This window comes from Mesorhizobium sp. KR2-14, from assembly GCF_040049255.1.
GTDB lineage: Bacteria > Pseudomonadota > Alphaproteobacteria > Rhizobiales > Rhizobiaceae > Pseudaminobacter.
This window is the reverse complement of sequence record NZ_JBDZDR010000003.1, coordinates 192369-646406: the sequence shown is the minus strand read 5'-3', so window position 1 is coordinate 646406 and position 454038 is coordinate 192369. Positions and strand designations below refer to the sequence as shown.

Below are 454038 nucleotides of genomic sequence, written 5' to 3'. Positions count from 1 at the left end.
CGCGCATCCTGCCCAGCTTTCCACCGGACCTGTCGGCCTATGCGGAGCGGGCGCTGCAGTCGCTCGGGGTCGAAGTGCATCTGGGGCAGGCGGTGAGCGCCTGCGACGGGAATGGCGTCGTCTATGGCGAAAATCACCTGCCGGCAGCAACGGTGGTCTGGGCGGCCGGGGTCGCCGCATCGCCGGCGGCGGAATGGCTCGGCGCGCCGGCCGACCGCGCCGGCCGCGTCGAAGTGGAGCCCAACCTTACCGTGCCGGGGCATCCGGACATCTTCGTCATCGGCGACACCGCCGCCGTCGCGGCACCGGACGGGTCACCTGTCCCGGGCATCGCCCCGGCGGCAAAGCAGCAAGGTCGCTATGTCGCGTCCGTCATAAGGGCGCGGCTGAAGGGCGACACGGCCATCGGGCCGTTCCGCTACAAACATGACGGCAGCCTGGCCACGATCGGCAAGAGGCTCGCCGTCATCGATTTCGGCTGGATCAAGCTGCGCGGCGCGCTTGCCTGGTGGATCTGGGGCATCGCGCACATCTTCTTCCTGATCGGTGTTCGAAACCGGCTCAGCGTGGCACTGAACTGGTTGTGGATCCATGCAACCGGACACCGCAGCGCCCTGCTGATCACGCAAGGCCGGCAGGCCACCATGTCCCCCGTCAAAGAGCGGCAGGACCACCGCGAGGGCGGGCCATGAGGCCCTGGCAGGCGCAATGCGTTCAGAGCATCGGCAGGCTCCCGGGCCAGCGGCCGCGCGGGAACGCCTGGTCTATGCGGGCGATCTCGTCTTCGCTCAGGCGCAGGTCGCCCGCGCCAGCGTTTTCCTCCGCATGAGCGGGGCTCGAAGCCTTGGGAATGGCGAAGATCGAGCTTTCCCGCGTCAGGAAGGCAAGCGCCACCTGCCGTGGCGTGGCCCCATGCTCGGCGCCGATCTCGGCAAGCAGCCGTCCCGCGGCCGAAGCCTCGTGGGGAAACGCCCCTTGGCCGAAGGGGCTGTAGGCCACGACCGCCACGCCATGGGCCTGGCACCATTGCATGATGCCATGCTCGATGGCGCGCTCTTGCAGAAAGTAGATCACCTGGTTGCAGGCGATCTTGCCCGGACCGGCCACGCTCAGCGCCTCTTCGAGGTCCTCCACGTCGAAGTTGCTCACGCCCCAGGAGAGTATCTTGCCCGCCTTCTGCAGGTCCTCGAAGGCCGCGAAGGTCTGGTCGAGCGGATAGATGCCGCGCCAGTGCAGCAGGTAGCAGTCCAGCCGGTCCGTCCTGAGGCGCTTCAGCGATCTCTCGCAGGCGGCGATGGTGCCGGCGCGCGATGCGTTGCTGGGCAGCACCTTGGAAACGAGGAAGGCCTCGTCGCGTCGCCCGGCGACCGCCTCGGCGACCACCAGTTCGGCATCGCCGTAGAGTTCGGCGGTGTCGATATGCGTCATGCCGAGTTCCAGACCGCGGCGCAGCGTCGCCACCGCCGAGGGCCAACGCGCCTCGTCAAGACGCCATGTGCCCTGCCCTATCCTGGAAACCTCGCGGCCGGTCGGCCCGAACAGATGGCGCTGCATGGCGGTGCTCCGGTCCGTTTTGACGCGCTGCTGCCAATGGTAACGACACGCCGAAGCTTCTGTTTCACCGATCGCGGCACCATGTTCAAGCCGGAGTTTCCGCTGGGTGACAATCATATTTCCGCGACTGGACCATTCTCATCGCCGCGAGAGGGGCAGAAAAGGCCCGGTCCGCCCCCGAGTAGCAGTCGAAACGACCGAAAATTTCGAAAAAGAGCCGAGCGGGGGTACAAAAAATGCTCGCGAGAGACAGTTTGTACCTTCTGTGGGTTGGCTTGGGGTGGCCAACTATGGCAAATGCAGGTCGCGCGCAGCTTGCGCGTACGCACTGAGGATCTCAAAAGAAGGAACCATGATGTCTGAGGGAAGTCTTCTCGATAACGCTCTTGTCCGCCTCGACGAGGCAGCTGCACACCTGAACATCGACGCCGACGTCATCGAGAAACTGAAATTCCCACGAGAGACTACCAAGGTTCGCCTGATGATCCGCATGGACGACGGATCGCGAAAATCGTTCCTGGCATGGCGATGCCGATATGACGACACGCGGGGGCCGACCAAGGGCGGCATCCGCTTCCATCCCGATGCGACGATCGACGAGGTCGAGACGCTGGCTTTCTGGATGACCTTCAAATGCGCCGTGATGAACCTGCCCTATGGCGGCGGCAAGGGTGCGGTGCAGGTCGATCCGCGCAAGCTCTCCAAGGCCGAGGTGGAACGCCTTTCGCGTGCCTATATCCAGGCCTTCGCCCGCATCATCGGCCCCGACCGCGACATTCCGGCGCCCGATGTCTACACCAACTCCATGATCATGGGCTGGATGGCCGACGAATATGCCCAGATCGTCGGCCAGGCCGAGCCTGCCGTCATCACCGGCAAGCCGATTGCGCTTGGCGGCTCGCTGGGCCGCGGCGATGCCACGGCCCGCGGCGGCTACTATCTGGTGCGCCACCTGGCCAAGGATCTCGGCCTGGCCTCCAGCATGCGCGTCGCCATTCAGGGCTTCGGCAATGCCGGCCAGCACATCGCCCGCCTGCTCGCCTCCGACGGCCACAAGATCGTCGCGGTGTCGGACTCCGAGGGTGCGGTCTATGCGGCCGGCGGCCTTGACCTCGACGCGCTGTTCGCGGCCAAGAACGAGGGGCACTCCGTCGTCTCTACCGTCGGCAAGAACGGCCATCAGGCGCTCTCGGCCGACGATCTCGTCGGCGTGGAATGCGAGTTGCTGGTTCCGGCGGCACTCGAGAACATGATCCACGAGGACAACGCCGCCAGCGTCAAGGCCAAGCTGGTTCTCGAACTCGCCAATGGTCCCGTGACGCCGGAAGCCGACGAGATCCTGGCCGAGAACGGCGTGATCGTGCTGCCAGACATACTGGCCAATGCCGGCGGGGTCACCGTGTCCTACTTCGAGTGGGTGCAGAACCGACAAGGCTACTACTGGACCGTCGAGGAAATCCACGTGCGCCTGCGCACCATCATGGAGCGCGAGGGCCAGGCGATCTGGGACATCTCCCGCGAAAAGAACGTCACCATGCGCACCGCGGCCTATGTGCATGCGCTGAGCCGTCTCGCCGAGGCCATCGAGGCCCACGGCACGCAAAACTTCTTCATGAGCTGAAAAGGATGACGGGCGCGGCAGCGCCCCTCTCCGTCTCGCCCATCAGGGGGCAATTGCATTCGAAATGCCCCCCACCCCTGCCCCTCCCCACAAGGGGGAGGGAAACCTTGCTGCGACCGTCCAGCGCCAATCTTCACCGTTCTTGGTGGCTGTGGCGGCGAAATCGTCCCCCTCCCCCTTGTGGGGAGGGGTAAGGGGTGGGGGTACAAGCACGCCGACGATAGCCCTGCCCTTGGAGGGGAGCAGCCGAACGAGGGGGATGTCATTCGGCCCGTTCGACGCCTTCCTTCATCAGCCGGTCCAGATGCATGCGGATATGCGCCGCTTCCGCAGGCGTGTTGGCCAGCGCGATGGCGCGGTCGAAGGCGCAGCGGGCATCGGCCGAACGGCCGAGTTGCATGAGCAGATAGCCCTTGAGCCCAAAGAAGTAGAAATAGCCCGACAGGCGTTCTTCCAGCGGCTCGACAATGGCGAGCGCTGCTTCAGGCCCGCGCACCTTGGCGACCGCAACGGCGCGGTTCAGCGTCACCACCGGTGACGGCTCCTGCCGCTCCAGCATGGCATAGAGCAGCTCGATCTCGGCCCAATCCGTATTTTCCGCCTTCGCCGCACGCGCATGGAGCGCCGCAATCGCCGCCTGCAACAGATACGGCCCCGGCTGGCGATGGCGCATCGCCTTGTCGATCAGCGCCAGCCCCTCGGCTATCATCGAACGGTTCCACAGGCGGCGATCCTGGTCTTCAAGCAGGATGATGGAGCCTTCGGCATCGAAACGCGCCGCGGTGCGCGAATGCTGCAGCAGAAGCAGCGCGGTGAGGCCCATGATCTCCGGCTCGGTGGGAAAAAGCCTGAGCAGCAGGCGCGCGAGACGGATCGCCTCGTCGCAGAGCGGCGCGCGGCGCTCCGCCTCCTCCACGCCCGCCGAGTAACCCTCGTTGAAGATCAGGTAGATCATTGCCGCGACCGCCGCGAGGCGTTCGGACCGCTCCACCGCGCCCGGTGCCTCATAGGGTACATCGGCGCGCGCAATTCGCCCCTTGGCCCGGGTGATGCGCTGTTCCATCGCCGCTTCGCTGACGAGGAAGGCGCGGGCGATCTGTTTCACGCTCAAGCCAGACACGATGCGCAGCGCCAGCGCCACCTGCTGCGTGGCCGGCAGATCGGGGTGGCAGCAGATGAACATCAGCCGCAAGATGTCGTCGCGGTAGTCGGCGCCGTCCAGCCGCTCCACCATGGGCGTCTCGACATCGTCGAGGTCGGACACCGTCTCCTCGGGCGGCATCGGCGCCTGCTTGGCCCGACGCCGCACCGCATCGATGCCGCTGTTGCGGCCGACGAAGATCAGCCACGCCGCCGGATTGCGCGGCGGGCCGTTCACCGGCCAGTTCTTCAGCGCCCGCAGGCACGCCTCCTGGAACGCTTCCTCCGCCGCGTCGAGATCGCGGAAATAGCGGAGGAGCGCGCCGACCACCTGCGGCCGGGCGGCCGTCAGCGCGTCGTCTATCCAGGAGGGGTCGGCGGTCATGCGGTCAAGGCTCCGGGTTGGAAGATGCCGATCGGCCGGACTTCATAGACGCCGGGGCCGCGATTGGCGGCCTGCAATTCCTTCGCGATGTCCAGCGCCTCGTCGAGCGTTTCGCAATCGACGACGTAGAAACCCAAAAACTGCTCCTTGGTTTCGGCAAAGGGGCCGTCGATCACCAGCGGCCCCTCGCGGCCCTTGCGCAGCGTGGTGGCGGCGGTGGTGGGCAGAAGCCGCACGACTGGGCCGAGCTTGCCGGACCTGGCGATCTTTTCCTGCACGGCGCCCAGCCGGGCCATCACTTCGTCGTCCTCCTGCTTGGTCCAGGAGCCGACCACGTCTTCGGAATTGTAGCAAAGGATTGCATAGAGCATCCGGGTTCTCCGTCTTTGTGAATGACGAATGAGTAACGCAATCGCCGACAGGGCGCAGGACAAATCTTCGCCCGAAGAAAACGCCGGCGGGATCACTCCCACCGGCGTCGATTCTTTGTCCCTTGGCGTAAAGCCGGCTACTTGCGCTTCATGGCTTCCAAGAGCGCGGCGCCGAAGGCGCCCTGCGACGTCCCGCCGCTCTTCTGCTGCGGGGCAGACTTGTTGAACGGCTTGCCGCCACCGCCGCGCTGCGGGCGGTCGTCGCGCGAGGCGGGGCCCGAGCGCGCGCCCGCGCCATCGTCGTGCTTGCGCATCGACAGGCCGATGCGCTTGCGCTTGATGTCGACCTCGACCACGCGCACCTTCACCACGTCGCCGGCCTTCACCACCTCATGCGCGTCCTTCACGAAGCGGTCGGCAAGCTGCGACAGGTGCACGAGCCCGTCCTGGTGCACGCCGATATCGACAAAGGCGCCGAAGGCGGCGACGTTGGTCACCGTTCCTTCCAGCATCATGCCGGGCTTCAGGTCCTTGATGTCGTCGATGCCGTCGGCAAAGGTCGCGGTCTTGAATTCCGGGCGCGGGTCGCGGCCGGGCTTTTCGAGCTCGGCGATGATGTCGCGCACGGTCGGCAAGCCGAAGCGCTCGTCAACAAAAACCCGCGGGTCTAGCCCCTTCAGCGTGGCGCTGTCGCCCATCAGCGTGCGCAGGTCGCGGCCGCAGGCGGCAACGATCTTCTTGGCCACGCCATAGGCTTCGGGGTGCACAGCCGAGGCGTCCAGCGGCTCGGCGCCGTTCGGAATGCGCAGGAAGCCGGCGCACTGCTCGAAGGTGCGCTGGCCAAGGCGCGGCACGTTCAAAAGGTCCTTGCGGCTGGCGAAGGGGCCGTTGGCATTTCGGTGGGCCACCACGGCTTCCGCCAGCGATGTGCCAAGGCCGGACACCCGGGCCAGAAGCGCCGCCGATGCCGTGTTGAGGTCCACTCCCACCGCGTTCACCGCATCCTCCACCACCGCATCCAGCGAGCGCGCCAGGCGATACTGGTCGACATCGTGCTGGTACTGGCCGACGCCGATAGACTTCGGCTCGATCTTGACCAGTTCGGCCAGCGGGTCCTGCAGGCGTCGGGCAATCGACACCGCGCCGCGCAGCGACACGTCGAGGCCGGGGAACTCGGCCGCCGCCGTCTCCGATGCCGAATAGACCGAAGCGCCCGCCTCGCTGACGATGACCTTCAACGGCTTGGGTGCGGGCATCGCGGCCAGCATGTCGGCCACGAGCTTTTCGGTTTCGCGGCTGCCGGTGCCGTTGCCGATTGCGACCAGCTCGACCTTGTGCTTGCGGATGAGGCTCGCCAGCTCGGTCTGTGTGCCGCGCACATCGTTCCTCGGCGGGAAGGGATAGACGGTGGTCGTGTCGAGCAGCTTGCCGGTCTGGTCGACCACTGCGACCTTGACGCCGGTGCGGATGCCCGGATCGAGGCCCATCGTGGCGCGCGAGCCGGCAGGCGCGGCCAGCAGCAAATCCTTCAGGTTGCGCGCGAAGACGCGGATCGCCTCTTCCTCGGATTTTTCACGCAGTTCGCGCATCAGGTCGAGCGAGAGCGACAGCGAGAGTTTTACGCGCCAGGTCCAGCCGGCGACCTCGGCCAGCCACTGGTCGCCCGCGCCCTGACGGCCGATGGCGTAGGCCTCGGCGATCATGCGCTCCACCGGCTTCACCGGCGAGGTGTCGTCGGCATCCACCTCGATGTCGAGCGACAGCACTTCCTCGTTGCGGCCGCGCAGCATGGCCAGCGCGCGGTGGCTCGGCACGTTGGCCCAGCGTTCGACATGGTCGAAGTAGTCCGAGAATTTCGCGCCAGCCTCCTGCTTGCCGTCCACGACCTTGGCGCGCAGGAAGGCGCGTTCCTTCATGTAGTTGCGCAGGCGGCCGACGAGGTCGGCGTTTTCGGCGAACTGTTCGGAAATGATGTCGCGCGCGCCATCGAGCGCGGTCTTCACGTCCGGCACGTCATCGGTGATGTAGCTCTGCGCCAGTTCGGCCGGCACCGCTGCTCGGTCGGCCAGGATCGCCTCGGCCAGCGGCCCAAGGCCCCGCTCGCGGGCGATCTCGGCGCGGGTGCGGCGCTTGGGCTTGTAGGGCAGATAAAGGTCTTCCAGTTCGGCCTTGGTGGTGACGGCGGCAATGGCCGCTTCCAGCTCGTCGGTGAGCTTGCCCTGGCCCCGGATCGATTCGAGGATGGTGGCCCGGCGCGCATCCATCTCGCGCACATAGATCAGCCGCTCGGCCAGCGTGCGCAGCTGCGTGTCATCGAGACCGCCGGTCACTTCCTTGCGGTAGCGGGCGATGAACGGCACGGTCGCACCTTCATCGAGAAGCCCGATTGCGGCTGCGGCCTGTTCGGGCCTGGAATTGATGTCGGCCGCGATGAGCGCGGCAATGCGTTGAATGTCTGCGGCCATGTCGTTTCCACTGTCGACGATAGGGCGGCGACCATAGGTCCGATCGCGCCATCATGCCAATCACGGAAGATGGCGGCAAAAACTGGGTCCACAGGAAAGCCATCCACAGTTTCGCCGCCCGCCCCGACGCCGCGAATTCCTGCCTCCTGGAACCCGGCCGAATTGTCGCTGGCGCACGCGATTCAATCTGGACGCGAAAGGTTCTATAGTTCACGCGTCATTCGAGGAACCTAGGGAGGCAAGCCATGCGCAGCGACCGATTTCTTCTCGGCGCGGGCGGATTGGCCGGCGCGGCCGGCGTGGCGATAGCGGCCATGGCAGCGCATGCGGGCGGAGCGCATATGCAGACCGCTTCCTCCTTCCTGCTGGCGCATGCGCCCGCGCTGCTGGCGATCGGTCTCGTGGCGGCAACCAGCCTGCTGCGCCTTTCCGGTTACGTGCTGCTCGCCGGCGTGATCCTGTTCGTCGGCGATCTTCTGGCCCGCGATTTCCTGGGCGACCGGCTGTTTCCCTACGCGGCGCCGATCGGCGGAACGCTGCTGATCCTGGGCTGGCTGCTGGTTTTCGTCTCGGCCTTTTTCAGGCAGCAACCGAGATAACGGCCGCGACGCTCTCCTACAGCGTCGCGATCGTCTTCAGCGCGCCGTCGAGCATGGTGCCCTTCTCGTCCTTCAATGCTGCTTCGCGCAGGCGGCGGAGCCAGTCGGCGGCGTCCGGACGTCCCTCGAGCAGCGGCAGGCCGGAAAGCACGCGATCGAACTTCGACTGCGCGCGCACATGGGTGTCGCTGTAGCCCTTGATCAGGCGGCGGCAGTTGAGGATCTCCACCGCCAGCGCATAGTCGCTCGCCACACGGTCCAGCGCCAGCCGGTACCAGCGCTCCAGATGCTCGGTCTCTATCCTGTGGCGCAACAGCTTGCGCCGCCAGCGCCGCAGGCCCCCGATGAACCACAATGCTGCAAAGCCGGCAAAGCTGTCGGTGCGGACGCGCCTTCCATGGTTGATGCGGCGGTCGAGCCAGCCGGCCAGCTTCGGCCGGTTCTCGATATAGCTGCCCAGCGCCGCCGGCATGGTGCCGCAGAATTCCTCGATGCGCGGATGGAAATATTCGGTCACCTGCAGGATGTTGCCATCCTTGACGCCGACCTCCTTGCGCACGCGCCGGTCGCGGGTCGAGCGCGTCTTGAGATCAGCCACGCGGATCATGTCGTCGTAGCACATGGCGTTGGCGACATGCTTTGCGGCCGCGATCGAGAGGGCGTAATCACGCCCGGCATCGTCCAGCTTCAGCGCCTGGTCGACGCGGTCGAGATATTCCGCGCCATAGGCGAGGTCCTGATAGTCGACCACCTTCTGCAGTCCGCGCCCAGCCATGTCACGCAGCGCCTCCGGATAGGCATCGACGCGGGCGCGCAGCGCCTGCCAGCCTCTTATCAAGCCATCCGGACCGCTCACGCCGTGCGAAGAAATCTTCACCGACTTTGCAGGAGCGGCGTCGGGCTCGATGCCCTCTTCGACCAGGCAGCGCGTGCGCTCATAGGCGCCGGCAAAGGCGGCAAGGCTGGCCTTCACGCCGCGGCCGGAAGCGCGGATCGTCTCCTCATAGGTTTCGCGCGGGAATGGCAGCGCGCCGGAGCCTGCCAGCGCACCGAACAGGCTCGACGAGATCACCGATCCCGCCTCGACCGCCACCTTTTCCATGTCGAAGGCGACAAGGCGCTTGGACGCCTGCTCGGCCGCCGCGCGCACCTTTTCCGACGAGGCGCGTCCGTCGCCCGGCTCGATCTTCTCCGACACCGCCGCAATGCGGTGCGAGGAGGCGATCAGCGTGGTGCGGTCGGGCGTCACGAAACCGCGCATGACGGCCCGTCCCGCTTCCATCAGCTCGGCAGCAATCAGGATATCGACGTCGCCCTGCGCCGGCGACAGCGCGAAGATCGGCCGGCGGCCAGTGTCGCGGCACATCTCGACGTAATAGATCGTAGCGCCCGTGCGCTGGGCGACGCCCGCAACCGAGGTCGACTGCGCCAGATAGCCGTTGCGCTCGGCAACGTCGGTGATCCAGTCGGTCAACACGCCGCCGCCCTGCCCGCCAACGGCGAGCGCGGCCAGCTTGATGATGCTTTCCTGCCCCGCGGCAGGGCTTTTGGTCTTCGGAGCCAGAACTGTCATGTCACGCATCCGCGAAAGTCAGGCGGCGGCTTTCGCGACGCCGCTGCATGAAACCGATGAACTTGCGGCGCATCTTTTCCAGGAGCTGGTCCCACTTGCCGGGATTGTGCACCACGTCGGCGCGGTAGAAGGACGGGCACAGCACCGCCGCATCCGCCACCTCGCCGCAATTTCCGCAGCCCACGCAGGTCTGGTCGATATGCGCCACGGGATCGTCGCGCAGCGGATCGTCCAGCGACTTCACCGACAGCGATGGGCACCCGGACAGTCGCATGCAGGCGTGGTCGCCCGTGCAGATGTCCTCGTCCACGCCGAATTTCGGTTTCACCACGCGCTCGCCGCCCTTGATGGCATTGGCGACCAGCGGCTTTTCGCGGCGCTGGCGGTTCAGCATGCATTCCGACGAAGCGACGATGACTTTTGGTCCGCTCTCCTCGGTCGTCAGCGCCTCGCGCAGCGTGTCGCGCATCTTGCCCACGTCATAGGTGCGCTCGAGGTGGCGCACCCACTTCACGCCCATGCCCTTCACCGCCTCGGTGATGGGATGCTTCGTGGACTTGGTCTTGTTGCTGGCGCGCGAGGACAAGATGTCCTGCCCGCCGGTGGCCGCGGAGTAAAAATTGTCGACGATGACGATGACGCCGTCGTTCTTGTTGAACACCGCGTTGCCGATCGACGAGGTCAGGCCGTTGTGCCAGAAGCCGCCGTCGCCGACAAACGAGATCGAGCGGCGCTTGGCGTCCGGTGAATTGAAGGCCGAGGCCGAGGCCGGCCCCAAGCCATAGCCCATCGTCGTTGCGCCCAGTTCGAAGGGCGGCATGATCGAGAACAGATGGCAGCCGATGTCCGAGGCGATGTGGTGCTGCCCCAGTTCCTGCTCGACCAGCTTGGTGGCGGCGAAGATCGGGCGCTCCGGGCAACCCGTGCAGAAGCCGGGCGGACGGCCCGGCACGATCGCGGCCAGATCGGAAATCTCGTTGCTGTCGTCCTGCTTGTTAGGCGCGCGGATCTGCACAGGCAGCATGTGCGGGGCGGCCTCGCGCAGGAAGGCGGTGAGGCCGTCCAGCATCACCTGCCCGGTATATTCGCCGGCAACCGGCAGATATTCCTTGCCGACCACGCGCGTGTCGCGCCCGGCCTTGTGCAGCATGTTGCCAAAAGCCTGCTCGATGTAGTTCGGCTGGCCCTCTTCCACCACGAGCACGGCATCCTTGCCCTCGCAGAAGCCCAAAAACTCGTCGTCGATCAGCGGATAGACGGCGTTGAGCACATAGATCGGCACTTCCGTCTCGCCATAGATGTCGGCAAGGCCGATGCGCTCCAACGCGCGCATGACCGAATTGTACATGCCGCCCTGGCAGACGATGCCGACCTTGGCGAGGTCGGGACCGAAGAACTCGTTGATCCTGCGCGAGCGGATGAAATCCACCGCCGCCGGCCAGCGCTTGGCGATCTTTTCCTTCTCATGGATGAAGGAAGCGGGCGGCAGCACGATGCGGCCGGTGTCGCGGCGCGGCTTTTCGAGCGCGTCGGCCACGGTCATCGCCGGGCGCTTGTTGTCCTTGGCGGTGAAGCTGCCATGCACGTGGCAGCAACGGATGCGCACCTGCAGCATGACCGGCGTGTTCGACGCCTCCGACAATTCGAAGCCGTCCTCCACCGCCTTGACGATGGAGGGCAGGTTCGGGCGCGGGTCGAGCAGCCACACCTGGCTCTTCATGGCAAAGGCATGGCTGCGCTCCTGCATGATGGAGGAGCCTTCGCCATAGTCCTCGCCGACGATGATCAGCGCACCGCCGGTAACGCCACCGGAAGCGAGGTTCGCCAAGGCATCGGAGGCCACATTGGTGCCGACGGTGGATTTGAAGGTGGCCGCACCCCGGATCGGATAATGCACCGAGGCCGCAAGCATGGCAGTGGCGGTAGCCTCCGAGGCGCTCGCCTCGAAATGCACGCCGAGCTCGCCCAGAATGTCCTGCGCATCGGCCAGAACGTCCATCAGGTGGCTGATCGGCGCGCCCTGATAGCCGCCGACATAGCCGACGCCGCATTGCAGCAACGCCTTGGTGATGGCCAGAATGCCTTCGCCGGAAAATTCCTCGCCGGCACCCAGGCGCAGCTTTTCGACTTCCTGCACAAAGGACCGTTCAGCCATTGGAAGCCTCCTTCACATGGATGCGCCGCATGGCGGACGCATGGGTAATTCCGGTTCAGATGTCGTGCTGGCGGATGTTGCGCAGCATCTTCTGCAGCGTGGCGACGAAGGCTGCATATTCGCCGTCGTCGATGTCGGCGAACATCGCCTCGAACGCATCGTGCATGGCCGGCCAGGCTCGGTTGAACTCGGCCCTGCCCTCGTCGGTCAGGAAGATCTTGCGCACCCGGCTGTCCTCGTCGCAGGCTTCGCGCCGCACCAGCCCCTGCGCCTCCAGCGCGTCGAGCGTGCGGCTCATCGTCGACTGCTCGATGACGCTATAGACCGAGAGATCATTGATGGTGACGCCATCGGCGACCGACAGCACGGCAAGCGCCCGCACCTGCGGCACGGTCAGCCCCTGCTTGCGCAGGTCCTCGCGCAAGGTGGCGTTGTAGCGCCCCATGATGCGGTTCATCAGATAGGGCGCGAACTGCTGCAGCCCGATCTCGCCAAGCGTCGAGATGCGCTGCCGCTTTTCCGAGCCGGTCTGGTCCATCACATTCTCCCTGCGGACGGGTGGCTAGAGGCCACCGCGCTGCCCAGAGTCTTTCATTTGAGCACCCCCACCCTGCCCCTCCCCACAAGGGGGAGGGAAACTTTGTGGTACAACCGCCTCAACACGAACCTGCGCCGTTTTGGCCGGCACCGAAGAGATCGTCCCCCTCCCCCTTGTGGGGAGGGGTAAGGGGTGGGGGTATGAGCCCGCTCGAGTTCATCATGGCATCCATATGCGGGTGCCGAGATGAGAGGCCGCTTGCCGTCGCGCGCCGTCAGTCCTTCGGAACCAGCGCCAGCACGCGCGTCGGGCTGCCGGTGCCGCTCTTGATCTTGAGCGGCGCGGCAATCAGGATAGCACCCTTCGCCGGCAGGCGGTCGAGGTTGCACAGGCTGGCTAGGCCGTAGCGGTTGGCCTTGTGCATCAGGTTGTGCGCCGGGAACGGCGGGTTCATGCCGCCGGCCTGGCCGGCATCGGTGCCGATCGCTTCCGTGCCCCAGCCGATGGCGCCCGCCTCGATGATGTATTCGATGGCTTCCGCCGTCGGTCCGGGCGTGTGCGGGCCGGTCTCGTCGGCATTGAGGAAGTCGGCTTCCGAGCCGTTGCGCTTGTGCCAGTCGGTGCGCATCACCACCCATTCGCCCGCCTTGATGGCGCCGTGCTTGGCTTCCCAGGCCTTGATGTGATCGACGGTGAGCAGGAAGTCGTGGTCCTCGGCCGCTTCCTTCGAGCAGTCGATGACATTGACCGGGGCCACGAAATTCTTGACCGGAATGGTGTCGGTCGCGCCGTCGGCATAGTCCTTGCCGGTGATCCAGTGCTTGGGCGCATCGAAATGCGTGCCCGAATGCTCGCCCACCTTCAGCCAGTTCCAGGCCCAGAACGGGCCGTTCTTGTCGTAGGCGGAGATCTCGTGGATCTCGATCTTCGGCGTATCGACCGCCAGTTCCGGCGGCAGCTTCAGAAGCGGCGTGTCCGGCCCCAGAACCGCGGCCAGATCCACAACCTCAACGCCCCCAGACAGGAGCATATCGGCCAGCTGGCCGAGCACGTTGTTCGACGTCATGAGTTTCCTCTCCCTTTTTCCGCAGACGATCCGTCTGCGGCCTCCGTCGAAATCATTAGGCGGAAATCTATGCGTTTGCAATTACCTGAGATGGGCAAGCGGCTACGAAGAACGCACGGGCAGCCATTGTGCACCGCAAAACAGAAGGGCGCGACCGCCAACAGCGCCGCGCCCTCAAAAATATATGCAAATGGATATACTAGGCGGCGCTCAGCAACTCGGTAACGATGGCCAGGTTGCGGCCGCGGTTCTTGGCCTCGTAGAGGCGGCGGTCAGCGGCGCGCATCAGCTCCGAAACCGTGGCGCCGAGCTCGCAGATTGTGCCGCCGATGCTGACCGTGAGCGGGATCGGCGCGCTGGCCGGCTGGAAGCACACCTTTTCCACCTCGCGCCGGATGCGCTCGGCAACGACGCTGGCTTCCGCCTCGGTGGCGCCCACCAGGAAGGCACCGAACTCCTCGCCGCCGATGCGGCCGAGCACGTCGCCGCTGCGCACGCCGCGCGAAATGGCAGCGGCGATCTCCAGCAGTGCCGCGTCGCCGGTCAGGTGGCCGAAGCTGTCGTTGATCTTCTTGAAATGGTCCGCATCGATGATGAGCAGCGCACCGCGATCCGTCTTGCGCCGCGAACTGTCCAGCATGGCGAAGAAGTTCTCGCGGTTCAGCATGCCGGTCATGTCGTCGCGCGAGGCCTTTTCAGCCAGGCGCCGGTGGGCGGCGGCAAGCTGCGCATGGGTGCGGGCCAGCTCGCGGTGCGCCAGTTTCAGCCGGTCGCCCTGCCAGAAAGTGTAGGCGCTGGTCGGGAGGGCGGTCAGCAGCGGGCACAGGATCAGCATCAGCCACGCATTGCCGTCGACGCGGCCACCCAGAAGGGGCACGACCGTCACCGCAACCAGCAGCGAGCCTGCCACGGCAAGTCCCGCGACGAGCGTCGCTCTTAAAAAAATGCTTTTCATGGACCCCCCTCTTCCGACAGCCTGCATGCCAGACAACGGTGAACGTCACGTTTCATGGTTCGGTAAATTTTGAACCAACTCAGGCACGCGATCCGCCGGAATTTTTTACAACCCTGTGGATACAAGCGTTGCGAACCGTGCCATAAGGGCGGCATGACTGAATTGCCTGATCCCACCCGCTTCGCTCGTGTTACCGACTGGGTGTTCGACCTCGACAACACGCTCTATCCGCACCACACCAATCTGTTTTCGCAGATCGACGTTCGGATGACGGCCTATGTGTCCGAGCTGCTGCAGCTGCCGCGCGAAGACGCGCGCAAGTTGCAGAAGGAGCTTTACCAGCAATATGGCACGACGCTGGCCGGGCTGATGGCCCGCCACAACATCGACCCGGACGACTTCCTCAACAAGGTCCACGACATCGACTATTCCTGGCTGGCGCCAGACCCGGCGCTGGGCGAGGCCATCAAGGCGCTTCCGGGCCGCAAGTTCATCTTCACCAACGGCGATCGCGGCCACGCCGAGCGTGCGGCGCGCCAGCTTGGCATCCTCGACCATTTCGATGACATCTTCGATATCGTCGCCGCCGAGTTGATGCCGAAGCCGGCGCAGCAGACCTACGACAAGTTCCTCGCCCTGCATCGCATCGCCGGCCCCAACGCCGCCATGTTCGAAGACCTTGCGCGCAACCTCATCGTGCCAAAGGCGCTGGGCATGCAGACCGTGCTGGTGGTGCCAAACAATTTCGAGCCGACCTTCTCAGAAATCTGGGAGCGCGACCCGGCCTATGACGATGCGGTCGACTTCGTGACCGACGATCTCGCCGGCTTCCTGCGCACCATTGCGCCGGCGCAGTCCTGAGCCGGCGCACCGTCATGTCAGCCGCTTCGGGGGCTATTGTGAGTTGATTGCCAAACCGCGCTTGCGCAAGCGCATATGAGTTTCCCACATTTGCACTCCAGGCCCGGTTGGCCCCGGGCCGCGTCCATCTGAAAAGCGGTTTTCTATCGTGAAGTTCGTGGCTCCGGTACTTATGCTGCTGTTTTCGCTGAGCTTTATCGGCGCATGGTTGCTGGAGCGCACGCGAAGCCACCTTCTGTTCTTCGCTTCCTCCTATCTTTGCATCGGGCTTGCGGCGCTCGGGCAGGTCACCTTCTGGCCGCACGACATCGGCCTCAACACCATTTTCGCGACCTTCCTCTACTGTCTCGGCGTCCTGTTGCTCGGCGAAGGCGTTCTGCGGCGCTCCGGACGCAACATGGCGCGGGCGCTGCCGGTGCTGCTCGCGGCGCTGATTTTCGTCGGGGTCGTCTATTTCTTCTACGTCGACCGCAGCCTCGTCGCCCGCGCCTATATCCTCAATTTCGGCCTCGGCACGATCATGCTGATCGTCGCCTGGCAGGCCAGGTTCCTCCGCTTCGGCCAAGCCACCGACCGCGCAATGTTCTGGCTGGTCGTGGCGGTGGGGCTGCATTTCTTCCCGCGCACGATGCTGACGATCAGCGCCTTTTCGGGCGGCCGCCTCGATGCCTTCGGCGCCTCGACCTTCTGGACCTGGGTGCAGATCACGCTGTCGCTGCTGGGTGCCGCCACGGCGCTCGGCCTGCTTGCCGTCACCAGCGTGGACGTGATCACCGCGCTTCGCGGCGAACGCGACAACGATCCGCTGACTGGCCTGCTCAACCGCCGCGGGCTGGAATGGCGCTGCCGCGAACTGGCCGCCGCCGGCAACGAGGAAGTGTCCTGCATCGTCGTTGGCGACATCGACAACTTCAAGGCGGTCAACGACTCCTATGGCCACGCCACGGGCGACGCGGTGCTGGCCGGCTTCGCCCGGATCATCCGCAGCGCCGCGCGCAGTGATGACGCGGTTGCCCGCATCGGCGGGGAAGAATTCGTCGTGGTGCTGAGGGCTACGCCGCTGGCGGCCGCCTACGATTTCGCCGAAAGGCTGCGCCTCGACATCCAGCGCGCCCGATTTGACGGCCTGCCGCCCGGCAGGTCGGTCACCTGCAGCTTCGGCGTCGTCGAATTCGGCAGGGACGGCGACCTGTGGGCGGCGGTGCGCCGCGCTGACGAATATCTCTATGCCGCCAAGAAAGCCGGCCGCAACCGCACCTTCATGGAAGGCCTGCACGCGCCGTACGCTGCCAAAACGGTCTCGGCCTGACGGGCCGAACGGGCACGGAAGAAGGGGCACGGGCGCTTCGCCCCATGAAGGAGCCGCCGCCCGTGCCCGCGCGTCGCATCGTCAGTGGTGGGAATGGTCCCCGCCGCCCATCGCGGTCTTTACCGGCAGCGATATTTCCACCTTGCCGGCGTGCTCAAACTCAAGCGTGACCGGAACCGAGGCGCCTTCCTTGAAGGGTTCCGTTACGTTCATGAACATCACGTGCAGGCCGCCCGGCTTCAGTTCCACGGTCTCGCCGGACGGGATCTCCAGCCCGCCCTCGACCGGCCGCATCTCCATCACCTCGCCCTTCATCGACATGGTGTGGATCTCGACCTTGCCGGCCGCCGGCGAGGTCGCCGCCACCAGCTTGTCGGCCGCCGTGCCGTGGTTGGCGATGGTCAGATAGCCGCCGCCGGCCTTCTGCCCCGGCAGCATGGCCCGGGCCCAGCCTTGGCTGATCTCCAGCTCTCCGACCTTCACGACCTCATGCTGCCCGCCATGGGCGGCGTGGGCATGCCCGCCGCCGTTGGCGGCCAGGATGGTCAGCGCCGGCGCCGGGTGCTCCAGCGAATGCGGGTCCTGCCCCTCGGCCGGCTCCTCGTGCCACGACACTTCGCCATCGTCGCAAACCTGCCTGGCCTTGAAGAACAGCTTCCGTCCTTCCTCCACCCCGGCCAGCGTGCCGCTGACGACGAACTCGTCATAGAAATCGTCCGGCAGGTTGCCGCCGCTCCAGGTCACCGCCCTCACGCCCGATTTCACCTCGGAGCCGTGCAGCTTGTAGGCCTTGGCGTAGTCGCCCTTCTCCACCGCCAGCGTCCAGCCGGCCTTCGGCATCGGCTTCACTCCGACATAGCCCTCGGGGATTTCGAGGCGCACCGTGTGGGTGGCCTGGCCGTCGCAGCCGTGCGGGATCTTCAGCACGGCCTTGTAGGAACCGGGAGCGGCCTCGCTCTTTTCCAGCGAGGCGTGGGCATGGGCGGTCACGTTCGAAATGGCCGTCAGCGCGCAGGCTGCGGTCAGCGGCAGAATAACTCGGCGCATGGTCTTTTCCTCTTGCGTCCAAAAACAGATTCTTTCTTCCGCAGGCGCGGAAGCAGGCTTGTTTCAGGCGAGAATGGACGGCGGTGCGCGTATGGCCGGCGGCGGCTCGTTCAGCCGCTCCGGCGGTATTTTGGTCTCGATGGAAATGAGCCGCCCGTCGCGATAGGCGACAGGTGCGGCAAAGGCCGGGTCGAATGGGGCTTCCACCCTGAGCGGGGCGGCCATGCCGGCGCAGGGACCCATGATGCAGCTTGGGCAGTCGTCGGCGGCGCCGATCGGCGGCAGCTTGCCGTCAGGCTCCGCCTTCTGCATGCCGAACATGGTGCAGATGACCCAGCCGTCGGCCCTACTTGCGGCCCTGGCCTCGGCCAGCGGCTGGAACACATGCGCCAGCAGCACCAGCGAGGCGACAATGGCAAACAGCAGCCGGTCACGCCGAAGCGCGGCAAACCAGCCCTTGCGATTGTTCAACCTTGCCATGGATAGAAGGTCTAGCCGAACGCCGCGATGCTTTCCAGCGGAGACGGATGCGGCATCCCCGCGCGGAAAACTCAGAGCTTGTAGAAGCGGCGGATGATGTCCCACGCCTCGTCGGCGGTTTCGGCGAAGTCGATGATGTCCTGGTCGCCGGGCGTGATCGTGCCCTGCTCGGCCAGAAAGTCGAGGTCGAGCGCCCGTTCCCAGAACTCCTGGCCGAACAGGATCACCGGCACGCGCTCCATGCGCCCGGTCTGGATCAGCGTCAGCGTCTCGAACAGCTCGTCCATGGTGCCGAAGCCGCCCGGAAACACCGCCACCGCCTTGGCGCGCATGACGAAATGCATCTTGCGCAGCGCAAAATAGTGGAAGTTGAAGCAAAGCTCCGGCGTGATGTAGGGGTTTGGCGCCTGCTCGTGCGGCAGCACGATGTTGAGGCCTATGGATGGTGCGCCGACATCGGCCGCGCCGCGGTTTCCGGCCTCCATCACGCCCGGGCCGCCGCCGGTCACCACGACATATTCGCGAAAATACGACGTGGCCGAATAGCGCGAGCAGAGCTGCGCGAACTTGCGCGCTTCGTCGTAATATTTGCTGTTCTTTTCCAGGTTCCGCTTCTGCGTCTCGTCCTTGGCCGCCCAGGCCTCACCGCCAGGCTCGGGGATTCGCGCCCCGCCGAACAGGATCACCGTGGAGCGTATGCCGCGTTCGGCAAGGATCATCTCGGGCTTCAAGAGTTCCAGTTGCAGCCGCACCGCGCGCAGTTCGCGCCGCGTCATGAAGTCCTCGTCGTCCCAAGCCAGCCGATAGGTGGCGGCGCGCGTCTGCGGCGTGTCCGGCACGGCCTTGGCCCTGGCCAGGTCCTCGGTCGAATGCGGCAACGGCGTCCAGCCCGCCTTTTCCATCGGATTCATGTGTTCTTCCTGTCCAAATTTTCTGATGTCAGCACCGTCTCCGGCGCTCTCGTGATTGACCCCTCTTCAGGCCTGACATAGGGTCCGCGCGTCTTAATTACAGCCTATGGCCCGTGCCTTAACAGCACGTGTAACGGAGCATTTTCATGTCGAAAGCCGATCTCGCAAGCCTCGAAGCCACCATCGAAAAGGCGTTCGACGAACGCGAGGCCATCACCACCGCGACGCGTGGCGAGACGCGCGAGGCGATCGAGGCCGCGCTCGACCTGCTCGACCGCGGCGCCGTCCGCGTCGCCGAGCGCCAGGACGACGGCGCCTGGAAGGTCAACCAGTGGCTGAAAAAGGCGGTGCTGCTGTCCTTCCGCCTCAATCCGATGGAGATCGTCAAGGGCGGTCCGGGCGATTCCGCCTGGTGGGACAAGGTGCCCTCGAAGTTCGCCGGCTGGGGCGCGGTCGACTTCGACAAGGCCGGTTTCCGCGCCGTGCCGTCCTGCGTGGTGCGTCGCTCGGCCTATATCGCGCCAGGCGCAATCCTGATGCCGTCCTTCGTCAATCTCGGCGCCTATGTCGGCGAGGGCACCATGGTCGACACCTGGGCCACCGTGGGCTCCTGCGCCCAGATCGGCAAGAACGTGCACTTGTCGGGCGGCGTCGGCATCGGCGGCGTGCTGGAGCCGCTGCAGGCCGGCCCGACCATCATCGAGGACAATTGCTTCATCGGCGCCCGTTCCGAGGTGGTCGAGGGCTGCATCGTGCGTGAGGGCGCGGTGCTGGGCATGGGCGTGTTCATCGGCAAGTCGACCAAGATCATCGACCGCGCGACCGGCGAGATCTTCTATGGCGAGGTGCCGGCCAATTCCGTGGTCGTGGCGGGCACGCTGCCGGGCAAGCCGCTGCCCAATGGCGAGCCGGGCCCCAGCCTCTACTGCGCCGTCATCGTCAAGCGCGTCGATGCGCAGACCCGCTCCAAGACTTCGATCAACGAGCTGCTAAGAGATTGATCTTTCGGCAAAACGAAAGCACTTTCCGCTACCGCGGGCGCGCAAGCAGCGCGCTCGCGATGGCCAGGGGCGCAAACCAATACGGACCGGACCCACTTGCCTGACAAAGACCAATTCATCTGGCTGTTCTTCCGCTTCACCGGCCGCATCGGGCGGGCGGCCTTCCTGCTGGCGTTCCTGTTCATGCTGATGGTGGTGTCGTTCCCGCTCTATCAGTTCACCCGTGTTCCAGCCGACAGCGCGGCCGCGCAGGCCTGGTCGGCGGTGTTCGGCATGACCTTCGTGGTGTTCCTGTGGACGCATATCGCCGCAGCGGTCAAACGCCTGCACGACATGGACAAGCCCGGCATCATGGCCGTCGCGCTGTTCATCCCGGTGGTGTCGATCGTCGCCTTCCTGGTGCTTTGCATCATACCGGGCAGCACAGGCCGCAACCGCTACGGCCGCTACACCAATTCGGTTACCTAGCAGCGCTTCGTGCGTGAGCGGGCACTCCTCAGCCCCGCCCAAGCCTTTCGATCAGCTCGCCCAGTTCGCCCAGATGCTGCAGCCGGCAGAACCGCGGCGCTGCCGTCGGCTCCTCGGCATGTTCCAGCACCCAGGTCAGGTCGTGCGGGACATATACGCCCCAGCTCCCCGCCTCGATTGCCGGCACCACGTCGGATTTCAGCGAATTGCCCACCATCATGCTGCGGCCCGGCCCGTCGCCATGGCGGTTGAAGACGCGATGATAGGTGGCCGGGTTCTTGTCGCTGACGATCTCGACCGCGTCGAACAATTCGCCCAGACCCGACTGCGCCAGCTTGCGCTCCTGGTCGAAAAGGTCGCCCTTGGTGATCAGCACCAGCCTGTAGGCGCCGGCCAGTTCCTCCAGCGTCTCGCGCACATGCGGCAGCGTCTCGACCGGATGGCTCAGCATGTCGCGGCCGGCGTCGAGGATTTCGCGAATCACCTTTGGCGGCACCTTGCCGCCGCTGATCTCCAGCGCCGTCTCGATCATCGAAAGGGTGAAGCCCTTGATGCCGAAGCCGTAGAGGGCAAGGTTCCGTCTCTCGGCTTCCAGGAGCCGCGCCTCGATATCGTGGCCCTCGGCGTGCTCGGCCAGCAGCGAGGTAAAGTGCCTCTCCGTCTGGCGGAAGAACTGCTCGTTCTGCCAGAGCGTGTCGTCGGCGTCGAAGCCGATTGTGGTGAGGGAAGGCTGGACCGACGGCATCTTTCTTCACCCATTCCTGGCCGTTGAACGACCATTTTATCGGAGCCGGCCAGCGGCGTGCAATGCGCCGGCCGGTTTGCCCGTCATATGCGGCGGGCGGCTTCCTCGTCCAGCACCGCCTCGGGCGAAAGCTGCGGCGAACCCGTTCCCGTGGCCTCGGCTTCCCGCACCAGCCGCTCCAGGCGAGCGGTCAGCGGTGCCCGCGTTCCCGTGTCCCGCGCCAAGCGCAGGATCTTGCCCTGAAACTCGTCGATCTCGGTCGGCCGGCCACGTTCGAGATCCTCCCACATCGAGGAACGCGCTTGCGGGTCGACCATCAGCATCCGCCTCGCCACGAGCCTGAAGAGCCAATCGGGCAGGCGCAGGACCGTGGGCAACAGGGCGGGGCGCAGCCCACCGATCCTGCCCGGCACGATCGAGGCCGCCTTCAGCACCGCCAGCGCTTCTTCGATCTGGCGCGCCAGAATCACCCGCCAGCGACGATCGGCAAGCTGCGCGGCCAGAGGCAGGTCCGACAGCGCCACCAAGGCATTATTGAGGTTGAGCAGAAGCTTTCCCCACAGAACTCCCGGCATGGCGCCATGTGTTTCGACCGCAAAACCCTCGACATCGAGCAGTTCGGCAAGCCCCGGCACGCGATCCTCGATCAGCACCGTTCCTTCGGTGGCGCGATGGACATGCAGGCCGTCCGGCTCGCTCGCCTGCACCACATTGAACGGCACCATGCCGGCCAGCACTTGCCGGCCGCCAAGCAGGGATTGCAGCCTGCCGACATTGTCGACGCCATTCTGCAGGCTGACCACCACCGCGTCGGCCGGCGCGTGGACGGCAATGAGCCTGGCCATCTCATCCGTCGCCCCGCTCTTGACGGTAACCAGTATCACGCCGGCTTCGGCCAGCGCCTCGGCCGGGTCGGTAGTTGCGGAAAGCTCGGCTGCGTCCAGCCGCGCGTCGCGGCTGTCGAGATCGGTGACGCGCAGGCCGCCGGTTCGCAACATCGCCTCGATCTGCGGCCGGCAAAGAAACCGCACGCTGCGGCCCGCAAGCGCCAGGCAGCCGCCGGCATAGCAACCTATGCTGCCGGCGCCGGCGATGACGATCCGGGTATTTGTACCGATCATGGGAAAAACCTCTTTCGGCGCAGCGCTATACGGCACGAAAACCATAAGCGCGGCAAGGCTCCGCGGCCCCCATCTCGGGCGTGACAGCCGCGCCGCTTTCGACTATCCCTCATCGCCATGATGCTGCCAAAAGATCCCGCCGAAAACCTCGCCGCCCTTATCCGCTGCCCCTCCGTGACGCCCGCCGAGGGCGGCGCGCTCTCCGCGCTCGAAGCCATGCTGAAGCCACTCGGCTTCACGGTCGAGCGGCCGGTGTTCTCCGAGGAGGGCACGCCCGACATTGAAAACCTCTATGCCCGGCTCTCCGGCAACGGCCCGCACCTGATGTTTGCCGGCCACACCGACGTGGTGCCGGTTGGCGACGAGGCAGCCTGGAAGCACCCGCCCTTCTCGGCGACCGTCGACAATGGCGAGATGTACGGTCGCGGCGCGGTGGACATGAAGGGCGGCATCGCCTGCTTCGTGGCAGCCCTTGCCCGCCACATCGAGACGCATGGCAAGCCGAAGGGTTCCGTTTCGCTACTGATCACCGGCGACGAGGAAGGCCCCGCCATCAACGGCACCACCAAGCTGCTCGACTGGGCGGCAGCCAAGGGCGAGACGTGGGATGCTTCCATCGTCGGCGAGCCGACCAACCCCGACGTTCTCGGCGACATGATCAAGATTGGCCGGCGCGGCTCGCTTTCCGGCGCCATCACCGTCAACGGCCGCCAGGGTCACGCTGCCTATCCGCACCTCGCCGACAATCCGGTGCGTGGGCTGATGACCCTGCTCGACGCGCTCCTCGTGCCCGACTTCGACGAGGGCACGCAGGATTTCCAGCCGACAAATCTGGAGATCACCACTGTCGACGTGGGCAATCCGGCCACCAATGTCATCCCGGCCAAGGCAACTGCCACCTTCAACATCCGCTTCAACGATACTTGGACGGCGGAGACCATCCAGGCCGAGATCCACAACCGGCTCGACGTTGCCAGCGGCCGCAAGAAATACCGCAAGGGCCGCAAGGAGCCCATCGAGTTCGAGCTCGCTTGGCGCGACGGGCCGAGCCACGTCTTTCTCACTCGCGACGAGAAGCTGATCGAGACGCTGAGCGGCTCGGTCGAAGCCGTCGTCGGGCGCAAGCCGGCGCTGTCGACTTCCGGCGGCACATCGGACGCGCGCTTCATCAAGGACCACTGCCCGGTGGTCGAATTCGGCCTGGTCGGCAAGACCATGCACATGGTGGACGAGCGCGTGGCGGTTGCCGATCTCGAGACTCTGACCGATATCTACGCTCGATTCATCCGGGACTGGTTCGAACGAGGCTGACAATGCCGCCCGCCGACGACATAGAGCGATATCTGGTCGGCGCCTGGCGACTGATGACGGGCCGCCGGGACGGCCTGGGCCTGCTCGACATCTCGGCCGATGGCTTCTGGAATTCGTTTTTCGCCATCGTGATTGCGCTGCCGCCGCTGATCGTGGGCTGGGTGGGCACCGCCAAGGAACTCGGCGCCGATCCGGCCGCGCCGGTGGGGCCCTTCTCCTATCTGCTGCGGCTTGCGGTGGTGGACCTCGGCACCTGGATATTGCCGCTGGTGGCGCTCGCCTTCGCCGCGCCGCTGGCCGGTATCCGCGACCGCTTCGTGCAATATGTCGTGGCGCTGAACTGGGGCACGGCAATCCTGTCCTGGCTGCTGCTGCCTGCCGCCCTGCTGCGGCTCATCCTGCCGGCCAATTCGGGGTTCTTCACGGCGGTGTCGCTGGCACTGTTCAGCCTGTCCATGGTGCTTACCTGGCGTCTCACCAATGTCGTCATCGCCAAGGGCACCGCCTTTGGCAGTGCCGTCTTTGCCGGCATGCTGGCGGCCTCGATCACCGTTCTGGTAGTGCTGCAGTCCGTTTTCGGAATCTACGCTTCCGGGTAGTCGACCCCTGTCAGGTAAAGCCCTTGCGGCGGCGCCACCGTGCCGCAGGCTGCCCTGTCCTTCGCCTCAAGCGCGTCCTTCACGTCCTGCGCCGTCCAGGCTCCCTCGCCCACTCGCTTGATGGTGCCCACCATGGAGCGCACCTGGTTGTGCAGGAATGAGCGCGCTGCGGCATGGATTTCGATGAGGTCGCCATTGCGCACCACGTCAAAGCGGTCGAGCGTGCGTATGGGGCTGGCAGCCTGGCACTGCTGCGAGCGGAAGGTGGTGAAGTCGTGCCGCCCCACCAGCACCTGCGCCGCCGCCTGCATGGCCTCGGCGTCCAGCGGCTTCTGCACCAGCCAGACGCGGTGTGCCTCCAGTGCGGCCGGCGCGCGGCGGTTGAGGATGCGGTAGAGATATTGCCTGCCGGTGGCGGAAAAGCGCGCGTCGAAATCGTCCGGCACCATGCGCGCAGCCAATATGGCCACCGCCTCGCCGGCCATCTGCAAATGCGCGTTCACCGCATCGCGAACCGTGTCGTCGCGCCAGTTCTTGTCGAGGTCGACATGGCCGACCTGCCCGGTTGCATGCACGCCGGCATCGGTGCGGCCGGCGCCGCGCAGCGTCACCTCCTGGCCGGAAAAACCCTTGATGGCCTGTTCGATGGCGCCCTGCACGGTGGCGGGGCCATCCTGGCGCTGCCAGCCGGCATAGGCGGTTCCGTCATATTCGATGTCGAGGCGATAGCGCGGCACTGATCACCAACCGGCAAAGGCGCGGGGATGGGCCAACTGGCCGCTGGTCGGGGCCTCGCCCCAGTAAAGTGCCTGCATGGCATCGCCCTGATAGTCGCTCGTGAAGTTTTCGGCGCCCGCGCGGGCATAGCCGAAGCGGCCGTAGTAGGCAGGATCGCCCACCACGATGGAGAGCTTCTCGCCGCGCTCCTGCAAGATCTCGTGCCCGCGCCTTACCAGCGCGCTGCCCACGCCGTGCCCCTGATAGTCAGGGTCCACCGCCAGCGGCGCCAGCGAAACGGCATCGAATGCCGTGCCGTCGGGATCGACCAGCAGCCGCGAGAACAGGACATGCCCGACGATGCTGCCGTCCTTCTCGGCAACCAGTTCCAGAAGCTGCTCGCCGTCGACCACGATGCGCTCGACAAGATCCGCCTCATGCTTGCGCCCGAAGGCGCGCTCCTCGACGCCGAAAATCGCCTTCCGGTCCTCAGGCGTCGCCTTCCTTACGGTTACCGTGCTCATGAGAGCTTTCCTCCCTTGCCGAGCTTGGCCCCGCGCAAAAACTCTTCCGCCGAAATGATTTTACCGCCGGCGCGCTGCACTTCCAGCAGGCGCACGGCCCCTTCGCCGCAGGCAACCGTGAGAGATTCATCCAGTATCTCGCCCGCCGCGCCACTCCCCTCGCCAGGCGTCGTGCGCAGCACCTTCAGCCGCTCGGCCTTGCCGCCGATCGTCACCTCGCACCAGGCACCCGGGAACGGCGACAGGCCGCGAATGTGGTTGTGCACTTCCGATCCCGGCTGCGCCCAATCTATGCGCGTTTCGGCCTTATCGATCTTTCGGGCGTAGACCACGCCGTCTTCGGGCTGCGCGGTCAAAGGCATGTCGCCCTGCTCCAGCTTCGCCAGCGCCTCGACCATCAGGCCAGCGCCCTGCTCCATCAGCCGGTCGTGCAACTCGCCGGCCGTCATATCCGGGCCGATCTCAACCTTTGCCGCGAGCGCCACCGGGCCGGTGTCGAGCCCGATGTCCATCTTCATGACCATCATGCCGGTCTCGCCGTCTCCGGCCATGATGGCGCGCTGGATGGGGGCGGCCCCGCGCCAGCGTGGCAGCAGCGAGGCGTGCCCGTTATAGCAGCCGAGCCGCGTGCCCTCGAGAATGGCCTTCGGCAGCAGCAGCCCATAGGCCACCACTACGGCGACATCCGCGTCAAGCGCGCGAAACGCTTCCTGCTCGGCCTCGCCCTTCAGGGACAGCGGCGTGCGCACCTCGATGCCCAGCCGCTCGGCCTCGCGCTGCACCGGCGACGGCGTCAGCTCCAGTCCGCGCCGGCCTGCCGGGCGCGGCGGCTGGGTGTAGACGCAGACCACCTCATGCCCGGCCGCAGCGATGGCGGCCAGCGTCGGCACGGAAAAATCCGGCGTACCCATGAAGATGACGCGAAGCGGCATTCTTGTCCCAATCCGGCTGTTGTTGGTCGGCGCGCAACGCGGCGCGCCGGTCATTCACCCGCTTCAAACGGGTTTACGAGCTTCAGGTCAAGCCCGTCAAAGTCACGCACATTGCGCGTGGCGAGCATGGCATCATGTACGAGGCAGATCGCGGCGATCATGGCGTCCATGATCCCGATCGGCCGCCCCGCTCCTTCACGCGCGGCATAGATCTCACCGTATCTTGACGCCGCAACCACATCCATCGGCAATATCCGATCGCGAAAATGCCCCTGAACCAGCCGATCGAACGCAATCAGGTGCTTTGGACTGCGGTTTCGCAGCATGAAGCGCTGGGCGCCGAACGAAGCTCGGCCACGACCGGGATGCAAAGGAAGAGTTCGGCCTCGTCCTTCGCCCTGAGTCAGGCCACAACAGCTGGATTCGATCGCTCGTGCGAAACCTCGGACACGACATTCGTGTCGAGGACGATCATTCGAATTCAGGAACAGGCCGCCCTGTATCCCTCCGGCCTTCCTCGATCGCACGCATGAATTCGGCGTGCTCCTCGTCGTTCATCAATGAATCCGCTTCGACGAAAATGCTTCTGATCGCGTCATAGGCATTTTGCTTGGGTTGTGTCTCAGCGTTGACGTCTTCAAGGAGGCTCTTTCGCAGACGCGCTTTCGCCTCCTCGGAAAGGCTACGGCCGTTCTGCTCGGCCTTCTTTGCCAGATCGGCTTTCAAGGCGTCCGGCATGTTTCTGATCAACAGATCGCTCACATGCGCCTCCATAGCTTGATATCGACGATATCAGCCAAGCTGCGAGCCCGCAATCTACAACCGAAACAGGCTCAAAGCCCGGGTGTTACCCCACCATGCGGCTCGGCGGGCGGTCCTTGGCCAGCTTCTTGAACTTGCGCATCACCATGTCGCGCTTCAGCTTGGAGATATGGTCGATGAACAGCACGCCGTTCAGGTGGTCGATTTCGTGCTGCAGGCAGGTGGCCAAGAGCCCCTCGGCCACGATCTCCTGCTGCTTGCCCTCGCGATCGAGGAATTTCGCGCGCACCGTGGCCGGCCGCTCGACCTCGGCGTAATAGTCCGGGATCGACAGGCAGCCTTCCTCGTACAGCGAGCGCTCGTCCGAGCCGTGCAGGATCTCGGGGTTGACGACGACCATCGGTGCCGGCGGCTCGCCTTCCTTGGCCAGGTCAATCACCAGCATGCGCAGCGGAATGCCGATCTGGATCGCCGCGAGGCCGATGCCCGGCGCGTCGTACATCGTCTCCAGCATGTCGTCGGCCAGCTTGCGCAGCTCTTCGTCCACGCGCTCTACGGGCTTGGAAACCTGGCGCAGGACAGGATCGGGAAGGATGATCAGCGGCTTTATCGTCATGCGCTTCACCTAAGACCTCGCACAAAAAGCGTCAACTGCCGACCCTGCAAATGTTCTTGTTTTGATCTTTCCTCAGGCGCCGAATCGCGTATCTTGCGGCGATGAGCGATCTGCCCGCCCTTCTTTCGCAGCCGGCCCTTCGGCTTGGCGCCAGCGCATTCACGCTTGGCCAGGCCTTGGGTCTTGTCGGCGTCTTCATGGCCGCGCTGCTTTCCATGTTGGCGCTCGCGCTGTGGCGCTCTTCACGTTCGCGGGCGCTCGCAGCCGCCGAGGCCGAGGCGCGCATGGGCGCCATCCTGCGGGCGCAGGCCGAGATGCAGGGCCGCATGGGCGCCATGGCCGAACTGTTCGGCGCACGGCAGGCCGAGCTCACCCAGTCGCTCAGCCAGCGGCTGGACGCAATGACCGGCCGCCTCGGCCAGACCATGACCGAGCAGACGAAATCCACTCACGAAAGTCTGGCCAAACTGCAGGAGCGGCTCGCCGTCATCGACACGGCGCAGAACAACATCCAGTCGCTCGCCGGCCAGGTGGTGCAGCTTCAGGCGATCTTGTCCAACAAGCAGACACGCGGCGCCTTCGGCCAGTCGCGCATGGAGGCGATCGTCGCCGACGGGCTGCCCCACGGCGGCTACCAGTTCCAGGCCACGCTTTCCAATGGCAGCCGGCCCGATTGTGTGGTCAAGATGCCCAATGGCGCCCCGGCGCTGGTCATCGACGCCAAGTTCCCGCTGGAGGCGTGGAACGCCATCCGCGCCGCCGAAGGCCCTGACGCGCAAAAGCTCGCCGCCCAGGCCTTCCGCCGCGATGTCGAGGTCCATATCCGCGACATATCCGAAAAATACCTGATCGCTGGCGAGACGCAGGACACGGCCTTCATGTTCGTGCCCTCCGAATCCGTATTCAGCGAGATCCACGAGAATTTCGAGGCGCTGGTGCACCGAGCGCATAAGGCGCGCGTTGTCATCGTTTCGCCCTCGCTGCTCATGCTATCCATCCAGGTCATCCAGGCGATCCTGAAGGATGCGCGCATGCGCGAGCAGGCACACCTGATCCAGGGCGAGGTGATCCGGCTGATGGAGGACGTCTCGCGGCTGGACGAGCGGGTGCGCAAGCTGCAGGGCCATTTCGGCCAGGCCGCCAAGGATATCGACGATATCCTCATCTCCACCGGCAAGATCACCCGGCGCGGCGCGAAAATCGAAACTCTGGAACTCGGCGACGACACCGCCGCCGGCGGCGAGCAGGCCAGCCCGCCCACGCGCAAGGAGGCTGCCGCACCGCGCATGGCCGATTCCCGGACCGGGCAGTTGCGGCTGATGGTGATGGACGGCGAAGAGGGATAGAGCCACTTCGTCCCTGTGGCGGGCGTCCCACCTGACCTTCGGCGCGCCATCCGGCGCAATCCTGCGCCGCTGGTCCTCCCACGAGCGCCGCGTCTCTGCGCCAAGAAGGGAGCCGGCGCACGGGCGCGTCGCGCCGTTGCAATTATCCTTGCCCTCAAGGCAATCCGTTGCTTCACTGTGCTATTCGGAGGAGCAGGCCATGGCCAAGGGTCAATTGCGCAGCAACAAGGAACCCCGGAAACCCAAGAAGGACGCCAAGAGGCGGGGCGTTGCGCCGGCAGCGCCACAGTCGGTCCAGCCGGTCCATGCGCTCAAACTGAAGGACAAGAAATAGCGCACGACAAGGAACCCCGCGGCGTGGCGCCTTAGGGTTCCTGGTCGGGACGGAAATGCTGGCCGGCAGCCGGCCTTGCGCGTTACGGCCGCGGGGGCGGCGGCATGCGCCCACTGCGGGCCTTGCGGGCCGCATAGCGCGCGTCGCGCTTTGCCTTGCGCTCAGCTTCGTCCGAGAGCACTCGAGCGATGCGCTCGTTCTCCTCGGCTTCCTTTGCCTTGGCCTCGGCAGCAGCAGCCTCTTCGGCTATCCTGCGCGCCTCGGCTGCGGCGGCCTCGCGTGCAGCCTTCTCGGCGGCTTCGCGGGCAAGCTTTTCCTGCCTGATGCGGGCCTTCTCCGCCTCGCGTATCGCGCGGGCTTCAAGGATGGCCTGGCGCTCGGCCCTGCGGGCCAGCACTTCCGGATCATCGTCCGCCGGTCTTGCCTTGAACCTTTCGAGGAGAGCCTTCTTTGCTTCGTTTGCGGCGTTGCGCCGCTCGTTGAAGTCCTTTTCCCTATAGATTGCCAATTTTCGCCTTTACGTCTCTTATCATTACGAGCCGTTTACATACGCAGCAGAGCCGAGAGTTCAAGCGCCAATTCTGCATTTCGGCCATGCAGCGCGCAGTTGTTGCCCTCGCGGAACGCTTTGTCGCGGCAAATTCGGCCGCCACGGTTCTCTCCCGGGCATCTGGTGCCGGGACCCGCGCATATCTACCTCTACTGATAAACGCTTCGGGAAAAGCCATGCAAATCGGCCTCTACACTTTCGCGGATGTCAGCCCGGTGCCGGGCCCCGGCGCCGTCACGCCCTATCAGCGCCTGCGCGACCTGATGGAGGAGATCGAGCTTGCCGACCAGGTCGGGCTGGACGTGTTCGGGCTTGGCGAACACCACCGGCCCGACTACGCGGCCTCTGCCCCCGCCGTTGCCCTGGCGGCCGCGGCCGAGCGCACCAGCCGCATAAGGCTCACCAGCGCAGTCACGGTGCTCTCCTCCGACGATCCGGTGCGCGTCTTCCAGCAATTCGCCACGCTCGACCTCATCTCCGGTGGGCGCGCGGAAATCATGGCGGGGCGTGGCTCCTTCATCGAATCCTTCCCGCTGTTCGGCTACCGGCTCGAAGATTATGACGAGCTTTTCGCCGAAAAGCTCGAACTGCTCCTGAAGCTGCGCGAGAGCGAGCGCGTCACCTGGTCGGGCGAGTTGCGCCCCTCGATCCACGACCGCGGCGTCTATCCGCGCCCCTATCAGCAACAGCTGCCGATCTGGATCGCGGTGGGCGGCACGCCGACCTCGGTCGCCCGCGCCGGCGCGCTCGGCCTGCCGCTGGCGCTCGCCATCATCGGCGGCGAACCGGCCCGCTTCGCGCCGCTGTTCGACCTTTACCGGCAGGCAGCCGCCCGCGCCGGCCACGATCCCGCCGGGCTCGCCACCAGCCTCAATGTCCACGGCTTCGTCGGCGAAAGCGCCGAACAGGCGGCCGACGACTTCTACGGCCCGCAGGCCGAGGTCATGAACCGCATTGGCCGCGAGCGCGGCTGGGGCCCCACCAGTCGGGCCCACTTCGATCAGGCACGAGGGCCCCGCGGCGCGCTGTTCGTGGGCGATCCCGAGCAGGTGGCCGAAAAGATGATCGCCACCCACAAGCTGTTCAGGAACGACCGCTTCCTGCTGCAGATGGCAATCGGCACGCTGCCCCATGCCAAGGTCATGAAGGCCATAGAACTGTTCGGCACCAGGGTTGCGCCGCTGGTGCGCCGCGAGGTCGCCGCCGGCCAGCATACGCGGGCGGCCGGCTGACCGGGAACCAAGTCCCGCCAGGCGCATTGTGCAGCCCACAGGGACTTTTCGCCCGCCGCCTGCCGCGGCGGCCCGCGGTCCGTGGGGGATTCGGAAATGAAGCACGAATTGTCCGAGGCCGGCCCGACGGAATCCGAACGAACCGCATCCGACGTCAGGCACATACGCTCGCTGCTGATCGGCATCTTCGCAATGATGGCAACCTCGGCGCTCTACTTCGGGCGCGATTTCTTCATGCCGGTCATCCTTGCCTGCCTTCTGGCGCTGATCCTGACCCCCATAGTCCGTTTTTTGCGAAAGCGCGGAATCCCCGAGCCGGTTTCGGCGACCATCCTGGTCCTCATCACCGTCGGCATCATTGGCATCGGCGGCTACCTGCTCAGCGGCCCCGTCACCAAGCTCATCGACGACGCCCCGGCGATCGGCGTCCAGCTTCACGAGCGGCTGGCCAAGCTGCGCCAGCCCTTCGAAAAGATGATGAACATCTCCCATCAGGTCGAGCGGGCTGCGGAAACCCCGCAGGAACCGGGTGTGCAGCGGGTGGTGATCGCCCAGCCCGGCATCATTTCCCAGGCCGCAAGCAACATCCTCTCGGCGAGCGCGGCGCCGGCAATCACCTTCGTGCTGTCGCTGTTCCTGCTCGCCTCGGGCACGCTGTTCTACCAGAAGATCGTGCAGTCCTTTGCCCGGCTCAGCGAAAAGAAGCGCGCGCTGCGCATTGTCTACGACATCGAGCGGGAAATCTCGCACTACCTGCTGACGATCACGATCATCAATATCGCGCTGGGCGTCGTCATCGGTTTCGGCCTGTGGGCCGTCGGCATGCCCACCCCCTTCGTCTGGGGCGCGACGGCAGCGTTGCTCAACTTCCTGCCCTATATTGGCGCGGCGATGAACATCCTGCTGGTGGCGGTGATTGCCATCGTATCGTTCGACAGCCTGTACTACGCCTTGCTCGCGCCCCTGGTGGTGATCGTCTGCGACGTTGTCGAGGGCCAGTTCGTCACCCCGCTCATCGTCGGGCGGCGACTAGAAATCAATGCGGTCTCGATCTTCGTCGCCGTCGCTTTCTGGTCGTGGCTGTGGGGGTTCGTCGGCGCGCTGATTGCGGTTCCGCTTCTCGTGGTCATCAAGGTCTTCTGCGACCACTTCGACAGCTTGCGCCACGTGGGCAATTTCCTCGCCGCCGAGCAGACCGCCGAAAACGGCGAGGAAGAAGAGGCGGCGCCGAAGTCGGCCTGAGCCTGCCTTTGCCAAGCCGGCCTCCAGTTCCTATATCCGGGCATCGTGCTGTCCCGGGGAAACTGAAATGACGCCGCTTTCCGTTCTCGACCTGTCGCCGATCATTGAGGGCGGCACCGCCTCGCAATCGTTGGCCAACACGCTCGATCTTGCCCGCCACGCCGAACGCCTCGGCTACAGGCGCTACTGGCTGGCCGAGCACCACAACATGCCCGGCATCGCCAGCGCCGCCACCTCGGTCGTCATCGCCCATGTCGCGGCCGGCACCAGCACCATCCGCGTCGGCGCCGGCGGCATCATGCTGCCCAACCACGCGCCGCTTGTGATCGCCGAGCAGTTCGGCACGCTGGCGGCCCTCCACCCCGGCCGCATCGATCTTGGCCTCGGCCGCGCGCCCGGCACCGACATGCTGACCGCCCGCGCGCTCCGCCGCAATCTCGAGGCGGGCGCCGACAGTTTCCCGCAGGACGTGGTCGAGCTCATCAACTACTTCGCCCCGGCGGAACCCGACCAGCGCCTGCGCGCCGTGCCGGGCGAAGGCCAGGCGGTCGAGGTCTGGGTGCTCGGCTCCAGCCTCTATGGCGCGCAGCTTGCCGCGATACTGGGCCTGCCCTACGCCTTCGCTTCGCATTTCGCGCCGGCCGAACTGGAAAACGCCATCGCCATCTACCGCTCGCGCTTCCAGCCTTCGGAGCGCCTCGACAAGCCCTATGTGATGCTCGGCATGGGCGTCTTCGCCGCCGAGACCGACGCCGAAGCCAGGCTGCTCTTCAGTTCGCAGCAGCAGGCCTTCGTCAATTTGCGCACCGGCCGCGCAGGGCCGCTGCCGCCACCGGTCGAGAACTATGACGCCGATCTGGACCCCGCAGCGCGCGCCATGCTTGCCCAGGCGCTGTCCTGCTCCGTCGTCGGCTCGCCGGAGACGGTACGCCGTGGGCTCGAAGCCTTCATCGAGCGCACCGGCGCCGACGAGCTGATGGTCACGTCTCAGATCTTCGACCACGCCGCGCGCCTGCGTTCCTACGAGATCCTCGCCGACGTGCATCGGCAATTGTCGCAGGCGGCTTGAGGGGCAACGTGGCAGGGCGAAATCCCGCCCCTACCGCATCGCCTCGACCAGCCCCTTGTCAGGGAAGCAGGTGGCGGCGCGGCCGTTTTTCGCCTGCCAGTCGCCGATCGAGCGGCGTGTCTTGAAGCCCGGCAGGCCGTCGGCGCCGCCGACGTCGTAACCGGCTTGTTCGAGCCCGCGCTGCATGTCGGCAATATCGGAACGGAACAACTGGTCCACCGCTCCCCACCGGCCGGCGAAGGGCTTGTCGCCGCGGGCGATGCGGTCGGCGCCGTGGCCGATGAACAGGGCGTAGAGGTCGCTCTGGTTGTACTCCTTGAGCACGTAGAAATTCGGCGTGACGATGAAGGCCGGCCCGTTGCGCCCGGCCGGCATCAGCAGGAAGCCTTGCTGCCCCATCTCGCTCGCCGGAAACGGCTTGCCGCCCACGCGCTTCACGCCCATCGCCGCCCATTCGGCAATTTTCTTGCCGCGGTCCGGCCCTTCGAGCGCGCAGGACACGCCTGCCGGCACGGTCACCTCGAATCCCCAGTCGCGGCCCTTCGCCCACCCGTAATGGACGAGATAGTTGGCGATGGAAGCCAGTGTGTCGGGCGTCGAGTTCCAGATGTCGGAGTGGCCGTGGCCGTCGAAGTCGACCGCATGCTGGAGATATTTGGAGGGCATGAACTGCGGCTGGCCGAGCGCGCCGGCCCAGGACGACTTCATCGACTTCACATCCGCCAGACCACGCTGAACGATCTCCAGGGCGGCCAGCACCTCGTTGCGGAACATCTCCTTGCGGGTGGCCATGAAGGCTTTGGTGCCAAGCACTTCGAAGGCGTTGTGCGGGATCTTCGCCGTTCCGAATCCCGATTCGCGGCCCCAGATCGCCAGCACCACCTCGCTTGGCACGCCGAATCGCTTTTCGATTGCCGCGAGAGTGGCGGCATTCTGTGCGGCGCGCGTGCGCGCACCGGCGGTGACGTTGCCCAGCGGCCCGAAATAATTGCCCGGCGCACCGAATTCGGCCTGATGCTGTTTTTGCGGGGTCGTCGGCTTGGTGCCGGGCAGCACGAGGTCCGGCAGCTTCAGATTGGGTTTTACCCCGGCAAAGGCGGCATCGAAGGTCTTTTGCGAGATGCCGCGCTTCTTCGCTTCCGGCCAGAGGTCGTTCTGTAGCCAGGCGCGGAACTGGTCGTCGATCTGCGCGGCGGCAGCCGGGCGCACTGCGAGCATGGCCGCGAGAGCAAGGCACAGGACCAGCGGCAGGCCGAGCAGCATACGCATCAGGCCGGAAGTGGCAGAGGAAAGAACCGCGGCTTTTGACTTCATCGTCCCCCCTTGCCGGTAAAATGCGTCAGAAAGCGGTCCGCGATTTCAGTGCCGCGGCAAGCGTTCCCTCGTCGAGATAGTCGAGCTCGCCGCCCACCGGCACGCCATGCGCAAGCCGTGTCACCTTCACGTCGAAGGAGGCGAGCTGGTCGGTCAGGTAATGTGCGGTGGTCTGTCCCTCGACGGTAGCGTTGACGGCGATGATGACTTCCTTGATCGCGCCTTCGGAGACGCGCTGCACCAGCTGCCTGATGTTGAGCTGGTCGGGCCCGATGCCGTCGAGCGGCGACAGCGTGCCGCCAAGCACATGGTAGAGCGCATTCATGGCGGCGGCGCGCTCCAGCGCCCAGAGGTCCGCCACTTCCTCGACCACGATCACGGTCGAAGGATCGCGGCGCGGGTCGGTGCAGACCGTGCAGGGGTCGACGGTGTCGACATTGCCGCAGGTGGAGCAGACGCGCACCTTCTCCACCGCCTCGCCCATGGCCGCCGCCAGCGGCGCCATCAGCTGCTCCTTCTTCTTGATCAGGTGCAGCGCCGCGCGACGCGCCGAGCGCGGCCCCAGCCCCGGCACCTTGGCGAGGAGCTGGATCAGGCGTTCGATTTCAGGGCCGGCGATTCGCTTGGACATGTTTATGATTTAGCGCAGGCGCAGGCAAAGCCGCACGAAAATTCGCGCGGTCTTGTCAGCAGAGGTGGTGTTTGAGACAGGCGCCAAGCCGCGTCGGCGGCCAGGCCCGTGAAAGTTGCGGACCGCCTCAGAACGGCAGCTTCATGCCGGGCGGAATCGGCAGGCCGGCGGTCAGCGCCTTGGTCTTCTCCTGCATCACCGTCTCGACCTTCGCCTTGGCGTCGTTGTGGGCGGCGATGATCAGGTCCTCGAGAATCTCGGCCTCGTCTTCCTTCAGCAGCGACGGGTCGATCTTCAGCGCCTTCATCTCGAACTTGCCCGAGATCGTCACCTGCACCAGGCCGCCGCCGGCCTGGCCGGTGGCTTCCAGCGTGGCGACCTCTTCCTGCATGGCCTGGAATTTGGCCTGCATTTCCTTCGCCTTGCCCATCAGGCCGAGGAGATCCTTCATGATCGGTAGTCCTTGTTCTGGTCAGTTCTCGTCGTCGTCGTCTTCGACCGGCGGCTCGGCCGGCATGTCGGCATCGGCCGCGTCGACTTCCGGCGCATCGGGGATGCGCACGTCGATGATCTTGGCGCCCGGGAATTTTGCCAGGATGGCCGCGACTGTCGGATCGGCCTTTGCGTCGAGAAACGCGTTCTCGCGCCGCTCGTTTTCCACCTCGGAAAGCGTCTGGCCGCCTTCCTCGCGCGACAGCGCCACCATCCAGTGGCGCCCGGTCCAGGCTTTCAGCTTCACCGTCAGGTCGTTCAGCAGCGTCCGGGGCGCTTCGTCGGTCAGGTTCACGTCCAGCCGACCGGGCTCGACCCTGACCAGCCGCACGCAGCGCTTGACCAGCACCTTCAGCGCCATGTCGCGATGGGCGTCGGCGAGGTTGACGATGTCGGCCAGCGACTTGATCGGCACCGCCGGCGCCTCTTCAACTGCCGGCGCAGCATAGGAAACGGAGGCCGGCGTCGCATCGCCCGACACCAGCCGCATGGTCTGCCCGCCGCCATTGGTCGGCTGCATCACGGTTTGCGACACGGCATTGGCGCCGTTGCCCGAACCGCCGCCGGAAGACAGCGGAGAGCCCGACGGGCGCGGCCCGCTGCCACCGGGCGCGAGCGCGCCGTCGCCAAGCGACTTCAGCGCCTCGTCCAGCGTCGGCAGGTCGGCGGCATGCGCGAGCCGGATCAGCACCATCTCGGCCGCGCTGATCGGCCGGTTGGACGACTGCACCTCGGGAATGCCCTTGAGCAGCATCTGCCAGGCGCGCGACAGCACCCGCACCGACAGCTTCTGCGAAAATTCCAGCCCGCGCACGCGCTCGTCCTCGCTCAGCGAGGCATCCTCGGCGGCCGAGGGCACGAAGCGCATGCGGGTGACCAGATGGTTGAATTCGGCAAGGTCGGTCAGCACCGCCACCGGGTCGGCGCCGACATCGTATTGCGCACGCAGGTCCTGCAGCGCGGCGGCGGCGTCGCCCTTCATGACGTGCTCGAACAGGTCGACGATACGCGCCCGGTCGGCCAGGCCAAGCATGGCCCGCACCGCCTCGGCGGTCACGTTGCCGGCGCCATGGGCGATCGCCTGGTCGAAGATCGATTGCGCATCGCGCATGGAGCCTTCGGCCGCGCGGGCGATCATCGAAAGCGCGGCATCCTCCGCCTCGATTCCTTCGAGGCCCGCGATTCGCTTGAGGTCGGCCTTGACCACCGAAGCATCGATGCGGCGCAGGTCGAAGCGCTGGCAGCGCGACAGCACCGTGATCGGAACTTTCCGGATTTCGGTGGTGGCGAAGATGAATTTTACATGCGGCGGCGGCTCTTCCAGCGTCTTCAGCAGGCCGTTGAAGGCCTGCGTGGACAGCATGTGCACCTCGTCGATGATGTAGACCTTGTAGCGCGCCGAAACCGGAGCGTAGCGCACCTGCTCGATGATGTCGCGGATATCGTCGATGCCGGTGTGCGAGGCGGCGTCCATCTCGATCACGTCGGGATGGCGGCCTTCCATGATCGGCTGGCAATGCTCTCCGGGAATGGTCAGGTCGACGGAAGGCTGGTCGATCTCGGGCGTCTTGTAGTTCAGCGCGCGCGCCAGGATACGCGCGGTGGTGGTCTTGCCCACGCCGCGCACGCCGGTCAGCATCCAGGCCTGCGCGATGCGGCCGGAAGAGAAGGCGTTGGTCAGGGTGCGGACCATCGGCTCCTGGCCGATCAGGCCGGAGAAATCGGTGGGGCGGTATTTACGCGCAAGCACGCGGTAGGCGCCGGCGGCCTTCGTCTGCTGGTCGTTTCCGGCTTCGCTCATCCGCTCTTCAGGTGCTCCATTGGCCGCTTCGGAAATCGGCCGATTCCTGCAGTCCCCGCACGAACCGTGCGCCGTCAATTTGCGGCGGACCTGGCGGGCAATCGGCGAAGAGGTGGGAGGCTGGAACAGTGACCCGTTCCGGGGCTCGTTAGGGCTGCTTCCTTCCGGACCTGACCCGGTTGGCGAGTGGATCGTCCACCACCAACCTCCCGTTCCCCATATCGGCAATTGCGCGCTCAATTGCAAGAGCGATGGATTATGTGCCAGCAACAAACATTCCTGCGCATGAAATGCTTGCAGGCCGAGGGTCATCACTCTAGCTTCAATAAAAACAAGGGAAACGCCGATGGTGCCGGGCCTCAAGGCTGGGTTCGAACTGGATGCCAGGCTGGAGGCCGACAGCGAGCCTCTGATGTGGCTTGGCCTATGTGAGCTGCGCATCATGAATGACAGGCGCTGGCCCTGGCTGCTTCTGGTGCCGCAGCGGCAGGGCGTGGAAGAAATCCACGACATGACCCCGCTGGACCAGGCCATGCTCACCTTCGAATGCAACATGGTGGCGCAGGCGCTCAAGCGCGCCACCCGCTGCCAGAAGATCAATACCGGCGCGCTCGGCAACATCGTGCGCCAGCTGCACGTCCATGTCATCGCCCGCAACGAGGGCGACCCGGGCTGGCCGGGCCCGGTCTGGGGCCATGGCATGCGCGAGCCCTATGCGCGGGCCGACCTGCACGGCTTCTGCGAAAAAGTCCGCGCGGCGCTGCAATAGCGCCATGCACGGTTCAGCGGACCTTCCGACCATGTTTCGCCTCTTCGACGCCCCCGAACGCGAGCCGAGCCAGTTCGTCGGCTTCGCCGGCAACCGCATCGATCGCCAGGCGGAAAGCCGCGACGGCAATTCCATCGGCGCGGCGCTGGCCCACCCTGCCGCACGGCTGCTCATCCTGCGCGACGGGCGTGCGCATCTGAAACTCGCCGATGGCGGGTTCGATCCCTATTTCGATCTCGCCGAGGCCGAGACGCTGCGCGCACGCGTGGATCAGGTCGTGCTGCTCGGCTTCTCCGATTCGGGCCCGGTGCTTGCCGCCCCCGGCGGACTGCCGGCCGAGCAGCTGCCCGAATCGATCAAGGCGATCGACTATCGCTCCATCTACACCCAGGGCCTCGTCGACCCTTCCGCGCTCGGCGCGCTGGCGCAGGCAGCCTCCCTGCTGGCCTGGCACGCCACGCACCGCTTCTGCGGCCGCTGCGGCCACAACACCGAAAGCAGCGACGGCGGCTACAAGCGCGTCTGCCTCAACTGCAATGCCGGGCATTTTCCGCGCACCGATCCGGTGGCGATCATGCTCACCGTGACGCAGGAAAAATGCCTGATGGGTCGCGGGCGGCATTTCGCGCCAGGCATGTATTCCGCACTTGCCGGCTTCATCGAGCCGGGCGAGACCATCGAGGCGGCAGTGCGGCGCGAAACCTTCGAGGAAGCCGGCATCCGGCTCGGCCGCGTCGTCTACCACGCCAGCCAGCCCTGGCCGTTCCCCCACACGCTGATGATCGGTTGCTTTGGCGAGGCGCTGAACGAAGACATCCACCCCGACACCTGGGAACTGGAAGACTGCCGCTGGTTTTCTCGCGCCGAGGTGCTGGACATGCTGGCCGGCAGCCACGCCGGCGGCCTTTGCGTGCCGCCTTCCGGCGCCATCGCCCACCATCTCATCAGGGCCTGGGCGGAAAGCTGATTAGCTGACCAAAGTCAGATAACTCTTGCGCACCACAAATTGCCTGACTAAAGTCAGGCAATGGACAATTCGAAAATCGCCCAGATCCGCAGCTTCAACCGCGCCGTCACCCGGCGTGTCGGCGCGCTGGAGGAAAGCTATCTCAGCCGCGGGCGTCCCCTCGGCGAGGCGCGGGTGCTCTTCGAGATCGGACCGGAAGGCGCGGCGCTTGGCGGGCTCCGTTCCCGGCTCGGTCTCGATTCCGGCTATCTCAGCCGCATCCTGCGTTCGCTCGAGGCGCAAGGGCTCGTCTCGGTCGAAAAGCTCGACGGCGACGCCCGCAGCCGCTACGCAAAGCTGACCGCCACGGGCCTTAAGGAACACGCCGCCTACGATGCCCTCTCGGACGAGCTGGCCAATTCCGTACTCGAGCCGCTTTCGCACGCCGGGCGCGACCGGCTCGTCGCCGCGATGGCGGAGGTCGAGCGCCTGCTTGCTGCGGCATCCGTCACCATCGACGAGGAAGACACGAACGGCGCGGAGGCGCAGCAATGCGTGGCGCTCTATGTCGAAGAGCTGGCGTCGCGCTTCGAGGAGGGTTTCGACACCAGCAAGGGCAGCACCGCGACCGGCGACGAATTCACCCGTCCGCGCGGCAGCTTCCTCATCGCCCGGCTCGACGGCGATCCCGTCGGCTGCGGCGCGGTGCGCATGCTCGATGCGACCACGGCGGAAATCAAGCGCATGTGGGTTTCGCCCGCCGCGCGTGGGCTCGGCGTCGCCGGCCGCATGCTGCGCAGGCTCGAGGCAATCGCCCGCGAGCTTGGCGCTCAGTCGGTCTGCCTGGACACCAACCGCTCGCTTAAGGAAGCCCAGTCGCTCTACCTACGCGAAGGCTATGAAGAGGTCGCCCGCTTCAACGACAACCCTTACGCCGACCACTGGTATTCCAAGCGCCTCTAGGGCGTCTCAGGCGTCGGCGTCCTGTGTGGCGCGGAACTCGTTGGCCGGATAGACGCCGAGAATGCGCACCTCGCGCGAGAAGAAGCGCAGCTCCTCCAGCGCGAGCGCCACCGCGCGGTCGTCCGGATGGCCCTCGATATCGACATAGAACTGCGTCGCGGTGAAGGCGCCGAGCTGGTAGCTCTCCAGCTTGGTCATGTTCACGCCGTTGGTGGCGAAGCCGCCCATGGCCTTGTAGAGCGCGGCCGGCACGTTGCGCACGCGGAAGACGAAGGTGGTGACCATCGGCACATCCGGCTGGCGCTCGGCCCACTGCTTGGTCTTGGAAAGCACCACGAAGCGGGTGACGTTGTTTTCGGTGTCCTCGACATTCTCTTCCAGTATGTCGAGCCCGTAGAGGTCGGAGGCGAGCCGGGGCGCCAGGGCGGCCATCGTCCGGTTCTGCGTTTCCGCCACCAGCTTGGCGGCGCCCGCCGTGTCGCCGGCCACCATCGGCTTCCAGCCGTTCTTGCGAATGTATTTGCGGCACTGGCCCAGCGCGTGGATGTGGCTGTGCACGGTCTTGATTTCCGAGCGCTGCACGCCCGGAAGCACCATCAGATGGAAATGGATGGGCAGGAAATATTCGCCCACGATGTGCAGCTTCGATTCGGGCAGGAGATGATGGATGTCGGCCACACGGCCCGCGATGGTGTTTTCGATCGGGATCATGGCCAGGTCTGCCTTGCCGGACTCCACCGCATTGAACGCATCCTCGAAGGTCGGGCACGGCAACGGCTCCATATTCGGATAGACATTGCGGCAGGCGGTGTCGGAATTGGCGCCCGGCTCGCCCTGGAAGGAAATGCGGTTGGTCTTTTCAGCCATGATCAGGCCCTGTCTTGCTTGCTTAGAATTTCGCGGGCGCGCTCGAGGTCTTCCGGCGTGTCGACGCCCAGCGGGACGGTGGTCACGATTTCGGCGTCGATGCGCATGCCCGCCTCCAGCGCGCGCAACTGTTCCAGCCGCTCGCGCTTTTCGAGCGCCGAGGGCTTGAGCGTCACGAAGCGCTCCAGCGCGGCGCGGCGATAGGCGTAGAGCCCGATATGGTGATAGAGCGGCCCCTCGCCCCACGGCGCGGTGGCGCGGGTGAAATAGAGCGCGCGCAGCCGGGTGTCCGACAGCGGCGAGCCTACGATCTTCACCACGTTCGGATTGGTCTTTTCCTCCTCGCGCTCGATCTCCACGCCCAGCGTGGCGATGTCGACGGCGGGTTCGCTGAACGGGCGCAGCGCGGCGCGGATCGTCTCGGGGTCGATGGTCGGCAGGTCGCCTTGCACATTGATCACGGTTTCGACCGAACCGGCGGGATCAAGCGTGGTCAGCGCCTCGAAAATGCGGTCCGACCCTGATTCGTGGTCGGCCCGCGTCATCACCGCCTCGTGGCCATGGGCACGCACGGCCTCGGCGATTTCCGCCGCGTCGGTGGCCACCACCACGCGGCCAATGCCGCTCTGTCGCGCACGCTCTGCCACATGCACGATCATGGGCAGGCCACAAATATCGGCAAGCGGCTTTCCCGGCAGGCGCGTGGCGCGAAGGCGCGCGGGAATGAGGATGAGTTGCGACATGATTTTTCAGACGATCAACTAAAGGCAACGGTGGAAAGTGGCAAAACGTCTCACTGAAGCCGCCCTTATAGGTGTTGCAACCGACAAGCAAAAGACCTAGTTTCCGCCGAATTCTGCCGGCCGAGGTCGGTGGGGGGACAATACGTCGGCGGCCGGAGACCTGGTTTTCCGTTTCCGGCCTGTCAAGGAGCCAGGGGCGAATGGACTCATTCGAATTTAACAAGATTCTCGGCGGCCTTCTGGGCACCGTTTTCGTAGTTTTCTCCATCTCGATCGCCTCGGAAGCGATCTTCGCTTCGCCCGTTCCTGAGAAGCCCGGCTACGCCATTGAAGCCGCGGAAGCCGAGCCGACCGCAGCCGGCGGCGGCGCTGCCGAGCAGGCCAAGCCGATCGCCGAACTTCTGGCGCATGCCGATGCCAAGGCCGGCGAAGCCGTGTTCAAGAAGTGCACGGCCTGCCACTCGGGCGAAAAGGGCGGCCCCAACAAGGTCGGTCCGGATCTGTGGGACATCGTCAACCGTCCGATCGCTGGTCACGCTGGCTTTTCCTATTCGGCCGGCATGAAGGACTTCGCGCAGGGCGGCACCGTCCACTGGGACTACGACCACCTGAACCACTTCCTCACCTCGCCCAAGGGCTATGTGAAGGGCACGGCCATGGGCTTTGCCGGCATCAAGAAGGACGACGAGCGCGCCAACCTGATCGCCTATCTGCGCACGCTGTCGGACAATCCGGCGCCGCTGCCTGAGGCTGGCGCTGCCCCGGCTGCTCCGGCCGAAGGTGCCGCGCCTGCCGCTCCGGCCGAGGGTGCTGCTCCCGCTGCCCCGGAGGCTCCCGCAGCTCCCGCCGAAGGCGGCGCAGCCCAGCCGGCGCCGGCGCAGTAACGAATTAATCATCGCAAGATCATGAAAAAGCCGGGTTCCGCCCGGCTTTTTTATTAGGCTTTCCGCATGTCCTGGCCGATATTGAAAAAGCGGCTTGCCCGCGGCACCCGGACGGACCCGGCGACGGAGGATGAGGTTGGCGATGATGGCGGGCCTGGCGCAAACGATCGGTAGATTCGGCCTCGTGCCGGCCCTTCTTGCGGCGAGTCTTCTTTCGGCGTCGGCCGACGAATGGCGCACCTCCTCCAGCCTCGGCGCCCCTTCCAGATATGGCGAAGCCTTCACGCGCTACGACCATGTCAACCCCAACGCGCCCAAGGGCGGCACGCTGAAGTCGGTCGTCACCGGCACCTATGACAGCTTCAATCCCTACGTTGTCCAGGGCGCGCCGGCGGCCGGCTTTTCGGAATTCGGCGGCGGCCTGCTCTATGAGACGCTGATGGAGCAGTCGCTCGACGAGCCCAGCGTCAGCCATCCGATGATCGCGGAAGCCTTCAAGTATCCGGACGATTTCTCCTCGGCCACCTACCGCCTCGACCCGCACGCCAGATGGCACGACGGCACCCCCATCACCGTGGACGATGTCATCTGGTCGTTCAACACGCTCAAGGCCAACAGCCCGCGCTACAACCGCTATTACGCCAACGTCACCGAGGCGGTGGCGGTGGGCGACCGCGAGGTCGAATTCCGCTTCGACCAGAAGGGCAATCGCGAACTACCCAAGATCCTGGGCGACCTGGTGGTGCTTCCCCAGCACTGGTGGGAAGGCACCGACAACAACGGCAAGAAGCGCGACGTGACCCGCCCGACGCTGGAGCCGCCGCTTGGCTCCGGCGCCTACAAGATAGAGAGCTTCAAGCCGGGCTCGGAAATCGTCTGGGCGCGCGTGCCCGACCATTGGTCGGCCAATCTCGGCGTCAATGTCGGCCGCAACAATGTCGACCGCAAGCGCTACACCTATATCCGCGACGACAACGCAGCCTGGCAGGCCTTCACCAAGGGCGGCTACCAGGACGTGCGGGCCGAAAACAGTTCGCGGCGCTGGATGACCGAATACAACTTCCCGGCCGTCAAGTCGGGCGCGGTGCTGAAGAAGGAGTTTCCCAGCACTGCCAACGTGTTCATGCAGGGCTTCGCGCTCAACCTGCGCCGGCCGCAGTTCCAGGACCGCCGCGTGCGCGAGGCGCTGACGCTGGCCTTCGACTTCGAATCGATGAACCGCACCCTGTTCTTCGGCCAGTACACCCGCACCAGCAGCTTCTTCGTAGGAAGCGAGCTTGCATCCAGCGGGCTGCCCAGCGGCAAGGAACTGGAAATACTCGAGCCCTTCAGGGACCAGCTGCCGCCCGAGCTGTTCACGCAGGAATTCAAGCTGCCGGTCTACGATACGCCACAGTCCGAGCGGCAGTATCTGCGCCAGGCCGTGGGACTGTTCGCCGAGGCCGGCTGGAAGATCAACAACGGCAGGATGCTTAACGACAAGGGCGAGCAGTTCAAGATCGAGTTCCTGGGCAGCGGCCCCACCGACGAGGTGATCGCCTCATCCTTCATCAACACGCTGCGCAAGATCGGCATCGACGCCTCGCTGCGCATGGTCGACACCAGCCAATACATCAACCGCGTCAACAATTTCGATTTCGACGCCGACACCACCGTTCTCAACCAGTCCACCTCGCCCGGCAACGAGCAGCGCGACTACTGGAGTTCCAAGGCCGCCGACACGCCCGGCTCGCGCAACCTGATGGGCATCAAGAACCCCGTGGTCGACGCGCTGGTCGAGCGCATCATCTTCGCCACCGACCGCGAAGATCTCGTAGCCGCCACCCACGCGCTCGACCGCGTGCTGTTGTGGAACTACTACATGATCCCGCAGTGGCACCGGCCCAAGCAGTGGATCGCCTACTGGAACAAGTTCGGCATGCCCGAGAAGCAGCCGGAATATACCGGCGCCGACATCGATTCCTGGTGGGTCGATCCCGAGAAGGAAAAGGCGCTCGCGACCAACTACAAGAGCGCCGACTGATGGAAGGCCCCCTGCTCTCGCGGCGCGAGTTCCTGGCCCTTGGCTCGGCTGCGGCCCTGCTGCCGGGCGCAGCCTTCGCGGCCGCGCCAACGGGCACCAGGCTGCACGGGCTGTCTGCCTTCGGCGACCTGAAATATCCGGCCGACTTCAAACAGTTCGACTATGTCAACGCGGATGCGCCCAAGGGCGGGACCTTCATCTTCTCGCCGCCCAACTGGGTGTTCAACCAGAACCCGCTCACCTTCAACACGCTAAACACCTTCGTGGCCAAGGGCGACGCGCCGCCGCGCATGGAGATGTGCTTCGATTCGCTGATGGCCAGCGCGCTCGACGAGCCGGATGCCCTCTACGGGCTGCTGGCCGAAAGCGTGACCATCTCCGACGACCGCAACACCGTCGAGTTTTCGCTGCGGCCCGAAGCCCGCTTCCATGACGGCTCGCCCCTGACGGCGCAGGACGTTGCCTATTCCTTTAGCCAGTTCAAAAAGGACGGCCACCCCAGCCTGCTCCTGCCGCTCTCACAGATGACCGAGGCCGTCGCGGCCGATGCGCATACCTTCCGCCTGACCTTTTCGGGCAAGCAGTCGGCGCGCACCGTTCTCGACGTTGCCGGTTTCCCGATAGTGTCGAAGGCCTATTTCGAGGCCAACGGCTTCACCACCGGCGGCATGAAGGCGCCGCTGGGCTCGGGGCCTTACAAGGTCGGCCGCGTGGTCGCCGGCCAGACCATCGAATATGAGCGTGTCGAGGACTACTGGGCACGCGACCTGCCCGTCAGCCGCGGCCTCTACAATTTCGACCGCATCCGCATCGAGTTCTACCGCGACCGCCAGGCCGGCTTCGAAGCCTTCAAGAAGGGCGACGTGCTGTTCCGGCAGGAGTTCACCGCCCGCGTCTGGGCGACCGGCTACGACTTTCCAGCCCTCAAGGAGGGCAAGGTCGTCAAGCGCGAGTTCCCGGCCGAGAAACGGCCGGTCATGCAGGCCACCGCCATCAACCAGCGGCGCGAGCGTTTCCGCGATGCGCGCGTGCGCCGCGCCATCGGCATGTGCTTCGATTTCGAATGGGCGCGGCGCAACCTGTTCTATGATTCCTATGAACGTTCGCAGTCCTGCTTCGAGCGCTCGGCCTACCGGGCCGAAGGCCTGCCCTCGCCTGAGGAACTCGCTCTGCTCGAACCGCTGCGCGGCCAGATTCCCGACGAGGCCTTCGGCGAGGCGGTCATGCAGCCGGTGTCCGACGGTTCGGGGCGCGACCGCAAGCTTTTGGGCGCGGCCGCGAAGCTTCTCGCCGAGGCGGGCTGGAAGCGCAATGGCCAGTTCGTCCAGAACGACAAGGGCGAGCCGCTGGCGCTGGAGATCCTCGTCAACGACGATGCCTTTGTTCGCATCGATTCCCCTTGGGTCGAGAACATGAGGGCCATCGGCATCGACGCGTCGATCCGCCTGGTCGATTCGGCGCAGTACACCGCCCGCCAGGTCGAGTTCGACTTCGACGTCATCAGCATGGCGCTGTCCTTTGCCGCCACGCCGTCGCGCGACGAGATCGAGGGGCTGTTCCATTCGCGCTCGGCCACGCTGCCGGGCTCCCGGAATCTCCCCGGCATCGCCGATCCGGCGGTGGACGCGCTGGTGGAGGCCGCCGGCCGCGCCGACAGCCGCGATAGCCTCACCACGGCGCTGCGCACCCTGGACCGGGTCTTGCGCGCGCGGCAGGACTGGATTCCAAACTGGTATCTTCCGAATCACCGGGCAGCGTTCTGGGATATGTTCGGCTTCAAGGAACCCAAACCCGATTTCGGCTTTCCCGTCGAAGCGCTATGGTGGTTCGACAAGGACAAGGCGGCGGTAATTGGCAAAGCTTGACGATCGCGGCATCACATTTGCAATCGAGGTAACTGCCTGATGGGCGCCTATATCCTGCGCCGCATTCTCCTGATGATCCCGACCCTTTTCGGTGTCATGGCGATCTCCTTCGCCGTCGTCCAGTTTGCGCCGGGCGGCCCGGTGGAGCAGGTCGTCGCCAGGCTGACCGGACAAGGCGGCGATTCGACGGAGCGCATTTCCGGCGGCGGCGGTGGCGAGGCGGGCGTGACCAACTTCGACGCCGGCGGCGTGGCCTCGTCGAAATATCGCGGCGCCCAGGGCCTGGACCCGGAATTCATCGCCAAGCTGGAAAAGCAGTTCGGCTTCGACAAGCCGCCGCTCGAGCGCTTCTTCATGATGCTGTGGAACTATGCCCGCTTCGACTTCGGGCAGAGCTATTTCCGCGACATCAGCGTGCTCGACCTCATCATCGAGAAGATGCCGGTTTCGATCTCGATCGGGCTGTGGGTGACGCTGCTGTCCTACCTGATCTCGATACCGCTTGGCATTCGCAAGGCGGTGAAGGACGGCTCGCCCTTCGACACCTGGACCAGCGCCATCGTCATCATCGGCTACGCGATTCCCGGCTTCCTGTTCGCCATCCTGCTGATGGTGCTGTTTGCCGGCGGCTCTTTCTTCGACTGGTTCCCGCTGCGGGGGCTCACCTCCGAAAATTGGGAGCAATTGTCGTGGCCGGCGCGCATCCTCGACTATTTCTGGCACATCACCCTGCCGTTGACCGCACTGGTTCTCTCGGCCTTCGCCACCACCACGCTCTTGACGAAGAATTCCTTCCTAGACGAGATCCGCAAGCAATATGTCGTCACCGCGCGCGCCAAGGGCCTGACGGAGCGGCAGGTGCTCTATGGCCACGTCTTCCGCAACGCCATGCTCATCGTCATCGCCGGCTTCCCGGGCGCCTTCATCTCGGCCTTCTTCACCGGCTCGCTGCTGATCGAGAACATCTTCTCGCTCGATGGGCTGGGCCTGCTCGGCTACAAGTCGATCCTCGACCGCGACTATCCGGTCGTGTTCGCCAACCTCTATATCTTCTCGCTGATCGGTCTGTTCGTCAGCCTGATCTCCGACCTCATGTACACCTGGATCGATCCGCGCATCGACTTCGAGCGGAGGGACGTGTGATGGCAACCGTCGCCGAAGCCCCGCCCCGCCAGGCGCCGCGGCCCTGGCTGTCGCCGCTCAACCAGCGCCGCTGGGCCAGCTTCAAGGCCAACCGGCGCGGCTACTGGTCGCTCTGGATCTTCCTAGTCCTGTTCGTGCTGTCGCTGTTTTCCGAGTTCATCGCCAACGACCGGCCGCTCATCGCCTCCTACAAGGGCGAGATCCTGTTTCCGGTTCTGGTAGATTATCCGGAAGAGAAATTCGGCGGCTTCTACGCAGTCACCGACTATCGCGACCCGGTCATCAGCGACGAGATCAAGGCCCATGGCTGGCTGATCTGGCCGCCGATCCGCTACAGCTACCGCACCGTCAACAACGAGATCCCGGAAGCAGCCCCCGCAAAGCCCTCCTGGATGTATTCCAAGGAGGTGCGCTGCCAGCGCTATCCGCAGGGCGTCAATGACGAGAACTGCACCATCGGCAACTGGAACTGGCTCGGCACCGACGACCAGGCCCGCGATGTGCTGGCGCGCGTCATCTACGGCTTCCGCGTCTCGGTGCTGTTCGGCCTGATCCTCACCGCGGGCTCGGCTCTCATCGGCGTCAGCGCCGGCGCCATCCAGGGCTATTTCGGCGGCTGGACCGACCTTCTGTTCCAGCGCTTCATCGAGATCTGGTCGGCCATCCCTGTCCTCTACCTGCTGCTCATCATCTCGGCCATCCTGCCACCGGGCTTCTTCATCCTGCTCGGCATCATGCTTTTGTTCTCCTGGGTGGCCTTCGTCGGCGTGGTGCGCGCCGAGTTCTTGCGCGCGCGCAATTTCGAATACGTGAATGCCGCGCGCGCGCTCGGCGTGCCCAACCGCACCATCATGATCCGCCACCTTTTGCCCAACGCAATGGTGGCGACGCTGACCTTCCTGCCCTTCATCCTCAACGGCTCGATCGGCACGCTGACATCGCTCGACTTCCTCGGCTTCGGCCTGCCGCCCGGCTCGGCCTCCCTGGGCGAGTTGCTCAAGCAGGGCCAGCGCAACCTCAACGCCCCCTGGCTCGGCTTCTCCGGCTTCCTGGTCATCTCGATCATGCTGTCGCTGCTGATCTTCATCGGCGAGGCCACTCGCGACGCCTTCGACCCGCGGAAGACGTTCCGATGAGCGGCCGGAAATGGTATAATCTCGCCGGATTTCTACCATGGAGGCCGGCATGGGCATGAACATCAAGAGCGAGAAGGCACAACGGCTCGCCCGACAGCTTGCCGACGAGACCGGGCAAAGCATGACGGCGGTCGTGGAGCAGGCGCTGGAAGCCGAACTCGCCCGTCTGCACTGGGAACGCGACGTGGCCGAGCGCAAGCGGCGGATCCGACAGATCGTCGACAGCTTTGGTCCGGTGCCGGAAGGCGTCACCAGCGATCATTCCGACCTTTACGATGAATGGGGGCTGCCGAAGTGATCATCGATGCCTCGGCAGTGTTGGCCATCCTGTTTGACGAACCGGAAGGGCCCGAGATGCAAGACGCGCTGGCGACAGCACCTAAACCTCCCCTGATGTCGCCAATGAATTTTGTCGAAGCGGCGGTCCGCGTCGATCAACTGAAATCCGAATCCAAGTCGCGCAAGTTCGACGAGTTGTTCGAGGTCGCCGCAATCCAGATCGCGCCGGTTTCAGCCGAGCAGGCTCAGATGGCTCGCGAAGCATACAAGAAATTTGGCAAGGGCAACCATCCGGCAAGGCTGAACCTCGGAGATTGTTTCGCTTACGCCCTCGCGAAAGCAAAGGGGGAGCCGCTTCTCTTCAAGGGCGACGACTTCCGCCTGACCGACATTGAGGCCGCCCTTTGAGCACGCTGCTTTCCGTCCGCGATCTCTCGGTCGCCTTTTCCAACGGCGGCAAGGTGCAGTCCTCCGTCGACCGCATCTCCTTCGACATCGGCAAGGGCGAGACCGTGGCGCTCGTCGGCGAATCGGGCTCGGGCAAGTCAGTGTCGGCGCTGTCGGTGCTGAAGCTCCTGCCCTACCCCGCCGCCAGCCATCCGTCCGGCGAGATCCAGTTCCATGGCCAGAACCTGCTCGCACTCAGCGAAAAGGAACTGCGCCAGGTGCGCGGCGGCAAGATCACCATGATCTTCCAGGAGCCGATGACCTCGCTCAACCCGCTCCACACAATCTCGCAGCAGATCATCGAGGTGCTGCGGCTGCACCAGCTGGTAAGCCTGAAACAGGCGCAGGAGCGCACGCTTGAGCTTCTCACTGAGGTCGGCATCCGCGACCCGCAAAAGCGGCTCGACGCTTATCCGCACCAGCTTTCCGGCGGCCAGCGCCAGCGCGTCATGATTGCCATGGCGCTCGCCAACCAGCCCGAACTCCTGATCGCCGACGAGCCCACCACGGCGCTCGACGTCACCGTCCAGGCGCAGATCCTGGAACTGCTCGACAAGCTCAAGCAGCGCACCGGCATGTCGATGCTGTTCATCACCCACGACCTCGGCATCGTGCGGCGCATCGCCGATCGCGTCTGCGTAATGACCAAGGGCAAGATCGTCGAGGCCGGCCCGACCGAGGAGATATTCACCAACCCGCAGCACGAATACACGCGCCACCTGCTCGCGGCCGAGCCCAAGGGCAAGCCGCCGGCAGCCGATGCCGCGGCCCGCACCGTCATCTCCGGCAAGGACGTCAAGGTCTGGTTCCCGATCAAGCAGGGCTTCTTCCGCAAGACCGTCGACCATGTGAAGGCCGTGGACGGCATCGACCTCACCGTGCGCGCCGGCCAGACCGTGGGCGTGGTGGGCGAATCGGGTTCGGGCAAGACCACGCTGGGGCTGGCGCTTTCGCGCATGATCTCTTCCACCGGGCAGATCCAGTTCGAGGGGCGCGACATCAACACCCTGTCCTTCAACGAGATGCGGCCGCTGCGCAGCCATTTGCAGATCGTGTTCCAGGACCCGTTCGGCTCGCTCAGCCCGCGCATGTCGGTGGCCGAGATCATCGAGGAAGGGCTGAAGATCCACGCGCCAAAACTCTCGGAAGCCGAGCGCGACGCCGAAGTCGTGGCAGTGCTCAACGAGGTCGGGCTCGATCCGTCGACGCGCTTCCGCTACCCGCACGAATTCTCCGGCGGCCAGCGCCAGCGCATCGCGATTGCCCGCGCCATGGTGCTGAAACCCCGCTTCGTCATGCTCGACGAGCCCACCTCGGCGCTCGACATGAGTGTGCAGGCGCAGGTGGTCGACCTGCTGCGCAACCTGCAGGCCCGGCACGAGCTCGCCTATCTGTTCATCAGCCACGACCTCAAGGTAGTCCGCGCGCTCGCAAACGACGTCATCGTCATGCGCAACGGCAAGGTGGTGGAGGCGGGCCCGTCGCGGCAGATTTTTGAAAATCCGCAGACGGATTACACGCGCGCGCTGATATCGGCCGCGTTCCGCATCGAAACGGCGCCGGCGGGCGTCGTCAGCGAATAGAGCAAGCAAAAAGGGGAGGCGCGGCATGGAGAAGGGCCGTATCTTGCTATCTGTCACCGGGTTCAACCCGCAACGCTGGCAGGAGCTTCTGTCGGCAAACCGCGAGGTGGTGCTGAGGCCCGACAGCGCGGAGGACCCGAGCATCACCTATGCGGTGGTGTGGAAGCAGCCGCCCAACATCCTCGCAAAACTGCCCAACCTGCGCGCCATCTTCTCCATAGGCGCCGGCGTCGACCACCTCTTCAACGATCCCGGCCTGCCCGATGTGCCGATCGTGCGCGTGGTAGCGGAAAACCTCACCCGCCACATGACCGAATATGTCGTCTGGCGCGTGCTCGACCATCACCGCCAGGGCGCGCTCTACCGCGCCCAGCAGCAGAACAGGCTCTGGCACGAGCCGCCTCAGCGGCCGGCCGAGGACGTTTCCGTCGGCATCATGGGGCTCGGCCAGCTCGGCCGGGCCGCGGCCAAGGCGCTGCTGGGGCTCGGCTTTCGGGTCAATGGCTGGGGCCGCACCGACCGGCCCATGGAAGGCGTGGCCACCTTCCATGGCGACCAGGGCCTGCTGCCCTTCCTCAACGCCACCGACATTCTGGTGGTGCTGTTGCCGCACACGGCGGCCACGGAAGGCATCGTCAACTATGACCTGCTGCGCCACCTGCGCCGGCGCAACGCCCTTGGCGGGGCGGTGCTGATCAATGCCGGTCGCGGCAAGCTGCAGAAGGACGCCGACATCCTGCGCGCGCTGGACGACGGCACGCTGACGGAAGCCAGCCTCGACGTGTTCGAGATCGAGCCGCTGCCGCGCACCAGCCCGATGTGGTCGCACCCGAAGGTGTTCGTCACACCGCATGCGGCCGCCACATCCGATCCCGAGCACCTCGTGCCGCCGATGCTCCAGCAGATGGACGCCTTCGAGCGCGGCGAGAAGCTGCAATATGTGGTGGACCGCGCGGCAGGGTATTGACGGCTGCATCGCAGGAGTGAGGTTCCTCGCTGCCGCATTGCAGGTGGCGAGGCCGACCGCCTGATTACGGAGGATACGCAGCATGGACCGTTTCACCGGCGGTTGCCTTTGCGGCAATGTCCGAATCGTGGCGACGGGTCTCCCATACCGGGTCGGCCTTTGTCACTGCCTGGACTGCCGCAAGCATCATGGGGCCCTGTTTCACGCTTCCGCGATATTCCCGCAGGATGCGGTGACGACTGAAGGCGAAACAAGCGACTACGCTGGCCGGCATTTCTGTCCCCGCTGCGGCTCGTCCGTTTTCGCGCGCACGGCAGACGAAATCGAGGTGAACCTGGGATCGCTGGATGCCCCGGACCAACTGACGCCGACCTACGAACTCTGGACCGTCCGTCGCGAGTCCTGGTTGCCGCCGTTCCCGCTCACCAGACGATACGAGCGCGATCGTGACTCCACGAGCCGCTTTGAGGAGTAGATAACACGAACGGTGCGAAGGCGCCGTTACCAAGCCCATGGACAAGAAGCGAGGGATGAAGCGCGCCCGCGCCTCACGGCCGCCGGAACGTCGTCGGCCCCCCATAAAGATAGCCGATGCGGTCGATCGCGCCGCGAAGGCCCTCGCGCGAAACCATCATGGTGTGCCCGTTGGCGTGGATCATGTTGTCGGCGTCGGTCATGATGGCGACGTGGCCTTTCCAGAACACCAGGTCGCCGCGCCTGAGGCCGGAAAACTCCGGGCCCGGAACGATCCTTTCGCCGAGCCCCGCCTCCTGCATGTCGGAATCGCGCAGCACGTTCCGGCCCGCCATCAGCATGGCAAGCTGCACCAGGCCAGAGCAGTCGATGCCGAAGCCCGACACCCCGCCCCACAGGTAAGGCGTGTTGATGAGCGTCTCGGCCACCGTGACGAAATCGTCGGCCGCCGTCTCCAATGGCGCCAGATGCCCGGCGATGACGGCTTGGCCCGAAGGCAGCAGCGCGTAGGCCGTGCCGCGCGTCTCGGCTTGGCCGACCACAGTCACCAGCGAGCCCATGGAAAGCTCGCCGGCGCGGGCAAAGCGCAGGTCGGCCCCGGGATAGACGAAGCTGCGCGGCGCCACCACCCGGTGGGTCGGCGCATGCTCGCGCGGGCCGATATGCGCTTGCGCGACATAGCCGACATAGCCGTCGCGCTCGCATTGCACCCAGGCCCAGCCCGGCGTCTCATCGAACACCAGCACGTCGTCGCCGTGGATAAGCTGAGTGTCGATGCCGGAATCGGCCCGCGGCGCCTTCTTCACGTCGGCCACCGGGGCGGTGATGCGCGCAGGGCGGCCGGTGACGAAACGGTCGGCGGAAACCTCGCCCTTCAGCCGGGCGTCGGCAAGATCGGGACGGAAGGCATGCAGGCGGGCGTCGTGGGCGGTCAAATCGGCAACTCCGTGGCTTTGGCGATGATAGCATCGCCGAAGCGCTCGACATAGAGCGCCCCTTCCACGGTGCGCTTGATGAGCACGTTGCGCTTGTCGAGCTCGTCGCGGTGGCGCGACACCAGCTTCAGCGCGCCCATCGTGTCGAGCGCGCGGGTGATCACCGGCTTTGTGACCTTGAGCTTGGCCGCCAGCCCCCGCACCGTGTGCGGAGGCGGGTCGAGATAGATGGTGAGGAGGATCGCCATCTGCCGCGTGCTCAGGTCGGGCGCGTCGTCGCGAACTTCGGCAAGGGAAACCTGTTGCCAAAGTCGCAGGGCCTGACTGGGACGCAAATGGACTGCCATGCGCCCGACAATACCCCGAAAACGTTTCGGTTCCGTTTCAGTCCCTGCAGACGCGACGTCATCCGAAGCGGGCCGCAATCACCTGTGCCAGCGCGCGGATCGCCTGCGCCTCGCCGCCCACGGGCCCATGCGGACGCTCGTTGGGGTTCCAGGCAAAGATGTCGAAATGCGCCCAACTCCTGGCCTTTTCGACGAAGCGCTGCAGGAAAAGTGCCGCGGTGATGGAGCCCGCAAAACCGTCGGTGGTGACGTTGTTGACGTCGGCCACCTTGGAGGAAAGCTTGGCGTCGTAGGGCTTCCACAGCGGCATGCGCCAGACCGGGTCCTCGACCTCGACCGCCGCCGTCGCGAGATCGGAAGCCAGCGCGTCGTCGCCGGTGTAGAAGGGCGGCAGGTCGGGGCCGAGAGCCACGCGGGCGGCACCCGTCAGCGTCGCCATGTCGATGAGCATTTCCGGCGCCTCCTCGTCGGCCAGCGCCAGCGCATCGGCGAGGATCAGCCGGCCTTCGGCATCGGTGTTGCCGATCTCGACGGTCAGGCCCTTGCGGCTCTGCAGCACGTCGCCGGGGCGGAAGGCGTTGGCGGAGATGGAATTTTCCACCGCCGGGATCAGCACGCGCAGCCGCACCGGCAGGTCGGCGGCCATGATCATGGAGGCCAGGCCCAACACGTTGGCCGCGCCGCCCATGTCCTTCTTCATGAGCAGCATGCCGCTGGCCGGCTTGATGTCGAGCCCGCCAGTGTCGAAGCACACGCCCTTGCCCACCAGCGTCACCTTGGGCGCGTCCTTCCTGCCCCAGACCATGTCGATCAGGCGCGGCGCAGTCGCCGAGGCGCGGCCCACGGCATGGATCATCGGGAAGTTCCGCTTGAGCAGGTCGTCGCCCTCCGTCACCTCGACCTCGGCCTTGTGCTGCTCGGCGAGCTTGCGCACCGCCGCCTCGAGCGCATCGGGGCCCATGTCGCTGGTGGGCGTGTTGACGAGATCGCGGACCATGAAGACTGCGTCGGCGACGCGCTCCACCTCGGCACGGTCTGCGCCCTCGGGCAGCGAGAAGCGCAGGTCCTTGCCGGGCTTCTTGCCGTAGCGGGTGAAGACGTAGCCGCCCAGCATCAGGCCGAGCGCGGCGAGTGCCGGCCTGGCCGGCGTCTCGGCGAAATGCCAGTCGCCTTCGGGAAGGCTGCGGGCCAGGGCGCCGAGGACCAGCGCACCGTTCCCCTCCCCGCCATTGCCGAGGCCGAACAGCGCGCCGGCAACCGAGCCGTCGGCGCCCGGCAGCACCAGCGTGCGCCCGGCCTCGCCCGAAAAGCCGTTCTGCTTTGCCCAGGCAACCGCCGCGGCATCGAGCCCGGCGCCGTCGAGACCGTCCTTGGCGATGAGATGAACCGGTCGGGACTGTTTCGGCTTCTGATCGGTGACGACGAGCGGCATGCTGGTTTCCTCGGGTGGTTTGGAATGCTGCGGCGCCAGCGGGCGCCTTAACCTTCCGTTAGGGTTAACAGAATATTTCTCCAAGACAAAAGCAGCCGGCAAGGGCTGTGGCATCTGGAGAGCTGGCGTCGATGTTGACCAAACGCATGGGGAACGCAACCGGGAAACGAACTGTGATGGCAGCCTTGATGCTGGCGCTCGCGGCGGGCGTCTCTGGCTGCGCTACCGACAAGACCACGACCGGCTCGATCTCGGCCGCGTCCAGCAAGCCGGTGGATGCCATGTCGGCCGGCGAGCTCAACAGCGCGGCGGCTTCACTCGGCAAGGTCTATGCGCGAAACCCCAACGACAAGCCGACGGCGCTGCGCTACGCCAGCGTGCTGCAGATGAACGGCCAGACCGACCAGGCGCTGGCGGTCATGCGCAAGCTGGCCATTGCCCTGCCAAAGGACCGCGAGGTGTTGGCCGCCTATGGCAAATCGCTTGCGGCCGCGGGCCAGTTCGAGCCGGCGCTGGACGCCGTGCGGCGCGCGCAGACCCCGGAGTATCCCGACTGGAAGCTCGCTTCCGCCGAAGGCGCGATCCTCGACCAGCTCGGCCAGACGCAGGAGGCGCGGCAGCTCTATCGCAAGGCGCTGGACATAAAGCCGAACGAGCCCTCGGTCCTGTCCAATCTGGGCATGTCCTACCTGCTGGAAGGCGACCTGAGGAGCGCCGAGACCTATATGCGCTCGGCGGCAGGTGCACCGGGTGCCGACAGCCGCGTGCGGCAAAACCTGGCGTTGGTGGTGGGCCTGCAAGGCCGGTTCGACGAGGCCGAGCAGATCGCCACTCGCGAGCTTTCGCCCGAACAGGCGCAGGCCAATGTCGCCTATCTGCGCGGCATGCTTGCCCAGCAGAACGCCTGGAGCCAGCTCAAGGGCCAGGACAAGAAGGCGCCCGCCACCAGCGTGAACTGACGCCGGACGCGCCCACACCGCATTTCGACGATGCAAGCCGCGCGGAGCCATCCGTGCGGTCTTTTCTTAAGCGCCGTTCTCAGAAAATCCCGCGCTCGCTGACCTGGATGCCGGCCGGCCCGAGGATCACCGCGAACAGGACGGGCAAGAAGAACAGGATCATCGGCACGGTGAGCTTGGGCGGCAGCGCCGCCGCCTTTTTCTCGGCAGCGTTCATGCGCATCTCGCGGCTTTCATTGGCCAGCACCCGCAGCGCGCTGGCCACCGGCGTGCCGTAGCGTTCGGCCTGGATCAGCGCCTGCGCCACGGACTTGACCGCTTCCAGGCCGGTGCGGTTCGACAGGTTCTCATAGGCCTGCCGGCGCTCCTGCAGGTATGACAGCTCGGCATTGGTCAGGATGAGTTCCTCGGCAAGCTCGACCGATTGCGAGCCGATCTCGTCGGCCACCCTGCGCACCGCCGCCTCGATCGACATGCCCGACTCGACGCAGATCAGCATCAGGTCGAGCGCATCGGGCCAGGCCAATTGTATTGACTGCTTGCGCTTGGTTGCGCGGTTGCTGACATAGAGCACCGGCGCGTAGAAACCGGCATAGCCCGCAAGGATGCAGACGAACAGCTTCACGAAGCCCGGCTGCTCGGCCAGCCCGCCGAGAAAGAGAACATAGAACCCCGCCACCGCAAAGCCCACGAACGGCAGCACGAGGCGGAAGAACAGGAACCTCGTCAGCGGGTTCTGGCCGCGAAAGCCGGCGATCTTCAGTTGGTTCAGCGTCCCTTCGTCCACCAGGGCGCGTTTCAGGTCGAGGCGCTCGACGATCTTGCGCATGCCCACGGAATGTTCCTCGCGCAGGCCGCGGCGGCGGTCGGCCTCCGCGGCAAGGCGAGCGCGCTGCCTGGCGCGCAGTTCGTCGCGCTCCAGCGCCACCGCCTTCATGCGCGACTTCAGCGAATTGCCCCCCAGCGCCGGCAACACCGTGAAAACGGTGGCGAAGACGGCGATGCCGACCAGCAGCGCAATCAGGAAGGACGGGTCGGTGACGGCTTTGGCTACATGATCGGTCATGGCCTAGACCTCGAAATTCATCATCTTGCGCATCACGAAAATGCCGATCGACATCCACACGCCGGAAATTCCCAGAATGAGGTGCCCGGTGCTGGTGGTAAACAGCGGCATGATGTAGGCCGGGCTGGAAAGATAGACGAGGAAGGCGACGATGAACGGCAATGCGCCGATGATCATGGCCGATGCCTTGGCTTCCATGGAAAGGGCCTGCACCTTGGCCTTCATTTTCTTGCGGTCGCGTAGCACGCGCGACAGGTTGCCCAGCGCCTCGGAAAGGTTGCCGCCGGCCTGGCTCTGAATCTGGATGACGATGCCGAAGAAGCCGGCCTCCGAGCACGGCATCGTCTCCGTCATGCGCATGGCAGCGTCCGGAATGGAGAGGCCGACCTGCTGGGCCTCAACGATGCGGCGGAACTCGGTCTTGACCGGCTCGGGGGCCTCGACCGCGATGAGGCGGACGGCGTCGTTGAGCGGCAGGCCCGACTTCACGGCGCGAACGATGACATCGAGCGCGTTGGGAAACTCGTTGAGGAAAGCCTTGACCCGCCGCGCGCGCTTGAAGGCCACGAACCAGCGCGGGACGCCGAAGATGCCTGCTATGAGCACGCCCGGAAGCAGCAACAACGGCGCGCCCAGTATAAAGGCGAAAACGGACAGCGCCACGCCGCAGATTGCCGAGTAGGCATAGAACCGTTCGACCGTCACTTGCAGGCCGGCCTGCCGAAGCTGCGCGCGCAGCGGCGGCTTCCTGGTGTTACGGTCGCTCGCCTTCTGTTTCTCGTCCAGCTCCTTCAGGGAATCCTGGATGGACTTGCGGCGCCTGCTGGCCTCGTTCGCCTTGTCGCGCGCCGCCTTGACCACGGAGCGGTCGGTCTCGGCATATTTGACCGTCTGCAGCCGCCGGTCGGCCTTCTTTTCGTTCTCCAGGGACTTGAACAGGAAGGCGTAGGCCACCGCGCCGGCGCTGCAGCCGGCCAGCAGGATAAACACCAATACCGTCAGGTCCAAACCGAACATTTCACCCAGTCTCTCAGTCCGCCCGCTTTTCCATTGCTTCAAGCGCATTGGCGAGGCGCTGTTCTTCGCCGTAGTAGCGCGCACGGTCCCAGAAATGCGGCCGCCCTATTCCGGTTGAAACGTGCTCGCCGATCAGCCGGCCGGAAGCGTCTTCGCCCTTGATGTTGTAGAGGATGAGGTCCTGCGTGATGATGACGTCGCCTTCCATGCCGATCACTTCCGTGACGTGGGTGATGCGGCGCGAGCCGTCGCGCAGGCGCGCCGCCTGGATGATGACGTCGACAGAGCCGACGATGATCTCGCGCACGGTGCGCTGGGGCAGCGAATAGCCGCCCATGGCAATCATCGATTCCATTCGGTTCAGACATTCGCGCGGGCTGTTGGAGTGGATCGTGCCCATCGAGCCGTCATGGCCGGTGTTCATGGCCTGCAAGAGATCGAACACTTCCGGTCCGCGCACCTCGCCCACGATGATGCGCTCCGGGCGCATGCGCAGGCAGTTCTTGACCAGGTCGCGCATGGTCACCTCGCCCTCGCCTTCCAGGTTGGGCGGCCGCGTTTCCAGGCGCACCACATGCGGCTGCTGCAATTGCAGTTCGGCCGAGTCCTCGCAGGTGATGACGCGCTCGTCGCGGTCGACATAGTTGGTCAGGCAGTTGAGCAGTGTCGTCTTGCCCGAGCCGGTGCCGCCCGAGATGATGACGTTGCAGCGCACGCGCCCGATGATCTTGAGCACCTCCGCGCCCTCCGGCGAAATCGCGCCGAAACGCACCAGCTGGTCGAGGGTGAGCTTGTCCTTCTTGAACTTGCGGATGGTAAGCGCGGTGCCGTCGATGGCCAGAGGCGGAGCGATGACGTTGACGCGGCTGCCGTCCGGCAAGCGCGCGTCGCAGATCGGGCTCGATTCGTCGACGCGGCGGCCGACCTGGCTGACGATGCGCTGGCAGATGTTGAGAAGCTGCTGGTTGTCGCGGAAGCGGATGCCGGTCTGCTCGACCTTGCCGTTCACCTCGATGAAGACCTGCTTGGCGCCGTTGACCATGATGTCGGCGATGTCGTCGCGCGCCAGCAGCGGCTCCAGCGGGCCGTAGCCCAGAACGTCGTTGCAGATGTCCTCGAGCAGTTCCTCCTGCTCGGAGATGGACATCACGAAGTTCTTGATCGCGATGATGTCGTTGACGATGTCGCGGATTTCCTCGCGCGCGCTCTCGGGATCGAGCTTGGCGAGCTGCGACAGATCGATGGTGTCGATCAGCGCCGAAAAGACCTGCGACTTGGTATCGTAATAGGTTTCGCTGCGCTCGCGCGGCGCGCGTGGCGGCTCCGGCGCCAGTGCCGGCGCGTCGACGGGTCGGCGCGGCGCCGGCGCAGCGATCCGGGCTTCCACGACAGGCTGCGGCGACGGCGCAGCAGCAGCCGGCGCACGGAACTCCGGTCGGGGTCGACTGCCCTGGTCGCTGCCTCTTTTGCCAAACATTCTCGTCTACCCGCGCTTCGCCCCGGTGCTCATTTCTTCAGCTTCAGCCTGCCGAGAAGGTCGCCGAAGGCCGCCTTCTTCCTGGCCTTGACCTCGCTGCGGCCGGTGAGCACATGGGAAATTTCGTTGATGGTCTGCACGATGGCGTTCTTGGCGTCCATCTCGCCCAGCATGCGGCCATTGTTGGATGCATTGCCGAAGAGCTGCGGCTCGAAGGGAATGACGGCCATAGGCGTGATCCCGAGCGGTTCGGCAAAGTCCGCAACCGAGATTTCGGGCCGCTTCGGCACCCCGACCTGGTTGAGCACCAGCTTGGGCGCAGCATCGTTGGGGCGCAGCTTCGCCAGCATGTCGATCAGGTTTTTGGTGTTGCGCAGATTGGCCAGTTCCGGCGTGGCGGTGATGACGACTTCGTCCGCCATCATCAGCGTGTTCCTCGACCATCCGCTCCAGATGTGAGGCACGTCGAGCACGACCAGCGGAGCGTTGCGCTGCGCCGTATCGATGATCTGGGTGAAGGCTTCGGCGTCGAAGTCGTAGACGCGGTCCAGCGTCGACGGCGCTGCCAGCAGCGACAGGCGCTCAGCGCACTGCGCCAGCAGGCGGTCGAGATAGACGTCGTCGATTCGCTCGGGCGAGAAGACGGCCTCGGCGATGCCCTGCGCCGGATCCTGGTCGAAATTGATATTCGCAGTTCCGAAGGCGAGGTCGAGATCCGCGACCATCACCTCCGAACTGAACAGCGCGGACATGCTCCAGGCCACGTTGTGGGCGATGGTGGAAGACCCCACGCCGCCCTTCGCCCCGACAAAGGCGATGGACCGGCCGATCGGGTCGCCCTCCGGGTCGACGAAGATGGACGAGATCACGCTGATGACGTCGACCATGGAGATCGGCGCCACGACATATTCGGAGATGCCGGAGCGGATCAGCTCGCGGTAGAGCCCGACATCGTTGTAGTGGCCGATGATGACCACCTTCGTGCTTGGATCGCACACTTCGGAAAGTTCACGCAGCGCTTCCAGGAGCGCCTTGGGCTCGTTGCGCGATTCCAGGATGATCAGGTTGGGGGTCGGCGCCGTCTGGTAGAATTCGACTGCGGTCGCGATGCCGCCCATGTGCACCTTCAGATGCGCCCTCGTCATCCGGCGGTCCTCGCCGGCCCGCTGGATGGGGCCGGCAACGCCTTCGGTCTCGCAGAATGCCTGGATCGAAATCCGCGGCACCGGCCGCAATGCGCTCATGGCCGCCGGGTCCGGCTGTGCGGTTTCGCCGCCTTCAGGCTCGCTGTCGTAAGCCAGGTTGTCCATACTCGCATGCTCCATACGGAGATTGATCAATATTCGACTTCTCGGCGCGGAACCGGATTGTAGAAAGGCGCCCTGCGATAGCCTTCGAGCACCACCCCGCGCCGTTCGGCGTCGATTTCGGTCTGCTGGCGCGGACCGAGCAGATCGGCCGGATTGGCGATCTGGGCGGCGAGGTTGTTCTGGTAGGCGCAGCCGAAATTGGCGTAGTGCCGGTTGTCGGTCGTGTCGGCCAGGTCCTCCGGCCAGCGGCCGCATCTGTTCGTCTGTGCCTTCATCGCCAGATAGGAGACGCGAATGGGCGCAGCCGCACCGGCCACCGTCGACTGGTAGGACGAGACGAGGATACGCCCGGGGGGAACGCCATTCGCCTGGGCGAAGCGCGCGAACTCGCGGCCCGCCTCGCCGGCGGCGAGCGAGTTGGATGCGCCGCGGGGCACCAGTATGGTCACCACAGGCGCCGCGCTGCGGTCATAGTCGGCGAAGAAGCCCTGCAGCGCCACGCGCTGCAATTCGGTCATGCCGCGTTCGCTCGCCGCAACCGGAAGGTCGAGAACCTGCGGCTGCTCGGCGATCACGATGGGATGATTGGTGCGGTAGTCGTCGGGGATGGCGCCGACCGTGATGCTGTCACGCGGCGCAGCGCAGCCGGCGAGCAGTGCAGCCGCCAGGACCGCCAGCACCGGCGCACCCCTATTGCCAAACATTGCCTGAAACATTTCAGGTCCCCCGATCATTTGTAGATGTAGCCGACGACGCCGTGATAGCGGCCGTTCGGTCTGCTCGTCTGCATGGTTCCGTAGACGCGATTGACCTTGCCCAGGAACATGCCCGCGCCGTCGCTGGCGGGATTGAAATTGTCGTCCGGCCGGGCCAGCGCATTGCGTGCCACCGGCTTGGCCAGGTAGGGCGTGACGATGATGACCAGCTCGGTTTCGTTGCGAACGAAATCGCGGCTGCGGAAAAGCGTGCCAAACACCGGAACCTTTGACAGGCCAGGCACGCCGTTCAGCGCCTGCCTGACATCGTCGCGCACGAGGCCGGCGATCATCATCGACCCGCCGGACGGCAGCTCGACCGTGGTGTCGGCCAGGCGCTTGCGAATGGAAAGAGCGGTCATGCCTGGGGTGTTGAAGCCTCTCCGGGGAATCAGCCCCCCAAGCGTGGCAGACCCCTCCGTCGTCGGTTCGGAAACCGAGGTTCGCACCTTCAGGCTAATGCGGCCCGGCGAGAGCACGACAGGCTGAAACTCGAGCCCGATGCCGTATTCGAGCCTTTCGATGCTGTACGTCGTCTCGCCGGTCTTGTTGTCGTCCGAAATCGCGTTCGTCCGCCCGGTCACCAGGTTGAACTCGCCGCCAACCTTGAAGGTCGCCTTTTCGCCGGACACCGCCGTCAGCGTCGGTTCGGCCAGCGTCTTCATGACACCGGACTGCTCCATGGCGTTGATGTAGGCGTCGAGCATCGAGGTTCCGAGCGCCAGCTGCGAGCCGGAAAGTGGCTTGCCGAGGCCCATGACGCTGTCGCTGATGGCGCCCCAGGAAATACCGTCGCTGTGGCCTCCGGCGATGATATTGACGCCGAGCTGCTTCATCACGTTGCGGCTGACTTCCGCGACCGTGACTTTCAGCGTCACCTGGTCCTCGCCGACGATCTGCAGCATGTTGACGATCCTGCTGGTGCGGCGCTGGCTGTCGGGATTGTCGATGTCCACGCCACCATTGGCCGAGCCGGCGATGGCCGTCTGCGAATACTGGCCCGTGGTCGCCTCACCGCCGCTGACGAAGACCGTGGCGAGATCGACCGCGCGCTTGGCGTCGAGCGGGGTCTCAACCGTGCCCGTCAGGACGACGTTGTCATTGATGAGCTCCACCCTGACGCTGGAGGTCGGGATGAAGCGCTTGATGTACTCCTCCAGCCCGGCGACATCGCGCTCCACGGCCAGGTCAAGGCTGGCGATCTGCTCGCCATTGGGGCCGAAGACGAAGATATTGGTCTGGCCCACCGACTTGCCGAAAAGATAGATCCGGCGGGCAGTGCGGGTAACCGCGTCGGCGACAGCCGGGTTGGCGACCAGAATGTCATAGGCGTCGGCGGGCAGATCGACCACGATCGACTTGTTGAGACCGAGCTTGACCCGCTGGCTCTCGCCGCCAGATTGGCTGCCGATCTGCGCCCTTGCCGCGAAGGCTTCGCCCAGGCCCAGATGGCCTGCGCCCATATCGCCAAGCAGCAGCGAAACGCTGGCGGCCAGGGTGACGGCTGCTCTTGCGGCGCCAATGGAGCGTGCCTTTCCGAGAAGCGGGACTTTCCGGATCAAATTCATCTACGTGCTCCCACTTCCGACACTTCGCCCGCCTTGATCAGGCGCACGGTGCCGCGCCGGCCGCTGCCCGCGACCAGATAATCGGCTTCGCCATCCGCCAATTCCTGCGCATCGGCTACGGACCGCAGCGAAAGGGTCAGCCGTTCGGCCATCTGCTGCGCAACGGTGATGATCTCGGCCTGCTGCGGCGTAAGCTCCAGCGTGGCAGTCTCGCCGACCTTCACGCGGCGCCCCTCCTCGTCCTCCTGGATCGCCTGGTCGATGGCCAAAACCTTGATGTTCTTGAGGACGGTTTCGGTGATGTAGCTGCTGTTGCTGTTTTCCGCGTCATTGCGGCGCGTCATGATCACGTCGACGAAATCGTTGGGCAGGATGAAGCCGCCCGCCGAGGTATCTGCAGCGATGCGCGTGGCCACGGCGCGCTTGCCCCCGGGCAGGATCGAGGACATGAAGCTTTGCCCGTCGCCGACCAGCTTGGAGCGGCGCAGCGGTTCGCCGCCATACATTGCCACGCGAGCGATGGAACCCTGCAGCTTCTCGAGCGCATCGGGTTCCGCGCTGCGGGTGATGAAGGTGGCGTGCACCCCGTCGGCAGGCCAGGCCTGCCACGACAGATGGCCGTCGACCGGCGCCCCCATAGGAACATCGCCCGACAGGACAAGAACGTCCGAGAGCCGAACGGCAGGCTCCTGCGGACCGGCATTGACCGCCACCGGCGGCGGAACAGCGGCCATGTTCTTCGCGACGTAGCCGGCGCCGCCGGCCGCCGCCACCGCCACGCCCAGAATAATCAGTCGGGATGCCGCCATGTTGTCCGACCCTCGCCTCTTGCAACCCAGTGAGCCAAGGCGGACAATGCTGAACCAATCGTCAAATTAGGGTTAACGCATCCCTTACAGGCGTGATTAATTTAAGGTTAAGGAAGGACTTGGGGGGGGCGCGACAGCAGATGATGTGCCTTGAGCGGCGATCGTGACTTGGGGTCTGTTTCGTTGCTACCGGGCAGCGAGCTGGCCGAGTGCCCAGGCCATCAAGGGCGAGTCGGGATAGGCCAGCAGTCCGCCAAGCCCCAGTGCGATGCCATAGGGCACCCCTGCCGACTTGTCCGCGAGATTGCGCAGAAAGATGTTTCGGCCCGTGTAGACCGCAATGACGGAGCCGCGGTAGCTGAGGATGGCCAGGGTGAGAAGGCCGCCAAGAACGGCCGAAGTCATCAGATATTCCAGCAGATGGAAGTTGAAGCCCATCCACAGCGCCGTCGCAGCAAGCAACTTTGCGTCGCCGCCGCCCATTCCGCCCATGGCAAACAGCACGAAGGTGACGGCCAGCACCAGTCCGCCGGCGGCGAAATGCAGGCCATAGGTGGCGAGATCCATGCCCGTCATCGGCGCCGCGAGCGCGAAAGTCGCCAGCAGGATGAGCGGCACGCGGTTGGCGATCGTCATCGACAGCATGTCGGAAATGGCCGCAAACAGCATGCAGAAGGGAAACACGACGAAGATCAGCGCTACAAGCATGAGCATCACGCGGAGAAAAGTTGGCACGCCGAGAGCATGCACGCCGTGCATTAAGGATTGATGAGTTCGAAGAATGTCTTGGCCGCGTCACGAAACAAAATGGGCCGCCAGATGGCGACCCATTTTGCAAATCCAGGACACGATTGAATGCAGAAAGCACTCAATCCCGCCGTCATTAGCTTCAGGCCTTGTTCAACGTCTCGGAAATGTTCTGGAACTTTTGGTTCAGGCTATTTCCGAGGGCACCGGCGCCGGCCATGATGGCGAGTGCGATGAGGGCGGCGATCAGACCGTATTCAATAGCGGTCGCGCCGGATTCGTCCTTTACGAAACGTGCGAAGATGTTGGCCATTCGAGAGCTCCTACTCCACGTGGTTACAGCACTTCCGTCAATTTTTCTGGTGGATTGATCGGATGGACCACACCCTACGTGGGAGCTGTTTCGATCCGCTTAACAAATAGCCTTACCGAAGTATTTCCGCGCACTGGCGTACATTGTAGTTAACCGCAAGCAAAGCAGGCGCAAACACCCGGATCCCAGCATCAGGCCTTGCCCCTCCCCGCGGCTGAGGCGCGGCGGGAAACGGATACAACCTCACTTAACCCTTGGTTCACCAATGCCGTTCATATTCCGTTGAAGACTTTCTTCGGGCGGGGCGTCGTATGGTCAAGGTGCAGTCATCCATCCGTGTCTTTGCGGCAGCCGTCGGGCTCATGGCTGCGAGCGCACAGGCCATGGCGGGTGCAGGCATCGAGGTGGTCATGAACCAGGCCAAGATCGTGCGCCTGGCGCGGCCGGCCGACACCATCGTCGTCGGAAACCCGGCAATCGCCGACGCCGCCGTGCAGGACGCGACGACCATTGTTCTCACGGGCAAGGGTTTTGGAGTAACCAATCTCGTCGTGCTCGACAAGGAGGGCGCGCCGATCGTCGACGAGCAGGTCGTCGTGGCGCGCGATGTGGCCGCGTCGGTCCGCATATACCGGCGCGGGGATGTCCAGACCCTGTCGTGCACGCCATACTGCGAGAGCTCGTACAAGAGCGACGCCGAGAGGTCCTCGGAAGCCGAGATGAATGCGGCGCGCTAGGCGATTGTTGCGTATCCGGAAACAAATTCGGGAAAATTCTAACGGTCATCCACACCGGACCTAAATGGATTTGCGGTAAGTACGATCCGGAACAAGGACTGGGGTCGGCAGGAAGCGTCCATGAACGAGGATCGGAATGCGACTGGAACCGCCCAACCGAGCCGCCGCGGCCTGTTCGGTCGGTTCGCGCGCGATCGCAGCGGTGCGACCGCGATCGAATTCACGATGCTTGCCATTCCTTTTTCGCTGCTCATCTTCGCGATCCTGGAAAGCTGCATTTCCTTCACTGCGCAGCAGATCGTGTCCAATGCGGCCGATGAAGTGGCCCGCCAGTTTCGAACCGGCCAGCTGAGGCCGGACCCGAGCAACCCGGCGCTGCTTGCCTCAAAGGTAAGAGGTCTTGTTTGCGAACGGCTCGAGATAATCGTCTCCAAGGGGTGTCCCGGTCTCGCAATAGACCTTCGCCAATTCTCCACTTTCACAGATGCGGCCAACATAAAGACCAAGTTCACTCCCTCCGGCGATCTCGACACGACCGGATTTGGCGTCAATCCCGGCAAGTCGACCACCAAGAACATGCTGCGGGTGTACTACAAATGGCCGGTGGTAACCGACTTCATGCGCGCCTCCATGTCCAATCTCCCCGGCGGCAAGACGCTGCAGTCGGCAACTGCGATCTGGCAAAATGAACCATTCCCGGATTGAGCGGCGCGGCGGGATCGGAAGCGAGCGAACATGTCTGTGAGCGCGGGTGCACGGATGGGACGGATGTCGGTTTTTTTTCGAGACGTCAGGCGCCTCTGGGGCGACAGGAAGGGCATCGCGGCGGTCGAGTTCGCGCTCATCGCGCCGCTGTTGCTGGCGCTGTATTTCGTCACAATGGAATTGTCGCTGGGCATCGAAACCAACCGGAAGGTCGGCCGCATCGGCAGCATGGTCGCCGACCTCATCACGCAGCAGCCGGGAAGCATCAAAAAGGCCGATCTCGAATCGATCATGCAACTCGACCAGGCGCTCATCCAGCCCTACAGCCGTTCCAAGCCGAAGATCGTCGTCACCGCAATCAAGATCACCGATGAGGCGACCCCAAGGGTCCTGGTCGACTGGTCGAGGCAGGTCGCCAACGGGCTGTTCAGCGAGCCATACGCGAAAAATTCGACGACCGCGGTGCCCGAGCAATTGAAGATTAGGAACACATTTGTGATCCGCGTGGAGAGCGGGCTCGACTACCGGCCGCTCATCACTTGGTCGGCCGCGCAAAAATCCCCACTGGGCTTGACGGCCGCCTTCGACCGCATTGCCATGAAGGACACCTACTATCTGCGGCCGCGCATGAGCCCCAACATCACCTGCGGCGACTGCTGAGCGAGCAGCTCAACAGCCTGCCCGCTAAGGCGGGCTGTTTTGCGAATTGCCATCCCGCGCCGCGCCGCATATCTGTTGGGCACTCCCGCAACGAAGAGCCGGAACCCTGATGGCCCGCGCATTCCTGTTTGTTCTCGACTCCTTCGGCATAGGCGGCGCCGGCGACGCGGCGCGCTTCGGAGATGAAGGCTCCAACACCTTCGGCCACATCGCGCAGGCCTGCGCGCTCGGCCGTGCGGACCGCGAGGGCTTGCGCGCCGGCCGGCTGCGCGTGCCCAACATGCTGTCGCTGGGGCTCGGCCGCGCGGCCGAAACGGCGAGCGGCTTCCTGGCGGATCATGGCGCAGCCGTTCTGCTGCCTTCCGCCTTCCACGGCGCGGCAGAGGAGATTTCCAGCGGCAAGGACACTCCTTCCGGCCATTGGGAGATCGCCGCGGTGCCCGTGCCCTTCGACTGGGGCTATTTTCCGCAGACCCTACCGACATTCCCGCCGGACCTGATCGCCGCGCTGGTCGAGCGGGCGGCGCTTCCCGGCATTCTCGGCGACTGCCACGCCTCCGGCACCGAGATCATCGAGAGGCTTGGCGAGGAACACATCCGGACCGGCAAGCCGATCTGCTACACCTCGGCGGATTCGGTGTTCCAGATCGCCGCCCACGAAACCCATTTCGGGCTCGAACGGCTCTACGAACTGTGCCTGATCGCGCGTGAATTGCTCGATCCGCTCAACATCGGCCGTGTCATCGCGCGGCCTTTCGTGGGCGAAGTTCCGGCCGACTTCCAGCGCACCGCCAACCGCCGCGACTTTGCCGTGCCGCCGCCGGAGCCGACCTTGCTCGACCGGCTGACAGCGCGTGGAAGCCGGGTCATCGGCATGGGCAAGATCGGCGACATCTTCGCCCATCACGGCGTGTCGGAAGTGCGCAAGGCGGCGGGCAACATGCCGCTGTTCGACGAGACGCTGCAGGCGATGGACGATGCCCGTGACGGCGACCTGGTATTCGCCAATTTCGTCGATTTCGACACTCTCTACGGCCACCGCCGCGACATTGCCGGCTATGCGGCCGCTCTCGAAGCTTTCGACACGCGGCTGCCCGAGGCGCTTGCCCGGCTGAAGCCCGGCGACCTCCTGCTACTGACCGCCGACCACGGCTGCGACCCATCCTGGAGGGGCAGCGACCACACGCGCGAGCGCGTGCCCATCATGGGCATCGCCACAGGCCTGCCCGGAGGCGACGTCGGCCTGCGCAAGACCTTCGCCGACATCGGCGAAACGGTGGCCCAGCATCTTGGCCTGGCACCGGGGCGCCATGGCAAATCCTTCCTTCCCGAGATCGCGAACCATGCCTGAGTTGCCCGAGGTCGAAACCGTCCGGCGCGGGCTGCAGCCCGTCATGGAAGGTGCGCGCATCATGCGTGTCGAGACGCGCCGGCCGGACCTGCGGTTTCCCTTCCCCGAGCGCTTTGCAGAGCGGCTGGAGGGACGCAGGATCGTTTCGCTGGGACGACGCGCGAAATATCTGACGACGCATGTCGAGGACGGTCCGGTGCTGATCTGCCACCTCGGCATGTCCGGCTCCTTCCGCGTGGAGACCGACGATACCGCCGATGCGCCGGGCGACTTCCACCACGCCCGTTCGAAATCCGCCACGCATGACCATGTGGTCTTTCATCTCGCGGCGGCGACGGGCGACGCTGCCCGCATCGTCTTCAACGATCCGCGGCGCTTCGGCTTCATGCTGTTTGCGGAAGGGCACGCCAGCGAACACCCGATGCTGGCCGGCCTGGGCGTGGAGCCGACCGGCAACGAGCTCGATGGGAAACTGCTTGCGGAGCTTTTCCGCGGCCGCAGGACGCCCCTGAAGGCCGCGCTGCTGGACCAGCGGCTGATCGCGGGGCTGGGCAACATCTACGTGTCGGAAGCGCTATGGCGGGCCGGCCTGTCGCCGACGCGCGCGGCCGGAACCATAGCCGAAGGCGGCAAGAAGGGAATTGAGGCCTGCGAGCGGCTGGCGACTGCCATCCGGTCGGTCATCGCCGATGCGATCGAGGCCGGCGGCTCCTCGCTGCGAGACTACGTGCACGCCGACGGCTCGCTGGGCTATTTCCAGCATGCTTTCTCGGTCTACGACCGCGAAGGCGAGGCCTGCCGCAAGCCGGGCTGCAAGGGGCATGTCGAGCGCATCGTGCAGAGCGGAAGGTCGACCTTTCATTGCGCGGCCTGCCAGCGCTAGCATAGCTACGGTCGGACAAGGCGGCACGGGCCGCCGGAAACAGGAGGGTTGCCGGATGACCTATCAGACGCTCATCGTCGAAACGCGGGGCAAGGTGGGGCTGATTACGCTCAACCGGCCCAAGGCGCTCAACGCGCTCAATTCGGAAGTGCTGGGCGAACTGCTGGATGCTTGCCAGAAGTTCGACGCCGACCCGCAGATCGGCGCCATGGTGCTGACCGGCTCGGAGAAGGCATTTGCCGCCGGTGCCGACATCAAGGAGATGCAGGCCAAGACCTATATCGACATGTATCTGGAAGACCTCTTCTCCGGCTGGGAAGCCTTCACGCGCGTGCGCAAGCCGGTGATCGCGGCGGTGGCCGGATACGCGCTTGGCGGCGGCTGCGAGCTCGCCATGATGTGCGATTTCATCATCGCCGCCGACACCGCCAAATTCGGCCAGCCCGAGATCACGCTGGGCGTCATGCCCGGCATGGGCGGCTCGCAGCGGCTGACACGATTTGTCGGCAAGTCCAAGGCCATGGACATGTGCCTGACGGGAAGGATGATGGATGCGGCCGAGGCCGATCGCAGCGGGCTCGTCTCGCGCGTGGTGCCGGCGGGCGAGCTTCTGGAAGAGGCTCTGAAGGCTGCGGCAAAGATCGCCGACTTCTCCCTGCCCTCGGTGATGATGGTGAAGGAGGCGGTCAACCGCTCCTACGAAACGACGCTTGCGGAGGGGCTGCGCTTCGAACGCCGCGTGTTCCACTCCATGTTCGCCCTTGAAGACCAAAAGGAGGGCATGGCCGCGTTTTCGGAAAAGCGGCCGGCCAACTTCAAGAACCGCTGATGTTGGCGGCAGACGTTCTGGCGATTGCAGCCGAAACGGCGTTGACGGACGCACAAAGCTGCACTATAAGCCGGCACCAACTGAGGCGGCCTGTGGCTGCCTGTTTGTTTTTGCGTCCTGAAGCTGTTTTCAACCGGACGCCATCATTGAACAGAGAGAGGCACCATGGCCAATACACCCTCGGCCAAGAAGGCAACGCGCAAGATCGCCCGCCGCGCCGCGATTAACAAGAACCGTCGTTCGCGCGTCCGCACCTATGTCCGCAAGGTCGAAGAGGCCCTCGCCTCCGGCGACAAGGCGGCAGCAGAAGCCGCCTTCCTGGCAGCTCAGCCGGAACTGATGCGCGCTGCCACCAAGGGCGTGCTGCACAAGAACACCGCGTCCCGCAAGGTTTCGCGTCTTGCCCATCGCGTGAAGACCCTGTCGGCGTAAGTCGACCGCGAACTGCAAGCAATTCAAGAAAAACCCGGCCGCGAGGCCGGGTTTTTTCGTTTCCGAAGACCATACGCTTGTCGATACACTCGAGGCACCAGGCCGAATTCGAGTATTACTTTGCCGGCATAGACTCGGGGCCTCGCCGCAGATCGCCCCGCGCGGGACTCGCGTGCAAAACTGCACAGGCGAAAATGACGAAGCTTATCAGCCGTTTACAGAACTTTATCCACAGCTTGTCCATATGCGGCGGGTGCAGCTTCGCGCAACGAGATGTCAAGAAGATTTTTTAAAATAATTTCCTCTTGGCCCTTCGGTTTCCTGCCACATTGAAAAGAGATTGAATCGTAAGACTTTTGTCGATTCTGCCCTCCTCCTGAAAGTCAGAGTCAAGCCTTTCGCCGCCCAGATTCATTAAAAATGGGTTAGGTGTGAGCTTGCCCTTTCCACAACGTTTTTTGTAGTGTCTAGCCATTGAAGGGGCGGGCCGACGGCCTGGGAACCTAGCCTGAAATCAAGGGGTGTTGGCAGCGGATTCATTTTCGCGCGCACGCTAGGTTTTGCCTTTTCAATGTGAATGGCGAGTGGGGTAACGACTAAAATCGTAAGGAGAAGCGCGTTCTGGCGAGTTTCGCCGGAAAGACTGGTTTTGCCGCGTTCATCAGGCGGCACCGCAGCTTTTGACTGCGGACTGGAGGATTAACGGTGCCCGTTGCCGAGTAGCGGTGGCGGCGTTTGAGAGTAGAAGGGCTGCCGACGAGGCGGAGGCAAGATTATGCATCCGCGGTGGCCCGGTGCAGGTACAAAGACGAGGATTGCGACTATGCATAGTGGCATCGACAAGAAAGCCAAATCTGACTTTCTTTTTCCAGTAAATCTGATCAAGGGGAACGACATGGCTGCGGCCAATGGCGCGGAACAGACATTCGACCGGGTCAAGGCGCAGTTGAAGGCTCGTCTCGGCAGCGAGGTCTACTCAAGCTGGTTCGGCCGCATCAAGCTGGCGGAAGCGTCGAAGGGTCTGGTGCGGATTTCGGTTCCCACCGCGTTTCTGCGTTCGTGGATCAACAGCCATTATCTCGACCTCATCTCCGAGCTGTGGAAGCAGGAAGACGCCGAGGTCCTGAAGGTCGAAATCGTTGTGCGCACGGCGACCCGGCTCGCCCCTGTCGCCGAAGAGGTCGAGAAGGTCCAGCGCAGCAAGACCACCAGGCAGACCCACACGGCCCTTTCCACCGGCACGGCGCCCAGCGTCGGCGTGGAGCGCGTTGCCCCGGCCGCGCAGAGCCCGGCGAACAGTGACCAGCGGCAGAACGTGCTCGGCTCGCCGCTCGACGCGCGCTACACCTTCGAGTCCTTCGTGGACGGGCCGTCGAACCGGGTTGCCTTCGCAGCCGCGCGTGCGGTGGCGGAATCGGCCCAGAGCGCCGTTCGCTTCAACCCGCTGTTCATCCATGCCACGGTGGGCCTCGGCAAGACCCACCTGCTGCAGGCCATTGCGGCGGAATCGCTGAAGCAGAACCCGCAGTCGCGCGTCGTCTATCTGACGGCCGAGTACTTCATGTGGCGCTTCGCGACCGCCATTCGCGACAACAACGCGCTGAGCCTAAAGGAACAGCTGCGCGACATCGATCTCCTGATCATCGACGACATGCAGTTCCTGCAGGGTAAGTCGATCCAGCACGAGTTCTGCCACCTCATCAACATGCTGCTGGACAGTGCCAAGCAGGTCGTTGTGGCCGCAGACAGGCCGCCGTCCGAGCTGGAATCGCTCGAGCCGCGCGTCCGCTCGCGCCTGAATGGCGGCGTGGCGCTGGAAATGCAGGCGCCCGACTTCGGCATGCGCATGAGCATGCTGAAGACGCGCCTGGAAAGCGCCCAGGCCGAAGATCCCAGCCTGCACATCGACGACGAGATCCTCTCGCACATCGCGCGCACGGTGACCGGAAGCGGCCGCGAGCTTGAAGGCGCCTTCAACCAGCTGCTGTTCCGCCAGTCGTTCGAGCCCCAGCTCGACATCGAGCGCATCGACGAGATCCTGGGCCATATCTACCGCTCCGGCGAGCCGAAGCGGGTGCGCATCGAGGACATCCAGCGGATCGTTGCCCGGCACTACAACGTGTCGAAGACGGAGCTTCTGTCCAACCGCCGCACGCGCACCATCGTCAAGCCGCGCCAGATCGCGATGTACCTTGCCAAGGTCATGACCCCACGTTCGCTGCCGGAAATCGGGCGGCGTTTCGGTGGCCGCGACCACACCACGGTGCTGCATGCCGTGCGCAAGATCGAGGGCCTTTCGGGCGCAGACAACACGCTGGCCCAGGAACTCGAGCTTCTGCGCCGGCTGATCACCGACCAGGCCTGAGCGACAGCAAGGCGCATCCGCGGCAGGTGCAATCCTGCCGCAGCTTATCCCCAAAAAGCCCGCGACTGCGTTTGAGCAGTACCGCGGGCTTGCCTTTTGCCGTCTTTTCCTGTCAGTTTGCCCCATTCCGACCCTAGCGGGCCTTGCGCGGGTGGCGAGCCCGGCACCCCCGCTTCTTCATTCAAGCGAGCTTGTTTCGTCATGCGTGTTATCCTGGAACGCTCAAATCTTCTGAAGTCCTTGAACCACGTCCATCGCGTGGTGGAGCGGCGCAACACGATCCCGATCCTGTCCAACGTGCTGCTGCACGCCGACGGTGCAAGCCTGGAAATGAAGGCGACCGACCTCGACCTGGAAGTGACGGAAGCGACCGCGGCGACGGTGGAGCAGGCTGGCGCGACGACGGTGCCTGCGCACCTCCTCTACGATATCGTGCGCAAGCTGCCCGACGGTGCCGAGGTGATGCTGAAGACCGACGAAGACGGCAACGCCATGTCGGTGATCTCTGGCCGCTCGAGCTTCCGCCTGCAGTGCCTGCCGCAGTCCGACTTCCCCGAGCTCTCGGCCGGCCAGTTCACCCACGTCTTCCGGCTCGAATCGGCCGCCATGAAGGCGCTCATCGAGAAGACCCAGTTTGCGATCTCCACCGAGGAGACGCGCTATTATCTCAACGGCATCTTCCTGCACACGGTGGAGGTCGGCGGCAAGCTGAAGCTGCGCTCGGTGGCCACCGATGGCCACCGCCTCGCCCGCGCCGAAATGGACGCGCCGTCTGGCTCGGAAGGCATGCCGGGCATCATCATCCCGCGCAAGACCGTGAGCGAGTTGCAGAAGCTGGTCGACATCCCGGATGTGGTCGTCACCACCGAACTGTCCGACACCAAGATCCGTTTCACCATCGGCAGCGTGGTCCTGACCTCGAAGCTGATCGACGGCACCTTCCCGGACTATCAGCGCGTGATCCCGACCGGCAACGACAAGCAGCTCATCATCGACCGTGAGAGCTTTGCCCGCGCGGTCGACCGCGTCTCGACCATCTCGTCGGAGCGTGGCCGCGCGGTGAAGCTGTCGATTTCGGACGGACAGGTGACGCTGGCCGTCAACAACCCGGATTCGGGCAGCGCCATCGAAGAGATCGCGGCCGACTATTCGTCCGACCCGATCGAAATCGGCTTCAACGCGAAATACCTGCTCGACGTGGCTGCGCAACTTTCAGGCAGCGAGGCGAAGTTCCTGCTGGCCGACCCCGGCTCGCCGACGCTGATCCGCGACACGGCCGACGACCACGCGCTCTACGTGCTCATGCCGATGCGCGTCTAGGCTTCAGGCATTCGAACAGGTCGATGAACGGTAGGCGGACGTGGCGTCGACGCACATCAGTAGGCTTACGCTTACAAACTTCCGCAACTACCAGAGCCTGTCGCTGGCCCTTCAGCCGGGCGCCGTCGTCTTCACTGGCGACAACGGCGCCGGCAAGACCAACCTTCTGGAAGCCATCTCCTTCCTGACGCCCGGCCGCGGCCTGCGGCGCGCGCCCTATGGCGATGTCGCCCGCGAGGGCAGCGCCGGCGGCTTCACCGTGCATGCCCGCATCGAGGGCGAATTCGGCGACGTCGAGATCGGCACCGGCACGACGGGTAGCGAAGTGCCCGGCGAAGGCGGGCGGCGCGTGCGCATCAACGGCGCCAATGCCAGGTCGGCCGACGAGATGCTCGACTGGGTGCGCGTGGTCTGGCTGACGCCGGCGATGGACACGCTGTTCACCGGGCCTGCTGGGGATCGCCGCCGTTTCCTGGACCGTCTCGTGCTTGCGATCGACCCCAGCCACGGCCAGCGCGCGCTCGATTACGAAAAGGCGATGCGCGGCCGCAACCGGCTTCTGGCCGAGGAATCGCGCGACCGGCACTGGTTCGAGGCTATCGAGACGCAGATGGCCGAGACCGGCGTGGCGATCGCCGCCGCGCGTGCGGAAATGGTGCGCCTGCTGGCGGCGATGATTGAGAAGCTGCCCGCTAGCGGCCCCTTCCCGCAGGCCGACCTCGCGCTTTCCGGAACGCTGGAGAGCCAGATCGGCCAGCTGCCCGCCGTCGAGATCGAAGAAACTTTCCGGCGCGCGCTTGCCGAGGGCCGCAACCGCGACCGCGCAGCCGGCCGCACGCTGGAGGGACCGCACCGCAGCGACCTCATCGTCCGCCATCGGCCGAAGGCCATGCCGGCGGAACTGTGCTCCACCGGCGAACAGAAGGCGCTTCTGGTCGGCATCGTGGTCTCGCATGCGCGGCTTTGCGGCGAGATTTCGGGCACGGTGCCGATCATGCTGCTGGATGAAATCGCGGCCCATCTCGATGCCGGACGCCGGGCCGCCCTGTTCGCGATTCTCGAAGAGCTTGGCTGCCAGGCCTTCATGACCGGCACCGAGCCCTCGCTGTTTTCGAGCCTGCGTGGCAAGGCGCAGTTCCTCACCGTCGATCATGGCTCGGTGCGCCCCACCGAAGACGCCTGACAAGACAAGGCGGCACCGATATGATCTCGGCATGAACGCCCCCGCTGCCCCCCTCACCCCGGACGAACTCCAGCGCTATGCGCGCCACATCGTGCTGCCCGAGATCGGCGGCGCCGGCCAGCAGAAGCTGAAGCGCGCGCGCGTGCTGGTCATAGGCGCCGGGGGCCTCGGCGCGCCGGTGCTGCAATATCTTACGGCGGCCGGCGTCGGCACGCTGGGCATCGTCGACGACGACACGGTTTCCTTGTCCAACCTGCAACGGCAGGTGATCCACGACACCGGCGCGGTCGGCCAGTCCAAGCTCGAGAGCGCCAAGGCCGCGCTGGCCCGGATCAACCCGAACACGCGGGTTGAGCTGCACGAATTGCGCCTGACCGACGAGAACGCCCGGGCGCTGGTGGCGCAATACGACCTTGTGGTCGACGGCTCCGACAATTTTGCTACCCGCTACGCCGTTGCCGACGCCTGCGCGGCGGCCGGGCGGCCGCTTGTCCACGCCGCCGTCGGCCGCTTCGATGGCTCGGTGACGGTGCTGAAGCCGTTCGAGACCGGGGCGGACGGCACTCCGAACCCGGGCTATCGCGACCTCTTCCCCGAGCCGCCCCCAGCGGGGCTCGTGCCATCCTGCGCCGAGGCCGGCATCATTGGCGCACTGACGGGCGTGGTCGGCACGCTGCAGGCCATGGAAGCGATTAAACTGATTACCGGCATCGGCGAGCCGCTGGTAGGCCGGCTGCTGCTCTACGATGCGCTGGCAGCCCGCTTCGACACTGTGCGTTACCGGAAGCGTACGAAATGAGGCGTGGACCTCGCATTTTGCCAGCGGAGCTTCGGAAAACGTGCAGCAAGATGGTCGGGCGCGCCCCCTGAATTTCCCGCGATTAGTCGAAAGGTGCTCGCGTGAGCCTTGAACTCACAGCTGAGGAACGCGCCATCGCCGCCGGTAGCGACGGCACGGCCATGGCGATGCGCATCGTGGCCGACAGCGCGCGTCTGCTCGGCGCGCCCCGACTGATCCCGATCGCATCCGCCCATATCGACGGCGCGCTCTATCATGGCGATTCGGGCACGCTGTTTGCCGAGCGGCTCGTAGAGGGTGGCGCCCGCGTTGCCGTGCGCTCGACGCTGAATGTCGGCGCGCTCGATCTCACCGGCTGCTCGCGCGTGCGGCTGGAAGAGCCGGCGCGCGGCATGGCGCGGCGGATGATGGAGGCTTACCGCAAGCTCGGTTGCGAGCAAAGCTGGACCTGCGCGCCCTACCAGGCCGGCCACCGGCCGGCCCCCGGCACGGACGTCGCCTGGGGCGAATCGAACGCCGTGGTCTTCTGCAATTCGGTGCTGGGCGCACGCACCAACCGCTATGGCGATTTCCTCGACATCGCCTGCGCGATCAGCGGCCGCGCACCCGACTACGGCCTGCACCGGCCCGAGAATCGCCCCCCGACTCTGGTCTTCGACATCTCCGCCCTGCCCGCCGCATTTCTGGCGTCTGAAACGGCCTGGCCGGTGCTCGGCAGCCTGTATGGCCGGGAAGTGGGCAACGCCATCGGCATTGTCGTCGGCGTGAGAAATCACCCCGGCGAGGATGCGCTGAAGGCTTTTGGCGCGGCGGCGGCCTCGTCGGGCGCGGTCGGCCTGTTCCACATCGCCGATGTCACGCCGGAGGCGGCCTCCTTCGCCGACATTGAGCCTCAGACGACGATTCGCGTGACGCCGGACCTGGTGGCCGATGCGCGCAGGCGGCTCTCCACGGCCCAGAGAACCGACCGCATTGATGCGGTGGCCATCGGCAGCCCGCATCTGTCGCTGGACGAGTTCGATGCGCTGGAGCGGTTGCTCGCGGGACGTCGGCTTGCAGTGCCGGTCTATGCCTGCACCGGGCGGCATGTGCTGTCGGCGCTGGAGAAAGACGGCCGTCGCAGGGCCCTGGAGGCCTGCGGCGCCGTCATCGTCGCCGACACCTGCGTGGTCGTCACGCCGATCCTCGCCGACAGGCGCGACGGCGTGCTGATGACCAATTCCGGCAAGTTCGCGCAATATGCGCCCGGCAACACGGGCTATGGCGTGCTCTATGGCTCGCTCGCCGACTGCGTGGAAAGCGCGGTTGCCGGCAAGCCTTCGTTTGCGGAGTTTGGCCGATGAGCGGCCTTCGCGGCGAAGTCCTGGTGCCGGGTGCGGGCGGCGCCGGCGAGGCGCTGGTGCTGACCGCACCGATCTCCTTCTGGGGCGGGGTGGACCCGAAGACGGGCCGGATCGCCGATGTTCGCCACCCGCAACATGGTGCGCGCATTGCCGGCCGCGTGCTTTTCCTGCCCGGCACCATCGGCTCGTCCTCGGCATCTGCCGTGCTGATGGAGTTGGCGCACAACGGCAATGCCCCGGCCGCGCTGGTGTTGCACGAGCCCGACGCGATCCTGTTGCTGGGCCTGATCGTGGCCCGTGAAATGGGGTGGCCGACGCCGGTGGCCGCGAGGCTGGACCGCCAGCATTTTGCTGACTTCGCAGGTCGCAGGGTGAAGGTGAGCGCTGAAGGCGAGATCACGTCGCCCGACCGCGGTTCGCAAGACGCAGCCTGAGGCTGCGAAGCGCCGCTCCAAATCGAAGATCAGGATATGCCGTGTCGAAAGGCCCCCGCCGCCGCAGGCGCGGGGGACGCCTCAGAGACGAATCGGCAGCACCCGGTCCGGCGGCCTGTGGCCGTCGATGAAGGTGCGAATGTTGATGATGACCTTCTCGCCCATGTCGATGCGGCCCTCGATGGTGGCCGAGCCCATATGCGGCAGGATCACCACCTTGCCCTTGGCGGCAAGCTTGACCAGCTTGGGATTGACCACGGGTTCATTCTCGAACACGTCGAGCCCGGCACCAGCGATCTTGCCCTCCTGCAGCAGCTTTACCAGTGCATCCTCGTCGATGATGTCGCCGCGCGCGGTGTTGACCAGATAGGCGGAGGGCTGCATCAGCGCCAGCCGGCGCGCCGAAAGCAGGTGGAAGGTTGCGGGCGTCGAAGGGCAGTTCACCGAGATGATGTCCATGCGGGCCAGCATCTGGTCAAGACTTTCCCAGTAGGTCGCCTCCAGTTCATCCTCGACGCTGCGCAGCACCCGGTTCCGGTTGTGATAGTGGATCGACAGGCCGAAAGCCTTGGCGCGCCGCGCCACCGCGGTGCCGATGCGGCCCATGCCGACGATGCCGAGCCGCTTGCCCCAGATGCGTCGCCCGAGCATCCATGTCGGCGACCAGCCCGCCCATTTGCCGCCGCCCTCGAGCAGGGTGGCCCCTTCGGCCAGGCGGCGCGGCACGGCAAGCATCAGGGCCATGGTCATGTCGGCGGTGTCTTCGGTCAGCACGTTGGGAGTGTTGGTGACCGTGATTCCCCGTTTGGCGGCGGCCGTCACGTCGATCTTGTCGACGCCGTTACCGAAATTGGCGATCAGCTTGAGATTCTCGCCTGCCTGCTCGATCAGCGCGGCATCGATGCGGTCGGTCACGGTCGGCACGAGAACATCGGCTTCCTTCATGGCCGCAACCAGTTCGGGCTGGCTCATCGGCCGGTCTTCGAGGTTCAGCCGCGCATCGAACAACTCTCGCATCCGGGTCTCGACCTGGTCCGGAAGCTTGCGCGTAATCACCACGAGAGGCTTCTTTTTGCCTGCCATTGCGTCCTCGAATGCGGATCCCGTTGAGACCTCTTTAACCAAGACGGGCGAAACTTGAAACCAGACTTGGGGTCACTGTCTCTGTAACAAGCGGTGCCGCCGAACACAAAGAAAAAGGGCAGCTGCGCCCCATCGGCGCCGCGGCCAAAGAAAAAGAATGAAGGTGTCTCGTTTCATGTCGTCACGCGCAATCGTTGGTGCTGTTCTGGCCAGTCTTGCACTCCTGTCGACCGGCGCTTCGATCGGCGCGAGCGAGGCAGCACCGTCGCAAGAGGTGACGCTGGGACCAAGCGGGCTGCCCCTGCCGCGCTTCGTCAGCCTGAAATCCGGCCGCGTCAATTCACGCATCGGCCCCGGCATCAACTACGGCGTCGACTGGCTCTACATGAAGGCGGGCCTGCCGATGGAAATCATCCAGGAATACGACAACTGGCGCCGCGTGCGCGACGCCGAGGGCGCGGAGGGCTGGATCAACCAGTCGCTCCTTTCAGGCAAGCGAACCGCGATGACCGCCCCCTGGCAGCGCGGCAAGGACGCCAAGATCGACCTGCTGGCCAAGCCGGACCCCGAGGCGCGCGCGGTAGCCATCATTGACCCCGGCGTGGTCGGCAAGATCAAGTCGTGCAACGGCGACTGGTGCGAAATGACCTTTGATGGCGTGAGCGGGTGGCTGCGCCAGAACCAGGTCTGGGGCGCCTATCCGGGCGAGATCGTCAAGGATTGACTGGACCGGCGAACCAGCGTGGGTAACCCGCCTGGTCAAGGCGGTTCCCCCGCGCATCCTAGCGGACATGCTTCTGCCGTGATGGGCTGTCGAGTGGGTGTCGGTCTAACGCGGCCGCTTCGGGCGCAGGCGCACCACGATATCGACGTTGGCAATTTCCAGGCCTTCCGGCGGCTCCGGAAGGTTGAGCACCTTCACCGGGCCGGACACGATGTCGAAAACCTTGTTCTCGCCTTCGATGAAGAAATGGTGGTGGTCGGAGGTGTTGGTGTCGAAATAGGTTCTCGACCCCTCGACCGCCAGGATGCGCAGCAGGCCCGCCTCGGTGAACTGATGCAGGGCATTGTAGACCGTGGCGAGCGAAACCGGCACACCGGCCGCAACCGCTTCCTCATGCAGCTCTTCGGCCGACAGGTGGCGGTCGCCCTTGGCAAACAGCAGATTGGCCAGCGCGACTCGTTGCCGCGTCGGCCGCAGCCCCGCGTCACGCACGCGCTGTTCTATCGCCATCTCGTCGGGGACGGTCAAATCCATCAATCTGCCAAGTCCGCTCCAGCTAATAAGCAGGCTTGCCCGTGCCTATATACGAATGCGGCAAGCCCATATCTTGTCTGACATATATTCCGTCAGGACAACGCGATCAATAGGCGCACATTGACCCGGACAGGCGGTCGGGTTAATCGCAAACTTCGGTTTCCGAGCGGAAACAGTCTGTGGTACTGAACAGGGCGAACGTACGGCACGTCCGGAACCCACACGGGGAAGATATTTATGGCGGTTTCGAAATCCAGCTACGACTACGAGGAGCTGCTTGCCTGCGCCCGCGGCGAACTGTTCGGCCCGGGCAACGCGCAGCTTCCCTATCCGCCGATGCTGATGTTCAATCGCATCACGGAGATCAGCGACACCGGCGGCGAGTTCGACAAGGGCTTCGTGCGCGCCGAGCTCGACATCAGCCGCGACCTCTGGTTCTTCCCCTGCCATTTCATCAACGATCCGGTGATGCCGGGCTGCCTCGGCCTCGATGCCCTGTGGCAGCTCAGCGGGTTCTTCCTCGGCTGGCTCGGCGAGCCCGGCAAGGGCCGCGCCCTGTCGACCGGCGAAGTCAAGTTCACCGGCATGGTCACCCCCGCCAACAAGAAGGTCGAGTACGGCGTCGACTTCAAGCGCGTCATGCGCGGCCGCCTGGTGCTCGGCATCGGCGACGGCTGGCTGAAGGCCGACGGCGAAACCATCTACAAGGCCACTGACCTTCGCGTCGGCCTGTTCAAGGAAGCGGCGGCCTGACCCAGCGTCGCGCCGGCCATTGAAGGAGCACTCATGAGACGCGTCGTTGTTACGGGCCTGGGTATCGTATCTTCCATCGGAAACAATGCCGAAGAGGTGCAGTCCTCTCTGCGCGACGCCAAATCGGGCATCAGCTTCTCCGAGTCCTTTGCAGAACACGGCTTCCGGTCGCAGGTATGGGGAGCGCCAACGCTCGATCCGACCGAGCTGGTCGACCGCCGCGCCATGCGCTTCCTGTCGCGCGGCGGCGCCTGGAACCATGTCGCCATGGAGCAGGCGATCGCAGATGCCGGCCTGGAACAGGGCGACATCACCAACGAGCGTACCGGCATCGTGATGGGCTCCGGCGGCCCCTCGACCAGAACCATCGTTGAAGCCGCCGAGACCACGCTGAAGAACGGCAGCCCCAAGCGGATCGGACCTTTCGCCGTGCCGAAGGCTATGTCGTCGACCGCCTCGGCCACGCTTGCCACCTGGTTCAAGATCCACGGCGTGAACTACTCGATCTCCTCGGCCTGCTCGACCTCGGCGCATTGCATCGGCAATGCCTACGAGCTGATCCAGTGGGGCAAGCAGGACATGGTTTTCGCCGGCGGCCACGAGGATCTCGACTGGACCATGTCGGACCTGTTCGACGCCATGGGCGCCATGTCGTCCAAATTCAACGACCGCGCTTCGGTCGCCTCGCGCGCCTATGACGCCAACCGCGATGGTTTCGTCATCGCCGGCGGCGCGGGCGTGCTGGTGCTGGAAGAGTTGGAGCACGCCAAGGCGCGCGGCGCCAAGATCTACGCCGAGGTGGTCGGCTATGGCGCGACCTCCGACGGCCATGACATGGTGGCGCCCTCGGGCGAAGGCGCTGTGCGCTGCATGAAGCAGGCGCTCTCCACCGTCTCCGGCTCCGTGGACTACATCAACACCCACGGCACCTCGACGCCGGTGGGCGATTCGAAGGAGATGAGCGCCATCCGCGAAGTGTTCGGCGAGAAGATGCCCAACATCACTTCGACGAAGTCTCTGACCGGCCATTCGCTGGGCGCAGCCGGCGTGCAGGAATCGATCTACTCGATCCTGATGATGCAGGGCGGTTTCATCGGCGAAAGCGCCCATATCGAGGAACTCGACCCGGAATTCGAAGGCATGCCGATCGTGCGCAAGCGCATCGACAACGCAAAGATCGACACGGTGCTGTCGAACTCCTTCGGTTTCGGCGGCACCAACGCCACGCTCGTTTTCCAGCGTTACAACGGCTGAGGATATTCTTCCGATGGAAGGTTTGATGAAAGGCAAGCGCGGCCTCGTCATGGGCGTCGCCAATGACCACTCGATTGCCTGGGGCATCGCAAAGCAGCTTGCGGCCCACGGTGCCGAAATGGCCTTCACCTATCAGGGCGAAGCGTTTGGCCGGCGCGTCAAGCCGCTGGCCGAGCAGGTGAACGCCACGATGATCCTGCCCTGCGACGTCGAGGACAGTGCCTCCGTCAGCTCGGTTTTCGAGACGTTGGGCGACAAATGGGGCGGCCTGGACTTCATTGTCCATGCGATCGGTTTTTCCGACAAGAACGAGCTGAAGGGCCTCTACGCCAACACCACCCGCGAGAACTTCATCCGCACGATGGTGATTTCCTGCTACTCCTTCACCGAAGTGGCCCGCAACGCGGCCGCCCTGATGAAGGACGGCGGCTCGATGCTGACCCTGACCTATGCGGGCTCCACGCGCGTCATGCCGAACTACAATGTGATGGGCGTTGCCAAGGCCGGCCTGGAGGCCAGCGTGCGCTATCTGGCCGACGACTACGGCCCGCGCGGCATCCGCGTGAACGCTATCTCGGCCGGCCCGGTCCGCACGCTGGCAGGCGCCGGCATTGCCGATGCGCGCCACATGTTCTCCTATCAGCAGCGCAATTCGCCGCTGCGCCGCACTGTCACCCTCGACGAGATCGGCGGCTCGGCGCTCTACCTGCTTTCGGACCTGTCCTCGGGCGTGACCGGCGAAATCCATTATGTGGATTCGGGCTATCACATCGTCTCAATGCCGACGCTGGAAGAGCTGAAGCAGAGCGACAGCGGCGAATAATCGCCACTATTCATGATCGATACGCGAACGGCCGGCTTCACCGGCCGTTTTCTTTTGGCGACGGTGAGGAAGTGGCTGCTCAGCGGCGCGCGCTCAGCACCTTGAATAGATTCGACCTCGCCAGTTCCCGCTGGTCCGAGAAGGCCGCCGAAATCGTCTTCTCATAGGGAAGCTGGCGGTTTGCGACCATGATCAGCCGGCCACCCGGCTTCAGTGCTGCCGCGGCAGCCTTGATCATGCCCTGCCCGATGTCCGGCTCGGCAGCCCGGCGCTGGTGAAAGGGCGGGTTCATGAAGATGAAGTCGTAGCGGCGCGAAACCGGCTCACCCTGAAGATCGTGCCAGAAGAAGTTCTTCTGCATCGAGCCGACGCCGGCGAGGTTGCGCTTTGCTGCCTCGAGCGACGCAAAATCGGCCTCGTAGAGATCGAGCGTGAACATCTTCGGAAAACGCACGGCAAGCTCGGCCGCGATAAAACCCCAGCCGGCGCAGAAGTCGGCGACCGCGCCGAACACCTTGTCCGGCAGGTTTTCGACCAGCAGCTTCGAGCCCGCATCGATCTCGTCTGCCGAGAACATTCCGGGCGCAGTGACGAAGCGCCCTTCGAGCAGCCGCTCGCCATTGCCGGCGCGCAGTTGCTCCACGATGCCCGCCACCTCCGCAGGCCGCCGCAGCCAGAAGGCAATGCCGTGATGCTTGGGCAATTGGTCTTCGATCGGGACAAGCTCGCCCAGGCGCTTGCGCAGGCTGGCTATGCCGTCGTCCTTGCCGCCCGCTATCAATATCAGACCGCCCTCGCCTACCCGCTCAATAGCCTCGGCGATCATCAACTCGTTGGCGCCCCTGTGGCGGCCACAGAGCACGAGGGCAGCATCGTAACCCTCTCCTTCCAGCAACGGCGTCACGCGCCCCTCGGAGGACTCCAGGGGGCGGAACCAGGGACGAAATCCCTGGACGAACGTCAGCTTGGCCTCGAAGCCATCAGGCAAACGGAAACCCGGCTCAGCGCCAAGAAACAGCACGCGCTCGCCTGCGGCAGGCAGCGGCAGCGCTTCCGCCTCGAATGGATGGAACAGGGTTTTCAGCGTGTCTCGGGTCATGACGGGCAAGTAGTCGGTTCCGCCCCACCGATGCAAACGAAAACTCGGCCGAAACGAAAACGGGCGCCCCTTTCGGGACGCCCGCTCGAAATATCAGACGGCTGCCTGGATCAGGCGACGGATTCCTCGTCCTCGGACTTCTTCTCGCGGACGATCTCCTTGCCGGTTTCCTGGTCGACGATCTTCATCGACAGGCGAACCTTGCCGCGCTCGTCGAAGCCCATCAGCTTGACGAACACCTTCTGGCCTTCCTTGACGACGTCGGTGGTCTTGCCGACGCGCTCGTTGGAAAGCTGGGAGATGTGGACCAGGCCGTCACGCGGACCGAAGAAGTTAACGAACGCGCCGAAGTCGGCGGTCTTGACGACCGTGCCCTCGTAGATCTCGCCCACTTCCGGCTCGGCCACGATGGTGTGGATCCACTTCTTGGCCGCCTCGATCTCCTTGGCGTTCGAAGAAGCGATCTTGACCGTGCCATCGTCCTCGATGTTGATCTTGGCGCCGGTCTTTTCCACGATCTCGCGGATGACCTTGCCGCCCGAGCCGATGACGTCGCGGATCTTTTCGGTCGGGATGTGCATAACCTCGATGCGCGGCGCGAACTCGCCGAGTTCCTTGCGGCCTTCGGAAAGCGCGTGGGACATCTCGCCCAGGATGTGCAGGCGGCCGTCCTTGGCCTGGCCGAGCGCCACCTGCATGATCTCCTCGGTGATGCCGTGGATCTTGATGTCCATCTGCAGCGAGGTGATGCCGTTGGAGGTGCCGGCCACCTTGAAGTCCATGTCGCCGAGATGGTCCTCGTCGCCAAGGATGTCGGAGAGCACCGCGAAGCGCTCGCCTTCCTTGATCAGGCCCATGGCGATGCCGGCCACCGGCTTCTGGAGCGGAACGCCCGCATCCATCAGCGCCAGCGAGGTGCCGCAGACGGTCGCCATCGAGGACGAGCCGTTGGACTCGGTGATCTCGGAGACAACGCGCAGCGTGTAGGGGAACTGGTCGGCGGAGGGCAGCATCGGACGCACGGCGCGCCAGGCAAGCTTGCCGTGACCGATCTCGCGACGGCCGGGCGAACCCATGCGGCCGGTCTCGCCGACGGAATAGGGCGGGAAGTTGTAGTGGAGGAGGAAGGTCTCCTTGTACATGCCCGTCAGCGCGTCGACATACTGCTCGTCCTCGCCGGTGCCGAGCGTGGCGACCACCAGGGCCTGCGTCTCGCCGCGGGTGAACAACGCCGAGCCGTGGGTGCGGGGCAGTACGCCGACCTCGGAGACGATGTTGCGGACCGTCTTGAGGTCACGGCCGTCGATGCGCGAGCCGGTGTCGAGGATGTTCCAGCGCACGATCTTGGCCTGGAGTTCCTTGAACACGGTAGCGACCTGCTCGGCCGACCACTTGGGAGCCTCTTCGCCCACGGGAGCGAAGGCTTCCTTGACCTTGGCCTTGGCTGCGTCGACAGCGGCATAGCGCGACTGCTTGTCGATGATCTTGTAGGCTTCGCGCAGGTCGGTTTCGGCGATGCCCAGCATCTCCTTCTCGAGTTCCGAAAGGTCTTCCGGATTGTGCTCGCGCGGTTCCTTGGCTGCGACTTCTGCCAGCTTGATGATGGCGTCGATCACCGGCTGGAAGCCCTTGTGACCGAACATGACGGCGCCGAGCATGACATCCTCGGAAAGCTCCTGGGCTTCCGACTCGACCATCAGGACGGCGTCGCCGGTGCCGGCGACGACGAGATCGAGCTTGGATTCCGGCATTTCGTCGATGTGCGGGTTCAGCACGTATTCGCCGTTGATGTAGCCGACGCGGGCGCCACCGATCGGGCCCATGAAGGGGACACCCGACAGCGTCAGGGCCGCCGAGGTGGCGACGATCGACAGGATGTCCGGGTCGTTCTCGAGATCATGCTGGACGACGGTGACGACGATCTGCGTGTCGTTCTTGTAGCCGTCGGCAAAGAGCGGACGGATCGGGCGATCGATGAGGCGGGAGACCAGCGTCTCCTTCTCGCTCGGGCGACCTTCGCGCTTAAAATAGCCGCCGGGAATCTTGCCGGCAGCGTAGGTCTTTTCCTGGTAGTTGACGGTCAGCGGGAAGAAGTCGAAGCCTGGCTTCGGCTCCTTGGCCGAGACGACGGTGGCGAGAACGACCGTCTCGCCATAGGTGGCGAGTACGGCAGCGTCGGCCTGACGGGCGATCTTGCCGGTTTCGAGGATAAGCGGACGTCCCGCCCACTCGATTTCCACTTTGTGCTGATTGAACATGACATGTCCTTCGAATGCGGGAAGCGCAGCGCGCAACATGCGAGCGCATTCTTCCCTGGCTTGTTTCGGACGAGCCACGGGCAAGACAACGGGGTGTCTGGACATTCTGCGCTGCCAACAGCGCGCCAGGCATCCTGCAATCCTGCCCCATGACCTGTCCCATGGGCGGCCCAGCAGAGCCCTCTGCTCCTGCCGAACCGGTTCGGCGACCGATGTGCCAGGAAACTCGTCCGGCATCTTGACGCCTGCGGACCCGGCACTGCGGCCGACCCCGAATGGAAGATCGGCGGACCTTTTGACGAGGTCCGCCGATCAAGCTGTTAGCGACGCAGGCCGAGCTTCTCGATCAGCGTCTGGTAGCGGGCCTCATCCTTGCGCTTGAGGTAGTCAAGCAGGCTGCGGCGCTGCGAAACCAGAGCCAAAAGACCACGGCGGGAATGGTTGTCCTTCTTGTGGCCCTTGAAGTGCTCGGTCAGGTTCTTGATCCGCTCGGACAGAACCGCGACCTGGACCTCCGGCGAGCCGGTGTCGCCCTGGACGGTGGCGAATTCCGCGATCAATTGCTTCTTGCGTTCGGCAGTAATCGACATCGTGTTTTTCCTTTCGATCTGGAGGAAACGGGACGCCCACAGCCGGGATGTCGTCCAGCAGGGGCCGATGCATGCACTGCGCCACATTGGCACAATGCTGCGGCGCATATAGTCCAAAATGCGTGGAAAGGCCAGCGCTAATGCAAACTGGCCGAACCAGCGACCCTCACGCGGTGAAAACGCGGCGCGGCTTGAACATGCCGGCCTCGATCGCACCGATCGCCACCAGCTTGCCGCGCGAAGTCACGCAGGCCTCGTCGGCTTCCACCGGCGCGTCGCGCCCACGGATGATCACCGGGTTGCCCAGCCTGATCCGCGTTGCGGCGTCGTCGTTGACGGGCACCTGGGGCAGGCAATCCAGCGCCGCACCGGTGTCGAGCAGGAACTCGTCGAGCGCGCTGAAATCGAGTTCCGCGCCGGAATTCCTGTCCTCGGCCGAAGGGGCCGCGGCTTCCAGTTCCTTGAGCGTGACGAAATCCTCGTCGGTGAAGGGGTCCACCTCAGTGCGCCGCAGCGCGGCGATGTGGCCGTAGCAGCCGAGGTCGCGGCCCATGTCGCGGGCCAGCGAGCGCACATAGGTGCCCTTGCCGCATTCGATCTCGAACACCGAGTGGCCTTCAGGTGTCGTCTCGATCAGCTCGAGGCGGCCGATCTCGATCTCGCGCGCCGGAATTTCCACCGTCTCGCCCTCGCGAGCCAGGTCGTAGGCGCGTTCGCCGGCGATCTTGATTGCGGAGAACTGCGGCGGCGTCTGCATGATCACGCCGGTGTAACTCGGCAGCAGCGCCCGGACCTCGGCCTCGCTCGGGCGCTGGTCGGAGGTCTTGGTGACAGGGCCTTCGAGGTCGTCCGTGGAGCGCTCCTCGCCCCAGGCGACGGTGAACTGATAGATCTTGGCGCCGTCCATCACATAGGGCACGGTCTTGGTCGCCTCGCCGAGCGCGATCGGCAGCATGCCGGAGGCAAGCGGATCCAGCGTGCCGGCATGACCGGCCTTTTCAGCCTGGAACAGCCACTTGATCTTGGACACAGCCTCGGTCGAGCCCATGCCGACCGGCTTGTCGAACACCACCCAGCCGGAAATCGGACGACCTTTCTTCTTGCCTCGGCGGCCCACTATTCATGCTCCTTGTCGTCGTCGGCTTTCAGGTCGCGCTGCACTTCGGGCGACCTGAGCAGTTCATTGATCTTGGTGAAATTGTCGAAGCTGGTGTCGAGCCGGAAGCGGAACTCGGGCATGTACTTCATCTGCCTGAGCGCCGGCGAGACGCGGCCGCGGATGAAGCGGGCGTTCCGGTTCAGCGCCTTGACCACCGCTTCGTCGTCGGGCGCGCCAAGCGGCGACACGAAAGCGGTTGCAATCTTGAGATCGGGCGACATGCGCACTTCCGAGATCGAGATCACGGTCGTCTCGACGATATCGTCGCGCACTTCGCCGCGCTGGAGCATCTCCGACAGGGCATGGCGCACCTGTTCGCCGACGCGAAGCTGGCGCTGGGAAGGCCCGGAAGCATGGGAACGTGACATGGCTGTCTATGCCTTTCGGCTGATCGGTTCGATATGATCTGAAACGGTCATCGCAAACGCGATCCGCCCTCCCCTGCGGGAGAGGGGGCGGATCGAACGTCCACAACTTGGCGAGGCCTTCTGCGCTTGGCAGTTGCCTCCTCCTGGGAGAGGAAGCTGGCCTCTTACAGCTTGCGGGTTACCATCTCGACGCGGAAGCACTCGATGATGTCGCCTTGGCGGATGTCTTCGTAGTTCTGAAAGGCCATGCCGCATTCCTGGCCGACCGGCACTTCCGACACTTCGTCCTTGAAGCGCTTCAGGGTCTTCAGCGTGCCTTCGTGGATCACGATGTTGTCGCGGATCAGGCGCACGCCCGCACCACGCTCGACCTTGCCTTCGGTGACGCGGCAGCCGGCGACCTTGCCGACCTTGGTGATGTTGAACACCTCCAGGATCTCGGCATTGCCGATGAAGGTCTCGCGGCGCTCCGGCGAAAGCAGGCCCGACATCGCGTCCTTGATATCATCCACCAGGCTGTAGATGACGTTGTAGTAGCGGATGTCGATGCCGGCCTGTTCGGCCGCCTGGCGTGCCTGCGGATTGGCCCGAACATCGAAGCCGAGCACCACTGCACCCGAAGTCTCGGCAAGCGAGATGTCGGTTTCGGTAATGGCGCCGGCAGCGGCGTGGACGATGCGGGCGCGAACCTCATCGGTGCCCAGCTTGTCGAGGGCCGTAACGATGGCCTCGACCGAGCCCTGCACGTCAGCCTTGATGATGAGCGGGAATTCCTTCAGGCCGCTCGTCTGCAGCTGCATCATCATGTGCTCGAGCGAGCCACGCTGGCCGGCATGCCGTGCGGCCGCCTTGTCGCGCGCCTTGCGCTGGCGATATTCGGTGATCTCGCGCGCCTTGGCCTCGTTGTTGACCACGGCGAAGCGGTCGCCCGCCTGCGGCGTGCCCTGAAGGCCCAGGATTTCCACCGGCGTGGCCGGCAGCGCCTCCTTCAGATGCTCGCCCCGATCGGTGACGAGCGCACGGACGCGGCCCCACTCGTTGCCGGCCACGACGATGTCGCCGACCAGCAGCGTGCCGGTCTGGACCAGCGCGGTGGCAACCGGGCCTCGGCCCTTGTCGAGCTTGGCTTCGACGATGACGCCTTCGGCGGTGCGGTTCGGGTTGGCCTTGAGGTCGAGAACCTCGGCCTGCAGCAGGACCGCCTCGAGCAGCTTGTCGAGATTGATGCCCTTGGTGGCCGACACCTCGACTTCGAGCACGTCGCCGCCCATCGATTCCACGAACACCTCGTGCTGCAGAAGCTGCGTGCGCACCTTCTGAGGGTCGGCCGTCGGCTTGTCGATCTTGTTGATCGCAACGATGATCGGCACGCCGGCCGCCTTGGCATGATTGATGGACTCGATCGTCTGCGGCATCACGCTGTCGTCGGCCGCCACCACCAGAATGGCGATGTCGGTGGCCTGCGCACCGCGGGCACGCATGGCCGTGAAGGCGGCGTGGCCGGGCGTGTCGATGAAGGTGATCTTCTGACCGTTCTTCTCGACCTGGTAGGCGCCGATGTGCTGGGTAATGCCGCCGGCTTCACCGGTGACCACCCTGGAATTGCGGAGTGCGTCGAGCAGCGAGGTCTTGCCGTGGTCGACGTGGCCCATGATGGTCACGACCGGCGAACGCGGCAGCATGTCCTCCGGACGGTCCGGAATGTTGAACAGACCTTCCTCGATATCGGAATCGGCAACGCGGCGCACGGTGTGGCCGAATTCCGATGCCACCAGTTCGGCCGTATCGGCGTCGATCACGTCGCCCGGCTTCAGGATCTGGCCCTGCTTCATGAAGAACTTGACCACGTCGACCGCGCGTTCCGACATGCGGCTCGCAAGGTCCTGGACCGTAATCGTCTCAGGCAGAATGACTTCACGCACGATCTTCTCGCGAGGCTCCTGGTGCATCGCGCGCTTGAACTTCTCCTGGCGGCGGCGCATGGCCGACAGCGAGCGCGAACGCGCATCGTCATCCGACAGCGCAGTGTTCAGGGTAAGCTTGCCGCGACGGCGATCTTCCTCGCCCTTGGCCTTGACGGGACGCGCAACCTCGGGCGTAACCACGCGCCGGACCGGCGTAGCGCTGCGCGGCGAAGGCGCGCTCTTGCTCTTGGCCTCGACCGGCTCATCATCGACAACCTCGGCCTGCGGCGCGCGGCGGCGGGCCTCCTCCTCGGCGCGGCGGCGGGATTCGGCCTCGGCCTGCAGGCGGGCTTCTTCCTCGGCCTGGCGGCGGGCAGACTCCTCGCGCTCGCGGCGGCGGCGCTCTTCCTCTTCCTGGCGGCGCTTTGCCTCTTCCGCGGCGCGGACACGATCCTCAGCCTCGCGGGCAACGGCACCCTCGAGCGCGCGGCGACGCGCTTCCATCTCGCTGGACGAAAGCTCGTTCAGCACCATGCCGGACCTTTCGGCCATCGGCTTGGGCGCGGGCCGCGGCGTCTCAACCACGGGTGCGGCCTGCACCTGCGGCTTGGGCGCGGGCTTGGGTGTGAACACCGGCGCTGCCTCCGGCTTTTCGCCGGGCAGAGTGAACTTGCGCTTCTTGGTCTCGACGACGACCGACTTGGTGCGCCCGTGCGAGAAGTTCTGGCGCACAGTGCCCTGCTCGATGCCAGGGCGCTTCAGCGTCAATGTCTTCTTCGTGTTGACGCTCAAAGTGTTGTCGTCACCCGATTTAGTATCGCTCATTCCACATCCTCTGCGGCATCATCTTCTTCGGCAATCGCCGCAAACATTGCCCGCTCATCCGGGGATCCGCCCCGGTATCGGTCAAGCGCAACCATGCGCTTCTGCGCCGCTCGTCCCGCGTCCTCCGCAAGAACCGCAGCATGTATCACATTTGTGCCACCCAATGCCAAACTCAAATCGGTTTCCGAAAAAAGTTTATAGGCATAGATTTCGGGCCCGCCAGCATAGGCTGTCGCACGGCGTGCCTGGGTGATCTTGCGCAGGCCGTCTTCCGAAGCTTCTCGTGCATGGAGAACAAGAAGGGCGTGGCCGCTGCGGACCGCACTTTCGACCTTGGTGGCGCCAAGCGCTACAGCGCCAGCCTTGCGAGCCAGCCCCAAAGCGCCCAACGCGGACTTGGCGAGAAGCCTGTCGACCATTTCGCCGAGCTGCGGCGAAACGACGACGTCGCGCTTGAATGCTCGGGCGAAAAGGTTTTTCCCGGCCGCCTTGTCTATATGTAGGCGATCGGCGCTGACCCAGCAACCGCGCCCGGGGAGGTTTCTTTTCAGGTCCGGCACGACGGCACGATCCGGACCGACGACGAACCGGATCAGCTCATCCGGCTCGGCGGTCTTTCGCGTGACGATGCATGTGCGATCGTTCATCTGGTCCAAAGGCATATCCGGTTCGATGTGCGCTCACCTCACTCACCGGCGGCTTCGGCAGCGCCTTCTTCGGCAGCGGCCTCTTCCTCGGTGATCCAGCCAGCCTTCAGGCGGGCCGCAAGCACCATCTGCTCGGCATCGGCACGGGTGACGCCGAAGCTTGCCAGCACGCCGGGGTAGAACTTGGTCTCACCGTCCTTGCGCTCCTTCCAACCGACGAGATCGTCGACTGCATAGCCGGCGAAGTCCTCGACCGTCTTCACGCCATCCTCGCCCAGCGCCACCAGCATGGCGGTGGTTACGCCCGGCAGCTCGCGCAGATCGTCGGAAACGCCCAGCTCCGTGCGCTTGGCATCGTGCTCGGCCTCGATGCGGTCGAGATATTCCTTGGCGCGGGTCTGGATCTCGCTGGCGGTGTCCTCGTCGAAGCCGTCGATCGACGAAATCTCGTCGGCATCGACATAGGCAACTTCCTCGACGCTGGTGAAGCCTTCGGAGGCGAGCACCTGGCCGACCATCTCGTCGACGTTGAGCGCCTCCATGAACAGCGTCGAGCGCTCGACGAATTCCTTCTGGCGGCGTTCGGACTCTTCCTGCTCGGTCAGGATATCGATGTCCCAGCCGGTCAGCTGCGAAGCCAGGCGCACGTTCTGGCCGCGGCGGCCGATGGCCAGCGAAAGCTGATCGTCGGGAACCACAACCTCGATGCGCTCAGCCTCCTCGTCCAGCACAACCTTGGCGACTTCCGCCGGCTGCAGCGCGTTGACGATGAAGGAGGCTGCCGAAGGCGACCACGGGATGATGTCAATCTTCTCGCCCTGAAGCTCGGCCACCACGGCCTGCACGCGCGAGCCGCGCATGCCGACGCAGGCGCCCACGGGATCGATCGAGGAGTCGCGGGAAACGACGGCGATCTTGGCGCGGGAGCCCGGATCGCGAGCCACCGACTTGATCTCGATGATGCCGTCGTAGATTTCCGGCACTTCCATGGTGAACAGCTTCGCCATGAACTGCGGATGCGTGCGCGACAGGAAGATCTGCGGACCGCGCTGCTCGCGGCGAACGTCATAGACATAGGCGCGCACGCGGTCGCCATACTTGTAGTTCTCGCGGGGAATCAGCTCGTCGCGGCGGATGATCGCTTCGCCGCGGCCCAGGTCGACAATGACATTGCCGTATTCGACGCGCTTGACGGTGCCGTTGACGATCTCGCCGATGCGATCCTTGTATTCGTCATACTGGCGGTCGCGCTCGGCCTCGCGCACCTTCTGCACGATGACCTGCTTGGCAGACTGCGCTGCGATGCGGCCGAAATCCATCGGCGGCAACTGCTCGGCAATGAAGTCGCCGACCTGCGCATCGGGATTGCGCTCGCGCGCCTCGGCAAGCGAGATCTGGGTCGCGTAGTCCTCGACGTTCTCGACAACCTCCATCAGCCGCTGCAGCTTCATCTCGCCCGTCTGCGGGTTGATGTCGGCGCGGATGTTGGTTTCCTGACCATAGCGCGAACGCGCGGCCTTCTGGATCGCATCGGCCATCGCGGCGATCACGATCTGCTTGTCGATCGACTTTTCCCGCGCGACCGCATCGGCGATCTGCAGCAGCTCAAGCCTGTTCGCACTGACTACCATCTTGGTCTCCCTGAACGCTGCCGTCGAGCCGGCCGTTCAATCACTCTTCGGTTTCGGTTTCGTCTTCCGCGCCGTCCTCGTCGGGCTCGCCACGGCGTTTCTTGGCTTCCTTGCGCGCCTTGTTGTCCTTGCTCAGCGCATCGCGGATCAGGTCGTCGGTCAGGATCAGCCGGGCGTCGGAGACCGCCTCGAAAGGTATCCGCACCGACGGCTCCTCGCCATAGGCAGGCTGGTCCCGCTCGATGACGAAGCCATCCTCGTCGGACTCGCCGATGCGGCCACGAAAGCGCTTGCGATCGCCGACCAGGATGGAGGTCTCCAGCTTCACCAGATGGCCGGCCCAGGTCGTGAAATCGGCCTTGCGCACCAGCGGGCGATCGATGCCGGGCGAGGAAACCTCAAGATGATATGCCTTCTCGATCGGATCGTCGACATCAAGAACCGGAGAAACCGCGCGGCTTACTTCCTCGCAGTCCTCGACGGTCATGGTGCCGTCGTCGCGTTCGACCATGATCTGAAGCGTGAGGCCGTTCTGACCCGAGAGACGCACGCGCACGAGCCGGAAGCCCGTAGCGCGCAGCACGGGCGCAATGATGCCCGCCACGCGCGCCTCAACGCCGCTTTCGCGGATGATCCGGTCATCTCCGGCGATGCCTGTCTCTTCTGTCATTTCGCTTCCAGCCTCGGGCCGGTAACAAAAAAGAGCGGGACCGGGTGGACCCACTCTTTGCCATACCGACCAAGAATTTACCCTGATATAGCCGAGAGATCGACAATTTTCAAGTCCGCCGCACCGTATGCGGGCACGTAATCGTCGCTCGACCACAGAAATCGAACAAACAGCGGCCAGCCGGAGCCGCCCCGCTTACGCCCTGAGGAAGGTCAGATAGGCGGGCGTGCGGCCTTCGCGGACGGCCTTCGCCTCGTAACGGGTGCGTATCCAGCCCTCATAGGGGCGATGCCAGTCGCCGGCATCCGCGGCCTGCCATTCGAAGGCCGGATGCGCGCGGCAATGCAGCAGCGTCCAGTTGACATAGGTGTCGATGTCGGAGGCGAAGCGGAATTTCGCGCCGCTCTTCATGGCGCGGGCGAAGCGGTCGAGATTGGCCGCGCTGACAAAACGGCGCTTCCAGTGCCGCTTCTTCGGCCAAGGATCGGGATAGAGCAGATCGATGCCCATGAGCGCACCCTGTGGCAGCCAGTCCAGCAACCGGGTGGCGTCATCGTCATAGACGCGCAGGTTCGGCAGGGGATTTTCGCCCAGCGAGGTCATCAGCCGGGCCATGCCGTTGACGAAGGGCTCGACGCCGATGAAGCCGATGTCCGGATGCGTGGAAGCCATGTGGTAGATATGCTCGCCGCCGCCAAAGCCGATCTCGAGCCGCACGCCCTTTACCGGCGCTGAAAACAGCGCGCCAAGATCGGCGGGCGCCGGCTCGGACAGGTCGATCCGGTACTTGGCGAGGCCGGCCTCCAGCGCCGCAGCCTGGTGGGGACGGATGGTCTTGCCGTGCCGCCGACCGAAAAAGGCTTCGGTCGAGCGGCTGCGCCGGGGTTCAGCATTCATTGAAACAGTCCGGAATTGCGGCGGCCCGAAGCCTCAGGCCGCCAATGCGTGTTCGGCCGCCACAGCGTCCTTGATGGCCTTGACCAGGTCGGTCTTCTCCCAGGAGAAGGAACCGTCGCGGCCGGGCTTGCGGCCGAAATGGCCATAGGCGGTGGTCTTGGCGTAGATGGGCTTGTTGAGGTCGAGATGGCGCCGGATGCCCGAGGGCGACAGATCCATCACTTCGCGCAACGCCTTCTCCAGAACCGCCTCGTCGATCTTTCCGGTGCCGTGCAGGTCGACATAGATCGACAGCGGCTGCGCCACGCCGATGGCGTAGGAAAGCTGGATGGTGCAACGGTCGGCCAGCCTGGCCGCCACCACGTTCTTGGCGAGATAGCGCGCCGCATAGGCTGCCGAACGATCGACCTTGGTCGTGTCCTTGCCCGAGAAGGCGCCGCCGCCATGTGGCGCGGCACCGCCATAGGTGTCGACGATGATCTTGCGGCCGGTGAGGCCGGCATCGCCGTCGGGGCCGCCGATGACGAACTTGCCGGTCGGATTGATGTACCAGTTGCAGTTGTCGGCGATCTTCAGGTCGCCGAGCGCCTCGCGGATGTAGGGCTCCACGACCGAGCGGACCTTCTTGGAATCCCAGTCGGGATCGAGATGCTGCGTCGACAGGACGATCTGCGTGACCTCGGTCGGCACGCCGTCGACATAGCGCACGGTCACCTGGCTCTTGGAATCGGGACCCAGCTTGCCGACATCGCCCTTGCCTTCGTGGCGGGCTGCCGAGAGCAGCTCAAGGATCTTGTGGCTGTAATAGATCGGCGCCGGCATCAGGTCCGGCGTCTCGCGGCAGGCATAGCCGAACATGATGCCCTGGTCGCCAGCACCCTCGGCATTGGCATCGAGGGCCTTGTCGACGCCCTGCGCGATGTCGGCCGACTGCGCATGCAGCAGAACATCTATCTTCGCGGTCTTCCAGTGGAAGCCTTCCTGCTCGTAGCCGATGGCGCGGATGGCGCGGCGGGCGACTGAACGGAACTTCGACGGGTTGATCACCGGGTGACCCTTGGCGTCGAGCACCGGCTTGCCGTCCTTGCCAATCTTCAAGAGCGTCGGGGGCACCCGAACCTCACCGGCAATCACGACGCGGTTGGTCGTGGCCAACGTCTCGCAGGCCACGCGCACGTCCCACGGATTCATGCCGGCCTTCTTTGCTTCCCGATAGACCATGTCCACGATTTCGTCGGAGATGCGGTCGCACACCTTGTCGGGATGGCCTTCGGAAACGGATTCGCTTGTGAAGAAATAGTTGTGCCGCGTCACGGGTGTCCCCTCTAGAAAAACGGGCGGCCGGATGCCGCCTTGTGGCCACACACCGTTAGCGAAACCCTGCGTAGCCCGCAAGATTGCTTGTGGCGTGGATCAAGCCCTTTTGAGCATTGGCGCCCGGCCGATCCCGCCTTCCCGTCGCGCAGCACATCCACTTGCGTTGGCGATTACCCGGCAACCGCAAGCGACAACTTTCGTTTTATTGAGGTTTAGATGAAGAACGAAAGCTTCGTCGGGGCGCTATTCCCATCTTGCCCAGCCTTAGCACGATCCAAATTCACACAGCGATCGCCAAGCCACTGACAAGACGCGTCATTTTGAAGTGATAACACAAGGTGAGATCTGCAATTCGGATAGTGCTGCTTGGGTATAAAGTAGCAAGAAAGAAAAAACTGCTGAGGCCGAACGCTTTCAGTTTCTTTTCGTTTGACACTCGTTGTTATTTCGAAATAAATCGACTTGAGATCTCGTGATAAGCCAAAAAATTGTACGATGCGAATTCGACGGGAGGACTTACCTCGGTGCGGCCCGTGCCCGGCGGCTGACCGGGGCCTTCGGCGCGGCCGCACTGCTCGGCAGGACGAATGGGCGTCGACGCCCGAGGACGTGACGCAGGACCAAATGCGGGTTGCGTTTCAGCCCGGAACAGGCTTCGCTGCGGGAGGAGTTCTTGCGCCTGTCGCCGGACCACGAACCTCGGCGACCGGATAGCGCGGCAGAGAGGGGAGGACTTGATGCTTGAGCTCAGGCAGGTCTCGAAGGTGGTGGGCGCCGCGACCCACATCACCGACGTATCGCTGAAGCTCGAGCACGGCTCGCTCAACGTGCTGCTCGGCCCGACGCTCTCGGGCAAGACCAGCCTGATGCGCCTCATGGCGGGGCTCGATGCGCCGACTACTGGCTCGATATGGTTCGATGGCCGCGACGTTACCGGCCTGCCGGTGCAGAAGCGCAACGTCGCCATGGTCTACCAGCAGTTCATCAACTATCCGGCGATGACGGTCTACGAGAACATCGCCTCGCCGCTGCGCGTCGCTGGCGTCGACCGGTCCAAGGTCGATCGCCAGGTCAGGAAGACAGCGGAACTGCTCAAGCTCACGCCCTATCTCGAGCGCACGCCGCTGCAACTTTCCGGCGGACAGCAGCAGCGGACGGCGCTGGCCCGCGCCATCGTCAAGAATGCCAGCCTGGTTCTGCTCGACGAGCCGCTCGCCAATCTCGACTACAAGCTGCGCGAGGAACTGCGTGAGGAACTGCCGAAGATCTTCGCGGAGGCCGGCACCATCTTCGTCTATGCGACGACCGAGCCGCACGAGGCGCTGCTGCTCGGCGGCAACACGGCGACGCTTTCGGAAGGCCGGGTCACGCAGTTCGGGCCGACCCTCGAAGTGTTCCGAAAGCCTGTCGATCTGGTGACGGCCAGAACCTTCGCCGATCCGCCGCTGAACACGATCGAGCTGCGGAAAGCGGGCGCAACTTTCCTTCTCGATGGCGGCATGAAACTCCCTGTTCCGGCCGGTCTCGCCGATATCTCCGACACCGGCTACACGATCGGCTTCCAGCCCCATCATCTCTTTCTCGAGCGGCCGAACGCGGCCGCCGTTCCGTTGCGCGCCAAGGTGGCGATCACCGAGATCACTGGCTCGGAGAGCTTCGTGCACCTCAGCGTGGCCGACGCGCGCTGGGTCATGCTCGCTCACGGCATCCGCGACCTGCAGGCAGACGACGAGATCGAGGTGTTCGTCGATCCGCGCCATATCATGGTGTTCGACCCGAGCGGCCGTGCCATCGGCCAGCCGAAACCGATGGCTTGAGGGGAACGGTAATGGCGCGCATCGACGTCAACCATATCCGCCACTCCTACCTGCCGGACCCCGTCAGGGAGGCCGACTTCGCGCTGAAGGAGGTGCAGCAGACCTTCGAGGACGGCGGCGCCTACGCGCTGCTGGGGCCTTCCGGCTGCGGCAAGACCACGCTGCTCAACATCATCTCCGGGCTCGTCCATCCCTCGCATGGCCGCCTGCTGTTCAACGGCCGGGACGTGACCGAACTCTCGACCCAGGAGCGCAACATCGCGCAGGTGTTCCAGTTCCCGGTGATCTACGACACCATGACCGTCTACGACAATCTGGCCTTCCCGCTGCGCAACCGCGGCGTGCCGGCAGCGGATGTCGATCGCCGTGTGCGCGAGACGCTCGACATGATCGACCTCGCCGATTGGGCGCAGCGAAAAGCCAGGGGCCTGACCGCCGACCAGAAGCAGAAGATCTCGCTGGGACGCGGGCTGGTCCGTTCCGACGTCAACGCCATCCTGTTCGACGAGCCGCTGACCGTCATCGACCCGCACATGAAATGGGTGCTGCGCTCGCAGCTCAAGCAGTTGCACCGGCGCTTCGGCTACACCATGGTCTATGTCACCCACGACCAGACCGAGGCGCTGACTTTCGCCGAGCAGGTGGTGGTGATGTATGACGGCGGCATCGTGCAGATCGGCACGCCAGAAGAACTGTTTGAGCGACCGCGTCATACCTTCGTCGGCTATTTCATCGGCTCGCCCGGCATGAACGTCATGCCGGTGGAGATCGAGGGCCGGACCGCCCGGCTGGGCTCGCAGACGATCGACCTGCCAGGCGCGCCGGGCGTCATCGGCGGCGTGACCGAACTCGGTATCCGGCCCGAATATGTTCGGCTCGGCCGCCATGGCATGGCTGTCTCTATCAGCAAGGTCGACGATGTCGGCCGCCACAAGGTGGTCCGCGCCAGTCTGGAAGGCCGCGACATCGCGGCGATCATCGGCGAGGACGACGCCATTCCAGCCGAACCCAGGATCAACTTCGACCCGGCGGGCATCAACATCTATGCCGACTCCTGGCGCGTCGAGATGGGAGCGTGAGATGGAAAGGACCCAGAACAACAAGGCCTGGTTCCTGGTGCTGCCGGTGCTGGTGCTGGTGGCGTTCTCGGCCGTGATCCCGCTCATGACGGTGGTGAACTATTCGGTTCAGGACACCTTCGGCAACAACCAGTTTTTCTGGGCAGGCACCGAATGGTTCGAGGACCTGCTGGCCTCAGACCGGTTCTGGCAGGCGATGTTCCGGAACCTGCTCTTCTCCTTCATCATCCTCGTGATCGAAGTGCCGCTCGGCATCTTCATCGCGCTCAACATGCCGCGCAAGGGATGGGGCGTGCCGGTGTGCCTGGTGCTGATGGCGCTGCCGCTGCTGATCCCGTGGAACGTCGTGGGCACGATCTGGCAGGTGTTCGGCCGCAACGACATCGGCCTGCTGGGCTATACCGTCAACGCGCTCGGCATCAACTACAATTACGTCCAGAACCCGTTCGACGCCTGGGTCACGGTCATCGTCATGGACGTTTGGCACTGGACGAGCCTCATTGTGCTGCTCTGCTATGCCGGGCTGGTTGCCATTCCCGACGCCTTCTACCAGGCGGCCAAGATCGACGGCGCGTCGCGCTGGGCAGTGTTCCGCTACATCCAGTTTCCCAAGATGCAGCGCGTGCTGCTGATCGCGGTTCTGCTGCGCTTCATGGACAGCTTCATGATCTACACCGAGCCCTTCGTCGTCACCGGCGGCGGGCCCGGCAACTCGACGACCTTCCTGTCGATCGACCTCGTCAAGATGGCGCTGGGCCAGTTCGACCTCGGGCCGGCAGCCGCCATGTCGCTGGTCTACTTCCTCATCATCCTGCTTCTGTCATGGGTCTTCTACACCGTGATGACCAATTACGATGCGGAGCGCTGAGATGAACAGCGCGAACGAGAGGACAGGGCAAGGCACGATGAACGAGAGGGTCGCTGTCAGCCGCCTGGAGAGCGACCTGGCACAGGGCGCGGTCGCGCACCGCATGCGCCGCCGCGGGCAGGAAAGCCGCTGGTGGTGGATCGTTCCGGCGCTGTACATCATCTTCCTGTTGTTGCCGATCTACTGGCTCATCAACATGAGCTTCAAGACCAACAACGAGATCGTGTCCTCGCTCACGCTCTACCCGCATGAGCCGACGCTGCGGAACTATCGCATCATCTTCACCGATGCGGCCTGGTATTCCGGCTACATCAATTCGATCATCTATGTGGTCATGAACATGGTGATCTCGGTGGCGGTGGCGCTGCCGGCGGCCTACGCCTTCTCGCGCTACCGTTTCCTGGGCGACAAGCACCTCTTCTTCTGGCTGCTCACCAACCGCATGGCGCCGCCTGCCGTGTTCGCTCTGCCCTTCTTCCAGCTCTATTCCGCCTTCGGCCTGATCGACACGCATATCGCCGTGGCGCTTGCACACTGCCTGTTCAACGTGCCGCTGGCAGTGTGGATACTCGAAGGCTTCATGTCGGGCGTGCCGAAAGAGATCGACGAGACTGCCTATATCGACGGCTATTCCTTCCCCCGTTTCTTCGTGAAGATCTTCATGCCGCTGATCGCGAGCGGCATCGGCGTGGCCTGTTTCTTCTGCTTCATGTTCTCGTGGGTGGAGCTTCTGATCGCCCGCACGCTGACCACGACGAACGCCAAGCCCATCGCGGCGACCATGACACGCACCGTATCAGCCGCCGGCATGGACTGGGGACTGCTGGCCGCTGCCGGCGTACTGACCTTGATCCCGGGCGCGCTCGTGATCTGGTTCGTGCGCAACTACATCGCCAAGGGTTTTGCGCTGGGGAGGGTCTGACGCATGAACCTCGATTTCTCGTGGATGGCTTGGACCTGGCCGACGGCCGCCTTCTTCGCCGTCATAGCGCTGATGCTGGTGGGCATGGGCGCATGGGAATATGTCTCGCCCGGCGGCAATCCGCGCGTCGGCGTCCTGCGCTTCGAAACGACGCGCGGCGATCGCCTGTTCATCTCGCTGCTTGGCAGCGCCTTCATCCATCTCGCTTGGCTGGGTCTCGTTGGTCCCAACCTGTGGTGGGCTCTCGCTCTTTCCGTAGTCTATGCCGTGGGGGTGTTCCGCTACGTATAGAGGGGGAAACTGTCGGAGCGGCCGCGTGCCGGCGACCGCTCCGGATCGCACTTGAAACCTTATTGTTGGAGGAGACGAAATGCGACGGCAGCTTTTAACATCGAGTACCGCGCTTGTCCTGCTTGTCGGTGGAGGCAGTGCCCATGCCGGAATGGACGAGGCGAAGGCCTTCCTGGATAAGGAAATTGGTGATCTGTCCACGCTTGCGCGGGCGGATCAGGAAAAGGAGATGCAGTGGTTCATCGACGCCGCCAAGCCCTTCCAGGGCATGGAAATCAAGGTGGTGTCGGAAGCCATCACGACGCACCAGTATGAAGCGGACGTGCTGGCCCCCGCATTCTCTGCGATCACCGGCATCAAGCTGACCCACGACATCATCCAGGAGGGCGACGTCGTGGAGAAGATCCAGACCCAGATGCAGACCGGGCAGAACCTGTATGACGGATGGGTGAACGACTCGGACCTGATCGGCACGCACTGGCGCTATCAGCAGGTGCGCAACCTGACCGATTTCATGGCCAATGAGGGCAAGGACGTCACCAACCCGAACCTCGACCTGGACGACTTCGTCGGAACGTCCTTCACCACCGCGCCGGACAAGAAGCTCTACCAGCTTCCCGACCAGCAGTTCGCGAACCTCTATTGGTTCCGCTACGACTGGTTCAACGACGACAAGAACAAGGCCGACTTCAAGGCCAAATACGGCTATGACCTCGGCGTGCCGGTGAACTGGTCGGCCTATGAGGACATCGCCGAATTCTTTACCGGTCGCGATGTCGATGGCCAGAAGGTCTACGGCCATATGGACTACGGCAAGAAGGACCCGTCGCTCGGCTGGCGCTTCACCGACGCGTGGCTTTCCATGGCCGGCAATGGCGACAAGGGGCTGCCAAATGGCCTGCCGGTCGACGAGTGGGGCATCAAGGTCGACGAGAACTCGCGTCCCGTCGGCTCCTGCGTGGCGCGGGGCGGTGACACCAACGGACCGGCAGCGGTCTATTCGATCCAGAAATATCTCGACTGGCTGAAGGCCTATGCACCGGCCGAGGCCCAGGGCATGACCTTCTCCGAAAGCGGCCCGGTGCCGGCACAGGGCAACGTCGCCCAGCAGATCTTCTGGTACACGGCCTTCACCGCCGACATGGTCAAGCCCGGCCTGCCGGTGATGAACGAAGACGGGACGCCCAAGTGGCGCATGGCGCCAAGCCCGCACGGCGTCTACTGGAAGGATGGCATGAAGCTGGGCTACCAGGACGTCGGCTCATGGACGCTCATGAAGTCCACGCCGGACGACCGCGCCAAGGCCGCCTGGCTCTACGCGCAGTTCGTGACCTCAAAGACCGTGGACGTGAAGAAAAGCCATGTCGGCCTCACCTTCATCCGCGACTCCACGATCCATCACCAGAGCTTCACCGACCGTGCTCCACAGCTTGGCGGCCTCGTGGAGTTCTACCGCTCGCCGGCGCGGGTGCAGTGGTCGCCCACCGGCACCAACGTGCCGGACTATCCGAAGCTTGCGCAGCTCTGGTGGCAGGCAATCGGCGATGCTTCGTCCGGCGCAAAGACCGCGCAGGAAGCCATGGACTCGCTCTGCGCCGAGCAGGAGAAGGTCATGGCCCGCATCGAGAAGTCGGGCGTTCAGGGCGACATCGGCCCGAAGCTGGCCGAAGAACACGACCTCGAATACTGGAGCAAGGATGCCGCTTCGAAGGGCAATATTGCCCCGCAGTTTAAGGTCGAGAACGAGAAGGAAAAGCCGATTACCATCAACTACGACGAACTGGTAAAGAGCTGGCAGCAATAAGCCACCGGCTTGGGAGGGGCAGCGCCAGGCGCGCCGCCCTTCCCACATTCACCTGCGCATGGCGCAGCGCGAGCAACCGCTCCCCACAACCAAGAACAGGCAGGGGCCCGACGCACGCGGTTTTGCCGTGACTTATGGCCGGATATCGGCGGCGACTATTCGTCGTCGGAAGCCAGCGTCTTGACCAGTTCGATGATCTTGCGACGCACCTTCACATCCGAAATCTTGAAGAAGGCGCGGTTGAGCTGCAGCCCCTCGGGGCTGGTAACCAGATCCAGACCGAAGCCGGAGGAAGCATCTTCGGCAAAGCCCTTGCCTGCGCCTTCCTGGTTGGGAAAATCCTCGAAAAAAAACGACACCGGCACGTTGAGAATGGACGAAATCGCCTGCAGGCGGCTGGCGCCGACGCGATTTGTTCCTTTCTCGTATTTCTGGATCTGCTGAAAAGTAATTCCGAGCTGCTCGCCGAGGCTTTCCTGACTCATTCCAAGCATGTTTCGACGCAGCCGAATTCTGCTTCCGACATATATATCGGTCGGGTTCGGCTTTTTCTTGTTTTCCTTTTCCTTCATTTCGTCCTCGGCCGCCATTTCGGCATTATTCTATTTTTATTTTTCATCGATTAGCGAGCTGGCCTTCCCATTTCCTCCTGTCGCCGACCTCCCCCTTGGGCGGCGTACTATGAATCCCGCTCTGTCGGACTGTCAATTCGGGCGCAACCGTTGTCCAAGCCCCAGCCCGGCAGCGATGGCGCCAAAGAAAAACAGGATGACCAAACCATTAACGGAGTGCTTCCAGAACATTTGCTTGTCTTGTCGAACAAGCGGAACGACGGCATCGAGCACACCCCGGGCATTCATGGACAAGGCGTCTACAATTCGACCACGAGGATCGACCACTCCCGAAATCCCTGTATTGGCGGCTCGTATCAACGGCAACCCCGTTTCCACGGCACGTATCTGCGCCTGTCGGAAGTGCTGGTAGGGGCCCGGCGTATCGCCGAACCATGCGTCGTTCGTAACATTTACAATAATATCCGTTGACGCAAGGTCAACAGCCACCAGCGCCGGAAAGATAATTTCGTAACAGATGAATGGAAGCGCTTTCGCCCCTCCGGCAAGCGCGATCGGATGCCGTTCGTTGCCGGGCTCCAGGTTCATCGGTCCGGCGACGAACTGGCTGAGCCCGAAACTGGCGAACAGATCCGCAAAGGGTATGTATTCTCCGAAGGGAACGAGATGCAGCTTGTCCACCGCATCGACGATCTCGCCGGCGGCGTCGATGGCAACTACTGAATTGTAGTAGCGCGCATCGCTGCCGGTGCTTGCGCCTTCCTCGCGCATCGCGCCGGCGATCAGTGTCTGCCCATCGTGCAGCAGGTCGCCAAGCGCCACCAGCGCGTCCGGCCGCTCGGTGAAAAAGAACGGAACGGAGGTCTCGGGCCATAGGATCAGCTGCGGCCTTGCGCCTTCCTGTTCCGGCGCTCCCGACAGGTCCAGCATCGTACGGAAGATGCGATCGCGCACTTCGGCGTCCCATTTCTCGCTCAGGTCGATGCTGGGCTGCACGATGCGGACGGAAAGGTTTTCTCCATTCGCCTCGACCGGGGCATTGAGACGAACATAGCCGAAGGCCACGTGTGCGGCCATCAGAAGCGCGGCCAATGTGACGCCCAGCCGCAGATGCCGCTGCGAGGCCAGCAATGCCGGCATGGCGAACACGAAAACGGCCAGGGCGTTCATGCCGATCATGCCCACCACCGAAACGCTTTGCATCAGCAGCGGTATCGGCATGGCGGCATAGCCGATCGCATTCCACGGGAAGCCGGTGAACAGGAAAGTGCGCAGCCATTCGGCCAGCCCGAACCCGAAGGCCAGCGCGGCGATACGCCCGATGCCATCGCTCCAGACCAGGCGGGCCACGGCGCAGGCCAGGCCGTAGAACAGCGCAAGCAGCGCCGGAATGCCCACCACCGCCAGAGGCAGCGCCCAGGCGAAGCTGTCCGCCTCGACCAGTACGGCCCCGCCAATCCACCACAGCCCGGCAAGGAAATAGCCGAAGCCGAACCACCAGCCTGTCGCGAAGGCCGGCATGAGCCGTCGCATCGGGCCGGCGGGAGCGCTCGTCGCGCCATCGAGCAGCCACACCAGCACCGGGAAGGAAACGAGGCAGACCGCGAAGAAATCGAAGGGAGCCTGGGAAAGAACGGCGAGCGCGCCGGCAAGGAATGCCGTGAGCGCGCGCCGCCACCCCCACAGCAAAATTATCCGCCCTGCAAGGCGCTCCATCGGCGGCCCCTCATCGCGTGAATCACCCACGAAGGTCTATCAGCAAGAGGCCCACGCTCCAATGCTGCCGTCTCAGGCCTGTTCGGCGCGGGCGGCACGGCGGCGCCGGTCGCCCTTCTGGCTGTGGACGATGCGCACACGCTTGACGCGCCTTGGGTCGGCGTCGAGCACGTGGAACTCGAAGCCGGGGATCGCCTGGACAACCTCGCCCCGCGTCGGCACCCGGCCGAGCGTGTTGAAGATCATGCCGCCGATGGTGTCGACATACTCGCCATGCTCGCCGGCGGTGAAATCCTCGCCGATCATCTTGGCCACGTCGTCGATCTCGGCCTTGGCGTCGACCACGAAGACGCCCTCGCCGGTCTGGGTGATCAGCGGCTCTTCCTCGTCGTGCTCGTCCTCGATGTCGCCGACGACCATCTCCACGATGTCTTCAAGCGAAACCAGGCCATCGGTGCCGCCATATTCGTCGATCACCAGCGCCATCTGGGTGCGCGCTGCCTGCATGCGCGCCATCAGGTCGGAGGCCAGCATCGACGGCGGCACGAAAAGAACGGTGCGGATGAGATTCAGTTCTCCGAGCGTGCGCGTCAGGTCGACAGTGGCAAAATCAAGAGCCGCGCCGCCGACCGGTTTTTTGGACGACCTGCCCTTCTTCGTGCGCGCCAGCCTGGTGATGTGGGCGAGAACGTCGCGGATGTGGACCATGCCGCGCGGATCGTCCAGCGTCTCGGCATAGACCGGCATGCGCGAATGGCCCGATTGCTCGAAGACCACCATGAGATCGCCGAGGGTGGTGTTGAGCTCCACCGCTTCGATGTCGGCGCGCGGCACCATCACGTCCTCGACGCGCACCTCGCGCAGCCGCAGAATGTTCTTGAGCATCGCCCGCTCGCCGGGCGAAAAGTCTTCCGCTTCGGTGGCGCTTTCCGCCAGCGCATCGGTCAGATCGTCACGCAGGCTCGAGCCATTGCGGTGCCTGAACAGCCCAGCCAGGCGTTCCAGCAGCGAAGGCCGCTGAGAGCCGGGCTCGCTTGCGGCGCTGTTGAGCGCCGCATTGGGACTAGGGTCCTCTTCAGGGCTTTCTAGCGCGGAGGGCGCGCTGCCGACCTCCGATTTGGCGGCAGTGTCTGGTTTCTCGCTCATTGTCGTCCGGTTTGTTGCCTAATCTGTTACGCGTAAGGATCGGGGATCGCAAGTCTTGCGAGCGCACGGCGCTCGAATCCCTCCATCTCCTCCGCCTCCGCGTCGGTCTCGTGATCATAGCCCATGAGATGCAGGAAGCCATGAATCACCAGATGAATAATATGATGCTCGCGCGGCTTGCCTTCCAGTGCCGCTTCACGCTCGACCGTCTCGGCGGCAAGGATGATGTCGCCCATCATCGGCGGCAGCGGTGCACCGGGCTCGGTGGGAAAGGCCGGAAAGGAAAGCACATTGGTCGGCTTGTCCTTGCCGCGCCATTCCGCGTTCAGCACCTGAACGTGGGCATCGTCCGAAAAGACGAGGCTGAGCTCGGTGCCTGTCGGAGCGGTAGCGCCGGTTTCGGCAAGGGCTGCGGCCACTGCGCGGCGCGCCAGCGCCTCCAGCTCCTCCTCGGCGGGCCAGGCGCCAGCCTCCACCATCAGGTCGATCTCGACCGGAAGCGCTGCGGCGCCAATTTCCGCGGTGTTTTCCATCACGTCCCGTCAGCCGATCAGATTTCGGAACCGCCGAGGCCGCGCTCGATCTTGCCGTCGCGCTCGTAGGCCCGCACGATCTCCGCAACCAGCGGGTGGCGGACCACGTCGCTGTCGTTGAAGCGCACCGTCACCACCCCCGGCACGTTGTCGAGGATGCGCAGCGCCTCCACCAGGCCCGAGCGCGTGTTGGGCGGCAGGTCGATCTGACTCGGATCGCCGGTCACGATCATGCGCGAGTTCTCGCCCAGACGGGTCAGGAACATCTTCATCTGCATGGAGGTGGTGTTCTGGGCCTCGTCGAGGATGACGGCGGCATGGGACAGCGTGCGGCCGCGCATGAAGGCCAGCGGCGCGATCTCGATGACTTCAGCGGCAATCGCGCGCTCGACCTTGTCGGCAGGCATCATGTCGTAGAGCGCGTCGTAGAGCGGGCGCAGATAGGGGTCGACCTTCTCCTTCATGTCGCCGGGCAGGAAGCCGAGGCGCTCGCCAGCCTCCACCGCCGGACGCGACAGGATGATGCGCTCGACCATGCCGCGCTCCAGCAGCATGGCGGCGTGCGCCACCGCCAGATAGGTCTTGCCGGTGCCTGCGGGGCCGATGCCGAACACCAGTTCGGCCCGGTCCAGCGCGCGCATATAGGCGTCCTGGTTGAGCGAGCGGGCATAGATGGTGCGCTTGCGCGTGGAGATCTGCGCGGCCGCCACCCTGCCCTTGCGTTCCAGCGTCGGCAAGGTGAGCTGATCGTCGGGCGCTATGGCCAGGCGGATGGCGCCATCGACGTCGGATTGGGCGATCTCGGCCCCCTTCTGCAAGATGCCGTAGAGATGGTCCAGCGCGCGACGGGCCTGCTCTGCCGCGGCAGGATCGCCCTTGATGGTCAGCTTGTTGCCGCGCGAGTTGATGTCGACGCCGAGCTTCTGCTCGATACGGGCCAGGTTCTCGTCGAACTGGCCATAAAGCGCGCTGGCAAGCTTGTTGTCGTCGAAGGTCAGAACGATATGCGCCATGTCCGAGGCCCCTGAGGGCACTTTCTTCGCGTCGGCGTTCAACCGTATCTCCTCATCTCGGCGCCCTCAGACCCGCTCGGCGAACAGGCTGGCATGGCCCGTCTTCGTGATTCTTACCTGGATAATCTCACCAATTCCACCGGCGCCTTCATCAAGGATAACCGGCTGGAGCCAGGGCGAGCGGCCGACTATCTGCCCGGCCTGACGGCCTGGCTTCTCGATCAGCGTCTCGATCGTCTGGCCGACAAGGCTGCCGAGGAAAGCGTTCTGCTGCTCGTTGAGAAGCGCCTGCAGGCGCTGCAAGCGCTCGTCCTTCACCTCTTCGGCGACATGATCCTTCATTTCGGCGCCCGGCGTGCCGGGGCGCGGCGAATATTTGAACGAGAAGGCCTGCGCGTAGTTCACTGCGCGCACGATCTCCATCGTGTCCTCGAAATCGGCATCCGTCTCGCCGGGGAAGCCGACGATGAAGTCGCCCGACATGGCGATGTCGGGCCGTGCCGCCCGGATGCGCTCGATGAGGCGAAGATAGTCGGCCGCGGTGTGCTTGCGGTTCATGGCCTTCAGGATGCGGTCCGAACCCGCCTGCACCGGCAGGTGCAGATAGGGCATCAGCGAGGGCAGGCCGCGATGCGCCTCGATCAGTTCGTCGTCCATGTCGCGCGGGTGGCTGGTGGTGTAGCGCAGCCGCGCAATGCCGGGAATTTCGGCCAGGCGCAACAACAGCCGGCCAAGGCCCCATTCGCTGCCGTCAGGGCCCTCGCCGTGCCAGGCATTCACGTTCTGGCCAAGCAGCGTCACCTCGCGCACGCCCGCAGCCGCCAGGCGCTCGGCCTCGGCCACGATCTGGGCGACAGGGCGCGAAACTTCCGATCCGCGCGTATAGGGCACCACGCAGAAGGTGCAGAACTTGTCGCAACCTTCCTGCACGGTGAGGAAGGCGGTCACGCCGCGGCCGATGATCTCGGCGCGCCTGGGCTGCGGCAGGTGGTCGAACTTGTCTTCTAGCGCGTATTCGGTCTCCACGACCTTCTCGCCGCCGCGCACCTTCTTCAGCGCTTCCGGCAGGCGATGGTAGGTCTGCGGTCCGATCACCAGATCGACCGCCGGCGAGCGCCGAATGATTTCCCGGCCCTCGGCCTGCGCGACACAGCCGGCAACGCCGATCAGCATCTCGCTGCCATTCCTGGCCCGCTCAGCCTTCAGCTCGCGGATGCGGCCAAGCTCGGAATAGACCTTCTCGGCGGCCTTTTCGCGAATGTGGCAGGTATTGAGGAGCACCAGATCGGCTTCCTCGATCTCGCTGGTCGCAACATAGCCGTCAGCGGCCAGCGCGTCAGACATGCGCTGGGAATCGTAGACGTTCATCTGGCAGCCATAGGTCTTGACGAAAACCTTCTTGGCCACACCCGCCGCCCCTTCAAGGGTCTCGGCACCGTCCTGAGAAATCTGCTCCAGTTCCATGTCGCGGCTTCTAACGCTTTTCGATGGCAAAAAACAGACCAATCTTGACCGCGCGATCCCGCCCGCCAGGCTGCGACCGTGTCACGACCGGGGACCGCGCAAGGCCTGCTGCATCATCGTCCTGACCTGCGCTTCCATGCGGCGCGCGGTCTCCTTGCGGTTGGTGCCGGCCGAGAAGGCGACCGGCTCGCCAAAATGCACCTCCACATCCACCGCGCCTTCGGCGAGGAGGAGCTTGATATGCGGCAGCAGGTCCTGGTCGCCTATCCAGGCGGCGACGCGGCGGTGCTGGCGGCCCATGGGCAATCCATGCAGACGCGTGTAGCTGATTGCCACCGGCTGGATGAAAACCTGGTCGACCGCGCCTTCGTCAATGGCAAGTGCCGCCGCGCCGAACAGCGTGCTCTTGAACGGCAGTATAAGGTTGCCGTCGCCTGTCGTGCCCTCCGCGAAAAGCACCATCGCGTCGCCGGCTGCCAGGCGCGTGGCAATTTCGCTCGCCTGCTCGCCGGATTTGCGCTTGCGCTCGCGCTCGACGAAGACGCAGCGCTGCAGCCGCGCCATCCAGCCGATGAGCGGCCAGCGTGACATCTGCGACTTGGCGATGAAGGAGACGTCGTTGAACGACGCCAGCACCATCACGTCGGTCCAGGAAATGTGATTGGCCGCAAGCAGCAGCGGCCGCACCGGGGCGATTGTGCCGTGGACATGAACCCGGAAACCCAGCGCGCGCACGATGAGGCCGTGGCACCAGCGCCGCAGCCGGTTTGGCTGATAAAGGCCGGTCCTCATGCCGAGCGAAACCAGCGGCAACAGTGCGGCTAGGCCCATCGCCACCCAGAGGAACGCCAGCCATATCCGGATCGAAGAGATCATGCGCCGCGCGGTTCCTTCAGCCTGATCTCATATGGCGGCTAGCGAAGATCCCGGCGCATGACAAGGGCGCCGTTGGCCCCGTTGCCGCCGGTGCGGTAGTAGTCGGCGCGCTTGCCGACCTCGCGAAAACCGAGCCCGCTATAGAGCGCGATGGCGGCGGCATTGGTCTCGTCCACCTCGAGGAACAGCGCCTCGGCGCGCTGGGCGTGAAGTTCGCGCAGCACCGCATCCATCAGCCGCCAGCCGAGCCCCTGCCGCCGGTGCGAACGCGCCACCGCCACGGTCAGGATTTCGCCCTCGCCGGCCACCAGCCGCGCCAAGACGAAGCCGATGGGCGGGCCCTTGCCGCGGCCGACCTCGCGCGCGGCAAAGCCGAACACGGTTTCCTGCGCCAGGAGATCGGCGAACTCGCCCCCCGTCCACGGCCGTACGAAATCCTCGCGGTGCAGCGTGGAGATCGCATCGCTGTCCCTGACCGTCAGCGGCTCCAGCGAAAACTCGCGCGAGGTGACGAAGGGGATGCGCATCAGCCGCTCCTCGGCAGGACGAAGCCTGCCTGCGGCTTGGCATCCGGCTCGCGCAGATAAAGCGGTTTCGGGCGCTCACCCGGCTCCTTGCCCGCGGCCAGGCGGGCATAGGTGCCGATATCGGCCGTCGACCCGAGCGGGCCGACGCGATTGTTCTGCCCAGCTAGGGCGGCGGCGATCATTTCCGCCGCAGTGCCGGCAAGGGCAGCGGAATGTTCGGTCGCCAGCAACGTCGCGCGTTCGAGGTCGATCACCGCCGGGGCGAAAAGAACTGCGCCGACATTGTCGTAGACCGCGGCCTGAATTTCGCCGCGGCCGCTATCAAGCGCGGCAAGCACGGTGCACGGGCCATGCAGTGCCCGCGCCTCGGCGGCCAGCGCCTCAAGGGTGTTCACGCCGATAGCCGGAACGTTGAGCGCCAGCGCAAGGCCGCGCGTGGCCGAGACGCCGACGCGGACGCCCGTGAAGGAGCCCGGGCCGACCGAGACGGCGACGGCGCCGAGATCGGAAAAGCCCACGCCCGCCGCCTTCATCGCCTCCTCGATCACGCCCATCAGGTGCTCGGCGTGGCCCTTGCCGAGATCGAGCACCTGGCGGCCGAGCTCCTGCCCCGCCCCCGCGTCGTAGACGCAGGCAGCGCAGAGCCGGGCCGAGCAATCGATGGCGAGAAGCTTCATCGGGGGCGTGACCTTCGGGCGACTATTTGGTCGCCGCCCGGTCGCGCGCCTTCAGCTCCAGCCGGCGCCGGTGCAGCACCGGCTCGGTATAGCCGTTGGGCTGTTCGCGGCCCTTGAAGACGAGGTCGCAGGCGGCCTGGAAGGCGATGGAGTTGTCGAAGTCGGGCGCCATCGGCCGGTAGAGCGGGTCGCCCTCATTCTGCCGGTCGACCACCGCCGCCATGCGCTTCATCGTCTCCATCACCTGCTCATGCGTGACCACGCCATGGTGCAGCCAGTTGGCGAGATGCTGCGAAGAGATGCGCAGCGTGGCGCGGTCTTCCATCAGGCCGACATCGTTGATGTCGGGAACCTTGGAGCAGCCAACGCCCTGGTCGATCCAGCGCACGACATAGCCCAGGATTCCTTGCGCGTTGTTGTCGATCTCGTGCTGGATTTCTTCCGGCGTCCAGTTGGGCCGCACCGCGACTGGCACCGACAGGATGTCGTCGAGTTTTGCGCGCGGGCGGGTCTTCAGACGCTCCTGCACCGCGTGCACGTTGACCTTGTGGTAATGCGTGGCGTGCAGCGTCGCAGCCGTCGGCGAAGGCACCCAGGCGGTGTTGGCGCCGGCCTGCGGGTGCGCGATCTTCTGCTCCAGCATCGCCGCCATCAGGTCCGGCATGGCCCACATGCCCTTGCCGATCTGGGCGCGGCCGGAAAGCCCGCACTCCAGGCCGATGTCGACATTCTGCGCCTCGTAGGCGGAGATCCATGCCGCCTGCTTCATGTCGCCCTTGCGGATCATCGGACCGGCTTCCATCGAGGTGTGGATCTCGTCGCCGGTGCGATCGAGGAAGCCGGTGTTGATGAACACCACCCGGTCCTTCGCGGCGCGGATGCATTCCTTGAGGTTGACGGTGGTGCGCCGTTCCTCGTCCATGATGCCGATCTTGATCGTGTTCGGCGCCATGCCGAGCAGTTTTTCGACGCGCTCGAACAGCTCGACGGCAAAGGCCGCTTCCTCCGGCCCGTGCATCTTGGGCTTGACCACATACATGGAGCCGGCGCGCGAATTGGCGCGGCGGCCATTGGGGCCGACGTCATGCAGCGCGATGAGCGCGGTGACGGCCGCATCCATGATGCCCTCGGGCACCTCATTGCCGTCGCGGTCGAGAATGGCCGGGTTGGTCATGAGGTGACCGACGTTGCGCACCAGCATCAGCGAGCGGCCGGGCAGCATCAGCTTGCCGCCGTCCGGCCCGGTGTATTCGCGATCGTCGTTGAGCGTGCGCGTCAGGCTTTTGCCGCCCTTCTCGAAGGTCTCGGCAAGGTCGCCCTTCATCAGGCCGAGCCAGTTGCGATAGGCCAGTACCTTGTCTTCGGCATCGACGGCCGCGACCGAATCCTCGCAGTCCTGGATCGTGGTCAGCGCCGCTTCCAGCACGAGATCGGCGATGCCGGCCGGGTCGGTCTTGCCGATGGTGCTGTTGCGGTCGATGACGATCTCGACATGCAGGCCGTTCTTCGTGAGCAGCACCGCAGAAGGTGCGGACGCCTCGCCCCGGTAGCCGACGAACTGCGCCGGATCGGCCAGGCCGGTTTCGCCGACGGCCAGCTTTCCATCCTTCACGACAAGCGGGCCGGCCTCGGTCCACGAGCCCGACTGCAACGGCGCCGAGGCATCGAGGAAATTGCGGCCCCAGGCGATGACCTTTTCGCCGCGCTTGGGGTTGTAGCCCTTGCCCTTTTCCGCGCCATCCGTCTCGGAGATCGCGTCGGTGCCGTAGAGCGCGTCATACAGCGAGCCCCAGCGGGCGTTGGCGGCATTGAGCGCATAACGCGCATTCATGATCGGCACGACGAGCTGCGGACCGGCAACCGTCGCGATTTCCGGGTCGACGTTCCCGGTGGCGACCTGGAAGTCCGGTCCTTCTTCGACGAGATAGCCGATCTCCTTCAGGAAGGCGCGGTAGGCGGCCATGTCGGAGGGCGCACCGTTTTCCCGGTGCCAGGCATCGATCCGTTTCTGGATCTTGTCGCGTTTGGCCAGAAGAGCGCGGTTTTTGGGCGCAAGCTCGTGCACGATCTCCGACACCCCGGCCCAGAACGCATCGATGCCGACAAATCCGGTTCCCGGCAAAGCCTCCTGCGCCACGAAATCGTGAAGCTCCCGGGCAATCCTCAATCCCGACGCTTCGATCATACCGCTCATATTCCTCTCCTGATGCCTTCCGGGCGGACCAGTTAAGCCCGGCCCCGCTCAATAGTTCCGCGGCCTTTGACCACGTTGGTGTGGCAGGGTCAATTCATCCGCGGGTTTACCGGGCCGCAGGCGCATAATAATACGCGCGAAACAGGCTTGGATGAACCTGTCCTTCAGACGGCAATGCGCGGGCGGCCGGTGGCGACGGCCAGAATATGCGCCTCGATGAACATGCGCTGGCCGTCCACCATCGAGGCGCGCACATCATGCGTGACCTCGATCTCGGCGGCGTCGGTGCCGGCCTCCAGCGCGCGCTGGGCGGCAATCTTGCGGATCTCGGCATCGGCCACGCGGATGGCCTCTTCCTCGTCCAGAAAATCGCGGATGTCGTCGCCCGAAGCGACGCGGAATAGCCCTTCCTTGGGCTGGCTGACGCGCGCCTCGGCCGAGATGCGCACCTGGCCGACCACGGCACCCAGCGCATTGGCCACGTCCGTATCCTGCGGCACCACGCATTCGTTGCCTACGAAGCCCGGCAGGCCGGCGTAATGCAGCGGCGCGGAGGCGCCGAGGCCTATCACCGGGCGGTCGAGCGCAACGGCGAAGCGGGCGATGCCGCCCTGGCCGTCCACCGCGCGCTGCACCAGCGCATGGGCGACCGTTGCGGCGCCGTCCAGCCCGTCCTCGGCGAAGGCGGTTTCGAGGATCGCCTCGGCAGAGTTGCGTGTGACGGCCAGCAGCACTCTTTCCGCAAGCGCTTCCGGCGTTTCGCCGATCGGCTGGCCGCGACCATCGCGCTTGCGGGCGAAAATCTCGGCGCCAAGGCGGGCGGCAGCTACGTTCCAGTTGGTCTGGCGGCCGAGCGTGTGGGCGGCATCAGACGGCGTGAAGCCGACAACATGCACCAGCCCGCGCCCCACCAGCCGGTTGAGCGTGGCGTTCTGCGCGGTCGAGGTCAGCAGCTTGTCAAGCGGCAGCGGCACGGGGCCGATCACCTCGTAGAGCTTGGCTTCGGGTGCGGTGAGGCCGGCGGCGAGGCGTTCCGGCACGCCGGTGCGCATGGCAAAGCGGCCGTCCATGCGGCCCGGATTGGGCGCGCGCAGCTGCCGCTCGAGCTGGCCCAGCACTGCCTCGCCATGGTCGACGGCGGCAAGCGACAGCGGCACGACGCGGCGGGGGCCCAGCGTGATGCGCGGGGCCAGCCCGCCATCCTCCAGCCCGACCTCCGAATCCCCGCCGAGGCCGAAGGTGCGCATGGCCACCGCCTCGACCATGGTGCGAAAGCCGCCGACGGTGGCGCCTTCGGGGTCGAGCCGGGGGCGGCCATTGTCGAGCACGGCGACGTCGGTGGTGGTGCCGCCGATGTCCGACACGACGGCGTTGTCGAGGCCGGTCATGTGGCGGGCGCCGACGAGGCTGGCGGCGGGGCCTGACAAAATCGTCTCGATCGGGCGCTGGCGGGCGAACGCGGCCGAGACCAGCGCGCCATCGCCGCGCACCACCATCAGCGGCGCCTTGATGCCCCGCGCGGCCAAAAATCCTTCGGTGGCGGCGACCAGACGGTCGATCATCGAGATCAGCCGCGCATTGAGCAGTGTGGTCAGCGCCCGGCGCGGGCCGCCGAGTTTTGCGGACAGCTCGTGGCTGGCGGTGACGGGCAGGCCGGTTTTTTCACGGATCAGGTCGCGCGCGGCGATCTCGTGGGCCGGGTTGCGGGTGGCGAAGTAGGCGCAGACCGCGAAGCCCGACACGGTTTTCTCCAGCTCCGGCAGCGCCGCCTCCAGCGCGGCAAGGTCGAGCGGGGCGGCATTGCCATGCACGTCATGCCCGCCGCCGCAAAACACCACCGGGTCGGTGCCAAGCGCGGTTTTCAGCCCATCGCGGGCGAGATCGGCTTCCGAGAATCCGATCATGACCAGCGCCACGCGCCCGCCCTGCCCCTCGACCAAAGCGTTGGTGGCGAGCGTGGTCGACATCGACACCAGTTTTATCCCCGCCGGGTCGGCCTTGGCCTCCGAAAGCACCGCATCGACCGCGCCGGAAATGCCGACCGCCAGATCATGCCGCGTGGTGAGCGACTTTGCCTTGGCGGTGACGCCCGCGCTCTCCGACCACAACACCGCGTCGGTGTAGGTGCCGCCGGTATCGATGCCCAGAAAAAGGGGGCCGAGCAACAGCGGGGACGGCGGCGTGGGTTTTTCGGTCATGTCGCGGGCATTCCGGGGCGGTTGAACTCGCCCCTGCCCTTAGCCCACAAAGCCCGGCCACGGAAGCACCGCAAGGTTGAGCCAGCGCCGGCCGGGTCTTGCCGTCACCACGCCCGGCTTTCGCCGTCTGGTCATTGTCCCTCGACAAGCTCGGGATGAAGTCGGGAAGCGGGGCGCATGGCCATGCCTTCCTATGGTAATTCGTGGCACGGCTTCCGCGCCCCGCCGGTGCTCTTGCCCCCGCTCAGTCGCCTCCACATTCGCGTGGCCAGCCGCCGCCAAGGCCCGGACTTGGGGGTTCATCACCCAGCAACGCCACCGTTAGCGTCACCAGCCCGGACACCGACGCTTCCACCTGATACCCGGTGCGCACCAGGCTTCCCGCGGAAGCGGATTTGACCTTCAGGATAAGGGCCACCCGCCGCGCGTGGACAAGATTTTTTGAGGCGCGGGTGCGGTGTCGTTTGTCCACCTGCCGAAACACCGGAAATTCAATGGCCTGGCCGCGCATGCACGCGATGGGTGCTGGTGCGACCTGACAAAAAACCCGGATTTTTGTCCCCTTCTTTTGTCGTCGGCAGGCATCTCTCCTGACAGCAAGTTGTCAGGAGCTGTCAGTTATGCTGCGGCATCAATCAAGGGAGGGACGAATGCGCGACCAGGGTTTTGCCGATTTCGATTTCCTGATCGGGGAATGGAACATCAACAATGAATGCCTCAACGAGCGGCTGGCCGGCTGCACTGAATGGCACAGCTTTCCGGCCACCGCGCGCGTGGAAAAGGTGATGGATGGCTGTGGCAATCTCGACCAGATGTTCGTGCCCGCGCGCGGCTTCACCGGCATGACGCTGCGCCTCTACAACCCCGAGACAAGACTGTGGTCGCTCTACTGGTCCGACACAAAATCTCACCGGCTTTTTCCGCCGACGGTGGGAAAATTCGAAAACGGCCGCGGCGAATTTTATGGCGACGATGTCGAGGGCGGAAAGCCGGTGCGTGTGCGGTTTTTATGGACGGCGGGAGAAAGCCCGCGCTGGGAACAGGCTTTTTCGACGGATGGCGGGGGGAGTTGGGAGGTGAACTGGGTGATGAGGTTTGGGAGGAAATAATCCCGGTTTAACTTGCAAGGCGTCCAAGCACATCCTTCAATTCAGTGCTCGAGCGGCCCGCCAAAACCTTGGCTAAACTAAACCAGAGCCCGGGTCATGGCTAGAATTTCGCCAACCTGCCCGCTGTCAAGCAATCGAAGCACTGCCTTTACCGACTGGGGCTTCATCGTTCTGACGACACTATGCATTGCCGGAGAAGGATTTCCTCCGTAGCTCAGGACAGCAAGTTCTGAAAAGTTCTGCGAAAATGACGCGTATAGCGCGATGTCGAAATCGGACTCATAGTCCCTTCGATCAATAGCCCTTTCTGTGATTATAGCCATCAGCACTATTCCAAGTGCGCGCTGTACCTTGTGACGCTTCTCAAGGGGAAAACCAAAGGCTGGAAAACAGTACTCAACCATGAAATGAAGAGCCGCGAGAAAACCGGCCGCGTATTGCCTACGAAAATCTTCCTGCGTAGCTGCAAAGTTCCATGCAAACAGCTGAGCCGCCACCGTGTCCGCGATGACGTCAAGTTCTCCGAGCTTGTCCGGTCCGGCAGTTCTCTTCAGGGCCTGAACGTCTTCAAATTCTATAAGTCCCTGTGCGACATGATGTATTTCATGGAAGAGGTAAAGTTGTAGTGCGACCTTGCAGAACTCCTCTTCAGCGAGACCGCCAAAATCATTCTGCTTCCCGACCTCATAGATGAGGTTCAGCCCCCCAGCACTTATTTCGAGACGGTTATCGTGGAGCCGAAAACCTGCATCGTTCAGAGCGTCAGACACCGAGACCTCGAGAGTCGACAGTATCCCCGCCGCTCTTTTGGCCCCATTCGGCAATAATGCTATAGCGCTCTCACGGTTTTGCGTAACCTCGGCAACAATTTTATCGGCCACCGTCTGCCATTCAAAATACTGCAGGGCCATAATTACTCCCCGATAGCTCAAATGGGGTCCATGGGTACGCTATCGGCGCCCACGACGCAAGACAATCCAAGATAAAGAAAGATGTTGCGGCGCACGCACATCCGAGACTAACCTCGATTTAACTATAGATGGGTGATTTGATTACCCATGGGGAGGCGCGTTTTGGTTTTTTTGGCGGAGGGAGGAAAGAAATGGCAGAATGCTCAACGGACCGAACTACGGGTCGATCTCATAGGTGCATGGCAGATATGCTTTGATAAGGCTTGTCTTGCTAAATGTTAACCCTAAGCTTCAATCTAGGACCGCGGGTGTGCTAACTGCGGTAGATTGAAGGCCGATGGGACCCGAACAGGGTGCTTTCGGTAGAATCGAGGAGTTCGCTATGACACATCTTGAGGCGGCAGCGCTCGTATCGGACGGGCGCGGAGAATCGCGTCGAGGAGCAGAGACATCAGATCTCGGACAGTGGACGGTAGAGAACTTGGATGCTTTTGTGGTTGAGGACAGGACAGCCGCGCAGGGGATGAATATAAGCGCATGGGTCGCCTCGACAGTTGTGAAAGCTGCCGACTCGCAACTCGGAGGCGGCTCCTCTATCAATAGTGCTCTCTTAAGTGATTTGAGCGAATTCGTTTCACACATAGAGCGAATTCGCTATGAGGATCGCGAGCTTATCGAGAGAATTGAGCAGGAGGCATCGCGATTGTTGACGCGATTGTTGAAGTGACAGCACCGTTCTGGTTGTGATGCTTGCGTGGAGCGGCGAACGGAAGTTGAAGACTTCGGAGATTGCACGCTCTTCGATCAACAAATAAGGCGACGCCGGCACAGCCGCAACATGCAGCTGTTGTCGCGCGCCAGACAGAAGCGCTGATTGCGTTGGCCTATGAGAGACTGCCGGAACTGGCGAGCCGGAAGAGAAGGTAGCTGGAGCCACCCTCGTGGTTCGAGGCTCCGTTCCGCTTCGCTCCACTGCGCACCTCACCATGAGGATGGGGGTGTGCCGGCCTGCCATGAACGCGCGAGCGTTGTAGGTTAGCGCCGGTTGCGCTGGCCTATGAGCAACTGCCGGAACTGGCCAGCAGGAAGAAAAACGATAGCTGGAGCCACCCTCGTGGTTCGAGGCTTCGTTCCGCTTCGCTCCACTGCGCACCTCACCATGAGGGTGGGGGTTGCGCCGGCCTGTCGTGAAGATTGCGGGAATGTTGAAGGTTAGCGCGGCGACATTCCAGTAGCCCTCATGGTGAGGTGCCCGGCCCGCACGGCGCTAATTATTGTCCCGCAAGCCCGGCAGGGCCGGGCCTCGAACCACGAGGGCGCTAGGCCCCCTAGTTGTCACCCATCTTCAGCGCCTGGATAAACGCTTCCTGCGGGATATCCACCTTGCCGAACTGGCGCATGCGCTTCTTGCCTTCCTTCTGCTTTTCCAGAAGCTTGCGCTTGCGCGAAACGTCGCCGCCGTAGCACTTGGCAGTGACGTCCTTGCGCAGCGCGGAAATGGTTTCGCGCGCGACGATGCGGCCGCCGATGGCCGCCTGGATCGGGATCTTGAACATGTGCTGCGGGATCAACTCTTTCAGCTTCTCGCACATGACGCGGCCGCGCTTTTCGGCGGCCGTGCGGTGCACCAGCATGGAGAGCGCGTCCACCGGCTCGTCATTGACCAGGATCGACATCTTCACCAGGTCGCCCTCGCGATAGTCGGTGAGGTGGTAGTCGAAGCTGGCATAGCCTTTTGAGATCGACTTCAGCCGGTCGTAGAAATCGAACACGACCTCGTTGAGCGGCAGATCGTAGACCAGCATGGCGCGCTTGCCGACATAGGACAGGTCGGCCTGGATGCCGCGCCTGTCCTGACACAGCTTAAGGATGCTGCCGAGATAGTCGTCCGGGGTCAGGATGGTGGCGCGGATCCACGGCTCCTCGATGTGGTCGATCTTGACCACGTCGGGCATGTCGGCCGGGTTGTGCAGCTCTTTCACCGTGCCGTCGGTCATGACCATGCGGTAGACGACGGAGGGCGCGGTGGCGATGAGGTCGAGGTTGAACTCGCGCTCCAGCCGCTCCTGGATGATTTCGAGGTGAAGCAGGCCGAGGAAGCCGCAGCGGAAGCCGAAGCCCAGAGCTGCCGAGGTTTCCATCTCGTAGGAGAAGCTGGCGTCGTTGAGGCGCAGCTTGCCCATGGCAGCGCGCAGGTCCTCGAAGTCGGCGGCGTCGACCGGGAACAGGCCGCAGAACACCACTGGCTGGGCCGGTTTGAAGCCCGGCAGAGCGTGAGCGGTGGGGCGGCGGTCTTCGGTGATGGTGTCGCCGACGCGGGTGTCGGCCACTTCCTTGATCGAGGCGGTGATGAAGCCGAACTCGCCGGGGCCGATCTCGTCGGCCTGGATCATCTTTGGCGTAAAGAAGCCGGTGCGCTCGACCGGATATTTTGCGCCGGTGCCCATCATGCGGATGGTCTGGCCCTTCTTCAGCACGCCGTCGATGACGCGCACGAGCACGATGACGCCGAGATAGGCGTCGTACCAGCTATCGACCAGCATGGCTTTCAGCGGGGCGGTGCGGTCGCCCTCGCGCGGGGGCGGAAGCTGGTGGACGATCGCCTCCAGCACGTCCTCGATGCCGATGCCGGTCTTGGCCGAGATGTAGACCGCCTGGGAGGCGTCGATGCCTATGACCTCTTCCACCTGCTCCTTGACGCGCTCGGGCTCGGCGGCGGGCAGGTCGATCTTGTTCAAGACCACGACGATCTCGTGGTTCTTGTCGATGGCCTGGTAGACGTTTGCCAGCGTCTGCGCCTCGACGCCCTGGGAGGCGTCGACGACGAGCAGAGAACCTTCGCAGGCGGCCAGCGACCGCGAGACTTCATAGGCGAAGTCGACGTGGCCGGGCGTGTCGATGAGGTTGAGGACGTATTCCTCGCCGTTGCGGGCCTTGTAGTTGAGGCGCACGGTCTGCGCCTTGATGGTGATGCCGCGCTCCTTCTCGATATCCATGTTATCGAGAACCTGCTCCTTGCCGGCCATTTCGCGCGCGTCGAGGCCCCCGGTCATCTGGATGAGCCGGTCGGCGAGCGTGGACTTGCCATGGTCGATATGGGCGACGATGGAGAAATTGCGGATGTGATCGAGCGCTGTGGTCATGGGCGCGCATTTAGCAGGGGCAAGAACCTTCCACAAGCGCCGCGAAGGAGAAGCCGCGCGGCGGATGCTCAATCATAGGTGAGGTCGGACGCCTTGCCGCCGAAGACGCGGTAGGCGTAGAGCGAATAGCCGAGGATGACCGGCAGCACGAACAGCGTGCCGACCAGGATGATGGCGAGGCTTTCGGTGGCCGCCGCCGCCTGCCAGATGGTGAGCTTTTCCGGCACGACATAGGGGTAGAACGACCAGGCCAGGCCACAGAAGCCGAGCGTGAAGATGGCGGCAAGCGTGAAGAAGGGCAGGATGGAGTGGCGGTCGCGCTCCTTGGGCAGATGAAAGGTCTGCCACCACAGCCAGACGAACAGGATAGCCGAAACGATAGGCAGCGGGGCGAGATAGATCATGTCGGGCAGCACGAACCAGCGCTCGAAGATGCGCTGGCTGGCCAAGGGCGTCGCCATCGACACGGCCACCATGCCGAGCGCGGTGAGCACCAGCGCGCGGCGCAGCCAGTGCACCGCCTTTTCCTGCAGGGCGCCTTCGGTCTTGTAGATCAGCCAGGCCGCGCCCATGGCAGCGTAGGAGGCCGCCAGGCACAGCGCCACCAGCAGCCCGAAGGCGAAGGCGGCAGCACCCCTCTGCAGCCCCAGCACATAGACGCCCAGCATGTAGCCCTGCGCCAGCGAGGCGATCAGCGAGCCGGCGAAGAAGATGGTGTTCCAGCGGCGCTTGCGGTGCGAGGGCACCTTGGCGCGGAAGTCGAAGGCGACGCCGCGCAGGATGAGGCCGAACAGGAGCAGGAAGACGGGGATGTAGAGCGCGCTGAGGATGACGCCGTGGGCGTAGGGAAAGGCGGCCAGCAGAAGCCCCGCCGCCAGCACCAGCCAGGTTTCGTTGGCGTCCCAGAACGGGCCTATGGCCGAGATCATCACATCCTTCTCATGGTCGTCGGCAGCGGCAAAGAGGATGCCGATGCCGAGGTCGAAGCCGTCGAGAACGACATAGATGAGGATGGACAGGCCCATCAGGCAGGCGAAGACGAAGGGCAGTATGGTGGCCCAGTCGAGGCTCATGGTTCATGTCTCCCCTTCGCTTGGTGGTCAGGCAGCGCCGCCGTCATGACGCTCACTCCGTGCCGTGCACCGGCTGCGACAGCGGCCGATCGAGCACGCCCGGCAGCGGCGACTGGTCGCCATCCCTGGCCGCCTTCATCGACAGATGCACCAGCGTGCCCATGTAGACGACGATCAGTATGAGATAGAGGATGAGGTAAAGGGTGAGGGTGAGCGCCACATGGCTGCCGGCGACCGGCCCCAGCGCATCCTGCGTCGTCAGCACGCCGGTGACCAGCCAGGGCTGGCGGCCGATCTCGGTGACATACCAGCCGGCCAGCGTGGCCACCCAGCCGGAAATCGTCATCGGCACCAGCACATAGGCAAGCCATCTGGGCAGGTCGCGCCGGCGCCACAGGAACCAGGCGGCAAGCCAGGATACGACCAGCATGACGATGCCCGTGCCGACCATGAGCCGGAAGCCCCAGAACACCGGCGACACCGGCGGGTGGTTGCCCACGAAATCGTTGAGGCCCGGCACGATGCCGCTGGCGCTGTGGCGCAGGATGAGGCTGGCGCCGTTGGGGATGGTGATCTCGTACCTGTTCTCGCGCGCCTTCTCGTCGGTGATGGCAAACAGCACCAGCGGCACATTGGGCCGCGTCTCCCAGTTGGCCTCCATGGCCGCGACCTTCTGCGGCTGGTGCTCCAGCGTGTTGAGCCCGTGCAGGTCGCCGGCGTAGATCTGGATCGGGATGAGGACGGCGGCGGTGTAGACGCCGGTGCGCAGCGCCTTCCACATGGAATCGGAGCGGTCGCCGGCAAGATAGCGCAACGCCGAAAGGCCGGCGATGAAGAAGGACACGGTGAGACCCGAGGCCAGCAGCATGTGGACCAGCCGGTAGAGGAACGACGGGTTGAAGACGATCGCCCACCAGTCGGTAGCATAGGCGACGCCATCGCGAACCTCGAAGCCCACCGGCGTCTGCATCCAGGAATTCAGCGCCAGGATCCAGAAGGCGGATACGGTGGTGCCGAAGGCGACCAGCACGGTGGCGGCGGTGTGCACCTTGTTGGACACGCGGCGGAAGCCGAACAGCATGATGCCCAGGAACACCGCCTCCAGGAAGAAGGCCGTGAGGATCTCGTAAGCCAGCAAGGGGCCTGCGATGTTGCCGACATGCTCCATGTAGCCGGGCCAGTTGGTGCCGAACTGGAAGGTCATGGTGACGCCGGTGACGACGCCGATGGCGAAGGACAGCGCAAAGACCTTCACCCAGGTGAAGTAGGCGCGCATCCAGGCCGGGTCGGAGGTGGCGTTATAGCGGAGCTTGAAGAAGAGGAGGACCCAGCCAAGGGCGATGGTGATGGTCGGAAACAGGATGTGAAACGAAATGTTCGCAGCAAACTGTATGCGCGACAGCATCAGCGGGTCCATGAAGCATGCTCCTGCTCTCCCCCGAAAGGCAAGATAGGGCAATGGCCGCAAACGGTCAAAGCGGCGGCGTGGCGCAGAAGTGGGGCGTGCCGGTCGCTCTTCCGGCCAGATGTCTCAGGCCGCATGGACTTCCACCGTGACATGCGACAGCCGGGGCAGGTCGACGAGCAGGGCCTTGTAGGATTCGGGCGACATGGGCTGCGCGGAGACGATGGAGACGACGAGCCCCAGATGGCCGGGGCCGAGCCGCCAGAGATGAAGGTCGGTTACGCGGTCGCCATCGCGCTCGAGCCGTTCGCGCACATTGCGGGCCAGCCCCGGATCGCCACGGACATCGAGCAGCACCGCGCCCGAAGCGCGCAGCAAGCCGAATGACCAGCTGGCGATGACCACGGCACCGACGATGCCCACCATGGCGTCCATCCACAGCCAGCCGAAGAAGCGCCCGCCGAGAAGCCCGAGGATGGCCAGCACCGAGGTCAGGGCATCGGCCAGCACATGCAGGTAGGCCGAGCGCAGATTGTGATCGTCATGGGCGTGGGCATGGGCATGGCGATGCTCGTGGCCGGGCTCGTCATGGTGGGCGTGATGATGATGCCGAGCCGACAGCAGCCAGGCGCTGGCCAGATTGACCGCAAGGCCCAGAACCGCGACCGCGATGGCCTCGTCGAAACGGATCGGCACCGGATGCGCGAGGCGCAACGCGGATTCGACGCCGATCAGCACCGCCACGATGGCCAGCACGATGGCGCTGGTGTAGCCGGCGAGCTCGCCGAACTTGCCGGTGCCGAAGGTGAAGCGTTCGTCATGCGCATGGCGGCGCGCGAGCGCGTAGGCCGCGGCTGCGATGGCAAGCACCCCGACATGGGTGGACATGTGGAACCCGTCGGCCAGGAGCGCCATGGAGCCGAACGCCAGGCCGGCAACGATTTCGCCCACCATCATGACCAGTGCGAGCCCGACCACGATGAAGGTGCGGCGCGCATTGCGGTCGTGATGCTCGCCGAGGAAGAGGTGGTCGTGGGTGAAGCGTTCGTCTTCGGGCAGCGTGTTCATGGCCGGCCTCTCAAGGGCATCCGGTGATCTCGCGGAACACCGAAAGCCTGTCTTCAGCGGAGCGCTTTTTGGATCTCCGGATCGTTGACGTGGCTCATGCGGATAAGCTTATCCCCGGTGTGGGATAGGGCAAGTGATGTCGGCGGACGCGATCTCAGCGGCCAGCATGGCGCAGAACAACATGTATACTTGCAGGTGAAACGGCGAGCGGCTATCAAGATCGACAGTGTTGGGACCCGCTTGGATGCTATTCTTTTCCTTTACGAGAATCGGCCTTTCCTGGATCATATCTATAGCACTGATTGGGCTGTTTTATTTCATCGCCAGAGGCGATAGCCTGGGCGAGACGATTAGTTACAACACGCGCCTTCCGAGCACGGTAGCGGTATTTTCTGCCCTGAGCATGCAGCAAACAGCAATCCGAGGCTCATTCAAGCTATTCCTGACAGGAACCGTCCTTTTCCTGGCGACCCTCCCTGTCTTTGCGTTCTTGACCGGCGCACCCCGTTTCATGTTCAAATTGACGGGCAACAAACCTCTCGACTATGCCATACTTTATGGGACATTCTACTTAGCGCTTTCCTTAACGTTATTCATAGCGACTTGGCTCACTCTCAAGAAGCAGACCATCAAGCCGGACTGAGTCGACAATATATTTCTCACACCACCTTGCACAGGCGCAGCAGCGCCATTGCCTCCAGCGGCGTAGCCTTTCCTGAAGGCGATATAGGCGGCCTCCTCCTCGCAGTGGAAGCGGCGCTTGAAGGCCGCCTGCCCTTGCAGGTTGAAGACGTGGCGGTTGACAAGGGCCGAGCGGTAGGCGCCGATTGACATGCCCGCCAGAAGGCGCTTTCGTCAAAACCGCTTTCGCGAATTCTCGGCCAGGGCTACACCGAGCGCGTGATGCCGCCGTCGATGCGGATGTTCTGACCGGTGATGTAGCTCGACTTCTCGCTGGCCAGGAAGGCAATGAGCTCCGAAACCTCCTCCACGCGGCCGTAGCGGCCCATGGGGATGCGCTCGCGCCGCTCGCCGGTTTCGGGCAGGCTGTCGATGAAGCCCGGCAGCACGTTGTTCATGCGCACGTTGTCGGGCGCGTATTTGTCGGCGAAGAGTTTTGTGAAGGCGGCAAGGCCGGCGCGGAACACGCCCGAGGTGGGAAACAGTGCCTCCGGCTCGAAGACGGCATAGGTCGAGATGTTGACGATGGAGCCCGATTTCTGCGCCTGCATGACCGGCGTGACCAGGCGCGCCATGCGCACGGCGTTGAGCAGATAGGTCTCCATGCCGAGATGCCAGTCCTCGTCGCTGATTTCCAGCACCGGCGCGCGCGGCCCGTGGCCGGCGCTGTTGACCACGGCGTCGATGCGGCCCCACTTCTGCATGGTGGCATCGACCAGGCGCTTGAGGTCGTCGTTGGAGCGGTTGGAGCCGGTGACACCGATGCCGCCAAGCTTTTCGGCCAGTGCCGCGCCCTTGCCCGACGAGGACAGGATCGCGACGTGGAACCCCTCCTCGGCGAGCTTGCGCGCGGCATCCGCGCCCATGCCGCTGCCGCCAGCGGTGATGATGGCCGTCTTCAGTTCCGACATGCTTTTCCCCCACGCCCTCCGGCGGCCGCGCAGCGCGCGGCGGCACAACCGTATAGACAAGGGGTAACCCCACCGGCACGGCCGGGCAAGCCGCTGGACCAGCAGGCGAGCGGCCGTGGCGCCGTGGCCGCCACCTTGACGCGGCGCGGCGGCTTTGCCAGACATCGCGGGGACGGGCCGGAGTTTCCAGCCGGGTGCCGATGTGGCGCCCTGCGCCATGTCCGCGGAGAACGAGTTGAGCCTATCCGGTTTTGTGCAGCTTGCCGCCTCGACGGTGATCTTCCTGCTCGCGGCGACCTGCGCCAAATCCTGGGCGCTGACGCCCACGCTCGGCAAGCTGGCGCTGACGCTGGCGCTCTATTCGGCGGGCAACCTGGTGATGCTGCGGCTGGTGCGCGAGTTCGGCATGGCCTCGGCCTTCAGCCTGTCGGCGGTGATCCAGCTGGTGGCGATCAACGTGATCGCGCTGGCCTTCTTCGGCGAGCGGCTGAGCGCGGTGCAGAGCGGCGGCGTCGTGCTGGCCATCCTCGCGGTCGGCCTCATCACGCTCGGGTCGCAGGCCGGCGGGCAGTAGTTCCGCAATCATGCCTTGGCAGAACCCCTGGCGACTGCAGGCAGTCGGCCAGGAAGAGGCTCGCCGGCATCCGGCCGAGCGAATGCGGCAGCCGCTCCGGCATGATATGATCCGAAAACCTTCGGCGTGGAGCGGCATCGAATGCGGCCGGCGACCAGCCGTGGGTGGAAACGGTGGATCATGCAGCAGGACCTGGCCATCCTCTCTGCATTCGCGTTCGTCTACGCCCTGATCGCGGGGCGGCTTGAGCGCACGCCGGTTGCCGGCGCCCTCGTCTTCACCGCCTTCGGGCTGGCCGTCGGTCCGGTGGGCCTGAATTGGCTCACCTTGGATGTTCATGCGCAAGGCCTTCGCACCCTCGCCGAACTCACGCTGGCGCTGGTGCTGTTCACGGATGCGGCCAATGCCGATCTCAGTGTGCTCAGGCTCAGCTACACGATCCCCGAGCGTCTGCTGCTGATCGGCCTGCCGCTGACAATCCTGCTGGGGACCACTGCCGCCGACCTGCTTTTTCCAGGGCTCGGAATGATCGAATGCGCGCTGCTGGCCACCATGCTGGCCCCCACCGATGCGGCTTTGGGCAAGCCGGTGGTGACCAACCCCGCCGTTCCCCCGCCGATCCGCGAAGGCCTGAATGTGGAGAGCGGCCTGAACGACGGCATTTGCGTGTCGGTGCTCCTGATCCTCCTGGCCTTTGCCGCCGAACCGGCCGGCGCCGGGTGGGAACTGGTTGTTACCCATTTCGCGCAGGAAATCGGGATCGGGCTGGTTGTGGGCGCGGGCTTTGCCTTCGTCGGCGTGTGGGCGCTTCGCCTTTCAGCGCGACACGGCTGGCTGGGCCAGGCATGGCGGCAGCTTCCGGCAATGGCGCTGGCGCTCGCTTCCTTCGGCGCGGCACAGGCACTGGGCGGGAGCGGCTTCATCGCCTGCTTCGTCGGCGGCATCGTGGCCGGCGGGATGGCCCGGCACCGTGAGCAGAAGCACGAATTGCTGCTTGCGGCGGAAGGCTCCGGCGATCTTTTCGGCCTTCTGACCTGGGTGCTCTTTGGAGCAGCGGTGATTGGCCAGGCGCTGGGGCGGCTGAGCTGGGAGATTGCCGTCTATGCGGTCCTGAGCCTCACAGCGGTTCGGATGATACCAGTGTGGCTGGCCCTGGCCGGCACGGACCTGAAGGCGGACGGCAAGCTCTTCCTGGGCTGGTTCGGCCCGCGCGGCCTGGCGAGCATCGTGTTTGCCATCATCGTCCTGGATGCGAACCTTCCGGGCAGCGAGACGCTGACGGCAACGGTCGCCTGGACGGTGATCCTCAGCATTCTGGCGCATGGTCTGACCGCCAGTCCGCTGGCCGAGGTCTTTGCCCGGCGCAACCGCACCGTGAAGGCCCCGATCGCCTAGCCGGGCTGGCAATACATTGAACGGCAAGAAAGCAAGGGGCGGAGACGCGCCAAACGCCCTTATGATGTCTGCCCGTTTGTGCTAGCGGCAACTGCGAAACGGAGGAAACGCACATGCGGCCACAGCCTTCGGGCATTTTCGGCAAGATCGAGTTCGCGGTTCTTCTCGCGGCGCTGATCGTCGCGGGCGGGCTGTGGGGGTTCGTGGAACTGATGGAAGTGGCGCGCGACAGCGCCCCGCACGGCTTCGACACCGAAATCCTGCTGGCGCTGCGCACACCCGGCGACCTTGCCACGCCGATAGGGCCGCGCTGGCTGCCGGATGCCATGCGCGACCTGACCAGCCTCGGCAGCGCGGCCGTGCTGATCTTCATCACCGCGGCCGCGATCTTCTACCTGCTGGTGGAGCGAAAGCCGCTGGCGGCGCTGTTGGTGCTGGTGGCGGTGGCAGGCGGCCAGGTGCTGAGCAGCCTACTGAAATTCGGCATCGACCGGACGCGACCCGACGTGGTGCCGCATCTGGCCGAGGTGCACACGATGAGCTTTCCGAGCGGCCACGCGATGATGTCGGCCGTGACCTTCCTGACGCTGGGCGCGCTTTTGGCGCAGACGCTGCCCGACCGCGCCACCAAGATCTACGTGTTGACGGTGGCTGTGCTGGCAACGCTGGTGGTGGGCTTCAGCCGGCTCTATCTGGGCGTGCACTGGCCCTCCGACGTGGTGGCCGGATGGTGCGCCGGGGCCGCTTGGGCGATGCTGTGCTGGCTGGCCGCGCGCTGGGTGCGGCGACGCGCCCGAGCGCTCGGCAGCGCTGATGCTTCATAAATCTCAATTCATGCTTGAAACATCATCATGACTGTATCATACATGCATATTGCGGACTCAGACGGGAGCTCTTGCCAGTGATCACAGCAGCGCAGATGCGCGCCGCAAGGGCGCTGGCCGGCATCGACCAGAAGACGCTTGCCGAGCTGGCCGGCGTTTCGCTTCCGACCATCCAGCGGATGGAAGCGAGCGATGGACTGGTGCGGGGCGTGGTCGACACGCTGATGAAGGTCATCCAGGCGCTGGACGGCGCCGGGGTGGAGCTCATCGGAGACAACCAGCCGAGCGAAGGCGGCGGCCGGGGCGTGCGCCTCAAGGCACCGGCCGAGCGCGGCAACGGCTGATTTCGCAACCGGCGCGATCCGAAGCCTGCAAGGCGCAGGAAAGGACGCTCCGGCACGAGACGCCGCGCAGACGCGCCGGACGACAGGCCGGCAAGCCGAAGCGGGCAAGTGAAGTGGTTCAAGTGTTGCCGATGTGCCCGAACGGGCGCGCGGCGACGCGTTCGCGACGGCGACCGCCGACAGTTCACGCCGACGATCCCCGCCGCGCCAATTGCGGAGGGCTGCGCATGGACGCGCGCCAGAAATCTGTTTCCAACCCGGCGCAGCCGAGCTTCGCCGAACTGTTCACGCCCAAGCTGGTGACGGTGCTGCGCGAAGGCTATGGCCTGCCGCAGTTTCGCGCCGACCTGATCGCCGGCCTGACGGTTGCCATCGTGGCGCTGCCGCTTTCCATGGCGATTGCGATTGCCTCGGGCGTGGGGCCGGAACGCGGCCTGTTCACGGCTATCGTCGGCGGCTTCCTGGTTTCGCTGCTGGGCGGCAGCCGCTTCCAGATCGGCGGGCCGGCCGGTGCCTTCATCGTGCTGGTGGCCGCAACCGTGGAGCGCAACGGCGTCGACGGGCTGATCCTGGCCACGATGATGTCGGGCGTGTTCCTGGTCGCCACCGGCTATCTCAGGCTCGGCACATACATCAAGTTCATTCCCTATCCGGTGACGGTGGGCTTCACCGCCGGCATCGCCGTGATCATCTTCTCCAGCCAGCTGCACGACCTGTTCGGTCTGACGCTGGCCGGCAAGGAGCCCGGCGAGCTGCTGCCCCGGCTGCGCGCGCTGGGCGAAGCGGCGGGCACGGTGAACGCCGCCGCCGTGGCCGTGGCGGTGCTGACCATCGGCATCATCGCCGGCCTGAAGCGCTGGCGGCCGGGCTGGCCCGGGTTCCTGATTGCGGTGGCCGTGGCCTCGCTGGCGGTGGCGGTATTCGGCCTGCCGGCCGAGACAATCGGCACGCGCTTCGGCGGCATTCCGCGCATGCTGCCGGAGCCGGCGCTGCCCCACTTCACCACCGAGAAGGTGCTGGCCGTGCTGCCGGACGCCATCGCCTTCACGCTGCTGGGGGCGATCGAATCCCTGCTCTCGGCGGTGGTGGCCGACGGCATGACCGGGCGGCGGCACCGCTCCAACTGCGAGCTGGTGGCGCAGGGCTTTGCCAATATGGGCGCGGCACTTTTCGGCGGCATCTGCGTGACCGGCACGATTGCCCGCACCGCCACCAATGTGCGCGCCGGCGCGCACGGACCGGTTTCGGGCATGCTGCATGCGCTGTTCCTGCTCGCCTTCATGCTGGTGGCAGCACCGCTGGCCAGCTACATCCCGCTCGCGGCCCTGGCCGGCGTGCTGGCCGTAGTGGCCTGGAACATGATCGAAAAGCCCGCGGTGGCCGCCCTACTGCGCTCGTCCGTCGGGGACGCGCTGGTGCTGGTGGTGACCTTCGGCCTCGTCATCTTCCGCGACCTGACCACCGGCATCGTGGTGGGCTTTGCGCTTGGGGCGCTGCTGTTCATCAACCGCATGGCCAAGGCGATCGCGGTGGAGGCGCATGTGCCGATGGCGGAGGAAGACGTGGCCGACACCGCCAATGACGAGCGCAGGGCCTATGACCCGGCGACCGCCAGCGACCCCGACACGGTGGTCTACCGCATTTCCGGCGCCTTCTTCTTCGGCGCCGCCTCCGCCGTGGGCGCCGTTCTGGACCGCATCGGCGACCACCGGCAGAACCTGGTGCTCGACTGCTCGGCGGTGCCGTTCCTCGACTCGACCGCGGCCAATGTGATCGAGGGCGCGGTGCGCAAGGCGGGCCGGGAAGGCCTGCGCGTCTTCGTGACCGGGGCGGCCCCGCAAGTGCGGCGCATGCTGATGACCCACGGCGTGAAGCCGCCGCATGTGCGCTACAAGGCGACCATTGCCGGTGCGCTGGCGCAGATTGCGGCCGAGCGGAGCACGCCGGCCGGCTAGAGCGGCGGCCATCCTGACGGATGGCCTTAGGCCGCTCCGGCAATGTCTTAGCCGTATTTGTGCAACGCCGGGCGATTCCGCCTGGCTGCAAACAGCTCCAGAAATCGCAACCCAGGCCTTGACAGCGGCGGCTTGCGGGCCAATACTTAACTTCATGGTTAAGTATCAAGAAGCCAATCTCGACCGCGTCTTTGCCGCCCTTGCCGATCCGACCAGGCGAGCCCTGCTTGCCCGGCTGGAGGCAGAGGAAAGCCTTTCGGTGAGCGAGCTGGCACAGCCCTTCCCGGTCTCGCTGCCGGCGGTGATGAAGCATCTGGACGTGCTGTCGGATGCCGGGCTGATCAGCCGCGCCAAGACCGGGCGCACCGTTGCCTGCCGGCTGAACGCCGGTCCGATGGAGGAAGCAATGAACTGGCTGAATCGCTACGAGCGCTTCTGGAACGGCAGCCTCGACCGGCTGGCGAATTTTTTGGAGAAGGAATGATGCTGGACAAGCCAAGCCTGACCCTGAAGCGCCGTCTGAACGCGGCGCCGGCGAAAGTGTACGCCGCCTGGACCGAGCCCGAGCGGCTCATGGGCTGGTGGGGACCGCGCGAGGACGACGAACCGGTGCTGGCCGAGACGGATGTGCGCCCCGGCGGCCGCTTCCGCCTCGTCTTTCGCGCCGCCGACGGCGAGGAGTTCGACGTGCGCGGCGTCTATCGCGAAGTGGTGCCGGCCGAAAGGCTGGTTTTCAGCTGGGCCTGGCGCTCGACCCCGGAGCGCGAGTCGCTGGTGACGCTGACGATGCGCCCCGACGGCGACGGCACCATGCTGACGCTGCACCACGAGCAATTCTTCGACGAGGCCGCACGCGATAGCCACCGCATGGGCTGGATGGCGGCGCTCGACAGACTGGAGAGGCAGTTTTCCTGATCGCAGATCCACCAAGGGAGAAGACAGATGCAATCGCACAAGATCGTCTCGCAGCAGGAATGGATGGAAGCCCAGAAGGCCCATCTGGTGAAGGAAAAGGAATATACCCGGCACCGCGACCGGCTGAACGCCGAGCGCCAGGCGCTGCCCTGGACGCGGGTGGAGAAGGAGTACGTCTTCGACACGCCGCAGGGCAAAAAGACGCTGGCCGAGCTGTTCGAAGGGCGCAGCCAGCTCGTGGTTGTGCACTTCATGCTCGGGCCGGACTGGAAGGCGGGCTGCGTCGGCTGCTCCTTCGGCGCCGATCATCTCGCCGGCCCCGACCAGCACCTGAAGCATCATGACGTGACGCTGGTGACCGTGTCGCGTGCACCGCTGGCCCAGATCGAGGCCTACAGGAAGCGCATGGGCTGGAAGTTCGACTGGGTGTCGTCCTTCGGCAGCGACTTCAACTATGATTTCGGCGTGTCCTTCCACAAGGAGGACATCAAGAACGGCAAGGCGATCTACAACTTCGCCCCGCTCGACTTCGACATGGAAGAGCTGCACGGCATGACCGTGTTCTACAAGGACGAGGACGGCAACATCTACCGCACCTTCTCGCAATATGCGCGCGGCGACGAGGACAAGATCAGCACCTACGCCATCCTCGACCGCACCCCCAGGGGCCGCAACGAGAACAGCGCCATGGACTGGGTGAAGCGCCACGACGAGTATCCCGACGAGGACAAGCACATCGCGGCGATGCTGACGTCGTCCTGCTGCGGGTGATTTAGGGAGGACTTCGCAAAGCGCACCTTTCATTCGCTTCGCGGCAGCTCTTTTCCCAAGGCAGGGATATCGCATGTGATTTGGTGAGCCCGGCGGGCTTGTACCCCCACCCCTAACCCCTCCCCACAAGGGGGAAGGGAACTTTGCTGCACGGCTGCTCAGCACCAACCTTCAGCGCATTTTTCTAGTGGCTAAGGTGGCGAAATCGTCCCCCTCCCCCTTGTGGGGAGGGGCTAGGGGTGGGGGTCATTCCTGGGTGCGTAGCACAGTGGCGGGGAATAGCCTCCCACACGCCAGCCAAAAAAGCTCAGCGCAGGGCCAGCAGCGCGGCCAGCCCGATGCTGCCGACGACCAGCCGCCACCAGGCGAACGGGGCGAAGCCGCGGCGCGAGACGTAGTCGAGCAGGTGGCGCACGACGAAGACGCCGGCGACGAAGGCAGCGATGAAGCCGGCCGTGATGATCGGCAGGTCGGCAGCCGACAGCGCGTCGCGGTTCTTGTAAAGGTCGTAAGCGAAGGCGCCGGCCATGGTGGGCATGGCCAGGAAGAACGAGAATTCGGCCGCCGAGCGCTTGTCGGTGCCCATCAGAAGCGCGCCGACGATCGTTGCGCCCGAGCGCGAGGTGCCGGGGATCATCGCCAGGCACTGGAAGAAGCCGATGGCCAGGCAGGCCGGCAGCGGGAAATCCATCACGTCGTGGTATTTCGGCGTCAGCTTCAGCCGGTCGACGCCCAGAAGCACGATGCCGCCGACGATCAGCGTGATGCAGATCAGCATCGGGGATTCGAACAGCACCGTCTTGATGAAGTTATGCGCCATCACGCCGATGACGGCCGCGGGCAGGAAGGCCAGCAGGATGCCGGCCACGAAGCGCCGCGTGCGGGCGTCGCTCGGCAGGCCGGTGACGATCTTCCACAGCCGCCCGAAATAGACGGTCAGGATCGCCATGATGGCGCCGAGCTGGATAAGCACCTCGAAGGCCTTGCCGGTGGACTCGAAGCCGAGGAAATGGCCGGCCAGCAGGATGTGGCCGGTGGACGAGACCGGGATGAACTCGGTCAAGCCCTCGAGCAGGCCAAGCAGCAGGGCTTCGATGATGGTCTGATGTTCCATGAATATCTCGACGAGGCGGGGGAGCGATGGGGCTTGCTTGTCACGACGCGGAACTGTCCCTATACCGATGCGCCTTGACCGCCCGATGAATCGGGCAGAGATAGAACTACTGGCGCGGCCGAAAAATGACCAGCGCAGTTTTCGCCACGGAACCATGCTGACCCTTTTCCATCATCCCATGTTCGCCTCCTGTCGTTTCGTCCGTCTCGCCTTCGGCGAATACGGCGAAGAGTTGGCGCTGATCGAGGAAAAGCCGTGGCTGCGCCGCCGTGAATTCCTGGTGCTCAACGCCGCCGGCACGCTGCCGGTGCTGCTGGCCGAGGGTGACGTGCCGATCATCGGCGCCGGCGTGATCGCCGAATATCTCGACGAGACGCGCGGCGTCTTGAAGCGCGAGCGGCGCCTGTTCGCCGAGGACCCGATGGAGCGCGCCGAAATCCGCCGGCTGGTGGACTGGTATCTGGTCAAGACCGAGAGCGAGGTGACCAAGCACCTGGTGCGCGAGCGCGTGCTGAAGCCGCTGATGCCCAACGAGATGGGCGGCGGCTCGCCGGATTCAGGCGCCATCCGCGCCGCCCGCTCCAATATCCGCCAGCACATGAAATACACCAACTGGCTGGCCGGCACCCGCCACTGGCTGGCCGGCCCGCGCATCACCTATGCCGATCTTGCCGCCGCCGCCGCCATTTCGGTGCTAGACTATCTCGGCGAGATCGACTGGAGCGACCACGCCGCGGCGCGCGACTGGTACACGCGGGTGAAGTCGCGTCCCTCGTTCCGCCCGCTGCTCGGTGACCGGGTGCGCGGCATTTCGCCGGTATCCCACTATGCGGACCTCGATTTCTGACAAGCCCGAAAAGGGCGAGCGCCTGCGGCAGATGATCGACCGCGAGGCACGCCGTGCCGGCTTCGACGCCGTGGCCGTGACCTCGCCGGAGGCGATCCCGCAGGCCCCTGCCCGGCTGGCCGAATTTCTGGCCGAGGGCTTTCACGGCTCGATGGTCTGGATGGCCGAGACTTTCGCGCGCCGCGCCGACCCGAAGACGCTTTGGCCGGACGTTCGCTCGATCATCGTGCTGGCCATGAATTACGGGCCGGAGGATGACCCGCGCGAATTGCAGGCTCAGGCCGATCGCGGCGCGATCTCGGTCTATGCCCGCAACCGCGACTATCACGACGTCATCAAGGGCCGGCTGAAGGAAATCGCCGGCAAGATCGTGGCGCAGGCTGGCGGCGACGTGAAGGTGTTCGTAGACACCGCCCCGGTGATGGAAAAGCCGCTGGCAGAAGCCGCCGGCATCGGCTGGCAGGGCAAGCACACCAACCTGGTCAGCCGGCAGTACGGCTCCTGGCTGTTTCTGGGCACCATCTTCACTACGGCGGAGATCGCGCCTGACGTGGCCGAAACCGACCATTGCGGCTCGTGCCGCGCCTGCCTCGATTCCTGCCCGACCAATGCCTTTCCCGCGCCCTACAAGCTCGATGCGCGGCGCTGCATCTCCTATCTGACCATCGAGAACAAGGGGCCTATCCCGCACGAATTCCGCGCGGCGATGGGCAACCGCATCTATGGCTGCGACGACTGCCTGGCCGCCTGCCCGTGGAACAAGTTCGCGCGGGTTGCCTCCGAAGCGAAACTGGTTGCCCGCGACGACCTGCGCGCGCCGAAGCTGGCCGATTTTCTCGTCATGGATGACGCGGCCTTCCGCTCATTCTTCTCCGGCTCGCCGGTCAAGCGCATCGGCCGCGACCGCTTCGTCCGCAACGTGCTGATCGCCGCCGGCAATTCTGGCGAACGCGCGCTGATCCCGCCTTGCGAAAGCCTTTTGTCCGATCCCTCGCCGCTGGTGCGGGGCGCGGCGGTGTGGGCCCTCTCACGCCTGATGGAGCCGGCGGATTTTGCCGCGCTGGCTGAGCGGACAAGGACGGAAGACGACGCCGAGGTGCATCGGGAATGGATTTTGGCAACCGGCCAGCCGGAAACAATCGGGGAACATGCATGAGCGCGATAAGAATGTTCATCTTCGGGGCCGGTTATTCCGGGAAGGCGGTCGGCCGGGCCAAACCTGATGCGAGCATCCGGATTGCCGGCACCACGCGCTCGCCCGAAAAATTCGAGGCGCTGCGGCAGGCTGGGATAGAACCCTTCGTCTTCGACGGGTCGCTGACCGATGAACTGGCCGGAGAGCTTGCCGCAACGACGCACCTGCTGATCTCCATTGCGCCCGACGAAGCCGGGGACCCTGTGCTCAACGCTGCGCGCGAAAAAATCCTGCACGGCATGCCGAAGCTTCAATGGATCGGCTATCTCTCAACCGTCGGGGTCTATGGCGACCATGGCGGCGCGTGGGTGAACGAAACGGCCGAGTGCCGGCCGGTGTCGCGCCGCTCGGTGATGCGGCTGAAGGCCGAGCAGGAATGGTTGGCGCTGGGCGCGGAAACCGGCCTGCCGGTGGCGGTGATGCGCCTTGCGGGCATCTACGGGCCGGGACGCAACGCCTTCATGAACCTGACCAACGGCACCGCCAAGCGGCTGATCAAGCCGGACCAGGTGTTCAACCGCATCCACGGCGAGGACATTGCCGGCGCGGTGTGGGCGCTCGCGCAGCAGGATAAGGGCGGCATTTTCAACGTGACCGACGACGAGCCTGCGCCGCCGCAGGACGTGGTGACCTATGCGGCCAGGCTGATGGGCGTGACGCCGCCGCCTGAGATTCCCTTCGAGACCGCCCAACTTTCGCCCATGGCGCGGTCTTTCTATGGCGAGAACAAGCGCATTTCCAACGCGGCGATCAAGGCAGCCGGCTATCGCTTCCGCTATCCGGACTATCGGGCGGCCTTCGACGCGATGTGGGAAGCGGGCGGCTGGAACGAGGGCGAGGCGCGCAGCCCGATGAAGCGCGGATGAGAGGCAGGAGAAGCCGCAAAGGGCGGCTGGAACACACCGAGCGATCATTTACACTTCGCTAACCGGGGCGTTCCAAGCTTGTCGGCAAGGGGCCGGATGGACATGCGCATGAACACTTTGCTTCGGACGGCAACCCGCCTGGTCGCGGCGGTCGCAACGGCGGTTTCGCTTTCGGTGCTGGCGGAGCCGCACGCCCATGCGGAAGAGCTGGCCAAGGATTTGTTCGGCGGCCAGAGGCTGCCGGGGGCGACCGCGCCAAAATCCTTCGGCTTCTATTCCAAGGGCTGTTTTACCGGCGGCATGGCGATCGCCACCGACGGGCCGACCTGGCAGGCGATGCGACTGTCGCGCAACCGGCGCTGGGGCCACCCGACGATGATCCGCCTGATCGAGAAGCTGTCGCAGGACGCGGTGGCCGACGGCTGGCCAGGGCTGCTTCTGGGCGACATCTCGCAGCCGCGCGGCGGGCCGATGCTGACCGGCCATGCCTCGCACCAGATCGGGCTGGACGCCGACATCTGGTTCACGCCGATGCCCGACCGACGGCTGACGCCGACCGAGCGCGAGAACATGAGCGCGACCTCGCTGGTGAATGAAAAGACCCATCTGGTGATCGACGGGCTGTGGACGCCGGCGCATGAGCGGCTCTTGAAGCGCGCCGCCAGCTATCCGGAAGTCGAGCGCATATTGGTCAATCCCGGCATCAAGAAGAAGCTGTGCGACACGGTGAAGGGCGATCGCGCATGGCTGCGCAAGGTTCGCCCGTTCTGGGGCCACGACTACCACTTCCACGTCCGCATCGGCTGCCAGCCCGGCTCGGTGGGCTGCAAGGCGCAGGAGGCGACGCCGCCCGGCGACGGCTGCGACAAGTCGCTGGCCTGGTGGTTCACTGAGGAGCCGTGGCGCCCGAGCAAGAACCCGGACGCACCGAAAGCGCGCGACGTGATGACCATGGCGAGCCTGCCCAAGGAATGCCGCGCCGTGCTGGAAGCTCCCTCGCCCGTCTCCGAGGCCGCGGTGACGCTGGGCGGCATGGGCGCATCGGCGGTGGCTTCCACCTCCGAGCCGGTGCGGCCGACCGTTGAGGTGGGCGCGCCGCCGATTTCGGCCAGCGCCTTTGCGCCCACGCCCGACAACCGCATCCCGATGCCGCTGCCGCGCCCGGCAAATTGAGGCGCGGCCGGGCGCGACAGCCGCGCCGGCAAAATCGGCCGCCATAGGCCCATGGCCCCTTTTACGCAGCCGCGAGCTTGGCTATAGGTTTCAACCGATTTAGCTATGGGAAGGCACTTCCAGGTGGCATCTCCGCTCCGGCTGGCGCTGATTGCGCATGACGAAAAGAAGGACGACATGGTCGCCTTCGCCCGGGCGCATGCGGGCTTCCTGGCCGGATGCGATCTGGTGGCCACCGGCACCACCGGCGAGCGCGTGACCGAAGCCTGCCCGGAACTCGAGGTGCGGCGGCTGAAGAGCGGCCCGCTCGGCGGCGACCAGCAGATCGGCGCGCTGATCGCCGAAGGGGCGGTCGACGCGCTGATTTTCTTCGTTGATCCGCTGACGCCGATGCCGCATGACGTGGATGTGAAGGCGCTGATGCGGCTGGCGATCGTTTACGACATACCGCTTGCGCTGAACCTCGCCACGGCCGAAATGATGCTCAAGCGGCTGCGCCAGCCGTGAATTTGGAGACGACGATCAGAATGGCTTTTGTCCGAGACGAGGATCCCGTGCTGCAGTTTCCGATCCTGATCGGCGACATTGGCGGCACCAACGCCCGCTTCGCCATCATCGTCGACGCCAATTCCGAGCCGGGCGAGACGCCGGTGGTGCAGACGGCAAACTATGCCTCCATCGACGATGCCATTCAGCGGGCGGTGCTGGACCACACCTCGCTGACCCCTCGCTCGGCGGTGCTGGCAGTGGCGGGCCCGGTGGACAGCGATGAGATCGCGCTGACCAACTGCCCCTGGGTGGTGCGGCCCAAGGCGATGTTCGAGACGCTCGGCCTTTCCGACATCGTGGTGCTGAATGACTTCGAGGCGCAGGCGCTTGCGGTGGCCGCGCTCGGCGAAGAGCATATGGAGAAGATCGGCGGCGGCGAGCCGGAGCCGAATGCCGGCCGCGTGGTGCTGGGCCCCGGAACCGGGCTGGGCGTGGCCGGGCTGATCCACGCCTGCCACAAATGGATTCCCGTTCCGGGCGAAGGCGGGCACATGGACATCGGCCCGCGCACGGCACGCGACCGCGAGATCTTCCCCCATCTGGAGCCGATCGAGGGCCGCATTTCGGGCGAGCAGATCCTGTGCGGGCGCGGGCTGGTGAGCTCCTACCGGGCGATTGCGGCCGCCGACGGCAGGGAGCCGCGCTTCACCACGCCGGCGGAGATCACCGCCGCGGCGCAGGAGAAATCGGACAAGGTGGCCGAGGAGGCGCTGAAATTCTTCGTCACCGCGCTTGGCCGCACGGCGGGCGATGTCGCGCTGGTGTTCATGAGCCGGGGCGGCGTCTATCTCACCGGCGGCATCGTGCAGAAGATCGTACCGGCCCTGAAGGAAGGCGGCTTCCGCGACGCTTTCGAGGACAAGGCGCCGCACCGCGAACTGATGCGCAGCATGCCGGTCTATGTCATCACCCACCCGCTGGCCGCTCTGGCCGGGCTGGCCGCCTACGCCCGCACGCCCTCGCGCTTCGGCGTGGAAACCGCCGGCCGGCGCTGGAGCAGATAGGCGGCTTTCTCGCCCTTGGCATCGCCTGAGCGCTCGCTGCATCGGGGCCACAGCGACGATGTTTCGCATTCCGGCCATAGGCAAGCCGGCGCGATGACGCTATTAGGATCGCCAGCGGGTGGCGCTCTGCGCCGCTCCCATCGAAATTGGCACGGCAGATCCGGATTTGAGCCTCTTCAAGAACAAAAGCAGGACGGAAGCCGAGCGCGGCGCAATTGTTGCCGTGATCAAGCGCGTGCTGGCGGAAAACGGCCGGGAGTATGTGCGGTCTTATTCGATCGCCGGGCTGTGCATGGTCGCGGTTGCGCTGACGACCGCCTTCCCGGCGTGGATCATGCGCGACGTGATCGACGACATCTTCTACCGCCAGCGCAGCGACCTGATCGTGCTGATCTGCGTGTCCATCGTGGCGGCGTTCGTCGTCCGCGGCGTGGCGGGCTATGCGCAGGCGGTGATACTCGCCAAGGTGGGCAACAACCTTGTCGCCCGCTACCAGCGCCGGCTGTTCGACCACCTCATGAAGCTCGACGTCGGCTTCTTCACCGAAAACCGGTCCGGCCACCTCGCCGCTCAGATCAACCAGAATGTCGGCGGCATCCGAGACCTCTTGTCGATGACGCTGACGGCGGTGGCGCGCGACGTGGTCTCGCTGGTGGCACTGGTGACCGTGATGGTGGTGCAGGACCCGATGCTGTCGCTGCTGGCCTTCCTCGTCGGCCCACCGCTGGTGATTTCGGTGAACTACCTGATGCGGCGGCTGCGCGCCGTGACCCGCCAGGCGGTGGAAATCAATTCGCGGCTGATCGGCTCCATGCAGGAAGCGACGCAGGGCATCGCCGTGGTGAAGGCCTTCACCATGGAAGACCAGCTGTCGCGGCGCATGCGCAAGATGATCGACCATGCCGAGGAGCGCTCCAACAAGATCGCCCGGGTTTCCGAGCGGATGACGCCGATAGCCGAAATGCTGGCGGGCTTCGCAGTGGCCGGCGTCATCGGCTATGCGGGCTATCGCGCTACCCATGGCGGGTCGCTGCCCGGCTCTATCGTGTCCTTCATCACCGCGCTGCTGCTTGCCTATGACCCGGTGCGCCGGCTGGCGCGGCTGCAGGTGGGACTGGAGCGCTCGCTGGTCAATGCGCGCATGATCTACGAGATCCTCGACCTCACGCCGCAGCAGGGCGACGCGCGCGATGCCGCCGAGATCAAGGTCGGCAAGGGCGAGGTGCGCTTCGACAACGTGTCCTTCGCGTATTCGGGCAGCCTGCCGGTGCTGACCGATGTGAGCTTCGTGGCCGAGGCCGGCAAGACCACGGCAATCGTCGGCGCCTCGGGCGCGGGCAAGACCACGCTGACCGCCCTGCTCGAACGCTTTTACGACGTCGACGCCGGCACGATCACCATCGACGGGCAGGACATCTCCAAGGTGACCAAGCGCTCGCTGCGCGGTTCGATGGCCTATGTGTCGCAGCAGCCCTATTTGTTCGAGGGCACGATCGCCGACAACATCCGCTACGGCCGCGCCGACGCGAGCGACGCCGAGATCCGCTTCGCAGCCGAACAGGCCGCCGCCGACGAGTTCATCCGCCAGCAGCCCAACGGCTACGACACGCTGGTGGGCGAAAACGGCGTGACGCTGTCGGGCGGCCAGCGCCAGCGCGTCTCCATTGCGCGCGCCATCGTGCGCAAGGCGCCGATCCTGCTCCTGGACGAGGCAACATCGGCGCTGGACAATGAATCGGAAGCGCGGGTGCAGCAGGCGCTGGCGACCGTGATGAAGGGCTGCACCACCATCGTCATCGCGCACCGACTGTCGACCGTGGTCAATGCCGACCGCATCGTCGTGATGGAGGCCGGCCGGGTGATCGAGCAGGGCACCCATGCCGAGCTGATGGCCAACCCGCACGGCACCTATGCCCGCTTCCACCGCCTGCAGAACCAGCGAGGGCTGGAGCTGGTGGACGACACCGCGACCGCCGCAGAGCCGGCCAGGAACCCGGAAGGAGAAAACGCATGACCGACATGGGTCTCGTCGTCGTCGGGGCTGCCGGCCGCATGGGCCAGACGCTGATCCGCACCATCCACGCCATGCCGGGCGCGAAACTGGCGGGCGCTGTGGAGCGCGCCGGCTCGCCGCATGTCGGCATGGATGCCGGCGATCTGGCGGGGCTGGGCAAGCTCGGCGTGACGATCACCGACGACCCGCTCTCGACCTTCGCCAAGGCCGACGGCGTGCTCGACTTCACCGCGCCGGCAGCGACGGTAGAGTTCGCCGGCTATGCCGCGCAGGCGCGTATCGTGCATGTCATCGGCACCACCGGCTTCTCGGACGACCAGGACGCGGCTATTGCCGCAGCTGCGCGCCATGCCACCATCGTCAAATCCGGCAATATGAGCCTCGGCGTGAACCTGCTGGCGGTGCTGGTGGAGCAGGCGGCGCAGGCGCTGGGGCCGGAAGACTTCGACATCGAGGTTCTGGAAATGCACCACCGCCACAAGGTAGACGCGCCCTCGGGCACGGCCCTGCTGCTGGGCGAGGCCGCCGCCATGGGCCGCGGCATTCGCCTGGGCGAGCACAGCGTGCGGGTGCGCGACGGCCACACCGGCCCGCGCGAGGCCGGGTCGATCGGCTTCGCCACGCTGCGTGGCGGCTCGGTGGTGGGCGACCACTCCGTCATTCTGGCCGGCACCGGCGAACGCATCACCCTGTCGCACAACGCCGAGGACCGCGCCATCTTCGCGCGCGGCGGGGTGAAGGCGGCGCTGTGGGCGCGCGGCCGCAAGCCGGGCCTGTTTTCCATGCGCGACGTGCTGGGCCTTTCCCGGGCCCCCTGATCGCAGCCAACTACCCTCAAGGAGCGACATATGACCGGAACCCTCGTGCTCGTGCGCCACGGCCAGAGCGAATGGAACATGAAGAACCTGTTCACCGGCTGGCGTGACGTTGACCTCAGCGCGCAGGGCGAGGCCGAGGCCAAGGCAGCCGGCGCCCGGCTCGCCGCGCGCGGGATGAAGTTCGACATCGCCTTTACCTCGGTGCTGAAGCGGGCGCAGAAGACCTGCCAGTACATTCTCGAGGCCACCGGCCAGAGCGGCCTCAAGACGGTTTCCAATCTGGCGCTGAACGAGCGCGACTATGGCGACCTCAACGGCCTCAACAAGGACGACGCCCGCGCCAAGTGGGGCGATGAGCAGGTGCATGTGTGGCGCCGCTCCTACGACACGCCCCCGCCCGGCGGCGAGAGCCTGAAGGACACCGGCGCGCGCGTGTGGCCCTATTACATGCACGACATGCAGCCGCATGTGCTGCGCGGCGAGACCGTGCTGGTGGCCGCCCACGGCAACTCGCTGCGCGCGCTGATCATGGCGCTGGAGGGCATCTCGGGCGACGAGATCGTCAAGCTGGAACTCGCCACGGGCGTGCCGATCGTCTACCGGCTCAACGCTGATTCGACCGTGGCATCGAAGGAAGTGCTGTCGGCATAAAGCACACGCAACGCGAATGGAATGAAAGGTCCGGCCCCCCGCCGGGCCTTTTCGCATCCCCAGCAGCGATTCGCGCCCGCACAGCCGGCAAAGCGATTCGCCCGTGCTGCCGAACCCGAGCGTCGGAGCCTGAGGCATAGGACACTGTGTGCCCTGCAAGGGTTCAAAGGTCGGAAAAAACACGTTTTTTGGCCATTTGTTGCGCGGCGCGAGCAGCCTCGCGCGAGGGAAAAACAGCTGACCCACAGCATCTTTGCATTCGGATGTTTTTTTTGCCGAAAGCGCGTTGACACGGCCCCGCTGTCCGCTTACATCGGCGGCACACCTAGCCCAGGTGGCGGAATTGGTAGACGCGCACGGTTCAGGTCCGTGTGCCGCGAGGCGTGGAGGTTCGAGTCCTCTCCTGGGCACCAGTTTTTAGGGTTGGTGAATTTAACTAACCCGCTGATTTTTCAGCATCTTTCCAGCCCGGCTCCAACGAGCCGGGCTTTTTCGTTTCCGCCTAACGCTTGATTTCGGGTAACAATTCGGGCAACAAAGCCGCCTTATGAGGCGGACCGAAGATCCCGATAGGCACATGCAAAAGCGCGCCGATGGCGGCTTTCGCTACGTCCGCCGCGTGCCAGCTAGGGCACTTGCCATGCTGCGCCGGCACGATCCCAATTGCCCTGACACTATCCGCCGCTCGCTCGACACGCATTCACGCGACGAGGCGCGCGCCAAGCGCGACGCCATGGAAAAGGCAGATAACGGCTATTGGGCCACCGTCGAGGCCGGCGACGCGCCGGCCGTCAATGTCTATGAACGTGCGATCGCGCGCGCTCGATCGCTTAGAGTTGAGTATCGGCCGGCGGCCGAACTGGCGCGCGACGCCAGTCTCGATGAGATCCTGCACCGCATTTCGATGATCTCGGGGCCAGCCGATCGCGTGACCGCCGACGCTGTTCTCGGCGGCGCCGGCGAGAAATCGACCACGATCGATCAAGCTTTCGGCACTTTCGAAAAGGTCATCCGAAAGGCTGATCTCGCTCGGAAGTCGCCCTGGCAGCTTCTCAAGTGGCGGCAGCTGAAACAGCGCGGCATAGCCAACTTCAAGCGCGAGGTGGGCGACATTCCGATCGAGCAAATCACGCGCGCCGACGCCCTCAAGTTTCACGCCTATTGGCTCGGGCGCATCGTGCCCGATGAGGACGAAGATGGCGAGAAGCCCGCCAAGGCGCTCTCGGCCTCGGCGGGCAACAAGGACATGGACACGATGCGCGCCCTGTTCGGGGAATACATGGCGCATATCGGGCGCGAGGATGTTCCGAACCCTTTCCGGTCGCTGCGGTTCAAGGATCGGATGCAGCGGACCCGCCCATCCTTCACTGAGGATTGGATTCGCAAGCACATTCTCAAAGCCGGCGCTCTTGACGGCCTCAACACCGAGGCGCGCCTTGCTGTGCTGGCGTTGATCAACACGGGCGCGCGACCATCAGAGATTGTCAATTTGGATGCCGACCGCATCCTCCTTGAGGCGAAGGTGCCATATATCGACATTCGCGAAACAATGGATCGCGAGCTGAAGGTCGTTGCCACGGCAAGGCGCATCCCGCTTGCGGGCGTCTCGCTTGAAGCTATGCGTGAGGCGCGAAATGGCTTTGCCAAGTACCGCGACAAGGACAACCTGTCGGCCACGGTGAACAAGTTTTTCCGCGAAAACGGCCTTATGGAAAGCGAGGAGCACACGCTCTATTCGCTGCGCCACGGTTTTGAGGCTCGGTTGAAGCTGGCGGAGGTCGACGAGGAGTTGCGCCGTTACCTCATGGGGCACGCGATCAGGCGGCCGAAGTATGGATATAGCGAGGATTTGCGGTGGTCGTTCGCCGCGATCCACAAGGTCGCGCTTTAGCGCGGGCGAGCGCTCTTTCGAGGCGATCGTCGAGGTTCGCCATGGCCTCACGCTCGCGCTCCAGTCTTTCGAATATCGGTAGATACGCGAGGCCGTGCTCGCCCTGCGCGCGCATCAGCAAAGCCAGCGAGACCAAAGCCTCGTCGACTTCGTCGAGCGTGACAGGGCGAGCTGATGGCCTCATGCAAGCACCGCATTGCCGGCAGGCTTTGCTTTGCGGCGGGTCGGCCGCCGGCGGCCGTTGGCAATCTCGCGACGGATGGCGTTGCGCTTTGGCGTCACAAGTTCAAGGTGGTCTTCGCGCACGCAACGGCGCATGCGGCAAAGGTGGTCGAGTTCCTTCTTGCCGGGGATCAGCCCGTTTTTATTCGTCCAAGAAACCTTATGGACGGCGACCGTCTGGCCGTCGAGCCACATGCGCGGATAGCCGCCGCCGCGACCGGCGCCACTGTCGGGACCGGTCCATAGATGACACGGCGTTTCATAGCCTGTGTCGACAACCTCGACACAGGCCATGATCTTGGCGCGGATTCTGTCTCTGCGGCACATGATTCTAGAACGGGATTTCGTCGTCGAAGTCGCGGTTTGTGTTGCCGCCGCCCTGGCCGTAACTGCCGCGATCGTGTGCGCCGGATTGCGAGCCATATTCGTCCTGGCCGTTCGGCGCCGGCGGCCGGTTGCCGCCGCTAGAGGAAAGCATCGCAAGCTCGCCCCGGAATTTCTGGAGAACGACTTCCGTTGTGTAGCGCTCTATCCCGTTCTGGTCGGTCCACTTGCGGGTTTGCAGCGCGCCTTCAACGTAAACCTTGGAGCCCTTTTTCAGGTATTGTTCGGCGACCTTGGCGATGTTCTCATTGAAGATGACAACGGTGTGCCATTCGGTCTTTTCTTTACGTTCGCCGGTGTTCTTGTCGCGCCAGCTTTCCGACGTGGCGATGCGCAGATTGGCGATCGGGTCGCCGGCATTCGTTCGGCGAATTTCTGGGTCGGCTCCGAGATTGCCGACAAGAATAACCTTATTAATGCTTCCGCTCATAGCAGCGTGCTCCTTTAGTAGATTTGAATTTCTTTGGGGAAAAGTTGCGGTTCTCGACTGCTGCGCAGTCTGCGACGATTGCCAACTGCCAAGCATTGGTCAAAGTCGCCAACATGAGTGAACTTCAGAAAAATAACCCCGCCAACGACCCTGTTATGGTTGCCGGCGTGACCATCTACATTTCGACGATCATTGTCGGTGTGCTGATTTTGATATCTGGCGGATTGCTGAATTTCGACGCTTGGCAAACCGTCACTTATGATGACACCGGCAAGATAACGTCGCGAATGCACGATCCCACTGGGGTGCTGAGAAATCTCGGACTTTTCGCCTTTGGAATTCTGGCCTTTGGCTTGGCTGCTTGGCGCACGATAACGGCCCATCGGCAAGCCGAAACAGCAAATAAGCAACTTGCCCTTGCTTCGCGCGGTGAAATCGCTGACCGCTTCCAGAAGGGTGTTGAAATGCTGGACAACGACGAAGAGCCCGTGCGAATGGCTGGCGTCCTCATTGTTAGAGACGCCTGCCTTGAGGCCCCTGCAAGCTATCTTCGGGCCGGGATTGACATACTTTCTGCCTTCATCCCCCCAAGGACGAATGCGGCTAGCAAAGTTGAGTTGGAGGGTCTCAATGATTTGCCAAAAGACATTGATGCCGCCCTTCGAGCGCTTTCGAGAATGCTCCGGTTGACCGAGGCCTTCTTTCCTGGCGAAAAAGTATTTGCAGATATCTCCAAGGCTGACTTTAGAGGCTACACAATTGGGAAAGTGGATTTCTTCAAGTTCGGTTTCTATAATTGCGTCTTCTCTAGTTCCGGAATGCTTGGAAGCACTTTTGAAAACTCCCATGTGTATCTCTGCGAATTCAAAGACGCCGGAATGCGCAAAAGCGACATAAAGTCCACGACCTTCTTCAAGTGTGACTTTGAGTTTGCTTCGTTTCATCAAGTAAGCACAGACATTGGAAGCAAATTCACTAAGTGCAATTTTACCGATTGCGAGTTCAACGACTCCGACTTCCGCGGAGAATTTTCGGAATGCAATATATCTGGAATAGAGCATAAAAACTTCTTATTCACACCAAGTGAATCATCTTCGTTTATTGTAAGCAGTGACAGACCTTCGAGTAATGAACTTCCCGTTGACAGCGATTTAGTCAGAACCGTTTGACCATCTCGAACTCGGCCGCTATTTCCCCAATATGAATACAGTCGATGAAATGTACGGGTGAAACAGCAAACAACGAGAACACGCACCACTCGGCTACACCCGCATCGGCATCACGACGGCGACGAAATCGTCGTCGGTGGGGCTTTCGATGCGCATGGGCGAGCCGGGATCGGCGACGTCGATTGTTGCCGTGTCGCGGCCCCGGTCTTTCATGGCCGCCAGCGTGGCGCGCAGGTAGCGGGATGACACGCCGCGCGCGCCCCAATCGCCATTGAACTCGGCCCGCACCGCGTCGACCGCTTCGCCGCCGGACTGGTGCCCGGCCGTCGCGATCGTCAGCGTGTCGCCATCCTCTGACAGGCGCACCGAGCCGGCGCGGCTCTTGGCCTTGACCTCGGCTTCGTTGACACTCTGGATCTTCATGACGCGATCAAGCGCGGCGACCATTTCGGCCAGGTCGAAAGTGGCGGTGATTTCGGAAGGACTGGGAACGACGCGTTGCCAGGCCGGATATGAGCCGTCGATCAGCTTCGAGGCGATACGCTCGCCGCCGGCGCGCACCGAGATCGCGCCGCGGCTGGTTTCCACCGTCACCGCCCGGCCACCTGCCTTGCTTGCCAGCTTGGCAATCTCGTTTGCCGCCTTGGTCGGCACGATGATGCCGTCGCCCTGTAATGTCTGCCTGCCTGAGAATTCGGCGCTGGCCGCGTGCATCCGGTGTCCGTTCGTGGCCACCGCCTGCAGTCGGCCGTCGAGCGTCTGCAAAAAGACGCCCTCAAGGTAATAGCGGTGATCGTCGCCCTGGCCGCTGGCCGCGTCGACGGTCGCCTGAATGATGCGCGCCAGCGCCTCGCCGGCGATTTCAAAGTGGCCGTCGAACGTCTGCTTGAACTTCGGGAAATCGCTGCCGGGCAGAATGGGCGCCTTGAACCGGGCCTTGCCGCCGGTGACCACGGCCTGCCGCTCGTCGATGGCGATCTTGACTTCGGCAACGCCGAGCCCTGCGGCCGCCTCGACCAGATAGGGCGGCAGGCAAACGGGCTCGAATGAAGCCGCGCAATCAACCGTCAACGCCGCTTCGATATCGCAATCGGTAGCGGTGACGGTGAGCCCGGACGCGCCGGGCTCGAGGTGGAACATGCCGGCGACAGGGATCACGTTGCGCCGGTCGGGAATGGATTTCAGCGCCGCGTGCACCGCGGCAAGAACCTTTGGGTCAAGGGCGATCGTCATTGCGAGGCTCCGGCCATGCGGTGCTTGATAAGGTCCTGCCGCCTTTCGAGCGGCAGGATTGCGGGGTTGGATTCGCGAATGAGGCGATAGGCGCGCGCGGCATGAGGCGAGACGCGCGCAGCCTCGGCGATAAGGTCAAAGACCTCGTCGCCGCTGATGATCTCGATCTCGTCGGGATCGGCTTCCGGCAGCACTTCGCTGCAATTCGGGCAGGTTGCGGCCATGTCGCGCCTCACGCGACCTTGAGCGACGGCTTTTCCGCGATGCTGGGGCCGTTGTAGTGCTCGGCGATGCTGACGCCCTCGATCGCCTCCCACCGCACGTTGGAAACCGTCGTGTTATTGTTCAGCAAGAGGCGCGCGAAGCCCCTGCCGTAGGCGACGAACAGCTTGTCGTCGCGCCTGTAGAGGCCGGTCTGCATGTAGACGCCGCGCGCCGAGATCAGCGCCTTGGCGCCCTCGATCTCGGTGAACATATCGGAATTCGGTATTGCCACGGTCTTACCCACGGAAAGCTCCCATCGTTTGCGATTTGCGGGTGATGGCCGGGCAGAGTTGCCCTAGCCGGTTGCGGAATTCGTCGGCTGAGCGCGCGATCGACCACGGCGACAGGCGGCCGCGCATTTTCAGCGGCTCGGCCTTCTCTATCGCGGCGTTCCAGCGCCGACCGCATGGCGAAAGCAGCTGGCGCCGTTCCGTCGCCAGCATGCGCATGTCATACGCTTTCACGGTGCGCACCTGTTGCGGCGCCGGCGGCCATGGCACGCCGCAGGCCCGATAGATCGCCTCGTCGGCGCGCCTCTTGGCTTCGCGAATGACGGCTTCGACCCGGCTGTCGCCGAACAGTTCCTTTTCGATTTCGGAAAGGCCGTCCTGCGCCGGCGTCGTCAGATCGCCCCAAATGTATTCGTGGGCGTCGTGCAGAAGCCCGACCGCTGCCGTGTCCGCGTCGCCCCCATCGTCGAGGATGGTGTCGGCGATCATGACCGAGTGCTGCGCCACCGAATAGTGGCCGCCAGGCACCGCGCCATTGAAGCGGGGAATGCGAGCCAGCATTTCGGGGAGGTCGAGAAGCGGGTCGATCTCGCGCGCGTTCGGCTTCGCCATGGTGATCGCGCGGCCGGAAAGCGTCTGCATCCATGCGCGGGTCATGCCGGCACCCTGCGCTTGAGGGCGGCGGCGACCGCCTGCAGGATGGTGTTTGCCTCGCGCGGCAAGAGCGGCAACAAGCCAAGGAAGATTTTCAGCCTGCAAAGGCAGCGTTCGGCCTGAGACACCCATGGGTCGATGCGGTGCGCGGCATTGGCCGTGCAGTAGTCGCGCCAGGCCAGGCGCATGGTGTGGGTGTCTGGCGTCGAGGCCATCGTCGGCATGATCCACGGGGCGGCGGCGATGGCCTTTTCGATGATCGCCGGCACGCGGTCGGATGGCTGGCCGCAGGCGGACAGTTCACGCGTCATGGCCTGTATCGCCTCATGGCCGAATTCGATCAGCTCGGCCGTCGTGTAGCCCTCGCGGACAAGCGCCTCGTCGGTGATGTTGCCGTCGCGATAAAGGATTTCGCGCATCGTCTCGGCCATTTCGGTGGCGCGCTTGTGGGGCCGCGGCGCGGCGTATGGGTGCTTGCCGCGTGTTTGCCTTGAAGGGCGACCGGAAGCGCGAAGCGCCTGGGGCGAAAGACTGGCCATGTTCATTTCAGTTGGTCCTCTCAAAAATTCACATGATCGCGGCAACGATGTCGGCAAACCTTGCGCCTCCCCCCTCCGCGATCGCCGCCACGCCAACGCCAATTGCGAAGACCAGCAAGCCCACGAAGGCGACGGCTTCCTGCGCGCCGGTGCGGCTGATAGTGTCCAGCCGCCGGCGGGCTTCGGCTTCGGCCGGCTCGACTGCGGGAGGGATGATCCGGTGATCTTTCGAAAGGGATTTTGCCTTGCGGCGGCGATCTGCGCGGGCGGCTTCTGCGGCCCCGCGTTCGGCGCTGAGACGCGCGATACGGTCGCGCGAAAATTTGGAGAGGCGTTCGCGCTGGCCGAGAGATGCCCGTCGCTCCGCGTCAACACGACCCGCATGGGCATCTATTCCGCGGCGCTCGGCCTCACGGTCGACAAGACATTCGAAGCGGTGGTGACGGTGTGGAGAAACCGAACGCTGACCGATCTGGTCGACGTTTCCGATGCCGATGCGTGCGGCATTGGGCAAAGCCGATACGGCGCCGATGGAAGCGAAGGCCCTGGCCTTCTGTCGGGTAGCTGACAGCATCTCGTGTCCACTCCATTGCTGCGACAATGGAGCGGATGAGATACGGAAAAATCCGTGCTGTCAACGCCAGAGACGGAAATTTCCGTTCGAATACGGAAATCCTACACGCCGACAATCTCGTTGATCGGCATGATTCGTTGCATTTCAACGACTTGGTTTCGCCGGAAAACCAGTTCCTTGGGCGGGTTGAATTGCTTCACGACGATGTCGTCGCCCTGGTATCTGACGAACTCCTTGACCCAGGTTTCGACGATGTTCGATTCGTCCGGCCGCAGTTGGATCACCACGTCGTCGCCTGGCCGCACCGGCCGGTGCGGCTCGACAAAGACGATGTCACCATGCCGGAAGCGCGGCACCATGGAGTCGTTGACCACCCATAGCGCATAGGCGTCGCGCACGTTTGCAACGCCAGGCGGGCACGGCGCCCAATCGGTAATTTGCGGCTCTATGTGCAGCGCGCCATGGTAAGAGCCGGCCGCCCGGCCATAAATCGGCACGCCTTTGCCCGCTGGCGCCTCCGGCGCGGCAGCGGCCAGCGCTTCCGAATCGACAATGGCTTCCACCTCCTCGCCGAGGAGATAGGGCACCGTGACGCCCAGTTCCCGGGCGATGCGCGCCATGTCGTCGGCATTCATCCGCCGCTTGCGGCCGATCATAAAGTCACGAATGAAGTCCTGGCCGCGGCCAGCCGCGCGCGATACGGCCGCAGCCGTTTTGCCTGTTTCTTTCAGGCGTTGCGCGAGCCTTTCGGCGACAAGCTTTTGCGTGTCGTCAAGCATGGTCCAGTCCCTTTCTGGGTGCCCCCCATTTTCGCACGGTCCATCCGTGCGCCCAACACGTATATTTCCGTTGACAATACGGATATTTCCGTATCTGCTTTCTGCCATGAGCACGAAACCAGACATCGAAGCCATTCGCGACCGCCTGACTGCGGCCGTCACGGCGTCCGGCCGAACCGTGGCCGACATTGAAGCAGCAGCCGGCCTCAAGCGGGACGGCCTGCGCGATTTTCTGGCGCGCCGCAAGAGCGGGTTGACGCTCGTCGACGCTCGGGCCGTGGCCGCCGTTCTGGCGATCTCGCTGGAATGGCTGGCCGGCGCCGGGGTCGTTTCGTCGTGAGTGGTGCGGTGCGCTGCGTTTTCCATGGCCGCGATGATGCGGCGGAATTTCCGTCTGGTCACGGAAAAAAACGTGACCAAACTTTCCGTGAGGTGGCAGCATGAAAGACAGACCGACTTCCGACCATGACCGTCGCCGCCTCAAGGCTGCGACGGAACGCGGGATCAAGCGCGCCGGCGGCGGCTCGATGCTTGCGGAACAGACGCGCGTCGAGGCTGCGCAGCTGTCGAAATACAAGGCTGTGCAGGAAGACGCGGCCTTCATGCCGATCGACGTGGCGGTCGACTGCGATATGGTGTCCGGCTCGCCAGTCATCCTTTCGACCATGGCCTCGCTGCTCGGCTACTCGGTCGCGCCCTGCGCGCCTGAACGGGTGAAGTATGCGCCCGAGCTGGTTGGTACGCTGATCCGCGAAACCGGGGAAGTCTCGGCCGTAATCCTGGAGGCCATGGCCGACGGCAAGCTGACCGAGGCCGAGCGCGCTGTCATCGCCAAGGAAATCGACGACGCGACGTTGGCCCTGTGGCGCCTGCGCGCGTCGCTGTTGGGAGCCTAGCCCATGGTCGCCGGCTGCATGGCCGTGCTTGCGCTGGCGCTTTTCGAGGCCGGCGTCATCGTCCGCCGCGCCTTCCTTTCGCCTGCCGGCATCGGCGTGAGCGATCTTCTGAGGCTGGCGCTTGCCGTTGGTGTCGCGCTCGGCGCGTGGGCCGTGGGGCTGGTGGCGCTGGCCATGGGGGCGGTAGCGCCATGACCGAGGCCGCCCGTATCCCGCAGGACGTGATCGATAAGGCCCGCGCCTTCGACGTGATGGCCATTGCCGTTCGCTATGGCTTCACCGGCCGGTCGGGTGGCCAGCACGGCGAGGCGATCGGCCCCTGCCCCGGCTGCGGCGGCCGCGACCGCTTCGCCGTGAGCACCAAGAAAAACCTTTGGAGCTGCCGCCAGGGCGGCGGCGATCCGATCGGCGGCGATGCTGTTGCGCTGATCCGCCATATCGAGAATTGCAGCTTCCCGCGCGCCGTCGAGATCTTGACCGGCGACCTTTCGACTGTCGTGCCAAGGGCCGACACGGCGAAGACCGAGGCCGACGAGAATGTGTTTCGCGAAAAAGAGCGGCTGCGCGCCTTCAATATCTGGCGCGAGGGCCGGCGCTTTCCTGATCGCGGCGCGGTCGCGGCTTACCTCGAGGCGCGCGGGCTCGACATCGCTCTTGCTCGCATGTGCTTGAGAACGCCGTCCGTGCCGCCGAGCTGATCGAAGTCAAGCGCAATGCGGACAACCCCAATCGCGTCGACATCTATGCGCCGATCGACGTGGTCAACCCGCTCGACGTGATCGCCGCCAATGCGGTGATCTACTCGCAGTTCTCGCCGGCCTGACGGCCGCGGCGCCCTCCACCATCACCATCCACAATAAGGAGCCCGGACCATGGCCGGTAAGGATTTCGGCGGCACGATGAAGTTTCGCGACTCCAGCGGTCGCAACGTCACGCTGCGCGGCAACTTCACCATCTTCCCCGCCAATGCCTCGATCGAGGCTGTCGTCAACCAGGACGGCAGCGCCGACCGCGTTGCCACGCCCACGGCACCGCGTGCCGAAATCAGCTTCGCCGACAAGGGCATCGACCTGGCGGCGATGATGGGTGACGAGCGGCGCGACGTGACGATCACCGAGGAATTCACCGGCGTCGCGCATCTGTTCACCCAGGCGTTTTACACCGGCGACCCGCAGAGCAACCGCCTCAACGGCGAGGTGACCGGCGTCGGCATCACCGGCGCCGTCTATAGAAAGATCGGCTGATGGCTGACTTCGAACTGCCGCTTTCGCGGACCTACACCGAAACCGGCAAGCCGGTTTCGAAGCTCGCGTTTCGAACTCCGCGCTGGTCGGATTTTATCGACCTCGGCGATATCGAGGAGTGGCAGCCGATCGCGGTTCCGGGGGAAAACAACCGCATGATGCTGGTGAGGCATCACGACATCGTTGCCCAATATGCCGAGCGGTGCCTCAAGGAACCGCACACGGTGGCGGATCTCGCTGTCTTGGACCTCGCCGACACGTTGGCGGTCCACAATGTGATCGACGGTTTTTTCGCAAAAGCCCGCTCGTCGAAATCGCCGCCGACCGCCTCCTCTGGCGATACGGCAAAGGATTCGACGAAGTCGGGCGACTGACCTTCGACGAGCTCCTGACATACGCCGCTCGCGCAGCCGCTTGGGAAACCCGCATTCATGGCAAACCGCACAGTTGAAGCCATTCTCCGGCTCTCGTCGAAGCTTGGCTCGATGGCTGCTTTTCGGCAGCTATCGGGCCACCTCGACAGGGTCGACCAGAAGGCCAAGGCGTTCAACCGGCGCCAGGCCATGATTGCGGTCGGCTCCCAGAAGATGCAGGCCGCGATGCTGCGCTATGCCGCCCCGGCGGCCGTGCTGGCTGGTGCGGGTGTTTCGATCAAGGCTTATGCGGAGATCGAACGACGCATGGAGCGCATCGGCATCACCGCCGACGCTTCCGCCGACGAAACCAAGGCGGCGCTCGAAAGAGTGCGTCAGATCGCCGATGACATTCGCGCGCCGGTCGAGCAGGTCGTCGACGGCCTCGACAGCCTGACGGCGTCGGGAAAGACCATGAAGGAGGCGCTTGCCCTTCTCTCGCCCGTTTCGCGCACCGCACAGGCGGCCGATGCCAACTTTGGCGAAATGGCAACAACGGCCGACGCGATCGCGAATTCGTTCGGAATCGCCGCCGACAAGATGGAGCGCGCATTCGACATCGTCGCCAAGGGTGGCAAGGAAGGTAAATTCGAGCTGAAGGACATGGCGTCGGAACTTCCGTCGCTCGCCCCGGCGTTTACGGCCCTTGGCTATAAGGGCGAGGCCGGGCTCGCCAGGCTTGTCGCCTATCTGCAGACTGTTCGCATGGAAACCGGCATGTCGAGCGAGGCGGCGACGTCCTTCATGGACGTGCTGACCAAGATGGAGTCAACCAACGTCGTCAACCACTTCAAGGAGTTTGGTATAGACGTTCGGCGCGGCCTTGCCCAGGCGAGACGGAGCGGCCAAGACCCACTCGAAGCCTTCTTTGCCATGACACGCGCCGCCATCAAGGGGGATATGTCAAAGCTGCCGCAGCTTTTCACCGACAAGCAAATGCTGATCGGCGTGCGGGCCATCCTGCGCAATACTGAGGCGCTGAAGCAATACGAAACCGCCATGAGCGATGCTGCCGGCACGGTCGAGCGCGACCTCGCCCGCATCGTAAACACTACGGAGTCCAAGCTCGATCGCCTTGGCAATAGCTGGCGCCAATTGAAAGAAAGCATCGGCGGCGGCCTGGTCGACATGGGGGCCGGCGATCTGATGGACGGCGCCTCGCAACAGATGTCGAAAGCGCAGGCCATCAACAAGGCTCTCGACGACCAGGGCATGAGCTGGCTCGAAAAACGCATGTGGTGGCTCAAGAATGCCCACCTCGGCGCGGACCCGGCAGGCCAAGACGCAATGGCGTGGCGCGGTGGATATCGTACCGAAGATGAGCGCCGCGCGATCGCCGCATACGCTGAATACGGGGCGTCCCGCAACGCTGCTACCGCTCAGTCACGCATTGCACCGCGCTTGCCGAGGGACAAGACCGGCCTTCCGATCACTGGCCCGATCCCGCCGGCGCGGGCAGCGGGCGGCGATGGCTTCTCAGAAGCTTATGCAGCGCAGAAACGCACTGCCGATATGGCCGAGCAATACGCTCTCGCAGGGAACCGTTACCGGCGGTATGGGGCGCCTCGGACCATCTCTGAAACGTCGGCGAACTGGGCGCAGCACGAAGCGGAGTCCATGGCCGACTACCGCAAGAACTACCGCCAAATCGAGAATGAGGTCACGCTCGCGCTCGACAGTTTGGCGAAGGATGTTGGCACCACCATTGTCGACAGTGGCCGTCCCGCAGGGCAGAGCCTCGGGGATACGGCAGCCGTCGCGCTTTCGATGCAGGCAGACAGTATAGGCGCAAGGATCGGCACTTCATTCGGGTTGGCAGCAAAATCGCTGCTCAACGGCCTGCTTTCCGACCTGGCCAGGCCCGTCGGCAGCTTGCCAAGGCGCGGCGTCAATGCAGATCTCGGCCGCGCCGGCGGCGACGTGCAGGCCAGCGGCGGCCCATAGGATATCACATGCGCAATTGGCTGAAGGCCTTTCGCCCGGCTTCGTTCCGCGGCGTGCCGTTTTATGTCGACGTTGAGGGTGCTTCAGGCGCTCGGCGGCTTTCGATCTCGCCGATCGCCTATGCCGATCAAGCCGTCATCGAAGACATGGGGCGCGACCCGCGCCAGATGTCGACCCGCGCCTACGTGGTGGGCGACGTTGCTGACGTGGCCGCGATCGCCTTTATCGAGGCGCTTGAACGCAAGGGGCCCGGCTTGCTGGTGCTGCCCATGCAGGGGCAGATCAGTGCGCGCGTGCTCGACTGGTCGATGGACCGCGAAAAGGACCGTGCGGGCTATGTCGGCTTCGACATCACCTTTATCGAGGAGGGGCAAGGTGCGGTCGCCTTCCAGAGTGGCCCGTCGATCGGCCATTTTGGCGACCTCCTCTCGCTTGGCTCCGCGCTATTGTCCTCGGCTGTGACGGGTTCCGCCAGCAACCGCCAGGCCGAGGCCGATGCCATCGCTGCGGCTGTCTCACGGGTCAACCAGCTTGCGGCACTGCTGTCGCCGGGCGGCGATCCGGTGCGGGAATGGCAGGACGCCATGGGTGTGCTGGCGGGCGTCGCGCCGACCGACCTGCCCGGCTTTGCCGCCGCTTCGGTTTCTGCATGGCGCGCGGTTGCGCTCTATTGCGAGGCCGAAGATGCTGCGCGCCAGGTGGGCGGCTCTATCGAAGTGGCGCGCAATACCGTGGCCGGCCTCGTCGAGGCTGCGGCCATGCTCGGCGCCATCGCGCTTATGACGGCGCGCGACGAGTACCCGGCGCGCCAGGACGCCGCCGCAGCGCGGGCCTTTCTGTCTGCGACGGCATCGCCGATCCTCGCCGAGGTTGGTGCGCTCGGCGCGCCGGTGCTTGATTGGCTGTCCGGCCTGACCGGCGAAGTGGCGCTCGCCCTGTCGCGCGGCGATGCTGACCGCGCACCGCTGGTGCGGGCAGAAACCGGCTTTTCGCTGTCGGCCATTCGCGCCGCCTTCGAACTCTATGGCGACGCCAACCGGGCCGGCGAGCTGATCTCGCGCAACCGCGTTGCCACGGCGACCTACATGCCCGTTGCTTTCGAGGCCTTGGCGCGATGACCGAACGGCGCGACCCGCTCGAAACCCTGTCGCTGGAAGTCGGCGGCAACAGCCTCACCGGCTGGTCGGAAGTCGAAATCGAATATGGCGTTGAGCAGGCCGTGCGCTGCGCTCGCCTGGTGATCTCGGATTTCGAGGGGGAATTGAAAATTCGGCCGGACATGCCGGCGACGATCAAGGCTTCTGGCGACCTGATCATCACCGGCTACGTGCGCGACGTGGAGCCGGAGCACGACGAGAACAGCCACAAGGTTACGGTCTCGGTGGTTTCGAAGGCGGTCGACCTGGTCGAAACCTCGATCGACCATCCGAGCGGCTTCGTTTCGCAAAAGGATATCGGCGAAATTGCCAAGACCTTCGACACCGAAGGCGTCGGCGTCGAGGTCGACGAAGACTTTCCGGTTGAGCCCGCGAGCTTCGTCAACACCGGTGACAGCTGGTTTTACCATATGGAGCCGATGACGCGCAGCCACGGCGCATTCATCTATGACACGCCGGAAGGCAAGATCCGCATCGCCTACAAGCCGCGCGGCCGTCACGACGGCGGCCTGACGATCGGCGACGGCGGCAACATCATCGCCGCCAGCGCCAAGCTGACCGGAAAGGCGCGCTATAGCGAAGTCATAGTGCGGGGCCAGTCGTCGCGTGGTCGTGGAGCCGCTGCCCTGCGCCTGGAGGCGAGGGCACGCGACGGCTCGGTCGGCCGCAGCCGCAAGCGCATCATCGTTCATGAAAGCGAGACGACGGCCGGCAAGTTGAAGCGGCGCGCGAAACGCGAGGTGAAGCGTGCGGCCGGTTCCTCGCGCGAGGCAAACATCACCGTGGCCGGCTGGCGCGATGACAAGGGGCGCATATTCGAGCCACACTTTTTGATCGGCGTCGATAACGCCCGCATCTACCTGCAGCAGGACATGGCGATCAAAAGCGTGCGGCTGATGCAATCGACCGAACAGGGCGGCGCCGGAACCCGCGCCGAGCTTTGCCTTTGCGATCCGCGCGCACTGAACGGCGAGAAACCGGCCGGCAAGGCGGCCAAGAAAACGGGCGAGGTTTGGGACATGCCGGATGCCGATCCGACGATTTCGGCACAGGGGACGGTCGGGGTGGATTACTGATGCGCGGCTATCAAAGCCAGATGACACGCGTGACGATCGAAAGCTCGCGCTATGAAAACGGCCAGCTGCTTGTAAGCGGCACCGGCATGGCCGGCGAGCGGTTTACCGATCTTGTCTGGTATGAGCCGCACGGCTTCCACTCGCGGCCGCACACGGGCGCTGTCGGCTATCTGATGGCGCCGGGCGGGCGGCGCGAACAAGGCATGGTGATGGCCGCTGCCGATGCCGGCCGGGTGCCTCAAGTCGCAGAGGGCGAGGCCGCCATGTATGACAACACCGGCAAAGTGGTGACTCTCGGCGCCAGCGGTTGGAAGTTCAACATGGATGTCGAGATCGTCGGCAAGGTCACGATCACCGGAAACGTCGAGGTCGACGGCAATATCCACGCCACCGGCAAGATTATCGACGAACAGGGCAACACCAACCACCACAGCCACTAAGGAAAGCAATGCGCATTGTTCCGATCACCGGCGAGCGCGAGCCCTCGCTCGCGCCCGATCTCGTTTGGGACGGCATCATGGGCGACCTGGCCTCCGCAGGGCGCGGCGAAATCGCCAACCGCGGCGGCCTGCGCGCTCGCTCGGCGCTGGAGACGGCCGTCCTGATCTGCCTCATGTCGGATGCCCGCGCCGACCCCGAGGAACTGCGCGCCGACGATGTCAACCGCGGCTGGCCGGGTGACAGCTTCGACGTTGACCGTGCTGCCGGCGAGGTGCCGCTCGGCTCGAAACTCTGGCTGTTGCTGCGCCGCGCCCTCGACGACGAGGCTGTGCCGCGTCTTGCCGAGGGCTATGCGCGCGAGGCGCTGCAGCCACTGATCGACCAGGGCGCCGCCGCATCCGTCACCGTCAAGGCAACGGCCGATCAGGCGCGCAACCGGCTCGATATCGCCGTGACGCTTACCGACCGCAGCGGCGGCGTGATCGTCGCCCCAATTACAGCATTCTTTGGAGCGAATTGAATGGCATCCGGGTTCATCCCTCGATCGCTTGAGGCGATCAGCCGCGCCATTCGCGGCGACCTGCGGCGCGAGCTGCCGGGCACCGACGCCATGGTTTGGCCGAACACGCTGTCGGTGTTCTCCAAGGTGGTGGCCATGGCGATCCAGCTTGTCGAGTATCGGGCGGAATTTATCTATCGCCAGATCTTCGCCTCGACCGCGGACCGGCGCCACCTTGAGCGGCAGGCTTTCGAATTTGGCATGGCGCGCAAGCCCGCGTCGCGGGCAACCGGGCGCATTGTGACGACCGGCACGCCTGACGCCATCTATCCCGCCGGCATCGGTTTTCTTTCCGACGATGTGATGTACCGCAGCAGCGGCGAGGCGCGCGCCATGCCGGACGGCACGCTTTTTGTGCTTGTGCATTCGGAAGACGCCGGCGCCCACACGAACCGCGAAATTGACGACGAGTTGCAGCTCGCGGACCCGGCGCTTTTTCCCTCTCTCGGCCAGACCGCCCACGTCGACTATGCGGGGCTCGGCGGCGGCGCGGACATGGAGAGCGACGAAAGCCTGCGCGCGCGTATCCTCGACCGCAAGCGCCGGCCGCCGCAAGGCGGCGCCTATTCGGACTATGAGCGGATGGTCGCGGACATTCCGGGCGTTGCGAAGGCCTGGGCGTGGCCGTTTGCCGGCGGCCCTGGGACTGTCGGTGTGTGGTTCCTGTTCGAAGGGCGGGAAAACCTGATACCGACCGACGCCGACATTGCCGTCGTGCGCGATGAAATCGACGCGCGACGGCTGATCCGTGCTGGCCTGTTCGTCAATGCGCCGCGTCCTGAGCCGCTTGATATCACCATAGCCGGCCTTGGCCTCGACACCGTCGAGGTTCGCAGCCGCATCGAAGGCGACTTGCGCGCCATGCTGCTTGAGCGCGCACGGCCGGGCGTGGCCGCCGAGGCCTTTGTCCTCTCCCGTTCGTGGATTTCCGAGGCGATATCCGGCGCGATCGGCGAAAGTCGGCACCGGCTGATCTCGCCGCTTGACGACGTGACATATACCGACGGCGGCTATCCGGTCCTTGGGACGGTTACCTATGAGTGACCGGCCACACCTATTTCCAGGCGAGCCGCCAGCGGCCGCGCTGGCGCTGGCGCCTGCCGGCGTCACGCTGCCGGCGGTGCCGGACACGGCGGACACGCTGAGCGCTCCCGGCCTCGACGACCTGACGCGCAGCTTTTACGCCCTGTTGCCGGCAGGCGCCGCCTGGCGCTCGCCCGATGGCGCGGCCTTCGAGGAAGGCACCATGCTCGGCCGTTTCTGGCGCGCGATCGCCGGCGACTTCGTGACGCTCTACAGGGGTCTTTTCGGGCTTTCGCTGGAATCGACAGCGGCCACGCTGGTCGACAGCCTGGAGGATTGGGAGGATGAATACGGCCTCCCCGACCCTTGTTTCGGCGAAGTGCAGACAAGGCACCAGCGTCTAAGGGCGCTTCTGCTCAAGATACGCTCCGGCGCCACGCTGACGGTTGCCGACTTCATCGCCCTCGCCGGCTCGGCCGGTTACGAGATCTCGATTTCGGAACCCATGAGCTTTGAATGCGGCGTCAGCCAATGCGGCGGCGCTGACCAGATGGGCGGCGCGATCGAATATTTCTGGATCGTCAAGGTGTCCGGCGTCCCGATCGACAGGTTTGAAAGCGGGGTCAGCCAATGCGGTGTCGATGCGCTGACCGATTTCGGGCGCGCCGACGATCTCGAATGCCTTTTCCGGCGACTGGCCCCGGCGTGGACCATGCCGATTTTCGACTACTCCTAACCGTTCAAGGAAGCCGCCATGAAGTATCAGCCGCCCGTCAACTCGGTGCCGAATGAGCTTGACCCGGAACCCGTCTATGTCAACGGCGACCCCGCCGCAGGCCGCAAGGGCTCGATTCCGCCGGCCAAGGCGATCGAACACCCCATGCGGGAACTGCTCAACCTGATCGTTGGCGCCGGCCTGACGCCGGATGAAGCGGACTTGACGCAGGTCTTGCAGGCTGTCCGGCTCCTGGCCGCCGGCGCTGGATCGAACCCCGGCGCTCCTGCCTTCCTGTTCAATCCCGTCTATCCCGAGATCGTGTCGAATGGCGGGGTGATGTCGATCGCCGCCGCCAATGGGCAGATTGTCTTGGCGGCCGGCCAGCAATGGGTTCACCGCGGCGGCGTGCTTTACAATTCTTCCGACCTGGCGCCTGCGCAGCGCACCAAGGCGACGGTGCCGAGCAAGACCTATCACCTGCGGTGGCGCTTCAACGCCGGCGCGCCCACTCTGGCGCTCTATGACCTCGCGGACGCCGGCTATAACGCCGGCGCCAAGGCGGAAACCGACATCGCATTCGACAGCAGCTATGACGACATGCTGATCGCGCGGGTCGTGACCAATCCCGCAAACGATCCGACCGTAACGCCGCTCATCAACCGCCATCGTCTCGCGGCGGAAATCACGAACAGCGGCGCAACGTCGGGCGTGGGGAACATTTCGAAGCGCACCGCGGCGTTGAGCTGGAATTGGGCACGGCGGCCGCTCATGTCGATCTATCCTTCACAGATCTATGTGTCTCCGACCTCGCCCAACAACACCGGGTTTACCGGCACGCAGAACCACGACCACGACATTGAAATCCGGGTGGATGCGATCAGCCGCTACGGCGCTTCCATCTACCTGATGCGCGACTACTCGCTCAGCTTTGCCATCGCTGCGCAGATTTCGGCTTGAGGTGAGGCCATGGACGATTTTTTCGGCTTTCCCAATCCGAACGAGCCCAAGAGCCTGACGCCGCCGCCGGGTTACGAGCCGGTGCATCGCGACGGCATGTCCTGGGCTCGGCGCGGGCCAACCTACGAGACGACAAGCCGGGTATCTCAGGAGCAATGGAACCACCTGATTGCGCAGTTCCGCGGCCTGGCGACGCTACCGGGCGTGAACGTCGACGACGTGGCGGCCACGTCGCCGTTGCTGTTGCGTGAGTTCATCGCTCGCGCGGTGGCTTATACGGTCGTCGAGGTGCTTTCGGGCGAGGATATCGAGGGCTATGGCGTTCTTACCAAGGCGCTCTATGACCCCGATCACGACGGCATCATCGGCCTGGCGCAAGGCGGCACCGGCTTTGCGGCGGGCAGCGCGGAAGACCTGCGCGACAAGCTCGGTATCTCCGCAGCCATCAAGGGCGCCGTCGACGATCTTGTCGCCAGTTCGCCGGAAGCGCTCGACACGCTGAAGGAGCTATCGGCGGCCCTGGGGGACGACCCAAATTTCGCGGCAACGACAGCGGCAGCGCTTGCCACGCGGCTGCGGTTCGATGCTGCGCAGGCTCTTACCCCCGCCCAGCGTGCGCAGGCGCTGGCAAACCTTGGCCTCGACGAATGGTCGCTGCAGCCGATCGGGGTCGCCATCCCCGTCTTTGACCATATCGCCGGGGTTAGCGCCCCACCGCTAGACCAGGGCTACCGCTACATTCGATTGTCGGCCGGTCACACAGGCGCGGGAGGATACAACGCCGGCGTGCTCAAGAGCGAAAGTGTATCGGGGACGGCGCCGCTCGTCATCGCAACGGCAACGGTCGATCTCGCTACCTCCCCCCTCAACGGCAAGGCGGTCAGCCTTATCAACACCGAACGCCGTTTCCTTCGGGCGGGTCAGGCGGGTGTCGTTGAGCAGGACGCTTTGCAGGAAATCACCGGCCGGCTGGAATTCCGACGACCCAACAGCACGGACCACTTGTCGCTGGTTCCGACCGGCGCATTCGCGGACGCGACGGACGGCGGTGGTGCGGGCAATATGGGCGTCAGCGTATCAGGTTCCACGCCGCGCAGCCGCATCACCTTCACCGCTGGTAACGTAGCGCGAACCTCCGACGAAACTCGACCCAAGAACATCGGCGCCACCTATTACATGAGGATCAAATGACCTATTTCGCGTTCGAAGGCGGCGTTGGCCAGGATGCGGTTGATGGCGCGATTGAAATCTCCCCGGCGCAATACCTCGCCGCGATTGACGCCATGCAGCGCGGCATGGTCGTAACTGTGTCCGGCGGCGCCTTCGACCTCGCTTCCAGCGCACCCGAGCCCGAGCCTGAGGAGGAGCCGGAGCCGACCGGCCCCGTCGACCTCGTCGCCTACGTCGCGCACACGCGATGGATGCGCGAAGTCTCCGGCATAACCGTGCCAATCGGCGGCGAGGACGTTCCTGTCTCGACGGATCGCGGCGACGACAGGCATGCGCTGCACACCAACTATTCGGCCATAGTGGGCGGGCTGCGGCGGGATGGTGCCGCCTTCAAGTTCGCCGATGGCGTGTCTCGCGCGGTCAGCAACGATGACATGATGACGGCCATTCTGGCCGCGCTCGCGCATGTGCAGCACTGCTTTGACCTCGAATTGCAGGCTTTAGCTTCCATAGCGGCGGGAAACATCACCACGACAGGCGAGATAGACGCCTTCTTCGCGGCTGGCGCCGCGCCGCTTTAGGCTACCACACCCCCTCCCAAGCTGAACTCTTTCAATCACGCCTGCCGGCGGGAAAGGAACTGTCATGACCTCGTTTTTGAAGCGGGGCAGCCTTGGGGCTGCCGTCCGCGAGCTTCAGTTTTTGCTTAACGCGGCCGGTGCCGCGCCGCAATTGCTGGTCGACGGCGGCTTCGGCGCCAAGACCGAGGTTGCCGTGCGCGCCTTTCAGGTCGCTGTCGGCCTTGTGGTCGACGGGATTGCCGGCGCACAGACGTTGCAGGCCCTGAAGCGGGCAACCGAGCCGGCAAAGCCAGGACGACCGGAGCCGGACAAGTCCGCTATGGCACAATCGGTGCCGGCAGCGCCGACAGTCTCGGTCTTAGCGGCGCCGCCGCCGAATGTGGCCAGCCTCGTCCTGCTCGATACTGCGCGGCCGATCTCGGAAATCATCATCCATTGCGCCGCCACGCCCGAGGGCAAGGATTTCACGGTCGACCACATTCGCGCCTGGCACAAGGCGCGCGGCTTTTCGGACATCGGCTATCACTATGTCGTTTATCGCGACGGTCGGGTGATGGTGGGTCGGCCGGTTGGGCAAGTCGGTGCCCACGTCGAAGGCCGCAACACGGGAACCGTCGGCGTCTCCTACATCGGCGGTGTCTCCTCCGACGGCAAGACCGCCAAGGACACGCGCACCGACGCGCAGCGCGCCTCGCTTCTCTGGCTGGTTGCGCAGCTCGTCAGCAAACATCGCGGCATCCGCAAAGTCTCCGGCCACAACGAATACGCGGCCAAGGCGTGCCCGAGCTTCGACGTGCGCAAGGACGCGCTCGGCAAGCTTGCCTGACTTCTCAACCAACGGAAAGGAAAATCTCATGCAGTCGATTTCAAAGGCCATCGCCGCCGGCGTCGGGGGCGCTGCGGCTGGCGTTGGCACGGGTGCCTACGTCTTGCCTGAAGGCTCGCCCTGGTATGCCTACGTGCTGATGGCGGCCGTCACCGCGATCCTGCCGGCCGTCGTCACCTATTACGCGCCGAGGAACGCGGGGTGATGTGCGGGCGCCGCGCGCGAAACGCGGCGCCTAGCATCCTTCGATAATCTGGAGGGGGCACTAATTGAATGACCCTATGACTTGGGGCGACCTCGGCGCGGTCGCACAGACGCTCATCACGATCGGCGGCTCAGTCGGCGCGACCTGGTGGGCCATCCATCGCCGTATTTCGACGGTCGAGCGACGCGTCGAGGAAGTGCGCTCCAAGGGGGCGCATGAGCTGGCGGAATTCAAGCTGGCCGTCGCCGAGAAATACGCCACCCACGAGGCGTTGAAGGAAATCGAGGAGCGCATCGTCGGCGCAATTTCGCGCCTTGGCGACCGCCTCGACAAGATCGTCGACCGAAATCAGATCAGTGCGCGCAGGCGCGGAGGGGCAGATTGATGCCAGCGAAAATGAAAAGCGAGCGTAGCGGCTCGATCCCCGAAGCCGAGCTGCGCGCCTTCGCCGAGCGCATCGCGCAGGAAGTCGCTGCCGGCTATGCGCCTCCCGGCATAAACCCCGGCGCCGGGCGCACCACCGCGTTCCGTGTGGCTGCCGCAGCGCTCGGCCTCTCAAAGAACCAGGCTGACGGCCGCCTGCGCCACATAAGGCGGCGCGGTCTTGATAGCATCTGGTTGGGCGCGTCTCCCGCCAAGCCACAGGCGCCGGCGCAGCCGACCGTCGACGACCGCGTGCGCGAGCGTCGGCTTGAGCGTGAGATCGCCGAGCTGCGCGCCGAGCGCAAGGGCTTGCTCGATCGCATCATAACGGCTGAAGACCTGCGCGCGACTGTGTTCGAACTTGCCAGGGCGATCGAGGCGCCGGCAGTGATCCGACCGAGGCCGGGGGGCAAGCGTGGCGGCAAGCGCTCGGCCATCCTGCACATTTCGGACGTGCATTGCGGCGAGGCGGTCGACCTCTACGAAATGGATGGCCTGAATTCGTACGATCTCGACATTTGCCGCCGCCGAATGGAGCGGCTGTTTCAGAAAACAGCCTCTCTCCTGACCGAGCATTGGAAGGGCGACCCGGTCGACGAGATCGTCGTTTGCCTGGGCGGCGACATGATCGACGGTAACCTGCGGGAGGAAAGCCGCCGCGGCGGTGCGGCCCCGGTCACGACTTCCGTCAAGGTCGCTTCTGAAATCACGGCCGGCGGCATTGCCTTCCTGCGGTCGTCGGTCAAGGTTCCGATCCGGGTGTACACATCCGGCGGCAACCATAGCCGGCTGACGCCGAAGCCGCATTCGGTGGAAGGCGGGATCGACAACCTCGACATTCTGGTGTCGTGGGGCATCGAGAAAATGCTCGCAGGCGACCCCGGAGCGAAATTCTACTACACCGGCTCGGGCGAGGTTCTTTTCAACGTCTATGGCTGGCGCTTCCTGCTTCAGCACGGCCATGAGGGCGCCGGCGGAAGCGGCGGGCTTTATGGCGCGGTCTACAAGCAGGTTCGCGGCATGTACCGCACGCACGTTTCCTACGCGCGGCGCGGTCGCGGCTTCCATTTCGTGCTGCAAGGGCACGACCACACAAGCAGCAAGATCCCCTTCGGCTTCGCCAACGGCTCGGTTGTCGGTTACAACCCTTACGCCATGCGATCGCTCAAAGCGGACCCGGCGCCGGCCTCGCAAAATTTGCTGATCGTCGAGGAAAAGCTCGGCGTCATCACCTTTCAGGAGCTTTTTCTCGGCTCGCCCGAAGAGGGCAGCTTGTATGTTCCGCCGAAGCTCGACCTTTCCGGCATTGTCGAGGCTGCCGAATGATGAACGCTCGCGAGACATTCGGCCCGCTTTGCGCCTACCGGCCGCTCGTCATCGGCCTGACCGGCAAGCGGCATGTCGGCAAGACCACGGCGGCAAACCACCTCGTCGACGCGTTCGGGTTCGCGCGCGTCCACCCGTTCGACGGCGGCAAGGTGGCGGCGGTCGCCTATTTCGAACACCTCGGCGCGCCGCCTGACATCGCGCGGCGCATGGCGTTCGGCGATTTGCGCGATCAGCCGTCGCCTTACCTGCCAGGCAATGCCCTGCCCCGGCTGTTCCTCGAAAAATTCGGGCGCTTCATGGGCGAAACCATGGGCAGCGACTGGACCCTTGGCGAAGAAATGGCGCGCTCCTGGCGGGCGACACCTGCGCAGCCGCTGGTCGTGGAATCGGTCGTCTACGAGGCGCCGGCAATCCGCGCCGTGGGCGGCGTCATCATCCGCATCACCCGGCCGGACCATAGCGGCCCGGCGGGCGTGGAAAGCGACGGCGTGCAGGCCGCGATCGATGCCGACGCCGAGATCGTCAACGATGGTGACCTTTCGGTGTTTTTAGCTGCAGTCGGCCGTTTCACAAGGAAAACGGTCGGCCGCTAGGCCGCCTTGATAGTCGGCACGCTGCTTACGTCGACCTCGCGAAGGGCGTGCCAGGCATCTACATCGGCCTGCAGCCGCAGCCAGAACCCCGGGCCATTGCCGAAGAGCTTGCCAAGACGCGCGGCACTCTCCGGCGTCACCGGCTTGCGGCCGGCAAGGATGGCATGAAACTGCTGCCGCGAAATGCCCAGCATGCCGGCAATCTCGCTCTTGTTCTTGTCGAGATCGAGCAAGATGTCGGCGATCACGTCGCCGGCGTGGATCGGGGGTCGGTTGCCATCAGCAACCGCGCGATAATCCGTCATTTTCATTCCCACTGTGACTAAGTAACGAAGTTTTTAAAGGTGAGGGGCGGCGGCTATTCCGCCTCTCCCTAGTGGTACTGTTCGAAGTCTACCCGATAAGCATCACCGCCGTCGAACTCGAAGGTAATGCACCACGGCCCGTTGATATGGATCGTGTAACGGGTTGGCTTGAAGCCATTCAGCGCGTGGAAGTCGTAGCCGGGGAGATTGAGTTCCTCCACCGATGCCGCGATTTCCAGCGAGCGCAGGCGAACGAGGATGCGCTTATGCATTCTGGCGTCGATCTTAGAAGAACGATCGGTGCTCCAGAGTTCCGCCAGCGCTTTGCTTTTGAATGACTTGATCATCTCGCTGACTGTAATCTATTTGGCTACAGTGTCAACACGTTGATTACAGTCCGCGCCAAAAATTCAGGCCTTGTAGCAAAAGCACTAGGCCGCTGACCGGGATGTCAAGCGGCAGAGGCCCATTTAGCAGAACGGGAAAAATGTTATCTGCAAGTTGGAACCAAAGTGGCGTGAGTCGCGCTTCCCTGCCTGCGAACTGTTGATTGCATTTGTCAAGAGACTGTCGAATCACTATTCTAGGAAACGGGAGGATGCCGTTAACCCTATCCGTTTGCACGGGGGGGAGGGTAAACGGTGCACGGTGTCGCACATGACCTATACACCGCAGCACATTGCCAATTACTTTCTCGACCGCGCCTCGCAGGAGGAGCGGCGGCTGTCGCTGCTTCAGCTGTTGAAGCTAATTTACATCGGTTACGGTTGGTCATTAGCCCTGCGTGACGAGAAACTTTTCAACGAAAGAATTGAGGCCTGGCAGCACGGGCCCGTTATCCCGTCGATCTATCATGAATTCAAACATTATGGGTCTAACCCCATTGCGACTAGCTCGGTCACCGTTGACTTCAAAGAAAATAACGGAAAGCTGTCGCTAAGCTTCCAGACTCCAAGAGTTCCGGAAACGGATGAGGACACTCATTATATCCTCGATACAGTTTGGAAGTCGTATAAGGATTTCACTGGGTGGGCGTTGCGTGAGCTGACGCATCAAGAGGGTACACCTTGGCGAAAGGTGTATCGCGATGGTGTTCGCGGCATAGCGATGCAGGACGAAGACATTCGCGAGCACTATGTCGAACGGATTGGACGATACCTCGAAGCCGCGAGAGCGACGGAGCAAGAGCGCAAAGCCTCTTGATCTAGACGCAATACGTGGCGTTGACGTAAGTGGGGCAGTGCACGAGGTTGAGGGGGCTCAACCGCGCCCAAATGGCAGTTCGGTAAAGCTATCCTATAAGCACCGGACGATTTGCTACTATCCGGTGACGGAGGATGAACTAGACCAGATCGCCGCTTTCAATCGGGTTAGCGCCGCGCTCTTCGCCGCCGGCTCTTTCATCCTGGGATGGTCGCTTGATATCGGCAAAGACCTCTATTTTGCTTCCGAGATAGACGCTACTGTAAAGAGCAATGCGACCAGCGCCGCGGTAGCGGGGACAGTCCTTGCACTCGTCTTCTTTGCTGCCGGTGCATACTTTTGGAATGCCAAAAATGAGCAATCGAAGCGGATAAAGACGGAAGCAGTCGACGATCTGTAGAACTGAAGCACCGATAGCTGTCTTTGGTAATCTTGCCATGGGCATTCGCTCGCCGACAGCGAAGCCGCAGCGCCGTTATGCCACCACTCTGCGCATGCATCCAGCTTGGCAATTTGGTCGTCGACATTCGTCCTGCGAATTCCAGCATCGGCGCCCCGAGCATGACCCTGTGGACGCTTCCGCTTACGGCACCTGCCATTGCCATCATTCCTGTTGATTATGATTTGCCGCCGATTAGGTTGGCGCACTGCAAATGATTGGGCAGCGGGGAAGGGTGGCCTGCTATGGATGATGTCGCTGAGCATCAGATATTTATCAGTTACGCGCGGCCGGACAGGGAATTCGCAGGCGAAGTCTACGAGTTCCTGCGAAAGGGTGGCTTCGACCCCTGGATCGACTATCGCAGACTAGTAGCCGGCCAGAATTGGGATTTTGAGATAAAGCGAGCACTCGAAAAATCAGAACTGATAGTTGTTTTGATATCCGAAAGCTCTATAGACCGTAGAGGCTATCTACAAAAAGAGATTAAGGCGGCACTAAGCAAGCGTCAGGAGAAATTGATCGATGACATATTCGTCATTCCTGTAATTTTGAGCGATGAAATTGGCATTCCGCGAGAGTTTGAGGATATTCATTGCATATATGCGACAGCTGTAGATTTTAAAAAACAGCTATCTGATTCTATTAATTTGCAAATAGTTCGACTAGGGGGAAGCAGGAGACAATTCCAACAGGACCAGGATCTATATTGGACCACTTCCGTAAAGAAGGAATCTTGGGACGGCGTTCCGGGATACGAGGTGGAAATACAAACATTCGATTTTGAATCTGAACAGTATCCCAATGTACGCGAGATTGGTCATTACGTTCGCGGCATGTTCTTGAAGGATCTATTCCGCTTACGTGGAAACAAGTTGAGCCCCTCATCAGGAGGCCACAACTATGCCCAAGATAAATGGGCCCGTACCGATACATTCGATGCCCATTGTTCGGAACCGATCATAAAGGGCAAGATTCTCACCCTAAACTACGCAGTCAATTGGTATAGTGCTGGCGCCGCGCACCCCAATCATCATTTTGTGACGTTCGCGTTCGTACTCGAACCGCTCGTCTTGATTTCCGAGCTCAGGCAGATTTTCACGGACGAAGAGGCCGCGCTTGAGATAGTACGCAACGAATGCCGATCGCAGCTTCGTCAGGCGCTATCGCAGGGTTCAGAACCCGAATTCTATAACGATTGGATCGATGGGGGGACGAGTGAGTGGGACGATTTTGGTGCGTTTGTATTTGCCCAGGACGCAGTTGAAATACTATTCGCACCGTATCAGGTGGCATCATATGCAGACGGTCCTCAAGCGGCCACGATAGCCTATAGGGCGCTACTAAGACTCATCAAACCTGAGTTTCAGACTGCACTTGGAATTGAGCATTTGCATTATGCCGTCGCTTAGTCGTAGCGGGTAACAATTCGGGCAACAAAGTAGCTTCTGTGTCGTTGATATTACAGCGTTTTTTGCTTTCCGTACTGTGTACGAACGCCTCTCCTGGGCACCATCATCCGATCATGGCCGTTCTTGACCACGGCGGATGAAGTCAAAAAGCCCGGTTCGCCGGGCTTTTTTGTTGCCTTCTCGTTCACGGAAAAATCTCACCGGCCTTCACGTGCAGGCAGGCGATTTGCTGGTAATGATGATGGGGGCGATCTCAGTGCAATCGTGCTGTCGATGTTGGCGACGCCGCTTCTATCGCGAACAAAAGGCAAGCCGACATGCTCAGAGAGTTCCAACTCGGTCGTGAAGACGTTTCCCCGATCCTTTAAACGCGCCAGAACGAAGGTGTCTTCGGCGATCTGCCTCCGAATCCTGCCTTTGTCGTCGTAAGAATGGCCCATCCTGGTGATTGAGAACCCCGCGAGGGTCACGGACGGCACGCCCATGAAAAGTGCGTAGCAGAGGGCGGCAACTCCGTTCGTCACATGGCCGACCTCTCCAATATCAGAGGGAAGTCCGCCACTCACGACGTGGACGATCGCCTCGCGCTCAGCTTTAGTGGCGCGCATCAGGCTCTCGTAACGCACGTGCGGCTTAGCTAGAAGGCTCAGATACATCACCCAAAGAGGCTTCGTATGGAGCCACAGGAGGCCTCTCGTCCTTACATGAGGATGCTCTTCCCACGACTTTTTTCGCTTGCGGAACGTCAAGTCGGCGGGCGGGAGACCCAGTGCGTTGGCTGTCTTGCCCGAGTTGTTAACGTCGACGCGTGCACAATGTCCAATCAGGTCAGGTGGAATCGTGGGGGACGGCGCGGAGCCGAGAATCAACCACGGCTTATCCAGGATGCCAAGCCGTGAGAGCCAGCGACGGTGCCTTTCTCGCAATGCGTCAAGTGCGTCGGGTTCAATCGCCATCGCAAGTTCCATAGCTAAAGTGGCGAAAGCAAGTTCCTGTTATCTATGCCCGGCATAAGATGTCTTCTCAAGTATATCGTTCACGGCTCCCCCCTGAACCAATGATAAATTTTATGTCAAATTCGATTTGGAGGATTGTCCATCACCAATGGACAACAACTGGAATCAAGCAACATGTACCGGACAATTCTGTCGGTGTTGCTTCTCGTAATCCCGTCACTGAACTTGAAGTCGGCCACCTAGTCGGTGGTCTGGAGCGGACCGCAGTTAACGCGGGTTCTGCGGCGGCCACTTGGGGCGGCGCTGGCCAATTCGTGGCAGTTGAAGCAGGATGGCCGCATGTGCAACCTCTACAACGTCACCACGACCCGGGAAGCCATCGTCCAGATCACGCGGGCCCTGCGCGACCGCACCGGCTTCAACGAGCCGTCGCGCGACATTTATCCGGGCTATCTGGCGCCGATCGTCCGCACCGGCGCGGATGGGCGGCGCGAGGTCGCACCCGCCACCTGGGGCATGCCCTCCCCGCCGGCCTTCGTGAAGAACTACGATCCGGGCGTCACCAACATCAGGAACGTCGGTTCGCCGCATTGGCGGCGTTGGCTGGGGCCGACGAGCCGCTGCGTGGTGCCTTTCACCAGCTTTGCCGAGCCGCTTCCGGGCAAGGGCGCCGGCAACGCATGGTTCGCCCGCGACGACAACCGGCCGCTGATGTTCTTCGCCGGGTTCTGGACGCCCTGGAGAGGCATCAAGAAGGTGCGCGACGGCGAGCGCGAGTTCGAGCTCTTCGGCTTCCTGACCACGGAGCCGAACGGGTTGATGGCACCGATCCATCCCAAGGCGATGCCGGTCATTCTCACCACGCCGGAGGAGGTCGATCTCTGGCTTTTGGCGCCGTGGGAGGAGGCCAGGGCCCTGCAGCGCCCCCTGCCGGACGACATGCTGGTGGTGGTGGAGGCGCCGGTGCCGGCGCAGGCAGCACCTTCCGAACCCACCCTTTTCTGAGCGGGCTACCCGCCGAAACCACAACGGAATCAATCCCTCGCCAGAGCCAAGACTGCTTGAAGGATCGCTTCGCCCGTGCCACCCTAGGATAGAGGGAATTCGGCGGTAGGGGCCTTCCAGTCAGTGCGAAACATGTTGTCCAGACTGCTGGGGGCGGTGGGCCTTGCCGCGGCGATTGCTGCTTCGGGCTGCGTCGCCGTCGACACCACCCCGATAAACTTCGTCAGCACCCAACCGGCGGCACCTTCCCCAGACTACATCCCCGATGCCACCGATGATGGCTCGACCGTGGTGGCGCTGTCGTTTTCAGGCGGCGGCACGAGGGCGGCGGCCTTCGGCTACGGCGTGCTGCAGGAACTCGACGCCCTGACCATCGACGAATTTCCCGTCAGGCGCACATTGGTCGACAATGTCCGCACAGTTGCCGGAACGTCGGGCGGGGCCGTGCTGGCGGCCTATCTCGGCTACCGGGGCAAAGACGAATACCGTGATTTCCGCGAACGGTTCCTGTATCAAGATGCCGAAGCCAATATGGCCACCAGCGTCTTGCCCGGCACTCTGGCCAAGGTGGCGCTCCAGGGCGGAGCCAATGACCGCAACAGCTTTGCCCGATGGCTTGACGACAACCTGTTCGACCATGCGACCTTCTCGGAATTCGGCAAGCCGGGCCGACCGCTGGTCTGGGTGACCGCGTCCGACATCTACAACAACACGCCCTTTCTCTTCACCGAAGACACCTTCGCCGCCTTGTGCAGCGACATCAACCGCCTCAAGATCGCCGAGGCGGTCGGGGCATCCGCGGCAGTTCCTGTGGCCTTCGCGCCGATGATCCTGCAGGCGCCGAAGATCAATTGCGGCTATCACCGCCCGCACTGGCTGGAGGGGGCCTTGAACGCGGAGAACCCCTCGATCCGGCTGCAGGCCTATGCGCGATCGCTGGACTCCTACCAGGCCGATCAAAATCTGAACTATATCCGGCTGCTCGATGGTGCGCTGACCGACAATCTCGGCATCACCGGTCTCACCCTCGAACTGGCAAAGGCGGGCACGCCATATGCGCCGCTGTCGCCGCTGCAGGCCGTGCGGCTTCGCAATTTCGTCTTCATCGTTACCGACGCCGGCAGGCACGTCCCTTACGAGTGGGGCGAAACACAGCGCCCGCCCCACCTGGGGAATATCTTTCGCGCCGTCTCCGACACCACGATTGCCTCGGCAAACAGGAGCGGGTTCGACGCGATCGATCTCGCCCTGAATCGATGGCAGGACATGTTGATCCGCTACCGCTGCAGCCTCTCGCGCGAGCAGGTGCTCAAGGTGCGCGGAACTCTCGCCGGATGGGACTGCCGCGACGTGACCGTTACGACCGAGTATCTTTCGTTCCGCGATGCGGACCCGGCGCACTTCGACCGCCTGAACCGGATGCCCACACGGCTCAAGCTCGCCCGCGACGACGTCGACCTCGCCATCGAAGCCGGACGGCAGGCGGTGCGCAACAACGCCAACGTACAGAAAATTGCACAGGAAGCGCGCAAGGGCGCGACGATCTTCGACAGCATCGAATCCGCGGCGGTGTTGACGGCGCGGCCCTGACCTGGCCAAACCGGGCGCGGCGCGCCTTGCTGTCCGCCGCCTGTCCATGACGCGAAGGAGGAGCGGCGTGGCCGATGGAAGCGACCTACACGCCGGGAGCGGGTTCCGGCGCCTCTCGACCGACGACTTGGACCCGAGCGAGCGCTTCGACTACTGGCGCAGCCTGTTTCCGCGCATGGACCTCGACCTGACCGCCGCCTCTGCGGCGGACCATTTCGTCGGCCAGGCGCTGCTTTGCGCCGACGACAAGGGTGCCACCTTCGGATACAGCGCCAATGCCGGCGCCGTGGTGGGCAGGACCCGCGGCGACAGCGACTTCATCATGATCAGCACCACGGTGGCTGGCGAGACGCGGGTGCGGAGCGGGCACGGCCCCGCGCTGGAAATGTCTCAGCAAAGCGGGATTGCGATCTATGACGCGAGCCAGCGGCTGCACACGCATTCGCGCGACCACGCCCACCTCTACATCACGCTGCCGCGCGCCACCGTGATCGAGGAGCTGGAAGGAGACGTAGGCTTCCTGCAGGAAGGCGCCTTTTGCCCGCCCCAGGCCGGACTTGCCCGTTCGCTGCAATGCCATTTGCACATGATGGCGCAGGATGCCGCGCATCTCGACGCAGCCGCTGCGCAGGTGGCCATGCGGGTCGCGGTGGACCTCGCGCTCGGCATCCTGGCTTCGGAACGATCGACAAGGAACGGAGCGCAGCTGCGCGACCACGCGGGTGAACTCCATGGCCGGGCGCTGCAGTTCATCCAGCAGCACTACGCCGATCCCGCGCTTGTGGCTGCCACCATCGCCTACCGCCTCGGGTGTTCGCGCGCGCATCTCTACCGGGTGTTCGCGCAAAGGGGCCAGAGCGTGGGCGACGTCATCCGCTCGGTTCGCATCGCGCGCGCCTCTTCGCTGCTCAAGGCGCGCCCCGCCATCCCGCTGGCGCGCATCGCACTTCTTTGCGGCTACGAAAGCCTGTCGGGCCTCACCCGCGCCTTTGCGCAGGCGACCGGCACGACCCCGGCTCGTTTGCGGGACGGGCGCGAGAGCCGGGGGCTGCGGTAGCGAGAGGACGCGACCTCAGTATTGCAGGCGGATGCTGAGATCCACGCGCGGCTTGTTCACCGCAAAGCGAGCCTTTTCGAACCCCGGCGCGCCGAAGGTGATCGACGGATTGTTGGAAAAGCCGACCCCCTGCTTGGGCTTGCCGAAGAGACCGTACTCGATTGCAGTTTCGTTCTTTTCCGCATGGAAGACGGCCAGGGCATATGCGCCGGGCGCAACATCGGTGAAGCTGCACAGCGCCTGACCGTTCTTGATCGCAGCGTCGGCGGCCTGCACCTCGCGGCCAGGCACGCGAAAACCTTTCGCCGTGGCGAACAGGCCGCAGCGCACGATGCCCGCGCTGCTGCGCACGCCCGTTACCGTCACGTTGAGCGACTCGGCCTGCGCCGCGCCTGAAACGAGGGCAAGCCCGCCTGCGACGAGCGCCATCCATGCGCCTTTTTTACCGAACACTGCTCTGCTCCTTCTTTGGTCTGCCTGGGAGGCGATCACTTGTAGATTTCCTGTTCCTGGACGGGCGCGGGCGGCGCATCGCCCTCCAGGCCCGCGCGCTGGCGCGACGAGAACATCGGCCCCTTGGCCGCGCACACCGGCGCGAAGGCGCGCATGCCGGACCGGTCGGGCATGTTCACATAGACCGCCTCCATGCCGCCGCGCCGGAAATAGGCCTCGTGCCAGAAGCCGGTGCCCTTCGGATCGCGCAGGAAGCTCTGCCACCATTGCCGGTGGGGTTCGCTGCGCGACCAGCGCTCGAGGCTCTCGAAATCCCGCCAGTATTGGCGCATGCCGACATGGGGCGGAAACAGCGAGTAGACGATCGACTCGTGCGCAAGAAGCCCGTCGGGCGCATCCTGCACCGCCTCGGAAATCTTCGAGCCGAAGCCAAACAGGGTGGCAAGCCCCTGGAAGACGTTCACCCGCATTCCGAGATAGAGGACCACGAGGTCGGGGTAACCGGAAAGGTCGACGGTTTCGCGTGTTAGCTGTGGTGCCACGGGCATTCTCGATACTGATGGGACCAGGCCCATGCGGACCGTCATGATGACGGATAGCCCCCGACGGTGTGCGGATCGTCTCTGCCGTTGCACCCGATCGTCTCAGGCGGAGGCCTGGTCCGGCGGTCCTGGCTCCGGATTCCGCGCGGCTTGATTGCGCTCGGCGCTTGTCGATGCGCGGCATTGGTGGTTACCTGATGGGTGGCCAATGACGCCGGGGACGCATGGACGCCCCGGGGATGTGGATCATGCTCGATGCCAGCGAAGTCGAATCCAGAGTAGGCAAACTGCTCACTCCGAGCCGGGCCTGGGTCCTTTACCTGCTGTTCGGCAGCGCCTATGCGGCCCTCTTCCTTCTCGGAGTCTACACGGCAAACAACAGCGTTCTGGCGCTGGTCTGGCCCGCCAACGCGTTCATGATCGGCATGCTGGTACGCTTCCCGATGCTGGCGCGCGCGGGGGGCTGGATCGCCTGCCTCGTTGGCTTCGCGATAGCGCTGCTGATCCTGGGGTATTCCTTGTCGACAGGCGCACGGCTGGCCACATTCAATTTCGGCATCGTCGTCGTCGGCTACGCGCTGCTCTCAAGCTTTGACCGGACAGACCAGCGCCTGGAGCGGCCGACGTCGGCTTTCTATCTGTTTTTCGCCGCCTTGGCGGCATCCATATACGCCAGCATAGTGGGTACGCTGCTGGTTGGACCGCTGTTCAGCGCAATGGCAGCGGAAAGAACCTTCCGATACTGGTTTTCCGTCGAGCTTTTGAACCAGCTTGCCTTTCTGCCGATGATCCTGGCGTTCCCGGTGGATCGCCAATGGACGCGGGAACTGCCCCTTACCCTGCACGATCAGGCGCCGATCATCGTGCTGGTTCTGTCGGCAGTCGCGGGCATTTTCTTCGGTGGGCTGGCTGCCTTCGTGTTCCCGGTTCCGGCCCTTCTCTGGTGCGCGATTTCCTATCGTGTCTTCCTTACCGCGCTGCTGACCTTCGCCTTCTGCGCCTGGGCGATCACGGCTACGTCACTCGGCTATATCTTTGTGTTGAACCTCAGCCGGGCGCCCGTGCTGTCGATCAGCATGGGCGGTGCGCTCATCACCCTGGGGCCGCTCATCATCTCCACGACCACGGCGACGAGAAATGAGGTGCTGGACCAGTTGAGATATCTCGCCGCCGAACGCGAGATCGTTTCGAGCGAACTCGAGCACCGGATCAAGAACCTGTTTGCCCTGGTCAACGGGCTGATCAGCCTGTCGGTTCGCGACAATCCCGAGATGAAGCCGCTGGCCAACAAGCTGAGGCAGCGGCTTGTTGCCCTTCAGCATGCCCACAGCCTGATCCGGGTCCGGAATGCCCCGACGGGCGGCGGAGATCGTACCTCGCTGAAGGAACTGATCGGCGTGCTGCTCCGACCCTACGAGGGCGGCAAGGGCCAGCGCTTCGCCATCGTCGGCGACGACGCCCTGGTCGATGCGGGAATTGTTTCGCCGCTGGCTCTCGTCTTCCACGAACTGGCGACGAACTCGACCAAATACGGCGCCTTGAGCGACGCTGAGGGCGTTTTGGAAGTTCACATCAGGCGCGATGACGAGCATTTGCAGATTGACTGGAGCGAGAGGGCGCCAGGCCTGAGCGGCCAGCCCGACACCCTCAAGAATGGTTACGGCTCCAAGCTCCTGGACCTCATCGTCAAATCGCAACTGCGGGGAAACTATAGCCGCAGCTGGTCAAGGGACCGGATGGACGTCGAGATCACCCTGCCCGGCAAGCTGTTCCCTTCCGTCCCGCAGGAGCCGGGTCAGCTCGCCTAGGAGCCAGCAGCCGGAGCGGCGAAGCCGCCCCGACCCTGGCAGAAGCTGGCGATACCGCCAAGCTACGTGGCACCTGCATCGCATTGCCGAGGGGATTCGCCTGCAGAACTGCTACTGACGAGCATCTAGCAACGCGTTTATCTTGCCGATTTCGTCGTCCGTCAGCGCGGCTCTTCCGAAATCCGCCGCCAGTTGGGTTTCCGCATCGTCCAGCGCCTGCTCCCGAGCGACCGGATCCTCGATCTCCAGCGCCGCCTGCCGGAGCAGGTCATAGGCGGCGATCAGCCCGACGGCCGACTTCGGGTTTGCGTGCTTGCGCGCCTGTGCGGAAGCATGGGCCGCATTCATGGCGCCAAGGGTGTTCGAAGCCGTGACTTCCGGTTTTTGCGCATTATTGGAGGCCGACTTGCCCGGAGCGGTGCCCGACTTGCCGGGAGTTTCGCCCGACTTTCCGGGAGCCGTGCCCGACTTGCCGGGGGTCTCGCCCGACTTTCCGGGAGCGGTGCCCGACTTGCCGGGGGTTTCGCCCGACTTGCCCGGCGCGGTGCCCGACTTGCCGGGAGCCTCTCCCGATTTGCCGTGTTCGGAAGACGACTGGCCGTTGCCGGAGCCGCCATTCCCTCCATTGCCGTTTCCGTTCTTGGCCTGGGCGAAACCGACCAGGCCATAGCCATCGAGATGTGCGAAAGATGTGCCGCTGGCAAGAAAGCCAAGGCAAGCCAATGTCGCAAGATGACGTTTCAGCATTGTCCTCTCCTCTGGCGCCCCCGGGAGGATGAAATCGGCGATTTTTGTCAGCTTTGTGACTAGGTTGACCACCGTTTGTTTCACCATCGTCACAGTTATTCCAGCTTAACCCAAGTTAATGCGGCGCTTCGTTCTCTGAACTCGCGGGTATTGCCAGAAAATCAACTTGCGCGGGCACATCCATGGGAGTTCGATACCTAAGCGAGCCGCCACCACCTGTAGACAGGCGATGCGTGGCGCAAAAGATGCCTGCGCCCGCCTTATTCCAAATGTCGCAAGCGGCTGATAAGCGACGCTTTGCCCAATTCCGGGTGGAGAACCTTTTTGATGACTTTGAAATTGCGCATGGCCGCAGCGGGGGCGCTGGCCGGCATTACTTGTTTCGCCTTTGCCGCTCAGGCGGACGACCTGGTGTTCACGCTGAAGAACGCCACCAATTCTGTAATCACCGAATTCTACGCCTCGCCGAGCGGGGTGGACGAATGGGAAGAGGACATTCTGGGCCGCGACGTTCTGAACCCGGGCGAAAGCGTCCGCGTGACGGTGGCCGACGGACGCCGCGCCTGCAAGTACGACATGCGCTTCGAGTTCACCGAGGATTCTGACCTCGACACCACCACCGACACGCAGGACTTCTGCGAGATGGACAGCTACACGCTGCACGAATAGCGGCTTCCGTTAGCCGGCTGCTCAAGCCGGCCGATAAGCGCGCCTGGGCGCCTGCCCTTGCGCGCTCCCTGTGCGTCGGTTTGACTGGCCCCGCGGGACTTGCCATTCTGCGCAATCGTGCAGCGGCGTGGGGGAACGTGGACATAGAGCGTGCCGTAGAGAGCGTGCTGGAAGCGGCGTTGAGCCCCGAGGCCTGGCCGAACGCGCTGCGCATTCTTGCCGAGACTTGCGGCGCCGACCACGCCTTCGCCCACTATATTTCGCCCGAAAGCCTGGTTTCCTTCGCATCGCGCGGGTCCGAGGAGGTCTTCGCCGACTTCCAGACCTGGCCGCAGGAAGTGCCGCGCATGCGGCGGGCGCTGGAGCTCACGCTCGAGGGGACGAAGGGGCTGCTGACCGACTGGCTCTGCTTCACGCCGGAAGAGCTGGCACGCGACCCGTTCGAACAGGAATTCGCCGTCAGGCACCAGAACGCGCACTTTGCCGGCACGTTCATTCCGCGCGAGGACAGTTCCTACCTCATCCTGTCGGTGGAGCGCGGGAAGGCCAAGGGCGCTTACGTGAACGAGGAACTGGACGGCGCGAATTCGCTGTTTCATCTGCTTTCGCTGTCGCTCAACCATGCGCTCAAGGCCAGGCTTGATCTCGCCTCGGGCGTTTTGGGAGCGCTGGACCAGCAGGGCATGCCGCGCGCCTGGGTGAATGCGAAAGGGCGGCTGATCGCGGCATCGGCGGCGTTCGAAAAATTGATCGGAAGCGTTCTGCATCTGCGCGGCGGACGCATTCATGCTGCCAGCGACGACACCGATGCAAAGCTGCAGTGGGCCATCGCACAGGCTGCGCAGGGCGCGCAGCCGCTCGCCACCATTGCGCTGGAGGCGCGCGCCGACGGCGCGACCCTCAGCGCGCTGCCGCTGCGCGGCCGGGTGCACGAGATGCTGGGCAGAGCTGACGTGCTTCTGACGGTAAGCCCGGGAGGCGGGCAGCCGGCGAAGGTCGAAACCGTCCTGCGCTCTACCTACCGGCTGACGCCGGCGGAAGTGCGGCTGGCGATACGCATCGGGCGGGGCGAGACGCTGCGGCACGCGGCCGACGCGGAAGGCGTGTCGCTGGAAACGGCGCGAGGCCGGCTGAAGGTCATCCTGCACAAGACCGGAACAAGCAGGCAGCTGGAGCTGGCGCTGATGATCCAGCGCCTGGCTTTCGAGGCCGAGCGCTCGGGCGACTACATCGCCCATGGCTAAGGCCGCGTGCGAAAAAATCCGGAGTCGATTTTTGCCCCGGGGCGTGCCTAGATATCAGGCTGCAAGGCCGGCCGGCTGATTGCGAACCGCCCCTCAAGCCGAGGTAGATGACATGCTACGCGGTATCCACCCCCTGCTCGGACCCGAGTTGCTGCACGCGCTGCGCACCATGGGCCACGGCGACGAGATCGTGATCGCCGACGCCAATTTTCCGGCCAGCACGCTTGGCCGCCCGGTGATCCGCGCCGACGGCCTGGGCGCCGAGGCCGTGGTGGAGGCGATTCTCACCCATATGCCGCTGGACACATTCGACACGGCCGCCGCCTTCCGGATGGCGATGGTGGAGACGCCGGAGGAAGTGCCGCCGATCTGCGTTTCGTTCCAGGAAATCATCGACCGGCTGGCCGGCCCGTTCCGGGTGGCGCCGCTGGAACGCTTCGCCTTCTACGAACGCGCGCGCCAGGCGGCCTATATCGTGGCCACTGGCGAATTGAAGCTCTATGCCAACCTGATCCTCAAGAAGGGCGTGCTGCCGCCGGGCGAATTCGAGCCGGCGTGGTGAGGCACGCGCCGCAAGGCCTGACGCAGCCGGCAACACGCATGCTTAGCCGGCGGCCGGCGTTGGATAGGCAATCGAACCGTCTGCCTGCGGCATGGCCTCGGGCGTGATGGTTGCGGGCTCGATCCGGTCATGGTCCATGAGGTGAAAAACCGCCTCGCCGCGGGCTATCAGATAGTCGGCGACGATGCGGCGATGGCAGCGCCACCACACGCTTTCCGCGCACATGACGGCGAGCCGACGCGCGCGGCCCATTTCCACCAGCCGGTCGAGCGCGGCGCGGAATTCGGCGCTCATGGCATAGTCGGCATAGTTGTGAAAGCTCTGGTTGACCCAGAAACCGTTGGTCGAGGCCGGCACCGTCTTCGAGCGGCTGCGCAGGCCGCCAAGCTCGACCAGATGCGTGTAGGCGATGCCGAAGGCTGCGAGGCTGTCGGGAAGCACATCGCCATTGTACTGCGGGTTGGCGCGCGAACGCGGGACGGTGCGGATGTCGACCACCAGCCCCACCTCGGCAAGCTTTAGCAGATGGACGAAGGCCTCGATGCTGCGCGTGCCGTGGCCGATGGTGAAGAATGGCTGCCGCATGGCGCCTCCCTTCCCCGCGCGGACATTTCATCAGCGAAGCGGCCAAGCGTCAACTTGAAGGGAATGCCGCCCATGCAACAATCTTTTTGCATTAATCTAGCATTTAATTCCATTTGCCTTTCCCATTCCCCATATCGATATTTGCCATCGCAGCCCAGCCAGGAGGCTTCATGAGCAACGATAACGATGCGCGCGGCTATGCCTCTCCGCCCTGCTTCATGCATGAGCTGACGCCGGAATTTCAGGCCGACGACCGCGCCGCGGACCCCATTGCGTGGGCTGACGTGCTGCGCTGGCGCAAGGCCGAACGCCAGCGGCTGATCGACGAGCGCATGGCTGTGCCGGCAGAAGAGCGGGCGCGGCGCACGGAAACGATCGCGGCCGGGCTGACCAAGGCGATCGGCGACCCGCGCCACCGGCTGATCGGCATCTACTGGCCGTTCAAGGGCGAGCCCGACCTGCGCGGCTGGATGAACCAAACCATCGCGGCCGGCGGGCGCTTCGCGCTGCCGGTGGTGATCAAGTCCGGCTGGCCGCTGGAGTTCCGCGCCTGGGCGCCGGGCGAGCCGCTGGAGCGCGGCGTGTGGAACATCCTCGTGCCCGCCAACGGGCCGGCGGTGTTTCCCGATGTTGTGATCGCGCCGCTGGTGGGTTTCGACGGCGACAATTACCGGCTGGGCTATGGCGGCGGCTTTTTCGACCGCACCCTGGCGGCCATGCCGCGCAAGCCGCTTGCCATCGGCGTTGGCTACAGCCAGGCGAGGCTTGCCACCATCTATCCGCAGCCGCACGACATCCCCATGGACACCGTCATCACCGCCTGATCCAATGCCTTACGGCCAGACCGCGACGGACGGCCGACGCATCATCGATCTTCCCCACGGAGCACCGACCATGCACAGAGACCGCCGTTTCCAGGAGCTTGCCGGCACGGAGCTGCCGATATTGCTGGCGCCCATGGCGGGACCCGTCGGGTCCGAGATCGCGATCGCGGTGGCCGAGGCCGGCGGCCTTGGGGCGCTACCCTGCGCGCTGCTTTCGCCCGAGCAGATCCGCGCCGAGCTCGGCATCATCCGCCAGCGCACGGCGAGGCCGATCAACCTCAACTTTTTCTGCCACACGCCACCAACGCCCGACGACGCCCGCGAGGCCGCGTGGCGCAAGCGGCTGGCCGCCTACTATGTCGAGCTCGGGCTCGACCCGGTAGCGCCGGTGCCGAACTCCAGCCGCACGCCCTTCGACGCCGGGCTGTGCGAGGTGGTGGAAGAATTCCGGCCGGAGGTGGTGAGCTTTCACTTCGGCCTTCCGGAACAGGCGCTTGTGGAGCGCGTGAAGGCGACGGGCGCGAAAGTGCTGTCGAGCGCGACGACCGTGGACGAGGCGCGCTGGCTGGAGGACCATGGTTGCGACGCCATCATCGCCCAGGGCGCGGAGGCCGGCGGCCATCGCGGCATGTTTTTGACCGATAACATCGCCACCCAGGTGGGCACCTTCGCGCTGGTGCCGCAGGTGGTGGATGCGGTGTCGGTGCCAGTGATTGCGGCCGGCGGCATCGGAGATGCGCGCGGCATCGTGGCCGCCTTCGCGCTGGGAGCCTCGGCCGTGCAGATCGGCACCGCCTATCTGTTCTGCCCCGAGGCCAAGGTGGCCGCCCTGCACCGGGAGGCACTGCGTGAGACGCGCAGCGACGCGACCGCGATCACCAATGTGTTCACCGGCCGCCCGGCGCGCGGCATCGTCAACCGCATCGTGCGGGAGGTGGGGCCTATCTCCGGGCTTGCGCCGGCATTTCCGCTGGCCGGCGGCGCGCTGGCGCCGCTGAAGGCAAGGAGCGAGCCGGCAGGCTCCGGCGATTTCATATCGCTGTGGTCGGGACAGGCGGCCCGGCTCGGCCGCGAGATGCCTGCCGGCGAGCTGACGCGACGCCTGTGGGCCGAGGCGCAGGAGTGGATGGGAGCGGCGTAATTCTTCGCCTCACCGCGCCTGCGAGGGCGTGAAGCGGGCCACCAGCGTGTGGCTGTCGGCCGGATAGGTGAAGCGCACATGGGTGACGGGGTGCTCGGCGCTCCAGGTGCGCCGCTCGACGACCAGGCACGGCGCCCCGGGCTCAACCCCGAGCGCGGCGGCGATTTCCGCATCCGCGCCGGTTGCCCTGATGCGGTGCTCGGCCGCGCTCCAGGGGACATGGCCAACCAGCCACGGCCCCGGCGCGATCTCCTCGAAAGCTTCCTCGGCGGCCTCGGGCACGGCGACCAGGCTGATCAGCCGCTCTTCCAGGCAAAAGGGCCGCGGCCCGGCGAAATGCCGGCACCTCAGCGCCAGCACCGGCCCGGCCTCGTGCAGTTCCATCAGCGCGCGGTCGGCCGGCGTGCCCTTGCGCTTCTGGTGCGAGGCAAGCTCGTAGCGATAGGGCAGGCCCAGTTCCTGCACCTCGTCCTTGATGTCATGGATCTCCAGCACCGCGGCCTGCGACACCGGCGTGCGCACAAAACTGCCCGAGCGGCGGCGGCGCTCGATCAGGCCCGTCCTGGCGAGCTCGGAAAGGGCCTTGTTCACGGTCATGCGCGAGCAGCCATATTCTTCGGTCAGCTCGTGCTCGAAGGGAATGCGATGGCCGGGCGCCCATTCGCCCGACAGGATGCGCTCGCTGATGTCAGCGAGAATGCGCTGGTGCAGCGATATCGGTTCCTGCTCCCTCAAGGTATCCATCTTGTCCATCGTACGATCCAGAACGGCGGCCGGGCACGCGTCACGCTTCAGCCCGCGGCAAGCTCATTCATCACGGCCCGGAAGTCCTCGGCAATGGCATCACGCATGAAATGCCTGCCGCCAACCACAACTTTCTTGCCGCGCACCCAGACGCCGTCAACCCTGGCGCCATTGGCGAAGATCCAGGCATCGAGGACGCCGTCGCCCTTCTTGCCGGCCAGGGACGGGTGGTCGGCCCCCAGCGAGACGAAATCGGCCGAAGCGCCGACGGCGATTTCGGCCGGGCCGGCGCCGAGCGCGGCGGCACCGCCGGCCAGCGCGCCGTCGAACAACGCGCGGCCATTGGATTGGCCCGGCGCGGCCAGCACGTTGCGCTGGCGGTGGAACAGGCGCTGCGAATATTCGAGCTGGCGCAGCTCGTCGGGCAGGCCAATGAGCACGTTGGAGTCGGAGCCGACGCCGAAGCGGCCGCCATGCTCGGCAAACAGCGGTGCAGAGAAGGTGCCGTCGCCGAGATTGGCTTCCGTAACCGGGCAAAGGCCCGCGATAGCGCCGCTTTCGGCCATGCCGGTCGTCTCGGCGTCAAGCATGTGGGTGGCGTGGATAAGGCACCAGCGCCCGTCGACCGGGGCGTTGGCGAGCAGCCATTCGACCGGGCGAGCGCCGGACCAGGCGATGCAGTCCTCCACCTCCTTCACCTGTTCGGCGACATGGATGTGGACGGGCCCGTCGGTCATGGAAACAACGGCCGCAAGCTCCTCGGGCGTCACCGCGCGCAGGCTGTGCGGCGCAACGCCGACGACTGAGCCCGGCAAGTCCTTCACCGCCGTGCGGGCACCCTCCAGCAGGCGGCCAAAACTTTCGAGATCGTTGATGAAGCGGCGCTGGCCCTCATTGGGCGCGGCGCCGCCGAAACCGGAATGAGCATAGAAGACCGGCAGCAAAGTGAGGCAGATGCCGGTGCGCGCGGCGGCGGCGGCGATGCGCTCGGCCATTTCGGCGATGTTGGCGTAGTCCCCGCCGTCGAGATCGTGGTGCAGATAGTGGAACTCGCCGACGCGGGAGAAGCCGGCCTCCAGCATCTCGACATAGAGTTGGGCGGCGACGGTCTCGACCTGGCGCGGCGTCATCGACAGGGCGAAGCGGTACATGACCTCGCGCCACGACCAGAAGCTGTCGGCGCCGGGGCCGCGCGTTTCGGCAAGGCCGGCCATGCCGCGCTGGAAGGCGTGGCTGTGCAGGTTGGGCATGCCGGGCAGGACGATGGCCTGGCGCTCGTCGCCGGATTGCGGAGCGGCATCCGCCTCGACGGCCGAGATACGGCCTTCCCTGACGGTCAGGCGCACGTCGTTGCGCCAGCCCTGCGGCAGCAGCGCCTGCCCGGCAAAAATTGTCGTCATGGAGCCTTCCCCTGCGTTTCTTGCATCCGATCGCCACAAGACGCTTGCGTCAATCGCTCATATGTCTATACATAAACGATCGGGATGGAAATGGAAAACATCATGCAGCACCGCGAAAGCGCGCAAACGGGACGGGTCCGCCTATGGCGGAATGCCCGCCTCGCGACGCTGGCCGAGAACGCGCCCGGCCTGGGCATTGTGGAAAATGGGGCAATCGCCGCAAGGGACGGGCGCATTGTCTATGCCGGCCCCGAGGCCGAACTGCCGGCGGCTCTGCGCGACGGCGCCGAGACCGTGGACTGCGAGGGCCGCTGGATCACGCCCGGGCTGGTCGACTGCCACACGCACCTGGTGCATGCCGGCGACCGGGCAAACGAATTCGAAATGCGGCTGGCGGGCGCGACCTATGAGGAAGTCGCCCGCGCCGGCGGCGGCATCGTCTCCTCGGTGAAGGCGCTGCGCGCGGCAAGCGAGGACGAGCTGGTGCGGCAGACCCTGCCGCGGCTCGACGCGCTGCTGGCCGAGGGCGTCACCACTGTCGAGATGAAGTCCGGCTACGGGCTGGACCTCGAAAACGAGGCGAAATCGCTGCGCGCCGCACGCCGACTGGGCAGCGAGCGGCCGGTGACGGTGCGCACCACCTTCCTCGGCGCGCATGCGCTGCCGGCGGAAGCGAACGGCGACAAGGACGCCTATATCGACCTCGTCGCCAAGCAAATGCTGCCGGCGATCGCAGCGGAAAAACTGGCGGACGCAGTCGACGGGTTCTGCGAGGGCATCGCCTTTTCGCCCGAGCAGATGACGCGCGTGTTCGATGCGGCCAAGGCCCACGGCCTGCCGGTAAAGCTGCATGCCGACCAGCTTTCCAACCTGCATGGCGCAGCCCTTGCCGCGCGCTACGGCGCGCTCTCGGCCGACCACCTCGAATACACCGACGATGAAGGTGCTGCCGCCATGGCGAGCGCCGGCACGGTGGCGGTGATCCTGCCCGGCGCGTTCTACTTCATCCGCGAGACGAAAAAACCCCCGGTCGACCTCTTCCGCCGTCACGGCACGAAAATGGCGCTGGCGACCGACAACAATCCCGGCACCTCGCCGCTGACCTCACTGCTTTTGACCATGAACATGGGCGCGACGCTGTTTGCCATGACGGTCGACGAATGCGTCGCCGGCGTGACCCGCGAAGCGGCGCGCGCGCTGGGCATGCTCGGCGAGACCGGAACGCTGGAGGCCGGCAAATGGGCCGACCTCGCGATCTGGGACATCGAGCGGCCGGCCGAGCTTGTCTACCGCATGGGCTTCAATCCGCTCCATGCGCGCATCTGGAGGGGGAAATGACCGAACTCGTATTGAAACCCGGCGAAGCCACGCTCGCCGACTGGCGCGCCATCTATCGCGGCGCCGTGCCCAAGCTGCATGAGAGCGCCCGGGCAAAAATCCAGGCAAGCGCCGAGACGGTCGCAAAGATTGTCGCCAAGGGCGAGCCGGTCTATGGCATCAACACCGGCTTCGGAAAGCTGGCCAGCGTGCGCATTCCGGCCGCCGACCTCGAAACGCTCCAGCGCAACATCGTGCTGTCGCACGCCGCCGGCACCGGCGAACCGATGCCGGTGGCCGTGGCGCGCCTGATGATGGCGCTGAAGCTCGCCAGCCTCGCGCAGGGCGCCTCGGGCGTGAAGGTCGAGACGGTCGAGCTTCTGGAGAAGATGCTGGCCAACGACGTCATCCCCGTGGTGCCGGCGCAGGGTTCGGTGGGCGCTTCCGGCGACCTGGCGCCGCTTTCGCACATGACGGCGGCGATGATCGGCGTGGGCGACTGCTTCACCCCGCATGGCCGCGTGCCGGCCAAGGTGGCCTTCGTGTCGCACGGGTTGGAGCCGGTGACGCTCGGCCCCAAGGAAGGGCTGGCGCTGCTGAACGGCACCCAGTTCTCCACGGCCTATGCGCTGGCCGCGCTGTTCGAGGCCGAAATACTCTATCATTCGGCGCTGGTTGTCGGCGCTCTGTCGACCGATGCGGCCAAGGGCTCGGATGCGCCGTTCGACCCGCGCATCCACCTGCTGCGCAAGCACAAGGGCCAGATCGATACGGCCGACGCGCTGCGCGCGCTGATGGCGGGCAGCGCCATCCGGGAAAGCCACCGCGTGGGCGACGAGCGCGTGCAGGACCCTTACTGCCTGCGCTGCCAGCCGCAGGTGATGGGCGCGGCGCTCACCGTGCTGCGCCAGGCCGCCGACACGCTGGAAACCGAGGCCAACGGCGTCACCGACAATCCGCTGATCTTCGCCGAGGACGGCACCGCGCTTTCGGGCGGCAACTTCCACGCCGAGCCGGTGGCGTTTGCCGCCGACATGATCGCGCTGGCCGTCTGCGAGATCGGCTCGCTGTCGGAGCGGCGCGTCGCCATGCTGGTCGACCCGGCGCTGTCGGGCATGCCGGCCTTCCTCACGCCGAAGCCCGGCCTCAACTCCGGCTTCATGATCCCGCAGGTGACGGCGGCAGCCCTCGTCTCTGAAAACAAGCAGAAGGCCTATCCGGCAAGCGTGGACTCCATCCCCACCTCGGCCAACCAGGAAGACCACGTCTCCATGGCCGCGCATGGCGCGCGCCGGCTGATGGGCATGGTGGAGAACGCCACCGCCGTCATCGGCATCGAGCTTCTGGCCGCCGCGCAGGGTTGCGACTTCCACGCGCCGCTGGCCTCGAGCGCCCCGCTGGAGGCCGTGCGCAAGCTCTTGCGGGCGCAAGTGCCGCATCTCGACGACGACCGCCATTTCCACCCGGACATGGAAAAGGCCAATGCGCTGGTGCGCAGCGGAGCGGTGATCGCGGCGGCAGGCGCGGTGAAGCTGCCGGCGGTTGCAGGGTGCGAGGCATGACCGCCCTGCCATGGCTTTCCATCACGCGCGGCGAGGCGCCGCTGCTGGTGTCGATCCCGCACACAGGCACCGACCTCGCTGGGCTGGAAGGGCGACTCGTTTCGCCCTGGCTCGGCCGCAAGGACGCCGACTGGTGGATCGAAAAGCTCTACGACTTCGCCGCCGGCCTCGGCGCAACCGTGGTGCGCACCTCGATCTCGCGCACGGTGATCGACGTCAATCGCGACCCGTCCGGCGTCTCGCTCTATCCGGGACAGGCGACGACCGAGCTTTGCCCGACCACCACCTTCGACGGCGAGCCGCTTTATCGCGAGGGGCAGGCACCGGACGCCGAAGAGGTCGCCGAGCGGCGCAAGACCTATTTCGAGCCCTACCACGCAGCGCTGGCCGAAGAGCTGGCACGGCTGCGCAAGGTGCATGAAAGGGTCGTGCTCTATGACTGCCACTCGATCCGCTCGGTGATCCCGCGCCTGTTCGATGGCGAGCTGCCGGTGTTCAACCTCGGCACCAACAGCGGCGCCAGCACCGACCCGGCGCTGCAGACGCTGGTGGCCGACATCATCGCCGGCACCGGCGAGAGCCATGTGGTCAACGGCCGCTTCAAGGGCGGCTTCATCACCCGCAACTTCGGCAAGCCGGAAGCGGGCGTGCATGCGCTGCAGATGGAGCTTTCCTGCCGCTGCTACATGCATGAGCGGCCGGGGCCGGTGAGCGCCGACAACTGGCCGGCGGATTACGATCCCGACTTTGCCGCGCCGATGCGCAGGGCGCTGACAGAAATCCTTCAAACCGCAATCCGCTGGGCCCGCGCCTGAGGCGCGGCCGGCCTTCATGCTGGAGAAAATGATGACCCAACACACCCGCATCGACAATTCGCGCGTCATTCGCGCTGCCACCGGCACCGAGCTTTCCGCCAAGAGCTGGCTGACGGAAGCGCCGCTGCGCATGCTGATGAACAATCTCGACCCCATCGTTGCCGAAAAGCCCGGCGAGCTGGTGGTCTATGGCGGCATCGGCCGCGCCGCGCGCGACTGGGACAGCTTCGACCGCATCGTCGGCGCGCTGAAGGCGCTGGAAGCCGACCAGACGCTGCTGGTGCAGTCGGGCAAGCCGGTGGGCGTGTTCCGCACCCATGCGGACGCCCCGCGCGTGCTGATTGCCAATTCCAACCTGGTGCCGCACTGGGCCAACTGGGACCACTTCAACGAGCTCGATAAGAAGGGCCTGATGATGTACGGCCAGATGACGGCCGGCTCCTGGATCTATATCGGCAGCCAGGGCATCGTGCAGGGCACCTACGAGACCTTCGTGGAGATGGGCCGCCAGCACTTTGGCGGCGATCTTTCCGGCCGCTGGATCCTGACGGCGGGCCTGGGCGGCATGGGCGGCGCGCAGCCGCTGGCGGCCACCATGGCCGGCGCCGCGTGCCTGGCCATCGAATGCCAGGCCAGCCGCATCGAGATGCGCCTGAAGACCGGCTATGTCGACGTGCAGGCCAAGGACCTGGACGACGCGCTGGCCATCATCGACAAGGCCACCAAGGAAAAGAAGGCGATCTCGGTTGCGCTTTTGGGCAACGCCGCCGAAATCCTGCCGGAACTCGTGCGGCGCGGCGTGAAGCCGGACGCGGTGACTGACCAGACCTCGGCGCACGACCCGGTCAACGGCTACCTGCCGATCGGCTGGACCGTGGCCGAGTGGGAAGAGAAGCGCGAGCGCGACCCCAAGGCCGTGGCCAAGGCCGCCCGCGCTTCGATGGCCGTGCATGTGAAGGCCATGCTCGACTTCCACAAGATGGGCATCCCGACCGTCGACTACGGCAACAACATCCGCCAGATGGCCAAGGAAGAGGGCGTCGAAAATGCCTTCGACTTCCCGGGCTTCGTGCCGGCTTATATCCGCCCGCTGTTCTGCCGCGGCATCGGCCCGTTCCGCTGGGCGGCCCTGTCGGGCGACCCGGAGGACATCTACAAGACCGACGCCAAGGTGAAGGAACTGCTGCCCGACAACAAGCACCTGCACAACTGGCTCGACATGGCGCGTGAGCGCATCCACTTCCAGGGCCTGCCGGCGCGCATCTGCTGGGTGGGCCTGGGCGACCGCCACCGCCTCGGCCTCGCCTTCAACGAGATGGTTGCCAAGGGCGAGCTGAAGGCACCGGTGGTGATCGGCCGCGACCACCTCGATTCCGGCTCGGTCGCCTCGCCCAACCGCGAGACCGAAGCGATGAAGGACGGCTCGGACGCCGTGTCCGACTGGCCGCTGCTCAACGCGCTGCTCAACACCGCCTCGGGCGCAACCTGGGTTTCGCTGCACCATGGCGGCGGCGTCGGCATGGGCTTCTCGCAGCATTCGGGCATGGTCATCGTCTGCGACGGCACCGAAGACGCCGCACGTCGCCTCGAGCGCGTGCTGTGGAACGACCCGGCCACCGGCGTCATGCGCCATGCCGATGCCGGCTACGACATCGCCATCGACTGCGCCAGGGAGCATGGCCTCAACCTGCCCGGCATCCTGGGCTGATACTCAAACGAACAGGTGAAGACGACCTCGATGACAGACATCTCGTATACGGAGCGCGGTTCGCGCGGCAGCGGAGCGGTCAAGCTCATTCTCTACAGCCTGATCGGCATCTTCGTGTTCTTCGTGCCGGTGACCATCGGCGGCAAGTCGACCATTCCTCTCGATCACGCCGCGACGGCCATCGTGACTCATGCACGGCCGGCCGCGATCGCGTTCGTCTGCCTGCTGATCGCCTATGGCGCCCTGGCACCCTTCGTGCAGGGCACCTGGCGCGGCAGCGTCACGGGGACGATCTTCTCGTTTCTGAGGGTGCTGGGCGCGGTCCTGGCCGGCATGTACCTGACCGGCGTGGGCCCGGCCGAACTGTTCGCGCCCGACATGCTGCCCTTCCTGTTCGACAAGCTGGTGCTTTCGGTGGGCCTCATCGTGCCCATCGGCGCGCTGGCGCTGGGCTTCCTGGTGGGCTACGGCCTGCTGGAACTGACCGGCGTGCTGGTGCAGCCGGTGATGCGGCCGCTCTGGCGCACGCCGGGCTGGTCGGCGATCGATGCCGTGGCTTCCTTCGTCGGCAGCTATTCGCTGGCGCTGCTGATCACCGACCGCGTGTTCCGCGAAGGCAAGTACACGGTGCGCGAGGCGGCCATCATCGCCACCGGCTTTTCCACCGTGTCGGCCACCTTCATGGTGATCGTGGCCAAGACGTTGGACCTGATGGGTTCCTGGAACCTGTATTTCTGGACCACCTTCTTCATCACCTTCATCGTCTCGGCCATTACCGCGCGGATGTGGCCGCTGGCCGGCATGGAGCATCCGGCCGACCGCGACGCGCCGCTGCCGGCCGACCGCAGCCGCCTGCAGGCGGCCTTCGACGCCGGCCTCGAACAGGCGGCCATCGCCAAGAGCCTGCCGGCGACCCTGCGCGAGAACTTCCTCGACGGCCTGCGCATGGCAGCAATGATCCTGCCCAGCATCATGGCAGTGGGGCTGCTCGGCCTGCTGGCGGCCAAGCACACGCCGATCTTCGACGTGATCGGCCTGCTGCTCTACCCCGTCACCTGGATCGCACAGTTCTCGGAGCCGATGCTTGCGGCCAAGTCGCTTGCCGCGGGCCTGGCGGAAATGTTCCTGCCGGCGATCCTGCTGAAGGAATCCGATCTGGCGCTGAAATTCGTGGCGGCGGTGGTGTCGGTCAGCCAGGTGCTGTTCCTGTCGGCGTCGATCCCCTGCGTGCTCGCCACGACGATCCCGCTCCGGTTCCGCGACCTGCTGGTGATCTGGTATGTGCGCACCGCGCTCAGCATCCTGCTCACCGCGCCCGTCGCCTGGCTGGCGGTGTCGATGGGCTGGCTGTCCTGACCATGATGCGCGTGCTGCACGCCGAAAACTATCGCCGCATGCCGTGGAAGAACGGCGGCGGCGAGACAACGGAAATCGCCGTTTCGCCGGAAGGCGCGACGGTGGACAGCTTCGACTGGCGGCTTTCCATGGCGACGGTAGCGCAAGGCGGGCCGTTTTCGACCTTCGCCGGCATCCACCGCACGCTGGCGGTGCTCGACGGCGACGGGCTCCGCCTCACCGTGGAAGGCATGGGCACGACCGAGCTGACGACCGGCTCGGCGCCGCTGCCCTTCCCCGGCGATGCGCCTACCGGCGCCGAGCTGATCGGCGGCACCGTGATCGACCTCAACATCATGACCCGGCGCGGTCGCATGAGCCACGCCATGCGGCGGCTGGACATTTCCGGAACCGTCGACATCGCCGTGGCGGCATCGGAACTGCTGGTGTTCTGCCAGCGCGGAACCTGCCGCCTGCGCGCCGACGACAAGACGGCGGCGCTCGGCCCGCTCGACACCGCCCACCTCGACCACGCGCCGCAGGCGCTGCGGATCGAAACCGACGCAACGGCACGGATTTTCCTCATCGAACTGTCGCCGGACGCCCGCGCCCGATAGCGGCGCGGGAATGGCTCCCGGCCGCCACGGCCTCGCCGCATCACTTTGCGGCGAGGTGAGGCGGTATGGTTAATTCAAGCTTGACACCCCAAATGATGGGGGCGTAAGGCACCCATGCTTCCGGCTCGCCCTTTGGCTCGCCCGAGGCAGTCAACAACTGATTGAACAGGTTATGGACAGTCATTCTAGTCGCTGTTCGGGGAAGGCTCTGAGCCGGATCCGGACACCGCATTCGACAATCGACGTCGTGTCCGGCATGTCCCGCCGGGCGAGCCTCGGCATGGCCTGACGGTCTGTCCGCTCGCTTCCGGGTCCTGTCGGACCAAGGAGGTGAGCCATGAACAACACCATCCTCTTTTTTCGTGACCGCGACGCCGTGCGCCTTGCCATGCGTTCGGCCGCACCCGTCGCACGCACCCGCTTGCGGTCGATCGAGCCGGTGCATCCGGAAGCCGGACGCAGCGCACTGACCTGCCGCTGGCAGCGCGACAAGCTGACCGGAAGGCTCGAAGGCCGCTGGTCGCGGGAGCATCGCACCCTTTCCGAAGAGGGTGTCAGTCGAAGCTTGCGACACGCTCTCGCCGCCTGACCTTCCGGTCCGCGCCGCAAACGCCTTTTTCCTGATCGCGAAGATCTTGCGCCCGCCGCAACCCGTCCCGGTTGCGGCGCGCCGACGCGCGCCTCTCGCCCCTGCCCGCTCCGCCGCCATGTCGCGCCCGAAGCGGCGGGGAACGCAATGCTGCCTTGAGCAGCCAGAGATCGAGGTTCGCAAATGATCTTCCTGCCCCACAACCGTCAATCGCTGAGCGACGCCGCGACGCTGTCGCGCGCCCGCATCATGCCCAATGTCTACGACCTTCTCGCCCTGTCGATCATGGCGGCGGTGTTCGTGTTGTTGGCGCATGCGGCCGTCGAGATGCGCGGCTCGGTGGAACTGCTCACCACCGCGCCGGTAACGCTCGACCCCGCCAACCTGCCCGAATATGCGCTGCGCACCACATTGCGCATGTTCGCGGCCATCATCGCCTCGCTGATCTTCACCTTCGTCGTGGCGACGCTGGCGGCCAAGAGCCGCCGCGCCGAGATGGTCATCATCCCGGCGCTCGACATATTGCAGTCGGTGCCGGTGCTGGGCTTCCTGACCTTCACCGTGACCTTCTTCATGGGCCTGTTTCCCGGCAGCCAGCTCGGCGCCGAGTGCGCGTCGATCTTCGCGATCTTCACCGCGCAGGCCTGGAACATGACGTTTTCGTTCTACCAGTCGCTGCGCACCGTGCCGCGCGACCTGGATGAGGTCAGCCGCGGCTTCGGCCTGACGGCCTGGCAGCGTTTCTGGCGCCTGGAGGCGCCCTTTGCGGCACCGGGCCTGATCTGGAACACGATGATGTCGATGTCGGGCGGCTGGTTCTTCGTCGTCGCCTCGGAAGCGATCACGGTCGGCGACACCACTGTGGAGCTGCCGGGCATCGGCTCATGGCTGGCGCTGGCGATTTCCAGGGAGGATTTCGTGGCGGTGGGCTGGGCGGTGCTGGCAATGGCGCTGCTGATCCTGCTCTACGACCAGCTTCTGTTCCGGCCGATCGTGGCCTGGGCCGACAAGTTCCGGGCCGAGCAGACCGCGGCGCAGGAAAAGCCGCGCTCCTGGGTCTATGACGTGATGCGCCGCACCCGCATGCTCAAGCTGGCCGGCGCCCCCTTTGCGGCCGGCTGGGGCCGGCTGATGCTGGCGGGAGCCGAAGCGCCGCGCAAGGCACCGCGGCCGGTGGAGCCGGCGCGGACCAGCCGGATTGCGGATCGCCTCTGGCTTGCCTTCATCGTGCTTCTGGCCGCGGCAGGGGCTGCGGTGACTGTGCTTTACATCCGCCGCACGCTGGGTTGGGGTGACGTGGCGCAAGCCTTTGGCGGCGGCTTCGCGACCCTTCTGCGCGTCGTCGTTCTGGTCGGCCTCGCCAGCCTGATCTGGGTGCCGGTGGGCGTGTGGATCGGGCTGCGGCCGGCCGTGGCCCAGAAGGTGCAGCCGCTGGCGCAGTTTTTGGCCGCGTTTCCGGCCAATGTGCTGTTTCCCTTCGTGGTGATCGCCATCGTCGCCACCGGCGCCAGCCCCAACATCTGGCTGTCGCCACTGATGATCCTGGGCACGCAGTGGTACATCCTGTTCAACGTGATTGCCGGCGCCAGCGCCTTCCCGTCCGACCTCAGGGAGGCGGCGGCGGTGTTCAAGCTCAGCTCGTGGAGCTGGTGGAGCAAGGTAATGCTGCCGGGGATATTCCCCTACTATGTGACCGGGGCACTGACCGCCACCGGCGGCTCATGGAACGCTTCCATCGTCGCGGAGGTGGCGAGCTGGGGCAACACGCATCTCCAGGCCTACGGGCTCGGCGCCTACATCGCCAAGGCGACGGAAGCCGGCGACTTTCCCCGCGTGGTGCTGGGCATCGCGGTGATGTCGCTGTTCGTCACCACCTTCAATCGCGCCCTGTGGCGCCCACTTTACGTCTTCGCCGAGCGCCGCCTGCGCCTCGACTGAAAGAGCACTACATATTGCTTCGGGAGACCGACCCATGAATGAATTCGTTACCGCCACCGCAACCACCGCAAGCGCCACCCCGCTGGTCGAAGTCAAGGACGTGAGCCAGAGCTACGACAACGGCCAGTTCGTCGTGCTGGAAGATGTCGGCCTGACCCTGCGCTCGGGCGAGATCGTCGGCCTGCTTGGCCGCTCGGGCTCGGGCAAGTCGACGCTGCTGCGCTCCATCGCCGGACTGATCCAGCCTACCGGAGGCTCGATCACCTTCGAGGGCGCGCCGGTTTCCGGCACGCCCGACGGCATCGCCATGGTATTTCAGAGTTTTGCGCTGTTTCCGTGGCTGACGGTGCTGCAGAACGTCGAACTGGGGCTGGAAGCGCGCGGCGTGGCGCCTACCGAGCGTCGCAAGCGCGCGCTGGAGGCGATCGACCTGATCGGCCTAGACGGCTTCGAGAGCGCCTATCCCAAGGAGCTGTCGGGGGGCATGCGCCAGCGCGTGGGTCTGGCCCGTGCGCTCGTCGTGCATCCCAAGGTGCTGCTGATGGACGAGCCCTTCTCGGCGCTCGACGTGCTGACGGCAGAGACGCTGCGCACCGACCTGCTCGACCTGTGGTCGGAAGGGCGCATGCCGATCGAGTCGATCCTGATGGTGACGCACAACATCGAGGAAGCGGTGCTGATGTGCGACCGCGTGCTGATCTTTTCCTCCAACCCCGGGCGGGTGGCGGCCGAGATCCGCATCGACCTGCCGCAGCCGCGCGACCGGCTCGACCCGGCCTTCCGCGCGCTGGTGGAGGACATCTACGAGCGCATGACGGCGCGCAAGCCGGCGGCAGAGCCCGCCCGCGACGGCGCCTTTCCCGGCACCGGTATCGACATGGTGCTGCCGCGCGTTTCCACCAACCTGCTGTCCGGCCTGATGGAAACGGTGGCGGCCGAGCCCTATCGCGGCAAGGCCGACCTGCCGCCGCTGGCGGCCAGCCTGCAGCTGGAAATCGACGACCTGTTCCCGATCGCCGAGACGCTGCAGCTGCTGCATTTCGCCGAACTGGCCGAGGGCGACATTCGCCTGACGCCGGCGGGCATGCGCTTTGCCGAGGCCGAGGTGGACGAACGCAAGCACCTGTTTGCCCAGCAGCTTGCCGCCCATGTGCCATTGGCGACGCATATCCGCCGAGTGCTCGACGAACGGTCAAGCCACGAAGCGCCGGCCCGCCGCTTCCGCGACGAGCTGGAGGACCACATGTCGGAGGAGAATGCCGAACACACGGTGCGGGCGGTGACCAGCTGGGCGCGCTATGCCGAGCTCTTCGCCTATGACGAGAAGACCGACATGTTCACGCTGGAAAACCCGAGCTGAGTTCCGGCCGAAAATAGAAGGGGCGCGGCCGACAAGGCCGCGCCCCTTCTCATGCGCCGGGCGTGCCCCGCCCCGGCCAAACCCGCCTGGTTCCTGGAAAGCATGGTCTTGTCCGAAAAGTCTTCAACTCTTCGGGATCACGCATTTCAGGCATGGCGGGCGATCAGTTCCTTCAGCGCCTTCTCGAAGCGGTGGATTTCCTCGATCGTGTTGTAGTGGACCAGTGAGACGCGCACCGCACCGCTGTCCATGCTGAGGCCGAGGCGGGCCATGAGGCGCGGCGCATACATATGCCCGTCGCGGATGCCGATCTGCATCTCGGACATTTCCTCCGCAATCATCTGCGGCGAGAGCTTGCCGATGTTGAAGCAGAAAGTCGGCACGCGCTGCTCGATGCGCTCTTCTTCGCAGACGCCGTAGATCGTCGCGCCGCAATCCTTCAACACGCGCAGCATCTCGCGGGCGAGGTGAAGCTCATAGGCGCGGATGGCCCCCATGCCGGCGACGATGTTCTCGCGGCGCGAGCGGTTGTTGGACGGCGCAAAGTTGCGGCCGACCGATTCCAGATATTTCACCGCCGCGTCCATGCCGGCGACGTTCTCGTAGACGAAGGTGCCTGCCTCGACCTTATAAGGCGGCTCGTCCGGGATAAAATCCTCGCGGAAGGTGGGCAGGCGCCTCAGCGTCTCGAAGCGGCCCCACAGGAAGCCAATATGCGGCGAGAAATTCTTGTAGCCCGAGCAGACGAGATAGTCGCAATCCCAGGCCTGCACGTTGATCAGGCCGTGCGGGCCGTAGTGCACGCAGTCGAGGAACACTTCGGCGCCGGCGGCATGGGCGATCTTGGCCACGGAGGCTACGTCGACGATGGAGCCGATGGAATGCGCCGTCACCGTGCAGGCGACGAGGCGGGTGCGCTCGTTCACCAGCGGGCGCAGGTCGTCGACGTGCAGGTTGCCGTCCTCGCGCATGCGCCACCAGACGAACTTGGCACCGGCGGACTCCAGCGCCAGCCAGGTGGCGATGTTGGCGTCGTGGTCCATGTCGGTCACGATGATCTCGTCGCGCTCGCCCAGCATCTGGCCGATGCCGAGGCTGACCAGGCGGATGAAGGAGGTGGCGTTCATGCCGAAGCAGATCTCGGCCGTGCTGTAGGCGTTGATCAGCACGGCCACGCTCTCGCGCGCCTCGGCGATGGTCTGGTCGACCTTGACGCTGCGGCCGTAGCGGCCGCCGCGCTGGACGTTGTGGTCGACGAGGTGGTTCTGCACCGCCTCGAGCACGCCCTGCGGAATCTGCGCGCCGGCGGCGTTGTCGAAGAAGATGAAGTCGCCGGCCTTCTGCAGCGCCGGGAACATGGCGCGCGCCTGTTCGACCGGGAACGATGCAGTGTCGGCGGGCGCGATCGGGCTATGCTGGGTCATGGAGATGCTTTCTGGGGGTCGAGTTATGTCACGCGGCGCGGACGCCGCCGGGTTTTGCATGAAAAGGATGGATCAGGCCCGCCCGTAGGCGCGCTTGCCGCGTGCCTCGAGATGGCTGACGAGGCGCACCAGCGGCCACAGGAAGGCGAGGTAGATGATAGCCGCGCCGATCAGCGGGGTGGGATTGGCCATCAGCGCCTGCGCGTCGGTGGCCTGCTTCAACAGGTCGGGCATGGCCACGACCGAGGCGAGCGCAGTGTCCTTGTAGACCGAGACGCAGTTGGAGGTGAGCGGCGGAATGACGACGCGCAGCGCCTGCGGCAGCACCACCTTGCGCAGCGCCAGCCAGAAAGGCAGGCCAAGGGCTGCCGCCGCCTCGAACTGGCCGCGAGGAATGTTTTCGATGCCGGCGCGGCAAACTTCGGCCGTGAAGGCGGCAAGCACCATCGACAGCGCGATCGTGGCCGAGGCGAAGGAGGACAGGCGGATGCCGACGAAAGGCAGCGCATAATAGATCAGGATCAGCACCACCAGGATCGGCAGGGCGCGGAAGATGTCGACATAGAGCACCGCCGCTGCCCTGACCGGGCGTGGTCCGTAGAGCCGGCCCAGGCAGACGAGCAGGCCGGCGATGCAGCCGAAGAAGATGCTGGCGCAGCCGAGCAGGATGGTATTGCCCAGCCCGCGCAGCAGGATCGGAAAGGACCTGACCAGGACGTCCCAGTTGAAGAAGGTGTTGATCAGTTCCATGGACCGGGCCCGTATCTTGAGGAACCTTCGCTGCCGCCAGGCGGCGGGAGCGCAGCGGATGTGGCAGGAGCGCCGGCGCGAGGGCGCCGACGCTCCGATATGGATTATTCCGCCTTCGGCAGCGGCATGACCGTGACGGTGCTGGTGCCGGCTTCCGGGTCGGCCTCGAACCACTTCTTGTGGATCGCGGCCATGGTGCCGTCTTCCTTCATGGCCGAGATCGCCTCGCTGGCCTTCTCGACCAGCGGGTGGTCCTTCTTGGCCATCATGGCGAAGCGCTCGCCGGTGGGGATGCGGACCAGGATCTTCAGGCCCGGAATCTTGGTCATGGCATACTGGAAGCCGGCAAGTTCGCCGGCGCCGCCTTCGATGCGGCCGTTCTGCACCTCGAGCAGCAGGTCCTGCTGCGAGGCGTAACTCTTGACCTCGGCGATGCCGAGCTTCTCGGCGTTCTCCTTGGCCCAGGCTTCGCCGGTGGTGGCGGCGACGACGCCGATGGTCTTGCCCTTCAGGTCTTCCAGCGCGGCAACGGTGGAGTCGGCCTTGCCGACGACGGTGCCGTCGCTGTCGTAGTAGGGCTGGGTGAAGGACTGGTTCTGCAGGCGCTCATTGGTGATCGAGATCGACGAGATGGCGAAATCGATGCGGCCCGAGCTGGTGCCGGCGAACAGGGCCTGGAAGCCCATGTCCTGGAATTCGACGTCCATGCCCAGACGCTTGCCGACCTCGCGGGCGACGTCCACCTCATAGCCCTCGAAGTCGCCTGCCTCGGTCTTGTATTCCCATGGCGGATTGGCCGGATAGGCGCCCACCGTGATCGTGTCGGCGAAGGTCGGCGCCGTGAAGGCGAAGCCGGCCGCCACCATTATTCCCATTAGTCCCAGACGCTTGAGCATTTTCACTCCCTTTTTGTTCGGCCACACCACGTGGCGCTTTTTCCACCCCTTTCAGCGCCCAGTCGACCGGGCGCTGCAGGCGGGCGATGCCTGAATTCCTCCCTAGGAAGCGCGGCTGCCGCGCAAACCAATTCTTTGTTCAAGGCCCTGCAACAGCCTCTCGACCGCCTCGTCGCTGGTGACCATGCCGGGCGAAAGCCTGAGGGTTGAGCCGCGCGCATCGCAGTAGAGCTTTTCCGCGCGCAGTTCCGACACCACACGGGCCGCATCCACACCCTCCGGCAAGGTCAGCATGACGCTCCCGCCGCGCTGCCGCTCGTCCAGCGGCGCGGCCACCGACCAGCCGTTTTCCAGCGCGCGCTCGATGATGCGCCCGGTGAGCACCAGATTGCGCGCGCGAACGGCATCGATGCCGGTGCGCATGACCCACTCCAGCCCCGGCAGCGAGGCGACGCTGGCGAGGATCGCCGGCGTGCCGTGGTCGAAGCGGCGGACATCCGAGGCGTAGGCGAATTTGTCGAGATCCCAGGAAAATGGATTCTCCTGGCTGAACCAGCCGCGCAACTCGGGCTCGCAGGTCGCGAGCAGTTCGGGCCGCACCTGCAGGACGCCGGCGCCGGACGTGCCGCACAGCCATTTCAGCGAGGAGGAGACGACGAAGTCGACGCCGGTGGCGCTGACCGTGAAGGGCGCCACGCCGACGCCCTGGGTGATGTCGACGCCCACCAACGTGCCCATGCGCCTTCCATGCTCGGCAAGGCGGGCGACATCGCAGCGGTGCGAGGCGGTGGAGGTGACGAAGGTGAGGAGCGCCACGCCGACATCGTCCTGCCAGCGTGCGATGACGTCCTCGTCACGCACCCAGGTCTCGCCGGGGCGCAGCGGCACGGTGTCAAGCACGAAGCCGAATCGCTCGGCAAGTTTTGCAAGCAGGAAATGCAGGCTCGGAAAACAGTCGCCGGCGACGAGGAAGCGGCGGCCTTCCAGATGCGCCTTCGGCAGCCCGCCAATGAGGCTGTAGAGGGCCGTGGTGACGTTTTCCGCCGTGGTAAGCGAGCCCCCGGGCGCGTCGATCAGCATGCGCCAGGTGTCGACGAAACTCTGCCGCGCGGCCATGGCGGCCGGCCACTGGCCGTCGTCCTCGGCCGACCAGATCTCCGAAAAGGCGGATAGGGCAGCGGCCATGGCCTCGGCCTTGCCCGGAAAGGTCCCGATGGAATGATAAAGAAAATAGCCAGCCATGCTCTCCCCCTCGGCTTGTGATCATGTGATCACAAAACGGGGTCGGGATCAACGAGGCGGGACGAACAATTTTCCGACGACCGGGTCGGTGTTCCTGGGGAAGCTCGCCTCCCTCGCTCACAAGGCCAGAACGGAGAGCGGCGGCAGCCTTCCCGTTCTCCGTCGTCCTCGGGCCGGAGCACGAGCAAAGCGAAGGGCGGAGGTTCCGGGGATCCATGCCTCGGACTCTCAACCAAATTGAGGCGTGGTGGCGATCTTTCGGAGACGCCCTTGGCTGCAGCAGCGTCGAGGCATGGATTCCCGACACTCTCCGCTCGTTTCACTCGCTCACGAGGTCGGGAATGACGGAGGAGCGCCGCATAACTTTCGTTGTCGGCAGACCGCGGAGCTTGCCGATCCAAAATTGGTCATGGCCCTCTTGCGTCGTCCTCGGGCCGGAGCGCGAGCGCAGCGAAGCGCGGAGGTTCCGGGGAACCATGCCTCGGACTCTCAACCAAATTGAGGCGGGGTGGCGATCACCTGGAGACGGCTTGGCTGCAGCAGCGTCGAGGCATGGATTCCCGACACTCTCCGCTCGTTTCACTCGCTCACGAGGTCGGGAATGACGGAGTTGGTGATGGCCGGCACGCAACCTCCTTCCGTCGTCCTCGGGCCGGAGCGCGAGCGCAGCGAAGGGCGGAGGTTCCGGGGACCCATGCCTCGGACTCTCAACCGGCAGTCCGGCTAAAGGCTGCCACAGCGACCCGGCGCTTCTGCCGGGTTCAGCGCGAATAGACGCCGCCCTAGGACGCCTTGCCAAGGCTCGAAAAATCCACCGATTTTGCATCCGCTCCCTCCGGGCAGATGCCGCGCAGGGTTTCCTGCGTTGCCTCGATGTCGGCGATCACCGCGTCGCGGACGCGGGCGAAGTCGCGCGCCTTGAGCGCGTCTATGACTGCCCGGTGCTGGCCGGAAGGCTCCATGGTGCCGGCCTTCATCGACGGCGCGACGTGATGCGACAGAAGCCGCATATAGGGGCCAAAACGCAGCCAAAGCGTTTCGATGAGCTGGAACAGCACATCCGAACCGGAGGCGCGGTAGATGATGAAGTGGAACTGCTGGTTCTTGCTGATCAGATCATAGATGCTGTCGTTGCGGCCGATATCCTGCTGCTCGGCCACGATCTGCTCCAGCGTGGCGATGTCGGCCGGGGTCAGACGCGGGGCGCCGAGTTCGGCGGCGAGGCCCTCGACGGCCACGCGGGCGCGGCACAGGTCGTCGAGCCGGGCGCGGGTGACGGGCGGCACGCAGGCCGAGCCGTTGGCCGCGATCTCCAGCGCGTTTTCCGCCGCCAGCCGGCGCAGCGCCTCGCGCACCGGCATGTTGCTGGTGCCGAAGGCCTCGGCCAGCGAGGCGATGGTGAGCGTTTGCGACGGGTCGAAGCGGCCGATCATCAGCGCATGGCGAAGCTGCTGGTAGACGCCATCCTGCACGGTCATGCGGGTCGCCACCGGCTCGAAGCCCAAATTCATCGCCATTTTTCACCCTCCGCCCCGGCCTCGGCTATGCTGGGCAGGGCCGCAACCGGTGCAACGATTCCGCACCCTATGATCATCTGATCACAGATCGGCGGCCGCGCCAAGCGATGTTGATGGATCAGCTCGCCGGCTCGCCTATGGTTACGGAGAGCGGCGGCAGGCCCGCGATCTCTCCCCGCAGCCCATTGCCAGGCACCACCGCGCCGACGCCCGCGGGCGTGCCGGTGAAGATGAGGTCGCCTGCTTCCAGCCGGTAGAAGCGCGAAATGTGCGCGATGACATCGCCCACCGGCCAGATCATCTCGGCCAGGTCGCCTTCCTGTTTCGTCGCGCCATCGACCGACAGCGCGATGCGGCCACGCGCCGGATCAAATCCGGCGGCAGCCGCTTGCGCAGCGGGAACCAAGCGGCCGGTTGGCGCGGACTGTTCGACGTTCTTGGCGACGTCCCACGGCCTGCCGAGGTCCTTGGCGGCCGACTGCAGGTCGCGCCGGGTCATGTCGAGGCCGACGGCATAGCCCCAGATTTTTGTCAGGGCCGCCTCGGGATCGACGCGGAAGGCCGGAGCGCCAAGCGCCACGACGAGCTCGACCTCGAAATGGTAGCTCGCGGTCTCGGGCGGATAGGCAATGCGGCAGGCGTCGGCCGGGTCGGCATTCACCACCGTCTCGGCCCATTTGGTGAAGAAGAAGGGCGGCTCACGGTCGGGATCCTTGCCCATCTCGCGGGCATGGGCAGCATAGTTGCGGCCGATGCAGAACACCCGGCGCACGGGAAAATCGTCGCCGCCCACCGTCTTGAGAAAGATCGCCGGAGGCGGATCGAACACTCTTGCCACGCTTGGCTCCTGCCATTTGCGGCTGCGACCGATCTGGCCGCACGACACCGCCGATGCAGGGATTAGCCCGCTTCAGCGAGCAATTCCAGCGGAACCGAAGCGGCCGGGATTACCTGCCGACCACCAGCGCCCAGTATTTCTGGTCGCTGCCGTCGCCGGCGCGTACATAGGCGAGGCCAAACCGGCTGAAGCGCGGGTCGAGCATGTTGCGGCGGTGGCCCGTAGAGTTCATCCACATGTCGAACAGTTTGCCCATCTCCATCCGGCCCACGGCGACATTCTCCGCCGCCGCGCCCTCCACGCCATTGTCGCGCATGCGCGAGGCAAAATCCTTGCCCCGGCCGGTGGTGTGAGCCATGCGCCCGGCGCGCGCCATATAGCTGGCCTGCTGCAGGGCGGCGCGCTCCAGCCTGGCATCGGCCTCCAGCTTGCCCAGACCGTTGGCCTTGCGGATTTCGGCCAGATAGCCATAGGCCGAGTTGGAGGCGACGCCCCCCTCGCCCGGAGTGCGCGCGGTCTGGCACGCGGCAAGAAACAGCATGGCGCAGAGCGCTGCGCCCTTGAAAAAACCCTTCGTCACGTCTGGTGTCCACCCTTCGGTCTGACTGCGGCCTCGGCCGCCGCTTGGGCGACTGCAGGCCGGAAAGTTCGTTTGGCGCGCAATCTCGTCAAGAATGTGCCCGCAGATGCGACAACGGGGGACGTCCCTACAGGCGCCATGCGGCCCCCAATCTTGCACATGTACACAAAGATGCTAGCTTTTGCCGGCGGTTCGGATTTCCGGACGCGCCGGGTTGCGGAGGGGGGCCGCACCGCGAAACGGATGGCGGAGGGGAAGCAATGAAGGACAGTGCGCTTTTCTCGCCGGAACGCCCCTCATCCTTGCCGTCCAGCTCTTGCTCCCCTCGTGCGGTTTCACCGGCCGGCGCCCACTGGCGCAGCCGGAGCGGTCTTTGCGCGGCGGCACTTTGCACCCTCCTGATCGCCGGCTGCCAGAAGCAGGAACAGGCAGCGGAGCCGCAACTGGTCAGGGTGCGGGCCCAGACGGTCGAATTCAGCGATTATACCCCCGCCCTCTCGCTGACCGGCGTGATCGCGGCGCAGACGCTGAACAACCTTTCGTTTCGGGTCGGCGGGCGCGTGGCCGAGCGGCTGGTGGATGTCGGCCAGCATGTCGAGAAGGACATGGTGCTGGCCAGGCTCGACCCGCAGGCGCAGGAATCTGACTTCAAGGCCGCCGAGGCCAATCTGACGGCGGCGCAGGCGCAGGCCCGCCAGGCCACCGCCGCCTTCGACCGGCAGAAGACGCTGCTGGCGCAAGGCTTCACCACCCGGCGCGACTACGACCAGGCCGAGCAGAGCCTGCGCACGGCGCAGGCCTCCGTGCAGGCCTCGCAAAGCCAGCTCGCCGATGCGCGCGAGAGCCTTTCCTTCACCGAACTGCGCGCCGGCGCGGCGGGAATAGTCACCGCACGCGATGTCGAGACCGGCCAAGTGGTGCAGGCAGCGCAAACGGTGTTCACCGTGGCCGAGGACGGCGACCGCGACGCGGTGTTCGACGTGCAGGAGAGCCTGGTGGTCAACGCCACGGAAGTGCCGCCAGTGACCATAACTTTGATCTCGAACCCCGAGATCAAGGCCACCGGCCAGGTGCGCGAAGTGTCGCCGGTGGTGAGCCAGGCCGCGGTGCGGGTGAAGGTGGGTGTACCCGCGACGCCGCCCGCCATGCAGTTGGGCGCAGCCGTGACCGGCACCATACGGGCGCACCCGCACAGGGCGGTGATGCTGCCTTGGCAGGCACTGGCCTCCATCGACGGCAAGCCGGCGGTGTGGATCATCGACCCGGGCACGCGGCAGGTGGCGATGACGCCGGTGGGCATCCGCGCCTACAGCGACGGCAACCTCGTCATCGACAAGGGACTGGAGCAGGGCCAGCACGTGGTCACGGCCGGTGCCCAGCTTTTGCGGCCGGGCCAGCCGGTGGAGATCGCGGAGGAGGCCCGATGACGCTCCCTCGCCTCCTCCTTGCCGCAGGCATTCTGGCAGCCCTTGGCGGCTGCTCGAAGGAACCGGAACAGCAGCCGGAAATCGTGCGCCCGGTTCTTTCCATGGTGATAGAGCCGCGGGCCGCGCAGACCCAGGGCTTTGTCGGAACGATCCAGCCGCAGGTCAGCGCCAGTCTTTCCTTCCGCATTCTGGGCCGGCTGGTGGCACGCAGCGCCCAGGTGGGCGACCTGGTCAAGAAAGGCCAGACGCTGGCGGCCCTTGACCCGGTGGCGCTTGAGCTCTCGCTTCAGGCTGCCCGCGCCGACCTTTCCAGCGCCGAGGCGCAGCAGGCCAATGCGGCCGCGAGCGAAGAGCGCCAGCGCGTGCTGCTGGCCAGCGGCAACACCTCGCAAGCCGTTTACGACTCGGCGCGCCAGTCCCGCGACGCCGCCCAGGCCAACCTGGAACGCGCCCGCGCCGACCTTCGCAAGGCGCAGGAGCAGCTCGGCTACTCGCGCCTGTTCTCGGATTTCGACGGCGTTGTTACCGCGGTGGGCGCAGAGGTGGGCCAGACCGTTTCGGCCGGGCAGATGGTGGTGACGGTGGCCCGCTCCGACCTGAGGGAAGCGGTATTCGATATTCCGGAGGCGCTGGCCAACGAATTGCAGGTGGGCGCGCCTTTCGAGGTGGTGCTCCAATCGCAACCCTCCATCCACGCGGAAGGCAAGGTGCGCGAGATCGCGCCGCTAGCCGAAAGCACCACCAGGACGCGGCGCGTGCGCCTGACCCTGATCGACCCGCCCGCCGCGTTCCGGCTGGGCGCGACGACGACGGCGCGGCTGGCAGCACGTGCTAGACCATCGATCGTGCTGCCTCTGACGGCGCTGCTGGAAAAGAACGGCAAGAGCGCCGTCTGGGTCGTCGACCCGCAATCCTCGACGGTGTCGCTGCGCGAGATCGAGGCAGGCGCCAGGATCGAGGACCGTGTCGTGGTGACCGGCGGCCTGACCGCCGGCACCAGGGTGGTGACGGCGGGCGTGCATAGCCTGAGCGAGGGCCAGAAAGTGCGGATACCGGAGGGAGCGTCGCAGTGAAGGGCTTCAACCTCTCCGACTGGGCGCTGGCCCACCGCTCGCTGGTCTGGTACTTCATGCTGGTCTTCGTGGTGGCCGGCGTCTTCTCCTACCTGCATCTCGGCCGCGAGGAAGATCCCTCCTTCACCATCAAGACCATGCTCATCCAGGCCAATTGGCCGGGCGCATCGGTCGAGGAAACCATCAGCCAGGTCACCGATCGCATCGAGAAGAAGCTCGAGGAGCTGGACAGTCTCGACTTCACCCGCAGCGTCACCACCGCCGGCAAGACGATCATCTTCGTCAACCTGAAGCCCACCACCAGGGCCCGCGACGTCGAGCCGACCTGGGTGCGGGTGCGCAACATGATCAACGACATACGCGCAACCTTCCCCGATGGCGTGCAGGGTCCGTTCTTCAACGACCGCTTCGGCGACGTCTTCGGCAATATCTACGCCTTCACCGCCGACGGACTGACGCTGCGTCAGCTGCGCGACTATGTGGAGATGGTGCGCTCGCGCGTGCTGACCGTGCCCAATGCTGGCAAGGTGGAACTGATCGGCGCGCAGGACGAGGCGATCTACCTGGAGTTCTCCACCCGCGAGATAGCCGCGCTCGGCCTCAACCAGCAGGCGATCATACAGAGCCTGCAGGCGCAGAACGCCATCACCCCCTCGGGCGTGATCCAGGCCGGGCCGGAACGCATCAGCGTGCGCGTGACCGGGCAATTCACGTCGGAGGAAAGCCTCAAGGCGATCAACCTGCGCGTCAACGACCGCTTCTTCCGGCTGAGCGACGTGGCCACCATCGTGCGCGGCTACACCGATCCACCCACGTCGCTGTTCCGGGTCAACGGACAGGAAGCGATCGGCCTTGCCATCGGCATGAAGCCCAACGCCAACCTGCTCGATTTCGGCCAGGCGCTGCGCGAGCAGATGGACAAGGTGACGGCCGAGCTGCCGATCGGCGTCGGCATCCATCTGGTCGCCGACCAGCCGGTGATCGTGGAGGAGGCCGTTTCGGGCTTCACCCGTGCCCTGTTCGAGGCGGTGGCGATCGTGCTGATCGTCAGCTTCGTCAGCCTTGGGCTGCGGGCCGGGCTGGTGGTGGCGTTCTCGATCCCGCTGGTGCTGGCCATCACCTTCCTGACCATGGCCTATCTGGGCATCTCGCTGCAGCGCGTTTCGCTGGGCGCGCTGATCATCGCGCTGGGGCTTCTGGTCGACGACGCCATGATCGCGGTGGAGATGATGGTGGCGCGGCTGGAGGTGGGGGATTCTCTGCGCAAGGCGGCCACCTATGTCTACACCTCCACCGCCTTCCCGATGCTGACCGGCACGCTAGTGACGGTGGCGGGCTTCATCCCGATCGGGCTCAACAGCAGCGCGGCTGGCGAATACACCTACACGCTGTTCGTCGTGATCGCGGTATCCCTGGTGCTGTCGTGGATCGTGGCGGTGCTTTTCGCGCCGCTGCTGGGCGTGACGCTACTGCCCGCCACGATGAAGAAGCACGAAGAAAGGCCGGGGCGCGTGGCTTCCGGCTTCTCGCGGCTTCTGCGCGCCTCGGTGCGCCGACGCTGGCTGACCATCGCCGCCACGGTGGTGGTGTTTGCCGCATCGCTGGTGGGGTTGGGCTTCGTCCAGCAGCAGTTCTTCCCCTCCTCCGACCGGCCGGAGCTGGTCGTCGACTGGAACCTGCAGCAGAACAGCTCGATTGCCGAAACCAACGCGCAGATCGCGCGCTTCGAGAAGATCGCGCTGGCCGGCAACCCGGACATCGAGCACTGGAGCTCCTATGTGGGCCAGGGCGCGGTGCGCTTCGTGCTGGCCTTCGACGTGCAGCCGGCAAACCCCTATTTCGGCCAGATCGTGATCGTGACCAAGAGCGTGCAGGCGCGCGACAGGGTCAGGGCTGCCATCGAGAAGACGCTGCGCGAGGAATTCGTCGGCATCGACACCTATGTGAAGCTGCTGGAGCTCGGCCCCCCGGTGGGGCGGCCGGTGCAGTATCGCGTCAGCGGCCCCGACATCCAGACCCTGCGCTCGCTGGCGCTGGCATTCGCCGGCGTGATCGGAAACAATCCGCATCTCCAGCCCCCGACCTTCGACTGGAACGAGCCGGCGCAGGTGCTGAAGGTGGATGTGCTGCAGGACAAGGCGCGCCAGCTCGGCATCACCTCGCAGGATATCGCCAGCGCCATGAACAGCGTGGTGGGCGGCAGCACCATCACACAGGTTCGGGATGCGACCTATCTCGTCAATGTGGTGGCGCGCTCGCGCGAGATGGAACGCGGCTCGGTGGAGACGCTGCAGAGCCTGCAGATACCGACCGGAACCGGCGAATCGATCCCGCTCGCGGCGGTGGCGAACTTCCGTTACGACATGGAGCAGCCGACCATCTGGCGGCGCGACCGCATTCCCACCATCACCGTGCGCGCGGGCATTGCCGACCACTCGCTGCCGGCGACCCTGGCGCGCCAGCTTGCCCCGGCGGTGAAGGCCTTTGCCGACAAGCTGCCCGATGGCTACGGGGTAGCAATCGGCGGCTCGGAAGAGGAAAGCGCCAAGAGCCAGGCGCCGATCATTGCCGTGGTGCCGCTGATGCTGTTCATCATGGCCACCATCCTGATGATCCAGCTGCAGAGCTTCCAGCGGCTGTTCCTGGTGGTGGCGGTGGCGCCGCTGGGGCTGATCGGCGTGGTGGCGGCGCTGCTGCCCAGCGGCGCGCCGCTCGGCTTCGTGGCCATTCTGGGCGTGCTGGCGCTGATCGGCATCCTGATCCGCAACTCGGTCATCCTCATCGTGCAGATCGAGGACCTGGTGCGCGAGGGCCGCGACCGCTGGACGGCGGTGATCGAGGCGACCGAGCACCGAATGCGGCCAATCGCGCTGACGGCGGCGGCGGCCAGCCTGGCGCTGATCCCCATCGCCCGCGAAGTGTTCTGGGGGCCGATGGCCTATGCCATGATGGGCGGCATCATCGCCGGCACGGCAATCACGCTGCTGTTCCTGCCGGCGCTCTATGTCGCCTGGTTCCGTATCAAGGAGCCGGAGGCTGGCGACGCCGCGAATTCACAGGCCGGCACACCGGCATAAGGGGACTTTGGGCCTGGCTACTGCACCAGCGCCTGTGGGCGGGAGGGATCGTCCATCATCGCTGTGGCCGCCGCGGGGGCGGCAACCGGAACCGGGCCGCGGCTGGCCTGCGGCAGGTAGCGTTCGATCAGTTGCTCGACCTCGGCATTGCGGCTGCGGGCTGTGTCGCCGCCCATGACCACGACCACCAGCTTGCGCCCCTCGGAATTGACCGAGGTGACGATGTTGAAGCCGGAGGCGCGGATATAGCCGGTCTTGATGCCGTCGACGCCCTCGACCCGGCCGATCAGGTCGTTGTGGCCGCGGATCGTCTTGCCGCGATAGTCAAAGGAGCGGGCGCCGAAATAGCCGTAATATTGCGGGAAGCGGTTGCGCAGCGCCAGCCCAAGCACAACCATGTCGCGCGCGGTTGTCGTCTGCCGCTCGTCAGGCAGGCCGGACGCGTTGCGGAACACTGTGTTGCGCATGCCGAGCTGGCGGGCCTTGGCCGTCATCATCTCCGCGAAGCGCTCTTCGGTGCCGCCCAGCGCCTCGCCCAGCGCGACCGCGACATCGTTGGCGGATTTGACCGCCAGCGCATAGATCGCCGAATCAACGTCGATGGTCTGGCCCGGCCGGAAGCCGATCTTGGTGGGCGGGCGCGAGGCGGCATGCGTCGAGACCGGGATCTGCGTCGATTTCGTCAGCCGGCCGGCCTCGATGGCCTCGAAGGTCATGTAGAGCGTCATCATCTTGGTCAGGGATGCGGGATAACGCTGCGCCTCGGCATTAGCCTGGTAGAGCACCTTGCCGTTGTTGCCGTCGACCACCATGGCTGCGTGCCGGGCCGAATCGCCCGCCGGCCGAGGCGCCTCGACCGTGCCCAGCGTGCCGGTGGTGGTGCAGCCGGCCATGAGGGCAAGGCCGATGGCCAGACATGCCGCCTTTGCAAGCGAGGCGGGACGAAGGAAAGAAACGATGCGCAAGGAAACTACCTGACCCGGACCGAGAACCGCATTCGCGACCTGCGTTACAGCTTCGGTAAAATTATCGCAAATCCGGTTTCCGCTCCCTTAAAGAGCGACGTGACCGGCATGGCATGACCGCGGGCGGGAACTTGCGCCGGGGGATCGCATTGTTGTTGCGACCCGGGAAGTGGTATTTTCCCGGCCTGTCGCAAAAGCAAGGGGAGGCCCCATGTCCGAGATCGCGACCATCGCCGCCACGATCTTCAAGCGCGCCGGCAAGAGCAAACGCTTTGTGATTGCCATTGCCGGGGCACCCGGCTCGGGCAAGTCCACCCTGTCCCACCATCTCCTCGACCTGTTTCCCGTAGGTTCGGCCGCCATCGTGCAGATGGACGGGTTCCATTTTGACGACGTGATCCTGCACAAGCGCGGCTTGCGCTCGCGCAAGGGGGCGCCGGAGACATTCGACTATGCCGGTTTCGTTTCCCTGCTGCACCGCATCCGCTCGCAGGAGGCTGAGATCGCGGTGCCGGTGTTCGACCGCGGCATGGAGCTTTCGCGGGCCGGCGCCTCGATCATCGACAGCGACGTGAAGTTCGTGCTGGTGGAGGGCAACTATCTGTTGCTCGACGAGCCGCCATGGAACCAGCTCGGCCCATATTTCGACTATGCCATCTACCTCGACCTGCCGCGCAACGAGCTGGAGCGGCGGCTGATGCAGCGCTGGCGCGAGCACGGCAAGTCGGACCAGGAGGCGCGCGACTGGATCGCCTCCAACGACATGCCCAACATCGAGCGCGTGATGCAGAAGCGTCGCCCCGCCGACCTGGTGGTGCAGAGCGTCACGCTGACGGAGGCGTAGGCGGCTACCCCCTTCACCGCCGCTACGCTCGGCCGACCGGAGGCCGGAATTAGCTCCGCGCCGGGATCTCCAGCCCGCGCTTGACGGCCGGACGCGCCAGGCCGCGCTCGAGCCAGGCCGCGACGTTGGCGAAGCGGTCGAACTCGACCAGTTCACGGGCCCCGTAGAAGCCGATCAGGTTTCGCACCCAGCCGAGCAGCGACACGTCGGCGATGGTGAAGTCGTCATCCATGATCCACTGGCGGCCTTCCAAGCGCTTGTCGAGCACGCCGAGGAGACGCCTCGACTCGTCGCGGTAGCGCTGCAGGGGGCGCTTGTCCTCGATGGAGCGGCCGGCGAATTTGTGGAAGAAGCCGAGCTGGCCGAACATCGGCCCGATGCCCGCCATCTGGAAGAACACCCACTGGATCGTCTCGTAGCGCCGCGCCGGATCGGCCGGCACCAGCTTGCCGGTCTTGTCGGAGAGATAGAGCAGGATGGCACCCGATTCGAACAGGCCGATGGGCTTGCCGCCGGGACCATCGGGATCGATGATGGCCGGGATCTTGCCGTTCGGGTTGAGCGACAGGAATTCCGGCGTCCACGACTCGTCCTTGCCGATGTCGACCGCGTGGGCCTCGTAGGGCAGCCCCATCTCCTCGAGTGCGATCGACACCTTCACGCCATTGGGCGTGGGATAGGAATAGAGCTGAAGCCGGTCGGGATGCGCGGCTGGCCAACGGGAGGTGATCGGGAAGGAGGAAAGGTCTGACATCAAAAAGTCCTTGTCGGCTCGCGGAAAAGAGAATGAACGCGTTCCGACGCAGGTAGGGCTCGGGGCCCGACCGATCAATGGGGCAGCGGTCGTCCTTTCCGCGTCAGCTCGCCTCAGACCGCGCGGAAGGCCAGCACCGCATTGGTGCCGCCGAAGGCAAAGCCGTTGCTGATGGCGGCACGAACTTCGCGCGAGCGCGCGACATTGGGTGTGACATCCAGATCGCAGGCGACATCCTTCTCGCGGAAATTGGCCGTGGGCGGCACCAGCCCCTCGCGGATGGCCATGACGCAGGCGATCATTTCCAGCCCGCCCGAGGCGCCCATGCAATGGGCGTGCATCGACTTGGTGGAAGAAACCGAAAGCCGGTCGGCATGGGCACCGAACACCCGGCGGATCGCCGCCGTCTCGATCTCGTCATTGGCCTTGGTGCCGGTGCCGTGGGCGTTGACGTAGTCGACCTCCTCGGGGCGCAAGCCGGCCTCGGCAAGACAGGCCTGCATGGCCGCAGCCGGCCCTTCCACGGTGGGGGAGACGATGTCGGAAGCGTCGGCCGACATGCCCGAGCCGGCAAGCTCGGCCAGGATGGTGGCGCCGCGCGCGACCGCATGCTCGTAGGTTTCCAGCACCGCGACGCCGGCGCCCTCGCCGATCACCAGCCCGTCGCGGTCGGCCGAGAACGGCCGGCAGGTTTCACGGGCGAGCGCGCGCAGCGCCTCCCAGCCCTTGAGCACGCCATAGGCCAGCGGCGCATCGGTTCCGCCGGCGACCATGATATCGGCGCGGCCGAGGCGAAGCTGGTCGGCGGCAAGCGCGATCGCGTGGTTGGACGAGGCGCAGGCCGAGGTGACGCCGAAGACGGGGCCGCGCAGCCCATGCGCCATGCTGACCTGGCCGGCCGGTGCGCCGGGCATGATGCGCGGCACGGCAAAGACATTGGCGCGCGAGCGCCCTTCCAGGAACAGGCCGCGATAGTTGTCCTCGATGGTTTCGGCGCCGAAGATGCCGGTGCCGATGGCCGCGCCGATGCGCGCTGAATTGCCTTCGTCGACCCTCACACCCGCCTGGGCGATGGCTTCGCCGGCAGCCAGGATGGCCAGCAGGCTGTAGCGATCCATGGTGACCAGGCGCTTCTTGTCGATGCCGTGTTCGGGCAGTTGCCTGATTTCCGCACCTACACGCACCTTGAGTTCGTACAGCGGCGCGGTAGTGATCTCGCCGATGCCGGAGCGTCCAGCACGCATGGCTTCCCAGATGGCAGGGGCGCTGGTTCCGAGACCGCACAGGCCGCCGAGCCCGGTGATGACGATGCGGGAACGGGCCATATCAGGCCTGGGCGCCGATCAGTTCGCGCACGGCGGCGACCATGTCGCCGACATTCTTCAGGTTGCTCCAGGCTTCGACGGTGTTCATCTCGATCTCGATGCCGTAGGCCTCTTCCAGGTCGAAGATTATCTCCGTCAGCTCCAGAGAATGTATGCCCAACGCGTTGAGCTCGGTCTCCGCCGTTACCTCGCCGCCATTCATCTCTGCATGGGCCTTGATCTTGTCGATGATTTCCTGCGCAAGCTGATCTGTCATTCCGCCTCTCCCAAACATGCGGACGCCTGTAGTGGGAACGTCGCATCATCGACCTTGCTTCGCAACGGTCAATTTCAACCATGCCCGCCTTCGACAGATGACAGCAAGAAGCAAGTGTTTATCTTATTAATTTGCCGTATCGGCAGGCGACCTGTCGGCTCGACTGAGACGATGCTTTTATCTTGCCGCAGATCAGCAGGCAGGCCATCCTGCTGAAGCGGGAAATGGCCGCATGCGGGAAGGATCTGAGATGCTTGAACTGCGCCCGAATTGCGAATGCTGCGACAAGGACCTGCCGCCTGACGCGCAGGATGCGTTGATCTGCACCTTCGAATGCACCTTCTGCGCTTCATGCGTCGACGACGCGTTGGCCGGGGTCTGCCCCAATTGCGGTGGCAACTTCACGCCAAGGCCGATCCGGCCGGCGGCCATGCTGGCGAAATATCCGGCTTCGACGCGCCGGGTGCTCAACCCCGAAGGCTGCGGCCGGAAGGCGTCATGAAAGCGCCGACCGAGGGCGGCTGCCCGAAGCCGCGCGCCGGCGTCATTTCGAAGGCCGCGCGGCGGCGTAGATGATCACGCTCTTGTGGCCGTCGAATTCGACCGCGATGACGTCGCGCATCAGGACGGAATGCGAATCGATGGCGTGGTAGAGCATGGCGTTGCCTTCCAGTTCCTGGCGCAGCTCGGTGATTTGCTTGTGATGCTGCCTGACGCTGGCGTCGACCTTCGGCGGCAGCCTGCCTTCGGCGGCATCCAGCAGGAACACGATATCCACCTTTTCCAGGCTTGAGGTCTTGCGCACCTCGCTGGCGGCGCCGGCAGCGTTCTCGATGGCCGCGATGATGCGGCCCGGATCGGCTTCGGCACGCTTCTGCTCCTGCTGAACCTGGGAGCCGATGATCGAGTCCAGCACCTTCTTGTTTTCCAGCCGCTCTGCGGCCGGCGCCTGCCCGGCGATAAGGGCGCATCCGAGAGTAGCCAAGCCAGTCGTCCAGAATATCTCGCGCGGTGTCCGCGTCGTCATCGTTCATCCTCTTGCGAAAAACCGACCCGGGAACGAAACGAGCGGGCTGCAGACGGGTTCCCCTGCGCGGCGGATTTGACCGCCCTGGAGGCTCTGGCCGATCGACTGGGCCGGCTGTGGACCGCGACTCGATGCCACGCCGGCGGCGCTGGACAGGAATCGGCCAATCGCTATTTTTCGGCCTCGCGAAGTTTCAAGGCCCCCTTGCTCAAGGCGCGGGCCACCCCACCACAAGGAGAGCGTTCATGATCGGGAAAAAAGTCCCTTCCGTTACCTTCCGCACGCGCGTGCGCGACGAATCGATCGGCGGCCCGAACCCCTTCCGCTGGGAAGACAAGACCTCGGCCGACTACTTCGACGGCAAGCGCGTCATCCTGTTCTCGCTGCCGGGCGCCTTCACGCCGACCTGCTCGACCTTCCAGCTTCCGGACTTCGAGAAGCTCTACGGCGAGTTCAAGGAACAGGGCATCGACGAGATCTACTGCATCTCGGTCAATGACGCCTTCGTCATGAACGCCTGGGGCAAGTCGCAGAACCTCGAGAACGTCAAGCTTATTCCCGACGGCTCGGGCGAATTCACCCGCAAGATGGGCATGCTGGTGGCCAAGGACAATCTCGGCTTCGGCATGCGCTCCTGGCGCTATGCCGCCGTGATCAACAACGGCCAGGTCGAGAAGTGGTTCGAGGAAGAGGGCTACTCCGACAATTGCGAGAGCGATCCGTACGGTGCCTCCTCGCCGCAGAACATCCTTGAGGCGCTGAAGAACGACGACGTCGCCGAAGCCGCCTGATAGGCCACGCATTTTCATGCATAGAACCCCGGCCGCGACCCGCGCGCCGGGGTTTTTCTTTCCGGCTTCCCCCGGCGGTTGCGTGGCCCGGCCGCGGTTTATCTACAGCGCCAAACCCGATATGACCTTCCCGAAAGGATCTTCCGCATGACGCCGAAAGCCGTTTACTGGGACATGGACGGAACGCTGATCGACAGCGAGCCCCTGCACGAGCGGGCGCTGACGACGGTGCTGAAGAGCCTCGGCATCACGCCGCCGGACGACCTGCATGACCGCGTGGTGGGCATTGCCGCCGTGCCGGTCTACGAGATGCTGCGCGACGAGTTCGGCCTGAAGCTGCCCTTCGACGACTGGATCCTGCGCAAATACGTCTACTACATGGAGCACATCGCCACGCTGAAGCCGCGCGCGGGCGCGGTGGAAGTCTATCGCGACCTGCGCGCCCAGGGCGTGCCGCTGGCTGTGGTGTCGAACTCCGACCGGCTGATTGTGGAAGCCAATCTGCGCGTGATCGGCGTCGACCGTCCGGGCCTCAAAAGCGTGACCCGCAACGACGTGCGCAATGGCAAGCCCGACCCCGAGCCCTTCCTGCGCGCGGCATGGCTGACCGGCGTCGACCCAGCCGAAACCTATGTGGTGGAGGACAGCCATGCCGGCGCGACCGCTGGCGTGGCTGCCGGCATGCGCACCCTGTTCTGGCCGCAGCAGCCAATGGAGACGCCGCCCGGCGCGATCCACGTCTCAAGCCTGGAGGAGCTGCGGGCCCACCTCGGCGTGGAGTGAACGCGGGCGGCGTGAAGCCCCATCAGTTCCTGTAAGCAGGCTCCTGCTCGTCCAGGATCGCCTTCAGTTCGGCCAGATGGCGTTCGGCCTGGCCGGGATAATCATCCATCTCGCTGGCGGTCTTCTCGGCGATCTCGTCGGACAGCACGCGCAGCGGCCTGCCCGTCCAAAGCGCCTTGATGTAGGTTTCGGCGGCGCGCTCGAAATAATAGAGCTGGTTGAACGCCTCGGCGACAGTCTTGCCGATGACCATGACGCCATGGTTGCCCATGACCATCACCCTCACCTTCGGGTCGGCCAGCAGCGCGGAGCAGCGCTCGCCCTCCTCCTCGAAGGCCAGCCCGCCATAGTGCTCGTCGACGACATGGCGATTGAAGAACATCGCCGAGTTCTGGTCGACGGGCGGCAGCCGGGAATCGGCCAGCGAGGCCAGCACGGTGGCGTGGATGGAATGCACGTGCAGCACGCAGCGCGCATGCGGGCAATTGCGGTGGACGGCGCCGTGCAGGCCCCAGGCGGTCGGGTCCGGCGCATCGGGCCGGTTCATCGTCTCGGGATCGTTGGCGTCGATCAGCAGCAGGTCGCTGGCCTTGATGCGCGAGAAATGCACCTGGTTCGGGTTCATAAGGAACTGCGACCCGTCATCGTTGACCGCCAGCGAGAAATGGTTGGCGACGGCCTCGTGCATGTTGAGCCGGGCGGTCCAGCGGAAGGCGCAGGCGAGATCGACGCGCTCTTCGTAGTAAGGCAGGTTGGTGCGGCTCTTGGCCGACAGATGCGTGACGGTCATGGCATTCCCCTTCTTGTTGAAGGAAGGATGCCTTCCGCGCGCCTGCCAGGCAACCGGAATCGCCGCTGTCTCAAGCGCTGCCGCCGGCTGGTCCATCCCGCTCGGAACGTTCGACCGCAGCGCGCGTTCGAAAGGCCTAGGAACCGAGAACAGCCGTGGCGGACCCCGACGAATTCCTGTTCATGATCGATGTCGACGACACGCTGCTCGACAACGACCGTTTCGCCGCCGACCTCACGGCCCGGCTGGAGCAGGCGTTCGGCAGGCAGGAGCGCGAGCGCTATTGGCGCATTTACGACGAACGGCGCGAGAGGCTCGGCTATGCCGACTACCTCGGCGCGCTGCAGACGTTTCGGCTTCACAACACGGACGAGCTGAACCTGCTCAAGACGTCGCAATTCCTGCTCGACTACCCCTTCGCGGAGAGGCTTTACCCGCACGCGCTGGCCGTGGTGCGCCACCTGCGCTCCATGGGCGGGGCGATCGTGCTTTCGGACGGCGACATCGTGTTCCAGCCGCACAAGATCTGGCGCTCCGGCCTTTGGGACGCGGTGGACGGCCGTGTGCTGGTGTATCTGCACAAGGAGCGCATGCTGGACGTGGTGCTGCGGCACTTTCCGGCGCGGCGCTACGTGATGTTGGACGACAAGCCGCAACTGCTTGCCGCAATGAAGCGCCGGCTCGCCGACTGTCTCACCACCGTGTTCGTGCGCCAGGGCCACTATGCGGCCGAGGCCGCAAACCTTGCGCTGGACCCCGCGCCCGACATGGCGGTCGATCGCATCGGCGACGTTCTGCGATTTTCGCGATCGGATTTTGAGCCCGCATCCATGGCGCCAGGCCGGCCCCGGTAACGTCGCGCCGCCTCAGCCGCGCGGCATGAAGGCTTCGATCCACTCGCGCGGGAAACGACGCGGGCGGCCATTTTCGCCAATGATCGCCGCCTCGACCTTGGCTTCCACCAGCACCTCGCCGTCGCGCTTCAACTGCTGCGCCATGCGGATGCGCGCGCCGGAAATCTCTTCCGTGCGCGTGTCGACAGTGAGGATGTCGTCGATGCGGGCGGGCGCGCGAAACTCGATCTCCATGCGCCGCACGATCCAGACCAGCTTCTCGCCATGCTTGCCATCGGCAAGCTCGGTGTGGTGCACGCCGGCAAGCCGCAGGAAATCGGAGCGGCCGCGCTCGAAGAACTCCAGGTAGCGGGCGTGGTAGACGACGCCGGAGAAATCGGTGTCGGCATAATAGACCCGCGCCATGAGGCGGTGGCCGAACGGCGTCAGCTCGCCGGCTATGCCTGCCGTCAACCTTTCGCGTTCACCATGCTCGTCCATCGTGCGTTCCTTTCGCTATCAAGCCGACAGGTATCGTGCGAAACTGGCCGCGTCGAGGGGGGAACGAGATGGCGAGCCGGACGACATTGCTGGCGGCGGCACTCAGGGCAATGCTGGTGGCGCTGGCGTTGATGGCGGCGACGGGAATGGCGGCGCAGGCGGCCAGCTTTTCCATGAAGCGCGGCATGAACCTCGACATCTGGACCACATGGCCCGACGAAAGCCTCTGGGGCGACGAGAGAGTCATCCTGCCCTTTCCTGAATGGCGCAAGACCGAAGGGGCCGCCGACCTCAAGCTGTTGAAGGAAACCGGGTTCGACTTCGTGCGCATGCCCGTGGATCCCTCGCCCTTCCTTTCCGACAGGACATTGCCGCTGCGAGAAAAACTGTTCGCGTCGGTGCTGGAGTCCGTTCGCATGGTCAACGCCGCCGGGCTGAAAGTCGTGGTGGACATGCACCTGGTGCCGGCCGGCAGCAGCCGCGCGATCGGCATGGACGAAGTGATGAGCGACCCGAAACTGTTTGACGCCTATGTCGAGCTGGTGCGGCAGATGGCGCGGCTGCTTGCGAAGGAAGACCCCGCGCTGGTGGCCTTCGAGCCGATGAACGAACCCGTGATCGACTGCAAGGCGGGCAGGACCAGGCTGTGGCCCGACAGACTGCAGCGGTTGTTTGCCGCCGCCCGCGCCTCCGCCCCGAGCCTGACCATTGTGCTGAGCGGCGGCTGTTATGCGAGCGCCGAGGCACTGGCGAAGGTCGATCCGAAGAAGGTGCCCGACGATAACGTCATCTGGACCTTCCATTCCTACGAGCCCTTTTTGCTGACGCACCAGGGCGCCACCTGGGCCGGCGACTTCATCCGCTACGTGACCGGCCTGCCCTTTCCGCTGCACGGTGCGCAACCTGCGGAGCTGCGCGCCACGCTGGCGCGCATCCGCAAGACGATCAAGGCCGAAGCGCCATGGACGCGGCGGGCCGGCATGCTGGCCTATCTGGACGAGCAGGTCGCCACCATGAATACGCCGAAGAAACTGGAGAAGCTGATGGAGGCACCGTTCCGGGCTGTGGAAAAATGGGCGCGGACCCATGGCGTAAAGCCGGAGAACATATTCCTCGGCGAGTTCGGCATGATCCGCCAGGAATACGGCAACCCGTATGTGATGCCGGCCGACGACCGCGCCGCCTATGTGCGCGACATGATCGGGCGCGCCGAGCGCCGCGGTTTTGCCTGGGCGATCTGGGGCTATGGCGGCGCGTTCGGCGTGGTCGACGAGTTCGACGGGCGAAGGGCCGAGCCGGCTGTCCTTGAGGTGGTGAAAGGGCTGGGACGCTAGAGACACCCCCCAAAGCGCTTTGAGAGGCGCTTTTTGCGCGCAAAAAAACAGCGTTGCGTGGCTATTCTTCCTGAAACAGCCCGATCTGCTGCTGCGCCACATCCCTTGGCGCCTCCAGTCCAAGATGCTTCCAGGCATTCGCCGTCAGTATGCGCCCGCGCGGCGTGCGCTGGATAAAGCCTTGCTGGATCAGATAGGGCTCGATGATGTCCTCGATGGCGTCGCGCGGCTCCGAAAGGCCGGCGGCGATGGTTTCGATGCCGACAGGGCCGCCTCCGAAATTCATCGCGATCATGGAGAGATAGCGGCGGTCGAGCTGGTCGAGCCCGAGCGCGTCGACCTCAAGTCGGGACAATGCCTCGTCGGCGATCCTGCGGTTGACGATATCGGCACCGGCCACGGTGGCGAAGTCGCGCACGCGCCGCAGCAGGCGGCCGGCAATGCGCGGCGTGCCGCGCGAGCGCCGCGCGATCTCGACAGCGCCGTCGTCGCCCATCGGCAGGCCAAGGATGCGCGCGCCGCGCCGCACGATCAGCTCAAGCTCCTCGACAGTGTAGAAATTGAGCCGAACCGGGATGCCGAAACGGTCGCGCAGCGGGTTGGTCAGCAGGCCGAGCCGGGTGGTGGCGGCGACCAGCGTGAATTTTGCCAGGTCGATCTTGACCGAGCGCGCGGCCGGCCCCTCGCCGATGATGAGGTCGAGCTGATAGTCCTCCATCGCCGGATAGAGGATTTCTTCCACCGCCGGGCTGAGGCGATGGATCTCGTCGATGAAGAGCACGTCGCGCTCTTCCAGATTGGTGAGCAGCGCCGCGAGGTCGCCCGCCTTGGCGATGACCGGGCCGGAGGTGGAGCGGAAATTGACCCCGAGCTCGCGCGCCATGATCTGCGCCAGCGTGGTCTTGCCCAGCCCGGGCGGGCCGACGAACAGCACATGATCGAGCGCCTCGCCGCGCCCCTTGGCCGCCTCGATGAAGATCTTCAGATTGGCGCGGGCGGCCGCCTGGCCGACGAATTCGTCGAGGCTTTGCGGGCGCAGCGTCGAATCGACGTCCTCGCCGCGCTTGTCGGCCGAGATGAGACGGGCTTCGGAGTTCATGCGCCCCTCCTCGCATGGCGGCAGCGCTCGGGCAAGCGGCCCGGCCTCACCGCGCCAGTTCCTTCAGGCCGAGGCGGATGAGTTTTGACGAATCCGCTTCCTCGCCGGCGGTCTTGAGGGCCGCGGAAACGGCGTTGGCGGCAATGTCGCGCGAATAGCCGAGATTGACCAGCGCCGAGACGGCATCGGCAATCGGAGCGGCCGCGACGCCCTCGCCCAGCTCTTGCTTGAGGCCGATGGTGCCGGAAGCTTCGCCTGCGAAGGCAGGCGCCTTGTTCTTCAGCTCGGTGACGATACGCTCAGCCACCTTCTTGCCCACGCCCGGCGCGCGGCTGACCATGGCGATGTCGCGCAGCGCGATCGCATTGGCGAGATCGCTCGGGCTCAACGTCGACAATACCGCCAGCGCCACCTTGGCGCCCACGCCCGGCACATTGGCCTGCAGCAGGCGGAACCATTCGCGCTCCAGCGCGGTCTGGAAGCCGTAGAGGCGGATCATGTCCTCGCGCACATAGGTCTCGGTGAACAGCACCACAGCCTCGCCCGGCCCCGGCAGGGTGGCCAGCGTGCGCGACGAGCAATAGGCGACATAGCCGACGCCATGGACGTCGATGACGCAGTGGTCGTCGGCTATCTCGTCCACCGTGCCCTTGAGCTTGCCGATCATCTAGTCGTTCTCCAGCGGATAGGTTTCGGGGCTCAATATGTTGAGACTAGGGAAGTAGGAACGATAGCGGCCCGGATCGCGCGTCAGCAGGCGATGGCCTGCAACAGCCGCGTGCGCGCCGATGAGGAAATCGGGCAATGTTCTTTCCCGCTTTCCGCCACGGAGGCGATAAAGCGTGTGGGCGGCACCGGCCGAGAAAGCGGCATTGAAAGGAAAGTCTTCACGTACAGGCTGGAGCCAGGCAAATGCGCGCGCCAGCGCCTCCTCGCCGAGCGTTGGTCTTGACAGCTCGGCCCAGACAATGGCGCTGAAAACAACCGGCCCTTCGGCAAGCACGCGCTTCAGGGCCACCAACGACCAGCGCCGCGTCTCCAGCTCCGCCGGGCCGAGCACGTCGATCAGGACATTGGTGTCAATGAGGGTCGAGATCTTCACGCGGTCCCCGCAGCCAGTCGACATAGGCCTTTCCGTCCATCCCCATGGTGTCGAAAGTGCCTGCCACGCTCGCAGCCCATTCCTCGAAGGTCTGCTCCCTCTGCTCGGCCGATGCCGCCCGCTTCTCCAGCATCACGACGGAATCACGTTCCACGAAATCGACCTCGCTGCCGGGGCCGATGCCCAGGCGGTCGCGAATTTCCTTCGGGATGGTGACCTGGCCTTTTTCGGTGACGCGCATGGTAATACCTCTGCGGTATTACTTACCCGCGACACCAGAACAAGTCAAGAACATCGGCAGATCATCCGGCCAGCGCGGCAAGGCGCGAGGTCACGCTCTGGCGGTGGTGGGCATGGCAGATGGCGATGGCGAGCGCATCAGCCGAATCGGCGCCGTCGAAGACGGCCTTGGGCATCAGCACCTTTACCATCATCTGGATCTGCTTCTTGTCGCCATGGCCGACGCCGATCACCGCCTTCTTGACGGCGTTGGGCGCATATTCCGCGACCGGCAGGCCGGCGCGGGCCGGCACCAGCATGGCGATGCCGCGCGCCTGGCCAAGCTTGATGGTGGCGGTGGCGTCCTTGTTCGCAAAGGTGATCTCGACCGCCGCCTCGTGAGGCATCTGGCTGTGCAGCACCTCCGCCAGCCCGTCATGCAACTGGCAGAGCCGGCTGGCGAGGGTCGCCTTATCGTCGGAGCGCACGGTTCCGGCGGCGACGAAACGCAGCGAATTGCCGAGTGATTCGACAATGCCCCAGCCGGTGCGCCGAAGCCCCGGATCTATACCGATGATGCGAATCGCCTGGTTCATGCGACGACTGTACCTCCGCCACCGCGATGTGCCAGAATTTTGTGAACAAACCGGAAACGAAGCCAGGGAGGACCGGCTGGGAAGCTCGCTCTAGCCCCGGGCGAAGGCGGTATTGAGCAGCATAATCTGGTCGGAGACCGGATTGCTGCGGCGCAGCGCAGCACTGGCCGCAAAGGCGGAATGATCGCCGTAGATCTCGTCATCCATGCGGCGCACCAGCGCCTGCAGGCTGAGCGAGCGGTTGATCAGGTCCTGGAAGGCCTCCGGCAGCTCGCTCCAGCCGGCGGCGTCTTCGCGGGCGGAGGCGGTGTCGAGCCGCACCTTGGACTTCTCGGCCGCGACCTGATCGCGCGTCATTTCGCCGGAATTGGCGGCGCGCTGGAGCAGGAGCCAGGAAGCGACCTGCATCAGCCGCGTGGTGAGGCGCATCGACTCGGCTGCATAGAGCGTAGCTGCCAGGCGCGACAGGTTGCGGGCATCGATGCGGCCCTGCCCGTCGAGATATTCGGCGGTCTGTTCGACCAGCCCCATACCCTCATCGTAGAGCGGCTTGAAGGAGTGCGAAAAAACCCGGCGCTCCGCCAGCCTGATCGTCTTGCCGCTTTCCATCGAAGGCTCGCTCTTCATAACCTCTGCGCCCCACAGTCAAACCGCTCTGGTGGCACATCCGGACGCCCCCGGTCGCCTGCCTTGCGTGTGAATAGTGTGGAAAATGCTCCGGCCGGAGCCTGAACGCAAGCCTATGTTTAATGGAAGGTTAACGCGCCGGCGGCCGTGCCGGAAGACAAAAAAAGAGCCGCTGGAAGGCGGCTCTCAGGAGTTAACAGGGAGGCGTCAAACGAAGTGGCTCAGCCACTCGGTAAGAATCCAGATCACTGGACATCCACAGTTAACACCCATAATGCCTAATGGAGGGTTAACGGGCCGGCATTGCCGGCCCTTTTGTCTCAAAAAGGGACGCGTCTTCTCATTCTGCCGGAGCAGGCTGGACCTGATAGGCGCGGGTTGCCGGTATCGCGATCCAGGCAAACAGCAGCATGCCTGCGAAGAAGCCGACCGAGCCCAGCGCCACCACCGGCTCGATGGCCGGGTTGCCGGCCAGCAGGAAGAAGAGCCCCACCAGCAGGACAATGCCGCTGGCGGTAGTCAGCCAGAAATGCACCGGCGCAAGCCGCGATGCGCGCGCCGCCGGGAAAAGATGGTAGAAGAAGGCAAATACCGCCGACATCAGCCAGCCCGCCACCATTGTGTGTGCGTGCACCGGCATTTGCGTATGATCCTGGCTGATGGACATGACCAGTCCAAGCAACATCCCGCAGACCGCGTAGATGATCGCCAGCATGAAGAAATTGCGTGCTACGCCCTGCATATTTACCCCCTCTCGCTTTGCTTCCCTCAATTGGGAAACAGCCAATAGCCCGAAGAAATCATCCCCGGCGCGGGCGTAAATTAGCACAGGCAATATTCGCCGAACAGAGCCGCGTGCAACACTTCGCGGCGCCGCCGAGCGGAAAACTCTGCTCCCCGGCGACACATCATCGGGCTAGTCAGTCCTGGCCATCTCCCGCAGCCGGAATTTCTGGATCTTTCCAGTCGAGGTCTTGGGGATTTCCGCGAAGACGATCGCTTTCGGCACCTTGAAACGGGCAAGCAGCGTGCGGCAATGGGCGATGATCTCCTCCTCGCTGACGCTGCGGCCGGGCTTCAGCTCGACATAGGCCACCGGCGTCTCGCCCCATTTCTCGTCGGGCCGGGCAACCACGGCGCAGGACGCCACCGCCGGATGCTTGTAGAGCGCGTCCTCCACCTCGATGGAGGAGATGTTCTCGCCGCCGGAGATGATGATGTCCTTTGAGCGGTCCTTGAGCTGGATATAGCCGTCCGGGTGCATGACGCCGAGGTCGCCCGAATGGAACCAGCCGCCGGCGAAGGCCTCTTCGGTGGCGGCCGCGTTCTTCAGATAGCCCTTCATGACGATGTTACCGCGGAACATCACCTCTCCAATGGTCGCGCCGTCGGCCGGCGTTTTCTCCATCGTGCCCGGGTCCATGACGGCAAGCCCTTCGAGCGCGGCGTAGCGCACGCCCTGGCGGGCCTTCTTCGCCGTGCGCTCCGCCGGCAGCAGGGCGTCCCACTCGTCGTGCCACTCATTGACCACGGCAGGACCATAGGTCTCGGTCAGGCCGTAGAGATGAGTGACAGCGAAGCCGGCGTCGGCCATGCCTGCCAGCACCGCCTCGGGCGGCGGCGCGGCGGCGGTGTTGAATGTGACGGTCTGCGGAAAATCGCGCTTGTCCTCGTCCCTGGCGTTGATCAACGCCGACATGACGATGGGCGCGCCGCACAGATGCGTCACGCCGTGGTCGGCGATGGCGTCGTAGATGGCGTTTGCCCGCACCCAGCGCAGGCAGACATGGGTGCCGGCCTGCACGGCGAGCGTCCATGGGAAACACCAGCCATTGCAGTGGAACATCGGCAGCGTCCACAGATAGACTGGGTGCTTGCCCATGCCGGCGTGGATGGTGTTGGCATAGGCCATCAGCGCCGCACCCCGATGGTGGTAGACGACGCCCTTGGGGTTGCCGGTGGTGCCGGACGTATAGTTGAGCGCGATGGCGTCCCACTCGTCGTCTGGCATCGACCACGCGAAGTCGGGATCGCCCGACGACACGAACTCCTCGTAATCGAGCGTGCCGATGCGCTCGCCCTTGGGATAGGGCGCATCCTCGGGATAGTCGGGATCGTCGTAGTCGATGACCAGCGGCCGCACCCTGGCCAGGGCAAGGGCCTCTCGCATGACGCCGGAGAACTCGCGATCGACGATGACGAGCTTGCTTTCGGCATGGTCGAGCTGGAAGGCGATGATGGCGGCGTCGAGCCGGGTGTTGAGCGAATGCAGCACCGCCTTGACCATCGGCACGCCGAAATGCGCTTCCAGCATGGGCGGCGTGTTGGAGAGCATGACCGTGACCGTGTCGCCCTTGCCGATGCCGCGGCTGGCGAGTGCCGAGGCGAGCCGGCGCGAACGGCGCCAGAAGTCGCGATAGCTAAGCCGCTGCTCGCCATGGATAACGGCGAGGTGGTCGGGATAGGTGACGGCCGCGCGCTCCAGATAGGTCAGCGGCGTCAGCGGCTGGTGGTTGGCAGGTTTGCGGTCTAGCCCGCTGTCGTAGATGCTGGCCATGACGACCCCCGATAGCGATAAACTCCGCAGACTTTAGCGGCAGCATGGGGCGGCGTCATCAGGCTTGAGCCCGCCTGCGGCAACGCGGCCGGCGCACCTGCCAGGCGGCCGGCTGGGCCGGACTAACGCTCCGGCGAGCGGGCGACTGCCACGGCCGGCACCTTGCCGCCAAGCGGGCGTGGCGCGGTCGCCCTTGGCGCTTCCGTCGTCGCCGACGGCTTGTCCGCGCCGCGGCGGGCCTTTGCCAGCCAGTCGAGATAGTAGGCCAGCGCGAACTGCAGGGCGATGCCGGTCGAAAGCAACACCGTGTCGTAGAGCGTGCCGCCGGGGCTCACCGTCTTCATGACCTGGCCGATCATCGCGAGCACCGTGCCGGCGATGAAGATCGGCAGGGAGTGGCGGCCGAGGATGGCCAGCGGGTTGTCGGCGCGGGTGCGGGCGAGATTTGACAGCACCGGTATGGCGACGACCAGATAGGCGAGCGCCAGCACGTGGGCCAGGCGCGGCAGCGACAGGAACGTCTTGTCGAAGCCGGTCAGCACGGCCGGCAGGCCGAAGGAAATGTCCACGCCCCAGAGCGGGACGCGCACCCAGGCCAGCGCCAGCAGCGCATAGGCGGCGGCCGCCCCGGCCAGCCACGGCCGGAAGGCGATGTCGCCGCCGCGCTTGACGTGCAGCATGGCAGCAAAGCCGATGACGAACAGGAACTGCCAGGACAGCGGGTTGAGGAACCAGTAGCCGGCGGTCGGGTAGTTGACGGGGGCGATCTTGTAGACGCCGCAGGCCAGCCAGATGAGCCCCGACACGGCAACCGTCAGCCGCAGGCTGACATTGCTCAGCACGAGGAACAGCGGCATCATCACAAGCAGCGCGGCATACATCGACAGGATGTTGTTGTAGCCGAGCTGGTGCCCGAGCGTGACGATGCCGAACAGGGCGCGCGGCGTGTCTTCCATCACGGTCTTGATGTTGATCAGCGTGAGGAGGTCCGGCCTTGCAAAATAGACGGCCGCGCCGGCGAAGATCGCCAGCGTCGCCATCGTCGTCATGATATGGGTGACATAGAGCACGCCCGCGCGCCGCCAGGCCTTGATCGTGACCAGAAGGCGGTTGCCGGGCTTGAACTTGGTGCCGTAGGCAAGCCCGATGGCGATGCCTGAGATCAGCACGAACGCCTCGGCCGAGTCGGAAAAACCGAAGTGCTTGTGGGTGACATACTCATAGATCGTGCCCGGCACGTGGTTGACGAAGATCGTCAGAAGCGCCAACGCCCGGAACACGTCGATGCGGGTATCGCGCTTGGAAGGTGCTGTTGTCGTCATGGCCGCCACGAAGCCTTATGCATGTTACAATTCCGACAGCCAGCGCACTTGGCGGTGATGCATGCCATTTCGGGCTGTGCTCTAAGACGGAGAAACGGCTATAAGAAGGTGGGGTTCGGGCTTGTACCCTCAAAAATGGTTAAGAGCCTGAAACAATGGCGACGGCCGCAGGCCAAGATGTCCGGCTGTTCAAGCCGCCTGTCTTCAACTATGCCAAAATCCAACCATGATCGCCCTGCATGGGGCCTGAACACCGGAACGCCATGATGACCGAAGCCACCACGCCCAACCGCTGCCGCATCGTGCTGATCGCCCCCGCCGGCGAGACGCCGGAGCAGTTCGAAGCGCGGCTTCGCCAGGCGATAGCCGGCGGCGACATCGCCTCGCTCATAGTGCCGGCTTTCGGCCGCGACGAAGCCGCTTTCCAGGCCTTTGCCGCGCGCATCGTTCCCGTGGCGCAGAACGCGGGCATCGCGGTGGTCATTGCCGATGACACCCGCGTTGCCGGGCGGGTGGGCGCTGACGGCATTCACCTGGAATGCGGGCGGGAGGATCTGGAAGAGGCGATCGAGCGCCACCAGGCGAAGATGATGGTGGGCGCCGGCGGCGCCAAGACGCGCGACGAGGCGCTGGAACTTGGCGAGGCGCGCCCCGACTACATGTTCTTCGGCCGCTTCGGCTACGACAACAAGCCCGAGCCGCACAACCGCAACCTGGCGCTCGGGCGCTGGTGGGCGGAAATGGTCGAAATTCCCTGCATCGTGATGGCGGGCTCCGACATTGCCTCGGTGGAAGCGGTGGCCGCGACCGGCGCGGAGTTCGTGGCGCTGTCAAGCGCGGTCTTCGGCGATGGCATCGACCCGAAACAGGCGATCGAGAAAGCCAACGCCGTGCTCGACGAAACCGCGCCGCGCTTCTTCGTCGAGTCCGATTAGCGGAGGAACCGATGGTGACAGCTTCGAGATACTCCGGCCCCGCGCTTTTCCTGGCACTGATGCTGGCGGCGTTCCCGTCGGCCACGCTGGCGCAGGAGACCGCCGGCGCGCCGGCGGAACAGAAGACGTTGCCCACCACGACGCCGGCTCCGAAGGAGATGACGCCGCTGCCGACGCCCACGGACGCGTTCGACCCCCAGCGTTTCGGCGGGAAGGCTACCGGCAGCGAGCCGGACCAGGACCGTTTCGGAGGCGCCAAGACCGACCCGGCCTACGGTGCCTTCCAGCGCGGCCTCTACAAGACGGCCTACAACCTGGCGATGACGCGCGCGGAAGCCGGAAATGCCGCCGCGCAGACGCTGGTGGCCGAAATCCTCTCGCGCGGGCTGGGCGTGGCGCGCAACAACAAGGAAGCGGCCAAGTGGTACAGGCTGGCCGCCGAGCAGGGTGTTCCCGAAGCCCAGTTCCAATATGCGCTGATGCTGCTCGACGGCAGCCTCGTCAAGAAGGACCCCAAGGCCGCCTTTGCGCTAATGCAGTCGGCGGCCGAAGCGGGCAACCGGCTGGCGCAGTTCAACTTTGCGCAGATGCTGGTGGCGCGCGACGCGGGCGCCAAGGGGCTCGAGGAAGCCGCCGTCTATTACGAGCGCGCCGCGCAGGCCGGCCTGGCGGACGCGCAATATGCCATGTCTCAACTCTACGCCAATGGCGTCGGCGGCAAGAAGCACGATGACGCCGAGGCCCGGCGCTGGCTGGTTCTGGCCGCGCGCCAGGGCTACGACACCGCACAGCTCGACCTCGGCACCTGGATGGTGAGCGGGCGCGGCGGCCCCCGCGAGGAAAAGGCGGGCTTTTCCTGGATGCTGCGCGCCGCCGCCGGCGGCAATGTGGCGGCCCAGAACCGGCTCGCCAAGCTCTACATGAACGGGTTGGGCACCGATCCCGACACCGTCACTGCGGCAGCCTGGTACATATTGGCGCGGCGCGCCGGGCTGACCGACCCGGTCATGGACGACCTTCTGGACGGGCTGACGGACGAGGAGCTGAAGCAGGCGCTCTACCGGGCCAACCGGCTGCGCTGATTACCGCGAATGACAGGCCGGCGAGCCGCCGCAATCGCATCAAAAACGCATCGGCAAGCACGTCGCTTTTGTGCCTGTCTCTTGCCTCTCCACACAAATTGTGGTCTTGGAAGCCCCGAAACCGCCGATCGGGCGGGCAATCTTTCCGGAACAGTGCACCAATGGCCAAGATCAACGGCAATGAAATCCGTCCCGGCAACGTCATCGAGCATGACGGCGGCCTTTGGGTGGCGGTCAAGACCAACCACGTGAAGCCCGGCAAGGGCGGCGCCTACAACCAGGTCGAGCTGAAGAACCTCATCAACGGCACCAAGCTCAACGAGCGCTTCCGCTCCGCCGAGACGGTCGAAAAGGTGCGGCTCGAGCAGAAGGACTTTTCGTTCCTCTACGAGCAGGGCGAATCGCTGGTGTTCATGGACACCGAGAGCTATGAGCAGCTCGAGCTCAACAAGGATTTCGTGGGCGAGCGCGCGGCCTTCCTGCAGGACGGCATGATGGTGACTGTCGAGCTCTACGAAGAGAAGCCGATCGGCATTGCGCTTCCCGACCAGGTGACGCTGACCATCACCGAAGCCGACCCGGTGGTGAAGGGCCAGACGGCCGCTTCGTCCTACAAGCCGGCCGTGCTCGAGAACGGCATTCGTGTTCTGGTGCCGCCCTTCATCGAGTCCGGCGAGCGTATCATCGTGGACACCAACGAAATCACCTACATCCGCCGCGCAGACTAAGCGCGGCGCCGGAGACTGGAAAAATGGCGCGTTCGGCGATTCTCAATGTCATGGTCCAGGCCGCGATGAAGGCCGGACGCTCGCTGGCGCGCGACTTCGGCGAGGTGCAGAACCTGCAGGTCTCGCTGAAGGGCCCCGGCGATTATGTCAGCCAGGCCGACCGCAAGGCCGAGGAGATCATCCACGCCGAGTTGTCGCGGGCGCGGCCCGGCTACTCCTTCCTGATGGAGGAGCGCGGCGTCGTCGAAGGCGAGGACGACCAGCACCGCTGGATCGTCGACCCGCTGGACGGCACCACCAACTTCCTGCACGGCCTGCCGATGTTCGCGATTTCCATCGCGCTCGAGCGGCAGGGCCAGATCGTCGCGGGCGTGATCTACAATCCGGCGATGGACGAGCTCTACACCGCCGAGCGCGGCGGCGGGGCCTTCCTCAACGACCGCCGCCTGAGGGTGGCGGGCCGGACCAAGCTTTCCGACGCGGTCGTCGGCACCGGCATTCCGCATCTGGGCCGCGGCCATCACGGCCACTTCCTGGTCGAGCTGCGCAACGTGATGGGCGAGACGGCGGGCATCCGCCGCATCGGTGCCGCCGCCCTCGACCTTGCCTATGTCGCCGCCGGCCGCCTCGACGGCTTCTGGGAAGAGCCGCTGGCCCCCTGGGACATGGCGGCAGGAATCCTGATGATCCGCGAGGCCGGCGGCTTCGTCTCCGACAAGCAGGGCGGCAGCAACATGCTGGACAACGGCACCATCGTGGCCGGCAACGAGGCGATCCACCGCGCGCTGCTGAAGACGCTGAAGAAGCCGGTGACGACACGCTGATCCTGCGGCGGCGCGGGCGGGCAGAACATGGGCCCGCGCGACCGTATGGCGGTGAAACGCCGCCCTCGAGACGTCGCAGCCCACGACCGAAGGCCTGCAATGCCGCTTTCCTCGCCCCGGAGCAGGAAGCGGCTTTCAATTTCGTCACATTTCCGTTTAGAGTCACAGGCAGTTTGGCGGGTGACCCGGCGGGTGCGATCATCCCGGCGGTTCACAAGGACTGACGACCTGGAGCGCAGGCGAACGCGCGAGACGCGGCCTGCCCGAAAAGCTCCAGCCATCGGAAAATCGGGGTGCGCATGGCGTTGCTGAGACAAATCGGAACGGGAGAAGCTGCCGAGGCGGCGAACTACGACCCGCACAAGCTGTCGAGCCCGCAGGTATTCCTCCTGTCGATGCTGGTGTTCCTGGCCATCGTCGCTTTCATCGCGGCGATCCTGACCCGGCAGATTTCATCGGCCTTCGCGACCAATCCCGGCCTGAACGGGCTGATCCTGGGCGTGCTCCTGATCGGCATTCTGCTGGCGTTCCTGCAGGTGACGCGGCTGTTTCGTGAGGTGCGCTGGGTGAATTCCTTCCGCGCCGGCTCGGAAACCACGACGCCGGTGCTGCTGGCGCCGATGAAGGCGCTGCTCGGCCGCTCGTCCTCAACCGCGCTCTCGACAAACTCGATGCGCACGATGCTGGACTCGATCGCCACGCGCCTCGACGAAAGCCGCGACATCTCGCGCTATCTGATCGGGCTTCTGGTGTTTCTGGGCCTGCTCGGCACCTTCTGGGGCCTGTTGCACACGATCGGCTCGATCGGCGACACGATCCAGTCGCTGGACCCCGGCAGCGGCGACACCGCAGCCGTGCTCGATGCGCTGAAGGCCGGCCTTGCCGCGCCGTTGGCCGGCATGGGCACGGCCTTCTCGTCATCGCTGTTCGGCCTCGCCGGCTCGCTGGTGCTGGGCTTCCTCGATCTGCAATCGGGCCGGGCGCAGACGCGGTTCTACACCGAGCTTGAAAACTGGCTGTCCTCGGTCACCGATCTCTCCTCCGACATCCAGCCCGTGGCCGAGCCCGTCCATGCCGGCTCCTCCGAAGAGCTCCGCGTGCTGGCCGAGCGGTTGCACAGCCTTCAGGAAAGCGGCGGCTCCAGCCCGCGCGTGGCCACCGCCATGGCCAATCTGGCCGACGGCATTTCCGGCCTTGTGAAGAACATGCGCTCCGAACAGCAGATCATGCGCGACTGGGTGGAGGCGCAGTCGCAGGAACAGCAGGCGATGCGGGCGACGCTGGAAAAGATCGCCGAAGCCTTGAAGACGAGGGAGCACAGCTGACATGGCGCTGAGCCGCCGGCGCAGCGACCGCCGCATCGACTACTGGCCGGGCTTCGTCGACGCGCTGTCGACGCTGCTCCTGGCCATCATGTTCCTGCTTTCCGTCTTCGTGCTGGCGCAGTTCCTGCTCAGCCGCGAGATCACCGGCAAGGACGAGGTGTTGAACCGCCTCAACTCGCAGATCAACGAGCTGACGCAGCTTCTGGCGCTGGAAAAATCCAACAGCCAGGACGCGCAGGATTCGCTGGCCAACCTGCAGGCATCGCTTTCGGCCATGGAATCAGAAAAGAGCCGGCTGGAGCAGCTTCTGGCGCAGGGCTCGGGCGCCGGCGCGGCAGCCGAAGCACGCATCGGCTCGCTGAGCGGCGAACTGGACGAGCAGCGCCAGGTCAGCCAGCGGGCGCTGTCGCAGGTCGAACTGCTGAACCAGCAGATCGCTGCGCTACGCAAGCAGATCGGCGCGCTGGAACAGGCGCTGGAAGCCTCCGAGGCCAAGGATCGCGAATCCAACACCAAGATCGCCGACCTCGGAAAGCGGCTCAACGTGGCGCTGGCGCAGCGGGTGCAGGAGTTGAACCGCTATCGCTCCGACTTCTTCGGCCGCCTGCGCGAAATCCTGTCGGATCGCGAGAACATCCGCATCGTCGGCGACCGTTTCGTCTTCCAGTCGGAAGTGCTGTTTCCGGTCGGCTCCGAGGTCATCAACGATGCCGGCCGCACCGAGATGAAGAAGCTGGCCGACGCCATCATCGACCTGCAGAAGGAAATTCCGCCCGAGATCAACTGGGTGCTGCGCGTGGACGGCCACACCGACGACCGCCCGCTTTCAGGCGCCGGGCGCTATCGCGACAACTGGGAGCTCTCTTCGGCCCGCGCGACCTCGGTGGTGAAATTCCTGATCGAGAACGGCGTGCCGGCCAACCGGCTGGTGGCCGCCGGCTTCGGCGAATACCAGCCGCTGGACGCGGCCGGCACCGACGAGGCGCGCTCGCGCAACCGCCGCATCGAGCTGAAGCTGACGGAGCGCTGAGGCGCTGCGCCGGGGCTTGCATGCCGCGGCGCGTTGGTGTTCCTCTCCGACCAGCAGAAAGTCCGGAGGCACCATGTCATTCGCAAAACTCGACCAGCTCGGCCGCAAGCTCGAGGCGCTGGAACACGCGCTGGCCATTCTCGGCGCCGACGAGGCGACCCACATGGCGGTGGGCGGCGGCGAGAAGCGCGCCGAGGCAATTGCGGCAATCGCTGGCATGCACCATCGGCAGGCGACCGCTCCGGAAATCGCCGACTGGATCGGCGCTGCCGAAGGCGAGGCGCTGGACATCGACCGCCAGGCCGCTCTGCGCGAATTCAAGCGGCAATACACCAACATGACCTGCCTGCCCTCCGAATTCGTCGAGCGGCAGACGGTGGCGCGCATGCGCTGCGAGCAGCTATGGCGCGACCTGCGCGCCAAGAACGACTGGGCCGGCTTCCTGCCGGCGCTGGAGGGCGTGATCGCACTGGTGCGCGAGGAAGCCGCCATGCGCGCCGACGCGCTCCGTCTTGCCCCCTATGACGCGCTGATGGAGCAATATGACCCCGGCAACCGCGCCGCCGACATTGCGCCGGTGTTCGATGAACTGAAGATTTTCCTGAAGGGCTTCGTGCCGGAAGCGCTGGAGGCGCAGGCCGCGCGGTTGGCAAAGACGCCGCTGAAACCGCTCTCCGGCGTCTACCCGTTTGAGCGGCAGCGCGAGTTGGGCCTTGCGATGATGGCGGCGGTGGGCTTCGATCTGACGCGCGGCAGCCTGTCGGTCTCGCACCATCCGTTCTGCGGTGGCGTGCCGACGGACGTGAGGATCACCACCCGCTACAAGACCACCGACTTCCTGTCTTCGCTGATGGGCGTGCTGCACGAGACCGGCCACGCGCTCTACGAACAGAACCTGCCGCAGGAATGGTCGCACTGGCCGCTCGGCAAGGCGCGCGGCATGGCCGTGCACGAGAGCCAGAGCCTGTTCGTGGAAAAGCAGCTCGGTCGCAACCCGGCCTTCTGGGACTGGGGGCTGCCGCTGATGGAAGAACATCTCGGCGAGCACTGGAACAAGGCCGACATCCTCGCCCATGTCCACCAGGTGGAGCCCGGCCTGATCCGTGTCGACGCCGACGAGGTGACCTATCCGCTGCACGTAATCCTGCGCTTCGAGCTGGAGCAGGAGCTGGTGAGCGGCAAGCTGAGCCCGGTCGACTTGCCGGAAGCCTGGGACGCCAAGATGCGCGACTATCTCGGCCTTTCCACCATCGACAACCCGGCCGACGGCCCGATGCAGGACGTGCACTGGCCGAGCGCGGCCTTCGGCTATTTCCCCTCCTATACGCTGGGCGCCATGATGGCGGCGCAGCAATGGGCGGCGCTGACGCGGCAGCATCCGGACGTGAATGAAGAGATCGCCAGGGGCGATTTCGAGACGGTGAACAGCTGGCGGCGCGACAACATCTGGTCGCAGGCCTCGCGCTATTCGACGCCGGAGCTTCTGGAACGCGCAACGGGCGAGAAGCTGAACGCGAAGTATTTCACGGAGCATCTGAAGCAGCGCTACGGGGTTTGATGCCCCGATCGGGACGAAGAATACCCTCCGGCGCTTGGCGTTTCCTCGCCCCCTGCCTTGCGGGCGGGGCAATCGCATTTGAAAGGCCCCCCACCCCTACCCCTCCCCACAAGGGGGAGGGGAACTTCGTTGGACTGCCTCCAGCACCAATCTTCACCGTTTTTGGTGACCATGATGACGAGATCGTCCCCCTCCCCCTTGTGGGGAGGGGTTAGGGGTGGGGGTACAAGGCCGGTCAATCACGATCCATATGCGATTGTCCCCTGCCTTGCGGGCGTTGCGCCGGCGAAAGTGCCCTCCCCATTTTCCCGCTTGATCTCCCCCGCCTTTCGCCGAAACTGGCCGTGAGGTGAGGGAGACCAAAAGGATGGCGGAGCAGGCGGATGCGATCGTCGTGGGCGGCGGGCTGGCCGGACTGGTGGCAGCGGCCGAGCTGGCGGATGCCGGCAAGCGGGTGATCATCCTCGAACAGGAAGGCGAAAACTCGCTCGGCGGCCAGGCCTTCTGGTCGCTGGGCGGACTGTTCTTCGTCGACAGTCCCGAGCAGCGCCGCATGCGCATCAGGGACAGCCGCGAGCTTGCGCTGCAGGACTGGCTGGGCTCGGCGCAGTTCGACCGGCCGGAGGACTTTTGGCCGCGCAAGGTGGCCGAAGCTTTCATCGACTTCGCGGCCGGCGAAATGCGCCCCTGGCTGCACGCGCAGGGCATGCGCTGGTTTCCGGTGGTGGGCTGGGCCGAGCGGGGCGGCGCGCTGGCCACCGGCCACGGCAACTCCGTGCCGCGCTTCCATATCACCTGGGGCACGGGCCCCGGCGTGCTGGAACCGTTCTTGCGACGCGTGCGCGAACACACCTCGGCGGAGCGGATCGAGCTGAAGTTCCGACATCAGGCCAGCCGACTGATCAGGACCAATGGCGCGATCACCGGCATCGCCGGCGAAATCCTCGAACCGTCCACCGTGGAGCGCGGCCAAAAGTCCGGGCGCGGCACGGTCGGCGAATTCGAGTTCAGCGCTGGCGCGGTGCTGGTCACCCCCGGCGGCATCGGCGGCAATTTCGAGCTGGTGCGGCAGAACTGGCCGCGGGAACGCCTCGGGCCCCCGCCGAAGAACATGGTCGCCGGCGTGCCGCATCATGTCGACGGGCGCATGGTGGCGATTGCACAGGAAGCGGGTGCTTCGGTCATCAATGGCGACCGCATGTGGCACTACACCGAGGGCGTGAAGAACTGGGCGCCGATCTGGCCGAACCACGGCATCCGCATCCTGCCCGGGCCGTCGTCGCTGTGGTTCGACGCGCGGGGCAACCGGCTGGCTGCGCCGTGCCTGCCCGGCTTCGACACGCTGTCGACGCTGAAGGCGATTTTGGCGACGGGCCAAGACTATTCCTGGTTCGTGCTGACCCAAAAAATCATCAAGAAGGAGTTCGCGCTTTCGGGCTCCGAGCAGAACCCGGATTTTACGTCCAAGAGCTGGCGCGCGGTGCTGAAAAGCCGGCGCGGGGCCGGCGCGCCGCCGCCGGTGGAAGCCTTCAAGCAGCACGGCGAGGATTTTGTGGTGCGCGACAATCTTCGCGATCTGGTGGAGGGCATGAACGCGCTGACAGGCGAGCAACTGATCGACCACGACCATCTGCGTAACCAGATCGAGGCGCGCGACCGGGAAATCGACAATCCGTTCTCGAAGGATGCGCAGGTAACCGCCATACGCGGCGCGCGCAACTATCTCGGCGACCGCCTGGTGCGCACGGCCAGGCCGCACAAGATCCTCGATCCGGCCAACGGCCCATTGATCGCCGTGCGGCTCAACTTCCTCACCCGCAAGACGCTGGGCGGGCTGCACACCAATCTCAACGCGCAGGTGCTGGATGCGGCCGGCGAGCCGATTCCCGGCCTTTATGCGGCGGGCGAGGTGGCCGGCTTCGGCGGCGGGGGCTACCACGGCTACAACGCGCTGGAAGGCACGTTCCTTGGCGGCTGCATTTTTTCGGGCCGCGCCGCCGGAAGGCATGCGGCCGGGCGATAGCTACTCCGCCGCCTGGAAGGCGGTGGCGCCGGTCTCGAACTGCAGGCGGGCGAGCTCGGCATAGACGCCGCCCTTGCGCACCAGCGAGGCGTGGGTGCCTTCCTCGACGATGCGGCCGCCATCCATCACCAGGATGCGGTCGGCCTTGAGCACTGTCGCGAGCCGATGGGCGATGACGATTGTGGTGCGGCCCTGCATCAGCCGCTCCAGCGCGGTCTGCACCGCAGTTTCGCTCTGCGCGTCGAGCGCGGAGGTGGCCTCGTCCAGCAGCAGGATCGGCGCGTCGCGCAGGATGGCGCGGGCTATCGCCACGCGCTGGCGCTGGCCGCCCGACAGCATGACGCCGCGCTCGCCAACCGGCGTGTCATAGCCTTTCTCGAGCTTTTCGATGAATTCGTCGGCCAGCGCATCGCGCGCCGCCGCCCGGATATCATCCGGCGAGGCGCCCGGCCGGCCGAAGGCGATGTTCTCGCCGGCCGTCGCGGCAAAGACGGTGACGTCCTGAGGCACGATTGCCGTGCGCGCGCGCACCGCCTGCGGATCGGCCCTGGAGACGTCCACGCCGTCGATCAGCACCGAGCCCGAAAGGGGGTCGTAGAAGCGCAGGATCAGCGAGAAGATGGTGCTCTTGCCCGCGCCCGAAGGGCCGACGATCGCGACCGTCTCGCCCGGCTGGATCGAAAAGCTGACATTGTGCAGCGTCGGCCGGTCGGGCCGTGCCGGATAGGCGAATGAGACGTCGCGGAACTCGACCCGGCCCTCGGCCTTTGCCGGCAATGCCAGGGGTGTGGCCGGCGCGATGATCTGCGGCTCTTCGGCGAGGATTTCCGTGAGCCGTTCGGCAGCACCCGCCGCCTGGCTGAGGTCGCCCCACACTTCCGACAGGGCGCCGAGCGCGCCGGCTGCGAAGACCGAGTAGAGCAGGAACTGGCCGAGCGTGCCGGCAGAAATCGAGCCCGACAGCACGTCGCGCGAGCCGAACCACAGCACCGCCACCACGGAGGCGAAAATGGTGAAGATGGCAAAGAAGGTGAGGAAGGAGCGCGCAAGGATGGACGAGCGTGCCGCCTCGAAAGAAATATCCACGGCGCGCGCGAAGCGGCCCGTCACCAGCTTCTCGTTGGTGAAGGCCTGCAGGATGCGCATGGCCCCGATCTGCTCGCTGGCGTAGGCCGTGGCGTCGGCCAGCGTGTCCTGCGCGGCGCGCGACTTGCGGCGCACCGAGCGGCCGAAAGCCACCAGCGGCAGCACGATGACCGGAATGGCGGCCAGCACCAGCCCGGAAAGCTTGGGGCTGGTGACCACCATCATGCCGATGGCGCCGAAGCAGAGGATGAGGTTGCGCAGCGCAACGGAAGCCGTGGCACCGACGGCCGACTTCACCTGGGTGGTGTCGGCGGTCAGCCGCGACACGATCTCGCCCGACTGCGCGGTGTCGAAGAAGGCCGGCGACAGCCGGGTGACATGGGCAAAGACGTCGCGGCGGATGTCGGCCACCACACGCTCGCCCAGCGTGATGACGAAATAATAGCGGCAGGCCGAAGCCAGCGCCAGCAATGCCGCCATGATCACCAGCATGGAAAAATAGCTGGCGATGAAGCCCGAATCGGAAGTGGAGAAGCCGTGATCGATCATGCGCCGCACGGCGATGGGCAGCGTCAGCGTGGTGGCCGCGGCCATGACCAGCGACACGCCGGCGCCCACCACGAGGCCGCGATAGCGCGTGAGGTAGGGAGAGAGGCTGCGTAGCGGCTTGAGGGAGCGACGGGTTTGCTTTTCCACAGTCCGCCCGGTTTCAGCCATCTTGTCCGTCCTTTCGGTCATCGGCGCGAAACCGCCGCTGCGGCCTTGAGATTCGCATTTGCCTGATGTATAGGCACGCCGACCGTTTTAGAAGCCGCGGCCTCTCAATAGCTGCGGCTTTGAATTTTCAAAAGAGGCGCATCGCCGCAGGCGCAAGCCGCGAACCGCGCCCAAAAGCAGGAAAAGTGCGATGAAGGCCGATATCCATCCCGACTACCACGTCATCAAGGTCGTCATGACTGACGGCACCGAATACCAGACGCGCTCGACCTGGGGCAAGGAAGGCGACACGATGAACCTCGACATCGATCCGTCGACCCATCCGGCCTGGACCGGGGGCCAGCAGACGCTGCTCGACCGCGGCGGCCGCCTGTCGAAGTTCAAGAAGCGCTACGAAGGCCTTGGCATCTAAGCCGCGCCATCGAGTCCGAGATTGTAAAAAAACCCGCCTTCGAGGCGGGTTTTTTTGTTGGTTCGGGATCATGCTTTTGTTGCCGCATGATCTTGTCCGAAAAGTCTGCAACTTTTCGCTGACGCGGTCCTTCGGTTCGGATCATGCGGTCTGCCGCTGCCAGCGCGCCACGGCATGCTCGATCAGCCGGCCGACGAGGTCGGGATAGGCGATGCCGCTTGCGGCGAGCGTCTTCGGATACATGCTGATGTTGGTGAAGCCGGGGATGGTGTTGACCTCGTTGACGAGCGCGCTGCCGTCGGCGCGAACGAAGAAATCGACACGCGCCATGCCCTCGCAACCGAGCGCCAGGAAGGCCTTGCGGGCGATCTCCTGCAGCGCGCCCGTCGCCGCCTGCGGCAGCTCGGCGGGAATGCGCAGGGCAGCCCCTTCGGCATCGATATATTTGGCCTCGTAGGTATAGAAGCCGTGGCTTGCGGCCGGCACGATCTCGCCCGGCACTGAAACAATCAGCGCTCCGTCGACCTGCTCGAGCACCGCGAACTCGACCTCGCGGGCCGCCACGAACTCCTCGATCAGCACCTTGCGGTCGTGCCTGAAAGCCTCGTCCAGCGCGGTTTCCAGCTGCGCGGCCGTCTCGGCCTTGCTCACGCCCACCGAAGAGCCCTGTCGCGCCGGCTTGACGAAGACCGGCAAGCCCAGCTGCGCCTTGACAGCTTCGAAGGAAGGCCGCTCGCCGGCATGCACGGTCACGCCACGCGCCACAGGCAGCCCGGCCTCCTTCATCAGCCGCTTGGCCGCATCCTTGTCCATGGCGTTGGCCGAGCCGAGCACGCCGCAGCCGACGTAAGGCACGTCCGCAACCTCGGCCAGGCCCTGCACCGTGCCGTCCTCCCCGAACGGGCCATGCAGGACGGGAAAGAGCACGTCGATCTTCGGCAGTTCGAATGGTGCACCGGCGTCAGGCACCGCGACCAGCCGCCCCTTGCCGCCGGGCAGGAGGCTCACCTCCGTGCCGCTTCCGGGCACCGCCTGGGGCAATGCGCCGTCAGGGCCGAGAGAAGCCAGGAACCAGCGGCCATCGCGGCCTATGCCGATCGGCACCACCTCGTAACTGGCGGCGTCGATCGCCTTGACCACGTTGCTTGCGGAAAGGATGGAAACCTCATGCTCGGCGGAGCGCCCGCCGAACAGAACTGCAACGCGTGGCCTCGATGTCATGCTTTGTTCCCTCGATGGAGTGCCGCCTGGAAATCAGGGCGCATATCGAATGGAAGGCGATTGGCGCTTATCTGTGGCGATGCGGTTGGGCCTGCCACTGAAATCCAGATGGATTCAGGCCGGGTCGGTTGCCTTGCGGTCCGAATGGCCGAGATCGCGCTCGGGATCGATGATGTCGCGAACGCGCTGCTTGAGCACCTTGGCTTCCGGGAAGCCGCCGTCGCGCTTGCGCTCCCAGACGAGTTCGCCGTTGCAGGTGATCTCGAAGATGCCGCCGGTGCCCGGCACCAGCGCCACCTCGCCGAGATCCGTGCCGAAGGTGGAGAGCAGTTCCTGCGCCAGCCAGCCCGCACGCAGCATCCACATGCACTGGGTGCAGTAGGTGATGGCGATGCGGGCCTTCGGCGCAGGCGTGGTCATGCCGCGCTGAGCTTGGCGAGGGTCGCTTCGTCGACCTCGAAATTGGCGTAGACGTTCTGCACGTCGTCGTCGTCCTCGAGGGTGGCGATGAGCTTGAGGATGGACTGGGCGCGATCCTCGTCCACCGGGATGTTGTTCTGCGGCTTCCAGATCGGCTTGACCGACTGGGCTTCGCCAAGCGAGGCTTCGAGCGCCTTGGAAACATCGCCCAGGTCCTCGAAGGCGCACAGGATGGTGTGGCCGTTCTCGTCGGACTGGACGTCTTCCGCACCGGCCTCGATGGCCGCATCCATTACCTTGTCGGCGCTGCCGGCGGAGGCCGGGTAGACAATCTCGCCGACGCGGTCCCACATGAAGGCAACCGAGCCGGTTTCGCCGAGCGCCCCGCCGGCCTTGGTGAAGGCGGCGCGCACATTTGAGGCAGAGCGGTTGCGGTTGTCGGTCAGCGCCTCGACGATGACGGCAATGCCGCCCGGGCCATAGCCCTCGTAGCGCACTTCCTCATAGTTCTCGGCGTCGCCGCCCGAAGCCTTGTTGATGGCGCGCTGGATGTTGTCCTTCGGCATCGACTCGGCCTTGGCGTTCTGGATCGCCAGCCTGAGGCGCGGGTTCATCGCCGGGTCAGGCAGGCCCTGCTTGGCCGCAACCGTGATTTCGCGCGCGAGCTTGGAAAACATCTTGGACCGCGCTGCATCCTGGCGGCCCTTGCGGTGCATGATGTTCTTGAATTGTGAATGGCCAGCCATGGAACCCCTGCTGTCGTTGAATTCGGCTATCTGGAATGGGCCGGCTTATAAATAAATCGCGGCCAAACGTCCAGCCGGACCACCTTTCGGCGGCAAGCAAAGGCGACCTTGCCTACCGGCCGCCCTCGCCTTCGCTGCGGCGACGCCGCGCCAGCATGTTGAGCGCCTCGACCAGCGCCGAAAAACCCATCGCTGCATAAATATAGCCCTTGGGCACGTGGAAGCCCATGCCGTCGGCAATCAGCGTCATGCCGATCATCAGGAGGAAGCCCAGCGCCAGCATGACGATGCTGGGGTTGGCTGCGATGAACTTGGCCAGCGGATCGGCCGCCACCAGCATCACGGTGACGGCAGCGATGACGGCGATGTACATGATGACGATCTCGTCGGTCATGCCCACGGCGGTGATGATCGAATCCACCGAGAACACCAGGTCGAGCAGCAGGATCTGGAAGATCGCCGCCCCGAGGCTGAGCTTCAGCGTGCCGCTGGCGATGTCGTGCTCGTTTTCGCTGTGCGGATCGACGGCCTGGTGGATTTCACGCGTGGCCTTCCAGACCAGGAACAGGCCACCGGCGATCAGGATGATGTCGCGCCATGAGAAGGCGTGGCCGAAGGCGGTGAAGACCGGCGTGGTCAGCTGCACGATGAAGGAGATGGTGGCGAGCAGCAGCAGCCGCATGATCAGGGCTGCGCCGATGCCCAGCCGGCGCGCCCGCGACTGCTGTTCCTTCGGCAGCTTGTTGGTGAGGATTGAGATGAAGATCAGGTTGTCGATGCCGAGCACCACCTCCATCACGATAAGCGTGACAAGGGCCGCCCAGGCCGTCGGTTCGCTCAGGAAGGCGAAGTGCGGCGCCAGAAACTCGATGATCGGCATCTGCGGTGGGTTCCCTGTCCGGATAATGTCCGGCAGAGGTAGGTAGGCACCTGCCCTACTTCAACGCCGCCTACCAGAAAGATGGCACGGTTTCTTCAAGCCGGGCCCCGAGCCGAAGTGGCGCGACCTTTTCGGCAAGACCGGTGCTGTCCGAGATCTCGACACCAACGCCACAGATGGTGGCCGGGCCGTTTGCAGCCTCGAAGCGGCCCTTGGGCACCTTGGACAGGAAGCGGTTGAGCGGCTCTTCCTTGTCCATGCCGAGCGAGGAATCGTAGTCGCCGCACATGCCGGCATCGGTCAGATAGGCGGTGCCGCCATTGAGGATCTGGTGGTCGGCGGTGGGCTGGTGGGTGTGCGTGCCCACGACAAGGCTGGCGCGGCCGTCTACGAAATGTGCAAAGCACATCTTCTCGCTGGTCGCCTCGGCATGGAAGTCGATGACGACCGCGTCGGCCTGCTCGCCGAGCGGGCAGGCGGCAAGCTCGCGCTCGGCGGCCTGGAACGGATCGTCGAGCTCGGGATGCATGAAGACGCGGCCCATGATGTTGGAAACCAGCACGCGTGCGCCGTTCCTGGCGATGTAGAGGCCGGAGCCGCGCCCCGGCGTGCCCTTCGGAAAGTTGGCCGGGCGCAGGAAGCGATCCTCGCGCGGTGCGAAGGTCAGCGCCTCTCGCTGGTCCCAGACGTGGTTGCCGGTGGTCACGACATCGGCGCCGGCATTCAGCGTCTCGCGAAAGATCTCCTCGGTAATTCCGAAGCCGCCGGCGGCGTTCTCGCCGTTGACGATGACGAAATCGAGCCGGAAGTCGGAGATCAGCCCGGGCAGCCTTTCCCAGACCGCCGTGCGGCCGGACTTGCCGACCATGTCACCGAGAAAGAGTAGTCTCATGAAAGTCTGATCCTGCGAGCGATGCCAGCGTCGCCGACGCGAGCGCGATCGCTGCCTGGTCGCAGTCCGCCGGACGCTCCCCTTCTACAGAGGTCAACCGAAGCGGCGCAACCCGCTTTCTGTAAGGATTTCGGGAATGATCACGTCGTGCGGCTCGTCCGGCACCAGCGGCACCTCCTGGCAGTCGAAGGCAACCCCGATCATGCGAGGTTGCAGGCCCTTGTCGTGCAGGCGGGCGATGGCGCGGTCGTAATAGCCGGCGCCGTAGCCAATGCGGTGGCCGCGCGCGTCGAAGGCGGCCAGTGGAATAAGCATCACATCCGGGTCGAGGACCGAGGCGTCCTCTCCGGGGCCGGCGGTGCCGAACCCGGTCTCCACCAGCTCGGCGCCGCGCAACAGTTCGCGGAACACGATGGTCGTCTTGTCGAGGACTGCCGGCAGGCAGAGCCGCGCGCCCCTCTCCTGCAGGGCAAACATCAGCGGGCGAACGTCGACCTCGGAGCGTATCGGCCAGAAGCCGGAGACGATCGTGCCCGGCTCGACGGGAATGGCCTTGGCGGCCTCTACCATGCCGAGCGATGCCTCGATGCGCCATTCGACCGGCAGCGCATTGCGCCTGGCCAGCGCCTCGGCGCGCAATTGCTTCTTCAATGCCTTCAGTTCCGTCACGGCTTCACCTGCCCCGCTTTGGCGCCCTTATGCCGCGCCAGGATGGAAAACGCCAGTTTCGGGAAGCATCGCGGCAGCGACAATTTCGCGACGCGGCGCGAAATCGGGCTGCCCGAGAGACGAATTGGAAGGGAAGTGACGATCCACACAACCGGTGGAGAAGTCGATCCCGGGAACCTACAAAGTAGGTGGGCGCCGTATGAGAAAACCCACGGGTCTTCCCAGGGACAGCTCCCTTAAGGATCGATAAGGCCCCGGGGAAATGTTACTCCTGCCGAGAGGCGCAGACCGCCGACAAGGAATATAAACCGCGGTGCGCCCCGATGCCAGAGGGCGCGCAAGAGAATTGCCGCCGATGGTTGCGACCAGCGTGCCGGCAAGCCCCGTCAACTACAGGCGCGCAAGAAACTCCGCCTTATTCCTAACTCATCTTTAACCATAACAGTCCATGAAGAAGCTGGTGAAGATTGCGTGTTTTCGACGCCTTCCTTTTACCAAATTTCGCCCTGAAAAGGCCCCGAACGGCGCATTTTGGGGACATTCCGGAAGCTTCGCAAACGGACCACATGGGATCATGCGCATGGGCTAGCCGCGAGCCACGCCCGGAAATTTTAGGGACTGTCTGAACATGGAAAACATCGCACTCGCCGAACCGGGCGCACAACTATCCATCTGGGCGCTGTTCTGGCAGGCCGGCTGGGTTGTGAAGCTGGTCATGCTCGGCCTGCTCGGCGCTTCGATCTGGACCTGGGCCATCGTCATCGACAAGACCATCAGCTATGGGCGCATGCGCAGCGCGCTGAACCGCTTCGAGCAGATATTCTGGTCAGGCCAGTCGCTGGAGGAGCTCTACCGCACCCTTTCCGACCGCAAGACGATCGGCATGGGCTCGATTTTCGTCGCCGCTATGCGCGAATGGAAGAAGAGCTTCGAGAAGGGCGCCAAGTCGCCTCTCGGCCTGCAGACGCGCATCGACAAGGCCATGGATCTGGCGTTGACCCGCGAGATGGAACGCATGGAGAGCCAGCTCGGCTTCCTGGCAACCATCGGCTCGGCCGCGCCCTTCATCGGCCTGTTCGGCACGGTGGTCGGCATCATGACCTCCTTCCAGGCGATCGCCGGCTCGAAGTCGACCAACCTGGCCGTGGTGGCGCCGGGCATCGCGGAGGCGCTTCTGGCCACCGCCATCGGCCTGCTCGCGGCTATCCCCGCGGTTATCGCCTACAACAAGCTTTCATCGGATGCCGGCAAGCTCGCCACCCGCATGGAAGGCTTTGCCGACGAGTTCTCCGCCATACTGTCGCGCCAAATCGATGAGAAGGTCGCCCACAAGGGCTGAGGGGACGAGCAATCATGGGAATGTCTGTAAGCGCAGGCGGATCGAGCCGAGGCGGACGCGGCAGAAGGCGCGGCCGCGGCAAGGGCGGCCTGATATCCGAAATCAACGTCACGCCGTTCGTCGACGTGATGCTGGTGCTGCTCATCATCTTCATGGTGGCGGCGCCGCTGCTCACCGTCGGCGTGCCGATCGACCTGCCCGAAACCCAGGCCAAGGCCATGAATTCGGAGACGCAGCCGATCACTGTCTCGGTCAACGACAAGGGCCAGATCTATCTGCAGGAAACCGAGATAGAGCTCGACGAGATCGTGGCCAAGCTGGAGGCGATCTCCAAGACCGGCTACGACGAACGCATCTATGTGCGCGGCGACAAGACCGCCGACTACGGCACCGTGATGAAGGTGATGGCGCGCGTCTCGGCCGCCGGCTACAAGAATCTCGGCCTCGTGACCCTGCAGGAACAGGACAACCAGTAAGGGCATGAGAACCGGTCTCACCACATCGGTTGTTCTGCATGCTGCGGCGCTGGGGCTGGGCCTGTTCACGCTGTCGGCGCCGCGCGCCTTCGAGGTGACGGACGTGGAGTCCCTGCCCGTCGACATCGTGCCCATCGAGTCGATCACCCAGATCCAGCAGGGCGACAAAAAGGCGCCGATGAACGAGAAGCCGGCGCCCAAGCCGACCAAGCGTCCCGACATCGTGCCCGACGCCGAGAAGGTGGGCGAAAACAATATCGACACCGACAAGAAGCCGACGCCGGAGGCCAAGCCCAAGCCGGTGGAATCGGCGGATGCGCCGCCGCCCTCGCCGGAGCCGACGCAAAAGCCAGTGGACCAGCCCAAGCCCGAGCCGGTGAAGCAGCCCGAGCCGAAGCCGGAGCCGACGCCGGTGAAGGAAGCGGAACCGCAGCCGCAACCCAAGCAGCAGGAAAAGCCCGACCAGGTGGCCGAGGCCATCGCCGCGGAAAGCCCCAACGCCGAGGCCATGCAGTTGCCCAAGTCGGCGCCCGCACCGGCGGCGAAGCCGCAGCCGGAGAAGCCCCAGGCCGCCAAGACGCCCGACCGCAAGGAGGCCGAGAAGCCGACCAAGCCGGCTTCCGCCGCCCAGAAGTCGGACGAGAAGTCGTTCAACTCCGACGAGATCGCCGCCCTTCTGAGCAAGGAGAAGGCGGCCGGCGGCGGCGCCAAGCGCTCGAGCGAACAGGCTTCGCTGGGCGGCGACCGCAGCAACAACAATGGCGCCAAGCTCTCCCAGAGCGAGATGGATGCGCTGCGCGGACAGATCCAGCGCTGCTGGAACATTCCGGCGGGTGCCCTCGACGCGCAGAACCTGCGCGTGTCGGTGAAGTTCAAGCTGGACCGCAGCGGCGCAGTCGACGGCGGCGCAGAAGTCATTTCCGGCGGCGGTTCAAGCGGCGTCGAGCGCGCCGCGGCCGAGTCGGCGCGCCGCGCCGTGCTGAAATGCTCACCCTACAACCTGCCCGCCGACAAATACGACGCCTGGGCGGACGTCATCGTCAATTTCGACCCGAGCGAGATGTTTTGACCATCCGCAAATTGGACCAAAGAGGCCGAGCTTCATGAAGAATTTCTTCAAAACGATCATGCTCATGGGGGCGCTTGCTGCCGGCATGAGCACCTTTGCGACGCTGCCGGCGCGCGCGCTGGTGGAAATCGACGTCAACAAGGGCAATGTCGAGCCCCTGCCCGTCGCCATCACCGACTTCCTGTCGGGCGACGGCATCGGCGCGGAAATCTCCAGCATCGTCGCCGCCGACCTGAAGCGTTCGGGCCTGTTTGCGCCGATCGACAAGCGCGCCTTCATCGAGAAGATCTCCAACCCCGACGCCGCGCCGCGCTTCGAGGACTGGAAGGTCATCAACGCGCAGGCGCTGGTTACCGGCCGCGTGACCCAGGAGGCCGACGGCCGCCTGCGCGCGCAGTTCCGCCTCTGGGACACGTTTGCCGGCCAGCAGCTGGCGGGCGAGCAGTTCTTCTCCTCCAAGGCCAATTCGCGCCGCGTGGCCCATATCATCGCCGACGCCATCTATGAGCGGCTGACCGGCGAGAAGGGCTATTTCGACACCCGCATCGTCTTCATCGACGAATCCGGCCCCAAGACCCAGCGCAAGCGGCGCTTGGCCATCATGGACCAGGACGGCGCCAATGTGCGCTACCTGTCGGACGGCCGCTCGATCGCCATGACGCCGCGCTTCTCGCCGACGCGTCAGGAAATCACCTACATGTCCTATGAAAGCGGCCAGCCGCAGGTCTATCTCTTGCAGATCGAAACCGGCCAGCGCGAACTGGTGGGCAATTTCCCCGGCATGACCTTTGCGCCGCGCTTCTCGCCCGATGGCCAGCGCGTGATCATGAGCCTGCTGCGTGACGACGGCAATTCCAACGTCTTCTCGATGGATCTGCGCAGCCGCACCACCACGCGCCTGACCAACTCCAACTCCATCGACACCTCGCCCTCCTATTCGCCGGATGGCTCGAAGATCGTCTTCACCTCCGACCGGGGCGGCCGGCCGCAGATCTATGTGATGAATGCCGACGGCTCGGGCCAGACCCGCATTTCCTTCGGCGAGGGCAGCTACTCCACGCCGGTGTGGTCGCCGCGCGGCGACCTGATCGCCTTCACCAAGCAGTCGGGCGGCCAGTTCCAGATCGGCGTGATGCGCACCGACGGCTCGGGCGAGCGCATCCTGACCAGCGGCTTCCAGCAGGAGGGCCCGACCTGGGCCCCCAACGGCCGCGTGCTGATGTTCTTCCGCGAGGCCGCCGGCTCGGGCGGACCCCGCCTCTATTCCATCGACCTGACCGGCCGCAACGAGCAGCCGGTGCCGACGGCGAACTTCGCCTCCGACCCGGCCTGGTCGCCGCTGCTGGAATAGCTGCCTTTCCGAGGCGCGGCGTTCACCCGAACGCCGCGTTTCCGCCGCATTTCGGCCTAGGGTGCGGAAGACACGAACATAGGCCTCATGGCTGCGGACGGGCGGCCTAAACCAAACGTTAACCATAACTCTTGTACGCCGGTTAACCGCAACGTGGTTACTGGTCGATCAACGAAATCACTCGAATGCGAAGGAGAGGCGGGATGCGCCGCATCGCGAAACTTGCAACCAACCCCGTGACCATCGCCCTCATGGCGTCGCTGGCGCTCGCCGGCTGCGCATCCAAGAAGACCCCGAACAGCGCCGCGGACCTCGGCCTGGGCGGTGCGGGCGCGGCCACCCCGGGCTCGGCCCAGGACTTCACCGTGAATGTCGGCGACCGTATTTTCTTCGACACCGACTCCACTTCGATCCGTGCCGACGCACAGGGCATCCTGAGCCGCCAGGCGCAGTGGCTGAACAAGTACGGCAACTACGCGATCGTGGTCGAAGGCCATGCCGACGAGCGCGGCACGCGCGAATATAACCTGGCGCTGGGTGCCCGCCGCGCCGCCGCCGCCCGCGACTACCTCGTTTCGCGCGGTGTCGCGGCCAATCGCATCCGCACCATCACCTATGGCAAGGAACGTCCGGTGGCCGTGTGCGACGACATCTCCTGCTGGTCGCAGAACCGCCGTGCCGTCACCACGCTGGGTGGCGCCGGCAGCTAAGCGCTGTTGCAACAATGCATCACAGAAGGCGGCCCTTGCGGTCGCCTTTTTTCGTCTTGCGCCGCAATCAAAATTTGGCCGAAGTCTCGCACACTGATAAAAGATGGCACGCGACACCCGCGTATTGGCATTTCCCGTTTCATTGACGAGAGGCACATGTATTTTCGATCGATCCTGAGCGGCACGCTTGCCGCTTTCCTGCTGTTCGGCCCCGCGCAGGCGAGCGATCGCTCCCAGCCGGCGGCCCCGAGCGGCGCGAACCTGGCCGTTCCGCTGCCCGACACTGCGCTTCCGGGCGTATTTTCTTCCGCAAACGGCGCCACCACCCAGCTTGCACAGGCCACCGACCCCCGCGTCGGCGGGCTGGAGGACCAGATCCGCTCGCTCAACGGCACGGTGGAGGAACTCAACTTCCAGATCCTGCAGATGCAGGAGCAGCTTCGCAAGATGCAGGAAGACAACGAGTTCCGCTTCCAGGAGCTGGAAAACAACAAGAAGTCGGACGCCACGCCTGGCAAGACCAACAAGAGCGTCGCGGAGAACTCCGCGACGCCCTCACCTAGCGGCCCGGCCGAGACCGATGTCGCGGCTGCCCCTTCAGGCGAGGCCGAACGGGGCATCGGCAGCCATGGCAGCAGCCAGACCACGGCGGATGCGAACGCCCCGGGCACGCCCCCGAAAAGCTTCGGCACCATCACCTTCGACGCCAGCGGCAACGTCACCGGCGGCAGCATAGGCGACCAGATCGCCGCCGACGCCGCAGCCGCACCCACCGGCGGCGAAACAGAGGTTGCGGCCCTGCCGGCCACCGACGACCCGGACGAGCTCTACCGCAATTCCTACCAGTTCATCCTTTCGGGCGACTACGGCACGGCCGAGACCGGATTTCGCGACCACATGGCCCGCTTCCCGAACGACCCGAAAGCGGCCGATTCGCAATTCTGGCTCGGCGAGGCCCTGCTTGGCCAGCAGAAGTACCGCGACGCCGCGGAAGTGTTCCTGGCCGCAAACAAGGCCCATCCGAAATCCAAGAAGGCCCCCGAGATGCTGCTCAAGCTCGGCATTTCGCTCGCCGGCCTGAACCAGCGCGACGTCGCCTGCGCCACCTTCGGCGAAATCGGCAAGCGCTATCCGAACCTGTCCAGCGCGCTCAAGGATCGCGTCAAACAGGAACAGGCGCGGGCAGCGTGCTGAAGCCACGGGCGCAACTCGACCCGCAGCGGCTTTTTTCGACCTTCGACTTCGGCCGCCGCCGCACGCTGATCGCTGCGGTTTCCGGCGGCAGCGATTCGCTCGCTCTTCTTCTCCTGACAAAATCCTTTCTCGACCGAAGCGCCCCGGACACCCGCCTGGTTGCGGTGACGGTCGACCATGGCCTGCGGCCCGGCTCGGCGGCAGAGGCTGCGCAGGTCGCGGACTTTGCGGCGCGCCACGACATTGCCCATCGCACCATGACCTGGACCGGCGACAAGCCCACGACCGGCATTCCCGCCGCCGCGCGCGAGGCCCGCTACCGCCTGCTGGCCGAGGCGGCGGCGCTGGAGGGCACGGATGTGATCCTGACCGGCCACACCGCCGACGACCAGGCCGAGACGGTGCTGATGCGCCGCGCCCGCCACGACGCCCGGCCTGAGGCGCGTGGGCTTGCCGGCATGGCGCCGGCGACGCTGTTCGGCGGCGCGGTCTGGATCGCCCGGCCGCTGCTCGGCGCCCGGCGCGAAGCGTTGCGCGATTTCCTGCGTGCGCAGGGCGAAACCTGGCTGGAAGACCCGACCAACGTCAACGAGGCCTTCGAGCGCCCGCGCCTGCGCGCAGCACTTGGCCGGGGCGATGCCGCGCAGTTTGCCGAGGCGCTGGCGCTCGCCGAAAACGCCGCGCGGCAACGCCAGCGCCTCGGCGACCAGGCCGCCGGGCTGATCCGCGCCCACGCCACTTGCCCCGCCCCCGGCCTTGTCCGGCTCGATCCGGCTTTCGCGGCAGCCGGCCCCGAAGCGGCCGTCTACGCCCTGCGGATTCTGCTGGCCGCGGCGGGCGGCACGTCCTTCCTGCCCGACGAAGAGCGCACGGCGGGAATTTTTCGCCGGCTCGCGAGTGAGATCTTTTGCGCCACATTGTCGCGGACTGTGGTCGATGCGCGGCGCGCGGGCATTTTCCTGCGCCGCGAGGCCCGCAACCTGCCTGCTCCGCAGGAGCCGAAACAAGGAATCACATGGGATGGCCGTTACCGGCTGTCGGCGGCGGTTGCGACGGCTGGCGTTGCGGTCGCGCCATTGGGCGCGGCACAGGCTAAAAGGGCACGAATCCAACTCGCAGAGGCCCCTGAAAGCCTCCTGCGTGCGGCGGCCGCGGCCCTGCCGGCCCTATGGCGCGGCAATGAATGCCTGGGGTCCCTTTCCGCCGAGGGCACCAGCGGGATCGGCGCCCTGCCCCTTGTTGCGCCGTGGGCGCACTTCATGCCCAGCTTCGATCTGGCACCGGCGCGCGCGCTGGCTGCATTGATCGGCGCGCCGATGCCACCGGATCCACCTTTAGCCGCCACAATATTGGCCGGGACTGCATCTAAGGCTTAACCGAACCGTGCGCTTCTGCTTGGCATTGCTCTTGGGCGTGCCTATGTTAGTGCGACGCTGCTATCAACGATGCGTGCCCGGCTTCGGGCACAACAGGAAAATCGATGAATCCGAATTACCGCAATCTTGCGCTCTGGGCGATCATTGCCGTCCTGCTGATCGCTCTGTTCAACCTGTTCCAGACGCCGCAGACGCGGGGTGCCTCCAGCGACGTCGCCTATTCGGATTTCCTCAAGGATGTAGCCGCAGGGCGCGTCAAGACCGTGACGATTGCCGGCGACCGGATTTCCGGCACCTACACCGACAGTTCGAGTGGCTTCCAGACCTATTCGCCGAGCGATCCGGCGCTGGTACAGAAGCTTGAGGACAAGAACGTCACCATCACCGCGCGCCCCGAAAATGACGGCTCCAGCTCGATCTTCGGCATGCTGCTGTCGTGGCTGCCGATGATCCTGATCCTCGGCGTGTGGATCTTCTTCATGCGCCAGATGCAGTCGGGTTCCGGCCGCGCTATGGGCTTCGGCAAGTCCAAGGCCAAGCTTCTGACCGAGGCGCATGGCCGCGTCACCTTCCAGGACGTTGCCGGCGTGGACGAGGCCAAGCAGGACCTTGAAGAAATCGTCGAGTTCCTGCGCGACCCGCAGAAGTTCCAGCGCCTGGGCGGCAAGATCCCGCGCGGCGTGCTGCTCGTCGGCCCTCCCGGCACCGGCAAGACGCTTCTGGCCCGCTCGGTGGCCGGCGAAGCCAACGTGCCCTTCTTCACCATCTCGGGTTCGGACTTCGTCGAAATGTTCGTCGGCGTCGGTGCAAGCCGTGTCCGCGACATGTTCGAGCAGGCCAAGAAGAACGCGCCCTGCATCATCTTCATCGACGAAATCGACGCGGTCGGCCGCCATCGCGGCGCCGGCCTGGGCGGCGGCAACGACGAGCGTGAGCAGACGCTGAACCAGTTGCTGGTCGAGATGGACGGCTTCGAGGCCAATGAGAGCATCATCCTCATCGCGGCCACCAACCGCCCCGACGTTCTGGACCCCGCGCTGCTGCGTCCGGGCCGCTTCGACCGCCAGGTCGTGGTGCCCAACCCGGACATCGTCGGCCGCGAGAAGATCCTGAAGGTGCATGTGCGCAACGTGCCGCTGGCGCCGAACGTCGACCTGAAGGTGATCGCGCGCGGCACTCCCGGCTTCTCCGGCGCCGACCTTGCCAACCTGGTCAACGAATCCGCGCTGATGGCCGCGCGGCGCAACAAGCGCCTGGTGACCATGGCCGAGTTCGAAGACGCCAAGGACAAGATCATGATGGGCGCGGAGCGCCGCTCCTCGGCCATGACCCAGGCCGAGAAGGAGCTGACCGCCTATCACGAGGCTGGCCACGCCATAATGGCGCTGAACGTGCCGGCCGCCGATCCGCTGCACAAGGCGACCATCATCCCGCGCGGCCGCGCGCTGGGCATGGTCATGCAGCTGCCGGAAGGCGACCGCTACTCGATGAGCTACAAATACATGATCTCGCGGCTGGCGATCATGATGGGCGGCCGCGTGGCCGAGGAGATCAAGTTCGGCAAGGAGAACATCACCTCCGGCGCCTCCTCCGACATCGACCAGGCCACCAAGCTGGCGCGTGCCATGGTCACCCGCTGGGGCTTCTCCGACAAGCTCGGTCAGGTCGCCTATGGCGAGAACCAGGAAGAGGTGTTCCTGGGCCATTCGGTGGCCCGCCAGCAGAACGTCTCGGAAGAGACCGCGCAGATCATCGACGCCGAAGTGCGCCGGCTGATCGAGGAGGCCTACACCACCGCGCGCCAGATCCTGACCAAGAAGAAGAAGGACTGGATCGCGCTGGCCGAGGGCCTGCTGGAATACGAGACGCTTTCCGGCGACGAGATCAAGCAACTCATTGCCGGCCAGAAGCCCTCGCGCGACCTGGGCGACGACACGCCGCCGAGCCGCGGCTCCGCGGTGCCGAAGGCCGGCGCCAGCGGCGGCCGCCGCAAGAAGGGCGGCGAGGAGCCCGAAGGCGGTATGGAGCCGCAGCCGCAGGGCTGACGCCTCACAGGCCATGAACAGAGAAAAACGCCGCTGGCACCCGCCGGCGGCGTTTTTCTTTGGAGTGCAGCGGATCGGGCGATGCGCTCTCCGCCTCCGATATCAGAGCGCTCGCGGGCTTTCAGCCCTTCAGCTTGGCGTTGCAGAGGCTGTAATAGCCGCCGCCTTTCTGGATCCACTTCAGACCGCCCAGCGCATTGGCATCCTTGTTGGCGTAGTACTGCTCGAGGCAGGTGTGCAGCCGCGCCTTGCCGGGTGTTTCGTTCGAGAACTTGCTGTCGACGGCGCTGGGGAACTTGACGCCGCGCGGCGCCGTGGTGGTCGGCTTCTCCGGCTCGCCCTTGTAGGTCGCCTGGCCTAGGTTCGGAACGGTCTCATCCTCGGCAGCTGATGCGCCGCACTCGGCCTTTCGGAACTGGTTCCAGGACTTGCCGCCAAGCGTGCCGGCATCCTTGGCAGCGTTATACCTGACGCTGCATTCCTTCATGGTCAGGCCCTTGCCGGCGGCAGTTGCGTTCTTGCTGGTCTTGGCTGACTTCTTCTCGGGCTTGGCGGGTTCGGTCGCCGTTGCACCGGCATCGGCGGCGCACTGGGCCTTGCGGAACTGATTCCAGCTTTGGCCGTTCAAGGTCCCGGCCTGCTTGGCCGCATTGTACTTGGCGCTGCATTCCTTCATGGTGAGCGCGCTCGCCGGCGCTGCCATGAAACAGGCAATCACCGCGAGGCCGGACAGGGTGACAAGTCGATTGATGAGCATGGCATTTCTCCGTTGCTGCCGCCCTCAGAAATTCCGCACGCGCTAGCTCGCGGCGGCATCGGCGCCAGTGCCTAGTAATGCGCGACGGGGTTGCTGCGTTCCGGTGCGGACGGAGGCGAAAGCGGAGCGGGCCTGGCGCGTCTGGAATGGGGAGCGGCGGCAGGTGTTGCTCGCAGCCGCTGCGGCAGGGCGCGTGATCAACAAGGCTGGAAAACCGGCCTGATCGAAAAGAATTTTGAAAGGTTCGTAACAGAGAATCACACAATGTGATGCATCTCGCCCGTCTTCCTATGGCAAAAGCGGCCACGGGAGCGAGAGTCACGACTGGGGATACTGTACGCGTATGAGCAGGCGCTATTTCGGCACGGACGGAATCCGGGGACGGGCCAACAAATTTCCGATGACGGCCGAAATCGCCATGAAGGTAGGGATGGCGGCCGGCCTTTCCTTCCAGCGCGGCAACCACCGCCACCGCGTCGTGCTCGGCAAGGACACGCGCCTGTCGGGCTACATGATCGAGAACGCGATGGTGGCCGGCTTCTGCGCGGCCGGCATGGACGTGTTCCTGCTCGGCCCCGTTCCGACGCCGGCGGTGGCCATGCTTGCCCGCTCGCTGCGCGCCGACATCGGCGTGATGATCTCTGCCTCCCACAACCCCTACTTCGACAATGGCATCAAGCTGTTCGGGCCTGACGGCTACAAGCTGTCGGACGAGATCGAGATGCGCATCGAGGCGCTGCTCGACCAGAACATCGACATTGCCCTGGCCGATGCCGACGCGCTGGGGCGCGCCAAGCGCATCGACGGCGTTCACGACCGCTACATCGAATTCGCCAAGCGCACCCTGCCGCGCTCCATGTCGCTGGCCGGCCTGCGGATCGTGATCGACTGCGCCAACGGCGCCGCCTACAAGGTGGCACCGGCCGCGCTGTGGGAACTCGGAGCCGAGGTCATCGCCATCCATGACGACCCTAACGGCTTCAATATCAACGAGGAATGCGGCTCGACCCATCCGGCGAGCCTGGCCAAGAAGGTGCACGAAGTGCGCGCCGACATCGGCATCGCGCTCGACGGCGATGCCGACAGAATGGTGATCGTGGACGAAAACGGCACGGTGATCGAAGGCGACCAGATCATGGCGCTGATTGCAGAGTCCTGGCACGATGCCGGCCGGCTTTCCGGCGGCGGCGTCGTGGCCACCGTGATGTCCAATCTGGGCCTTGAGCGTTTCCTCGACAATATCGGCCTGCAGCTTCACCGCACCAAGGTCGGCGACCGCTATGTGGTCGAACACATGCGCGCCCACGGCCTGAATGTCGGCGGCGAGCAATCCGGCCACATGGTGCTGTCCGACTTCTCCACCACCGGCGACGGCCTGGTTTCGGCCCTGCAGGTGCTGGCCTGCCTGAAGCGGCAGAACAAGCCGGTGAGCGAGCTGTGCCGCAAGTTCGAGCCGGTGCCGCAACTGCTGAAGAACGTCCGCTTCTCCGGCGGCAAGCCGCTTGAGGCCGCGCCGGTCAAGGAAGCGATCGAGGAAGCGCGCAACCGCCTCGGCACGTCGGGCCGTCTGGTCATCCGGCCCTCCGGCACCGAACCGCTGATTCGCGTCATGGCCGAAGGCGACGACCCCAAGCTGGTCGAGACCGTGGTCAACGACATCGTCGGCGTCATCGCCGACGTAAAGACCGCCGCCTGATCACATTTTTAGCCGAGGGCAAGGATTGCTGCTGCGGTCGCGCAGAAAGCACTTGCCCGAACGCCCGACATGAAAAAGCGCGGCAGGCACTCGCCTGCCGCGCTTTTCTTTTCGATTCGTCCCGCCGCGTCAGCTCGCGCTGACGGTCACGAACTTCGTGATGAGGTAGGCTTCGGTCGCTTCCGACCCGCCCTCGACGCCGTAGCCGGAATCCTTGATGCCGCCGAACGGCACCTCGGGCAGCGACAGGCCGATGTGGTTGATGGTGGTCATGCCGGCCTCGATCTCGGTCGACAGGCGATGCTCGGCCTCGAGCGAGCTGGTGAAGGCATAGGCCGCCAGGCCGAACGGCAGGCGGTTGGCCTCGGCGATGGCCTCGTCCAGCGTGTCGATGCGGTTGATGATCGCCAACGGGCCGAATGGCTCCTCGTTCATCACCCTGGCGTCGGTGGGCACATTGGCGAGCACGGTCGGCTCGAAGAAATTGCCGGTGTTGCCGATGCGGCGGCCGCCGGTGCGCAGCTCCGCGCCCCGCTCGACGGCATCCTGGATCAGCGCCTCCAGCGCCGGGATGCGCCGCTCATTGGCCAGCGGTCCCATTTGCGTGTCCGGCTCGAGGCCGTTGCCGACCCTGGTGGCGCGGAAGGTGTCGACGAAGCCGTCGACGAAGCCGTCGAAGGCATTGCGCTGCACGAGGAAGCGGGTCGGCGAGATGCAGACCTGGCCGGCGTTGCGCAGCTTCGAGCCCGCCAGCGCCTTGACCGCCTTGGCGAGATCGGCGTCGTCGAGCACGATGGCCGGCGCGTGGCCGCCCAGCTCCATGGTCGCCCGCTTCATGTGCAGGCCGGCGAGTGCCGCCAGCTGCTTGCCGATCGGCGTCGAGCCGGTGAACGAGATCTTGCGGATCACCGGATGCGGGATGAGATATTCCGAGATCTCGGCCGGCACGCCGAACACCAGGCCGATGACGCCGGCGGGCACGCCGGCGTCCTGGAAGGCACGGATCAGCTCGGCCGGCGACGCCGGGGTCTCCTCGGGCGCCTTGACGATGATCGAGCAGCCGGTGGCCAGCGCGGCCGACAGCTTGCGCACCACCTGGTTGATCGGAAAATTCCACGGCGTGAAGGCGGCAACCGGGCCGACCGGCTCCTTGGTCACCACCTGCCGCACGTTGGCGGCGCGGGCCGGCACGATCTGGCCGTAGGTGCGGCGCGCCTCTTCGGCGAACCAGTCGATGATGTCGGCAGCGGCCATGATCTCGACGCCGGCCTCGGCGAGCGGCTTGCCCTGCTCGCGCGTCATCAGCCAGGCGATGTGGTCCTTGCGCGCGCGCAGGAGGTCGGCCGCCCGGCGCATTATCTTGGAGCGCTCGAACGCCGACACGGCGCGCCAGGTCGCGAAGCCGCGCTCGGCGGCTGCCAGGGCAGCATCGAGGTCTTCGCGCACGGCATGGGCGACGGTGCCGATCTCGTCACCCGTCGCCGGATCCATGACGGGAATGGTGCGGCCGCCCTGGCCGTCGCGCCATTCGCCGTCGATCAGCAGCTTGGTGTCGGTATAGGTGTAGGCGGCTTCGGCCATCGGGGTCTCCGTAGTTTCTCGGGGTCGTCGCTGCGACGAAGATCCGCGCGCAGGCGGCGGCTTATCGCACCGGTTTGTGTTGAATTGCCGAACCGGGGCGAGCAGCCTTCTCTACCAGGCGCGAGAGGGGTGTTCCGTCGCGTTTGGCAGCGGTGGAGAATCTGCCTCGGTTCGTTTGCACGACTTCAACGGCGATCGCCTGGACGATCTGAAGGTCGTGCAAGTGATTAAAGAGATGGGTCGTCCCCTGTCGCCGGCAGGCGGCCCAGAAGTTTCCGGACACCCTTGGCCGCCAGTGGGTCGAGCGCCGATGTCACCTCATCGATAAAGAATTCCGGGTTGCTCGCGAGCGCGCGCGGCATGCAGATACGCTGTTTTTTCCCAGCTGACAATTCTTCGGGTGCGGCCGGCGATTTGCGTCTCTGCGACTGGTCCGCCCTCCCTGAGACCGCCACCCCGCGGTTCGCTGCGTTCAGTTGCTGCCGGCGGGCTGGGGGTCGGGATAGAGATCCGAGCTCAGTTCGCCGCCGATGCCCCAGTTGGTCTTTTCCACGTCCTCGATGATGACGTGGATCGACTGGGGCTTGCCGCCACACACGGCCACAAAGCTATCGGTCAGCGCCTTGACGAGCTGGCGCTTCTGCTCGACCGTGCGGCCGCTGAACATTTCCACCTTGATGACCGGCATGGCCTCGGTTCTCCCTTTTCGAGCTTCCGAACACTCACTCGTGGTGAGCAAACGTGGTTAAGCGGCACTTAACCTTTACTCGGCATTATCCATGCGCAATTCAACTGGCCTCAGCGTTGCGCGCGGGGTTCGCAGAGGTAGAGACAATGCACGAGTTTTCCAAGCGGCTCCTCGCCGCCTTGGCCATGACTGGCCTGTCCACCCCCGTCATGGCAGCCGATCTTTATGAGCCGCAGGTCGTTGAAGCCCCTCAAGTGGTCTACCAGCAAGTGGCCGTCGGCGGCTGGTATCTGCGCGGCGATCTGGACTACCACTGGTCGCAATTCCGCGGTGCCGACTACATCACCTATGGCGTCTGCAACTCGGGCTGCGGCCCGGTTCCCGTGCCTGGCTCGAAATCCTTCGACTTCGGCAACCTCAAGGGGGCGATGTCGCTCGGGGCCGGCGTCGGCTACCAGGTCAATGACTATTTCCGAACCGACCTGACCGTCGACTACTGGTTCAAGTCGAATTTCACCGGCCAGACCTCCGACTTCACCGACGTTTCCACTGACACCTCGTCCTACACGGCGCTGGTGCTGCTGGCCAACGCCTATGTCGATCTGGGCACGTGGAACCGCGTCACGCCCTATCTCGGCGCGGGTATCGGCGGCGCCCAGGTGAAATGGGGCGACCTGAGGAACCAGTTCCCCGGCGTGGACGACCGCCACAAGGGCGCCAGGAACTGGCGCTTCGCCTATGCGCTGATGGCCGGCGCCTCCTATTGCTTCAACAGCAACCTGGAGCTCGACGCCGGCTACCGCTTCACCCGGATCAATGGCGGACGCATGTTCGAATATGCCGACTCTTCGGCCGGCGGCCCGGGCGCCGGGCCAGGCTTCGACAAGGGCTTCAACGTGAATGAGGTGCGGGCCGGCCTGCGCTACCAGTTCGGCCCCGGCCGCACCGCCTGCGCCGAGCCCGAGGTGGTGGCCTACGAGCCGGAACCGGTGGCGCCGGTCTACAAGTAACTGCGCTGGCCCTCACGGGCTCGCTCCCATTACCAGAAGCCGCCTGGCCGAGCCGGGCGGCTTTTTCGTCATGACCGTTCCTGCGCGCGAGCGCTTCGCACGGCGGCCCGGACAATTCCGCTAACCAGGCGTTAGCCTTAACCGCCACTTAACCACTATGGTTAACAATGCCCCTCGACGGCGACTGGAGCCTTTTCTTCGTCCGGCGCCAATTTCGGGGGTTTGCAACAATGAGCCTGCAATCGCGTATCGCCCTGTCGCTCGCCGCGGCGGTTCTTTGGCAATCGGCGCCGGCGGTGGCGGCCGACTACGAACCGCCCATCGTGATCGAGAACGCACCGGAATACGTTCCCGTGGAGGTGGGCTCCGGCTGGTATCTTCGCGGTGACCTCGGCTACACTTTCAACAAGCCCTTCAAGGATTTCGACATTGGCGTGCTGCCCATCGCCGCCTATAGCGAAGACAACACCGCCCTGTTTGGCGGCGTCGGCATGGGCTATCACTTCAACGACTTCCTGCGCGGCGAACTGAACTTCGCCTTCCTGTCGAAGAACAAGTTCGGCGTGGAATATGACGAGCGACCGCTCGGCGGCGATTTCGCCGTCTTTGCAAACGCCAAGAACCAGGCCTGGAGCGGCATGGCGAATGCCTATGTCGATCTGGGCACCTTCGTCGGCCTGACGCCCTATGTCGGCGCAGGCCTGGGCTTCGTCTATACCAAGCGGGATTTGGGCATCCGCATCGCCGACGGAGCTGCCGCCGTCGAAATCTTCGACAACAAGAAGCAGGTGTCCTTCGCCTATTCGCTGGGTGCAGGGCTCAACTACCAGGTGACCCCGAACACCTCCATCGATGTGGGCTACCAGTTTCTTTCGGCGCCCGACGCCCAGTACGTGGCTGTGAAGGACCTCGATTCCTATCTAGTCCACAAGGGCATCAACCTTCACCAGCTTAAGGTCGGGCTTCGCTACGATCTCTGGTAGCAGCATCGATACACACCGGGGGGCGGGCTGACCCGCCACCGCATTCCCATCGGAATGGCCTATTGCTTCCGTCGATCAGGGCCCGGCTGGCGTCGCGTCAGCCATTCGGCATGCCCTCGTGAATGGCTTTCTTGATTTCGGACCGGAAATCCGGCGTGTCGTGCTCGCCGTGAACGGCAACCGCGTGCTGCACAGCCGCGTTTACAAGTTCCTCCTCCGTGTCGGCGGCAATCAGGACGGTGCACTTCATCTCGCTCGGGAATTCGCGGCAGTCGATGTATTTGCGCATCTTCACCTCCCATCAGGCGGGCCGCGGGCACAGGGCCGACCAGAGCCGTCGGCCGGGCCTTGGCAAAGCGCATTCGCTCTCCACGAAACCTATTCCCTCGTCCGGCATGCAACAAATCACAACACCGTTCGGCGCCCCGGCAGCCGCCAACTCAGCACACCGGCCCGCGGCCAAAAAATGTGAGGCTCGACCCGGCGGCCAAGCCTCACTGCAGTCAACGTAGGGGAGAACAAGTAAGAGGCCGAACGGGACCAGGGCGAAAGTCCTCAAAAGTGCTGATCGCCAAAAGAGGTAGGCCGTAAGCGAGCCGCGGCTTTGACGCGGCAAGGGGCTCGGCGCACACACGCTCGTGGGGGGTGGACGCGCGGCGCCGAGCATCTCGCCGGCCGATGGTTGCCTGAGGGCCAGGTCCCCATGTTTCAGCAAATCGCGCGCCTGCGACAGTCGGCCAAACCGCCGGGACCGGCCCATCTTCGGCGGTATGGCAGCTAGGCCGATCCCCTAGGGCGATACCGACGCCGGTTGAGACTGCCCCCCGCCAAGCAGAAGGCGCATTGTCGCAAATTCGTTTTTCCCTTGCGGCCGGCAGCGCTTTGCCATATCTCCGCCCGTGGGCCACCCCTCCCCAACGAGGGGCGTGCTATCTGGAAGGATAGGATCAACATGACCACACTGCCGAAGCCGGACTTGCGTCCGGCCAATCCCAATTTCTCATCCGGCCCTTGCGCAAAGCGCCCCGGCTGGTCCCTCCAAGCTCTCGCAGACGCGGCCCTCGGCCGCTCCCACCGTGCCAAGATCGGCAAGACCAAGCTCCAGCAGGCAATCGACCTGACGCGTGAGGTCCTGCAGGTGCCGGCCGACTATCGCATCGGAATCGTGCCTGCGTCTGATACCGGCGCCGTCGAAATGGCGCTCTGGTCGCTGCTCGGCGCCCGCGGCGTCGACATGGTCGCCTGGGAAAGCTTTGGCGCGGGCTGGGTGACCGACGTCACCAAGCAGCTGAAGCTGGCGGATGTCCGCACCTTCGAAGCGCCCTATGGCGAACTCGTCGACTTCGCAAATGTCGATTTCGACCGCGATGTGGTGTTCACCTGGAACGGCACGACCTCCGGCGTGCGCGTGCCGAACGCCGATTTCATTCCGGCGGACCGCCAGGGCCTGACGATCTGCGACGCGACCTCGGCCGCCTTCGCGCAGAAGCTGGACTTCGCCAAGTTAGATGTGGTGACCTTCTCCTGGCAGAAGGTGCTGGGTGGCGAAGGCGCGCACGGCATGCTCATCCTGTCGCCGCGGGCCGTCGAGCGGCTGGAGACCTACAAGCCGACCTGGCCGCTGCCGAAAATCTTCCGCCTGACCAAGGGCGGCAAGCTGATCGAAGGCATCTTCAAGGGCGAGACCATCAACACGCCGTCCATGCTGGCGGTGGAAGACTATCTCGACGCGCTCAACTGGGCGAAGTCGATCGGCGGCCTCGACGCCCTGGTTGCCCGCGCCGACCGCAACTTCGCGGTGCTCGACGCCTTCGTCGAGAAGACGCCCTGGCTCGCCAATCTGGCTTCCGATCAGGCCACGCGCTCGAACACCTCGGTCTGCCTCACCATCGCCGATCCGGAAGTGACCGCGCTCGACGCCGAGGCGCAGGCTGCCTTTGCCAAGGGCATCGTGACGGCGCTGGACAAGGAAGGCGTCGCCTATGACATCGGCGCCTATCGCGACGCGCCTTCGGGCCTGCGCATCTGGACCGGCGCGACGGTCGAGACTTCCGACCTCGAAGCGCTGACGCACTGGCTCGACTGGGCGTTCACAAATCAAAAGGCCGCGCTCGCAAAGGCGGCCTGAGCTTTTCAAGCATATGGCGGCCGGGTTGGGACGGTCGCCACCCCCGATGATTTGAATTTCACCTGATGGAGGCCTTTCATGGCACCTCGCGTACTCGTATCCGACAAACTCTCCCCCACTGCCGTCCAGATCTTCAAGGATCGCGGCATCGAGGTGGACTATTTGCCCGACCTCGGCAAGGACAAGGAAAAGCTTGCCGAAGTCATCGGCCAATATGATGGTCTCGCCATCCGCTCGGCAACCAAGGTCACCGAAAAGCTGATCGCCGCTGCGACCAACCTAAAGGTCGTCGGCCGCGCCGGCATCGGCGTTGACAATGTCGACATCCCGGCTGCCAGCCGCCGCGGTATCATCGTGATGAACACGCCCTTCGGCAATTCCATCACCACCGCCGAGCATGCGATTGCGCTGATGTTTGCGCTGGCCCGCCAGATTCCCGAGGCCAATGCCTCCACCCAGGCCGGCAAGTGGGAGAAGAACCGCTTCATGGGCGTGGAGATTACCGGCAAGACGCTGGGCGTGATCGGCTGCGGCAATATCGGCTCCATCGTGGCCTCGCGCGGCGTGGGCCTGAAAATGCATGTCATCGCCTTCGACCCGTTCCTGTCGGAGGACCGTGCCGCCGAGCTTGGCGTCGAAAAGGTCGAACTGGACGACCTGTTCGCGCGCGCCGACTTCATCACGCTGCACACGCCGCTGACCGACAAGACCCGCCACATCATCAACGCCGACGCCATCGCCAAGATGAAGAAGGGCGTGCGCATCATCAACTGCGCGCGCGGCGGCCTGATCGTGGAGCAGGACCTCATCGCCGCGCTGAAGAGCGGCAAGGTGGCTGGCGCCGGCATCGACGTGTTCGAGGTGGAGCCGGCCACAGACAGCCCGCTCTTCGGCATGGAGAACGTGGTGACCACGCCGCATCTGGGCGCCTCCACCACCGAAGCGCAGGAGAATGTCGCGCTGCAGATCGCCGAGCAGATGTCGGACTATCTGATCAAGGGCGCGGTCTCCAACGCCATCAACATGCCTTCGATCACGGCCGAGGAAGCGCCGCGGCTGAAGCCGTTCGTCAAGCTCGCCGAAGTGCTCGGCGCTTTTGTCGGCCAGGTGACGGAAGACCCGATCAAGGAGGTCGAGATTCTGTTCGACGGCTCGACCGCCGGCATGAACACCAGGGCGCTGATCAGCGCCGCCCTTGCCGGGCTGATCCGCCCGCAGGTGGCCGACGTCAACATGGTGTCGGCGCCGATCATGGTGAAGGAGCGCGGCATCATCGTCGCCGAGGTCAAGCGCGACAAGTCGGGCGTGTTCGACGGCTACATCAAGCTGACGGTCAAGACCGAGAAGCAGACCCGCTCGATTGCCGGCACCTGCTTCTCCGACCACAAGCCGCGCTTCATCCAGATCAAGGGCATCAATCTCGACGCCGAGGTGGGGCAGCACATGCTCTACACCACCAATGCCGACGCGCCGGGCATCATCGGCCTGCTGGGCACCGTCTGCGGCGAGAACGGCGTCAACATCGCCAACTTCGCGCTCGGCCGCGACCGGCCGGGCGGCAACGCCATCGCGCTGCTCTATCTTGACGCGCCCTTCCCGGAGGAAGTGCTGGCCAAGGTGCGCGCGCACCACGCGATCGACTCGGCCAGGCCGCTGCATTTCGACGTCAACAGCAACTGAGGCGAGCCTAACTTGCATTGCCGCAAAAGCGCCGGGCAACCGGCGCTTTTTTCTTGGTCAGTCGGGCCACGGATTGATCAGCGGCACATCGATGTCGTTGAAGTCCTTGACGTTGCGGGTAGCCAACGCCGCTCGCCTGGAAATTGCGACGCCGGCGATCTGCGTGTCCAACGCATCTATGTTGCGGCCGATAGCTATGCGTCTGGCGCTCAGGCTCGAAGCAGCTTCGGCTGCGTTGCGATCAAACGGCAGGACTCGGCCGGCAATCGCATCGTCCAGAAATAGATCGAAGCGTTCGAGGAGGTCGCTCTTGCGCCTGCCGTCGGGCAAAAGAAGGAGCCCGGATCGAATTTCGAGAACGCTTATGGCCGTTATCCAGATGGCGCTCGAGCTCTCGCGGTCGAGCCACGAAACAACCTCCGGGTTCACCGCCGGCCGCATGAGAGCAGAGATGACGTTGGTATCCAGAACTATCATTCGCTGAAATCGACCGGCTTGAATGGCTGCCGGGGCAACTTCGGCAATGGTTCGTTGTTGTCGGGGACATCGCGAAAGAGTGCAGCGATCCGGCTGCCCAATCCAGTTTCGGTTCCAGGATCGGTCAGCACCGCTGCCCGGATGATCTCCCGGGCCTCCTCCTCCATGCTCACGCCCCGGCGTGCCGCCCGCTCCTGCAAGCGTCGCTTCACGTCGTCATCAATCTGCCTGACCAGCAACTGCGCCATGGCCGCACTCCATTTCGCTATCATGATAGCAAAATTGCCGGCAAGAAGCCAGACAATCAGCCTACCACCACCTTCTGCCAGCTATGCTGGTAGCGGTGTCATAAGCACGCAATGTTGAAGGCCACAGGGCGCCAGGACACCGGGCGCGACGAAATTGTTGCACCTGAACCCCCAAAGAATGGTCGCGTTCCGGGTTTCTTGCGATTATAGAGGCCTGTCGTTCTATACGTTTGCGCCGCACGCGCGGCATGGAAGGGATGAAGTCATGGCCAATGTGGTTGTCGTCGGCTCGCAGTGGGGCGACGAAGGCAAGGGCAAGATCGTCGACTGGCTGTCGGAACGCGCCGATGTGGTGGTGCGCTTCCAGGGCGGGCACAATGCCGGCCACACGCTGGTGATCGACAGCAAGGTCTACAAGCTTTCGCTGCTCCCCTCCGGCATCGTGCGCAACGGCAAGCTCTCCGTAATCGGCAACGGCGTGGTCTTCGACCCGCACGCCTTCGTGGCTGAGGCCGACAAGCTGCGTGAACAAGGCGTCGAGGTGACGCCTGATTGCCTGAAAATAGCCGAAAACACCTCGCTTATCCTGTCGCTCCACCGGGAGCTCGATGGATTCCGCGAAGACGCGGCCTCCAGTTCGGGCACCAAGATCGGCACCACCCGCCGGGGCATCGGCCCCGCCTATGAGGACAAGGTCGGGCGCCGCGCCATTCGCGTGATGGATTTGGCAGACTTGAACACATTGCCCGCAAAGGTCGACCGCCTGCTGACGCACCACAATGCGCTGCGGCGCGGGCTGGGCCATGCCGAGGTGGCGCATGAGACGATCATGCAGGAGCTGACCTCCGTCGCCGACAAGATCCTGCCCTATATGGACCGCGTCTGGAAGATCCTGGACGATCGCCGCCGCGCCGGCGAGCGCATCCTGTTCGAAGGCGCGCAGGGCACGCTGCTCGACATCGACCACGGCACCTACCCCTTCGTTACCTCCTCCAACACCGTGGCCGGCCAGGCAGCACCCGGCTCGGGCATGGGGCCAAGCGCCATCGACTATGTGCTCGGCATCACCAAGGCCTACACCACCCGCGTCGGCGAAGGCCCCTTCCCGACCGAGCAGCAGAACGAAATCGGCGAGTTCCTCGGCACCAAGGGCCATGAGTTCGGCGTGGTGACGGGGCGCAAGCGGCGCTGCGGCTGGTTCGACGCGGTGCTGGTGCGCCAGGCGGTCGCCGTCAACGGCATCAAGGGCATCGCGCTCACCAAGCTTGACGTGCTCGACGGCCTCGACGAGATCAAGGTCTGCACCGGCTACATGCTCGACGGCGAACTGATCGACTACCTGCCGGCGAGCCAGGGCGCGCAGGCGCGCGTGGAGCCGGTCTACGAGACGCTGGAAGGCTGGAAGGGCACGACCAAGGGCGCGCGCAGCTGGAACGACCTTCCGGCCCAGGCGGTCAAGTATGTGCGCCACATCGAGGAACTGATCGGAGCGCCGGTGGCGCTGCTGTCGACCAGCCCCGAGCGGGACGACACCATACTTGTGACCGATCCGTTTCAAGACTAGTTTTTGCCCATTCCCGGCCGGAGCAAAGCCGGCCGGGATGGAAACCTACAGGTCGAAAGAAGCATGGCAGATTTCGTTGCGGTTCTGAAGAAGACGCTGGACGGGTTGACCGATCCGACGCCCGCCTTGCGGCAGAAGGTCTACGACAAGGCCCGTGCGACCATTGACGCCAAGCTGGCGGCGATCAACCCGCCGCCGCCGCAAGCTGTCGTGGACCGCCAGAAGCGTGCGCTGGAAGATGCCATCGCGACGATCGAGAAGGACTATTCGGACCACGCCCGCCCCAAGATCAGCGACGATCCCCTGGACGAGTTGGACAGCGTCTTCGCCTCGATCGAGAGCCGGAAGAGCGCCCCGTTGGAGCCCACGCGCCCGCAGGCCGCGCGCGACGAGCCCGTGCAGGCCCGCCCGCGGCCGCGGCCCATGGCGCCCGTGGCTGAAACACCAGCACCCAAACCGGTTGCCGTGCCAAAAACCGAGGCAGCCGCGCAGCCAACCGCTGGCCTGCCAGAGCCGGCAAAGGCCGAGCCTGCAACCGCTCCGGCCGCCATGCCGCCCCGCTTTGCCAAGCCGGAGAGCGCGGCGCCGGCTGAGCCCGAGAGCGCGGAGCCGGCAAAGCGCGGGTTTTATCCCCCCGTCAGCGATGAAAGCGATGATGATGATGAATTCGCCGATGTGGCGGAGGCGGAAGGCGGACGCGACAAGCGCCGGCTGATCACGATCGCAGCAGCGGCAGCCGTCGGGCTGGTCGTCGTCGCAGGCGGCGGCTACGCTCTTTTCGGCGGCAAGTCATCCGACACGGGGCCCACTGGGCAGGAGGCCGCGGCGCCTGCTCCTTCAGCCGAGACAGAACCGGCAGCGCCAAGCGGCGAGCCCGAGACGGCGCAGCCTGCCCAGGCGGCTGGCGAACCCGGGGCCGAACCCAAATTCACGCAGCGGCTGAATGCCAACGGCACGGAGATCGACGCAGGCCCTGCCGGCGGCACGGCAGCAATCGGCGAAGGCACTTCCGTTGCCGCGGCCACCCAGCCGCCGCAGGACGCAGGCACCGCCATCGCGCCGGCACCCACGGGCACGACCGCTCCCGCCGCTGGCAGCACGCCAGCCGCGCAGCCCGGCGTCGCCGTCGGCCAGCGCGCGATATTCTACGAGGAGCGCACCAGCGTCGCCCAGGGCTCGGCCGAGCCCGGCAACATCGTCTGGTCGGTCGTGCAGGAATCCCCCGGGGGCGACCTGCCGCCGGAGCCTGCCGTCCGCGCCGAAGCGACCATTCCGGGCAAGGACCTGCAACTGCGCATGACCATCCGCCGCAACGCGGACGCAACCCTGCCGGCCAGCCACATCATCGAGGTGATCTTCCTGACACCGCCGAGCTTCGAGGGTGGCGGCATCGAGAATGTGCTGCGCGTGTCGATGAAGGGTTCCGAGCAGGAAGCCGGCAGCCCGCTTATCGGCATTCCGGCCAAGATCGCCGACGGCTTCTTCCTCATCGCGCTCAACGACGGCAAGCCGGAGACGGAAGCCAACATGACGCTGCTGCGCCGCCAGAGCTGGATCGACGTGCCGATCATCTACAAATCCGGTCGCCGCGCCCTGTTCACCATGGAAAAGGGCCTCCCCGGCCAGAAGGTGTTCGACGAAGCGATGAAGGCCTGGCAGGCCGCCACCGGCAACAGCAACGGCTGAGATATGACGCGCTAGACAAAGAGAGACGGCCCCTTGCGGGGCCGTTTTTTTATCCGGGTCGAGCAGACGTCGCTCCCCTGCCCTTCGCTAGGGCTCCGGGCGTTCGGCATTCGAAAAGCCAAATCCTTGGCTTTTCGCCGACCTGCGGTCGGAATGTCTCACCCCTCCAGTTCCTCGCGCAGCATTTCCAGTTCCAGCCACTCCTCCTCCATGGCCACCAACGTGGCACGCTCCTTGTCGAGGGCGGCGATGGTTTTCTGGAAACCCTTCGGGTCGCGCTCGTAGAAGGCCGGGTCGGCGATGTGGTTTTCCAGCTCGGCGATTGAGGCCGAAACCGCCGCCATCTTCGAGGGCAGGTTTTCCAGCGCGAATTTCTGCTTGAACGACAGCTTTTTCGCGGGAGCCTTCGGCGCGGCCTGCGCGGCATCCGCGCGCGGCGCTTCAGCCGACTGCTTGCGGGCGTCACGGCGGTCGTTCAGCCGCGTGCCGCCGCGCTGGGCCAGCATGTCGGAATAGCCGCCGGCATATTCCAGCCAGCGCCCGTCGCCCTCCGGGGCGATCACGCTGGTGACCGTGCGGTCGAGGAAGTCGCGGTCGTGGCTGACGAGGATGACGGTGCCGGGAAAGCCGGCAACCAGCTCCTGCAAGAGCTCCAGCGTTTCCATGTCGAGGTCGTTGGTCGGCTCGTCGAGGACCAGAAGGTTGGCCGGCCGCGCCAGCACGCGCGCGAGCAAGAGCCGTGCCCGCTCACCGCCGGAAAGCTCGCGCACCGGCGTGCGCGCCTGCTCGGGCTTGAACAGGAAGTCCTTCATGTAGGAGACGACGTGACGCTGCTCGCCATTGATGACGAGGCTTTCGCCGCGGCCATCGGTCAGGTAGTGCGCCAGCGTCTCCTGCGGGTCGACCGCTTCGCGCTTCTGGTCCAGCGTGGCGATTTCCAGATTGGTGCCCAGCCGCACCTTGCCGGTGTCGGGCGCAAGCTCGCCGGTCAGCATCTTAAGCAGCGTCGTCTTGCCGGCGCCGTTCGGTCCCACCAGGCCGATGCGGTCGCCGCGCTGGATGCGCGTGGAGAAATCCTTCACCACGGTGAGGTCGCCGAAGCTCTTGGAGATGTTCTTGGCTTCAATGACCAGCTTGCCGGATTCGGACGCGTCACTGGCCACCATCGTGGCCGTGCCTTCCGCGCCGCGATGGTTGCGGAAGCGCTGGCGCATGTCCTGCAACTCGCCCAGCCGGCGCATGTTGCGCTTGCGCCGCGCGGTGACGCCATAGCGCAGCCAGTGCTCCTCGCGCACGATCTGGCGGCCGAGCTTGTGTTGCTCGCGCTCTTCTTCCTCCAGGATCGTGTCGCGCCATTCCTCGAAATGGGCAAAACCCTTCTCCAGCCGCTTCGTCTGGCCGCGATCGAGCCAGACGGTGGCCTTGGAGACACGCTCCAGGAAGCGGCGATCGTGCGAGATCACGATCAGCGCCGAGGAGGAGCGGACAAGCTCGTCTTCCAGCCATTCGATGGTTTTCAGGTCGAGATGGTTGGTCGGCTCGTCCAGCAGCAGGATGTCCGGCTCAGGCGCCATGACGCGCGCAAGTGCTGCGCGGCGCGCCTCGCCGCCGGAAAGATCGTCCGGACGCTCGTCTCCGGTCAGCCCGAGATGTTCGAGCAGATAGGTGGCGCGGTAGGGATCGTCGGCTGGTCCGAGGCCGGCCTCGACATAGGCGCGCACGGTGGCAAAGCCGTCCATGTCCGGCACCTGTGGCAGGTAGCGGATGGTGGCCGAGGGCTGCCGGAACACTTCGCCGTCCTGCGGGTCGACCATGCCGGCGGCGATCTTCAGCAGCGTCGACTTGCCGGAACCGTTGCGGCCGACCAGCGCGATGCGGTCGCCGGCGGAAGCCGAAAGCGCCGCGCCGTCGAGCAGCGGCGTGCCACCGAAGGTCAGTTTGATGCCGTCGAGATTGAGAAGCGGAGGCGCCATGTCGTGTTCAGTGTTCCGGTAGGGGACTGGGGTGAGCGAGAAGCATTGCGCGGCCGCGTTCGAGCGAGATGCGCAAGCTGCCCTTCACCTCGTTGGAAAGGGTGAGCGAGGAGCCGAACGGCACCTCGACACGGTCGAGAGGCCACTTCGCGCCGGCCTCGCTGAGCCCCGAAAGGTCGGAAAAGGCCAGGATCGAAAACAGCGTCCCGTCGGCATAGTCGAAACTGGTGGTTCCCGGCAAAAGCGGGTGCCCCTCCTGCGCGCCGCTGGTGAGCAGCACTGTTGTGCCGGCCTCGGCCAGCCGCATGGCCAGCGCCAGGTGAAGGAAGCCGTGGTCCGAGCGCGGGCCGCCGAAAGCGCCGGCAAGCACCAGCGAGGTGGCCCCCGCTTCAAGCGCGGCGGCCACCGCCAGTTCGCCGTCGGTCATGGCCTTTTCGGACGGGAACACGCGGCGGGGCACGCCGGCATAGCGATCGGTGAGATCCGCACGAACGGAATCGAAGTCGCCGACCCAAAGCTCGGGCGTCACGCCAAGCATCTCGGCATGGCGGATGCCGGAATCGGCTGCGATGACGCGGCTTCCCGCCGCCTGGGCGACAATGCGCGGCGTGTGAACGAGCTCGCCGCCGAGCAGGATGAAAAATCGGCTCATGGTGGCCCGCTCTATCACGCGCAGCCCTTGGAACGGAAGGCCGGGTTTCGCGTCTTTAGGCAGTAACGAGGCGTGGCCTTGCGTGCCCGGACGCTTCGGCCTATGTCTCGTGACGCTCTAACGGGGTGCCGAACGCAATTTCCGCGATTCGGCTGAGAGGCAAGGGGGAAACCTGGCCAACCCGCTGAACCTGATCCGGTTTGTACCGGCGGAGGGATTAGATGCATCGGAAGCCCGACGCCTCAATTCCCTTTCAACTTTTGGATGAAGGAGGCGCCGATGCGCACGCTGCTTTTCTCATTTGTCTCGACCCTGGCCGTTACGGCCGCCCTGCCGGCGCTGGCCGCCGACAAGCTGACCGTCTACACCTATGAAAGCTTCACCTCCGAATGGGGCCCCGGCCCGCAGGTGAAGAAGGCTTTCGAGGCCGAATGCGGCTGCGAAGTCGATTTCGTCTCGGTGGCGGATGGCGTCGCACTGCTCAACCGCGTCAAGCTCGAGGGGAGCTCGACCAAGGCCGATATCGTGCTCGGCCTCGACACCAACCTGACGGCAGAAGCCAAGGCGACCGGCCTGTTCGCGCCCTCCGGCATCGACCTTGCCCAGGTGAACGTTCCGGGCGGCTGGAGCGACGACACCTTCGTGCCCTTCGACTACGGCTACTTCGCCGTCATCTACAACACCGAGACGCTGAAGAACCCGCCCAAGAGCCTGAAGGAACTGGTGGACGGAGACCCGGCCGAGAAGATCGCCATCCAGGACCCGCGCACTTCCACGCCGGGGCTCGGCCTGCTGCTCTGGGTGAAGGCGGTCTATGGCGACCAGGCGCCGGAAGCCTGGGCCAAGCTGAAGAAGCGCGTGCTGACGGTCACGCCGGGCTGGAGCGAATCCTACGGCCTGTTCACCAAGGGCGAGGCGCCGATGGTGCTCTCCTACACCACCTCGCCCGCCTATCACATGGTGGCGGAGAAGACCGACAAGTACCAGGCGGCCGCCTTCGAAGAGGGGCACTACCTGCAGGTGGAAGTGGCGGGCATCACCACCACCGGCGAGAAGAACCCGCTGGCCAAGAAATTCATGGAATTCATGACCGGCCCCGGCTTCCAGGACGCCATCCCCGAGACCAACTGGATGTTCCCGGCCGGCAAGACCGACAAGCCGCTCGACCCCGCCTTCGACAAGCTCGTCCGGCCGGCCAAGACGCTTGCCATCGGTTCCGACGAAGTCGCCGCCAACCGCAAGGCATGGGTGGACGAGTGGCTGGGCGTGATGAGCGAGTGAGCGAGAGCCGCAACATAGCCTCCCCCCTTGAGGGGGAGGTGTCGCCGCAGACGACGGAGGGGGGCGCCGGAGGCAGAGCGGGGCGCGATCAAATGTCGAGCACGGCCGCAACGACCCCACCGTCGGCCTTCGGCCGGACCCTCCCCTCGAGGGGGAGGGATGGGCGCATCGTGGCCGGCGTTGTCGCGCTGGCTGCCATTGCCGTGCTCATCGGCGGCGCCTTTGCGGGGTTGGTGCTCGAGGGCGTCGAAGACCTGTCGGGCGCGATTGCCGCCTTCGACGGTTATCTGTTCCGTGTCGCCCGCTTCACCGTGTGGCAGGCGATGCTGTCGACCTTGCTCTCCGTGGTGCCGGCGATTTTCGTCGCCCGCGCCCTGTCGCGGCATCCGGCTTTCCCGGGCCGCGGCCTGATCCTCAGGCTCTTTGCCGTACCGCTGGCGCTGCCGGCCATCGTCGCCGCGCTGGGCGTGCTCGCGCTCTATGGCCGCGCAGGCTATTTCGCCGGCCCGCTGGCAAGGATCTCGGGCGGGGACTGGCCGGGCATCTACGGCCTGTCGGGCATCCTGGTCGCGCATGTGTTCTTCAACCTGCCGCTCGCAACCCGGTTGTTTCTAGAGGCACTCAACACCGTGCCCGCCGACCAGTGGCGGCTGGCGAGCCAGCTTGGCATGGGCGCGCGCGCCGGCTTCCGGCTGATCGAGTGGCCTGCGCTGCGCGCCAGCCTGCCAGGCGTGGCGGGTCTCGTCTTCATGCTCTGCATCACCTCCTTCACCATCGTGCTGACGCTGGGCGGCGGGCCGCGTGCCTCGACGCTGGAGGTCGCGATCTACCAGTCGCTGCGCTTCGACTTCGACCCGGCCCGCGCCGTGGCGCTGACGGCACTGCAGATCCTGCTCACCATGGCGGTGGTGGTGGCGCTGGCGCGGCTGGGCGCCAATGTCACCGGCGACGCAAACCTTTCCGTGGCTTCGCGGCGCTATATTCCGGCAAGCCGTGGCGAGACCGCATTCGACGTCGCGCTGATCGCCATCACCCTCGCCTTCGTCGCCGGGCCGATGCTGGCGACGGTCCTGTCGGGGCTCGAGGCCGATCTCGCCCGCCTCGCCGGCGAAACCACGGTGCGCCGGGCCGCCGCCACAAGTCTCATTCTCGCCTGCCTGTCGGCGCTGCTGTGCGTGGTGCTGACCGTGGCGCTCACCATGGCGCGTCGGGCGCTGGCGCTGGAGCGCGCCGGCAAGGGTGCGCGCAGCCTGCTGGAGCGCGCGACCGACACCGGCGCCGGCTTCGTGCTGGTGGTGCCGCCCATCGTCATCGGCGCCGGCTGGTTCGTGCTCCTTCGCCACGCCGGCGATGTCTTCGCGCTTGCGCCGGTGATGGTGGTGACGGTCAATGCGGTGATGGCGATGCCGTTTGCGCTGCGCGCCATCCGCCCGGCCCACGACGCCGCCAGCGAGCGGCACGAGCGCCTCTGCGCCCAGCTTGGCATCCGCGGCTGGAACCGGCTGCGCCTGATCGAATGGCCGGTATTGCGCCGGCCGCTGTCCACCGCCTTTGCCTTCGCCATGGCGCTGTCGCTCGGCGACCTCGGCGTCATCGCGCTGTTCGGCAGCGACCAGGTGCAGACCCTGCCCTATCTGCTGCTTGCCCGCATGGGCAGCTACCGCACCGCCGACGCGGCCGGCCTTGCCCTGCTGCTCGGCCTCATCTGCCTGGCATTGATGGCGCTTGCCGACCGCCTTGGAAAGGAAACCAGGCCATGACCTCGCCTGCCCGCACCGGAGGCCTCGACATCAGGCTGGTTGATGTGACCTTCACCTATGAGGACATGCGCATGCGCTTCGACGCTACGATCGAGGCCGGGTCCATCACCTCGGTGATGGGCCCCAGCGGCGCCGGAAAATCGACTTTCCTCAATTTGATCGCCGGCTTCGAGACGCCGGAATCCGGCCGCGTGCTGATGGGTGGCGTGGATGTCACCAACGCCCCGCCATCGGCCCGTCCGGTGTCGATGGTTTTCCAGGAAAACAACCTCTTCGCGCATCTGAGCGTCGAGCAGAATGTCGGGCTCGGCCGCTCGCCGGCGCTGCGCCTGACCGAGGCCGATCGCGCGGCGGTTTCTGATGCGCTTGCCCGGACCGGACTTGCCGGCAAGGAGAAGCGGCTGCCGCGAGAACTCTCCGGCGGCGAGCGCCAGCGCGTGGCACTGGCACGGGTGCTGGTGCGCGACCGGCCGGTGCTGCTGCTCGACGAACCCTTCGCCTCGCTTGGCCCGGCCCTGCGCGAGGACATGGTCGACCTTGTCATGTCAGTCCATGTGGAACGGCGCATGACTGTTGTCTTCGTGACACACCAGCCCGAGGACGCCAGGCGAATCGGCGGCAACCTGCTGTTTCTCGAGCGGGGAACGGTGGCTGCAGCCGGCAAGGCGGCCGAATTCTTCAACGAAAGCGGGCCCAGGGCCTTCCGCGACTATATTGGAACGGGCGGCAATGTGGCGTGAATCCGGGAAGTTGCCCGGAAGCGGACACAATTTTTATTCAGATGAACCATAGGGGCCGGTCCGGATTCTTGTTTTGTCAGGAGGAGTGTGGCTACGTCCTGAGTTAGCCTGCGTTGCTTCGCTGCCCCGCCCGACGAAAGGAACTGTTCCCTGTCGACCCGCCTGATCTCCGCCGGATGGACGTTTTCGCCCACAGGCACGCGCCTGCGCGCGGGCATGGCTGTGGCCGTGCTGGCGTTGGTGTCCGGGTGCCAGGCAATAAACAGCGAGCTGAAGGAATCGGGCTTCCAGCCTTCCAATAATCCCGTCACGGTCGACAACGTCTCGCGCAACGACCGCATGGCCGAACTGGCCAGGAGCCAGCATCCGCGCATCCTGGCCACCTATGGCGGCGAATATTCGGACCCGAAGCTGGAGCGCATGGTCGCCAAGGTGGTGGGCAACCTGACCACCGTTTCGGGCAACCCGACCCAAGCCTATCGCATCACGATCCTCAATTCGCCCAACGTCAACGCTTTCGCGCTGCCGGGCGGCTATCTCTATGTCACGCGCGGCCTGCTGGCGCTCGCCAACGATTCGGCCGAGCTCGGTGCCGTCATCGCCCATGAGATGGGCCATGTGACCGCCAACCACGGCATCCAGCGCCAGCAGAAGGAAGCCGAGGAGGTGCTGGCCACCAAGGTGGTGACGGACGTTCTTGGCGAAAGCCCAACGGCCAAGGCGGCGCTGATCCGCGGCAAGCTGCGGCTTGCCCAATTCTCGCGCAACCAGGAGCTCGAGGCCGATGCCATCGGCATCAAGGCCAGCGGCCAGGCCGGCTTCGACCCCTATGCGGCCGGGCGCTTCCTGCAGTCCATGGGTGCCTACAGCGACTTCCGCTCAGTCACCGGCGCGACCGATCCGAGCCTCGACTTCCTGGCCAGCCACCCCAACACGCCGCAGCGCGTCGAGCTGGCCCAGCGCCATGCGCGCATCGTCGGCCCCGATGGCGTCGGCCTGCGTGACCGCGATTCCTTCCTGGCCGGCATAGATGGCATGCTCTATGGCGACACGCCGGAAGAAGGCTATGTGCGCGGCACCACCTTCCTGCATCCGCGCCTGGGCATCTCGTTCTCGGTGCCGGCCGGCTTCGTCATCGACAATTCGGCAGCGGCCGTCACCGCCACCGGCCCCGGCGACATGGCCATCCGCTTCGACGGGGTGGCGATCGACGCGCGGCTGCCGCTGACCGACTATCTGCGCAGCGGCTGGGTGGCCGGGCTGGATGCCGCCAGCGTGCGAGCCGAGACGATCAACGGCAACGAGGCGGCCACGGCCACCGCGCGTGCCGACGGCTGGCAGTTCGGCATCACCGTCATTCGGGCCGGCGAGCAGGTCTATCGACTGCTGACCGCCGCCCCGCTGGCAAGCACGTCGCTGGCTTCCGTGTCGCAGACCGTAAGCAGCAGTTTCCGGGTTCTGACGGCCGCCGAGAAAGCGGCGCTGAAGCCGCTGCGCATCCGCATCGTGACCGTTCAGCCCGGCCAGACCATCGGAACCCTTGCCGCCGGCATGGTCGGCGTCGAGCGCAAGCTCGACCTGTTCCGGGTACTGAACGGGCTTGCGCCCGGTGCGACCGTTTCCGCCGGCGACAAGGTCAAGATCGTCACGGACAAATAAGGCCCCCTTCCGGGAGGCCTCATTTGGGTTGCGAAACTCGATTGCTGTGCCTCAGGCAGACAGGAAGGCCGGGCTTTCCTTGACCAAAGCCGTCTTCAGCTTTTCCAGAGCGCGGCTTTCGATCTGGCGCACGCGCTCCTTGGATATGCCCAGCGTCTCGCCCAGCGCCTCCAGCGTGGCGCCCTCATCCTGCAGGCGGCGCTCTTCGATGATGCGCAGCTCGCGCTCGTTGAGCACGCACAGCGCCTTCTTCAGCCAGTCGGAACGGCGCTCCACATCGATCGCCTCGCCGACCACCTCGTCGGGAAGCGGGTCGTCAGACACCAGAAAGTCCATACGGTCGGCGGAGCCGCCGCGATCGTCCGTCAGCGGCGCGTTGAGCGATGTGTCCGGACCCGACAGACGAGCATCCATCATCGCCACATCGGCTTCGGACACGCCGAGCGCGGTGGAGATCTCCTTGTAGAGCGCGGTGCTGGACTGGACTTCCTGTCCGCGCGCCAGGCGCGCCCGCAGGCGGCGCAGGTTGAAGAACAATGCCTTCTGGGCCGAGCTGGTGCCGCCGCGCACGATGGACCAGTTCTTGAGGATATAGTCCTGCATGGAGGCGCGAATCCACCACGTCGCATAGGTCGAGAAGCGGACGTCGCGGCCGGGCTCGAAGCGCGCAGCCGCTTCCAGAAGGCCGACATGGCCTTCCTGGATCAGGTCGCCCATCGGCAGGCCGAAATAGCGGAATTTCGCCGCCATCGATATGACAAGGCGCATATGCGCCGTGGTGATGCGGTGCATCGCGGCCTGGTCGTGATGCTCCTTCCAACGGACGGCGAGCTCCTGCTCCTCGCCGCGCTCGAGATACGGCGCCTTCATCGCGGCCCGGATCATGGTTCGCCTTGCTTTGTCTTCGGTCATGCTGCGCTCCCAAACTCTGGCGCAATTCCAGGTCGCGGTTATCCGGTGCCTTCAAGCAAGGGTCGCAGCCGTCTCGAACCGCCCTACAAGCCTTGCAACGTGAATCTCGAACGAATGTTCCATGGCCTGCGTCAATGCGCGCCGGCCTGATGGAGGGCGTCGGCAGCACCCGTTGCCTCCGCGAAAACGGGCCTCTTCGGATCAGGTGTCGGTGGAAAATGGCGAGGCGCGCGATGACCAGAAACGGCGTGCGACCCGCCGACTTCCTCTTCCGGGTGGCCGCTATCGCCCGGCCGCCCGCCCTGCGATGGCGGCAGAAACCGCCATCCCTCACGACCATTGCCGACGAAGAGCAGAATATTCGCCTCCGCAACGCCGATGCCTCGGTGGGCCGGGACTATGTAATGTCGATGATTAGGCCTCGTGGCCCCGCTCATCTTGAACGGGATCAGGACAACCGGATGTCGCCTTCCACAACGTGGTTGAGGTCCGTGCCTTCGGCTGTAAGCGTCATGCGCACGTGCAGGCGCTCGCCGCTCACTGCGCCGTCGCGCACCACCGCCTCGATCGCCCGCTGCGAGGTGACGCCGACCTGCTTGAGAAACTTGCGGATCGACATGTTCAGCACATCTTCGTCCATGGCAGGCCTCCACTTGCAGATGAAAAGATTTTAAGCCCTTGCGGCAAAGGGGCAAGGGTTGTCTGGACCGCGGAACTTGCGCTCCTCGGTCGGGTTGTCTCGGCTTTCGCGTGATCCGACGCGCGCCGCCACAGGCTCAACAAAAAAACCCGGCGTTTCCGCCGGGTCTTTTTCATGTTGCCGAAGTGCGAGCCTTCGCGGCTTATGCCGCCTCTTCCTGCTCGGCTTCCTCGTTGTCGGCCTCGGCCTTGGAGCCGCGCTTGGGGCCCTTGGCAAGGTTGGTCTCGATCATGCGCACCGCCTCGGTCTCCGACACGCGGTTGACGGCGGCGATTTCGCGGGCCATGCGGTCAAGCGCGGCCTCGTAGAGCTGGCGCTCGGAATAGGACTGCTCCGGCTGGTTTTCGGCGCGGTAGAGGTCGCGCACAACTTCCGAGATGGAGATCAGGTCGCCCGAATTGATCTTGGCGTCGTATTCCTGCGCACGGCGCGACCACATGGTGCGCTTGACGCGGGCACGGCCCTGCAGAACCTTCAGCGCGCGCTCGACATAGTCCGTTTCCGACAGCTTGCGCATGCCGATGGAGGTCGCCTTGGCAACCGGCACCTTCAGGCGCATCTTGTCCTTCTGGAAGTCGATGACGAAGAGCTCCAGCTTGTGGCCCGCGACTTCCTGCTCGTCGATCGCCATGATCTGGCCGACGCCATGCGCCGGGTAGACGATGTACTCGCCCGTCTTGAAGCCATGACGGCCTGCGGATTTCTTCTGCGCGGTTGCGGTTCCCATACGCCCTGAACTCCTTTTATGACGCCGGCTGGAACGCCGACATACCTGTTGGACGGCCGAATTGGCCGAAAAGCGGATACCGCAAGACGACAAACACCCCTCCGGTAAAGCCAGAGGCCGGCAAACGGGCAATGCGTTTGTCCCAGCCCAAGTTGCCTTGGTCCGAAGTTGTGTTCACCTTTCAGTGATTAGGGCGTTGCGCCATAAATCGACAGCGTGTCAGCGGCATGATCAACCCCTTCTTACTACAAATAGTTGAAAGAATCAAGGTTTTGCCGCGCGTGCCAGCGCGGCCCCGCCGGAGCGGGGCAATCAGACTGCATTCGAAACTAGGGCGCGCCCGCCACGCGGCAAGCGCCCTGAAGGGCGATCAGTCGCCCTGGCCGGGCTCCGGCGAGAAAAACTTCTCGAACTTGCCCGGCATGCCGTCGAACTCCTTGGCGTCTGCCGGAGCCTCCTTCTTGGAGGTGATGTTCGGCCACTTCGAGGCGTATTCGGTGTTGATCTCGAGCCACTTTTCGAGGCCGGGCTCGGTGTCCGGCTTGATCGCTTCGGCCGGGCACTCGGGCTCGCACACGCCGCAGTCGATGCACTCGTCGGGATGAATGACGAGCATGTTATCGCCTTCATAGAAGCAGTCGACCGGACAGACTTCAACGCAGTCCATGTATTTGCACTTGATGCAATTGTCGGTCACGACATAGGTCATGCTGCTGCTCCGGGACTCTGGCCCACTCCTGTTATATGGGGTCAGGTAACCGCTTTGCGAAGGTCTTGCAAGGGCGGCCATGTCGCAGAAGCCGGTCGTTTTGGAATGACGTTCCACGCGTCTCCGTTTGGCGAAACCGTGGGGCCTCAGCGCTCGTGCAGCTTGTCGATCTGGCGCCGCTCGCGCTTGGTCGGGCGCCCGCTGCCTGCGTCGCGCACCGGCACCAGCGCATCCGGAAGCGCGGGGTCCTTCGGTGCCGGCGCGGGCGAAAGATCCTCGTAAAGCAGCCGGGCCTCGTCGGCCGGGCCGCGCCGGCTGCCGGGCAGCAAGACCTTGTAGACGAGGATGCGCCGGTCGAGCGTGATCGTCAGCACGTCGCCTGGCTTGACCGAATCGGCAGCCTGGCTGGTCTTCTCGCCATTGATGCGCACGCGCCCCATCTGGGCGAGCTTAGCCGCCAGCGAGCGCGACTTTACCGCACGCGAGAAGAACAGCCATTTGTCGATGCGCTGACGACCTTCGGCAGGCATCGGCCCCGGCGCCTACTTCTTGAGCTGGTCGCGCAAGGCGGCTAGCTTGGCGAAGGGCGAGTCCGGATCGATGCGCGCGGGGCGCTCGTCGCGCCCCCTGGCCTGGAACGCGGGCTTGCCCTGCGAGCCGCCCTTGCCGCCGCGCTCCTCGCGCCGGTCGGGGCGTCCGCCGTCACCGTTGGGCTTGCCCCCGGGCTTGCCCTTGAACTTGCGCTCGAACCGCTCCTTGCCGCCCTGCTCACGGCCCTGGCCGTCGCCGCGCTCGCGCTGCTGGCGCTGCCCTGGCGCGGCCTGTGCATCGGCCGGGCCGCCGCGCCGGCGATTGTCCTGGCGGTGGCGCGGGCGCTGCTCGAAACGGGCGGGACGCCACAGAAGAACCGGCTTGGGCTCTTCTGCGGCTTCGGTTGCCGGCGCAGCGGCAGCGGCCGGAGTTGCCTCCTCGGAAGTGGCCTCCTCGGCAGTAGCCGGTTTCTCGGCTTCTGTCGAAACTTCCACAGCGGCTTCTACCGCAGCCGGTGCTTCCTCGGCAGCAGCCGGCTCCTCGGCTTTTGCCGGAGCTTCCACGGCGGTCTCTGCCGCAGCTTCCACGGCGGCTTCCGCAACAGCCGCTTCGGCCTCGACGCGCTCGCCCTCGATGGCTGCCGGCGCCTGCTCGGCTGCAGCCTTTGCCGCGGCTTCGGCGGCGGCCTGGCGCGCCGCTTCGTCCAGCGCTTCCAGCCGCGCCTTGACTTCAACAGCCGGCTTGGCATCGGCCCGGTAGCCCAGGCCCTTCAGTATTTCTTCCATATCGTCGGCGGTGGCGCCGAGAATGGACATCATAGCCGGCGTGACCAGGAAGGTGCTGCCGTCATAGGCGCCTTCGGGGCGCGCGCCGGTGCCGGCCTTCCAGGCCAGCGCCGGACGGATGAGATCGGCCAGTCGCTCGAGAATGTCGACGCGCACGGCGCGGCGGCCCAGCATGCGGAAACCGGCCAGCTTGTAGAAGGTCTTGTCGAACGCCGGGTCGACCACCACGGAGGTGCGGCCGGCCGCCAGCGCATGCACCACGTCGCCGAAGCCAGGCATGTCCTTGCCGTCGTTCTTAAGCGCCCACAGAAGCGTGATCAGTCCGGCCGGGCCGGGCTTCAGCAGCGTCGGGACGAAGACGTGATAGGCGCCGAAGCGCACGCCCAGGCGGCGCAGGCTGGCGCGGCCTTCCTGGTCGAGCGACTTCATTTCCTCGGCAATGTCGCGCCGGTTGAGCAGGCCGAAATTCTCGACCAGCTGGAAGGCGATGCCACGCGCGATGCCGGTGAGCTGATCGGCGCCGCGCAGGTCGAGGAGCGGCTTCAGCGCGGTATCGATCTGGAAGTTCACGAAGCGCTCGGCGCGCGCCGCCACCTTGTCGCGTGCAGGGCCGGTGAGCTGCTCGTCGGCCAGCAGGATGACGCGCGGGCGCAGCGCATCCTCGGTCGCCACCAGCGTGCCGATCGGCGCGCCGATCCAGCGCAGCGTGCCGTCTGAGCCGAGCGCGAGATCACCATTGGCGCAGGCCGCGAAGCGTTCCGCGCGCGCCTCGAACTCGACGCCCAGCGCCTTCTGCGCGGCCGCCCTGATGGCCTTGCCGTCTTCGCCGCCAGCGCTCTGGTCGGCGGTGAAGCGGAACCCTTGCAGTTCCCCGACGTGATGGCCTTCGACGAGGACGGTTCCGGTTGAGCTGATTTCGGCTTCTAGCATGGTGTTTTCTCTAAGGCGGCGCATAAGGACCGAAGTCCTGCGGTCTACGAAGCGTTTCGTCAACCGTTCATGCAGTGCATCCGACAATCTGTCTTCGATTTCCCGCGTCTTTTCCTGCCAATGTAGCGGATCAGCCAACCAGCCAGGCCGGTTTGACACATAGGTCCAGGTGCGGATCTGGGCAATACGGTGCGAGAGCGTGTCGATGTCGCCGTCGGTGCTGTCGGCACGGCGCACCTGTTCGGCCATGTAATTCTCGTCGACATGGCCGCGGTCGGCGAGGTCGAAAAAGATGGAAGCGACCAGATCGGCATGCTGGGCCGGCGCGATGCGGCGGTAGTCGGGCAGCGCGCAGACATCCCACAGCAGCGCGACGCGATCGCGGCTGCCGGCGCGCCGGGTGATGTCGGGGTCGCGCGACAGCTGCTCCAGCGCCTGCGCATCGACCGCCGGCAAGGCGCGTGTCAGTCCTTCGACGGGGGCGACCGTGTCGATGGAGCGCTTGAGCGCATCGATGCTGGCGAAATCGAACTGCGCGGTGCGCCATTGCAGCACCTTCACCGGATCGAAATCATGCGCCTCGATCTTCTCGATCAGCTCCTCTGGGAAGGGATCGACCTGGCCGGTGACGCCGAAGGTGCCGTCGCGCATGTGCCGGCCTGCGCGGCCGGCGATCTGGCCCAGCTCCGCGGGGTTCAGATCGCGGAACTGGAAGCCGTCGAACTTGCGGTTCTGGGCGAAGGCGACGTGGTCGACGTCGAGATTGAGGCCCATGCCGATGGCGTCGGTTGCCACGAGATAGTCGACATCGCCGGACTGGTAGAGCGCCACCTGGGCGTTGCGGGTGCGGGGCGAAAGGGCGCCCAGCACCACGGCGGCTCCGCCCCGCTGGCGGCGGATGAGCTCGGCGATGGCATAGACCTCGTCGGCCGAGAAGGCGACGATGGCCGAACGGCGCGGCAGCCGCGTGAGCTTCTTGGAGCCGGCATAGGCCAGATGGGAAAGCCGCGGCCGCGTCACCACCGAAATGCCCCGCAGCAGCTTTTCCAGAATGCCGCGCATGGTGGCGGCACCCAAAAGCAGCGTCTCCTGCCGGCCACGCAGATGCAGGATGCGATCGGTGAAGATGTGGCCGCGTTCGAGATCGCCGGCAAGCTGCACCTCGTCGATGGCGACGAAAGCGGCATTGGTCTCGCGCGGCATGGCCTCCACCGTGCAGACCGAGTAGCGGGCGGTCGGCGGCATGATCTTTTCTTCGCCGGTAACCAGCGCCACATTGTGCGCGCCAACCTTTTCGCAGACGCGGGTGTAGACCTCACGGGCCAGAAGCCTGAGCGGCAGGCCGATGACGCCGCTCTCATGCGCCACCATGCGCTCGATCGCCAGATGGGTCTTGCCGGTGTTGGTCGGCCCGAGAACGGCGGTCACGTCGCGCCCGGTCAGGACGAGCGGGTCAGACTGTTTAGGGTGGACGTTCATCAGGAATTAGGCGGCCTTTTCTGGCTCGGCAGTTCGCGGAGACCCGGCGCGGCGGGCCAGTCGGCTCTATGCAGGCGTGGACTCATGATCGGGTCGCTCTTCCCCGACAGATAGGGGTTCGGCAGGAGAAACGAAAGCCCTAATATTCGGCGGAATAACGGCCGGGAACGAGTCTGGAACGAATCGGCGACGAATCGCTGACTCCAACTGATTCAGCTTTTGTTCACGGCTAGATATAGCCCGGCCGGCAATCGACAGCCCCATATGCTGAATCTCTAATATTCCTGCGCACTCCGGATCCCCCCCGACAGGTCCGTCGCTTCGCCACCCGAGGCGACCGGAAGGGATAAGCGGTTGAAAAAAGTCGCATTTCCTGCCCGGAAGGGTGACCCGACCGATACGCACGTTAACCTTCCGTCCAAAGGAGGAACGAATCGGCGACGAATCGCTGCTCGGACGGGTTTCCCGCTTTGTTCCCCACCACATGCTGTGCCTTGACAGGGATGGCAGCCCAAATGGCAGCCTAGCGAGGTGCTGCAATCCTCACCTTTTTGCCACCAGCGTTAACCTTTTCCTGCCAGGAGGCGAGGTCGCCGCTGAGGCCGAGCCGCCAGTTAAGCAATCGCTAACCAAGATTAAGAATCTGTGACGGGCGCGAGCTTGCCGGCAGGCTGGCCCGTTAACATTGCGCCTGAAACGAGAACGAACCAGCGACGAATCGCTGCTACGGCGGGCTTCCCGGTTTGTTCACCGCAACATGTTGTGGTGACAGAACCACTGGTCACAAAATTCGACCCCAGAGCAGGTCGGGCATTTGCGATGCGATAGCTGTACATTACCAAAAACGTTCCGTTTCGGAACAGAATCAATCTCTGCCGACAAGTAAAATCTTCGTCATCTCGAATAGCGGCGGCAATTACCCAGGTGGCAAACTTGTCCGACTTCAAACATTGTCTTCCGGGCAAATTCATGGCTCCATCCTAAACTTGGTGTTTAGAAGGTGATACAGATGTCCAAACGTCTCCTCGCCGAATTTCTTGGCACTTTCTGGCTCGTCTTCGGCGGCTGCGGCAGCGCCGTCCTGGCGGCCGCGTTCCCCGATCTCGGCATCGGGTTTGCCGGCGTTGCGTTGGCGTTCGGCCTCACCGTGCTGACAATGGTCTACGCCGTCGGCGGCATTTCGGGCGGCCATTTTAACCCGGCCGTCTCGGTCGGCCTCACGGTCGCCGGCCGCCTGCCGGCAAGAGATCTTGTGCCCTATGTGATCGTGCAACTGATTGGCGCGGTCATCGCCTCGGCGATCCTCTATGTGGTCGCCAGCGGCAAGGCGGACTTCTCGCTTGCCAACGGTTTCGCGGCCAATGGCTATGGCGAGCACTCGCCCGGCGGTTATCCGCTCAGTTCGGCCGCGCTGATCGAGATCGTGCTGACATTCATGTTCATCATGATCATTCTCGGCGCCACCCATGGTCGGGTACCGGCCGGCTTCGCCGGCATAGCCATCGGCCTTGCACTGACGCTGATTCACCTGATCTCGATCCCGGTGACCAACGCCTCGGTAAACCCGGCGCGTTCGACCGCCCCGGCGCTGTTTGTCGGGGGCTGGGCGCTGCAGCAGCTGTGGCTGTTCTGGGTGGCCCCCATCGCGGGTGCCATCCTGGCCGGCATCGCCCACAAGTCGTTGTTCGGCGACGAATAGGCGCCACGACACAAAACGAGACGGCGCCTGATGGCGCCGCCTCCCGAGCCTGGAATATCGCCTTCGTGTCAGATCAGATACTGGCCGCCATTGGCGGTGATGGTCGAGCCGGTGATGAAGCCCGCCTCGTCCGAGGCGAGGAACAGCACGCAGCGCGCGATTTCCTCCGGCTCGCCCAGCCGGCCGACCGGGATCTGCGCGATGATGGATTCGCGCACCTTCTCCGGCACGGCCATCACCATGTCGGTCCCGATATAGCCCGGGCAGACGACGTTGACAGTGATCCCGGCCCGCGCGCCCTCCTGCGCCAGCGCCTTGGTGAAGCCGATGTCGCCGGCCTTGGAGGCGGAATAGTTGACCTGGCCGACCTGGCCCTTCTGGCCATTGATGGAGGAAATCGTGATGACGCGGCCGAATTTTCTGTCGCGCATGCCGCTCCAAAGCGGATGCGTCATGTTGAAGACGCCGTTGAGATTGGTGCCGATCACCTCGTCCCACTGCTCGCGCGTCATCCTGTGGAACATGGCGTCGCGGGTGATGCCGGCGTTGTTGACGAGGATGTCCACGGGGCCGAGGTCCGCCTCGACCTTGCCGATGCCGGCCACGCAAGCCTCGTAGTCGGCAACCGACCATTTGTAGACCGGGATGCCGGTTTCCCGACTGAACTTTTCGGCGGCCTCGTCATTGCCGGCATAGTTGGCGGCCACGTGATAGCCGTCGTTCTTCAGCGCGATCGAGATTGCCGCGCCGATGCCGCGGGTTCCGCCGGTGACGATTGCAGTTCTGACCATGATCGTTCACTCCCCCTCGCTCGTTGCACTATCGACCTTCTCATGCTCTTCGATACAGCCGGATCACGTGGCGCGAGACCTTTTCGCCGTGTTTCCTCCGCGACCGGTTGTCTTGCCCGTCTCGGTTGCCCAAAACGAAACGGGCGGCTGAAGCCGCCCGTCGAATTCTTTGCTTACAGCGCCTCGATGCACATGGCGACGCCCATGCCGCCGCCGATGCACAGGGTGGCAAGCCCCTTCTTGGCGCCGCGGCGGCGCATCTCGTAGACCAGCGTGTTGAAGATGCGCGCGCCCGAGGCGCCGATCGGGTGACCGATGGCGATGGCGCCGCCATTGACGTTGACGATTTCCGGGTTCCACCCCATGCCCTTGTTGACCGCGCAGGCCTGCGCCGCGAAGGCCTCATTGGCTTCCACGAGGTCGAGGTCCTCGGCCTTCCATCCGGCCTTTTCCAGCGCCCTGCGCGAAGCCGGAATCGGGCCGGTGCCCATGACCTGCGGATCGACGCCGGCAGTCGCCCAGGAGACGATCCGGGCCAGAGGAGCGATGCCGCGCCGGGCGGCCTCGGCCTCCGACATCAGCACTGCGGCGGCAGCACCGTCATTGATGCCGGAGGCGTTGCCCGCCGTCACCGTGCCTTCCTTGTCGAAGGCGGGCCGCAGCTTCTGCATGGCCTCCAGCGTCGCGCCGTGGCGGATATATTCGTCCTGGTCGACGACGGTGTCGCCCTTGCGGCCCTTCACCGTCACGGCGACGATCTCGTCCTTGAACCTGCCGGCCTTCTGCGCGGCCTCGGCCTTGTTCTGCGACGCCAGTGCGAACTGGTCCTGCTCGTCGCGGGTGATCTGGAACTGGCGCGCCACGTTCTCGGCGGTGACGCCCATGTGGTAGCCGTTGAAGGCGTCCCAAAGCCCGTCCCTGATCATGGTGTCGATCATCGAATAGTCGCCCATCTTCACGCCGGCGCGCAGATGCTGGCAGTGCGGCGACATGGACATGGATTCCTGGCCACCCGCGACGATTATCCGGGCGTCGCCGGTCGCGATCTGCTGCATGCCGAGCGCGATTGAACGCAGGCCCGACCCGCAAACCTGGTTGAGGCTCCAGGCCGTGGTTTCCTTGGGCAGGCCGGCGCCGATGGAAGCCTGCCGCGCCGGGTTCTGGCCCTGGCCGGCCTGCAGCACCTGGCCGAGAATGACCTCGTCGACCTCCTGCCCCTCGACAGAGGCGCGTGTCAGCGCTTCGCGAATGGCCACGGCGCCAAGCTCGTGGGCCGGAATGCTGGCGAAAGCGCCATTGAAGGAGCCAACGGGCGTGCGGGCAGCGCTGGCGATCACGATTGCATTCGAGCCGGACATTTTGGTCTCCTGAGTGGATTCGCGGCTGGCATGCCGCAAGGTTCTCTCCCTCGATGTTTCTTGCCCGTTCCCAAGGCCGAGTCAAACTGGAAATCGCAACTGCACAATGAGATGGCAGACTGCGAGGGAACTGCAATTCCGCAGAATAGCGGCATTTCCCGGCTGAATCATGCCGCAGTGCACAAACTCCTTTGAATTGCGGCGGCTTTGCGCATATCCTTATTTTCGGCGCAATTGTTGCCGGCCGCCTTGAGGGCATGCCGGTGCCCGGGGAGGAAGTTGATGGCCGCTAAAGACGATCCGGTAGTGATCAAGAAATATGCCAACCGCCGCCTCTACAACACGGGGACCAGCACCTACGTGACCCTCGAGGACCTCGCTGAGATGGTCAAGAAGGGTGAGGAATTCAGCGTGCAGGACGCCAAGACCGGCGAGGACATCACCCATTCCGTGCTGACCCAGATCATTTTCGAGCTGGAGAACAAGGACGGGCAGAACATGCTGCCGATCCCGTTCCTGCGCCAGCTGATCGCCTTCTATGGCGACCAGATGCAGATGATCGTGCCGAGTTTCCTCGAGCAGTCGATGACTGCTTTCGCCAAGGAGCAGGAGCGGTTCAGGGAACAGATGAAGACGGCTATGGGCGCCAGCCCCATGGACGTGATGAAGCTGATGCCCATGAAGGCGCTGGAAGAGCAGACCCGGCGCAACATGGAAATGTTCCAGAACGCCATGCGCATGTTCACGGCCTTTCCGCAGGGCACCCCCGCAGCTCCGGCCGCGCCCGACAAGGAAAAGAAGGATGTTTCCGACAAGGCCGACGACCTTCAGGAACTGAAGGAACAAGTCGCCGCCATGCAGCGCAAGATCGATTCGATGGGGTAGTACGCGCATAGTGGACGGACGCCGGTGTCTTCACCGTTCAGTTGATCAACGACCGCCCGCTGGGCTCGGAGCGCCAGCCCCGGAAGCACTTCAAAGCAGCTTTGGACATATTTTGCCTGCCGGCAGGCGCGTTGCCGCATCGCCGATCCTGCCGAGCCCGCATATCGACTTCGCCAATCAATTTTCAACCCGGTCCGGCGCCTGCTGTGAAGCCGGCCGAGTGACCAGATTATTCCGGAGAGACCAATGACCTCAATTTCGCTCGCCAAAGCCAATCACATCATCGAAGCCGCCTTCGCCAAGGCCAAGGAAGCGGGCCTCAAGCCCCTCTCCGTCGTCGTGCTCGACGCGGGCGGCCATGTGATCGCGTTCCAGAAGCAGGACGGCTCGTCCATGCTGCGCTTCGAGATCGCCTCGGGCAAGGCCTACGGCGCGCTGGCCGTCGGCATGGGCTCGCGCAAGATCGAGGCGATGGCCAAGGAGCGCCCGCACTTCATGGAAGGCCTGTCGGGCGTCAGCGGCGGCAGGATCGTTCCCGTGCCGGGTGGCGTGCTGGTGCGCTCCGCCGGTCAGCTGGTCGGTGCCGTCGGCATCACCGGCGACACCTCCGACAATGACGAGCTTGCCGCCGTCGCCGGCATCGAGGCAGCGGGCTTCGAAGCCGACGCCGGCTGAGACTGACCGCAAGGCTCACTCCGGCGCGTCAACCGCGCCGGAACATGCATGCGGCCAGGAACGCGGCCAAAAAGAAAAAGGACCGGCGCGAGGCCGGTCCTTTTCTTTTCTCTAACCGAAGCGTCGGAAAGGCTGCTCAGCCTTCCTTCGGCGTCAGGACCTGGCGGCCGCGATACATGCCGGTCTTCAGGTCGATGTGGTGCGGGCGGCGCATTTCGCCCGAGTTCTTGTCCTCGACATAGGTCGGGGCCTTCAGCGCATCGGCCGAACGGCGCATGCCGCGCTTGGACGGCGAGGTTTTTCGTTTTGGCACAGCCATGGAATTGCTCCATCCATCGTAAAGACCCCGATTGCCCTCGCGAAAGGGCCGCACGTCGCGGGCCGAAATCTGAGATTAGTGGGCGTGGCTATACACGGCTGTGCCGCAAAAGGCCAGCACCCGCCACGATCTTTTTTTATCGCCTCAAGGCGCGCAGTTCCTGAAGCTTCCGCGCGCTAGTCCAGGCACTGCACATAGGCGCCGGAACGCGCAGCGCGGCGCTGGATGACATTGGCAAGCCGCTTCAGGCCCGGGCCCGCCTTTGCCGGGTTGCGGTCGATCGGGTTGGGCAGCGTCACCGCCAGCAGCGCCGCCTGGCGGGCGTTGAGCTGCTTTGCCGGAACCTTGAAATGGTATTGGCTGGCTGCCTCGATGCCATAGATGCCGGGGCCCCACTCGGCGATGTTGAGATAGATTTCCAGGATTCGCCGCTTCGACGTCACCGCGTCGAAATAGACCGCCAGCGGCACTTCCAGCCCCTTGCGAATGACCGAGCGGTCGTTCCACAGGAACAGGTTCTTGACCGTCTGCATGGGAATGGTCGAGGCGCCGCGCGTCGCCTCTCCGGCCAGCGCATCGTTGACCACGGCGCGCAACTCGCTCCAGTCGATGCCGCGATGCGAGCAGAACTGTCCGTCCTCCGACATGATCACCGAATGGGCGAGCACCGGCGCGACGTCTTCGATATCCACCCATTGCCGCTCGTAGCCGGACAGGGTCGCCAGGTCCTTCAGCATCAGCGTCGAGACCGGGTGCACGAAGGGCAGCAGATAGAAAAGGGTCAGCGCCAGGGGCAGCACCGCGAGGCAGGTCAGGAAGCGCACGACGCGACGCATCCAGGTCCGGGCGCCGCGGCGCGCTCTTGGCTTCGCTGCAATGGCGAACTCGTGCACATCGGGATCGGTTACCGGTTCATCCAAGAGGTCTGCCCCTCAAAACTCCTGCCCCCGGCATAAAGGCGGTTGCCGCGCCGCGCAACGCCTGAAGGGCGCCAATGCCGTGGAAGGCGATTCGCCGCGACGGCGCTTGACCCCGCCGGCGATTGTCGTAAACCCTGCCCGCCATGATGGATGCCCACGACCTCCCCTTCGAAGCGCAGCTTGCAGCCCGAGCCGAGGCTGTCGAGGCGCTTTTGCGCCAAATGCTGGACGAGCGCCTGCTGCCGGGCGAGATCGCGAGACCGGGGACACTGATGGCGGCGATGCGGCACGGCGTGCTGAATGGCGGCAAGCGGCTGCGCCCGTTCCTGGTGCTGGAAAGCTCCGCCCTGTTCGACGCGGATGGCGAGGCGGCACTGCGCGTGGCGGCGGCGCTGGAATGCACGCACTGCTATTCGCTGATCCACGACGACCTGCCGGCGATGGACGACGACGACCTGCGCCGCGGCCAGCCCACCGTGCATCGCGCCTTCGACGAGGCCAGCGCCATCCTGGCCGGCGACAGCCTGTTGACCTACGCCTTCGACATACTCGCCGACGCGGCAACTGCGCTGCCGGCCGAGCGCAAGCTGGCCCTGGTGCTGGGGCTTGCGCGCGCTGCGGGCCCGGGTGGCATGGCCGGCGGCCAGGCGCTCGACCTGGAGGCGGAGCGGCGTGCCCCCGACGAGGCCGGCATCATCCGGCTGCAGGCGATGAAGACCGGCGCGCTGATCCGCTATGCCTGCGAGGCCGGCGCCATCATTGCCGGCGCGGCAGAGGAAGACCGCGAGCGGCTGGCGGAGTTCGGCTCGGCCATCGGCCTTGCCTTCCAGCTTGCCGACGACCTGCTCGACCTGACCGCCAATGCGGAAACCATGGGCAAGGCCACCGGCAAGGACGCCGCCGCGGGCAAGGCGACGCTGGCGGCCCTGCATGGCGTCGACTGGACACGCACGCAGCTTGCCGGCCTCGTGGCCCAGGCGCACGCCCTTCTCGAACCCTATGGCGAGCGGGCCGCACTCCTGAAGCAAGCGGCAAGCTTCATCGCCGAACGCGAGAAGTGAAATACACGCCTGAACGAATTTTTAATGTAAATCGAGCGTAATCCGGCACGGTAAACTTGTACCCGTGTCCGGAGTGCCGCGCGTGCCCGATTATTCGCAGTTCATCCGTTCGATCCGGATTCGCTATCTGTCGGGCTTGCTTATATTCGCGCTGGCAGCGGGAGCGATACTCTATGCGCTGACCAGCATGAACGGCTTCCGCAATGAGATCGACCGCATCGGCACCGGTCTCGTGACGCTGGCAAGCGACCTGCACAATGCCACCGCCTTTTCCGACACCATCTCTGCCGCCTGGCGCGAGGACACGCGCGAAGAGCTTTCAAATGCAGCGAACGGACATGCCGCACGGCTTTCCGCGCAGATCGAGGAGCTGACCGCCGCACTCTCGTCGATACGCGCCGAGCTTTCGGGCAGGACCGTTGACGAGCTGGCCTCAGCTTCGGTGAACGGCGATCTCTTCTGGTCGTCTCGCGACATGGTGCGCAACCTCAGCCTGCTCGCCGGCCTGCGCAAGATCGACGATTGGAGCAACCGCGAGATCCGCAACCAGAACGACCTGTTCGTGCAGCCGATGCTGACGCGCGCCCGCATTGCGCTCGACCGGGAGCGCACGCTGGCCGAGCAACGCGGCAACCGGCTGCTTTCCTATTCCAGCGTGCTGATGATCGCGGTGCTGTCGCTGGTCGGCCTGTGGATTTTCCGCCCCATGGAAAAGGCCATCCGCCGGGCATTTGCCGAAACGCAGGAATCGTTGCTGCGCGCGGAAGCAGCCGACAGGGCAAAATCCGAGTTCCTGGCTAATATGAGCCACGAGATCCGCACGCCGATGAACGGCGTGCTCGGCATGGCGGAACTGCTCGCGCGCACCGAACTGACGCCGCGGCAGAAGACCTTTACCGACGTCATCGTGAAATCGGGCAATGCGCTTCTCACCATCATCAACGACATTCTCGACTTCTCCAAGATCAATGCCGGCCAGCTCACCCTCGATCCGGCCCCGTTCAAGATCGCCGAGGCGGTAGAGGATGTCGCCACGCTGGTGTCGGCCCGTGTGGCCGAAAAGAACCTCGAGCTGATCGTGCGCGTCGATCCGCGCCTGCCGGCCTGCGTGGTCGGCGATGTCGGCCGCTTCCGCCAGATCATCACCAACATGCTCGGCAATGCGGTGAAGTTCACCGAAAAAGGCCACGTGCTTGTCGACGTGACCGGCGAGACCAGGGACGACACGGTTCAGCTCTCGGTGCGGGTGGAAGACACCGGCATCGGCATTCCCGCCGACAAGTTGCAGACCGTGTTCGAGAAGTTCGCCCAGGTCGACGGCTCCTCGACGCGCCGCCATGAAGGCACCGGGCTGGGGCTCGCCATCGCAGCGCGGCTGGTCGACCTGATGGGCGGCAAGATCGGCATCGAAAGCGAGGTTCGCCGCGGGTCCGTGTTCTGGTTCAGCGTGCCGCTGCCGGTGCACGCCATGGAAGAGCGGGCCGAAAACGTACCCACCGACGTCACAGGCGCGCGGGTGCTGGTCATCGACGATAATCCGGTCAACCGCGAGATCCTGCTGGAACAGCTGCGCAGCTGGGGCTTCGACTGTGCCGCGGCCGAGAGCGGCGCGGTGGGCCTGGCATTCCTCGACCGCGCCTACCAGCTCGGCGCGCGGGTGGACTGCGTCATCCTCGACTACCAGATGCCCGGCATGAACGGCGCCGACGTGGCCAAGGCGATGTCGGCCGACAGTCGGCTTGCCGCCATCCCCATCGTGCTCCTGACTTCGGTCGACCAGATCGATTTCGGCCGGCTCGTGATCGACTATGGCATAGCCGCCCATCTGACCAAGCCAGCGCGCTCGGCGGTGCTGCTCGGCACGGTCATCGGCGCCATTCAGAAGGCGCGCGTGCAAGCTGGAAAGGCCGAATTCGTGCGCGAGCCGGTGCTCTCCGTTCCGTCCGCATTGCCGCGCCAGGAACCGGCCGCGGCCGCCTTCACGGTGCTGCGCGCGCCCGAACTCGACGCCGGCCCGGCCGCCAGCGCGCCGCTCGACATTCTCGTTGCCGAGGACAATGAAGTGAACCAGCTGGTGTTCGGCCAGATATTGTCCGGGCTCGGCCTGTCCTACAAGATCGCCGCCAACGGCCGCACCGCGGTGGAGATGTATCGCAGCTTCAAGCCGCGCCTGATGCTGATGGACGTCTCGATGCCGGAAATGAACGGATTTGAAGCAACCCGCGCCATTCGCGACATCGAGGCTGTCACGGGCACGCGCACGCCGATCATCGGGGTGACCGCGCATGCGCTGAAGGGCGATCGCGAGAAATGCATGGAAGCCGGCATGGACGACTATCTGCCCAAGCCCGTTTCCCCCGACAGGCTCGGGCGCAAGATCGGCGCCTGGCTGAGCGAGACGACGGAGATGGCGCGGACCGCGTGAAGACAAGCGGCGGGGAAGCTACCTGTTGCGCATCACCACGCAAAAGCCGCCTGCCGTGTGCAACTTGCCGCAGATGTTGTCGGCGTCTGCGCGGCTATCGGCGCCGATGCGCACGGCATAGATACCCGCCCGCCCTATCGGCGTGCGCACGCGGCTCACCACCGGCTCATAGGCACTCAACAGCGCCGGAAACCGCCCCTTCACCCGCTGCCACTGGCTGACCGCAGCAGCGCGGCGGAAATTGCCGGCTATCTGCACGCCCCAGGGCTTTATGTGGATAGCGGCCATGGGAATGGTTGCCGACCGGATGATCGGCAGCAGACGGCACGCCTGCGCAAAAGGCTTGCCCTTGTCCAGCGGCGGAAACCTGCCGGCGTAATCGCGCTTGGTGAAAGTGTCGGCCGGCTCGCCCATGATGTCGAGCACATAGCCTTCGGTCTCGAGCGGCAGGAAGCCGCCGGTGGCGAGCCAGCGCGTCACCCGGTTCTCGCCGGCATTGTAGGCCGCCGCCGCCAGCCCGAAATTGCCGAAACTCTGCTTCAGGTCGCCAAGATATTTGGCCGAGGCCGAAATGGCCTGGTCGATGTCGAAAGGATCTGCCAGGCCGCGCAGCCGGGCCGTGCCGGGCATGAACTGGGCGATGCCCTCGGCGCCCACGGGGCTCACGGCATTGGCGTCGAAGCGGCTTTCCTTCCAGATCAGCCGGGCGAAGAAGTCGCGCGGCACGCCGTTGCGGTCGGCCTCGGCCTCGATCAGGTCGCAGATGCGGCCTATGGTGGTCGGCAGCGAGCGGCCCGGCGGGTCGGCACAGGCCGCGTTGCTCCAGAGCATCGCACAAAGCAGCACTGCCGCTTTGGCGAGGGCGTTCATGCCTATTCGGCCGCCTGCTTGCCGCCGCTGGTGCCGAAGCGCTGTTCGACATAGTCGGCGACCATCTTCTCGAATTCCTCGGCGATGCGGGGGCCGCGCAGAGTCGTGGCTTTGCGCCCGTCGATGAAGACGGGGGCGGCCGGCGTCTCGCCCGTGCCCGGCAGCGAGATGCCGATGTCGGCGTGTTTTGACTCGCCCGGCCCGTTGACGATGCAGCCCATGACCGCGATCTTCAGTTCCTCAACACCGGGGTATTTCTCGCGCCACACCGGCATGTTCTTGCGGATGTCGGCCTGGATGTTCTGCGCCAGTTCCTGGAACACGGTCGAGGTGGTGCGGCCACAGCCGGGGCACGCAGCCACGATCGGGATGAACTGCCGAAAACCCATGGTCTGCAGCAGTTCCTGCGCCACCTGCACCTCGCGAGTGCGGTCGCCGCCCGGTTCCGGCGTCAGCGAGATGCGGATCGTGTCGCCGATGCCCTGCTGCAGCAGGATGCCCATGGCGGCCGAAGACGCGACGATGCCCTTGGTGCCCATGCCCGCCTCGGTGAGGCCGAGATGCAGCGCATGGTCGGAACGCCCGGCCAGCATGGTGTAGACCGCGATCAAATCCTGCACCTGGCTGACCTTGGCCGACAAGATGATCTTGTCGCGCGGCAGCCCGATTTCCTCTGCAAGATCGGCCGAGATCAGCGCCGACTGGACGATCGCCTCGCGCGTCACTTCCTGCGCGGTCAGCGGCGAGCCGTTGGCCTGGTTGTCGTCCATCAGCCTGGTCAGCAGCTCCTGGTCGAGCGAGCCCCAGTTGACGCCGATTCGCACCGGCTTGTCGTGCCTGATCGCCATCTCGACGATGTCGGCGAACTGCTTGTCCTTCTTGTCCTTGAAGCCGACATTGCCGGGGTTGATGCGATATTTCGCCAGCGCCTCGGCACAGGCCGGATGATCGGCCAGCAGCTTGTGGCCGATGTAATGGAAGTCGCCCACCAGCGGCACGTCGAGCCCAAGCCTTTCCAGCCGCTCGCGGATGTGCGGCACGGCGGCCGCACTCTCGTCGCGATCGACGGTGATGCGCACGATCTCCGAGCCGGCGCGGTGAAGGGCTGCGACCTGCGCCACCGTCTGGTCGATATCGGCCGTGTCGGTGTTGGTCATCGACTGTACGACGACCGGTGCGCCGCCGCCCACGACCACGCCGCCGACATCGACGCCGACCGAATGGCGACGGGGAAAGGGGGAGGAAAAATATCCGGTCATCGCCGGCGGCCTCTTCGCGATGGACATTTGCGCCTGAGGTGGAGGACGAAGCCGCCGATGTCAATGGCCGCGACGATCCAGGCTGCCGTAAGCTACACCGGCCGCGGCTGCAGCCAAAGGGTTTGCGATTGCGGCCGTTCCGCAATCGAATGGCATTTCCGGTCAGGCGCCAGGCACGCGCCTTATTCGCGTTGCCCGGCGGGATCGTTGCCGTCGAGATAGCCGATATCGCGCTGCAGATGTTCGGGAAGCCTCCTCACATCGATCACGCCCCTGCATCTGCCCAGGCGCCAGCCCGACCAAAACCTGTCCCAGCCGCTCGTGCGCGGCGCTGGCCTTCCAATGCATTGCACATCCGCGCAGACCATGGCGGCACCATTCGGCCCCATATGAAGGCCGCTCCCGATTGATGTATCGGCCTTCTATCTGTGCCGGAAAGGCGTTACTTTCCAATCGAACGTCGATCGGCATGCATAAGGTGTATTGATCTATCATGGCGCACGCGCTTCCTCCCCTTCCCGCAGTCCGGGCCTTCGAGGCGGCCGCGCGCCACGGCAGCTTCACCAAGGCTGCGGAAGAGCTGGGCATGACCCAGGCGGCGGTGAGCTACCAGATCAAGCTCCTTGAGGAGCGCGTCGGCGCGCCGCTGTTCCTGCGCAAACCGCGCCAGGTGACGCTGACCGAGCTTGGCCAGCGGCTGGCGCCAGCCTTTACCGAAGCCTTCACATTGATTGGCGAGGCCTATGCGGCTGCCCGCTCTGGCGCCGAGGGCGTGCTGTGCATCAGCACCATCCTGACCTTCGGCTCGAGCTGGCTTGCGCGCCACCTCGGCGCCTTCCAGATGCAGCATCCCTCGCTGGCGGTGCGCCTCGATACTTCTGCCCGGCTGATCGACTTCGCCCGCGAGGATGTCGACGTCGCCATCCGTTCCGGCAGCGGCGAGTGGCCGGGGCTGGCCGCGCACAGGCTGTTCATGCCCGACTTCACGCCCATGCTCAGCCCCAGGCTGGCGGCAAGCATAGGCGGCGTGAAGGAACCGGCCGACCTGCTGCGCCTGCCGATCCTCGACCCGCAGGACCATTGGTGGCGGGAGTGGTTCACCGCTGCCGGCCTGCCGACTGACACGCTGGCCACGCGCACGAGCAGCAGCATGGGCGCGCAGGCCTATGAGGCGAGCGCCGCCATGGCCGGCCACGGCGTGGCGATCCTGGCGCGCGCGCTGTTTGCCGACGAGGTCGCCGACGGGCGGCTGGTGCAGCCCTTCGACCTCGTCGCCAATGACGGCAAGGCCTATTGGCTGGTCTATCCCGAGGCACGCCGCAACGTGCCCAAGATCCGCGCCTTCCGCGACTGGCTGCTGGCGGCGGTGGCCGCTTCGCTCAACAATGGGCCCCGCTAGGGCCCGAACCTTTCCCAAATGGCATCTCGCCTTGCTATCGAGTCGAGGGGCCTTGTAGAACAGAGCGCTAGAGCCGGACATGCCGAAGTAACAATCCTATCGCAGGCGATTCGTAAGAGGGGAGACTTGACGTGAAACTGGTGCGTTATGGCGAACTGGGCCGCGAGCGGCCGGGCCTGATCGATCCCGAGGGCAAGCTCCGCGACCTGTCGCAGAACATTGCCGATCTGAGCGGCGAGACGCTCGACCCGGCAGCACTCGAGCGGCTGTCCCATGTCGATCCGGCCACGCTGCCGCTTGTGCACGGCAATCCGCGCATCGGCCCCTGCGTGGCGAGCACGGGGAAATTCATCTGCATCGGCCTCAATTATTCCGACCACGCCGCCGAGACCGGCGCCACCGTGCCGCCGGAGCCGATCATCTTTATGAAGGCGACTTCGGCCATCGTCGGCCCCGATGACGATCTTCTCATTCCGCGCGGCTCGCAAAAGACCGACTGGGAGGTCGAGCTCGGCGTCGTCATCGGCCGTACCGCAAAATACGTCTCGGAAGACGAGGCGCTGGACTATGTGGCCGGCTACTGCGTGATCAACGACGTGTCCGAGCGCGCCTTCCAGACCGAGCGCTCCGGCCAGTGGACCAAAGGCAAGAGCTGCGACACTTTCGGCCCGACCGGCCCATGGCTGGTGACCAAGGACGAGGTTGCCGACCCGCAGGACCTGTCCATGTGGCTGACCGTGAACGGTGAGAAGGTGCAGGACGGCTCGACCAAGACCATGGTCTACGGCGTGAAATATCTGGTGTCCTATCTCAGCCAGTTCATGAGCCTGCACCCGGGCGACATCATCTCGACCGGTACGCCTCCGGGCGTCGGCATGGGCATGAAGCCGCCGCGCTATCTGAAGCCCGGCGACGTCGTCGAGCTTGGCATCGAAAGCCTCGGCACCCAGCGCCAGAACGTGAAGGCCGACGCCTGATTGCCTATACCGAGCATCCCGTAGACAGCAGGGCAATCGCATACCCCCACTCCGCCTCGCTTCGCTCCACCTCTCCCCCTCAAATGGGGAGAGGAAGGGAGCGAGGCGAGCGGCCGGCTCTTCCTCTCCCCCGTCGATCGGGGGAGAGGTGCCGAGCGAAGCGAGGCGGAGTGGAGGGTCGACTTCTAGACGCGACAGCCCTGCCATAGCCGGGGGCGACGCTTGACGATGTTGTGCGTCACTCCTGAAGCATCCGATGAAGATTGCACCTACGCGGCCAGCGTCCGGCCGTCAGCCCCAAAACGGTAGGTCTTTTCCGGATGCGGCGTGGCGTAGAGCGTCGCGCCCGGCTCGGCATCGTAGACGCCGAAGATGCGCACCGTCAGCAGCCCTGCCTGCTCGGTGTCCAGATAGACATTGGTGTCGGCGCCAAGATGCTCGGCATGCACGACTGTTCCCTTCCAGGTGCCTGACTTGGCATCCACGGTGAGATGTTCCGGCCGCACTCCGACAGTCTTCGCCTTTGTTTCATTCAGCCGCCCGCCATCGATAAAATTCATCTTGGGCGAGCCGATGAAGCCGGCGACGAATTCGTTAGCCGGCGAATTGTAGAGCTCCATCGGCTTGCCGATCTGCTCGATGCGGCCGCCGTTCAGCACCACGATCTTGTCGGCCAGCGTCATCGCCTCAACCTGGTCGTGCGTCACATAGATCATCGTGGCCGACAGGCGCCGGTGCAGCTGGGCGATCTCCAGCCGCGTATTGACGCGCAGCGCGGCATCGAGATTGGACAGCGGCTCGTCAAACAAAAAGAGCTTTGGCTCGCGCACCACCGCGCGACCGATGGCGACGCGCTGGCGCTGGCCGCCCGACAGTTCCGCCGGCCGGCGCTCCAGATAGGGATCGAGCGACAGCATGGTGGAAGCTGTCGTCACGCGCCGTGCGATCTCGTCCGACGGCGTCTTCGCCTGCTTGAGGCCGAGGCTCATATTGTTGCGCACGGTGAGGTGCGGGTAGAGCGCATAGGTCTGGAACACCATGGCGATGCCGCGATCGGCCGGTGGCACGGCATCGACCTTGCGGCCGTCAATCAGCACACTGCCCGAGGTCGCGTCCTCAAGCCCCGCAATCACGCGCAGCAGCGTGGACTTGCCGCAGCCCGAAGGGCCGACGAAGACGACGAATTCGCCGTCCTCGACCTCGAGGTCGATGCCCTTCAGCACCTCGACATTGCCGAAGGATTTTTTGACGTTCTCGATCTTCAGCGAGCCCATGCGCTACTCCCGATAGAAAAGACCGCTTCTTCGCGCATCAAAGCCGCACCGCCTTGCCGGTGCGCACGCTCTCATCCGCTGCGAGGCAGACGGCCAGCGATTTTACGGCATCGCTCATGTGGCGGGTGAGGTCGATGTCCTCGCGGATGGCCTTGAGCAGGAAAGCCTGTTCCAGCTCGCACAGCTCCTGATGGCCGGGCTCGCCCGTCATGGACAGGTTTTCGTCCGGCGCGGCAAAGCGGCCGTCCGACCCGGTCGCCGCACGATGCAGGCGAATCATGTTGGTCCTGGTGTGGGCATCGACGTCGTCAGACTTCGCCTTCTCGTCCATGACGATGGAGACGCAGCCGTTGGGCGAGATGACGTCCTTCACGAAGAAGGCTGTTTCCGACATCATCGGCCCCCAGCCGGCCTCGTACCAGCCGACCGAGCCGTCCTCGAACAGCACCTGCAGATGGCCGTAATTATACATGTCGGGCGCGACTTCGTCCGACAGGCGCAGGCCCATGCCGCGCACCTCGACCGGCCTGGCGTCGGTGATCTGGCACATGACGTCGAGATAATGCACGCCGCAGTCGACGATCGGCGAGGTCGTCTTCATCAGCTGCTTGTGCGTCTCCCAGGTGTGGCCGCTCGACTGCTGGTTCAGGTTCATGCGGAACACGTAGGGCCCGCCAAGCCCCCTCGCCTCCTCGATCAGCCGCATCCAGGAGGGGTGGTGGCGCAGGATGTAGCCGATGACCAGCTTGCGGCCATTGGCCTTGGCGGCGGCAACCACGCGCTCGGCATCGGCAACGGTGGTTGCCAGCGGCTTTTCCACGAAGACGTGGCAGCCGGCCTCGAGTGCCGCCACCGCATAGTCGGCATGGCTGTCGGAATAGATATTGATCGAGGCGACGTCCGGCTTCAGCTCGGCCAGCGCCTCGATGAAGGACGGCCGGATTTCATAGCCCGAAAGCTCCTCTGGCAGCTGCACCTGCGAGCGGTTGACCAGCGAGGCGATCTCGAAGCCCGGATTGCGGTGATAGGCCAGCGCGTGGCTGCGGCCCATATTGCCGAGCCCGGCGACAAGGACGCGCAGCAGATTTGGAGAACTCATTTGACGGCTCCGGAGGTAATGCCGCGGATCAACTGCCGCGAGAAGATCAGGTAGAGGACGAGGACCGGCAGGATCGCCAGCGAAAGTGCGGCCAGCACCGCATTCCAGTTGGTGACGTATTGGCCGATGAAGAGCTGCGCGCCGAGCGTGACGGTCTTGGTCTGCTCGGACGGCGCCAGGATCAGCGGGAACCACAGGTCGTTCCAGATCGGGATCATGGTGAACACCGCAACCGTCGCCATGGCCGGGCGCATCAGCGGCAGCACAAGGCGGAAGAAGATGCGGTATTCGGAAAGCCCGTCAATGCGGCCGGCATTCTTCAGGTCGTCGGAAACCTGCTTCATGAATTCCGACAGGATGAAGATGCAGAGCGGCAGGCCTTGCGCCGTATAGACCAGGATCAGTGCCGTCAGCGTATTGACCAAACCGCTTGCCACCATCAGCTGCAGGATGGCGACCGTGCCGAGCCGGATCGGGATCATGATGCCCAGCGCCAGATAAAGCCCCATCAGCGTGTTGCCCCTGAAGCGGTATTCGGCCAGCGCGAAGGCCGCCATGGCGCCAAAGAGCAGCACCAGAAACAGCGAGGCGACGGTGACGATAAAACTGTTCTGGAAATAGAGCAGGAAGTCGCCCTGCGCGAGCACGGTCTTGTAGCCGATCAGGTCGAAGGTCTCTGCAGTCGGCGGAGCCAGAGGCGTCCGGAAGATGGCGTTGCGCGACTTGAACGAGTTGATGACGATCACCACCACCGGGGCCAGCGCGATGACCGTGTACAGAAGCAGGATCGCGTGGGCTGCGATGGTGCGGGGACGAGACGAGGTGGCGCGGCTCATGCGTGGCCTCCGGAAAATCCGGTCTCCGCGCGAAGCTTATTCGCGCCCCCCTCCGGCACACGCTTGGCCGACCTTATACCCCCACCCCTAACCCCTCCCCACAGGGGGGAGGGAGACGATTTCGTCGCCATGGCCGCCCAAGCCGGTGACGGCTGGTGGCGAACGGCCGTGCAGCAGAATTCCCCTCCCCCTTGTGGGGAGGGGTTAGGGGTGGGGGTAGGATGCATGACGATCATCTCCACCTCCTCAGAACTGGTACCGACGCAGGCGCGTCTGGATAGCGAAGAGATAGAGGCAGACGCCGGCGAGGATGATGAAGAACATCATCGAGGCGATGGTCGAGCCCATATGGGGATCGCCGATCTGCAGCTGGAAGCCGAAGAAGGTGCGGTAGAGGAAGGTGCCGAGAATGTCGGTCGAATAGTTCGGCCCGGCAAGCGCCCCTTGCGCCGAATAGATCAGGTCGAAAGCGTTGAAATTGCCAACGAAGGTCAGCACCGAGATGATGCCTATGGAAGGCAGGATCAGCGGCAGCTTGATCTTCCAGAACTGCGCCATGCCGGTGATGCCGTCGCACTCGGCCGCCTCGATCACCTCGTCGGGGATAGACAGCAATGCCGCATAGATCAACATCATCGGGATGCCGACGAACTGCCAGACCGAGATCAGGCCGAGCGTTGTCAGCGCATATTGCTCCTTGCCCAGCCACGGCACGAACAGGCTCTTCAGCCCGACGAGGTCGAGCAGATTGGGTGCCACGCCCCACAGCGGGCTGAGGATCAGTTTCCACGCGAAACCGACAATGACGAAGGAGAGGATGGTCGGGATGAAGATCGTGGTGCGGTAGAAGGCGGAAAAGCGCAGCCTGGGGCTCGACAGCAGCGCCGCCAGAACGATGCCGATCGGGTTCTGCACCAGCATATGGATGATGAAGAACCAGACATTGTTCCAGAGCGCGTTCCAGAAGGTGGCGGCCCAGCGCGGATCGAGGAACAGGGTGCGGAAATTGTCGAGACCGGCAAAGACGCGCGACTGGCCGTCGAGCGTGAACAGCGAAAGCTGCAACGTGCCAAACAGCGGCAGGATCATCACCGCCGTGTAGACGAGCAGCGCCGGCGCCAGGAAAACGGCGATGTGCCAGCGTCGCGGCCGTCTGCGTTCGGTGTCGTCTGCCATGGGTCCCCCGAATAAAATCCGGGCCGCCGGTGGCGGCCCGGTTGGTGTTTGCCGCAGCCTTAGTTAGCCGGCTTGTACCAGCTGTCGAGGCCTGCCTGCAGCTTCTTGCCCGCATCTTCCGGCGTCGTCGTGCCGTTGATGACGTTGGCCGATTCCACCCAGGTCTCGTTTTCCAGGTTCGGCGTGCCGCGCGACAGGATCTGGTAGGTCGAGCGGATGGTCGGCTTGCACTTCTCGCGCCAGGAGACGAACTCCTGCGCCAGCGGGTCTTCCATCTTCACCGCCGCCGAGTTCAGGCTGAAGAAGCCCGGCAGGGCGTTGGCGTAGATGGTGGCGAATTCCGGCGAGGCGACCCAGGACAGGAAGGTCTTGGCGGCCTCTGCGTTCTTGCTCTTGGCGTTCAGGCCGATACCGATGTCGTTGTGGTCGGAGATGTAGCAGGTGTCGCCGGCATTCTTAACCGGCGGCGGGAAGGCGCCCATCTTGAACTGGGCCTGGGTGTTGAACACCGAGATTTCCCACGAGCCGGCCGGATAGATGGCGGCGCGGCCGAGCGTGAACAGGTTCTGGCTGTCCGGATAGCTCTGCGCCTCGAAGCCGTCGCCGAGATAGTCCTTCCACTTGGCGAGCGTGGCGAAGGGCTCCACCCACTGCGGGTCGGTCAGCTTCTGCTCGCCCTTGATGAGCGCCAGGCGGCCTTCCTCACCCTTCCAGTAGGTCGGGCCGATGTTCTGGTAGCCCATGGTGGCGGCTTCCCAGAGGTCCTTGGTGCCCATGGCCATGGGCACGTAGTTGCCGTCTTCCTTGATCTTGTCGAGGGCTGCGAAGAATTCTGCCTCGGTGGCCGGCGGCGTGATGCCGAGCTGGTCGAAGGCATCCTTGTTGTAGATGAATCCGTGGATGACCGACGCCATCGGCACGCAGAATGTGGCCTTGCCATCGTCCGTGGTCCAGGCGGACCTGGCGACGTCGGAGAAGTTCTCCATGCCCGACAGGCTGGTCAGGTCGGCAAGGTGACCCTTGTTGTAGAGTTCCAGCGAGGCGTCGAACGGACGGCAGGTGATCAGGTCGCCGGCCGAGCCCGCATCCAGCTTGGCGTTGAGGGCGGCATTGTATTCGGTCGGCGCGGAGGGCGAGAACACCACCTTGATGCCGGGGTTCTTGGCCTCGAAGGCCGGGATGAGCTTTTCCTGCCAGATCGGCAGGTCGTCATTGCGCCAGCTTTCGATGGTCAGCGTGGCGTCGTCGGCCAAAGCCATGCCCGCCGAGCCGAGAATGCTGGACGCCATCAAGAGCGCTGTCAGTGCCTGGGTTTTCATGTCGTTTCTCTCCCTATTGACCCGTTCAGGTTCGGTATTGACGGGAGTGAGGCACCTGCCTGCAGCCCCCTCCTAAGTGCGAAAGCGCGGGGCGATGCATTGAAAGCCCCGCGACTTCGAGCGATATGGTCCCGGCCGCCCCCATGCGGGGGGCTGGCTTATCGATGTCATGAAAGGAAGGAAGCATGGCCGCTGGCGGCTGCATACCGAGCCTGCCGGCACTTTTGCGCGCTGCTTCGGCCATTGAAAACCCTCCCGTCCAAAAACCATACCAAAAAAATACCACTTGTCCACCCGCGTTAACGAATTTGCGGCACGACTGGACCAAGACCGGCAATACGAGGGGTTTTCTGCTGCGCGGGGCAGTTCGGGAAATTAACCCTTGGCTATTGGTATTTTATTGGTATCATCGCCAAAAGGAGGCGCTTACGTGGATCTAGTGCTTGGCATAGATGGCGGCGGCACAAGCTGCAGGGCTGCATTGGCGACCGCTTCCGGCACTCTCCTCGGCCGCGGCAAGAGCGGCCCGGCCAATATCATGACCGATCTTCACGGCGCCCGCCAGAACATCGTCGAGGCAGCTCGGCTGGCCTTCGTCGATGCCGGGCGCGACGCCGAACTCATTGCCCAGACCGACGCCGTGCTTGGCCTCGCTGGCACCAATGTCGGCGGCTACAAGCAGCAGCTTCTGGATATCCTGCCCTTCCGCCGCAGCCTTGTGGAAAGCGATGCGGTGATCGCGCTCAACGGCGCGCTAGGCGACCATGACGGCGCTATCGCCATCATCGGTACCGGTTCGATCTTCATGTCGCGCAAGGGCGCTGCGATGCAGACGATCGGCGGCTGGGGTTTTATGCTCGGCGACCTCGGCGGCGGCGCGCGCATCGGCCGCGACCTGTTGCAGGAAACGCTGCTTGCCCATGACGACATCCACCCGGCCTCGCCGCTCACACAGGCCGTGCTGGAGCGCTTCGGCGGCGACCCGCGCGAGATCGTCAAATTCGCCGCCTCTTCCAAGCCCGCCGACTTCGGCACCTTCGCGCCGATGGTCTTTGACCATGCCGCGCGCGGCGATGCAGTGGCCAGGTTGGTGCTTGCCAGCGCCGTCAGGGACATCGAGGAGGCGCTGGACGCCCTGAAGCTCTCGCCCGACCAGTGGCTGTGCCTGCTTGGCGGTCTGGCCGGCCTGGTCGCGCCGCATCTGTCGGCCCACTACCAGAAAATGCTGCACGCGCCGGAACAGGACGCGCTGGGTGGCGCGGTGGCCATGGCTGCAAGACTGTTCGGCACCGCCGGAGCGCCGGCCCATGTCTGAGGCAGCCGAGAGCATCTTCTCGATCGTCAAGGCGTCCGAGGGCAGTGGCGCGCCGCTCTACCTGCAATTGAAGAAGAATATCGAGGACGCCGTCGAGCGCGGCATCATCGGGCCGGGCGACGCGCTGCCTTCCGAACGCGACATTGCGCTCAAGGCCGACGTCTCGCGCGTCACCGTGCGCAAGGCCGTGCAGGACCTGGTCAAGGGCGGCATCCTCGTGCAGCGCCACGGCTCGGGCACCTTCGTGGCGCCGCGCATGGAGCGCGTGGAACAGTCGCTGTCGCGGCTCACCTCGTTCACCGACGACATGGCCCGGCGCGGCATGACTGCCAGCTCCGTCTGGCTCGACAAGGGTGTCTACCCGCCCTCGCCCGACGAAATAATGATACTCGGCCTCTCGGCCAAGGAGATGGTGGCGCGCGTCAGCCGGCTGCGCATCGCCAACGACACGCCCATGGCGATCGAGCGCGCCTCGCTGTCGCTAACCGTCCTGCCCGACCCTGCCGCCGTCGGCTCCTCGCTCTACAATACGCTTGAAACGACCGGTAATCGCCCGCTGCGAGCCGTACAGCGAATCTCGGCGATCAATGTCGGCGCAGCAGACGCCAAACTGCTCGACGTGCCGGTCGGCTCGGCCTGCCTGCACATCGAGCGGATTTCCTACCTTGCCAGCGGCAAGGTGATAGAATTTACCCGCTCCGTCTATCGCGGCGACGCCTACGACTTCGTCGCCGAACTCAGGCTGGCGGGCCCTAGCGAAGACTTCGGAGGCAAGACTTGACTGCAACGACCCATATGCGCCGCGAGATCGAGGAGATCCCCGATGCGGTGGCGCGGCTGCTCGACGGCTCCAGGGCGGCACTTGCCGAGGCCGGCCGCGACATTGCCAGGCGCGACCCGCGCTTCGTGGTCACGGTTGCGCGCGGTTCCTCCGACCATGCCGCAACCTTCCTGAAATACGCCGTCGAACTGACCGCCGGCCTGGCCGTCGCCTCTGTCGGCCCCTCGGTCGCATCGATCTACAATGCGCCGCTGAAACTCTCCGGCTCGGCCTGCATAGCGATCTCGCAATCCGGCAAGAGCCCCGACATCGTGGCGATGGCGGAAGCGGCGCGCAGGGCGGGCTCGCTCACCATCGCGCTGACCAACACCGCCGACTCGCCGCTGGCCAAGGCTTGCGAGCACACGATCGACATCCTTGCCGGCGTCGAGAAGAGCGTGGCCGCGACCAAGACCTTCGTGAATTCGGCCGTGGCGGCGGTGGCGCTGATGGCGCATTGCACCAACGATCAGGCGCTGCTTGCAGCACTTGCCGAACTGCCCGGCCATTTCCGCAAGGCGGTGGACTGCGACTGGATGCAAATGGCGGCCGCTCTGGACGGCGCCAGCTCGCTGTTCATCCTCGGACGCGGCCCGTCCGTTGCCCTCGCCAGCGAGGCGGCGCTGAAATTCAAGGAAACCTGCGCCATGCATGCCGAGGCATACAGCGCGGCCGAAGTCATGCACGGGCCGATGGCGCTGGTGCGGCCCGGCTTCCCGGTGCTGGCGCTTGCAGCGCGCGATGCTTCCGAGGCCTCCGTGGTCGATACAGCCGGCCGCCTCGCCAACAAGGGCGCGACGGCATTCATCACGTCGGACAGTGTCGGCAAGGCCACGCGCCTGCCCTTCGTCGCGACCGGCCACCCGCTGACCGATCCGCTGGCGCTGATCGTGTCCTTCTATGGCTTCGTGGAGGCCTTTGCGCGCCATCGCGGCCTCAACCCCGACGAGCCGGCAAATCTGAGGAAAGTGACCGAGACGCTATGACCAATAGCTTCGCCATCGCCGGGGCGCGCATCTTCGACGGCCAGGCCTGGCATAACCGCTCGGCCGTGATCGTGCGCGATGGCGTCGTCGAGCGCATCGAGGCCGCCGGCGACGTGCCGCCCGGGATGAAGGTGGTCGAACTCGACGGCGGCATGATCGCGCCCGGCTTCGTCGACCTCCAGGTCAATGGCGGCGGCGGCGTGATGCTCAACGACGCCCCCTCGGTGGAGGCGATCCGCACCATCTGCGCCGCCCATGCGCGCTTCGGCACCACGGCGCTGCTGCCGACGCTGATCACCGACACGCCCGAGATCACCGCCGCAGCAGTCGCGGCCGGCGCCGATGCCGCGCGGGAAAAGGTGCCCGGCTTCCTCGGCCTGCACCTGGAAGGCCCGCACCTGTCGCTCGCACGCAAGGGCGCGCATGATCCGGCGCTGATCAGGCCGATGACCGACGCCGACGAGACAGCGCTGGTCGCCGCGCGGGAAAAGATGCCGGTGTTGCTCACCACCGTTGCACCCGAATCCGTCGACCAATCCCGTGTCTCGCGCCTCAAGCTGGCGGACGTGGTAGTCAGCCTCGGCCACACCGACACCGACTACAGAACTGCGCAGTCATTCGCCGACGTCGGCGCGACCATGGTCACGCATCTGTTCAACGCGATGAGCCAGATCGGCAATCGCGAGCCGGGGGTGGTGGGGGCTGCGATCAACACCGGAACGCTCTATGCCGGCATGATCGCCGACGGCATCCATGTCGACCCGGCGACGATGAGGATCGCGCTGCGCGCCAAGACCGGGCCGGCGAAGATCTTCCTCGTCACCGACGCCATGGCCACCATCGGCACCGACATGAAGTCGTTCACCCTGAACGGCCGCCTGATCAGGCGCGAAAACGGGAGCCTGAGGCTCGAGGATGGAACGCTGGCCGGCGCCGACCTCGACATGATCTCGGCCGTGCGCTTCATGCACCGGACCATCGGGCTCGAGCTCGACGAGGCGCTGCGCATGGCCTCGCTCTACCCGGCCGAGGCCGTCGGCCAGGACGGCAGGCTCGGCCGGCTGATCATGGGATCTGCGGCCAATATCGTGCATCTGTCCGATGATCTCGACGTGCGGAGCGTGTGGATCGAGGGGGAGAGGGTGTTTTCAACTAGGAACTGACGGCGAAGGGCTACCCCTCGCCGCAGGTGTCAGAGCGCCCCGTCGCCGGCCGCCCGTATCGCAGCGATGTTTTGTGCATACGCGTCCGAGCTGCCGCCCTTGAACACGGCCGAGCCTGCCACCAGCACATTGGCGCCGGCAGCCGTGACCAGCGGCGCGGTTTCGGGCGTCACGCCGCCGTCGATCTCGATGTCGATCGGCCGGTTGCCGATCATGGCTTTCACGCGCTTCACCTTCTCCACCACCGCCGGAATGAAGGCCTGGCCGCCGAAGCCGGGGTTGACCGTCATCAACAGGATGAGGTCGAGCCGGTCGAGCACATATTCGATGGCGCTTTCGGGCGTGGACGGGTTGAGCGAGACGCCGGCCTTCTTGCCGAGGTTTTTGATCGCCTGCAGTGAGCGGTCGAGATGCGGACCCGCCTCGGCATGCACCGTGATGATGTCGCAACCGGCGTCGGCGAAGGCGGCGAGATAGGGGTCGGCCGGGGCGATCATCAGGTGGCAGTCGAAGACCTTGGTCGTGCGACCCCGGATCGCCTTGATGACCTGCGGGCCAAAGGTGATGTTGGGCACGAAATGCCCGTCCATGACGTCGAGGTGGATCCAGTCGGCGCCGGCGGCTGCCACCGCCTCGACCTCGTCGCCGAGGCGTGAGAAATCGGCCGACAGAACCGAGGGCGCGATCAGGGTTTTTGCGGTCATGTCCGGGCCTTTCGAACGGGCTTGCAGGAATTTCCCCCGCCCTAATCTGCCGCGCCGCGAATGTCGATAGCCAAATCCGGCGAGGCTTCTCCGCAGGCGCAGCTCAGGCCGGCGCACCGGCAATGGAGCTTCGCACGATGAGGTCGACCGGCCAGACTTCTCCAAGCGCGCCCGCCTCCTGCCCGGAGATGCGTGCCGCCAGCCGCTCGGCGATGCGCTGGCCGGCCGCCCGTATTGAAGAACGCGTGGTGGTGAGCGGCACCGGGAAGTTTTCCGGCTTCAGCCAGGGGAAAACGTCGTCATGGGCGATCAGCGACAGGTCGCGCGGAATGCTGCGGCCCAGGTCGCGCGCCGCGCGCACAACGCCCAGCGCCATGATCAGGCTGGAACACACGATCGCCGTCGGGGCTTCGTCCTGCATCAGCAGGCTTCGCGCCGCGCGATAGCCGTTCTCCTCCGTCATTGCCACCGAGCGCAGCATGACAGGCGCCAGCACCAGCCCCCTGGCGTCGAGCGCGCGCCGCACGCCGCGCTCACGGCAGATGGCAAATGTCTGCGTCTCGTCGCCATTCACCAGCGCGATGCGCCTGTGTCCAAGCTGGACCATCAGCCTTGCCGCGTCGTGAAAGGCAGCCTCGTTGTCGATGTCGAGGAAGGGATAGTCGAAGTCGAGCTCCTCGCTGCGGCCGTGAACGATGTAGGGAATGCCCAGTTGCTGGACGAGCGCGATGCGGCGGTCGGCATGGCGCGGGGCCGAGATATAGACGGCATCCACCTGCTTGTTGGCCACGATCCGGCGATAGGTCGTCTCCTCGTCGTCCGCCTCAGCCGGGGAGAGCACCAGGTCCAGCTCATGCGCGCGGGCATAGTCGCCGAGCCCGGACAGGAACTCTACGAAATGCGGATCGATGTCGACGCTGGCGCCCGTGGGCATGACATAGCCGATCATTCCGGCCTTGCCGGTGGCCAGCCGGCGGGCGCTCGGGTTGGGCCTGTAGCCGTGCCGCCTTGCGGCGTCCGCCACGCGCCGGCGCGTTTCCTCGCTCACCTCCGGATAGCCGTTGAGAGCCCGGCTGACCGTCGTCTGCGATAGGTCCAGCATGCGGGAGAGCTGTTTGAGGTTCACTGATTCTCTTCCCAAAGCGCTTCAAAGGATTTCAAAGTTGCATTCCCGTTAACACACATCAGCATAGGCCGGACGGCACAATTTCAGAAGTGGAAATTGCCAGTGCAATGCAAAACCATGCTGCAATGCACCAGAAATACGCACTTAAATCGATTCATCCCATATGGCGCTTGACTCGCTGCTTTCTCCCCAGCGATGATAATCATCAGCCAAAGCGCTTTGGAAACTTTCGGAAGAAGGTTCGTTCGAAAGCCTGCGAGCCCGCCATCAGCGGGGCGCCCGGGGCGGTGTCGGCGGGACGAAGGGAGGTTCGTCCGGGAAGTGACCGAACGGGAGGACAATCGATGAAGAAGAGTCTTTTTCTGGGCGTTGCACTGGCAGCACTCGCGCTCGGCGCGCCCGCGCATGCGGAGCTGAAGTTCAAGCCGGGCGAGGACGCCCGCTTTCACTGGGCCGATCTGGACGAGTTGAAGAAGGTCGACCTGAAGGGCGAGACGCTGACCATCTTCGGCCCGTGGCGCGGCGAAGACGAGGCGCTGGTGCGCAATGTGCTCGAATATTTCATCAATGCCACCGGCGTCGACGTGAAGTATTCCTCTTCCGAGAACTACGAGCAGCAGATCGTCATCGACACGCAGGCCGGCAGCCCGCCCAACATCGCCATCCTGCCGCAGCCTGGCCTGATCCAGGATCTTGCCTCCAAGGGGTTCCTCACGCCGCTCGGCGACGACACGGCCGCCTGGATCAAGGAGAACTACGGCGCGGGCCAGTCCTGGGTCGATCTCGGCACCTATACCGACAAGGACGGCAAGCCCGGCTTCTTCGCCTTCCCCTACAAGGCCGACGTGAAATCGCTGGTCTGGTACTCGCCCGACAATTTCGAGGAAGCCGGCTACAAGGTTCCGAAGACGCAGGAGGAATTGCAGGCACTGTCGGACAAGATCGTGGCCGATGGCGGCAAGCCCTGGTGCATCGGCCTCGGCTCCGGCGGCGCGACCGGCTGGCCGGCAACCGACTGGGTCGAGGACATCATGCTGCGCATGCAGTCGCCCGAGACCTACGACAAATGGGTGACGAACGACATTCCGTTCACCGATCCGGCGGTGGTCGGCGCGCTCGACATCTTCGCCAAGATCGCCACCGACGACAGACTGGTGGATGGCGGCGCGGCGGCCGTGGCCGCGACCGACTTCCGCGACAGCCCCAAGGGCCTCTTTGCGGTGCCGCCCAAGTGCTACCTGCACCATCAGGCCTCCTTCATCCCGTCCTTCTTCCCCGAAGGCACCAAGCTTGGCCAGGACGCGGACTTCTTCTATTTCCCGCCTTATGCCTCGAAGCCAGAACTCGGCAATCCGGTGCTCGGCGCCGGCACGCTGGCCATGATCACCAAGGATTCGAAGGCGGCGCGCGCCTTCATCGAATTCCTGAAGCTGCCGCTGGCGCATGAGCTGTGGATGGCACAGGGCAGCTTCGTCACCCCGTTCAAGGCGGTCAACAAGGACACCTACGCCAGCGACGCGCTGAGGAAGCAGGGCGAAATTCTCGCCGAGGCCTCGACCTTCCGCTTCGACGGCTCGGACCTGATGCCGGGCAAGATCGGCGCCGGCGCCTTCTGGACCGGCATGATCGATCTCGTCGGCGGCAAGCCGGCGGCCGACGTCGCCGCCGAGGTTCAGAGGAGCTGGGACGCGATCAAGTAGAGGGGGGCGCCTCGATCGATGCCCCTCACCCGCCCTCCGCAATGCTCGGGCACTTTTCCGCACTGGGGCGGGGTTATCGACCCCCACTCCGGTTTGCTTCGCAAACCACCTCTCCCCCGCTCGACGGGGGAGAGGAATCGCCGTCCGCAAGCTTGGCGCCCTTCCTCTCCCCTTTTGAGGGGGAGAGGTGCCGAGCGAAGCGAGGCGGAGTGGGGGTAAGTCACCCCGTATGCGATTGCCCTAACTTCGTAGAGAGGGTGGCTTGCGAAGGCAGCCAGGTGAGGGGAAATTCACCAGCGCGCACACTGCCCAACAGGGGGAAAAGGATCCCATGACGGCACAGATCCTCTCTGCGGTCATCACGGTGCTCATTGGCGTCGGCGGTTGCGTGGTCTATTTCTGGGCCGCCAACCGCCTGCTCGATCTCGTGTTTCCCTCGCGCGGGGTCTCAGGCGCTGCGGCGATCGATAATCTGCGCAGGCAGGGCTACATCCGGCCATGGCTGTTCGTCGGGCCGGCGCTGGTCATCCTCACCGTCTATCTGATCTATCCGGTCTTCGCGACCTTCTACTATTCGCTCCATGATCGCGGCGGCCAGAGCTTCGTCGGCCTTTCCAACTACTCCTGGGCGCTGGGTGATCGCGAATTCAGGCAGGCGATCTTCAACAACCTGCTCTGGCTGCTTGTGGTGCCGGCCGCCTGCACCTTCCTGGGCCTGGTGATTGCGGTTCTGACCGACCGCATCTGGTGGGGAACCATCGCCAAGAGCCTGATCTTCATGCCGCTCGCCATCTCCTTCGTCGGCGCCAGCGTCATCTGGAAATTCGTCTATGAATATCGCGGCGACGGGCAGGTCCAGATCGGCATCCTCAACGCGATCGTCCAGTTCTTCGGCGGCGATCCCCAAGTGTGGGTATCGACGCCGTTCTGGAACAATTTCTTCCTCATGGTCATCCTAATCTGGATCCAGACCGGCTTTGCCATGGTCATCCTGTCGTCGGCGCTGCGTGGCATCCCGGAGGAAACCATCGAGGCCGCGACGATCGATGGCGCCAGCCCTTTTCAGATCTTCTGGAGGATCATGGTGCCGCAGATCTGGGGCACGATCGCCGTGGTCTGGACCACCATCACCATTCTTGTGCTGAAGGTGTTCGACATCATCCTGACCATGACCAACGGCCAGTGGAACACCAATACCCTTGCGAACCTGATGTTCGACTGGATGTTCCGCGGCACCGACTACGGCCGCGGCGCCACCATCGCCATCGTCATCATGCTGGCGGTGGTGCCGATCATGGTCTGGAACATCCGCCAGGCAACCCGCGAAGACGGGGGCCGCTGACGTGGCCGGTTCGCGCGGAAAATCCTTCCTCGGCCGCTTCGGCGTCCATATCGCGGTGGCCGCCCTTGTCGTGCTCTGGACGATCCCGACCCTCGGCATCCTGGTCTCCTCGCTGCGCTACAAGGACCAGATCGTCGCCTCGGGCTGGTGGACGGCGCTGACCACCGCAACCCACACCGAAGCCGGCCGCCTCGCCGGCTCAGCCGACCAGGTGGAGAAAGACGGCAGGTTCCTCATCATGGGCAACCTGTTTGGCGCCGGCGACAGCCGCACGCTGACCGCCTTCGGCATCAAGGCGCAGGCGCCGACCGAATTCCAGGCCGGTTCGGTGGCTGACCTCGGCGACGGCGTGACGCTACAGGTCAACGACGACGGCTCCTATGTCATGTCCTCGCCGGTGGCCTTCGAAGGCGATCGCGCCCGGCGCATCTACTATGCGGCGTCGATCCCGCCCAACTTCACGGCCGAGAACTACAAGACGGTGCTGTTTTCCGAAGGCATCGGTCGCTCTTTCATCAACTCGCTGACGGTGACGGTGCCGGCCACCGTCATCCCGATCCTGATTGCTGCGTTCGCCGCCTATGCTCTGGCCTGGATGCGTTTTCCCGGCCGCGCGCTGCTGATTGCCACCATCATCGGCCTGCTGGTGGTGCCGCTGCAGATGTCGCTGATACCGCTTTTGAAAATGTACAACGGCGTCGGCGCCTTCTTCGGCGTTCCGGCCAAGACCTATCTCGGCATCTGGCTGGCGCATACCGGCTTCGGCCTGCCCTTCGCCATCTACCTGCTGCGCAGCTACATCGCCGGCCTGCCACGCGAGATCATGGAATCGGCGCGCATCGACGGCGCCAGCGACTTCGAGATTTTCGTCAAGATCGTGCTGCCGCTGTCGTTTCCCGTGCTCGCCTCCTTCGCCATCTTCCAGTTCCTGTGGGTGTGGAACGACCTCCTGGTTGCGATGGTGTTCCTGCGCACCGACGCCGACCAGATGGTGCTGACGGCCCGGCTCAACAATCTGCTCGGCTCGCGCGGCGGCAATTGGGAAATCCTGACAACCTCGGCCTTCGTCACCATATTGGTGCCACTGGGCGTGTTCTTCTCGCTGCAACGCTATTTCGTCCGCGGGTTGCTCGCGGGCTCCGTCAAGGGAGGCTGACCCCATGCAAGCCGCACGCAAGATCGAACGACCGGAACCCGCAGTCGACCGGGACTGGTGGCGCGGCGCGGTGATCTATCAGATCTATCCGCGCAGCTTTCAGGATTCCAACGGCGACGGCATCGGCGACCTCCGGGGCATCGTCCGGCGATTGCCCTACATCGCCTCTCTGGGTGTAGATGCGATCTGGATCTCGCCCTTCTTCAAGTCGCCCATGAAGGACTTCGGCTACGACGTCTCCGATTATTGCGACGTCGATCCGATGTTCGGCACGCTTGCCGATTTCGACGCCCTGCTTGATGAGGCTCATCGTCTTGGCCTGAAGGTGATGATCGACCAGGTCATCTCCCACACCTCCGACGAGCACCCCTGGTTCAAGGAAAGCCGCGCCTCGCGCGACAATCCGAAGGCCGAGTGGTTCGTCTGGGCCGACGCGAAGCCGGACGGCACGCCGCCCAACAACTGGCTGTCGATCTTCGGCGGCTCGGCCTGGCAGTGGGACACGCGCCGGCAGCAATATTACCTGCACAATTTCCTGGCCGAACAGCCCGATCTCAACTTCCACAATCCGGCGGTTCAGGACGCGGTGCTGGAGGCCACCCGCTTCTGGCTGGAGCGCGGCGTGGATGGTTTCAGGCTCGACACGATCAACTTCTACTTCCACTCGCTCGGACTGGAAGACAACCCGCCGCTGCCCGCGGAACGGCGCAACGATTCCATCGCGCCGTCGGTCAACCCCTACAACTATCAGGATCACCTCTACGACAAGAGCCGGCCCGAAAACCTCGGCTTCCTGGAGCGCTTCCGCGCGCTGCTCGACGAATATCCGGCCGCCGCTGCCGTCGGAGAAGTGGGCGACGCGCAGCGCGGCCTCGACATCGTCGCTGCCTACACCGCCGGCGACCACCGCGTGCAGATGTGCTACGCCTTCGACTTCCTGGGACCGGAAAAGATCAGCGCCGCCAAGGTGCGCAATGTGCTGGAGACCTTTGGTCGGGTCGCCAGCGCCGGCTGGTCATGCTGGGCCTTTTCCAACCATGATGTGATCCGCCACGCCTCGCGCTGGGGCGAAGGCGTGGGCGACCGCACTGCCTATCTGAAGGTGCTTTCGGCGCTCCTGATGTCGCTGCGCGGCTCGGTCTGCATCTACCAGGGTGAGGAACTGGGCCTCGGGGAAGCCGAGCTCGCTTTCGAGGACTTGCAAGACCCCTACGGCATTCGCTTCTGGCCCGAATTCAAGGGCCGCGACGGCTGCCGCACGCCCATGGTGTGGGAGAGCAAGGCACAGAATGCCGGCTTTTCCGCCGCCAAGCCATGGCTTCCCGTATCGCCGGAGCAAAAAGCGCTGGCGGTGGACACCCAGGCGGGCGACGAGGCTTCGCTGCTGGAGCATTATCGGCGCTTCCTCGCCTTCCGTCGTGCCCATCCCGCACTTGCAAAGGGCGACATCGCCTTCCTGCCGAGCGAAGGCGACACGGTCGCCTTCACACGCCGCGAGGGCAATGAGGAGATCGTCTGCGTCTTCAATCTCGGCGCGCAGCCCGCGGCGGTCGAGCTTGGCGGGTCGGCAACGCCGCTGTCCGGCCACGGCTTTTCAGCCAAGGCGGAAGCGGGCACAGTCAGGCTCGGCGCCTATGATGCCTGGTTCGGGCGACGAGCCTGATCGGCGGAGAGCAAAGGGGGGACATGATGGCCGATCTCACGCTCAGCAAGGTCAGGAAGGCCTATGGCAGCCTGGAAATCCTGCACGGCATCGACCTCGACATCAAATCGGGCGAGTTCATCGTGTTCGTCGGGCCGTCGGGCTGCGGAAAGTCGACGCTGCTGCGCACCATTGCCGGGCTTGAGGACATCACCTCGGGCGAATTGCGGATCGCCGGCGAGACGGTGAACGACGTGCCGCCGTCCAAGCGCGGCATCGCCATGGTGTTCCAGTCCTATGCGCTCTACCCGCACATGACCGTCTACGACAACATGGCCTTCGGCATGAAGATCGCGCGCGAGAGCAAGGCCGAGATCGACCGGCGCGTGCGCCAGGCGGCCGAGATCCTGCAGCTGACAAAGTATCTCGACCGCCTGCCCAAGGCGCTGTCGGGTGGCCAGCGCCAGCGCGTGGCTATCGGCCGCGCCATCGTCCGCAACCCGAAAGTGTTCCTGTTCGACGAGCCGCTGTCCAACCTCGACGCCGCGCTTCGCGTCGCGACCCGCATCGAGATCGCCAAGCTCAAGGAGAGCATGCCCAACACGACGATGGTCTACGTCACCCACGACCAGGTCGAGGCGATGACGCTGGCGGACCGGATCGTGGTGCTCAAGGACGGCCGCGTGGAGCAGGTCGGCTCGCCGATGGAGCTCTATTGCCATCCCGGCAATTTGTTCGTGGCGCAGTTCATCGGCTCGCCCGCCATGAACATTCTGCCGGCACGGATCGAGCAGGCCGGGCGGCCGACATGCGTTTCGCTGGCGGATGGGCGCGAGGTGGAGGTGCCGGTCGCCACCCCTGGAGCGGCCGTGGGCTCGAAGGTCAGCTTCGGCGTGCGGCCGGAAGACCTGCGCATCGGCACCGGCGCGGATTGCCTGTTCGAAGGCACGGTCGACTATCTCGAGCAGCTCGGCGAGGTGCAGCTCGTCTATGTCGAGATCGGCCGCGCCAACGAGCCGCTGGTGGTCAAGCTGCCGGGCGGCATGCCGGTGAAGCGCGGCGCCGTTCTGCGGCTTGGCGCCGACCCGGGCAACCTGCACCTCTTCGGCGAGGATGGCCGCGCGATCGCCCGCAACGGCGCCGCCGTCGCGGCAGCCTGACTGCAGCGTCAGGCCTGATTGGCGGCTCCGAGCTTTCTTTCCGCACGCGCCGTCTTTGCCCGCGCATGCAGGAACGCCGCCACGAAGGCGAGGCTCATCAGGAGCACGATGGTCGGCGCCGGTGCGCTGTCGATGAAGAAGCTGAGATAGACGCCGAGGAACGACCCCGCCACGGCCACGATCACGGAGATCGCCATCATCTGCGAAAATCGTTGGGCAAGCAGGAAGGCGATGGCCCCGGGCGCAATCAGCATGGCGATCGCCAGGATGATGCCTACAGCCTTCAGCGCGCCCACGATCGTCAGCGACAGGATGGACAGCAGGCCATAGTGCAGAAGGCGTGCCGGCAGCCCGATGGCGCGGGCATGCTGCGGGTCGAAGGCGTGCAGCAGCAGGTCGCGCCGGAAGATGCCGATGGCCCCGACCACCACCAGCGCGATGATGCCGCTTTGCGCCACGTCGCCCCATGTGATGCCGAGCATGTCGCCGAACAGGATGTGGTCGAGATGCACCTCGGTTTCGATCTTGGTGTAGAGCACGATGCCCAAGCCGAACATGCCGGAGAAGACGATGCCCATGACCGTGTCTTCCTTGATGCGGCTGTTTTCCTTGAGGAAGCCGGTGGCGAGCGCGCAGACCATGCCCGCCGCAAAGGCGCCGACCGCAAGCGGCAAGCCGGCGAGATAGGCCAGCACCACGCCCGGCAGCACCGCATGGCTGATGGCATCGCCCATGAGCGACCAGCCCTTCAGCACCAGGAAGCATGACAACATCGCCATCGGTACCGCCACAAGGATGGCTATGATGAAGGCCTGCTGCATGAAGGGGAAAGCGAAGGGCATCGCCAGCATGTCGAACAGCTCGTTCACAGTCCCGCCTCCAGCGCCTGGCGCGCCCTCTTCCGCGCCGCCAGCATGCCGTGCTTGGGCGCAAACAAGAAGGCGCAAAGGAAGATCAGCGTCTGCAGCACCACGATGATGCCGCCGGTGGCGCCATCGAGGAAATAGCTGGCATAGGCGCCGATGAAGCTGGTCGCCGCACCGATGCCGACGCTGGTTGCGATCAGCCGCGGAAAGCGGTCGGTCAGGAGATAGGCCGTGGCGCCCGGCGTCACCACCATGGCAATGACCAGGAATGCTCCCACCGTCTGCAGCGCGGCAACCGTCGAGGCCGAGAGCAGCGTGAAGAACAGCACCTTCAGCCAATCGGGGTTGAGCCCGATGGAGCGAGCGTGGCTTTCATCGAAGAAGGCGACCATCAGGTCCTTCCATTTGGCAAGCAGGATGACGAGCGACACGCCGCCGATGATGACGAGTTGCAGCGTGTCGGCCGGGGTGATGGCGAGTATGTTGCCCAGGACGATGGTCTGGATGTTCACCGAAGCCGGCGACAGCGAGATCATGAAAAGGCCGAGGCCGAAGAAGGAGGTGAAGATCAGCCCGATGATGGCGTCTTCCTTCAGCTTTGTCCGCTGGTTGAGGAACAGCATGGCGCCAGCCGCCAGCCCGCCAGACAAAAAGGCACCCATGGCGAAGGGCAGGCCAAGCATATAGGCGCCGGCCACGCCCGGCACGATGGAATGCGAGAGCGCGTCGCCAATCAGCGACCAGCCCTTCAGCATCAGATAGGCCGACAAAAAGGCGCAAACGCCGCCGACCAGCGCCGACACCCACATGGCGTTGAGCATGTAGCCGTAGGAAAAGGGTTCGAGCAGGACCGCGCTCATTCGGCAGTCTCCGCCTTGCCGGCTTCCTCGCCATAAAACACCAGCGGCCGCTCGTCATCGGTCAGCACAGTGATCTTGCGCGGATCGGCATCCTGGTGAAGCTCTGCTCCGCCGAGAATGAACTGGCGCAGCACGCCGCCGAAGGTTTTCTCCAGATTGTCCTGGGTGAAAACCTCGGAGGTCGGGCCATGGGCCAGCACGGTGCGGTTGATGAGCACGGTGCGGTCGCAGAAGCGCGGCACGCTGCCGAGATTGTGGGTCGAGACCAGCATCACCCGGCCCTCCTCGCGCAGCGCCTGCAAGAGCTCGATGATGGCCTCCTCGGTGCGCACGTCGACGCCTGTGAAGGGCTCGTCGAGCAGGATCAGCCGCCCTTCCTGCGCCAGCGCGCGGGCCAGGAAAACACGCTTCTTCTGCCCGCCCGACAATTCGCCGATCTGGCGCTTGCGATAGGCGCTCATGCCCACGCGCTCGAGTGCTGCATCCACCGCCTCGCGGTCGATCGGGCGGGTCATGCGGAGAAAATTCATGTGGCCGTAGCGGCCCATCATCACCACGTCCTCGACGAGGACCGGAAAATTCCAGTCGACATCCTCGCTCTGCGGCACATAGGCAACGGCATTCTGCTTTAGCGCCTTTGCCGCGGGCATGCCGAGGATCTCGACCTTGCCGGCCGCCAGCGGCACAAAACCCATGATCGACTTGAACAGGGTGGACTTGCCGCTGCCATTGACCCCCACCAGCGCCGTGATGGTGCCCGTGGGGATGGCGAAGGAGGCGTCGCGCAGGGCAGTATGGCCGTTGCGATAGGTGACGGTGATGTGCTCGACCCTGAGCCCGCTGCCCTCGGCCGCCGCAATCGCTTTCGGGGCAGCCATGTTCATTGGACCAACGCCTTGGCAATCGTTTCGGTGGTGACGCGCAGCAGGTCGAGATAGGTCGGCACAGGGCCATCTTCGTCGCTCAGCGAGTCGACAAAGAGCACGCCGCCATAGGCCGCTCCCGTCTCGCGCGCCACCTGCCTGGCCGGCGCATCCGACACCGTGCTTTCGGAGAACACGGCCGGAATGTTGTTGGCGCGCACCGCGTCGATCACCTTGCGCACCTGCTGCGGCGTGCCCTGGCTGTCGGCGTTGATCGGCCAGAGATAAAGCTCCTTCAGGCCGAAATCGCGCGCCAGATAGGAGAAGGCGCCCTCGCTGGTGACGAGCCAGCGCCGCTCTGCCGGAATGCCGGCAATCGCCGCCCGCATCGGCTCGACCTCGGCCCTTATCTTTTCGGAATAGGCAGCAGCATTCTTGGCGTAGGTTTCGGCGTTGGCCGGGTCCTGCTCGGAAAAGGCCTTGCGAATGTTTTGGACATAGATCAGCGCGGCCTCGGGCGACATCCACGCATGGGGGTTGGGCTTGCCGCTATACGGCCCCTCGGAAATGCCCATCGGCTCCACGCCTTCCGAAACCACCACGCCCGGAACGCCGCTCAGATTGGCGAAGAACTTTTCGAACCAGAGCTCGAGGTTCAGCCCGTTCCACAGGATCAAATCGGCCTTCTGCGCATTGATCAGATCGCCCGGCGTCGGCTGATATTCGTGGATTTCGGCATTGGGCTTGGTGATCGACACCACGTCGGCAGCATCGCCGGCCACATTGCCGGCAATGTCGGCAATGACCGTGAAGGTGGTCACCACCTGCATCTTGTCCGCAGCCCGGGCTGTGCCAATGCTCCAGACGGCGAGTCCGAGCAACATGGTCGAAACGAGGAAACTGCGCATGCGTGTCATGTAAATCCCGCTTTGTTGGACCTGCGGCCGCGGAAGGGTGCGACCCTGCCCCGCTTTGATAGAGGTCGGAATTGCATCTGTCAATGCAATTGCAAATCGTTTGCAACTGCAGCCGACGCGGGAAGTGGTGGCGAGTCTCCTGTTACGCGGCTGCAATGGGTATTCTCAGGCAGGGCCGTCGTCGCGGCGGCGGAAACATTTTCCCAGGAGACGGCCTGCGAAATGGCGCGCGACGACCACCTGCGCTCGGCCGCACGGCAGCAGCGCCTCTGCGGGAGAGGTCACGGTCCGTCGAACGCAGGAAAGGGGTGGCTGGCGGCCAGTCTGGGCTGGCCCCGGCTCGCCCGCGGGTCGGAAATGTCAGACCTTGACCAGATGCTCCACCCGGTCGTTTCCGCCGAAGATGCGCAGATAACGCTCCATCTCGCGCAGGTCGCCGGTGGCCTTGGCCGGATTGTCGGAAAGCTTCACCGCATTGCGGCCATTGACCTTGGTGACCTTGCAGACCAGCGAGATGGCGTTGAGCCCCTTGGTCTCGTGCGGCGCGCAGCCCTCGAAATCGTTGGTCAGGTTGGTGCCCCAGCCAAACGACATGCGCACCCTGCCTTCGAAGTAGCGGTAGGCCTCCTCGATCGCCTCGGCCTCGAGCCCGTCGGAAAAGATGAGCAGCTTGTTGCGCGGGTCGACACCTTTTTCGCGCCACCAGGAGATAATCTTTTCCCCCCCTTCGATGGGCGGGGCACTATCGGGCCGGAAGCCGGTCCAGTCGGCCACCCAGTCGGGCGCATTGCGCAGGAAGGCGGTGGTGCCAAAAGTGTCGGGAAGCACGATCAGCAGGTTGCCGCCATAGTAGCGCTGCCAGTCCTCCAGCACGCGATAGGGCGCGCGCTGCAGCTCTTCCTCGCTGTCGGTCAGTGCCGCCAGCACCATCGGCAATTCGTGCGCGTTGGTGCCGAGCGCCTCCAGGTCGGTGTCCATTGCCAGGAGCACGTTGGACGTGCCGGTGAAGGCCTCGCCGATCCCCTCCTTCAGCGCTTCCACGCACCAGCGCTGCCACAGGAACGAATGACGGCGGCGCGTGCCGAAGTCGGAAATCTTCAAGCCCGGAAGCTGGCGCAGCCGCTCGATCTTTGCCCACAGCTTTGCCTTGGCACGCGCATAGAGAACATCGAGCGCGAAGGGACCGAACGGCCGCATCGCCGCGCGCGAACGCAGCTCGTTGATGATGGCCAGCGCCGGGATTTCCCACATCATCGTGTACATCCACGGCCCGTGGAACTCGAGATGGTACTGGCCGTCGCGCTTCGACAGCTCGTATTCGGGCAGCTGGAAATTCTCCAGCCAGGCGAGGAATTCGGGCTCGAATATCTGCTTGCGGCCGTAAAAGGTGTTGCCGCCCAGCCAGATCATTTCCTTCTTGGTGAAGCGCAGCGTGCGGGCATAGTCCAGTTGCTCGCGCAGCTCCTGCTCGTCGATTTCCTCCGCCAGCCGGACCGAGGTGGTGCGATTGATGAGCGAGAAGGTGACGTCGACGTCGGAATACATGCCCCAGATCATCTGAAGCATCAGCAGCTTGTAGAAGTCCGTGTCGAGCAGGCTGCGTACGATCGGATCGAGCTTCCAGGTATGGTTGTAGACGCGCCGGGCAATATCGGTCTTGGTCATTCAGGAGAGCCTTTTCATGCGCTTTCTGCTTGTCCGACAGCCTCTTAGCATCGAAACCGCGATTTTGCCTCAACTATACCGTGCTGGACCGACAAAAAACGACGTTGCGAGACAGCCAAAGCGCGGTCCGATCACCCCGCCCGCACGAGATCCAGCCTGTCGCGCCGCAGCCAGCGCCACAACAGCAGCACGGCCACCACCGCCAGCCCGGACGACAGCCCGGTCCAGATGCCGACACCCTCCAGGCCGAGCGGGAAGGCCAGCAGCACGCCGAGCGGCAGGCCGATGCCCCAGTAGCCGAACGCCGCATAGAGCATCGGCACCCTGGTGTCGTGCAGGCCGCGCAGCATGCCGGCCGTTACCGCCTGTGCGCCATCGACGATCTGGAACAGGCCGGCGAAGGCCAGGAAGGACACGGCCAGCGCAACGACGGCTGCGTTGGCCTGGTCGGCAAGGTCGATGAAGGCTCCGATCAGCATCTCCGGCGCCAGCACCATCGGCAGTGCCGCAAGCGACATGAACCCCACCCCAAGCGCGAAAGCCATCCAGCCGGCGCGGCTGACGCCTTCGCGGTTGCGCGCGCCGAAGGCAAGGCCCACCCGCACGGTCACCGCCTGGCCCAGGCCCAGCGGCACCATGAAGCTGATCGAGGCGATCTGCATGGCGATGGCATGCGCAGCAAGCGACGCCGCGCCGATGATGCCCATGAACAAGGCGGCGGCGTTGAAGATGGTGACTTCGAAAGCCATGATTCCGGCGATGGGCAGGCCGAGCTTCAGAAGCCCGGTGAAGCGCGGCCAGTCGGCACGCCAGAACCGCCCGAACAGCCGATAGCGCCTGAATTTGGGCTGGAGCGTCACCACAGCCACCATGCCCACGAACATCAAGGTGCTGGACAGGCTGGTCGCCAGCCCCGAGCCCGCGATGCCCATGGCCGGAAAGCCGAGATTGCCGAAGATCAGGCACCAGTTGGCCAGCACATTGAAGGCGACCGCGAAGAACACGATGACCAGCGCCCAACGCGGTCGTTCCAGTGCCGAAATGAAGGAGCGCAGCACGATATAGCCGTAGAACGGCAGCACGGCCCATTGCAGCCAATGCACATATGTTGCCGACCGGGCTGCCAGTTCGGCGTCCTGGCCCATCGCCATCAGCACCGGCTGCGCTTGCCACAGGAAGGCCCATATCGGAATGCTGACGCACACCGCCAGCCACAGCCCCTGACGCACCGTGCGGCGGATGTCGCGCACCGAATGGCGCTTGCGGCCGAGTTCAATGGCCATCATCGGCGACGTTGCCAGGATGAGACCGAGACCGAATATCATCGGCGCGAAATAGAGGCTCGAGCCCAGCGCGCCGGCGGCAAGCGCGTCGGGGCCGAGCCGCCCCATCATCATCACGCCGGTGGCCGTCATCGCGGTCTGGCCGAGATTGGTCAGGATCATCGGCCAGGCCAGCGCCAGCATCGCACGAAATTCGTGACGCCAAGGACTTGCCGGCGCCCGCGCGCCGGCTTCTATCGCAGTCATCGTTTTCATCTTTCAGGAATGGCTGCGGCAGATGATGCGCCGACGGCCCCATTCTTTGCGGAAAGCCAATGGACTTTTCGAATCTTCGACGCCTTCTTGAACCAAACAACAGCGTCAAACAAGCCGCCATCTTGGCCAACGGTTGAGCCAAGGCGGAAGAAGTCCATGGATACTGCGGGTTGTTGCGGCGGCGTCAATGCCGCCGTCGCTCAGGCGAGCTTTACGCCGGCGTCCCGCATCTTGCCCAGCATCGTTTCCAGCGAGCCGCCCAGGTCGATGGCACGGCAGGCATCCAGCCGCACGGTGGCTTCGAAGCCCAGGCCGATGGCATCCAGCGCCGAATAGGCGACGCAGAAATCCGTCGCAAGGCCAACCAGCGTGATCTTGTTGATGCCGCGCTCCTTCAGGTAGCCGGCAAGGCCGGTAGGCGTCTTGCGGTCATTCTCGAAGAAGGCGGAATAGCTGTCGATGCCCTTGCGAAATCCCTTGCGGATGACCAGCTCGGCCTTGCTCCACTTGAGCCCCGGATGGAATGCCGCGCCGCCCGACCCCTGCACGCAATGATCCGGCCACAGGGTCTGCTGGCCATAGGGCATCTCGACCGTCTCGTAGGGCTGCTTGCCGGAATGGTTCGAGGCGAAGCTGGAATGGTCGGCGGGGTGCCAGTCCTGCGTCACGATCACATGTTCGAAGCTGCCGATCATCTCATTGATCAGGGGCACGATCTTGTCGCCCTCGGCCACGGCAAGGCTGCCGCCCGGACAAAAATCGTTCTGCACGTCGATGACGATCAGCGCTTCTTCGGCCATTTCAAATCCATCTCCAAACCGCAGCGCCGAAACTCGGCCAGAAGCGTGTGCACGTCAACCGCCCTTGCTGCACACCACCTATGAAACCACGCATGCAACCGGGCGCGGGCAGAAACTGCGCCTTGCAAAGCAACAATCGCCTGATACCATTCGCATACAAACGATTTCTGCGACCGGTCATGCTTGGGAGGCATGGCGTGCACCGATACGCGAAACCAACCGGGCTCGAAGAAGCGCTGAACCTTCTGGGACAGGATGACGGCTGGCTTTTGCTGGCCGGCGGCACCGATTTCTATCCGACCCTCGGGGACCGCCCCGTGCGGGGCAACGTGCTCGACCTGAATGGCCTTGCCGAACTCCGAGGCATTTCCGAAACCGCCACGCATTTCGTGCTCGGTGCGCGAACGACCTGGACCGAGATTGCGCGCCACGACCTGCCGCCGGCCTTCGGCGCCCTGCAGGCGGCCGCCCGCGAGGTCGGCTCCATCCAGATACAGAACCGCGCAACGATAGCCGGCAATCTCTGCAACGCCTCGCCCGCCGCAGACGGCGTGCCGGCGCTTCTGGTGCTCGACGCCGAAGTGGAGTTGCGCTCGCTCGGGGCCACCCGTCGTCTGCCGCTTTCCTACTTCATCCTCGGCAACCGCCGCACTGCGCTGCAAGCCGGCGAAATGGTGACCGCGATTCGCGTGCCAAAACATTCCATTGCCGGCGCATCCGCCTTCCAAAAGCTCGGCAGCCGGCGCTATCTCGTCATCTCCATCGCCATGGCGGCCGCGCGGGTCAAAGTCGCGGATGGCATCGTCACGCAGGCTGCAGTGGCGGTGGGCGCCTGCTCGGCCGTGGCCAGTCGGCTGCACAATCTGGAGGCCGCCCTGTACGGTTTGCCCGTCGGCCCGGCTCTTGCCGAAGCTGTGGGGGAAGCCGCTTTCGATGAGTTGGCCCCCATCGAAGACGTGCGCGGCAGCGCCGACTACCGGCGCGGGGCGGCACGCGAGATCGTCACGCGGGCAGTGCTCGCCGCCGCCGATGCGGTCGATGCGAGGGCAGCAGCGGCATGAGCGCGGCGCGGATTGCCCTGAACTTCGAGGTTAATGGCGCCGCCGTCGCAATCAACGTCCCACCGCTCCGCCGCCTGTCGGCCGTGCTGCGCGACGAACTGCGGCTCACCGGCACCAAGGTGGGCTGCGATGCCGGCGATTGCGGCGCCTGCACCGTGCTGGTCGACGGCGAGCCGGTCTGCGCCTGCCTCGTGCCGGCGGCATCGGTGGAGGGTGCGGCGGTGCGCACGATAGAGGGGCTTTCCAATGGCAGCCTCTCGGCACTGCAGGCCTCGTTCCTCACCCACGGCGCGGCGCAATGCGGCATCTGCACGCCCGCGCTGCTGGTCGCCGGAACCGCGCTGCTGGAAAAGACGCCCTCGCCTTCCGAAGAGCAGGTTAAGGACGCGCTGGGCGGCATCCTCTGCCGCTGCACCGGCTACCGGAAAATCATCGCGGCGGTGATGGAGGCCGGCCGCCACGCCGGCGAACTGGATCTCCGCCTCCCCGCTCCCGGCCATGCCGTCGGCGCCTCACCGGTGCGGCTCGACGGCATCGCCAAGGTAACCGGCGCGGAGAAATTCGGCGCCGATTCCTTCCCGGACGATGCGCTGGCCGTCGCCGTGATCCGCTCGCCCCACTATCGGGCGCGCTTTGCATTCGGCGACCTCGACGCCTACCGCGCACAGAACTCGGGCATCGTCGGCATCTTCACCGCCGCCGATATTCCGGGACAAAACCGTTTCGGCGTCATTCCCGCCTTCGCCGACCAGCCGGCGCTGGCCGGGGTCGAGGTGCGCTTCCGTGGCGAGGCGGTGGCGGTGGTGGCGGGCGAGCGCGAGGCGATCCGCGATCTCGACCTTGCGAGATTTCCGATCACCTGGACCGAACTGCCGCACCGGCTCGAGCCCTGCGAGGACAGCGACCTCGTCCATGCCGACCGTCCGGGCAATCTGCTCACGCAAGGCTTCGTCCGGCGTGGCGAGCCGGAAGCGGCGATTGCCAATGCCGCTCATGTCGTATCCGGCGAGATCGAGACCGCCTATGTCGAGCATGCCTATATCGAGCCGGAGGCGGGCTTTGCGCATATGGAGGGCGACACGCTGGTGGTCACGGCCTGCACGCAGGCGCCCTATATGGACCGTGACGACATGGCCAAGGTGCTCGGCCTGCCGCCGGAAAAGGTGCGCATCGTGCCCACCGCCACCGGCGGCGGCTTCGGCGCCAAACTCGATCTTTCGGTGCAGCCTCTGGTCGGCCTCGTTGCGCTGAAGACCGGCCGGCCGGCGGCACTCGTTTACACGCGCGGCGAATCCATGGCCGCGTCGACCAAGCGCCACCCGGCCACCATGCGCGCCACCATCGCCGCCGGCGCCGACGGCCGCATCGCCGGCATGGTGTTTTCCGGCGACTTCAACACCGGGGCCTATGCGAGCTGGGGGCCGACAGTCGCGAACCGCGTGCCGGTCCATGCCTCCGGCCCCTATGTCACCCCGCACTATCGCGCGCTCGGCCGCGCGCTGCACAGCAATGGCCCGATCTCCGGTGCCTTTCGCGGCTTCGGCGTGCCGCAGGCGACGATCATGCAGGAGACGCTTTACGACGAGCTGGCGCAGAAGGCGGGGCTCGACCGGCTGGAATTCCGCCTGAAAAACTGCCTTCGCAACGGATCCGAAACGGTGACCGGCCACAAGCTTGAGAAAGGCGTCGGCATCGCCACCTGCCTCGAAGCGCTGAACCCCCACTGGCAGCGCGCGCTGGCCGACGCGGAAGCCTTCAACGCCAACAACGACGCGCGCCGGCGCGGCGTCGGCGTGGCCTCCTGCTGGTATGGCTGCGGCAACACTTCGCTGCCCAACCCATCGACCATCAGGCTCGGCATCTCGCCCGACGGGCATGTGGTGCTGCATCAGGGCGCGGTCGACATCGGCCAGGGCTCCAACACGGTGATCGGGCAGATCGTCGCCGACACCCTCGGCGTGCCCCTGCAACTGGTGCGACTGAAAGGTGCCGACACCGCGATCACGCCCGATGCCGGCAAGACCTCGGCCTCGCGCCAGACTTTTGTCTCGGGCAAGGCGGCCGAGAAGGCGGCCCGGGCGTTGCGCGAAAAAATCCTGCGCTTTGCCAATGTCTCGGAGCACGCCACGCTGCATCTGGAAGGCTCCACGCTGGTCGTTCGCGAGGGTCAGGCCGTTCGCCACATCGATCTTGCCGCGCTCATCCCGGATACCGACGGCATGGTCTTTTCCGCCCAGGAAACCTACGACCCGCCGACCACCCCGCTCGACGAAAACGGCCAGGGCAAGCCCTATGCCGTGTATGGCTACGGCGCGCAGATCGCCGAGCTGGAGGTCGACATGAAGCTCGGCACGGTCAGGCTGATAAAAATCACCGCCGCGCATGATGTTGGCCGCGCCATCAACCCGCTTCTGGCCGAGGGGCAGATCGAGGGCGGCATCGCGCAAGGCATCGGCATGGCGCTCATGGAGGAATACATCCCAGGCCGCACCGAAAACCTGCACGACTATCTCATCCCCACCTTCGGCGACGTGCCGCCCATCGAGACCATTCTGGTCGAGGTTCCGGACCCGGAAGGCCCCTTCGGCGCCAAGGGGCTGGGCGAGCATGTGCTGATCCCCACCGCGCCCGCGATCCTCAACGCCATCCGCCATGCCACCGGCGTGCTGGTGACGAAGCTGCCGGCCACGCCGAGTCGCATCATGGCCGCGATGAACGCGACAATGGAGGGCGGGCAGGCATGAGCACTTTCATGGCAGGTGCTTTTTCGAGATGCTTTGATACCCCCACCCCTGTCCCCTCCCCACAAGGGGGAGGGGGACGATTTCGCCGCCATAGCTCCCAAGAACGGCAAAGATTGGCGCCGGGCGGCCGTGCAGCAAAATTCCCCTCCCCCTTGTGGGGAGGGGTTAGGGGTGGGGGTGATTTCAAGTGCAATTGCCCTGCCCTTTTTGCGATATCCGGCGGGACAGAGATGAGCAACGTAGAGCTCCGCTTTGCGAGGGCGGCCCCATGAGCGGGCCTTCCGAACGTTTGGACGAACCCGGCGATAAGCGCCAAGGCGACAAGCTGCGCTGCGATGCCTGCCCGGTGATGTGCTACATCGCCGAAGGCCGCACCGGCGCCTGCGACCGCTACGGCAATTTCGGCGGGCGCATCGTGCGCTGCGATCCGCTCACCATCCTCGAGCACCGCATCAAGACCGGCGGCGAGGTCGTGCCCTTCGCGGGTGCCGAGGAGCCGTGGACCAGCGAACTGATTGACCACGGCCGCCCGTTCGTCACGGCAATCGGCGCCGGCACCACCTATCCCGACTACAAGCCCGCCCCCTTCATCGTTTCCCAGGAGGTCGAGGGCGTCGATCTGGTCACCGTCGTCACCGAGGGCATCTTTTCCTATTGCGGCGTCAAGGTGAAGATCGACACCGACCGCCATCTCGGACCCGAGACCGCCACGGTGCGCGCCGAAGGCGAGGCGGTGGGCCATGTCACCACCGGCGAATATGGCTCGCAGATGCTGTCGCTGGGCGGCGTGCACCATCTCACCGGCGGCTCCAAGGCCGAAGGCCGCGTCACCTGCGCCACGCTGCTCGATCTCTGCAACAAGAAGCCGGTGGCGCTGACCATCGACGGCGGCGCCAGCGTGATCGTCGAGGCCGGCAAGGCACCGGTCATCGACGGCAAGACCGAGCACCGCATGCGCGTTGGCTGCGGCTCGGCCACCATCGGTATGTTCGCCACCCAATGGCGCGGGCTGGTCGACGAGGTGGTGGTGGTGGATGACCACATCACCGGCGTGGTTTCCGAGCACCAGGCCGGCAAGGTGCTGGGCTGGGAGGACACAGGCATAAAAATCATCGGGCGGCGTTCGACGCCCGGCCGCTATTTCAAGGTTTCCGAGCCGGGCCTCGGCTGGGGCGGCACCACGATTTCCGACCCGCTGTCTATCCTCGGCCCGTGGAACGCGGCCAAGGGCGCGCGGCCGGGGCTGTCGCTGCTGATGGTTTCGACCACCGGGGAGCAGTTCGCCTATTACGAGCTCGACGAGGAACTGCGACCGGTCGAAAAGCCGTTTCCCGAGCGGCTGCAAAAATCGGTGCGGCTGATCGAGGAAAATTGCGAGCCCGCCCTGTGCACGGTGCTGTTCGTCGGCGGGGCTGGCGGCAGCTTGCGGGCCGGCGTGGTGGAAAACCCGGTCAATCTCACCCGCTCGGTGCAGGGGCTGCAGACCTATGTGACTGTCGGCGGCGCGCCGGTCTATGTCTGGCCGGGCGGCGGCATCACGCTGATGGTCGACGTGACCCGCGTGCCGGAGAACGCCTTCGGTTATGTGCCCACACCTGCGCTCGTGGCGCCGATCGAATTCACCCTGCGCCGCGACGACTATCTTCGGCTCGGCGGCTATGCCGGGGCGATCCGCACCGTGGACGACGTGCTGGCGCAGGGCGGCGAATATTTTAACGAGCGCGAGCGAAGGCAGGCGCCGGCCGGCAATCCATGGCCGCCGCTGCAGCAGTTGCGGCGCTGGCCGAGCGGAACACCATGACCGGGCCGCAGGCCACGTGGCTGCCGGACGGAAGGCGGCTGCACCTCAACCATGGCCCCATCGACCTGATCGTCGAGGCGTTCGGCGAAGCGCACGAAATGCGCACGGCCTATGCTCAGGCGGTGGAACGTTTTCGGACCGTGCTGCCGGAACTGGTTTCCGAGCTTGCCGAACTGCGACGACGGGCGGGGCCTGAGCCGCGCGGCTTTGCCGGGCCGGTGGCGCGGCGCATGGAGGCGGCGGTGGCGCCGCTGTCGGCCCTTTTCATCACGCCCATGGCAGCGGTGGCGGGCGCGGTGGCCGACGAAATCCTCGCCGCCATGCTTGCCGGCCGCAGCTTGCAAAAGGCCTATGTCAACAATGGCGGCGACATCGCGCTTCATCTCGCGCCCGGCGAGACCATTTCCGCGGCGGTGGGCGGCACCGGCCACGGCCTTGCCGACCGGCTGGCGGTGCGCGCAGGCGACGGCGTGGGCGGCATCGCTACTTCCGGCTGGCGCGGGCGCTCGTTTTCGCTCGGCATCGCCGATGCGGTGACGGTGCTGGCAGCGACAGCCACGCAGGCCGACGCCGCTGCCACGCTGATCGCCAATGCCGTCGACCTCCCCGGCCATCCGGGCATCACGCGCGTGCCGGCCCGCGATCTTGCTCCCGACAGCGACCTCGGCGAGCGCCCCGTGACCCGCGCGGTGGGGCCGCTGTCGTCGGCCGAGGTCGGACAGGCGCTGAACGCCGGGATTCTGCTCGCCGAAGAATTTCGTCGCGAGGGGCTGATCGTGGCGGCTGCGCTGTTCCTCGCCGGCCAGTCGCGGATCCGCGGCGAGCCGGCGTTCGAGCCAGCCGAAGCGGGCGCCTTTCCGCCTCTCTGCACCGCTATCGACGGGCGGCCCAGCATCGGAGCCAGCGCATGACCGGCGAAGATGATCTCGCAAAACTTGCCGATGCCGGGGAGCTACCAGAATACCGCCTGCAGGACCAGATCGGCTTCGTGCTGCGGCGCGCGCACCAGCGCCATGTCGCAATCTTCGCCGCGCACATCGCCGACCTGACGCCGCCGCAATTCGCGGCTTTGGCGAAGCTGCATGAGACCGGCGCCACTTCGCAGAACCAGCTCGGCAGCCTCATCGCCATGGATGCGGCGACCGTGAAGGGCGTGATCGACCGGCTGCGGGCGCGCGGACTGGTGGAGCTTGCCCCGCACGAGGCAGACAAGCGCCGGCTCCTGGTGAGCCTGACGGCGGAAGGCCGCGCGGCGGTGGAGAGGCTGATCCCGCTGGCCCGGCAGATCACCGCCGAAACGCTGGCGCCGCTGACGCGGAAGGAAGCGGCGACGCTGATGCGGCTTCTGGGCAAGCTGGGATGAAGCGCGCGGCTATCCTCCTCGCTTGCGTCGCCTCGCGATCAATGCCGGCGCCGCACGCATCTAGCACAACCCCGAACAGTTCGGCCGCTTGCGCCGGCGTGTAATAGCCCAGCCGCACGTCGCGCAGCACCAGTTCGGGCTCGCGGCGCAGCGGGTTGCCATAGCCGCCGCCGCCCGGCGTGCCGACGCGCACGCGGTCGCCGGCCCGGAGAAAAATGTCCTGCTCCTTGGAGAGATGCGGCGGCACGTGGGCCGCGCCGTCCCGGAACACGGTGACCTCGTTGACCGCGCCGTCGCTGCCGCCGCGCGCGCCCTGCGGACCGGTTCGCCCGTGGTCCATGACGAAGGAAGCGCGCGCCTCGCCGCGCAGAAGCTCCACTTCGTAGGCGAGCCCGAAGCCGCCGCGATGCTGGCCCGCGCCGCCGGAGCCCTCGCGCAGCGCATAGTGCCGGTAGAGCACCGGATAGGCCTGTTCCATGATCTCCACCGGCGGCGATTTCGAGATGCCGATGGTGGAGCAGCCATTGGACAGGCCGTCGTGCCAGAAATTGCCGCCATAGCCGCCGCCGGAGATCTGGTACATGACGTAGTCGCGGCCGCGCGCCGGATCGTGCCCGCCAAGCGCAAAGTTGCCGCTGGAGCCGGCGGGCGCCGCGGTGACGCGATCGGGCAGCGCCTGCACCATGGCGGCGAAGACGGCCTCGGCGATGCGCTGCGACACCTCGGCCGCGCAGCCCGAGACGGGGCGCGGGTAGCGGGCGTCGAGGAACGTGCCTTCCGGCCGCTTCACCACCAGCGGTTCGAAGGCCCCGGCGCTGATCGGCACGTCGGGGAATATGTGGCGCATGGCGAGATAGACCGACGACAGCGTGGTGGCGAGCACGCTGTTCATGGGCCCCGCACATGGCGGGCTGGAGCCGGCAAAGTCGAAGGTGAGCGTGTCGCCCCGCTTTTCGACCGCGAGCGCGATGGTGAGCGGCCGGTCCACCACCCCGTCGGAATCGACGAACGCTTTTGCGCGATAAACACCATCCGGGATCGGCGCGATGTGCGCGCGCATCTGCTCGGCGGCGCGGCGGCGCAGCTCGGCGATTGCCGCGACAACGGTTTCGTCTCCGTAACGGTCCAAGATTTCCACGAGCCGGTCGCGCCCGACCATGAGGGCGGCGGCCTGCGCCTTGATATCGCCGATGCGCTGGTCGGCCACGCGAATGTTGGAGCAGATGATGGCGTAGATCTCGGGGTCCATCACGCCGCGCTTGAACAGTTTTACCGGCGGCAGGCGCAGGCCCTCCTGCTCGACCGACGTGGCCGAGGCCGAAAAGCCGCCCGGCACCGCGCCGCCGATGTCTGGCCAGTGGCCGGTGTTGGACAGCCAGCAGAATATCTGTCCGCCGCGCCACACCGGCATGGCGAAGCGCACGTCCATGAGGTGCGTGCCGCCGAGATAGGGATCGTTGACGATGTAGATGTCGCCTTCCTGCGGGGGCGCGCAGCGGCCGTCGCGGATCATCTCGATGATGGTGCGGGTGGAATATTGCATGACGCCCACGAACACCGGCAGGCCCTGGCTTCCCTGCGCAATCAGCGAGCCGTCCTCGGCGGAATAGATGCCGTCGGAGCGGTCGTTGGCCTCGGCGATGACGGGCGAGAACGCGGCGCGGGAGAAGGTCAGGTCCATCTCGTCGCAGGCCTGCTGGAGTGCTGCCTGGATGACGGAGAGGGTGATGGCATCGAGGGAGGTCATTTTGGCTTGGCCCCCAGACAATATTTTCCGCCCGCTCTGGCTTCATCGAGTCCGAGGCATGGATTCCCGACACTCTCCGCTCGCGCTTCGCACTCGCTCCGAGGTCGAGAATGACGGACTTCATGTCCCGCCTCGCCAATCTCCAACCGGAGGGATTTGCCGAGGCGCAAAACGGAATCCGTCATTCCCGACCTCGTGAGCGACTGCAGGGAGCGGAAAGCGTCGGGAATCCATGCCTCGGACTCGGTGAAGTCAAAGCCGTTTACGAATGTCCAGCCGATGCAGCTCTTCATGACGAGCCCACCTCAATCACGATATTCCCGTCCGCGTCGCCGCGCGCGCGGTCGCCGGGCTCCAGCACGGTGGTGGCGTCCATCTGTTCGAGGATCGCCGGGCCCTCGAGCACCGCATCAAGCGGCAATCTTTCGCGGGCATAAACTGGCGTGTCGCGCCAGCGGCCGTCGAACCACACGGGGCGAACCTCGCGCAGCGCCCCTGCAAGCGTCGCCGCCCGGCCAGCCGGGTCGATCAGGCCGGAAAGATCGACCGCCGCCCGCACGCCGGTGACCGAGGTGTTGAGGTTGACCAGATTGGCGCGGATTTCCGGCAGCTCGACCTTGAAGCGGGCGAAATAGGCCTTTTCGAACAAAGCCTGCAGTTCGGCCCGCGTGACCGCGCCGGAGGGCAGCGGCACGTTGAGTATATGCGTCTGCCCGACGAACTGCATGTCGGCCGAATGGGTGACACGGATCGATTGCGGCCTGACCGCCTCCCCCGCGATCAGCGCCTCGCCCTCGGCGCGCTGCACGGCAAGGATTTCCGCGATGAGCCGCTCGTCGAGGCTCGCCACCGGCTGGTTGACCGTGTTGACGAAGTCGTGGCGCAGGTCGGCGACGACGCAGCCCAGCGCATTGGTGATGCCGGGCCGCGCCGGCACCACCACCTTCGGCAGGCCGAGTTCTCGCGCCAGCGCCGAGGCATGCAGCGGCCCCGCGCCGCCGAAGGCGAACAGCGCGAAGTCGCGCGGGTCGTGGCCGCGCGCGATGGAGACCATGCGGATCGCGCCGGCCATCTTGAGGTTGCCGAGCTTTAAGACCGCACCGGCGGCCGCCACGCCGTCGAGCCCGGTGGCGCGGCCGATTTTTTCCGCAAAGATCTTTTGCACATGCTCGGGCGTGACCGGGTGGTCGACCGAAAGCAGTCGCTTGGGGTCGAGGCGGCCGAGCACCAGGTTGGCGTCGGTGAGCGTGGGCTCGGTGCCGCCGCGGCCGTAGCAGATCGGGCCGGGGTCGGCGCCCGCGCTTGCAGGGCCAACCTGGATAAGGCCGGAGGCGTCGACGCGCGCAATCGAGCCGCCGCCCGCGCCCACAGTGTGCACGGCCACCATCGGCACATGGATGGGCATGGCGTATTCGATCTCGATCTCGTTGGAGACCGCAGGCTCCGCATTGCGGATCAGCGCGACGTCGGTTGAGGTGCCGCCCATGTCGTAGGTGACGAGGTTTTCGTAGCCGGCGCGCCTGCCCGTATAGGCGGCGGCGATGACGCCCGACGCCGGGCCGGACATGACCGTCTTGGCCGATTCACGTGTGACATTGCGGGCCGAGATCATGCCGCCATTGCCGTTCATGATGAGGAAGTCGCGGGCGTAGCCGCGCTCGCCGAGCTCGCGTCGCAGCCGCTCGACATAGCGCTCGAGGATCGGCTGCACCGAGGCGTTGACGGCAGCCGTGACCCCGCGTTCGAATTCGCGCGCTTCCGACAGGAGCGTGTGGCCGGCGGTGATGTAGTCATTCGGCCAAAGTTTTCGCGCGATCTCGACGGCGCGTAATTCGTGCGCGGGGTTGGCGTAGGAATGCAGGAAATGAATGACCAGCGACTCGCAGCCGGCTTCCAGAAGCTGGCGCACCGCTGCGCGCATCTCCGCTTCGTCGAGCGGCACGCGCACCGCGCCCGAGGCTTCCATGCGCTCGGACACCTCCAGCCTGAGGTCGCGCGAAATGACCGGCACGAACACCCCGGTCATGCCATAGGCCTGCGGCCGCGTGCGGCGGCCGAGCTCGATGACATCGCGAAAGCCGCGCGTGGTGATCATGCCGGTCTTGGCCAGCCGGCGCTCCAGCACCGCGTTGGTGGTGGTGGTGGTGCCGTGCACGATGAGATCGATGTCGGCGACCGGAAAGCCGGTCTCGGCAAGGGCGGCGACCACGCCGAAGGCCTGGTTTTCCGCGGTGGTGGGGGTCTTGGCGATGCGCACCCTGCCCGCGGCTACGTCGATCATGATCAGGTCGGTGAAGGTGCCGCCGACATCGACGCCGGCCACCACATTTCCTGCACTTGCCTGATAATTCTCAGCCATGTTCGAAACCCGAAACGCAGGACCAAGGATCGGAAGCAGTTTGGAAAGCTGTTCCACGCCCGGATATTGACGTCAATATCGTTTGCATACTAGTAAATTGGGCACACAGAGTTACCGTTTTCGGGATTTGCGGCAGCGCGCGGGACGATGCAGTCCGGCTTCGCAAACGCCGAGTTTGCGCCGCTTTGGCGAAAGGTCCGGATTTTTCATGAACACCGCAGCAGCCCTCAACACGGCCGAGGCGAAGCCGCTTGCCTTCCCCATTCCGGCCAATGTCTATGCCGAGACCGTGGTTTCGGTGAAGCACTATACCGACCGGCTGTTCTCCTTCCGCATCACCCGGCCGCAGTCGCTGCGCTTCCGCTCGGGCGAGTTCGTCATGATCGGCCTGCCCAATGCCGAGAAGCCGGTGTTCCGCGCCTATTCAATCGCCAGCCCCGCCTGGGACGAGGAGCTGGAATTCTTCTCCATCAAGGTGCCGGACGGCCCGCTGACCCAGCATCTGCAGAAGATCCAGCCGGGCGACACCATCCTGATGCGCCACAAGGCCACCGGCACGCTGGTACTCGACGCCCTGACGCCCGCCAAACGGCTTTTCATGATCTCGACCGGCACCGGCATCGCGCCCTTTGCCAGCCTGCTGCGCGACCCCGATACCTATGAAAGGTTCGAGCAGGTCTATGTCACCCACACCTGCCGCGACGTGGCCGAGCTGTCCTATGGCAAGGAGCTGGTGGCGGCGCTGGCGGAAGATCCGCTGATCGGCGAGCTGACGCATGGCCGCGTGACGCTCTACTCGACCACGACGCGCGAAGAGTCGCCCCATATGGGCCGCATCACCACGCTGATCGGCTCGGGCAAGTTCTACACCGACCTCGGCATCGAAAAGCTCGACCCCGAGACCGACCGCATCATGATCTGCGGCTCGATGCAGATGCTGAAGGACGTCAAGGAGCTGGCCGAAAGCCTCGGCTTCGACGAAGGCTCGCTGAGCCAGCCGTCAACCTTCGTCGTCGAGCGCGCCTTCGTCGGCTGACGCGGCGCCTGCCCGCGCCATCTCGCGCAGGCTGCCCCCTCACCCGGTCGGCCAGGCCCCGTTTCGGCGGGCCGGCGAAGCTATCTGCGCGGCCAGGCGCACGAGCTCTGCCTGCCGCGACACGCCCGTCTTGACGAAGATGTTGCCGAGATGGGTCTTGGCAGTGGTGAGCGCGATGCCCAGCTCGGCCGCGCTCTGGACCAGCGTGCGGCCAGCCAGCAACGAGGTCAGAACTCGCGTTTCCATGCGGGTGAAATCGAAGGCGACCGCCATGGCCTCCGCGCCGTTGGCATCGTTGCCGATTGGATTGATGAACACCGCCGCCACCGCCCGCGGCTCCAGCCGCCGCCGCGCGGCGCCTGCCCGCATCGGCAACACGCTGCCCAGAACCGGCGCATGCCCGGCATTGGTCAGCCGCACCGCAAGCCCGGTCGTGCCGATTTCGGCCTCGTTCCGCGCGGCAAGGTCGATGGCGGCGTGAAGCTCCGTCGTGGCAGAGGCCACATTGGCCTGGATGGTGCCGCCGGTGCTGCGGATCGGCCTGCCGGCGCGCAGCATGGCTTCCGCGGCGGCGTTGGCATGCAGGATGCGCGCCTTGCCGTCGGTCAGCACCACGCCGGCCCGCAGCGTGTCGAACACTTCCCGGGCAGCCTCCGCCTCAAGCGACTGGACGTCCAGTATGTCGCTGATGGTCACCGCGCGCCGGACATGAGGCACCAGAAGCCGGCCAAGCTCCACCTCGCGTTCAGAGACGAGGCCAACGGATGCGTGCCGGCCCAGACCGATCTGGGCATGGCGCGAGGGGCTGCGCATGAGCACCAGCGCCATGCTGTCGACGATGCCTTGCGGCGCGCCCCACTCGGCCAGATAGCGCGAGCTTTGCCGCAGTTCCTGCGGCAGGTGGCGCGAGAGCACCTGCGGCTCGTCCAGGGGCCACGCGGTCGCCAGGGGCAGACGCTCCCAATCGGCGACCTCGGCCGCATATTCCAGCTGCCTTTCCAGCCAGTAGGGATCGATGCCCACGCTTTTCCGCAGCGTGGGGCAGCGCTGGTCCAGATCGAACATTATCAGCTGGGCGTTGTGGCAGCGAAACAGCGCTCTGATCTCGTCGAGCGTGTCGTCCCACCGGCCCGGATCGAGCGCGCAGTCGTAAACAAGGCCTATGATTTCCGATAGTCTCTGAGGAGGCGGAAAGTCATCCATCGTTTCTGCCGGTTCGACCAATCGACCGCACGATAGCGGAGAAAGCGGCTACTGTCTCCGCATCCGCACGATGGCGGTCGCATTCTCGGTCCGGACGGGGGTGAAGCGCCATCCGATGCCGTCGCCCGACCTGGCGCCGAACACAACCGGCCTGATGATGGTGAGCCAATCGCTGGATTCGTTGATGTCCTCGGCATCGTCGAAGATGACGAAGGCCTGATTGACCCGCACCCCGGTGGGCACCGCCTTGAACCCGTCGGCGCCGAAGGTGACCGCGGCCGCCAGGCCGCGATCGCGGCCGTTGTCGTCCAGGCCCGGCATGGGCGGCATGGCGAATTCATGACCGTGCTGCAGAAAGAAGGCCAGCACGTCGTCGAACGAATCCGAGGTTGTGAAATAGGACACCGTGCCTTCGGACGGGTCGATACCGATCTGCACCTCTTCCTGGCCGGCGGCGGCTTCGAGCTCGGGGCTCGGGACGGCGCCCGGATAGGGCTCGAAGCCGGCTGCATGGGCGCCAGCAAGGGTGAGGACCGACGCCAGCGCGAGAATTGCTGCACTTGCTGTCATCTTCATCTGGAAACGAGCTCCACCCTGCGGTTCTTCGCCCGACCCTGCTCGTCGTCGTTGGAGGCGACGGGCGCGCTGGAACCGGCGCCCTCGGCGCTGAGCCGCTCGCCCCCCACACCATAGTCGCCGGTCAGCGCGGCCACCACACTGGCGGCGCGGCGCCGTGACAGGTCCATGTTGTAGTCGACCGAGCCCTGGTTGTCGGTGTGGCCGACGATCTGGAGGTTGAGCTGCGGGTTCGAGGCCATCAGCCTGGCGATCTCGTCCAGCGTGGGCTTCGATTCCGGCCGCAGCACGTCCTTGTCGAAATCGAACAGGATGCCATAGAGGCTGATCCGGCCGTCGCTCTCGATGGCCTGCTGCATCTCGCCGGCATCGATGAACACGATCTTGTCGGCCTCCATCTGCGCGGTTTCCACCACACGCACCACGGCAACCGAACCGCGACCGCTTTCGCCCAGCCAGATGGCCGCGTAGACCGCGCCTTCCGGCCGGTCCAGGCGGGCAAGCACATAGCGGGCGTTCTGCTCGAACCAGTTGTGGACATAATCGTCGGCCAGCCGGGGAAGGGTCAGCGGGTCGCCGATGCTGCTGCCGAGAAAATAGGCGGCATCGGGCGACTTGCTGGCGAAGCAGCTCCCATCGGCAGCCGCGCAAGAGAACATAGACTCGAAGCCTTTCGCCTTGAGCGCGGCCTGGTAGTTGCGCAGCACCTCCAGCGTGGAGCGCCCGGCGGGCAGCGCGTAGTAGATGAGGAAGGTCTTGCCTTCGAGCGTGGCAAAGCCGCCGCCGCTTCGCGTGTCGGCATCGACCGGAGCGAACGGGCCTTCGAGCACCGTGGCCTCGTCATATTCGGAAGCGGCATAGCCGACGATCTCGGCGCCATCATAGCGGCCGACAAGCGGATGGTCCTTGCTGCCCTCGATGTCTGCCGCGACGGCCAGACCGGCCCCGCAGGCGACCGCCGCGGCCAGCACAAGGCCGAACCCGAACCGCAAACACGCCCCCCGTGAGATCATTCTCTTGCCCGCCCTCGCTTCGGCCTCGCCGGACGGAGGACGCTGCACGCTTGCCTTGGCGCCGATGTGCGGGGACCCGGCAACCTTATGCAACGCGCGACGCTCGGTTGCCGGCCCCGCCTCGAAGCCGGGAGCTTGCCACAGGGTTACGAGCGCCGCTTCCTCCGTTCGGAGGAGGAAACCGGGCGCCCTACCCTACGCCGACATAGCGCTGCAGCAGCTGGGGGTCGGCGCGAACGGCTTCCACCGCAAGGGTTTCGCGGGAGCGACCATTTTCGATGAAGGCGACGCGGTCGGCCAGAGACAGCACGGCATCCACGCGCTGCTCGACCAATATGGCGGAGACGCCGCGCTGGCGCAGGGTTGCCACAATATCGCGGATCTTCGCGATCATCGACGGCATCAGGCCTTCGGTGGGCTCGTCGAGCAGCAGCACCTCGGGCTCCAGGCAGAGCGCGCGCGCCATGGCCAGCATCTGCTGCTCGCCGCCCGAAAGCGTGCCGGAACGCTGGCCGAGCCGTTCCCGCAACAGCGGAAAGAGCTCCAGCACCGCTTCGCGCACCGCCCTGCTCTTGCGGCGCGTCATCAGGCCGATCTCGAGATTTTCGGCCACCGTCATCTCGGCGAACAGCCGCCTTCCCTGCGGCACATAGGCGATGCCCGTGCGCGGCACCTCGTGCGGGGCGAGCGCGGTGAGTTCGCGCGCGCCGAGGCGGATCGAGCCGGCCCGGGCCGGCACCAGCCCCATGATCGCCTTCAGCGTGGTTGTCTTGCCGGCGCCGTTGCGGCCGACGACACACAGCACCTCGCCCCTGCGCAGCGACAGATCGAGCCGGTGCAGGACCTGCACATTGCCATAGAAGCAGTCGAGGCCGGAGATGGTGAGCACATCCGTGGCGGGGGCGTGGTTCATGCGCTTTCCGTCCCCAGATAGGCCTGCTGCACGGCCGCGTTGGCGCGGATTTCGGCCGGCGTGCCTTCGGCGAGGACGCGCCCAGCGTCCATGACCGTGATGCGCTGCGCCAGCCCCATCACCACGTCCATATTGTGCTCGATGAGAAGCACCGTGGCGTCTGCCGCGATCTCGCGCACCAGCGCCATGAAGCCGGCGATCTCGCCGTCGGAGAGGCCCTGAGTGGGCTCGTCGAGGATGAGCAGGCGTGGCTTCAGCGCCAGCCCCATGGCGACCTCGAGCAGGCGCTGGTGGCCGTAGGACAGGCTGCCGGCCGCCATGTCGGCACGGTCGGCAAGGCCGGTGCGCGCCAGCGCTTCCATAACGCCCGCATGCAGCCGGCCATGCCCGCGGCCGTCGGACAGCGTGCGCTGCACGGCCAGCGCGACATTGTCATAGGCGCTGAGATTGGCGAACACCGAGGTGATCTGGAACGTGTAAGCGATGCCCAGCCGCACGCGCCGTTGCGCCGGCAGGCGGGTAATGTCGTGCCCGTCGAAGAAGATGCTGCCGGAAGTCGGCTCGATGCGACCGCAGACGAGGCTGACGAAGCTGGTCTTGCCGGCGCCATTGGGGCCGATGATGGCGCGGATCTCGCCGGCGGGCAGCGAGAAGTCGACATGGTTCACGGCGTGCAGGCCGCCGAAATCCTTGGTCAGCGCGCGGGTTTCGAGAAGCGGCGTCATGGCAACCACCGCGCCCAGCGCTGGCGCAGGCTGCCCAGCACGCCCTTGGGGAAGTAGAGCACGAGAAGGATGAGCGCGGCGCCGACGACCAGCATATAGGCCGAGGTGTAGCTCGAGGTGACGTCGACCACGTAATACATGAACAGCGTGCCGAGGAAGGGCCCGAGCGTGGTGGCGGCGCCTCCGAGAAGCACCCATAGCAGCGGCAGGATGGAATATTGCACGCCCGCGAAGGTGGAGCCGACATAGCCGAACAGCAGCGCATAGGCCGCCCCCGCTGCCGCGCAGATGACGCCGGAGGCGACTGTGGCGGCGAGCTTGTTGGCAAAGGTGTCGTAGCCGAGCATTTTTGTCCGCGCCTCGTTCTCGCGAATGGCGACCAGCACGCGGCCATGCGCCGAGCGCACGATGGCAAGCGTTGAGAAGAGGACGATTGCGAAGAGCGCGAGTGCCGCCATGTAGCGCGTCATCGGGTCGGTAAGATCGAGACCGGCAAACCGGCGCGCGGCGGCGTCGAGCACCAGCCCGTCGTCGCCATGTGTCCATTCGGCGAAATAGAAGGTCAGGAGGTAAAACACCTGCGCGAACATCATGGTCACGATCATGAAGGCGACGCCGGTGGTGCGCAGGGCCAACGCGCCGATGACCAACGCGAGCGCGGCGCCGCTGGCCAGTCCGGCGGCAAAACCGGCCGCGGCATTCCAGCCGAGATGGTAGATGGCAAGCCCCGCACCGTAGAGGCCCCCCGAGAAGAACATGGCGTGGCCGAGGCTGAGCAGGCCGGTGTAGCCGAACAGCAAATTGTAGCCCATGGCAAACACCGCCAGCACCATGATGCGCGCCAGCACGCCGTGGTGATATTCCGGCAGCACGAAGCCGAGCACGAAGAGCGCGGCGATCACCGCCACATGCAGGAGCAAGGTTTTCGAGGCGGCCCCGCTCATCGGCTCTGCGTCCCGAACAGGCCTTGCGGGCGGAACACCAGCACCATGGCAACCGCAAGGGTGGCGACGATCTTGGCGAGCGTGGGCGAGAAGAAGGCGGAGATGATGCCATCGGACACGCCGATGAGCAGTGCCGCCACCACGGTGCCGCGCAGCGAGCCCAACCCGCCGATGATGACGACGATGAAGGACAGGAGCAGCGGGTCGAGCCCCATCAGATAATGCGCCTGGCTGATCGGCACGATGAGCACCGCGGCAATTGCCGCCAGCATGGCGCCGAGCGCGAAGACGCCGGCATAGACGTGGCCCACCGGGATGCCGAAGGCCTGCGCGGTTTCGCGGTCGTACTGGGTGGCGCGCATGACGAGGCCGATGCGCGTGCGCGAAAGCACAAACCAGGTGGCGAGGAGAAGCAGGATCGACGCGGCAATGATCGACAGCTTGTAACCGGAATAGCCGAACCAGGGAAACAGCACGCGGTAGGTGAACGGTGCCGCCACCGGCCGCGCCTGCGGACCGTAGAAGGTGAGCGCCAACTGCTGGATGATGTAGAGCAGGCCGATCGTGGCGACGATTGTGGCTTCCGGGTCGTAGTTCAGCCGCCGCAGCACCAGCCGCTCGGCCACCAGCGCTATGGCGCCGACGATGAGCGGGCTGACCACCAGCGCGAGCAAGAAGCCGACGGCCGGATGGCCCGAGACCAGCGATGCCGCCCACCAGGCCAGCACCGCGCCCAGCATGTAGAACTCGCCATGCGCGACATTGACCACGCGCATGACGCCGAACACCAGCGACAGGCCAAGCGCCATCAGCGCCAGCACGGCGCTGGTGACGAGGCCTTCGAGCGTGGCGAGGAAAAGATGCGGGCCGAGGGACATTCAGGTCTTGTCTCGCGATGCTGGAGGCCATGGGCGGGAGGTGACGACGATTGCCTCTATCCAGACCGCACCGTCTCAGCAAGGAAGCAGCCGCTCAGAGCGGCTGCGTGGTGTAGTCGCCCTCCGGCTCGTAGAGGCCGTCCTCGATCTTGGTGCGGTGCACGACCGTCAGCTTGCCGTTCTCCAGCTTGGAGATGTTCTGGTGGCCGAAGACCTGGTGGATCTTGCCGTTGAAGATCTTGTCGCCCTGCGGGTGCTCGATGCCTTCCTTGAACTCCTTGAGCGCCTCGGTGGCCTCGATCAGCCTGGCGCGGTCGGCCGGGCCCTGATAGCCGGCATCCTCCATCGCCTTCTTGATGACGAAGAGCGTTTCCCAGCAGCCGAACATATGGGCGGCGGTGGAGACATCCTTGGGGTCGCCGATTGCCGCACCATTGTCGTCGATGCCGACGGCGGCGCGATAGGCTTTTTGCGCCTCGCTATCGTTGGGCTGGGCATAGCGCGGCGAGCCTTCCCAGAAATGGCTGCCGTCGAGGAATTCCAGGCCGGGGCTGTTGATGTCGACCGCTTCGAGCGAATCGATGAAGCCGAAGAGCTGCGGCCCGCCAGAGCCATAGAACTCGCCGAGTTCCTTGACGAAGGTGAGCACGGCCGGGCCCACCATGACATGATAGATCACATCCGTCTCGGCCGGGATCTGCGGGAAATAGCGCGTGAACGAGCTTTCCGTCGGTGGGATGGCGATCTGGGCGATCACCTCGGCGCCCTGCGCCTTCAGGGCCGGCGGCAGGTAGTCGCGGTGGTCGTAGCCGAAGGCGTAGTCGGGGAAGATCATGGTGACCTTCTTGCCGGCATTGGCGGCGATCCACGGCGCCACGGACGTGACCTGGCAGCGTACATCGGTGATGCCGGGCTGGACGCAATAGCGGTTCAGCTTGCCGGAGGCGACGTGGTAGCCCTCGCTGACCACGTAGTACGGGATCTTCAGCTCGCCGGCGGTCGGGGCCGAGCCGGTGACGACGTGGGAAAACAGCGTGCCATAGACGATGTCGGTCTTGTGCTGGCTGGCGAACTTGGCCACCACCTCGGCGCCGCGCTTGGCGTCGGTGCCGTCGTCCTCGATGACGATCTCGACCGGGCGGCCGTTGATGCCGCCACCCTCGTTGATGAGCTTGACGGCGGCGGCCGTCGTCCGCTCGTACCAGCGGCCGTAGGCCGCGCCGATACCGGTCCGGTGCGACTGGAAGCCGATCTTGATCGGCTCCGAACTCTGCGCCTGCGCATAGCGCACGAAGCCGGGCGCGGCGGCGAGGCCAGCCGAAGCGGCAAGCCCCTTCAGGGCCGTGCGGCGGGTGATGCTGCGGCCATCGGGCCCCAAAATTCTGCTCTTGCTGGTCATGCCGGTTTTCCCCTGATTGCTGTCGACAGCCCGGCGGGCCAAATGCTGACCCTGACCGGAACGGAAGTTGCTTGCCTTAAACCAGAATCTCAAAGGCCATGCCTGACGATAAATGCTTCCGTAAGGGAAAGTCCGGCAGTTTTCCAGATGCAATCGTCAGCCGGCCGTCGGTGTCGACAACAGCCAGAGCCCGAACACGGTGTAACCGACCATCAGCACGGTGAGCGGCAACTGGCCGAGCATGGCGCGCCACGACGCCGGATGCAGGCGGAAGGCCAGCGCATGTGCGATCAGCACCGCCAGCACATGGCCGCCGATGATTGCCGCCGCCTGCGCGTTCCACAGCGCCCGGGCCGATTCGTAGCCGGCGACCACGCCCGCACCAACCTGGAAGCCGGCCGTGCCGAACAGGTTCCAGCCCAGGGAAAAGGGGTCGGAAAGCGCGACCAGGGCATATTGCCCGTTGACCAGCAGCGCGGCCAGGTAATGCGAGAAATGATAGGCAAGCGCGATCGGCACGATGGACCAGACCATCAGCCCAGCAACCTGCCAGAACGGGCGGCGGCTGGCGGCAAGGCGTTCGCCCAGGAACACCGCCAGCAGATAGGCGCCCGAGAGCAGGAAAAACATGCCGGCAAGCCCGGCGGTGCCGATGCCGATGACCGCCGAGCGCCCGGGAAACTCCAGCGGATTGATGCCGTTCAGCCCGAGCCAGAAAAAGGTGCGCGACAGGCCGTCAAAGGAGACGGAACTGAGCGTCAGGATCAGGAAGAACATTCCGCTGGCCGGCAGCGCCGCCTCGCCCCACAGCTTCGCCCCCGGCCAGCAGAGATTCACCCTCGTGCGACCTTCTTTGTCGGTCGCTTCAACGACGGCGAAGCGCGACACCATGCGAAAGAAAACCGACAGGAACTCGCCGCGCCTACTCCAATCTTCATAGCCGTAGACAAGCATCAGCACGAAGCTGAACAGCCAGTAAGTTGCCGCCGCCCAGGCAAGCCGCGCCGGATCGTCGGGCGCGGGGTCGATCAGCTCGAACCAGGCGAAGCCGAAGAACAGCACCACCGCAGGCCAATAGCCAAGGCGCACGGGCAGGCGCCTGCCTTGCACCGCCGAAGGCAGAAGCGCGGAGACGACGCGCCACGGCCCGTACCACGGGTTGATCCAGGCCCAGAGATTGCCGAACAGGCCCTGCAACAGCGCCAGGCCGACCCACAGCAGCGTCCAGATGACCAGCGGCAGCGGGTTGGACAGCGGATCGCGGCTGCCGAGAAAGCCGGCCGCGACCAGCGTGGCGAACGCCGCGAAGGAAAGCAGGCTGACGAGCAGGCGCGCGTTTTCGCAAAAAGACGCGTCGAGGGAAAAAAGCGCCAGCCGCTGCGTGGCGACGCGCTCAAGCAGCCTGGGCGGCAGCAACGCCAGCACCAAAAAACTTGCCGCAACTGCAGCCGCGCCGCCGGCGATGTAGTAGCCGGTGGGCAAGAGCAGCACGTGCCCGCGCTCGCCGGCATGGGCATGGGCGTGGCTCGTGGCCAGGCAAGAAAGAACCCCGACAGCGGCCGCCCTCAAGGCTGCGCGCCGCGCCTTGCCGGCAAGAACATCAAATCGGTCGCCTGAACTCATGCGCCCGGTTTGCCACAGGGCCATGGGGATGAAAGCGGGCGTCATTCTTTGCAACTGACTGTCATCTGGCGCATATTCGCGGGCATGACGACCCAGAAGAATCAGAAGCCCGACTACGAGAAAATGATGCGCAAGGCCGGCGTGCGGATCACCCGGCCGCGGCGCATCATCGTGGATATTCTGGTGGGCACGGAAGACCACCCGGACGCGCTGGAGATTTTCCGCCGCGCCTCCGAGGTCGATCCCAGCATTTCGCTGTCGACGGTCTACCGGACGATGAAGCTGCTGGAGGGTCTTGGGGCGATCCACCGCCACGCCTTCGAGGGCGGGCCCTCGCGCTTCGAGCAGGCGGGCGGCGAACACCACGACCATCTGATCGACATCGATACCGGCGACGTGATCGAATTCGCCTCCGACCGCATCGAGCAGCTGCAGAACGAGATCGCCGAGGCGCTGGGCTACGACATCGTGCACCACCGGCTCGAGCTTTACGGCCGCAAGCGCAAGAGAGACTGAGCCGCATCCGGCACGGGGCTTGCTCTTGTCCCGCCGCAGTTCTTCTCCATCTGTCGGCACGGCGACAGGTTGACGCGGCGGCGGCGCGGGTCGATCATCCTGCGACGGGGGGAGTGCTTTTTTAGTCAATTCTCACGCGGGATACAGCAATGGAAAAAGCCGAAATCGGCCTGATCGGCCTTGGCGTCATGGGCTCCAACCTGGCCTTGAACATCGCCGAAAAGGGGCACCCGGTGGCGGTCTTCAACCGCACCACCGCCCGCACCGGCGCCTTTTTTGAGGACGCCGGCAGCCTGCGCGAGATGATCGTGCCGTGCAGCACGCTGAAGGAGCTGGCCGCCTCGATAAAGCCGCCGCGGCCCATCATCCTCATGGTGGCGGCCGGCCAGGCGGTAGACGAGCAGATCGCCGCCCTGCGCAGCGTGCTTTCGGACGGCGACATCATCATCGATGCCGGCAACGCCAATTTCCGCGACACCATCCGCCGCTTTTCCGAGCTGAAGGATTCAGGGCTCACCTTCATCGGCATGGGCGTTTCGGGCGGCGAGGAAGGCGCGCGCCACGGCCCCTCGATCATGGTGGGCGGCGCCCGCGATGCCTACGCCCGGGTGGAAAAGGTGCTGACCGACATTTCCGCCGGATATGAAGGCGAGCCCTGCGCGGCCCTGGTGGGCCCCGACGGCGCCGGGCATTTCGTGAAGACCATTCACAACGGCATCGAATATGCCGACATGCAGATGATCGCCGAGATCTATGGCGTGCTGCGCGACGGGATGGGCATGCAGCCCAAGGAGATCGGCGAGGTCTTCGCAGAATGGAACGAGGGCCGGCTGAACTCCTACCTGATCGAGATCACCGCCAAGGTTCTGGCCGCCGACGACCCCGAGAGCGGCAACCCTATGGTCGACATGATCCTCGACCGCGCCGGCCAGAAGGGCACCGGAAAGTGGGCAGCCATCGAGGCGCAGACGCTGGGCATCTCGGCAACGGCCATCGAGGCCGCGGTTTCGGCGCGTATCCTGTCTTCGCTGAAGGACGAGCGGCTGGCGGCTGAGAAGGCCTATGACATTGCCGGTCTCGCGAAATTTGCCGGCGACGACCGGCAAGCCGCGTTCCGCGACCTGGAACTGGCGCTTTTTGCCGGCAAGATCGCCGCCTATGCGCAAGGTTTTGCGGTGATGGACGCGGCCTCGAAGCAGTTCGACTGGCGCCTGCCCATGCCCACCGTCGCCAAGATCTGGCGCGCCGGCTGCATCATCCGATCGCAGTTCCTGGGCACGCTGGCCGAGGCCTTCGAGCAGGCGGGCACGCTGCCAAACCTGCTTATGGCGCCGGCCTTCGTCGAGATGATGAAGGAGGCGCAACCGTCGCTGCGCCGCATCGTGGCGCGGGCGGCCGAGGCCGGACTGCCGATGCCGGCGCTGTCCTCCGCGCTCGCCTATTTCGACAGCTACCGGCAAGGGCGCGGCACATCCAACCTGATCCAGGCGCAGCGTGACTTCTTCGGCGCGCACGGCTTCGAGCGCGTCGACGCGGCGGGCGCCTTCCACGGCCCTTGGGGGTCGGGGGGCTGAACGGCCGAGAAGGCAGCAACGGGCGCGCGAAAGGGAGGTTTCATGAACTGGTCGTTCCAACTCTACAGTGCCCGCAACTTCCAGCCATGGGCGCATGTGCTGGAAACGCTGGCCAGGCTCGGCTACGCCCATGTCGAGGGTTTTGGCGAGGCCTACAGCGATCCCGCCGGCCTGCGCGCCGAACTCGACCGCAACGGGCTGACCATGCCGAGCGGGCACTTTTCCATGGCGATGCTGGAGCAGGATTTTCACGCCGTGGAGCACATTTCCGAAGTGCTCGGGATCGAGCTTGTGGTCTGCCCCTGGCTGGACGAGCGCGAGCGGCCGCGCGACGCGGCCGGCTGGCGGGCCCTTGGCGGGCGGCTCGCGGCGATCGGCGACCGGGCCGAAAATGTCGGGCTGGACTTCGCCTGGCACAACCACGACTTCGAATTCATGCCGCTGGCCGACGGCTCGGTGCCGCTGGAACTCATACTGGAAGCCGCGCCGAACATCGGCTGGGAAATCGACGTGGCCTGGGTCACTCGCGCCGGCGCCAGCGCCATTGACTGGATCGAACAGCAAGGCAACCGCATCGTCGCGGTTCATGTCAAGGACATCGCGCTGGACGGGGAAGCGCGGGAGGAGGACGGCTGGTCGGATGTCGGCCATGGCACCATCGACTGGCCGTGGCTTCTGAAGGCGCTGCGCAATCGCACCCGCGCCCGCTATTTCGTGATGGAGCACGACAACCCGGCCGACTTCGAGCGCTTTGCCCGCCGCTCGATCGAGGCGGCGAAGAATTTTTAAGGCGCGGGCCTGGCGGGGCTGATAGGAGGGGGGAACGAAATGGCGAAGGCACTGGGCGTCGGCGTCATCGGCTGCGGCAATATCTCGAAGACCTATTTTTCGCTGGCGCCGCTGTTTCGCGGCATGGAGATGCGCGCCTGCGCCGACCTGAACGCCGAAGCCGCCCGCGCAAGGGCCAGGGAATTCTCGCTACGGGCGGAAACCGTGGACGGGCTTCTGCGCGCCGACGACATCGATATCGTCGTCAACCTCACCGTGCCGACCGCGCACCATGAAGTGTCGAAGGCAATCCTCGACGCGGGCAAGCACGTCTATTCCGAAAAGCCCTTCGTGCTGTCGCTCGCCGACGGCCTCGACCTGAAGAAACGGGCTGACGAGAAGGGCCTGCGCATCGGCTCCGCTCCCGACACCTTCCTGGGTGGCGCGCACCAGCTGGCGCGGTACCTGGTCGACGGCGGCAAGCTCGGCAGGATCACCAGCGGCACCTGCCATGTGCTGAGCCACGGCATGGAAGCCTGGCACCCGAACCCGGACTTCTTCTTCCGGGCCGGCGGCGGGCCGGTGCTCGACATGGGCCCCTACTACCTGGCCAATCTGGTCCAGCTGATCGGCCCGGTTGCCCGCGTGGCGGCGCTGACCTCCATTCCCGCCACGGAACGCACCATCACCTCCAGGCCGAGGCGCGGCGAAAAGATCCCGGTCTCGACGCCCACCACCATCCACGCGCTGCTGGAATTCGCCACCGGCGCGGTGGTGACCTTCAATGCGAGCTGGGACGTGTGGGCCAGCGGCCACGCGCCGATGGAGCTGCATGGCGAGGCCGGCACCCTGTTCATGCCCGATCCGAACTTTTTCGGCGGCGAGCTGTGCTACACAAGGCGGGACAAGCCGGTGAAGAAGCTGCCGAAATGGGAACACCCCTTAGCCCGCGACAACGAAATCCATCCGCATGGCGCGGTGGCCAACTACCGTGCGGCCGGGCTGGCCGACATGGCGCTGGCGATCGCCGAAGGGCGGCCGCATCGCTGCGGGCTCGACCTGGCGCTGCATGTGGTGGAGGTGATGACCGGCATGCTGAAATCGGGCGAGGACAGGCGCTTCATCGAGATGAAGACGAGCTGCGAGCGCCCGGCGCCGCTGGGGCCGCGCGAGGCGAAGGCGCTTCTCGCCCGCATGAAATAGGTTTATCTGGCGGGTGGCACCCGCGTGCCCGCCGACGCAACGAGGGACAATCCATGAGCTGGCAACCCGCCGAAAACCGCTACGAAAACATGCTCTACAACCGCTGCGGCCGTTCCGGCCTGAAGCTGCCGGCGATCTCGCTGGGGCTGTGGCACAATTTCGGCGGCGACACCCCGCACGAGACAAAGCGCGCCATCTGTCGCACCGCCTTCGACCTCGGCATCACCCACTTCGACCTCGCCAACAATTACGGCCCGCCGCCCGGCTCGGCCGAGACGGCCTTCGGCGAGATCCTGCGCACCGACTTTGCCGGCCATCGCGACGAGCTGATCATCTCCAGCAAGGCCGGCTATGAGATGTGGCCCGGCCCCTATGGCGAATGGGGCAGCCGCAAATATCTGCTCTCCAGCCTCGACCAGAGCCTGAAGCGCATGGGGCTGGACTATGTCGACATCTTCTATTCGCACCGCTTCGACCCCGAAACGCCGCTGGAAGAGACGATGATGGCGCTGGACCATGCCGTGCGCTCGGGCAAGGCCCTTTATGTCGGCATCTCGTCCTACAATTCGCAGCGTACGCGCGAGGCGGCGAACATATTGCGCCAGCTCGGCACGCCCTGCCTCATCCACCAGCCCAGCTATTCCATGCTCAACCGCTGGGTGGAGGACGACGGGCTGCTCGACACGCTGGACGGGCTGGGCGTCGGCTCGATCGTGTTCTCGCCGCTGGCGCAGGGCATGCTGACCACCAAATACCTGCACGGCGTGCCCGAGGACAGCCGCGCGGCGCAGGGCAAGTCGCTGAAAGAACACTTCCTCAACGAGGCGACGCTGGCCAACATCCGCGGGCTGAACGCGATCGCGGAGCGCCGCGGCCAGACGCTGGCGCAGATGGCGATTGCCTGGGTGCTGCGCAAAGGCCGCGTGACCTCCGCCCTGATCGGCGCCAGCCGCCCGGAACAGGTGGAGGACTGCGTCGGCGCGCTGAAGAATCTCGACTTCACCGACGCCGAATTGGCCGAGATCGACCGGTATGCCCGCGAAGCCGACATCAATCTTTGGGCACGCTCAGCCGAGCGCTGACATTTGCCCTATGGCCAAAAATGAAAGGCCGGGATCAACCCGGCCTTTTTTTGTTTTTGGCTCTGTCAGCTCAAGCCGCCTTGTCGCGGACCTGATAGTCCTTGATCGCCGCGAAGCGGATCGCCTTCCAGCGCTCGGCCTCGTAATTCAGCGAGAACTCGTGCTGGGCCAGAAACACCGGGTCGTTGTCGAGGTCGCGGGCGATGTCGCCGCGGTGGCTTTCGACGAAGCGCTGCAGGTCGGCCTTGTCATCGGCGTCGATCCAGCGGCAGACCGAGAAACGCGACATCTCAAAATCGACCGGCAGCGTGTATTCGATGTTGAGGCGTTCCTTCAGCACGTCGATCTGCAGCGCCCCGACCACGCCGACGATGGCCGGCGAACCGTCTTCGGGCTGGAACAGCTGCACCACACCCTCTTCCGCCATCTGCTGCAGGGCTTCCTTGAGCTTCTTGGCCTTCATGGCGTCGCCCAGGCGCACGCGGCGCAGGATTTCCGGCGCAAAGTTCGGCACGCCCCGGAACAGGATCTCCTCGCCCTCGGTCAGCGTGTCGCCGATGCGCAGCGTGCCGTGGTTGGGGATGCCGACCACGTCGCCGGCATAGGCCTCGTCGGCGGTGATGCGCGAGCGGGCGAAGAAGAACTGCGGCGCCGACAGGCTGATCGGCTTGCCGGTGCGAACCAGCTTGGCCTTCATGCCGCGCTGGAGCGTTCCGGAGCAGACGCGCACGAAGGCGATACGGTCGCGGTGGTTGGGGTCCATGTTGGCCTGGATCTTGAAGACGAAGGAGGTCATCTTCTCCTCCGTCGCCTCGACCTTGCGGGTGTCGGCCTCCTGCGCACGCGGAGCCGGGCCGTAGTCGCCCAGCGCCTCGATCAGGTCGCGCACGCCGTAATTGCGCAGCGCCGAGCCGAAATAGACCGGGGTCAGGTGGCCCTGGCGGAAGGCTTCGAGGTCGAAGGGGCGGCAGGCCTCGCGCGCCAGCTCCAGCTCCTCGATGAAGGCCGGGCGGTCGTTGTCGGGCAGCAGGCCGGCGGCACGGTTGGAGTCCGGGCCGTGGACCGGCGTGCGCTCCTTCTCGTCGTCGCCGCGGCGCACCGCGTTTTCGGTCAGGTGATAGGTGCCGGCAAAAGTCTTGCCCTGGCCGATCGGCCAGGTGATGGGCGCGGTGTCGAGCGCCAGCTTCTGCTCGATCTCGTCAAGGATCTCGTAGATGTCGCGCGCCTCGCGGTCCATCTTGTTGACGAAGGTGATGATGGGAATGTCGCGCAGGCGGCAGACCTCGAACAGCTTCAGCGTGCGCGGCTCGATACCTTTTGCGGCGTCGATGACCATGACCGCCGCATCCACGGCCGAGAGCGTGCGGTAGGTGTCGTCGGCGAAGTCTTCGTGCCCGGGCGTGTCGAGCAGGTTGAAGACGTTGTCGCCATATTCGAAGGTCATCACCGAGGTGACGACCGAGATGCCGCGCTCGCGCTCGATCTTCATCCAGTCGGAACGGGTCTGGATGCGGTCCTTCTTGGCCTTCACCTCGCCGGCGAGCTGGATGGCGCCGCCGAACAGCAGCAGCTTTTCGGTGAGCGTGGTCTTGCCGGCGTCCGGGTGCGCGATGATCGCGAAGGTGCGGCGGCGCGCGACCGCCTTGGCTATGTCTTCGGCCATGTCGTGATGATCCTGTTGTTGCGCGGGCTTCTAGCAGGAGGGTTGCCGGCTGTCGAGAAAATGGAACATCGAGGCTCCCTCTTCGCGGGCGGGCGCGGATGCCGATTGAAAGGCAGCGAAGCCTAGGCCGCCTTTGTCAAGACGGCGGGCGGCAGGTGCTCGCGCGCGCCCAGCACTTCCATGCCGACGATGCGTCCTTCCGCGTCATAATCAAGCACGATGCCTTGCGACACTTCCTCACTGTCCTGAACAGGCTCCGACGAGAAGCGGATGTAGGCGGCATTGGCTTCCGCGTCATATTCGACTTTCAACGTCATGTCGGCCTTCTCGCCCGGCGATCGAGGAACGCTGAAATTATACGGATTTCGCAGGCTGTTTCCACACACGGTCGGCGGCCAAAAGCTGTCCCCAATCCACGCCTCCACCCAAATTCCGTCGCATGCATCGCTTGCGAATTGACGAAAGCCGAGAAGCGGAGGATAGAAGCCCGCCATGAACACGACCTCCCAGACCCTTCCGACCGTCGGCGTCGTCCGACTTCCCGAAGCCCGCGGTCTCGACCTGCCCGCCTACGAGACGGCCGGCGCAGCCGGCATGGACCTGCGCGCGGCAGTGCCCCACGACCGGCCGCTGCTCATCCTGCCCGGCCGGCGCGCCCTCGTGCCGACCGGCCTGATCTTCGAAATCCCGCAAGGCTATGAGGGCCAGGTGCGGCCGCGCTCCGGCCTTGCCTTCAAGCACGGCATCACCTGCCTCAACACGCCCGGCACCATCGACAGCGACTATCGCGGCGAGGTGAAGGTGCTGCTGATCAACCACGGCGACGAGGACTTCTATGTCGAGCGCGGCATGCGCATCGCGCAGATGGTGTTTGCGCCGGTAACGCAGGTGAGGCTGGAAGAGCAGAGCCTCGCCGGCTCCACCAGCCGCGGCGCTGGCGGCTTCGGCTCGACCGGCAGCGCCTGACCGCCGGCCCCAAGAAAAAGACCGGCTCCGACAGCGTCGAAGCCGGCCCAATTCGCCTTCCGTCGCCCGACGCGCTCCGCGCGCCGAAATGACGAAAAGCCTAGTGCCGCCCAGTGGGACAGACGAGATGCACCGGAATGCGCGTGTGCGCGCGCACCCGGTATGGCTCCTGGCTCCACATCATGCCGCGGATGAACCATGGGCGGCGCGCATCGGCGCCCATGATGATGGCGTCGCACCCTTGGCGCTTCGCCTCTTTCAGAATGCTCTTTCGGGGATTGCGGGTGGTGACGATGTGACCATCGGCACTCACGCCCGCATTCTCCAGCTGCTCGATGGCCCAGCTGACATTTTCTTCCTGCTCGGCCATCTCGCGCCTGCTGGGTCGCAGGCCGGGATTGGGCAGGCCGAAGCCGGTTCCCCAGAGCCGTGCGATGGTGAGCACCCGGGCGTTCCCGCCCTGGGCCCGCACCATGCGCACAGCCAGATCGATGACTTCGCTGTTGAAGCGCCGACCCTCCGAGGCGATCAGAACCCTCTGCGCGACCGGCTGGTCGCCGTCGGGTTGCGATCTTGCAAACAAATTCCGGATCATCCTGCCCATTCTCCCGAGGGTTCCGTCAGGCCGTGATGCCCGCGGAGACGTAGCCGTCCCGTCGGTCTTCCCACTTCCGGTACCAGTAGAGCGGCAGGTACATGAAGGTGGCGCCGATGCCGAGGAAGTAGTAGATCGCCTGCCCGCCTATGTATGAGTAGATGATGCCGCCGACCAGCCAGACGAAGAAGTACAGCGCGGCCAGAAGGAGCGCGATATACTTGAAATATTCCGGCAGGCGGAAGGGACGGTGCACGTTGGGCCGATCCTTGCGCAGCAGGTAGTAGGCGATCAGCACCGGCACGAAGGAGCCGAGATAGCCGACGTTCGAGAAGGAGTAGATCTCGATCGCGCCGCCCATGAAGGCAATCAGCAGGCTGGCGCCGACATTGGTCATCATGGCCCGGTCGGGCACGTGGTGCTTGTTCAGATGCTGGTAGAAGCGAGGGAACTGCCCGTCCAGCGACATTTGGTAGAGCGACCGCGAGCAGCCCATCAGCGAGTTCAGCGCCGAGAGCACCAGGGCGATGATCAGCATGATCGCCATCAGCCATTCCATCACCGCACCGGCCACGCCGGGGAAGATGTTGCTGGCGAAGGTGACGAACATGGTCTTCGGGTCGACGAGCGCCGGGTCCGAGATGGCCTGCGCGCCCAGCACGACGACGAAGGAGATCGGCAGCATCGTGTAGACGAACACGCCATAACCGCCCTCGAGCGTCATCGCGATCTTGGCATCGCGGCCGGGATGCTTGCACTCGCCGATGTAGCAGGCCGCGGCCTCATAGGCGATCACCGTCCACAAAAGCGGGAATGCGTAGGCGATGTACATGATCCAGGCTGGATAGCCGCCCACCGGATCAAAGAAGCTAGATCCGTCGAGATGCGGGAAGCCGGCCAGTTCGCTCCAGTTGGCGGCGTCGAGGTTGAAGATGAAGCCGATCGACAGAAAGGTGAGCGGTATCATCGACAGCACCGCCAGGATCGTCGCCATCGAGGTGCCGAAGCGGATGCCGAGATAGGCGGGGATCGACAGGATTATCAGGCCGACGGCCGTGATGCCCAGCGTCCAATACGGGATGAAGGTGCTGACCGGGGTGATGCCGCTCGTGGCGTCCAGCCCGAACAGGTGGGTGATGTAGAACGACGCCAGGATCATGTTCAGCGGCGCCACCGGCATCCAGCCGACCCAGTACATCCAGGCCGTGACGCCATTGACATGCGGCGCGAGCCGCGGCCAGCGGTCCTTGTAGGCCGGATAGGCATAGGACGGCGAGCCGCCTGTGCGCCCCGGCATCATCGCCGACAGCTCCGCGAGCAGCAGGCACAGCACCACGCCCGTGAGCGTGAAGAAGGTGATGAACGGAATGTAGGATGCGCCGAACACCGTCAGAAATGCCGGCGCAGCGCCCGTTACCAGAATGGTTCCCGCCAGACCGATGACGAAGGCGCCCCACCAATTCGTGCCGGTCTGAAGATTGCCCTGCTCGTATTCAAGGACGTCTACCGTCCCGCTTCCAGGGTGACTCATCTGTCCCCTCCCCTCTGTTCTGCCTGCATTCCGGAGCCGCCCTCAGCCAGGCAGCCAGTTCGTGACGCGCAAGCGCCCCGTTTTCGTGCAGTTGAAGTCATCGAGTTTCCTCCTCCTCTTGACTTGTTCTTTTTTCGCTCGGGCCGGCCTTTCTTGTTGTGTGGCTGGACCGGCCATTGATTGGGGCTGTCTTTGCCCGACACCTCCGAAGTCACCTTTGATTGCCGGCCCCGGCTCCCTCCGGGACGGGCTTGCAGCATTGCTGTTCTGTCTCGATTGGCTGCGCAAAAGGCAAAAGCCTGGCTTGCCCTGCCGGACACAAGGCGCCGCCGGCGGCGAAATATCGCTGCGCGAACGTCGCTGTTGAGCCGGAACAGGGGTCCTGCTGCTGTCAGAACTGCGCGATTTGCTCGCGGTCAGCCTAGCGTTCGTGCACCACGCGCGACCAAGGCCAAGTCCCAGGATCAAGCCTGGGGAATCCTCCCCGCAACATTTCCGTTCATGGGCTGCACGGCGGCCGCTGCATGAAATACGGCCTGGACAAGCTATGGATGCCGCTTCACTCTGTCATCCATCTCTCCCCTTCGACTACCTTCAGGCGATCATCAAAGAGCCGCAGTGAGCAGGTGAAATAAAGATTCCAATGCATTCACATTAAGAAAAATTATTTCACCTGATGCAATCAGGTCACAAGATCATTGGCGTGTCAACAGGATATTGAAGGCCAAAACCCTCTCGGGGCGGTTTGTCGATCACACAAGCTAACACGCTGATTCAAAGCGCTTATCGAAGGAGGCTTTGAGCCGTATCCGTCACGCGATCGCGGCCAGGCTGCGGATTTCAGGGCCGCGGCACCGCGTGAGCAGGGCTGCCGATCGCGCGTGCCAGCAGTAGCAGCGAGTCGGGGTGGCAGCCGGCCCGCGGGCGCAAAATGCCTTTGACCGCGACCCGAAACAACGCTTTAACTTGTCGCCGGAGCCGCTCTAGCCGGCCGGGAGGGCGGCGCTTCTTAGCCGCGGGCCGGAGCCGGGGTTGCCGAAGCGGAATTGTTGCGGCTGCATGCAAAGCTGGGGGTCGTTGCAATGGACAAGGGCACGGTTTTTCGCAAGCTACATGAGGGCCAGGGCGCCTTCGTCATTCCCAATCCGTGGGACATTGGCACGGCGAAGCTGCTCGCCGCTGCCGGCTTCAAGGCGCTGGCCACCACAAGCGCGGGCTTCGCCTTTTCGCGCGGCCTGCCCGACGGCGGCGTGCCTTTCGACATGATGATTACGCACTGCAGGGAACTGGTGTCGGCCACTGGCCTGCCTGTTTCGGCAGACCTTGAAAAGGGCAAGGGCGACAGCCCCGAAACCGCTGCCGAAACGATCTTCGCGGCCGCCGCGGCGGGGCTGGCCGGCTGCTCGATCGAGGATTTTTCCGGCGACCCCGACGCCCCGATCTACGGGTTCTCGCACGCCGTGGAGCGCGTGGCGGCGGCAGTGGAGGCGGCGCGGGCGCTGCGGCGCGATTTCGTCTTCACCGCGCGGGCCGAGAATTTCCTGCACGGGCGCCCAGACATAGACGACACGATTGCCCGGCTCCAGGCCTTCGAAAAGGTGGGCGCCGACGTGCTTTACGCACCCGGCATCACCGACATCGAGACAGTGCGCAAGATCTGCTCGGCGGTGTCGAAGCCGGTCAACGTGCTGGCGGTGCCGGGCTTCAGTGTCGCCGCGCTGAGCGAGGCGGGCGCCAGGCGCATCTCGCTGGGCTCCAAGCTGACCACCTATGCCTTCGGCATGCTGCAGAAGGCCTCGCGCGAGATGCTCGAGGACGGAACCTTCGACTTCTCGCGCGACGGCATGCCCTTTTCCACCCTGCAGGGCATGTTCTCGCACCCGGGGCGAAATTGACGCAACGGCCTGAACGATAGCGCAGCGCCGGCGTTCATTCTCCAGAGAGCAATTCACTCGAAGGAGAATGCCAAATGCCTGCCATCGCAAAAGCAAGGATCGCGATCCTCGCCACCACCGGGTTCGAGCAATCGGAACTGGAAGTGCCGCAGAAGAAGCTGAAGGAGGCGGGGGCCAGCGTGGACGTCATCTCCCTGAAGGAGGGAGAGATCATGGGCTGGCAAATGAAGGACTGGGGCCGGCCGGTGAAGGTCGACAAGACCCTCGGCTCGGTCAAGCCTTCCGACTATGATGCCCTGGTCCTGCCCGGCGGAGTGATCAATCCGGACCTGCTGCGGGTTGAGCCCGCCGCCATCAACTTCATCAAGGAGTTCCACGCCACCGGCAAGCCGCTTGCCGCAGTGTGCCACGCGCCGTGGCTGCTGGTGGAAGCCGGCCTCATCAAGGGCAAGCGCGCCACCTCCTACAAGTCCATCCGCACCGACCTGATCAATGCCGGTGCGAAGTGGGAAGACAGCGCGGTGGTGCACGACGGCAACATCATCACCTCCCGGCAGCCCTCCGACCTCGATGCCTTCACCGCTGCCATCGTTGAGGCCGTGGAAGGCCGCGGCACGACGCACCGAACCGCGGCGGAGTAATGGCCGATCCGGCCCGAAGCCATGGGGCGCAAGCGGGCCGGCTTGACAATCGCCTCCTGCCAAAGTGCATTTGCGCCTGAGCAGGAGGCCGGCCGAATGGACACGCTGAGCGTCATAGACATGCACACCGGCGGCGAGCCGCTTCGGATCGTCACCGGCGGCTACCCGTCCATTCCATCCGGCACTATCCTTCAAAAACGCGCCCATGTGCGCGACCACCTCGACCATCTGCGCAGGATGCTGATGTTCGAGCCGCGCGGCCACTACGACATGTATGGCGCGCTTCTGGTGGAGCCCAACCTGCCCGGCGCCGACCTTGCCGTGCTGTTCATGCACAATGAAGGCTATTCCACCATGTGCGGCCACGCCATCATCGCGCTCGGCCGCTATGCGGTCGACCAAGGGCTGGTGCCGGCGCGCGAACCGATGACCATTGTCAACATCGAATGCCCGTGCGGGCTGGTGGTAGCCTCGGTGGAGGTGGAGGACGGCAAGGCGGGCAGCGTGTCGTTCGAAAGCGTGCCGGCATTTTTGTTTGCGCGCGACTTGAGTGTTGATCTTCCGGGGCACGGCAAGATCGCCTTCGACATCGCCTATGGCGGCGCCTTCTATGCGCTGGCCGATTGCCAGCAGTTTGGGCTGGACTTCGGCAAGAGCCGCGCGCGCGACTTCGTCGATGCGGCGACCGCGCTGACGCAGCAGGTGAAGCGCGATTTTCCCCTGTCGCATCCCGACCACGACGACCTCGCCTTTCTCTATGGTAGCATCCTGACCGGCGGAGGCGACGGCTCAAGCGGCATTGCGTCCAAAAACGTCTGCGTCTTCGCTGAGGCCGAGGTGGACCGTTCGCCGACCGGCTCGGGCGTGACCGCACGGCTGGCGGCCATGCATGCCAGGGGTGAGCTGGCGGTCGGCGAAACGCGGCTGTTCGAAAGCATCGTCTGCTCGCGCTTCACGGGCGCTGTGGCGCGCACAACGCAGGCGGGGCCGCATGAGGCCATCGTGGCGCGCGTCGGCGGCCGGGCGTTCTATTCAGGCAGGGCCGAGTTCTTCCTCGAGGAAGACGACGAACTCGGCCGGGGCTTTCTCGTCGTCTGAATCTATCTTGCACCTACTGCCAGCCGCTCCGGCCGCGCCAGCGAAAGCTCGCGCGCGGAGACGGCCTTGTGCAGATGCACCATCATGGCGGCCGCAAAGAGCGGGGTGAGCAGGTTGAGCAGCGGCACCGCGAGGAAGGCCGCTATCACCAGCCCGGCCATGAAGACCGTGCCGGCATATTTGCGGCGCAGCGCCTTGGCCTCGGCCTCGGGGCGGAAGCGCATGGCGGCGAACTCGAAGAATTCGCGGCCGAGCAGATAGCCGTTGACCACGAAGAAGGCCCCGATGTTGATGCCCGGCACCAGAAGCAGAAGCAGCGCAAAAATGTTGGCGACGATGACCACGCCCAGAAACTTCAGCGTCATGACGATCGCCGGCACGATGGGCAGCGCACGACCGGGCGGGTCGGCGGGATAGTCGGTGCGCTCGACCACTTCGGCGATGTCGTCCAGGAACAGGCCCGCCACCAGCGCCGTCACCGGCGCGATCAGCAGCGCCAGGCCGAGCGCCAGCCCGACGCCGGCAAAGATCGCGGCGATGAGCCCGAGCCAGCCGGCCCAGGCGGGAAAGCCGGGCAGCAGCGCGTCGATCCATGGCAGGGCGAGCGCGTCGAACAGCTTGTAGAGCCCGAACCACGTCGCCACCAGCGCCAGCAGCGTGATGCCGAGCGTCTTCAGGAACACGGTGCGGAATTCGGGCGAGAACAGCCTGCCGGCGGCGGCACGGGCGGCGTCGAATATCATCGGCGGCGTCTCCTTTCACGTCGGGGCCGTTGCCGCCCACAGATAGGCGGGCGGCAGCGCCCCCGCAAGAATACGGCTTTTGGAGCTTTGCAAAATCCGGGCAAACCGCTAGACCCGCCGGCGGCCTGCGTGCCAAAACCTATCTGCCCGGCTTTGCGGAGACCTTCATGAGCCAATACGACGTGCTTTGCATCGGCAATGCCATTGTCGACATCATTGCCCAGTGCGACGAAGCCTTCCTCGTGGAGAACCGCATCATCAAGGGCGCCATGAACCTGATCGACGCCGAGCGCGCCGAGCTGCTCTACAGCCGCATGGGCCCGGCCATCGAGGCCTCCGGCGGCAGCGCGGGCAACACCGCGGCGGGCGTGGCGAGCTTTGGCGGCCGCGCGGCCTATTTCGGCAAGGTCAGCCAGGATCATCTCGGCGGCATCTTCACCCACGACATCAAGGCCCAGGGCGTGGCCTTCGACACCAGCCCGCTGACCGGCACGCCGCCCACCGCGCGCTCGATGATTTTCGTCACCCCCGACGGCGAGCGCTCGATGAACACTTTTCTCGGCGCCTGCGTGGAACTGGGGCCTCAGGACGTGGAGGCCGACAAGGCGGCGGGCGCGAAGGTCACCTATTTCGAGGGCTATCTGTGGGACCCGCCGCTGGCCAAGGAAGCCATCCGCCTCACCGCCGCCCATGCCCATGCCGCCGGGCGCGAAGTCTCGATGACGCTGTCGGACCCGTTCTGCGTCGACCGCTACCGCGACGAGTTCCTGGACCTGATGCGCTCGGGCACGGTGGACATCGTGTTTGCCAATGAGAGCGAGGCGAAATCGCTCTACCAGACCGAATCCTTCGACCAGGCGCTGGAGCTGATCCGCAAGGACTGCAAGCTCGCCGCCGTCACCCGCTCGGAGCTCGGCTCGGTCATCGTGCGCGGCGACGAGACGGTCGAGGTCGACGCCATCGAGATCGCCGAGCTGGTCGACACCACCGGCGCGGGCGATCTCTACGCCGCCGGCTTCCTGTTCGGCTACACTACCGGGCGCAGCCTGGAAGACTGCGGCAAGCTCGGTTCGCTGGCCGCCGGCCTTGTCATCCAGCAGGTGGGCCCGCGCCCGCGCCAGAACCTGCGCGAAGAGGCGCAGCAGGCGGGGCTGCTGTAGGGCGGGAGCAAAGCGCAGGCGCATAGAAGTCGACCCCCACTCCGTCGCGCTTCGCGCGCCACCTCTCCCCCGATCGACGGGGGAGAGGAAACGCCGTCCGCGAGTCTGGCGCCCTTCCTCTCCCCTTTTGAGGGGGGTGAGGAGTGGTGGCGGCAGGCCACGAAAAGCCAACGATTTGGCTTTTCGAACGACGAACGCCCGGAGCCATAGCGGAGGGCAAGTCCACGATCCGCCCTCGTGGTTCGAGGCTCCGTTCCGCTTCGCTGCACTTCCGGCCCTTCGGGCGTTCGTCATTCGAAAAGCCAAATCATTGGCTTTTCGTCCGCTTCGCGGACCATTCCTCACCCTCACCATGAGGGCTACCGTCGGTGCCCGCCTCCCTCATTCTGAAGTGCTGCGCCCACCTCCCTCATGCTGAAGTGCCGCGCCAAGCTTCCTCATGCTGAGGTGCTCGCCCGCAGGGCGAGCCTCGAAGCACGCACCTCATCATCGCCACGCCCGCTTTCGCGTCTGGCCATTGTCATACTTCGACAAGCTCAGGATGGGAAGACGGGCGGTCGTCGGACGCGCTCGTTTAGGTAAATCTTGCGGCCCTTCGACCGCCCGTTCGATGCTCTTGCCCCCCTCCCGCCCTCCGCTAGGGCTCCGGGCGTTCGTCATTCGAAAAGCCAAATCGTTGGCTTTTCGTCCGCTTCGCGGACCATTCCTCACCCTCCACATTCGCGTGGCCAGCCGCCGCCAAGGCCCGGGCTTGGGGGTTCATCACCCAGTGACGCCACCGTAGCGCCACCAGCCCGGACATCGCCGCCCTCCACGTCCATCCGGTTCATGACCCGTGTTCCCGTGAGGCCGATGCGGGCATTATGCAGGAGGCGGAAAGATGGGGGAGAAAGGCAGAGACGATTTTTTCTGTTCTTCAATCTTTTCAAACAGTTGGGGTTTGAGATCGCGCTGAGCTAGCTGAGTTTATCCACCTTTGGTTGGTTTCCCGAAAGCGTACTGGAATCTCCGGCTCCCGGCGCCTTGCTCCCTACATCTCTTGAGGCCCACAGACCGTCGCAAGTGCTTGCCTGGCCAGAAAGCATCAGCATAAATGCTTGACGACCTTGTTGGGGACGCGCGCGATGGACAAAACCCTCATCGGCACACGCATTCCAGTATGGGGCATCCTTCGCAAGGATCCCGGCTTCGTCTACGTGCTCGAGGACAACGGCCGCTACAAGATTGGGAAAACGAAAAGCGCCACCGACCGCCTGAGAGCCGCTAAGACCTGGCTTCCCGACCTGAAGCTTGTTGGTTGCAAACCGTTTTGGAACGTATCCCACATAGAACGGGATCTGCACGCAGGGTTCGCTCGCAGTTGGTATGCGGGTGAGTGGTTCCGGTTCAACGAGGAGAGCGACCGAGAACTGTTGCTAGAAGGGTTCATCACCTTCTCAGACACTGACTACGACAGAAACTCGATCAACTTCACATACTGGATGAATGGCGAAGGGATGGCCGAGCCTCTAATCGAGCAAGAGGGACAGCGTCTCACCCTTCCAGCATTCCTCAAGCAGGAAGCGTTGAACAGAAAGTCGTAGACTTCCATGCAGCATACCTACCCGCTAACAGTCAAATCAGCGATCCGCATGGGACAAATACTGCAAGCGACGGAATATTAGAGGTCATGTTGGAAGACGATAACGCCGATTGGTTCGACCCAGACATTGCTGCGTTGTCGCTTGACTTTGGCGAGAAAGCTGGCCTTCAGATCTATCGCAACTACACACGATCATTCGAGCAACATGCCATCAAGAGGTTCGTTGAGGTCCTCAATAAGGAGGCGATCGACCTAAGCCAATACGAAAAACTGACGTCGCGAATTGCAAGCGAGGAAGGTCGTTATCTACCAGTGATCATATGCGCATTTGCCGATGATCTACTAAAGAAGGCTTTCAAAGCGGCATTACCCGACGGGATTCCCGGCGGAAAGGCGAGCATGATGAGCGGATATGGCCCGATTTCGGACTTCGCAAAAAGAATTCAGCTGGCCTATGCGTTCGACGTATTGTCAGGCGACCTGATGTCGGAGTTGGACAAGGTTAGGGTGGTTCGAAACAGGATATCCCATAGCTGGGATGTATTCGATCTGACACAATTCTTCGAAGGTGGTAGTCTTTCCAGCATTCACCCTATCGAGGAGTTGCTCGCCGAACGGGAGGTTCTTTGCGACTTGCAAGAACCCTTCGACCCCCTGGTCGTCTTTCGTATCCGCATGGTTTGGATTGTCGGACGCCTCGTTTATGAAGTTGCTGCCTATCACCGGGCAAAAACGGCCAAACTCGAACCTCACAAAGCGCTTTACGGGAAACCAGTGCCAGAGTGGCTTGGAAGCATTACGCGCATAGCATTTAATACTACTCGAACAATTGCCGCCAACGAAGTTCGCTTGCCCAAATAACTCGACGTATACTCTAGGAATTAGCTAGGATCTGCGCAGCAAACTTACATCGACGAGTGAGCAAGTAGCCTTTCACCCCCCTCTCCGCCTCGCTCCGTTCGGCACCTCTCCCCCGAGGAACCGCAGCTTCGGCGTGAGGCTCCCCCCTCACGCCCCCGCCGTAAACGCCGCAATCGCCGCCATGTTGACGATGTCCGAATCCTTGGTATTCAGCGGCACGATCTGGACCGGCTTGTTGAGGCCGACCAGTAGCGGGCCGATGACCGTGCAGCCGCCGAGCTCCTGCAGCATCTTGGTCGAGATCGAGGCCGAGTGGAATGCCGGCATGACCAGCACATTGGCCGGGCCCGACAGGCGGCAGAACGGATATTGCTGCATGAGGCGCGGGTTGAGCGCGACGTCGGCGGCCATTTCGCCGTCATATTCGAAATCGACGCGGCGCTTGTCGAGGATCTTTACCGCCTCCTGGATGCGCTCGGAGCGCTCGCCGGCCGGGTGGCCGAAGGTGGAATAGGCGAGCATGGCAATCCGCGGCTCGTAGCCCATGCGGCGGGCGAAGCCGGCGGCTTCCTCGGCGATGTCGGCGATCTGCTCGGCGTCGGGCATGTCGTGCACGGCCGTGTCGGCCACCAGCACGGTGCGGCCGCGGCAGAGCGCGATCGACACGCCGATGACGCGGTGGCCGGGCTTTGCGTCGATGGCGCGGCGCACTTCCTCCAGCGCGGTGGAGTAGTTGCGGGTGACGCCGGTGACCATGCCGTCGGCATCGCCCAGCGCCACCATGGCGGCGGCAAAGTGGTTGCGGTCGTTGTTGATCAGGCGCTGGCAGTCGCGGAACAGAAAACCCTGGCGCTGCGGGCGCTCGTAGAGGAAGTCGGCATAGATGGCGTTGCGGCGCGACAGGCGAGCATTGATGATCTCGATGCCGGGCTTGTCGAGGTCGACGCCGGCCTGGCGGGCGTTTTCCTTGATGACGTCGTCGCGGCCGAGCAGGATGGCGGTGCCGAGCTTCTGGTTCACATAGGACACGGCCGCGCGCATCATCTGCTCTTCCTCGCCTTCGGCGAAGACGATGCGCTTGGGCTGGCGGCGCACGCGGTCATAGATGCGCTGCAGGGTGGAGGCGATCGGGTCGCGCCGGGCCGAAAGCTCCTGCGCGTATTTGTCGAGGTCGAGGATGGGCCGGCGGGCAACGCCGGTGCCCATCGCGGCCTTGGCCACCGCGACCGGGATGGCCGAGATGAGGCGCGGGTCGAACGGCACGGGGATGATGTAGTTGGGGCCGAATTTCGGCCGGTTGCCCTGGTAGGCGGCGGCGACGTCGTCGGGCACGTCCTGGCGGGCGAGATCGGCCAGCGCGCGGGCGGCCGCGACCTTCATCTCGTCGTTGATGGTGGTGGCGCGCACGTCGAGCGCCCCGCGGAAGATGTAGGGGAAGCCGAGCACATTGTTGACCTGGTTCGGATAGTCCGAACGGCCGGTGGCCATGATGGCGTCGGTGCGGATCTCTGCCACTTCCTCCGGCGTGATTTCCGGGTCGGGATTGGCCATGGCGAAGATGATCGGGTTCTTGGCCATGGACTGGACCATGACCGGGGTGAGCGCGCCCTTGGCCGAAAGGCCGAAGAACACGTCGGCGCCTTCCAGCGCCTCGGCCAGCGTGCGGGCGCCGGTTTCCACCGCATGCGCCGACTTCCACTGGTTCATGCCCTCCGTGCGGCCCTTGTAGACCACGCCCTTGGTGTCGCACAGGATGATGTTTTCGGGCGCAAAGCCCATCGCCTTGATGAGCTCGATGCAGGCGATGCCGGCCGAGCCGGCGCCGTTGCAGACGAGCTTCGTGGTCTTGACGTCGCGGCCGGTGACTTCGAGCGCGTTGATGAGGCCGGCGGCGGCGATGATGGCCGTGCCGTGCTGGTCGTCGTGGAAGACGGGGATGTCCATGATCTCGCGCAGGCGGCTCTCGATGATGAAGCAATCCGGCGCCTTGATGTCTTCCAGGTTAATGCCGCCGAAGGACGGCCCGAGATAGCGCACGCAGTTGATGAATTCGTCGACGTCGGTGGTGTCGACCTCGAGGTCGATGGCATCGACATCGGCGAAGCGCTTGAACAGCACCGCCTTGCCTTCCATGACCGGTTTGGAGGCGAGCGCGCCGAGATTGCCGAGGCCGAGAATGGCGGTGCCGTTTGAAATCACCGCCACCATGTTGCCGCGCGCGGTGTAGTCGAAGGCGCGACTGGGGTCCTCGGCGATGGCCAGCACGGGGGCGGCCACGCCCGGCGAATAGGCCAGCGACAGGTCGCGCTGCGTGGCCATGGGCTTGGTGGGGTTGATCTCGAGCTTGCCGGGGCGGCCGGAGGAATGGAAATCCAGCGCTTCCTGTGTGCCCACCGAGGGGCCTGCGTTGTCGGTTCTGTTGCCGGATGCCATGGTCTCGCGCGGTCCCTTCCCAAGCCGATTTTTGTGGAGTGTTCGGGATTAAGGCTACACTTCGGCCCTGTAAACCGCCAAGCAGGGCAAAGCTGTTTTTTGGACGATAACGTGAACGACGAAACGCCAATCCGCACCGAGGCAAGCACGCCGGCCCCAGGCAGCGGCGCCGCCACGCCGATGATGGAACAGTTCCTCGAGATCAAGGCGGCCAACCCCGGTTCGCTCTTGTTCTATCGCATGGGCGACTTCTACGAGCTGTTCTTCGACGACGCCGAGATCGCCGCGCGGGCGCTGGGCATCGTGCTGACCAGGCGCGGCAAGCACCAGGGCCAGGACATTCCCATGTGCGGCGTGCCGATCCATGCCGCCGACGACTATCTGCAGAAGCTGATCGGCCTCGGCCACCGGGTCGCCGTCTGCGAGCAGATCGAGGACCCGGCCGAGGCCAAGAAGCGCGGCTCGAAATCCGTGGTCAAGCGCGACGTGGTGCGGCTGGTGACCCCCGGCACCATCACCGAGGACAAGCTGCTGGCGCCGGCGGAATCGAACTTTTTGATGTCGCTGGGGCGCGTGAGGGGCGGCGGCTCGGACAATGCCTATGCGCTGGCCTGGATCGAGCTGTCGACCGGCATTTTTCGCGTGGCCGAGACGAGCGCCGACAATCTGCTGGCCGACATCTTCCGCATCGACCCGCGCGAGCTGATCCTGCCCGAGCCGGTGTTTTATGACGCCGAGCTGAAGCCCGTGTTCGACCTGGTGGGGCGGGTGGCGAGCCCGCAGCCGCCGAGCCTGTTCGACTCCACTTCGGCGCCGGGCCGCATCGCGCGCTTCTTCGAGGTGGCGACGCCGGACAGCTTTGGCACCTTTTCGCGCGCCGAACTTTCGGCCATCTCGGGCGTCGTCGCCTATGTCGAGAAGACCCAGAAAGCCGAGCGGCCGCCGCTGTCGCGGCCCGAGCGCGAGCATGCGGGTTCGACGCTGTTCATCGACCCGGCGACGCGGGTCAATCTGGAACTCTTGCGCACCACCGGCGGCGGCCGCGACGGCTCGCTGTTGAAAGCCCTCGACCGCACGGTGACCGGCGCCGGCGCGCGGCTTTTGGCCGACCGGCTGATGTCGCCGCTGACCGACCCGAAAGGCATCGCCCAGCGGCTGGATTCGGTCGACTTCTTCCTCGCCGAGCGGCGGCTGGGGGAAGCCCTGCGCGGCTGCCTGAAGGGCGTGTCGGACATGCCGCGCGCGCTGACAAGGCTGGCGCTGAACCGCGGCGGCCCGCGCGATCTCGGCGCGCTGCGCTCTGGTTTTGAAGCGGCGCTGGCGATAAGCGCGCTGTTTGCCGAGGTTGAGGTCCCGGCCGAGATTGCGGAAGCGCTGGAAGCGATTTCCGCGCTGCCGGCCAGTTTCGCCGAGCATCTTTCCGGCGCGCTGGACGACGACCTGCCGCTCTTGAAGCGCGACGGCGGCTTTGTCCGTGCCGGCTATCACGCCGAGCTCGACGAGATGCGCGCACTGCGCGACGAATCGCGCCGCGTCATTGCCGGCATGGAGCGCGACCTGATCGAGGAAACCGGCATCCGCTCGCTAAAGATCCGGCACAACAATGTGCTGGGCTATTACATCGAGGTGACGGCGAACCATCAGGCGATCATGACCGGCACGGACGAGGCCAAGGCGCGCTTCATCCATCGCCAGACCATGGCCAACGCCATGCGCTTCACCACCACCGAACTGGCCGAGATGGAAACCAAGATTGCCAATGCCGCCGACCGCGCGCTGGCGATCGAGCTTTCGGCCTTCGACGCGCTGGTGGCGGAAGCAGTCGCCCACGCCGAGACGATCCGCGCCGGCGCGGCGGCCCTTGCCGTGCTCGACGTTTCGGCCGCACTTGCGGTGCTGGCGACCAGCGAGAACTGGTGCCGGCCGGCGGTGGACGACAGCCTCGCCTTCGAGATCGTCGGCGGCCGCCACCCGGTGGTGGAACAGGCGCTGCGCGCGGCGGGCGAGAACGCATTCGTGGCCAATGACTGCGACCTGTCGCCCGAAGGCGGCGCCAAAGCCGGCGCCATCTGGCTGCTGACCGGACCGAACATGGGCGGTAAATCGACCTTCCTGCGCCAGAACGCGCTGATCGCCATCCTTGCCCAGATGGGTTCGTTCGTCCCGGCGGCAAGCGCCCATATCGGCGTGGTCGACCGGCTGTTTTCCCGCGTCGGCGCCTCCGACGACCTGGCGCGCGGCCGCTCGACCTTCATGGTCGAGATGGTGGAGACGGCGGCGATCCTCAACCAGGCGGGCGAGCGCGCGCTGGTCATCCTCGACGAGATCGGGCGCGGCACCGCGACCTTCGACGGCCTGTCGATTGCCTGGGCTGCGGTGGAATATCTGCACGAGAAGAACCGCTGCCGCGCGATCTTCGCCACCCACTTCCACGAGATGACGGCGCTGGCCGAGAAGCTCCAGCGCCTCCACAACGTGACCATGCGGGTGAAGGAGTGGGAAGGCGACGTGGTCTTCCTGCACGAGGTGGGCAAGGGTGCCGCCGACCGCAGCTACGGCGTGCAGGTGGCGCGGCTGGCCGGCCTGCCAGACGCGGTAGTGAGCCGCGCCAAGGACGTGCTGCACCGGCTCGAGGCCGGCGAAACCTCCGGCAAGGCCGACCGGCTGGTCGACGACCTGCCGCTGTTCTCGGCCGTGGCGAAGAAGGAAACGCCGCCCGCGCCGGCGAAGGTGGACGTTTTAGGCGCAGCCCTTGCCGCGCTCAATCTGGATGAGATGACCCCGCGCCAGGCGATGGAAGAGCTGTATAGGCTGAAGGACTTGGCGGCGCGGGGGTGAGGTGCAGCCAAAGGCTAAGCCGGCGCTCTACGTTGCCCCCCTCTGGCCTGCCGGCCATCTCCCCCACAGGTGGGGAGATCAGCTGTCATCACGGCTTTCGCCAAACGTCAGCGTTGTGGAATGGGTGGTGCGAGCGAAACTGCCAATCTCCCCCACAGGTGGGGAGATCAGCCGTCATCACGGCTTTCGCCAAACTTCAGCGTTTCAGAACGGGCGATGCAGACGAAACTGCCGATCTCCCCCCTTGTGGGGGAGATGGCCGGCAGGCCAGAGGGGGGCGCGAAGGAACGAAGGTCGTGAAAATATTCGATCCTCACTCCGTTCACATCCCATCGCCCCAATCGAGCTTGCGCGCGGCCTTGAAGGCGGCGCCTTCGCGGCGAGTGAGCAGGCGCTCGCCGGCGCTGCCTTCGGCATCGCACAGTTTCAGCCGCACCATACCGCTTGAGGCCTGCGGTGGCGCCAGCACGCGTGCCTCAAACGCCTCGCCCGCATGCCGCGAGGCGGCGATGTAGATGAACTTTTCGTCCTCCCACGGCACCTCGCCGCCCTTGGCCAGCCGATGCAGGCGCGAGCGGGCGACCCGGCGCGAAAAATGGCACCAGTCGGGCGCGACGAGCGGGCATTCCTGGGCGTGCGGACACGGCGCGACGAGATGCGCGCCCGCCCCGACGAGCCGCGACCGCGCGCGCAAGATGCGCTGCCAGCCGGCCGGCGTGCCGGGCTCGACGATGACCAGCGTGTCGCCCGTCAGCGCCCACAGCCGGTCGACCAGCGGCTCGATCTTTTCAGGCGGCAGCTCGTCCAGCACATAGGCGAGCGTGACGAGATCGGCGGGTTTTAGGTCAGGGAATTTTCCCAAAACATCGGCGGCAAGGTAGCGCGCGGTGATGGGCTCGGCGTGGCGGGCGAGGCCCGCGCCCACGGCGCGGATGGCCGGGCTGGCTTCGACCAGCGTGGCATCCTGAAGACTGTCCCAGCAGTCGCGAGCCGCCCAGAACGCCGTGCCGGGGCCGGAGCCAACGTCGAGCAGGCTGCGTGGCGCGAAATTTTCGCGCGCCTCGGTCACCGCATCGAGGCTGGCGCGGACAGCCGCATAGGTCGCCGGCAGGCGCGTCGCCAGATAGGCCTTTGCGGCCAGATCGTCGGACAGGTGCAGCCGCCCGTCGCGCGTCTCGGCACGGTAGCGGCGCGACAGCACCTCCGCCGCCTGCTTGAGCGCGGCCAGCGGCACGCCTTCGAGCGCCTTGTCGACCGCCTGGCGAAGGGCTGCGGGAAGTTCCATACCGGCTAAAATCCCCCTCAGGCGCTGCCGAATTTGCGAGCGGCGTCGAGCGAAAGCCCGAGCCCGACCGAGCCGAACATATCGCCCTGCACGACCGTTGCACCCGGAAAAAGTGACAGCACGCGGCTTTTGAGCAGCGGGATGGCCGTCGAGCCGCCGGTGAGGAAGAGCGTGGTGATGCGCTGGGCCTCGACGCCGGCATCGGCAAGCGTCTTCGCGACCGTATTCGCCACGCGCTCGACCGCCGCCTCGATTGCCTCGTCGAGCCCGGCGCGCGTGACCGGCAACGACAGCGTCTCCTCGGTCAGCTTCACGGTCATCATGGCGTCGTCGCGGTCGGTGAGGTCGATCTTGGCCCGCTCCACCGTGCCGGCCAGCGCGTGGCCCTGGCGGTTCGACACGATGTCGATCATGCGGTCGACCAGTTCGGGCTTCGCCGCCTCGTAGCGGATCTGGCGCAGATCGGTCATGGCCTTGGGCGTATAGAGCATGTTGATGCGCTGCCAGGTGGCGAGGTCGTTGAAATAGCCGACGGGCAGGTTGCGCTTGCCGTCCTTGGTCGGCGTCTTGTAGCCGAGCTCGGGCATCAGCCGGGCGACCGACAGCAGCCGGTCGAAATCGGTGCCGCCGATATGGACGCCGGTGCTGGCAAGGATGTCGTCCTTGCGGTCGGCGGCGCGGGCCCGCTCGGGCGAGACGCGCACGATGGAAAAGTCGGAGGTGCCGCCGCCGATATCGATGATCAGCGCCAGTTCCTCGCGCGTCACGCTCTGCTCGTAGTCGAGCGCTGCGGCTATCGGCTCGAACTGGAAGGCGATGTGCTTGAAACCCTGCGCGCGAGCGGCGGCTTCGAGCTGGCCTTGCGCATCGCGGTCGGCGGCCTCGTCCTCGTCGACGAAATAGACCGGCCGGCCCAGCACCACCCTTTCGATCTCCTCGCCGACTTCGGCATCCAGCCGGTTCTTCAGATTGGCGATGAAGGTGCCGATGATGTCGGAAAAGGCGAGGTAGCGCGCCTTGATGCGGGTCTTCTCGTGGATCAGCGAGGAGCCGAGCACGCTCTTCAGCGCGCGCAGCAGCCGGCCCTCGGCATTCTCGGTGTAGTCGGCAATGGCGCGGCGGCCGAAATAGGTGCCGTTGTCCTCGAAATTGTAGAAGACGGCGCTGGGCATGGCGAGATGGTCGCCCTCGAGCGGCACCAGGCGCGGCCTGCCATTGTGCATGTAGCCGACCGTGGAGTTTGACGTGCCAAAGTCGATGCCACCGCTGATCGGTTTCATGGGATGCTTTCCTTGTGCGAGATGAGGCCCGGCGCGGGGGAGGTGTCGCGGTTACACAAGCCGTGCGGCAATGTCGAGACTAGGGGCCGATTTTTTGACCTGCGCCGACGCAATTGCGACAATGTTGCCGCCCTAAAGGCGCCGCAGACGCGCCCCATACCCGGCCGGCGAAAAAAGCGCTAGACGCCGCCCTCAAAGCGAGGCTTTTACTCAGGCATGGCGAAGATACCCCTGAAGCTCGAGGACCTGATCGACGGCGCAGAGCTGCGCTGCGACCTGACGGCGCTGACGGCCGAGACCGGCGGCGACGGGGCGGGCGCGCAGGTGCGCTTGGGCGTGCTGAAGCTTCTGAAGGAGCGCAACGCGGCCGGGCGGGCGATTGCCGAGCGCATGCTGCGCGAGGATGGCAGCGGCGCGGCCTGCGCGGCGCGGCTCTCGCACCTGATGGACGAGCTGATCCGCGCGCTCTACGACTTCGCCGCCACCCATGTCTACCACGCCCGAAACCCTTCTTCCGCCGAGCGCATGGCGGTGGTGGCGGTGGGCGGCTATGGCCGCGGCACGCTGGCGCCCGGCTCCGACATCGACCTGCTGTTCCTGCTGCCCTACAAGCAGACGCCCTGGGGCGAGCAGGTGGTGGAATACATGCTCTACATGCTGTGGGACATGGGGCTGAAGGTCGGCCACGCCACCCGCAACATCGACGAATGCCTGCGCCTGTCGCGCGAGGACATCACCATCCGCACCGCGATCCTCGACGCGCGCTTCCTGTGGGGCGAGGAGAAGCTCTATGGCGAACTGCTCACCCGCTTCGACAAATCGGTGGTGAAGGGCACCGGGCCCGAATTCGTCCACGCCAAGCTGGCCGAGCGCGACGAGCGCCACACCAAGGGCGGCGAAAGCCGCTACCTGGTCGAGCCCAACGTCAAGGACGGCAAGGGCGGCCTGCGCGACCTGCAGACGCTGTTCTGGATCGGCAAGTATTTCTACCGCGTGCGCAGCGGCGAGGAGCTGGTGGGCAAGGGCGTGCTTACCCGCGCCGAATACAACCAGTTCCTGAAGGCCGAGGATTTTCTCTGGGCGGTCCGCTGCCACATGCACTTCCTGACCGGCAAGAGCGAGGAAAGGCTGCATTTCGACATCCAGCGCGACATCGCCGAGCGGCTGGGCTACACCAGCCACCCCGGCCTGTCTGCGGTCGAGCGCTTCATGAAGCACTACTTCCTGATCGCCAAGACGGTGGGCGACCTGACGCGCATCTTCTGCGCCGGGCTGGAAGAGGAGCAGGCCAAGCACGTGCCGGGCCTCAACCACCTCTTCCCGACCTTCACGCGACGCCAGCGCAAGCTTGCCGGCACCAGCGACTTCATCGTCGACAACCACCGCATCAACGTGGCCGATGACCAGGTCTTCGTGCGCGATCCGGTGAACCTCTTGAGGCTGTTCTGGTTCGCCGACAAGCACGGGCTGGAATACCACCCCGACGCGCTGAAGCTGCTGACCCGCTCGCTGTCGCTTGTCGACAAGAACCTGCGCCGCAACAAGGAAGCCAACCGGCTGTTCCTCGACGTGCTGACCTCGGACCGCAACCCCGAGCTCAACATGCGGCGCATGAACGAAGCCGGGCTGCTCGGCAAGCTGATCCCGGACTTCGGCCGCATCGTCGCGATGATGCAGTTCAACATGTACCACCACTACACGGTGGACGAGCACCTGCTGCGCTGCATCGGCGTGCTGTCGGAACTCGAGCGCGGCGGCGGCGAGAAGATCCACCCGTTGTCGCACTCGCTGATGGAAGGGCTGAAGAAGAAGCGCGAGGCGCTCTACGTGGCGGTGCTTCTGCACGACATCGCCAAGGGTCGGCCCGAGGATCATTCCGAAGCCGGCGCAAAAATTGCCCGGCGCATCTGCCCGCATATGGGCCTGTCCCCAGCCGACACCGAGACGGTGGCCTGGCTGGTGGAGAAGCACCTGGTCATGTCGATGACGGCGCAGACGCGCGACCTCAACGACCGCAAGACCATCGAGGATTTCGCCGACGTGGTGCAGTCGGTGGAGCGCATGAAGCTCCTGCTCATCCTCACCGTCTGCGACATACGCGGCGTGGGACCGGGCGTGTGGAACGGCTGGAAGGGCCAGCTTCTGCGCACGCTCTACTACGAGACCGAGCTTTTGCTGACCGGCGGCTTCTCGGAAGTGTCGCGCGCGCAGCGGGCGGCCGAGGCCCGCGCGGCGCTGGACGCCGCACTCTCCCAATGGCCGGAGGACGCGCGCAAGCGGCTGATGGACCTGCATTACGAAAACTACCTGCTGGCCGTCGACCCCAACGACCAGGTGCGGCATGCCGAGTTCATTCGCATGGCGGATGCGCAGGGCCGCAAGCTCGCCACCATGGTCAGGACGCACGAGTTCGAGGCGGTGACCGAGATCACCGTGCTGGCGCCCGACCACCCGCGCCTGCTCTCCGTGATCGCCGGCGCCTGTGCGGCGGCCGGCGCCAACATCGTCGACGCGCAGATCTTCACCACTTCCGACGGGCGGGCGTTGGACACGATTTTGATCAACCGCGAATTCGACATGGACGAGGACGAGCGGCGGCGCGCCGAGCGTGTCGGCCGGCTGATCGAGGACGTGCTGGCGGGAAGGGCCTGGCTGCCGGAGATGATCGAGAGACGCGGCCGCCCGAAGCGCGGCGCCAAGGCCTTCCGCCGCGAGCCGCGCGTGGACATCCGCAACACGCTGTCCAACCGCTTCACGGTCATCGACGTGCACTGTCTCGACCGGCCCGGCCTGTTGTCGGAAATCACCGGAGCGCTGTCGGACCTGTCGCTCGACATCGCCTCGGCCCACATCACCACCTTCGGCGAGAAGGTGATCGACACCTTCTACGTGACCGACCTGACCGGCCAGAAGATCGACAACCCCACCCGGCAGCAGGCCATTCGCGACAGGCTGCTGACGACGCTGCAGGGCGAGGCCGCGCAGCGCGCCGTTAAGGCCAAGGCTGCGGTGTAGTGGGCGCCATGTCCGAAAAACCGACAACGCAGCGGCAGCGCAAACGGGAAACAATGCTTCATCAAGACGGATCGCCGCACGCATGAGCCTGGTCAAGAAATTCGCCACCGTCGCATCCGGCACGCTGATGAGCCGCATATTCGGCTTCACCCGCGAGATGCTGATGGCAGCCGCCCTTGGCACCGGGCCTATCGCCGACGCCTTCAACGCAGCCTTCCAGTTTCCCAACACCTTCCGGCGGCTGTTTGCCGAGGGCGCCTTCAACGCCGCCTTCGTGCCGCTGTTTGCCAAGGAGATCGAGGCCAACGGCAATGAGGGCGCCAAGCGCTTCTCGGAGGAGGTGTTCGGCGTGCTCTTCACCGTGCTGATCGCGCTCACCATCCTGATGGAACTGGCGATGCCGCTGCTGGTGTCGACCATCGTGGCGCCCGGTTTCACCCAGAACCCACAGAAATTCGACCTCACCGTCGCGCTCGCCACCATCATGTTCCCCTATCTGATGTGCATGTCGCTGGCGGCGATGATGAGCGGCATGCTGAATTCGCTGCGCCGCTATTTCGCCGCCGCGATCGCGCCGGTGTTTCTCAACGTCATCCTCATCGGCGTGCTGGGCTATGCCTGGTACAAGGGCCATGACGGGCTGACGGTGGGCTATGCGCTGGCCTGGGGTGTGCTGGCCGCCGGCCTGGTGCAGCTCGCAATCGTGTGGGGCGCGGTGCGCAATGCCGGCATCTCGATCGGCTTTCGCCGGCCGCACCTGACCCCGAACGTGAAGCGGCTGCTGGTGCTGGCCTTTCCGGCCGCCGTGACCGGCGGCATCACCCAGATCAACCAGCTCATCGGTACGGCGATCGCCTCCGGCCAGGCGAGCGCGGTTTCCTCGCTCGCCTATGCCGACCGCGTCTACCAGCTGCCGCTCGGCGTGGTGGGCATCGCGGTCGCCATAGTGCTGCTGCCGGAACTGGCGCGGGCGCTGAAGGCGGGCAATCACCGCGAGGCGGCCAACCTGCAGAACCGCTCGGTCGAGTTCACGCTGTTTCTGACCTTGCCAGCGGCTGCGGCGCTGCTGGTGATATCGGAGCCGATCATCCGCGTGCTCTACGAGCGCGGCGCATTCGCCGCTAGCAACAGCACGCCAACCGTGTCGGCGATCCTTGCGATCTTCGGCCTCGGCCTGCCCGCCTTCGTGCTGATCAAGGCGTTCACGCCCGGTTATTTCGCGCGCGAGGACACGCGCACGCCCATGGTTTTCGCCGCCGTCTCGGTGGCGGTGAACATCTCGCTGGCGCTCGCCCTGTTTCCGAGCATGGGCGCGCCCGGCATCGCCACCGCCTCGGCCGTGGCCGGCTGGGTCAACGCGGCCATGCTGCTCTATGTGCTGATCCGGCGCGGGCATTGGGGCACCGACATCCCACTTCTGACCCGCATTCCACGGCTGGTTCTGGCGGCGGCCGTGATGGCCGGCGCGCTGCATGTGGCGGCGGGACGGCTGGAGCCCTACCTCGCCTCCTCCGCCCCGCTCCACACCCAGGCACTGACGCTGGCGGTCCTCGTCACCGGCGCGACAATCGTCTATTTCGGTGTCGCCTTCGGCATCGGCGGCGCCGATCTCGGCATGATCCGCCGCAACATCAGGCGCGGCGCGGCAAGCTCGCAGGCGGTGGAATAGAGGCGCCCAAGTCAGGCGGCGTGCGGACGGATTTCCTCGGCCCCCTATCACCGCGCGCCCATGCGGACGATCAGTCCCGAGCCTACGGAACCGTCTCCAGATCGGTCAGCCGGAATTCGTCTGCGGTGGAGAGCATTGGCGCGCCGTAGTATCGGGCACATGCATAATGGAAACAGTCCGCCATGTTCAGGCGGATCGCATTGCTGCGAAAGCGCGAGGCCGCCTCGATGGAGAGCGATACAGACTCTTCTCCAGGTGGGAGTTCACGAAGAGCGATTCCGCGCTCGTCGAGAAACCGCGTGACAATGCGAGATGTCAGATCGACCGGCGCCGCAAGCTTCTCGGGGCGCGCAAGCGCCATCGCCGCTTCCCATACTGCAATGGCTGAAGTGAATGGATTTTCGGCTTCGACTATCGCTGCCGCACAACGAGCTGCTTCCGGCTCATCGCTCAGAATTGCGACTATGGCAGCGGCGTCGATGAACATTAGTCATCACCGGACAATTCGTCATAGACCGAACGGGGCAATGGCTGGCGTGCCTGCTCGGTCAATTGAATTCCAAATTCGCTTCGAAGCCGCGCTGCCGTTTCGACAGGACTTTCGCTATTGCGCCGGCGCGCCAGCGCCTCGTTCATGGCAATGACAATCGCTTCGGTGAGCCCGACGCCCTCCATCTGCGCGAAAGTGCGCGTGAGCTTGTCGGCCTCCTTGTTGGTGATGTTGATCGTCATGCTACACCTCTGCCTCTACATAGCATGAGCTACACATATAGTCACCGATCTCGCCTTAATCGAGGGTTTCTTGTTGCCCTTTGTGGCGGGCCCATCTTGCTCTCGCCCGCGCCATCGTTCATAAGCGCGCATCGATTTTCGCCGCGCGCATTCTCCTAGCCGCATGATTCAGACCGAAAAGTCTGCAACTTTTCGGGATCATGCTCAAACGGCCCTCCACAAGCCACGAGGACATCATGAACGAATTCAAGCCGCTCGTCTTTTCTGGCGTCCAGCCCACTGGCAATCTTCATCTCGGCAACTATCTCGGCGCGATCCGCAAGTTCGTCGCCCTGCAGGAAAGCAACGAATGCATCTATTGCGTCGTCGACCTGCATTCGCTGACCGCCCAGCTTGTCCATGACGACCTTGCTGGCCAGACGCGCTCGATCACCGCGGCTTTCCTGGCATCCGGCATCGACCCGAAGAAGCACATCGTGTTCAACCAGGCCCGCGTGTTGCAGCACGCCGAGCTCGCCTGGATATTCAACTGCGTGGCGCGCATCGGCTGGATGAACCGCATGACGCAGTTCAAGGACAAGGCCGGCAAGGACCGCGAGAACGCCTCGCTCGGCCTGCTCGCCTATCCGAGCCTGATGGCGGCCGACATCCTGCTCTACCGCGCCACCCATGTGCCGGTCGGCGAAGACCAGAAGCAGCACCTCGAGCTGACCCGCGACATCGCCCAGAAATTCAACAACGACTTCTCCGCCCGCATCGCCGAGCTCGGCCTCGGCGTCGAGATGATGATGGGCGAGGAGAAGGTGAACGGCTTCTTCCCGATTACCGAGCCGATCATCGGCGGCCCGGCCGCGCGCATCATGTCGCTGCGCGACGGCTCCAAGAAGATGTCGAAGTCGGACCCGTCCGACCTTTCGCGCATCAACCTGACCGACGATGCCGACACGATCTCGAAGAAGATCAAGAAGGCCAAGACCGATCCGGAGGCGCTGCCGAGCGAGGTAGACGGACTTGCCAGCCGACCCGAGGCCGAGAACCTGGTCGGCATCTATGCCGGCCTCGCGGACATGACGAAAGAGGGCGTGCTCAAGGAGTTCGCCGGCCAGCAGTTCTCGGTGTTCAAGCCGGCACTGGCGGACCTCGCGGTCGAGAAGCTCGCACCGGTCGCCGACGAGATGCGTCGCCTGATGGCCGATCCCGGCTATATCGACAGCGTGCTGCGCGATGGCGGCGACCGTGCGCGCGTGATCGCCGAAGGCACGATGAAGAACGTGCATGAGATCATCGGTCTGCTCAACAATTGAGCGTTTCCAAGCAGACCGCTTGCGGAGGTCCGGCGCGAGTGGCAAATTGCGCCGGAACGGGCGGTCCCGCAACAAGGTTGGCACATGGTCTCTAAGCGTCTCAGTCGCGAAGCCGGACACCGACGCAAGTTCCTGGCGATCATTGACGATACGCCGGAATGCGAACGCGCCGTGAGCTATGCCTCCTACCGCGCCAAGAACACCGGCGGCGTGGTGGTGCTGCTCTACGCCATCGAGCCGAGCGACTTCCAGCACTGGCTGGGAGTGGAAAAGATCATGCGCGAGGAGGCCGTCGCCAATGCCAACACGGCGCTGGACGGCTATGCGGCAAAGGTGCGCGAGAAGCTGGGCATCGAGCCGGAGCTGGTGGTGCGCGAGGGCAAGACTTCGGAACAGATCCACCAGCTGATCGAGGAAGACCAGGACATCGCCATTCTGGTGCTAGCCGCCGGCGCCTCCAAGGAGGGGCCGGGGCCGCTGGTGGCTTCCATCGCCGGCAAGGGCGCGGCCTTCCCCATTCCGGTCACGGTTGTGCCGCAGAACCTCTCCGACGAGGAACTGGAAAGCCTGGCCTGAGCGACCAATCGAGCGAAAGCGTCCCGCCGGATGCAGGCGCGGCTTGAATGTCGCGGCCACAAGGCTTATTTAGAATAGTTCCAAACTACTGAAATGCGCGGAGAAACGGCCATGTTCATCCAGACCGAGGCGACCCCCAACCCCGCCACGCTGAAATTCCTGCCCGGCAAGGAAGTGCTGACGCAGGGCACTGCCGATTTCCGCGATGCCGAGGCGGCAGGCCAGGCTTCGCCGCTGGCCGGCCGGCTGTTCGAGATTCCCGGCGTGACCGGCGTGTTCTTCGGCTACGACTTCATCACCGTTTCCAAGGACGGCCCCGACTGGCAGCACCTGAAGCCGGCGATCCTGGGCGCCATCATGGAGCATTTCATGTCGGGCGCGCCGGTGATGGCCGTGGGCGGCCATGCGGCCGCCGCGCATGCCGATGTCACCGGCGAGTTCTTCGACGAGGCCGACACCGAGATCGTGGCCACCATCAAGGAGCTGCTGGATACGCGCGTGCGCCCGGCCGTGGCGCAGGACGGCGGCGACATCACCTTCCGCGGCTATGAGAACGGCACCGTGTTCCTGCACATGAAGGGCGCCTGCGCAGGCTGCCCCTCCTCCACCGCGACGCTGAAGCACGGCATCCAGAATCTGCTGCGCCACTTCGTGCCCGAGGTGGAGCACGTGGAGCAGGTTTCCTGATCGCTGCCTCGATAGCCTCGATGAAAAACAAAAAACCGGGCTCCAGGAGCCCGGTTTTTTGTTGCGACGTCCTGTTGCCGAGACGGCTCGCATAAAACCTTTGCGCCCCGCTGACGGGGCCGGCCCATTCGGGTCCTCAGATCACGATCACCTTGGCGCCGGTTTCGGCGCGCTCGTAGAGATCGATGATGTCCTGGTTCATCAGGCGGATGCAGCCCGAAGACATGGCCTTGCCGATGGAAGACCATTCGGGCGTGCCATGCAGGCGGTAGCCGGAATCGCCGCCATTGTTGAACAGGTAAAGCGCGCGCGCGCCGAGCGGATTGGTCAGGCCGGGCGGCATGCCGCCGCGCCACTTGGCGAGCTCCGGCTGGCGGCCGATCATTTCTGAGGGCGGCGTCCATCTCGGCCATTCGCGCTTCAGCGCAACCCGCGCGGTGCCGCGCCACTCGAAGCCCTGGCGTCCGACGCCGATGCCGTAGCGCACGGCCTTGCCTTCCGGCATGACAAAATAGAGGAACTTGTTGGCCGTATCGACGATGATGGTGCCGGGCCGCTCGGCGGTGTCGTAACGCACGATCTGGCGATGGTATTTCTTGTCGACCTTGTAGATCGGCACCGACGGCAACTGGTAACCGGCATCCACCCGCGCGCCGTAATCCGACGAGAACACCTTGAACGTACCATCGCTGGCGCATCCGGCGGCGGCCAGCGCAAGTGCAAGGCTGGCAGCGACGGCAAGTGGTTTCATGCGCATAAGAAGATCCGCAGCTCCGGTCCCGACAAAGACCGGCCCGATTCGGGCCGCACCTCAGCGTTGTTTGTATGGGAGCATGCAGTTGCTTGCCAAGTGCTTGGCCGGGCCAAAGAAGGCCGAGCCCACGCGCGGCCGCGGTGCTATGGCTTTTCGGCAACAGGTCGACATGGGTGATGGCTGGCTGCCGCGGCGTAGCGGTTACCCTGCGCAAGGAACGTCGGCCGCTCCGAAGCCCCTCGATTTGCGAAGATTGCCAAAGTCGCCGCGCCAAATGATAATGCGTACTGAAAATTGAACAAATTGGCCCGAGCGGCATTTGGACCAAGTTGGGGAATTGCCATGGCTGCTAGACTAAGCGGTAAGGAGATTTTCATAGGTGCCGCCTCCAGCGCATCGGTCGCATTGCTTGCGGTGGTCGTCGCGTTCCTGCTCACCCAAGCGTCCACCCTTGGCACGCACGGCGAGAAGCTGTCACAGATCGAAAACTCAATCGCGAGGATGGAGACCAATCTTGGGGCGCGGTTTGACGCGGTCGAGGCCAAGCTCGACCGGATCAAAGTCCAGATGGAAGCGCGAGAGATAGACCTGCCGGTTCTTCTCGCCAGAATGGGGATGGTCGAGAAAAACGAGGTGTTTTCTGCGGCAATCCTAGACGACGCGGTGTGGCTCTTTTCGTCTGACGAAAAGGTAGCCGAGCGTCTCATAAACTCCGGCATGCGGCGCGAGCGGGTCAATGAAACGCTTTTTGGCTTTCGTGTAATGCCTGCCTCCCTACTGCAGGACGGCGTTCACGTCGAACCTGCAGCGCAGACAGCCAAATAGGCTAGGCAGACCCTGGCCACTAAAACAGGTTCAAAACGAGAACATAACGTGGCATGGTGCGGCCATGCCGATCATTTCCCCCCTTTCGTCCAATCCGCTCGTCGACGGGCGCCAGTCCGCGCGTGCGATGGTGGTGCGGCGCGGCGTGCAGCGCTTGCTGATGCAGATGGGCGCGCATGTGCTGCCGGAACTTTCGCTGGCGACAGGCCGGCGCGCCGACCTGGTGGCGCTGACGCGCCAGGGCGACATCTGGATCATCGAGATCAAATCGTCGGTCGAGGATTTTCGAGTCGACCGCAAATGGCCCGACTACCGGCTGCATTCGGATCGATTCTTCTTCGCCACCCATCCCGAGGTGCCGGCGGAGATTTTTCCGGAAGAGTGCGGTTTTATTCTCTCCGACGGCTATGGCGCCGAGATTTTGCGCGAGGCGCCTGAGCATCGCATGGCCGCGGCCAGGCGCAAGGCGCTGATGCTGCGAATTGCGCGCGCGGGTGCCGCGCGCCTGCTGGCGGCGGAACTGGCCGGCGTTTCGGTGCCGGCGCTGGATGGGGAGAGCGAGTAGGGCGGCTCTCACGAGGACAAGGCAATTGCCTATGGCGCGGATTACCCCCACTCCGCCTCGCTTCGCTCGGCACCTCTCCCCCTAAAAAGGGGAGAGGAAGGGCGCCAGGCTCGCGGACGGCGTTTCTCTCCCCCGTCGAAAGGACGGGCGAAACCCGTGGCTCGCCCCGGAATGGTGGTTTGCGAAGCAACCGGAGCGGGGGTCGAAAACGGTCGATGCCGACACGCGCGAAGCGGGAAACTTACCGCGGCGCGCGCTTGGCCAGGATGCGCTGCAAGGTGCGGCGGTGCATGTTGAGCCGGCGCGCGGTTTCGGAGACGTTGCGCTCGCACATCTCGTAGACGCGCTGGATGTGCTCCCAGCGGACGCGGTCGGCCGACATCGGGTTTTCCGGCGGAGCGGCGCGCTCGCCGGTGGTGCGCGTCAGCGCCGCGAACACGTCGTCGGCGTCGGCGGGCTTGGACAGATAGTCGACGGCACCGAGCTTCACTGCCGTCACCGCAGTGGCGATGTTGCCGTAGCCGGTGAGGATGATGGTGCGCGCGTCGGCCCGCTTCTCGCGGATGGCGGCGACCACGTCGAGGCCGTTGCCGTCGCCCAGCCGCATGTCGACCACGGCATAGGCCGGCGCGTGCGCGCGCGCCTTGGCCACGGCTTCCTCGACGCTTTCGGCGGTCTCGACCTGGAAACCGCGTAGCTCCATGGCGCGTGCCAGGCGGGTCAGGAACGGCTTGTCGTCATCCACGATCAGCAGTGAGGTATCGCCGCCGGTAATGCTGCCATCAACCACTTCGTCGCCATTCATAATCGTCTGGTCCGTTCTATCTGTTTTTCTTGCCTGTTTTCCGACCAATATAGGTGCCGGAGGCCGGTTTTTCCACCCGCCGGGCGGGCTCAGGCGGTATCGAACATGGAAGACGCCGCCGACCCCGGATTGAGGAAGACGTCGTGCGCCCATTCGATCTTCACGACGGCGCCCTTGCCGCGTTCATTGGCGTTGGAAAAGGTGAGCGTCGCGCCGGAGCGCTCCAGCAGCGTCTTGGCGATGAACAGGCCAAGCCCTAGCCCGCCGCCCTGCTCGCCGCCGCCCTGCCGCGTGGTCATGTAGGGCTCGCCGATGCGGTCGATGATCTCGGGCGGGAAGCCGGGCCCGTCGTCGATGATCTCGAACACGACGCGGCGGTCGTTCCAGCTCCAGCGGATGGTGACGGTGCTGGCGGCGAAGTCGACGGCGTTTTCCACCAGGTTGCCCAAGCCGTAGATCACGCCGGGATTGCGGTGGCCGACCGGCTCCGGGCCGAGCTGCTCGCCGGGCTCGAGCTTGATGGAAATGCCGAAGTCGCGGTGAGGCGCGATCACCTCCTCCACCAGCGAGGTGAGCGGCATGCGGGCCAGATGCACCTCGCTTTCCGAGGACAGGCTGGTGAGGCGCTTGAGGATCTGGCGGCAGCGTTCGCTCTGAGAGCGCAGCAGCGTCACGTCCTCATGAAACTTCGGGTCCTTGCCCAGCGCCCGCTCCATTTCCTTGGCCACCAGGGTGATGGTGGCCAGGGGCGTGCCGAGTTCGTGGGCGGCGGCGGCGGCCAGCCCGTCCAGCGCCGACAGATGCTGCTCACGCTGCAGCACCAGCTCGGTGGCCGACAGCGCATTGGCCAGAAGCCGCGCCTCTTCCGCCACGCGCCAGGCATAGATGGCGGTGAAGGCGATGCTGGACAGAACCGCCGTCCACATGCCGGCGACATAGAGGAAAGGCATGACGAGTTCCGTGCCGGCGATCCAGGGCAGCGGCAGGTGAAAGAAGGCGAGCAGCGTGGTGAGCGCCATGACGCAAACGCCCAGCAACGCCGTGAGGCTGAGCGGCAGCGAGGTGGCCGAGATGACCACCGGCACCGCCATCAGAAGCGAGAACGGGTTGGTCAGGCCACCGGTCATGTAGAGCAGGCCGGCAAGCTGCAGCGCGTCGAAGGTGAGGATGCCGAGCGCCGGCAGCGGCTGCAGCCGGTGCGCGGCCGGGAAGCGGAAGGTTAGGAGCAGGTTGAGCCAGGCCGAACAGGCGATCAGCGTGAAGCACAGGCTGACCGGCAGGGGAAACTGGAACCCGTAGGCAACGACCATGACGGTGACGCTCTGGCCGATGATGGCCAGCCAGCGCAACCGGATCAGCGTGTTGAGACGCAGGCGGGCACTCTGCTGGAACTCGGGCATGTTCTGCTTCTTGACCATGAAGGGTTTATGCGCCGGACCGGTGTCCGTCGCCAAGCGCTATTTGACGCGGGGTTTTGCCCGCGCCGTGGCTTGCGCCGACAGAGGATCGTCGGGCCAGACGTGCTTGGGATAGCGCCCGCGCATGTCGGAGCGCACATCGGCCCAGGAGCCGCGCCAGAAGCCCGGCAGGTCGCGCGTGGTCTGGATCGGCCGGTGGGCGGGGGAAAGCAGCTCCAGCGTCAGCGGTACGGTGCCGCCGGCGATGGACGGATGCTTGTCGAGGCCAAAAAGTTCCTGCACGCGGATGGCCAGCACCGGCCGCTCGCCCTCATAGTCGATCGGCACGCGGCTGCCCGAGGGTGCGTCGAAATGAGTCGGCGCCAGCGCGCCGAGCTTGCGCTGCAGATCGTGCGGCACCAGCGACATCAGCGCATCGTGCAGCACGCCCGCGCCGATGCGGGCAAAGCTGGCCTCGCCGGTGAGGAAGGGCAAGAGCCAGTCGTCCAGAGAGGCGACCAGCGCCTCATCTGAAACGTCGGGCCAGGGCGCGCCGAGGCCGGTGTGCAGCCATTGCAGGCGATGGCGCAGGATCTGCGCTTCCTTGCCCCAGTTAAGCAGCGACAGGCCGTGTGCCTTCAGCGCCTCGATGATGGCGCGGTCAGCGTCCGGGCCGGTCGGCGCCGGCAGCATGCGCTCGGACAGGGTGATGGCGCCGAGCCGCACCGTCTCGCGCACGCGCACGGCGCGTTTTTCGGGATCGAAGGCGCTTTCCAGCCTTTTCTCCACGTGGTGGCCGAGCACTGTGCGTATCTCGGCCTCGGAGACCGGAGCGGCAGCGGCGATGCGCGCATTCTGCGCCTTGCCCTGCATGTCGGCCACGACGAGGTAGGCCTCGCCGGCCAGCGGATCGGCGGCATCGAGCATCGCACCGCTGCCATTGGCGAGGACAAACCGCCCACGCTCGCCGCGCGCCTTGGCGACGCGGTCGGGCCAGGCGCGGAGAAGAAGCGCGCCAACGCTTTCCTCATGCCTCATGGGCAGGGCTGTCGCGTCTAGAAGTCGACCCCCACTCCGCCTCGCTTCGCTCGCCACCTCTCCCCCGCTCGACGGGGGAGAGGAAACGCCGTCCGCAAGCTTGGCGCCCTTCCTCTCCCCTTTTGAGGGGGAGAGGTGCCGAGCGGAGCGAGGCGGAGTGGGGGTAAGCCGTGCCATATCCCGTTCTTCTCCCCTCACGGGGGAGGGTAAAACTCGCGCCAGCCGTTCTGCCAATTGCTTTGCCGCCACCGCGCGTGGCGATCTTTCGCCCATGAAGCGCGACAGCCGCCGTTCCAGGTCGACGCTGTCGCCGCCAAGGCCGCGCTCGGTGAGCAGCACGGCAAGCTGGGCAGCTTCAAGCCCCTGCCCTTCCCGCGCCGCCTCGGCCACCATATGCGCAAGCCGCACCGGCAGCGCCAGCTTGCGCATGGCAGCACCTGCCTCGGTCAGCCGCCCGTCGGCGTCGATGGCGTCGAGTTCGGTAAGCAGGGTGCGCGCTTCCGAGAGCGCGGGGCCCGGGGGCGGGTCCAGAAAGGCGAGGCTGGCCGGATCGGCGACGCCGAAGGCGGCGCAATCGAGCATCAGGCCGGAAAGATCAGCTTCGAGAATTTCCGGCGGCGTGAAGGCGGGAAGCGCTGCCGTCTGCTCGGCGCGCCAAAGGCGGATGGCGACGCCCGGCTCGGTGCGGCCGGCGCGGCCGGCGCGCTGGTCGGCCGAGGCGCGCGAGACGCGCACCGTTTCCAGCCGGGTGAGGCCGCTGGCCGGCTCGTAGCGCGGCAATCGCGACAGGCCGGAATCGATCACCACCCGCACGCCGTCTATGGTGATGGAGGTTTCGGCGATCGCGGTGGCAAGCACCACCTTGCGGCGGCCGGCCGGCGCGGGCTTGATCGCGGCGTCCTGCGTCTTCGCATCCAGCATGCCGTAGAGCGGCACGATGTCGGTGTCGGCACCGACGCGGCCCTCGAGGCGCTCGCGCGTGCGCTCGATCTCGCGCTGGCCGGGCAGGAAGGCAAGCACGCTGCCGGGCTCGTCGGCCAGCGCCTCGCGCACGGCCTTGGCCATGGCATCCTCGATGGGCGTGCCGGCCGGGCGTTCCTGATAGCGGATGTCTATGGGAAAGCTGCGGCCTTCGCTTTCGATGACCGGCACATCGCCGAGCAAGCTGGCGACGCGCGCGCCGTCGAGCGTCGCCGACATCACCAGCAGGCGCAGTTCGGGCCTCAGCGCGCCCTGCACGTCGAGCGCCAGCGCAAGGCCGAAATCGCCGTCCAGCGAGCGCTCGTGGAACTCGTCGAAGATCACCGCCGAGATGCCCGTCAGCTCGGGGTCGTCGAGGATCATGCGGGCCAAGATGCCTTCGGTGACGACGAGGATTTTCGTCCGGGCCGACTGCTTGCTCTCCATGCGCATGGCATAGCCGACCGTGCCGCCGGGCTCCTCGCCGAGAAGCTGCGCCATGCGGCGCGCGGCGGCGCGGGCGGCGAGGCGGCGCGGCTCGAGCAGCAGGATTTTATCGTCGCCCAGCCACGGCGCTTCGAGCAGCGCCAGCGGCACCAGCGTGGTCTTGCCAGCGCCCGGCGGTGCGACCAGAACCGCGCTCGACCCTGCGGCCAGCGCATCGGCAAGCGCCGGCAGGACGGCAGAGACGGGAAGCTCGGGCAAATTCTTCGGCATTACTCGCCTCCAATGCGAATGACGGCGCCGCCGGCAGCTTCGGCGTCGGCCTCATCATGCGTCACCAGCAGAACCGGCAGGCCGCCGGCCTTGGCCTTGGAAAAGACCAGCTCGCGGATCTGGCCGCGCAGGTTCGCGTCGAGCTTGGAAAAGGGTTCGTCGAGCAGCAGCATGCGCGGCGACGACAAAAGCGCCCGCGCCAGCGCCACCCGCGCCTTCTGCCCGCCCGACAGCGTGTCGGGATCGCGCGCGGCCATGCCGCCGAGGCCGACGCCTTCGAGCGCGGCTTCGGCCAGCGCCTCGCGGGTGGCCCTGCCCTTCACCGCCTGCGGGATGGCGAAGATGAGGTTGCCGCCAACCGACATATGCGGAAACAGCAGCGGGTCCTGGAAGAGGATGCCGGCGTGGCGGTCTTCGGCCGGCAGGGCGGTGAGCTCGACATCGCCGGAAAAGACGCGGCCGGATGCCTCGAAGGCCGAGGACAAAAACCCGCCAATATAGGCGAGCAGGGTCGATTTTCCGGAACCGGACGGCCCCATTACGGTCAGCACCTCGCCGGGCGCAACGCGATGCGTCACCGAAACGAGCGTTTGCCCGTTCAGTGCGATCGTCACGTCGTCCAGGAAGAGCCCGTTCTTGGCCATCACCCCACCGGTTTTTTGTCCTTGCGCCGCATGGCGGAGAAGCCTTCACACCCGCATGGCGCGGCGGTGCCGGAATATCAGCGCGGGTACGATCGTTGCAACCGCAAAGCCGATCGCCGGCAGGACCATCTGCACGAAGGCGTAGACGCCGATGATGCGGCGGTTGCCGCCCGAAGCCAGCGCCACAGCCTCGGTGGTGATGGTTTCGAGCCTCCCGGCACCGATGAGCACGGTGGGCAGATAGAGCCCGATGGAGACCGCGAAGCCGACGGCAGCCGCAACCAGAATGGCGCGCAGCAGCATCGGCAGGCGGACGGAAAAGAGCGTGCGCAGGCGCGACTTGCCAAGCCCGGCGGCGACGGCCTCGAAGCGCGGATCGAAGGCGCGCCACGGGTCGGCGAGCGAGAGGAACACATAGGGCATTACGAAGAGGAGATGCACCAGCACCAGCGCCGGCAAGCTGGCGACCGTGCCGCTGACAACGAACAAAAACTGCAGGCCGAACAGGAACGCGACCTGCGGCACGATCAGCGGCAGATAAATCAGCCACAGCGCGCGGCGGCCAGCGATGCGGCCGGTGCGGTTTTCGTTGATGAGGCAAAGCAGGGTGAGCGCCACGGCAATCAGCGTCGAGAGCGTGGCGACCAGCAGCGTGGTGGCAAGCGGGCCCGCGATGCGCGGCGCAGCGGCGATCCAGCTTTTGAGGACAAAACTGTCGGGCAGCACATTGGGGAATTGCCACAGCCCGGCGACCGACCACAGCGCCAGCGTGGCCAGGCCGGCGAAAACGGCAAGCGCGGCGAGGAACATGCCGGCAAGGGCGGCGCGGCCTGCCCACGCATCGCGGCGAAAGCGCAAACTCCGCGCGCAGGCATGGTCGCGCAGCCCTGCGCCCAGCCGCTCGAGCCCGATCCAGACAAGGATGGCAGCGCCCGTCACGGCAAGCTGCAGCAGCGCGCCGGCGGAGGCAAAAAAACGCATCGACAGCTCGGGATCGTTCATCCAGCGCAAGAGCCGCACGGCGAAGGGCGCGGGCGTGGTGGGGCCGAGGATGATTGCGACATCGACCACCGAGCTGGAGAATGCAATGACCGCAAAGACCGCCAGCCTGATCTGCCGGTAGATCGGCGGCCAGACGCCATAGACAAAACCGGCGATGCGGCCATAGCCAAGCGATGCCGAAAGCCTGCGCGTGCGCAAAAGATCGACCTGCGGCAGGGCGGCCAGCGCGATTAGCAGCAAGAAGGGGATTTCCTTCACCACCAGTCCCGCCATCATCGACAGGCCGAGCAGATCGTTGACGATCAGCAGGTCGGGCGGTTGTTGCCAGCCGGTGAGGTCGGGTGAGACCAGTCGCGCGATCATGCCCGACGGCGCGATGAGGAAGGCCAGCCCGAAGGCCGCCGCTGCGTGGGGCACCGACAGGAGCGGCGAGACGAGATGCTGGATGCGCGAAAAGATTCTTGTGCCGGCAAAGGCGGCGATGAATAGCGCGACAGTGCCGAGAGATATGGCGGCGGTGACCAGCCCCGCCGCGAGGCTGAGCAGCACCGACGTGGCAAGGCCGGGCTGGGAGAGGAGTTTTGTCACATGCGCCAGCGTGAAGGCTTCGCCGCCCAGCACCGGCAGGTAGCCGAAGGCCGGCAGCAGCGTGCCGGCAAGCCCGGCAAGGATCGGGCCGGCCAGGAGCAGGATCGCCAGCGGCGGGCCGAGCCGGGCTAGCATGGCGATGAAGCTTCGCGTGGAAACGGAGGCGCTCTACGTTGCCCCCCTCTGCCCTGCCGGTTAGGGCCGTCGAATATGGAAGCAAATATGCACCTGGCCGGTGCGTTACCCCCACCCCTAACCCCTCCCCACAAGGGGGAGGGGGACGAATTCGTCGCCATCAGCGCTAAAACCGGGACGGTTGATATGGTTCGGCTGAGCAGCCAAGATCCCCCTCCCCCTTGTGGGGAGGGGTTAGGGGTGGGGGTCATTTCAAATGCAATCTCCCCGCCACAAAGAGAAAGATTGGCAGCCATGGGACGCCGTCCCTCCAGCAAGCGCTGTGACGCCGGAGAAACCACCTCGCCCGCTCCTAATCCCCCACCCCGTAACGCCGCTTCCATTCCGCCTCCAGCCGCACCATCCAGCTCGGGTGCGGCTCGTCGATGGCAGGGCCGAGCTGGTCCGGCTTCAGCGTGGCGACGCCAAGATCGAGCGCCTCGAAACGGGCGCGGTCGGCGGCGTCGAGCTTGGCCATCGAAAGCACCGTCGGGTCGCCCCACACTTTCGGGTCCTGCTTGCGGGCCTGCGCTTCGGGCGAGAGCAAAAAGTCGGCCACCACCAGCGCGCCGGCCTTGGCCGAGGCGTTGAAGGGAATGGCGACGAAATGGGTGTTGGCCAGCGTGCCGGCCGGGAAGGTGAAGGAGCGCACCGTGCCGGGCAGTTCGCCATTGGCGATGGCGCTGGAAGCTTCTGAGGGATTTAAGGCGAAGACGATGTCGAGCTCGCCATCGGCCAGAAGCTGCTTCATCGCCGGATAGTTTTGTGGGAATGCGCGCCCCGAGCGCCACAGAGCCGGCTTGAGCTCATCGAGATAGGCGAACAGCGGCGCCGTGACCTCAGCGAACGTCGCCTCGTCGACCGGCTTCTGCAGCACCGAGCGATCGGCCACCAGCTCGGACAACACCTGCTTGAGGAAGCTCAGGCCCATGAAATCCGGCGGCTGCGGATAGGAGAAGCGGCCGGGATGCGCCCTCGCCCAGGCGAGCAGTTCCCTGGCCGATTTCGGCAGGCCGGCAGGGTCGGTGCGGGCGGTGTCATAGAAGAACACCAGCTTGGCCATGCCCCACGGGCTTTCCAGCCCCTCCACGGGGACCGTGAAGTCGGTGCGGATGGTGGACTTGTTCTCGACGTCGACATAGTTCCAGTTGGGCAGCTTTTCTGCCCAGCCGGGCGACATCAAAAGGCCCTGCCGCTTCATCGAGGCAAAATTCTCGCCGTTGATCCAGATGAGGTCGACGGTGCCGCTCTCGTTGCGGCCGGCCGCCTTCTCGGCCACCACCTTGGCAACCGCATTGGCGGTGTCGTCGAGCTTCACATGGACGAGCTTGACGCCATAGCGCTTCTGCAGCTCGGCGCCCGCCCATTCGAGATAGGAGTTGATGTTTTCGGCGCCGCCCCAGGCGTTGAAATAGACCGTCTCGCCCTTGGCCTGCGCCAAAACCTCGTCCCACTTCGCCGGATCGGGATTGCCGGCCAATGCCTGAAGCGTCAGTGCGAAAAGCGCGGCGGCAGCGGCAAGCAGTCGTTTCATCGAGATTCCCCTGTCCACGCGGCATTTCCGCAGGCGATTGAGCATCCTGACCAAATAGCGGTCAATGCGGCCGGGCTGTCCGGCGGATGACTTGCGGCGAGTTGTCTGGTATCTCCGACAAATATCAACCGTGCTTTCGTCAATCCGTCATGCAAATCGCCTAAGGCATCGCCGCAGGCGAGGATAACACCGATGCGTTATGCAATCTATTTCACACCGGGCCCCGACGATGCGCTAACTCGCATCGCAGCGAACTGGCTTGGCCGCGACCCCTTTACCGGCGCCGCCCATGAGGCCCCGGCCAACGGCCGTCTGTCGGCGACGGAGGTGGCGTTTCACACCGCGGCGCCGCGCCGCTACGGCTTCCATGCCACGCTGAAGGCGCCGTTTCGGCTGGCCGACGGCGAGAGCGAAGCCACGCTGGACGAGGCGCTGGCCGACTATGCCGCCACGCTGGAGCCGGTGGTGCTGCCGCGCCTGGTGGTGGGGCAGCTGGACGGCTTCTTCGCGCTGGTGCCGGGCGAGGCTTCGCCCGCGCTCAACCGATTCGCCGGCGACATCGTCTCGGCCTTCGAGCCCTTTCGCGCGCCGCTGACCGACGCTGAAATCGAGCGCCGCAACCCGGACGCCCTGAGCCAGGCGGAATTCCGCAACCTGTGCCAGTGGGGCTACCCCTACGTCTTCGACAGCTTCCGCTTCCACATGACGCTGACCGGCCGCGTCGGCGCCGAGGAAGCCCCCCGGCTGCGCGCTACCATCGACGAGATGTTCGCCGCGGAGCTCGAGCTCCCCTTCGCCGTGGACAGGCTGGCCCTGTTCGTGGAGCGCGAGCCCGGCGCCCCCTTCATCGTGCATTCCCACTACGCGCTCGGCCGCCACACCGAAAGAAAGACCGCCTGACATGACGACCGAAACGACACTCACCAATGCCCGCATCGTGCTTGCCGACGAGATCGTCGACGGCTCGGTGCTGATCCGCGATGGCAAGATTGCCGATGTTTCCAGCGGCGCGACCCGCGCGGGCGAGGACCTGGAGGGCGACTTCCTGATCCCCGGCCTGGTGGAACTGCACACCGACCACCTCGAAGGGCACTATTCGCCGCGGCCCAAGGTGCGCTGGAACCCGATCGCCGCGGTGCTGGCGCATGACGCGCAGGTGGCCACCTCCGGCATCACCACCGTGTTCGACGCGCTGCGGGTCGGGGATATCGACGCGGGAATGACCGTCGCCGACATGCGAAAGCTGGCCGACGCCATCGAGGACAGCTTGCGCAACGACCGCCTGCGCGCCGACCACTTCATCCACCTGCGCTGCGAGGTTTCGGCGCCAGACTGCCGCGAGAGCTTCGAGCTTCTCGCGGGCGATGAGCGGGTGAAGCTCGCCTCGCTGATGGACCATGCGCCGGGCCAGCGCCAGTTCGCCAGCCTCGAAGCCTATGCCGTCTACTACATGGGCAAGATGAAGATGTCGCAAGAGCAGTTCCAGGCCTATTGCGAAAAGCGCATGGCGCAGTCGGCCGAGAACGCCGCGCCCAACCGCGCCGCGATCGCCGCCGCCTGCCACGAGCGCGGCATCGTTCTGGCCAGCCACGACGACGCCACCTCTGCGCATGTCGAAGAGGCCATTGCCCAGGGCATCCGCGTGGCCGAGTTCCCGACCACGATGGAGGCAGCGCGCGCTTCCAAGCAAGCGGGCTTGGGCGTGCTGATGGGCGCGCCCAACGTGGTGCGCGGCGGCTCGCATTCGGGCAATATCTCGGCGCGCGAACTGGCCGAGAACGGCCTGCTCGACATCCTGTCGTCCGACTACATCCCGTTCAGCCTGATCCAGTCGGCCTTCTTCCTCGGCGAAGCGGTGGACGCCATCTCGCTGCCGCAGGCCGTGGCCATGGTGTCGAAGACCCCGGCCGAGGCCGTTGGCCTGACCGACCGCGGCGCGATCGAGGCCGGCCGCCGCGCCGACATGGTGCGGGTGCGGGTGGACGAGCATGTGCCGGTGGTGCGCGCCGTGTGGCGCGAGGGGCGCCGCGTGGCATGACGGTCTCGGGCCTCATCGAACGCGAGCAGGCAAGTTCGGCCTTTCCCGTCCGCAGCGGCGTGTTCATCGCCGTTGTCGGCCCGAGCGGCGCCGGCAAGGACACGATCATGGCCTATGCGCGCGAGCGCTTCGCGGGCGAGGACAGCGTCGAGTTCGTGCGCCGTGTGATCACCCGTCCGTCCGACGGCGCGACCGAAGACCATGACACGCTGACCGAGGCGGCCTTCATCGAGGCCGAGGCGGAAGGTGCCTTCGCGCTGTCCTGGGAAGCGCATGGGCTGCGATATGGCATCCCCGCCAGCGTGGATGAAAGCATCGCGGACGGCCGCGTGGCGATTGCCAACGCCTCGCGCGGCGCGATCCCCGCGCTGCGGGCGCGTTACGAGAATGTCGCCGTGGTGGAGATCACCGCGCGGCGGGAAATCCTCGCCGAGCGGCTTTCGGCGCGCGGGCGCGAAACGCGCCAGGAGGTGCTGGCCCGGCTGGCGCGCGCCAGCGCCGTGGAGCTTTCGGGACCGGGTGTCTCGACCATCGACAACAGCGGCGAGAAGGAAATCGCCGGCGAGCGTTTCGTGGCCATCATTCGCAAGGCGATAGCTTTTGCCGATGTGGGGCGGTTCTAGCCGCCAAGCGGCTTTCAGCCGATCCTGAGCATGTGGTTGTCCCAGACATAGTCGGGCTCACGCACGTCGCCGCCGTCGGGGCCGAGAATCTCGCCGGTGCCGGTGGTGGCGCGGAAGCCGGCATGGTCGGGCGCAAGGCCACAGACTTCCTGCACGTCACGCCTGGCGACGACCTTGCCGCTGGCCGCCTCGATGACGGCGAAGACATTGCCCTCTGGCGACGACACCGCGACCGCGCCGGCGTCGCGGTTGGCCGCGACCGAGCCGATATAGTTGCGGAAACCAGAGAGCACGTCTTCCGGCATGTCGAGCAGCTGCAACTCCTTGCCGCGCCGGGCGCTGCCCACCAGAAGCGGCTTTTCCGTCGCCGGGCCCCTGTGCTGGCAGCCGAACCAGACCGTGCCGGAAGCGTCGGCGTCCATGTGGCGGATGGAGAGCTGGTGCAGCGCCGGCGGCAGCTCATGGCTTTCCAGCAGGTCGCCCGAGACGCGGTCGACGAAGACCAGCGACGGCTTCATGGTAGGCAGGTTGAGTTCCGTGCGGCCGAAATCGGGATGGGTCTCGATGCCGCCATTGGCGACCGCCAAAGTGCGGCCGTCGGAAAGCAGCAGGAGCTCGTGCGGGCCGACGCCATAGGTGGGGAACTCGCCCAGCCGGCGGAAGCCGTCGCGCGCGTCGTAGATGCCGACCACGCCGGCGGCATTGTCATAGTCGTTCTCGGTGACGTAGAGCAGCGCGCCGTCCTGCGAGAACACGCCATGGCCGAAGAAGTGCCGGCCGGCGATGCTGTTCACCGTCTGCGGTTCGCGGCGGCCGGCGTGGTCGAAGACGACGAAGAAGGTGCCGGGCTGACGTGCGAAAACAACCGACTGACCCGAGACCGGATCGAAGGTCACGTCGTGGCCGCGATCCGGCAACGAAACGAGATGCAGAACCTTGCCGGCTTCCGACAGCACAGCCGCGCCGAAGGTGCCGTCGCGCTTCTGATAGGCGGTGGCGAAGACGGCATCCGTGGCGAGTGTCGCCGCCCGCGCCTGCGGCGTGAGCGCGGCGAAGAAGACAGCACCCGCGGCCTTGAGGAAATCGCGGCGGTCGACCAGCGGCGCACGCACGATCAATCCCCGTCGAGCGAGGAGAAGCCGGCGCTGAGGCCGAGCGCGTCGGCAAGGCGGATGCCGAAGAGTTCGCCGAGGCTGGAGCTGACGATGCCGAAATAGGCAAGCTTGCCGCGCCGCGCGGGATCGGCCAGCACTTCGGCCAGCGGCCCCCTCGCCGCTTCGGCGGCACCGATGGCGTTGCCGAACTCGAAGCCGATGGAGCCGGCGATCCAGCGCTCGTCAGGGCCCAGCGGTTCGCCAAGGCCGGAGGCCGTAAACAGCGCCTTCATGCCGGCCATGTTGCCGGCGAGCGTGTCGGCGGTCTTGCCCGAGCGCCAGAACAGCGCCTGCTTCGGCTTGTCCTCGGCTTCCGTCTTGCCGAGGAAGCCGCCCAGCCGCACGTCGCGGTCCAGCTCCAGCCCGTTGACGAAGACCTTGAACAGCGCGCTCAGCGCCTCGTTGCCGTTGCGGTACAGGGCATTGCCCTCGCCCGGTGTCGCCCATGTCTTGGCAAAGCCGTCCGGCGCGTTCCAGGCGGCCTCGTGAAGTTGAGCACCTGCCTGTCGGCCAGTGCTGCCTTTTCCTCCGCCGTCTCGGCCTGGCGGGCAAGGCGCAGGAACATGGAGGTGGCGTCGGGATTGCCTTCCGGCGGGTGGCCACGGCCGTCCTTCAGGTGGCAGCTCTGGCAGGCCCGCGCGTTGAACAGCGGCCCGAGCCCGTCGGAAGCCTGCGTGGACGACGGCGCCGAGACCCACAGCTTGGTGAAGAAGCCGTTGCCCACCTTGAAGGTGCCCTCTTCCTCAAAGGTGAGGTTGGCCGAGGACTGCGAGAAGGAATCGCGGTTGACCTGCTTGCGCGAGGTGCCGGCCCCGCCCTGCATCAGCTCGAATTGCTCCGGCCTGGAAAAATCGCTGGTCGGCCTGGTGATGGCGGTGACCCGGGCGAGGTCCTTTTGGCTGAGATCGCTGCGCGAGGTGGCAAGGCCTGCCGGCTCGCCCTCGCCGGCGCTGGCCGTTGCCGCGACGAGCGAGGCGACCAGGCCCGCAAGCAGGCCGCCCCTGATATGCTTGAGGGAGAGGACGCGGCGCGCCTGGGTGTCGGCGCGCCGCCTGTTGGAATGGCTAGTTCGCTTCGTCTCCCGAGGCGGCGTTGAGCAATCCATATTTTTCCTTGCCGATCTGCGCGAACAGATCGATCTGGGTTTCGAGGAAGTCGATATGCTCCTCCTCGTCCTTCAGCAGCTCTTCGAACAGTTTCATGGTCACGTAGTCGCCAAGCTGCTCGCAGATCTCGCGCGACTTCTTGTAGGATGTCCTCGCGTCATATTCACCGGCGAGGTCGGCCTCAAGCACTTCCTTGACATTCTCGCCGATGCGCAGCGGCGCCACCGTCTGCAGGTTGGGGTGCCCTTCGAGAAAGATGATGCGCTGGATGATCTTGTCGGCGTGGTTCATCTCGTCGATGGATTCCTCACGCTCCCTCTTGGCCAGCTTGTCGTAGCCCCAGTCTTCCAGCAGCCGGTAATGGAGCCAATATTGGTTGACCGCGCCGAGTTCCAGAAACAGTGCTTCGTTAAGCCGCTCGATGACCTGCGTTTCGCCTTTCATGGTTTCTGCTCCCATACTGGACGCGCAGTTCCCTTACGCGATCCATGTGTGAAACGATGTCCACCTCGCTCGCGTCCGAGCGCAGGTGATAGTGCTCGGTGACCCGGATGATCGTTTCCACCACATTTGGAAAGCAGCCGCAACAACGTCCACGCTTCTGCAGCGAGTGATAGACCTTCGCCGGCACGATGAGCTGCCAGGGATCGGCCTCGAGCAGATCGATGATCGCCTCCTCGATCTCCTTTTCCGTTATCAGGTTACAGTGGCATACAAGCATGTCTTGCCTTGGTGACTGGCGGCGCCCGGAAGCGCCGTTTGACTTTTAACTGTCCGGCCGACGCCGGCCTATTTGAACACCGTGTCCGGCGCATCGAGGCTGTCGGAGCCCTCGAAGGCGATGTTGTCGAGCTTGAGCGCCGCGACCGCGCGCTCGATCGACTTGGTCTGGTCGACCAGGGCGTCGATGCCGGCCTGCACGGCGGCGTTGCCCTCGACATTGCCCTCGCCGATCAGCTGGTCGTAGGCCTCGCCGTTCTCGGCGCGCTGGGCGATCACCTCCATGGCAGCGACGGTGGCGTCGAACTTGCCCTTCAGCTCCGTGTCGACGACCGGATCGACGGCCTTGACCAGCTCCGACAGCGACGCGCCGGCGACGACCGAGCCGTCGATGCGGGTGTAGCTGCCGAGATAGGCGTTGCGGATGCCGATCGCGTCATAGAGATGCGAGATATGGGTGTTGTCGGAGAAGCAGTCATGCTCCTCCTCCGGATCGTGCAGCAGAAGGCCGAGCTTCATCCGCTGGCCGGCCATCTCGCCATAGGACAGCGAGCCCATGCCGGTGAGGATCGCCGACAACCCCGCCTTCTCGTCGCCATCGGCCAGAGCCTTGCGGGCCGCGCCCTCGGGGCCCCAGTTGGCGACCATCTCTTCCAGGTCGCTGACCAGCAGCTTCGAGGCCGAGGCGAGATACTGCGCGCGGCGGTCGCAATTGCCGCCGGTGCAGTTGGCAGTGTCGTAGTCGGTGTGAGGGCGGTTGCCGGCGCCGGGGCCGGTGCCGTTCAGGTCCTGGCCCCAGAGCAGGAACTCGATGGCATGGTAGCCGGTGGCGACGTTGGCCTCGATGCCGCCGGCCTCCTGCAGCGTGCCGGACAAAAATTCCGGAGTCAGTTCGGAGGCGTCGACCTTCTGGCCGTTGATTTCGATCGACTTGTTGGCGATCACGTTGGCCGTGTAGAGCGTATTCTCGTCGGACTCGGTGCCGTAGCCGGCGTCGACATAATCGATCAGCCCCTCGTCCAGCGGCCAGGCGTTCACGCGGCCTTCCCAGTCGTCCACGATCGCGTTGCCGAAGCGGTAGACCTCGGTCTGCTGGTAGGGGATGCGCGCGGCCTTCCAGGCGGTGCGGGCGGCTTCCAGCGTTTCCACCGACGGCTTGGCGATCAGCGCCGACACGGCCTCGTCGAGCTTCTTCGCGGTGACGAGCGAGTCCTCATACTTGGCTAGCGCGATATCGGAATAGGTGGCGATCACCGCCTTGGCATCGGTCTCCGCCCGGGCCGGCAGGACGAAGACCGCCGCCGTGAGCGCCGCTATCGCCGTGATTGCCGCCAGGCGCCTGCCGCGCGCCGCCATCGTTGAAACCTTCATCCGCCCTCTCCTCAATGAATGCTGGCACGCGCCGCGCAGGCTGCGGGAGCGTCCCCGAAACCGCAGTCGTCGTGACCGTTAAAATCTTGAATTCGCAGCGACATCAGCAGGCCTCCGCTCGGCCCGCTATCTGCTGCATATGGGCCGCGTGCGAGCGCGGCTCGAAAAAACCAGACACCAAATTCCTCCAATCGAACGGGTTCAAGGCCCAGACATCAAAGGTGTGCGCCCTTCAGGCACGCTGCCATAAAGCCATAGCGGGACGTGGAGTCAACAAAAATCCCCGTTAAAAGCTATATAAATCAATAGTTTAGAACTATTCTAAACTAACGATGTCAAGTTTATGGCTTTTTGCCGGCAATCCGGTGCCCCTGCGGCAGGCTCGACCGCCCGCGGCTCACGCTTGACACCGGCCTGTCCCAGGTGCGACCCAAAAGGGATGCGCGCTGTCGGAACGAGACGACTTGCCCGCCGCGCGGAAACCTATTGTGGCTTCGAAGAAGCAAGGCCAAAATCCCATGAAGAACGGCGTTGTCATTATCGGTGCGGGTCATGCCGGGGTGCAGGCTGCGGCCAGCCTGCGCGAAGAAGGCTATGACGGGCCGGTGACGCTCGTCGGCGACGAGAACGAGCTGCCCTATCACAAGCCGCCGCTGTCCAAGACCTTCATCAAGGACCCGGCCGCGCAGCCGCAGATGCTGCGCGCCGAAATCTTCTATACCAACAACCACATCGACCTGAGGCTCGGCGCCTCGGTGGAGCGCATCGACCTTTCGGCGCGGCGGCTGGAGCTGGCCGGCGGGGCAACGCTGCCCTTCGACGCCGCGATCCTGGCCACTGGCTCGCGCCCGCGCGAACTGAAGCTTGCCGGCGCGGAGCTGGCTGGCGTGCTGTCGCTGCGCTCGGTGGCCGATGCACGCGCCATCCGCGAGCTGAGCGGGGCGATCGAGGATGTGGTGATCCTCGGCGGTGGCTTCATCGGGCTGGAAATCGCGGCGACGCTGCGGCTCGGCGGCCCCAACGTGACGGTGGTGGAGGCGCAGGACCGCCTGCTTGGCCGCGCGGTGGCGCCTGCCATCTCGGCGCATGTGCGCCAGCGGCTCGAAGCCATGGGCATCCGGGTCTTGACCCAGACCACGATCGAAAGGCTCGAAGGCGTCAATGGCCATGTCTCGGCCGCCCTCAATTCCCACGGCGAAAGGCTGCCGGCGCAGATGGTCATCGTCGGCATCGGCGTGGTGCCGAATGTCGAGTTGGCGCAGGCCGCCGGCCTGACGCTTTCGAACGGCGTGCGGGTGGACGGCCAGCTGCGCAGCTCGCAGCCCGAGATCCTCGCCATCGGCGACGTCGCCAACTATCGCCACCTGTTTTCCGGCACCGACGTGCGGCTGGAATCGGTGCAGAACGCCACCGACCACGCCAGGCTCGCCGCGCGTACCATAATGGGCCATGACGGCCACTACGACAGCGTGCCGTGGTTCTGGTCGGACATCGGCGACATGAAGCTGCAGATGGTGGGGCTGGCCGGCGCGAGCGACAGCACCGTGGTGGTGGGCGACGTGGCCGACAACAAGTTTTCCGTTTACCACTATTTCGGCACCCGGCTGATCGCGATCGAATCCGTCAACCGGCCGGCCGACCACATGCTCGGCCGCAAGATGCTGGGTGCCGGCTTCTCGCCGCGGGCCGAGACGGTGGCCGCCGGTGCCGACGCGCTGAAGGCGGCGTTGGCCGAGGCGCAGAAGGAAGCAGCCGCTTAGAGCATGATCCCGAAAAGTTGCAGACTTTTCGGACAAGATCGTGCTCCAAAAAAACAACGCGGCTGGGAAGGACGGCCGATGACAGACGACTGGTTCGTGAAGACACCCATCGACCAGCAGATCACGCTGGTGACCGAGCCCTATGTCGATCCCTTTTTCAGCGCCAATATCTGGCTGGTGCGCGGAGCGGAGGCGGACCTCCTGGTGGACACCGGCATGGGGCTGAGGCCGCTGCGGCCCGTGCTCGACCTGACGCCTGGCAAGCCGGTGCTGGCGCTCGCCACGCATATCCACCTCGACCATGTCGGCGGGCTCCATGAGTTCGAGCACCGGCTGGGGCCGCGCGAGTCGGCCGAAGCCTTCGCCACCATGCCCGACGAACTGACCTTCGCGGAAGAGTATCGCGAGATCGAGCGGCCGGTGAGCAGGCTGCCCTCGCCCGGCTGGACGCCTGCCGACTACCGGCTGACGCCCGCGCCGCTGACGCGCATTCTTGGCGAGGGCGACGTGATCGACCTCGGCGACCGCCGCTTCACCGTGCTGGAACTGCCCGGCCACTCGCCCGACGGCATCGGCCTGTTTGATGAGAAGAACGGCGTCTTCTTCGGCGGCGACGCCATCTATGACGACAGGCTGCTGGACGACATGCCGGGATCGGACAAGGCAGTCTATCGGCACACCATGGAGCGGCTGAAGACGCTGCCGATCCGCATCGGCCATGGCGGGCATGGGCCGAGTTTTGATGCGCGGCGCATGCGCGAGATCATCGATGACTATCTGGCCGGCGCGGGGGCGTGAGCTGGGCGGCGTTGGCAAGGACAGGCAAAGCGCTGATGCTTGCATCCAGCTTGGCCTGTCCCCTGCACTGGCCTGCCGGTTGAGAATCCGAGGCATGGGTCCCCGGAACCTCCGCACTTCGCTGCGCTCGTGCTCCGGCCCGAGGACGACGGGGGTTGGGTATCGTCACGATAATCTGCAGGGTTTGGCGCCCGCTGCAGGGTTATGCGCCGTCCGACGATCTAGCTCAGGCCCCGGTGTTCCAGCCGGATATGGACTTGACCTCGAGAAAATCTTCGAGGCCCCATTTGCCGCCCTCGCGGCCGAGGCCCGACTGCTTGTAGCCGCCGAAGGGGCTTCCCGGGCCGCGCGACGAGCCGTTGAGCTGCACCATGCCAGAGCGCAGGCGGCGCGCCACGCGGTGGGCGCGTTCCTGGCTGCCGGTCTGGATGTAGCCCGACAGGCCGTAGGGCGTGTCGTTGGCAATCGCGATCGCCTCTTCCTCGGTGTCGAAGGGGATCATCGCCAGTACGGGCCCGAACACTTCCTCCTGCGCGATGCGCATGTCGTTCGACACATCGGCAAAGACCGTCGGACGCACAAAATAGCCGCGGTTGAACCCTTCCGGACGGCCGGTACCGCCGGCGACGAGGCGCGCGCCTTCCTTGATGCCGGCCTCGATCAGGCCCTGGATCTTGTCGAACTGGAGGGCCGAGATGACCGGGCCTATATGGTCGCCGTCTTCAGAGGGGTTACCGACGCGGGTTTCTTCGGCGGCTTCGCGGGCCACCTCGACCGCCTGGTCGTAGATTGAGCGCTGGACCAGCATGCGCGTGGGCGCATTGCAGGACTGGCCGGTGTTTTCGAAGCAGTGCGCCACGCCGCGCTTCACGGCAGCCGTCACGTCGGTGTCGGCAAAGACGATATTGGGCGACTTGCCGCCCAGTTCAAGCGTCACGCGCTTAACCGTCTCGGCCGCCGCCTTGGTGACGGCGATGCCGGCGCGGGTCGAGCCGGTGAACGACATCATGTCGATGCCGGGGTGACGCGACATCGCCTCGCCGACGGTCGGGCCATCGCCATTGACCATATTGAACACGCCGGCCGGGAAGCCGGCCTCCTCCATTATCTCGGCAAACACGATGGACGACATCGGCGCGATCTCGGACGGCTTCAGCACCACGGTGCAGCCGGCCGCAAGCGCGGGCACGACCTTCAGCGTCACCTGGTTCATCGGCCAGTTCCACGGCGTGATCAGGCCGCAGACGCCGATCGGCTCGTGCACGATGCGGTCGTTGGGGGCGATGTCGCTGAGCTGGTGCTCGAACTCGAATTCCTTCAGCGCGCGGATGAAGTTCTTGATGTGATAGGCACCCACGGAAGCCTGCGATTCCGTGGCGAGCTTGATCGGCGCGCCCATCTCGGTGGAGATGGCCTGCGACATGTCGGGCAGGCGCTTCTTGTAGGCGGCGAGCAGCTTTTCGAGATATTCGAGGCGCTCCTCGCGGCTGGTAAGGCTCCAGCTTTCGAAGGCCTTGCGCGCGGCGGCAACGGCCTTGTCGACATCGGCGGCCGAGCCCAGCGAGATGACGGCGAAGGGCTGCTCGTCGGCCGGGTTGATGACCTCGAGCTCCCTGGGCGTGACCGGCGCGGTCCAGCGTCCGTCGATGAAGAAATCGGTCTTGCGCAGCATGAAGCTCTCCTTTGCAACGGCGTTCGTGAAGACGGCGGCCTGCCGCCAGTCTTTCCGCAATGATTGCGACCTGGGCTCTAGTTAGCAACGAAGGCGAGGCCGTTCAAACCGGGCGCGGCCGGAAAATGACTGGGCCAGAGGCAAGCAATCCTGCCGGGCGATTGTCAGGATACTTTTCACCTTAGGATTGCGTTGGGCAGAACTGCCGGTATAAGTCCGCTCCCTTCGCAAAGAGCAACCGCCATGTCCATCATATCCGGCTCCCGCCGCAAGGCGGCCATCGCCTTCATTCTCGTGACCGCGGTTCTGGACATCGTGGCGATGGGCATCATCATTCCGGTGCTGCCGTCGCTGATCGTTGAATTTACCGGTTCGAATGCCGAGGCTGGCTGGATCAACGGCGTGTTCGTGGCGTTGTGGGCGGGCATGCAGTTCGTGGCATCGCCGGTGATCGGCTCGCTGTCCGACCAGCACGGACGCCGCCCCGTGATCTTGCTTTCCACGGCAGGCCTGGCCGCCGACTATGTGCTGATGGCCGTAGCGCCGAACCTGTGGTGGCTGGCGCTGGGCCGCATCGTCGCCGGCATCACCTCGTCGAGCTTCACCACCGTCTTTGCCTATATGGCCGACATCACCGCGCCCGAGCACCGCGCGCGCGGCTACGGGCTGATCGGTGCTGCCTTCAGCGCCGGCTTCGTGGCCGGGCCGCTGCTGGGCGGGGTGCTGGGCGAGATTTCGCCGCGCGCGCCGTTCTGGGTGGCGGCGGCGATGAGCGGGCTGGCCTTCCTCTACGGGCTTGTCATCCTGCCGGAATCGCTGGCGCCGGAAAAGCGCATGACGTTCTCGTGGAAGCGCGCCAACCCGTTCGGCGCGATGATGCTCTTGCGCTCGCACACCGAACTGGCCGGCCTGGCAGTCGTGAACTTCCTGCTGCACTTCGCACACCACGTCTTCTCGGCCGTGTTCGTGCTCTATGCCGCCTATCGCTTCAACTGGCATGCCTGGGAAGTGGGCGTGCTGCTTGCGATGGTGGGCGTGCTGGATATGCTCGTGCAGGGCCTGCTGGTGGGACCGATGGCAAAACGCTTCGGCGACCGCGCCACCATGGTGTTCGGGCTGTTCGGCGGCGCCCTCGGCATTGCCTGGATGGGGCTGGCGCCGACGAGCCTGCTGTTCACGCTCGCCATGTTCCCCAACGCGCTGTGGGGGCTTGCCATGCCCACGCTGCAATCGCTGATGACGCAGCGCGTCTCCGAATCCGAGCAGGGCCAGTTGCAGGGCGCCAATATGAGCGTGGCCAGCGTTGCCGGCGTGGTCTCGCCACTGTTCTTCGGCGCGGTCTATTCCTTCACGGTGAAGGAGGGATCGTGGCTGCCCTATCCGGGTGCGGCGTTCCTGATCGCCTCGCTTGTGCTTCTATGCGCCGCGCTGCTGGGCTGGGCCGTGGCGCGGCAGGCCACGAGGCGGGAAGCAGAGGCGCTTTCATAAGAGAGCTTTCTTTTCCGGCCGGGTCTTTCGGGCGCGGCCGGAATTGAGCCGTCCGCCACAATCCGCGCGACCCGGAACCGCCCGTCTGCGGCACATCATTGCGCGGCGGCAGCTCGGCTCCGCCAAACGCCTGGCCGCTACCTCCCAAGCATATCTGCATAAATCGAAAGATTAACCGCAAGTTAACCGGTAGTCTTACGCACTGGAGCAAATCCGCGCAGGCGCCTGACAAACTGTTTCCAAGAGACTCCAAAGTTGTCCGACTGCCACGGAACCGCCAGTTGTTCGCCGCAATTGGCGCCCCATTTGGCTCTTAACCGCATGGGCAACCGATTAACGGAGCCTTATCGAAACGATGAAGAAGATCCAGACCGCGATCCCCGCGGTAACGCTGCTGGCTGGCCTTTTGATGGCCGCCTCCACCGCAACCGCCTCTGCCCAGTGCGGACGCGCCTCCTGGTATGCTCTCAACTCAAAGACCGCTTCCGGCGAACGGATGAACCCGTCGGCGATGACTGCCGCCCACCGCAGCCTGCCCTTCGGCACCAAGGTGCGCGTCACCAACAAGGACAACGGCCGCAGCGTCGTGGTGCGCATCAACGATCGCGGCCCCTTCATCCGCGGCCGCGTGCTGGACGTGTCCAAGGCCGCCGCCCAGAGCCTGGGCTTCATCGGCTCGGGCCACACCGCGATCTGCCTCAGCCGCGAAAGCTGACGGTGCTACTCTCCCTCCGGTCAGACACCATGCAGAATGGCGCACACCCCTGCCGTTGCGGGCTGTCCGTATTTGGGCTCGTCTCGATCAGATCAGCACGCGCGGCTCGAACCTGCCCTTGACCTGCTGGTCGAGCAGGAAAGTCTGGCCGGCCAGCGGATCGGCGCTGCGGGCGGCCTCGTCCATGCCTTCCCATGCGCTGGTGACGGCCAGGCGGTCGGCGCCCCCGCCGATGAATGCCGGGCAGGAGGGCTGGCGCGCGGGCACCGCAACGCTGCGGATGCGGCGGCCCTCGGGCGAATAGGCGTCGATGCAGCCCGCGCCCCAGCGGGCATTCCACAACACGCCGTCAGCATCGACCACCGAGCCGTCGAGGCCGCCCTCGTCGCCGTGATGGTCGAAGAACACCTGCTTCTCACCCGTCGGCAGGCCGGTTTCCGGGTCGCAGGCGAGGCGGAACAGCACGTTCTCCTTTGTGTCGGTGTAGAAGGCGGCGGTGCCGTCGGGCGAGAAGCAGATCGAGTTGGGGATGGAGACGTTTCCCACCAGCTTGCGCACCTCGCCCTTGAAGAACCAGTAGATCGCGCCGGCGCCGGGCTCGGCCTTCTTGCCCATGGTGCCGATCCAGAACGCGCCGCAGGGATGCACGCGGGCGTCGTTGGATCGCGTCACCGGATTGTCGGCCTCGATGGGCAGATAGGAGGTGATCGCGCCGGTGCGCACATCGCGGATGCTGAGGCCGCTTTCGCCGACCAGCAGCTGATGCCCCTCATTGATCACGGCCAGCGCGCTCATGATCTCGGGCAGTTCGCGCACGATGGTGGCGCCGCCTCCGAGCTGCTTCTCGAGCAGCTTGCGGCCGAGGATGTCGAACCAGAACAGCGTGTCGGTGTCGGGGTCGTAGGTCGGCCCCTCGCCGAGATGGCAAACGTGATCCGAAAGGACCGAGACGCCGCTTTCTTCGATCATCGGTTTCTCCCCGAAAGGCACATCATAGGCGCGAATGCTTGCTTGCGCACGCTGCGCGCTTGAGACGGCGCGGCGTCACAGGAAGCCGCCATCGACGATGAGCGTCTGCGCCGTCAGCATGCGGGCAGCATCGGACGCCAGGAACAGGCATGGGCCCACCATGTCCTGCGGCTGCATGACCTCGCGGATGCACTGGCGCGAGACATGGGCGGCAAGCGAAGCCTCGGTAGCCCAGAGCTCGCGCTGCCGCTCGGTGATGACCCAGCCCGGCGCGATTGCGTTGACACGGATGCCGTGCGGCCCGAGATGGCCGGCAAGCCCCTTGGTGAGGCCGACGATGCCGGCTTTTGCGGCGGTGTAGGACGGCATGTCCGGGTGGTTGATCAGGAAGGAGGTGGAGGTGAAATTGATGATCGACCCGCGCCCGGCCGCCTTCATGCCCTCCGCGACCGCCTGGGCGGTGAAGAAGTGCGGACGCAGGTTGATGGACTGGTTGTTATCCCAATAGTCGGGCGTGACGTCCTCCAGCGCGTGGCGGTCGTCCAGCGCGGCATTGTTGACCAGCACGGAGACCGGGCCATGCGCGGCGGCCGCATGCTGCACCGCCCCGCGCAGCGCCTCGATGTCGCGCAGGTCCGTTTTCAGGAAAAGCGGCCGCGACCCGGCGCTGTCTTCGACACGGTCGCACAGTGCCGCGCTCGCCGCCTCGGCAATGTCGATGAAGGCGACCTTCGCGCCCTGCAGCGCAAAGCCTTCGACCAGGGCGGCACCGATGCCGGAGCCGCCGCCGGTGATGAGCACCGACGCGCCCTCAAGGTCAGGAAATCTGGCTGACGGCATCATGCATTCCCTTCCCTCGATGTTCCCGCGCACGGAAAGCGCGGCGGACGGGCCGGCAGGCCCGCCGACGGCTCCTTGGCCTACACCGCTCCTACCCGTCTTGCGCCGCGAAACGCGTCGCGCAGATAGCCGAGCGTGGCATCGGCGTCGGCCGGCTTGCCGAACAGATAGCCCTGGCCGCCCAGGCAGCCGAACTCGACCAGGCGGTCGGCCTGCGCTTCCTCCTCGATGCCTTCGGCAACCACATCCATGCCCAGCCCCTCGCACATGGCGAGAATTGCCCGGATGATGTGCTCCGACGGCCGGTCCTCCAGGATGGACGAGACGAAGGCGCGATCGATCTTGAGCTTGTCGAACTGGAATTCGCGCAGCCGCCCGAGCGAAGACTGGCCGGTGCCGAAATCGTCGAGCGCCACCCGGATGCCGCAGCGGCGCAGGTCGCTGACGATCTTTTCGGCCGAGACCGGATCGGTCATCAGGCCGGTTTCGGTGATCTCGATCTCCAGCCGACGCGGGTCGAAGCCGGTGCGCTCGAGGATGGCCAGTATGTGCAGGCCGGTGTTCTGGTCGACGAGCTGCGAGGGCGAAAGGTTGAAGGACAGGAACAGGTCCTTGGGCCAGCTGCGGGCGGCCTCGGTGGCCTTGCGCAGCAAAAGCTGCGACAGCGGGCCGATGATGCCGCGCTCTTCGGCGATGGGAATGAAGACGGCCGGCGGCACGAAGCCGAGGTCCGGGTCGGTCCAGCGCGCCAGCGTCTCGAAACCGACGGTGCGTCGGGTCTTCAGGTCGACGATGGGCTGGAAATGCGGCTCCACCTCGCCGGCCGAGACCGCGCGCCGCAACGCCTGCTCGATGCGGGTCACGCGCTTGGCCGCTTCCTCCATCTCGCGCGTGTAGACCACGACGCGGCCGCGGCCTGACCGCTTGGCCTGGTAGAGCGCGGTTTCCGCCTTGTTGAGCAGGATTTCGGTGGTCTCGTCGCCGGAATAGAACAGCGAGCAGCCGACCGAGGCCGAAAGCCGGGCGGTTCTTTCGCCGACATCGTAGGGCGCCGACAGGATTTCGATCAGCATCTTGGCCTTTTCGGTCGCCGCTTCTTCCGAAAACACCATCGGGTAGAGGAAGGCGAATTCGTCGGCGCCGATGCGGGCGACGGTGGCCTGCCCCTCCATGGCAGCGCGCAGCCGCATGCCCACCTGGACCAGAATGTCGTCGCCGGCCCTGTGGCCGAACAGGTCGTTGATCGGCTTGAAGCCGTCGAGATCGAGGATGCCGACCGCAAACGGCGCCGGATCGTCGGCGCGGTCGCTGATCAGGCGATCGACCTTGTCGATGAAACGCCTGTGATTGCCCAGGCCGGTGAGCGGATCGGTGAAGGCAAGCTCGCTGCCTCCCCTGGTAGACCGGCTGATATTGAATGGCGGCTGCATTATTATTTCAGAGTCCCCTGCCTATTGCGCCGACAGTTGCAGAAAACCGTTTAGGAAAGGTATCTCCATTCGCCGGCAAAGAACCCCGAGCGCCAGCCAGAACCGGAGCACGGTTCGGGGCCCTCAATGATCGGGCCGCACGCGGTAGATTTCAAGCGGCTGGCCGGCGCTTTCGGGCAGCAATTCGAGCCAGCCCGGCACTGCGCCCTCCATCACGCCGGCCAGCAGGCTGACCGGCGCCTGTTCGGAAAGCAGCCGGCTTTCGGAATTGCCCCGGCACAGGGCGACAAGACCGACATGGTGACGTTCGACAATCCGCTCCGCCTCGGCGGGCGTTCCCATCAGCGCATCGAGCGCAAGCAGGTTGCCGGCGACGTTGCGATGATAGGGCCCTGAGAACACGTGGTGCCCGCTATAGGCCAGGATCGGCGAGCCGAGGTTGGAAATGGCAAGCACCATCGTGGCCGGCTGCGTGGCCAGCAGGGCGTAGTCGCTGGCGCGCGTGCAGCGGGACGCCGACGCGGCATCCGCGTCTGCAGTGCGGTTGCCTTCCACCGCCACGGATGCGGCAGCGGCCGCGCCGGTCCAGCTCGCATTGATCGACAAAAGCCACACCGCAACCATCCGCAGCGATACGCCCGGCGAGGAACTCGCCTCGGCGCGCGCGCGCCATCCCGCGATCCACGCTGACAGCGGAACCACGGCCAGGGAAATTGAAAAGGTGGAGCCGCGCACCTGCCAGATGCTGACCAGGAAGGAGACGGCCAGCACCGCGCCGACGAGGCTGTCTTCCCGGCGCCAGCCCCCTGCCCGCAGGCGCATCGCCATGAGCGCAAGCGCCAGGAGCGGCGTGGCATAGCGCGCGGCCAGCACGGCAGGATCTTCCGAAGCCAGCGCAAACAGGGACCGCGCCTCGGAGACATGGTCGAGCCAGAGGCTCGTCAGCCGCGGGTCGAGCCCGGCATAGGGCGAAGCCAGGCATTGCGGAAAGGCCAGCACCGCGGCCAGCGCCACCAAAAAGCCGACCAGGCCGAGCGCAAGCAAACGGCGGCCGAACGTGCCGGCGGCGGCGGGGATCGTGGTCACCAGCGCCAGCCCCAGGCCGGAGAGCGCGGCAAGCACAAACTGAACCACCGAGAACGCATCGCACTGCGCCTGCGCCCAGGCGGAGGGCGCGATGGTGGCGAAGAACACCGCCGTCGAGGCTGCCGCAAAGCCGAGGCCGAAATTCCTCGCAACCAGCCTTTCGTGCGCGGGGGCGAAAAGAAACAGCGCCGCCACGCATGTACCGACAGCCGCGACGACAGGTGCGGTTTCCATGCCGACCGCCAGCATGAGCGCCGCGCAGACGCCCGCCGGCAGCGCGGCGGCCCGTTCTTGTCTCGCCCGAAGGAGAAGATACAGGCAGGCGCAGGCCAGCAGCAGCTGGACATTGTGATGGTCGAGCGCTGCCGGCGCGAAAATACCGAGGAAGTACAGCGCCGAGCCGCCCAGCACTGCCGCGGGCAGCACCGCCTTCTCGCCGCCGAACAGCCGCGCCATGCGCAGGATGAAGAACAGCGTGAGCGCCAGGAGAAGGGTCGGCCAGACGACCTGCGCCACTGTTTCGGCGCCCGCCGGCGCCAGGCCCAGCGCCGACATGGCAAGCATGATTGCCGCGACGGGGGCATCGACGAGCCGCGACCAGTGCATGGCAAAGCCGCCTTCCGGCCCCATCCTGTACTGATGGGGGTCGAACCAGCCCTGCCCGGCGAGCAGGTCGCGGATCTGGACGAGGCGCAGCAGGCTGTCGTTGTCGCCGCCCAGATCGGACAGCGTCTTGAAGCCGGTGACGGCATGGACCGCAAGGACGATGAAGGTGGCCGCCAAGACAAGCAGCACGGCGCGCGCGCGGCCCGAAATACTCAAGCGCCTTTCAACATCCATTGCTTCGCCCACAAGTGAAACGGCTGCTTAAACCTAGCCTTAACGGCTTCAATAAATAGTAAAGCCAGACCGAGGGAGATCGGTCACTGTGCTGAGTACCGGACTTCGGAGACAGCGATGCCAAATAGCCTGCCGGATGACCTGACCATCGCAGTGCTGCTGCCCTGCTACAACGAGGAAAAGACGATCGGCGACGTGGTGACCCGCTTTCGCGAGACGCTGCCGGCCGCTGCGATCTATGTCTACGACAACAATTCGCGCGACCTGACGGCCCTGCTGGCGCGCGCGGCCGGCGCGATCGTGGTGCGCGAGCCGCGGCAGGGCAAGGGCAATGTGGTGCGGCGCATGTTCGCCGACATCGATGCCGACATCTACCTGATGGCCGATGGGGACGGCACCTATGCGCCCGAAGACGCGCCGCAGCTCATCAACACGCTGCTGACCGAAGGCTCGGACATGGTGGTCGGCACCAGACGCGGCGTGACCGACGATGCCGGGCGCGCGGGCCATGCCTTCGGAAACCGCATCTTCAACAGCCTCTACAAGTGGCTGTTCGGCCGGGACTTCACCGACATCTTCTCCGGCTACCGCGCCTTCACGCGGCGTTACGTGAAGAGCTTTCCGGCGGTTTCCGGCGGGTTCGAGATCGAGACGGAGATGTCGGTGCATGCCTCGCAGCTGAAGCTGCCGGTGAGCGAAATCGCGCTGGACTACGGCCGCCGGCCGGAAGGCTCGACCTCTAAGCTTTCCACCTATCGCGACGGCGCAAAAATCCTCTGGATGTTCGCCATGCTGATGAAGGAGACGCAGCCCTTGCGCTTCTTCGGCGCATTCGCCGCGCTGTTCATGGCCGCGGGCCTGGTGATGATGGCCCCGGTGCTGGTCGAGTTCTTCGAGACCGGCCTGGTGCCGCGACTGCCAACGTGGGTGCTTTCGGTGGCCTTGGTGCTGCAATCGCTGCTGATGGCGGTGGCCGGGCTGGTCCTCGACTCCGTGTCGCGCGGGCGCGCCGAGCAGAAGCGGCTGTTCTATCTCGGCATGGGCTCGGCGCGGGCCGCCGCACGGCTGCCCGTGCGCCTGGACGTGCCGCGGAATGCGCCGCGGCCGGCGAGGCCCCGCAAGGTGGCGTGAGCGACATATTCTTCGCCGCGTGCGGCGCGCGGCGGGATTGGCAGAAGGCCCCGCAGCCTATACATGCGCTGGTGAAAGCGCCCTCATGCCTTGCCGCCGGAGACCCTAATGCCGCTTAACGTCGCCATCCAGATGGACCACATCGCCACGATCTCGATCGCCGGCGACACTTCCTTTGCGCTCGCGCTGGAGGCGCAGCGGCGCGGCCACCGGCTCTATCACTACACGCCCGACAAGCTGTCGATGATCGGCGGCAAGGTGTTCGCGCGCATCGAGGAACTGCAGGTGCGCGACGAGAAGGGCAACCACTTCACGCTCGGCGAACCGCTGCGCACCGACCTGAGCGAGATGGACGTGGTGCTGCTGCGGCAGGACCCGCCCTTCGACATGAACTACATCACCACCACGCACATCCTCGAGCGCATCCACCCCAGGACGCTGGTGGTCAACGACCCGGCCTGGGTGCGCAACAGCCCGGAAAAGATCTTCGTCACCGAGTTTCCGGACCTGATGCCGGAGACGCTGATCACCAAGGACCCCGAGGAGGTCGACGCCTTCCGCAAGGAGCACGGCGACATCATCGTCAAGCCGCTCTACGGCAATGGCGGCGCCGGCATCTTCCACCTGCACGAGGCCGACCGCAACCTGGCCGCGCTGCTCGAGATGTTCCAGCAGATGTTCCGCGAGCCCTTCATCGTGCAGCGCTACCTGAAGGAAGTGCGCAAGGGCGACAAGCGCATCATCCTGATCGACGGCGAGCCGGTGGGCGCCATCAACCGCGTGCCGGCCGAGCACGACTCCCGCTCCAACATGCATGTCGGCGGACGCGCCGAGAAAACCGAACTTACCGAGCGCGAGCGCGAGATCTGCGCCCGCATCGGCCCTTCGCTGAGGCAACGCGGCTTCATCCTCGTCGGCATCGACGTGATCGGCGACTATCTCACCGAGATCAACGTGACCTCGCCCACCGGCGTGCGCGAGGTGAAGCGCTTTGGCGGCGCCGACATCGCCTCGCTGTTCTGGGACGCGGTGGAAGACAAGCGCCGCTGACGCCGGAGGGCGGATGTTCCGCCCGCGCAACCGGTCACAACCAACTTGCAATCCGTGCGACGGGCATGTTCCCGTCTTGTTCTTGCTTTGCCCTTGAAACTGTGGTTGTCTGACGCAACGTCACAGATCAGCCGGGCATTGCAGCGCCGGCGCCGGCCGGATGCGCTCGCGACGCTGCCATGACTGGAACGCCCCGGGAAGCGGCTTCCGCCACTTCTGGGGACCATGCGGAGGGGCAAGTCCGGCAGCGTTGGGGGCGGCATGGTTTCGCGCGTGCGCACGGTTGCATTCCAGGGCATCGAGGCGGTGCCCGTCGACGTGCAGGTGATGATCGCTCCCGGCAAGATGGGCATGCACATTGTCGGGCTGCCCGACAAGGCGGTGGCCGAAAGCCGCGAGCGGGTGCAGGCGGCGCTGCATGCCTCCGGGCTGTCGATGCCGCCCAAGAAGGTCACCGTCAATCTCGCCCCGGCGGACCTGCCCAAGGAAGGCAGCCACTACGACCTGCCGATCGCGCTGGGGCTGATGGCAGCACTTGGCGCGGTTCCCGGCGACGCGCTCGGCGGCTATGTCGTGCTCGGCGAATTGTCGCTCGACGGAACCATCGCAGCCGTTTCCGGCGCGCTACCGGCCGCGATGGGGGCCAATGCCGAGGGCAAGGGCCTGATCTGCCCCGCCGCCTCCGGCCCCGAAGCCGCCTGGGCGGGCGCGGACATCGACATTCTGGCGCCGCGCAGCCTGATTGCCATCGCCAACCATTTTCGCGGTACCCAGGTGCTGGCGCGGCCGGAGGCAAGCATTCGCGCGGCCGCCACCGGCCTGCCCGACCTCGCCGACGTCAAGGGCCAGGAGAGCGCCCGGCGCGCGCTGGAGGTGGCGGCAGCCGGCGGCCACAACCTCTTGATGGTCGGGCCGCCCGGCTCGGGAAAATCCATGCTGGCGCAGCGCTTGCCCTCCATCCTGCCGCCGCTCTCTCCGAAGGAACTGCTGGAAGTGTCGATGATCGCCTCGATGGCCGGCGAACTGGCGGACGGCAAGCTGACCGACCGGCGACCCTTCCGCGCGCCGCATCATTCGGCCTCCATGGCGGCCATGGTCGGCGGCGGCTTGCGGGTGAAGCCCGGCGAGGTATCGCTGGCGCATAACGGCGTGCTGTTCCTCGACGAACTGCCCGAATTCACGCCGCAGGTGCTGGATTCGCTGCGCCAGCCGTTGGAGACCGGCGAATGCGTGATCGCCCGCGCCAACCACCGCGTCGCCTATCCGGCCCGCATCCAGCTGGTGGCGGCGATGAACCCGTGCCGCTGCGGCATGGCCGGCGAGCCCGGCTATCGCTGCGCGCGAGGGGTCCGCTGCCAGGCCGACTACCAGGCGCGCATTTCGGGCCCGCTGCTCGACCGCATCGACCTGCGCATCGAGGTGCCGGCGGTTTCGGCCAGCGACCTGATTAGGCCCGGCGCTGCCGAGGCAAGTGCTGCGGTGGCGGCGCGGGTGGGGATGGCCCGCACCATGCAGCAGGAGCGGTTCACGCGCATCGGCGCCACGGCGGGACAGACCAACGCGCACTGCCCCACCGCGCTCATCGAGGAGATCGCGGCACCCGACGCCGCCGGCCTGTCGCTGCTGCGCGACGCCAGCGAGAAACTCGGCTTTTCGGCCCGCGCCTATCACCGGGTGCTGAAGGTGGCGCGCACGCTGGCCGACCTCGACGGCAGCGACGCGGTTGGCCGCATCCACCTGGCCGAGGCGATTTCCTACCGGGTGGCCGGCGAGCGCATGGTGCAGGCGGCGTAGGGGACGAGATCTCCGGCGTCGCCAATCCCGACGACTTGCCCGCCTCTCCTCCTGCAAGGGCCGCCGACGGTGGGAAGCGGCCGAACCGCAATTTGCCGTAGCCGCGCAGGTCCTGGGCAAAGCTGCCTTTGGCCATTCAACGCTGCATACCGCCGGTTGCATAAATCGGGTGGCCGCGCCCTCTGCCGCGCCGCTAGACAGCCATGACGCAATGATCAGGAGAGACACGTCGTGGAACTGGAAAGCAAGACTATCATCGTCACCGGCGCGAGCAGTGGGATCGGCGCAGCGGCGGCTCGGCTGTTCGCGTCCGAAGGGGCCAATGTGGTTCTCGGCGCGCGCCGATTCGGGGAGCTTGAGGCCCTCGCGCAAACGATCAATCAAGCCGGTGGCAGCGCTGTGCTTTTGGCCGGCGACGTAAAGGATGAGGGCTACGCCGATGCTCTTGTCGACCTTGCGATAAAGGAGTTCGGCAGGTTGAACGGTGCATTCAACAATGTCGGCATCGTGGGTGAGATGCAGCCTGTCCCGGATATGAGCATCGGCAACTGGACCGATGTAATTTCGGTCAATCTGACCGGCGCCTTCGTGGCCGCCAAGGCACAAATTCCTGCGATGAAGGCGCGCGGTCGAGGTTCGATCGTCTTTACCTCATCATTTGTAGGTTTCAGCAACGGTGGTATGCCGGGCATGGGAGCCTATGCGGCATCCAAGGCGGGATTGATCGGCTTGACGCAGTCGCTGGCATCGGACCATGCCCACGAGGGTATACGGTCAATGCGCTACTGCCGGGTGGTACGATCACGCCAAGCGGCGGTGAAGGGAATCCGGCCGCTTTGGAGTTCATTGCCAGCTTGCATCCCATGAAGGGGATGGCGAGTCCCAAGGAGATTGCGCAGGCAGCCTTGTTCCTCCTTTCTGATCGATCCAGCTTCATGACCGGGAGTCCGATGATCGCAGATGGCGGAATGTCGGTTCGGCTGACATGACAACCACACGGACGTCCTCCGAATTTGACATGACCGCCGTTCGGAGGGCGGCGTAGACGGAGCATCATGCCGTTGCCTGTGGCGGCAACCCGTCTCTGGCGACGTGCGGGAGGGTCGAGGACGACCGCGCCCTCCCCGCTACCGCACGGAGCCGACCAGCGGAGCCTGGCCTTCGCGGATGGTGACCCAGTGCCCGGTGTGATTGCTGGCCTGGCGCTTCAGGAAGCGATAGCCGGTGTCGTCCCACGGCAGCACGGCATCCGTCAGGTTGTCCAGGATGAAATCGCCCTGGTCGGTGCGCACGGTCAGCACGGCATGGCCCTCGCCATCCGACTTGCGCACTACGGTGATCAGCAGATTGGAAGGCGAGACGCCGTTTTGCATCAGCATGCGGCGCTTTTCGAGCACATAGTCCTCGCAGTCGCCGACGGCATTGTCGGGATAGGCCCAGACCTCTTCCTTGCCGTAGATTTCCAGGTCGCTCATCGGCGTGATGGCGTGGTTGACGCTGACATTGAGCGAGACGAGCAGTTTCCACAACGCGCCGGTCAGTTCGGCCGGCGCGGTGTCACGCGAGCGGATGCTGCATTCGTCCGGATTGGCCTTGCAGAATTCGTAATGCCCGATGGGCTGCGAGGTCAGGCCGCCGGTGGCCATGGGCGCAGCCCAGGCGTGGCCGCCGCACCAGCCGCCCACCACCAGCCCGCTCAAAACCGCCGCACGCCGCAACGTGCGCCACGCCATTGGAAAGGAGTTCATACCCCCGGCCCCGCCTGCCCTTCATTGTTAACAAAACGTTAAGGGCCGGGTGCGAGCGATGTCAATTAACGGCGGCAGCTGTTTGTGGGGATGGTTAACGAGGCCGGCGCGGCGCGACGATTCTGCAACAGCTTCCGCACGCGTCATCCAGTGGCCACCCGGATGCGGCGGGAAGCGCGGCGGCTAGGCCTTTGTGCGGACCAAGCGGGGCTTGGGGCGGGTTTGCTGCCGGCACGCGTTGCGGGCCATGAAGTCGAGGATGCGCGGCGCGATCTCGGCCCGGAAGCGCGAGCCGTTGAACACGCCATAGTGCCCGACCTTGGGCTGCATGTAGTGCTGGCGCATGTTGTCGGGGATGTTCACGCACAGGTCGTGCGCGGCCTGGGTCTGGCCGATGCCGGAAATGTCGTCGTTCTCGCCTTCGACGGTCAGCAGCGCCACATTGCGGATGGCGGCCGGGTCGACAGGGTTCCCGCGATGCATCATCCGGCCCGTGGGCAGCAGGTGGCGCACGAAGACGGTGTCCACGGTCTCGAGATAGAACTCTGCCGTCAGATCCATCACCGCCAGATATTCGTCATAGAAGTCGCGGTGCTTGTCGGCCCCGTCGCCGTCGTTCTTCACCAGATGCATGAAGAAGTCCTTGTGGGCGATGAGGTGCCGGTCGAGATTCATGCCCATGAAGCCGGAGAGCTGCAGGAAGCCGGGATAGACGTCGCGCGCGAAGCCGGGCGCCGGCCAGGGAACCTGCATGACGACATTGTCGCGGAACCAGTCGGTGCCCTTTTCCCCGGCCAGCAAGTTGACGGCCGTGGGGTTGCGCCTCGTGTCGATGGGGCCGCCCATCAGCGTCATGCTGGCCGGAGCGAAGGCGTCGCCGCGCGCTTCCATCAGCGCCACGGCCGCCAGCACCGGCACCGAAGGCTGGCACACCGCCATGACGTGGGTGTCCGGTCCCAGCGCGTGCAGCATGTCGATGACGTAGTCGACATAGTCGTCGAGATCGAACCGGCCTTGCGAGAGCGGCACCATGCGCGCATCGGCCCAGTCGGTAATGTAGACATCGGCATGCGGCAGCATCGCTTCCACCGTGCCGCGCAGCAGGGTGGCATAGTGCCCCGACATTGGCGCCACGATCAGCAGCCTGGGGTCGGGGCGGCGTGCGGCGGGCAGATCGCGCTCGAAATGCAACAGGTTGCAGAAGGGCCGCGACCACACGACCTTCTCCTCCACCGCCACGACTCTGCCGTCGACCGTGGTGTGCGGCAGCGCGAAGGCCGGCTTGCCATAACGGCGCGTGGTGCGCTCGAACAGTTCGGCCGCGGCCGCGACCGAACGCCCCCATGGCGTGGTGGACAGCGGATTGAGCGGGTTCGAGCAGAACAGCTTGACCGCGTCGGCATAGGCCCGGACGGGCTGCAGCGCGGCATGATTCATTTCGTAGAGTTGGTAGAACATCGAAACCCTTACCCGGCGGCGGCAGACTGCACCGGCCGAAAGCCCGCTTCGCTACGCAGCAAAATTAGCGGAGATTTGCTGCGGCGCAATATATCACTTGGCGCGGAACATGCCCCGACTTTCGTACCGAATGTTGAAAAAATATTGTCGGCAGATGCCATAATTGGAGAAAAAAGGGATCGCCGCCCGGCGCGCGGCCGGTTTTCCGAACGGATTCGGGTGTGAAATGCGCGGCGTTCAGGCCCTCACGCGCCTTCGACCAGCACGATCTCGCCATCGGCGTATTTCTGGCGGATGGCCTTGGCTGCCTGATATTCGGGCGAGTTGTAGCAGTCGCGCGCAGCCTCGAGCGAAGGGAACTCGATGACCACGTTGCGGGCGCGGCCGGGGCCTTCCACAGCCTCATGCGCGCCGCCTCTGGCGAGGAAATTGGCCCCGAAGCGCTCGAAGGCCGGCCTGGCGGTGGCCACATAGTCCTTGTAGCCCTCCGGGTCGCGCACATCGACCCGAGCGATCCAGTATCCCTTCGCCATCAGCCTGCTCCTCCGTTCGGGCCATGTCTTCCGGCTGCCGCCGGGCCCGATCCGCTTCCCATGCCGGATACAAAAGTCAGGCGGCCGCCATCTCGTCGAGAATAGCCTGCGCTGCCGCCCGCCTGTCAACCGCACCAACGATCGGTCGCGCGACGACGAGATGGCTGGAGCCGTTGCGCATTGCATCGGCCGGCGTCACCACGCGCTTCTGGTCGCCCCGCTCGGCGCCGGCGGGACGGATGCCCGGCGTCACCACCGCCAGTTCCGGGCCGACGACGCGGCGCACCGCGCCGGCTTCGGCCGCCGAGCAGACGATGCCGCCCATGCCGGCGGCCCGCGCCTGTTCGGCCCGGCGCAGCACCAGCGTCTGCGGATCGTACTGGTAGCCGGCGTCGATCAGGTCCTGCGCATCCATGGACGTCAGCACCGTGACGCCGAGCAGGCAGAGGTCGCTGCCCCTGGCGGCTTCCACGGCCGCGCGCATCGCCTTCGGGTAGGCGTGCAGGGTGAGCATGGACACGCCCATCCTGACGATGTTTTCCACGCCCTTGGCCACCGTGTTGTCGATGTCGAGCAGCTTCATGTCCAGGAAGACCTTGGTGCCGCCGCTGGCCAGCTCGCGGGCAAAGTCCAACCCGCCGGCGAAGGCGAGCTGGTAGCCGATCTTGTAGAAGCAGGTCACGCCGTCGAGCTCGCGCACCACGGCTTCGGCTTCCTTCACGGTAGGCACGTCCAGGCCGACGATGAGACGGTCGCGCATCTGAGCAGGCATCAGGCTTCCACCCGCGTCGAAAGCATGCGGGCCCGTTCGATCAGGGTGCGGGCGACGAGTTCCATTCTGTGGCGCAGCTGCTCATCCTTGAACTCGCCGTTTTCGTCGAAGGCGTCCTGCGCCCGCGGTACGGAGCATTGCGGCGTGATGATCTCGACCTGGCAGTTCATCAGCACGGAGCGCAGATGGTAGAGGCCGCGCGCGCCGGCGAAATTGCCGTTGGATGAGGAGCACAGCGCCGCCACCTTGCCGGCATAGGGGTGGAAGGGCACACCGCCATCCTTGCGGATGCGGCTGACCCAGTCGATGGCGTTCTTGAGCAGCGGCGGGATGGAGGAGTTGTATTCGGGGCTGGCGATGAGGAACCCGTCATGCGCGGCGATCTGGCGGCCAAGGCGCATGGCGTTCTCGGGGATGCCCTTCTCCTTCTCCAGGTCCTGATCCATGATCGGCAGCGGATAGTCGGCCAGCGAGATGCGGGTGACTTCGGCGCCTTGCAGCGCCAGTTCGCGTTCGGCCGCATCGGCGGTCTGGCCGCTATAGGCGCCGGTGCGGATCGATCCGGCAAAGACGAGAATTCGGGCGGTCATCGGCATCTCCTGTTCGCTCCCGGTATAGGGAAACCGGCGCGCGAATCAACCGCCCGCCAGGCACGCGTCAGCCGTGGGCCACGCGGCGATAGACCCAGAGCTGGGCCGGAGGGATGTTGCGGATGACGAAGTCGAAATGCTCTACCGTATATTCGCCGCGCCGCGCCGGCACAGGCGACAGCGGACCATAGGTGATCTGCACCACCGGCCGGCCCAGCGGCAGGCGGTCGAGCAGGTCGTTGATGTATAGAACCCGCTTTTCGGCAGGGATGTTCAGGAGCGGCACGGCCGAAATGGCGCAATCGAACTGCTGGCCGGCATTCTCGCCCAGCGTGCGGTCGAGATCGAAGGCATCGCCCTGGATGACGTTCACGCCCGGAAAGGCGCGGCGCATATGCTCGGCGAACTCGCGGGAATATTCCACCGCGAAGAGCTTTTCCGGCGCCACGCCCCGGCCGAGAATGGCGCGACTGACGACGCCAGTGCCCGGCCCGAGCTCGAGCACCGGCAGGCCGGAGGCGGGGTTGACCACCGATGCCATCCTGCGGGCGGTGACGGAGCTTGTGGGAATGATGGCGCCGACTGCTTTCGGCTTGTCCATCCATCCCTTGAAGAAGCGCAATTCGTCGTCGAACTTGGTCGCGAGCGATTTGCGCAAACCAGAACCAGTTGCCATCGGCATTGTCTCCTGCGATTCGCCCCCGAACCGTCGCCTTACGTAGCGGCAGCCACCCTGCGCACGCAAGGCAAAATAGGGCCGATCGGCACGAAACCAATAGCGCGCGGCGCAGGGCCCTTCCGCGGAAAGGCCCTGGCTTTCATTCACCGAAGGATTCGAAAAAGTCCTTCATGCGCGTGAAGAACCCGCTGGATTGCGGGTGGTTCTCGGTCGAAGAGAGCCGCTCGAACTCTTCCAGGAGCTCGCGCTGGCGCTTGCTGAGGTTCTGCGGCGTCTCGACCACCGTCTGGATGTAGAGGTCGCCGATGGCTGACTGGCGCAGCACCGGCATGCCCTTGCCCTTGAGGCGGAACTGGCGGCCGCTCTGCGTGCCTTCCGGCACCTTCACGCGGGTCTGCGTGCCGTCCAGCGTCGCCACCTCGAACGAGCCGCCGAGGGTGGCGGTGGTCATAGAAATCGGCACCTTGCAGTAGAGATCGGCGCCGTCGCGCTGGAAGAACTCGTGCGGCTTGACCGACAGGAAGATGTAGAGGTCGCCCGGAGGGCCGCCGCGCAGGCCGGCCTCGCCCTCATTGGCGAGCCTGATGCGCGTGCCGTCCTCGATGCCGGACGGAATGTTGACCGAAAGCGTGCGCTCTTCGGTGACGCGGCCCTGGCCCGAGCACTTCTGGCAGGGGTCCTTGATGGTGGTGCCGCGGCCGTGGCACTGCGGGCAGGTGCGCTCGATGGAGAAGAAGCCTTGGCTGGCGCGCACGCGGCCGGAACCGGAGCACATCGAGCAGGTGACCGGCTGCGTGCCCGGCCTGGCGCCCGAGCCGGAGCACTCGTCGCAGGAGATGGAGGTCGGCACGCGGATCTGCGCGGTCTTGCCGGTAAACGCCTCCTCGAGCGAGATTTCCATGTTGTAGCGCAGGTCGGCGCCGCGCTCGCGGCCGGAGGAGCGGCGGCGCCCGCCGCCCATCATCTCGCCGAAAATATCCTCGAAAATGTCCGAGAAGCCGCCGGCACCGAAACCGTGGCCGCCGCCCATGCCGCCATTCTCGAATGCCGCGTGGCCGAAACGATCATAGGCCGCGCGCTTCTGCGGGTCCTTCAGCGTTTCGTAGGCTTCGTTGATTTCCTTGAACTTGTGTTCGCAGGCTTCGTCACCCGGATTGCGATCGGGGTGGAACTTCATCGCCAGCTTGCGGAAGGCGCTCTTCAGCTCCTTCTCGTCGGCGCTCCTGTCGACGCCCAGAGTTTCGTAAAAATCAGCTTTCATCTTGCTCCGCGACCCGGATGTTCAATGTCTTGATGCATCGCTTCGTCCGTTACTTCGGCGCTGGCATCCGATTTAGTAAGCCTTGAGCGCCGATACCAGAGTTACAATGCTTCGCAACGTGGATTTTCCGCCGGACTTGCAAAAAGGCCCGGCAAAATCGCGCCGGGCCCCCTTGTAGCAAACGGGTCACGCCTGTCAGGCGGACTTCTTCTTGTCGTCGTCTTCGTTGATTTCCTCGAAGTCGGCATCGACAACGTCGGCACCATCCTTCGCGGCTGCCGCCGCTGCATCGGCGCCGGCCGCTTCCTGCTGCTGCGCCTCGTACATGGCTTGGCCAAGCTTCATCGCGGCTTCGGCCAGCGCCTGGCTCTTGGCATTGATCGCCTCGACGTCATCGCCCTCGGCGGCCGTCTTCAGCGCGGCGATCGCATCCGAAATCGCGGTACGGTCGGCCTCGGAGACCTTGTCGCCATAATCCTTGAGCGACTTCTCCGACGAATGCACGAGCGACTCGGCCTGGTTGCGGGCCTCGACCAGCGCGCGGCGCTGCTTGTCGGCCTCGGCATTGGCCTCGGCGTCCTTGACCATCTTCTCGATGTCGGCGTCGGACAGGCCGCCGGAGGCCTGGATACGGATCTGGTGCTCCTTGCCGGTGCCCTTGTCCTTGGCCGAGACGTTGACGATGCCGTTGGCATCGATGTCGAAGGTGACCTCGATCTGCGGCACGCCGCGCGGAGCCGGCGGAATGCCGACCAGGTCGAACTGGCCGAGCAGCTTGTTGTCGGCCGCCATTTCGCGCTCGCCCTGGAAGACGCGGATCGTCACGGCCGACTGCGAATCCTCGGCGGTCGAGAAGACCTGGCTCTTCTTGGTCGGGATGGTGGTGTTGCGCTCGATGAGGCGCGTGAACACGCCGCCCAGCGTCTCGATGCCCAGCGACAGCGGGGTCACGTCGAGCAGCAGCACGTCCTTGACGTCGCCCTGCAGCACGCCGGCCTGGATGGCTGCGCCCATGGCGACGACCTCGTCGGGGTTGACGCCCTTGTGCGGCTCCTTGCCGAAGAACTGCTTCACCACTTCCTGGATCTTGGGCATGCGGGTCATGCCGCCGACCAGGACCACCTCGTCGATCTCGCCAGCCTTGAGGCCGGCATCCTTCAGCGCCGCCTTGCAGGGCTCGACGGTGCGCTGGACCAGATCGTCCACCAGCTGCTCGAACTTGGCGCGGGTGAGCTTCATGGCCAGGTGCTTCGGGCCGGTCTGATCGGCCGTGATGAAGGGCAGGTTGATTTCGGTCTGCGAAGCCGACGACAGCTCGATCTTGGCCTTTTCAGCGGCCTCCTTGAGGCGCTGCAGCGCAAGCTTGTCGCCGCGCAGGTCGATGCCCTGCTCCTTCTTGAACTCGTCGGCCAGGTACTCGACCAGGCGCATGTCGAAGTCTTCGCCGCCGAGGAAGGTGTCGCCATTGGTCGACTTCACCTCGAACACGCCGTCGCCGATCTCCAGCACGGAAATGTCGAAGGTGCCGCCGCCAAGGTCATACACGGCGATGGTCTTGCCTTCGTTCTTGTCGAGGCCATAGGCCAGCGCGGCAGCGGTCGGCTCGTTGATGATGCGCAGGACCTCGAGGCCGGCGATGCGGCCGGCGTCCTTGGTGGCCTGGCGCTGGGCGTCGTTGAAATAGGCCGGAACGGTGATGACCGCCTTCTCGACCTTCTCGCCGAGATAGGATTCCGCCGTCTCCTTCATCTTCTGAAGGATCATCGCCGAGATCTGCGACGGCGACAGCTTCTTGCCGCCGGCCTCGACCCAGGCGTCGCCATTGTCGCCCTTGACGATGTGATAGGGCACCAGCTTCTTGTCCTTCTCGGTCACCGGGTCGTCATAGCGACGGCCGATCAGGCGCTTCACTGCAAAAATCGTGTTTTCGGGGTTCGTTACCGCCTGGCGCTTGGCCGGCTGCCCCACCAGCCGTTCATCGCCATCCGTGAAAGCGACGATGGAAGGGGTCGTGCGCGCGCCTTCCGCATTTTCAATAACCTTGGCGTCCTTGCCGTCCATGACGGCGACGCAGGAATTCGTCGTTCCGAGGTCGATACCGATTACTTTTGCCATGTCGTTCTCTCCACTTAGCAAGCTGCCAGGACCCATCAGGCGTTCCGGCGGCAGCCCCTTGGTTCACAAGAAATTTTCGCTGGCTTTGCCTGTACCTGCGGCAGCTCCGGCGATCTTGGGGGTATATAAGAACAGGCGTCACACTGCGCAAGCGCCCTCGAAGCCACCTCCGGCGCGGGATTGGGCAATTCGGTCGGCAGCACCATATGTGTCGCATGGACCGCAATTACACGCTCGACCTCGTCGCGCAGCGCCGCAAGCGCATGGCCAACATGCTGCACACCTGGCTGCTTGGCGCGGCGGCGCTGTTCCTTCTTGCCATAACGGCATGGGCTTTCGCCGGCTCTTCAGGGCTGGTTTTCGCGCTTCTGGTTGGCACCGTGTCCATGGCCGCCATGCGGCGGGTCAGCCCGCAGCTGGTGCTTGCCATGTACAAGGCAAGCCCCGTTTCGCCCGAAACCTTTCCGACGGGGCTGCGTATAGTGGCCGAGCTGTCGCGGCGGGCGGGCCTGCCCAACACGCCGAAGCTGCATGTGATTCCCTCGCAGATCATGAACGCCTTCGCGGTCGGCCAACGCGAGGATTCCGCCATCGCGATCACCGACGCGCTGGCGCGCAAGCTTTCCGCACGCGAGCTGGCGGGGGTGCTGGCCCACGAGATGAGCCACATCGCTAACGAGGACGTGAAGGTGATGGCCTTCGCGGACATGGTGTCGCGCTTCACCTCGGTCATGTCGACGGTGGGACTTTTTTCGCTTTTCCTCAACATCGGCGGCGCCGTCGGCGGCTCCGGCCACCACGTTCCGTGGCTCGGCGTGCTGGTCCTGATGGCCGCGCCCACCGTCGGCGGCCTGTTGCAGATGGCGCTGTCGCGCACGCGCGAGTTCGATGCCGATCTGGGCGCCGTCATGCTGACCGGAGACCCGGACGGACTTGCTTCCGCTCTTACCAGGCTTGAAACGGCCCAGGGCCGGCGCTGGGAAAACTTGCTTCTGCCCGGCGGGCGCCTGCCCGACCCTTCGGTGCTGCGCAGCCATCCGCGCACGGAGGACCGTATTTCGCGGCTTATGGCGCTGAAGGCCGCCAACAGATCCGGTGCGCCTTTCGTGCTGTTCGAGGCGCCGCGTCCGCGGATATCGACCGTTCCGCACATCCGGCCCTCGCATGGGCCTTATTTCGGCGGACCGTTCCATCCGCTCTTCGCCATGGAGCAGCCGCCGCAGGCCGGCGATGCGCCTGCCAGCGACGTGCCGCTCAACCCACCAAGGGGCCGCCCGCGCATCCGCCCGACGCGCGGCGGCGTCTATTGGTGATCAGACCTTTTCCCAGCCCTCATGCTCTCCGGCGCGGAAGATCGCGTCGATGACCTTCTGGTTGAGCACCGAATTCTCCAGCGAAAACACCGGCTCCCCGCTTCCTTGCGCCGCGCGCGCGAAAGCCTCGACCTGCAGCCGGTATTGCCGAGTTCCGGGGAAACGGAACACCGTCGCCTCATTGCGCCGCTGGTCGTGCAGCTCGACCCGGTGGTGGTCGTAGTCGCCGGCATTGAACGGCGCATGCACTTCGATGAAACCCTTTTCGCCATGGAAGAGCATGGACTGGCGCAGCGCCATCTGCGTGGAGCAATAGAAGCTCAGCTCGAAATCGCCGAAATCAGCCTTGACCGAGGAATAGATGTCGGTGCCGAAGACCTTGTCGCGCTCGATGGTCGCCTGAATGCGCAGCGGCTCCCTGCCCGAGGCCAGCCGGGTCGTCACCGTCGGATAGACGCCAATGTCGGGCAGCGCGCCGCCGCCCAGCGCAAGCTGGTTGCGCATGTTGCCGGGGTCGACATTGTAGTAGCTGAAGGCGCCCTGCACGTGCCGCAGCCGGCCGATGGCGCCATCAGCGATCAGCTCGCGCACCTTGCGCCACTGCGGATGGTAAAACACCATGAAGGCTTCGCTGATCAGCACCTTTTGCCGGTCGCGTATTTCGATCAGCGGGGCGATGTCCTCGGCCTTCAGCGCCAGCGGCTTTTCCACCAGCACATGCTTCCCGGCCTCGGCCGCCTTCGCCGCCCATTCGACATGCTGCGACGTGGGCAGCGGAATATAGACCCCGTCGACCGTATCCGAGGCCAGAAGCTCCTCATAGGAGCCGAAGGCATGCGGCGCGCCGAAACGGTCGGCCAGCGCACGCGCCTTGCCAGCATCGCGGCTGGCAATCGCCGCAACCACGCCATTTTCCGCATCGGCGATCGCCGGCAGCACCTGGTCGCGCGCGATCTTGGCCGTGGACAGAACTCCCCACCGTAACATTTTTTGACTCCTTCCGCCCGAACTGGTGGCGCGAGCCTAGCCAGCGGGGGGCCAAAAGAAAAGCCGGGCGCGAGGCCCGGCTTTGTAAAGGGGGATGTCTAAGGAGATCAGCCGCGCAGCACGCCGCCGGTCTGCTTCTTGACGTTCTCGACGATCTTGCCGGCGAGCGCCTCGAAATCCTCGTCGGTCAGCGTGCGCTCGACGGGCTGGATCGAAATCTCGATGGCGACCGACTTCTTGCCTTCGCCGAGCGAAGCGCCCTCGAACACGTCGAAGACGGAAACGCCGGTGATCAGCTTCTTGTCGGCGCCGGCGGCCGCGCGCATCAGCGTGCCGGCCTCGACCGTCTTGTCGACCACGAAGGCGAAATCGCGCTTCACAGCCTGGAAGGCCGAAAGCTCGAGCTTCGGCTTGGTGCGGGTGGGTTTTGCCTTGGGCTCGGGGATGGCGTCGATGAAGACTTCGAAGCCGGCCACGGGGCCGGAAACGTCGAGCGCCTCCAGCGTCCTCGGATGAAACTCGCCGAAGGTGCCGAGAACGGTCTTGGGCCCGAGCTTGATCACACCCGAGCGGCCGGGGTGGTACCACGAGGGCGCACCCGCCTCGATCTGCAGCCTGTCCACCGGCGCGCCGCAGGCCTCGAGTGCGGCCAGCGCATCGGCCTTGGCATCGAACACGCCGACGGCGCCGGCATTGCCGGACCAGCTGCGGCCAGCACCTTCGAGCTTCGCCGTGCCGCGGCGGACGCCGGCGGCAACGCGGCGCTGGGCTTCCGGCGTGTCGCCCTCATAGGTGCCCGAAACCTCGAACAGCGCCACATCGCCAAGACCGCGGTCAGCGTTACGCTGGGCTGCCGTGAGCAGGCCCGGCAGCAGCGAGGGACGCATGTCGGACATGTCGGCCGCGATCGGGTTGGCAAGCTTCAGCTCGGGCTTGCCGCCGCCGAACAGCTCGGCATGCTTTGCCGGGATGAACGACCAGGTGACGGCCTCCATCATGCCGCGCACGGCGAGCGCACGCCGCGCCGCGCGGCTGCGTATCTGCAGCGTGGTCAGGATCTTGCCGTTGACCGCATCGTGGCTGGAAAGCGGCTGCGGCGCGATCTCGTCGACGCCATGGATGCGCATGACTTCTTCCACCAGGTCGGCCTTGCCGTCGACATCCGGGCGCCAGGACGGCACCTCGACATCGACCACATCGCCATTGCCGAGCGGCTTGAAGCCGAGGCGCGACAGGATCGACAGGCTTTCGGCCCTGGGAACCTCGATGCCGGTCAGGCGCTTCACTTCCGAAAGCGGGAAGAAAACGACTGTCGGCTTGTGGCCGGCATAGCCGACCACTTCGGCCTCGGTGGGCTCGCCGCCGCAGAGGTCGAGCACCATGCGGGTGGCGAGTTCCAGGCCCGGAACCATGAACTCGGGGTCCACGCCGCGCTCGAAGCGGTAGCGCGCGTCCGTAATGATGCCGAGATGACGGCCGGTGCGGGCGATGTTGAGCGGCTCCCACAGCGCCGACTCGATCAGCACGTCGGTGGTGTTCTCGTCGCAGCCCGAATGCTCGCCGCCCATGACGCCTGCGATCGACTCGACGCCTTCCGCATCAGCGATCACGCACATCTCGGGCGTCAGCTCATATTCGCGCCCGTCGAGCGCCAGCACCTTCTCGCCGTCCCTGGCGCGGCGCACGGTGAGGTTGCCGGCGACCTTCTTCGCGTCGAACACATGCAGCGGCCGGCCGCGATCGAAGGTCATGTAGTTGGTGATGTCGACCAGAGCGTTGATGGGGCGCAGGCCAATGGCGATGAGCCGCTGCTGCATCCACTTCGGCGACGGCCCATTCTTCACCCCGCGCACGAGGCGCAGCGCGAAGCCCGGGCACAGTTCCGGCGCCTCGATGGTAAGCTTCACCGGCGTCGCGCCCTTGCCTGCAACCGGCTCGACCGGCGCCGTCTTCAGCGTGCCGAGGCCGGAAGCGGCGAGATCGCGAGCGATGCCGTAGACGCCCGTGGCGTCCGGCCGGTTTGGCGTCAGGTTGATCTCGATGACCGGATCGTCGAGCTTGGCGTAGGTGGCGAACGGGGTGCCTACTGGCGCATCTTCCGGCAGCTCGATGATGCCGTTGTGCTCGTCCGACAACTCAAGCTCGCGCTCGGAGCACATCATTCCGTGGCTTTCGACGCCGCGGATCTTGCCGATGGAGAGAGTGACGTCGATGCCGGGCACATAGGTGCCGGGCGCGGCGAAGGCACCGATCAGGCCGGCGCGCGCATTGGGGGCGCCGCAGACGACCTGGATAGGCGCGCCCGCGCCGGTATCGACGGAGAGCACCTGCAGCTTGTCGGCGTCCGGGTGACGCGCGGCCGTCAGCACCTTGGCGATGACGAAGGGTTTCAGGGCCGCCTTGTCATCAACGGCTTCGACTTCGAGGCCGATCGAGGTCAGGCGCTCGACGATTTCTTCGAGCGAGGCGTCGGTCTCGAGATGGTCCTTGAGCCAGGAGAGTGTGAATTTCATTTTTCTATCCCTTGCCGCTCGATCAGTTGCTCAGTCCGCCGAACAGTGTCGGCATGTCGAGCGGACGGAATCCGTAATGGGCCAGCCAGCGGACATCGGCGTCGAAGAAGGCGCGCAGGTCCGGCATGCCGTATTTCAGCATGGCGATGCGGTCGATGCCCATGCCCCAGGCAAAGCCCTGGTACTCGTCAGGATCGAGCCCGCCGGCGCGCAGCACGTTGGGGTGCACCATGCCGCAGCCGAGGATCTCCATCCAGTCGTTGCCCTCGCCGAAGCGCACTTCGCCCGGCCGCGAGCGGTCGCACTGGATGTCGACTTCCAGGCTCGGCTCGGTGAACGGGAAGAAGCTCGGGCGGAAGCGCATCTTGACCGACGGCACCTCGAAGAAGGCCTTGCAGAACTCTTCCAGCACCCACTTCATGTTGGCGACATTGGCCGTCTTGTCGATGACCAGGCCCTCGACCTGATGGAACATCGGCGAGTGGGTGGCGTCGCTATCCTGGCGGTAGGTCTTGCCGGGAATGACGATGCGGATCGGCGGCTTCTGCGTCTCCATGGTGCGGATCTGCACCGGAGAGGTGTGCGTGCGCAGCACCTTGCGCTCGCCCTTCCCATCCGGATTGAAGAAGAAGGTGTCGTGCATCTCGCGCGCCGGATGGCCTTCCGGAAAATTCAGCGCCGTGAAGTTGTAATAGTCGGTCTCGACATCCGGGCCTTCGGCAATGGCGAAGCCGAGATCGCCGAAGATCGCCGCGATTTCGTCGATGACCTGGCTGATCGGGTGGATGCGGCCGCGCTCGGCCGGCGACTGGCGCACGGGCAGCGTGACGTCGACCTTCTCGGCGGCGAGGCGCGTGGCGATAGCGGCGTCCTTCAGCTCGCTCTTGCGGGCAGCCAGCGCTTCGGTGACGCGGTTCTTCAGGCCGTTGATGACCGGGCCCATGGTCTGGCGCTCTTCCGGGCTCATGGCGCCGAGCGTCTTCAGCTTTTCGGAGATCGAGCCCTTCTTGCCCAGCGCGGCAACGCGCACGGCCTCGATCGCCTGCTCGTCGGAGGCCGCGGCTATTGCCTCGGTGATCGATCGTTCGAGTTGATCAATATCTGTCATCGTCGTCCCTTCGGCCGCTTGCGGCCCGTCATCCGAGGTGTCGTCCTGCCGGCCGTTTCATGCCGTTTTCATACGAAAAACCCGCGCCAGCCGTGCCAGCGCGGGTTTCCCAGTCAGTTGATGTCGAAGCTTGGGAAGCGCTGGTCTTTAAGCGACTGCGCTTTCAAAAGCGTTCGGCGTGGTGTTCTTCAGGTACTCCAGCGCCACCTTGGCCTTGCCGACGAGCACGGCGAACGCCTGCGGCTCGTGGATGGCCATGTCGGACAGGACCTTGCGGTCGATCTCGATGCCAGCCTTGTTGAGGCCGTCGATGAAGCGGCCGTAGGTCAGGCCGTGCTCGCGCACAGCAGCGTTGATGCGCTGGACCCAGAGGGCGCGGAAATTGCGCTTCCGGTTCTTGCGGTCGCGATAGGCGTACTGCAGCGACTTCTCAACCGCCTGCTTGGCGATACGGATGGTGTTCTTGCGGCGACCATAAAAGCCCTTGGCGGCTTTCATGACCTTCTTGTGCTTGGCGTGGCCGACAGTGCCTCGTTTTACGCGCATGTCATGATCTCCTTAAAACGCGTTAGCCGGGCTCAGAGGCCGTTCGGCAGAAAATTCTTGATGACCTTCTTGGCATCCGGCTCAGCGAGAACCATGGTGCCGCGGGCATCGCGAATGAACTTGTTGGTGCGCTTGATCATGCCGTGGCGCTTGCCGGCGGCAGCCGACAGGACCTTGCCGGTGGCGGTAATCTTGAACCGCTTCTTGGCGGCCGATTTGGTCTTCATCTTGGGCATTTTGCTTTCCTTTCTGCTGCGCTGGATTGCGCTTATTTCGCTTCGGGCCGACCAAAGCCCGAAAAGCAACAGGAACCGCCACGGCATGCCCTGCCGGACGGTTCTGGACGCGGCCTTATAGCGATGCGCCGGCCAAAGCGCAACCGCTGAATCGCGCCGCTACGGGATCAGGGCACGCGGAAAAGGACCGGCAGGATGCCGCTGTTCTGCAGATATTCGACGATCTCGAAGAACGGATAAGCCACCAGGAAAATCAGCCCGTCGGTGAAGGTGCGGTAAAGCACCTTCGGCCGCACCGAAAGCATTTCGGCATCCTTGAAGAGCCCGAAATTCGGGAGGAAGCGCGGCACCCTTTGCATATAGCGAAGATAGACATCGCCGAACGTGCTGGCGAGATATCTTTCCTCGACCAGGATGACGTAGAGGAAGCACAGATAGGTGACCACTGCAAAGACCACGGCCACGGTCACCGAACCTGCCAAGGCGCCGACCCCCGCAGCGCCAATGGCGCTGAAGACATAAAGCGGGTTGCGCGTCACCGAATAGGGCCCGGTATCGACGATCTCGGCGGCCTTGCGGCCGCCGATATAGAGCGTGCACCAGGTCCGCCCGAGGATTGCCAACAGGATGAGTCCGAAGCCCAGGGCTTCCACATACTCATGAGCCTTGCCACTGCTGGGCAGCCTCGACTGAACGAACAGAAGGCCAAGCAGGACAACCGCGATAAGGACTGCAAGCGCCAGGCGTCGGCGGTGCTGGAAACGGCTCAGATCGTGCGGAGACATTGGGACCTGTAACATGATGTGAAAAAGGGTGCGGTCTGCCGATGGCGAAGACCGCACCCTTGCGGAAAGTTCTTGCACGGCGCGCCGCCGGCGGCGGCGCAATCATCTTGGATGCCGGCTGGCCTCAGCGCGGCGCGAGCACCATCATCATCTGGCGGCCTTCGAGCTTGGGTTCCGCCTCGACCTTGGCAATGGTCGCGACTTCCTCACGGACCCGGTTCAGCAACTGCATGCCGAGTTCCATATGCGCCATTTCGCGGCCACGGAAACGCAGCGTCAGCTTGACCTTGTCACCTTCCTCGAAGAAGCGCCGCACCGCCCTCATCTTCACCTCGTAATCGTGGCTGTCGATGTTGGGACGCATCTTGATCTCCTTGATCTCGATGGTCTTCTGATGCTTGCGGGCTTCGGCCGCTTTCTTCTGGTTTGCGTATTTCAACTTGCCGAGGTCGAGAATCTTGGCGACCGGCGGCTGAGCGTTGGGGGAAATCTCAACGAGGTCGAGACCTGCCTCTTCGGCGGCCTGCAGGGCTTCGTTGATTGAAACTTCGCCGCGATTGCTTCCGTCTGCATCGATGAGCTGGACGCGGGGTACACGGATATCGCGATTGGAGCGCGGCCCGTCCTTGGTGGGTGCCGCTGCTTTGAAAGGTCTGCGAATGGTCGTTATCTCCTCAAACCGTTGACGTTCATTGCTTGTATTGCGCCTATGTTGGTACGACGCGGAGCGAGTCAATAGCACACGGAATAGAATAAATCACCTGAATCCATGATTCGTTCGCCATCACTTTCGCCGGCAGCGCGACACTTTCCGGCGGATTCAACCTGTGCCACAACAGCTACACCGACAGGACACCGAAATGACCGACACGCCACCGCACTTCCTCGACATCGACGGCACCGCCATAGCGGTGCGCCATTCGGGCGGTAGCGAACCGGGCGTGGTGTGGCTCGGCGGCTTCCGCTCCGACATGCTGGGAACCAAGGCCGAAACCCTGAACGACTGGGCGCAGCGCAGCGGCCGCGCCTTCCTGCGGCACGACTATTCCGGCCATGGCGAGTCGGGCGGCGAATTCGCCGACGGCACGATCTCGAAATGGCTCACTGAGAGCCTTGCCGTATTCCGGCACTTCACCAAGGGCCGACAGATACTGGTCGGCTCCTCCATGGGCGCGTGGATCGCGCTGCGCATGGCGCAGGAATTGCGCAAGGCCGGCGAAGGCGAGCGCGTGGCCGGGCTGGTGCTGCTTGCGCCGGCGCCCGATTTCACCAGCGAGCTCGTGGAGCCCAAGCTGAGCGAGGCCCAGAAGCGCGACCTCGCCGAAAAGGGCTTCTTCGACGTGCCCTCCGAATACTCGCCAGAAAACTACGTCTACACCCGCGCCCTGATAGAGGACGGGCGGCTGAACCGGGTGATGGACCGCCCGATCGACACGCATTGCCCGGTGCATGTGCTGCAGGGCCTCGCCGACCCGGACGTGCCCCACACCCATGCGTTGAAGCTGGTGGGCCTGCTGCCCGCCGACGACGTCACGCTCTCGCTCATCCCCGACGGCGACCACCGCCTGTCGCGGCCGCAGGACCTGGACATGCTCATCCGCGCCGTCGAAGCCGTCAGCGAGCAGTCGAGGTAGGCGATGCGGCTTTCGGTTCCCGCCTCCGCCTTCGTCGCGGCCATCGTCGGCTTCGGCGGCACGCTGGCCGTCATCATCGCGGCCGCTGAGGCGGTCGGCGCGAGCCGGGCGGAAACCGCAAGCTGGGTGACGGCGATCTGTCTCGCCATGGCGTTGGAAACCGCCTGGCTGAGCTGGCGCACCAAGATGCCGGTCATCACCGCCTGGTCGACGCCGGGGGCGGCACTGGTAGCGGCAAGCTCGGGCTTCACGATGAGCGAGGCCGTGGGTGCCTTCATCGTGGCGGCGCTGCTTTTGATCGTCACCGGCTTGTTCAAGCCGCTGACCAGGCTGATCGCCAGGATCCCGGCCTCGGTGGCATCGGGCATGCTGGCCGGCATCGTCGTCACTTTCGCCATCAATGCGGCCAAGGCCGTCCCGGTCGATCCGGTGCTGATCCTGCCGCTGGTTGCGGCCTTCTTCGTGATCCGTTTGTTCAACCCGGCGCTGTCGGTGCTGGCCGTTCTGGTGGGTGGCGGCGCGCTCGCCTTCCTGACCGGCCGTGTCGGCGGGCTGCCCACGCCGGAACTCTCGACACTGACCCTGATCACCCCGACCTTCTCCATCGCCGCCGTCATCGGGCTTGCGGTGCCGCTCTACCTCGTCACAATGGCCTCGCAGAACTTGTCCGGCCTCGCCGTGCTGCGCGCCGCCGGCTACCATCCGGAACCGGGGCCGCTGATCTCGGTGACGGGCCTGTTCTCGCTGCTCTCCGCCCCCTTCGGCGCACTGACTACCAACCTGGCGGCGATCTCGGCGGCGATCTGCACCGGGCCGGATGCCCACCCCGACCCGGCCGAGCGCTGGAAAACCGGGCCGTTCTACACGCTGGCCTATCTTGTCTTCGCGCTCTTCGGCGCCTCGCTGGTGGCGGTCTTCGCCGTGCTGCCCCAGAGCCTGATCGTGCTGGTGGCGGGCCTGGCTCTGATGGCGCCGCTGGCCAATGCGCTGACGATCGCGCTTAAGGACGAGCGCGAGCGCATGGCGGCCACCACGGCCTTCGCCGTCACCGCCTCGGGGCTGACGATATTCGGCATCGGCGCCGCCTTCTGGGGATTGGTGGCCGGGCTGACGGTACTGGCGCTGGACGCCATCAGGATCCTCGAAAAACGCACGTCCTGACGGGGGCTTGTCCGGTTTTCGCCGAAACCGTCTTGAACCGGGGTTTTGCCGTTCCCATTTCGATCTGGAGCAGCCGGCGTGGCTGCCTCGAACCGAAGGAACCGGAAAACATGAGCACGACTGCACTGATCCGCCCGGCCTGGACGCCGGCGACCATTGCCTTGATGGTGATCGGCTTCATGGTGTTCTGGCCGCTTGGCCTCGCCATGCTTGCCTATATCATCTGGGGCGACCGGCTTGACGGCTTCAAGCGCGACGTCAACCGGGCAACGGACGGCATCTTCGCCGGCTGCCGCAAGGCTTCCTACAGGGCGCATTCGGGCACCGGCAACGTGGCCTTCGACGATTGGCGCGAGAAGGAGCTGGAGCGCCTTGCCGAGGAGCGCCGCAAGCTCGACGAGACGCTGACCGAATTCGACGACTACATGCGCGAGCTGCGCCGCGCCAAGGACCAGGAAGAGTTCGACCGCTTCATGGCCAACCGCAACAGATCGAAGCCGACGGCAAGCGCTCGCGGCGGGCCCGATGCCGGCCCGAGCGACGAAGCCTGAAATCATCCCGCCCGAACTCGCGGCGCCGCCCCAGCGGCGCCGTTTTTCTTTGCTCTGACCCCATTGCGCCCCCCAAAGCCGGGGATTTTGGGCGGCACAAGCATCATGTTCGCTGCCGAATCACTTATTGTTGCCCCATGCCGTTCGGTTTCCTGAAAAAGTTGCAGCCCCCAGCGCCAAATCCGGTGCAGCAGCGCGAGCACACCGTGTCGGGCCGCACCCTGCCGTTGCGCATCGTCGAGAACGATCGCGCCACGCGGCTGACGCTGCGCATCGATGCCGGCGGGCGCGGCCTGCGCATCACCGTGCCGCCCGGCCTGGCGCGAGGCGAGGTCGACCGTTTCCTCACGCGCCACCAGGGCTGGCTGGAGCAGCGGCTGGCCAATGTGCCCGACCGGCCCCAGGTGCGCGCCGGCATCAAGGTGCCGATCCGCGGCGTGCCGCATCTGATCCTGCATGAGCCGGAAAAGCGCGGCACGACAAGGATAGGCAGCAACACCGGCGGGCCGACCCTGACCGTTCATGGCGAGGCGCAGCACCTGCCGCGCCGGGTGGCCGATTTCCTCAAGCGCGAGGCCAAGCGCGACATCGAGGCGCTGGTGGAGAAGCACTGCACGACAGTCGGCCGGCGCGCCAAGGCGATCCGCTTTCGCGACACGTCGAGCCGCTGGGGCTCCTGCACCTCGGACGGGGCCCTGTCGTTCTCCTGGCGCATCATGATGGCGCCGCCGCCGGTGATAAACTATCTCGTCGCTCACGAGGTGGCGCATTTGCGCGAGATGAACCACGGCCCGCGCTTCTGGCAGCTCTGCGAGGAACTTTGCCCCGACACCGAGCGCTGCAAGGCATGGCTAAAGCGCAACGGCACCGCCCTTCAGGCAATCGTGTTCGAATAGGGCGGCCGTTTTCGGCTTGTCTGCCGATCCGCGCACGCTTTTCCTCGACACCGCCACCATTTCGTGGCACTCCCCCCGCATGGCACTCGACATCAAAATCTGCGGCCTGAAGACGCCCGAAGCGGTGGCGGCGGTGCTGGCGGGCGGCGCCAGCCATATCGGCTTCATCTTCTTTTCCAAGAGCCCCCGCCATGTGCCCCCGCAGCAGGCGGCGCAACTGCGCCAGGCAGCGAAAGGCCACGCCAAGGCGGTGGCTGTCACGGTGGACGCCGACGATGCGACGCTGGACGAGATCGTCGCCGCGATGGCGCCCGACATGCTGCAACTCCACGGCCGCGAAACGCCCGAGCGCGTGACGGCGGTGAAGCAGCGCTACGGCCTGCCGGTGATCAAGGCCTTCGCCGTGCGCGAGGCGGCCGATCTGGCGGCGATCGAGCCCTATCGCGGCCTTGCCGACCGCTTCCTTTTCGACGCCAAGCCGCCGGCGGGCTCGGAGCTTCCGGGCGGCAATGGCGTGTCCTTCGACTGGCGGCTGCTGGCAGGCCTTGACGCTGAACTCGATTACATGCTTTCGGGTGGTCTCAACGCCGCCAATGTCGGCGACGCCATCAGGCTTGCCAATCCGCCCGCCATCGACATCTCGTCGGGTGTGGAAAGCGCGCCGGGCGTCAAGGACGTGGCGCTGATCGAGAATTTCTTCCGGGCCGTGCGGGCGGCAACCGACACCCGCGCCGCCTGACCCCATCATGGGCACGTGCGGCGGCGGAAAAGATTCCGGCAAGGCGTGCTCGAACACAGACTTAGGAGATCGGCCGTGAACCAGCCGGCAGAGCCCAATTCCTTCCGCACCGGCCCCGACGAGCAGGGCATGTTCGGGATTTTCGGCGGCCGCTTCGTGGCCGAAACCCTGATGCCGCTGATCCTCGACCTGGAACAGCACTGGGACGCGGCCAAGAACGACCCCGCCTTCCGCGAGGAGCTCAACGCGCTCTCCACCTTCTATGCCGGCCGGCCCTCGAAGCTCTATTACGCCGAAGGCCTGACAAAGCACCTCGGCGGCGCGAAGATCTATTTCAAGCGCGAGGACCTGAACCACACCGGCAGCCACAAGATCAACAACTGCCTTGGCCAGATCCTGCTCGCCAAGCGCATGGGCAAGAAGCGCATCATCGCCGAGACCGGCGCCGGCCAGCACGGCGTGGCCTCGGCGACGGTCGCGGCGCGCTTCGGCTATCCCTGCATCGTCTATATGGGCGCCACCGACGTGGAGCGGCAGAAGCCCAACGTGTTCCGCATGAAGCTGCTCGGCGCCGAAGTGCGCGCGGTCAGCTCCGGCCATGGCACGCTGAAGGATGCCATGAACGAGGCCCTGCGCGACTGGGTGACCAATGTCGAGGACACCTATTACCTTATCGGCACCGCCGCTGGCCCGCACCCCTACCCCGAGCTGGTGCGCGACTTCCAGTCGGTGATCGGCACGGAAGCGCGCGCGCAGATGCTGGAGCAGGAGGGCCGCCTGCCCGACGTCATCGTCGCCGCTGTCGGCGGCGGGTCGAACGCCATCGGCCTGTTCCACCCCTTCCTCGACGACCGCAACGTGAAGATCATCGGCGTGGAAGCCGGCGGGCGCGGCCTCGAGGGCGTCGAGCATTGCGCCTCGATGAATGCCGGCCGGCCGGGCGTGTTGCACGGCAACCGCACCTATCTGCTCCAGAACGACGACGGCCAGATCCTCGACGGCCACTCGATTTCGGCCGGCCTCGACTATCCGGGCGTCGGCCCCGAGCACAGCTGGCTGCGCGACAGCGGCCGCGTCGACTACGTGCCGATCATGGATGACGAGGCGCTGGAGGCGTTCCAGGTCACCACACGCGTCGAGGGCATCATCCCGGCGCTGGAATCGGCCCACGCCATCGCGCATGCGATGAAGATCGCGCCGACCATGGCCAAGGACCAGATCATGATCGTCAACCTTTCCGGCCGCGGCGACAAGGACGTGCACACGGTGGCCAAGATGCTGGGCATGGAGATCTGACGATGAGCAACCGCATCGCCCGCCGCTTCGACAAGCTCAAGGCCGAGGGCCGCCCCGCGCTCGTCACCTATTTCATGGGCGGCGACCCCGACTACGAAACCTCGCTTTCAATCATGAAGGCGCTTCCCAAGGCCGGCTCCGACGTGATCGAGCTCGGCATGCCGTTTTCCGACCCGATGGCCGACGGCCCGGCGATCCAGGCAGCCGGCCTGCGCTCGCTGAAGGCCGGCCAGACCTTGAAAAAGACGCTGCAGATGGCGCGCGACTTCCGCGCCGCCGGCGACAACGACACGCCGATCGTGCTGATGGGTTATTACAACCCGATCTACATCTACGGCGTCGACCGTTTCCTCGCCGATGCCATCGAAGCCGGCATCGACGGCCTGATCGTGGTCGACCTGCCGCCGGAAATGGACGAGGAGCTGTGCGTTCCGGCGCTGAAGGCCGGCGTCAACTTCATCCGCCTGGCGACCCCAACCACCGACGACCACCGCCTGCCCAAGGTGCTGCAGAACACGTCCGGCTTCGTCTACTACGTCTCGATGACGGGCATCACCGGTTCGGCGCTTGCCGACACCGACAAGGTCGCCGCCGCCGTCACCCGCATCAAGGGCCATACCGACCTGCCGATCTGCGTCGGGTTCGGCGTGAAGACTGCCGAGCAGGCCCGCTTGATCGGCGCTGCGGCTGACGGCGTCGTCGTCGGCACGGCGATCGTCAACACCGTGGCCAATGCCGCCAGCGCGACAGCCGCGGTTCAGGCCGTGTCGGCGCTGGTCGAGGACCTGGCGAGCGGCGTGCGTTCGGCCCGCCTTGCTGTCGCCCAATAACATCCCCATGTCTTTGACATCACTGGAACAGATGCCATGAACTGGATCACCAATTTCGTCCGCCCGAAGATCAACTCGATGCTGGGCCGGCGCGAGATGCCGGACAACCTCTGGATCAAGGATCCCGAGACCGGCGAAATGGTCTTCCACAAGGATCTGGAAGAAAACCAGTACGTCATTCCCTCGTCCGGCTATCACATGAAGATCGCCGCGCGCGAGCGGCTGAAGACCTTCTTCGACGACGGCGCGTTCGAGGTCATCGACAATCCGAAGGTCCCGACCGACCCGCTCAAGTTCCGCGACGAGAAGCGCTATGTCGACCGGCTGAAGGACGCCAAGGCCAAGACCGGCCTGGAGGATGCCATCCTCAACGCGCTTGGCAGCATCGAGGGGCTGCCGGTGGTCGTGACCGTTCAGGACTTCGCCTTCATGGGCGGCTCGCTGGGCATGGCCGCGGGCGACGCCATCGTCAAGGCCTTCGAGACGGCGGTCGAGAAGCGCCGGCCTCTGATCCTGTTTGCCGCATCCGGCGGCGCGCGCATGCAGGAGGGCATTTTGTCCCTGATGCAGTTGCCGCGCACGACGGTGGCCGTCGACCGGCTGAAGGAAGCCGGCCTGCCCTATATCGTGGTGCTGACCAACCCGACCACCGGCGGCGTGACCGCTTCCTACGCCATGCTGGGCGACGTGCACATTGCCGAGCCCGGCGCGCTGATCGGCTTCGCCGGCCCGCGCGTCATCGAGCAGACGATCCGCGAGAAACTGCCCGACGGTTTCCAGCGCTCCGAATATCTGATGGAGCATGGAATGGTCGACATGGTGGTTTCGCGCCTCAAGCTGAAGCAGACCATCGCGCAGCTTCTGAAGATCCTCATGAAGGTGCCCGAGCACGCGGAAGCCGGCGAAGCGGTTCCCGCCATGGCGGCCACCCGCGCCGAGGCGCGGCCGCAGGCCTGACGCGGACCACACGACGCTCAAGCCGGCTCGAGACCTTGCTCCGGGGGAGAAATCATGTCCACCCTTCTGGCCGACCGCCAAATAGAGCGCCTGATGGCGCTGCACCCGAAAGGATTCGACCTTTCGCTGGATCGCATCTCGCGCCTGCTCGAACGCCTAGGCAACCCGCAGGACAGGTTGCCGCCGGTGGTCCACATCGCCGGCACCAATGGCAAGGGCTCGACGGCGGCCTTTTCGCGCGCTTTGCTTGAGGCCGCGGGCTACCGCACCCACGTCCATACCTCGCCGCATCTGGTCAACTGGCACGAGCGCTACCGGCTGGGCGCGGAAGGTGGCGGCAAGTTCGTGGCCGACGCCGTGCTTGCCGACGCGATCGAGCGGGCGGCCGAAGCCAATCGCGGCGAGACCATCACCGTTTTCGAGATCCTCACCGCCGTCACCTTCCTTCTGTTTTCCGAACATCCCGCCGACGCGGCGGTGATCGAGGTCGGGCTGGGCGGCCGCTTCGACGCCACCAACGTGATCAAGAAACCGGCGGTTTCGGTGATCATGCCGGTTTCGCTCGACCACGAAGCCTATCTGGGCGACCGGGTGGAGCTGATCGCAGCCGAGAAGGCCGGCATCATCAAGCGCGGCTGCCCGGTGATCGTCGGCGCGCAGGAGAGCGACACCGCCCGCGAGGTGCTGGTTTCGACCGCCGAGCGGCTCGGCTGCCCGCTGGCCGTCTACGGCCAGGATTTCCTGGCGACGCAAGAGCATGGGCGCATGATCTACCAGGACCAGTCGGGCCTGATGGACCTTTCGCCGCCACGCCTGCCCGGCCGCCACCAATATGCCAATGCGGCGGCAGCGATCGCGGCGGTGAAGGCGGCCGGTTTCCGGCTCGACGAGAGCGCCGCCGACCGCGCCATGACCACGGTGAGTTGGCCCGGGCGCATGCAGCGCCTGCCGCAGGGCAAGCTGGTGGATATGGCTCCGGCCGGCGCTGAGATCTGGCTTGATGGCGGCCACAACCCGGGCGCCGGCATGGTCGTGGCAGAGGCGCTGACCGAGCAGGAAGAAAAATTCCCGCGGCCGCTCTTCCTGATCTGCGGCATGATCAACACCAAGGACCAGACCGGCTATTTCCGCGCCTTCAAGGGCATCGCGCGCCATGTTTACACGGTGCCGGTGGCCTTCAGCGACGCCAGCGTGCCGAATTCCGAACTTGCCATCCGCGCCGGCGAAGCCGGGCTTTCGGCGGAGCCGGTCAGCTCGGTCGCCAACGCGCTGATGCTGCTGCGCGACACCTGGGACGCCTCGGAGCCGGCGCCCCGCATCCTGATCAGCGGCTCGCTCTATCTCGCAGGCGCCGTGCTGGCCGAGAACGGCACGCCGCCGGTGTGATCGCTACTTCAGCTCGATCTCGATGAAGGCATATTCGCCGTCATTGGCGTTGATCACGTCGTGCTCGACGCCCTCGGAGCGGAAATAGGGCACGCCCTTCTTCATCTCGGCGAGCGCTTCGCCGTCTTTGGTCAGAAGCTTCACCTTGCCGTCCATCAGCGGCACCACGACATAGTCGTGGCCGTGGCGGTGCCAGCCGGTGCTGGCGCCCGGCGCAAAGCGCCATTCGGTTACGACGACGCGGTCATTGTCGATGAAGACGGTGGGCTTGGCGGATCCGGTCATTTTGTGCTCCCTTTCATGCATGCTCCATGAGAGCGAGGGAGCAGCCCTCTGACGAGGGCCAGCGCGCCGAAACCAGGGCACCAAAGAAAAAGCCCGGCGCGAGGCCGGGCTTCCACTGCATTCAGGCAAGGATCAGGCGGCGCCGCCGATCCAGCTCGACAGCGCGGTCTTGGGCGCAGCGCCGACCTTGATGTCGGCCACTTCGCCGCCCTTGAAGATCATCAGGGTGGGAATGGAGCGCACGCCGTACTGCGCGGCCAGCTCCGGATTCTCGTCGATGTTGAGCTTGGTGATCGTCACCTTGCCGGCGAGCTCGTTGGAGATCTCTTCCAGCGAGGGTCCGATCATCTTGCAGGGGCCGCACCATTCGGCCCAGAAGTCCACCACCACCGGACCCTCGGCGTCCAGCACAGCGGACTTGAAATTGCTCTTGTCGACCTTGACGGTGGCCATGATGAAATCCTTTCGGGTGTAAAAGTCGCGCTACATATGGTGCCGGTTGAGCAGGCGTTCAAGCACAGTTTGTGTCACGACGCGTTGAGTCGAGCAAGGGCGTCGTCCATCGCCGCCTCGGGAATCCGGATGAGGCCCGGAATCTCAGTAAACAGAAGTGCCGCCGACACGCCCCTGCCGGGATAGAGCGGCCCCAGCAGCGCGCGGTAGAGCGCTAGCTGCGTGACATAGGCGAGCGGCACCTGCTCGAAGGACGCTGGCGCGGGCCGATTGGTCTTGTAATCGACGATCAGCACCTCGTCGGCGGTCACCGCCAGCCGGTCGATCTTGCCGGAGACGGTGCGCTGCTTGCCCTTGACCGTGACGCTGCCCATGATCGCGACTTCCGCGCGCGAGCCGAGGGCGAACAGCGGCGCAAAATCTTCCGAGGCAAGGATCGCCTCGACCGAGGCCAGCAGGGCCTGCCGTTCCTCGTCCTTCCATGATGCGCCGGCGCGGGCGAGATAGCGCAGCGCTGCCGGCCGCCGGTCTTCCTCGGCCATGCCGGGCAGCATCTGCAACAGCTTGTGCAGCACCAGGCCGCGCGCGATGGCGAAGCCGGGCTCCACCTCCGGATCGAGCACCGGCGAGCGCGTGGACACTACCGGCTCCGGCGTTTCCTCGATGAGTGCCGAGGCGCCGGAGGGCGACAAGGGGCGCGGCAGGAGCTCGACCGGGGGCAGCTTTTCCAACAAGCCAGGCGGGATTGTCGCCACCTGCTCTTCGTCCTTCGCCACCGGCGGTTCGGCCATCAGTTGCACCGCCGGCAGTGGCGTGACGCGAAAACGATGGACAAAAATGTCCGGCGCGACAGGATGCGCGCGTTCCTCGCATTTGCCCGACGCGATCAGCGCCTTGCTGACCAGCGCGTGCCAGGTGGCCGGGTTCGGCGCCCGTTTGCCATGATAGCCGCAGACGATCAGCCGGTCTTCGGCGCGTGTCATGCCGACATAGAGCAGGCGGCGATATTCGTCGTCGGCGCGCTCCTTCAGCGTGTCCGACATGGCCTGCGAATAAAGGTTCTTGACGTCGCTGCCGGAGCGCCAGAGATAGCCCTTTGCCCGGCGCAGCTCCTCGCTTTTGGCCTCGAAGGGCATCAGGCGCGGCAGGTGCTGGTCGCTGAAGGGCGTGGCGCCGCCATCGACAAGGAACACCACCGGCGCCTCAAGACCCTTAGAAGCATGCGCGGTCATGATGCGCACCTCGTCGCGCGTCTGGTCCATCTCGCGCTTGATCTCGGGCCCGGCGCTTTCCAGCGTGGCGAGGAAGGATTCGAGGCCCGGCAGGCCGGTGCGCTCTTCGGCGAGACAGAATGACAAAAATTCGTCGAGGATGTCGCCGGCATCCTGCCCCAGCCGCGAAATCATCGCCTTGCGGACGCCGTCACGGCCGAGAAGGCTCGAATAGAACTCGAAGACAGGCTTGTAGGCGGCTTCCGTCGCCCAGTCGTCAAGCCGCTTTGCCACCGCCGCCAGTTCAGGCGCGCTCTCCGCCTTGCGGCGCAGTGAGGTGTAGAGCGAGACGCCTGCGGCGCGCCCATAAGCGAGGTCGAACAGCGTGTCCTCGCTCAGCCGGAAGATCGGACTTTTGAGGATCGCGGCGAGCGACAGATCGTCCTCGGGCTGGATGAGGAAGCGGCCGAGCGCCATCAGGTCCTTCACCGCGATGTGGCCGGGCAGGCTGAGGCGGTCGGCGCCGGCCACCGCGATGCCCCGGTTCTTCAGGCTGCGCGCCAGCGCATGGACAAAGCGGTCGCGCTTGCGCACCAGCACGATGACATCGCCGGCCGACAGAAGCTTGCCGCTGCCCTCGATGATCTCGCCCGAGCGGATCCAGTGCTGGATGGTGGCGGCGACGTTTTCGGCCACGCGCACGGCTGGCGCATGGGCGTGGTCGATGGCCTGTGTCCAGTCGTCAGGTTCTTCCGCCACGTCCGCGCCGATCGACGGCCAGACCTCGACATAGCCGGGCGCGCCGGCGCGGATGGCATTGTGCTGCACCGGGCCGGGATCGAGCGTGATGCCGCGCCGTGTCTCCTCGCTCGAAAAGACCGTGTCGACGGCCTGCAGCACGTCGTCGGTGGAGCGGAAGGAGAGCGTCAGCCTGACCGGCTCGAAATTGCCGTTGGCGGCGCGCACGCGCTGCGAGAATTCGTGGCCGGTGCGGGCGAAGGATTCCGGCGCCGCGCCCTGGAACGAATAGATCGACTGCTTTTCGTCGCCCACGGCAAAGACGGTGCGATGGACATTGTCGCGCGCGCTGTGGCCGGCGAAAAACTCTTCGGCAAGGCGCTTCACCACTTCCCACTGGTCGGGGCTGGTGTCCTGCGCCTCGTCGAGCAGGATGTGGTCGATGCCCTTGTCGAGCTTGTATTGCACCCAGGGGCCGGCATCCTGCCGGGCAAGCAGGCGCACCGTGTGGGTGATGAGGTCATTGAAGTCAAGGAAGCCGCGCCCGGTCTTCAGCCTCTCGTAGCGGCCGATCAGCCAGTCGGCGATGGTGAGCGCGGCGCGCGTACCTTCCAGCATGCGGAACATGGCCAGCCGGTCGGACGTGGCGATGATGGCTGCGGCGGCGGCCGAATAGCGCTCGGCTAAATCCAGCATGCGGTCGTGCAGCGCCTTCTTGAAGGTCTTTACCGGGTCGTAGGGATCGCCGTCGGACTTCAGGAAGCCTTTTGCCAGAAGCTTCAGCCGCGCGATCGGGTCGCGCTCCTCGAAGGCGCGGGCGGCGTCGGGAATGATGCTGTCCAGCGCGCGCCGCGCATCGACGGCCTCCGCGGCGAGCGCAAACTCGGTAAAGACATCGGCGGGAAAGCCGGGCAGCGGCCAGATGGAGTCCGCGATGCCCTCAGCGGTGTCGTCAGGCGAAAAGCCGAATTCCTCAAACAGCGCCGGATAGTGGGGATTGTGGCCGATAGCATCGATGAAGGCGCGCAGGCCGTCGCGCTTGGCGACGATCTCGGAAAGCAGCGCGTCCAGCCCCGCTTCGCCGCCGCGCTCCAGCACCATGGCGAAGGCTTCGGCAAGCTCGGGATGATCCGCCGCTACCGCGCCCGTCACCATTTCGCGGCGGGCGGTGGCAAACAGCGTCTCTTCCATCAGCGGGTCGAGCATCTGGAAGTGGGCGGCGATGTTGGCTTCCAGCGGGAACTGGTGCAGCACGGATTCGCAGAAGGCGTGGATGGTCTGGATTTTCAGGCCGCCCGGCGTTTCCAGCGCCTCGGCAAACAGCCGGCGCGCGCGGCGCAGCTTTTCGGCGTTCGGCGCCCGACCCTCCAGCTTCTCGATCTCGGCACGCAGGGCCTCGTCGTCCAGCATGGTCCATTTCGACAGATTGCCGAAGACGCGGTTGGACATGTTGGCGGCGGCCGCGCGCGTATAGGTGAGGCACAGGATTTTCGACGGGTCCGTGCCTTCCAGCAAAAGCCGGATGACGCGCTGCGACAGCACATGCGTCTTTCCCGAGCCGGCATTGGCCGACACCCAGACGGAATTTTGCGGGTTAGCCGCCCTGGCCTGGCGCTCGACGGTTTCGGCGGGAACGGAAAAGATCTTCCTCATTCGTCGCCCCCGGATTCGCCCGCATTGTCGCCGCCGGCTGACCATTCCAGCACGCGCGCCAGATGGTCGTAATCGCCATCGGTCTCGCCCTCGCGGAACGGTAGCGCGCGCGACAGGTAGCCGGTATCGGCGCGGTTATAGTGCTGCAGCAGCTCCTCCAGCCGCCGCCAGGCTTCCTCCGCCAGGTCGCCGGCCGGGCGGGGCTTGCGGTTGTAGTCGAGGATCGACTCTTCGAACACCTCGCCATTGGGCTTGAAGCGCACGAAGGCTAGGTCCGCCGGCTGCAGCGATCCGAGGTCGTGGAACGCACCGCGCTTCAGCAGTGCCCCTTCCAGCGCGAGCTGCGGCGCCAACAGCGTGTGCGCCTGCGCCTTGGAGGGCGAGGAGCCTGTCTTGTAATCGATGATGTCGGCCATGCCGGCGGCAAGCAGGTCGACGCGGTCGGCATAGCCGGACAGCGTCACGCCCGAAGCGCCGACCGGCGTCTTTTCGGCGCGCGCTTCCGGGTGGCGGGCCTTCACCGAAGCGGCGCGCCCGCGCTCCCACACGATGATGTTTTCGGCCAGCTTCTCAAAGCGCGGCCACCACACGGCGCGCACGTCCTCCGGCAAATTGGCCTCATCGAAGGCAGCACGGCCGGCGTCAAGCAATACGGCAAGCGCGGTGTCCGCCCTCGGATCGACGCCGGAGGTCGTAAAGCGCTGCATGATGTCGTGGAACAGGGTGCCGCGTTCGGCCGCACCGGGATCGCGCACCAACTCTTCCAGCGGCATCAGCTTGAGGATGCGCTTGGCGTAGATCGCATAGGGGTCGCGGCGCAGCGTCTCGATCTCGGTGACAGAGAAATGGCGCGGCCGGGCATCGACCGGCGGTTTCGGCTGCGGGCGTTCGGCAAAGGCAATCTGCGGGCCGGCGTCCAGCGCGCGCGCCCAGCCGAGCAATCCCTCGCCGCGGGCGCGCATGGCCGCCGCCGCACCCTGCCCAGCGAAAGTGAGGATACGCTGCAGCCAGCGCGAGGGCACGGCCGGCGCATCGCCCGAACGCGCCGAGCGCGTCAGGATCACCTGCGGCGTGCCCAGCGCCATCTGGAAATCATGCGCCGACTGGCCGATGCGCCGCTCCGGCGGTTCGAGCTCGATGCCGGTCTTCATCAGGCGCGACATGAAGCGATCGGCCTGCGCCTTGCGCGGCCAGACGCCCTCATTCAGCCCGCCGACGATGAGGGTGTCGACGCTCAGCAAACGGGCTTCCAGCGCACCCCAGATCGAGACGCGGCCATCGCCGCCATGCGCCGGCTTTACGACCTCCGGCGCGACCAGCGCCTCGGCCACATCAGGCCATTCGTCGGCCGTGAAGGCGAACGGCGCGGTGGCGGCGACCAGTCCGCGCAGCAGGTCGGCCAGCTTTTCGCCCGCCTCGCCGCCGTAGAGTTCGGTCAGGCTGCCATCGGCACTCCGGCCGAGCGCTTCGAGTACCGTGACGGTGGCGCGGACGATGGCCGAAAGTTCTACGTCCACCTCGCCCCGGAAGGCGACCAGCGGGGCCAGCGCCTCATCGAGCCGGGCGAGCACGGCGCGAGAATCGGTGAGCCGCCTTTCGGTGAGGCGCGTTTCCCAGAACGGTTTTCGCCCCTCGCCCGCCAGACCCGCAAGGCGCTCTTCGAACAGGTTTCCAAGATGAGCGACATCCGGCCTGCCGGTGCCACCGCGCAGCGCCACAAGTTCGATGGTTTCGGCGGCGTGCCGAACTTGACGACGCTCGATGCCGAGCGAGAGCAGCGGATGTTTCAAGAGCGACAGCACCGAAACCGGATCGCCCGGCCGGAACGCGGCCTGCAGCATGAGGCGCAGCAGCGCGCCGGGCGGCGTGTTGGCCAGCGGCGTGCCGCCGGAATCATTGGCCTGGATGCCGAAGCGCAGGAGTTCGGCCGAAACGCGCCGGGCAAGGTTGCGATCGCCGGTGACGAGGGCCGCCTTGTGGCGGGGCTCGGCAATCGCGTGACGCAGCGCAAGCGCGATCGCCACCGCCTCGTCGCGCTCGCTCGCCGCTTCCAGCAGCGTCACGCTGGCAAAAGCGGCTTCAACGTCCGCCTCGGAAACCCCTGCCCGCTGGCCGGCCCAGGCATCGGTGGTTTCGGCTGGCAGCAAGGCCTGCGCGACCAGCGCATCGCGTAGCGCCTGTGCCGGCGCGACTGCCCCAATCTCTTCGACATCCGCGCGCAAAATGCCGATCTTTTTCAGCAGCTTGGCGAGACCATATTGCGGATGGCCGAGCACGGCTGCGGGCGTGGCCTCGGCCGAGATGACCGACCAGGAGCGCTCGTCCATGCTCCGGTCGAGGCCAGGCAGCACCACCGCCCCGCGCGGCAGCCGCGCGATGGCCGACAAAAGTTCGGCGGTGGCGGGAATGGAGCCGGTGGAGCCGGCGGCGACGACCGGTCCCTGCGGCGGCCGCTGGCGCAGCCGTTCGGCCTCCAGCCGGATCAGCGCATTGCGATGCGCGGCCGGGTTGGAGCGGTCGAGTTCCCCAAGCAGCGCCGGCCAGGCGGTCATGACGATTTCGAGGAAATCGAGCGTTACCTGCCACCAGTTGGCGAGGTCGCCAGAAACCAGATCATGCAGCCGTGCCCAATCGGATCCCTCGGTCTCGATCTCGTCCATCAGCCCGGCCAGATCGCGCGCCAGCCACACCGCATCGGCTGCCGAGGCCGGAACGACGATTTCCTCCTCGAACAGGCTGGCGACATGGGCCGGCAGCCGCCGTTTCCAACTGCGCACGAGGGGAGCGAGCAGCAGCAGGCGGTCGATCGATCCGATCGGCTGCGCGAGGTCGATTTCGCCTGTTCCCTCGGGCGCGAAAAGCGCCTCGTCCTCGTCGAATTCGCCGAGCGGCCGGATGGTGGGCAGGATCGCCGAGCCGCCCTTGGCCTTCTCGACAAACGCACTGCGCAGTTCGCGCGCGGCGCGGCGTGTCGGCACATAGATGGTGACGTCGGCCAGCGCCAGCGGGTCGCCGTCGAAGCGGAAATCGGGGATCAGGCGGCCGTCGAGCAGGCTTTCGGCCAGCGTCGGCAAAAAGGCGGCACCGGGCGGAATGGAAAACAGGCGGGGCGCGGGCCGGCCGCTCATGCGTCCTGCGCCATGGCGCTCGCCACCACCGCTTCCGCCGGCGCGATGGCGTCGGGCGTGCCGACGGTGATCCAGCGGCCTTCCATCTTCATGCCATAGAGCCGGCCGGCGGCGATGGCGCGGTCGAAATAGAGGTTGAGCGAGTGCGGCGTGGCCTCGGCGCCGGCAAAGATGCGCGGGTGCATGATTGCCGCGCCGGCATAGATCAGGCCGGCAGGGTCGCTCGCCGCACGCTTGAGCGTGCCGTCGGGGCCAAGCAGGAAATCCGTGCCGCCGCTGTGGCCGGTTGCCGAGGGGAAATCCGCCAACATGAGCAGAATATCCATCCTCGATGCGTCCCAGGCAAGGGCCAGCCGCTTGAGATTGGACTCGTCCCGGTCGATCCAGAACGTGTCGGCGTTGAGCACCAGGAAAGGCTCCGCGCCAAGCTGAGGCAGCGCCTTGGCGATGCCGCCGGCGGAATCGAGCAGCGCTTCGCTCTCGTCGGAAATCACCACGGCCGGGCGCGGGCGCCCCGCCACATGGGCGACGATCTGCTCCGGAAAATAATGGACGTTGACCACCGCCTTGGCCACGCCGGCCTCGGCCAGGCTGTCCAGCCCCCAGTCGAGCAGCGTCTTGCCGGCCACGCGCACCAAAGGCTTGGGCATGGTGTCGGTGAGCGGCCGCATGCGCTTGCCCAATCCTGCGGCAAGGACCATGGCGGTTTTCGGCATGTGCGGGTCGGTCAAAGCTCTGCGTCCTCGGTGAAGCCGTGAACCTGATAGAAATCGCGCAGCTCGGCAAGCGCGGGATGGGCAAGTGCGCGGCGCAGATAGTCGCGGATGCGCGGCAGGTGCTTGAGATAGTCGGGCTTGCCATCGCGGCGGTCGAGCCGCACGAAGATGCCGAGGATCTTGGAATTGCGCTGCGCGGCCATGATGGCATAGGCCTCGCGGAAGTCCTCCTCATCGAAAGCGCCGGCGGCCTGTCGCGCCGCGACATAGGCCTTCACTGAGGCCGCCTCGATCTCCTCCGGCACGGTCACGCGCGCATCCATGGCGAGCGAGGCGACGTCATAGGCCGCGGGGCCGATCAGCGCGTCCTGGAAATCGATGATGCCGAGCCGGTCAAACCCGGTGCGCTCGGCGCGCCAGATGATGTTGGGCGAGTGGAAATCGCGTTGCACCAGGCTCTTTTCCACCTTGTCCAACCTGTCGATCAGCGCATTCCAGAGGCGGCGGTATTCGTCGTGTAGCGCCGCGTCGGCCGGCTTGCCCGTTACCGCCGGCACGTACCAGTCGAGCAGCAGTTCGACCTCGATCAGCATGGCCTCGCGGTCGAAGGGCGGCACGGTGTGCACGACGCCCGGCGCGACCTCGATGCGATCCGGCCAGGTCTTGCCGTGTGTCATGGCAAGCAGTTCGGCCGCGGCCTCATAGCGCTCTTTCACCGGCTTGCCGTCGACCAGAAAACCTTCCGCGCCGAGATGCTCGATCAGCAGAAAGCCGTTCTCGAAATCCTGCGCATAGATTTCCGGCACGCTCACGCCGGCCTCATGCAGCACGCGGTCGAGCGCGACGAAGGCGGCCACGCTGCGCGCCGTGTGGGCGATCTCGGCGTAGGCCTTGCCATCACGCACGGGCGGGCCCAACACCAGTTCGGGCGAGTTCATGAGGATGCGCGGCGCCTGGCCTTCGAGCGAGACGATCTCGTAGGCGCGGGCCGAAGCATCGCCGGTGAAATAGGAACGCGAGGCTTCGCCCCAGCCGGAACGCTGCAGAAAATCGCGCGCGGCGAAGGAGCGGCTGATGCGGGCGCCCGCGGCCGCATCCGGAACGACGATCCGAGCCAGCCGTCCGGCGCCGCTTTCCGACAGCTCGATGCGGATGGCGGATGGCGGCATGCGGTGGCCGGCCTTTTCCGGCCATTCGACAAGGGCGGCGCCCTGCTCCAGCGCATCGTCGAAGCCGAGCTCGTCGAGCTCTTCCTCCGACGACAGCCGGTAGAGGTCGAAATGCTGGATCGGCAGCCGACCCTCATAGACCTGCACGAGGGTAAAAGTCGGGCTCGGCACTTCGAGCTCGGGATCGCCGGCAATGGCGCGGATCAGGCTGCGCGCCAGCGTGGTCTTGCCGGTGCCGAGGTCGCCGTGCAGCGCCAGCACGTCGCCGCGGCTCAGGGCCAGGGCCAGGTCCTCACCCAGGCGCAGCGTCGCCTGCTCGTCGGCCAGAAAGCGTTCGACAATATAGCCGGTCATCGAGACCGTTACTCCGCAGCCACGCGAATGCCGGTGGGCGTGATGGGGAACAGGCAGATCACGGTGGTGCCGCGATCCTTGCCGGTTTCGATGCGCACCGAGCCGCCATGAAGCTCGACAAAGCTCTTCACCACCGACAGGCCAAGGCCCGCACCACGCCGCCGCCCGCCATTAACGCGCGGCTCGAAGCGGCGGAACACCGTGTCGAGGATTTCCGGCGGCATGCCGGGACCGTCGTCATGAACCGCAAACTCCACGCCCTGCGCCATCTGCCGGCAGGTGAGCGCCACGGTGCTGCCCTCCGGCGCATAGTTGGCCGCGTTGCTGAGCAGATTGTAGAGGATCTGGCGAATGCGCGTCTCGTCGCCGTGAAAGCTCTTCGGCGCCTGGGCGATGTCAACGGTCAAGCGGATGCGATGCTCGTCCAGCCGGTCGGCGACCAGCTCGGCGGCGGCGGCGATGGTGCGGTCGATGCGCACCTCGGCCACCTCCAGCTCCATGATGCCGGCATCGACGGTAGCCAGGTCGAGAATGTCGTTGACGATGGTCAGGAGCACCGCGGACGACGAGCCGATATGCTCCAGATATTCGCACTGGCGCTGGGTCAGCGGCCCGGTGGCAGGCAGGGACAGAAGCTCGGTGAAGCCGATGATGTTGGTGAGCGGCGAGCGCAGCTCGTAGGAGACGTGCTGGACGAAGTCGTTCTTGAGCTGGTCGGCCCGCTGCAGCGCCTCGTTCTTGTCCTTCAGCGCGCGCTCGACATTCACGCTGTCGGTGACGTCGACAAAGGTGATCATCACCTGGCCGTTGGGCAGGTGGATGACGGCGTAGCGCAGCACCGTGCCGTTGTGGAGCTCGGTCTGGCCGCGGCCGTTGCGGCGCTCTTCATCGAAGCCGGTAACCGCTGCGACGAAGCTCGCCCAGGGGCTGTCCTTGACGACGGTGTCGCATTGCGCCCGGATGACCGAGATGTGGGTATTGGCGCCCACCAGTTCGGGCGACAGGCCCCAGAGGCTGACGAAGGCCGGGTTGGACAGGCGGATGCGCCCGTCAGGACCGAACACGGCCACACCCTCGGTGAGGTTGTCGAGCGTCTCGCCCTGCACGCGCACGGCGGCATTGTAGCGGCTTTCCAGGTTGATGCGCTCGGTCAGGTTCTCGAACACCCAGGTGACGCCGCCCTTGGGCTGCGGATTGGCGATGACGCGCAGGGTGCGGCCGTCGGGCAGGTGCCACCAGTGTTCCTGCGGCTCGACCGCGCGGTAGGCGCCCAGCAGGTTTTCCTTCCAGCGCCGCCATTCCGGCTGTTCGGCGATCTTGCCTTCGCTGCGTAGCCGGTCGAGCAGCAGCGCATTGTCGGGCGCGCTGTCGAGGAAGCCGACATCGAGGTCCCACAGCTTCTGGAACGCCTGGTTGAAGAAGCGCAGCTTCTCCTGGTCGTCGAAGATCGCCACCGCGGTGTTGAGCTGGTCCAGCGTATCGGCGTGGCTGCGCACGGCGCGCTCATATTCCTCGCGGATCGCCTCGATGCCGCTCATGTCGACGGCGATGCCGGCGGCGCCTTCGGGGCCGGCGAAATCGGTGACGGCAAACATCTTGCGGTCGCCGCCGATCACCGTCGACAGGGTCTGCTCGAACAGCTGATGCGTGGCGTGCTTCTGCGCGATCGCCTCGCGCGCCGGCGTGCCGAGAAATTCCTTGCCCTCGCGGAGCACCGCCTCGGGCGTCGCGGCCTCCACCGCCTCGGCATAGGCGCGGTTGACCCAGCGCAGCCGGCCGTCGGCGCTGCGCAGCCAGAACGGCATCTTCAGCGCGTCGACCAGGCCGATCATATTGTCGTAGTCGGCGGCGAGCCGCTGGTTCTCCAGCTTCAGGCGCACCTGTTCGCGCTGGGCCACCGACAGCGAAACAAATCGGACCAGCGTGTGTGACGGCGTCTTGCGGCCCTGCACCTCCAGCGGCGCGCCGGTATGCGTCTCCACCGCGAGGTCGAACTGGGCGCCCCTTTCGCGCAGACCGGCCACCGCGCGGTCGAGCGCAGCTGCCGCGCGCGGCGTCAGCCAGCGGCCGAATGCCAGGAAGGCCGCCCGGTCTTCCGGCGCGCCGACATCCACCGGCAGCGAGCCGACCAGTTCGGGCTTCTGCTTCTCGCTGGCCCAGACCACGATGCGCTGGTCGCGCAGGTTGAGAAGGGCGTCCGAACGCTGCAGCGCGGCGTTGAGATCGGCCACACGGGCGCGCAGCGCGACGTTGTCGGCCGAGATTTTGGCCCGCTCGCGGATCAGCACGATCGCCGACAGCAGTGCCGCTCCCATGACCCCGACGAAGACGGCCATCTGCATGACTTCGACCACGCCGACCGGCAGGCTGGCCGACCTAGCCGATGCGGCGGCTTCAGCCAGCGCCGGATCGGCCCGCAACAGGCCGTAAAGGGATGTCGCGGCCAAAAGAGCGCCGGCAAACGGCCGCGCGAGCAGGCCGGTTCGCCGGCCTTGCGCCACGCGCCCTTGGCTGTTCGAATCCCTGTGGCCGCCGGAGACGGCCTGTCCCGCCCGAAGCGGGTTTTCCCCCGGCATGTCCTGTTCCTCTCGCCGCGTGAATGCAAGACCGACCGCCCTTGCGCCTGCCCTCCCCGCCCGGAGCCCAAAGCGTTGCGAATCAAGAACACAATAGCCGCTGGTCGAATCGACGTGAAGGAGCTGCGGCAGCAAAAAGAAAACCGGGCGAAGTCAATCGCCCGGCATCAATATATTGTGTATTGGTTAATTTAGATCAGTATCTGTAGTGTTCAGGCTTGAACGGCCCCTGCGGCGTGACGCCGATATAGGCGGCCTGTTCGTCCGAAAGCTCGGTCAGCTTGGCGCCGAGCTTGTCGAGATGCAGCCGGGCGACCTTCTCGTCGAGGTGCTTGGGCAGCACATAGACCTCGTTCTGGTACTGGCCGCCCTTGGTGAACAGCTCGATCTGCCCCAGCACCTGGTTGGTGAAGGAGGCCGACATCACGAAGCTCGGGTGGCCGGTGGCGTTGCCGAGGTTGAGCAGACGGCCTTCCGACAGCAGGATCATGCGCTTGCCATCCGGGAAGGTGATCATGTCGACCTGCGGCTTGACGTTGGTCCACTTCAGGTTGCGCAGCGCCGCGACCTGGATCTCGTTGTCGAAGTGGCCGATGTTGCCGACGATGACCATGTCCTTCATCGCCCGCATGTGGTCGAGGGTCACGACGTCCTTGTTGCCGGTGGTGGTGATGACGATGTCGGCGGTCGGCGCCGCGTCTTCCAGCGTGACCACCTCGAAGCCGTCCATCGCCGCCTGCAACGCGCAGATCGGGTCGACCTCGGTAACTTTTACGCGCGCGCCGGCGCCCTTCAGCGAAGCGGCCGAGCCCTTGCCGACGTCGCCGTAGCCGCAGACGACCGCGACCTTGCCGGCCATCATGACGTCGGTGCCGCGGCGGATGCCGTCGACCAGCGATTCCTTGCAGCCATACTTGTTGTCAAACTTCGACTTGGTGACGCTGTCGTTGACGTTGATCGCCGGGAAGGGAAGCAGGCCCTTCTTCTGCAGTTGGTAGAGGCGGTTGACGCCGGTGGTCGTCTCCTCGGTCACGCCGCGGATCGCCTCGCGCTGCTTCGTGAAAAAGCCCGGCGTGGCGGCCATGCGCTTCTTGATCTGCGCGAACAGGATCTCTTCCTCCTCGCTGCCGGGCTTGGACAGCACGTCCTCACCGGCCTCGGCACGCGCGCCGAGCAGGATGTACATGGTGGCGTCGCCGCCATCGTCGAGGATCATGTTGGAGGTGCCGCCATCGGCCCACTGGAAGATCCTGTCGGTGTATTCCCAATATTCCTCAAGCGTCTCGCCCTTGACGGCGAAGACCGGGACGCCTGCTTCGGCTATGGCCGCGGCGGCGTGGTCCTGGGTGGAGAAGATATTGCACGAGGCCCAGCGAAGGTCGGCGCCGAGGGCCTTCAGCGTCTCGATCAGCACCGCTGTCTGAATGGTCATGTGCAGCGAGCCGCTGATGCGGGCGCCCTTCAGCGGCTGCTTCTCGCCGAACTCCTCGCGGCAGGCCATCAGGCCCGGCATTTCGGTTTCGGCGATCTCGATTTCCTTGCGGCCCCAGCCGGCAAGCGAAAGATCGGCAACGATATGGTCCTTGCTACCAGACATGACATGCTCCGATGAACGGTTTTTCGACGTGCGCCGCCCGGCGGGCATGGGCAAAGCGCCACTATGGCTGGCTGCCTAGCAGATTGCCGAACCCTCGACAATGGGACATAAAGAAATCTTTATCCCTGCATATGCGGCAGGGAGCCGTTCAGCATTCCTCGCCGAAGCGGTCGGCGACCAGGTCGGCCAGCGCGTTCACCGCCTCGTGGGCATCGGGGCCGGTTGCCGTGACGCGGATGCTGCAGCCGGGACTGGCCGCCAGCATCATCAGGCCCATGATCGAGGTGCCGCCGACCTTCACGCCATCCTTCTCGACCTCGACCGCGGCCTGGTAGCCGCC

At 65.2% G+C, this 454038-nt stretch carries 429 protein-coding genes, 1 tRNA gene, 2 other RNA genes, 4 pseudogenes and 1 riboswitch (2 of these 437 running past the window's edge); of the genes and pseudogenes, 215 read left to right on the top strand and 221 right to left on the bottom strand.

The features are described from left to right. A protein-coding gene (locus ABLE86_RS12110; RefSeq protein WP_348779188.1) for an NAD(P)/FAD-dependent oxidoreductase crosses the window boundary here: on the top strand, positions 1-692 show its 3' portion. 622 nt of this gene lie to the left of the window's left edge; the window shows 692 of its 1314 coding nt (coding positions 623-1314); the start codon falls outside the window, past its left edge; it ends in the stop codon at positions 690-692. A 22-nt stretch (positions 693-714) separates the two neighbouring features. On the opposite strand, the gene ABLE86_RS12105 is transcribed toward ABLE86_RS12110, so the two are convergent. Further along, positions 715-1554: an aldo/keto reductase gene (locus ABLE86_RS12105; protein ID WP_348779187.1), complete on the bottom strand. Its 840-nt coding sequence runs from the start codon at positions 1552-1554 to the stop codon at positions 715-717. Positions 1555-1909: 355 nt separating this feature from the next. Between ABLE86_RS12105 and ABLE86_RS12100 the strand changes: the two genes are divergently transcribed. Then, complete coding sequence (locus tag ABLE86_RS12100) at positions 1910-3175, top strand: Glu/Leu/Phe/Val dehydrogenase (RefSeq protein ID WP_348779186.1); 1266 nt, start codon at positions 1910-1912, stop codon at positions 3173-3175. Positions 3176-3437: 262 nt separating this feature from the next. Here the strand turns inward: ABLE86_RS12100 and ABLE86_RS12095 are convergent, their stop codons facing one another. From ABLE86_RS12095 to ABLE86_RS12085, 3 genes are all read right to left on the bottom strand, one after another. Then, the gene (locus ABLE86_RS12095; RefSeq protein ID WP_348779185.1) at positions 3438-4700 is read right to left on the bottom strand and encodes an RNA polymerase sigma factor; all 1263 of its coding nucleotides are present in this window, start codon (positions 4698-4700) and stop codon (positions 3438-3440) included. Next, positions 4697-5071, bottom strand: a complete 375-nt coding sequence (locus ABLE86_RS12090; RefSeq protein ID WP_348779184.1) for a YciI family protein — start codon at positions 5069-5071, stop codon at positions 4697-4699. The genes ABLE86_RS12095 and ABLE86_RS12090 overlap by 4 nt, the downstream gene beginning before the upstream one ends. Before the next feature lie 137 nt (positions 5072-5208). Continuing rightward, positions 5209-7536 (bottom strand): Tex family protein, encoded by a 2328-nt coding sequence (locus tag ABLE86_RS12085; RefSeq protein WP_348779183.1) that lies wholly within the window; start codon positions 7534-7536, stop codon positions 5209-5211. Between the two features lie 245 nt (positions 7537-7781). Between ABLE86_RS12085 and ABLE86_RS12080 the strand changes: the two genes are divergently transcribed. Beyond that, the gene (locus tag ABLE86_RS12080; RefSeq protein ID WP_348779182.1) at positions 7782-8135 is read left to right on the top strand and encodes a DUF423 domain-containing protein; all 354 of its coding nucleotides are present in this window, start codon (positions 7782-7784) and stop codon (positions 8133-8135) included. 16 nt (positions 8136-8151) lie between these two features. Here the strand turns inward: ABLE86_RS12080 and ABLE86_RS12075 are convergent, their stop codons facing one another. The 5 genes from ABLE86_RS12075 to ABLE86_RS12055 form a co-directional block, all read right to left on the bottom strand. Then, complete coding sequence (locus ABLE86_RS12075; RefSeq protein ID WP_348779181.1) at positions 8152-9708, bottom strand: indolepyruvate oxidoreductase subunit beta family protein; 1557 nt, start codon at positions 9706-9708, stop codon at positions 8152-8154. Position 9709: 1 nt separating this feature from the next. Beyond that, positions 9710-11863 carry an indolepyruvate ferredoxin oxidoreductase subunit alpha gene (locus ABLE86_RS12070; protein ID WP_348779180.1) on the bottom strand — a complete coding sequence of 718 codons (2154 nt, stop codon included), beginning with the start codon at positions 11861-11863 and terminating at the stop codon, positions 9710-9712. 55 nt (positions 11864-11918) lie between these two features. Next, entirely contained in the window at positions 11919-12401 is a 483-nt protein-coding gene (locus ABLE86_RS12065; RefSeq protein WP_348779179.1) for a MarR family transcriptional regulator, read from the bottom strand. Positions 12402-12675: 274 nt separating this feature from the next. Further along, positions 12676-13467 carry a cyclase family protein gene (locus tag ABLE86_RS12060; protein ID WP_348779178.1) on the bottom strand — a complete coding sequence of 264 codons (792 nt, stop codon included), beginning with the start codon at positions 13465-13467 and terminating at the stop codon, positions 12676-12678. 199 nt (positions 13468-13666) lie between these two features. After that, positions 13667-14422, bottom strand: coding sequence for a GGDEF domain-containing protein (locus ABLE86_RS12055; RefSeq protein WP_348779177.1), 756 nt, complete (start codon positions 14420-14422; stop codon positions 13667-13669). Positions 14423-14575: 153 nt separating this feature from the next. Between ABLE86_RS12055 and ABLE86_RS12050 the strand changes: the two genes are divergently transcribed. Together ABLE86_RS12050 and ABLE86_RS12045 are read left to right on the top strand one after the other, a co-directional pair. Then, complete coding sequence (locus tag ABLE86_RS12050; RefSeq protein ID WP_348779176.1) at positions 14576-15283, top strand: pyrimidine 5'-nucleotidase; 708 nt, start codon at positions 14576-14578, stop codon at positions 15281-15283. 148 nt (positions 15284-15431) lie between these two features. Next, positions 15432-16592 carry a GGDEF domain-containing protein gene (locus ABLE86_RS12045; protein ID WP_348779175.1) on the top strand — a complete coding sequence of 387 codons (1161 nt, stop codon included), beginning with the start codon at positions 15432-15434 and terminating at the stop codon, positions 16590-16592. 81 nt (positions 16593-16673) lie between these two features. On the opposite strand, the gene ABLE86_RS12040 is transcribed toward ABLE86_RS12045, so the two are convergent. The 3 genes from ABLE86_RS12040 to ABLE86_RS12030 form a co-directional block, all read right to left on the bottom strand. Further along, the gene (locus ABLE86_RS12040) at positions 16674-17639 is read right to left on the bottom strand and encodes a DUF1775 domain-containing protein (protein WP_348779174.1); all 966 of its coding nucleotides are present in this window, start codon (positions 17637-17639) and stop codon (positions 16674-16676) included. A 63-nt stretch (positions 17640-17702) separates the two neighbouring features. Then, positions 17703-18119 (bottom strand): hypothetical protein, encoded by a 417-nt coding sequence (locus tag ABLE86_RS12035; protein WP_348779173.1) that lies wholly within the window; start codon positions 18117-18119, stop codon positions 17703-17705. A gap of 71 nt (positions 18120-18190) precedes the next feature. Further along, positions 18191-19030, bottom strand: coding sequence for an LOG family protein (locus ABLE86_RS12030; protein WP_348779172.1), 840 nt, complete (start codon positions 19028-19030; stop codon positions 18191-18193). Between the two features lie 146 nt (positions 19031-19176). Between ABLE86_RS12030 and dapD the strand changes: the two genes are divergently transcribed. Together dapD and ABLE86_RS12020 are read left to right on the top strand one after the other, a co-directional pair. Then, on the top strand, positions 19177-20031 hold the full coding sequence (gene dapD / locus ABLE86_RS12025; protein ID WP_348779171.1) for a 2,3,4,5-tetrahydropyridine-2,6-dicarboxylate N-succinyltransferase: 855 nt from the start codon (positions 19177-19179) through the stop codon (positions 20029-20031). Positions 20032-20127: 96 nt separating this feature from the next. Further along, complete coding sequence (locus ABLE86_RS12020) at positions 20128-20499, top strand: DUF805 domain-containing protein (protein WP_348779170.1); 372 nt, start codon at positions 20128-20130, stop codon at positions 20497-20499. Between the two features lie 28 nt (positions 20500-20527). Here the strand turns inward: ABLE86_RS12020 and ABLE86_RS12015 are convergent, their stop codons facing one another. Beyond that, on the bottom strand, positions 20528-21244 hold the full coding sequence (locus tag ABLE86_RS12015; protein ID WP_348779169.1) for an HAD family hydrolase: 717 nt from the start codon (positions 21242-21244) through the stop codon (positions 20528-20530). Between the two features lie 83 nt (positions 21245-21327). Next, complete coding sequence (locus ABLE86_RS12010) at positions 21328-22365, bottom strand: 2-dehydropantoate 2-reductase (protein WP_348779168.1); 1038 nt, start codon at positions 22363-22365, stop codon at positions 21328-21330. Positions 22366-22482: 117 nt separating this feature from the next. Here ABLE86_RS12010 and dapE point away from each other — a divergent pair, with 117 nt between their 5' ends. Then, positions 22483-23676, top strand: a complete 1194-nt coding sequence (gene dapE, locus ABLE86_RS12005; protein ID WP_348779167.1) for a succinyl-diaminopimelate desuccinylase — start codon at positions 22483-22485, stop codon at positions 23674-23676. Positions 23677-23678: 2 nt separating this feature from the next. After that, positions 23679-24275 (top strand): transporter, encoded by a 597-nt coding sequence (locus ABLE86_RS12000; protein WP_348779166.1) that lies wholly within the window; start codon positions 23679-23681, stop codon positions 24273-24275. On the opposite strand, the gene truA is transcribed toward ABLE86_RS12000, so the two are convergent. From truA to def, 6 genes are all read right to left on the bottom strand, one after another. Then, complete coding sequence (gene truA, locus ABLE86_RS11995; protein WP_348779165.1) at positions 24260-25012, bottom strand: tRNA pseudouridine(38-40) synthase TruA; 753 nt, start codon at positions 25010-25012, stop codon at positions 24260-24262. The two genes, ABLE86_RS12000 and truA, sit on opposite strands and share 16 nt — an antisense overlap. Positions 25013-25015: 3 nt before the next feature. Next, positions 25016-25516: an N-acetyltransferase gene (locus tag ABLE86_RS11990; RefSeq protein ID WP_348779164.1), complete on the bottom strand. Its 501-nt coding sequence runs from the start codon at positions 25514-25516 to the stop codon at positions 25016-25018. Then, positions 25513-26448: a methionyl-tRNA formyltransferase gene (gene fmt / locus ABLE86_RS11985; protein ID WP_348779163.1), complete on the bottom strand. Its 936-nt coding sequence runs from the start codon at positions 26446-26448 to the stop codon at positions 25513-25515. The genes ABLE86_RS11990 and fmt overlap by 4 nt, the downstream gene beginning before the upstream one ends. Before the next feature lie 50 nt (positions 26449-26498). Next, a complete protein-coding gene (locus ABLE86_RS11980; protein ID WP_348779162.1) occupies positions 26499-26774 on the bottom strand; it encodes a PIN domain-containing protein in 276 nt (91 codons plus the stop codon). Between the two features lie 145 nt (positions 26775-26919). Beyond that, positions 26920-27210 carry a TraY domain-containing protein gene (locus tag ABLE86_RS11975; RefSeq protein ID WP_348779161.1) on the bottom strand — a complete coding sequence of 97 codons (291 nt, stop codon included), beginning with the start codon at positions 27208-27210 and terminating at the stop codon, positions 26920-26922. Between the two features lie 85 nt (positions 27211-27295). Beyond that, a complete protein-coding gene (def, locus tag ABLE86_RS11970) occupies positions 27296-27826 on the bottom strand; it encodes a peptide deformylase (RefSeq protein WP_348779160.1) in 531 nt (176 codons plus the stop codon). Between the two features lie 101 nt (positions 27827-27927). Here def and ABLE86_RS11965 point away from each other — a divergent pair, with 101 nt between their 5' ends. Continuing rightward, a complete protein-coding gene (locus ABLE86_RS11965; RefSeq protein ID WP_348779159.1) occupies positions 27928-29172 on the top strand; it encodes a DNA recombination protein RmuC in 1245 nt (414 codons plus the stop codon). Positions 29173-29588: 416 nt separating this feature from the next. On the opposite strand, the gene ABLE86_RS11960 is transcribed toward ABLE86_RS11965, so the two are convergent. Then, complete coding sequence (locus tag ABLE86_RS11960; protein WP_348779158.1) at positions 29589-30014, bottom strand: DUF6481 family protein; 426 nt, start codon at positions 30012-30014, stop codon at positions 29589-29591. 218 nt (positions 30015-30232) lie between these two features. Here ABLE86_RS11960 and ABLE86_RS11955 point away from each other — a divergent pair, with 218 nt between their 5' ends. The 3 genes from ABLE86_RS11955 (at position 30233) to ABLE86_RS11945 (ending at position 33599) form a co-directional block, all read left to right on the top strand. Further along, positions 30233-31288, top strand: coding sequence for an LLM class flavin-dependent oxidoreductase (locus ABLE86_RS11955; RefSeq protein WP_348779157.1), 1056 nt, complete (start codon positions 30233-30235; stop codon positions 31286-31288). 96 nt (positions 31289-31384) lie between these two features. Then, complete coding sequence (locus ABLE86_RS11950) at positions 31385-32530, top strand: AI-2E family transporter (RefSeq protein ID WP_348779156.1); 1146 nt, start codon at positions 31385-31387, stop codon at positions 32528-32530. A 67-nt stretch (positions 32531-32597) separates the two neighbouring features. Then, positions 32598-33599: an LLM class flavin-dependent oxidoreductase gene (locus ABLE86_RS11945; RefSeq protein ID WP_348779155.1), complete on the top strand. Its 1002-nt coding sequence runs from the start codon at positions 32598-32600 to the stop codon at positions 33597-33599. Positions 33600-33629: 30 nt separating this feature from the next. Here the strand turns inward: ABLE86_RS11945 and ABLE86_RS11940 are convergent, their stop codons facing one another. From ABLE86_RS11940 to ffs, 5 genes are all read right to left on the bottom strand, one after another. Further along, positions 33630-34817, bottom strand: coding sequence for a lytic murein transglycosylase (locus tag ABLE86_RS11940; RefSeq protein ID WP_348779233.1), 1188 nt, complete (start codon positions 34815-34817; stop codon positions 33630-33632). A gap of 121 nt (positions 34818-34938) precedes the next feature. Continuing rightward, positions 34939-35544 (bottom strand): recombination mediator RecR, encoded by a 606-nt coding sequence (recR, locus tag ABLE86_RS11935; RefSeq protein ID WP_348779154.1) that lies wholly within the window; start codon positions 35542-35544, stop codon positions 34939-34941. A gap of 127 nt (positions 35545-35671) precedes the next feature. Further along, positions 35672-35995 carry a YbaB/EbfC family nucleoid-associated protein gene (locus ABLE86_RS11930; protein ID WP_348779153.1) on the bottom strand — a complete coding sequence of 108 codons (324 nt, stop codon included), beginning with the start codon at positions 35993-35995 and terminating at the stop codon, positions 35672-35674. A gap of 21 nt (positions 35996-36016) precedes the next feature. Beyond that, positions 36017-37837, bottom strand: coding sequence for a DNA polymerase III subunit gamma/tau (locus ABLE86_RS11925; protein ID WP_348779152.1), 1821 nt, complete (start codon positions 37835-37837; stop codon positions 36017-36019). Between the two features lie 112 nt (positions 37838-37949). After that, an RNA gene (gene ffs / locus ABLE86_RS11920) (signal recognition particle sRNA small type) lies at positions 37950-38047 on the bottom strand. A gap of 136 nt (positions 38048-38183) precedes the next feature. On the opposite strand from ffs, the gene ABLE86_RS11915 reads away from it, so the two are divergent. The 3 genes from ABLE86_RS11915 to ABLE86_RS11905 are packed head-to-tail and all read left to right on the top strand — an operon-like array spanning position 38184 to position 40515. Beyond that, positions 38184-38606 carry an HIT family protein gene (locus ABLE86_RS11915; protein WP_348779151.1) on the top strand — a complete coding sequence of 141 codons (423 nt, stop codon included), beginning with the start codon at positions 38184-38186 and terminating at the stop codon, positions 38604-38606. 31 nt (positions 38607-38637) lie between these two features. Next, positions 38638-39573, top strand: coding sequence for an NAD(+) diphosphatase (gene nudC, locus ABLE86_RS11910; protein WP_348779150.1), 936 nt, complete (start codon positions 38638-38640; stop codon positions 39571-39573). A 60-nt stretch (positions 39574-39633) separates the two neighbouring features. Then, positions 39634-40515, top strand: coding sequence for a helix-turn-helix domain-containing GNAT family N-acetyltransferase (locus tag ABLE86_RS11905; RefSeq protein ID WP_348779149.1), 882 nt, complete (start codon positions 39634-39636; stop codon positions 40513-40515). A gap of 6 nt (positions 40516-40521) precedes the next feature. On the opposite strand, the gene ABLE86_RS11900 is transcribed toward ABLE86_RS11905, so the two are convergent. Together ABLE86_RS11900 and ABLE86_RS11895 are read right to left on the bottom strand one after the other, a co-directional pair. Then, entirely contained in the window at positions 40522-41385 is an 864-nt protein-coding gene (locus ABLE86_RS11900; RefSeq protein WP_348779232.1) for a prephenate dehydratase, read from the bottom strand. After that, the gene (locus ABLE86_RS11895) at positions 41385-42125 is read right to left on the bottom strand and encodes a 3-deoxy-manno-octulosonate cytidylyltransferase (protein ID WP_348779148.1); all 741 of its coding nucleotides are present in this window, start codon (positions 42123-42125) and stop codon (positions 41385-41387) included. The genes ABLE86_RS11900 and ABLE86_RS11895 overlap by 1 nt, the downstream gene beginning before the upstream one ends. 200 nt (positions 42126-42325) lie before the next feature. Here ABLE86_RS11895 and ABLE86_RS11890 point away from each other — a divergent pair, with 200 nt between their 5' ends. From ABLE86_RS11890 to ABLE86_RS11845, 10 genes are all read left to right on the top strand, one after another. Continuing rightward, complete coding sequence (locus tag ABLE86_RS11890; protein ID WP_348779147.1) at positions 42326-43009, top strand: cytochrome c family protein; 684 nt, start codon at positions 42326-42328, stop codon at positions 43007-43009. A 142-nt stretch (positions 43010-43151) separates the two neighbouring features. After that, positions 43152-45032, top strand: coding sequence for an extracellular solute-binding protein (locus tag ABLE86_RS11885; protein ID WP_348779231.1), 1881 nt, complete (start codon positions 43152-43154; stop codon positions 45030-45032). Continuing rightward, positions 45032-46897, top strand: coding sequence for an extracellular solute-binding protein (locus tag ABLE86_RS11880; RefSeq protein ID WP_348779146.1), 1866 nt, complete (start codon positions 45032-45034; stop codon positions 46895-46897). Before ABLE86_RS11885 ends, ABLE86_RS11880 begins: the two co-directional genes overlap by 1 nt. Before the next feature lie 39 nt (positions 46898-46936). Next, positions 46937-48040, top strand: coding sequence for a microcin C ABC transporter permease YejB (locus tag ABLE86_RS11875; protein WP_348779145.1), 1104 nt, complete (start codon positions 46937-46939; stop codon positions 48038-48040). After that, entirely contained in the window at positions 48040-49176 is a 1137-nt protein-coding gene (locus tag ABLE86_RS11870) for an ABC transporter permease (RefSeq protein ID WP_348779144.1), read from the top strand. Before ABLE86_RS11875 ends, ABLE86_RS11870 begins: the two co-directional genes overlap by 1 nt. Before the next feature lie 49 nt (positions 49177-49225). Continuing rightward, positions 49226-49474 (top strand): type II toxin-antitoxin system VapB family antitoxin, encoded by a 249-nt coding sequence (locus ABLE86_RS11865; protein ID WP_348779143.1) that lies wholly within the window; start codon positions 49226-49228, stop codon positions 49472-49474. Continuing rightward, positions 49471-49863: a type II toxin-antitoxin system VapC family toxin gene (locus ABLE86_RS11860; protein ID WP_348779142.1), complete on the top strand. Its 393-nt coding sequence runs from the start codon at positions 49471-49473 to the stop codon at positions 49861-49863. Before ABLE86_RS11865 ends, ABLE86_RS11860 begins: the two co-directional genes overlap by 4 nt. Next, positions 49860-51485, top strand: coding sequence for an ABC transporter ATP-binding protein (locus ABLE86_RS11855; protein ID WP_348779141.1), 1626 nt, complete (start codon positions 49860-49862; stop codon positions 51483-51485). The genes ABLE86_RS11860 and ABLE86_RS11855 overlap by 4 nt, the downstream gene beginning before the upstream one ends. 25 nt (positions 51486-51510) lie before the next feature. Then, positions 51511-52452, top strand: coding sequence for a glyoxylate/hydroxypyruvate reductase A (locus ABLE86_RS11850; protein WP_348779140.1), 942 nt, complete (start codon positions 51511-51513; stop codon positions 52450-52452). A gap of 82 nt (positions 52453-52534) precedes the next feature. Further along, positions 52535-52927 carry a GFA family protein gene (locus ABLE86_RS11845; protein ID WP_348779139.1) on the top strand — a complete coding sequence of 131 codons (393 nt, stop codon included), beginning with the start codon at positions 52535-52537 and terminating at the stop codon, positions 52925-52927. Positions 52928-53000: 73 nt separating this feature from the next. On the opposite strand, the gene ABLE86_RS11840 is transcribed toward ABLE86_RS11845, so the two are convergent. Genes ABLE86_RS11840 through ABLE86_RS11830 form a run of 3 tightly spaced genes read right to left on the bottom strand, consistent with a single transcriptional unit; the run spans position 53001 to position 55640 of the window. Next, positions 53001-53861 (bottom strand): NlpC/P60 family protein, encoded by an 861-nt coding sequence (locus tag ABLE86_RS11840; RefSeq protein ID WP_348779138.1) that lies wholly within the window; start codon positions 53859-53861, stop codon positions 53001-53003. Then, entirely contained in the window at positions 53858-54208 is a 351-nt protein-coding gene (locus tag ABLE86_RS11835) for a MarR family winged helix-turn-helix transcriptional regulator (RefSeq protein ID WP_348779137.1), read from the bottom strand. The genes ABLE86_RS11840 and ABLE86_RS11835 overlap by 4 nt, the downstream gene beginning before the upstream one ends. A 58-nt stretch (positions 54209-54266) precedes the next feature. Beyond that, entirely contained in the window at positions 54267-55640 is a 1374-nt protein-coding gene (locus ABLE86_RS11830) for a leucyl aminopeptidase family protein (RefSeq protein WP_348779136.1), read from the bottom strand. Positions 55641-55771: 131 nt separating this feature from the next. Here ABLE86_RS11830 and ABLE86_RS11825 point away from each other — a divergent pair, with 131 nt between their 5' ends. Next, on the top strand, positions 55772-56599 hold the full coding sequence (locus tag ABLE86_RS11825; RefSeq protein WP_348779135.1) for a tetratricopeptide repeat protein: 828 nt from the start codon (positions 55772-55774) through the stop codon (positions 56597-56599). Positions 56600-56678: 79 nt separating this feature from the next. Here ABLE86_RS11825 and ABLE86_RS11820 read toward each other — a convergent pair whose 3' ends face one another. The 9 genes from ABLE86_RS11820 to ABLE86_RS11780 all read right to left on the bottom strand — a co-directional run bounded on the left by ABLE86_RS11820 (position 56679) and on the right by ABLE86_RS11780 (position 65661). Further along, positions 56679-57665, bottom strand: coding sequence for a type II secretion system F family protein (locus tag ABLE86_RS11820; protein ID WP_348779134.1), 987 nt, complete (start codon positions 57663-57665; stop codon positions 56679-56681). Between the two features lie 3 nt (positions 57666-57668). Further along, complete coding sequence (locus ABLE86_RS11815; protein ID WP_348779133.1) at positions 57669-58682, bottom strand: type II secretion system F family protein; 1014 nt, start codon at positions 58680-58682, stop codon at positions 57669-57671. 13 nt (positions 58683-58695) lie between these two features. Then, on the bottom strand, positions 58696-60159 hold the full coding sequence (locus ABLE86_RS11810) for a CpaF family protein (protein WP_348779132.1): 1464 nt from the start codon (positions 60157-60159) through the stop codon (positions 58696-58698). A gap of 29 nt (positions 60160-60188) precedes the next feature. Then, on the bottom strand, positions 60189-61469 hold the full coding sequence (locus ABLE86_RS11805; protein ID WP_348779131.1) for an AAA family ATPase: 1281 nt from the start codon (positions 61467-61469) through the stop codon (positions 60189-60191). 26 nt (positions 61470-61495) lie between these two features. Next, the gene (locus ABLE86_RS11800; RefSeq protein WP_348779130.1) at positions 61496-62185 is read right to left on the bottom strand and encodes a CpaD family pilus assembly protein; all 690 of its coding nucleotides are present in this window, start codon (positions 62183-62185) and stop codon (positions 61496-61498) included. Between the two features lie 14 nt (positions 62186-62199). After that, positions 62200-63792, bottom strand: a complete 1593-nt coding sequence (locus ABLE86_RS11795; RefSeq protein ID WP_348779129.1) for a type II and III secretion system protein family protein — start codon at positions 63790-63792, stop codon at positions 62200-62202. Further along, positions 63789-64601 (bottom strand): Flp pilus assembly protein CpaB, encoded by an 813-nt coding sequence (cpaB, locus tag ABLE86_RS11790; protein ID WP_348779128.1) that lies wholly within the window; start codon positions 64599-64601, stop codon positions 63789-63791. Before cpaB ends, ABLE86_RS11795 begins: the two co-directional genes overlap by 4 nt. A 186-nt stretch (positions 64602-64787) precedes the next feature. Beyond that, the gene (locus ABLE86_RS11785) at positions 64788-65309 is read right to left on the bottom strand and encodes a prepilin peptidase (RefSeq protein WP_348779127.1); all 522 of its coding nucleotides are present in this window, start codon (positions 65307-65309) and stop codon (positions 64788-64790) included. A 181-nt stretch (positions 65310-65490) separates the two neighbouring features. Continuing rightward, the gene (locus ABLE86_RS11780; protein WP_348779126.1) at positions 65491-65661 is read right to left on the bottom strand and encodes a Flp family type IVb pilin; all 171 of its coding nucleotides are present in this window, start codon (positions 65659-65661) and stop codon (positions 65491-65493) included. A gap of 311 nt (positions 65662-65972) precedes the next feature. Between ABLE86_RS11780 and ABLE86_RS11775 the strand changes: the two genes are divergently transcribed. From ABLE86_RS11775 to ABLE86_RS11715, 13 genes are all read left to right on the top strand, one after another. Further along, the gene (locus tag ABLE86_RS11775) at positions 65973-66398 is read left to right on the top strand and encodes a pilus assembly protein N-terminal domain-containing protein (protein WP_348779125.1); all 426 of its coding nucleotides are present in this window, start codon (positions 65973-65975) and stop codon (positions 66396-66398) included. A gap of 120 nt (positions 66399-66518) precedes the next feature. Continuing rightward, positions 66519-67103 (top strand): TadE/TadG family type IV pilus assembly protein, encoded by a 585-nt coding sequence (locus ABLE86_RS11770; RefSeq protein WP_348779124.1) that lies wholly within the window; start codon positions 66519-66521, stop codon positions 67101-67103. Positions 67104-67166: 63 nt separating this feature from the next. Beyond that, complete coding sequence (locus tag ABLE86_RS11765) at positions 67167-67763, top strand: TadE/TadG family type IV pilus assembly protein (protein WP_348779123.1); 597 nt, start codon at positions 67167-67169, stop codon at positions 67761-67763. Between the two features lie 109 nt (positions 67764-67872). Next, on the top strand, positions 67873-69114 hold the full coding sequence (locus ABLE86_RS11760; protein ID WP_348779122.1) for a phosphopentomutase: 1242 nt from the start codon (positions 67873-67875) through the stop codon (positions 69112-69114). Beyond that, positions 69107-69997 (top strand): bifunctional DNA-formamidopyrimidine glycosylase/DNA-(apurinic or apyrimidinic site) lyase, encoded by an 891-nt coding sequence (mutM, locus tag ABLE86_RS11755; protein WP_348779121.1) that lies wholly within the window; start codon positions 69107-69109, stop codon positions 69995-69997. Before ABLE86_RS11760 ends, mutM begins: the two co-directional genes overlap by 8 nt. Positions 69998-70052: 55 nt before the next feature. Then, positions 70053-70826, top strand: coding sequence for an enoyl-CoA hydratase (locus ABLE86_RS11750; RefSeq protein ID WP_348779120.1), 774 nt, complete (start codon positions 70053-70055; stop codon positions 70824-70826). Positions 70827-70991: 165 nt separating this feature from the next. Further along, complete coding sequence (gene rpsT / locus ABLE86_RS11745; protein ID WP_348779119.1) at positions 70992-71258, top strand: 30S ribosomal protein S20; 267 nt, start codon at positions 70992-70994, stop codon at positions 71256-71258. Between the two features lie 823 nt (positions 71259-72081). Continuing rightward, complete coding sequence (gene dnaA / locus ABLE86_RS11740; protein ID WP_348779118.1) at positions 72082-73623, top strand: chromosomal replication initiator protein DnaA; 1542 nt, start codon at positions 72082-72084, stop codon at positions 73621-73623. A 201-nt stretch (positions 73624-73824) separates the two neighbouring features. Further along, the gene (gene dnaN, locus ABLE86_RS11735; protein ID WP_348779117.1) at positions 73825-74943 is read left to right on the top strand and encodes a DNA polymerase III subunit beta; all 1119 of its coding nucleotides are present in this window, start codon (positions 73825-73827) and stop codon (positions 74941-74943) included. 40 nt (positions 74944-74983) lie between these two features. Beyond that, on the top strand, positions 74984-76126 hold the full coding sequence (gene recF / locus ABLE86_RS11730; protein ID WP_348779116.1) for a DNA replication/repair protein RecF: 1143 nt from the start codon (positions 74984-74986) through the stop codon (positions 76124-76126). A gap of 31 nt (positions 76127-76157) precedes the next feature. Continuing rightward, the gene (locus ABLE86_RS11725; protein ID WP_348779115.1) at positions 76158-76925 is read left to right on the top strand and encodes a molybdopterin-synthase adenylyltransferase MoeB; all 768 of its coding nucleotides are present in this window, start codon (positions 76158-76160) and stop codon (positions 76923-76925) included. A gap of 101 nt (positions 76926-77026) precedes the next feature. Continuing rightward, on the top strand, positions 77027-78268 hold the full coding sequence (locus ABLE86_RS11720; protein WP_348779114.1) for an aconitase X catalytic domain-containing protein: 1242 nt from the start codon (positions 77027-77029) through the stop codon (positions 78266-78268). Next, positions 78265-78702, top strand: a complete 438-nt coding sequence (locus tag ABLE86_RS11715) for a DUF126 domain-containing protein (RefSeq protein WP_348779113.1) — start codon at positions 78265-78267, stop codon at positions 78700-78702. The genes ABLE86_RS11720 and ABLE86_RS11715 overlap by 4 nt, the downstream gene beginning before the upstream one ends. An 81-nt stretch (positions 78703-78783) precedes the next feature. Here ABLE86_RS11715 and ABLE86_RS11710 read toward each other — a convergent pair whose 3' ends face one another. Beyond that, entirely contained in the window at positions 78784-79785 is a 1002-nt protein-coding gene (locus ABLE86_RS11710; protein WP_348779112.1) for a D-glycerate dehydrogenase, read from the bottom strand. Positions 79786-79960: 175 nt separating this feature from the next. On the opposite strand from ABLE86_RS11710, the gene ABLE86_RS11705 reads away from it, so the two are divergent. Next, positions 79961-80509, top strand: coding sequence for an SH3 domain-containing protein (locus ABLE86_RS11705; protein WP_348779111.1), 549 nt, complete (start codon positions 79961-79963; stop codon positions 80507-80509). Positions 80510-80614: 105 nt separating this feature from the next. On the opposite strand, the gene irrA is transcribed toward ABLE86_RS11705, so the two are convergent. After that, positions 80615-81043 carry an iron response transcriptional regulator IrrA gene (gene irrA / locus ABLE86_RS11700; RefSeq protein WP_348779110.1) on the bottom strand — a complete coding sequence of 143 codons (429 nt, stop codon included), beginning with the start codon at positions 81041-81043 and terminating at the stop codon, positions 80615-80617. A 237-nt stretch (positions 81044-81280) separates the two neighbouring features. Between irrA and fabA the strand changes: the two genes are divergently transcribed. From fabA to fabI, 3 genes are read left to right on the top strand one after another with little or no spacing between them, the layout of a single operon-like run. Beyond that, positions 81281-81796 (top strand): 3-hydroxyacyl-[acyl-carrier-protein] dehydratase FabA, encoded by a 516-nt coding sequence (fabA, locus tag ABLE86_RS11695; protein WP_348779109.1) that lies wholly within the window; start codon positions 81281-81283, stop codon positions 81794-81796. A 33-nt stretch (positions 81797-81829) separates the two neighbouring features. Continuing rightward, a complete protein-coding gene (gene fabB, locus ABLE86_RS11690; protein ID WP_348779108.1) occupies positions 81830-83050 on the top strand; it encodes a beta-ketoacyl-ACP synthase I in 1221 nt (406 codons plus the stop codon). Between the two features lie 13 nt (positions 83051-83063). After that, on the top strand, positions 83064-83873 hold the full coding sequence (gene fabI / locus ABLE86_RS11685) for an enoyl-ACP reductase FabI (protein ID WP_348779107.1): 810 nt from the start codon (positions 83064-83066) through the stop codon (positions 83871-83873). A 79-nt stretch (positions 83874-83952) separates the two neighbouring features. Here the strand turns inward: fabI and ABLE86_RS11680 are convergent, their stop codons facing one another. The 11 genes from ABLE86_RS11680 to metK form a co-directional block, all read right to left on the bottom strand. Further along, positions 83953-84972 carry a class I SAM-dependent methyltransferase gene (locus ABLE86_RS11680; RefSeq protein WP_348779230.1) on the bottom strand — a complete coding sequence of 340 codons (1020 nt, stop codon included), beginning with the start codon at positions 84970-84972 and terminating at the stop codon, positions 83953-83955. A gap of 110 nt (positions 84973-85082) precedes the next feature. Further along, positions 85083-87230 carry a polyribonucleotide nucleotidyltransferase gene (gene pnp / locus ABLE86_RS11675; RefSeq protein ID WP_348779106.1) on the bottom strand — a complete coding sequence of 716 codons (2148 nt, stop codon included), beginning with the start codon at positions 87228-87230 and terminating at the stop codon, positions 85083-85085. 320 nt (positions 87231-87550) lie between these two features. Further along, entirely contained in the window at positions 87551-87928 is a 378-nt protein-coding gene (gene rpsO / locus ABLE86_RS11670; protein WP_348779105.1) for a 30S ribosomal protein S15, read from the bottom strand. Between the two features lie 58 nt (positions 87929-87986). Beyond that, positions 87987-88937, bottom strand: a complete 951-nt coding sequence (gene truB, locus ABLE86_RS11665) for a tRNA pseudouridine(55) synthase TruB (RefSeq protein WP_348779104.1) — start codon at positions 88935-88937, stop codon at positions 87987-87989. Further along, complete coding sequence (gene rbfA / locus ABLE86_RS11660; RefSeq protein WP_348779103.1) at positions 88937-89347, bottom strand: 30S ribosome-binding factor RbfA; 411 nt, start codon at positions 89345-89347, stop codon at positions 88937-88939. The genes truB and rbfA overlap by 1 nt, the downstream gene beginning before the upstream one ends. Before the next feature lie 164 nt (positions 89348-89511). Next, the gene (infB, locus tag ABLE86_RS11655; protein ID WP_348779102.1) at positions 89512-92076 is read right to left on the bottom strand and encodes a translation initiation factor IF-2; all 2565 of its coding nucleotides are present in this window, start codon (positions 92074-92076) and stop codon (positions 89512-89514) included. Continuing rightward, positions 92073-92723 (bottom strand): RNA-binding protein, encoded by a 651-nt coding sequence (locus ABLE86_RS11650; protein ID WP_348779101.1) that lies wholly within the window; start codon positions 92721-92723, stop codon positions 92073-92075. The genes infB and ABLE86_RS11650 overlap by 4 nt, the downstream gene beginning before the upstream one ends. Before the next feature lie 38 nt (positions 92724-92761). Then, positions 92762-94354, bottom strand: a complete 1593-nt coding sequence (gene nusA, locus ABLE86_RS11645) for a transcription termination factor NusA (protein ID WP_348779100.1) — start codon at positions 94352-94354, stop codon at positions 92762-92764. A 40-nt stretch (positions 94355-94394) separates the two neighbouring features. Beyond that, positions 94395-95024: a ribosome maturation factor RimP gene (gene rimP / locus ABLE86_RS11640; protein ID WP_348779099.1), complete on the bottom strand. Its 630-nt coding sequence runs from the start codon at positions 95022-95024 to the stop codon at positions 94395-94397. Between the two features lie 195 nt (positions 95025-95219). Further along, positions 95220-95921 carry a tRNA (guanine(46)-N(7))-methyltransferase TrmB gene (locus ABLE86_RS11635; RefSeq protein ID WP_348779098.1) on the bottom strand — a complete coding sequence of 234 codons (702 nt, stop codon included), beginning with the start codon at positions 95919-95921 and terminating at the stop codon, positions 95220-95222. A gap of 33 nt (positions 95922-95954) precedes the next feature. Beyond that, the gene (gene metK / locus ABLE86_RS11630; protein ID WP_348779097.1) at positions 95955-97235 is read right to left on the bottom strand and encodes a methionine adenosyltransferase; all 1281 of its coding nucleotides are present in this window, start codon (positions 97233-97235) and stop codon (positions 95955-95957) included. Between the two features lie 740 nt (positions 97236-97975). Here metK and ABLE86_RS11625 point away from each other — a divergent pair. The 6 genes from ABLE86_RS11625 to ABLE86_RS11600 all read left to right on the top strand — a co-directional run bounded on the left by ABLE86_RS11625 (position 97976) and on the right by ABLE86_RS11600 (position 104019). Further along, positions 97976-99055, top strand: coding sequence for an ABC transporter ATP-binding protein (locus ABLE86_RS11625; protein ID WP_348779096.1), 1080 nt, complete (start codon positions 97976-97978; stop codon positions 99053-99055). Between the two features lie 11 nt (positions 99056-99066). Then, on the top strand, positions 99067-100134 hold the full coding sequence (locus ABLE86_RS11620) for an ABC transporter ATP-binding protein (protein WP_348779095.1): 1068 nt from the start codon (positions 99067-99069) through the stop codon (positions 100132-100134). A gap of 1 nt (position 100135) precedes the next feature. Then, entirely contained in the window at positions 100136-101002 is an 867-nt protein-coding gene (locus tag ABLE86_RS11615) for a sugar ABC transporter permease (RefSeq protein ID WP_348779094.1), read from the top strand. A 1-nt stretch (position 101003) separates the two neighbouring features. Then, positions 101004-101924 (top strand): carbohydrate ABC transporter permease, encoded by a 921-nt coding sequence (locus tag ABLE86_RS11610; protein WP_348779093.1) that lies wholly within the window; start codon positions 101004-101006, stop codon positions 101922-101924. Between the two features lie 3 nt (positions 101925-101927). Beyond that, positions 101928-102215 (top strand): DUF2160 domain-containing protein, encoded by a 288-nt coding sequence (locus tag ABLE86_RS11605; RefSeq protein ID WP_348779092.1) that lies wholly within the window; start codon positions 101928-101930, stop codon positions 102213-102215. 79 nt (positions 102216-102294) lie between these two features. Then, the gene (locus ABLE86_RS11600) at positions 102295-104019 is read left to right on the top strand and encodes an ABC transporter substrate-binding protein (RefSeq protein ID WP_348779091.1); all 1725 of its coding nucleotides are present in this window, start codon (positions 102295-102297) and stop codon (positions 104017-104019) included. A gap of 155 nt (positions 104020-104174) precedes the next feature. On the opposite strand, the gene ABLE86_RS11595 is transcribed toward ABLE86_RS11600, so the two are convergent. From ABLE86_RS11595 to ABLE86_RS11540, 12 genes are all read right to left on the bottom strand, one after another. Beyond that, entirely contained in the window at positions 104175-104591 is a 417-nt protein-coding gene (locus ABLE86_RS11595) for a helix-turn-helix transcriptional regulator (protein WP_348779229.1), read from the bottom strand. A 132-nt stretch (positions 104592-104723) separates the two neighbouring features. Next, positions 104724-106307, bottom strand: a complete 1584-nt coding sequence (lnt, locus tag ABLE86_RS11590; protein WP_348779090.1) for an apolipoprotein N-acyltransferase — start codon at positions 106305-106307, stop codon at positions 104724-104726. Positions 106308-106379: 72 nt separating this feature from the next. Continuing rightward, positions 106380-107453, bottom strand: coding sequence for a hemolysin family protein (locus tag ABLE86_RS11585; protein ID WP_348779089.1), 1074 nt, complete (start codon positions 107451-107453; stop codon positions 106380-106382). Between the two features lie 26 nt (positions 107454-107479). Continuing rightward, positions 107480-107986 carry an rRNA maturation RNase YbeY gene (gene ybeY, locus ABLE86_RS11580; protein WP_348779228.1) on the bottom strand — a complete coding sequence of 169 codons (507 nt, stop codon included), beginning with the start codon at positions 107984-107986 and terminating at the stop codon, positions 107480-107482. A gap of 17 nt (positions 107987-108003) precedes the next feature. Further along, positions 108004-108999, bottom strand: coding sequence for a PhoH family protein (locus tag ABLE86_RS11575; RefSeq protein WP_348779227.1), 996 nt, complete (start codon positions 108997-108999; stop codon positions 108004-108006). Between the two features lie 66 nt (positions 109000-109065). Continuing rightward, entirely contained in the window at positions 109066-110463 is a 1398-nt protein-coding gene (gene miaB, locus ABLE86_RS11570; RefSeq protein WP_348779088.1) for a tRNA (N6-isopentenyl adenosine(37)-C2)-methylthiotransferase MiaB, read from the bottom strand. Between the two features lie 81 nt (positions 110464-110544). After that, positions 110545-111339 (bottom strand): lysophospholipid acyltransferase family protein, encoded by a 795-nt coding sequence (locus ABLE86_RS11565; protein WP_348779087.1) that lies wholly within the window; start codon positions 111337-111339, stop codon positions 110545-110547. A gap of 38 nt (positions 111340-111377) precedes the next feature. Next, entirely contained in the window at positions 111378-111866 is a 489-nt protein-coding gene (locus tag ABLE86_RS11560; RefSeq protein ID WP_348779086.1) for a GNAT family N-acetyltransferase, read from the bottom strand. Then, positions 111866-112543 carry a tRNA (adenosine(37)-N6)-threonylcarbamoyltransferase complex dimerization subunit type 1 TsaB gene (gene tsaB, locus ABLE86_RS11555; protein WP_348779085.1) on the bottom strand — a complete coding sequence of 226 codons (678 nt, stop codon included), beginning with the start codon at positions 112541-112543 and terminating at the stop codon, positions 111866-111868. Before tsaB ends, ABLE86_RS11560 begins: the two co-directional genes overlap by 1 nt. A gap of 22 nt (positions 112544-112565) precedes the next feature. Then, positions 112566-114737, bottom strand: coding sequence for a malate synthase G (locus tag ABLE86_RS11550; protein ID WP_348779084.1), 2172 nt, complete (start codon positions 114735-114737; stop codon positions 112566-112568). Between the two features lie 164 nt (positions 114738-114901). Beyond that, the gene (locus ABLE86_RS11545; protein WP_348779083.1) at positions 114902-116935 is read right to left on the bottom strand and encodes a hydantoinase/oxoprolinase family protein; all 2034 of its coding nucleotides are present in this window, start codon (positions 116933-116935) and stop codon (positions 114902-114904) included. A 244-nt stretch (positions 116936-117179) separates the two neighbouring features. After that, positions 117180-117446: a hypothetical protein gene (locus ABLE86_RS11540; RefSeq protein ID WP_348779082.1), complete on the bottom strand. Its 267-nt coding sequence runs from the start codon at positions 117444-117446 to the stop codon at positions 117180-117182. 139 nt (positions 117447-117585) lie between these two features. On the opposite strand from ABLE86_RS11540, the gene ABLE86_RS11535 reads away from it, so the two are divergent. Then, entirely contained in the window at positions 117586-118044 is a 459-nt protein-coding gene (locus ABLE86_RS11535; RefSeq protein ID WP_348779081.1) for a hypothetical protein, read from the top strand. Positions 118045-118121: 77 nt separating this feature from the next. On the opposite strand, the gene ABLE86_RS11530 is transcribed toward ABLE86_RS11535, so the two are convergent. Beyond that, positions 118122-118955, bottom strand: coding sequence for a hypothetical protein (locus ABLE86_RS11530; protein ID WP_348779080.1), 834 nt, complete (start codon positions 118953-118955; stop codon positions 118122-118124). A 382-nt stretch (positions 118956-119337) separates the two neighbouring features. Between ABLE86_RS11530 and ABLE86_RS11525 the strand changes: the two genes are divergently transcribed. After that, positions 119338-119682, top strand: a complete 345-nt coding sequence (locus ABLE86_RS11525; RefSeq protein WP_348779079.1) for a hypothetical protein — start codon at positions 119338-119340, stop codon at positions 119680-119682. Positions 119683-120283: 601 nt separating this feature from the next. On the opposite strand, the gene lepA is transcribed toward ABLE86_RS11525, so the two are convergent. The 4 genes from lepA to dmeF form a co-directional block, all read right to left on the bottom strand. Beyond that, on the bottom strand, positions 120284-122098 hold the full coding sequence (gene lepA / locus ABLE86_RS11520; RefSeq protein ID WP_348779078.1) for a translation elongation factor 4: 1815 nt from the start codon (positions 122096-122098) through the stop codon (positions 120284-120286). 68 nt (positions 122099-122166) lie between these two features. Beyond that, a complete protein-coding gene (locus ABLE86_RS11515) occupies positions 122167-123171 on the bottom strand; it encodes a cytochrome d ubiquinol oxidase subunit II (protein WP_348779077.1) in 1005 nt (334 codons plus the stop codon). Positions 123172-123223: 52 nt separating this feature from the next. After that, positions 123224-124588, bottom strand: coding sequence for a cytochrome ubiquinol oxidase subunit I (locus tag ABLE86_RS11510; protein WP_348779076.1), 1365 nt, complete (start codon positions 124586-124588; stop codon positions 123224-123226). A gap of 114 nt (positions 124589-124702) precedes the next feature. Then, on the bottom strand, positions 124703-125644 hold the full coding sequence (gene dmeF / locus ABLE86_RS11505; RefSeq protein ID WP_348779075.1) for a CDF family Co(II)/Ni(II) efflux transporter DmeF: 942 nt from the start codon (positions 125642-125644) through the stop codon (positions 124703-124705). A 244-nt stretch (positions 125645-125888) separates the two neighbouring features. Between dmeF and ABLE86_RS11500 the strand changes: the two genes are divergently transcribed. Next, positions 125889-126287, top strand: coding sequence for a hypothetical protein (locus ABLE86_RS11500; RefSeq protein WP_348779074.1), 399 nt, complete (start codon positions 125889-125891; stop codon positions 126285-126287). A 16-nt stretch (positions 126288-126303) separates the two neighbouring features. Here ABLE86_RS11500 and ABLE86_RS11495 read toward each other — a convergent pair. Then, positions 126304-126510, bottom strand: a pseudogene (locus tag ABLE86_RS11495) (hypothetical protein); the annotation flags it as partial. Positions 126511-126531: 21 nt separating this feature from the next. After that, on the bottom strand, positions 126532-127236 hold the full coding sequence (locus ABLE86_RS11490; RefSeq protein WP_348779073.1) for an SDR family oxidoreductase: 705 nt from the start codon (positions 127234-127236) through the stop codon (positions 126532-126534). A 235-nt stretch (positions 127237-127471) separates the two neighbouring features. Between ABLE86_RS11490 and ABLE86_RS11485 the strand changes: the two genes are divergently transcribed. The 8 genes from ABLE86_RS11485 (at position 127472) to ABLE86_RS11450 (ending at position 134014) form a co-directional block, all read left to right on the top strand. Continuing rightward, positions 127472-127810, top strand: a complete 339-nt coding sequence (locus ABLE86_RS11485) for a hypothetical protein (protein WP_348779226.1) — start codon at positions 127472-127474, stop codon at positions 127808-127810. 180 nt (positions 127811-127990) lie between these two features. Continuing rightward, positions 127991-129205, top strand: a complete 1215-nt coding sequence (locus tag ABLE86_RS11480; RefSeq protein ID WP_348779072.1) for a cation:proton antiporter — start codon at positions 127991-127993, stop codon at positions 129203-129205. A 113-nt stretch (positions 129206-129318) separates the two neighbouring features. Further along, positions 129319-130029, top strand: a complete 711-nt coding sequence (locus tag ABLE86_RS11475; protein ID WP_348779071.1) for a phosphatase PAP2 family protein — start codon at positions 129319-129321, stop codon at positions 130027-130029. 77 nt (positions 130030-130106) lie between these two features. Next, positions 130107-130373 (top strand): helix-turn-helix transcriptional regulator, encoded by a 267-nt coding sequence (locus ABLE86_RS11470; RefSeq protein WP_348779070.1) that lies wholly within the window; start codon positions 130107-130109, stop codon positions 130371-130373. 227 nt (positions 130374-130600) lie between these two features. Further along, positions 130601-132328 (top strand): SulP family inorganic anion transporter, encoded by a 1728-nt coding sequence (locus ABLE86_RS11465; protein WP_348779069.1) that lies wholly within the window; start codon positions 130601-130603, stop codon positions 132326-132328. A 154-nt stretch (positions 132329-132482) separates the two neighbouring features. Beyond that, on the top strand, positions 132483-132812 hold the full coding sequence (locus ABLE86_RS11460; protein ID WP_348779068.1) for a metalloregulator ArsR/SmtB family transcription factor: 330 nt from the start codon (positions 132483-132485) through the stop codon (positions 132810-132812). After that, positions 132809-133243 carry an SRPBCC domain-containing protein gene (locus ABLE86_RS11455; protein ID WP_348779067.1) on the top strand — a complete coding sequence of 145 codons (435 nt, stop codon included), beginning with the start codon at positions 132809-132811 and terminating at the stop codon, positions 133241-133243. The genes ABLE86_RS11460 and ABLE86_RS11455 overlap by 4 nt, the downstream gene beginning before the upstream one ends. 27 nt (positions 133244-133270) lie before the next feature. Continuing rightward, positions 133271-134014: a thioredoxin family protein gene (locus ABLE86_RS11450; RefSeq protein WP_348779066.1), complete on the top strand. Its 744-nt coding sequence runs from the start codon at positions 133271-133273 to the stop codon at positions 134012-134014. A gap of 307 nt (positions 134015-134321) precedes the next feature. Here ABLE86_RS11450 and ABLE86_RS11445 read toward each other — a convergent pair whose 3' ends face one another. After that, complete coding sequence (locus ABLE86_RS11445) at positions 134322-135128, bottom strand: undecaprenyl-diphosphate phosphatase (RefSeq protein ID WP_348779065.1); 807 nt, start codon at positions 135126-135128, stop codon at positions 134322-134324. A gap of 154 nt (positions 135129-135282) precedes the next feature. Between ABLE86_RS11445 and ABLE86_RS11440 the strand changes: the two genes are divergently transcribed. From ABLE86_RS11440 to ABLE86_RS11390, 11 genes are all read left to right on the top strand, one after another. Next, positions 135283-135975 carry a glutathione S-transferase family protein gene (locus ABLE86_RS11440; protein WP_348779064.1) on the top strand — a complete coding sequence of 231 codons (693 nt, stop codon included), beginning with the start codon at positions 135283-135285 and terminating at the stop codon, positions 135973-135975. Then, positions 135956-137131, top strand: coding sequence for a tRNA epoxyqueuosine(34) reductase QueG (gene queG / locus ABLE86_RS11435; RefSeq protein WP_348779063.1), 1176 nt, complete (start codon positions 135956-135958; stop codon positions 137129-137131). Before ABLE86_RS11440 ends, queG begins: the two co-directional genes overlap by 20 nt. Beyond that, positions 137128-138036: an SDR family oxidoreductase gene (locus ABLE86_RS11430; RefSeq protein WP_348779062.1), complete on the top strand. Its 909-nt coding sequence runs from the start codon at positions 137128-137130 to the stop codon at positions 138034-138036. The genes queG and ABLE86_RS11430 overlap by 4 nt, the downstream gene beginning before the upstream one ends. A 108-nt stretch (positions 138037-138144) precedes the next feature. Next, positions 138145-139209, top strand: coding sequence for a penicillin-insensitive murein endopeptidase (gene mepA / locus ABLE86_RS11425; RefSeq protein WP_348779061.1), 1065 nt, complete (start codon positions 138145-138147; stop codon positions 139207-139209). A gap of 123 nt (positions 139210-139332) precedes the next feature. Then, complete coding sequence (locus tag ABLE86_RS11420) at positions 139333-139716, top strand: methylglyoxal synthase (protein WP_348779060.1); 384 nt, start codon at positions 139333-139335, stop codon at positions 139714-139716. Between the two features lie 20 nt (positions 139717-139736). Further along, the gene (locus ABLE86_RS11415) at positions 139737-140762 is read left to right on the top strand and encodes a glucokinase (RefSeq protein WP_348779059.1); all 1026 of its coding nucleotides are present in this window, start codon (positions 139737-139739) and stop codon (positions 140760-140762) included. A 166-nt stretch (positions 140763-140928) separates the two neighbouring features. After that, the gene (locus tag ABLE86_RS11410) at positions 140929-142776 is read left to right on the top strand and encodes an ABC transporter ATP-binding protein (protein WP_348779058.1); all 1848 of its coding nucleotides are present in this window, start codon (positions 140929-140931) and stop codon (positions 142774-142776) included. Next, positions 142773-143594, top strand: a complete 822-nt coding sequence (gene dapB / locus ABLE86_RS11405; RefSeq protein ID WP_348779057.1) for a 4-hydroxy-tetrahydrodipicolinate reductase — start codon at positions 142773-142775, stop codon at positions 143592-143594. The genes ABLE86_RS11410 and dapB overlap by 4 nt, the downstream gene beginning before the upstream one ends. 30 nt (positions 143595-143624) lie before the next feature. Further along, positions 143625-144245: a 2,3-bisphosphoglycerate-dependent phosphoglycerate mutase gene (locus ABLE86_RS11400; RefSeq protein ID WP_348779056.1), complete on the top strand. Its 621-nt coding sequence runs from the start codon at positions 143625-143627 to the stop codon at positions 144243-144245. Positions 144246-144573: 328 nt separating this feature from the next. Next, positions 144574-144658: transfer RNA gene (locus ABLE86_RS11395), tRNA-Leu, on the top strand. 164 nt (positions 144659-144822) lie between these two features. Further along, positions 144823-146136, top strand: a complete 1314-nt coding sequence (locus ABLE86_RS11390) for a tyrosine-type recombinase/integrase (RefSeq protein WP_348779055.1) — start codon at positions 144823-144825, stop codon at positions 146134-146136. 180 nt (positions 146137-146316) lie between these two features. Here the strand turns inward: ABLE86_RS11390 and ABLE86_RS11385 are convergent, their stop codons facing one another. Together ABLE86_RS11385 and ssb are read right to left on the bottom strand one after the other, a co-directional pair. Further along, on the bottom strand, positions 146317-146688 hold the full coding sequence (locus tag ABLE86_RS11385) for an HNH endonuclease signature motif containing protein (protein ID WP_348779225.1): 372 nt from the start codon (positions 146686-146688) through the stop codon (positions 146317-146319). A 1-nt stretch (position 146689) separates the two neighbouring features. Then, entirely contained in the window at positions 146690-147172 is a 483-nt protein-coding gene (ssb, locus tag ABLE86_RS11380) for a single-stranded DNA-binding protein (RefSeq protein ID WP_348779224.1), read from the bottom strand. 113 nt (positions 147173-147285) lie between these two features. On the opposite strand from ssb, the gene ABLE86_RS11375 reads away from it, so the two are divergent. After that, positions 147286-148341: a hypothetical protein gene (locus ABLE86_RS11375; RefSeq protein ID WP_348779054.1), complete on the top strand. Its 1056-nt coding sequence runs from the start codon at positions 147286-147288 to the stop codon at positions 148339-148341. 93 nt (positions 148342-148434) lie between these two features. Here ABLE86_RS11375 and dnaN (ABLE86_RS11370) read toward each other — a convergent pair whose 3' ends face one another. From dnaN (ABLE86_RS11370) to ABLE86_RS11340, 7 genes are all read right to left on the bottom strand, one after another. Beyond that, on the bottom strand, positions 148435-149574 hold the full coding sequence (gene dnaN, locus ABLE86_RS11370) for a DNA polymerase III subunit beta (protein WP_348779053.1): 1140 nt from the start codon (positions 149572-149574) through the stop codon (positions 148435-148437). Further along, positions 149571-149798, bottom strand: coding sequence for a hypothetical protein (locus ABLE86_RS11365; RefSeq protein WP_348779052.1), 228 nt, complete (start codon positions 149796-149798; stop codon positions 149571-149573). Before ABLE86_RS11365 ends, dnaN (ABLE86_RS11370) begins: the two co-directional genes overlap by 4 nt. An 8-nt stretch (positions 149799-149806) precedes the next feature. Continuing rightward, positions 149807-150082 carry a hypothetical protein gene (locus ABLE86_RS11360; RefSeq protein ID WP_348779051.1) on the bottom strand — a complete coding sequence of 92 codons (276 nt, stop codon included), beginning with the start codon at positions 150080-150082 and terminating at the stop codon, positions 149807-149809. Next, on the bottom strand, positions 150075-150725 hold the full coding sequence (locus tag ABLE86_RS11355) for a hypothetical protein (RefSeq protein ID WP_348779050.1): 651 nt from the start codon (positions 150723-150725) through the stop codon (positions 150075-150077). The genes ABLE86_RS11360 and ABLE86_RS11355 overlap by 8 nt, the downstream gene beginning before the upstream one ends. After that, positions 150722-151267, bottom strand: a complete 546-nt coding sequence (locus tag ABLE86_RS11350) for a hypothetical protein (protein WP_348779049.1) — start codon at positions 151265-151267, stop codon at positions 150722-150724. Before ABLE86_RS11350 ends, ABLE86_RS11355 begins: the two co-directional genes overlap by 4 nt. 22 nt (positions 151268-151289) lie before the next feature. Then, positions 151290-151835 carry a hypothetical protein gene (locus ABLE86_RS11345; RefSeq protein WP_348779048.1) on the bottom strand — a complete coding sequence of 182 codons (546 nt, stop codon included), beginning with the start codon at positions 151833-151835 and terminating at the stop codon, positions 151290-151292. Positions 151836-151936: 101 nt separating this feature from the next. Beyond that, positions 151937-152614 (bottom strand): S24 family peptidase, encoded by a 678-nt coding sequence (locus ABLE86_RS11340; protein WP_348779047.1) that lies wholly within the window; start codon positions 152612-152614, stop codon positions 151937-151939. A 106-nt stretch (positions 152615-152720) separates the two neighbouring features. On the opposite strand from ABLE86_RS11340, the gene ABLE86_RS11335 reads away from it, so the two are divergent. From ABLE86_RS11335 to ABLE86_RS11230, 22 genes are all read left to right on the top strand, one after another. Continuing rightward, the gene (locus ABLE86_RS11335; RefSeq protein WP_348779046.1) at positions 152721-152954 is read left to right on the top strand and encodes a hypothetical protein; all 234 of its coding nucleotides are present in this window, start codon (positions 152721-152723) and stop codon (positions 152952-152954) included. Between the two features lie 100 nt (positions 152955-153054). After that, entirely contained in the window at positions 153055-153510 is a 456-nt protein-coding gene (locus ABLE86_RS11330; protein ID WP_348779045.1) for a phage regulatory CII family protein, read from the top strand. A gap of 3 nt (positions 153511-153513) precedes the next feature. Beyond that, positions 153514-153705, top strand: coding sequence for a hypothetical protein (locus ABLE86_RS11325; protein WP_348779044.1), 192 nt, complete (start codon positions 153514-153516; stop codon positions 153703-153705). After that, positions 153702-154208 (top strand): hypothetical protein, encoded by a 507-nt coding sequence (locus ABLE86_RS11320; RefSeq protein WP_348779043.1) that lies wholly within the window; start codon positions 153702-153704, stop codon positions 154206-154208. Before ABLE86_RS11325 ends, ABLE86_RS11320 begins: the two co-directional genes overlap by 4 nt. Beyond that, positions 154175-154333 (top strand): hypothetical protein, encoded by a 159-nt coding sequence (locus tag ABLE86_RS11315; RefSeq protein ID WP_348779042.1) that lies wholly within the window; start codon positions 154175-154177, stop codon positions 154331-154333. Before ABLE86_RS11320 ends, ABLE86_RS11315 begins: the two co-directional genes overlap by 34 nt. A gap of 49 nt (positions 154334-154382) precedes the next feature. Beyond that, entirely contained in the window at positions 154383-154754 is a 372-nt protein-coding gene (locus tag ABLE86_RS11310; protein ID WP_348779041.1) for a phage tail tube protein, read from the top strand. Continuing rightward, positions 154754-155128, top strand: a complete 375-nt coding sequence (locus tag ABLE86_RS11305; RefSeq protein ID WP_348779040.1) for a hypothetical protein — start codon at positions 154754-154756, stop codon at positions 155126-155128. Before ABLE86_RS11310 ends, ABLE86_RS11305 begins: the two co-directional genes overlap by 1 nt. Before the next feature lie 189 nt (positions 155129-155317). Then, on the top strand, positions 155318-157111 hold the full coding sequence (locus ABLE86_RS11300) for a phage tail tape measure protein (protein ID WP_348779039.1): 1794 nt from the start codon (positions 155318-155320) through the stop codon (positions 157109-157111). 8 nt (positions 157112-157119) lie between these two features. Continuing rightward, on the top strand, positions 157120-158229 hold the full coding sequence (locus ABLE86_RS11295; protein WP_348779038.1) for a DNA circularization N-terminal domain-containing protein: 1110 nt from the start codon (positions 157120-157122) through the stop codon (positions 158227-158229). Beyond that, complete coding sequence (locus tag ABLE86_RS11290; RefSeq protein WP_348779037.1) at positions 158226-159344, top strand: phage baseplate assembly protein; 1119 nt, start codon at positions 158226-158228, stop codon at positions 159342-159344. Before ABLE86_RS11295 ends, ABLE86_RS11290 begins: the two co-directional genes overlap by 4 nt. Continuing rightward, positions 159344-159784: a phage baseplate assembly protein gene (locus tag ABLE86_RS11285; RefSeq protein ID WP_348779036.1), complete on the top strand. Its 441-nt coding sequence runs from the start codon at positions 159344-159346 to the stop codon at positions 159782-159784. Before ABLE86_RS11290 ends, ABLE86_RS11285 begins: the two co-directional genes overlap by 1 nt. An 8-nt stretch (positions 159785-159792) precedes the next feature. Beyond that, positions 159793-160305, top strand: coding sequence for a phage GP46 family protein (locus ABLE86_RS11280; RefSeq protein WP_348779035.1), 513 nt, complete (start codon positions 159793-159795; stop codon positions 160303-160305). Beyond that, a complete protein-coding gene (locus ABLE86_RS11275; RefSeq protein WP_348779034.1) occupies positions 160306-161388 on the top strand; it encodes a baseplate J/gp47 family protein in 1083 nt (360 codons plus the stop codon). Further along, on the top strand, positions 161381-162103 hold the full coding sequence (locus ABLE86_RS11270) for a putative phage tail protein (RefSeq protein WP_348779033.1): 723 nt from the start codon (positions 161381-161383) through the stop codon (positions 162101-162103). Before ABLE86_RS11275 ends, ABLE86_RS11270 begins: the two co-directional genes overlap by 8 nt. 18 nt (positions 162104-162121) lie before the next feature. Next, positions 162122-163042 (top strand): hypothetical protein, encoded by a 921-nt coding sequence (locus tag ABLE86_RS11265; protein ID WP_348779032.1) that lies wholly within the window; start codon positions 162122-162124, stop codon positions 163040-163042. A gap of 9 nt (positions 163043-163051) precedes the next feature. Next, positions 163052-164233, top strand: coding sequence for a hypothetical protein (locus ABLE86_RS11260; protein ID WP_348779031.1), 1182 nt, complete (start codon positions 163052-163054; stop codon positions 164231-164233). Then, positions 164230-164793, top strand: coding sequence for a hypothetical protein (locus ABLE86_RS11255; RefSeq protein ID WP_348779030.1), 564 nt, complete (start codon positions 164230-164232; stop codon positions 164791-164793). The genes ABLE86_RS11260 and ABLE86_RS11255 overlap by 4 nt, the downstream gene beginning before the upstream one ends. A 64-nt stretch (positions 164794-164857) precedes the next feature. Further along, positions 164858-165619: an N-acetylmuramoyl-L-alanine amidase gene (locus tag ABLE86_RS11250; protein ID WP_348779029.1), complete on the top strand. Its 762-nt coding sequence runs from the start codon at positions 164858-164860 to the stop codon at positions 165617-165619. A 28-nt stretch (positions 165620-165647) separates the two neighbouring features. After that, on the top strand, positions 165648-165824 hold the full coding sequence (locus ABLE86_RS11245; RefSeq protein WP_348779028.1) for a hypothetical protein: 177 nt from the start codon (positions 165648-165650) through the stop codon (positions 165822-165824). A gap of 76 nt (positions 165825-165900) precedes the next feature. After that, a complete protein-coding gene (locus ABLE86_RS11240) occupies positions 165901-166209 on the top strand; it encodes a hypothetical protein (protein ID WP_348779027.1) in 309 nt (102 codons plus the stop codon). Then, positions 166206-167573 carry a hypothetical protein gene (locus tag ABLE86_RS11235; protein WP_348779026.1) on the top strand — a complete coding sequence of 456 codons (1368 nt, stop codon included), beginning with the start codon at positions 166206-166208 and terminating at the stop codon, positions 167571-167573. Before ABLE86_RS11240 ends, ABLE86_RS11235 begins: the two co-directional genes overlap by 4 nt. Then, on the top strand, positions 167570-168169 hold the full coding sequence (locus tag ABLE86_RS11230; RefSeq protein WP_348779025.1) for a hypothetical protein: 600 nt from the start codon (positions 167570-167572) through the stop codon (positions 168167-168169). Before ABLE86_RS11235 ends, ABLE86_RS11230 begins: the two co-directional genes overlap by 4 nt. On the opposite strand, the gene ABLE86_RS11225 is transcribed toward ABLE86_RS11230, so the two are convergent. Together ABLE86_RS11225 and ABLE86_RS11220 are read right to left on the bottom strand one after the other, a co-directional pair. Then, positions 168166-168474: a HigA family addiction module antitoxin gene (locus ABLE86_RS11225; RefSeq protein ID WP_348779024.1), complete on the bottom strand. Its 309-nt coding sequence runs from the start codon at positions 168472-168474 to the stop codon at positions 168166-168168. The genes ABLE86_RS11230 and ABLE86_RS11225 overlap by 4 nt on opposite strands. Before the next feature lie 68 nt (positions 168475-168542). Then, positions 168543-168821, bottom strand: a complete 279-nt coding sequence (locus ABLE86_RS11220) for a type II toxin-antitoxin system RelE/ParE family toxin (RefSeq protein WP_348779023.1) — start codon at positions 168819-168821, stop codon at positions 168543-168545. A gap of 310 nt (positions 168822-169131) precedes the next feature. On the opposite strand from ABLE86_RS11220, the gene ABLE86_RS11215 reads away from it, so the two are divergent. After that, on the top strand, positions 169132-169677 hold the full coding sequence (locus ABLE86_RS11215) for a type II toxin-antitoxin system antitoxin SocA domain-containing protein (protein ID WP_348779022.1): 546 nt from the start codon (positions 169132-169134) through the stop codon (positions 169675-169677). A gap of 139 nt (positions 169678-169816) precedes the next feature. Here the strand turns inward: ABLE86_RS11215 and ABLE86_RS11210 are convergent, their stop codons facing one another. Further along, positions 169817-170122: a hypothetical protein gene (locus ABLE86_RS11210; protein WP_348779021.1), complete on the bottom strand. Its 306-nt coding sequence runs from the start codon at positions 170120-170122 to the stop codon at positions 169817-169819. A gap of 239 nt (positions 170123-170361) precedes the next feature. On the opposite strand from ABLE86_RS11210, the gene ABLE86_RS11205 reads away from it, so the two are divergent. Next, positions 170362-171528, top strand: a complete 1167-nt coding sequence (locus ABLE86_RS11205; protein ID WP_348779020.1) for a TIR domain-containing protein — start codon at positions 170362-170364, stop codon at positions 171526-171528. Positions 171529-171725: 197 nt separating this feature from the next. Here ABLE86_RS11205 and ABLE86_RS11200 read toward each other — a convergent pair whose 3' ends face one another. Then, positions 171726-172484 carry a hypothetical protein gene (locus ABLE86_RS11200; protein WP_348779019.1) on the bottom strand — a complete coding sequence of 253 codons (759 nt, stop codon included), beginning with the start codon at positions 172482-172484 and terminating at the stop codon, positions 171726-171728. Between the two features lie 339 nt (positions 172485-172823). On the opposite strand from ABLE86_RS11200, the gene ABLE86_RS11195 reads away from it, so the two are divergent. The 3 genes from ABLE86_RS11195 (at position 172824) to ABLE86_RS11185 (ending at position 176136) form a co-directional block, all read left to right on the top strand. Further along, positions 172824-173489, top strand: coding sequence for an SOS response-associated peptidase (locus ABLE86_RS11195; RefSeq protein WP_348779018.1), 666 nt, complete (start codon positions 172824-172826; stop codon positions 173487-173489). Between the two features lie 132 nt (positions 173490-173621). Next, positions 173622-175079: a patatin-like phospholipase family protein gene (locus ABLE86_RS11190; protein WP_348779017.1), complete on the top strand. Its 1458-nt coding sequence runs from the start codon at positions 173622-173624 to the stop codon at positions 175077-175079. A gap of 67 nt (positions 175080-175146) precedes the next feature. Next, the gene (locus tag ABLE86_RS11185; protein WP_348779016.1) at positions 175147-176136 is read left to right on the top strand and encodes an AraC family transcriptional regulator; all 990 of its coding nucleotides are present in this window, start codon (positions 175147-175149) and stop codon (positions 176134-176136) included. 15 nt (positions 176137-176151) lie between these two features. Here the strand turns inward: ABLE86_RS11185 and ABLE86_RS11180 are convergent, their stop codons facing one another. Both ABLE86_RS11180 and ABLE86_RS11175 read right to left on the bottom strand, forming a co-directional pair. Beyond that, on the bottom strand, positions 176152-176589 hold the full coding sequence (locus ABLE86_RS11180) for a DUF2141 domain-containing protein (RefSeq protein ID WP_348779015.1): 438 nt from the start codon (positions 176587-176589) through the stop codon (positions 176152-176154). Positions 176590-176624: 35 nt separating this feature from the next. Beyond that, positions 176625-177137, bottom strand: coding sequence for a DUF4188 domain-containing protein (locus ABLE86_RS11175; RefSeq protein WP_348779014.1), 513 nt, complete (start codon positions 177135-177137; stop codon positions 176625-176627). 242 nt (positions 177138-177379) lie between these two features. On the opposite strand from ABLE86_RS11175, the gene ABLE86_RS11170 reads away from it, so the two are divergent. Then, complete coding sequence (locus ABLE86_RS11170; protein ID WP_348779013.1) at positions 177380-178939, top strand: HWE histidine kinase domain-containing protein; 1560 nt, start codon at positions 177380-177382, stop codon at positions 178937-178939. A 111-nt stretch (positions 178940-179050) separates the two neighbouring features. Here the strand turns inward: ABLE86_RS11170 and ABLE86_RS11165 are convergent, their stop codons facing one another. Further along, entirely contained in the window at positions 179051-179686 is a 636-nt protein-coding gene (locus tag ABLE86_RS11165; RefSeq protein ID WP_348779012.1) for a hypothetical protein, read from the bottom strand. A gap of 327 nt (positions 179687-180013) precedes the next feature. Between ABLE86_RS11165 and ABLE86_RS11160 the strand changes: the two genes are divergently transcribed. The 3 genes from ABLE86_RS11160 to ABLE86_RS11150 all read left to right on the top strand — a co-directional run bounded on the left by ABLE86_RS11160 (position 180014) and on the right by ABLE86_RS11150 (position 182161). Further along, the gene (locus ABLE86_RS11160; RefSeq protein WP_348779011.1) at positions 180014-180355 is read left to right on the top strand and encodes a hypothetical protein; all 342 of its coding nucleotides are present in this window, start codon (positions 180014-180016) and stop codon (positions 180353-180355) included. 137 nt (positions 180356-180492) lie between these two features. Beyond that, entirely contained in the window at positions 180493-181599 is a 1107-nt protein-coding gene (locus ABLE86_RS11155; protein ID WP_348779010.1) for a hypothetical protein, read from the top strand. Between the two features lie 112 nt (positions 181600-181711). Continuing rightward, positions 181712-182161 carry an RbsD/FucU domain-containing protein gene (locus ABLE86_RS11150; RefSeq protein WP_348779009.1) on the top strand — a complete coding sequence of 150 codons (450 nt, stop codon included), beginning with the start codon at positions 181712-181714 and terminating at the stop codon, positions 182159-182161. A 42-nt stretch (positions 182162-182203) separates the two neighbouring features. On the opposite strand, the gene ABLE86_RS11145 is transcribed toward ABLE86_RS11150, so the two are convergent. Next, positions 182204-182746: a DUF488 domain-containing protein gene (locus tag ABLE86_RS11145; protein ID WP_348779008.1), complete on the bottom strand. Its 543-nt coding sequence runs from the start codon at positions 182744-182746 to the stop codon at positions 182204-182206. Between the two features lie 170 nt (positions 182747-182916). Between ABLE86_RS11145 and ABLE86_RS11140 the strand changes: the two genes are divergently transcribed. Then, positions 182917-183570 (top strand): 5-formyltetrahydrofolate cyclo-ligase, encoded by a 654-nt coding sequence (locus tag ABLE86_RS11140; RefSeq protein ID WP_348779007.1) that lies wholly within the window; start codon positions 182917-182919, stop codon positions 183568-183570. A gap of 70 nt (positions 183571-183640) precedes the next feature. Continuing rightward, on the top strand, positions 183641-184711 hold the full coding sequence (locus tag ABLE86_RS11135) for a nitronate monooxygenase (protein WP_348779006.1): 1071 nt from the start codon (positions 183641-183643) through the stop codon (positions 184709-184711). A 9-nt stretch (positions 184712-184720) separates the two neighbouring features. On the opposite strand, the gene hutC is transcribed toward ABLE86_RS11135, so the two are convergent. Together hutC and ABLE86_RS11125 are read right to left on the bottom strand one after the other, a co-directional pair. Next, the gene (gene hutC, locus ABLE86_RS11130) at positions 184721-185464 is read right to left on the bottom strand and encodes a histidine utilization repressor (RefSeq protein ID WP_348779005.1); all 744 of its coding nucleotides are present in this window, start codon (positions 185462-185464) and stop codon (positions 184721-184723) included. 38 nt (positions 185465-185502) lie between these two features. Beyond that, a complete protein-coding gene (locus ABLE86_RS11125; RefSeq protein WP_348779004.1) occupies positions 185503-186855 on the bottom strand; it encodes a formimidoylglutamate deiminase in 1353 nt (450 codons plus the stop codon). Between the two features lie 102 nt (positions 186856-186957). On the opposite strand from ABLE86_RS11125, the gene hutI reads away from it, so the two are divergent. From hutI to ABLE86_RS11080, 9 genes are all read left to right on the top strand, one after another. Next, positions 186958-188193 carry an imidazolonepropionase gene (gene hutI, locus ABLE86_RS11120; protein WP_348779003.1) on the top strand — a complete coding sequence of 412 codons (1236 nt, stop codon included), beginning with the start codon at positions 186958-186960 and terminating at the stop codon, positions 188191-188193. Next, positions 188190-189734, top strand: coding sequence for a histidine ammonia-lyase (gene hutH, locus ABLE86_RS11115; RefSeq protein WP_348779002.1), 1545 nt, complete (start codon positions 188190-188192; stop codon positions 189732-189734). The genes hutI and hutH overlap by 4 nt, the downstream gene beginning before the upstream one ends. Next, positions 189731-190549 carry an N-formylglutamate deformylase gene (hutG, locus tag ABLE86_RS11110; protein ID WP_348779001.1) on the top strand — a complete coding sequence of 273 codons (819 nt, stop codon included), beginning with the start codon at positions 189731-189733 and terminating at the stop codon, positions 190547-190549. Before hutH ends, hutG begins: the two co-directional genes overlap by 4 nt. A gap of 31 nt (positions 190550-190580) precedes the next feature. Further along, a complete protein-coding gene (gene hutU / locus ABLE86_RS11105; protein ID WP_348779000.1) occupies positions 190581-192257 on the top strand; it encodes a urocanate hydratase in 1677 nt (558 codons plus the stop codon). Positions 192258-192287: 30 nt separating this feature from the next. Next, the gene (locus ABLE86_RS11100; protein WP_348778999.1) at positions 192288-193613 is read left to right on the top strand and encodes a YjiH family protein; all 1326 of its coding nucleotides are present in this window, start codon (positions 192288-192290) and stop codon (positions 193611-193613) included. A 2-nt stretch (positions 193614-193615) separates the two neighbouring features. Further along, positions 193616-194209 carry a HutD family protein gene (locus tag ABLE86_RS11095; protein WP_348778998.1) on the top strand — a complete coding sequence of 198 codons (594 nt, stop codon included), beginning with the start codon at positions 193616-193618 and terminating at the stop codon, positions 194207-194209. A gap of 337 nt (positions 194210-194546) precedes the next feature. After that, entirely contained in the window at positions 194547-194798 is a 252-nt protein-coding gene (locus ABLE86_RS11090; protein WP_348778997.1) for a hypothetical protein, read from the top strand. Between the two features lie 183 nt (positions 194799-194981). Next, positions 194982-196736, top strand: a complete 1755-nt coding sequence (locus ABLE86_RS11085) for an ABC transporter permease subunit (RefSeq protein ID WP_348778996.1) — start codon at positions 194982-194984, stop codon at positions 196734-196736. Between the two features lie 34 nt (positions 196737-196770). Further along, on the top strand, positions 196771-198096 hold the full coding sequence (locus tag ABLE86_RS11080) for a nitrate/sulfonate/bicarbonate ABC transporter ATP-binding protein (protein WP_348778995.1): 1326 nt from the start codon (positions 196771-196773) through the stop codon (positions 198094-198096). A gap of 146 nt (positions 198097-198242) precedes the next feature. Here the strand turns inward: ABLE86_RS11080 and ABLE86_RS11075 are convergent, their stop codons facing one another. The 7 genes from ABLE86_RS11075 to ABLE86_RS11045 form a co-directional block, all read right to left on the bottom strand. After that, a complete protein-coding gene (locus ABLE86_RS11075; protein WP_348778994.1) occupies positions 198243-199520 on the bottom strand; it encodes a cysteine desulfurase-like protein in 1278 nt (425 codons plus the stop codon). A gap of 72 nt (positions 199521-199592) precedes the next feature. Continuing rightward, complete coding sequence (locus ABLE86_RS11070) at positions 199593-200270, bottom strand: amino acid ABC transporter permease (RefSeq protein WP_348778993.1); 678 nt, start codon at positions 200268-200270, stop codon at positions 199593-199595. Between the two features lie 104 nt (positions 200271-200374). Then, entirely contained in the window at positions 200375-201166 is a 792-nt protein-coding gene (locus ABLE86_RS11065) for an ABC transporter substrate-binding protein (protein ID WP_348778992.1), read from the bottom strand. A gap of 102 nt (positions 201167-201268) precedes the next feature. Continuing rightward, the gene (locus ABLE86_RS11060; RefSeq protein ID WP_348778991.1) at positions 201269-202408 is read right to left on the bottom strand and encodes an aminotransferase class V-fold PLP-dependent enzyme; all 1140 of its coding nucleotides are present in this window, start codon (positions 202406-202408) and stop codon (positions 201269-201271) included. A 782-nt stretch (positions 202409-203190) separates the two neighbouring features. Next, on the bottom strand, positions 203191-203919 hold the full coding sequence (locus ABLE86_RS11055; RefSeq protein WP_348779223.1) for a GntR family transcriptional regulator: 729 nt from the start codon (positions 203917-203919) through the stop codon (positions 203191-203193). Positions 203920-204043: 124 nt separating this feature from the next. Then, positions 204044-204763, bottom strand: a complete 720-nt coding sequence (locus tag ABLE86_RS11050) for a fumarylacetoacetate hydrolase family protein (RefSeq protein ID WP_348778990.1) — start codon at positions 204761-204763, stop codon at positions 204044-204046. Between the two features lie 109 nt (positions 204764-204872). Next, positions 204873-205304, bottom strand: a complete 432-nt coding sequence (locus ABLE86_RS11045; protein WP_348779222.1) for a CAP domain-containing protein — start codon at positions 205302-205304, stop codon at positions 204873-204875. 299 nt (positions 205305-205603) lie between these two features. Here ABLE86_RS11045 and ABLE86_RS11040 point away from each other — a divergent pair, with 299 nt between their 5' ends. From ABLE86_RS11040 to ABLE86_RS11030, 3 genes are read left to right on the top strand one after another with little or no spacing between them, the layout of a single operon-like run. Beyond that, positions 205604-206770 carry an efflux RND transporter periplasmic adaptor subunit gene (locus ABLE86_RS11040; RefSeq protein ID WP_348778989.1) on the top strand — a complete coding sequence of 389 codons (1167 nt, stop codon included), beginning with the start codon at positions 205604-205606 and terminating at the stop codon, positions 206768-206770. Beyond that, entirely contained in the window at positions 206767-207843 is a 1077-nt protein-coding gene (locus ABLE86_RS11035) for an efflux RND transporter periplasmic adaptor subunit (RefSeq protein WP_348778988.1), read from the top strand. The genes ABLE86_RS11040 and ABLE86_RS11035 overlap by 4 nt, the downstream gene beginning before the upstream one ends. After that, on the top strand, positions 207840-210920 hold the full coding sequence (locus ABLE86_RS11030; RefSeq protein ID WP_348778987.1) for an efflux RND transporter permease subunit: 3081 nt from the start codon (positions 207840-207842) through the stop codon (positions 210918-210920). The genes ABLE86_RS11035 and ABLE86_RS11030 overlap by 4 nt, the downstream gene beginning before the upstream one ends. Before the next feature lie 17 nt (positions 210921-210937). On the opposite strand, the gene ABLE86_RS11025 is transcribed toward ABLE86_RS11030, so the two are convergent. Next, entirely contained in the window at positions 210938-211879 is a 942-nt protein-coding gene (locus ABLE86_RS11025; protein WP_348779221.1) for a D-alanyl-D-alanine carboxypeptidase family protein, read from the bottom strand. Positions 211880-212096: 217 nt separating this feature from the next. Here ABLE86_RS11025 and ABLE86_RS11020 point away from each other — a divergent pair, with 217 nt between their 5' ends. Next, positions 212097-212729, top strand: a complete 633-nt coding sequence (locus ABLE86_RS11020) for a nucleoside triphosphate hydrolase (protein WP_348778986.1) — start codon at positions 212097-212099, stop codon at positions 212727-212729. A gap of 49 nt (positions 212730-212778) precedes the next feature. On the opposite strand, the gene ABLE86_RS11015 is transcribed toward ABLE86_RS11020, so the two are convergent. From ABLE86_RS11015 to ABLE86_RS11005, 3 genes are all read right to left on the bottom strand, one after another. After that, positions 212779-213483, bottom strand: coding sequence for a glutathione S-transferase N-terminal domain-containing protein (locus ABLE86_RS11015; protein ID WP_348778985.1), 705 nt, complete (start codon positions 213481-213483; stop codon positions 212779-212781). A 113-nt stretch (positions 213484-213596) separates the two neighbouring features. Continuing rightward, positions 213597-214808: a beta-ketoacyl-[acyl-carrier-protein] synthase family protein gene (locus ABLE86_RS11010; protein ID WP_348778984.1), complete on the bottom strand. Its 1212-nt coding sequence runs from the start codon at positions 214806-214808 to the stop codon at positions 213597-213599. Position 214809: 1 nt separating this feature from the next. After that, on the bottom strand, positions 214810-215064 hold the full coding sequence (locus ABLE86_RS11005) for an acyl carrier protein (RefSeq protein WP_348778983.1): 255 nt from the start codon (positions 215062-215064) through the stop codon (positions 214810-214812). 250 nt (positions 215065-215314) lie between these two features. Here ABLE86_RS11005 and ABLE86_RS11000 point away from each other — a divergent pair, with 250 nt between their 5' ends. Beyond that, complete coding sequence (locus ABLE86_RS11000) at positions 215315-215566, top strand: DUF1272 domain-containing protein (protein WP_348779220.1); 252 nt, start codon at positions 215315-215317, stop codon at positions 215564-215566. A gap of 42 nt (positions 215567-215608) precedes the next feature. On the opposite strand, the gene ABLE86_RS10995 is transcribed toward ABLE86_RS11000, so the two are convergent. Next, positions 215609-216091, bottom strand: a complete 483-nt coding sequence (locus ABLE86_RS10995) for a hypothetical protein (protein ID WP_348778982.1) — start codon at positions 216089-216091, stop codon at positions 215609-215611. 245 nt (positions 216092-216336) lie between these two features. On the opposite strand from ABLE86_RS10995, the gene ABLE86_RS10990 reads away from it, so the two are divergent. Together ABLE86_RS10990 and ABLE86_RS10985 are read left to right on the top strand one after the other, a co-directional pair. After that, a complete protein-coding gene (locus tag ABLE86_RS10990) occupies positions 216337-216882 on the top strand; it encodes a peroxiredoxin (RefSeq protein WP_348778981.1) in 546 nt (181 codons plus the stop codon). Between the two features lie 147 nt (positions 216883-217029). After that, entirely contained in the window at positions 217030-217665 is a 636-nt protein-coding gene (locus ABLE86_RS10985; RefSeq protein ID WP_348778980.1) for an HAD family phosphatase, read from the top strand. A 22-nt stretch (positions 217666-217687) separates the two neighbouring features. Here the strand turns inward: ABLE86_RS10985 and ABLE86_RS10980 are convergent, their stop codons facing one another. After that, on the bottom strand, positions 217688-218455 hold the full coding sequence (locus ABLE86_RS10980) for a class II aldolase and adducin N-terminal domain-containing protein (protein WP_348778979.1): 768 nt from the start codon (positions 218453-218455) through the stop codon (positions 217688-217690). Between the two features lie 155 nt (positions 218456-218610). Here ABLE86_RS10980 and ABLE86_RS10975 point away from each other — a divergent pair, with 155 nt between their 5' ends. Next, a complete protein-coding gene (locus ABLE86_RS10975; protein WP_348778978.1) occupies positions 218611-219309 on the top strand; it encodes a hypothetical protein in 699 nt (232 codons plus the stop codon). A 12-nt stretch (positions 219310-219321) separates the two neighbouring features. Here ABLE86_RS10975 and ybgC read toward each other — a convergent pair whose 3' ends face one another. After that, positions 219322-219789: a tol-pal system-associated acyl-CoA thioesterase gene (ybgC, locus tag ABLE86_RS10970; protein ID WP_348778977.1), complete on the bottom strand. Its 468-nt coding sequence runs from the start codon at positions 219787-219789 to the stop codon at positions 219322-219324. Positions 219790-219857: 68 nt separating this feature from the next. On the opposite strand from ybgC, the gene ABLE86_RS10965 reads away from it, so the two are divergent. Beyond that, positions 219858-221123 carry a cellulase family glycosylhydrolase gene (locus ABLE86_RS10965; RefSeq protein ID WP_348778976.1) on the top strand — a complete coding sequence of 422 codons (1266 nt, stop codon included), beginning with the start codon at positions 219858-219860 and terminating at the stop codon, positions 221121-221123. A gap of 61 nt (positions 221124-221184) precedes the next feature. Here the strand turns inward: ABLE86_RS10965 and ruvB are convergent, their stop codons facing one another. From ruvB to opgC, 9 genes are all read right to left on the bottom strand, one after another. Then, positions 221185-222222, bottom strand: a complete 1038-nt coding sequence (gene ruvB / locus ABLE86_RS10960) for a Holliday junction branch migration DNA helicase RuvB (protein WP_348778975.1) — start codon at positions 222220-222222, stop codon at positions 221185-221187. A 46-nt stretch (positions 222223-222268) separates the two neighbouring features. Then, positions 222269-222889, bottom strand: a complete 621-nt coding sequence (gene ruvA / locus ABLE86_RS10955) for a Holliday junction branch migration protein RuvA (RefSeq protein ID WP_348778974.1) — start codon at positions 222887-222889, stop codon at positions 222269-222271. Further along, positions 222890-223324 (bottom strand): type II toxin-antitoxin system VapC family toxin, encoded by a 435-nt coding sequence (locus ABLE86_RS10950; RefSeq protein ID WP_348778973.1) that lies wholly within the window; start codon positions 223322-223324, stop codon positions 222890-222892. Beyond that, positions 223302-223565 (bottom strand): AbrB/MazE/SpoVT family DNA-binding domain-containing protein, encoded by a 264-nt coding sequence (locus tag ABLE86_RS10945; RefSeq protein WP_348778972.1) that lies wholly within the window; start codon positions 223563-223565, stop codon positions 223302-223304. Before ABLE86_RS10945 ends, ABLE86_RS10950 begins: the two co-directional genes overlap by 23 nt. 61 nt (positions 223566-223626) lie before the next feature. Next, entirely contained in the window at positions 223627-224139 is a 513-nt protein-coding gene (gene ruvC, locus ABLE86_RS10940; protein WP_348778971.1) for a crossover junction endodeoxyribonuclease RuvC, read from the bottom strand. Between the two features lie 90 nt (positions 224140-224229). Continuing rightward, positions 224230-224766: a DUF1465 family protein gene (locus ABLE86_RS10935; protein WP_348778970.1), complete on the bottom strand. Its 537-nt coding sequence runs from the start codon at positions 224764-224766 to the stop codon at positions 224230-224232. A gap of 340 nt (positions 224767-225106) precedes the next feature. Continuing rightward, entirely contained in the window at positions 225107-225508 is a 402-nt protein-coding gene (locus ABLE86_RS10930; RefSeq protein ID WP_348778969.1) for a hypothetical protein, read from the bottom strand. 174 nt (positions 225509-225682) lie between these two features. Beyond that, positions 225683-227323 carry an acyl-CoA synthetase gene (locus ABLE86_RS10925; protein WP_348778968.1) on the bottom strand — a complete coding sequence of 547 codons (1641 nt, stop codon included), beginning with the start codon at positions 227321-227323 and terminating at the stop codon, positions 225683-225685. Positions 227324-227445: 122 nt separating this feature from the next. Continuing rightward, positions 227446-228645, bottom strand: a complete 1200-nt coding sequence (gene opgC / locus ABLE86_RS10920; RefSeq protein WP_348778967.1) for an OpgC domain-containing protein — start codon at positions 228643-228645, stop codon at positions 227446-227448. 266 nt (positions 228646-228911) lie between these two features. Between opgC and ABLE86_RS10915 the strand changes: the two genes are divergently transcribed. From ABLE86_RS10915 to ABLE86_RS10880, 8 genes are all read left to right on the top strand, one after another. After that, positions 228912-229580: a thiamine phosphate synthase gene (locus ABLE86_RS10915; RefSeq protein ID WP_348779219.1), complete on the top strand. Its 669-nt coding sequence runs from the start codon at positions 228912-228914 to the stop codon at positions 229578-229580. 11 nt (positions 229581-229591) lie between these two features. Then, positions 229592-230662 carry a tetratricopeptide repeat protein gene (locus ABLE86_RS10910; protein WP_348778966.1) on the top strand — a complete coding sequence of 357 codons (1071 nt, stop codon included), beginning with the start codon at positions 229592-229594 and terminating at the stop codon, positions 230660-230662. A gap of 161 nt (positions 230663-230823) precedes the next feature. Beyond that, positions 230824-231390 (top strand): elongation factor P, encoded by a 567-nt coding sequence (gene efp, locus ABLE86_RS10905; protein WP_348778965.1) that lies wholly within the window; start codon positions 230824-230826, stop codon positions 231388-231390. A gap of 23 nt (positions 231391-231413) precedes the next feature. Further along, entirely contained in the window at positions 231414-232214 is an 801-nt protein-coding gene (locus tag ABLE86_RS10900; RefSeq protein ID WP_348778964.1) for an inositol monophosphatase family protein, read from the top strand. A 299-nt stretch (positions 232215-232513) separates the two neighbouring features. Next, positions 232514-233539 carry a MotA/TolQ/ExbB proton channel family protein gene (locus ABLE86_RS10895; RefSeq protein ID WP_348778963.1) on the top strand — a complete coding sequence of 342 codons (1026 nt, stop codon included), beginning with the start codon at positions 232514-232516 and terminating at the stop codon, positions 233537-233539. Position 233540: 1 nt separating this feature from the next. Beyond that, a complete protein-coding gene (locus ABLE86_RS10890; RefSeq protein ID WP_348778962.1) occupies positions 233541-234569 on the top strand; it encodes a peptidoglycan -binding protein in 1029 nt (342 codons plus the stop codon). 73 nt (positions 234570-234642) lie between these two features. Then, on the top strand, positions 234643-236127 hold the full coding sequence (locus ABLE86_RS10885) for a carboxypeptidase M32 (protein WP_348778961.1): 1485 nt from the start codon (positions 234643-234645) through the stop codon (positions 236125-236127). Positions 236128-236494: 367 nt separating this feature from the next. Continuing rightward, the gene (locus ABLE86_RS10880) at positions 236495-238150 is read left to right on the top strand and encodes an FAD-binding dehydrogenase (protein WP_348778960.1); all 1656 of its coding nucleotides are present in this window, start codon (positions 236495-236497) and stop codon (positions 238148-238150) included. Here the strand turns inward: ABLE86_RS10880 and ABLE86_RS10875 are convergent, their stop codons facing one another. Beyond that, on the bottom strand, positions 238151-239953 hold the full coding sequence (locus ABLE86_RS10875) for an ABC transporter transmembrane domain-containing protein (protein WP_348779218.1): 1803 nt from the start codon (positions 239951-239953) through the stop codon (positions 238151-238153). Between the two features lie 190 nt (positions 239954-240143). Between ABLE86_RS10875 and rpmE the strand changes: the two genes are divergently transcribed. Beyond that, on the top strand, positions 240144-240365 hold the full coding sequence (gene rpmE / locus ABLE86_RS10870) for a 50S ribosomal protein L31 (RefSeq protein WP_348778959.1): 222 nt from the start codon (positions 240144-240146) through the stop codon (positions 240363-240365). Positions 240366-240506: 141 nt separating this feature from the next. On the opposite strand, the gene ABLE86_RS10865 is transcribed toward rpmE, so the two are convergent. The 7 genes from ABLE86_RS10865 to ssrS all read right to left on the bottom strand — a co-directional run bounded on the left by ABLE86_RS10865 (position 240507) and on the right by ssrS (position 245486). Beyond that, positions 240507-241586 carry a D-alanine--D-alanine ligase family protein gene (locus tag ABLE86_RS10865; protein ID WP_348778958.1) on the bottom strand — a complete coding sequence of 360 codons (1080 nt, stop codon included), beginning with the start codon at positions 241584-241586 and terminating at the stop codon, positions 240507-240509. Positions 241587-241700: 114 nt separating this feature from the next. Further along, complete coding sequence (locus ABLE86_RS10860) at positions 241701-242006, bottom strand: SelT/SelW/SelH family protein (protein ID WP_348778957.1); 306 nt, start codon at positions 242004-242006, stop codon at positions 241701-241703. Then, a complete protein-coding gene (locus ABLE86_RS10855; RefSeq protein ID WP_348778956.1) occupies positions 242003-242752 on the bottom strand; it encodes a YebC/PmpR family DNA-binding transcriptional regulator in 750 nt (249 codons plus the stop codon). Before ABLE86_RS10855 ends, ABLE86_RS10860 begins: the two co-directional genes overlap by 4 nt. 112 nt (positions 242753-242864) lie before the next feature. Continuing rightward, positions 242865-243632 carry a TerC family protein gene (locus ABLE86_RS10850; RefSeq protein ID WP_348778955.1) on the bottom strand — a complete coding sequence of 256 codons (768 nt, stop codon included), beginning with the start codon at positions 243630-243632 and terminating at the stop codon, positions 242865-242867. A 70-nt stretch (positions 243633-243702) separates the two neighbouring features. Further along, a complete protein-coding gene (locus tag ABLE86_RS10845; RefSeq protein ID WP_348778954.1) occupies positions 243703-244524 on the bottom strand; it encodes a YmdB family metallophosphoesterase in 822 nt (273 codons plus the stop codon). Positions 244525-244617: 93 nt separating this feature from the next. Further along, on the bottom strand, positions 244618-245193 hold the full coding sequence (locus ABLE86_RS10840) for a 5-formyltetrahydrofolate cyclo-ligase (RefSeq protein ID WP_348778953.1): 576 nt from the start codon (positions 245191-245193) through the stop codon (positions 244618-244620). Between the two features lie 136 nt (positions 245194-245329). Next, a non-coding RNA gene (ssrS, locus tag ABLE86_RS10835) (6S RNA) lies at positions 245330-245486 on the bottom strand. A 335-nt stretch (positions 245487-245821) separates the two neighbouring features. On the opposite strand from ssrS, the gene tolQ reads away from it, so the two are divergent. From tolQ to ftsH, 8 genes are all read left to right on the top strand, one after another. After that, positions 245822-246532, top strand: a complete 711-nt coding sequence (gene tolQ / locus ABLE86_RS10830) for a protein TolQ (protein ID WP_348778952.1) — start codon at positions 245822-245824, stop codon at positions 246530-246532. A 14-nt stretch (positions 246533-246546) separates the two neighbouring features. Then, complete coding sequence (tolR, locus tag ABLE86_RS10825; RefSeq protein WP_348778951.1) at positions 246547-247008, top strand: protein TolR; 462 nt, start codon at positions 246547-246549, stop codon at positions 247006-247008. 4 nt (positions 247009-247012) lie between these two features. Then, positions 247013-248077, top strand: a complete 1065-nt coding sequence (locus ABLE86_RS10820) for a hypothetical protein (protein WP_348778950.1) — start codon at positions 247013-247015, stop codon at positions 248075-248077. A 58-nt stretch (positions 248078-248135) separates the two neighbouring features. Next, positions 248136-249428 (top strand): Tol-Pal system beta propeller repeat protein TolB, encoded by a 1293-nt coding sequence (gene tolB, locus ABLE86_RS10815; RefSeq protein WP_348779217.1) that lies wholly within the window; start codon positions 248136-248138, stop codon positions 249426-249428. 203 nt (positions 249429-249631) lie between these two features. Beyond that, the gene (gene pal / locus ABLE86_RS10810; RefSeq protein ID WP_348778949.1) at positions 249632-250138 is read left to right on the top strand and encodes a peptidoglycan-associated lipoprotein Pal; all 507 of its coding nucleotides are present in this window, start codon (positions 249632-249634) and stop codon (positions 250136-250138) included. 156 nt (positions 250139-250294) lie between these two features. Beyond that, a complete protein-coding gene (gene ybgF, locus ABLE86_RS10805; RefSeq protein WP_348778948.1) occupies positions 250295-251332 on the top strand; it encodes a tol-pal system protein YbgF in 1038 nt (345 codons plus the stop codon). After that, the gene (tilS, locus tag ABLE86_RS10800) at positions 251326-252708 is read left to right on the top strand and encodes a tRNA lysidine(34) synthetase TilS (protein WP_348778947.1); all 1383 of its coding nucleotides are present in this window, start codon (positions 251326-251328) and stop codon (positions 252706-252708) included. Before ybgF ends, tilS begins: the two co-directional genes overlap by 7 nt. 104 nt (positions 252709-252812) lie before the next feature. Then, positions 252813-254753: an ATP-dependent zinc metalloprotease FtsH gene (ftsH, locus tag ABLE86_RS10795; protein ID WP_348778946.1), complete on the top strand. Its 1941-nt coding sequence runs from the start codon at positions 252813-252815 to the stop codon at positions 254751-254753. Positions 254754-254874: 121 nt separating this feature from the next. Here ftsH and ABLE86_RS10790 read toward each other — a convergent pair whose 3' ends face one another. Beyond that, complete coding sequence (locus tag ABLE86_RS10790; RefSeq protein ID WP_348778945.1) at positions 254875-255510, bottom strand: antifreeze protein; 636 nt, start codon at positions 255508-255510, stop codon at positions 254875-254877. A gap of 343 nt (positions 255511-255853) precedes the next feature. On the opposite strand from ABLE86_RS10790, the gene glmM reads away from it, so the two are divergent. After that, a complete protein-coding gene (gene glmM / locus ABLE86_RS10785) occupies positions 255854-257206 on the top strand; it encodes a phosphoglucosamine mutase (RefSeq protein WP_348778944.1) in 1353 nt (450 codons plus the stop codon). A 129-nt stretch (positions 257207-257335) separates the two neighbouring features. Here glmM and ABLE86_RS10780 read toward each other — a convergent pair whose 3' ends face one another. Then, positions 257336-258787 (bottom strand): NAD-dependent succinate-semialdehyde dehydrogenase, encoded by a 1452-nt coding sequence (locus ABLE86_RS10780; RefSeq protein ID WP_348778943.1) that lies wholly within the window; start codon positions 258785-258787, stop codon positions 257336-257338. A 472-nt stretch (positions 258788-259259) separates the two neighbouring features. Further along, a complete protein-coding gene (locus ABLE86_RS10775; RefSeq protein ID WP_348778942.1) occupies positions 259260-259526 on the bottom strand; it encodes a 2-hydroxymuconate tautomerase in 267 nt (88 codons plus the stop codon). A 95-nt stretch (positions 259527-259621) separates the two neighbouring features. On the opposite strand from ABLE86_RS10775, the gene ABLE86_RS10770 reads away from it, so the two are divergent. Then, positions 259622-260485 (top strand): outer membrane protein, encoded by an 864-nt coding sequence (locus ABLE86_RS10770; protein WP_348778941.1) that lies wholly within the window; start codon positions 259622-259624, stop codon positions 260483-260485. Between the two features lie 230 nt (positions 260486-260715). Continuing rightward, positions 260716-261468: an outer membrane protein gene (locus tag ABLE86_RS10765; protein ID WP_348778940.1), complete on the top strand. Its 753-nt coding sequence runs from the start codon at positions 260716-260718 to the stop codon at positions 261466-261468. 97 nt (positions 261469-261565) lie between these two features. Here the strand turns inward: ABLE86_RS10765 and ABLE86_RS10760 are convergent, their stop codons facing one another. Next, positions 261566-261757, bottom strand: coding sequence for a DUF1059 domain-containing protein (locus ABLE86_RS10760; RefSeq protein WP_348778939.1), 192 nt, complete (start codon positions 261755-261757; stop codon positions 261566-261568). Positions 261758-262420: 663 nt separating this feature from the next. Here ABLE86_RS10760 and ABLE86_RS10755 point away from each other — a divergent pair. Both ABLE86_RS10755 and serA read left to right on the top strand, forming a co-directional pair. Continuing rightward, positions 262421-263596 carry a phosphoserine transaminase gene (locus tag ABLE86_RS10755; protein WP_348778938.1) on the top strand — a complete coding sequence of 392 codons (1176 nt, stop codon included), beginning with the start codon at positions 262421-262423 and terminating at the stop codon, positions 263594-263596. A 78-nt stretch (positions 263597-263674) separates the two neighbouring features. After that, positions 263675-265276: a phosphoglycerate dehydrogenase gene (serA, locus tag ABLE86_RS10750; protein WP_348778937.1), complete on the top strand. Its 1602-nt coding sequence runs from the start codon at positions 263675-263677 to the stop codon at positions 265274-265276. Positions 265277-265333: 57 nt separating this feature from the next. Here the strand turns inward: serA and ABLE86_RS10745 are convergent, their stop codons facing one another. Then, positions 265334-265753: a type II toxin-antitoxin system VapC family toxin gene (locus ABLE86_RS10745; RefSeq protein ID WP_348778936.1), complete on the bottom strand. Its 420-nt coding sequence runs from the start codon at positions 265751-265753 to the stop codon at positions 265334-265336. Further along, a complete protein-coding gene (locus ABLE86_RS10740; RefSeq protein WP_348778935.1) occupies positions 265750-266001 on the bottom strand; it encodes a plasmid stabilization protein in 252 nt (83 codons plus the stop codon). Before ABLE86_RS10740 ends, ABLE86_RS10745 begins: the two co-directional genes overlap by 4 nt. Positions 266002-266266: 265 nt before the next feature. On the opposite strand from ABLE86_RS10740, the gene ABLE86_RS10735 reads away from it, so the two are divergent. Together ABLE86_RS10735 and ABLE86_RS10730 are read left to right on the top strand one after the other, a co-directional pair. Continuing rightward, a complete protein-coding gene (locus tag ABLE86_RS10735; protein WP_348778934.1) occupies positions 266267-267565 on the top strand; it encodes an adenylosuccinate synthase in 1299 nt (432 codons plus the stop codon). Positions 267566-267628: 63 nt separating this feature from the next. After that, positions 267629-269251, top strand: a complete 1623-nt coding sequence (locus ABLE86_RS10730; RefSeq protein ID WP_348778933.1) for a hypothetical protein — start codon at positions 267629-267631, stop codon at positions 269249-269251. A 158-nt stretch (positions 269252-269409) separates the two neighbouring features. On the opposite strand, the gene ABLE86_RS10725 is transcribed toward ABLE86_RS10730, so the two are convergent. Both ABLE86_RS10725 and ABLE86_RS10720 read right to left on the bottom strand, forming a co-directional pair. After that, positions 269410-271224: an ABC-F family ATP-binding cassette domain-containing protein gene (locus tag ABLE86_RS10725; RefSeq protein WP_348778932.1), complete on the bottom strand. Its 1815-nt coding sequence runs from the start codon at positions 271222-271224 to the stop codon at positions 269410-269412. A 7-nt stretch (positions 271225-271231) separates the two neighbouring features. Continuing rightward, positions 271232-271876: a thiamine diphosphokinase gene (locus ABLE86_RS10720; protein ID WP_348778931.1), complete on the bottom strand. Its 645-nt coding sequence runs from the start codon at positions 271874-271876 to the stop codon at positions 271232-271234. A gap of 111 nt (positions 271877-271987) precedes the next feature. Next, positions 271988-272110, top strand: a riboswitch (TPP riboswitch). Positions 272111-272155: 45 nt separating this feature from the next. On the opposite strand from ABLE86_RS10720, the gene thiB reads away from it, so the two are divergent. The 4 genes from thiB (at position 272156) to ABLE86_RS10700 (ending at position 277316) form a co-directional block, all read left to right on the top strand. Continuing rightward, on the top strand, positions 272156-273157 hold the full coding sequence (gene thiB, locus ABLE86_RS10715; protein ID WP_348778930.1) for a thiamine ABC transporter substrate binding subunit: 1002 nt from the start codon (positions 272156-272158) through the stop codon (positions 273155-273157). Between the two features lie 170 nt (positions 273158-273327). Continuing rightward, the gene (gene thiP / locus ABLE86_RS10710) at positions 273328-274917 is read left to right on the top strand and encodes a thiamine/thiamine pyrophosphate ABC transporter permease (protein ID WP_348778929.1); all 1590 of its coding nucleotides are present in this window, start codon (positions 273328-273330) and stop codon (positions 274915-274917) included. Then, positions 274914-275657 carry a thiamine ABC transporter ATP-binding protein gene (gene thiQ / locus ABLE86_RS10705; RefSeq protein WP_348778928.1) on the top strand — a complete coding sequence of 248 codons (744 nt, stop codon included), beginning with the start codon at positions 274914-274916 and terminating at the stop codon, positions 275655-275657. Before thiP ends, thiQ begins: the two co-directional genes overlap by 4 nt. Positions 275658-275873: 216 nt before the next feature. Next, the gene (locus tag ABLE86_RS10700; protein WP_348778927.1) at positions 275874-277316 is read left to right on the top strand and encodes a M48 family metalloprotease; all 1443 of its coding nucleotides are present in this window, start codon (positions 275874-275876) and stop codon (positions 277314-277316) included. 51 nt (positions 277317-277367) lie between these two features. On the opposite strand, the gene ABLE86_RS10695 is transcribed toward ABLE86_RS10700, so the two are convergent. The 7 genes from ABLE86_RS10695 to ABLE86_RS10665 form a co-directional block, all read right to left on the bottom strand. After that, a complete protein-coding gene (locus ABLE86_RS10695; protein ID WP_348778926.1) occupies positions 277368-278228 on the bottom strand; it encodes an RNA polymerase factor sigma-32 in 861 nt (286 codons plus the stop codon). A 448-nt stretch (positions 278229-278676) separates the two neighbouring features. Beyond that, positions 278677-278868 (bottom strand): DUF6494 family protein, encoded by a 192-nt coding sequence (locus tag ABLE86_RS10690; RefSeq protein WP_348778925.1) that lies wholly within the window; start codon positions 278866-278868, stop codon positions 278677-278679. A 202-nt stretch (positions 278869-279070) separates the two neighbouring features. Then, positions 279071-279655: a CarD family transcriptional regulator gene (locus tag ABLE86_RS10685; RefSeq protein WP_348778924.1), complete on the bottom strand. Its 585-nt coding sequence runs from the start codon at positions 279653-279655 to the stop codon at positions 279071-279073. A 370-nt stretch (positions 279656-280025) separates the two neighbouring features. Next, positions 280026-280364, bottom strand: a complete 339-nt coding sequence (gene fdxA / locus ABLE86_RS10680; protein ID WP_348778923.1) for a ferredoxin FdxA — start codon at positions 280362-280364, stop codon at positions 280026-280028. A 146-nt stretch (positions 280365-280510) separates the two neighbouring features. Continuing rightward, complete coding sequence (locus ABLE86_RS10675) at positions 280511-280894, bottom strand: RNA-binding S4 domain-containing protein (RefSeq protein ID WP_348778922.1); 384 nt, start codon at positions 280892-280894, stop codon at positions 280511-280513. A 12-nt stretch (positions 280895-280906) separates the two neighbouring features. Further along, positions 280907-284089, bottom strand: a complete 3183-nt coding sequence (locus ABLE86_RS10670) for a helicase-related protein (RefSeq protein WP_348778921.1) — start codon at positions 284087-284089, stop codon at positions 280907-280909. Positions 284090-284724: 635 nt separating this feature from the next. Then, complete coding sequence (locus ABLE86_RS10665; protein WP_348778920.1) at positions 284725-285060, bottom strand: hypothetical protein; 336 nt, start codon at positions 285058-285060, stop codon at positions 284725-284727. Positions 285061-285098: 38 nt separating this feature from the next. Here ABLE86_RS10665 and aqpZ point away from each other — a divergent pair, with 38 nt between their 5' ends. Next, a complete protein-coding gene (gene aqpZ / locus ABLE86_RS10660) occupies positions 285099-285788 on the top strand; it encodes an aquaporin Z (RefSeq protein ID WP_348778919.1) in 690 nt (229 codons plus the stop codon). A gap of 68 nt (positions 285789-285856) precedes the next feature. Here the strand turns inward: aqpZ and ABLE86_RS10655 are convergent, their stop codons facing one another. Together ABLE86_RS10655 and ABLE86_RS10650 are read right to left on the bottom strand one after the other, a co-directional pair. Further along, complete coding sequence (locus ABLE86_RS10655; protein WP_348778918.1) at positions 285857-286579, bottom strand: beta-ketoacyl-ACP reductase; 723 nt, start codon at positions 286577-286579, stop codon at positions 285857-285859. 173 nt (positions 286580-286752) lie between these two features. Continuing rightward, the gene (locus ABLE86_RS10650) at positions 286753-287937 is read right to left on the bottom strand and encodes an acetyl-CoA C-acetyltransferase (RefSeq protein WP_348778917.1); all 1185 of its coding nucleotides are present in this window, start codon (positions 287935-287937) and stop codon (positions 286753-286755) included. A gap of 282 nt (positions 287938-288219) precedes the next feature. Here ABLE86_RS10650 and phaR point away from each other — a divergent pair, with 282 nt between their 5' ends. After that, positions 288220-288822, top strand: a complete 603-nt coding sequence (phaR, locus tag ABLE86_RS10645) for a polyhydroxyalkanoate synthesis repressor PhaR (RefSeq protein WP_348778916.1) — start codon at positions 288220-288222, stop codon at positions 288820-288822. Positions 288823-289068: 246 nt separating this feature from the next. Continuing rightward, the gene (locus ABLE86_RS10640; RefSeq protein WP_348778915.1) at positions 289069-289497 is read left to right on the top strand and encodes a heme-binding protein; all 429 of its coding nucleotides are present in this window, start codon (positions 289069-289071) and stop codon (positions 289495-289497) included. A 136-nt stretch (positions 289498-289633) separates the two neighbouring features. Here ABLE86_RS10640 and rpmF read toward each other — a convergent pair whose 3' ends face one another. Continuing rightward, positions 289634-289816 (bottom strand): 50S ribosomal protein L32, encoded by a 183-nt coding sequence (gene rpmF, locus ABLE86_RS10635; RefSeq protein ID WP_008873867.1) that lies wholly within the window; start codon positions 289814-289816, stop codon positions 289634-289636. Between the two features lie 176 nt (positions 289817-289992). Continuing rightward, positions 289993-290652, bottom strand: a complete 660-nt coding sequence (gene mtgA / locus ABLE86_RS10630) for a monofunctional biosynthetic peptidoglycan transglycosylase (RefSeq protein WP_348779216.1) — start codon at positions 290650-290652, stop codon at positions 289993-289995. Between the two features lie 227 nt (positions 290653-290879). On the opposite strand from mtgA, the gene ABLE86_RS10625 reads away from it, so the two are divergent. Further along, complete coding sequence (locus ABLE86_RS10625) at positions 290880-291797, top strand: polyprenyl synthetase family protein (RefSeq protein ID WP_348778914.1); 918 nt, start codon at positions 290880-290882, stop codon at positions 291795-291797. Positions 291798-291879: 82 nt separating this feature from the next. Next, positions 291880-294222: a response regulator gene (locus ABLE86_RS10620; protein WP_348778913.1), complete on the top strand. Its 2343-nt coding sequence runs from the start codon at positions 291880-291882 to the stop codon at positions 294220-294222. Between the two features lie 18 nt (positions 294223-294240). On the opposite strand, the gene ABLE86_RS10615 is transcribed toward ABLE86_RS10620, so the two are convergent. Both ABLE86_RS10615 and ispG read right to left on the bottom strand, forming a co-directional pair. Next, positions 294241-295092: a lytic transglycosylase domain-containing protein gene (locus ABLE86_RS10615; RefSeq protein ID WP_348778912.1), complete on the bottom strand. Its 852-nt coding sequence runs from the start codon at positions 295090-295092 to the stop codon at positions 294241-294243. A gap of 2 nt (positions 295093-295094) precedes the next feature. After that, complete coding sequence (gene ispG / locus ABLE86_RS10610) at positions 295095-296351, bottom strand: flavodoxin-dependent (E)-4-hydroxy-3-methylbut-2-enyl-diphosphate synthase (protein ID WP_348778911.1); 1257 nt, start codon at positions 296349-296351, stop codon at positions 295095-295097. A 493-nt stretch (positions 296352-296844) separates the two neighbouring features. Between ispG and gcvA the strand changes: the two genes are divergently transcribed. Together gcvA and ABLE86_RS10600 are read left to right on the top strand one after the other, a co-directional pair. Beyond that, positions 296845-297750 carry a transcriptional regulator GcvA gene (gene gcvA, locus ABLE86_RS10605; RefSeq protein ID WP_348778910.1) on the top strand — a complete coding sequence of 302 codons (906 nt, stop codon included), beginning with the start codon at positions 296845-296847 and terminating at the stop codon, positions 297748-297750. Positions 297751-297881: 131 nt separating this feature from the next. After that, positions 297882-298727: a fumarylacetoacetate hydrolase family protein gene (locus ABLE86_RS10600; protein ID WP_348778909.1), complete on the top strand. Its 846-nt coding sequence runs from the start codon at positions 297882-297884 to the stop codon at positions 298725-298727. Positions 298728-298996: 269 nt separating this feature from the next. Here the strand turns inward: ABLE86_RS10600 and ABLE86_RS10595 are convergent, their stop codons facing one another. The 5 genes from ABLE86_RS10595 to ABLE86_RS10575 all read right to left on the bottom strand — a co-directional run bounded on the left by ABLE86_RS10595 (position 298997) and on the right by ABLE86_RS10575 (position 304431). Beyond that, the gene (locus ABLE86_RS10595; protein ID WP_348778908.1) at positions 298997-300001 is read right to left on the bottom strand and encodes an ATP-binding cassette domain-containing protein; all 1005 of its coding nucleotides are present in this window, start codon (positions 299999-300001) and stop codon (positions 298997-298999) included. Between the two features lie 37 nt (positions 300002-300038). Then, on the bottom strand, positions 300039-301100 hold the full coding sequence (locus ABLE86_RS10590; protein ID WP_348778907.1) for a Gfo/Idh/MocA family oxidoreductase: 1062 nt from the start codon (positions 301098-301100) through the stop codon (positions 300039-300041). Further along, positions 301097-301936: a carbohydrate ABC transporter permease gene (locus tag ABLE86_RS10585; RefSeq protein ID WP_348778906.1), complete on the bottom strand. Its 840-nt coding sequence runs from the start codon at positions 301934-301936 to the stop codon at positions 301097-301099. The genes ABLE86_RS10590 and ABLE86_RS10585 overlap by 4 nt, the downstream gene beginning before the upstream one ends. Before the next feature lie 246 nt (positions 301937-302182). Continuing rightward, a complete protein-coding gene (locus ABLE86_RS10580) occupies positions 302183-303112 on the bottom strand; it encodes a sugar ABC transporter permease (RefSeq protein ID WP_348778905.1) in 930 nt (309 codons plus the stop codon). Between the two features lie 59 nt (positions 303113-303171). Further along, positions 303172-304431, bottom strand: a complete 1260-nt coding sequence (locus ABLE86_RS10575) for an ABC transporter substrate-binding protein (protein WP_348778904.1) — start codon at positions 304429-304431, stop codon at positions 303172-303174. Between the two features lie 430 nt (positions 304432-304861). Here ABLE86_RS10575 and ABLE86_RS10570 point away from each other — a divergent pair, with 430 nt between their 5' ends. Genes ABLE86_RS10570 through nagA form a run of 4 tightly spaced genes read left to right on the top strand, consistent with a single transcriptional unit; the run spans position 304862 to position 308715 of the window. After that, positions 304862-305746 carry a BadF/BadG/BcrA/BcrD ATPase family protein gene (locus ABLE86_RS10570; RefSeq protein ID WP_348778903.1) on the top strand — a complete coding sequence of 295 codons (885 nt, stop codon included), beginning with the start codon at positions 304862-304864 and terminating at the stop codon, positions 305744-305746. Next, entirely contained in the window at positions 305739-306527 is a 789-nt protein-coding gene (locus tag ABLE86_RS10565) for a GntR family transcriptional regulator (RefSeq protein WP_348778902.1), read from the top strand. Before ABLE86_RS10570 ends, ABLE86_RS10565 begins: the two co-directional genes overlap by 8 nt. Before the next feature lie 14 nt (positions 306528-306541). Then, complete coding sequence (locus ABLE86_RS10560) at positions 306542-307552, top strand: SIS domain-containing protein (protein ID WP_348779215.1); 1011 nt, start codon at positions 306542-306544, stop codon at positions 307550-307552. Further along, positions 307549-308715 (top strand): N-acetylglucosamine-6-phosphate deacetylase, encoded by a 1167-nt coding sequence (gene nagA, locus ABLE86_RS10555; protein ID WP_348778901.1) that lies wholly within the window; start codon positions 307549-307551, stop codon positions 308713-308715. The genes ABLE86_RS10560 and nagA overlap by 4 nt, the downstream gene beginning before the upstream one ends. A gap of 29 nt (positions 308716-308744) precedes the next feature. On the opposite strand, the gene rpe is transcribed toward nagA, so the two are convergent. Both rpe and ABLE86_RS10545 read right to left on the bottom strand, forming a co-directional pair. Then, positions 308745-309419 carry a ribulose-phosphate 3-epimerase gene (gene rpe / locus ABLE86_RS10550; protein ID WP_348778900.1) on the bottom strand — a complete coding sequence of 225 codons (675 nt, stop codon included), beginning with the start codon at positions 309417-309419 and terminating at the stop codon, positions 308745-308747. A gap of 103 nt (positions 309420-309522) precedes the next feature. Beyond that, positions 309523-310545 carry a substrate-binding domain-containing protein gene (locus ABLE86_RS10545; RefSeq protein WP_348778899.1) on the bottom strand — a complete coding sequence of 341 codons (1023 nt, stop codon included), beginning with the start codon at positions 310543-310545 and terminating at the stop codon, positions 309523-309525. Between the two features lie 344 nt (positions 310546-310889). Between ABLE86_RS10545 and ABLE86_RS10540 the strand changes: the two genes are divergently transcribed. From ABLE86_RS10540 to ugpC, 5 genes are all read left to right on the top strand, one after another. Further along, positions 310890-312245, top strand: coding sequence for an ABC transporter substrate-binding protein (locus ABLE86_RS10540; protein ID WP_348778898.1), 1356 nt, complete (start codon positions 310890-310892; stop codon positions 312243-312245). Between the two features lie 331 nt (positions 312246-312576). Beyond that, positions 312577-313587 (top strand): sugar ABC transporter permease, encoded by a 1011-nt coding sequence (locus tag ABLE86_RS10535; RefSeq protein WP_348778897.1) that lies wholly within the window; start codon positions 312577-312579, stop codon positions 313585-313587. 1 nt (position 313588) lies between these two features. After that, the gene (locus tag ABLE86_RS10530; protein WP_348778896.1) at positions 313589-314743 is read left to right on the top strand and encodes a carbohydrate ABC transporter permease; all 1155 of its coding nucleotides are present in this window, start codon (positions 313589-313591) and stop codon (positions 314741-314743) included. 4 nt (positions 314744-314747) lie between these two features. After that, on the top strand, positions 314748-316406 hold the full coding sequence (locus ABLE86_RS10525; protein ID WP_348778895.1) for an alpha-glucosidase family protein: 1659 nt from the start codon (positions 314748-314750) through the stop codon (positions 316404-316406). Positions 316407-316432: 26 nt separating this feature from the next. Next, positions 316433-317545: a sn-glycerol-3-phosphate ABC transporter ATP-binding protein UgpC gene (ugpC, locus tag ABLE86_RS10520; RefSeq protein WP_348779214.1), complete on the top strand. Its 1113-nt coding sequence runs from the start codon at positions 316433-316435 to the stop codon at positions 317543-317545. Between the two features lie 8 nt (positions 317546-317553). Here the strand turns inward: ugpC and ABLE86_RS10515 are convergent, their stop codons facing one another. From ABLE86_RS10515 to pncA, 7 genes are all read right to left on the bottom strand, one after another. Continuing rightward, positions 317554-318396 (bottom strand): metal ABC transporter permease, encoded by an 843-nt coding sequence (locus ABLE86_RS10515; protein ID WP_348779213.1) that lies wholly within the window; start codon positions 318394-318396, stop codon positions 317554-317556. 14 nt (positions 318397-318410) lie between these two features. Beyond that, complete coding sequence (locus ABLE86_RS10510) at positions 318411-319271, bottom strand: metal ABC transporter permease (protein WP_348778894.1); 861 nt, start codon at positions 319269-319271, stop codon at positions 318411-318413. Continuing rightward, complete coding sequence (locus ABLE86_RS10505; RefSeq protein ID WP_348779212.1) at positions 319268-320149, bottom strand: manganese/iron ABC transporter ATP-binding protein; 882 nt, start codon at positions 320147-320149, stop codon at positions 319268-319270. The genes ABLE86_RS10510 and ABLE86_RS10505 overlap by 4 nt, the downstream gene beginning before the upstream one ends. A 2-nt stretch (positions 320150-320151) precedes the next feature. Then, positions 320152-321018 (bottom strand): metal ABC transporter substrate-binding protein, encoded by an 867-nt coding sequence (locus ABLE86_RS10500; protein WP_348779211.1) that lies wholly within the window; start codon positions 321016-321018, stop codon positions 320152-320154. Between the two features lie 393 nt (positions 321019-321411). Then, on the bottom strand, positions 321412-322716 hold the full coding sequence (gene pncB / locus ABLE86_RS10495) for a nicotinate phosphoribosyltransferase (RefSeq protein ID WP_348778893.1): 1305 nt from the start codon (positions 322714-322716) through the stop codon (positions 321412-321414). Between the two features lie 131 nt (positions 322717-322847). Then, complete coding sequence (locus ABLE86_RS10490; protein ID WP_348778892.1) at positions 322848-324245, bottom strand: MATE family efflux transporter; 1398 nt, start codon at positions 324243-324245, stop codon at positions 322848-322850. A 209-nt stretch (positions 324246-324454) separates the two neighbouring features. Beyond that, positions 324455-325054 (bottom strand): bifunctional nicotinamidase/pyrazinamidase, encoded by a 600-nt coding sequence (gene pncA / locus ABLE86_RS10485; RefSeq protein WP_348778891.1) that lies wholly within the window; start codon positions 325052-325054, stop codon positions 324455-324457. Between the two features lie 197 nt (positions 325055-325251). On the opposite strand from pncA, the gene ABLE86_RS10480 reads away from it, so the two are divergent. From ABLE86_RS10480 to ABLE86_RS10460, 5 genes are all read left to right on the top strand, one after another. Then, the gene (locus ABLE86_RS10480) at positions 325252-326115 is read left to right on the top strand and encodes a xanthine dehydrogenase family protein subunit M (RefSeq protein ID WP_348778890.1); all 864 of its coding nucleotides are present in this window, start codon (positions 325252-325254) and stop codon (positions 326113-326115) included. Continuing rightward, positions 326112-328859 (top strand): molybdopterin-dependent oxidoreductase, encoded by a 2748-nt coding sequence (locus tag ABLE86_RS10475; RefSeq protein WP_348778889.1) that lies wholly within the window; start codon positions 326112-326114, stop codon positions 328857-328859. The genes ABLE86_RS10480 and ABLE86_RS10475 overlap by 4 nt, the downstream gene beginning before the upstream one ends. A 268-nt stretch (positions 328860-329127) precedes the next feature. Continuing rightward, on the top strand, positions 329128-330660 hold the full coding sequence (locus ABLE86_RS10470) for a 6-hydroxynicotinate reductase (protein ID WP_348778888.1): 1533 nt from the start codon (positions 329128-329130) through the stop codon (positions 330658-330660). Then, positions 330657-331571 (top strand): UPF0280 family protein, encoded by a 915-nt coding sequence (locus ABLE86_RS10465; protein WP_348779210.1) that lies wholly within the window; start codon positions 330657-330659, stop codon positions 331569-331571. Before ABLE86_RS10470 ends, ABLE86_RS10465 begins: the two co-directional genes overlap by 4 nt. Next, positions 331568-332023 carry a MarR family transcriptional regulator gene (locus ABLE86_RS10460; RefSeq protein ID WP_348778887.1) on the top strand — a complete coding sequence of 152 codons (456 nt, stop codon included), beginning with the start codon at positions 331568-331570 and terminating at the stop codon, positions 332021-332023. The genes ABLE86_RS10465 and ABLE86_RS10460 overlap by 4 nt, the downstream gene beginning before the upstream one ends. Here the strand turns inward: ABLE86_RS10460 and ABLE86_RS10455 are convergent. Together ABLE86_RS10455 and ABLE86_RS10450 are read right to left on the bottom strand one after the other, a co-directional pair. Further along, the gene (locus ABLE86_RS10455; protein ID WP_348778886.1) at positions 331947-333770 is read right to left on the bottom strand and encodes a hydantoinase B/oxoprolinase family protein; all 1824 of its coding nucleotides are present in this window, start codon (positions 333768-333770) and stop codon (positions 331947-331949) included. The two genes, ABLE86_RS10460 and ABLE86_RS10455, sit on opposite strands and share 77 nt — an antisense overlap. A gap of 289 nt (positions 333771-334059) precedes the next feature. After that, entirely contained in the window at positions 334060-336129 is a 2070-nt protein-coding gene (locus ABLE86_RS10450; RefSeq protein ID WP_348778885.1) for a hydantoinase/oxoprolinase family protein, read from the bottom strand. Between the two features lie 208 nt (positions 336130-336337). On the opposite strand from ABLE86_RS10450, the gene ABLE86_RS10445 reads away from it, so the two are divergent. Next, positions 336338-337165, top strand: a complete 828-nt coding sequence (locus tag ABLE86_RS10445; RefSeq protein WP_348778884.1) for a ferredoxin--NADP reductase — start codon at positions 336338-336340, stop codon at positions 337163-337165. Between the two features lie 39 nt (positions 337166-337204). Here ABLE86_RS10445 and ABLE86_RS10440 read toward each other — a convergent pair whose 3' ends face one another. The 9 genes from ABLE86_RS10440 to ABLE86_RS10400 form a co-directional block, all read right to left on the bottom strand. Further along, complete coding sequence (locus ABLE86_RS10440; RefSeq protein WP_348778883.1) at positions 337205-338368, bottom strand: helix-turn-helix transcriptional regulator; 1164 nt, start codon at positions 338366-338368, stop codon at positions 337205-337207. Between the two features lie 48 nt (positions 338369-338416). After that, positions 338417-338944, bottom strand: coding sequence for a hypothetical protein (locus ABLE86_RS10435; RefSeq protein ID WP_348778882.1), 528 nt, complete (start codon positions 338942-338944; stop codon positions 338417-338419). Further along, on the bottom strand, positions 338941-339936 hold the full coding sequence (locus ABLE86_RS10430; protein ID WP_348778881.1) for an OmpA family protein: 996 nt from the start codon (positions 339934-339936) through the stop codon (positions 338941-338943). Before ABLE86_RS10430 ends, ABLE86_RS10435 begins: the two co-directional genes overlap by 4 nt. Positions 339937-340147: 211 nt before the next feature. Continuing rightward, positions 340148-340870 carry an ABC transporter ATP-binding protein gene (locus ABLE86_RS10425; protein WP_348778880.1) on the bottom strand — a complete coding sequence of 241 codons (723 nt, stop codon included), beginning with the start codon at positions 340868-340870 and terminating at the stop codon, positions 340148-340150. Then, a complete protein-coding gene (locus ABLE86_RS10420) occupies positions 340867-341595 on the bottom strand; it encodes an ABC transporter ATP-binding protein (RefSeq protein WP_348778879.1) in 729 nt (242 codons plus the stop codon). The genes ABLE86_RS10425 and ABLE86_RS10420 overlap by 4 nt, the downstream gene beginning before the upstream one ends. After that, positions 341592-342539 (bottom strand): branched-chain amino acid ABC transporter permease, encoded by a 948-nt coding sequence (locus ABLE86_RS10415; protein ID WP_348778878.1) that lies wholly within the window; start codon positions 342537-342539, stop codon positions 341592-341594. The genes ABLE86_RS10420 and ABLE86_RS10415 overlap by 4 nt, the downstream gene beginning before the upstream one ends. After that, positions 342536-343417 carry a branched-chain amino acid ABC transporter permease gene (locus ABLE86_RS10410; protein WP_348778877.1) on the bottom strand — a complete coding sequence of 294 codons (882 nt, stop codon included), beginning with the start codon at positions 343415-343417 and terminating at the stop codon, positions 342536-342538. Before ABLE86_RS10410 ends, ABLE86_RS10415 begins: the two co-directional genes overlap by 4 nt. A 94-nt stretch (positions 343418-343511) precedes the next feature. Further along, entirely contained in the window at positions 343512-344816 is a 1305-nt protein-coding gene (locus ABLE86_RS10405) for an ABC transporter substrate-binding protein (protein ID WP_348778876.1), read from the bottom strand. Between the two features lie 156 nt (positions 344817-344972). Beyond that, a complete protein-coding gene (locus tag ABLE86_RS10400) occupies positions 344973-346439 on the bottom strand; it encodes a hypothetical protein (RefSeq protein WP_348778875.1) in 1467 nt (488 codons plus the stop codon). An 84-nt stretch (positions 346440-346523) separates the two neighbouring features. Between ABLE86_RS10400 and ABLE86_RS10395 the strand changes: the two genes are divergently transcribed. From ABLE86_RS10395 to mgrA, 5 genes are all read left to right on the top strand, one after another. Beyond that, positions 346524-346955, top strand: a complete 432-nt coding sequence (locus tag ABLE86_RS10395) for a Fur family transcriptional regulator (protein ID WP_348778874.1) — start codon at positions 346524-346526, stop codon at positions 346953-346955. A 149-nt stretch (positions 346956-347104) separates the two neighbouring features. Next, positions 347105-348529, top strand: coding sequence for an NADP-dependent phosphogluconate dehydrogenase (gene gndA / locus ABLE86_RS10390; RefSeq protein ID WP_348778873.1), 1425 nt, complete (start codon positions 347105-347107; stop codon positions 348527-348529). A 42-nt stretch (positions 348530-348571) separates the two neighbouring features. After that, positions 348572-349318 carry a sugar phosphate isomerase/epimerase gene (locus tag ABLE86_RS10385; RefSeq protein WP_348778872.1) on the top strand — a complete coding sequence of 249 codons (747 nt, stop codon included), beginning with the start codon at positions 348572-348574 and terminating at the stop codon, positions 349316-349318. Positions 349319-349357: 39 nt separating this feature from the next. Further along, the gene (locus tag ABLE86_RS10380; protein WP_348778871.1) at positions 349358-350500 is read left to right on the top strand and encodes a Gfo/Idh/MocA family oxidoreductase; all 1143 of its coding nucleotides are present in this window, start codon (positions 349358-349360) and stop codon (positions 350498-350500) included. A gap of 53 nt (positions 350501-350553) precedes the next feature. After that, on the top strand, positions 350554-351582 hold the full coding sequence (gene mgrA / locus ABLE86_RS10375; protein WP_348778870.1) for an L-glyceraldehyde 3-phosphate reductase: 1029 nt from the start codon (positions 350554-350556) through the stop codon (positions 351580-351582). 70 nt (positions 351583-351652) lie between these two features. Here the strand turns inward: mgrA and ABLE86_RS10370 are convergent, their stop codons facing one another. Then, entirely contained in the window at positions 351653-353245 is a 1593-nt protein-coding gene (locus ABLE86_RS10370; protein WP_348778869.1) for a peptide chain release factor 3, read from the bottom strand. A 122-nt stretch (positions 353246-353367) separates the two neighbouring features. Beyond that, positions 353368-353562 (bottom strand): DUF2283 domain-containing protein, encoded by a 195-nt coding sequence (locus ABLE86_RS10365; protein WP_348778868.1) that lies wholly within the window; start codon positions 353560-353562, stop codon positions 353368-353370. A 175-nt stretch (positions 353563-353737) separates the two neighbouring features. Between ABLE86_RS10365 and dut the strand changes: the two genes are divergently transcribed. Beyond that, positions 353738-354211 carry a dUTP diphosphatase gene (dut, locus tag ABLE86_RS10360; RefSeq protein WP_348778867.1) on the top strand — a complete coding sequence of 158 codons (474 nt, stop codon included), beginning with the start codon at positions 353738-353740 and terminating at the stop codon, positions 354209-354211. 100 nt (positions 354212-354311) lie between these two features. On the opposite strand, the gene ABLE86_RS10355 is transcribed toward dut, so the two are convergent. Together ABLE86_RS10355 and ABLE86_RS10350 are read right to left on the bottom strand one after the other, a co-directional pair. Beyond that, positions 354312-354806, bottom strand: coding sequence for a universal stress protein (locus ABLE86_RS10355; RefSeq protein ID WP_348778866.1), 495 nt, complete (start codon positions 354804-354806; stop codon positions 354312-354314). A 25-nt stretch (positions 354807-354831) separates the two neighbouring features. Beyond that, positions 354832-356337: an APC family permease gene (locus tag ABLE86_RS10350; protein ID WP_348778865.1), complete on the bottom strand. Its 1506-nt coding sequence runs from the start codon at positions 356335-356337 to the stop codon at positions 354832-354834. Between the two features lie 1082 nt (positions 356338-357419). Here ABLE86_RS10350 and ABLE86_RS10345 point away from each other — a divergent pair. From ABLE86_RS10345 to ABLE86_RS10335, 3 genes are all read left to right on the top strand, one after another. Further along, positions 357420-358232: an isocitrate lyase/phosphoenolpyruvate mutase family protein gene (locus ABLE86_RS10345; RefSeq protein WP_348778864.1), complete on the top strand. Its 813-nt coding sequence runs from the start codon at positions 357420-357422 to the stop codon at positions 358230-358232. Positions 358233-358306: 74 nt separating this feature from the next. Next, positions 358307-358873 carry a type 1 glutamine amidotransferase domain-containing protein gene (locus tag ABLE86_RS10340; RefSeq protein ID WP_348778863.1) on the top strand — a complete coding sequence of 189 codons (567 nt, stop codon included), beginning with the start codon at positions 358307-358309 and terminating at the stop codon, positions 358871-358873. 96 nt (positions 358874-358969) lie between these two features. After that, the gene (locus tag ABLE86_RS10335) at positions 358970-359971 is read left to right on the top strand and encodes a proline racemase family protein (protein ID WP_348778862.1); all 1002 of its coding nucleotides are present in this window, start codon (positions 358970-358972) and stop codon (positions 359969-359971) included. Positions 359972-359973: 2 nt separating this feature from the next. On the opposite strand, the gene ABLE86_RS10330 is transcribed toward ABLE86_RS10335, so the two are convergent. Next, complete coding sequence (locus ABLE86_RS10330) at positions 359974-360714, bottom strand: sulfate transporter family protein (protein ID WP_348778861.1); 741 nt, start codon at positions 360712-360714, stop codon at positions 359974-359976. 167 nt (positions 360715-360881) lie between these two features. Here ABLE86_RS10330 and ABLE86_RS10325 point away from each other — a divergent pair, with 167 nt between their 5' ends. The 3 genes from ABLE86_RS10325 (at position 360882) to ABLE86_RS10315 (ending at position 364317) form a co-directional block, all read left to right on the top strand. Beyond that, positions 360882-361874, top strand: a complete 993-nt coding sequence (locus tag ABLE86_RS10325; protein ID WP_348778860.1) for an adenosine kinase — start codon at positions 360882-360884, stop codon at positions 361872-361874. Positions 361875-362998: 1124 nt separating this feature from the next. Continuing rightward, positions 362999-363457 (top strand): GIY-YIG nuclease family protein, encoded by a 459-nt coding sequence (locus ABLE86_RS10320; RefSeq protein WP_348778859.1) that lies wholly within the window; start codon positions 362999-363001, stop codon positions 363455-363457. 86 nt (positions 363458-363543) lie between these two features. Next, the gene (locus ABLE86_RS10315; protein WP_348778858.1) at positions 363544-364317 is read left to right on the top strand and encodes a hypothetical protein; all 774 of its coding nucleotides are present in this window, start codon (positions 363544-363546) and stop codon (positions 364315-364317) included. Between the two features lie 147 nt (positions 364318-364464). On the opposite strand, the gene ABLE86_RS10310 is transcribed toward ABLE86_RS10315, so the two are convergent. Continuing rightward, positions 364465-366750, bottom strand: a complete 2286-nt coding sequence (locus ABLE86_RS10310; RefSeq protein WP_348778857.1) for an NADP-dependent malic enzyme — start codon at positions 366748-366750, stop codon at positions 364465-364467. Between the two features lie 180 nt (positions 366751-366930). Here ABLE86_RS10310 and mutS point away from each other — a divergent pair, with 180 nt between their 5' ends. Further along, complete coding sequence (gene mutS, locus ABLE86_RS10305; RefSeq protein WP_348779209.1) at positions 366931-369588, top strand: DNA mismatch repair protein MutS; 2658 nt, start codon at positions 366931-366933, stop codon at positions 369586-369588. A gap of 322 nt (positions 369589-369910) precedes the next feature. Here mutS and ABLE86_RS10300 read toward each other — a convergent pair whose 3' ends face one another. Continuing rightward, positions 369911-370873 (bottom strand): small ribosomal subunit Rsm22 family protein, encoded by a 963-nt coding sequence (locus ABLE86_RS10300; RefSeq protein ID WP_348778856.1) that lies wholly within the window; start codon positions 370871-370873, stop codon positions 369911-369913. Between the two features lie 17 nt (positions 370874-370890). Next, complete coding sequence (locus ABLE86_RS10295) at positions 370891-372153, bottom strand: Hsp70 family protein (RefSeq protein WP_348778855.1); 1263 nt, start codon at positions 372151-372153, stop codon at positions 370891-370893. Positions 372154-372369: 216 nt separating this feature from the next. Here ABLE86_RS10295 and ABLE86_RS10290 point away from each other — a divergent pair, with 216 nt between their 5' ends. Then, positions 372370-375168, top strand: coding sequence for a [protein-PII] uridylyltransferase (locus tag ABLE86_RS10290; protein ID WP_348778854.1), 2799 nt, complete (start codon positions 372370-372372; stop codon positions 375166-375168). An 82-nt stretch (positions 375169-375250) separates the two neighbouring features. Continuing rightward, positions 375251-376837 (top strand): murein biosynthesis integral membrane protein MurJ, encoded by a 1587-nt coding sequence (gene murJ / locus ABLE86_RS10285; protein WP_348778853.1) that lies wholly within the window; start codon positions 375251-375253, stop codon positions 376835-376837. An 82-nt stretch (positions 376838-376919) separates the two neighbouring features. Here the strand turns inward: murJ and ABLE86_RS10280 are convergent, their stop codons facing one another. Both ABLE86_RS10280 and ABLE86_RS10275 read right to left on the bottom strand, forming a co-directional pair. Continuing rightward, positions 376920-377324, bottom strand: coding sequence for a type II toxin-antitoxin system VapC family toxin (locus ABLE86_RS10280; RefSeq protein ID WP_348778852.1), 405 nt, complete (start codon positions 377322-377324; stop codon positions 376920-376922). Then, positions 377324-377569, bottom strand: a complete 246-nt coding sequence (locus ABLE86_RS10275; RefSeq protein ID WP_348778851.1) for a type II toxin-antitoxin system VapB family antitoxin — start codon at positions 377567-377569, stop codon at positions 377324-377326. The genes ABLE86_RS10280 and ABLE86_RS10275 overlap by 1 nt, the downstream gene beginning before the upstream one ends. Before the next feature lie 236 nt (positions 377570-377805). Between ABLE86_RS10275 and trpS the strand changes: the two genes are divergently transcribed. The 3 genes from trpS to ABLE86_RS10260 all read left to right on the top strand — a co-directional run bounded on the left by trpS (position 377806) and on the right by ABLE86_RS10260 (position 380136). After that, on the top strand, positions 377806-378873 hold the full coding sequence (trpS, locus tag ABLE86_RS10270; protein WP_348778850.1) for a tryptophan--tRNA ligase: 1068 nt from the start codon (positions 377806-377808) through the stop codon (positions 378871-378873). An 84-nt stretch (positions 378874-378957) separates the two neighbouring features. Then, positions 378958-379449, top strand: a complete 492-nt coding sequence (locus ABLE86_RS10265) for a universal stress protein (RefSeq protein WP_348778849.1) — start codon at positions 378958-378960, stop codon at positions 379447-379449. A gap of 111 nt (positions 379450-379560) precedes the next feature. Further along, positions 379561-380136, top strand: a complete 576-nt coding sequence (locus ABLE86_RS10260; RefSeq protein ID WP_348778848.1) for a NifU family protein — start codon at positions 379561-379563, stop codon at positions 380134-380136. A gap of 136 nt (positions 380137-380272) precedes the next feature. Here the strand turns inward: ABLE86_RS10260 and ABLE86_RS10255 are convergent, their stop codons facing one another. Next, positions 380273-380893: a L,D-transpeptidase gene (locus ABLE86_RS10255; protein WP_348778847.1), complete on the bottom strand. Its 621-nt coding sequence runs from the start codon at positions 380891-380893 to the stop codon at positions 380273-380275. A 339-nt stretch (positions 380894-381232) separates the two neighbouring features. Here ABLE86_RS10255 and ABLE86_RS10250 point away from each other — a divergent pair, with 339 nt between their 5' ends. Continuing rightward, a complete protein-coding gene (locus ABLE86_RS10250; RefSeq protein WP_348778846.1) occupies positions 381233-381715 on the top strand; it encodes a hypothetical protein in 483 nt (160 codons plus the stop codon). Positions 381716-381779: 64 nt separating this feature from the next. Further along, the gene (locus ABLE86_RS10245; RefSeq protein WP_348778845.1) at positions 381780-382280 is read left to right on the top strand and encodes an MmcB family DNA repair protein; all 501 of its coding nucleotides are present in this window, start codon (positions 381780-381782) and stop codon (positions 382278-382280) included. Positions 382281-382521: 241 nt separating this feature from the next. On the opposite strand, the gene ABLE86_RS10240 is transcribed toward ABLE86_RS10245, so the two are convergent. From ABLE86_RS10240 to ABLE86_RS10215, 6 genes are all read right to left on the bottom strand, one after another. Further along, positions 382522-383085 (bottom strand): ActR/PrrA/RegA family redox response regulator transcription factor, encoded by a 564-nt coding sequence (locus ABLE86_RS10240; protein ID WP_348778844.1) that lies wholly within the window; start codon positions 383083-383085, stop codon positions 382522-382524. An 89-nt stretch (positions 383086-383174) separates the two neighbouring features. Next, positions 383175-384503 carry an ActS/PrrB/RegB family redox-sensitive histidine kinase gene (locus ABLE86_RS10235; protein WP_348778843.1) on the bottom strand — a complete coding sequence of 443 codons (1329 nt, stop codon included), beginning with the start codon at positions 384501-384503 and terminating at the stop codon, positions 383175-383177. A 39-nt stretch (positions 384504-384542) separates the two neighbouring features. After that, positions 384543-387197: an ATP-dependent helicase HrpB gene (gene hrpB, locus ABLE86_RS10230; RefSeq protein WP_348778842.1), complete on the bottom strand. Its 2655-nt coding sequence runs from the start codon at positions 387195-387197 to the stop codon at positions 384543-384545. After that, positions 387197-387841, bottom strand: a complete 645-nt coding sequence (locus ABLE86_RS10225; protein WP_348778841.1) for an ATP-binding cassette domain-containing protein — start codon at positions 387839-387841, stop codon at positions 387197-387199. The genes hrpB and ABLE86_RS10225 overlap by 1 nt, the downstream gene beginning before the upstream one ends. 45 nt (positions 387842-387886) lie before the next feature. Then, positions 387887-389566, bottom strand: a complete 1680-nt coding sequence (locus ABLE86_RS10220; protein ID WP_348778840.1) for an ABC transporter permease — start codon at positions 389564-389566, stop codon at positions 387887-387889. A 352-nt stretch (positions 389567-389918) separates the two neighbouring features. Then, entirely contained in the window at positions 389919-391139 is a 1221-nt protein-coding gene (locus tag ABLE86_RS10215) for an ABC transporter substrate-binding protein (RefSeq protein ID WP_348778839.1), read from the bottom strand. A 192-nt stretch (positions 391140-391331) separates the two neighbouring features. On the opposite strand from ABLE86_RS10215, the gene ABLE86_RS10210 reads away from it, so the two are divergent. From ABLE86_RS10210 to phnN, 3 genes are read left to right on the top strand one after another with little or no spacing between them, the layout of a single operon-like run. Continuing rightward, positions 391332-392039, top strand: coding sequence for a DUF1045 domain-containing protein (locus ABLE86_RS10210; protein WP_348778838.1), 708 nt, complete (start codon positions 391332-391334; stop codon positions 392037-392039). Position 392040: 1 nt separating this feature from the next. Next, entirely contained in the window at positions 392041-393177 is a 1137-nt protein-coding gene (locus ABLE86_RS10205) for an alpha-D-ribose 1-methylphosphonate 5-triphosphate diphosphatase (RefSeq protein ID WP_348778837.1), read from the top strand. Then, positions 393174-393800: a phosphonate metabolism protein/1,5-bisphosphokinase (PRPP-forming) PhnN gene (phnN, locus tag ABLE86_RS10200; protein ID WP_348778836.1), complete on the top strand. Its 627-nt coding sequence runs from the start codon at positions 393174-393176 to the stop codon at positions 393798-393800. Before ABLE86_RS10205 ends, phnN begins: the two co-directional genes overlap by 4 nt. A gap of 14 nt (positions 393801-393814) precedes the next feature. Here phnN and ABLE86_RS10195 read toward each other — a convergent pair whose 3' ends face one another. From ABLE86_RS10195 to ABLE86_RS10170, 6 genes and pseudogenes are all read right to left on the bottom strand, one after another. Further along, the gene (locus tag ABLE86_RS10195; RefSeq protein ID WP_348778835.1) at positions 393815-394912 is read right to left on the bottom strand and encodes a DUF1513 domain-containing protein; all 1098 of its coding nucleotides are present in this window, start codon (positions 394910-394912) and stop codon (positions 393815-393817) included. 2 nt (positions 394913-394914) lie between these two features. After that, positions 394915-395388, bottom strand: a pseudogene (locus tag ABLE86_RS10190) (peptidase M75, Imelysin); the annotation flags it as partial. Positions 395389-395441: 53 nt separating this feature from the next. After that, positions 395442-395936 (bottom strand): annotated as a pseudogene (locus ABLE86_RS10185) (di-heme oxidoredictase family protein); the annotation flags it as partial. Positions 395937-396018: 82 nt separating this feature from the next. Beyond that, a complete protein-coding gene (gene bfr / locus ABLE86_RS10180) occupies positions 396019-396504 on the bottom strand; it encodes a bacterioferritin (protein WP_348778834.1) in 486 nt (161 codons plus the stop codon). After that, positions 396470-396781, bottom strand: a complete 312-nt coding sequence (locus ABLE86_RS10175) for a (2Fe-2S)-binding protein (RefSeq protein ID WP_348778833.1) — start codon at positions 396779-396781, stop codon at positions 396470-396472. The genes bfr and ABLE86_RS10175 overlap by 35 nt, the downstream gene beginning before the upstream one ends. Before the next feature lie 68 nt (positions 396782-396849). Then, positions 396850-398136 (bottom strand): imelysin family protein, encoded by a 1287-nt coding sequence (locus tag ABLE86_RS10170; RefSeq protein WP_348779208.1) that lies wholly within the window; start codon positions 398134-398136, stop codon positions 396850-396852. 533 nt (positions 398137-398669) lie between these two features. Here ABLE86_RS10170 and ABLE86_RS10165 point away from each other — a divergent pair. Both ABLE86_RS10165 and ABLE86_RS10160 read left to right on the top strand, forming a co-directional pair. Further along, positions 398670-399911: an FAD-dependent oxidoreductase gene (locus ABLE86_RS10165; protein ID WP_348778832.1), complete on the top strand. Its 1242-nt coding sequence runs from the start codon at positions 398670-398672 to the stop codon at positions 399909-399911. 78 nt (positions 399912-399989) lie between these two features. Further along, the gene (locus ABLE86_RS10160) at positions 399990-400709 is read left to right on the top strand and encodes an MBL fold metallo-hydrolase (protein ID WP_348778831.1); all 720 of its coding nucleotides are present in this window, start codon (positions 399990-399992) and stop codon (positions 400707-400709) included. A gap of 226 nt (positions 400710-400935) precedes the next feature. Here ABLE86_RS10160 and ABLE86_RS10155 read toward each other — a convergent pair whose 3' ends face one another. After that, a complete protein-coding gene (locus ABLE86_RS10155; RefSeq protein ID WP_348778830.1) occupies positions 400936-402381 on the bottom strand; it encodes an aldehyde dehydrogenase family protein in 1446 nt (481 codons plus the stop codon). Positions 402382-402624: 243 nt separating this feature from the next. On the opposite strand from ABLE86_RS10155, the gene ABLE86_RS10150 reads away from it, so the two are divergent. Together ABLE86_RS10150 and ABLE86_RS10145 are read left to right on the top strand one after the other, a co-directional pair. After that, the gene (locus ABLE86_RS10150) at positions 402625-403869 is read left to right on the top strand and encodes a TCR/Tet family MFS transporter (protein ID WP_348778829.1); all 1245 of its coding nucleotides are present in this window, start codon (positions 402625-402627) and stop codon (positions 403867-403869) included. Positions 403870-404224: 355 nt separating this feature from the next. Then, positions 404225-404584, top strand: a complete 360-nt coding sequence (locus ABLE86_RS10145) for a septal ring lytic transglycosylase RlpA family protein (protein ID WP_348778828.1) — start codon at positions 404225-404227, stop codon at positions 404582-404584. A gap of 87 nt (positions 404585-404671) precedes the next feature. On the opposite strand, the gene ABLE86_RS10140 is transcribed toward ABLE86_RS10145, so the two are convergent. From ABLE86_RS10140 to ABLE86_RS10125, 4 genes are all read right to left on the bottom strand, one after another. Further along, a complete protein-coding gene (locus ABLE86_RS10140; RefSeq protein ID WP_348779207.1) occupies positions 404672-405550 on the bottom strand; it encodes an SMP-30/gluconolactonase/LRE family protein in 879 nt (292 codons plus the stop codon). Positions 405551-405628: 78 nt separating this feature from the next. Further along, positions 405629-406396: an SDR family oxidoreductase gene (locus tag ABLE86_RS10135; RefSeq protein ID WP_348778827.1), complete on the bottom strand. Its 768-nt coding sequence runs from the start codon at positions 406394-406396 to the stop codon at positions 405629-405631. Between the two features lie 77 nt (positions 406397-406473). After that, the gene (locus tag ABLE86_RS10130) at positions 406474-407823 is read right to left on the bottom strand and encodes an EAL domain-containing protein (RefSeq protein ID WP_348778826.1); all 1350 of its coding nucleotides are present in this window, start codon (positions 407821-407823) and stop codon (positions 406474-406476) included. 123 nt (positions 407824-407946) lie between these two features. Further along, positions 407947-409731 (bottom strand): GtrA family protein, encoded by a 1785-nt coding sequence (locus ABLE86_RS10125; RefSeq protein WP_348778825.1) that lies wholly within the window; start codon positions 409729-409731, stop codon positions 407947-407949. Between the two features lie 135 nt (positions 409732-409866). Between ABLE86_RS10125 and ABLE86_RS10120 the strand changes: the two genes are divergently transcribed. The 4 genes and pseudogenes from ABLE86_RS10120 to ABLE86_RS10105 all read left to right on the top strand — a co-directional run bounded on the left by ABLE86_RS10120 (position 409867) and on the right by ABLE86_RS10105 (position 414713). Next, complete coding sequence (locus ABLE86_RS10120) at positions 409867-410880, top strand: glycosyltransferase (protein WP_348778824.1); 1014 nt, start codon at positions 409867-409869, stop codon at positions 410878-410880. A gap of 108 nt (positions 410881-410988) precedes the next feature. Further along, entirely contained in the window at positions 410989-411930 is a 942-nt protein-coding gene (gene gshB / locus ABLE86_RS10115) for a glutathione synthase (RefSeq protein WP_348778823.1), read from the top strand. A gap of 261 nt (positions 411931-412191) precedes the next feature. Continuing rightward, positions 412192-413724 (top strand): YifB family Mg chelatase-like AAA ATPase, encoded by a 1533-nt coding sequence (locus tag ABLE86_RS10110; RefSeq protein ID WP_348778822.1) that lies wholly within the window; start codon positions 412192-412194, stop codon positions 413722-413724. A 231-nt stretch (positions 413725-413955) separates the two neighbouring features. Continuing rightward, a pseudogene (locus tag ABLE86_RS10105) lies at positions 413956-414713 on the top strand (SDR family oxidoreductase). Between the two features lie 138 nt (positions 414714-414851). Here the strand turns inward: ABLE86_RS10105 and ABLE86_RS10100 are convergent. The 8 genes from ABLE86_RS10100 to dnaK all read right to left on the bottom strand — a co-directional run bounded on the left by ABLE86_RS10100 (position 414852) and on the right by dnaK (position 422880). Beyond that, the gene (locus ABLE86_RS10100; protein WP_348778821.1) at positions 414852-415472 is read right to left on the bottom strand and encodes a transglutaminase-like cysteine peptidase; all 621 of its coding nucleotides are present in this window, start codon (positions 415470-415472) and stop codon (positions 414852-414854) included. A 183-nt stretch (positions 415473-415655) separates the two neighbouring features. Further along, positions 415656-416930, bottom strand: coding sequence for a polyhydroxyalkanoate depolymerase (locus ABLE86_RS10095; protein WP_348778820.1), 1275 nt, complete (start codon positions 416928-416930; stop codon positions 415656-415658). A 245-nt stretch (positions 416931-417175) separates the two neighbouring features. Continuing rightward, positions 417176-417463: a DUF1330 domain-containing protein gene (locus ABLE86_RS10090; RefSeq protein WP_348778819.1), complete on the bottom strand. Its 288-nt coding sequence runs from the start codon at positions 417461-417463 to the stop codon at positions 417176-417178. A 76-nt stretch (positions 417464-417539) separates the two neighbouring features. After that, positions 417540-418235, bottom strand: coding sequence for an orotidine-5'-phosphate decarboxylase (gene pyrF / locus ABLE86_RS10085; RefSeq protein WP_348778818.1), 696 nt, complete (start codon positions 418233-418235; stop codon positions 417540-417542). Beyond that, positions 418235-418831 (bottom strand): NAD(P)H-dependent oxidoreductase, encoded by a 597-nt coding sequence (locus ABLE86_RS10080; protein WP_348778817.1) that lies wholly within the window; start codon positions 418829-418831, stop codon positions 418235-418237. Before ABLE86_RS10080 ends, pyrF begins: the two co-directional genes overlap by 1 nt. Before the next feature lie 61 nt (positions 418832-418892). Beyond that, complete coding sequence (pmtA, locus tag ABLE86_RS10075; protein ID WP_348778816.1) at positions 418893-419501, bottom strand: phospholipid N-methyltransferase PmtA; 609 nt, start codon at positions 419499-419501, stop codon at positions 418893-418895. Positions 419502-419643: 142 nt separating this feature from the next. Beyond that, the gene (gene dnaJ / locus ABLE86_RS10070) at positions 419644-420765 is read right to left on the bottom strand and encodes a molecular chaperone DnaJ (RefSeq protein WP_348778815.1); all 1122 of its coding nucleotides are present in this window, start codon (positions 420763-420765) and stop codon (positions 419644-419646) included. A gap of 195 nt (positions 420766-420960) precedes the next feature. Beyond that, on the bottom strand, positions 420961-422880 hold the full coding sequence (dnaK, locus tag ABLE86_RS10065) for a molecular chaperone DnaK (protein WP_348778814.1): 1920 nt from the start codon (positions 422878-422880) through the stop codon (positions 420961-420963). 215 nt (positions 422881-423095) lie between these two features. Between dnaK and ABLE86_RS10060 the strand changes: the two genes are divergently transcribed. Beyond that, positions 423096-424193 (top strand): zinc metalloprotease HtpX, encoded by a 1098-nt coding sequence (locus tag ABLE86_RS10060; RefSeq protein ID WP_348778813.1) that lies wholly within the window; start codon positions 423096-423098, stop codon positions 424191-424193. Here the strand turns inward: ABLE86_RS10060 and ABLE86_RS10055 are convergent, their stop codons facing one another. The 7 genes from ABLE86_RS10055 to infC form a co-directional block, all read right to left on the bottom strand. Further along, positions 424194-425180, bottom strand: a complete 987-nt coding sequence (locus ABLE86_RS10055) for a Gfo/Idh/MocA family oxidoreductase (protein ID WP_348778812.1) — start codon at positions 425178-425180, stop codon at positions 424194-424196. 107 nt (positions 425181-425287) lie between these two features. Next, positions 425288-427693 (bottom strand): phenylalanine--tRNA ligase subunit beta, encoded by a 2406-nt coding sequence (pheT, locus tag ABLE86_RS10050; protein ID WP_348778811.1) that lies wholly within the window; start codon positions 427691-427693, stop codon positions 425288-425290. Positions 427694-427715: 22 nt separating this feature from the next. Next, a complete protein-coding gene (gene pheS / locus ABLE86_RS10045) occupies positions 427716-428801 on the bottom strand; it encodes a phenylalanine--tRNA ligase subunit alpha (protein WP_348778810.1) in 1086 nt (361 codons plus the stop codon). 147 nt (positions 428802-428948) lie between these two features. Further along, a complete protein-coding gene (gene rplT / locus ABLE86_RS10040) occupies positions 428949-429347 on the bottom strand; it encodes a 50S ribosomal protein L20 (RefSeq protein ID WP_348778809.1) in 399 nt (132 codons plus the stop codon). A 32-nt stretch (positions 429348-429379) separates the two neighbouring features. Then, positions 429380-429583, bottom strand: a complete 204-nt coding sequence (rpmI, locus tag ABLE86_RS10035; protein WP_348778808.1) for a 50S ribosomal protein L35 — start codon at positions 429581-429583, stop codon at positions 429380-429382. 167 nt (positions 429584-429750) lie between these two features. Continuing rightward, entirely contained in the window at positions 429751-430368 is a 618-nt protein-coding gene (locus tag ABLE86_RS10030; protein ID WP_348778807.1) for an isoprenylcysteine carboxylmethyltransferase family protein, read from the bottom strand. Between the two features lie 124 nt (positions 430369-430492). Then, complete coding sequence (infC, locus tag ABLE86_RS10025; RefSeq protein ID WP_348779206.1) at positions 430493-431029, bottom strand: translation initiation factor IF-3; 537 nt, start codon at positions 431027-431029, stop codon at positions 430493-430495. Between the two features lie 199 nt (positions 431030-431228). On the opposite strand from infC, the gene ABLE86_RS10020 reads away from it, so the two are divergent. From ABLE86_RS10020 to ABLE86_RS09980, 9 genes are all read left to right on the top strand, one after another. After that, the gene (locus ABLE86_RS10020) at positions 431229-432002 is read left to right on the top strand and encodes an alpha/beta hydrolase (RefSeq protein ID WP_348778806.1); all 774 of its coding nucleotides are present in this window, start codon (positions 431229-431231) and stop codon (positions 432000-432002) included. A 3-nt stretch (positions 432003-432005) separates the two neighbouring features. Then, positions 432006-433163: a benzoate/H(+) symporter BenE family transporter gene (locus tag ABLE86_RS10015; RefSeq protein WP_348778805.1), complete on the top strand. Its 1158-nt coding sequence runs from the start codon at positions 432006-432008 to the stop codon at positions 433161-433163. A gap of 110 nt (positions 433164-433273) precedes the next feature. Further along, positions 433274-433714: a DUF2852 domain-containing protein gene (locus ABLE86_RS10010; RefSeq protein ID WP_348778804.1), complete on the top strand. Its 441-nt coding sequence runs from the start codon at positions 433274-433276 to the stop codon at positions 433712-433714. A gap of 137 nt (positions 433715-433851) precedes the next feature. Next, entirely contained in the window at positions 433852-434610 is a 759-nt protein-coding gene (locus ABLE86_RS10005) for a M48 family metallopeptidase (protein WP_348778803.1), read from the top strand. 79 nt (positions 434611-434689) lie between these two features. Further along, a complete protein-coding gene (locus ABLE86_RS10000) occupies positions 434690-435349 on the top strand; it encodes a phosphoribosylanthranilate isomerase (protein ID WP_348779205.1) in 660 nt (219 codons plus the stop codon). 75 nt (positions 435350-435424) lie between these two features. After that, on the top strand, positions 435425-436645 hold the full coding sequence (trpB, locus tag ABLE86_RS09995; protein WP_348778802.1) for a tryptophan synthase subunit beta: 1221 nt from the start codon (positions 435425-435427) through the stop codon (positions 436643-436645). 2 nt (positions 436646-436647) lie between these two features. Continuing rightward, positions 436648-437475, top strand: coding sequence for a tryptophan synthase subunit alpha (gene trpA, locus ABLE86_RS09990; RefSeq protein WP_348778801.1), 828 nt, complete (start codon positions 436648-436650; stop codon positions 437473-437475). Positions 437476-437511: 36 nt separating this feature from the next. Next, positions 437512-438432, top strand: a complete 921-nt coding sequence (gene accD / locus ABLE86_RS09985; protein ID WP_348778800.1) for an acetyl-CoA carboxylase, carboxyltransferase subunit beta — start codon at positions 437512-437514, stop codon at positions 438430-438432. A gap of 54 nt (positions 438433-438486) precedes the next feature. Then, positions 438487-439818, top strand: a complete 1332-nt coding sequence (locus ABLE86_RS09980; RefSeq protein WP_348778799.1) for a folylpolyglutamate synthase/dihydrofolate synthase family protein — start codon at positions 438487-438489, stop codon at positions 439816-439818. A 3-nt stretch (positions 439819-439821) separates the two neighbouring features. Here the strand turns inward: ABLE86_RS09980 and ABLE86_RS09975 are convergent, their stop codons facing one another. The 9 genes from ABLE86_RS09975 to ABLE86_RS09935 form a co-directional block, all read right to left on the bottom strand. After that, positions 439822-440103: a cupin domain-containing protein gene (locus tag ABLE86_RS09975; RefSeq protein WP_348778798.1), complete on the bottom strand. Its 282-nt coding sequence runs from the start codon at positions 440101-440103 to the stop codon at positions 439822-439824. Between the two features lie 132 nt (positions 440104-440235). Beyond that, complete coding sequence (gene trxA / locus ABLE86_RS09970; protein WP_348778797.1) at positions 440236-440556, bottom strand: thioredoxin; 321 nt, start codon at positions 440554-440556, stop codon at positions 440236-440238. A 74-nt stretch (positions 440557-440630) separates the two neighbouring features. Further along, complete coding sequence (addA, locus tag ABLE86_RS09965; protein ID WP_348778796.1) at positions 440631-444158, bottom strand: double-strand break repair helicase AddA; 3528 nt, start codon at positions 444156-444158, stop codon at positions 440631-440633. Continuing rightward, on the bottom strand, positions 444155-447286 hold the full coding sequence (gene addB, locus ABLE86_RS09960; RefSeq protein WP_348778795.1) for a double-strand break repair protein AddB: 3132 nt from the start codon (positions 447284-447286) through the stop codon (positions 444155-444157). Before addB ends, addA begins: the two co-directional genes overlap by 4 nt. After that, on the bottom strand, positions 447283-448002 hold the full coding sequence (locus tag ABLE86_RS09955; RefSeq protein ID WP_348779204.1) for a nucleotidyltransferase family protein: 720 nt from the start codon (positions 448000-448002) through the stop codon (positions 447283-447285). The genes addB and ABLE86_RS09955 overlap by 4 nt, the downstream gene beginning before the upstream one ends. An 11-nt stretch (positions 448003-448013) precedes the next feature. Further along, a complete protein-coding gene (gene tsaE, locus ABLE86_RS09950) occupies positions 448014-449525 on the bottom strand; it encodes a tRNA (adenosine(37)-N6)-threonylcarbamoyltransferase complex ATPase subunit type 1 TsaE (protein ID WP_348778794.1) in 1512 nt (503 codons plus the stop codon). A gap of 8 nt (positions 449526-449533) precedes the next feature. Beyond that, positions 449534-452101, bottom strand: coding sequence for a PAS-domain containing protein (locus ABLE86_RS09945; RefSeq protein ID WP_348778793.1), 2568 nt, complete (start codon positions 452099-452101; stop codon positions 449534-449536). Positions 452102-452297: 196 nt separating this feature from the next. Beyond that, complete coding sequence (ahcY, locus tag ABLE86_RS09940) at positions 452298-453698, bottom strand: adenosylhomocysteinase (protein ID WP_348778792.1); 1401 nt, start codon at positions 453696-453698, stop codon at positions 452298-452300. 148 nt (positions 453699-453846) lie between these two features. Continuing rightward, positions 453847-454038, bottom strand: the 3' portion of a protein-coding gene (locus ABLE86_RS09935; protein WP_348778791.1) for an HPr family phosphocarrier protein. 105 nt of this gene lie beyond the right edge of the window; only the last 192 of its 297 coding nucleotides appear in the window; its start codon lies off the right edge, out of view; it ends in the stop codon at positions 453847-453849.

Coding starts and splice junctions, on each gene's coding strand:
- ABLE86_RS11445 (WP_348779065.1), bottom strand. CDS start 135,128: ATGGAACATCAGACCATCATCGAAGCCCTGCTGCTTGGCCTGCTCGAG.
- ABLE86_RS10690 (WP_348778925.1), bottom strand. CDS start 278,868: ATGGACGAAGATGTGCTGAACATGTCGATCCGCAAGTTTCTCAAGCAG.
- ABLE86_RS11750 (WP_348779120.1), top strand. CDS start 70,053: ATGACCTATCAGACGCTCATCGTCGAAACGCGGGGCAAGGTGGGGCTG.
- ABLE86_RS10400 (WP_348778875.1), bottom strand. CDS start 346,439: ATGAGTTCAGGCGACCGATTTGATGTTCTTGCCGGCAAGGCGCGGCGC.
- pncA (WP_348778891.1), bottom strand. CDS start 325,054: ATGGCCGAAGAAGCGCTGATCGTCATCGACGTGCAGAACGATTTTTGT.
- ABLE86_RS11260 (WP_348779031.1), top strand. CDS start 163,052: ATGGACGATTTTTTCGGCTTTCCCAATCCGAACGAGCCCAAGAGCCTG.
- ABLE86_RS11245 (WP_348779028.1), top strand. CDS start 165,648: ATGCAGTCGATTTCAAAGGCCATCGCCGCCGGCGTCGGGGGCGCTGCG.
- ABLE86_RS10160 (WP_348778831.1), top strand. CDS start 399,990: ATGACAGACGACTGGTTCGTGAAGACACCCATCGACCAGCAGATCACG.
- ABLE86_RS11460 (WP_348779068.1), top strand. CDS start 132,483: ATGGTTAAGTATCAAGAAGCCAATCTCGACCGCGTCTTTGCCGCCCTT.
- ABLE86_RS11275 (WP_348779034.1), top strand. CDS start 160,306: ATGGCATCCGGGTTCATCCCTCGATCGCTTGAGGCGATCAGCCGCGCC.
- ABLE86_RS10290 (WP_348778854.1), top strand. CDS start 372,370: ATGGCGAAGATACCCCTGAAGCTCGAGGACCTGATCGACGGCGCAGAG.
- ABLE86_RS09975 (WP_348778798.1), bottom strand. CDS start 440,103: ATGACCGGATCCGCCAAGCCCACCGTCTTCATCGACAATGACCGCGTC.
- ruvA (WP_348778974.1), bottom strand. CDS start 222,889: ATGATCGGCAAGCTCAAGGGCACGGTGGACGAGATAGCCGACGACCAC.
- ABLE86_RS10165 (WP_348778832.1), top strand. CDS start 398,670: ATGAAGAACGGCGTTGTCATTATCGGTGCGGGTCATGCCGGGGTGCAG.
- ABLE86_RS12070 (WP_348779180.1), bottom strand. CDS start 11,863: ATGGCTGAACGGTCCTTTGTGCAGGAAGTCGAAAAGCTGCGCCTGGGT.
- ABLE86_RS11890 (WP_348779147.1), top strand. CDS start 42,326: ATGGACTCATTCGAATTTAACAAGATTCTCGGCGGCCTTCTGGGCACC.
- ABLE86_RS10030 (WP_348778807.1), bottom strand. CDS start 430,368: ATGTCTCCGCACGATCTGAGCCGTTTCCAGCACCGCCGACGCCTGGCG.
- ABLE86_RS11195 (WP_348779018.1), top strand. CDS start 172,824: ATGTGCAACCTCTACAACGTCACCACGACCCGGGAAGCCATCGTCCAG.
- ABLE86_RS11065 (WP_348778992.1), bottom strand. CDS start 201,166: ATGCTCAAGCGTCTGGGACTAATGGGAATAATGGTGGCGGCCGGCTTC.
- dapE (WP_348779167.1), top strand. CDS start 22,483: ATGATGCTGCCAAAAGATCCCGCCGAAAACCTCGCCGCCCTTATCCGC.
- ABLE86_RS10120 (WP_348778824.1), top strand. CDS start 409,867: ATGCCAAATAGCCTGCCGGATGACCTGACCATCGCAGTGCTGCTGCCC.
- phnN (WP_348778836.1), top strand. CDS start 393,174: ATGACGGTCTCGGGCCTCATCGAACGCGAGCAGGCAAGTTCGGCCTTT.
- ABLE86_RS10890 (WP_348778962.1), top strand. CDS start 233,541: ATGGCGCTGAGCCGCCGGCGCAGCGACCGCCGCATCGACTACTGGCCG.
- ABLE86_RS11430 (WP_348779062.1), top strand. CDS start 137,128: ATGAGCGCGATAAGAATGTTCATCTTCGGGGCCGGTTATTCCGGGAAG.
- ABLE86_RS10755 (WP_348778938.1), top strand. CDS start 262,421: ATGACCACACTGCCGAAGCCGGACTTGCGTCCGGCCAATCCCAATTTC.
- ABLE86_RS11820 (WP_348779134.1), bottom strand. CDS start 57,665: ATGACCGATCATGTAGCCAAAGCCGTCACCGACCCGTCCTTCCTGATT.
- ABLE86_RS11585 (WP_348779089.1), bottom strand. CDS start 107,453: ATGAGCGAGAAACCAGACACTGCCGCCAAATCGGAGGTCGGCAGCGCG.
- ABLE86_RS11215 (WP_348779022.1), top strand. CDS start 169,132: ATGACCTATACACCGCAGCACATTGCCAATTACTTTCTCGACCGCGCC.
- ABLE86_RS10245 (WP_348778845.1), top strand. CDS start 381,780: ATGCCGATCATTTCCCCCCTTTCGTCCAATCCGCTCGTCGACGGGCGC.
- ABLE86_RS10170 (WP_348779208.1), bottom strand. CDS start 398,136: ATGGCGGCGCGCGGCAGGCGCCTGGCGGCAATCACGGCGATAGCGGCG.
- ruvB (WP_348778975.1), bottom strand. CDS start 222,222: ATGAACTCCGAAGCCCGTCTCATCTCGGCCGACAAGCGCGGCGAGGAC.
- ABLE86_RS10255 (WP_348778847.1), bottom strand. CDS start 380,893: ATGCGCATGAAACCACTTGCCGTCGCTGCCAGCCTTGCACTTGCGCTG.
- addA (WP_348778796.1), bottom strand. CDS start 444,158: ATGAGGAAGATCTTTTCCGTTCCCGCCGAAACCGTCGAGCGCCAGGCC.
- ABLE86_RS10000 (WP_348779205.1), top strand. CDS start 434,690: ATGGCACTCGACATCAAAATCTGCGGCCTGAAGACGCCCGAAGCGGTG.
- ABLE86_RS10685 (WP_348778924.1), bottom strand. CDS start 279,655: ATGGGAACCGCAACCGCGCAGAAGAAATCCGCAGGCCGTCATGGCTTC.
- ABLE86_RS10325 (WP_348778860.1), top strand. CDS start 360,882: ATGAGCCAATACGACGTGCTTTGCATCGGCAATGCCATTGTCGACATC.
- ABLE86_RS10320 (WP_348778859.1), top strand. CDS start 362,999: ATGGACAAAACCCTCATCGGCACACGCATTCCAGTATGGGGCATCCTT.
- ABLE86_RS11795 (WP_348779129.1), bottom strand. CDS start 63,792: ATGAATTTGATCCGGAAAGTCCCGCTTCTCGGAAAGGCACGCTCCATT.
- ahcY (WP_348778792.1), bottom strand. CDS start 453,698: ATGTCTGGTAGCAAGGACCATATCGTTGCCGATCTTTCGCTTGCCGGC.
- ABLE86_RS11835 (WP_348779137.1), bottom strand. CDS start 54,208: ATGGCAGTCCATTTGCGTCCCAGTCAGGCCCTGCGACTTTGGCAACAG.
- ABLE86_RS11290 (WP_348779037.1), top strand. CDS start 158,226: ATGACCGAACGGCGCGACCCGCTCGAAACCCTGTCGCTGGAAGTCGGC.
- ABLE86_RS11340 (WP_348779047.1), bottom strand. CDS start 152,614: ATGCTTGACGACACGCAAAAGCTTGTCGCCGAAAGGCTCGCGCAACGC.
- ABLE86_RS12010 (WP_348779168.1), bottom strand. CDS start 22,365: ATGATCGGTACAAATACCCGGATCGTCATCGCCGGCGCCGGCAGCATA.
- gndA (WP_348778873.1), top strand. CDS start 347,105: ATGGAAAAAGCCGAAATCGGCCTGATCGGCCTTGGCGTCATGGGCTCC.
- ABLE86_RS12080 (WP_348779182.1), top strand. CDS start 7,782: ATGCGCAGCGACCGATTTCTTCTCGGCGCGGGCGGATTGGCCGGCGCG.
- mtgA (WP_348779216.1), bottom strand. CDS start 290,652: ATGCGTCGCGTCGTGCGCTTCCTGACCTGCCTCGCGGTGCTGCCCCTG.
- ABLE86_RS10725 (WP_348778932.1), bottom strand. CDS start 271,224: ATGGCGCCTCCGCTTCTCAATCTCGACGGCATCAAACTGACCTTCGGT.
- ABLE86_RS10575 (WP_348778904.1), bottom strand. CDS start 304,431: ATGAAAACCCAGGCACTGACAGCGCTCTTGATGGCGTCCAGCATTCTC.
- ABLE86_RS10295 (WP_348778855.1), bottom strand. CDS start 372,153: ATGAAACCGATCAGCGGTGGCATCGACTTTGGCACGTCAAACTCCACG.
- ABLE86_RS11375 (WP_348779054.1), top strand. CDS start 147,286: ATGAGTGAACTTCAGAAAAATAACCCCGCCAACGACCCTGTTATGGTT.
- ABLE86_RS10455 (WP_348778886.1), bottom strand. CDS start 333,770: ATGACCTCCCTCGATGCCATCACCCTCTCCGTCATCCAGGCAGCACTC.
- ABLE86_RS11925 (WP_348779152.1), bottom strand. CDS start 37,837: ATGAGCGAAGCCGGAAACGACCAGCAGACGAAGGCCGCCGGCGCCTAC.
- serA (WP_348778937.1), top strand. CDS start 263,675: ATGGCACCTCGCGTACTCGTATCCGACAAACTCTCCCCCACTGCCGTC.
- ABLE86_RS10465 (WP_348779210.1), top strand. CDS start 330,657: ATGACCGGGCCGCAGGCCACGTGGCTGCCGGACGGAAGGCGGCTGCAC.
- hutI (WP_348779003.1), top strand. CDS start 186,958: ATGCAGCACCGCGAAAGCGCGCAAACGGGACGGGTCCGCCTATGGCGG.
- ABLE86_RS11475 (WP_348779071.1), top strand. CDS start 129,319: ATGCGGCCACAGCCTTCGGGCATTTTCGGCAAGATCGAGTTCGCGGTT.
- pyrF (WP_348778818.1), bottom strand. CDS start 418,235: ATGCCTGCTCAGATGCGCGACCGTCTCATCGTCGGCCTGGACGTGCCT.
- ABLE86_RS11955 (WP_348779157.1), top strand. CDS start 30,233: ATGCAAATCGGCCTCTACACTTTCGCGGATGTCAGCCCGGTGCCGGGC.
- ABLE86_RS11210 (WP_348779021.1), bottom strand. CDS start 170,122: ATGCCCATGGCAAGATTACCAAAGACAGCTATCGGTGCTTCAGTTCTA.
- ABLE86_RS10700 (WP_348778927.1), top strand. CDS start 275,874: ATGGCTGTGGCCGTGCTGGCGTTGGTGTCCGGGTGCCAGGCAATAAAC.
- trpS (WP_348778850.1), top strand. CDS start 377,806: ATGAACGAATTCAAGCCGCTCGTCTTTTCTGGCGTCCAGCCCACTGGC.
- ABLE86_RS10405 (WP_348778876.1), bottom strand. CDS start 344,816: ATGACCAGCAAGAGCAGAATTTTGGGGCCCGATGGCCGCAGCATCACC.
- rpmF (WP_008873867.1), bottom strand. CDS start 289,816: ATGGCTGTGCCAAAACGAAAAACCTCGCCGTCCAAGCGCGGCATGCGC.
- ABLE86_RS11270 (WP_348779033.1), top strand. CDS start 161,381: ATGAGTGACCGGCCACACCTATTTCCAGGCGAGCCGCCAGCGGCCGCG.
- ABLE86_RS11170 (WP_348779013.1), top strand. CDS start 177,380: ATGCTCGATGCCAGCGAAGTCGAATCCAGAGTAGGCAAACTGCTCACT.
- ybgC (WP_348778977.1), bottom strand. CDS start 219,789: ATGGACGAGCATGGTGAACGCGAAAGGTTGACGGCAGGCATAGCCGGC.
- pal (WP_348778949.1), top strand. CDS start 249,632: ATGCGCCGCATCGCGAAACTTGCAACCAACCCCGTGACCATCGCCCTC.
- ABLE86_RS10435 (WP_348778882.1), bottom strand. CDS start 338,944: ATGAAGATGACAGCAAGTGCAGCAATTCTCGCGCTGGCGTCGGTCCTC.
- queG (WP_348779063.1), top strand. CDS start 135,956: ATGCGGACCTCGATTTCTGACAAGCCCGAAAAGGGCGAGCGCCTGCGG.
- murJ (WP_348778853.1), top strand. CDS start 375,251: ATGAGCCTGGTCAAGAAATTCGCCACCGTCGCATCCGGCACGCTGATG.
- ABLE86_RS10330 (WP_348778861.1), bottom strand. CDS start 360,714: ATGATATTCGACGCCGCCCGTGCCGCCGCCGGCAGGCTGTTCTCGCCC.
- ABLE86_RS11095 (WP_348778998.1), top strand. CDS start 193,616: ATGATGCGCGTGCTGCACGCCGAAAACTATCGCCGCATGCCGTGGAAG.
- ABLE86_RS09980 (WP_348778799.1), top strand. CDS start 438,487: ATGTCCACCCTTCTGGCCGACCGCCAAATAGAGCGCCTGATGGCGCTG.
- ABLE86_RS11040 (WP_348778989.1), top strand. CDS start 205,604: ATGAAGGACAGTGCGCTTTTCTCGCCGGAACGCCCCTCATCCTTGCCG.
- dut (WP_348778867.1), top strand. CDS start 353,738: ATGAACACGACCTCCCAGACCCTTCCGACCGTCGGCGTCGTCCGACTT.
- ABLE86_RS10525 (WP_348778895.1), top strand. CDS start 314,748: ATGCAAGCCGCACGCAAGATCGAACGACCGGAACCCGCAGTCGACCGG.
- ABLE86_RS10395 (WP_348778874.1), top strand. CDS start 346,524: ATGACGACCCAGAAGAATCAGAAGCCCGACTACGAGAAAATGATGCGC.
- pheT (WP_348778811.1), bottom strand. CDS start 427,693: ATGAAATTCACACTCTCCTGGCTCAAGGACCATCTCGAGACCGACGCC.
- tolQ (WP_348778952.1), top strand. CDS start 245,822: ATGGAAAACATCGCACTCGCCGAACCGGGCGCACAACTATCCATCTGG.
- ABLE86_RS11100 (WP_348778999.1), top strand. CDS start 192,288: ATGACAGACATCTCGTATACGGAGCGCGGTTCGCGCGGCAGCGGAGCG.
- ABLE86_RS11875 (WP_348779145.1), top strand. CDS start 46,937: ATGGGCGCCTATATCCTGCGCCGCATTCTCCTGATGATCCCGACCCTT.
- ABLE86_RS11070 (WP_348778993.1), bottom strand. CDS start 200,270: ATGGAACTGATCAACACCTTCTTCAACTGGGACGTCCTGGTCAGGTCC.
- ABLE86_RS10460 (WP_348778887.1), top strand. CDS start 331,568: ATGACCGGCGAAGATGATCTCGCAAAACTTGCCGATGCCGGGGAGCTA.
- ABLE86_RS11220 (WP_348779023.1), bottom strand. CDS start 168,821: ATGATCAAGTCATTCAAAAGCAAAGCGCTGGCGGAACTCTGGAGCACC.
- ABLE86_RS11525 (WP_348779079.1), top strand. CDS start 119,338: ATGACACATCTTGAGGCGGCAGCGCTCGTATCGGACGGGCGCGGAGAA.
- ABLE86_RS11345 (WP_348779048.1), bottom strand. CDS start 151,835: ATGCTGTCAGCTACCCGACAGAAGGCCAGGGCCTTCGCTTCCATCGGC.
- ABLE86_RS11450 (WP_348779066.1), top strand. CDS start 133,271: ATGCAATCGCACAAGATCGTCTCGCAGCAGGAATGGATGGAAGCCCAG.
- ABLE86_RS11305 (WP_348779040.1), top strand. CDS start 154,754: ATGGCTGACTTCGAACTGCCGCTTTCGCGGACCTACACCGAAACCGGC.
- ABLE86_RS10735 (WP_348778934.1), top strand. CDS start 266,267: ATGGCCAATGTGGTTGTCGTCGGCTCGCAGTGGGGCGACGAAGGCAAG.
- hutH (WP_348779002.1), top strand. CDS start 188,190: ATGACCGAACTCGTATTGAAACCCGGCGAAGCCACGCTCGCCGACTGG.
- ABLE86_RS10880 (WP_348778960.1), top strand. CDS start 236,495: ATGGCGGAGCAGGCGGATGCGATCGTCGTGGGCGGCGGGCTGGCCGGA.
- ABLE86_RS10090 (WP_348778819.1), bottom strand. CDS start 417,463: ATGGCGAAGGGATACTGGATCGCTCGGGTCGATGTGCGCGACCCGGAG.
- ABLE86_RS10250 (WP_348778846.1), top strand. CDS start 381,233: ATGGCTGCTAGACTAAGCGGTAAGGAGATTTTCATAGGTGCCGCCTCC.
- ABLE86_RS10365 (WP_348778868.1), bottom strand. CDS start 353,562: ATGACGTTGAAAGTCGAATATGACGCGGAAGCCAATGCCGCCTACATC.
- ABLE86_RS10055 (WP_348778812.1), bottom strand. CDS start 425,180: ATGTTACGGTGGGGAGTTCTGTCCACGGCCAAGATCGCGCGCGACCAG.
- ABLE86_RS10450 (WP_348778885.1), bottom strand. CDS start 336,129: ATGGCTGAGAATTATCAGGCAAGTGCAGGAAATGTGGTGGCCGGCGTC.
- ABLE86_RS10015 (WP_348778805.1), top strand. CDS start 432,006: ATGCGGCTTTCGGTTCCCGCCTCCGCCTTCGTCGCGGCCATCGTCGGC.
- ABLE86_RS11965 (WP_348779159.1), top strand. CDS start 27,928: ATGAGCGATCTGCCCGCCCTTCTTTCGCAGCCGGCCCTTCGGCTTGGC.
- ABLE86_RS10340 (WP_348778863.1), top strand. CDS start 358,307: ATGCCTGCCATCGCAAAAGCAAGGATCGCGATCCTCGCCACCACCGGG.
- ABLE86_RS11595 (WP_348779229.1), bottom strand. CDS start 104,591: ATGAAGGAAAAGGAAAACAAGAAAAAGCCGAACCCGACCGATATATAT.
- ABLE86_RS10910 (WP_348778966.1), top strand. CDS start 229,592: ATGGTGACAGCTTCGAGATACTCCGGCCCCGCGCTTTTCCTGGCACTG.
- mgrA (WP_348778870.1), top strand. CDS start 350,554: ATGAGCTGGCAACCCGCCGAAAACCGCTACGAAAACATGCTCTACAAC.
- miaB (WP_348779088.1), bottom strand. CDS start 110,463: ATGGAACTGGAGCAGATTTCTCAGGACGGTGCCGAGACCCTTGAAGGG.
- ABLE86_RS11075 (WP_348778994.1), bottom strand. CDS start 199,520: ATGACCCAGCATAGCCCGATCGCGCCCGCCGACACTGCATCGTTCCCG.
- ABLE86_RS10205 (WP_348778837.1), top strand. CDS start 392,041: ATGACGACCGAAACGACACTCACCAATGCCCGCATCGTGCTTGCCGAC.
- ABLE86_RS10945 (WP_348778972.1), bottom strand. CDS start 223,565: ATGCGCGTCACCGAAAAAGGCCAGGTCACCATCCCGAAGGAAATTCGC.
- trpA (WP_348778801.1), top strand. CDS start 436,648: ATGAGCAACCGCATCGCCCGCCGCTTCGACAAGCTCAAGGCCGAGGGC.
- ABLE86_RS10720 (WP_348778931.1), bottom strand. CDS start 271,876: ATGAGCCGATTTTTCATCCTGCTCGGCGGCGAGCTCGTTCACACGCCG.
- ABLE86_RS11190 (WP_348779017.1), top strand. CDS start 173,622: ATGTTGTCCAGACTGCTGGGGGCGGTGGGCCTTGCCGCGGCGATTGCT.
- ABLE86_RS10580 (WP_348778905.1), bottom strand. CDS start 303,112: ATGGCAGACGACACCGAACGCAGACGGCCGCGACGCTGGCACATCGCC.
- ABLE86_RS12060 (WP_348779178.1), bottom strand. CDS start 13,467: ATGACGTCGAACAACGTGCTCGGCCAGCTGGCCGATATGCTCCTGTCT.
- ABLE86_RS10335 (WP_348778862.1), top strand. CDS start 358,970: ATGGACACGCTGAGCGTCATAGACATGCACACCGGCGGCGAGCCGCTT.
- aqpZ (WP_348778919.1), top strand. CDS start 285,099: ATGTCCAAACGTCTCCTCGCCGAATTTCTTGGCACTTTCTGGCTCGTC.
- ABLE86_RS10560 (WP_348779215.1), top strand. CDS start 306,542: ATGCGCCGCGAGATCGAGGAGATCCCCGATGCGGTGGCGCGGCTGCTC.
- rpsO (WP_348779105.1), bottom strand. CDS start 87,928: ATGCGCCGCAGCATTGTGCCAATGTGGCGCAGTGCATGCATCGGCCCC.
- ABLE86_RS10925 (WP_348778968.1), bottom strand. CDS start 227,323: ATGGCCAGCATCTACGACAGCGGGCTAGACCGCAAACCTGCCAACCAC.
- gcvA (WP_348778910.1), top strand. CDS start 296,845: ATGGCGCACGCGCTTCCTCCCCTTCCCGCAGTCCGGGCCTTCGAGGCG.
- ABLE86_RS10670 (WP_348778921.1), bottom strand. CDS start 284,089: ATGAACGTCCACCCTAAACAGTCTGACCCGCTCGTCCTGACCGGGCGC.
- ABLE86_RS10665 (WP_348778920.1), bottom strand. CDS start 285,060: ATGAATTTGCCCGGAAGACAATGTTTGAAGTCGGACAAGTTTGCCACC.
- mutS (WP_348779209.1), top strand. CDS start 366,931: ATGATGGAACAGTTCCTCGAGATCAAGGCGGCCAACCCCGGTTCGCTC.
- ABLE86_RS10280 (WP_348778852.1), bottom strand. CDS start 377,324: ATGTTCATCGACGCCGCTGCCATAGTCGCAATTCTGAGCGATGAGCCG.
- ABLE86_RS10080 (WP_348778817.1), bottom strand. CDS start 418,831: ATGCCGATGACCGCCCGAATTCTCGTCTTTGCCGGATCGATCCGCACC.
- ABLE86_RS11085 (WP_348778996.1), top strand. CDS start 194,982: ATGATCTTCCTGCCCCACAACCGTCAATCGCTGAGCGACGCCGCGACG.
- ABLE86_RS11440 (WP_348779064.1), top strand. CDS start 135,283: ATGCTGACCCTTTTCCATCATCCCATGTTCGCCTCCTGTCGTTTCGTC.
- ABLE86_RS11650 (WP_348779101.1), bottom strand. CDS start 92,723: ATGAACGATCGCACATGCATCGTCACGCGAAAGACCGCCGAGCCGGAT.
- accD (WP_348778800.1), top strand. CDS start 437,512: ATGAACTGGATCACCAATTTCGTCCGCCCGAAGATCAACTCGATGCTG.
- ABLE86_RS10895 (WP_348778963.1), top strand. CDS start 232,514: ATGGCGTTGCTGAGACAAATCGGAACGGGAGAAGCTGCCGAGGCGGCG.
- ABLE86_RS11000 (WP_348779220.1), top strand. CDS start 215,315: ATGCTTGAACTGCGCCCGAATTGCGAATGCTGCGACAAGGACCTGCCG.
- ABLE86_RS12055 (WP_348779177.1), bottom strand. CDS start 14,422: ATGAAAAGCATTTTTTTAAGAGCGACGCTCGTCGCGGGACTTGCCGTG.
- ABLE86_RS11355 (WP_348779050.1), bottom strand. CDS start 150,725: ATGACCCGCGCATGGATGCAGACGCTTTCCGGCCGCGCGATCACCATG.
- ABLE86_RS10210 (WP_348778838.1), top strand. CDS start 391,332: ATGCGTTATGCAATCTATTTCACACCGGGCCCCGACGATGCGCTAACT.
- fabI (WP_348779107.1), top strand. CDS start 83,064: ATGGAAGGTTTGATGAAAGGCAAGCGCGGCCTCGTCATGGGCGTCGCC.
- ABLE86_RS11455 (WP_348779067.1), top strand. CDS start 132,809: ATGATGCTGGACAAGCCAAGCCTGACCCTGAAGCGCCGTCTGAACGCG.
- ABLE86_RS10370 (WP_348778869.1), bottom strand. CDS start 353,245: ATGGCCGAAGACATAGCCAAGGCGGTCGCGCGCCGCCGCACCTTCGCG.
- dapB (WP_348779057.1), top strand. CDS start 142,773: ATGACCGACATGGGTCTCGTCGTCGTCGGGGCTGCCGGCCGCATGGGC.
- ABLE86_RS10385 (WP_348778872.1), top strand. CDS start 348,572: ATGAACTGGTCGTTCCAACTCTACAGTGCCCGCAACTTCCAGCCATGG.
- ABLE86_RS11330 (WP_348779045.1), top strand. CDS start 153,055: ATGAAAGACAGACCGACTTCCGACCATGACCGTCGCCGCCTCAAGGCT.
- rpmE (WP_348778959.1), top strand. CDS start 240,144: ATGAAGGCCGATATCCATCCCGACTACCACGTCATCAAGGTCGTCATG.
- ABLE86_RS11080 (WP_348778995.1), top strand. CDS start 196,771: ATGAATGAATTCGTTACCGCCACCGCAACCACCGCAAGCGCCACCCCG.
- ABLE86_RS11620 (WP_348779095.1), top strand. CDS start 99,067: ATGGCGCGCATCGACGTCAACCATATCCGCCACTCCTACCTGCCGGAC.
- ABLE86_RS10355 (WP_348778866.1), bottom strand. CDS start 354,806: ATGATCCGGAATTTGTTTGCAAGATCGCAACCCGACGGCGACCAGCCG.
- lnt (WP_348779090.1), bottom strand. CDS start 106,307: ATGGAGCGCCTTGCAGGGCGGATAATTTTGCTGTGGGGGTGGCGGCGC.
- ABLE86_RS11060 (WP_348778991.1), bottom strand. CDS start 202,408: ATGGCTGGCTATTTTCTTTATCATTCCATCGGGACCTTTCCGGGCAAG.
- ABLE86_RS10875 (WP_348779218.1), bottom strand. CDS start 239,953: ATGGCTGAAACCGGGCGGACTGTGGAAAAGCAAACCCGTCGCTCCCTC.
- ABLE86_RS11880 (WP_348779146.1), top strand. CDS start 45,032: ATGGAAGGCCCCCTGCTCTCGCGGCGCGAGTTCCTGGCCCTTGGCTCG.
- ABLE86_RS11775 (WP_348779125.1), top strand. CDS start 65,973: ATGGTCAAGGTGCAGTCATCCATCCGTGTCTTTGCGGCAGCCGTCGGG.
- ABLE86_RS11825 (WP_348779135.1), top strand. CDS start 55,772: ATGTTGACCAAACGCATGGGGAACGCAACCGGGAAACGAACTGTGATG.
- ABLE86_RS11530 (WP_348779080.1), bottom strand. CDS start 118,955: ATGGCCCTGCAGTATTTTGAATGGCAGACGGTGGCCGATAAAATTGTT.
- ABLE86_RS11310 (WP_348779041.1), top strand. CDS start 154,383: ATGGCCGGTAAGGATTTCGGCGGCACGATGAAGTTTCGCGACTCCAGC.
- ABLE86_RS10315 (WP_348778858.1), top strand. CDS start 363,544: ATGTTGGAAGACGATAACGCCGATTGGTTCGACCCAGACATTGCTGCG.
- ABLE86_RS12085 (WP_348779183.1), bottom strand. CDS start 7,536: ATGGCCGCAGACATTCAACGCATTGCCGCGCTCATCGCGGCCGACATC.
- ABLE86_RS11200 (WP_348779019.1), bottom strand. CDS start 172,484: ATGGCGATTGAACCCGACGCACTTGACGCATTGCGAGAAAGGCACCGT.
- tolR (WP_348778951.1), top strand. CDS start 246,547: ATGGGAATGTCTGTAAGCGCAGGCGGATCGAGCCGAGGCGGACGCGGC.
- ABLE86_RS12050 (WP_348779176.1), top strand. CDS start 14,576: ATGACTGAATTGCCTGATCCCACCCGCTTCGCTCGTGTTACCGACTGG.
- ABLE86_RS10885 (WP_348778961.1), top strand. CDS start 234,643: ATGTCATTCGCAAAACTCGACCAGCTCGGCCGCAAGCTCGAGGCGCTG.
- ABLE86_RS11090 (WP_348778997.1), top strand. CDS start 194,547: ATGAACAACACCATCCTCTTTTTTCGTGACCGCGACGCCGTGCGCCTT.
- ABLE86_RS10820 (WP_348778950.1), top strand. CDS start 247,013: ATGAGAACCGGTCTCACCACATCGGTTGTTCTGCATGCTGCGGCGCTG.
- ABLE86_RS10780 (WP_348778943.1), bottom strand. CDS start 258,787: ATGGCCGAAGCCGCCTACACCTATACCGACACCAAGCTGCTGATCGAC.
- dnaK (WP_348778814.1), bottom strand. CDS start 422,880: ATGGCAAAAGTAATCGGTATCGACCTCGGAACGACGAATTCCTGCGTC.
- hutC (WP_348779005.1), bottom strand. CDS start 185,464: ATGGACAAGATGGATACCTTGAGGGAGCAGGAACCGATATCGCTGCAC.
- ABLE86_RS09945 (WP_348778793.1), bottom strand. CDS start 452,101: ATGCCGGGGGAAAACCCGCTTCGGGCGGGACAGGCCGTCTCCGGCGGC.
- ABLE86_RS11940 (WP_348779233.1), bottom strand. CDS start 34,817: ATGCTCGCAGTGCGCCCGGCTGCCGCCGCGCAGATCGACGACCAGTTC.
- pheS (WP_348778810.1), bottom strand. CDS start 428,801: ATGACAGATATTGATCAACTCGAACGATCGATCACCGAGGCAATAGCC.
- ABLE86_RS10150 (WP_348778829.1), top strand. CDS start 402,625: ATGTCCATCATATCCGGCTCCCGCCGCAAGGCGGCCATCGCCTTCATT.
- ABLE86_RS11705 (WP_348779111.1), top strand. CDS start 79,961: ATGTCGTCACGCGCAATCGTTGGTGCTGTTCTGGCCAGTCTTGCACTC.
- ABLE86_RS10650 (WP_348778917.1), bottom strand. CDS start 287,937: ATGTCCGGCTCGAATGCAATCGTGATCGCCAGCGCTGCCCGCACGCCC.
- tsaE (WP_348778794.1), bottom strand. CDS start 449,525: ATGACCGGCTATATTGTCGAACGCTTTCTGGCCGACGAGCAGGCGACG.
- ABLE86_RS11635 (WP_348779098.1), bottom strand. CDS start 95,921: ATGAATGCTGAACCCCGGCGCAGCCGCTCGACCGAAGCCTTTTTCGGT.
- hrpB (WP_348778842.1), bottom strand. CDS start 387,197: ATGCCGAAGAATTTGCCCGAGCTTCCCGTCTCTGCCGTCCTGCCGGCG.
- ABLE86_RS10935 (WP_348778970.1), bottom strand. CDS start 224,766: ATGAAGAGCGAGCCTTCGATGGAAAGCGGCAAGACGATCAGGCTGGCG.
- ABLE86_RS10225 (WP_348778841.1), bottom strand. CDS start 387,841: ATGGCCAAGAACGGGCTCTTCCTGGACGACGTGACGATCGCACTGAAC.
- ABLE86_RS11535 (WP_348779081.1), top strand. CDS start 117,586: ATGCGCGACCAGGGTTTTGCCGATTTCGATTTCCTGATCGGGGAATGG.
- ABLE86_RS10425 (WP_348778880.1), bottom strand. CDS start 340,870: ATGAACCACGCCCCCGCCACGGATGTGCTCACCATCTCCGGCCTCGAC.
- ABLE86_RS11865 (WP_348779143.1), top strand. CDS start 49,226: ATGGGCATGAACATCAAGAGCGAGAAGGCACAACGGCTCGCCCGACAG.
- ABLE86_RS10845 (WP_348778954.1), bottom strand. CDS start 244,524: ATGAGACTACTCTTTCTCGGTGACATGGTCGGCAAGTCCGGCCGCACG.
- opgC (WP_348778967.1), bottom strand. CDS start 228,645: ATGACGACAACAGCACCTTCCAAGCGCGATACCCGCATCGACGTGTTC.
- fdxA (WP_348778923.1), bottom strand. CDS start 280,364: ATGACCTATGTCGTGACCGACAATTGCATCAAGTGCAAATACATGGAC.
- ABLE86_RS11230 (WP_348779025.1), top strand. CDS start 167,570: ATGATGAACGCTCGCGAGACATTCGGCCCGCTTTGCGCCTACCGGCCG.
- ABLE86_RS11035 (WP_348778988.1), top strand. CDS start 206,767: ATGACGCTCCCTCGCCTCCTCCTTGCCGCAGGCATTCTGGCAGCCCTT.
- ABLE86_RS11465 (WP_348779069.1), top strand. CDS start 130,601: ATGGACGCGCGCCAGAAATCTGTTTCCAACCCGGCGCAGCCGAGCTTC.
- ABLE86_RS11945 (WP_348779155.1), top strand. CDS start 32,598: ATGACGCCGCTTTCCGTTCTCGACCTGTCGCCGATCATTGAGGGCGGC.
- ABLE86_RS10595 (WP_348778908.1), bottom strand. CDS start 300,001: ATGGGCTCGCTGAAGATCGAGAACGTCAAAAAATCCTTCGGCAATGTC.
- ABLE86_RS10420 (WP_348778879.1), bottom strand. CDS start 341,595: ATGACGCCGCTTCTCGAAACCCGCGCGCTGACCAAGGATTTCGGCGGC.
- ugpC (WP_348779214.1), top strand. CDS start 316,433: ATGGCCGATCTCACGCTCAGCAAGGTCAGGAAGGCCTATGGCAGCCTG.
- recR (WP_348779154.1), bottom strand. CDS start 35,544: ATGTCCAAGCGAATCGCCGGCCCTGAAATCGAACGCCTGATCCAGCTC.
- dapD (WP_348779171.1), top strand. CDS start 19,177: ATGTCGAAAGCCGATCTCGCAAGCCTCGAAGCCACCATCGAAAAGGCG.
- ABLE86_RS11300 (WP_348779039.1), top strand. CDS start 155,318: ATGATTGCGGTCGGCTCCCAGAAGATGCAGGCCGCGATGCTGCGCTAT.
- glmM (WP_348778944.1), top strand. CDS start 255,854: ATGAGCAGGCGCTATTTCGGCACGGACGGAATCCGGGGACGGGCCAAC.
- ABLE86_RS10505 (WP_348779212.1), bottom strand. CDS start 320,149: ATGGCTGCCCCGAAAGCGATTGCGGCGGCCGAGGGCAGCGGGCTCAGG.
- ABLE86_RS10145 (WP_348778828.1), top strand. CDS start 404,225: ATGAAGAAGATCCAGACCGCGATCCCCGCGGTAACGCTGCTGGCTGGC.
- ispG (WP_348778911.1), bottom strand. CDS start 296,351: ATGACCGGATATTTTTCCTCCCCCTTTCCCCGTCGCCATTCGGTCGGC.
- ABLE86_RS10265 (WP_348778849.1), top strand. CDS start 378,958: ATGGTCTCTAAGCGTCTCAGTCGCGAAGCCGGACACCGACGCAAGTTC.
- rpsT (WP_348779119.1), top strand. CDS start 70,992: ATGGCCAATACACCCTCGGCCAAGAAGGCAACGCGCAAGATCGCCCGC.
- efp (WP_348778965.1), top strand. CDS start 230,824: ATGGCCAAGATCAACGGCAATGAAATCCGTCCCGGCAACGTCATCGAG.
- ABLE86_RS10765 (WP_348778940.1), top strand. CDS start 260,716: ATGAGCCTGCAATCGCGTATCGCCCTGTCGCTCGCCGCGGCGGTTCTT.
- ABLE86_RS11240 (WP_348779027.1), top strand. CDS start 165,901: ATGACTTGGGGCGACCTCGGCGCGGTCGCACAGACGCTCATCACGATC.
- nagA (WP_348778901.1), top strand. CDS start 307,549: ATGACCAATAGCTTCGCCATCGCCGGGGCGCGCATCTTCGACGGCCAG.
- ABLE86_RS11600 (WP_348779091.1), top strand. CDS start 102,295: ATGCGACGGCAGCTTTTAACATCGAGTACCGCGCTTGTCCTGCTTGTC.
- nudC (WP_348779150.1), top strand. CDS start 38,638: ATGTTTCGCCTCTTCGACGCCCCCGAACGCGAGCCGAGCCAGTTCGTC.
- ABLE86_RS11480 (WP_348779072.1), top strand. CDS start 127,991: ATGCAGCAGGACCTGGCCATCCTCTCTGCATTCGCGTTCGTCTACGCC.
- ABLE86_RS10855 (WP_348778956.1), bottom strand. CDS start 242,752: ATGGCTGGCCATTCACAATTCAAGAACATCATGCACCGCAAGGGCCGC.
- ABLE86_RS11850 (WP_348779140.1), top strand. CDS start 51,511: ATGGAGAAGGGCCGTATCTTGCTATCTGTCACCGGGTTCAACCCGCAA.
- trxA (WP_348778797.1), bottom strand. CDS start 440,556: ATGGCCACCGTCAAGGTCGACAAGAGCAATTTCAAGTCCGCTGTGCTG.
- ABLE86_RS11400 (WP_348779056.1), top strand. CDS start 143,625: ATGACCGGAACCCTCGTGCTCGTGCGCCACGGCCAGAGCGAATGGAAC.
- ABLE86_RS12030 (WP_348779172.1), bottom strand. CDS start 19,030: ATGAATCCGATGGAAAAGGCGGGCTGGACGCCGTTGCCGCATTCGACC.
- ABLE86_RS11285 (WP_348779036.1), top strand. CDS start 159,344: ATGCGCGGCTATCAAAGCCAGATGACACGCGTGACGATCGAAAGCTCG.
- ABLE86_RS10130 (WP_348778826.1), bottom strand. CDS start 407,823: ATGCAGCCGCCATTCAATATCAGCCGGTCTACCAGGGGAGGCAGCGAG.
- thiQ (WP_348778928.1), top strand. CDS start 274,914: ATGACCTCGCCTGCCCGCACCGGAGGCCTCGACATCAGGCTGGTTGAT.
- ABLE86_RS11805 (WP_348779131.1), bottom strand. CDS start 61,469: ATGGACAACCTGGCTTACGACAGCGAGCCTGAAGGCGGCGAAACCGCA.
- ABLE86_RS11980 (WP_348779162.1), bottom strand. CDS start 26,774: ATGCTGCGAAACCGCAGTCCAAAGCACCTGATTGCGTTCGATCGGCTG.
- ABLE86_RS11545 (WP_348779083.1), bottom strand. CDS start 116,935: ATGACCGAAAAACCCACGCCGCCGTCCCCGCTGTTGCTCGGCCCCCTT.
- ABLE86_RS10995 (WP_348778982.1), bottom strand. CDS start 216,091: ATGACGACGCGGACACCGCGCGAGATATTCTGGACGACTGGCTTGGCT.
- ABLE86_RS10310 (WP_348778857.1), bottom strand. CDS start 366,750: ATGGCATCCGGCAACAGAACCGACAACGCAGGCCCCTCGGTGGGCACA.
- rimP (WP_348779099.1), bottom strand. CDS start 95,024: ATGACAGAAGAGACAGGCATCGCCGGAGATGACCGGATCATCCGCGAA.
- ABLE86_RS10990 (WP_348778981.1), top strand. CDS start 216,337: ATGATCGGGAAAAAAGTCCCTTCCGTTACCTTCCGCACGCGCGTGCGC.
- ABLE86_RS11010 (WP_348778984.1), bottom strand. CDS start 214,808: ATGGCCCGTTCCCGCATCGTCATCACCGGGCTCGGCGGCCTGTGCGGT.
- infB (WP_348779102.1), bottom strand. CDS start 92,076: ATGAGCGATACTAAATCGGGTGACGACAACACTTTGAGCGTCAACACG.
- ABLE86_RS11605 (WP_348779092.1), top strand. CDS start 101,928: ATGAACCTCGATTTCTCGTGGATGGCTTGGACCTGGCCGACGGCCGCC.
- ABLE86_RS10060 (WP_348778813.1), top strand. CDS start 423,096: ATGGACCGCAATTACACGCTCGACCTCGTCGCGCAGCGCCGCAAGCGC.
- ABLE86_RS11490 (WP_348779073.1), bottom strand. CDS start 127,236: ATGTCGGAACTGAAGACGGCCATCATCACCGCTGGCGGCAGCGGCATG.
- pnp (WP_348779106.1), bottom strand. CDS start 87,230: ATGTTCAATCAGCACAAAGTGGAAATCGAGTGGGCGGGACGTCCGCTT.
- phaR (WP_348778916.1), top strand. CDS start 288,220: ATGGCCGCTAAAGACGATCCGGTAGTGATCAAGAAATATGCCAACCGC.
- ABLE86_RS11020 (WP_348778986.1), top strand. CDS start 212,097: ATGTCCGAGATCGCGACCATCGCCGCCACGATCTTCAAGCGCGCCGGC.
- ABLE86_RS12100 (WP_348779186.1), top strand. CDS start 1,910: ATGTCTGAGGGAAGTCTTCTCGATAACGCTCTTGTCCGCCTCGACGAG.
- ABLE86_RS11390 (WP_348779055.1), top strand. CDS start 144,823: ATGCAAAAGCGCGCCGATGGCGGCTTTCGCTACGTCCGCCGCGTGCCA.
- ABLE86_RS11165 (WP_348779012.1), bottom strand. CDS start 179,686: ATGCTGAAACGTCATCTTGCGACATTGGCTTGCCTTGGCTTTCTTGCC.
- ABLE86_RS10540 (WP_348778898.1), top strand. CDS start 310,890: ATGAAGAAGAGTCTTTTTCTGGGCGTTGCACTGGCAGCACTCGCGCTC.
- ABLE86_RS11515 (WP_348779077.1), bottom strand. CDS start 123,171: ATGAGCCTCGACTGGGCCACCATACTGCCCTTCGTCTTCGCCTGCCTG.
- ABLE86_RS11415 (WP_348779059.1), top strand. CDS start 139,737: ATGGCTTTTGTCCGAGACGAGGATCCCGTGCTGCAGTTTCCGATCCTG.
- ABLE86_RS11350 (WP_348779049.1), bottom strand. CDS start 151,267: ATGAACATGGCCAGTCTTTCGCCCCAGGCGCTTCGCGCTTCCGGTCGC.
- ABLE86_RS11335 (WP_348779046.1), top strand. CDS start 152,721: ATGAGCACGAAACCAGACATCGAAGCCATTCGCGACCGCCTGACTGCG.
- ABLE86_RS11145 (WP_348779008.1), bottom strand. CDS start 182,746: ATGCGGCAGCCATTCTTCACCATCGGCCACGGCACGCGCAGCATCGAG.
- ABLE86_RS11810 (WP_348779132.1), bottom strand. CDS start 60,159: ATGTTTGGCAAAAGAGGCAGCGACCAGGGCAGTCGACCCCGACCGGAG.
- irrA (WP_348779110.1), bottom strand. CDS start 81,043: ATGGATTTGACCGTCCCCGACGAGATGGCGATAGAACAGCGCGTGCGT.
- ABLE86_RS11870 (WP_348779144.1), top strand. CDS start 48,040: ATGGCAACCGTCGCCGAAGCCCCGCCCCGCCAGGCGCCGCGGCCCTGG.
- ABLE86_RS10155 (WP_348778830.1), bottom strand. CDS start 402,381: ATGCTGCGCAAGACCGATTTCTTCATCGACGGACGCTGGACCGCGCCG.
- ABLE86_RS10515 (WP_348779213.1), bottom strand. CDS start 318,396: ATGCTGGCGATGCCCTTCGCTTTCCCCTTCATGCAGCAGGCCTTCATC.
- dnaA (WP_348779118.1), top strand. CDS start 72,082: ATGCATAGTGGCATCGACAAGAAAGCCAAATCTGACTTTCTTTTTCCA.
- dmeF (WP_348779075.1), bottom strand. CDS start 125,644: ATGAACACGCTGCCCGAAGACGAACGCTTCACCCACGACCACCTCTTC.
- tsaB (WP_348779085.1), bottom strand. CDS start 112,543: ATGAAGCTTCTCGCCATCGATTGCTCGGCCCGGCTCTGCGCTGCCTGC.
- rbfA (WP_348779103.1), bottom strand. CDS start 89,347: ATGTCACGTTCCCATGCTTCCGGGCCTTCCCAGCGCCAGCTTCGCGTC.
- ABLE86_RS11930 (WP_348779153.1), bottom strand. CDS start 35,995: ATGAAGGATCTCCTCGGCCTGATGGGCAAGGCGAAGGAAATGCAGGCC.
- ABLE86_RS10020 (WP_348778806.1), top strand. CDS start 431,229: ATGACCGACACGCCACCGCACTTCCTCGACATCGACGGCACCGCCATA.
- ABLE86_RS10730 (WP_348778933.1), top strand. CDS start 267,629: ATGGCAGATTTCGTTGCGGTTCTGAAGAAGACGCTGGACGGGTTGACC.
- ABLE86_RS10235 (WP_348778843.1), bottom strand. CDS start 384,503: ATGGTCAAGAAGCAGAACATGCCCGAGTTCCAGCAGAGTGCCCGCCTG.
- ABLE86_RS11265 (WP_348779032.1), top strand. CDS start 162,122: ATGAAGTATCAGCCGCCCGTCAACTCGGTGCCGAATGAGCTTGACCCG.
- ABLE86_RS10915 (WP_348779219.1), top strand. CDS start 228,912: ATGACCGAAGCCACCACGCCCAACCGCTGCCGCATCGTGCTGATCGCC.
- ABLE86_RS10300 (WP_348778856.1), bottom strand. CDS start 370,873: ATGGAACTTCCCGCAGCCCTTCGCCAGGCGGTCGACAAGGCGCTCGAA.
- ABLE86_RS11160 (WP_348779011.1), top strand. CDS start 180,014: ATGACTTTGAAATTGCGCATGGCCGCAGCGGGGGCGCTGGCCGGCATT.
- ABLE86_RS11550 (WP_348779084.1), bottom strand. CDS start 114,737: ATGAGCGGTATGATCGAAGCGTCGGGATTGAGGATTGCCCGGGAGCTT.
- ABLE86_RS10930 (WP_348778969.1), bottom strand. CDS start 225,508: ATGCAGGGCGTAGCACGCAATTTCTTCATGCTGGCGATCATCTACGCG.
- ABLE86_RS10500 (WP_348779211.1), bottom strand. CDS start 321,018: ATGTTGCTCGGACTCGCCGTCTGGAGCATTGGCACAGCCCGGGCTGCG.
- ABLE86_RS11150 (WP_348779009.1), top strand. CDS start 181,712: ATGCTACGCGGTATCCACCCCCTGCTCGGACCCGAGTTGCTGCACGCG.
- rpe (WP_348778900.1), bottom strand. CDS start 309,419: ATGACCGCAAAAACCCTGATCGCGCCCTCGGTTCTGTCGGCCGATTTC.
- ABLE86_RS11055 (WP_348779223.1), bottom strand. CDS start 203,919: ATGAATTTGGGCTTCGAGCCGGTGGCGACCCGCATGACCGTGCAGGAT.
- ABLE86_RS12105 (WP_348779187.1), bottom strand. CDS start 1,554: ATGCAGCGCCATCTGTTCGGGCCGACCGGCCGCGAGGTTTCCAGGATA.
- thiB (WP_348778930.1), top strand. CDS start 272,156: ATGCGCACGCTGCTTTTCTCATTTGTCTCGACCCTGGCCGTTACGGCC.
- ABLE86_RS11565 (WP_348779087.1), bottom strand. CDS start 111,339: ATGATCTCTTCGATCCGGATATGGCTGGCGTTCCTCTGGGTGGCGATG.
- ABLE86_RS11325 (WP_348779044.1), top strand. CDS start 153,514: ATGGTCGCCGGCTGCATGGCCGTGCTTGCGCTGGCGCTTTTCGAGGCC.
- ABLE86_RS10655 (WP_348778918.1), bottom strand. CDS start 286,579: ATGGTCAGAACTGCAATCGTCACCGGCGGAACCCGCGGCATCGGCGCG.
- ABLE86_RS11255 (WP_348779030.1), top strand. CDS start 164,230: ATGACCTATTTCGCGTTCGAAGGCGGCGTTGGCCAGGATGCGGTTGAT.
- hutG (WP_348779001.1), top strand. CDS start 189,731: ATGACCGCCCTGCCATGGCTTTCCATCACGCGCGGCGAGGCGCCGCTG.
- ABLE86_RS11295 (WP_348779038.1), top strand. CDS start 157,120: ATGCGCAATTGGCTGAAGGCCTTTCGCCCGGCTTCGTTCCGCGGCGTG.
- ABLE86_RS10010 (WP_348778804.1), top strand. CDS start 433,274: ATGAGCACGACTGCACTGATCCGCCCGGCCTGGACGCCGGCGACCATT.
- ABLE86_RS12090 (WP_348779184.1), bottom strand. CDS start 5,071: ATGCTCTATGCAATCCTTTGCTACAATTCCGAAGACGTGGTCGGCTCC.
- rpmI (WP_348778808.1), bottom strand. CDS start 429,583: ATGCCCAAGATGAAGACCAAATCGGCCGCCAAGAAGCGGTTCAAGATT.
- ABLE86_RS11725 (WP_348779115.1), top strand. CDS start 76,158: ATGAACGCCCCCGCTGCCCCCCTCACCCCGGACGAACTCCAGCGCTAT.
- ABLE86_RS11005 (WP_348778983.1), bottom strand. CDS start 215,064: ATGACAGATCAGCTTGCGCAGGAAATCATCGACAAGATCAAGGCCCAT.
- ABLE86_RS11800 (WP_348779130.1), bottom strand. CDS start 62,185: ATGTTTCAGGCAATGTTTGGCAATAGGGGTGCGCCGGTGCTGGCGGTC.
- ABLE86_RS10100 (WP_348778821.1), bottom strand. CDS start 415,472: ATGAACTCCTTTCCAATGGCGTGGCGCACGTTGCGGCGTGCGGCGGTT.
- ABLE86_RS10490 (WP_348778892.1), bottom strand. CDS start 324,245: ATGACTGCGATAGAAGCCGGCGCGCGGGCGCCGGCAAGTCCTTGGCGT.
- ABLE86_RS10005 (WP_348778803.1), top strand. CDS start 433,852: ATGCCGTTCGGTTTCCTGAAAAAGTTGCAGCCCCCAGCGCCAAATCCG.
- ABLE86_RS10410 (WP_348778877.1), bottom strand. CDS start 343,417: ATGTCCCTCGGCCCGCATCTTTTCCTCGCCACGCTCGAAGGCCTCGTC.
- ABLE86_RS11950 (WP_348779156.1), top strand. CDS start 31,385: ATGAAGCACGAATTGTCCGAGGCCGGCCCGACGGAATCCGAACGAACC.
- ABLE86_RS12035 (WP_348779173.1), bottom strand. CDS start 18,119: ATGGCAAGGTTGAACAATCGCAAGGGCTGGTTTGCCGCGCTTCGGCGT.
- ABLE86_RS10220 (WP_348778840.1), bottom strand. CDS start 389,566: ATGCTAGCCCGGCTCGGCCCGCCGCTGGCGATCCTGCTCCTGGCCGGC.
- ABLE86_RS10175 (WP_348778833.1), bottom strand. CDS start 396,781: ATGCTTGTATGCCACTGTAACCTGATAACGGAAAAGGAGATCGAGGAG.
- tolB (WP_348779217.1), top strand. CDS start 248,136: ATGCTCATGGGGGCGCTTGCTGCCGGCATGAGCACCTTTGCGACGCTG.
- ABLE86_RS11045 (WP_348779222.1), bottom strand. CDS start 205,304: ATGCTGTTTCTTGCCGCGTGCCAGACCGCGCGCACTCCGGGCGAGGGG.
- ABLE86_RS10675 (WP_348778922.1), bottom strand. CDS start 280,894: ATGCCTGCCGAAGGTCGTCAGCGCATCGACAAATGGCTGTTCTTCTCG.
- ABLE86_RS11765 (WP_348779123.1), top strand. CDS start 67,167: ATGTCGGTTTTTTTTCGAGACGTCAGGCGCCTCTGGGGCGACAGGAAG.
- ABLE86_RS11225 (WP_348779024.1), bottom strand. CDS start 168,474: ATGACGGATTATCGCGCGGTTGCTGATGGCAACCGACCCCCGATCCAC.
- lepA (WP_348779078.1), bottom strand. CDS start 122,098: ATGACCACAGCGCTCGATCACATCCGCAATTTCTCCATCGTCGCCCAT.
- ABLE86_RS10625 (WP_348778914.1), top strand. CDS start 290,880: ATGATGGATGCCCACGACCTCCCCTTCGAAGCGCAGCTTGCAGCCCGA.
- nusA (WP_348779100.1), bottom strand. CDS start 94,354: ATGGTAGTCAGTGCGAACAGGCTTGAGCTGCTGCAGATCGCCGATGCG.
- mutM (WP_348779121.1), top strand. CDS start 69,107: ATGCCTGAGTTGCCCGAGGTCGAAACCGTCCGGCGCGGGCTGCAGCCC.
- ABLE86_RS10380 (WP_348778871.1), top strand. CDS start 349,358: ATGGCGAAGGCACTGGGCGTCGGCGTCATCGGCTGCGGCAATATCTCG.
- ABLE86_RS10350 (WP_348778865.1), bottom strand. CDS start 356,337: ATGAGTCACCCTGGAAGCGGGACGGTAGACGTCCTTGAATACGAGCAG.
- ABLE86_RS11780 (WP_348779126.1), bottom strand. CDS start 65,661: ATGGCCAACATCTTCGCACGTTTCGTAAAGGACGAATCCGGCGCGACC.
- ABLE86_RS10850 (WP_348778955.1), bottom strand. CDS start 243,632: ATGCCGATCATCGAGTTTCTGGCGCCGCACTTCGCCTTCCTGAGCGAA.
- ftsH (WP_348778946.1), top strand. CDS start 252,813: ATGAATCCGAATTACCGCAATCTTGCGCTCTGGGCGATCATTGCCGTC.
- ABLE86_RS11760 (WP_348779122.1), top strand. CDS start 67,873: ATGGCCCGCGCATTCCTGTTTGTTCTCGACTCCTTCGGCATAGGCGGC.
- ABLE86_RS10415 (WP_348778878.1), bottom strand. CDS start 342,539: ATGAGCGGGGCCGCCTCGAAAACCTTGCTCCTGCATGTGGCGGTGATC.
- fabB (WP_348779108.1), top strand. CDS start 81,830: ATGAGACGCGTCGTTGTTACGGGCCTGGGTATCGTATCTTCCATCGGA.
- ABLE86_RS10565 (WP_348778902.1), top strand. CDS start 305,739: ATGTCTGAGGCAGCCGAGAGCATCTTCTCGATCGTCAAGGCGTCCGAG.
- ABLE86_RS10860 (WP_348778957.1), bottom strand. CDS start 242,006: ATGACCACGCCTGCGCCGAAGGCCCGCATCGCCATCACCTACTGCACC.
- bfr (WP_348778834.1), bottom strand. CDS start 396,504: ATGAAAGGCGAAACGCAGGTCATCGAGCGGCTTAACGAAGCACTGTTT.
- ABLE86_RS11540 (WP_348779082.1), bottom strand. CDS start 117,446: ATGCGCGGCCAGGCCATTGAATTTCCGGTGTTTCGGCAGGTGGACAAA.
- ABLE86_RS10445 (WP_348778884.1), top strand. CDS start 336,338: ATGAACACCGCAGCAGCCCTCAACACGGCCGAGGCGAAGCCGCTTGCC.
- ABLE86_RS10260 (WP_348778848.1), top strand. CDS start 379,561: ATGTTCATCCAGACCGAGGCGACCCCCAACCCCGCCACGCTGAAATTC.
- ABLE86_RS11680 (WP_348779230.1), bottom strand. CDS start 84,972: ATGACCCGAGACACGCTGAAAACCCTGTTCCATCCATTCGAGGCGGAA.
- ABLE86_RS10345 (WP_348778864.1), top strand. CDS start 357,420: ATGGACAAGGGCACGGTTTTTCGCAAGCTACATGAGGGCCAGGGCGCC.
- ABLE86_RS11770 (WP_348779124.1), top strand. CDS start 66,519: ATGAACGAGGATCGGAATGCGACTGGAACCGCCCAACCGAGCCGCCGC.
- ABLE86_RS12075 (WP_348779181.1), bottom strand. CDS start 9,708: ATGACAGTTCTGGCTCCGAAGACCAAAAGCCCTGCCGCGGGGCAGGAA.
- fabA (WP_348779109.1), top strand. CDS start 81,281: ATGGCGGTTTCGAAATCCAGCTACGACTACGAGGAGCTGCTTGCCTGC.
- ABLE86_RS11895 (WP_348779148.1), bottom strand. CDS start 42,125: ATGTCGCAACTCATCCTCATTCCCGCGCGCCTTCGCGCCACGCGCCTG.
- ABLE86_RS10745 (WP_348778936.1), bottom strand. CDS start 265,753: ATGATAGTTCTGGATACCAACGTCATCTCTGCTCTCATGCGGCCGGCG.
- ABLE86_RS10440 (WP_348778883.1), bottom strand. CDS start 338,368: ATGGATGACTTTCCGCCTCCTCAGAGACTATCGGAAATCATAGGCCTT.
- ABLE86_RS10135 (WP_348778827.1), bottom strand. CDS start 406,396: ATGATGCCGTCAGCCAGATTTCCTGACCTTGAGGGCGCGTCGGTGCTC.
- ABLE86_RS10240 (WP_348778844.1), bottom strand. CDS start 383,085: ATGAATGGCGACGAAGTGGTTGATGGCAGCATTACCGGCGGCGATACC.
- ybgF (WP_348778948.1), top strand. CDS start 250,295: ATGTATTTTCGATCGATCCTGAGCGGCACGCTTGCCGCTTTCCTGCTG.
- pncB (WP_348778893.1), bottom strand. CDS start 322,716: ATGACCAAGACCGATATTGCCCGGCGCGTCTACAACCATACCTGGAAG.
- ABLE86_RS12015 (WP_348779169.1), bottom strand. CDS start 21,244: ATGCCGTCGGTCCAGCCTTCCCTCACCACAATCGGCTTCGACGCCGAC.
- ABLE86_RS10585 (WP_348778906.1), bottom strand. CDS start 301,936: ATGAGCCGCGCCACCTCGTCTCGTCCCCGCACCATCGCAGCCCACGCG.
- ybeY (WP_348779228.1), bottom strand. CDS start 107,986: ATGGAAAACACCGCGGAAATTGGCGCCGCAGCGCTTCCGGTCGAGATC.
- rplT (WP_348778809.1), bottom strand. CDS start 429,347: ATGCGCGTAAAACGAGGCACTGTCGGCCACGCCAAGCACAAGAAGGTC.
- fmt (WP_348779163.1), bottom strand. CDS start 26,448: ATGCCGCTTCGCGTCATCTTCATGGGTACGCCGGATTTTTCCGTGCCG.
- ABLE86_RS11365 (WP_348779052.1), bottom strand. CDS start 149,798: ATGGCCGCAACCTGCCCGAATTGCAGCGAAGTGCTGCCGGAAGCCGAT.
- ABLE86_RS10695 (WP_348778926.1), bottom strand. CDS start 278,228: ATGACCGAAGACAAAGCAAGGCGAACCATGATCCGGGCCGCGATGAAG.
- ABLE86_RS11175 (WP_348779014.1), bottom strand. CDS start 177,137: ATGCCCGTGGCACCACAGCTAACACGCGAAACCGTCGACCTTTCCGGT.
- ABLE86_RS11715 (WP_348779113.1), top strand. CDS start 78,265: ATGAGCGGCCTTCGCGGCGAAGTCCTGGTGCCGGGTGCGGGCGGCGCC.
- addB (WP_348778795.1), bottom strand. CDS start 447,286: ATGAGCGGCCGGCCCGCGCCCCGCCTGTTTTCCATTCCGCCCGGTGCC.
- ABLE86_RS11320 (WP_348779043.1), top strand. CDS start 153,702: ATGACCGAGGCCGCCCGTATCCCGCAGGACGTGATCGATAAGGCCCGC.
- ABLE86_RS10965 (WP_348778976.1), top strand. CDS start 219,858: ATGGCGAGCCGGACGACATTGCTGGCGGCGGCACTCAGGGCAATGCTG.
- ABLE86_RS12000 (WP_348779166.1), top strand. CDS start 23,679: ATGCCGCCCGCCGACGACATAGAGCGATATCTGGTCGGCGCCTGGCGA.
- ABLE86_RS10475 (WP_348778889.1), top strand. CDS start 326,112: ATGAGCGCGGCGCGGATTGCCCTGAACTTCGAGGTTAATGGCGCCGCC.
- ABLE86_RS10510 (WP_348778894.1), bottom strand. CDS start 319,271: ATGAGCGCGGTCCTGCTCGAACCCTTTTCCTACGGCTACATGCTCAAC.
- ABLE86_RS10985 (WP_348778980.1), top strand. CDS start 217,030: ATGACGCCGAAAGCCGTTTACTGGGACATGGACGGAACGCTGATCGAC.
- ABLE86_RS11845 (WP_348779139.1), top strand. CDS start 52,535: ATGGACCGTTTCACCGGCGGTTGCCTTTGCGGCAATGTCCGAATCGTG.
- ABLE86_RS11575 (WP_348779227.1), bottom strand. CDS start 108,999: ATGGCGCATATCGTTCTGACCTTCGACGACAACAAGCTTGCCAGCGCG.
- dnaN (WP_348779053.1), bottom strand. CDS start 149,574: ATGACGATCGCCCTTGACCCAAAGGTTCTTGCCGCGGTGCACGCGGCG.
- ABLE86_RS11815 (WP_348779133.1), bottom strand. CDS start 58,682: ATGTTCGGTTTGGACCTGACGGTATTGGTGTTTATCCTGCTGGCCGGC.
- ABLE86_RS11625 (WP_348779096.1), top strand. CDS start 97,976: ATGCTTGAGCTCAGGCAGGTCTCGAAGGTGGTGGGCGCCGCGACCCAC.
- ABLE86_RS11915 (WP_348779151.1), top strand. CDS start 38,184: ATGGTGCCGGGCCTCAAGGCTGGGTTCGAACTGGATGCCAGGCTGGAG.
- ABLE86_RS10740 (WP_348778935.1), bottom strand. CDS start 266,001: ATGGCGCAGTTGCTGGTCAGGCAGATTGATGACGACGTGAAGCGACGC.
- ABLE86_RS10095 (WP_348778820.1), bottom strand. CDS start 416,930: ATGTTCTACCAACTCTACGAAATGAATCATGCCGCGCTGCAGCCCGTC.
- ABLE86_RS11135 (WP_348779006.1), top strand. CDS start 183,641: ATGCACAGAGACCGCCGTTTCCAGGAGCTTGCCGGCACGGAGCTGCCG.
- ABLE86_RS11560 (WP_348779086.1), bottom strand. CDS start 111,866: ATGCGCATCCCCTTCGTCACCTCGCGCGAGTTTTCGCTGGAGCCGCTG.
- ABLE86_RS10770 (WP_348778941.1), top strand. CDS start 259,622: ATGCACGAGTTTTCCAAGCGGCTCCTCGCCGCCTTGGCCATGACTGGC.
- ABLE86_RS11710 (WP_348779112.1), bottom strand. CDS start 79,785: ATGGCAGGCAAAAAGAAGCCTCTCGTGGTGATTACGCGCAAGCTTCCG.
- ABLE86_RS10535 (WP_348778897.1), top strand. CDS start 312,577: ATGACGGCACAGATCCTCTCTGCGGTCATCACGGTGCTCATTGGCGTC.
- ABLE86_RS11885 (WP_348779231.1), top strand. CDS start 43,152: ATGATGGCGGGCCTGGCGCAAACGATCGGTAGATTCGGCCTCGTGCCG.
- cpaB (WP_348779128.1), bottom strand. CDS start 64,601: ATGGCGGCATCCCGACTGATTATTCTGGGCGTGGCGGTGGCGGCGGCC.
- ABLE86_RS10900 (WP_348778964.1), top strand. CDS start 231,414: ATGGCGCGTTCGGCGATTCTCAATGTCATGGTCCAGGCCGCGATGAAG.
- ABLE86_RS11510 (WP_348779076.1), bottom strand. CDS start 124,588: ATGGACCCGCTGATGCTGTCGCGCATACAGTTTGCTGCGAACATTTCG.
- ABLE86_RS12065 (WP_348779179.1), bottom strand. CDS start 12,401: ATGGACCAGACCGGCTCGGAAAAGCGGCAGCGCATCTCGACGCTTGGC.
- mepA (WP_348779061.1), top strand. CDS start 138,145: ATGAACACTTTGCTTCGGACGGCAACCCGCCTGGTCGCGGCGGTCGCA.
- ruvC (WP_348778971.1), bottom strand. CDS start 224,139: ATGAACCAGGCGATTCGCATCATCGGTATAGATCCGGGGCTTCGGCGC.
- ABLE86_RS11250 (WP_348779029.1), top strand. CDS start 164,858: ATGACCTCGTTTTTGAAGCGGGGCAGCCTTGGGGCTGCCGTCCGCGAG.
- ABLE86_RS10760 (WP_348778939.1), bottom strand. CDS start 261,757: ATGCGCAAATACATCGACTGCCGCGAATTCCCGAGCGAGATGAAGTGC.
- dnaN (WP_348779117.1), top strand. CDS start 73,825: ATGCGTGTTATCCTGGAACGCTCAAATCTTCTGAAGTCCTTGAACCAC.
- ABLE86_RS11785 (WP_348779127.1), bottom strand. CDS start 65,309: ATGCTTGTAGCGCTGATCTTCGTCGTGTTTCCCTTCTGCATGCTGTTT.
- pmtA (WP_348778816.1), bottom strand. CDS start 419,501: ATGGCAACTGGTTCTGGTTTGCGCAAATCGCTCGCGACCAAGTTCGAC.
- ABLE86_RS10790 (WP_348778945.1), bottom strand. CDS start 255,510: ATGCTCATCAATCGACTTGTCACCCTGTCCGGCCTCGCGGTGATTGCC.
- ABLE86_RS11905 (WP_348779149.1), top strand. CDS start 39,634: ATGGACAATTCGAAAATCGCCCAGATCCGCAGCTTCAACCGCGCCGTC.
- ABLE86_RS12040 (WP_348779174.1), bottom strand. CDS start 17,639: ATGCGCCGAGTTATTCTGCCGCTGACCGCAGCCTGCGCGCTGACGGCC.
- ABLE86_RS09955 (WP_348779204.1), bottom strand. CDS start 448,002: ATGCCGAAAACCGCCATGGTCCTTGCCGCAGGATTGGGCAAGCGCATG.
- ABLE86_RS10215 (WP_348778839.1), bottom strand. CDS start 391,139: ATGAAACGACTGCTTGCCGCTGCCGCCGCGCTTTTCGCACTGACGCTT.
- ABLE86_RS10590 (WP_348778907.1), bottom strand. CDS start 301,100: ATGAGTTCTCCAAATCTGCTGCGCGTCCTTGTCGCCGGGCTCGGCAAT.
- ABLE86_RS11280 (WP_348779035.1), top strand. CDS start 159,793: ATGCGCATTGTTCCGATCACCGGCGAGCGCGAGCCCTCGCTCGCGCCC.
- ABLE86_RS10110 (WP_348778822.1), top strand. CDS start 412,192: ATGGTTTCGCGCGTGCGCACGGTTGCATTCCAGGGCATCGAGGCGGTG.
- ABLE86_RS11015 (WP_348778985.1), bottom strand. CDS start 213,483: ATGTCAGACCTTTCCTCCTTCCCGATCACCTCCCGTTGGCCAGCCGCG.
- ssb (WP_348779224.1), bottom strand. CDS start 147,172: ATGAGCGGAAGCATTAATAAGGTTATTCTTGTCGGCAATCTCGGAGCC.
- ABLE86_RS11205 (WP_348779020.1), top strand. CDS start 170,362: ATGGATGATGTCGCTGAGCATCAGATATTTATCAGTTACGCGCGGCCG.
- ABLE86_RS11140 (WP_348779007.1), top strand. CDS start 182,917: ATGAGCAACGATAACGATGCGCGCGGCTATGCCTCTCCGCCCTGCTTC.
- hutU (WP_348779000.1), top strand. CDS start 190,581: ATGACCCAACACACCCGCATCGACAATTCGCGCGTCATTCGCGCTGCC.
- ABLE86_RS10615 (WP_348778912.1), bottom strand. CDS start 295,092: ATGAACGCCCTCGCCAAAGCGGCAGTGCTGCTTTGTGCGATGCTCTGG.
- ABLE86_RS12095 (WP_348779185.1), bottom strand. CDS start 4,700: ATGACCGCCGACCCCTCCTGGATAGACGACGCGCTGACGGCCGCCCGG.
- ABLE86_RS10275 (WP_348778851.1), bottom strand. CDS start 377,569: ATGACGATCAACATCACCAACAAGGAGGCCGACAAGCTCACGCGCACT.
- ABLE86_RS11125 (WP_348779004.1), bottom strand. CDS start 186,855: ATGACGACAATTTTTGCCGGGCAGGCGCTGCTGCCGCAGGGCTGGCGC.
- ABLE86_RS11500 (WP_348779074.1), top strand. CDS start 125,889: ATGCTATTCTTTTCCTTTACGAGAATCGGCCTTTCCTGGATCATATCT.
- def (WP_348779160.1), bottom strand. CDS start 27,826: ATGACGATAAAGCCGCTGATCATCCTTCCCGATCCTGTCCTGCGCCAG.
- dnaJ (WP_348778815.1), bottom strand. CDS start 420,765: ATGAAAGCTGATTTTTACGAAACTCTGGGCGTCGACAGGAGCGCCGAC.
- ABLE86_RS11610 (WP_348779093.1), top strand. CDS start 101,004: ATGAACAGCGCGAACGAGAGGACAGGGCAAGGCACGATGAACGAGAGG.
- ABLE86_RS11830 (WP_348779136.1), bottom strand. CDS start 55,640: ATGCCGCTCGTCGTCACCGATCAGAAGCCGAAACAGTCCCGACCGGTT.
- ABLE86_RS11990 (WP_348779164.1), bottom strand. CDS start 25,516: ATGAGCACGGTAACCGTAAGGAAGGCGACGCCTGAGGACCGGAAGGCG.
- ABLE86_RS10640 (WP_348778915.1), top strand. CDS start 289,069: ATGACCTCAATTTCGCTCGCCAAAGCCAATCACATCATCGAAGCCGCC.
- ABLE86_RS10980 (WP_348778979.1), bottom strand. CDS start 218,455: ATGACCGTCACGCATCTGTCGGCCAAGAGCCGCACCAACCTGCCTTAC.
- ABLE86_RS10865 (WP_348778958.1), bottom strand. CDS start 241,586: ATGACATCGAGGCCACGCGTTGCAGTTCTGTTCGGCGGGCGCTCCGCC.
- ABLE86_RS11615 (WP_348779094.1), top strand. CDS start 100,136: ATGGAAAGGACCCAGAACAACAAGGCCTGGTTCCTGGTGCTGCCGGTG.
- ABLE86_RS10470 (WP_348778888.1), top strand. CDS start 329,128: ATGAGCGGGCCTTCCGAACGTTTGGACGAACCCGGCGATAAGCGCCAA.
- gshB (WP_348778823.1), top strand. CDS start 410,989: ATGCCGCTTAACGTCGCCATCCAGATGGACCACATCGCCACGATCTCG.